The 348,867-nt window shown below is 40.7% G+C and carries 293 protein-coding genes, 1 tRNA gene and 1 pseudogene; 165 read left to right on the top strand and 130 right to left on the bottom strand.

The genetic code is table 11. From position 1 onward, the window contains the following. Nucleotides 1-105 precede the first annotated feature (105 nt). Both rsd and ACRRSQ_RS14075 read right to left on the bottom strand, forming a co-directional pair. A complete protein-coding gene (gene rsd / locus ACRRSQ_RS14080; protein ID WP_440876389.1) occupies nucleotides 106-555 on the bottom strand; it encodes a sigma D regulator in 450 nt (149 codons plus the stop codon). A gap of 153 nt (nucleotides 556-708) precedes the next feature. Continuing rightward, a complete protein-coding gene (locus ACRRSQ_RS14075) occupies nucleotides 709-1,629 on the bottom strand; it encodes a S1/P1 nuclease (RefSeq protein WP_440876388.1) in 921 nt (306 codons plus the stop codon). A 136-nt stretch (nucleotides 1,630-1,765) separates the two neighbouring features. Between ACRRSQ_RS14075 and ACRRSQ_RS14070 the strand changes: the two genes are divergently transcribed. Genes ACRRSQ_RS14070 through ACRRSQ_RS14060 form a run of 3 tightly spaced genes read left to right on the top strand, consistent with a single transcriptional unit; the run spans nucleotide 1,766 to nucleotide 4,397 of the window. Next, entirely contained in the window at nucleotides 1,766-2,878 is a 1,113-nt protein-coding gene (locus tag ACRRSQ_RS14070; RefSeq protein ID WP_440876387.1) for an NAD(P)/FAD-dependent oxidoreductase, read from the top strand. A 56-nt stretch (nucleotides 2,879-2,934) separates the two neighbouring features. Then, nucleotides 2,935-3,759 carry a sulfite exporter TauE/SafE family protein gene (locus ACRRSQ_RS14065; RefSeq protein ID WP_440876386.1) on the top strand — a complete coding sequence of 275 codons (825 nt, stop codon included), beginning with the start codon at nucleotides 2,935-2,937 and terminating at the stop codon, nucleotides 3,757-3,759. A gap of 26 nt (nucleotides 3,760-3,785) precedes the next feature. Beyond that, nucleotides 3,786-4,397, top strand: a complete 612-nt coding sequence (locus tag ACRRSQ_RS14060; RefSeq protein WP_440876385.1) for a fumarylacetoacetate hydrolase family protein — start codon at nucleotides 3,786-3,788, stop codon at nucleotides 4,395-4,397. A gap of 34 nt (nucleotides 4,398-4,431) precedes the next feature. Here ACRRSQ_RS14060 and ACRRSQ_RS14055 read toward each other — a convergent pair whose 3' ends face one another. Beyond that, on the bottom strand, nucleotides 4,432-5,805 hold the full coding sequence (locus tag ACRRSQ_RS14055; RefSeq protein ID WP_440876384.1) for a hypothetical protein: 1,374 nt from the start codon (nucleotides 5,803-5,805) through the stop codon (nucleotides 4,432-4,434). Between the two features lie 238 nt (nucleotides 5,806-6,043). Here ACRRSQ_RS14055 and ACRRSQ_RS14050 point away from each other — a divergent pair, with 238 nt between their 5' ends. After that, nucleotides 6,044-6,589, top strand: coding sequence for a hypothetical protein (locus ACRRSQ_RS14050; protein ID WP_440876383.1), 546 nt, complete (start codon nucleotides 6,044-6,046; stop codon nucleotides 6,587-6,589). Between the two features lie 152 nt (nucleotides 6,590-6,741). On the opposite strand, the gene ACRRSQ_RS14045 is transcribed toward ACRRSQ_RS14050, so the two are convergent. Beyond that, complete coding sequence (locus ACRRSQ_RS14045) at nucleotides 6,742-11,238, bottom strand: putative Ig domain-containing protein (protein WP_440876382.1); 4,497 nt, start codon at nucleotides 11,236-11,238, stop codon at nucleotides 6,742-6,744. Between the two features lie 684 nt (nucleotides 11,239-11,922). On the opposite strand from ACRRSQ_RS14045, the gene ACRRSQ_RS14040 reads away from it, so the two are divergent. Next, nucleotides 11,923-12,417, top strand: a complete 495-nt coding sequence (locus tag ACRRSQ_RS14040) for a GNAT family N-acetyltransferase (RefSeq protein WP_440876381.1) — start codon at nucleotides 11,923-11,925, stop codon at nucleotides 12,415-12,417. A 19-nt stretch (nucleotides 12,418-12,436) separates the two neighbouring features. Here the strand turns inward: ACRRSQ_RS14040 and ACRRSQ_RS14035 are convergent, their stop codons facing one another. Together ACRRSQ_RS14035 and ACRRSQ_RS14030 are read right to left on the bottom strand one after the other, a co-directional pair. Continuing rightward, a complete protein-coding gene (locus ACRRSQ_RS14035; protein ID WP_440876380.1) occupies nucleotides 12,437-13,657 on the bottom strand; it encodes a CaiB/BaiF CoA transferase family protein in 1,221 nt (406 codons plus the stop codon). A 19-nt stretch (nucleotides 13,658-13,676) separates the two neighbouring features. After that, the gene (locus ACRRSQ_RS14030) at nucleotides 13,677-14,858 is read right to left on the bottom strand and encodes an acyl-CoA dehydrogenase (RefSeq protein ID WP_440876379.1); all 1,182 of its coding nucleotides are present in this window, start codon (nucleotides 14,856-14,858) and stop codon (nucleotides 13,677-13,679) included. Nucleotides 14,859-14,982: 124 nt separating this feature from the next. On the opposite strand from ACRRSQ_RS14030, the gene ACRRSQ_RS14025 reads away from it, so the two are divergent. Continuing rightward, on the top strand, nucleotides 14,983-15,852 hold the full coding sequence (locus ACRRSQ_RS14025) for a LysR substrate-binding domain-containing protein (protein ID WP_440876395.1): 870 nt from the start codon (nucleotides 14,983-14,985) through the stop codon (nucleotides 15,850-15,852). 120 nt (nucleotides 15,853-15,972) lie between these two features. Continuing rightward, nucleotides 15,973-16,425 carry a hypothetical protein gene (locus tag ACRRSQ_RS14020; protein ID WP_440876378.1) on the top strand — a complete coding sequence of 151 codons (453 nt, stop codon included), beginning with the start codon at nucleotides 15,973-15,975 and terminating at the stop codon, nucleotides 16,423-16,425. 207 nt (nucleotides 16,426-16,632) lie between these two features. Here the strand turns inward: ACRRSQ_RS14020 and ACRRSQ_RS14015 are convergent, their stop codons facing one another. Then, nucleotides 16,633-18,513, bottom strand: a complete 1,881-nt coding sequence (locus tag ACRRSQ_RS14015; protein WP_440876377.1) for a propionyl-CoA synthetase — start codon at nucleotides 18,511-18,513, stop codon at nucleotides 16,633-16,635. 322 nt (nucleotides 18,514-18,835) lie between these two features. Here ACRRSQ_RS14015 and ACRRSQ_RS14010 point away from each other — a divergent pair, with 322 nt between their 5' ends. Next, nucleotides 18,836-19,033: a hypothetical protein gene (locus ACRRSQ_RS14010; protein ID WP_440876376.1), complete on the top strand. Its 198-nt coding sequence runs from the start codon at nucleotides 18,836-18,838 to the stop codon at nucleotides 19,031-19,033. Here the strand turns inward: ACRRSQ_RS14010 and ACRRSQ_RS14005 are convergent. The 3 genes from ACRRSQ_RS14005 to ACRRSQ_RS13995 all read right to left on the bottom strand — a co-directional run bounded on the left by ACRRSQ_RS14005 (nucleotide 19,030) and on the right by ACRRSQ_RS13995 (nucleotide 21,743). Beyond that, nucleotides 19,030-19,926 carry a spermidine synthase gene (locus ACRRSQ_RS14005; RefSeq protein ID WP_440876375.1) on the bottom strand — a complete coding sequence of 299 codons (897 nt, stop codon included), beginning with the start codon at nucleotides 19,924-19,926 and terminating at the stop codon, nucleotides 19,030-19,032. The two genes, ACRRSQ_RS14010 and ACRRSQ_RS14005, sit on opposite strands and share 4 nt — an antisense overlap. Before the next feature lie 2 nt (nucleotides 19,927-19,928). Next, nucleotides 19,929-20,576: a fused MFS/spermidine synthase gene (locus tag ACRRSQ_RS14000; RefSeq protein WP_440876374.1), complete on the bottom strand. Its 648-nt coding sequence runs from the start codon at nucleotides 20,574-20,576 to the stop codon at nucleotides 19,929-19,931. 141 nt (nucleotides 20,577-20,717) lie between these two features. Next, complete coding sequence (locus ACRRSQ_RS13995) at nucleotides 20,718-21,743, bottom strand: DUF4382 domain-containing protein (RefSeq protein WP_440876373.1); 1,026 nt, start codon at nucleotides 21,741-21,743, stop codon at nucleotides 20,718-20,720. Nucleotides 21,744-22,041: 298 nt separating this feature from the next. On the opposite strand from ACRRSQ_RS13995, the gene ACRRSQ_RS13990 reads away from it, so the two are divergent. Beyond that, the gene (locus tag ACRRSQ_RS13990; RefSeq protein WP_440876372.1) at nucleotides 22,042-23,880 is read left to right on the top strand and encodes a monovalent cation:proton antiporter-2 (CPA2) family protein; all 1,839 of its coding nucleotides are present in this window, start codon (nucleotides 22,042-22,044) and stop codon (nucleotides 23,878-23,880) included. Nucleotides 23,881-23,924: 44 nt separating this feature from the next. Here ACRRSQ_RS13990 and ACRRSQ_RS13985 read toward each other — a convergent pair whose 3' ends face one another. From ACRRSQ_RS13985 to uvrA, 4 genes are all read right to left on the bottom strand, one after another. After that, nucleotides 23,925-24,809: a LysR family transcriptional regulator gene (locus ACRRSQ_RS13985; protein WP_440876371.1), complete on the bottom strand. Its 885-nt coding sequence runs from the start codon at nucleotides 24,807-24,809 to the stop codon at nucleotides 23,925-23,927. Nucleotides 24,810-25,816: 1,007 nt separating this feature from the next. Next, nucleotides 25,817-27,052 carry a lactonase family protein gene (locus ACRRSQ_RS13980; RefSeq protein WP_440876370.1) on the bottom strand — a complete coding sequence of 412 codons (1,236 nt, stop codon included), beginning with the start codon at nucleotides 27,050-27,052 and terminating at the stop codon, nucleotides 25,817-25,819. Nucleotides 27,053-27,188: 136 nt separating this feature from the next. Next, nucleotides 27,189-27,725 carry a GNAT family N-acetyltransferase gene (locus ACRRSQ_RS13975; RefSeq protein ID WP_440876369.1) on the bottom strand — a complete coding sequence of 179 codons (537 nt, stop codon included), beginning with the start codon at nucleotides 27,723-27,725 and terminating at the stop codon, nucleotides 27,189-27,191. A 111-nt stretch (nucleotides 27,726-27,836) separates the two neighbouring features. Further along, nucleotides 27,837-30,662 (bottom strand): excinuclease ABC subunit UvrA, encoded by a 2,826-nt coding sequence (gene uvrA, locus ACRRSQ_RS13970; RefSeq protein ID WP_440876368.1) that lies wholly within the window; start codon nucleotides 30,660-30,662, stop codon nucleotides 27,837-27,839. Between the two features lie 183 nt (nucleotides 30,663-30,845). Between uvrA and ACRRSQ_RS13965 the strand changes: the two genes are divergently transcribed. Beyond that, a complete protein-coding gene (locus tag ACRRSQ_RS13965) occupies nucleotides 30,846-32,213 on the top strand; it encodes an MFS transporter (RefSeq protein ID WP_440876367.1) in 1,368 nt (455 codons plus the stop codon). Nucleotides 32,214-32,295: 82 nt separating this feature from the next. Here the strand turns inward: ACRRSQ_RS13965 and ACRRSQ_RS13960 are convergent, their stop codons facing one another. From ACRRSQ_RS13960 to ACRRSQ_RS13950, 3 genes are all read right to left on the bottom strand, one after another. After that, the gene (locus ACRRSQ_RS13960; protein ID WP_440876366.1) at nucleotides 32,296-32,646 is read right to left on the bottom strand and encodes a DUF3718 domain-containing protein; all 351 of its coding nucleotides are present in this window, start codon (nucleotides 32,644-32,646) and stop codon (nucleotides 32,296-32,298) included. Nucleotides 32,647-32,927: 281 nt separating this feature from the next. After that, complete coding sequence (locus tag ACRRSQ_RS13955; RefSeq protein WP_440876365.1) at nucleotides 32,928-34,937, bottom strand: winged helix-turn-helix domain-containing protein; 2,010 nt, start codon at nucleotides 34,935-34,937, stop codon at nucleotides 32,928-32,930. Nucleotides 34,938-35,058: 121 nt separating this feature from the next. Then, nucleotides 35,059-35,541 (bottom strand): hypothetical protein, encoded by a 483-nt coding sequence (locus ACRRSQ_RS13950; RefSeq protein WP_440876364.1) that lies wholly within the window; start codon nucleotides 35,539-35,541, stop codon nucleotides 35,059-35,061. A gap of 183 nt (nucleotides 35,542-35,724) precedes the next feature. On the opposite strand from ACRRSQ_RS13950, the gene ACRRSQ_RS13945 reads away from it, so the two are divergent. The 5 genes from ACRRSQ_RS13945 to ssb all read left to right on the top strand — a co-directional run bounded on the left by ACRRSQ_RS13945 (nucleotide 35,725) and on the right by ssb (nucleotide 41,686). After that, on the top strand, nucleotides 35,725-37,755 hold the full coding sequence (locus ACRRSQ_RS13945) for an oxidoreductase (RefSeq protein WP_440876363.1): 2,031 nt from the start codon (nucleotides 35,725-35,727) through the stop codon (nucleotides 37,753-37,755). Nucleotides 37,756-37,927: 172 nt separating this feature from the next. Beyond that, on the top strand, nucleotides 37,928-39,898 hold the full coding sequence (locus tag ACRRSQ_RS13940) for a methyl-accepting chemotaxis protein (RefSeq protein ID WP_440876362.1): 1,971 nt from the start codon (nucleotides 37,928-37,930) through the stop codon (nucleotides 39,896-39,898). A gap of 20 nt (nucleotides 39,899-39,918) precedes the next feature. Beyond that, the gene (locus ACRRSQ_RS13935) at nucleotides 39,919-40,317 is read left to right on the top strand and encodes an acyl-CoA thioesterase (protein WP_440876361.1); all 399 of its coding nucleotides are present in this window, start codon (nucleotides 39,919-39,921) and stop codon (nucleotides 40,315-40,317) included. A gap of 39 nt (nucleotides 40,318-40,356) precedes the next feature. After that, nucleotides 40,357-40,824 (top strand): TlpA family protein disulfide reductase, encoded by a 468-nt coding sequence (locus tag ACRRSQ_RS13930; protein ID WP_440876360.1) that lies wholly within the window; start codon nucleotides 40,357-40,359, stop codon nucleotides 40,822-40,824. A 229-nt stretch (nucleotides 40,825-41,053) separates the two neighbouring features. After that, nucleotides 41,054-41,686, top strand: a complete 633-nt coding sequence (ssb, locus tag ACRRSQ_RS13925) for a single-stranded DNA-binding protein (RefSeq protein ID WP_440876359.1) — start codon at nucleotides 41,054-41,056, stop codon at nucleotides 41,684-41,686. A gap of 84 nt (nucleotides 41,687-41,770) precedes the next feature. Here the strand turns inward: ssb and ACRRSQ_RS13920 are convergent, their stop codons facing one another. Next, complete coding sequence (locus tag ACRRSQ_RS13920) at nucleotides 41,771-43,564, bottom strand: sensor histidine kinase (RefSeq protein WP_440876358.1); 1,794 nt, start codon at nucleotides 43,562-43,564, stop codon at nucleotides 41,771-41,773. Nucleotides 43,565-43,574: 10 nt separating this feature from the next. After that, nucleotides 43,575-44,267 (bottom strand): response regulator transcription factor, encoded by a 693-nt coding sequence (locus tag ACRRSQ_RS13915; RefSeq protein WP_440876357.1) that lies wholly within the window; start codon nucleotides 44,265-44,267, stop codon nucleotides 43,575-43,577. Between the two features lie 276 nt (nucleotides 44,268-44,543). On the opposite strand from ACRRSQ_RS13915, the gene ACRRSQ_RS13910 reads away from it, so the two are divergent. Both ACRRSQ_RS13910 and ACRRSQ_RS13905 read left to right on the top strand, forming a co-directional pair. After that, entirely contained in the window at nucleotides 44,544-46,598 is a 2,055-nt protein-coding gene (locus ACRRSQ_RS13910) for a TonB-dependent receptor plug domain-containing protein (protein WP_440876394.1), read from the top strand. 93 nt (nucleotides 46,599-46,691) lie between these two features. Then, a complete protein-coding gene (locus ACRRSQ_RS13905) occupies nucleotides 46,692-47,597 on the top strand; it encodes a dienelactone hydrolase family protein (protein ID WP_440876356.1) in 906 nt (301 codons plus the stop codon). 172 nt (nucleotides 47,598-47,769) lie between these two features. On the opposite strand, the gene ACRRSQ_RS13900 is transcribed toward ACRRSQ_RS13905, so the two are convergent. From ACRRSQ_RS13900 to ACRRSQ_RS13880, 5 genes are all read right to left on the bottom strand, one after another. Further along, nucleotides 47,770-50,217, bottom strand: coding sequence for a TonB-dependent receptor plug domain-containing protein (locus ACRRSQ_RS13900; protein ID WP_440876355.1), 2,448 nt, complete (start codon nucleotides 50,215-50,217; stop codon nucleotides 47,770-47,772). 152 nt (nucleotides 50,218-50,369) lie between these two features. Beyond that, the gene (gene prsT, locus ACRRSQ_RS13895) at nucleotides 50,370-53,159 is read right to left on the bottom strand and encodes an XrtA/PEP-CTERM system TPR-repeat protein PrsT (RefSeq protein ID WP_440876354.1); all 2,790 of its coding nucleotides are present in this window, start codon (nucleotides 53,157-53,159) and stop codon (nucleotides 50,370-50,372) included. Nucleotides 53,160-53,277: 118 nt separating this feature from the next. Next, the gene (locus ACRRSQ_RS13890) at nucleotides 53,278-54,174 is read right to left on the bottom strand and encodes a PEP-CTERM sorting domain-containing protein (protein WP_440876353.1); all 897 of its coding nucleotides are present in this window, start codon (nucleotides 54,172-54,174) and stop codon (nucleotides 53,278-53,280) included. A gap of 211 nt (nucleotides 54,175-54,385) precedes the next feature. After that, nucleotides 54,386-55,396 carry a LysR family transcriptional regulator gene (locus ACRRSQ_RS13885; protein WP_440876352.1) on the bottom strand — a complete coding sequence of 337 codons (1,011 nt, stop codon included), beginning with the start codon at nucleotides 55,394-55,396 and terminating at the stop codon, nucleotides 54,386-54,388. A 51-nt stretch (nucleotides 55,397-55,447) separates the two neighbouring features. Continuing rightward, nucleotides 55,448-56,803, bottom strand: a complete 1,356-nt coding sequence (locus ACRRSQ_RS13880) for a DUF1254 domain-containing protein (protein WP_440876351.1) — start codon at nucleotides 56,801-56,803, stop codon at nucleotides 55,448-55,450. Nucleotides 56,804-57,367: 564 nt separating this feature from the next. Between ACRRSQ_RS13880 and ACRRSQ_RS13875 the strand changes: the two genes are divergently transcribed. Further along, on the top strand, nucleotides 57,368-59,977 hold the full coding sequence (locus ACRRSQ_RS13875) for a TonB-dependent receptor (protein WP_440876350.1): 2,610 nt from the start codon (nucleotides 57,368-57,370) through the stop codon (nucleotides 59,975-59,977). A 72-nt stretch (nucleotides 59,978-60,049) separates the two neighbouring features. Further along, nucleotides 60,050-61,444: a phosphoesterase gene (locus ACRRSQ_RS13870; protein WP_440876349.1), complete on the top strand. Its 1,395-nt coding sequence runs from the start codon at nucleotides 60,050-60,052 to the stop codon at nucleotides 61,442-61,444. 115 nt (nucleotides 61,445-61,559) lie between these two features. On the opposite strand, the gene fusA is transcribed toward ACRRSQ_RS13870, so the two are convergent. After that, complete coding sequence (gene fusA, locus ACRRSQ_RS13865) at nucleotides 61,560-63,647, bottom strand: elongation factor G (protein ID WP_440876348.1); 2,088 nt, start codon at nucleotides 63,645-63,647, stop codon at nucleotides 61,560-61,562. Between the two features lie 983 nt (nucleotides 63,648-64,630). Here fusA and ACRRSQ_RS13860 point away from each other — a divergent pair. The 13 genes from ACRRSQ_RS13860 (at nucleotide 64,631) to rpsQ (ending at nucleotide 74,224) form a co-directional block, all read left to right on the top strand. Continuing rightward, complete coding sequence (locus tag ACRRSQ_RS13860; RefSeq protein WP_440876347.1) at nucleotides 64,631-65,740, top strand: efflux RND transporter periplasmic adaptor subunit; 1,110 nt, start codon at nucleotides 64,631-64,633, stop codon at nucleotides 65,738-65,740. Between the two features lie 11 nt (nucleotides 65,741-65,751). Then, nucleotides 65,752-68,898, top strand: coding sequence for an efflux RND transporter permease subunit (locus ACRRSQ_RS13855; RefSeq protein WP_440876346.1), 3,147 nt, complete (start codon nucleotides 65,752-65,754; stop codon nucleotides 68,896-68,898). A 375-nt stretch (nucleotides 68,899-69,273) separates the two neighbouring features. Continuing rightward, nucleotides 69,274-69,585 (top strand): 30S ribosomal protein S10, encoded by a 312-nt coding sequence (gene rpsJ / locus ACRRSQ_RS13850; RefSeq protein WP_057179762.1) that lies wholly within the window; start codon nucleotides 69,274-69,276, stop codon nucleotides 69,583-69,585. 13 nt (nucleotides 69,586-69,598) lie between these two features. Then, nucleotides 69,599-70,237 (top strand): 50S ribosomal protein L3, encoded by a 639-nt coding sequence (rplC, locus tag ACRRSQ_RS13845; RefSeq protein WP_440876345.1) that lies wholly within the window; start codon nucleotides 69,599-69,601, stop codon nucleotides 70,235-70,237. Between the two features lie 15 nt (nucleotides 70,238-70,252). Next, the gene (rplD, locus tag ACRRSQ_RS13840) at nucleotides 70,253-70,858 is read left to right on the top strand and encodes a 50S ribosomal protein L4 (RefSeq protein WP_440876344.1); all 606 of its coding nucleotides are present in this window, start codon (nucleotides 70,253-70,255) and stop codon (nucleotides 70,856-70,858) included. Further along, the gene (gene rplW, locus ACRRSQ_RS13835; protein WP_440876343.1) at nucleotides 70,855-71,157 is read left to right on the top strand and encodes a 50S ribosomal protein L23; all 303 of its coding nucleotides are present in this window, start codon (nucleotides 70,855-70,857) and stop codon (nucleotides 71,155-71,157) included. Before rplD ends, rplW begins: the two co-directional genes overlap by 4 nt. Nucleotides 71,158-71,169: 12 nt before the next feature. Beyond that, a complete protein-coding gene (gene rplB / locus ACRRSQ_RS13830) occupies nucleotides 71,170-71,994 on the top strand; it encodes a 50S ribosomal protein L2 (protein WP_440876342.1) in 825 nt (274 codons plus the stop codon). Between the two features lie 29 nt (nucleotides 71,995-72,023). Next, the gene (gene rpsS, locus ACRRSQ_RS13825; RefSeq protein ID WP_440876341.1) at nucleotides 72,024-72,299 is read left to right on the top strand and encodes a 30S ribosomal protein S19; all 276 of its coding nucleotides are present in this window, start codon (nucleotides 72,024-72,026) and stop codon (nucleotides 72,297-72,299) included. 10 nt (nucleotides 72,300-72,309) lie between these two features. Further along, the gene (gene rplV, locus ACRRSQ_RS13820; RefSeq protein ID WP_440876340.1) at nucleotides 72,310-72,642 is read left to right on the top strand and encodes a 50S ribosomal protein L22; all 333 of its coding nucleotides are present in this window, start codon (nucleotides 72,310-72,312) and stop codon (nucleotides 72,640-72,642) included. A gap of 11 nt (nucleotides 72,643-72,653) precedes the next feature. Beyond that, nucleotides 72,654-73,349: a 30S ribosomal protein S3 gene (rpsC, locus tag ACRRSQ_RS13815; RefSeq protein WP_440876339.1), complete on the top strand. Its 696-nt coding sequence runs from the start codon at nucleotides 72,654-72,656 to the stop codon at nucleotides 73,347-73,349. A gap of 10 nt (nucleotides 73,350-73,359) precedes the next feature. Then, on the top strand, nucleotides 73,360-73,773 hold the full coding sequence (rplP, locus tag ACRRSQ_RS13810; protein WP_440876338.1) for a 50S ribosomal protein L16: 414 nt from the start codon (nucleotides 73,360-73,362) through the stop codon (nucleotides 73,771-73,773). Beyond that, nucleotides 73,773-73,964: a 50S ribosomal protein L29 gene (gene rpmC, locus ACRRSQ_RS13805; RefSeq protein ID WP_440876337.1), complete on the top strand. Its 192-nt coding sequence runs from the start codon at nucleotides 73,773-73,775 to the stop codon at nucleotides 73,962-73,964. Before rplP ends, rpmC begins: the two co-directional genes overlap by 1 nt. Next, the gene (gene rpsQ / locus ACRRSQ_RS13800; RefSeq protein WP_440876336.1) at nucleotides 73,964-74,224 is read left to right on the top strand and encodes a 30S ribosomal protein S17; all 261 of its coding nucleotides are present in this window, start codon (nucleotides 73,964-73,966) and stop codon (nucleotides 74,222-74,224) included. Before rpmC ends, rpsQ begins: the two co-directional genes overlap by 1 nt. An 87-nt stretch (nucleotides 74,225-74,311) precedes the next feature. On the opposite strand, the gene ACRRSQ_RS13795 is transcribed toward rpsQ, so the two are convergent. Then, entirely contained in the window at nucleotides 74,312-74,635 is a 324-nt protein-coding gene (locus ACRRSQ_RS13795) for a hypothetical protein (protein ID WP_440876335.1), read from the bottom strand. Between the two features lie 452 nt (nucleotides 74,636-75,087). Between ACRRSQ_RS13795 and rplN the strand changes: the two genes are divergently transcribed. The 17 genes from rplN to rplQ all read left to right on the top strand — a co-directional run bounded on the left by rplN (nucleotide 75,088) and on the right by rplQ (nucleotide 83,618). Continuing rightward, on the top strand, nucleotides 75,088-75,456 hold the full coding sequence (rplN, locus tag ACRRSQ_RS13790; RefSeq protein ID WP_303455072.1) for a 50S ribosomal protein L14: 369 nt from the start codon (nucleotides 75,088-75,090) through the stop codon (nucleotides 75,454-75,456). A gap of 12 nt (nucleotides 75,457-75,468) precedes the next feature. After that, nucleotides 75,469-75,783 carry a 50S ribosomal protein L24 gene (rplX, locus tag ACRRSQ_RS13785; RefSeq protein ID WP_440876334.1) on the top strand — a complete coding sequence of 105 codons (315 nt, stop codon included), beginning with the start codon at nucleotides 75,469-75,471 and terminating at the stop codon, nucleotides 75,781-75,783. A 12-nt stretch (nucleotides 75,784-75,795) separates the two neighbouring features. Then, a complete protein-coding gene (rplE, locus tag ACRRSQ_RS13780) occupies nucleotides 75,796-76,341 on the top strand; it encodes a 50S ribosomal protein L5 (RefSeq protein ID WP_440876333.1) in 546 nt (181 codons plus the stop codon). Nucleotides 76,342-76,345: 4 nt separating this feature from the next. Further along, on the top strand, nucleotides 76,346-76,651 hold the full coding sequence (gene rpsN, locus ACRRSQ_RS13775; RefSeq protein WP_440876332.1) for a 30S ribosomal protein S14: 306 nt from the start codon (nucleotides 76,346-76,348) through the stop codon (nucleotides 76,649-76,651). A 19-nt stretch (nucleotides 76,652-76,670) separates the two neighbouring features. After that, nucleotides 76,671-77,060, top strand: coding sequence for a 30S ribosomal protein S8 (gene rpsH / locus ACRRSQ_RS13770; RefSeq protein WP_440876331.1), 390 nt, complete (start codon nucleotides 76,671-76,673; stop codon nucleotides 77,058-77,060). A 12-nt stretch (nucleotides 77,061-77,072) separates the two neighbouring features. Next, nucleotides 77,073-77,606, top strand: coding sequence for a 50S ribosomal protein L6 (gene rplF, locus ACRRSQ_RS13765; protein ID WP_440876330.1), 534 nt, complete (start codon nucleotides 77,073-77,075; stop codon nucleotides 77,604-77,606). A gap of 9 nt (nucleotides 77,607-77,615) precedes the next feature. Then, the gene (gene rplR / locus ACRRSQ_RS13760) at nucleotides 77,616-77,969 is read left to right on the top strand and encodes a 50S ribosomal protein L18 (protein WP_440876329.1); all 354 of its coding nucleotides are present in this window, start codon (nucleotides 77,616-77,618) and stop codon (nucleotides 77,967-77,969) included. Between the two features lie 9 nt (nucleotides 77,970-77,978). Then, a complete protein-coding gene (rpsE, locus tag ACRRSQ_RS13755; RefSeq protein ID WP_440876328.1) occupies nucleotides 77,979-78,482 on the top strand; it encodes a 30S ribosomal protein S5 in 504 nt (167 codons plus the stop codon). 6 nt (nucleotides 78,483-78,488) lie between these two features. Continuing rightward, complete coding sequence (gene rpmD / locus ACRRSQ_RS13750) at nucleotides 78,489-78,668, top strand: 50S ribosomal protein L30 (protein WP_189378502.1); 180 nt, start codon at nucleotides 78,489-78,491, stop codon at nucleotides 78,666-78,668. Nucleotides 78,669-78,670: 2 nt separating this feature from the next. Further along, entirely contained in the window at nucleotides 78,671-79,105 is a 435-nt protein-coding gene (rplO, locus tag ACRRSQ_RS13745) for a 50S ribosomal protein L15 (protein WP_440876327.1), read from the top strand. An 8-nt stretch (nucleotides 79,106-79,113) separates the two neighbouring features. After that, nucleotides 79,114-80,439: a preprotein translocase subunit SecY gene (gene secY / locus ACRRSQ_RS13740; protein WP_440876326.1), complete on the top strand. Its 1,326-nt coding sequence runs from the start codon at nucleotides 79,114-79,116 to the stop codon at nucleotides 80,437-80,439. Nucleotides 80,440-80,482: 43 nt separating this feature from the next. Continuing rightward, nucleotides 80,483-80,599 (top strand): 50S ribosomal protein L36, encoded by a 117-nt coding sequence (gene rpmJ / locus ACRRSQ_RS13735; protein ID WP_074496180.1) that lies wholly within the window; start codon nucleotides 80,483-80,485, stop codon nucleotides 80,597-80,599. Nucleotides 80,600-80,752: 153 nt separating this feature from the next. Next, nucleotides 80,753-81,109 (top strand): 30S ribosomal protein S13, encoded by a 357-nt coding sequence (gene rpsM / locus ACRRSQ_RS13730; RefSeq protein WP_440876325.1) that lies wholly within the window; start codon nucleotides 80,753-80,755, stop codon nucleotides 81,107-81,109. Between the two features lie 13 nt (nucleotides 81,110-81,122). After that, nucleotides 81,123-81,512, top strand: coding sequence for a 30S ribosomal protein S11 (gene rpsK / locus ACRRSQ_RS13725; RefSeq protein ID WP_076420861.1), 390 nt, complete (start codon nucleotides 81,123-81,125; stop codon nucleotides 81,510-81,512). 21 nt (nucleotides 81,513-81,533) lie between these two features. Next, on the top strand, nucleotides 81,534-82,154 hold the full coding sequence (gene rpsD, locus ACRRSQ_RS13720; protein WP_440876324.1) for a 30S ribosomal protein S4: 621 nt from the start codon (nucleotides 81,534-81,536) through the stop codon (nucleotides 82,152-82,154). Nucleotides 82,155-82,178: 24 nt separating this feature from the next. Continuing rightward, nucleotides 82,179-83,168, top strand: a complete 990-nt coding sequence (locus ACRRSQ_RS13715) for a DNA-directed RNA polymerase subunit alpha (RefSeq protein ID WP_440876323.1) — start codon at nucleotides 82,179-82,181, stop codon at nucleotides 83,166-83,168. Nucleotides 83,169-83,213: 45 nt separating this feature from the next. Next, complete coding sequence (gene rplQ, locus ACRRSQ_RS13710; RefSeq protein ID WP_440876322.1) at nucleotides 83,214-83,618, top strand: 50S ribosomal protein L17; 405 nt, start codon at nucleotides 83,214-83,216, stop codon at nucleotides 83,616-83,618. A gap of 75 nt (nucleotides 83,619-83,693) precedes the next feature. Here the strand turns inward: rplQ and ACRRSQ_RS13705 are convergent, their stop codons facing one another. Next, a complete protein-coding gene (locus tag ACRRSQ_RS13705) occupies nucleotides 83,694-86,027 on the bottom strand; it encodes a response regulator (RefSeq protein WP_440876321.1) in 2,334 nt (777 codons plus the stop codon). Beyond that, nucleotides 86,014-86,967, bottom strand: coding sequence for a cytochrome-c peroxidase (locus tag ACRRSQ_RS13700; RefSeq protein WP_440876320.1), 954 nt, complete (start codon nucleotides 86,965-86,967; stop codon nucleotides 86,014-86,016). Before ACRRSQ_RS13700 ends, ACRRSQ_RS13705 begins: the two co-directional genes overlap by 14 nt. Before the next feature lie 211 nt (nucleotides 86,968-87,178). On the opposite strand from ACRRSQ_RS13700, the gene ACRRSQ_RS13695 reads away from it, so the two are divergent. Continuing rightward, nucleotides 87,179-88,078: a phosphoribulokinase gene (locus ACRRSQ_RS13695; RefSeq protein WP_440876319.1), complete on the top strand. Its 900-nt coding sequence runs from the start codon at nucleotides 87,179-87,181 to the stop codon at nucleotides 88,076-88,078. Nucleotides 88,079-88,149: 71 nt separating this feature from the next. On the opposite strand, the gene ACRRSQ_RS13690 is transcribed toward ACRRSQ_RS13695, so the two are convergent. The 11 genes from ACRRSQ_RS13690 to ACRRSQ_RS13640 all read right to left on the bottom strand — a co-directional run bounded on the left by ACRRSQ_RS13690 (nucleotide 88,150) and on the right by ACRRSQ_RS13640 (nucleotide 101,768). After that, nucleotides 88,150-88,554: an OsmC family protein gene (locus tag ACRRSQ_RS13690; RefSeq protein ID WP_440876318.1), complete on the bottom strand. Its 405-nt coding sequence runs from the start codon at nucleotides 88,552-88,554 to the stop codon at nucleotides 88,150-88,152. Between the two features lie 143 nt (nucleotides 88,555-88,697). After that, nucleotides 88,698-89,069 (bottom strand): DUF3802 family protein, encoded by a 372-nt coding sequence (locus tag ACRRSQ_RS13685; RefSeq protein WP_440876317.1) that lies wholly within the window; start codon nucleotides 89,067-89,069, stop codon nucleotides 88,698-88,700. Nucleotides 89,070-89,196: 127 nt separating this feature from the next. Then, the gene (locus ACRRSQ_RS13680) at nucleotides 89,197-90,000 is read right to left on the bottom strand and encodes a DUF1338 domain-containing protein (protein WP_440876316.1); all 804 of its coding nucleotides are present in this window, start codon (nucleotides 89,998-90,000) and stop codon (nucleotides 89,197-89,199) included. A 501-nt stretch (nucleotides 90,001-90,501) separates the two neighbouring features. Then, nucleotides 90,502-91,971 (bottom strand): succinylglutamate-semialdehyde dehydrogenase, encoded by a 1,470-nt coding sequence (astD, locus tag ACRRSQ_RS13675; RefSeq protein WP_440876315.1) that lies wholly within the window; start codon nucleotides 91,969-91,971, stop codon nucleotides 90,502-90,504. Between the two features lie 79 nt (nucleotides 91,972-92,050). Beyond that, on the bottom strand, nucleotides 92,051-93,067 hold the full coding sequence (gene astA / locus ACRRSQ_RS13670) for an arginine N-succinyltransferase (protein WP_440876314.1): 1,017 nt from the start codon (nucleotides 93,065-93,067) through the stop codon (nucleotides 92,051-92,053). A gap of 71 nt (nucleotides 93,068-93,138) precedes the next feature. Further along, on the bottom strand, nucleotides 93,139-94,344 hold the full coding sequence (locus ACRRSQ_RS13665; RefSeq protein ID WP_440876393.1) for an aspartate aminotransferase family protein: 1,206 nt from the start codon (nucleotides 94,342-94,344) through the stop codon (nucleotides 93,139-93,141). 309 nt (nucleotides 94,345-94,653) lie between these two features. After that, on the bottom strand, nucleotides 94,654-95,802 hold the full coding sequence (locus tag ACRRSQ_RS13660; RefSeq protein WP_440876313.1) for an HDOD domain-containing protein: 1,149 nt from the start codon (nucleotides 95,800-95,802) through the stop codon (nucleotides 94,654-94,656). An 84-nt stretch (nucleotides 95,803-95,886) separates the two neighbouring features. Next, nucleotides 95,887-96,468 carry an anthranilate synthase component II gene (locus ACRRSQ_RS13655; protein ID WP_440876312.1) on the bottom strand — a complete coding sequence of 194 codons (582 nt, stop codon included), beginning with the start codon at nucleotides 96,466-96,468 and terminating at the stop codon, nucleotides 95,887-95,889. Nucleotides 96,469-97,095: 627 nt separating this feature from the next. After that, a complete protein-coding gene (locus ACRRSQ_RS13650) occupies nucleotides 97,096-98,286 on the bottom strand; it encodes an alginate export family protein (RefSeq protein WP_440876311.1) in 1,191 nt (396 codons plus the stop codon). A 246-nt stretch (nucleotides 98,287-98,532) separates the two neighbouring features. Continuing rightward, complete coding sequence (locus ACRRSQ_RS13645) at nucleotides 98,533-100,293, bottom strand: protein kinase domain-containing protein (RefSeq protein WP_440876310.1); 1,761 nt, start codon at nucleotides 100,291-100,293, stop codon at nucleotides 98,533-98,535. A gap of 5 nt (nucleotides 100,294-100,298) precedes the next feature. Further along, nucleotides 100,299-101,768 (bottom strand): NarK family nitrate/nitrite MFS transporter, encoded by a 1,470-nt coding sequence (locus tag ACRRSQ_RS13640; protein WP_440876309.1) that lies wholly within the window; start codon nucleotides 101,766-101,768, stop codon nucleotides 100,299-100,301. A 396-nt stretch (nucleotides 101,769-102,164) separates the two neighbouring features. Here ACRRSQ_RS13640 and ACRRSQ_RS13635 point away from each other — a divergent pair, with 396 nt between their 5' ends. Continuing rightward, nucleotides 102,165-103,271: a DUF481 domain-containing protein gene (locus ACRRSQ_RS13635; protein WP_440876308.1), complete on the top strand. Its 1,107-nt coding sequence runs from the start codon at nucleotides 102,165-102,167 to the stop codon at nucleotides 103,269-103,271. Here the strand turns inward: ACRRSQ_RS13635 and ACRRSQ_RS13630 are convergent, their stop codons facing one another. The 4 genes from ACRRSQ_RS13630 to ACRRSQ_RS13615 are packed head-to-tail and all read right to left on the bottom strand — an operon-like array spanning nucleotide 103,272 to nucleotide 107,126. Beyond that, complete coding sequence (locus ACRRSQ_RS13630; protein ID WP_440876307.1) at nucleotides 103,272-104,255, bottom strand: biotin-dependent carboxyltransferase family protein; 984 nt, start codon at nucleotides 104,253-104,255, stop codon at nucleotides 103,272-103,274. A gap of 15 nt (nucleotides 104,256-104,270) precedes the next feature. Beyond that, nucleotides 104,271-105,026 (bottom strand): 5-oxoprolinase subunit PxpB, encoded by a 756-nt coding sequence (pxpB, locus tag ACRRSQ_RS13625; RefSeq protein ID WP_440876306.1) that lies wholly within the window; start codon nucleotides 105,024-105,026, stop codon nucleotides 104,271-104,273. A 28-nt stretch (nucleotides 105,027-105,054) separates the two neighbouring features. Continuing rightward, nucleotides 105,055-105,792, bottom strand: coding sequence for a 5-oxoprolinase subunit PxpA (locus ACRRSQ_RS13620; protein ID WP_440876305.1), 738 nt, complete (start codon nucleotides 105,790-105,792; stop codon nucleotides 105,055-105,057). Nucleotides 105,793-105,815: 23 nt separating this feature from the next. Continuing rightward, a complete protein-coding gene (locus tag ACRRSQ_RS13615; protein ID WP_440876304.1) occupies nucleotides 105,816-107,126 on the bottom strand; it encodes a YcbX family protein in 1,311 nt (436 codons plus the stop codon). Nucleotides 107,127-107,352: 226 nt separating this feature from the next. Between ACRRSQ_RS13615 and mpl the strand changes: the two genes are divergently transcribed. Continuing rightward, nucleotides 107,353-108,726, top strand: a complete 1,374-nt coding sequence (gene mpl, locus ACRRSQ_RS13610) for a UDP-N-acetylmuramate:L-alanyl-gamma-D-glutamyl-meso-diaminopimelate ligase (protein ID WP_440876303.1) — start codon at nucleotides 107,353-107,355, stop codon at nucleotides 108,724-108,726. Next, a complete protein-coding gene (locus ACRRSQ_RS13605; protein ID WP_440876302.1) occupies nucleotides 108,723-109,364 on the top strand; it encodes a flavin prenyltransferase UbiX in 642 nt (213 codons plus the stop codon). The genes mpl and ACRRSQ_RS13605 overlap by 4 nt, the downstream gene beginning before the upstream one ends. On the opposite strand, the gene ACRRSQ_RS13600 is transcribed toward ACRRSQ_RS13605, so the two are convergent. Beyond that, entirely contained in the window at nucleotides 109,361-110,110 is a 750-nt protein-coding gene (locus ACRRSQ_RS13600; RefSeq protein ID WP_440876301.1) for a hypothetical protein, read from the bottom strand. The genes ACRRSQ_RS13605 and ACRRSQ_RS13600 overlap by 4 nt on opposite strands. 470 nt (nucleotides 110,111-110,580) lie before the next feature. Here ACRRSQ_RS13600 and fadB point away from each other — a divergent pair, with 470 nt between their 5' ends. The 9 genes from fadB (at nucleotide 110,581) to ACRRSQ_RS13555 (ending at nucleotide 122,457) form a co-directional block, all read left to right on the top strand. Further along, nucleotides 110,581-112,740, top strand: a complete 2,160-nt coding sequence (gene fadB / locus ACRRSQ_RS13595) for a fatty acid oxidation complex subunit alpha FadB (protein ID WP_440876300.1) — start codon at nucleotides 110,581-110,583, stop codon at nucleotides 112,738-112,740. Between the two features lie 15 nt (nucleotides 112,741-112,755). After that, nucleotides 112,756-113,919, top strand: a complete 1,164-nt coding sequence (gene fadA / locus ACRRSQ_RS13590; protein WP_440876299.1) for an acetyl-CoA C-acyltransferase FadA — start codon at nucleotides 112,756-112,758, stop codon at nucleotides 113,917-113,919. Between the two features lie 801 nt (nucleotides 113,920-114,720). Further along, nucleotides 114,721-115,269: an LPP20 family lipoprotein gene (locus ACRRSQ_RS13585; RefSeq protein ID WP_440876298.1), complete on the top strand. Its 549-nt coding sequence runs from the start codon at nucleotides 114,721-114,723 to the stop codon at nucleotides 115,267-115,269. Between the two features lie 30 nt (nucleotides 115,270-115,299). Continuing rightward, nucleotides 115,300-116,031 carry an ETEC_3214 domain-containing protein gene (locus ACRRSQ_RS13580; protein ID WP_440876297.1) on the top strand — a complete coding sequence of 244 codons (732 nt, stop codon included), beginning with the start codon at nucleotides 115,300-115,302 and terminating at the stop codon, nucleotides 116,029-116,031. Between the two features lie 28 nt (nucleotides 116,032-116,059). Continuing rightward, complete coding sequence (locus ACRRSQ_RS13575; RefSeq protein WP_440876296.1) at nucleotides 116,060-117,436, top strand: murein transglycosylase domain-containing protein; 1,377 nt, start codon at nucleotides 116,060-116,062, stop codon at nucleotides 117,434-117,436. Nucleotides 117,437-117,452: 16 nt separating this feature from the next. After that, nucleotides 117,453-118,424 carry a hypothetical protein gene (locus ACRRSQ_RS13570; protein ID WP_440876295.1) on the top strand — a complete coding sequence of 324 codons (972 nt, stop codon included), beginning with the start codon at nucleotides 117,453-117,455 and terminating at the stop codon, nucleotides 118,422-118,424. Next, the gene (locus ACRRSQ_RS13565; protein ID WP_440876294.1) at nucleotides 118,403-119,494 is read left to right on the top strand and encodes a hypothetical protein; all 1,092 of its coding nucleotides are present in this window, start codon (nucleotides 118,403-118,405) and stop codon (nucleotides 119,492-119,494) included. Before ACRRSQ_RS13570 ends, ACRRSQ_RS13565 begins: the two co-directional genes overlap by 22 nt. Before the next feature lie 96 nt (nucleotides 119,495-119,590). Beyond that, nucleotides 119,591-120,082: a YqhA family protein gene (locus ACRRSQ_RS13560; RefSeq protein WP_440876293.1), complete on the top strand. Its 492-nt coding sequence runs from the start codon at nucleotides 119,591-119,593 to the stop codon at nucleotides 120,080-120,082. Nucleotides 120,083-120,279: 197 nt separating this feature from the next. Next, nucleotides 120,280-122,457, top strand: a complete 2,178-nt coding sequence (locus ACRRSQ_RS13555; protein WP_440876292.1) for a prolyl oligopeptidase family serine peptidase — start codon at nucleotides 120,280-120,282, stop codon at nucleotides 122,455-122,457. A 104-nt stretch (nucleotides 122,458-122,561) separates the two neighbouring features. Here ACRRSQ_RS13555 and ACRRSQ_RS13550 read toward each other — a convergent pair whose 3' ends face one another. The 6 genes from ACRRSQ_RS13550 to ACRRSQ_RS13525 form a co-directional block, all read right to left on the bottom strand. Further along, nucleotides 122,562-124,505: a TonB-dependent receptor plug domain-containing protein gene (locus ACRRSQ_RS13550; RefSeq protein WP_440876291.1), complete on the bottom strand. Its 1,944-nt coding sequence runs from the start codon at nucleotides 124,503-124,505 to the stop codon at nucleotides 122,562-122,564. A 125-nt stretch (nucleotides 124,506-124,630) separates the two neighbouring features. After that, complete coding sequence (locus tag ACRRSQ_RS13545; RefSeq protein WP_440876290.1) at nucleotides 124,631-125,002, bottom strand: hypothetical protein; 372 nt, start codon at nucleotides 125,000-125,002, stop codon at nucleotides 124,631-124,633. A 534-nt stretch (nucleotides 125,003-125,536) separates the two neighbouring features. Next, nucleotides 125,537-126,457: a manganese-dependent inorganic pyrophosphatase gene (locus tag ACRRSQ_RS13540; RefSeq protein WP_440876289.1), complete on the bottom strand. Its 921-nt coding sequence runs from the start codon at nucleotides 126,455-126,457 to the stop codon at nucleotides 125,537-125,539. A gap of 200 nt (nucleotides 126,458-126,657) precedes the next feature. Beyond that, complete coding sequence (locus tag ACRRSQ_RS13535) at nucleotides 126,658-127,626, bottom strand: class 1 fructose-bisphosphatase (RefSeq protein ID WP_440876288.1); 969 nt, start codon at nucleotides 127,624-127,626, stop codon at nucleotides 126,658-126,660. Between the two features lie 137 nt (nucleotides 127,627-127,763). Next, the gene (locus ACRRSQ_RS13530; protein WP_440876287.1) at nucleotides 127,764-128,693 is read right to left on the bottom strand and encodes a DMT family transporter; all 930 of its coding nucleotides are present in this window, start codon (nucleotides 128,691-128,693) and stop codon (nucleotides 127,764-127,766) included. 30 nt (nucleotides 128,694-128,723) lie between these two features. Beyond that, a complete protein-coding gene (locus tag ACRRSQ_RS13525; RefSeq protein WP_440876286.1) occupies nucleotides 128,724-128,852 on the bottom strand; it encodes a hypothetical protein in 129 nt (42 codons plus the stop codon). 198 nt (nucleotides 128,853-129,050) lie between these two features. Between ACRRSQ_RS13525 and ACRRSQ_RS13520 the strand changes: the two genes are divergently transcribed. From ACRRSQ_RS13520 to elbB, 3 genes are read left to right on the top strand one after another with little or no spacing between them, the layout of a single operon-like run. After that, nucleotides 129,051-130,499: a PLP-dependent aminotransferase family protein gene (locus ACRRSQ_RS13520; protein WP_440876285.1), complete on the top strand. Its 1,449-nt coding sequence runs from the start codon at nucleotides 129,051-129,053 to the stop codon at nucleotides 130,497-130,499. A gap of 49 nt (nucleotides 130,500-130,548) precedes the next feature. Next, the gene (locus ACRRSQ_RS13515; RefSeq protein ID WP_440876284.1) at nucleotides 130,549-131,733 is read left to right on the top strand and encodes a multidrug effflux MFS transporter; all 1,185 of its coding nucleotides are present in this window, start codon (nucleotides 130,549-130,551) and stop codon (nucleotides 131,731-131,733) included. Nucleotides 131,734-131,762: 29 nt separating this feature from the next. After that, entirely contained in the window at nucleotides 131,763-132,419 is a 657-nt protein-coding gene (gene elbB / locus ACRRSQ_RS13510; protein ID WP_440876283.1) for an isoprenoid biosynthesis glyoxalase ElbB, read from the top strand. A gap of 116 nt (nucleotides 132,420-132,535) precedes the next feature. Here the strand turns inward: elbB and ACRRSQ_RS13505 are convergent, their stop codons facing one another. The 3 genes from ACRRSQ_RS13505 to ACRRSQ_RS13495 form a co-directional block, all read right to left on the bottom strand. Continuing rightward, nucleotides 132,536-132,712, bottom strand: a complete 177-nt coding sequence (locus tag ACRRSQ_RS13505) for an oxidoreductase-like domain-containing protein (protein ID WP_440876282.1) — start codon at nucleotides 132,710-132,712, stop codon at nucleotides 132,536-132,538. Nucleotides 132,713-132,885: 173 nt separating this feature from the next. Then, on the bottom strand, nucleotides 132,886-133,323 hold the full coding sequence (gene hemJ / locus ACRRSQ_RS13500; protein ID WP_440876281.1) for a protoporphyrinogen oxidase HemJ: 438 nt from the start codon (nucleotides 133,321-133,323) through the stop codon (nucleotides 132,886-132,888). Beyond that, a complete protein-coding gene (locus tag ACRRSQ_RS13495) occupies nucleotides 133,323-135,005 on the bottom strand; it encodes a chloride channel protein (RefSeq protein WP_440876280.1) in 1,683 nt (560 codons plus the stop codon). Before ACRRSQ_RS13495 ends, hemJ begins: the two co-directional genes overlap by 1 nt. A gap of 127 nt (nucleotides 135,006-135,132) precedes the next feature. Between ACRRSQ_RS13495 and ACRRSQ_RS13490 the strand changes: the two genes are divergently transcribed. Then, complete coding sequence (locus tag ACRRSQ_RS13490; RefSeq protein ID WP_440876279.1) at nucleotides 135,133-135,792, top strand: DUF6776 family protein; 660 nt, start codon at nucleotides 135,133-135,135, stop codon at nucleotides 135,790-135,792. A gap of 79 nt (nucleotides 135,793-135,871) precedes the next feature. Beyond that, on the top strand, nucleotides 135,872-136,213 hold the full coding sequence (erpA, locus tag ACRRSQ_RS13485; protein ID WP_440876278.1) for an iron-sulfur cluster insertion protein ErpA: 342 nt from the start codon (nucleotides 135,872-135,874) through the stop codon (nucleotides 136,211-136,213). 66 nt (nucleotides 136,214-136,279) lie between these two features. Here the strand turns inward: erpA and ACRRSQ_RS13480 are convergent, their stop codons facing one another. The 6 genes from ACRRSQ_RS13480 to ACRRSQ_RS13455 are packed head-to-tail and all read right to left on the bottom strand — an operon-like array spanning nucleotide 136,280 to nucleotide 144,682. Continuing rightward, entirely contained in the window at nucleotides 136,280-139,171 is a 2,892-nt protein-coding gene (locus ACRRSQ_RS13480; protein WP_440876277.1) for a hypothetical protein, read from the bottom strand. Nucleotides 139,172-139,191: 20 nt separating this feature from the next. Further along, nucleotides 139,192-141,042: a VWA domain-containing protein gene (locus ACRRSQ_RS13475; protein WP_440876276.1), complete on the bottom strand. Its 1,851-nt coding sequence runs from the start codon at nucleotides 141,040-141,042 to the stop codon at nucleotides 139,192-139,194. Further along, nucleotides 141,042-142,079: a vWA domain-containing protein gene (locus ACRRSQ_RS13470; protein WP_440876275.1), complete on the bottom strand. Its 1,038-nt coding sequence runs from the start codon at nucleotides 142,077-142,079 to the stop codon at nucleotides 141,042-141,044. The genes ACRRSQ_RS13475 and ACRRSQ_RS13470 overlap by 1 nt, the downstream gene beginning before the upstream one ends. After that, nucleotides 142,076-142,738, bottom strand: coding sequence for a hypothetical protein (locus ACRRSQ_RS13465; protein ID WP_440876274.1), 663 nt, complete (start codon nucleotides 142,736-142,738; stop codon nucleotides 142,076-142,078). The genes ACRRSQ_RS13470 and ACRRSQ_RS13465 overlap by 4 nt, the downstream gene beginning before the upstream one ends. Then, a complete protein-coding gene (locus ACRRSQ_RS13460; protein WP_440876273.1) occupies nucleotides 142,731-143,651 on the bottom strand; it encodes a DUF58 domain-containing protein in 921 nt (306 codons plus the stop codon). Before ACRRSQ_RS13460 ends, ACRRSQ_RS13465 begins: the two co-directional genes overlap by 8 nt. A 44-nt stretch (nucleotides 143,652-143,695) precedes the next feature. Further along, a complete protein-coding gene (locus ACRRSQ_RS13455; RefSeq protein WP_440876272.1) occupies nucleotides 143,696-144,682 on the bottom strand; it encodes an AAA family ATPase in 987 nt (328 codons plus the stop codon). Nucleotides 144,683-144,965: 283 nt separating this feature from the next. On the opposite strand from ACRRSQ_RS13455, the gene ACRRSQ_RS13450 reads away from it, so the two are divergent. The 4 genes from ACRRSQ_RS13450 (at nucleotide 144,966) to ACRRSQ_RS13435 (ending at nucleotide 150,605) form a co-directional block, all read left to right on the top strand. Beyond that, a complete protein-coding gene (locus tag ACRRSQ_RS13450) occupies nucleotides 144,966-146,087 on the top strand; it encodes an efflux RND transporter periplasmic adaptor subunit (RefSeq protein ID WP_440876271.1) in 1,122 nt (373 codons plus the stop codon). Next, a complete protein-coding gene (locus tag ACRRSQ_RS13445) occupies nucleotides 146,087-149,212 on the top strand; it encodes an efflux RND transporter permease subunit (protein ID WP_440876270.1) in 3,126 nt (1,041 codons plus the stop codon). The genes ACRRSQ_RS13450 and ACRRSQ_RS13445 overlap by 1 nt, the downstream gene beginning before the upstream one ends. Before the next feature lie 128 nt (nucleotides 149,213-149,340). Next, nucleotides 149,341-149,898 carry a DUF2780 domain-containing protein gene (locus ACRRSQ_RS13440; protein WP_440876269.1) on the top strand — a complete coding sequence of 186 codons (558 nt, stop codon included), beginning with the start codon at nucleotides 149,341-149,343 and terminating at the stop codon, nucleotides 149,896-149,898. A 287-nt stretch (nucleotides 149,899-150,185) separates the two neighbouring features. Beyond that, entirely contained in the window at nucleotides 150,186-150,605 is a 420-nt protein-coding gene (locus ACRRSQ_RS13435) for a BLUF domain-containing protein (protein WP_440876268.1), read from the top strand. A gap of 19 nt (nucleotides 150,606-150,624) precedes the next feature. Here ACRRSQ_RS13435 and ACRRSQ_RS13430 read toward each other — a convergent pair whose 3' ends face one another. Next, complete coding sequence (locus tag ACRRSQ_RS13430) at nucleotides 150,625-151,812, bottom strand: HD-GYP domain-containing protein (RefSeq protein ID WP_440876267.1); 1,188 nt, start codon at nucleotides 151,810-151,812, stop codon at nucleotides 150,625-150,627. A 49-nt stretch (nucleotides 151,813-151,861) separates the two neighbouring features. After that, a complete protein-coding gene (locus tag ACRRSQ_RS13425; protein WP_440876266.1) occupies nucleotides 151,862-152,875 on the bottom strand; it encodes a sensor domain-containing diguanylate cyclase in 1,014 nt (337 codons plus the stop codon). Nucleotides 152,876-153,108: 233 nt separating this feature from the next. Here ACRRSQ_RS13425 and ACRRSQ_RS13420 point away from each other — a divergent pair, with 233 nt between their 5' ends. The 3 genes from ACRRSQ_RS13420 (at nucleotide 153,109) to rlmB (ending at nucleotide 157,067) form a co-directional block, all read left to right on the top strand. Then, a complete protein-coding gene (locus tag ACRRSQ_RS13420) occupies nucleotides 153,109-153,723 on the top strand; it encodes a tetratricopeptide repeat protein (protein WP_440876265.1) in 615 nt (204 codons plus the stop codon). Between the two features lie 115 nt (nucleotides 153,724-153,838). Further along, on the top strand, nucleotides 153,839-156,256 hold the full coding sequence (gene rnr, locus ACRRSQ_RS13415; protein WP_440876264.1) for a ribonuclease R: 2,418 nt from the start codon (nucleotides 153,839-153,841) through the stop codon (nucleotides 156,254-156,256). Nucleotides 156,257-156,314: 58 nt separating this feature from the next. Beyond that, nucleotides 156,315-157,067 (top strand): 23S rRNA (guanosine(2251)-2'-O)-methyltransferase RlmB, encoded by a 753-nt coding sequence (rlmB, locus tag ACRRSQ_RS13410; protein ID WP_440876263.1) that lies wholly within the window; start codon nucleotides 156,315-156,317, stop codon nucleotides 157,065-157,067. 108 nt (nucleotides 157,068-157,175) lie between these two features. Here the strand turns inward: rlmB and ACRRSQ_RS13405 are convergent, their stop codons facing one another. After that, nucleotides 157,176-159,008, bottom strand: a complete 1,833-nt coding sequence (locus ACRRSQ_RS13405) for a methyl-accepting chemotaxis protein (RefSeq protein WP_440876262.1) — start codon at nucleotides 159,006-159,008, stop codon at nucleotides 157,176-157,178. Nucleotides 159,009-159,352: 344 nt separating this feature from the next. Here ACRRSQ_RS13405 and ACRRSQ_RS13400 point away from each other — a divergent pair, with 344 nt between their 5' ends. The 6 genes from ACRRSQ_RS13400 (at nucleotide 159,353) to rplI (ending at nucleotide 163,790) form a co-directional block, all read left to right on the top strand. Continuing rightward, nucleotides 159,353-160,471, top strand: a complete 1,119-nt coding sequence (locus ACRRSQ_RS13400; RefSeq protein ID WP_440876261.1) for an ABC transporter substrate-binding protein — start codon at nucleotides 159,353-159,355, stop codon at nucleotides 160,469-160,471. A gap of 330 nt (nucleotides 160,472-160,801) precedes the next feature. Continuing rightward, complete coding sequence (locus ACRRSQ_RS13395; protein ID WP_440876260.1) at nucleotides 160,802-162,094, top strand: DUF945 family protein; 1,293 nt, start codon at nucleotides 160,802-160,804, stop codon at nucleotides 162,092-162,094. Between the two features lie 244 nt (nucleotides 162,095-162,338). After that, the gene (rpsF, locus tag ACRRSQ_RS13390) at nucleotides 162,339-162,752 is read left to right on the top strand and encodes a 30S ribosomal protein S6 (RefSeq protein ID WP_440876259.1); all 414 of its coding nucleotides are present in this window, start codon (nucleotides 162,339-162,341) and stop codon (nucleotides 162,750-162,752) included. 7 nt (nucleotides 162,753-162,759) lie between these two features. Beyond that, entirely contained in the window at nucleotides 162,760-163,080 is a 321-nt protein-coding gene (gene priB, locus ACRRSQ_RS13385) for a primosomal replication protein N (RefSeq protein ID WP_440876258.1), read from the top strand. Nucleotides 163,081-163,089: 9 nt separating this feature from the next. Then, a complete protein-coding gene (gene rpsR, locus ACRRSQ_RS13380; protein ID WP_070375547.1) occupies nucleotides 163,090-163,317 on the top strand; it encodes a 30S ribosomal protein S18 in 228 nt (75 codons plus the stop codon). A gap of 20 nt (nucleotides 163,318-163,337) precedes the next feature. Then, nucleotides 163,338-163,790: a 50S ribosomal protein L9 gene (rplI, locus tag ACRRSQ_RS13375; RefSeq protein ID WP_440876257.1), complete on the top strand. Its 453-nt coding sequence runs from the start codon at nucleotides 163,338-163,340 to the stop codon at nucleotides 163,788-163,790. A gap of 212 nt (nucleotides 163,791-164,002) precedes the next feature. On the opposite strand, the gene ACRRSQ_RS13370 is transcribed toward rplI, so the two are convergent. After that, nucleotides 164,003-164,953: a 1-aminocyclopropane-1-carboxylate deaminase/D-cysteine desulfhydrase gene (locus ACRRSQ_RS13370; RefSeq protein WP_440876256.1), complete on the bottom strand. Its 951-nt coding sequence runs from the start codon at nucleotides 164,951-164,953 to the stop codon at nucleotides 164,003-164,005. A 109-nt stretch (nucleotides 164,954-165,062) separates the two neighbouring features. On the opposite strand from ACRRSQ_RS13370, the gene ACRRSQ_RS13365 reads away from it, so the two are divergent. The 12 genes from ACRRSQ_RS13365 to ACRRSQ_RS13310 all read left to right on the top strand — a co-directional run bounded on the left by ACRRSQ_RS13365 (nucleotide 165,063) and on the right by ACRRSQ_RS13310 (nucleotide 176,149). Then, nucleotides 165,063-165,989: a hypothetical protein gene (locus ACRRSQ_RS13365; RefSeq protein WP_440876255.1), complete on the top strand. Its 927-nt coding sequence runs from the start codon at nucleotides 165,063-165,065 to the stop codon at nucleotides 165,987-165,989. After that, nucleotides 165,982-166,581, top strand: a complete 600-nt coding sequence (locus tag ACRRSQ_RS13360) for a PilN domain-containing protein (RefSeq protein ID WP_440876254.1) — start codon at nucleotides 165,982-165,984, stop codon at nucleotides 166,579-166,581. Before ACRRSQ_RS13365 ends, ACRRSQ_RS13360 begins: the two co-directional genes overlap by 8 nt. Beyond that, nucleotides 166,581-167,300 carry a hypothetical protein gene (locus tag ACRRSQ_RS13355; protein WP_440876253.1) on the top strand — a complete coding sequence of 240 codons (720 nt, stop codon included), beginning with the start codon at nucleotides 166,581-166,583 and terminating at the stop codon, nucleotides 167,298-167,300. The genes ACRRSQ_RS13360 and ACRRSQ_RS13355 overlap by 1 nt, the downstream gene beginning before the upstream one ends. Beyond that, nucleotides 167,293-167,613: a hypothetical protein gene (locus ACRRSQ_RS13350; RefSeq protein ID WP_440876252.1), complete on the top strand. Its 321-nt coding sequence runs from the start codon at nucleotides 167,293-167,295 to the stop codon at nucleotides 167,611-167,613. The genes ACRRSQ_RS13355 and ACRRSQ_RS13350 overlap by 8 nt, the downstream gene beginning before the upstream one ends. A 2-nt stretch (nucleotides 167,614-167,615) precedes the next feature. Continuing rightward, nucleotides 167,616-169,331, top strand: a complete 1,716-nt coding sequence (gene mshL, locus ACRRSQ_RS13345) for a pilus (MSHA type) biogenesis protein MshL (RefSeq protein WP_440876251.1) — start codon at nucleotides 167,616-167,618, stop codon at nucleotides 169,329-169,331. Nucleotides 169,332-169,337: 6 nt separating this feature from the next. Further along, nucleotides 169,338-170,237: an ExeA family protein gene (locus ACRRSQ_RS13340; RefSeq protein ID WP_440876250.1), complete on the top strand. Its 900-nt coding sequence runs from the start codon at nucleotides 169,338-169,340 to the stop codon at nucleotides 170,235-170,237. Next, entirely contained in the window at nucleotides 170,234-171,463 is a 1,230-nt protein-coding gene (locus ACRRSQ_RS13335) for a tetratricopeptide repeat protein (protein ID WP_440876249.1), read from the top strand. The genes ACRRSQ_RS13340 and ACRRSQ_RS13335 overlap by 4 nt, the downstream gene beginning before the upstream one ends. A gap of 2 nt (nucleotides 171,464-171,465) precedes the next feature. Further along, a complete protein-coding gene (locus tag ACRRSQ_RS13330; RefSeq protein WP_440876248.1) occupies nucleotides 171,466-173,181 on the top strand; it encodes a GspE/PulE family protein in 1,716 nt (571 codons plus the stop codon). Nucleotides 173,182-173,191: 10 nt separating this feature from the next. After that, nucleotides 173,192-174,433, top strand: coding sequence for a type II secretion system F family protein (locus ACRRSQ_RS13325; protein WP_440876247.1), 1,242 nt, complete (start codon nucleotides 173,192-173,194; stop codon nucleotides 174,431-174,433). A 22-nt stretch (nucleotides 174,434-174,455) separates the two neighbouring features. Next, nucleotides 174,456-174,947, top strand: a complete 492-nt coding sequence (locus ACRRSQ_RS13320; protein ID WP_440876246.1) for a hypothetical protein — start codon at nucleotides 174,456-174,458, stop codon at nucleotides 174,945-174,947. A 97-nt stretch (nucleotides 174,948-175,044) separates the two neighbouring features. After that, nucleotides 175,045-175,653: a prepilin-type N-terminal cleavage/methylation domain-containing protein gene (locus ACRRSQ_RS13315; RefSeq protein ID WP_440876245.1), complete on the top strand. Its 609-nt coding sequence runs from the start codon at nucleotides 175,045-175,047 to the stop codon at nucleotides 175,651-175,653. A gap of 37 nt (nucleotides 175,654-175,690) precedes the next feature. Further along, on the top strand, nucleotides 175,691-176,149 hold the full coding sequence (locus ACRRSQ_RS13310; protein ID WP_440876244.1) for a type II secretion system protein: 459 nt from the start codon (nucleotides 175,691-175,693) through the stop codon (nucleotides 176,147-176,149). A gap of 85 nt (nucleotides 176,150-176,234) precedes the next feature. Here ACRRSQ_RS13310 and ACRRSQ_RS13305 read toward each other — a convergent pair whose 3' ends face one another. Further along, nucleotides 176,235-177,929 (bottom strand): Wzy polymerase domain-containing protein, encoded by a 1,695-nt coding sequence (locus ACRRSQ_RS13305; RefSeq protein ID WP_440876243.1) that lies wholly within the window; start codon nucleotides 177,927-177,929, stop codon nucleotides 176,235-176,237. Nucleotides 177,930-178,080: 151 nt separating this feature from the next. Here ACRRSQ_RS13305 and ACRRSQ_RS13300 point away from each other — a divergent pair, with 151 nt between their 5' ends. The 13 genes from ACRRSQ_RS13300 (at nucleotide 178,081) to tldD (ending at nucleotide 195,823) form a co-directional block, all read left to right on the top strand. After that, the gene (locus tag ACRRSQ_RS13300; RefSeq protein ID WP_440876242.1) at nucleotides 178,081-178,530 is read left to right on the top strand and encodes a pilus assembly FimT family protein; all 450 of its coding nucleotides are present in this window, start codon (nucleotides 178,081-178,083) and stop codon (nucleotides 178,528-178,530) included. Further along, nucleotides 178,520-179,056, top strand: coding sequence for a type IV pilus modification PilV family protein (locus ACRRSQ_RS13295; protein WP_440876241.1), 537 nt, complete (start codon nucleotides 178,520-178,522; stop codon nucleotides 179,054-179,056). Before ACRRSQ_RS13300 ends, ACRRSQ_RS13295 begins: the two co-directional genes overlap by 11 nt. Then, the gene (locus ACRRSQ_RS13290) at nucleotides 179,056-179,883 is read left to right on the top strand and encodes a PilW family protein (RefSeq protein WP_440876240.1); all 828 of its coding nucleotides are present in this window, start codon (nucleotides 179,056-179,058) and stop codon (nucleotides 179,881-179,883) included. Before ACRRSQ_RS13295 ends, ACRRSQ_RS13290 begins: the two co-directional genes overlap by 1 nt. Nucleotides 179,884-179,895: 12 nt before the next feature. Then, entirely contained in the window at nucleotides 179,896-180,384 is a 489-nt protein-coding gene (locus ACRRSQ_RS13285) for an MSHA biogenesis protein MshP (RefSeq protein WP_440876239.1), read from the top strand. Continuing rightward, nucleotides 180,384-184,544: a DUF6701 domain-containing protein gene (locus tag ACRRSQ_RS13280; RefSeq protein ID WP_440876238.1), complete on the top strand. Its 4,161-nt coding sequence runs from the start codon at nucleotides 180,384-180,386 to the stop codon at nucleotides 184,542-184,544. Before ACRRSQ_RS13285 ends, ACRRSQ_RS13280 begins: the two co-directional genes overlap by 1 nt. A 275-nt stretch (nucleotides 184,545-184,819) precedes the next feature. After that, complete coding sequence (locus tag ACRRSQ_RS13275) at nucleotides 184,820-185,863, top strand: rod shape-determining protein (RefSeq protein ID WP_440876237.1); 1,044 nt, start codon at nucleotides 184,820-184,822, stop codon at nucleotides 185,861-185,863. Nucleotides 185,864-185,969: 106 nt separating this feature from the next. Then, nucleotides 185,970-186,854 (top strand): rod shape-determining protein MreC, encoded by an 885-nt coding sequence (gene mreC, locus ACRRSQ_RS13270; RefSeq protein WP_440876236.1) that lies wholly within the window; start codon nucleotides 185,970-185,972, stop codon nucleotides 186,852-186,854. After that, on the top strand, nucleotides 186,854-187,333 hold the full coding sequence (gene mreD, locus ACRRSQ_RS13265) for a rod shape-determining protein MreD (RefSeq protein WP_440876235.1): 480 nt from the start codon (nucleotides 186,854-186,856) through the stop codon (nucleotides 187,331-187,333). The genes mreC and mreD overlap by 1 nt, the downstream gene beginning before the upstream one ends. Before the next feature lie 15 nt (nucleotides 187,334-187,348). Then, a complete protein-coding gene (locus tag ACRRSQ_RS13260) occupies nucleotides 187,349-187,948 on the top strand; it encodes a Maf family protein (RefSeq protein WP_440876234.1) in 600 nt (199 codons plus the stop codon). Next, on the top strand, nucleotides 187,945-189,435 hold the full coding sequence (rng, locus tag ACRRSQ_RS13255; protein ID WP_440876233.1) for a ribonuclease G: 1,491 nt from the start codon (nucleotides 187,945-187,947) through the stop codon (nucleotides 189,433-189,435). Before ACRRSQ_RS13260 ends, rng begins: the two co-directional genes overlap by 4 nt. A gap of 5 nt (nucleotides 189,436-189,440) precedes the next feature. Beyond that, a complete protein-coding gene (locus ACRRSQ_RS13250) occupies nucleotides 189,441-193,562 on the top strand; it encodes a YhdP family protein (protein ID WP_440876232.1) in 4,122 nt (1,373 codons plus the stop codon). Further along, entirely contained in the window at nucleotides 193,555-194,391 is an 837-nt protein-coding gene (locus tag ACRRSQ_RS13245; protein ID WP_440876231.1) for a carbon-nitrogen hydrolase family protein, read from the top strand. Before ACRRSQ_RS13250 ends, ACRRSQ_RS13245 begins: the two co-directional genes overlap by 8 nt. Further along, complete coding sequence (gene tldD / locus ACRRSQ_RS13240; protein WP_440876230.1) at nucleotides 194,384-195,823, top strand: metalloprotease TldD; 1,440 nt, start codon at nucleotides 194,384-194,386, stop codon at nucleotides 195,821-195,823. The genes ACRRSQ_RS13245 and tldD overlap by 8 nt, the downstream gene beginning before the upstream one ends. Before the next feature lie 124 nt (nucleotides 195,824-195,947). Here the strand turns inward: tldD and ACRRSQ_RS13235 are convergent, their stop codons facing one another. The 3 genes from ACRRSQ_RS13235 to yjgA all read right to left on the bottom strand — a co-directional run bounded on the left by ACRRSQ_RS13235 (nucleotide 195,948) and on the right by yjgA (nucleotide 197,537). Beyond that, nucleotides 195,948-196,088 carry a hypothetical protein gene (locus tag ACRRSQ_RS13235; RefSeq protein WP_440876229.1) on the bottom strand — a complete coding sequence of 47 codons (141 nt, stop codon included), beginning with the start codon at nucleotides 196,086-196,088 and terminating at the stop codon, nucleotides 195,948-195,950. Nucleotides 196,089-196,525: 437 nt separating this feature from the next. After that, the gene (locus ACRRSQ_RS13230) at nucleotides 196,526-196,912 is read right to left on the bottom strand and encodes a hypothetical protein (protein ID WP_440876228.1); all 387 of its coding nucleotides are present in this window, start codon (nucleotides 196,910-196,912) and stop codon (nucleotides 196,526-196,528) included. Nucleotides 196,913-197,018: 106 nt separating this feature from the next. Continuing rightward, a complete protein-coding gene (gene yjgA / locus ACRRSQ_RS13225; protein WP_440876227.1) occupies nucleotides 197,019-197,537 on the bottom strand; it encodes a ribosome biogenesis factor YjgA in 519 nt (172 codons plus the stop codon). A gap of 115 nt (nucleotides 197,538-197,652) precedes the next feature. Between yjgA and pmbA the strand changes: the two genes are divergently transcribed. Then, nucleotides 197,653-198,996: a metalloprotease PmbA gene (pmbA, locus tag ACRRSQ_RS13220; RefSeq protein ID WP_440876226.1), complete on the top strand. Its 1,344-nt coding sequence runs from the start codon at nucleotides 197,653-197,655 to the stop codon at nucleotides 198,994-198,996. A gap of 33 nt (nucleotides 198,997-199,029) precedes the next feature. On the opposite strand, the gene ACRRSQ_RS13215 is transcribed toward pmbA, so the two are convergent. Then, nucleotides 199,030-199,764, bottom strand: coding sequence for a substrate-binding periplasmic protein (locus tag ACRRSQ_RS13215; RefSeq protein WP_440876225.1), 735 nt, complete (start codon nucleotides 199,762-199,764; stop codon nucleotides 199,030-199,032). Nucleotides 199,765-200,217: 453 nt separating this feature from the next. On the opposite strand from ACRRSQ_RS13215, the gene ACRRSQ_RS13210 reads away from it, so the two are divergent. After that, nucleotides 200,218-201,363 (top strand): BamA/TamA family outer membrane protein, encoded by a 1,146-nt coding sequence (locus ACRRSQ_RS13210; RefSeq protein WP_440876224.1) that lies wholly within the window; start codon nucleotides 200,218-200,220, stop codon nucleotides 201,361-201,363. A gap of 258 nt (nucleotides 201,364-201,621) precedes the next feature. Further along, nucleotides 201,622-201,954, top strand: a complete 333-nt coding sequence (locus tag ACRRSQ_RS13205; RefSeq protein WP_440876223.1) for a hypothetical protein — start codon at nucleotides 201,622-201,624, stop codon at nucleotides 201,952-201,954. A gap of 193 nt (nucleotides 201,955-202,147) precedes the next feature. On the opposite strand, the gene mgtE is transcribed toward ACRRSQ_RS13205, so the two are convergent. The 12 genes from mgtE to ACRRSQ_RS13145 form a co-directional block, all read right to left on the bottom strand. Then, a complete protein-coding gene (mgtE, locus tag ACRRSQ_RS13200; protein ID WP_440876222.1) occupies nucleotides 202,148-203,506 on the bottom strand; it encodes a magnesium transporter in 1,359 nt (452 codons plus the stop codon). 171 nt (nucleotides 203,507-203,677) lie between these two features. Continuing rightward, nucleotides 203,678-203,956, bottom strand: coding sequence for an HPr family phosphocarrier protein (locus ACRRSQ_RS13195; protein WP_440876221.1), 279 nt, complete (start codon nucleotides 203,954-203,956; stop codon nucleotides 203,678-203,680). 13 nt (nucleotides 203,957-203,969) lie between these two features. Then, the gene (gene rapZ, locus ACRRSQ_RS13190; protein WP_440876220.1) at nucleotides 203,970-204,824 is read right to left on the bottom strand and encodes an RNase adapter RapZ; all 855 of its coding nucleotides are present in this window, start codon (nucleotides 204,822-204,824) and stop codon (nucleotides 203,970-203,972) included. A 4-nt stretch (nucleotides 204,825-204,828) separates the two neighbouring features. Continuing rightward, nucleotides 204,829-205,278: a PTS IIA-like nitrogen regulatory protein PtsN gene (gene ptsN, locus ACRRSQ_RS13185; RefSeq protein ID WP_440876219.1), complete on the bottom strand. Its 450-nt coding sequence runs from the start codon at nucleotides 205,276-205,278 to the stop codon at nucleotides 204,829-204,831. Between the two features lie 22 nt (nucleotides 205,279-205,300). After that, the gene (gene hpf / locus ACRRSQ_RS13180) at nucleotides 205,301-205,588 is read right to left on the bottom strand and encodes a ribosome hibernation promoting factor (protein ID WP_440876218.1); all 288 of its coding nucleotides are present in this window, start codon (nucleotides 205,586-205,588) and stop codon (nucleotides 205,301-205,303) included. A 26-nt stretch (nucleotides 205,589-205,614) separates the two neighbouring features. After that, nucleotides 205,615-207,123 carry an RNA polymerase factor sigma-54 gene (locus tag ACRRSQ_RS13175; RefSeq protein WP_440876217.1) on the bottom strand — a complete coding sequence of 503 codons (1,509 nt, stop codon included), beginning with the start codon at nucleotides 207,121-207,123 and terminating at the stop codon, nucleotides 205,615-205,617. Nucleotides 207,124-207,211: 88 nt separating this feature from the next. Continuing rightward, on the bottom strand, nucleotides 207,212-207,940 hold the full coding sequence (lptB, locus tag ACRRSQ_RS13170) for an LPS export ABC transporter ATP-binding protein (RefSeq protein WP_440876216.1): 729 nt from the start codon (nucleotides 207,938-207,940) through the stop codon (nucleotides 207,212-207,214). Nucleotides 207,941-207,942: 2 nt separating this feature from the next. Next, on the bottom strand, nucleotides 207,943-208,383 hold the full coding sequence (gene lptA / locus ACRRSQ_RS13165) for a lipopolysaccharide transport periplasmic protein LptA (RefSeq protein WP_440876215.1): 441 nt from the start codon (nucleotides 208,381-208,383) through the stop codon (nucleotides 207,943-207,945). 43 nt (nucleotides 208,384-208,426) lie between these two features. After that, the gene (gene lptC, locus ACRRSQ_RS13160; protein WP_440876214.1) at nucleotides 208,427-208,993 is read right to left on the bottom strand and encodes an LPS export ABC transporter periplasmic protein LptC; all 567 of its coding nucleotides are present in this window, start codon (nucleotides 208,991-208,993) and stop codon (nucleotides 208,427-208,429) included. After that, entirely contained in the window at nucleotides 208,990-209,535 is a 546-nt protein-coding gene (gene kdsC, locus ACRRSQ_RS13155; RefSeq protein WP_440876213.1) for a 3-deoxy-manno-octulosonate-8-phosphatase KdsC, read from the bottom strand. The genes lptC and kdsC overlap by 4 nt, the downstream gene beginning before the upstream one ends. A 3-nt stretch (nucleotides 209,536-209,538) precedes the next feature. Next, the gene (locus ACRRSQ_RS13150) at nucleotides 209,539-210,504 is read right to left on the bottom strand and encodes a KpsF/GutQ family sugar-phosphate isomerase (RefSeq protein ID WP_440876212.1); all 966 of its coding nucleotides are present in this window, start codon (nucleotides 210,502-210,504) and stop codon (nucleotides 209,539-209,541) included. Nucleotides 210,505-210,518: 14 nt separating this feature from the next. Beyond that, complete coding sequence (locus tag ACRRSQ_RS13145; RefSeq protein WP_440876211.1) at nucleotides 210,519-211,502, bottom strand: calcium/sodium antiporter; 984 nt, start codon at nucleotides 211,500-211,502, stop codon at nucleotides 210,519-210,521. A gap of 308 nt (nucleotides 211,503-211,810) precedes the next feature. On the opposite strand from ACRRSQ_RS13145, the gene mlaF reads away from it, so the two are divergent. From mlaF to murA, 7 genes are read left to right on the top strand one after another with little or no spacing between them, the layout of a single operon-like run. Further along, entirely contained in the window at nucleotides 211,811-212,617 is an 807-nt protein-coding gene (gene mlaF / locus ACRRSQ_RS13140) for a phospholipid ABC transporter ATP-binding protein MlaF (protein WP_440876210.1), read from the top strand. Then, complete coding sequence (gene mlaE, locus ACRRSQ_RS13135; RefSeq protein WP_440876209.1) at nucleotides 212,617-213,393, top strand: lipid asymmetry maintenance ABC transporter permease subunit MlaE; 777 nt, start codon at nucleotides 212,617-212,619, stop codon at nucleotides 213,391-213,393. The genes mlaF and mlaE overlap by 1 nt, the downstream gene beginning before the upstream one ends. 39 nt (nucleotides 213,394-213,432) lie before the next feature. Next, nucleotides 213,433-213,900, top strand: coding sequence for an outer membrane lipid asymmetry maintenance protein MlaD (mlaD, locus tag ACRRSQ_RS13130; protein WP_440876208.1), 468 nt, complete (start codon nucleotides 213,433-213,435; stop codon nucleotides 213,898-213,900). Beyond that, complete coding sequence (locus ACRRSQ_RS13125) at nucleotides 213,901-214,539, top strand: MlaC/ttg2D family ABC transporter substrate-binding protein (RefSeq protein WP_440876207.1); 639 nt, start codon at nucleotides 213,901-213,903, stop codon at nucleotides 214,537-214,539. Between the two features lie 19 nt (nucleotides 214,540-214,558). Continuing rightward, on the top strand, nucleotides 214,559-214,855 hold the full coding sequence (locus tag ACRRSQ_RS13120) for an STAS domain-containing protein (RefSeq protein ID WP_440876206.1): 297 nt from the start codon (nucleotides 214,559-214,561) through the stop codon (nucleotides 214,853-214,855). Between the two features lie 42 nt (nucleotides 214,856-214,897). After that, nucleotides 214,898-215,155, top strand: coding sequence for a BolA family protein (locus tag ACRRSQ_RS13115; protein WP_440876205.1), 258 nt, complete (start codon nucleotides 214,898-214,900; stop codon nucleotides 215,153-215,155). 36 nt (nucleotides 215,156-215,191) lie between these two features. Then, nucleotides 215,192-216,454, top strand: coding sequence for a UDP-N-acetylglucosamine 1-carboxyvinyltransferase (gene murA, locus ACRRSQ_RS13110; protein WP_440876204.1), 1,263 nt, complete (start codon nucleotides 215,192-215,194; stop codon nucleotides 216,452-216,454). A gap of 190 nt (nucleotides 216,455-216,644) precedes the next feature. On the opposite strand, the gene ACRRSQ_RS13105 is transcribed toward murA, so the two are convergent. The 7 genes and pseudogenes from ACRRSQ_RS13105 to lptD form a co-directional block, all read right to left on the bottom strand. Continuing rightward, nucleotides 216,645-218,663, bottom strand: coding sequence for a methyl-accepting chemotaxis protein (locus tag ACRRSQ_RS13105; protein WP_440876203.1), 2,019 nt, complete (start codon nucleotides 218,661-218,663; stop codon nucleotides 216,645-216,647). Between the two features lie 173 nt (nucleotides 218,664-218,836). Continuing rightward, nucleotides 218,837-219,652: a symmetrical bis(5'-nucleosyl)-tetraphosphatase gene (locus tag ACRRSQ_RS13100; RefSeq protein ID WP_440876202.1), complete on the bottom strand. Its 816-nt coding sequence runs from the start codon at nucleotides 219,650-219,652 to the stop codon at nucleotides 218,837-218,839. Between the two features lie 10 nt (nucleotides 219,653-219,662). Further along, nucleotides 219,663-220,055, bottom strand: coding sequence for a Co2+/Mg2+ efflux protein ApaG (apaG, locus tag ACRRSQ_RS13095; protein ID WP_440876201.1), 393 nt, complete (start codon nucleotides 220,053-220,055; stop codon nucleotides 219,663-219,665). Between the two features lie 2 nt (nucleotides 220,056-220,057). Further along, entirely contained in the window at nucleotides 220,058-220,876 is an 819-nt protein-coding gene (rsmA, locus tag ACRRSQ_RS13090) for a 16S rRNA (adenine(1518)-N(6)/adenine(1519)-N(6))-dimethyltransferase RsmA (protein ID WP_440876200.1), read from the bottom strand. Then, nucleotides 220,873-221,856 carry a 4-hydroxythreonine-4-phosphate dehydrogenase PdxA gene (pdxA, locus tag ACRRSQ_RS13085; RefSeq protein ID WP_440876199.1) on the bottom strand — a complete coding sequence of 328 codons (984 nt, stop codon included), beginning with the start codon at nucleotides 221,854-221,856 and terminating at the stop codon, nucleotides 220,873-220,875. The genes rsmA and pdxA overlap by 4 nt, the downstream gene beginning before the upstream one ends. Next, nucleotides 221,856-223,160: pseudogene (surA, locus tag ACRRSQ_RS13080) on the bottom strand (peptidylprolyl isomerase SurA); the annotation flags it as partial. The gene pdxA and the pseudogene surA, both read right to left, overlap by 1 nt. A gap of 12 nt (nucleotides 223,161-223,172) precedes the next feature. Further along, nucleotides 223,173-225,440 carry an LPS assembly protein LptD gene (gene lptD, locus ACRRSQ_RS13075; protein ID WP_440876198.1) on the bottom strand — a complete coding sequence of 756 codons (2,268 nt, stop codon included), beginning with the start codon at nucleotides 225,438-225,440 and terminating at the stop codon, nucleotides 223,173-223,175. Nucleotides 225,441-225,701: 261 nt separating this feature from the next. Here lptD and ACRRSQ_RS13070 point away from each other — a divergent pair, with 261 nt between their 5' ends. Genes ACRRSQ_RS13070 through djlA form a run of 3 tightly spaced genes read left to right on the top strand, consistent with a single transcriptional unit; the run spans nucleotide 225,702 to nucleotide 228,285 of the window. Beyond that, on the top strand, nucleotides 225,702-226,745 hold the full coding sequence (locus tag ACRRSQ_RS13070) for an aminoglycoside phosphotransferase family protein (protein WP_440876197.1): 1,044 nt from the start codon (nucleotides 225,702-225,704) through the stop codon (nucleotides 226,743-226,745). Further along, the gene (gene murU, locus ACRRSQ_RS13065; RefSeq protein ID WP_440876196.1) at nucleotides 226,742-227,458 is read left to right on the top strand and encodes an N-acetylmuramate alpha-1-phosphate uridylyltransferase MurU; all 717 of its coding nucleotides are present in this window, start codon (nucleotides 226,742-226,744) and stop codon (nucleotides 227,456-227,458) included. Before ACRRSQ_RS13070 ends, murU begins: the two co-directional genes overlap by 4 nt. A gap of 32 nt (nucleotides 227,459-227,490) precedes the next feature. After that, complete coding sequence (gene djlA, locus ACRRSQ_RS13060) at nucleotides 227,491-228,285, top strand: co-chaperone DjlA (protein WP_440876195.1); 795 nt, start codon at nucleotides 227,491-227,493, stop codon at nucleotides 228,283-228,285. A 97-nt stretch (nucleotides 228,286-228,382) separates the two neighbouring features. Here djlA and ACRRSQ_RS13055 read toward each other — a convergent pair whose 3' ends face one another. The 4 genes from ACRRSQ_RS13055 to ACRRSQ_RS13040 form a co-directional block, all read right to left on the bottom strand. Beyond that, nucleotides 228,383-229,351: a DUF3530 family protein gene (locus ACRRSQ_RS13055; protein ID WP_440876194.1), complete on the bottom strand. Its 969-nt coding sequence runs from the start codon at nucleotides 229,349-229,351 to the stop codon at nucleotides 228,383-228,385. A 77-nt stretch (nucleotides 229,352-229,428) separates the two neighbouring features. Then, nucleotides 229,429-230,106 carry a pseudouridine synthase gene (locus ACRRSQ_RS13050; RefSeq protein WP_440876193.1) on the bottom strand — a complete coding sequence of 226 codons (678 nt, stop codon included), beginning with the start codon at nucleotides 230,104-230,106 and terminating at the stop codon, nucleotides 229,429-229,431. Nucleotides 230,107-230,126: 20 nt separating this feature from the next. Next, nucleotides 230,127-233,039 carry an RNA polymerase-associated protein RapA gene (rapA, locus tag ACRRSQ_RS13045; protein ID WP_440876192.1) on the bottom strand — a complete coding sequence of 971 codons (2,913 nt, stop codon included), beginning with the start codon at nucleotides 233,037-233,039 and terminating at the stop codon, nucleotides 230,127-230,129. A gap of 333 nt (nucleotides 233,040-233,372) precedes the next feature. Next, a complete protein-coding gene (locus tag ACRRSQ_RS13040) occupies nucleotides 233,373-234,821 on the bottom strand; it encodes a hypothetical protein (protein ID WP_440876191.1) in 1,449 nt (482 codons plus the stop codon). 449 nt (nucleotides 234,822-235,270) lie between these two features. Between ACRRSQ_RS13040 and ACRRSQ_RS13035 the strand changes: the two genes are divergently transcribed. The 6 genes from ACRRSQ_RS13035 to ACRRSQ_RS13010 all read left to right on the top strand — a co-directional run bounded on the left by ACRRSQ_RS13035 (nucleotide 235,271) and on the right by ACRRSQ_RS13010 (nucleotide 244,781). Then, complete coding sequence (locus tag ACRRSQ_RS13035) at nucleotides 235,271-236,650, top strand: PhoH family protein (protein WP_440876190.1); 1,380 nt, start codon at nucleotides 235,271-235,273, stop codon at nucleotides 236,648-236,650. Between the two features lie 279 nt (nucleotides 236,651-236,929). Next, complete coding sequence (gene katG, locus ACRRSQ_RS13030) at nucleotides 236,930-239,197, top strand: catalase/peroxidase HPI (protein ID WP_440876189.1); 2,268 nt, start codon at nucleotides 236,930-236,932, stop codon at nucleotides 239,195-239,197. 270 nt (nucleotides 239,198-239,467) lie between these two features. Continuing rightward, nucleotides 239,468-240,010 (top strand): cytochrome b, encoded by a 543-nt coding sequence (locus tag ACRRSQ_RS13025; protein ID WP_440876188.1) that lies wholly within the window; start codon nucleotides 239,468-239,470, stop codon nucleotides 240,008-240,010. A 46-nt stretch (nucleotides 240,011-240,056) separates the two neighbouring features. Next, complete coding sequence (locus ACRRSQ_RS13020) at nucleotides 240,057-240,386, top strand: hypothetical protein (protein ID WP_440876187.1); 330 nt, start codon at nucleotides 240,057-240,059, stop codon at nucleotides 240,384-240,386. A 111-nt stretch (nucleotides 240,387-240,497) separates the two neighbouring features. After that, nucleotides 240,498-241,631, top strand: coding sequence for an efflux RND transporter periplasmic adaptor subunit (locus tag ACRRSQ_RS13015; protein WP_440876186.1), 1,134 nt, complete (start codon nucleotides 240,498-240,500; stop codon nucleotides 241,629-241,631). A gap of 12 nt (nucleotides 241,632-241,643) precedes the next feature. Next, a complete protein-coding gene (locus ACRRSQ_RS13010; protein WP_440876185.1) occupies nucleotides 241,644-244,781 on the top strand; it encodes an efflux RND transporter permease subunit in 3,138 nt (1,045 codons plus the stop codon). Nucleotides 244,782-244,813: 32 nt separating this feature from the next. Here ACRRSQ_RS13010 and ACRRSQ_RS13005 read toward each other — a convergent pair whose 3' ends face one another. Continuing rightward, nucleotides 244,814-245,845: a hypothetical protein gene (locus tag ACRRSQ_RS13005; RefSeq protein ID WP_440876184.1), complete on the bottom strand. Its 1,032-nt coding sequence runs from the start codon at nucleotides 245,843-245,845 to the stop codon at nucleotides 244,814-244,816. Between the two features lie 163 nt (nucleotides 245,846-246,008). Between ACRRSQ_RS13005 and ACRRSQ_RS13000 the strand changes: the two genes are divergently transcribed. Together ACRRSQ_RS13000 and ACRRSQ_RS12995 are read left to right on the top strand one after the other, a co-directional pair. After that, nucleotides 246,009-247,790 carry an acyl-CoA dehydrogenase C-terminal domain-containing protein gene (locus ACRRSQ_RS13000; protein WP_440876183.1) on the top strand — a complete coding sequence of 594 codons (1,782 nt, stop codon included), beginning with the start codon at nucleotides 246,009-246,011 and terminating at the stop codon, nucleotides 247,788-247,790. Nucleotides 247,791-248,292: 502 nt separating this feature from the next. Next, the gene (locus tag ACRRSQ_RS12995; protein WP_440876182.1) at nucleotides 248,293-249,048 is read left to right on the top strand and encodes a response regulator transcription factor; all 756 of its coding nucleotides are present in this window, start codon (nucleotides 248,293-248,295) and stop codon (nucleotides 249,046-249,048) included. Between the two features lie 9 nt (nucleotides 249,049-249,057). On the opposite strand, the gene ACRRSQ_RS12990 is transcribed toward ACRRSQ_RS12995, so the two are convergent. The 8 genes from ACRRSQ_RS12990 to ccmA all read right to left on the bottom strand — a co-directional run bounded on the left by ACRRSQ_RS12990 (nucleotide 249,058) and on the right by ccmA (nucleotide 256,956). Then, complete coding sequence (locus ACRRSQ_RS12990) at nucleotides 249,058-249,744, bottom strand: hypothetical protein (protein WP_440876181.1); 687 nt, start codon at nucleotides 249,742-249,744, stop codon at nucleotides 249,058-249,060. Between the two features lie 248 nt (nucleotides 249,745-249,992). Further along, entirely contained in the window at nucleotides 249,993-252,329 is a 2,337-nt protein-coding gene (locus tag ACRRSQ_RS12985; protein ID WP_440876180.1) for a fatty acid cis/trans isomerase, read from the bottom strand. Nucleotides 252,330-252,457: 128 nt separating this feature from the next. Further along, entirely contained in the window at nucleotides 252,458-253,867 is a 1,410-nt protein-coding gene (locus ACRRSQ_RS12980) for a DUF3943 domain-containing protein (RefSeq protein WP_440876179.1), read from the bottom strand. A gap of 234 nt (nucleotides 253,868-254,101) precedes the next feature. Further along, on the bottom strand, nucleotides 254,102-254,611 hold the full coding sequence (ccmE, locus tag ACRRSQ_RS12975) for a cytochrome c maturation protein CcmE (RefSeq protein WP_440876178.1): 510 nt from the start codon (nucleotides 254,609-254,611) through the stop codon (nucleotides 254,102-254,104). Next, the gene (gene ccmD, locus ACRRSQ_RS12970; RefSeq protein ID WP_440876177.1) at nucleotides 254,608-254,865 is read right to left on the bottom strand and encodes a heme exporter protein CcmD; all 258 of its coding nucleotides are present in this window, start codon (nucleotides 254,863-254,865) and stop codon (nucleotides 254,608-254,610) included. The genes ccmE and ccmD overlap by 4 nt, the downstream gene beginning before the upstream one ends. Next, on the bottom strand, nucleotides 254,865-255,608 hold the full coding sequence (locus ACRRSQ_RS12965) for a heme ABC transporter permease (RefSeq protein ID WP_440876176.1): 744 nt from the start codon (nucleotides 255,606-255,608) through the stop codon (nucleotides 254,865-254,867). The genes ccmD and ACRRSQ_RS12965 overlap by 1 nt, the downstream gene beginning before the upstream one ends. Nucleotide 255,609: 1 nt before the next feature. Next, nucleotides 255,610-256,302: a heme exporter protein CcmB gene (gene ccmB / locus ACRRSQ_RS12960; protein ID WP_440876175.1), complete on the bottom strand. Its 693-nt coding sequence runs from the start codon at nucleotides 256,300-256,302 to the stop codon at nucleotides 255,610-255,612. 12 nt (nucleotides 256,303-256,314) lie between these two features. After that, nucleotides 256,315-256,956, bottom strand: coding sequence for a cytochrome c biogenesis heme-transporting ATPase CcmA (ccmA, locus tag ACRRSQ_RS12955; protein ID WP_440876392.1), 642 nt, complete (start codon nucleotides 256,954-256,956; stop codon nucleotides 256,315-256,317). Nucleotides 256,957-257,290: 334 nt separating this feature from the next. Here ccmA and ACRRSQ_RS12950 point away from each other — a divergent pair, with 334 nt between their 5' ends. The 6 genes from ACRRSQ_RS12950 to ACRRSQ_RS12925 all read left to right on the top strand — a co-directional run bounded on the left by ACRRSQ_RS12950 (nucleotide 257,291) and on the right by ACRRSQ_RS12925 (nucleotide 263,812). After that, nucleotides 257,291-259,288 (top strand): heme lyase CcmF/NrfE family subunit, encoded by a 1,998-nt coding sequence (locus tag ACRRSQ_RS12950; protein ID WP_440876174.1) that lies wholly within the window; start codon nucleotides 257,291-257,293, stop codon nucleotides 259,286-259,288. Nucleotides 259,289-259,291: 3 nt separating this feature from the next. Then, complete coding sequence (locus ACRRSQ_RS12945) at nucleotides 259,292-259,846, top strand: DsbE family thiol:disulfide interchange protein (protein WP_440876173.1); 555 nt, start codon at nucleotides 259,292-259,294, stop codon at nucleotides 259,844-259,846. Nucleotides 259,847-259,848: 2 nt separating this feature from the next. Continuing rightward, nucleotides 259,849-260,313, top strand: coding sequence for a cytochrome c-type biogenesis protein (locus tag ACRRSQ_RS12940; RefSeq protein WP_440876172.1), 465 nt, complete (start codon nucleotides 259,849-259,851; stop codon nucleotides 260,311-260,313). Between the two features lie 5 nt (nucleotides 260,314-260,318). After that, nucleotides 260,319-261,584: a c-type cytochrome biogenesis protein CcmI gene (gene ccmI, locus ACRRSQ_RS12935; protein ID WP_440876171.1), complete on the top strand. Its 1,266-nt coding sequence runs from the start codon at nucleotides 260,319-260,321 to the stop codon at nucleotides 261,582-261,584. Nucleotides 261,585-261,671: 87 nt separating this feature from the next. Beyond that, nucleotides 261,672-262,703: a ferrochelatase gene (gene hemH, locus ACRRSQ_RS12930; protein ID WP_440876170.1), complete on the top strand. Its 1,032-nt coding sequence runs from the start codon at nucleotides 261,672-261,674 to the stop codon at nucleotides 262,701-262,703. A 254-nt stretch (nucleotides 262,704-262,957) separates the two neighbouring features. Then, nucleotides 262,958-263,812, top strand: coding sequence for a hypothetical protein (locus ACRRSQ_RS12925; RefSeq protein WP_440876169.1), 855 nt, complete (start codon nucleotides 262,958-262,960; stop codon nucleotides 263,810-263,812). 312 nt (nucleotides 263,813-264,124) lie between these two features. On the opposite strand, the gene ACRRSQ_RS12920 is transcribed toward ACRRSQ_RS12925, so the two are convergent. The 4 genes from ACRRSQ_RS12920 to pepA form a co-directional block, all read right to left on the bottom strand. Continuing rightward, nucleotides 264,125-264,334 (bottom strand): cold-shock protein, encoded by a 210-nt coding sequence (locus ACRRSQ_RS12920; protein ID WP_440876168.1) that lies wholly within the window; start codon nucleotides 264,332-264,334, stop codon nucleotides 264,125-264,127. A gap of 247 nt (nucleotides 264,335-264,581) precedes the next feature. Beyond that, nucleotides 264,582-267,437, bottom strand: a complete 2,856-nt coding sequence (locus ACRRSQ_RS12915) for a valine--tRNA ligase (protein ID WP_440876167.1) — start codon at nucleotides 267,435-267,437, stop codon at nucleotides 264,582-264,584. Between the two features lie 21 nt (nucleotides 267,438-267,458). After that, a complete protein-coding gene (locus ACRRSQ_RS12910) occupies nucleotides 267,459-267,914 on the bottom strand; it encodes a DNA polymerase III subunit chi (protein ID WP_440876166.1) in 456 nt (151 codons plus the stop codon). 35 nt (nucleotides 267,915-267,949) lie between these two features. Then, on the bottom strand, nucleotides 267,950-269,458 hold the full coding sequence (gene pepA, locus ACRRSQ_RS12905) for a leucyl aminopeptidase (RefSeq protein WP_440876165.1): 1,509 nt from the start codon (nucleotides 269,456-269,458) through the stop codon (nucleotides 267,950-267,952). Between the two features lie 438 nt (nucleotides 269,459-269,896). Here pepA and lptF point away from each other — a divergent pair, with 438 nt between their 5' ends. After that, entirely contained in the window at nucleotides 269,897-271,024 is a 1,128-nt protein-coding gene (lptF, locus tag ACRRSQ_RS12900; protein WP_440876164.1) for an LPS export ABC transporter permease LptF, read from the top strand. Nucleotides 271,025-271,029: 5 nt separating this feature from the next. Continuing rightward, on the top strand, nucleotides 271,030-272,097 hold the full coding sequence (lptG, locus tag ACRRSQ_RS12895; protein ID WP_440876163.1) for an LPS export ABC transporter permease LptG: 1,068 nt from the start codon (nucleotides 271,030-271,032) through the stop codon (nucleotides 272,095-272,097). A 224-nt stretch (nucleotides 272,098-272,321) separates the two neighbouring features. On the opposite strand, the gene ACRRSQ_RS12890 is transcribed toward lptG, so the two are convergent. Further along, the gene (locus ACRRSQ_RS12890) at nucleotides 272,322-272,816 is read right to left on the bottom strand and encodes an RDD family protein (protein ID WP_440876162.1); all 495 of its coding nucleotides are present in this window, start codon (nucleotides 272,814-272,816) and stop codon (nucleotides 272,322-272,324) included. Nucleotides 272,817-272,972: 156 nt separating this feature from the next. On the opposite strand from ACRRSQ_RS12890, the gene ACRRSQ_RS12885 reads away from it, so the two are divergent. After that, complete coding sequence (locus ACRRSQ_RS12885) at nucleotides 272,973-273,368, top strand: hypothetical protein (RefSeq protein WP_440876161.1); 396 nt, start codon at nucleotides 272,973-272,975, stop codon at nucleotides 273,366-273,368. Between the two features lie 4 nt (nucleotides 273,369-273,372). On the opposite strand, the gene ACRRSQ_RS12880 is transcribed toward ACRRSQ_RS12885, so the two are convergent. Beyond that, nucleotides 273,373-274,359, bottom strand: a complete 987-nt coding sequence (locus ACRRSQ_RS12880; RefSeq protein ID WP_440876160.1) for an ABC transporter substrate-binding protein — start codon at nucleotides 274,357-274,359, stop codon at nucleotides 273,373-273,375. 216 nt (nucleotides 274,360-274,575) lie between these two features. Here ACRRSQ_RS12880 and ACRRSQ_RS12875 point away from each other — a divergent pair. The 6 genes from ACRRSQ_RS12875 to ACRRSQ_RS12850 all read left to right on the top strand — a co-directional run bounded on the left by ACRRSQ_RS12875 (nucleotide 274,576) and on the right by ACRRSQ_RS12850 (nucleotide 280,728). Then, nucleotides 274,576-274,660: transfer RNA gene (locus tag ACRRSQ_RS12875), tRNA-Leu, on the top strand. A gap of 129 nt (nucleotides 274,661-274,789) precedes the next feature. Beyond that, nucleotides 274,790-275,923 carry a hypothetical protein gene (locus ACRRSQ_RS12870; protein WP_440876159.1) on the top strand — a complete coding sequence of 378 codons (1,134 nt, stop codon included), beginning with the start codon at nucleotides 274,790-274,792 and terminating at the stop codon, nucleotides 275,921-275,923. A gap of 148 nt (nucleotides 275,924-276,071) precedes the next feature. Further along, nucleotides 276,072-277,502, top strand: a complete 1,431-nt coding sequence (locus ACRRSQ_RS12865) for an amidohydrolase family protein (RefSeq protein WP_440876158.1) — start codon at nucleotides 276,072-276,074, stop codon at nucleotides 277,500-277,502. A gap of 41 nt (nucleotides 277,503-277,543) precedes the next feature. Further along, the gene (locus tag ACRRSQ_RS12860; RefSeq protein ID WP_440876157.1) at nucleotides 277,544-278,884 is read left to right on the top strand and encodes a M20 family metallopeptidase; all 1,341 of its coding nucleotides are present in this window, start codon (nucleotides 277,544-277,546) and stop codon (nucleotides 278,882-278,884) included. A 6-nt stretch (nucleotides 278,885-278,890) separates the two neighbouring features. Then, complete coding sequence (locus ACRRSQ_RS12855) at nucleotides 278,891-280,147, top strand: NRAMP family divalent metal transporter (RefSeq protein WP_440876156.1); 1,257 nt, start codon at nucleotides 278,891-278,893, stop codon at nucleotides 280,145-280,147. A gap of 95 nt (nucleotides 280,148-280,242) precedes the next feature. Next, nucleotides 280,243-280,728, top strand: a complete 486-nt coding sequence (locus ACRRSQ_RS12850; RefSeq protein WP_440876155.1) for a RidA family protein — start codon at nucleotides 280,243-280,245, stop codon at nucleotides 280,726-280,728. Nucleotides 280,729-280,817: 89 nt separating this feature from the next. Here ACRRSQ_RS12850 and ACRRSQ_RS12845 read toward each other — a convergent pair whose 3' ends face one another. The 5 genes from ACRRSQ_RS12845 to ACRRSQ_RS12825 all read right to left on the bottom strand — a co-directional run bounded on the left by ACRRSQ_RS12845 (nucleotide 280,818) and on the right by ACRRSQ_RS12825 (nucleotide 288,023). After that, nucleotides 280,818-281,951, bottom strand: coding sequence for a hypothetical protein (locus tag ACRRSQ_RS12845; protein WP_440876154.1), 1,134 nt, complete (start codon nucleotides 281,949-281,951; stop codon nucleotides 280,818-280,820). 186 nt (nucleotides 281,952-282,137) lie between these two features. Further along, nucleotides 282,138-282,947, bottom strand: a complete 810-nt coding sequence (locus ACRRSQ_RS12840; protein WP_440876153.1) for an SDR family NAD(P)-dependent oxidoreductase — start codon at nucleotides 282,945-282,947, stop codon at nucleotides 282,138-282,140. A gap of 76 nt (nucleotides 282,948-283,023) precedes the next feature. After that, nucleotides 283,024-284,622: a GMC family oxidoreductase gene (locus tag ACRRSQ_RS12835; protein WP_440876152.1), complete on the bottom strand. Its 1,599-nt coding sequence runs from the start codon at nucleotides 284,620-284,622 to the stop codon at nucleotides 283,024-283,026. Between the two features lie 33 nt (nucleotides 284,623-284,655). After that, entirely contained in the window at nucleotides 284,656-286,386 is a 1,731-nt protein-coding gene (locus tag ACRRSQ_RS12830; protein WP_440876151.1) for a thiamine pyrophosphate-binding protein, read from the bottom strand. Between the two features lie 14 nt (nucleotides 286,387-286,400). Further along, nucleotides 286,401-288,023 (bottom strand): FAD-binding dehydrogenase, encoded by a 1,623-nt coding sequence (locus tag ACRRSQ_RS12825; protein ID WP_440876150.1) that lies wholly within the window; start codon nucleotides 288,021-288,023, stop codon nucleotides 286,401-286,403. A 143-nt stretch (nucleotides 288,024-288,166) separates the two neighbouring features. Between ACRRSQ_RS12825 and ACRRSQ_RS12820 the strand changes: the two genes are divergently transcribed. Further along, entirely contained in the window at nucleotides 288,167-289,078 is a 912-nt protein-coding gene (locus tag ACRRSQ_RS12820; RefSeq protein WP_440876149.1) for a LysR family transcriptional regulator, read from the top strand. 26 nt (nucleotides 289,079-289,104) lie between these two features. Here ACRRSQ_RS12820 and ACRRSQ_RS12815 read toward each other — a convergent pair whose 3' ends face one another. Continuing rightward, nucleotides 289,105-289,725, bottom strand: coding sequence for a LysE/ArgO family amino acid transporter (locus ACRRSQ_RS12815; protein WP_440876148.1), 621 nt, complete (start codon nucleotides 289,723-289,725; stop codon nucleotides 289,105-289,107). A gap of 93 nt (nucleotides 289,726-289,818) precedes the next feature. On the opposite strand from ACRRSQ_RS12815, the gene ACRRSQ_RS12810 reads away from it, so the two are divergent. Next, nucleotides 289,819-290,715 carry a LysR family transcriptional regulator ArgP gene (locus tag ACRRSQ_RS12810; RefSeq protein WP_440876147.1) on the top strand — a complete coding sequence of 299 codons (897 nt, stop codon included), beginning with the start codon at nucleotides 289,819-289,821 and terminating at the stop codon, nucleotides 290,713-290,715. Nucleotides 290,716-290,830: 115 nt separating this feature from the next. On the opposite strand, the gene ACRRSQ_RS12805 is transcribed toward ACRRSQ_RS12810, so the two are convergent. Continuing rightward, a complete protein-coding gene (locus tag ACRRSQ_RS12805; protein WP_440876146.1) occupies nucleotides 290,831-292,099 on the bottom strand; it encodes a Xaa-Pro dipeptidase in 1,269 nt (422 codons plus the stop codon). A gap of 262 nt (nucleotides 292,100-292,361) precedes the next feature. Between ACRRSQ_RS12805 and ACRRSQ_RS12800 the strand changes: the two genes are divergently transcribed. Next, nucleotides 292,362-293,648 (top strand): amidohydrolase family protein, encoded by a 1,287-nt coding sequence (locus ACRRSQ_RS12800; protein ID WP_440876145.1) that lies wholly within the window; start codon nucleotides 292,362-292,364, stop codon nucleotides 293,646-293,648. 303 nt (nucleotides 293,649-293,951) lie between these two features. Further along, nucleotides 293,952-294,578: a TetR/AcrR family transcriptional regulator gene (locus ACRRSQ_RS12795; RefSeq protein ID WP_440876144.1), complete on the top strand. Its 627-nt coding sequence runs from the start codon at nucleotides 293,952-293,954 to the stop codon at nucleotides 294,576-294,578. Between the two features lie 134 nt (nucleotides 294,579-294,712). Here the strand turns inward: ACRRSQ_RS12795 and ACRRSQ_RS12790 are convergent, their stop codons facing one another. Beyond that, nucleotides 294,713-296,707 carry a TonB-dependent receptor gene (locus tag ACRRSQ_RS12790; RefSeq protein WP_440876143.1) on the bottom strand — a complete coding sequence of 665 codons (1,995 nt, stop codon included), beginning with the start codon at nucleotides 296,705-296,707 and terminating at the stop codon, nucleotides 294,713-294,715. Between the two features lie 579 nt (nucleotides 296,708-297,286). Here ACRRSQ_RS12790 and ACRRSQ_RS12785 point away from each other — a divergent pair. From ACRRSQ_RS12785 to ACRRSQ_RS12760, 6 genes are all read left to right on the top strand, one after another. Further along, nucleotides 297,287-298,390 carry a sensor histidine kinase gene (locus ACRRSQ_RS12785; protein ID WP_440876142.1) on the top strand — a complete coding sequence of 368 codons (1,104 nt, stop codon included), beginning with the start codon at nucleotides 297,287-297,289 and terminating at the stop codon, nucleotides 298,388-298,390. Between the two features lie 12 nt (nucleotides 298,391-298,402). Further along, the gene (locus ACRRSQ_RS12780; protein WP_440876141.1) at nucleotides 298,403-299,230 is read left to right on the top strand and encodes a LytR/AlgR family response regulator transcription factor; all 828 of its coding nucleotides are present in this window, start codon (nucleotides 298,403-298,405) and stop codon (nucleotides 299,228-299,230) included. Nucleotides 299,231-299,543: 313 nt separating this feature from the next. Further along, nucleotides 299,544-302,219, top strand: a complete 2,676-nt coding sequence (locus ACRRSQ_RS12775; protein ID WP_440876140.1) for a family 16 glycosylhydrolase — start codon at nucleotides 299,544-299,546, stop codon at nucleotides 302,217-302,219. Between the two features lie 77 nt (nucleotides 302,220-302,296). Next, entirely contained in the window at nucleotides 302,297-305,269 is a 2,973-nt protein-coding gene (locus ACRRSQ_RS12770; RefSeq protein ID WP_440876139.1) for a TonB-dependent receptor, read from the top strand. Nucleotides 305,270-305,714: 445 nt separating this feature from the next. After that, nucleotides 305,715-308,237: a glycoside hydrolase family 3 N-terminal domain-containing protein gene (locus tag ACRRSQ_RS12765; protein ID WP_440876391.1), complete on the top strand. Its 2,523-nt coding sequence runs from the start codon at nucleotides 305,715-305,717 to the stop codon at nucleotides 308,235-308,237. Nucleotides 308,238-308,503: 266 nt separating this feature from the next. Next, the gene (locus tag ACRRSQ_RS12760; protein ID WP_440876138.1) at nucleotides 308,504-310,015 is read left to right on the top strand and encodes an SLC13 family permease; all 1,512 of its coding nucleotides are present in this window, start codon (nucleotides 308,504-308,506) and stop codon (nucleotides 310,013-310,015) included. A gap of 92 nt (nucleotides 310,016-310,107) precedes the next feature. Here ACRRSQ_RS12760 and ACRRSQ_RS12755 read toward each other — a convergent pair whose 3' ends face one another. The 10 genes from ACRRSQ_RS12755 to ACRRSQ_RS12710 all read right to left on the bottom strand — a co-directional run bounded on the left by ACRRSQ_RS12755 (nucleotide 310,108) and on the right by ACRRSQ_RS12710 (nucleotide 325,004). Then, on the bottom strand, nucleotides 310,108-311,055 hold the full coding sequence (locus ACRRSQ_RS12755; protein ID WP_440876390.1) for an ornithine cyclodeaminase family protein: 948 nt from the start codon (nucleotides 311,053-311,055) through the stop codon (nucleotides 310,108-310,110). A 94-nt stretch (nucleotides 311,056-311,149) separates the two neighbouring features. Further along, complete coding sequence (locus ACRRSQ_RS12750; protein WP_440876137.1) at nucleotides 311,150-312,232, bottom strand: M24 family metallopeptidase; 1,083 nt, start codon at nucleotides 312,230-312,232, stop codon at nucleotides 311,150-311,152. A gap of 17 nt (nucleotides 312,233-312,249) precedes the next feature. Further along, on the bottom strand, nucleotides 312,250-313,347 hold the full coding sequence (locus tag ACRRSQ_RS12745; RefSeq protein ID WP_440876136.1) for a proline racemase family protein: 1,098 nt from the start codon (nucleotides 313,345-313,347) through the stop codon (nucleotides 312,250-312,252). Between the two features lie 40 nt (nucleotides 313,348-313,387). After that, complete coding sequence (locus ACRRSQ_RS12740; RefSeq protein ID WP_440876135.1) at nucleotides 313,388-315,205, bottom strand: MFS transporter; 1,818 nt, start codon at nucleotides 315,203-315,205, stop codon at nucleotides 313,388-313,390. Nucleotides 315,206-315,487: 282 nt separating this feature from the next. Next, the gene (locus ACRRSQ_RS12735; protein WP_440876134.1) at nucleotides 315,488-318,346 is read right to left on the bottom strand and encodes a TonB-dependent receptor plug domain-containing protein; all 2,859 of its coding nucleotides are present in this window, start codon (nucleotides 318,344-318,346) and stop codon (nucleotides 315,488-315,490) included. A gap of 623 nt (nucleotides 318,347-318,969) precedes the next feature. Next, nucleotides 318,970-320,295: a hypothetical protein gene (locus tag ACRRSQ_RS12730; protein ID WP_440876133.1), complete on the bottom strand. Its 1,326-nt coding sequence runs from the start codon at nucleotides 320,293-320,295 to the stop codon at nucleotides 318,970-318,972. Nucleotides 320,296-320,563: 268 nt separating this feature from the next. Then, nucleotides 320,564-321,226 (bottom strand): GntR family transcriptional regulator, encoded by a 663-nt coding sequence (locus tag ACRRSQ_RS12725; RefSeq protein WP_440876132.1) that lies wholly within the window; start codon nucleotides 321,224-321,226, stop codon nucleotides 320,564-320,566. Nucleotides 321,227-321,365: 139 nt separating this feature from the next. Then, nucleotides 321,366-322,898, bottom strand: coding sequence for an aldehyde dehydrogenase (NADP(+)) (locus tag ACRRSQ_RS12720; RefSeq protein WP_440876131.1), 1,533 nt, complete (start codon nucleotides 322,896-322,898; stop codon nucleotides 321,366-321,368). A 67-nt stretch (nucleotides 322,899-322,965) separates the two neighbouring features. Continuing rightward, a complete protein-coding gene (locus ACRRSQ_RS12715) occupies nucleotides 322,966-323,994 on the bottom strand; it encodes a 4-hydroxyproline epimerase (protein ID WP_440876130.1) in 1,029 nt (342 codons plus the stop codon). A 95-nt stretch (nucleotides 323,995-324,089) separates the two neighbouring features. Continuing rightward, on the bottom strand, nucleotides 324,090-325,004 hold the full coding sequence (locus ACRRSQ_RS12710; protein WP_440876129.1) for a dihydrodipicolinate synthase family protein: 915 nt from the start codon (nucleotides 325,002-325,004) through the stop codon (nucleotides 324,090-324,092). Between the two features lie 187 nt (nucleotides 325,005-325,191). Between ACRRSQ_RS12710 and ACRRSQ_RS12705 the strand changes: the two genes are divergently transcribed. Further along, nucleotides 325,192-326,496, top strand: coding sequence for an NAD(P)/FAD-dependent oxidoreductase (locus ACRRSQ_RS12705; RefSeq protein WP_440876128.1), 1,305 nt, complete (start codon nucleotides 325,192-325,194; stop codon nucleotides 326,494-326,496). 258 nt (nucleotides 326,497-326,754) lie between these two features. Here ACRRSQ_RS12705 and ACRRSQ_RS12700 read toward each other — a convergent pair whose 3' ends face one another. Beyond that, nucleotides 326,755-327,972 (bottom strand): M24 family metallopeptidase, encoded by a 1,218-nt coding sequence (locus tag ACRRSQ_RS12700; protein ID WP_440876127.1) that lies wholly within the window; start codon nucleotides 327,970-327,972, stop codon nucleotides 326,755-326,757. A 221-nt stretch (nucleotides 327,973-328,193) separates the two neighbouring features. Here ACRRSQ_RS12700 and ACRRSQ_RS12695 point away from each other — a divergent pair, with 221 nt between their 5' ends. Continuing rightward, entirely contained in the window at nucleotides 328,194-330,149 is a 1,956-nt protein-coding gene (locus ACRRSQ_RS12695; protein ID WP_440876126.1) for a collagenase, read from the top strand. Nucleotides 330,150-330,624: 475 nt separating this feature from the next. Further along, nucleotides 330,625-332,220 carry a sulfatase gene (locus ACRRSQ_RS12690; RefSeq protein ID WP_440876125.1) on the top strand — a complete coding sequence of 532 codons (1,596 nt, stop codon included), beginning with the start codon at nucleotides 330,625-330,627 and terminating at the stop codon, nucleotides 332,218-332,220. Nucleotides 332,221-332,358: 138 nt separating this feature from the next. Here ACRRSQ_RS12690 and ACRRSQ_RS12685 read toward each other — a convergent pair whose 3' ends face one another. Continuing rightward, nucleotides 332,359-334,620: an ABC transporter substrate-binding protein gene (locus ACRRSQ_RS12685; RefSeq protein WP_440876124.1), complete on the bottom strand. Its 2,262-nt coding sequence runs from the start codon at nucleotides 334,618-334,620 to the stop codon at nucleotides 332,359-332,361. Nucleotides 334,621-335,183: 563 nt separating this feature from the next. Beyond that, on the bottom strand, nucleotides 335,184-336,236 hold the full coding sequence (locus tag ACRRSQ_RS12680; protein ID WP_440876123.1) for an aldo/keto reductase: 1,053 nt from the start codon (nucleotides 336,234-336,236) through the stop codon (nucleotides 335,184-335,186). A 93-nt stretch (nucleotides 336,237-336,329) separates the two neighbouring features. Between ACRRSQ_RS12680 and ACRRSQ_RS12675 the strand changes: the two genes are divergently transcribed. Next, nucleotides 336,330-337,049: a pseudouridine synthase gene (locus ACRRSQ_RS12675; protein WP_440876122.1), complete on the top strand. Its 720-nt coding sequence runs from the start codon at nucleotides 336,330-336,332 to the stop codon at nucleotides 337,047-337,049. Nucleotides 337,050-337,066: 17 nt separating this feature from the next. On the opposite strand, the gene ACRRSQ_RS12670 is transcribed toward ACRRSQ_RS12675, so the two are convergent. Further along, a complete protein-coding gene (locus ACRRSQ_RS12670) occupies nucleotides 337,067-337,495 on the bottom strand; it encodes an SRPBCC family protein (protein WP_440876121.1) in 429 nt (142 codons plus the stop codon). Nucleotides 337,496-337,579: 84 nt separating this feature from the next. Continuing rightward, nucleotides 337,580-338,182, bottom strand: coding sequence for a DUF2238 domain-containing protein (locus ACRRSQ_RS12665; protein ID WP_440876120.1), 603 nt, complete (start codon nucleotides 338,180-338,182; stop codon nucleotides 337,580-337,582). Between the two features lie 210 nt (nucleotides 338,183-338,392). Here ACRRSQ_RS12665 and ACRRSQ_RS12660 point away from each other — a divergent pair, with 210 nt between their 5' ends. The 10 genes from ACRRSQ_RS12660 (at nucleotide 338,393) to ACRRSQ_RS12615 (ending at nucleotide 347,107) form a co-directional block, all read left to right on the top strand. Then, nucleotides 338,393-338,599: a hypothetical protein gene (locus ACRRSQ_RS12660; protein ID WP_440876119.1), complete on the top strand. Its 207-nt coding sequence runs from the start codon at nucleotides 338,393-338,395 to the stop codon at nucleotides 338,597-338,599. Nucleotides 338,600-338,752: 153 nt separating this feature from the next. Next, entirely contained in the window at nucleotides 338,753-339,451 is a 699-nt protein-coding gene (locus ACRRSQ_RS12655) for a spondin domain-containing protein (protein WP_440876118.1), read from the top strand. Nucleotides 339,452-339,457: 6 nt separating this feature from the next. Beyond that, nucleotides 339,458-340,189, top strand: a complete 732-nt coding sequence (locus ACRRSQ_RS12650; RefSeq protein ID WP_440876117.1) for a spondin domain-containing protein — start codon at nucleotides 339,458-339,460, stop codon at nucleotides 340,187-340,189. A 69-nt stretch (nucleotides 340,190-340,258) separates the two neighbouring features. Beyond that, on the top strand, nucleotides 340,259-340,975 hold the full coding sequence (locus tag ACRRSQ_RS12645) for a winged helix-turn-helix domain-containing protein (protein ID WP_440876116.1): 717 nt from the start codon (nucleotides 340,259-340,261) through the stop codon (nucleotides 340,973-340,975). Then, nucleotides 340,972-342,456, top strand: a complete 1,485-nt coding sequence (locus ACRRSQ_RS12640) for a sensor histidine kinase (RefSeq protein ID WP_440876115.1) — start codon at nucleotides 340,972-340,974, stop codon at nucleotides 342,454-342,456. The genes ACRRSQ_RS12645 and ACRRSQ_RS12640 overlap by 4 nt, the downstream gene beginning before the upstream one ends. A 95-nt stretch (nucleotides 342,457-342,551) precedes the next feature. Beyond that, on the top strand, nucleotides 342,552-342,995 hold the full coding sequence (locus ACRRSQ_RS12635; protein ID WP_440876114.1) for a hemerythrin domain-containing protein: 444 nt from the start codon (nucleotides 342,552-342,554) through the stop codon (nucleotides 342,993-342,995). Between the two features lie 60 nt (nucleotides 342,996-343,055). Beyond that, a complete protein-coding gene (locus ACRRSQ_RS12630; RefSeq protein ID WP_440876113.1) occupies nucleotides 343,056-343,310 on the top strand; it encodes a DUF2249 domain-containing protein in 255 nt (84 codons plus the stop codon). Nucleotides 343,311-343,369: 59 nt separating this feature from the next. Next, nucleotides 343,370-344,671 (top strand): hypothetical protein, encoded by a 1,302-nt coding sequence (locus ACRRSQ_RS12625; RefSeq protein WP_440876112.1) that lies wholly within the window; start codon nucleotides 343,370-343,372, stop codon nucleotides 344,669-344,671. 79 nt (nucleotides 344,672-344,750) lie between these two features. Beyond that, nucleotides 344,751-346,643 (top strand): tetratricopeptide repeat-containing diguanylate cyclase, encoded by a 1,893-nt coding sequence (locus ACRRSQ_RS12620; protein ID WP_440876111.1) that lies wholly within the window; start codon nucleotides 344,751-344,753, stop codon nucleotides 346,641-346,643. A 101-nt stretch (nucleotides 346,644-346,744) separates the two neighbouring features. Further along, the gene (locus tag ACRRSQ_RS12615) at nucleotides 346,745-347,107 is read left to right on the top strand and encodes a hypothetical protein (RefSeq protein WP_440876110.1); all 363 of its coding nucleotides are present in this window, start codon (nucleotides 346,745-346,747) and stop codon (nucleotides 347,105-347,107) included. A 229-nt stretch (nucleotides 347,108-347,336) separates the two neighbouring features. On the opposite strand, the gene ACRRSQ_RS12610 is transcribed toward ACRRSQ_RS12615, so the two are convergent. Further along, on the bottom strand, nucleotides 347,337-348,683 hold the full coding sequence (locus ACRRSQ_RS12610) for a Fic family protein (protein WP_440876109.1): 1,347 nt from the start codon (nucleotides 348,681-348,683) through the stop codon (nucleotides 347,337-347,339). Nucleotides 348,684-348,867: the final 184 nt, after the last annotated feature.

Raw genomic sequence — 348,867 nt, 5'->3', positions numbered from 1 at the left:
TTATCACTCATTTATGTAGAATAACTACACGACAATCGCTCTGCCTTGTATAAATGGCAAACAATTCGCTGCAAAAAAATACACCAAAGGTCAACACGCTCTAAATTACGCTAGTTCTTTGTGGATAAGTTCTATCAGCTGATCTTCAAGCGCAAAACGTTGTTCAAGAAATTGCCCTAATTGCGACAAGTCGTTATCGAGTTGCGGCAAAGCATCGCTTGGTGTTTTTTTGATGTAGTAATCGTTAAACTTTAACGCAAAGTCAGTAGATGCATTTATTTTATCGATAAGCGCTAGGGTTTGTGTATGCTCAGGTGAGGCGGACTGATTAAAAATTTCGAAATGACCGGCGCAAATATAATCAATTAATACTTGGCAAAAATGCTTTAAATCAAAGTCATCAACAGGGGTATTGTTTTCACGAGTAAATGGCGGTAATCCGGCCAGTTGGCAATAAGCCACTAACAATGCTTGCCGTTCATCTAACCAGTTATCAATAGCTTTATGACTTCCTTGCCATTGCTGTTGAACCTTCTTCAGTTGCGTTAACATCATCTACTCCAGCATATCCAATTTGAAAAATAGAACACTTAATATGCGTTAGGTGTGTATGAAAAATCAACAGCTATTTCACTTGTCAGACCATAGCCGTTGCTGGTATTTAGCCAGAGTAGGTATTGTTTTTTCTCATATTATTTAACGATAAAGCTATAGGTGTTGTTCTAATAGCGCAGTTAATCTTGCTGCCGCTTTTACTAGTTGCCGTTCAAGTATTGGCGAGAACTGCTGCACATAGCGTTCATCAAGTACCAGCGGTTTGGTTTGCCTAGCTTGGCAAAACTTGTTGTTATCGAGTGTGCAGTACTTAAATGCCGGCATTTGTGTAATGGCAAACGACTCGTTAGCCCAAACGAGTATGTCGTCTTTTTGCCAACTTGTGATTGGCGATGTTTGCCATATTTGATGTAAGTTACTCACTAGCTGCTGTTGTTTGTTTTTGCCTTTTTTCAGGCGGTAGTTAACCAAACACTCATCCCAAAGCCAATGCAAGTTGTTGCACTTTTGCTGCGCGAGTTTAATTTTGATGCTGTTGCCGCCGCGATCGTCAGCAAAGCTAATATGCAATGGTTGATGAATGTCGCCTAACCAATGCCCTAAAAACATCAGTGCTTGTGTTTGTTGCCAGCCCGTTGTTGAGGTGAGTTGTTGTTGATGATAAGCAATTGCCGAGGTAATGCAGGGGGAATCACACGCTAATTGGGTAATTGGTGGTTGGTTGCGGCTAACATTGCGACTTATATTGCGGCTGATGTTGCGGCTGATGTTGCGATAATGCCACGTCTTGTATTTATCATAGCTTTTATCTTTTTTGATCGCATCGGCCCACGTGCAGCTGTCAGCAAAAGTAATTGCTTTTGTGCGCTTTTGGTAATTGTATTGATTAATACGCTGCTGCTCTTTTTTCGGAATGTGCGTTAATAATTGCAATATCTTCGCTTGAGAAGCCGCGGGTAATTGTTGAAAGCTCAATTGGCAAATCGCTTTATGACCCAGTTTGCTTAACGCATAACTGGGAGCAGGGTTAAAAAACATCAAGCTGATGAATAGCGAAAGTACATACTTGGTCATAATTTAGCAATGGTGTCCATAAGTTGAATTTATTAACATTAGCTTGTTGTGCTTTAATGTACATTAGCGCCTCACATTTTCAAATTAAAGCAATAACCTTTTTTATTACTAGTGCTGGCGAATAAGGAGTTATATTTTGCATAAGGTTGATGCCCTCGTGGTTGGTGCAGGCGTTATTGGCTTAGCTACAGCTCGCGAACTTAGCCAGCATCTAGAGCAAGTACTCTTGGTTGATAAACACCGTCATTTTGGGGAAGAAACCAGTAGCCGAAATAGTGAGGTTATTCACGCTGGACTTTATTATCCAAGCAATAGTTTAAAAGCTAAATTGTGCGTGCAAGGTAAAACGCTGCTCTATCAATATTGTCAGCAACGCCATATTGCTCACCAAAAATTAGGTAAATTATTGGTTGCTGAAAGTGATGATGAAATTAAGGTGCTTGAAGGTATTGAACAGCAAGCACTTGCTAATAATGTGTGCGATCTTTCCTGGCTAGATAAAGCGACATTGAGTCGCAAAGAACCGCACCTTAAAGCAAAAGCTGCGCTTTTATCACCGAGTACTGGCATTGTCGATGTTCATGCCTATATGCAAACGCTGCTCGCTGATTTACAAGCCAATGAAGGTCAATTTGTTGGGCAAAGCAAAATGCTGTCAGCAATTGCTAATGAGCAGGGCTTTGAAGTGACACTCGATAGCCAAGGCGAACACATTAAGCTGCAATGTCGTTATCTTATTAATAGTGCTGGTTTGCATAGCTGCGAGCTAGCTCAGTCGATTGTTGGGCTTAATTCTGCACATATTCCTAAGTTACATTGGTGTCGAGGGCATTATTTTACCTATCAAGGTAAAAGCCCTTTTAAGCAGCTTATCTATCCAATCCCTAGTGATAATGGCTTGGGTATTCATGCATCACTTGATACTGGTGGGCAATTAAAGTTTGGTCCTGATACGCAATATGTTGACCAATTAAATTATCAGGTTGACCCAAAGTTAAAAGATAAATTTGTGCAGGCAATTAAGCAGTACTTTCCAACACTTAACCCAGATAAGCTGCAACCAGGCTACTCTGGTATTCGGCCAAAACTGCAAGGACCCAGCGATAGCTTTAAAGATTTTGTTATCCAAAGTAGTGACCAGCACGGCGTAAATGGCTTAGTGAATTTATTTGGTATCGACTCACCGGGGCTCACTTCAAGTTTGGCGATTGCAAAATATGTCGGCCAGAAGCTGTCTCTTAGTCACTAGCAAGGTATACTAAGCTTCTTCTTTCTCGCGTTTAACTAATGTGAACACAATATAAAATGGATATAGTGATCAACCTCTTACCTTTTGCTGGCGTAATGCTTATTACCGGCATAGTCGCAGGCATTCTGGCTGGGTTATTAGGTATTGGTGGTGGGATTGTTATTGTACCAGTATTAGAGCTTGGTTTAGGTTTTTATGGTGTTGAACCAAGTGTGCGTATGCATGTTGCCATTGGCACCTCGTTGGCATGCATTATTTTAACCTCTATTTCTTCGACTAAAGCACATTACGGTAAAGGCAATGTTGATGTTGGCTTAGTTAAAGCTTGGGGGCCAGTAATCGTTATTGGCTCACTGGTTGGCACCTTAGGGGCGTCTTATTTAAACAGCCAAGTACTGGCGGCTATTTTTGCGATTGTTATTTTAATTGTCGCATTAAAAATGTTATTACCACTTGATAAAATAACGCTGTCGAAAGGTGTGCCGCGTGGCATCGCTGCGCCTGTTGCACCATTTATTATTGGCAGTTTATCGAGCATGATGGGCATAGGCGGTGGTAGCTTAACTGTGCCAACACTGACCTTAATGAATCAACAAATACATAAAGCGGTTGGTACTGCGGCAGTCTTTGGTTTGTTTATCAGTATTCCCGGCGCGATTGGTTTTGTCGTTTCTGGCTTATCGGTTGACACCTTACCACTGGGCAGTATTGGCTATGTTAATATCATTGGACTCGCGCTGATTGCGCCAATGAGCATTATAGCTGCGCCTTTTGGCGTGAAATTGGCGCAACGGCTGACTAAACGTCAGCTTAGTACCTTTTTTGGTAGTTTTTTATTACTTGTAGCCATACGCATGATTTATCGAACTTTTATTGCTTAATGTCATCAATTTTTAAGGAAGTTTTTGTGAATACTATCTCTGTTGATAACCAGCCGATCACACCATCAAAAGTGGTTTGCATTGGTCGAAATTACGTTGACCACATTACCGAATTGGGCAATGAAGTGCCTGATGAAATGGTGGTGTTTTTAAAACCTAATTCCGCTATTTCTGCTGAGCTAAATGCCTTTCATCAAGAAGCACTGCATTATGAAGGCGAGTTAAGCTTTGTTTATCAACAAGGTAAATTTACGGCGGTAGGCTTTGGTTTAGACTTAACCAAACGTGGTTTGCAAAGCCAGCTAAAATCGAAAGGTTTGCCGTGGGAGCGCGCGAAAGCATTTAACGGCGCAGCGGTATTTAGCCCTTTTGTCAGTTTAGATGTGATTAATGATGATTTATCGCTCGCTTTAGCAATTAACAATAAACCGACACAGGCCGGCGGTGTTGCATTAATGATGGTTAAACCACAAGATATTTTAGCCGAACTTGCCACCTTTATTGACTTAACCGATGGCGATATTGTGATGACAGGCACGCCTAAAGGCGTTGGACAAATTAATGTCGGCGATAACTTTCATGGTCAAGTCTTGCAAGGCGATAAGGTTTTAGTGGAAGCAAGTTGGCAAGCTAAATAAACCGAGCTTAAGTTAAAGCCCGGGCTAAATCTTACTAAAAAACGTCTTCGCTAGACTCTATTGCTTCAATATTAACAATTTCCGAGCGGTTTAATGTTATTTTAAATCGCTGTAAATACTCTGCTTTTTTTACTGTTTGCACTAACACTAGATTGATCTGATAACGCCTTTCCACCGCTTGTTGGGTAATTTTTTTACCGTCTAAGCTGTATAACCTGCCGGCACCTTTTTTCAAAAAGCGTACAAAGGGCGTTAAATTGAAAAATATCTGCTTTTGCAGTTTGTCATAACCGGGCAAAAACTCTTTAGCGATCACTTTGCTGTCGCTACGAAAGTGCAGCAAAATTGCCGGCTGTTTATTTTGCTGACGCCGTTTTTGAAATAAAGCATTAACCGCTTTGGGTAACTCTTTGGCTTTAATATACTCTAGCCAAATGGTTTGTAGCATAATGCGCTTTTTATTAACGCTATGCGAAAATAAATTCTGCCACTTAGGGCGACCTTGTTGTATTTTACGCCAAATGATACTGGTAAGGTCATCTTTAAATATTTCCCGTAAACCATAAATCACCCCGAGCAGTCCGATAAGCATTAAGGTGATTTCGGTAAAATTTGATCGAGCATTAAGCACCAGCATCATCACAAAAGCCATGATCACCGCAGTAACCGAGCCACGAACTAAGCGTTTTAAATTGGTATTTAAAATGCGGGTTTCTTTTTGGAAAACGACGCCATATTCAATTAAACGTTGCAGCAAACGCATTTTATTGGTGATGCGGTTGGGGTCTTCTAAGGTAATTTGAGAATTATATTGCTGGCTAGTGCGATAATCATTTTCGTTTTTGCATAGGGTGAATAAAAATTCGCGCTCTGCAGAAAAGTCACTACTTTTTGGTCCTTTGGCTAACAGCTTTAAAAAAGACTGTTCAACGTGCCAGCTTAAATAGTTATCGGCATTTTCAAAATAAGAACTTAGTTTGCTATCAGAAGGTGTATAGCGACGCAGTTTTTTTAATAAACTTAAGGTTTGATCTGCCAGCTCAATAACTTGCGGATAAAATTCATCGGCCGACTTTAGCTGTAAAACTTGTTTGCTGTCGGTATCTAAGGCAATGCGAATTTGATAGCAGAATAAATTAAGGTTTAGACGATAGTCATCTTGCTCGCCTTTGTTTTGACTAATAAAACGGCTGCGAACTAATGGTAGGTGTAACTTGTCAGAGTAATAAGCGCTGTGGCTTTTAATGCTACTGTTGAAGTAATTGTGCTCGTCTAAGGTGCTAGGGTCTATGCCCATTTCGACCGGCAACGAGAAATATAAATCTATACGTTGAGATTCTTGCGGTAGCAGTTGATAGGCTAACTTTATCGACAAGTTTTCGTCTTGGCTAAGCGTAATTTTATTCACTATATAGGTTTTCTCCTTTTGCCAATTAGATGGGATGGTGACTTATTTTATTATGCCACAAAATACTGGCGCTGTTAGATATATCACTTTTTTATTAGGTAGCGTTTTGTTACCTACAGCTAGTCAATTGACTAGTTAATTGACTACTTAGTTGACTAAAAAAATTTACACCATGCTGACGTTTCTCACGCAGGGAAGTTGCTAATATGGTGTGGTTGAAATCCAAACAGGAACATGTATGCTTTTTTCAAAAACTGTTGTTAGTTTATCGATTATTCCAGTGATTTTTTTAGCTGGCTGTTCTAGCTATCAGCCACCAGAACTTACGCCGATTTTTCATACCAATATTCAAGCCGATAATTCTAAAATGTTTACCCTGACGTTACTTGGCCGTAACGGCATTGCTGGTGATAGCAAAAATCGTCAAGGTGAAGCTAAACAAGATAAACCAGAAGGCGATAAGGGTACAAGAAAGGGCAAAGGTGGCAAAGCAGAAGGCGGTAAAAATGGGGGGAAAGGCGGCGGTCGCGGTGAGCGAGAAGGGCGTAATAGTCAAGCTGGTGGTACTCAAGTCAGCAGTCGTTCGGGTCAAGATCCAGAATTGATTAAGCAGTTAGAAGCGCATGTGTATCAAATGCTTGAGCAGCAACTAGTCGACAACCAATATTGTCGAGATGGCTATTTTGAATTAGAGAAAAGCTTAAATCGAGGTGTGATTGTCGTAAAAGGTGAGTGCATTGAAAGTGCAACCGAGCAAGATAGAGTGCGTTTTGAAAATAAGTAATCATCGCTAATTGTGATTGTATTTCTAATTTTAATACTATCTTTGAAAAGGGAATGAGTCGTTAAGTGTTAAAGTTAAATAGGCAGAAATAAAAATGCCGCTAGTTAACGTAGCGGCATTTTTTATCGCAATCTAAGTAACTCGTTTAACTTTTATGGGCGAGTTGCTGTAATGACAATATCATCCACGTAAGAAAGCTGCAGGTTATATTGACCACCAGAAGCGAAGCGAATTGTCAACGAGCTTTGATTTTCGGCTGCAACAGGTAAAACAACATCTCTTCGAACAAAACTAGCTGAATGCTCTTTAAACACAGTGCCTGCTTCCCATGTAGTACCGCCATCAAGAGAGTACTTCATGATGAGTCCATCTTTGTAATCTGGCATATCGGTTTTATACATGAAACTTACCGTGATATTCGTTAAACCGCTAGTATCCATAGGGGTGAGAATGTTCATGTTTGGCCAGTTATTTTTGAACCTGACACCGGTAGCACCATTTTCAGTTGTATTTGCATCCGCTGTAGATTGAACATGGTCGGTGGTACTTCTGTGCCACTTGTCTAAGCCATTTTCAAAATCGTCACTAAACAATGTTTCAACAGTCGGCTGACCTTCGCCAGCTGCGGCAACGGTAATGGTGACTTGTTGTGCTGCTGTGGTGTCTATGCCATCGGTCATGGCAAGGGTAAAGGTGTGATCGCCTACATCAGCTTCTGCTGGCGTACCCGTTAAGCTGGTACCGTCAAGCGTTAACCAAGCAGGTAAACCTTCGCCAATAAAGCTGACGTTATCACCGTCAAGATCTGTTGCTGATAAGTTTGCGCTAAACGCTTGGTCTTGTGTTGCGTTTAAGTTATCAACAACTAAATCACTTGGTGCATTGTTCGCTGCGACATTAATGGTAATGGTTTCACTGCTAGCGGCATTAATACCGTCAGACATTTCTATGGTAATCGTATTAGCACCAACATCACTTGCAGAAGGTGTACCTGTTAACGTATTGCCGTTAGCAATTGAATACCAAACTGGGTTGCCAGATTGATTTGCAATGCTGTAGGAAATAGCATCACCGTCGCTATCTGTGGCTGAAAGCGTACCGGTAAATACTTTGCCATGTTGTGCATCAGTATTATCGATCATCAAGTTAAATGGCGCAGTATTTGGCGGCGCTAATTCAGTCACTGAAATAGTAAAGTTTGCACTTATACTTTCTTTGCCGTCAGAAGCGGTTACCGTTACGACAAAGTCACCTGCGGTTGCTGGCGTACCAATTAAGGTATTGCTTGAGCCAGTTAACCAGGTTGCTTGCGTATCAAAAGTATAAGTTAAAGTGTCATTATCAGCATCTGTAGCACTTGCTGTACCTGTGTAAGCTTCGTCAATAATTGCGGCGAGTGGCGAGAATGTAAGACCCGTTGGCGCGCTGTTTTCTGCGGCAGTTACTGTGATGGTAACCGATTGGCTTACGGCAGAATTAATGCCATCAGCAACCGTAATCGTAATTGGGTAGTCACCCACTAATTCATCTGCTTGCGTATTCTCTGGTGTACCAGAGATCACTAAGCTATTTTCATCAAACGTTAACCAAGTAGGTAGGCCTGATACTGAATAGCTTAAGCTGTCGTTTTCGGTATCTACAGCGCTTACTTGAGCACTAAATGCAACACCTTCAACCGTAGTATTATTGCTTAACGAAATACCGTGTGGCGCGGTATTTTCCGTTACCGTCACAGCAAATGATTGCTTAACAACAGAGGTACCGTCAGAAACTGATACGGTAATATTGCTAGTGCCTACATCGCTTGCACTAGGGGTACCTGTTAGTTCTGACTCGTTTAGTGTCAACCAAGAATTATCGCCCTCTAGCGTAAATTCTAGCGCTTGTTCTTCAAAATCAGTCGCGGATACTAAAGCAGTAAAGCTGTGTCCTTGAATCGCTTTAGTTTCGCTGATTGTGATAGCAGTTGGTGCTTGGTTTGCCGCTACAGTTATTGATAAGTTTGAGGTAACCGTTTGCTCTTTATCCGTTACCGATATTTGCAGTGCATGCACGCCGATATCGCGTGTCATTGGCGTACCTTTAAGTTGATCACCTTCCAGTGTCAGCCATAACACTTCATTAGCCAGTGAATAAGCTAATGATTCGCCGTCAGCGTCTAAAGCAGATACCGTTGCGGTAAATTCAATATTTTCCACTGCGGTATTGGCGCTAATGGCAATATCGGTCGGTGGATTATTGGCGGCTTCAGCAATGGTCAAAACAAAGCTCTGTTCGATGCCTTCAATTCCGTCGTTAGCTGATAACGTAAGGTTTACTTCACCAATATCATCTTCTATTGGCCAACCAACTATGTCACTACCTGAAATACTTAACCAGCTTGGGCCTGCAACTATGGCGTAAGTAAGTGCGTCTTCATCGCTGTCGGTTGCTGAAACTTTTGCTTCGAAGTATTTGCCAAATGCACCTTGGGTATTGTCGATGGTTAAGTCCATTGGACGGTTATTGATCACGGTGATTTTCACTAAGGCAACCGCGCTTTCTTCAGAGCTTACTGAATTTGCGGTGTAAGTAAAAGTATCAACGCCCATGAAACCTTCTGCTGGCGTGTATTCAAAAGCGCCATTTTCTTCAAGCGTTACCGTACCGTTACTTGGTAAATCTAACAAGGTAGTGGTAATAGCGGTAGCGGTTGCTGATAAGTAATCATTGCTCGCCACGCCATGTTCAGCTGATACCGTTAATTTTTCACCCTGATGAATGTTATAGCTGTCGTGATTTGGGAAAAATACTGCTTCAGTTTTATCTCGACCAAGTACAGCACTTTTAGCATCCGTTTGTGCTTGCTGTTCGCTCATCCAGTTGGCTAAAAAGCTATTACTGTGCATGCGTAAAAAGCTTGCATTGTCTTTGTTTAAAAAGGCTGATAACGCTGGATCATCAGTTTTTGCCATCCAATCAACAAGCTGTTGTTCAAGGGTAACAATCGTTTGTTGGTATTCTGGGTTATCAATTTGATTAGTTTGTTCTAAGCTATCATTAGCTAATAAGTAAAACTCTTCTAATGCGCGAGTTTTATAAAAATCAACTTGTGCTTGCACCTCGCTGTTTGATGCGCCATTCGCTGCCATAGCTTTGAACGTTGCACCATCAACAATGTTGGTCACCATTTCTGTGGTGCCATCTGCCCATGGGTTGAAAATGTAGTTGTATTTAGCTGTTTGAATTGCGCGCATTGGGCGACGTTTTTCAGCAGAGCCTTCATAATAGGTTTTAAATACAGCGCTGGTATCTAAGCCTAATGCAGCAATTGCTGCTTCATCTTCTTCAGCCGTGTCAGAATTTTTATCAAACAATAGTGTTGCTAATAATGATTGCCCAGCAACTTGTTCAGGTACTTCAATATCAAGAGCAGATAAAATGGTCGGCATAAAATCAACGGTCGAGATCATGTCGGTGCTATTTGCTTGTTGAGCTGGCACTTTACCCGGCCAACGCACAATTAATGGAATATTTGAGCTTTGATTCCAAACATTGTTTTGAGCATATGGCATCGCCCAACCTTGGTTGCTGTATAAAATAACCAGCGTATTTTCGGAAAAACCCGATTGTTCTAGGGTTGCTAATACTTCACCAACAAGTGCATCACCGCGGCTTAACGAAGACAAGTAATTAGAAATGTCTTGCTCAATTTCGCTAATGCCCGTTGGTAAGGCAGATTTAATTGCCATATATGCCGGATCAGTGGGGCTGTATTGAGCTTGTTGCTCTGTTTCGTTTTCGTCTTTTTCAGCCGTAGATAGTGCCCAAAAACTTTGTTGTGGCTCAGGAACGTTGTAAGTAAAGAAAAATGGTTGGTCAGCAAGTCTGGCTTTTTCAAATAGGCTGTTAGCGACATTGGCTGCGGTTTCGATATTTTGCGAGTCAATATCGCTACCGATAATATCCCAAGCATATGGCGTAGACGGTGTTGCTTCACTGGCTTTACCTAAAATACCCACTAAGTAGTTATTATTTTTTAAGACATCAGGTAATAAAACCGCACTTGTTTTCCATACTTGTTGCGTACCTTCCACACCACTTTGGTGTGGGTACATACCCGTTATGACACTATTTAAGCTTGGGATAGTTTCCGTAACGACTGTGTGTGCCTTTTGGAATTTCTTACCTTGATTGGCAAAGGCATCAATATTCGGCGTTACACTACCGTCTTTAACATTATGGTATGTACCTAAATGGTTTCTATTGGTGCCATCGAGGTTAATAATTACCACGTTAGTCGGGCCAAAATCTTTAACATAAAAGTCAAAAGAGTTCGTTGAGCTAGCCTTACCGTCTGATACCAAAATTTCAATCGTATGCTGACCAATGTCTTGAGATGGTGGTGTACCAATTAATTGGTTGCCTGATATTGATAACCACTCAGGTCCACTTACGTACTCGTAAGTTAACGCGTCATTATCAGCGTCGTAGGCGGTTAAGTCTGTTGTAAAACTCTGACCATCAAACGCAATATTATTTTTTGCCGTTGGTATGCCTGGCGCACTATTATTAACATCTTCGGAATTACAAGCGGTTAATAAGCAGCTACCTATTAATATCGCAGGTAAGGCGCGATTTGTGACCAGCCTTTTTTTGATCGTTGGCATAAGTTATCCCCTCTATAACTTTTACTTTCTTAAAATATTAGTAGTATTTATATGATTAAATGTTCAATGTGTTCTAAATGAACTTAAAACATTGATAATCATTTTAAGTACAGTTGCTATTTTATTGGTTAAATTATTAGTAAATTTTCTATAGTGCCTGCATTTAGTTATTGACTCATCAGGCGGTGACTACATTATTTGTCGTTTTTGATAGTTAACCTTCTCGTTGTTCAGGTTAAGTTATTGTAAATATTATTTTTAATTATGTGTAATGGTTGTTTTTATTAACCATACTAAAAGGACAATATTGGAAATACCGTTAATTAACATGATTACAAAATTTTATTCCATAGCTTAAATAGTGATTACAATTCCCGCAAAGGTCAAGGTTTTTCTGTCTAATAATGTTACTTATGTGCAAATATTGTAATGTTATGGTATCTAAGTGTTTGTGGTTTCTTACTAATTAATTGTTATTTATATTATTAATCGAAAGGTGGATAGTTTGGCTTTTAATGCTGCTATTGCTGGTGTGTAACTGGGTATTTTGTTTATTCTTGAAACAGAAAAAGTTAGTCAGGTTGGCGGTAGATAAGGTAAGGTTAGGCAACGTGTAATTATCTGCTCATTCCTGAGCGGTAACACAATAGACAATCACGACATTTAGTACTTTTTGGATAATTTATGTTTCAACCCGCCGTTTCAAATCAAGATATCAATAGCGTTGTTTCCCTAGCACAACAAATATGGCCCGAGCACTACACTGCCATTATCGGTCAACAGCAAGTTGACTATATGCTTGCTCATTTTCATTCTACAGAAATCATCGCTCAGCAAATTCACGATGAGAATTACCGCTATTTTGTCATTCAACATCAAGGCAATTCGGTGGGTTATTTTGCCGTTCAAGTGCGCGCTAAGGCACTTTTTCTAAGTAAGCTTTATTTGCTTGCCTCGATGCGCGGTAAAGGGTTAGGGCGACAAGCGCTAGCGTTTATAGTGAAGCTTGGCAACGAGTTAGCTTTAACTGAAATAACCCTTACTGTGAATAAATATAACCATGGCTCAATTGCCGCATACGAGAAGTTTGGTTTTATTAAAACCGGCGAGATATGTGTTGATATTGGCCAAAATTATGTCATGGATGATTACGAAATGGCGTACTCGCTTAACTCTTAATTGCTATTGTTAAACCTTCTTAGCCAATTATTCCCTGTTTAAATAGTTGCTCGATAGCATCATCATCAAGTGCGAGTTCTTGTTTTAATAGTGCTTGGCTGTGTTGCCCTAAATTAGGTGCGGCGCTTTGGTAGCTTAGTGGTGTGGCCGACATGTTAATTGGGCAAGCAACGGTTGCTACCGTTTTGCCAGTTTGGTCGTTAACATGTTTAAGCATTTTCCTGTGTTTAATTTGCTCATGGGCAAAGACTTGTTCAACTGAATTTATCGCACCAACTGGCACGGATATTTGCTCTAAGGCATTTAACCACCATTGACTGGTTTGCTTGGCGATAATACTAGCAAGCAATGGCACTAGGGCTTTTCGATGTTTTACCCGTGCGCTGTTGGTTTGAAAGTTAGGGTTTTGCGCTAATTCAGCACATTGGGCGCGTTGGCAAAATTTTTCAAACTGAGTATCGTTTCCGATTGCCAGCAATATAGAGCCATCTTGCGTAGCAAAACTTTGGTAGGGCACAATATTGGGGTGTGCGTTGCCGCAGCGCTGCGGGTTTTTACCGCTGGCTAAGTAATTCATGCTTTGATTCGCTAATGTTGCTAGCTGTACATCAAGCAGTGCAATATCTATGTACTGACCTAATTGACGTTGCTGGCGAGCAAATAATGCCGCCAATATCGCATTGCTGGCGTATAAACCTGTCATAACATCAACCACAGCAACCCCTACTTTTATAGGGCTGCCATTAGGCTCACCAGTTAGACTCATCAAACCGCCTTCGGCTTGGATCATCGCGTCGTATCCAGCTTTATGCGCCCAAGGCCCTGTTTGACCAAAGCCAGTAATAGAACAATAAACTAATCGAGGATTAATGGTTTTGATGTAATCATAATCGAGTTGATATTGCTTTAACCCGCCAACTTTAAAATTTTCAATGATCACATCCGCTTTACGCGCCAATGCGTGAATAATCGCTTGCCCTTGGCTGGTTTTAATATCAACGGCGATTGATTGTTTATTTCGATTGGCGCAATGAAAATAGGCGGCATAGTCTGGCTGTTCTGGTTGAGAATTTTCAATAAAAGGAGGCCCCCAATAACGGGTATCATCGCCTTTTTTGGGTTGCTCAACTTTGATTACTTGAGCGCCCATGTCCGCCAGTAATTGTGAAGCCCAAGGCCCTGCCAATATTCGACTTAAATCCAGTACTTTAATGCCCTGTAATGCGCCAGTATTTTGCATAATTATTTCCTAAAAACGCTTAGCAGAATGCTTGAATACCGGTAATGGCACGGCCAAGAATTAAGGCATGCACATCGTGTGTTCCTTCATAGGTGTTAACCGCTTCTAGATTCATAACATGGCGAATTACGCCAAATTCATCACTAATGCCATTACCGCCATGCATATCTCGGGCGACGCGGGCAATATCTAGTGCTTTACCGCAATTGTTGCGTTTTAATAAGGAAATTAGTTCAACCGGACATTGGTTGTTATCCATTAACCTGCCCATTTGCAAACAGCTTTGCAGGCCAAGGCTAATTTCGGTTTGCATGTCGGCGAGTTTCTTTTGAATTAATTGATTGGCTGCCAGTGGGCGATTAAATTGCTTTCTGTCCAAAGTGTAATTGCGCGCGGCGTGAAAACAAAATTCAGCAGCGCCGATGCTTCCCCATGAAATACCATAACGGGCTTTGTTTAAACAACCAAATGGGCCAGCTAAGCCTTTAATTGTTGGGAAGATATTTTCTTCAGGCACAAAAACATTGTCCATGACTATTTCGCCGGTGATAGAAGCGCGCAGTGAAAATTTTCCGTCTATTTTAGGCGCGGATAAACCTGCCATGCCTTTTTCAAGGACAAAACCGCGGATAACGCCATCAAGCTTTGCCCAAACCACAAAAACATCGGCAATTGGCGAGTTGGTGATCCACATTTTATTGCCGGTGAGCAGATAGCCGCCATCAACTTTTTTGGCTCGGGTCGTTAAAGACGCGGGATCGCTACCAGAGTCAGGCTCTGTTAAACCAAAACAGCCAACCCATTGACCACTGATCAGTTTCGGTAAATATTTTTGTTTTTGCTGTTCGCTGCCATAGGTGTATATCGGGTGAATAACTAACGATGATTGCACGCTCATCGCACTGCGATAGCCGCTGTCTACGCGCTCAACTTCTCGAGCAATTAAGCCGTAACTGACATAATTAACTTCACTGCCGCCATATTCACTTGAAACGGTTGAACCTAATAAGCCTAGTTCGCCTAATTCAGTCATTATTTCTCGGTCGAAATGTTCATTGCGGTTGGCATTTAAGACACGAGGTAATAGCTTTTCTTGGCAGTAATTGCGTGCGGTATCGCGGATCATCCGCTCTTCTTGACTTAACTGTAGCTCTAGTGACATGGCGTCTTGCCAATTAAATGGGGTTAGAGATTGGCTCATTAGTAGCGCTCCAAAATAGCGTGTTCAATAAACCTACTTTAGTACCAAACAAATAATAAATATAATATATTAAAGCTATACTTTTAATATAATTTATATATGTGATTATTTAAGTGAAAAGATGATGAATTTAAAGCGTTTAGGCTATTTTTGCCAATTGGCAGAAGAAGGAAATTTTACGCGAACCGCTGAAAAAATTGGCATTGCTCAGCCTGCGTTGACTATTGCGATTAAAAAGTTAGAACAAGAGCTTGAGCTGACGTTAATTAATCGCAGTGAAAAAAAAGCGTATTTAACCGCTGATGGCAAGTTACTTTATCAGCGCGCCAAAGCTTTGCTTGCACAAGCTGCGCAAATGCAGTTGGAATTGTCAGAGCTTAAAGATCATCACCGCGGCAGTATTTCATTAGGCGTTTCAGCAATGATGGGCTCGTATTATTTTCCCCAAATGTTATCGAGCTTTAAGCAAAAATACCCCAACATTACCATTCATTTAATTGACCAAGGCACGGCTTCATTAGAGCAAAAGTTGCTAAATGGTGAGCTTGACCTTGCGCTGGTGCGCAGCGATCAGCAACATGAAAATATGCGTTATATGCCGCTTATTGAAGAAGAAGTGGTGGCAGCTATGGCAAGTGAGCATGTCTTGGCTCAACAGCAAAAACTGTCATTAGCGCAATTTTGTCAGCAACCCTTAGTGCTTTTTCATCAAGGCTATTTTTTGCGGGAAGTGGTAAGTCGTTATGCTAAATCAGAAAAGTTAGTGTTAGATGTGCGTATGGAAACGAATTTAATAGAACTGCAAAAATCGCTGGTTGCCAATAATGTTGGCATAACCACTTGTTTAGCCCGCATTGCTCAGCATGATAAAAACTTAACCATTGTGCCTTTTCAGCCAGCAATAAAATTTAAACTTGGGCTGGCGTGGAAAAGTAATTGTTACCTCTCGAAAGCGAGCAAAGCCTTTATTGAGCATGTGAAACAAAAGGACTGACGTCATTGGTGTGTTACGAATGCTTCGTATACAAGTCTTTGATTCATTGAGTAACTGCTATAGTCATAAGGGTAAGTGCTTTATTTGTCACTTATAACTTTTATCAATGGTAGGACGACAATGGCTCGACGTAATGATGTTAAAACAATAAATTCTGGCAATTCCAAGGGCAACGCGAAAGAGAGCTTAACGGTCAATAATTTACTGCAAAGTATGGATAAGCGCGACGCTGACAGTTTTTCTACGGCGCAAAAGTCTGCACTTCGAAAAGCGATAAAAGCAACGCAGTGGCGTCGCCATAGTATTGATGTAAGACCAACCTTAGTTTTGCCTTTTATGCCATGGAGTTTTTATTTAGTTTTCCTCTTTGGGCTTAATCGCAGACAGTTGTCATCGTCGGAGCGGGTGATGGCTTTTGGCATGTTCTTATTGGCAATCTTTATTTTTGGTTTGATGTTATTAGGGCTGATTTTATTATTGTTGTATGTCTTTAAATCCGCTTTAGGGATTGATTTATTTGCTAATGAGTCGCTTGGTTTGTGGGATGAAATTAAAAATATGTTTGCCGACTAATGGCGTTAACCGTGTAGATTTTTCACTAAACAGAAAATTAAAGCAGCAAACTAAAGCAGCAAATGAAAGAGCAAAAAACAGCAAGCACGAATAACTGGTCGGAATTCACTGTGCTTGCTGGGGTAAAGCCTTGTGTTTAAGTCATAGCCATTAACCTGAGTTCAGATTAATTGCTTAGGCTGAACTAAAGCTTAACTGAGTTAAAGCTTAACTGAGCTGGGCAAAACGGGTTGATAGCTCATTAATGATCTCAGGATCGTCTATGGTTGATGGCACTTGATAATCTTCCCCATCGACCATTTGTCGCATGACTTTGCGCAGTATTTTACCTGAACGGGTTTTAGGTAAGCGCTCAACTACCAATACCTCTTTCAATGACGCAATCGCGCCAATTTCTTCCCGAACAGTACCTTTTAAACTTGTCACTAATTCATCATCGCCCAGTTTAATGCCATTTTTAGTGACCACTAAACCAAAAGGAACCTGCCCTTTAAGTTCGCAATGCACACCAATTACCGCACATTCTGCTACTGCGTCGTGAGATGACAATACTTCTTCCATTTCACCGGTCGACATTCTATGGCCGGCAACATTAATAATGTCGTCGGTTCTCCCCATAATATAGAGGTAACCTTCTTCATCAATGTAACCGCCGTCACCGGTAATGTAATAACCTGGATAGGTATTTAAATAGCCCGCTTTAAAACGGTCTGGATTTTGCCAAATAGTTTGTAAACACCCAGGAGGTAATGGCAGTTTTACGGCAATACAGCCTTCTTCACCTGCGGGTACTTGATTGCCTTGGCCATCAAGAATTTCTACTTGGTAGCCAGGAATTGGTACGCCTGCGGAACCGGCTTTGGTTGCTAAAAATTCGATGCCAACAGGGTTGCCTGCAATTGCCCAACCGGTTTCGGTTTGCCACCAGTGATCAATAACCGGTAATGAGGTTTTATCTTTTAGCCAATTGTAAGTGGCAGGGTCTAGTCGTTCACCGGCTAAATACAAGCGCTCTAAACATGACAAGTCATAGTTTTTGATCAGCTCAGCTTCTGGGTCTTCTTTGCATACTGCGCGAAATGCGGTTGGCGCAGTAAATAGCGCTTTAACATTGTGCTCGCTACATACTCGCCAAAATGCGCCAGCATCAGGTGTTCTCACCGGTTTTCCTTCATATAAAATGGTGGTACAACCTGCCATTAACGGTGCGTAAACAATGTAAGAATGGCCGACCACCCAACCCACATCTGAAGCCGCCCAAAAGACATCGCCAGCTTCCATACCATAAACCGTTTTCATGCTGTAGGTCATTGCTACCGCATGGCCGCCATTGTCACGCACAACCCCTTTTGGCGTACCTGTGGTACCCGATGTATATAAGATATAAAGCGGATCAGTTGCCTGTACGGGTACTGGCGGAATTGGCGTGGCATCTTGAATAAGTTCTTGCCATGAAAAGTCACGTCCCTCAACAAGTTCTGCGAGTACTTGTTCACGTTGAAAAACAATACAGGTACTGGGTTTGGCCTTACACTGTTCAATGGCTTTATCGACCAAAGGTTTGTATTGCAATACTTTGTTGATTTCAATACCGCAGCTAGCCGTTACGATAACTTTTGGTGTGGCATCATTAATACGTATAGCCAATTCATGTGGAGCAAAACCACCAAAAACAACTGAGTGAATGGCGCCAAGTCGGGCACAGGCAAGCATGGCGATTGCTGCTTCTGGGATCATCGGCATATAAATTAAAACGCGGTCACCTTTGCTAACCCCTTTCTTTTGCAATACATCGGCAAACTTAGCCACTTCATGGCATAGCTCATTAAAGGTGTAGGTTTTTTTCTGCCCAGTGACCGGTGAGTCGTATATTAACGCGGCTTGTTCACCGCGGCCTTGTTCAATTTGGTAATCTAAGGCGATATAACTGGTATTTAATTGGCCGTCACTAAACCAGTCGTAACTGCCTTGTTCATTGGTCGACAAGATCTGAGAAGGTTGCTTAAACCAAGGTAACTTAAGTGCTTGTTCACGCCAATAGTCAGCAGGAGATTGTTTAGATGCTTGATAGTTGTCGACATATTTCATTGTTTTTACTCTTAATGGGCAAATTATCTATACTAGATTGTAGAACTGTCGACAAATATTGCTATTAGACTTTTGGCTAACATTTATGCAGTGTTACAATGAAAAGTGAATTTTTATCGAAGGAATGAGTAACTGTTTCTTTTCAAAAACAACCTGAACTGTCTATTTAAGTTGCTGGTATTACTTTTCTCTAGGCTATAGTAAATAAGGAGTACAGCGGTATTGTTAATTAATTCTAAAAAGTGTTTTTGCTTTTAACACATTTATACTTAGGCTATTTTCAATAACACTGCTTAAATTCGATGCGATTAAGGAAATATTTGTGTTTTTGAAAACTGCTATTCCACTAGTTTTACTTTCAAGTGCTTTATTGTCGACACTTTTAGCTGCTAAAGAAACTAAACCTATATCAAACCTTGTCTTGGCAGAGCATGTTAAGTGGGGCTATTTAAACCCATTACGCGGCGATAAAAGCCCAGCTGCACTCATTTTCGCATCTGTTAATAGTGGTAATGCTTAATCAAGATTTAACAAGTTTGCTGGCGAGAACTGATCTGTTAGCACTTTGCTGTGTGCAGGCCAATCTTGTTGATCTTGTGTCGATTGTAGTAACTGACTTAATTCATCGATATCGACATCATAGCGTTCAAGTTTGTCTGCCAAATTTAAGGTGCGCTGGCGAAGTATTTCCGGCGTGGTTTGATAATTTTTCTGCGCTAAAATAATGCGATTGCCATTATTTTCTTTTTTCACGTTATAAAAATAACCAAAGACCGATTGATAAGTCGCAGACTCGTGCGCATACAATTTGCTAATCGAAAATGTATTAGCAGCTAATACACCTTGCTCGCTTAATAAGCTTTTACTTTCTTGTAAAAACTCCGCGGTCATTAAATGCTCGGGAATATAGTCACCGTTGTAAGCGTCGAGAATGATTAAATCGTAGCTTTGTTTTTTTAACTTAGCGCGTTTAACAAATATACGACCGTCTTTAGCATACGTATTAATGTGTTGATTTTCGAAAAAGCCAAAGTACTCACGAGCCACTTTGATCACCGCAGGGTCTATTTCAACATTATCAATGCGCGCATTAGGGTAAAGTTGATGGAGCATGTTCGACATAGTGCCGCCGCCTAAACCAATAATAAGCACACTTTTTGGCTGGTCAATTAATAATAAACTCGACGTTAGCAATTTGGTGTAATTAAACACTAGTTTGTCGGGCTGGCTTTTTAACATACAGCTTTGGTGACTTTTTTGACTGCGTTCGTTGAACTTTAAACAGCGCAAATCGCCTTTGTCTTCGACAATAATATTGCGATAAAGTGAGCGCTCACTATGAATAATTTCGGCGTATGATGATATGCCAATGAAACTAATCGCCAATACTAACCATTTTATTTTCGGTAACATATTTAGTCCTCTATGGCTGTATGACAAGTGTAGTTTAGGGCGATAGCGCAACAACCAAGCAGCATAAGAATTGAACTTAACGAGATAATAATATTGTTCACTTCAAACCATAATACAAAATAAAAAGAGGTGATAATGGTACCCAGTGCGCTGCCTAAGGTTGATACGAAATAGAGCTTGCCAGCTGTTTGACCGCTGCTGTTTTTATCGGTAACTAACAAGCGAACTGAATAGGGGGAAATCATGCCCAAAATAACCGTTGGAATAAAAAATAACGCCATGGCAGCAAGCAAAGAGCCGTAACGGGTATCTTCAATAGCGGTGAAAATGACTTCCATGATCGGCGCGGCGCTTAAGGCCACAGGTAAAACGGTTAATCCTGCAAGGATGAAAATAATGCCGTATTTTCCTAAATTGGGCGCACGAGTTGATAACTTACCACCAAATAAATAGCCCAACGAAAGGCTGAGCATAAACACGGTAATAATGCTGCCCCAAATGTGCACGCTACTGCCAAAATAGGGCGCTAAAATACGACCACCAAGCAGCTCAATGCCCATAATGATAAAACCACTAGAAAAAGCTAAGCAGTAAATAAAGGCATTTTGCCATGACATTTTAAGAGAAGAGCTAACGGGAGAACTTTGCATATTGTTATTGTTTTTATGAGCGGTGCTTTATCTTACCCTTTGATTTTTAAAGATACTAGCAAATTGTATGAGAACAGTTACAGGCATAAAAAAGGGCTACCATTGTAGCCCTTGTAAGATAAAAACTAGCGAGAAACCCGTTTAGAAGGTTTCGGTAAAGTTTTGAATTACATCTTGCGCTTCAGCAACAACAACTTGGTGTACTTGCTCAGCAGGGTCAGCAATAGTAATTTCATTATATTCAACCGAGTCATCACCTACGGCGCTACATGAAAATGCAACCGTATAGGTATTTGGCGGTAAGTGGGCAAAGTGGTAGGTATACATAGCAAGCTCAAGCTCGTCATTATAAACTAAAGTGTCAGAGGCAAATGGCATCACTACATTATCAGCAATTGGCTCTTGCGCGGTGTCTGGGTCAAACTCATCACCCATAATATCGCCTTCGGCTATGGTGCCTGCATATAGATAAACTACTTTGCCGTGGTCGGTATTGTCCTCATAAACCGTAGCACAATTTTCGCCAACATTAAGTAAGTTAACATCTACCATGCCAGCAATTGAGCCAACCGATTCACTGTCAACTACACGTACGCCATGCGGTTTTAAGTTATAACTTGCGCCACCGGCGGTTTCTACTAAAGACGAGCGTAAATTAAATTCAATGGTATAGGCTTGAACGGCTTCGCTAGAAACGGAAAAAGCGCCCAGTTTTAATTTATTGCTTGGGGTTTTTAGCGGCTTAATGCCTTCATCATCTTCTACCCAACACGAGTCTGTGCTGCCGTTTTGGTTTTGCGGACAACCAGAGGTATTTAAAATCAAATTGCTGTACTCACCAATGGCGATTTCGGTATCGCTGATAATTAACTTTTCATCACCGTTTTGGTAATCAAGTAAGTTAATGGTGATAGTGGTTGGGTTACCGTTTTCGTCTAAAATGGGAATGGTAAGGCCTGAGTCGTCATCTTCGTTATCACCATCGCTTTTTAAGGTGATTGAGCTATAAGTAACATTTACTGACTCAGCAAAATCAACCGGCGCGTCAGAAATAGAAAATGAGACTAACGCGGTGGTTGGGGCAGGTGGCTCGGTTGATGAGCTGTCGTTATCACTACCACAAGCGGTTAAAAATAGGCATAAGCTGCCAAGAACTAAATGTTTCATAGGTACTTCTCTTTTTTAATAATCTTGCATCAAGTATAGCAGGGTTGCTCGGCTTTATAGCCTGCTCAAACAAAACTGAAACACTATTAAATTCTGTAATTAGATGAAATTAACATGCCTGAAAGCTTTTTACCGCTAAGTCATTCATGCGCCTATAAAATTGCCAAAAAGCTGTTTTTATCAGCAGGTAATTAACTGGTAAAGTTAACGCTAACGAGGTGACCTTGATAACAATTAGCAGAATCAATCTATACTTTAATATCTTCATAGCTTAAAAATTTACGTAAAAAGGCACCTTATGTTAGAAATGGCAGTCATATATTTAGCCGCAGCGATTGTTGCTGTTCCTATTGCTAAACGTTTGGGGCTTGGTTCCGTACTCGGCTACTTACTAGCGGGGATTTTAATCGGTCCATTTGTATTAGCTTTAGTCGGCGATCAAACCGATGTGATGCACTTTGCCGAATTTGGTGTGGTGATGATGTTATTTCTGGTGGGCTTAGAATTACAACCTTCACGCTTGTGGAAACTAAGACACTCGATCGTCGGTTTGGGCGGCTTGCAAGTGGTATTAACCACCTTAGTTTTTTCTGCCTGCTGTTATTGGCTGTTAGCCATGCGTTGGCAAACATCTATTGCGATTGGCTTAATGTTGGCACTGTCTTCCACCGCCATTGTTTTGCAAACCTTAGCTGAAAAAGGCTGGACTAACCAAGAGGCTGGGCAAAATGCCTTTTCCGTTTTACTTTTTCAAGATATTGCCGTCATTCCTATTTTAGCCTTATTGCCTTTGCTCGCCTTTACTGAGGTGAGTGCTGGTGTGAGCGAACACGGCAATGTTATTGCCCATTATCCGGCTTTTATTCAGGTGCTTATTTCATTAGGGGTAATTGCGGCAATTGTTTTTGCCGGAAAATACATTTCTGCGCCGCTATTTCGTTACATTGCCGAAACGCGCTTGCGCGAGCTTTTCACCCTATTTGCACTTTTTTTGGTGATCTCAATTGCCGTTATTATGCAAACCATTGGCCTTTCTCCGGCGTTAGGAACTTTTCTTGCTGGCGTGGTATTAGCTGAAAGTGAATTTCGCCATGAACTTGAAGCCGATATTGAACCTTTTAAAGGCTTGTTACTGGGCTTATTTTTTATCACCGTTGGTGCGTCGATTGATTTTCCCTTATTAGCTGAAAAATTCAGTGTCGTCGTGCTTTTGGTGGTGGCCTTAATTGTGATTAAGGCGCTTGTACTTTATGGTTTATCGCTGCTCTTTAAGATGAGCCGTAATCAAAAATTACTCTTCACCCTAGCGCTTGCTCAAGGGGGCGAATTTGCTTTTGTATTGCTTTCTTTAACGGGGAGTTTGCAAATACTCACCCCAGAGCAAAGTAAGCTAATCACCTTAATTGTTGCTATTTCTATGCTATTAGCACCACTTTTATTGATTTTATACGACAAAGTTTTCACCGCTCAATGCCAGACTGAACAAGAATACGACAATATTGAAGATATGGAAGCAGCGAAAAATGTCATCGTCGCCGGTTACGGTCGTTTTGGCCAAATTATTGGTCGTTTATTAACGGCCCAAGGCTATCATTTATCGATTCTTGACCATAGCCCAAGCCAAATTGAATTATTACGAAAATTTGGTAATAAAGTGTTTTATGGTGATGCCGCCCGTTTAGATTTATTACACGCAGCAGGTGCAGAGCAGGCGGAATTATTAGTGATCGCCATTGATGATGGCGATAAAATTATTGAAATGGTTGAACTCGCACACAAGCACTACCCTAAATTAAAAATTGTTGCTCGCGCTATCGACCGGCGTCATGCTTACCAGTTGGTGCAACTAGGAGTAACGGAGTTTCGCAGAGAAACTTTTGATTCTGCGCTTAACTTAGGTATTGAAGCGCTAACCTTACTCGGCAATACCGAAACATCAGCAAAACGCTCAGCCGATATTTTTGCCAAGCATGATGTTGAAACGCTCTACGAACTTGAAAAACTTTGGGGTGATGATCAAAGTTATGGCATTGCCGTAAAGCAGCGCATGGAAGACTTGCAACAAGTTTTAAATAAAGACATGCAAGAGCAAGCCTCCTTGAAAGCGTGCCAAGTAGCTAAACAAAAAGCGCAGTAATAACTAAAAAAGATAGCCATATCTGCAATTGCTTTTTGAAGCGTTTAACGTAAATCTTGAAAATTAGTTTTCACCCAATCTGAAAATAAGGTTAATTCTTTGGACGCGTTTATGTCGGCATGCTGCACTAAAAAGTAACGATCGTTAGTCACCAACTCTTGTTCGAAAAGCTTGACTAAGGAGGTTTCTTGGAACCATGTTTTAGCGATAGGCAATGGTACTAAGGCGATCCCCATGCTTTGTTGCGCAGCGCGAGCAACACCAAACATGCTGTCGAACTGAATAATTTGTTTCGGTTCGAAGTTAGCAATATCTTGTTGATCAGCCCATTTATGCCATGACCAAGGGCGAGCTTGGTGCAAAATTAACGGTAATTCTTTGAGGATGTCAAAGCCGCGTCCGGCACATTTTTTGTAAAGCTTTTTGCTACACGCGGGTACATAACGTACAGGAAATAGCTCATGTACTATGCTGGCGTTTGGTTTGCCCGTTGCCAAAATTATTGATAAGTCAGCCGCTTTTGCTTGCGATAAACCTGATTTCACCGTTTCTAACTGCAAATTAATATCAGGGTGCATATCTGCCCATTCGCTTAGCTTAGGTACAAAAAGCTCACTAGCAAAAAACTCAGGCAAACTTACCGTTATCGTTTGTTGCGTTGCACTTTCGGTAAAGTCAGCAATGCTAGTTTCAAGTTCAGTAATGATTGGTTTAATAATATTGTAAAAACGATTACCGGCGCTCGTTAGCTCTATCGCACGAGTAGAACGTTTAAATAGCTGCGTTCCTAATTGGTCTTCTAACTGTTTGATCTGATGGCTTACTGCTGAAGGCGTAATATACAGCTGTGTCGCGGCATGTTTAAAGCTTAAACATTTTGCGGCAATGCAAAACGATCGTAATCCTCTAATGGGGGTTTGTACCGGCATAAAAATTTGTCACTTTCATTGTTGTATCTATCTTTAATATAAAACTGCAACCATTGTGCCTTTTTATAAGTTATTGTTTTTTAATATAACTGTATTTTATAAAAAGCGAGCGTGCACTTTATTGGTGCAATGCTTTTAAATTTTAGTCAAAAAAAAAGGCATCCTAAGATGCCTAAACCAAAAAACAGTTATTAATGCACTCGATCGGGGGACGATATGAAGTGTAGGTACATAATAAAACGGCTCACTTGGGCTGACAAACGAGAAGAATTGCATCGATGGATGAATTTAATTCAATCGTATTGTTGAGCGTAGTATTAGTCATGTAGTGCAGGGCATGTAGAGTTAACCATCAGGTTAAGCATACCGTTAAATAAATCTAGATGTTGGAATGAAATGGGCTTCCCCATTTTGTTAAGAACAACAAGCGGTGAATAGCGTGATAAGTTGCTAAAAATAAGCGATTAAAATATAGGCAAAAAAAAAGGCATCCTAAGATGCCTAAACCAAAAAACAGTTATTAATGCACTCGATCGGGGGACGATATGAAGTGTAGGTACATAATAAAACGGCTCACTTAGGCTGACAAACGAGAAGAATTGCATCGATGGATGAATTTAATTCAACCGTATTGTTGAGCGTAGTGTTAGTCATATAGTGTCGGGCATGTAGAGTTAGTCATGTAAAGTTAACCACAGGTTAAGCATACCGTTAAATAAATCTTGATGTCGTATTGAAATGGGCTTTCCCTATTTTGTTAAAAACAACAAGCGGTGAATGGCGTGATAAGTTGCTAAACATAAGCGATTAAAATATAGGCAAAAAAAAAGGCATCCTAAGATGCCTAAACCAAAAAACAGTTATTAATGCACTCGATCGGGGGACGATATGAAGTGTAGGTACATAATAAAACGGCTCACTTGGGCTGACAAACGAGAAGAATTGCATCGATGAGTGAATTTAATTCACTCATCATTCTTGCGCTAACCTATTGTTTTAGTTGTAAGTTAATATAGTCCGATATAAGCCGGTTGCGGGATGCTGGCTTTAATGGTTGTTGGTGATAATAAGCCGTTTTGTTGATCGCGTTTTAGTACGGTGATCTCATTAGAGCGCTTATTGGCAATGAATAAATAATTTTGCTCAGCTGATAAGGTGATATCTCGCGGCCAATTGCCTAATGTGCTTTGCAGCTGAATCAGTTCAAGCTCACCATTTTTAGCGACGCCAAATACTGCTATTTTATTAATACCGCGAATAGCTGCATAAATAAAACGTGCGTCGTTAGATATTTTAATTGCTGAAGCAAAATTTGCTGTTGCTTGTTCTTCTTTCACCTGAAGTGTTAACGCACTCACTCGTTGCATTAAGCTTAGCAAGCCTGTTTGTTCATTTTGTTGGTAAACCGCGACCACATTTGATAATTCATTAATCACATAAACTACTGGCATATTTGGGTGGAAAACCATATGCCGTGGTCCATCACCAGCGCTTAACTTAGCAGCAACTTTTTTATCAGCTAAATGATTTTCAGCACTGTTGTTAAACAATAAAACTTCATCTGTGCCTAAGTCGACGGCATATAAAAATTTGCCGGTGCGATCCCACTGCACATAGTGTGAATGTGGACCTTGCTGCCTTTTGGTAATGCTTTTTCCTTGATTTGTGTATTTATCTAGCAAGCTCAATTGTTTTTTATTGCCCTGTTCATTCACGGCAAATAGCGAAACTTCGCCAGTGGCATAATCTGCCACCGCAACTTGGTTAATGTTTGGGTGCATGGCGATATGACAAGCCCCTTGATTAATATTGGTTAATTGACTTTTAAGTTCAAAGCTTTGCTTGTTAGGGTTAAATTGATAATGCGCTAGGCCACCTGATTTTTTACCTACTACAGTAAAAAAATCTTGATGCTTATTTTGGGTAGCAAGGTAGACCGGATTAGGCGCTTCAATTGCTTGACTTGCTTTGGTCAGTGTCGCTTGTTTAGGGGAAAAGGTCAGTTGAAAAAGCCCAGCTTCGCCTGCATTGTTAAAAGCACCAATGAGCAGGTTTTGCTGCTGGCGTGGCTGATTGCTCAGAACATGATTCTGCGTTTGTTCTTCAATTGAACTACATGCGGGTAGTGTCAGCAGTATTGCTGCAATAGTTAACGGGTAAAAAGCGTTAATGACTTTGTTTAGCAGGGCTTTATGTAAAGTTGTTGTGTTTAAAATGGCATGACTCAAAAAAGTGTGCTCCATGGTTTATCCCTAACGTTTGGTTTGGTTTTGGCTTTAGTTTTATTTTTATCGTTTATTTCTTTATTTGAATTTTTTATGGCGCTGTATTTGTCTTTTGCGCTATCGCTAACGTTGATGACTGCACTTGCTTAATTTATTACAGGCGCAATTGATAATAAACTGCGGTTACTTCGCCATGAGGTGCTTGAAAAGGGAAGGTTTTAAGATAGGTCATACCGAGTTTTTTCATGATGGCAATTGAGCCGGTATTCTCATCTATGGCGGTTGCAGAAAGAGCAGAAATATTACCGTGTTTTATTAATGCATCACGCACGGCAATGGCGGCTTCACTGGCATAACCTTTGCCCCATGAGCTTTGCATAAAGCGCCAACCAAGTTCTAAATTATCAAATTCAGGATGATCAGAGAAAAACTCCATTGGCCGAACTAAAATCCAGCCGATAAAGCTATTGCTCGCTTTGATGGTGACTTTCCATAACCCCCAACCTTTACTGGGCTTGGTATAGGCGGCAACCCGTGGCATAAACGCATCCACTATGGTTGCCATGCTGCTTGGCTTACCACCATTAAGGTAGCGCATCACTTCTGGATCTTGATCGAGTTGATGAAGTAAAAGCGTATCTTTCTCGGTCACTAATTCAAAAGTAAGCCGTTGACTGTCGTTAACTTCCATTGATTATCTCCTATACGCTTTTAACTTTTAATTTACCACTTGCAGCTTTTAACTTTCCACTTTCCACTTTCCACTTTCCACTTTCAACTTGCAGCTTTAAGCTTCCTGCTTTTAACTCAACAGTGGTTTTAAAAAGTGTGCGGTGTGAGAATTTTTATGCTCAGCTACTTGTTCTGGTGTGCCGGTCACTAAAATTTCACCACCACCTGAGCCACCTTCAGGACCAAGGTCTACAATCCAGTCAGCGGTTTTTACGACATCTAAGTTGTGCTCAATCACCACGATAGTATTGCCGTGATCACGCAAGCGGTGAATTACTTGCAGTAATTGTTTAATGTCGTGAAAATGCAAACCTGTGGTTGGTTCATCCAGTATGTATAAGGTTTTACCGGTATCGCGTTTCGACAACTCTTTTGATAACTTGACGCGCTGCGCTTCACCGCCCGAGAGGGTGGTTGCCGACTGGCCAAGCTTGATATAGCTTAACCCGACATCCATCAAGGTTTGCAATTTACGTTTAACCGCAGGAATGGCTGAGAAGAACTCAAAGGCGTCTTCTATGGTCATATCAAGCACTTCATGAATGCTCTTGCCTTTGTATTTTACTTCTAAGGTTTCGCGGTTATAACGTTTGCTTTGACACACATCACACGGCACGTATACATCAGGTAAAAAGTGCATTTCGACTTTGATCACGCCATCGCCCTGACAAGCTTCACAGCGACCGCCTTTAACGTTAAAGCTAAAACGACCCGGCTTATAACCCCGTGAACGTGCTTCTTGGGTTCCGGCAAAAATTTCACGCACTGCAGTGAAAATACCGGTATAGGTAGCTGGGTTTGAACGTGGCGTACGACCAATTGGGCTTTGGTCAATATCAATCACTTTATCAAGTAATTCTAAACCGGTAATTGATTTATACGGTGCTGGCTCTTGCGTGGTTGCACCGTTTAATTCGGTATGAGCAAGCTTATAAAGCGTATCGTTAATTAAAGTTGATTTCCCCGAGCCTGATACGCCAGTAATACAGGTCATTAAACCGTTTGGAATCACCAAATCAACATCTTTAAGGTTATTACCACTGGCGCCTTTTAGTTCAACGACATTGTCTTTATCAAACGGGGTACGGGTTTTAGGCAGCTCAATGGCTTCTGCGCCTGATAAATACTTACCCGTTAATGAGTCGTTGCTGGCAAGAATGTCATCAACTGTGCCTTCTGCGATAATTTGACCGCCATGCACACCTGCGCCTGGGCCAATATCAATGACATAATCGGCGGCGCGAATCGCGTCTTCATCATGTTCCACTACGATCACGGTATTGCCTAAATCGCGTAGGTGGATCAGGGTTTTTAATAAGCGTTCGTTATCGCGTTGATGTAAACCAATAGACGGTTCATCAAGTACGTACATAACGCCAACTAAACCTGCACCAATTTGGCTGGCTAATCGAATACGCTGAGCTTCACCGCCCGATAAAGTATCGGCGCTGCGCGAGAGGTTTAAATAATTTAAACCAACGTTGACCAAAAAGCCTAAACGGTCATTAATTTCTTTTAGAATTTTTTCGGCAATTTGCCCTTTCTGGCCCTGTAAGTCTAATCCTTGGAAAAAGGCGAGTGCATCAGCAATGGCAAATTCGGCAACCGTTGGTAGCGGCGTATCATCAATAAAAACATTACGCGCTTCAAGACGTAAACGTGAGCCGTTGCAGTCAGGACAATGCTGGCTGTTCAGGTATTTACTGAGCTCTTCACGTACCGCGTTTGACTCTGTTTCTTTATAGCGGCGGTTCATGTTATTGATAATACCTTCAAACGGGTGCTTGCGAATGACAACATCGCCGCGATCGTTCATGTATTTAAATTCAATTTCTTGTTTGCCGCTGCCGTATAACACCAGCTTTTGCATGTCTTGAGGTAGAGACTCATAAGGCACGTCTAAAGCAAAACCGTAGTGATCAGCTAACGCTTGTAGCATTTGAAAATAATAAAAATTACGTTTGTCCCAGCCGCGAATTGCGCCACCCGATAAACTTAATTCTGGGTTAGAGATCACCCGAGTTGGGTCAAAAAATTGTTGATTACCTAAACCATCACAGGTTTGACAAGCACCGGCTGGGTTATTAAATGAAAATAAGCGCGGCTCTAATTCTTGCATGCTATAACCACAATGTGGACAAGCAAAGTTGGCAGAAAAGAGTAACTCCTCGCGATCAGGTTCGTCCATAAAAGCAACTTTTGCGGTGCCTGCGGTTAAACCTAAGGTCGTTTCGAACGATTCAGTTAAACGCAGCTGAATATCTTCACGTACTTTCAAACGGTCAACCACCACTTCAATGGTGTGTTTTTTATGTAATTCTAAGGTGGGTGGATCGGAAAGGTCGCATACTTCACCGTCAATTCTGGCGCGAATAAAACCTTGTGCGGCTAAGTTGTCTAATAACTTAACATGTTCACCTTTTCTGTCTTGCAGCACTGGTGCTAACACCATCACTTTGGTGCCTTCTTCAAGTGCGAGTACTTTATCGACCATTTGTGAAATGGTTTGTGCTGCTAATGGCTGATGATGCGTCGGACAGCGCGGTTCGCCAACACGTGCGTATAACAGTCTTAAATAATCGTAAATTTCGGTAATGGTACCAACGGTTGAGCGCGGATTATGAGATGTTGATTTTTGCTCAATCGAAATTGCTGGCGACAAACCTTCAATATGGTCAACGTCGGGTTTTTCCATTAATGATAAAAATTGGCGAGCGTAGGCAGAAAGTGACTCAACGTAACGACGTTGTCCTTCGGCATAAAGCGTATCAAATGCTAATGATGATTTACCTGAACCAGAAAGCCCTGTAATTACAATAAGCTTATCGCGCGGTATATCTAAGCTGATGTTTTTCAGGTTGTGGGTTCGTGCACCCCGAACTTCAATATTTCTCATAAAAGTTTTACGACTATACATAATCAAGGAATCGACCATTATCGCACAAAATTGAGCCAGATTTCACCCTGAAACACTATTTTTATTGCATCAAAGAGCATGGTAAGATAACGCGTTTTTTATTCGAGCCAAACTGCGTAATTGGCCATTAATTATCTTCATTTCAGGTTTATAACAACATTTATGAGTACTACGGGTTTAAATTCAATTGAGAAAAAAGCGGCCTTTTCGTTAGCGTCAGTTTTTGGCTTACGCATGCTCGGCTTGTTTATGATTTTGCCAGTGTTCGCTATTTATGGACAAGAGCTCACTGGTTACAGCCCGATTTGGTTAGGTTTAGCCATTGGTGCGTATGGTTTGACCCAAGCATTATTGCAAATACCTATGGGGATTTTATCGGATAAATTTGGTCGTAAACCGGTGATTTTAGCGGGACTGGTGGTCTTTCTAATAGGTAGTATTGTTGCGGCCATGTCGGAAACCATTTATGGCGTAGTATTTGGTCGCGCTTTACAAGGCATGGGCGCAATTGCCAGTGCTATTTTAGCATTGGCCGCTGATTTAAGTCGTGAAGAACAACGCCCGAAAGTGATGGCAACCATTGGTATGTTTATCGGCTTATCGTTCACTGTTGCTATGGTGTTAGGTCCTATTGTTGCTGAGGCCTTTGGTTTAAGTGGCTTGTTTTGGGTGATCGCTATTTTAACCGTGTTTGCGATGTTATTGATTCAATTTATGGTGCCACACTCAGTAAATAAAGCACCACGTGGTGATAATGTTGCCTTGCCTGAGCAACTTAGTGGCTTAATTCGTCATCCGCAATTATCACGCTTAAATTGGGGCGTATTTATTTTACATATGGCGTTAACCGCTTGTTTTGTAACCTTGCCAAAACAGTTTGTAGAAAGTGGTTTGGCGCTAGATAGTCATTGGCAACTCTATTTACCCACCTTATTGGGGTCGTTCTTTTTAATGGTGCCATTTATGATCATTGGCATTAAAAAAGAAAAAGAAACACAAATGTTTACCGCCGCGGTTGCGCTGTTAACCGTTGCGCTAGTGTTGTTGTGGTTGTTGCCAAGTAGCTTTGTCGCCTTAGTTATTTTAATGGTAATGTTCTTTACTGCGTTTAATTATTTAGAAGCGACCATGCCTTCTATTTTATCTCGTATTGCACCTGCTGGCGTGAAAGGCAGTGTGATGGGGATATTTTCCAGTAGTCAGTTTTTAGGTGCATTTGCTGGCGGTTTAGTTGGTGGTGCAATTGCGGCTAACTTTGGTGAAAAAGCGATATTTTTAGTGATGGCGGTACTAAGTTTAGCTTGGCTGATAGTAACGCTAGGTATGCAACCACTTAAAAAGTCAAAAAGTTTTAGTTTTGCTACAAACATTGCAGACGAAGAACAAGCTGATGTTATTGCCCAAAAGCTAAGTACTATGCCAGGTGTTATCGAAGCAACATTGGTACAAAGTGAAGCAGTTGCCTATTTAAAAGTGGATGAAAAGCTTGTCGATTTGGCTGAAATAAAGGCGTTACTTAGCTCTAGTTAACTCAAATTTACTAAAAAATAACAAGCGAGCTGATGAAGTGATCTTCAATAGCTCGCTTTTTTAATGGTCTATTTACCTATTTTTAAAACTCGAAATTAACATCGTATTTATAGCCAGTAATACTCGCTAAGTCAGTCACTTGAACACTACCTATGCTATTCGATAATTTGGCTGTCGTTTTCACTGCGCCATACTGCTCAGCAAAGCTAATAATATCTTGGCCATTGCACACCACATTAAGTGCCACGACCCGTGTTTTCAAACGTAACGATCTTATTTCTTTTGACATTTGCAAGCGCTTATCTAGCGCTGCTGTTTTGCAAATTTTGACCAAACCTTCTTCTAAGTACTCTGGCATATAGCTGCTTTCTGCTAATGCTGATGAACCAAAACCTAAAGATAAAGAGGCTGTTAATACGATTAATTTTTTCATGATGCTGTCCTTTAATGTGCGACTTCAAGTTAAAAACTAATCAGTGAAATTCCTAAGCAAGACATTGAGGATAAGAACCGCTGATGACGCAATGACTATATATTTAGCTTGTCAGTTTTTCTGGATGAAAACGATATCAAAACATTGATAAAAAATGGGCGATAAGTGAGTGGGTATTTTCTTTAAATATCAAAGAATAATAAAAAGCTGATGTTTTTGTGAGGAAAAACGAATGACCAAGCAACTAAAGATATAAGCCAATTCACTGTCTTAGGTGAACATTAACCAGCACAGTCTAGCGTTTTACCTTGCTGGCAAAAGTTAGGTAGGCCATATTGCTGCCAATAATCGGCTAAGCCAATTTTCTCAACCAGTGTGATGAATTTTGGGTGTTGGCGAATTTCTTTACTGTGTGCTCTTAGTGCGGACAAAATGCGATATTGTTGGCTTTCGGCTAACTCAAAAGCCAGTTTGAAGTAATTCTCTATATCAGCAAGCTCAGCATACATATAAAGCAAAACCGTTCGTTCAAAAATGCCATTATTGGCGGCTTGCGTTAAAAATTGACTCGCTTGTTGTTGGTAGTCGGGGTATTTGATGCCTTGATATAATGAGTCAATGTAACTTTCGGGCACGCCTAAAGCTTGGTAACCTGAAAAGAATAACGAGCGACCTTTTTGTTCATCGCCAATGCGTATATACGCTGGGCCAAGTAACGCGCCAGTTTCCCCCCAATCATTTGCCTGCAATACTAAACTGTTAGTGATATCGATTGCTTCTTCAGGCTTATTCATTTGCATATATAAACAGGCCAAAAATAACCCGATATTAATATTTAGCGGTGATTGTTGATATTGCTGTTGATAATAAAAAAGCAGCTCTGAAGACAGCTGGCCTGCCTGATGCTGCAATTCAAATAAATTAACGCTTTGTTCTGCTTGGTTTTGTTGAAAAACTTGCTGAGCCTTCATTAACGTTGCTCTTGCTTCATGCCATTGATATTTCGCCATTTGTAAGCGAGACAATAATTGATAAAGCTCTGCATCAAGTGGCGCTAGTTCAATGGCTTTAGCTAAACTGTTCATTGCTAAGTTACTGTATGGGTGCGAGAGTTTTTGCATTGACCACACTTCAACACTTAACAGTTTTGCTAATGTTTTAAGTCCAGCGACTGAGTTTGGCGCAATATCAGTAATGCTTTTTGCTAACATGTTAATCGCCGGGCGATTGTAACTTGTGCCTTTTTGGCTGATAAAAAAATAGCTCGCCGATTCGATAATTGCCTGCATATAAGCGTCAGGGTTATTATTTATCATTACTGGCAGCGTTTGTTCAACAAATTGAGTTGCCAGCGTGCGTATCGTAATTTCAGTGCTGGTGAGCGCAAGATTTGTCAGGCTATCGAATAAAACATCGCCATTGTGACCATCAATTACTTGCCAATGCAAAATATCACGCTCCTGCTCAATAAAACCTTTCGCGCGAATAATAAACCGTGCTTGGAAGGTGCGAGCAATATCACGGGAAAATAAGTGGCTAACGCTTTTGACTTCGTTTACTGAAATGGTGCTAAGGCTTGGGTGATTCGCAATTAATTGTCGGAAACTGCTTTCTAATGTTGGGTATTTACTGGCAATGCTTTGGCTAAATTCAAAAGGTAATATGACCACTCTATGGTGATCTAATGTTGGGGCTGATAACGGCGTTGCTTTGTTGCTAGAAGGGCTATTGGCACGTGATAATTGCCAAAGAGTAAATACGATGAATATAACCAAGATCGTCAGTAAAGATATAACACTTAAGCGAAGGTAAACGGGCTTGTTGCTTTCAGTAATAGCAAGCGTGCTTTCGGGGCTAATTGGTGTATTTACTGTAGCCTCAGATACTGCGTTTTGCGTTGATGCTAGATTGAACGCTTCATTGTTAATAGACGAATGATCGCTGCAATAAACTAAATGAAAGCCAACTTTCGGGTGAGTTTTAATTGATACCTGATGTTCAAACTGTCGTAATTTTTTACGTAATACAGAAATGCAGCGATTCAGTGAATCGTCAGAGACGATGATATTTGGCCAAACTTCATCAAAAATAGCTTCTCGGGTAACCACTTCCCCTTGGGCTTTAACTAAACAATGAAGTACTTGCGCGACCTTTTTTTCAAGGTGCAGGTGGTTGTCGTTGATTTTAGATTTGAGCTCGCCATGAGCTGCATTGAAAATACAATCGCCCAAATCATAGGTTGCCGGAATGTCTATACTAGCTTCACGCTCGGGTGTCGCTACGCTGTCCATAAGTGGCCTTAATTGCTTTCTATTGAGCCAAGCAATAGTAACATTTTAGTTCAAATTACCTATTCAGCTAGATTTATTGCTAGCAATTCGAGTTAAATATTATTGCCAAATATTTCCAGACTTAATAACAGTTTGAAATATAGTCAGAAACTGTTTTTGTACCCAAAATAAGAATAACGTCATCATCAAGGTATTTGCCTATTAACGCCTGCCCAAAAGGGGATTGTGGGGTGATCACTGTATAATGGCGTTGCTCAATTGTAGTTTTAAATCCGCCGGCTGCAGGGCCAATAAAATACCAATGTTGGTTGTTACTATCTTGTTCAAGTTGCACCATTGCTGTTAACGCGATTGCCGTATCTTGATTAAACGTGTGAAGTGGTATTTGTTGGTAGGCCAAAATCGCCTGTTTTATCTCGTCAACACGCCTTGTTTGTCCTTCTGCCAAATACGCCGCTTCAATTGCTAGCGTATCGTATTGCGTTTCGGCGACCGATTGATCGTCGATAGCGGCAAGGTGAGCATTTTTTGCAGCTTCGAGTGCAATACTCAATTCTTGGTGTAGTTGACTGATGATCAGCTCAATCAGTTTTTCTTTGTGCATAGGCTTTGAGCTATTAGGAAATGACAGTGGAAACAGGATACTAGATTCAGTTTTTATTCTGTAGTTATAAGGCGAAAATAAATTTAATCTGACAGGTGTCAAAATTAACTTGTTTTTTTGCTAAAGAGCGATTACTTTATAAGATAACTGGTTTGACCTTTGTAACTAAATTGTTGGTAACTTATGACACAATCTACTCACTATCCAAATTTATTAGCGCCGCTAGACCTTGGTTTTACGACCTTAGCTAACCGAACGTTAATGGGCTCGATGCATACTGGCCTTGAAGAAGAGAAAAATGGTTTTGAAAAACTGGCGGCTTTTTATGAAGAGCGAGCTAAAGGTGGTGTCGCGTTAATTGTTACTGGTGGTATTAGCCCTAACGCTCGCGGCCGTTTAGCGCCGATGGGTTGTGAGTTAAGTAAATTTTGGCATGTAAATAAACATCGTCAAATTACCGATGCCGTGCATAAATATGATACCAAAATTTGTGTCCAGCTATTGCACGCAGGCCGTTATTCATATCACCCGTTTAGCTTATCAGCCAGTAAAGTTAAATCGCCAATAAACCCCTTTACGCCAAAACAAATGTCGGTTCGCCAAATTAAAGGCACCATTAAAGATTTTGCAAAATCTGCCAAGCTTGCGCAAAAAGCAGGTTACGATGGCATTGAAGTAATGGGCTCAGAAGGCTATTTGATCAACCAATTTAGCTGTAAACGCGTGAATAAACGTACCGATGAGTGGGGCGGTAGCATTGAAAACAGAATGCGTTTTGCTACTGAAACCGTCAAAGCGGTAAGAGCTTCAGTGGGTGAAAAATTCATTATTATTTTCCGTTTATCTATGCTCGATTTAGTTGAAGGCGGCAATACTTGGGAAGAAGTAGTGACGATGGCCAAAGGCATAGAAGCCGCTGGCGCAACCATTATTAATACCGGTATTGGCTGGCATGAAGCGCGTGTACCTACCATTGCGACTTCGGTACCAAGAGCTGCGTTTACTTGGATCACCGAGCGCATGAAAAAAGAAGTCTCTATTCCGTTGGTCACCACTAACCGTATTAATGCCCCAGATACTGCTGAAAAAGTATTAGCTGACGGACATGCCGATATGGTGTCGATGGCAAGACCATTTTTAGCCGACGCGGCTTTTGTTAATAAAGCACGAGAAAACCGCGCTGATGAAATCAATACCTGTATTGGCTGTAATCAAGCCTGTCTTGATCACGTTTTTAAACAGCAACGCGCTTCATGTTTAGTAAATCCACAGGCGTGTTACGAAACCGAATTAACCTTTGGCGAAATTGACAAGTCGAAACGCATCGCCGTTGTTGGCGCAGGCCCTGCCGGTTTAGCCTTTAGTGTATATGCCTCTGAGCGTGGTCATAAAGTGGAATTGTTCGACCGCGCTAGTGAAATTGGCGGTCAATTTAATATTGCTAAACAAGTTCCGGGTAAAGAAGAGTTTTATGAAACCTTAAGATACTTTGGTAAAAAACTGGAACTATTAAATGTTTCAGTAAACTTAAACAGTGAAAAAACCGTTGAACAACTGGCAAGTGAAGGTTTTGATGAAGTGGTATTAGCCACAGGCATTATTCCACGTAAATTACCCCTTAATGGTTTTGACCATCCGAAAGTGAAAAGCTATATACAAGTATTGCGCGACAAAGAGCCTGTTGGTAAAAAAGTCGCCATTATTGGCGCAGGTGGTATTGGCTTTGATGTTGCCTGTTATTTAGCAGAAGAAAAATCATTAACCACAGAGCCAGATAAGTGGTTAGCCAATTGGGGCGTTGATAAAAATTTCACTCATGCGGGGGCATTGCTTGAAAAAGCCGAGCATGAAAAAACGGAGCGTGAAATTTATTTATTGCAACGTAAAACTACCAAAGTGGGCGCTGGCTTAGGAAAAACTACCGGTTGGATCCACCGCGCGACGCTGCAAAAAAATGGCGTGAGCATGATCCCAGGTGTTACTTACAAAAGCATCGACGATAATGGCTTAACCATCGAAGTGGATGGTAAAGAACAAGTATTAGATGTTGATAACGTGATTATTTGCGCAGGCCAAGAATCAGAGCGCAGTTTGTATCAGCAACTACTCGATAAAGGCGTAAGTACCCATTTAATTGGTGGCGCTAATGTTGCCGCCGAGTTAGATGCAAAACGTGCTATCAGACAAGCTGCGGAGTTAGCTGCCAAGCTTTAACCTTCATTCTTGGTCATTCATGAACCGTTAAGCCGCTTAATATCTTCTATATTAAGCGGCTTTTTTATTTTCAGCGGGTATTTTATAACTGTACGTTTATTCAATGAAATAATCCCCGTACTTTGCAGGTCAACTGTTATGCTTATTCAAAAATAATGACCAAAGGAATGTTATGACCACGTTGCTCGCGCCTGCTATTCGTTTATCTAACCGATTAAACTTTAAAGCGAAATTTTTACTTTTAGCGTTAATGTTTTATTTACCTTTACTGGCCTCATTTTTATGGATAGTACAAGCACAGCAAAAATTAACCGAGCAATACCAAGGGCAGCTAACGGGCTTAGCGTTTATTAAGCAGCTTGGCAACATTGAAAAAAATATTAGCGCCGCGCAAGTCAGCGATGCCGGTGATATAACATCGGCTATTGAGCAGTTTCAACAACAGCTTGACCAATCCAAAGAACTTAGCCAAGTTACCGGATTTATTGATGACTTAACCATGCATTGGCAACAGGTAGAAACGGCTAGTGGCCTGAGCGCTTTTCCTGCATTTGCCACCGTATATGAAGATACCTTAACCGCACGCGAAAACATTGCCGCTTTAAGTGGTTTAAGCCGAGACAGTGAGCCACTTTCTTTTTATTTAGCCCAAGCACGCATTGATAGAATGCCGATACTGATTGAGTATATCGCACGTATTTCAGCACTGACCAAATATATTTTAGCCGAGCAAGGCTTTAGCGCGCAGTCGTATACCTTGATTGTCGCACTCGATCAGCGCCTTGATCAGTTGCAATTACAATTACATAAAAATAATCAGCAATTAAAACGCGTTGCAGCTTTGCCATTAAATGTTTATCTGACTAAACAACAAGCGTTTAGCGAAGCGCTTGATGATTACCAAGCGTTATTAAAAAAACAGTTAATTGAACCCGACGATATTGCGTTAACGGCGCAACAAGCACGTTCTCAGGCAACAGAAGTGGCGCAGCTTGCCGACCAATTATTACAGCAAAGCCAACAACTTTTGTTTGAAAACCTAACCAACAAGCAAAATCAAAGCATTGAATTTTTATGGCTGATCAGCCTTGGCTTAATATTTATCACCTTGCTAACCTTGTATTTATTAGTGGGAATTTATCACTCATTACGGGCAAATGTTGACAGCATTAAACAGGCAGCCAAGGCGCTAGGTAATGGTGACTTTACTGATGAGCTTACGCTAACGGCAAAAGATGAATTAGGGGATATTGCCCGCAGTTTTGCCCTGATGCAAAATAAAATTAAGCAGCTATTGTTATTATTTAATGATGATGTTGAGCACTTAAAAACAGCCGCAGGTGAAATTCATCAACTGACCAATAACATGGAAAAAAGCTTAACGGTACAACAAGAAAATACTTTGGGTGTTAGCCAAGCAATCAGTCAGGTTTCAGCATCAGTTGCGGTGATCAACCAAAGTACACAATCAGCGCAAGTAATTACCGAACAAGCCAGTGAACAAGTTAACTTAGGTGAAGGCGTTGTCGGTGAAACAGCTGCTGCGATTGTTGATATTTCTGTTGAAGTGAATGACTCAGCAAAAGTGATTAATGAACTTGCTGGTTTAAGCACTGAAATTGGACAGTTTGTTAATGTTATTCGTGAAATTGCCGACCAAACCAACTTACTAGCGTTAAATGCGGCGATTGAAGCTGCTCGTGCAGGAGAGCAGGGGCGCGGTTTTGCCGTTGTCGCCGATGAAGTAAGAACCTTAGCAAGTCGCACACAAGACTCCACCACTGAAATTCAACGTATTATTGAACAGCTGCAATTAGGCGCAGACAAATCAGTGAGCGCCATGAATACTGGCGTAGAAAAAGCGCAAGCTGGGGTAGAGCGCACTACGCAAGTAGCCAATACCTTTCAATCAGTCAGCTCCAATGTTAGCCAAATTGTTGATGCCACGGTGGAAATATCTGCGGCAGTAGAACAGCAAAGCCAAATGGTAGTAGATATTGACGATAAAACCGATAATATTGCTAAAGGCTCAGAGCAATTAATGATTGCTGCTAAAGATGCCGCAGAATCTGGTGAAAACTTAAATAACCTCGCGGCAACGTTAGCAAGCCAGCTTGGCCAATTTACCTTATCCAAACCATAACAATAAAGTTCGAGAGAAATATGTTCACAGAAATTATCACACCAAGATTTAGCGATACCGATGCCCTTGGTCATATTAACAATACCATGGTGCCTATTTGGTTTGAGGGCGCGCGCGATCCGGTATTTCGTTTATTTATGCCTGAGCTTGATACTAATAATTGGCAGCTTATTTTAGCTAAAATTGATGTCTCATATCATGCCCAAATGTTTTATGGTCAGGCGCTAGAAGTACGTACTTACATCAGCCGAATTGGCGGTGCATCATTTGATGTTTACCAAGAGCTTTGGCAAAACGGAGCAAAGTGCGCTTCAGGTACGGCAGTGATGGTACATTATTGTTATCAACAACAAACAAGCCAAACCATTGCAGATTCAGTAAAAGAGACTTTACTTGCGCATCAATTTCAAGCTCAATAGAGAGATAAAAAGTATAAACGTGTCACAACAAGGATTTTCATGAAAAAGCTGCTGCTTCAATTATCGTTTATCTGTTTGATTGCCATCTCGCCTTTTAAGCTGTTGGCTCAAACTGAGTTGCCACCTAGCTTTGCAAACGTATTAGCCAAGCATCAAGGAAAAGTGATTTATTTAGATTTTTGGGCGTCTTGGTGCGTGCCTTGTCGGCGCTCATTTCCTTGGATGAATAAAATGCAGCAGCGCTATGGCAAAGACGGGCTTAAAATATTAAGTGTTAATTTAGATGCGCAAGCTGATTTAGCTGCCAAATTTTTAACGGAAAACCCCGCCAAGTTCGACATTATTTACGATCCTAAAGGTAAAATAGCCCGTTACTTTAAATTAAAAGGCATGCCCAGTAGCTTTGTATTTAACCGTAAAGGTGAAATTGTTAGCGCCCATGTTGGTTTTACTGACAAGAAAAAAACGACATATGAGCAAGAAATTGTGCAGTTGCTAGCCAAGTAGGTTATTCATTACTTTCGATATTGCCAATAAATTATTTTTAATACCTCACGAAATATTTTTTTATTTGGCTTATCTATTGTTTTTACTCGATGATCTCACGGCTGATTACGATTGTTAGCATTCGGTATCACTTTCTAGTGTCAGAAATTTTAAAGCTATAGTAGAATATCCGGATAGTAAAAAATCGTCTTTTCGAACGAACATCTTTGAATAAATAGGAACAGCATACATGGCCAGTCGTGGTATTAATAAAGTAATAATTGTCGGTAACTTAGGACAAGATCCAGAAGTACGTTTTATGCCAAATGGTGGTGCTGTTGCCAATTTTACCGTAGCAACGTCAGAAACTTGGAAAGACAAGCAAACCGGTGAGCAAAAAGAAAAAACTGAATGGCACCGTATTGTTATGTATCAACGTTTAGCTGAAATTGCTGGCGAATACTTAAAGAAAGGTTCTAAGGTTTATCTTGAAGGTCGTTTACAAACACGTAAATGGCAAAACCAGCAAGGTGCTGATCAGTACACAACTGAAATTGTTGTTAACGACATGCAAATGCTTGATTCTCGTGGTGCCGGTGCTGGTCAACAGCAAGGTGGTTTCCAGCAGCCAGCTCCGGCTCAACAGGCTTACAATAAACCTGCTCAACCACAAGGTGGTTTCCAACAACAAGCAGCGCCACAGCAACCTGCGTATCAGCAGCCAGCTCAAGCGCAGCAAGGTGGGTACCAGCAGCAAGCGCCTCAGCAAGCTTACAAACCTGCTCAACCACAGGGTGGTTTTCAACAACAGGCGCCTCAACAAGCACCTAAAGTAAACCCGCAAGAACCAACCATCGACTTTGATGACGATATCCCGTTCTAAATGATAAAGATTTAAATGTTGAAAAACATATATAAAAGCCGCTGCTAAGCGGCTTTTTTTATGGGTAAAATTGTTGTTTTACAACTAGTGTTCACTCATTTTAATTTTTCGCGCAGCAAATGTTATTGCAAATTCAACCCCTGGTGTTTTGGGTTTTACTTCAATTTTTCCACCTTGGGCGGTGACTAATTCGCTTACCAAGGCTAAACCAATACCGGTGCCGGGTGTAGTGCGAGTGAGTTCATTGCCTTCACGATAAAACAGTTCAAATACGCGATCGAGCTTGGCTGATGAAATACCTGGTCCTAAATCAGCAACGCTAAATATTAAGCTTTTATTTGACTGGTTATTTAGGTCAAAAGTGATGTTGATTTGGCGGCGCTGTTGGTCGTTAATTTTTGCAGCGTTAAAGAACTTAATCGAATTGTCGACTAGGTTGATCACAATTTGTGAAAATGCGTCTAAATCAACAAGCATTTCAGCGTTTTCATTAACGTTGTCGCCAATAACAAAATTAACCTTAAAGTCATTTTTTTCAATCAGTGATGAAACCTTTGATTGAATAGTATCAATTAACGACAGAATATTAACGTATTCAAGATCAATCACTTCTTGCTGCCGATTTAAATTTGAGAGTTTTAAAATGTTATTTATCAATCGAGATAGTCGCTCACTTTCATTATAAATAAACTCATGATATTCCTTTTGTTTATCTGCTTCTTTTACCATTTCAGCTTTTAACATTTCGGCATACATTAAAATAGAAGTGAGCGGCGTTTTAAGCTCGTGGCTTACTGATGAAACAAAATTCATCCGTTGTTCGGTTAATTCTATTTGTTTAATGCCGACCCAATAAATGCCTAAAAATCCGGTAACTAATACAGTGATTAAAATGATAAAAAAGAAAATAATAAACTCTGATGCTGAGCCCAAATGATAATTATTGGTGGTGAACATTAATTGTATTTGCTGAAAAGGTGCGATCAGGTAGCCGTGAAAGATATATTTTTTTTCCAGCGAGGTAATGGGTTCGTTACTTAATACCACCTGTGTTTGTTCATTACTAATTGAATAATGAAAATATTGATGAATACTCTTGTCGAGGTGAATGACCTTAAGGCGCATTTGCACATCGCTGTCGAAGTGCCCTTGTTCAAGGTGTTCACTTAATAGTTTTTGCAAATAAGCGTCTTGCTCGACGATGAAACCCTGAATTTTGTGGTGTTGACTTTGCCAGTAGTTTCTAAAAATTATTAGCTCGTTATTATCGGTAATTTTAACCTGAAACAATTCAGTTTTAAGGTTGGCCGTTGCTTGGCTAATTTGAGGGCTATTTTTAGTTAAGCGTTTATCGTCGTTGATAACAAAATCGTTTTTTAGCAATATTTGCTTAATTGTTTCTTTTACCGCTAAGCGACGTTCTATTTCTTGCCAGTGCAACTTTGTGTGCGCTGATTTAATTTGTGTTTTGGTTTGAGCGGGTAATAAAGGTGTTGATAAAGTTTTATCGGCATTAATTTCAAAGTAGCCAATAAGGCCTATATTTTCAGGGTAATTTTCCGGGTTAGCTAGCGGCGACAGTTCTTGCGTTAATTCACCCGTTAAAGGGTTCGATACCATTTGATAAAAACTATAGTGCTCAACAGGACGTTTACGTTCTATTTTTACGCGATTGTTTAATTTTTTGTTGATTTGTTTAAGCGCATTGACCGATTTCCATTGGTATTGAAAATCCATATCATTTTCTATTTGTTGAAATACGTAATAAATGATCAGACTTAGCGGGATCAATAAACAAATAAAAAACGTGGCCAACATCATTCGCAAACGATTAATGCGCTGCTGGCTACTGATAAAGTTATTATTAAAAAATGCCATATATGTCTGCTTAAACAATTAACTTGTAACCTTCACCGCGAAAGGTCACCAGTAGCTGTGGGTTTTTGCAATTGACTTCAATTTTTTTTCTTAGTTTAGCAATATGTATATCAACGGTTCGAGTATCAATTAGGCTAGGCTTAGCATAGCCCCAAACATTAGTGAGTAACTCAGTGCGAGGCACTGGGCGTTTGTGCTGGTGCAAATAGGTTAGAATATCGATTTCACGCCGGGTAAATATATTTTCCTCACCTCGAACTGTTCCGGTTAAATTTTCAGAGTCGATGGTAATATCGTCACCCAAATTAAGACGGTCTTTGTCTTGATGCCAACCAGTTCGTCGTAAAATGGTTTTCACACGCAAGACAAGCTCTTGAACTGAAAAGGGCTTGGCAATATAGTCATCAGCCCCGAGCGTTAAGCCATTAATGATATCTTCTTCAGAGCTTTTTGCGGTGAGCATCACAATGGGCTGCTCTCTTGATGCGGTTCGAATGGCATTGCATACACTAAAGCCGTCCATCGAAGGCAGCATCACGTCAAGCAAAATGCAGTCAAACTTATTGCTAAGCGCAGTAGTTAAACCTTGCTGACCATCTTGTTCGCAAACCACGTCAAAGCCATGAAAAATAAACAAGTCGGTTAAGCCTCGAGCAATCGATATTTCATCTTCAACGATCAGTATTTTAGGTTTAATTGCCATAATAAAATTTGTTCTGGTAAGCATACTTTTACAAGTATACGCGTTAGTTAATGCTGGTTGTAGCCTAACAGAAGCAAGCCCTTGGCTTATGTAAAACTTATGTAAATTATTTGGCTAACGGTTTTACTAAAAGTGCCTATTTCGGCACAGTAAATCAGTTACATTAGTGTAATGCTAAATCTACCTTTAGTGATTGATGTGCTAATAACAACATAAAACTAAGGTAGATTTTATATCGTTAACATAATTTTTGTCGTGTAGGGTGAGTCAGATTTGATGAAATTAAAGTGGTTAAACAAACTGTTGCTAAGTGGGCTGCTTGTCAATAGTGCTGTCACTATGGCGCAAACAACGGTTAATAACGATACTGATGCATTGCATAGTAACTCAACCTTTCCTGCAAGTTTTTTTAATCAATACACACCTCAAAACGCATTAGATATGGTACAGCGTTTACCGGGCTTTTCATTTGACTCAGGAGCCAATGCACGTGGTTTTGGCGGCAATGCTGGTAATGTGTTAATTGATGGTGCTCGCCCAACGTCAAAATCGGGTGGTTTACGTGGCGCGCTACAACGCATTCCTGCTGCTCAAGTCGCTTACATCGAAATTATACGTGGCGGCGTAGGGGCATCAGAAGCCGCTGGGCAATCCATTATTGCCAATGTTATCAAAAAAGAAATTCAAACAAGTGGTTTATGGGGCGTGAAAATCAGGCGCGTCGACAATGGTGAGATAAAACCCGAAATCGAAGGCACGTTAGCCACCAAATTAGGTCGTTGGAATGCGTTATTAGATCTTGAATTAGAAGCAAGACCTAATTACCGAACAGCGTATGTGGAAGATTTCAACGGTGACGGTGCGTTAATTTCAAGCGCTAACGAGCAAAAAGAGTCGCTGAATAAAAAAGCGGACATTAATGCGGAGCTATCACGTGAACTTGCTGGTGGGGAGTTAACCATTTATCCCGCGTTACGCGTAGATGAAAAAGAAGATGATATTTCACAACATATTTTTAGTGCCAATGCTGGCCACCAGGCTCTGCCAGATGAGTTTTGGATAGTTAATGAACAAGAGAAAAACAATAAGGCTGAAATTGGTATCGATTGGGCCAAAACATTTGATAATTGGAAGTTACGGCTTATTGGTTTAGGTTCTGTACACGATCATCAATCTGACGAATATTATTTTTTTGAAGAAAAGCATCTGCAAAGCAATGAAACCAGCGAATATTGGATAGAGACTCGTAAAACAGAAACGATTGCTCGAACGACTTTTGGCAAGGTCAGTGGCGGTGACTTTAAGCCAGAATTTGGCATAGAAATAGCGAACAATAAGTTAACAACCAAACAAGGTTTGATTGAAAACGACATTCCACAAGTACTAGAAGGTGCTGATAGCGTGGAAGAGATACGCGGTGAGTTATTTGTTAATTTTGTTTATAACCTAACTGACGAGTTAACCTTTGAAGGCGGTTTAACATCAGAAATGTCGGAAATTACCGTTATTGGTTCAAGCAGTCAGTCACAACGCTTTGATTTTATTAAGCCGCGTTTATCAGCCAACTATACGATTAATGATCATTCGACAATTACCTTTGTTGCTGAGCGCACAGTAGAACAATTAGATTTTAATGACTTTGCCGCCAGCTCTGAAGCATCTGATGAGCGAACCATTTCAGGAAACGTAAACTTATCTCCAGAGCACGCGACCATTTTTTCGTCTATTTATGACTGGCGTTTTAGCGAGCGTGGTAGTTTAAAAGTTGAAGCTGCTTTTGAACAACGCAAAGACATTCATGAAAAAATATTTTTACCGTCAGGTAATGAAGGCCTAGGCAATGCCGGCGATGCAGATTTTTGGTCTGTTGAAACCAAGTTAAATTTGCCGGTTGACCCTGTGTTAGAAAATGGCTTGTTAGAAATCTCGCATACCTATAAAGATTCAGAATTTTATGATGAAATCATCGAAGATAATCGCATCATTACTAATTATATTCCGCACTATTTAAAGGTCGATTTTCGTCAAGATCTTACTCAATATCAATTTTCATGGGGGTTTCAATTAAGACAGCACTTTGATAAAACTAAGTATTATGTTGATGAAATAGAAGTAACCGAAGGTAACGATAGAATATCTCGCTTCTTTATTGAAACGACACAGTTTTTGGATGCTAAAGTTAGGTTATCAGTTAAAGATGTCAATGTAGCGCGATTTACTCGTACACGCTATTTCTACCTAAATGACCGCAGCGAAGATATCGACAGTTATGAAATAGCGCAGCGACGATTAGCACCTGAATTTGAATTATCGTTTACTCGCGCTTTTTAAAAGTGAAAGTACACAGACAAGCATCAAGCAGCACCAATAATTTATGTACAAATAAAAAATGTGAAGTTAATTAATAGATAGCTAGGGGGCACAATGGAAAATAACAAGATGGCGAAAAATGTTGATCACATTCCACAAGAAGCGTTTGATTGGTATGACGATTACGCACACGGCGGCATGGACAGACGAACGTTTATGAAAAAGCTCGGCACTTTAGTGGCAGTCGGTTATTCGATGTCGGTACTGACCTCAGTTTTATTACCCAACTATGCATTAGCTGAGCAGGTATCGTTTAACGATGACGATATTCAAGCCAGTTATGAAGAGTTTGACTCGCCAGAAGGTTATGGCAAAGGCCGAGGTTATTTAGTGAAGCCGACCGATAAACGCGCCAAATACCCAGTGGTACTGGTAGTGCATGAAAATCGCGGTTTAAATCCTTATGTTAAAGATGTTGCGCGCAGATTAGCGAAAGCAGGTTTTGTTGCCTTTGCACCTGATGCACTATTTCCTGTTGGTGGCTACCCTGGCAATGACGACGACGGCCGTGCGATGCAGAAAAAGCTCGATAAAAGTAAAGTGCAAAACGATTTTGTCGCCGCAGCTAAATACCTGAAAACGCATCCATTAAGTAACGGCAAGCTGGGCGGTGTAGGCTTTTGTTTTGGTGGTTACATTGTTAATTATTTAGCGGCGGTAGAAAGTGGTTTATTAACAGCGGGTGTGCCTTTTTATGGTACGCCGGCGAAGAAAGAATTACGTAAAAATATTACCTCATCATTAATGGTGCAATTAGGTGAGTTAGACGAGCGTGTTAATAAGTCGTGGCCAGAGTACGAGCAAGATTTAAAAGCCAATGGTGTGAATTATAAAATGCATATGTATAAAAATGCTAAACATGGTTTTCACAATGACTCGACAGGACGGTTTGATAAAGAAAATGCGGAGTTAGCGTGGCAGCGAACGCTTGCTTTTTTTGAGGAAAACCTTAACGCATAAGGTCTTAAAACCTAAGTTCTTAAAGCATAAGCCCTTAAAGTCTAACAGCTTAAAGTTATGTGTGCGTACAGAACGTAGTGGGCAAAAATAAGGCACTATTAAATAATAGTGCCTTAGCTCATATTAACCATTAACCATTAACCATTAACCATTAACCATTAACCATTAACGATTAAAAGTTATATGAAATACGGGCGTAGTATTCTCGTCCCGAAAGGGAGAATGGGAAGCTGGTCCAGCCGTAAGTAAAACCTAGAGCTGGAAAGAAAGAACCATTTTCGCCCCATTCATCAGGGTACTCATCCGTTAAGTTTAATACCCCACCGCTAAGGGTGACTTCATCAGTAATTGCCCATTGCGCAGTGACATCAAACAAGGTTTTTGCGCCCCAAGTATTTTCATCAGTCCCGTATGATGCACTAGAAACCTCACCGTAATAAGTGGCTCGGGCGGTCATCAACCAAGCATCTCGGTCGTACATCACTGAGGCACTAGCTCGGTCTTGTGGCTGGGCTTTTTCAACCAACAAAGTTTGTGGGTGATCAAATACTACGCTATCAGGCACTATGCTTGATGAGGTGTTTAAACCGCTTACTTCGGTATCGTTATGGTGGTAAGTTAACTCGTAAGTGATTTTGGCGCTGTTAGAAAGCGCTTGTGTATATTGGTTAACCCAATCGATACCAAAGGTTTCTGTGTCAATGGCGTTGGTAAATAACGAGACATTTTTTACACCATCAAGCTCTTCTCCTGGGCCAGAATATTTAGCAAAAAACGCATCGATGTCATCGTTAATACCTTCTTGAATATTGCCTGAATAAACAATGCGATCATCTATATCGATTTGGTAAATATCTAAGGTGGAATTAAAGTTATCTAAAGTTAATACAAAACCGACAGAAAAGTTAGTTGAGGTTTCTTCTTCTAGCTCTTTAAAACCTAGCTCTTGGGCTAAGTCTTCATGCGGGCGTAAAGTCACTAAATCTGCCAGTTCACCATTATCTAAAGAAATTGAGCGTTGGGTGAAGTTTGCCTGTTGCATACCCGGCGCGCGGTAACCTGTTGATGCGGTAGCTCGCATGGCAAAATTGTCGTTAAAAGTATAATGGGTTGAAAGCTTACCAATGGTGGTGCTGCCAAAATCGTCATAATCTTCATAACGTACAGCTGCGGCAACAATCCAATCTTCAGTGACACTTGATTCTGAGTCTAAGTAAAGGGCAAAACTGTTGCGGTCGGTATCAATTTCCATGGCAGGGCTATAACCCTGAAAACCTTGCATACCCGGTGTAGTTCGCTCAGCTGGTAAACAGTCAACAACTGAAGGGTCGCCCGTTGGGTTTGAGCTTTCACCACATAAAGTATCACCACGCGCCCATGAAACATCATCACCGGCTTCTTGTTTATAGCCGTCAATGCGATATTCCATGCCAATGGCGATTGAGGTTTCAACATAAAAACCGAAATCAACATAGGTGACCGCGTCAACATTAAAAGTGGTTTGAGAGAAAACTAACGCGCCATCATAAGCACTGGTTGGGCTATCAGGGCCATAACTGGCATTAACTGAGTCTAAATTGCTAAATTCAAAGCGGTTTTCACCGGTGACTACGCTGGCATCGATTTCCCAATCATTGATTTCTGTGCGGTAACCAACGGCTAATGAGGTATCTTCACTTTTTGAGCCTAAGGCGGGGGTGACACCTTCAGGATGAAGCTGGCTCCAAATACGATCGTCACCAGGGCCACGGAAAAAACCTAAAGACTCACCTTCTTTTTGAGTAATACCACCAAAAGCATAAAGTTCACTGTCATCACCAATATCATAAGAAAAATTCGCCCAAACACTGGTCATTTCGGTTTCGGCTTCACCGACTAATAATAATTGTTTTGGCTCGTCAATGGCGCCAAACCAAGTAGTTTCAGCGGCGCGGTTCATTTGGCCATTATCTGCATATTCAAAGGTTAAGTTTAAGGTGGCATCGTCACCTATTTGAAAACCGTAGTTGGCACCCACTTGAAATTTTTCGCCGTCACCTTCTAAGGTTTCGCCATATTGTGCCCACGCGTTGCCGCCTTCACTGTCTTTTAAAACAATATTAATAACACCGGCAATAGCGTCAGAGCCGTATTGCGCGGCTGCGCCATCACGTAAAATTTCAATGTGTGAAATTGCCGTCATCGGAATAGAGCTTAAATCTGTACCTGCGCTACCACGGCCAACGTTTTCTTGCACCGCAACTACCGCTTGTTGATGGCGGCGTTTACCGTTAATCAGTACTAATACTTGATCAGGCCCTAAACTTCGCAGTGTTGCTGGGCGCATTAAATCTTGGCCGTCAGAGGTAGTGGTATTGTTCATGTTAAATGAAGGGGCTAATTTTCGTAGCATATCAGGGGTGCTAGTTGCCCCTGAGCTTTGTATCGCTTCTGCTGAAATAATATCAACGGGGGCTGGGCTGTCTGCCATGGTTCGGTTTGGCAATCGAGTGCCGACAGTAATAATGCGTTCAATTTCAGTGTCTTTAGCGGTATCGGCGATTTGAGCATTGGCAGATACGCCTGTGAAAGCAGTACTAATAGCAATAGCAACAGGTGCTATTTGAAATAGTTTATTCATGTTGTCTCCCTTATACCTTGCCTGTAGTTGTTTGTTTAGTGGCAAGTTGCTATTTACCCTAGGTAATAAATAGCGTTTTCTCAAGGTATAAGGGCATTTTTTTATCTAATTACGAATATGTAATTGTAATGAAGTATGTCTGCCACATTGCATTAAGCTTGTCGCATCCATTCATTTAATAACTGTTTGGCTTCTTCTCTGTGCTCAAAGAAATCAACGCTTTCAATTGCTTCAATGAGTGTATTTTGTGCTGCCTTGTCCCGACCGAGCATTTTTAATGCCAGGGCAAGATGATACTTGATCATGTTGTTATTGAACTCAATCGCTTGTGCTTTTCTTAATAATGCTAATGCTTCTTCTGGTTGCTCGAGTTTTAGGTTTGTCCAAGCTAATGTATCGAGTACTTGTAGGTTATTTGGTAGCAGTTGATAAGCTTTGTTTGCGTAAATTAAGGCTTCATCGTAGCTGTTGTTGTCTAATAAAGTATTGGCAAGGTTATTCAGTAAAACCGCTGAATCTGGAAATGTGGCTAACTGGTCTTTATAAAGCTTAATCGCTTTTACATAGGCTTGTTGTTGATTGTAAATATCAGCTAATGCTAAAACTACTTTGAGATCTTTGTGCTTGTTACTGTGTAGCCTAGCTTCAAGAGCTTGTTCAGCTAGTGGCAATTGATTTAATTTTTTATAGCTGCGATATAAACTCAGTGTGCTTTGATCTGACGGTGAAAGTTGATGAGCTTTTACGTAACTTGTTACCGCTAGTGAATAGTTACCTTGGTTATAATGTAAGTCTCCTTGCAGCAAATCGCTCACCGCAAGTCCGGCACTTTTCGTTTTTATTATGTCTATTTGTATTTGAGCTGCTTTTATTTGCTTGGTTTTAAGCAGGAGCTTTACTAAGGCGATATTGGCATTAATCAGGTCATCATTCCAAGCTAATGCCTTGCGTAAACTAGAGATTGCGATGTTGTATTGACTTGCCATGGATTGCGCGTTGGCAAGTAAAACAAAGGCCCTACCTCGGTCTGCTGAAAGCTCTATATAACGGTTATACTGTTCAATAGCCGCATTATAATTACGATTCGCTAAATAAATACCAGCAAGTAGCTGATGCTCTTCGGCTATAGGGCTGCCTGCGATACTGGATTCGAGCTTGGTTTGCATTTTATCCATCTGGCCGAGTTTACGGTAGGCCTTATCTAACTCAAACAAGATATCAGGATCTTTACTTGCTATTGCATGTGCTTTTTCTAGCCAAAAAACGACGGCATCATAATCTTGAGATTGCTGATAAACATTAGCAATGGCGACCATGACGTCTTTTGAATTTTTATATTCATCATTTAGTTTTTGCAGTTCATTTAATGCTAATTCTGAGCTTGTTTCTGAAAGTAAAATGTTGGTGAGTAAAATTTTAGGCCCAAGCGCACTGGGCTGCTTGGTTAATATTTTTTTGAGTACCTGTTTGGCTTGATTGAACTTTTCAACGGTAATTAGATTCTCGCTATGTAGTAGAAGAAAAGCAATATTATCACCATTGGCCTCAATCAGTTGCTCGGTTGTTGTGAGTGCTTGCTCATATTTACTTAATGCTAAATAACACTTATTTTTCATTAACAATAAATTAGGATGTGTCGGATATGCCTGTTCAACTTTTGCCAATACATCTAAGGCTTGATGATACTTGAACTGATTGATATACGATTGCGCGTATTGCACTAGCGCTTCAGCAGAATTAGGGTTAAGTTTTAAAGCTGATAATAAATGTCGTTGAGCTTCGACGTGATTGCCAACCAACATACTTGCGCGACCTAACAAAATCAGGACATCAATATTGTCGGGATATTCACGATTAATGCGTTTTAGCAGATAGTGTGCCTGAGGGTATTCTTTTAGGCTAAGCTCAATGCTGGCTAACATTAATGACGCGCGGAAATTTGGCGCGATTGCTAGATATTGCGTAAGATAGCTTCTTGCTTCTTCATAGTTACCTTGTTGGAATTTTAAATAAGCACCAATATATAAATAACGCGGGCTGTCACGCATCATTTGCTCAGGCAAGCTTTGTAATATATCAATCACCGTATTGCTTGATGCTTGCGCCTGTAGTGGTTGTCCAATTTTTGCTGATAACACTGCGCGTAAAAAATTAACTTGTGGCTCGCGCGGTGCTTTATCAATCACTATGTTTAGTTCGGCCTCGGCTAGGTCATATTCTGATTGCGCCAATAAAATTTCAGCTTTAGCAAAACGGGCAGATAAATTGTCAGCATCATGGGCTAAAGCTGCATTTAATGTATTAAGTGCTTGTTGATTATCGTTATTTTGTTGATAAAGCTTAGCTCTAACTATCCATGCATTTTTGGGTACCCGATAACCTTGAAGTGCCTTTTCAGCATACGGCTCTGCTTTTTTATAGAGCTTATGCGCCATAAATACCTGGGCTTTTCCTAGCAAAGAGTAGTTGTCATTAGGGAAAAGCTTAAGGGCGTAGTCAAAACTTTCTTCTGCGGGAACAAACTTTTTCAGGCCAAGATAAGCTTGTCCTCTAAGGTAAGCAAGTTTAGCTTCGATTGATTTGGGACGTTGACCGGGCATTGTTAATAACAATGCTTGATCAAATTTTTGTTGCAACAACAGTGATTCGGCTAATAACGGGTGAATGATATTTAAGTCGCCGCCTAAGTCTTTAGCTTTGTTAAGGGCAATTTCTGCGGCAGCGCCATTGTAAAAGTCTAATAGCATTTCTGCATACATAATATGCGCAGGTAAATAGTTGGGCTCTTCTTTAAAAACATTTTTTAGATGTATAACGGCATCGGCGTAATTTTCTTCTTGGTAACTGGCCAATGCTTTTTCATAATTCGTGCTAGCCTGTGTTGCTTGTGTAGCAAAGTTAATCGCAAGCAAAAAGCATAGTGAAAATAGTTTTATAAACATAGAAGTAACATTCACAATATTTGTTTAGCGTATGAGCTAAGCATAACAGGTATTTTTTAAGGTGGGTAAACAATAGGTTACTGCATGCATATGCAATAACCTATTGCAAATATGGGGGTTAAGAAGTTTTACGCTTAGTCGAAGTTAACGCGACTGCGGCAATCAACAATAAAGCAAAGCTTGAAGGTTCAGGTACTGAGGTACAACCTACGGTACAAACGCCAACTGTGGTATCGTCTAAATCTGCTCTTGGCGGTGAAGCATGCGATTCACCAAGTGCTAAAAATTCGGAAACAATATGATCTGGACTTATCCAGCTGTCAAAAGTATTAGGTGAAAACATAAATTCATAACCAACGTACGACTGCCAATATTTGCCGTTGTAGGCGGTCCCCAAATCTAAAGACGAAGCGGTATTAAAACCGTCAATACTAGCGTTGTAATCCATTGATGTTTTTATATTCTCAATAAAAGACGTATTGCCAGTTGCCACGCCATCAGCATCGCCAAAACCTGAGGTAACAAAACCTGAAGACTGAAAAGTATTGCTGTTGGAATAGGTTTTGTTATCACCTGAACCTTCAATGATACAGCTACCAACACAAGCAAGTAGGTCGATTTGTAATTTGGTTTCAATGCCATCAACAAAAAAGCTTAGTGATTGATTTAACCCTAAGTTGTCACTTTTAATAATATCTTTGAAAGTATGTTCTTTAAAGTTATTGGGGTTTTCTGGGCTGTAATCGGTTGAGTTGGCACCATAGGTAGTATCGACATATTCTTCAGCCATTTTGAAAAATAGGTATTGACCGTCGTCATCTTCACCAAAATACAAACCACCTAAACCGGAACCACCGCCGTTAAAGTTATATAAAACTTCGTAGCCTAACTGGTAGTTTTCTTCATCACCACATTCAAAGCAGCCGTCAACGGTAAAATTTCCTGCATTGGTTTGAAAGCACAGAAGGGCAATGAAAAAGAAAATGACGCTTTTTAATTTGGTTAAAATACCCACGTTATGCTCCTTTGATTGGTTGACGTTAATTATTTACAACTATAATCAGTAATATAAGCAAATTTTATACCGTGAAAAATATTCCCTTACTTTATATGGAGTTATATCTTTAAGTCTTGCTTGACCATCATCAAGTGCACATTACCTGTAAAAAATACTGACATTGCCTTAAGTATGAAGCTTTAACTGTTTTTATAATCGGAAGAGCAAACTACATGTAATTTCTTATCACTTTTTTAAGTGATTTTTCTAGCCATATGGTCATCGAGTCACTGCTATAGTGATTGGCATAAAATAAACCAATATCGCCGCTAGGTTGGGTTATTTCGGTTGAAAATGGAATGCTAATAAAACGCTCATCTAATTGCTGTGCGGCCAGTTTTGCGCTGAAAAAGATTAAGTCAGACTCAAGCAAGGTACGCAAAATAATACTTAAGTGGCTACAGCGAATTTTTACGTTAATGTCGATATTGTGCTTTAACAACTCTTGTTCAGCTTTTGGCGCTGCGTCGTTCCAGTCTTTCATCACATGCACAGCTAAATCGTATTGTTGAACGTGTTGCACCGTGATGATTTTTTCTTGGCTCAGCGGATGATCTTTTCGACATACCAATACAAAGTTGTCTTGCCCTAGTTTGTGTTGAATAAAACTTTTAGGCAGCTCCAATGGAAAGTAATTTAAGCCCATGCGGATAGCGCCTTGTGCTAAGTTTTTTGGCGTTGAGCTGTCCCAATCTTCAATGGTCAGTTCTATGCCGGGAGCTTGTTCTGCCAAATATTGACTAAAACTGGGCACCACCCATTCTGCAATGGATGCATTCATCGCTATGGTAATTCGCTCTTGGCTTTGTGTCGGCTCGAATGGTTTATTTTCAACGAGATTGTTGAGCTGTGATAACAGCTGAGGAAGTTCTTGCGCTAACTGTTCACCTTTTACTGTTAAAGCGAGGCTTTGTCCTTTGCGAACCAGTAATTTATCGCCCATCATGTCACGTAACCTGACGAGTGAGCGACTAACCGCAGATTGGCTTGTGTGTAATTCTTCTGCCGCCAAGGTAGTACTTTTAACTTTTAATAAAACTTGCAGGGTTAAGAGTAGGTTTAAGTCGATTCTATTCATGGCAATTTGTGAGTGTTTTAACGGTTTGGCAAGTTCAATACTTATTACTATAACAGTTTTATTTAACCAAGAGTGACCGCTTGCAGATAAAAAAACGGCCATCAGTATTAACTGATGGCCGTTTAAAGTAGTGATTGCTACAGCAGAGTATTATTACTTAGCAATACGGGTAAAGGCAGTAGCTTTCCACTTATCGGTTCTAACTTCTTCGCCCGGGGTATACATACGCAATATAGTGTAAAAGCTATGATCTGGAATAGGTAAGAAGTTCGGGTTGTTTTCTTGGCCTTTTGTATCAGAGCTCATATAAATGGTGTAGCTACCATCTTCATTTGGGGTTAGCGTACGGTCACCACGAGAGTGACGATTCAAGGCATTTTTTTCCATTAAGCGGGTTTTACCGCTGTAGGCGGTGTAAGACCAGAAACTTTCTACCGGCGGCGCAGTAAAGGTTACTGTGTAGTCGTTGGTGCTACCATCTAAAGGCTTTTTATCAGCTGAGAAAAAATCACCCGCGTACATGGTGTGCGCTGCAGGTAAACCCCATTGCCCCATTAGTGTGCCGTATGCATGTTGAAAACTTGGTACTGCAGTCATTTCTTCACGGGTACCTAAAACATCACGTGAATCGTCAAAGCCGGCATTTTTAATATGCTCAAAACCGTCTTTGCGTGCCGTTTCAATCATTGCTAACTGCTGCTTGGTGAAGCTTTGTTTTTTCGTAAGATCGATGCCTGCTTTAGCAAATTTGCTAAGAATTTTTGCATCGTGATCACCCATTGTACCTTCAGATAAAATAAACTGTGTGCGCTCAACCCAGTTGCTGTTTTCTGGATTTGGGTAGTTACGTTCAACCGCTTTTGGACCTTTTTGACCTAAGAATGCCGATAAAGGACGAACAGACCATTGGTCCATTAGTTTTTGCGCTGTGGCTGAATCGTCACCACCAATGTCCATAATACGGCCCATCATTTTAACTAATGGGTGTTCTACATAAATAACTTCGTCAACACTGGCGGGAACTTCACCTTCCCAACCTTCTACTGCATACATGAAAATACCGCCTTTGGTACCGCGATCTGGTGAACCAAAAGCTGAATCGGTAAAGTGCTGCATGTTCATGGTGTGGAACAACCAGTAGCGACCTTCGTCATGATCTGGAACTGTGATAATCACCGGCTCTGCTGCTAGGTCCATCCAGCCCATTAAATGCAATGTATCGTTATTAATGGTTGGGTGTGCAGTGTATTTATCGTCAGCTAATACACGTAAATTTTGGAAACGGTTTAGTGGGTAGTCTGCTTTTACCACGGTTTCGTAAAAGTACTTGTAGGCTTCGTCAATTGAAAAAGCATATTCATAAGCAAGCTGAGCGAGTTGCTTGTTATCGTTTTGCTGTGCTGCGGCAGTCACTTGAGTAAATGCTGATACCGGAGCTGTGTCTGCTGCCATAAGTGGTGTACATAACATAGTGCTAGTTAATGCGATTGCTAAAAGTGTTTTTTTCATGAGTAATACCTTTTGCCAGTAAATGTTAAATTTTTAAACTGGCTAAATCATAGCGCCGTTAATTAATTACTTAAAGGTTGTTGTTGTGGTAGTAAATATATCGAATTTGATATTAATTGATTGGTTGTGTTGACAATGTAACGAGTTGTTTAACAAATGCAGGGGCTAAGTTTATATCTAGCTTTTACTGTTCATCATTCGCTTTAAAGCGCTTTGCTTCTAGGACTTTTGGATGTTTTTCTAGGATTTATAGGCAGTTGGTTCTATGTGTCTTTCGCTGCTCAATTGTTTGAAAATTATCCAATAATATACAGTTTCCGTAGCTTTGTTATTGCCTGTCTCCCTTTTGTGATTAAAGTGTCTTTTGCTTGACTATAAATGTGTCTGTGTCATATTTTTTTTCATGCTTTAATTAATTTTATACACTTCATGTAATTGAATTATATATCTATTATTGATTTGTAACTTGCTTGTGAATAGTCATGGCCTGTCATTTTTCCTTCACGGTTTTGTCATATTTGTTGATTAATTTTGTCCTCGCTCTCAACACTCATTGGAAAAATTATGAAACTACAAACCTTAGCTGTGGCCGTACGCAATGCCTTAATTATTGCGACACCGCTAACTTTATTATCTACCCAAACTTTTGCCGCTGATGCTGAAACTGCTTCACAAGAAGAACAGATGGAAGTGATCACGGTAAAAACGTCTTATGCACGCAGTGTGAATCAGTCACTTAATAATCGTCGTTATACCAACAACTATGTTGATTCCATTGAAGCGGTTGATATTGGTAAATTCCCAGCTAATAACGTTGCCGAAGCGTTAGAAAAAGTGCCGGGTGTTGCTATTACGCGTGACCGTGGTGAAGGTGTATATGTACGAGTTCGTGGCTTAGGTGGTGAGTTTCAGGTAACCACGGTTAATGGTCAAACCATGGCGGTTAATGAAAATGTGCGAAATTCAGGTCAAACGGGTCGACAGTTTAGATACGACACTTTGCCGGCTGAGCTTATTTCTGGCTTAGAAGTGATTAAAAGCCCAACGGCAGATCTTGATGAAGGCGCGATTGGTGGTGTTGTTAACGTAAAAACCTTTAAGCCTTTAGATATTGGAGAAACAGTTGCCAAAGGCACGTTTGAACAAAGTTATGCTGCCTTAGCCAATGAATTAGACCCAAGAATGTCGGGCCTATACAACTGGGTAAATGATGAAAAAGACTTTGGTGTTTTAGTTTCTGCGGCATACTCGCAGCGCAGTACCCGCCAAGACCGTGTTAATGAAGTGAAATATACCACGGGCAATGAAGGTTCGCCGCATGATGGTCTTTCGCCAACAGGCTTTCGTCCAACGTTAGAAGAAGAAGATCGTGAACGCATTGGTTTATCAACCGCGTTGCAATGGCAACCAACTAGCAACTTAAACGTCACCGCTGAAATTTTAGCGACTCATCAAAGTGTTGCTTATGATGAACAAGGCTTAAGCATGGAGTGGGACGCCGAAGATTTTACTTTTGACGATGACAAGCGAATGTCTGGCGGCACTGACGCAGCTTCTGTGCAAATTGGTCGTGAAACGTCAGGGCTTATTGATAAAAATATTTCCAGCAAATTTGGCGTCGATTACACCGGTGATGTTTGGGATTTGTCACTCGCAGCATTTGTTGGTCGTGCGAAAAGTTTTACTGATGATCCGATTCGTCGCACGCGTTTAAGAACAGATAAAAATATCGGCATGGATGTTAGTTTTCCTGAAGCGGGTAATGGCGATATTCCAGACTGGGAATTTACGGGCGGTTATGATCCTATGGATCCGAGTCAAAACCCAGGTCGTCGTTTAGAATACCGCACCATTGACGCGCTTGATAAAGAACAAGCGATGCAGTTTGACGCTAAGCGTAGTTTAGATTTTGATGTATTCCATACCCTTAAAATGGGGACTAAAATACGTAACCGTAGCCGAGATTATGACCGCAGAGACTTCCAAATTTATGACGGCATTGAAGGCGTATATTTTGGCGATGAATTCTACGAACCATTTCCGGTTGATGACTTCTTAGGTGAAGATGATATTACTTGGATCACGCCTGATGAAGATATGTTTTGGTCGTTATGGGATGAAGACGCTGCGCTTGCACAAGAGTTAACAGATGAAGATAAGCTCAATTCATACTCTGTTGATGAAACCATTACCTCAGCTTACGCGATGGTCGATTTTGACGCGACCCTATTTAATTTACCGATGCGCGGTAACCTTGGTGTGCGTTATGTTCATACAGCACAAACCAGCTCTGGTCATGAAACGTTTAAAGACGATATGGGCAACGATATTGTTGAAGCAGTATCTTACGACAACAGTTACAGTGATGTATTACCGTCGTTTAACGCCGTGGTTGATTTAGACACCGACATGCTAGTGCGTTTTTCAGCAGCGCAGGTAATGACGCGTCCAGACTTAGCGGATTTATCGCCAAAGCTGACGTTTAACTCAAGTGGTCAAGTGTTAGAAGGCGTAGCCGGTAACCCTGAGCTTGACCCATTTCGAGCAAACCAAGTGGATGTTGCATGGGAATGGTACTTCAATGAAAGCTCAGCGTTAATGGCTGGCGCGTTTTATAAAGACATTACTTCTTTTATTCAAACCCAGTACGAACATCGTGACTATAACGGCGAAAGCTACCTTATTGAGAAAAAAGTTAATGGTAGTGAAGCCATGGTTAAAGGCTTAGAGCTTTCTTACCAACAAATGTTTACTCAGTTACCTTACCCATATAACGGTATGGGTGTGCAAATGAACTACACTTTCACTGATAGCGAAGCTTTGTATATTGATGGTGAAGATGAAATTCGCGACCAACTTGAAGGGGTGGCAAAAAATTCATTTAACATCACGACATTCTTTGAACAAGACGACTGGTCGCTACGTTTATCTTACTCGTGGAATGATGAAATTGTTAATGCGGTAGGTATGGCTAATCAAGCCACCACTAATACTGATTCATTTGGTACTTTAGATATGAATGTATCTTACAAAATTAACGACAAAATGAGCGTCTATTTTAATGGTATGAACTTAACTGGCGCTACCGAAGATTGGTTTGTTGGCGATGATCATTTTGGTGGCTTCACCAACTATGGTCGCACCTTTTCTTTAGGTATTCGCGGCACATTATAATTTTTATGTTTCTATTAACCTTAGCTTGGTTTACATCAAGCTAAGGTTTTTTTGTTTATTAAGGAAATCCTTATGCGCTTTTTTAAAAAAAGTTTGTTGGCATCAAGCCTCTTGTTACTTACCAGCCATGCTTCGGCCAATATTCAAGAACGAGAATGGTTAGCAGGCGATCACCATGTTCACACCCATTGGAGTGTTGGTTGGGATCACAATGTCAATCCGCCGGCGCCAATAAAAGCAGGCGATGCCATTTATTCTTATCAAAAAAATGCCCGTACCGGTCAAACTCATGGCTTAAGTTGGATAGTCAATACCGATCACGGTGGACCAAATCATTCAAATGTTAACTACGATAAAGCGTATCCAGAGCTTGTCGCTTCCCGCGAAGCGTATCACGGTCTGATTCAGTTTTATGGCATTGAACTTGATACCCCAGCCGGTGAACACTCAACGGTTATTATGCCGGTAAAAGACAGCGAGCATGACGATCTACACGAATTTCAGCGTAAATACAGCACCCGAGAAGTACTCGATGCACAGGCAAAAAATGCGCGTGATACCGTTGAGCATATGAGCGCTGCAGTAAGACATTTAGATGAACTTGAACATAAACCACTGGTATTTATTAATCATCCAGCAAGAACGGCCAAAGGCTTAGGGCAGTGGGGAGATGTTACCCCAGAAAAAATTAAAACGTGGCACAGAGCTGCGCCAAAAGTGCTTGTTGGAATGGAAGGGGCGCCTGGCCATCAAGCCGATTTTGAGCGTCGAGGCAGTTATAACAATTATCCAACCATGGGCGGCTTTGATCAAATGACCGCGGTTGTAGGTGGTTTATGGGATCATTTACTCGGTGCTGGTAATAAGTTTTGGATTTCAGCCAATTCTGATGCACACAGCAATGTACGCGAAGGCGGCAATGATTTTTTCCCTGGTGAATATAGTAAAACTTATGTGCATGCACAAAAGCATGCAGAGGATATTTTAGACGGTTTACGTCATGGGCGAATTTTTGTCACCACCGGCGATCTGATCAACTCGCTTGATGTTCAGCTATCATCATCTGGGCAACATAAGGTCAGTGCAAGCATGGGCGAAACGTTAGTCAAAGCAGACAGTTCAACATTGCAATTAACGCTTGCGATCAAGCAAAGTGACCTAGCTAACGCTAATGGCGATTTGCCTCGTTTAGAGCGAATTGATGTGATTATGGGTGCGGTAAATCCAGAAATTGAAAAGTTTGGCGATAATAATCCAACCACTGAAGTGATTAAGCGTATTGATAAAAAGGATTTTAAATGGCGCAGTGATACCTTGGAATTAACGCTAACACTACCTAAAAAGTCTGAACATGGTTATGTTCGATTACGTGGTACCAATACACAAGAAATAGAGCCGCTAGTTGATAAAACGAATGAGAGCCCTTGGCAAGATCTGTGGTTTTATTCCAACCCTATCTTTTGGTAACAAACTTTCGTTACCTTTAAAGCAAGTATAAACTAATTTAATAGCTGTTTTATGTATTATAAAAAAACCCCGAAGCTTGCGCTTTCGGGGTTTTTTATTAGCTATAAATAACTAATTATTTTTTAGCGTTACGCTCTTTAACTTCAGCGATAACTGTTTCAGCTACGTTAGCAGGACATGGCATGTAGTGAGAGAATTCCATAGAGAATTGACCACGACCAGATGTCATTGTACGTAAGTGCCCGATGTAACCGAACATTTCTGAAAGAGGTACGTCAGCCTTGATGCGAACACCTGTAGTGCCAGCTTCTTGGTCTTTGATCATACCACGACGACGGTTAAGGTCACCGATTACGTCACCTACGTGATCTTCTGGAGTGAACACGTCAACTTTCATGATAGGTTCAATTAGTTGAGGACCTGCTTTTGGAATTGATTGACGGAATGCGCCTTTAGCAGCGATTTCGAAAGCAACAGCAGATGAATCAACCGCGTGGAAACCACCGTCGTATAATTCAACTTCAACGTCAAGCACTGGGAAGCCGGCTAAAACACCTTCGTCCATCATGCCTTTAAAGCCTTTCTCGATTGCTGGGAAGAATTCCTTAGGAACGTTACCACCAACAACAGTAGACTTAAATGTGAAACCTGAGTTTGGCTCACCTGGATTGATGCGGTAATCGATCTTACCGAATTGACCTGAACCACCAGATTGTTTCTTATGTGTGTAAGAATCTTCAATTGGCTGCGTGATTGTTTCACGGTAGGCAACTTGTGGCTTACCAACAACTAAGTCAACGCCGTAAGTACGTTTTAAGATATCTACTTTGATATCTAAGTGAAGTTCACCCATACCACGTAAGATGGTTTCACCTGAATCTTCATCAGTTTCAACTTTAAACGTTGGATCTTCAGCAACCATTTTACCAATAGCAACACCCATTTTCTCTGAACCACCTTTATCTTTAGGTGCAACAGCAATTGAGATTACTGGTTCTGGGAATACCATAGCTTCAAGAGTACATGGTTCTTTAACAGAACATAAAGTATGACCTGTTTGAACGTTCTTCATACCAACGATCGCAAGAATGTCACCCGCTTGTGCTGAAGTTAGCTCAGTACGGTCTTCTGCTTGCATCTCTACCATACGGCCGATACGCTCAGTTTTACCTGTGAATGAGTTAAGTACAGTATCACCTTTATTTAATGTACCTGAGTATACACGTACGAAAGTAAGGGCACCGAAACGGTCATCCATAATTTTGAATGCTAATGCGCGGAAAGGTTCAGCAGCATCAACTAGTGCAAATTCACCCGTTGGTTCACCTTCTTCGTCAGTTAACGGTTGAGGTGGAACTTCAGTTGGTGAAGGTAAGTAATCAACAACCGCATCAAGAAGAAGTTGCATACCTTTGTTCTTAAATGCAGAACCACAGTATGTTGGGAAGAATAACAATTCATTTGTACCTTTACGGATACACGCTTTGATTTGCTCTTCTGTTGGGTTAACTTCACCTTCTAAGTATTCCATTAGTAGGTCTTCATCAGCTTCTAATGCCGTTTCAATTAACATTTCACGGTATTCAGCAGCTTGGTCTACCATGTCAGCTGGAATATCTGTAATTTCGTAGTTTTCTGGTTGGCCTGAATCATCCCAAACGTAAGCTTTTTGAGATAATACATCTACAACACCTACAAAATCGTCTTCTTCACCAATTGGTAATGTCATTACTAGTGGACGTGCACCAAGTACGTTTTCTACTTGGTCTTTTACGCGGAAGAAGTTTGCACCTAAACGGTCAAGTTTGTTGACAAAAATTAAACGTGCAACTTTTGATTCGTTAGCATAGCGCCAGTTAGTTTCTGATTGAGGTTCAACACCACCAGAACCACAGAATACACCGATACCACCATCAAGTACTTTTAATGAACGGTAAACTTCTACTGTGAAGTCAACGTGACCCGGGGTGTCAATTACGTTAAAACGGTGCTTTTTCCATTCACAAGTTACAGCAGCAGATTGGATAGTGATACCGCGCTCAGCTTCCTGTTCCATGAAGTCAGTCGTTGACTCACCATCGTGAACCTCACCGATCTTATGGATCATACCTGTTAATTTAAGGATACGTTCAGTTGTTGTGGTTTTACCAGCATCAACGTGAGCGAAGATACCAATATTTCTGTATTTGGATAAATCTGCCATTACTTTACTCTATTTAAGTTCTACTAAAAAAGTGGAATTGTTGAAAATTTGCGCGCGAGTATACCATTACTTGATTGAAACCTACATAAGAATTTTCGTTTACCGCGAGTGATCGAAAAAAATTTCAGCTAAATGGCTTATTTAACGTCGAAATTAATTATAACTATAAATAGGTAGAGCATAGCGCTGCTTATATCTAATTAGCTTTATATAAGAAATAGTGATTTAAGTGCTGTTCAAACGGGTTAAATAGCTTGTTACAAATTACTCTGCGCTAATGCCATCAATCGTTATGCTTATATCGCCAAACCTAAACCTGGTCGTCAAAACGATGAATTATTTGTACTTATATATAGGTATAAATAATTCACATCTTCATCAATATCTTTATTCATTGTTATATAAGGGCTTTTTGGAGCACGAGCGTCACTTGGTTTTAAGGAGGGGGAGCCTTTGCTTGCAATTGCCAATTAAAGGCTAATTGACTATTACACACTTAAGTTATTTGACTTTAATTTGTGGGAAGTAAAGTCACGCCTTCATTGAATGTTTATTTGTAAATGAGGTGTAACAAATTCAGAACTTACATTACAATTGATAATGGAAATAGGTGGTCTAACAAGTTCATGGTTGTGCGTTATGTCACAACAAGGTGTGTGCTACAACGTCTGCAGTGAAGGTGGTTAGTGTTGTCTGTGATTTTTTTCACGCGGGCTAGGTTATTTGTAAAATATGTAAGCTTTTGGCGTTACAAATTGATACCGAATAGCGAAAGTTTTCACATAGTATCTTCTTATGTACTCGATTACAGTACCGCCATTAAGTTCAATTAAAGCTAATTCATTTTTTATATAAATATAACGCGGAACACATAAAACACATTATGGACTTTCGTATTTAGATTAATGTTAACCCTATGGGTGCATGCAATAATGCATTGAAATGCTTTGCTCATTACGGTTTGCTTGGAGATTAAAAGACGCATGAAAAAGTTAACTATATTTTTGGTAGCAACACTCGCATTAGCAGGTTGTGAACAAGGGGCTAAAAAAACTGCCCCACAACAAAAAGCTCCTGAAGTAGGTGCTGTAGAGATAAAAAGTGAAACTGTTAAACTCACTGGTCGTCTTCAAGGTCGCATCGAACCTACAGCTAAAGTGATGCTAATGGCTCAGGTCTCTGGTGTCATTACTGACATTAAAGTACAAGAAGGGGATAAAGTTAAGAAGGGCGAAACTATCGCCATTATTGACCGTGAACCTTATAAAGCAGCTGTTAATCAACAAGAAAGCTTAGTGAAACAAGCTGAATCTGCACTTGATTTAGCAGAAGTAAAGTACAGTATGGCAAAAATGCTTGCAGGCAAAGAAGTGCTTAGCGACTTAGACCAAGAGCAAGTGAAAGTAGACCGTGATGTAGCATCAGCGGCTTTGGCAACAGCAAAAGCAAATTTAGAAAGTGCACGAATTAACTTAGAGCGTTCTATTGTTGTGGCTCCATTTGATGGTGTTGTTGGCGAATTTCAGCGTGAAAAGGGAGACTTAGTTGGTCCTCTAGCCGTAGGAACTTTTGGTGGCATTGTTCATATTACAGCAAATGATAATGTGCAAGTTTATGCTCAATTAGATGAGAAGCAACATTACGAATTTATGCGCCGCCAGCAAGAAGAAGGTTTTGTTCCTGATTTATTGGAAATTGAGTTACCAGACGGTACGCGTTACGACTACACAGGTAAGCTTGACTACATTGGTACTGAAGTGTCTAAAACGACTGGTACTGTAACGTACCGCGCGCAATTCCCTAACCCGAAAGGTTTGTTATTAGGTGGTCAAAACGTAGGCATTTTAATTACTGTTGCTAAACCAGAAAAATTAGTGCTTATCCCTCAAGCAGCTGTTCAAGAAGACCAAGTAGGTCGCTATGTTTATTCATTAGATGAAACCAATGTTGTTAAGAAAACATACATTAGCGTTGGTGAGCGTGTAGGTGAAAACTGGGCGGTTTCAAAAGGCTTAGTTGAAGGTGATAAAATCATCGTTAATGGTTTGTTGAAAGCGAAACCTGGCAAGCAAGTAGCACCTGTATTTAACTAAGGAATCTTAACATGATTGATTTTTTTATAAATCGTCCTAAGTTTGCGATTGTCATTGCGATAGTAATGACACTTGCAGGTTTAATGACCATTGTAAATATGCCGGTGTCGCTATACCCAAGTGTTGCGCCACCAACCATTAAGGTAACAGCATTCTTCCCAGGTGCTGACCATAATACCATTCGTGATACGGTCGCTACTGTAATTGAGCAGCAAGTGAACGGTGTTGAAGACATGATTTATATTGACTCTAAGTCAAGTAATGACGGTTCTTATATCGCGAAAGTTACCTTTGAAATTGGTACTGATCCTGATGAAGCGCAAACGCTTGTGCAAAACAGGGTAAATAAGGCGATGAGTAAACTTCCGGGTATCGTTAAACAATTAGGTGTAACGGTAGCTAAAGTATCTCCAGATTTGCTTTTAACTTTAAACGTATATTCACCTAACGGTACATACGACGATTTATTTATCTCTAACTTTGTTTCTATTAATATCAAAGATCCTTTATTACGTATTCGTGGTTTAGGTGAGTTAAATATTATTGGTGAGAAAAACTACTCGGTACGTGTTTGGTTAGACAACGAAAAACTTTCTGCTTTAAAAGTTAACCCTAGCGAAGTAAGTGCAGCTATTGCGTCACAAAACACGACTGTTGCGGCAGGTAAGTTAGGTGAGTCTCCATCGGTAGATGAGCAAGTTTTCCAATATGCTATTCAAACCCGTGGTCGCCTAAAAGAATTGGAAGACTTTGAAAATGTTATTGTACGTGCAGATTCATTTGGCGGTTTAATTCGTGTTAAAGACGTAGCTCGTGTTGAGTTAGGTGCTGAATCATATAGTTCATCTTCTCGTTATAAGTCTTATAGTAGCCCGCTAGTTATGGGGTATTTATCACCGGGTGCTAACTCAATTGAAGTGGCAACGGCGATCAAAAAAGAACTGAAAGAATTGGAAAAAGGTTTTCCAGATGACCTAGAATATGCGATTTCTTTTGACTCTACTGAATTTACCTTAGCGTCAATGGATGAAGTATATAAAACATTTTTTGAAGCATTGTTTTTAGTAGGTGTTATTACCTTCCTATTCTTACAAAACTGGCGTGCAACCTTAATTCCTTTAATTGCCATTCCAGTATCACTTATTGCCACCTTTGTTGTTATGCAATCATTTGGTATGGATATTAATACCATTTCAATGTTTGGTTTGATTCTTGCGATTGGTATCGTAGTTGATGCTGCTATTGTTGTAATCGAAAACGTTGAGCGCATCATGCATGAAGAGCATATCGATGCGAAACCTGCTACATCAAAAGCAATGAAAGAAGTTACCGCACCACTTGTCGCATCAGCCTTAGTATTAATGGCGGTGTTTGTACCTGTATCTTTAGCACCAGGTATGGTTGGTATTTTATATCAACAATTTGGTGTGGCGATTGTTGCTTCAACCATTATTTCAACCATTGTTGCGTTAATTTTAACGCCGGCACTTTGTGCAGCAATGATGAAAGTCGAACCATTAAAAGAAACAGGTATCCTAGGTTTTGTTAACCGTATTATCAACGGTATGAACAAAGGATACGGCGGTATCGTTGGCTTCCTAGGCAAACGTTTCTTCTTAACGATTAGTATTTTTATTGCGGTACTTTGTTATACAGGCTACTTAGGTAACAACATGTCTTCAGGCTTTTTGCCAGTAGAAGATAAAGGTACTTTCTTAGTCGATGTAACATTACCTGAAGCGACAACTTTAGCGCGTACCCAAAAGGTTGTTGAAAAGGTTACCGCTGATATTGAAGCGATTCCAGGTGTTAAAGCAACAGCTTCAGGCTCAGGCTTTAGTATTTTGAAAGGCGCGTTATCAACGAACTCTGCTTTGATCATTGTCACGCTAGATACTTGGAGCGAACGTCAAACGCCAGAACTATCGTTAAATGCAATTGTTGCTCAAGCACAGGGCGCGATGTCTCAATATAAAGAGCTTCGTTCATTGCCGTTAACTATGCCAGCTATCCCTGGTTTAGGTGCAACGTCGGGTATTTCATTAATCCTTGAAGATACACTCGGTCGCTCAACTGAATCAATTGGACCGGTATATCAACAGTTTGCTCAAGAATTGATGGCACAGCCTGAAATTATGGTAGCGATGTCAACGTTCACTGCTAACGTTCCACAAATGAAACTTGATATTGACTACGAAAAAGCCTTTAAACAAGGTGTTCGCCCTGAAGCGGTAAATCAGGTTGTTGGTATTTCATTTGGTAAGCAGTATGTAAATGACTACACCAAATTTGGTAAAAATTTCCAAGTGAACGTGATGTCTGATGCGCAATACCGTAATGACGAAACCGACCTAGAAACCTTGTACGTGAAAGCTACAACAGGTGACATGGTTCCGTTCTCTTCATTTGCTAAATTTGAACCGATAGTAGGTGCTGACATTTCAGCTCGTTACAACTTGTTTAACGCAACTCAATTACTTATCGTTCAAAACCCGGCATTCGGTTCTGGTGATGTAATTAAGAAAATTGAAGAAGTTGCCGCTAACCTTCCAGAAGGTTACAAAACAGAATGGACAGCATTAACGTATCAAGAAGTTAAAACCTCTGGTGGTATGGTCGCGCTATTTGCAATTGCACTACTATTTACTTTCTTATTCTTAGTAGCGCAATACGAAAGTTGGATGACACCATTTGCCATTATTCTTTGTGTACCAACCGCGTTATTAGGTGCTATGGTTTACGTAAGTGCTGCGGGTGGAACACTTAACTTATACGTACAAATTGGTTTAGTTCTGATGATTGGTATGGCGTGTCGTAACGCGATATTGATTGTTGAATTTGCTAAGGTATTACGTGAAGAGAAAGGTTTAAGCGTGCTTGAAGCGGGTGTTCAAGCCGCTAAGCTGAGAATGCGCGCCGTATTAATGACAGCATTAGCGTTTATTTTAGGTGTTATTCCTTTAGTATTAGCGTCAGGTGCAGGTGCAGCAAGTCGTAACGCGATGGGCCAATCAGTATTTGGTGGCATGTTATCGGCAACATTTGTTGGTTGTATCTTTGTACCTATCTTCTTTATGATGATGCAAAAATTACGTGAAAGATGTGGTTCAAAAACAGAAGTCGCTAGACTTGCTGATGAACAACAGACAGAAAAATAAGTTTCTCTTTGAAAGTGCCTTTGAAAAACAAGGCACTGAAGAGCTAAAAACGCGAACTATATAGTTCGCGTTTTTTTTGTCTATTTTTTATCGGTATTGGTATTACCGCGGTTAAGTATTTTACTTCCCAGAACCCAAGTCAGGGGTTTATTTAACTAACCCAATTTACTGCTTGCAGAAAATATAAACTTATGTATAATACGCGTCCGCACTGGGCACTATGTCTGATGCGAATGCTGACTAGATACGTATATTAGTTAGCTTTATACAGCGACCTCGATATGAGGTTGAATGAAATTTAGCGACACTCCCCCCTTTTATACTAAAAAGGTGATGGGCAGTGTTTTGTTGTTCTTTAAAATGGGGATTTGATTAATGTCAAATCAAAGAATTCGCATTCGTTTGAAAGCGTTCGATCATCGTTTGATTGATCAATCAACAGCAGAAATCGTTGACACTGCAAAACGTACTGGCGCACAGGTTCGTGGTCCAATTCCACTTCCTACTCGCAAGGAACGTTTCACTATCTTGATTTCTCCACACGTTAACAAAGATGCTCGTGATCAGTACGAAATTCGTACTCACAAGCGTTTAATTGATATCGTAGAACCAACTGAAAAGACTGTAGACGCATTAATGCGTTTAGACTTAGCAGCTGGTGTTGACGTTCAAATCAGCTTGGGTTAATAGGAGTTTTAACATGACTATAGGTCTAGTTGGACGTAAAGTGGGTATGACTCGCATCTTCACTGAAGATGGTGTATCTACTCCTGTTACAGTCCTAGAAGTTGAAGCCAACCGTGTTGCTCAGGTTAAAACTGTTGACAACGATGGTTACTCAGCGCTTCAAGTTACTACCGGTAGCAAAAAAGCAAACCGTGTAAACAAACCAACAGCTGGCCATTTCGCTAAAGCTGGCATCGAAGCAGGCCGTGGCTTGTGGGAATTCCGCTTAAATGCAAATGAAGGCGAAGGTCTAGAAGCTGGCAGTGAAATCACTGTTGAGTTATTCAATGACACGAAATTAGTGGATGTAACTGGCACCTCAAAAGGTAAAGGTTTCCAAGGTGGTATTAAGCGTTGGAATTTCTCAATGCAAGATGCTACTCACGGTAACTCGATCTCTCACCGTTCAAACGGTTCGATTGGTCAGTGTCAAACACCAGGTCGTGTTTTCAAAGGCAAAAAAATGTCTGGTCACATGGGTGCTGTGAAAGTTACTACACAAAACCTTGAATTGGTTCGTGTTGATGCAGAACGCAACTTGCTCCTTATTAAAGGTGCAGTTCCGGGCGCAATCAACGGCAACGTAATCATCAAACCAGCTGTTAAAGCCTAGTCCAGGAGATTTGTGATGGAATTAGCATTAAAAGACGCTTCAGGCGCTCTTGAAGTTTCTGAAACAACTTTTGGACTTGAGTTTAATGAAGCTCTTGTACACCAAGTAGTAGTTGCATACGCAGCTGGTGCTCGTGCAGGTACTCGTGCTCAGAAAACTCGTTCAGAAGTTAGTGGTGGTGGCGCAAAACCATGGCGTCAAAAAGGTACTGGCCGTGCTCGTGCTGGTACTACTCGTGGTCCAATCTGGCGTACTGGTGGCGTAACATTCGCTGCTAAGCCACAAGATCACAGCCAAAAAGTTAACCGTAAAATGTACCGTGGTGCGATCAAAAGCATCCTTTCTGAGTTAGTTCGTCAAGAACGCTTAGTTGTGGTTGAAAATTTTGCTGTTGAAACGCCAAAGACTAAAGAGTTAGTTGCTAAGCTTAACGGTTTAGAACTTAAAGACGTGTTAATCGTTACTCCAGAAGTTGATGAGAACTTGTTCTTATCAGCGCGCAACTTATACAAAGTTGACGTTCGTGATGTAGACGGTATTGACCCAGTTTCTTTAGTTGGTTTCGAAAAAGTTTTGATGACTGCTACTGCAGTTAAGCAAATTGAGGAGATGTTAGGATGATAAGCGAAGAACGTTTGTTAAAAGTGCTTTTGGCACCAAACATTTCTGAAAAAAGCACAATGGCTGCTGAAGCAAACAACACTGTTGTTTTCAAAGTTGCCCCTACTGCTACTAAAGCTGAAATCAAAGCTGCTGTTGAGAAACTTTTCGAAGTTTCAGTTGAAGGTGTTCGCACACTTAATGTTAAAGGCAAAGTGAAACGTACTGGTGCTCGTTTTGGTCGCAGAAGCGATTGGAAAAAAGCATACGTTACTCTTGCTGAAGGCAGCGACATCGACTTCGTCGGCGCGGAATCATAGGAGTTTACGAAAATGGCTATAGTTAAATGTAAACCTACTTCTCCGGGTCGTCGCCACGTTGTTAAAGTGGTTAACACGGAATTGCATAAAGGTAAGCCTTACGCACCATTATTAGACACTAAGTCTAAGTCTGGTGGTCGTAACAATAACGGTCGCATTACTGTTCGTCACGTTGGTGGTGGTCATAAGCAACATTACCGTTTAATCGACTTTAAGCGTACTAAAGATGGCATCCCTGCAAAAGTAGAGCGTTTGGAATATGATCCAAACCGTAGTGCAAACATTGCACTTGTATTATACGCAGATGGTGAACGTCGTTACATCTTAGCCCCTAAAGGCTTAACAGCTGGTGATACGATCCAGTCTGGTGTAGACGCACCAATCAAAGCAGGTAATACATTACCGCTTCGCAATACTCCATTAGGTAGTGTTGTACATGCAATCGAACTTAAACCTGGTAAAGGTGCACAAATCGCTCGTGCTGCTGGTACTTATGCTCAATTAGTAGCAAAAGACGGCGCATACGTTACTTTACGTCTTCGCTCTGGCGAAATGCGTAAAATCGAAGCGGATTGTCGTGCAACTTTAGGTGAAATCGGCAACGCTGAACACATGCTTCGCTCTTTGGGTAAAGCAGGTGCTACACGCTGGCGTGGTGTTAGACCAACTGTTCGTGGTGTTGCCATGAACCCAGTTGATCACCCACACGGTGGTGGTGAAGGTAAAACTTCAGGCGGTCGTCACCCGGTATCACCTTGGGGTGTACCAACTAAGGGTTACAAGACTCGTAAGAACAAGCGTACTGATAAGTTCATCGTACGTCGTCGTACTAAATAATAGTACTAATTAATTAAAGAGGAATCACCATGCCACGTTCTCTCAAGAAAGGTCCATTTATTGACCTACACTTGTTGACGAAGGTAGAGAAAGCGGTGGAAAGCGGGAATAAAAAGCCAATTAAAACTTGGTCCCGTCGCTCAATGATCATACCAACTATGATCGGATTGACCATCGCTGTCCATAATGGCCGTCAACACGTTCCTGTATTTGTTACTGATGAAATGATCGGTCACAAATTAGGGGAATTTGCACCAACTCGTACTTATCGCGGCCACGTCGCTGATAAGAAAGCGAAAAGATAGGGGAAATTAGATGGAAGCTATTGCTAAACATAAATTTGCCCGCGGTTCTGCTCAAAAAGCACGTTTAGTTGCGGATCAAATCCGTGGCGAACACGTTGAGAAAGCACTTGAAATCTTAACTTATAGCAACAAATCAGCTGCTGTTTTAGTTAAGAAAGTACTTGATTCAGCGATTGCTAATGCCGAGCATAACGAAGGTGCAGACATTGATGAATTATTCGTTAAAACTATTATGATTGACGATGGTCCAACAATGAAACGTATTAAGCCTCGTGCGAAAGGTCGCGCGGATCGTATCCTTAAGCGTACTAGCCACATTACTGTGGTTGTATCTGATAACTAGGAGATATTAGAATGGGTCAAAAAGTCCATCCAAATGGTATTCGCTTAGGTATCACTAAACCTTTTGCGTCTACTTGGTTTGCAAGTAGCAAAGATTTTGCAGATAACATTCACGGTGACCACAAGGTTCGTGCATATTTATCTGAAAAGCTTAAGCGTGCATCATTGTCAAAAATCGTGATTGAGCGTCCAGCTAAGTCAATCCGCGTAACAATTCACACGGCTCGTCCAGGTGTTGTTATCGGTAAGAAAGGTGAAGACGTAGAAAAATTACGTTTAGCCGTTTCTAAAATTGCTGGTGTTCCTGCTCAAATCAACATTGCTGAAGTTCGTAAGCCAGAAATGGATGCGCAGCTTGTTGCTGACAGCATCGGTAGTCAACTTGAACGTCGTGTTATGTTCCGTCGCGCTATGAAGCGTGCTGTACAAAACGCTATGCGTTTAGGTGCTAAGGGTATCAAAGTTGAAGTTAGTGGTCGTTTAGGCGGTGCAGATATTGCTCGTTCTGAATGGTATCGTGAAGGTCGTGTACCTTTGCATACATTACGTGCTGACATTGACTACGCAACTGCGCGTGGTGAAACAACGTACGGTACTATCGGTATTAAAGTGTGGATTTTCAAAGGCGAAATCATTGGTAAAATGCCATTAGTGGCAGAGCAACCAGCGGCAAAACCTAAGAAAAAAAACAACCGCAAGGCTAAGTAGGGGATAAGTTATGTTACAACCAAAACGTACTAAATTCCGTAAGCAATTTAAATTGCGTAACCGCGGTCTAGCACAAGTCGGTAGTTCAGTAAGCTTCGGTACTTACGGGTTGAAATCAGTTGAGCGTGGTCGTATGACTGCACGTCAAATTGAAGCAGCTCGTCGAGCAATGACTCGTCATGTTAAGCGTCAAGGTAAAATCTGGATCCGAGTATTCCCTGATAAGCCAATTACCAAGAAACCATTAGAAGTACGTATGGGTAAAGGTAAAGGTTCAGTAGAATATTGGGTATGCCAAATTCTTCCGGGTCGTGTTCTTTATGAAATGGAAGGTGTATCTGAAGAAATCGCACGCGAAGCATTTGCTTTAGCAGCTGCGAAACTTCCGTTCAAAACAACCTTCGTAACTAGAACGGTGATGTAATGAAAGCTAGCGAACTTAAAGAAAAAAGCGTTGAAGAGTTAAATGCTGAATTACTAGGTTTACTTCGCGAGCAGTTTAACTACCGCATGCAAGCAAGCACTGGTCAATTAGCACAAACTCATTTGCTAAGACAAGTACGCCGTAATATCGCGCGTGTTAAGACTATCATAACTGAAAAGGCAGGTAAGTAATGAGCGAAGCTAAAATTCGTACACTACAAGGTCGCGTTGTCAGTGACAAAATGGATAAGTCTATCACTGTCCTGATTGAACGTCGTGTTAAGCACCCTATCTACGGTAAATTCATGACGCGTTCAACTAAGTTGAAAGCGCACGATGAAGCTAACGTATGTACAGCAGGTGACGTAGTAACTATTCGTGAATGTGCTCCTATCTCTAAGAGTAAATCTTGGACATTAGTAGACGTAGTAGAAAAAGCAAAGATTATCTAATCTAAGCGTTTATACTAACGAGAGTTATTAGAAGGCCCTACCATGTTTGTGGTAGGGCTTTTTTATTGGATGCAAATTGGCAAACAACTATTTGTAATTTAAAGGTGTATTGTTACTTATACATTTTCTTTCAACTATAGCGATCAACTCTAAATCAATTTTATTTGGCGTATTTAAATAGCTATCGCCTAAATGTTTGAGCCAGTCGGCTCTTGAGCACAATAAACGATAAAATGCCTGTTTAGTTTTTTCGTCTTCGCTTATGTCTACTACCTTTGAAAATTCCAGCTTTTCGTTAAGATCTGAGCTACCAGCATCATACATAGTTTGAGATAGTACTTTTACAAACACAATAGCAGTTATTGCCGCGCCCAATATAAATGAAGCAACCATATATAAAATCTTGTTCATAACCTTACCTTATGTATTCGTATTTTTAGCAGCAAGATTGAGTCCGTGAGTGAAGCGCTTGCTGTGTGACTTAGTAAGGTTACTAATATTTACATGGTTGGGCTTTGCTAGGAGGCAGAGGGAATATTTCATTTAACTTTCCTTGTTAAGCTAGTTATTTACAAAGAGATTAGCTTGTAGGTGAAAAAATAACCACCAATGTCCGTTAAGTATAATTTTTTTATTATGTAAACATGTTGATACGAACTATTTACTTTGGTCACCCAATTGAACAAGAACACGGAGATTGTTTATTTTTTCGCTAAATAGAGTATCACTTTTTAATTAGTGGTGTTATAATCTCGCGCCCTCTTAATATGAGTGGGATTTAAAAGGCAGTGACGGGTCGGATTTTTGGCCTTAAATTTCTATCTTTTTTATAAGACAAAAGATAAATAGCGGAGACATATTAAATGATCCAAATGCAATCACAATTGAACGTGGCTGATAACAGTGGCGCTCGTCGTGTACAATGTATAAAGGTTCTTGGTGGCTCGCACCGTCGCTACGCACGCATTGGCGACATCATCAAAATTGCAGTGAAGGAAGCAAATCCTCGCGGCAAGGTTAAAAAAGGTGATGTTCTAACTGCAGTAGTGGTGCGCACAAAGAAAGGTGTTCGTCGTACAGATGGTTCTGCCATTCGTTTTGACGAAAACGCGGCTGTAATGTTAAATGCTAACTTACAACCAATTGGTACTCGTATTTTCGGGCCTGTGACACGTGAACTTCGTAATGAAAAATTTATGAAGATCGTTTCATTAGCACCAGAAGTACTATAAGGAGTCACGATAATGGCATCTAAGATTCGTCGTGATGATGAAGTAGTTATACTTGCAGGCAAAGACAAGGGCAAAACTGGTAAAGTGACCAAAGTTCTTGTTGAAGACAGCAAAGTATTCGTAGAAGGCGTTAACTTAATCAAGAAACACCAAAAACCTGTACCTCAGTTACAGCAGCCTGGTGGCATTGTTGAAAAAGAAGCACCTATCCACGTATCAAACGTAGCGATCCTTAACCCAGCAACGGGTAAAGCAGATCGTGTAGGTTTTAGAGTTGAAGACGGTAAGAAAGTACGCTTCTTCAAATCTAATAACGAATTAATTTAATTGGAGTAAACGATGGCGAAACTGCATGATTTTTACAAAGATACAGTTGTAGCTGAATTGCAAAAGCAATTTGGTTATAAAAGTGTCATGCAAGTCCCTCGGATTGAAAAGATCACCCTTAACATGGGTGTTGGTGAAGCGATTGCCGATAAAAAGGTATTAGAGCACGCCACGAATGATCTTACTGCAATCTCGGGTCAAAAGCCGCTTACGACTGTTGCACGCAAATCTGTTGCGGGCTTCAAGATTCGTGAAGGCTACCCTATTGGTACAAAAGTAACTTTACGCGGCGAGCGTATGTGGGAATTTTTAGAGCGTTTAATCTCTATCTCAATTCCTCGTATCCGTGACTTCCGTGGCTTGAACCCTAAGTCGTTCGATGGCCGTGGTAACTACAGCATGGGTGTACGTGAGCAAATTATCTTCCCAGAAATCGATTACGATAAAATCGATAAAATCCGTGGATTAGATATTACTATCACTACTAGCGCGAAGAATAACGAAGAAGGTCATGCTTTATTGACTGCATTCAACTTCCCGTTCAAGAAGAAGGCGTAGAGTTATGGCTAAATCGTCAATGAAAGCTCGTGAAGCTAAAAGAACCAAGTTAGTTGCACAGTATGCTGAAAAGCGTGCGGCACTAAAAGCTATCATCTCAAGTCCAGAGTCTTCTGAGGAAGATCGTTGGGATGCAGTATTGAAACTTCAAAGTTTACCTCGTGATTCAAGCAGTAGCCGTCAACGTAACCGTTGTAACGTTACTGGTCGTCCACATGGATACTTACGTAAATTCGGTTTAAGCCGAATCAAGTTGCGTGAAGCAACTATGCGTGGTGAAGTTCCAGGTCTTAAGAAAGCTAGTTGGTAATTCACGGGAGTAAATGGTTATGATGACTGATCCTATCGCGGACATGTTTACACGCATCCGCAACGGTCAATCTGCAGCTAAAACTGCAGTAACAATGCCATCTTCAAAGGTTAAAGTTGCTATTGCTAACTTGCTTAAAGAAGAAGGTTATATTTCAGATTACACAGTATCAGGTGAAGCAAAACCTGAACTAGCTGTTACTTTGAAGTATTTTGAAGGTAAAGAAGTAATTGAATCGATCAAACGTGTTTCACGTCCTGGTCTTCGTGTATACAAAAGCTGTGATGAACTTCCTAAAGTTCTTGCAGGTATGGGTATTGCGATTATTTCTACTTCTAAAGGTTTGATGACAGATCGCGCCGCTCGCACTGCGGGTATTGGTGGCGAGATCATCGGTTTCGTAGAGTAAAGGAGCAGAACTATGTCTCGTGTTGCAAAAGCACCTGTCGAAGTACCTGCTGGCGTTACTGTTACGTTATCTGGTCAAGACATTAAAGTAAAAGGTCCTGTAGGTGAATTATCTACTACAATCAACAGCCTAGTTGCAGTTTCTCAAGAAGAAAATGTAATTAAAACAACTGTTGCTTCTGAAGATAAATCTGCATGGGCACAAGCCGGTACTGCACGCGCTTTAATCAATAATATGGTTGAAGGTGTGAGCAAAGGCTTTACAAAAACATTAGTTTTAAACGGTGTTGGTTACCGTGCTAAAGCTGCAGGTAAGAACTTAAACTTATCTTTAGGCTTTTCACACCCGGTTGACCACGCTATCCCTGAAGGGGTAACTGTTGAAACTCCAAGCCAAACTGAAGTTATACTGAAAAGTGCTGACAAACAGTTGGTCGGTCAAACTGCTGCAAACATTCGTGCTTACCGTAAGCCAGAGCCTTATAAAGGTAAAGGTATTCGTTATAGTGACGAACATGTTCGCCGTAAAGAAGCTAAGAAGAAGTAGGGTAATACGATGGATAAGAAAACATCTCGTTTGCGCCGCGCTAAACGCGCTCGTGCAAAAATCAGCGAGCTGGGTGCGAATCGTTTAGTCGTGTTCCGTACTCCTCGTCACATTTACGCGCAATTGATTGCACCAAATGGTTCTGAAGTAATTGCTGCGGCATCTACTTTAGACAAAGAAGTTAGTGCTCAAGTAGAGAAAACAGGTAACGTTGCTGCAGCTACTGCTGTAGGTAAAGCAATTGCCGAACGTGCAAAAGCAAAAGGCATTGAGTCTGTTGCATTTGACCGTTCAGGTTTCCGTTACCATGGTCGCGTAAAAGCGTTAGCAGAAGCAGCTCGTGAAGCTGGTCTTCAGTTTTAGGGGTTGATTATGGCTAATCAAGAAAATGCACAACAAAGTGATTTAGCTGAAAAGTTAGTTGCCGTAAACCGCGTTTCAAAAGTGGTTAAAGGTGGTCGAATTTTCAGTTTCACAGCACTAACTGTAGTTGGTGACGGTAATGGCCGTGTTGGTTTTGGTTACGGTAAGGCACGTGAAGTTCCTGCTGCAATCCAAAAAGCAATGGAAAAGGCTCGTCGTAACTTAGTAACTGTTGACTTGAAGGGTACTACTCTTCAACATCCTATCAAGGGTCGTCACTCAGGTTCTAAAGTTTACATGCAACCAGCTTCTGAAGGTACAGGTATCATCGCCGGTGGCGCGATGCGTGCAGTACTAGAAGTTGCAGGCGTTCAGAACGTATTGTCAAAGGCATACGGTTCTACTAACCCAATCAACGTAGTTCGCGCTACTGTTTCTGCTCTTGCGAATATGCATTCGCCAGAAGGCATGGCAGCTAAGCGTGGCAAAAGCGTTTCAGACATCTTGGGGTAATTGAGCATGGCTAAAACAGTTAAAGTAACTCAAGTAAAAAGTTCTATCGGTCGTTTACCGAAGCATAGAGCTACATTAAAAGGTCTTGGTTTACGTCGTATCAATCATACAGTTGAGTTAGAAGATACTCCTTCTGTACGTGGTATGATTAATCAAGTATCTTATATGATTAAGGTGGAGGATTAATTATGCATTTAAATACTTTATCTCCTGCACCAGGTGCTAAGAAAGCCAAGAAACGCTGTGGTCGTGGTATTGGTTCTGGCATAGGTAAAACTGGTGGTCGCGGTCACAAAGGTCAGAAGTCTCGTTCTGGCGGTAGTGTACGTCCAGGTTTTGAAGGCGGTCAAATGCCATTAAAACAACGTTTACCTAAATTTGGTTTCACGTCTCGTAAGTCTTTAGTTCGCGCTGAAGTACGTTTACATGAGCTAAATAACATCACTGCTGATGTTGTCGACATTCATGCACTTAAAGATGCAAACCTAATTACACGTAACATTGAGACAGCAAAAATCATGTTGTCTGGCGAGATTACTCGTCCAATCACAGTACGTGGTTTAGGTGTTACTAAAGGTGCACGTGCAGCTATTGAAGCTGCCGGCGGAAAAATCGAGGAATAGTACAGGTTATGGCTACACCAGGAATGGATAATAAAGGCGCAGGCGGTTTGTCTGAGCTAAAACAAAGATTATGGTTTGTTTTCGGAGCACTTATTGTTTTCCGTTTAGGATCATTCGTGCCAATCCCTGGTATTGACGCCGCTGTATTAGCTCAGTTGTTTGAACAACAAAAGGGCACCATCGTAGAAATGTTTAACATGTTCTCTGGTGGTGCACTTGAGCGAGCCTCTGTATTGGCACTAGGTATTATGCCGTACATCTCAGCTTCAATTATTATGCAATTGCTTACTGTAGTTCACCCTACAATGGCAGAGCTTAAGAAAGAAGGTGAAGCTGGACGTCGTAAAATTAGTCAATATACTCGCTACGGCACATTAGTACTTGCAATCATCCAATCAATTGCAATTGCGAGAAGTTTACCAGAAATGATGCAAGGGCTAGTTATGAATGCTGGCTTTGGTTTCTATTTCGCTGCGGTAGTTTCTTTGGTTACTGGTACCATGTTTTTAATGTGGTTAGGTGAGCAAATTACTGAACGTGGTATTGGTAACGGTATCTCAATTATAATTTTTGCGGGTATTGTTGCAGGTATGCCATCAGCTGTTGGTCAAACAGCTGAAATGGCGCGTCAAGGTGAATTGCACTTATTAGTATTATTGCTAATGTGTGTCATTGTATTTGCTGTGACTTTCTTTGTAGTGTTTGTAGAGCGTGGTCAGCGACGTATTGTTGTTAACTATGCTAAACGTCAGCAAGGCCGTAAGGTTTTTGCTGCACAAAGCACTCACTTACCATTGAAAGTAAACATGGCAGGTGTAATACCACCTATTTTTGCATCAAGTATTATCTTGTTCCCAGGCACGCTTGCAAGCTGGTTTGGTCAAGGTGAAGGTGCAATGGCTGACTTTTTACAAGAAGTATCAATTGCTATTTCTCCAGGTCAACCTTTGTATGTAATGTTACTTGCGGCAGCAATAATATTTTTCTGTTTCTTCTACACGGCTCTTGTTTTCAATCCGCGTGAAACAGCAGATAACCTGAAAAAATCCGGTGCGTTTATTCCTGGGATCCGTCCTGGTGAGCAAACGTCTAAGTATATAGATAAAGTAATGACACGTTTAACCCTAGCAGGTGCAATGTACATTACCTTTATTTGTTTGGTACCTCAGTTTATGATCATCGCTTGGGACGTTCAGTTCTATTTTGGCGGAACTTCGTTATTAATTATCGTTGTTGTGATCATGGATTTTATGGCACAAGTACAAACGCATTTGATGTCTCATCAATATGACAATGTACTTAAGAAGGCTAATCTTAAAGGCTACGGTCGTTAAGATAGTTTAGTTAACTCTCTAATAAGAGAAGCGGAGTAGTAAGATGAAAGTTCGTGCATCCGTAAAAAAGATTTGTCGTAACTGTAAAGTTGTTAAGCGTGCTGGTGTGGTTCGTGTTATTTGTAAAACCGACCCTAAGCATAAACAACGTCAAGGTTAATTATTAACCTTTCGACAGTGAATCTTTTAGAAGTGGCATTATGTAGATTTTTCTGTATAATGCCGCTTCGATTTGCAAAAAAGAAGACAGGTTGAGTATCCTAACGGGCTTTTCAACCTGATGTAATTTAAATTTAGAATAGGAGATGTGTTAGTGGCCCGTATCGCTGGCATTAACATCCCTGATCGTAAGCATGCAGTAATCGCCATTACTGCCATCTTCGGTATCGGAGCAACACGTGCGAAAGCAATTTGTGCGGCTTCTGGTATTGCAGAAACTACTAAGATCAGTGAATTGGACGAAGCTCAAATTGATTTGCTTCGTGCTGAAGTGGATAAATACACCGTAGAAGGTGATTTACGCCGTGAAGTTTCAATGAACATTAAACGTCTTATGGACTTAGGTTGTTACCGTGGCATTCGTCACCGTCGCAGTCTTCCTCTACGTGGTCAACGCACTAAAACAAATGCGCGTACACGTAAAGGTCCTCGTAAGCCTATTAAGAAGTAAGAGGAACTAGACAATGGCTAAAACACCTGTACGTACGCGTAAACGCGTAAAAAAACAAGTTGCTGATGGCATGGCTCATATCCATGCTTCTTTCAACAACACAATCGTAACTCTAACAGATCGTCAAGGTAATGCTTTATCTTGGGCAACTGCTGGTGGTTCAGGTTTCCGTGGTTCACGTAAATCTACTCCATTCGCTGCACAGGTTGCTGCTGATCGTGCTGGTAAAGCAGCTCAAGAGTTTGGCTTGAAGAATATTGAAGTGTTCGTTAAAGGCCCAGGACCAGGACGTGAGTCTGCAATCCGTGCCTTAAATGCTGCTGGTTTTAAAATCACCAACATTACTGACGTTACACCGATTCCTCATAATGGTTGTCGTCCTCCTAAGAAACGTCGCGTTTAATAGGAAAGTTGGAGAAAGAAAATGGCTAGATATTTAGGTCCTAAGTTAAAGCTTAGTCGCCGCGAAGGAACAGATTTGTTCCTTAAAAGCGGTGTTAGAGCAATTGACACTAAATGTAAAATCGAAACAATTCCAGGTCAGCACGGCGCCCGTCGCGGTCGTTTATCTGACTATGGTATTCAACTTCGTGAAAAACAAAAAGTTCGTCGTATTTATGGCGTTCTTGAGAAGCAATTCCGTAACTACTATAAAGAAGCGGCTCGTCTTAAAGGCAACACAGGTGAAAACTTGTTACAGCTTTTAGAAAAGCGTTTAGATAACGTAGTTTACCGTATGGGCTTTGCCAGCACTCGTGCTGAAGCTCGTCAACTAGTTAGCCATAAGGCTATCGTTGTAAACGGCGTTGTTGTTAATATTCCATCTTTCACTGTTAAAGCTGAAGATGTGGTTTCTGTTCGTGAAAAATCGAAAACTCAAGCGCGTATTGTTGCTGCTTTAGAGTTGGCTGACCAACGCGAAAAGCCAGTCTGGGTTGAAGTAGATAATAAGAAAATGGAAGGCGTTTTCAAACGTATTCCAGATCGTTCTGACTTATCTGCAGAAATAAATGAACAGTTGATTGTTGAACTTTACTCTAAGTAAAGTCGTACATTAAGAGAGGACATAATGCAGGGTTCTGTAACCGAATTCCTTAGACCACGTTTGGTAGATATCGAAACTCTTAGCGCTCGTCGCGCTAAAGTGACTTTGGAACCATTGGAACGTGGTTTTGGTCACACTTTAGGTAATGCGTTACGCCGCATTCTTTTATCTTCAATGCCAGGTTGTGCTGTAACTGAAGTTGAGATCGATGGCGTATTACACGAGTACAGTAGTAAAGAAGGTGTTCAAGAAGACATCATTGAAATACTGTTAAACCTTAAAGGACTTGCTGTTGGTTTAGAAGGCAAAAACGAAGCTGTTCTTACCTTAACTAAGTCTGGTGAAGGCCCTGTAACGGCTGCTGACATCCAGCATGATGGAGACGTGACTATCGCGAATCCAGATCATGTTATCTGTACGTTAACAGGTGACGGATCAGTTAGTATGCGCATTAAAGTAGAAATGGGTCGTGGTTACGTTCCTGCTTCTACTCGTCGCAATGCCGAGGAAGAAGATCGTGCAATAGGACGTTTGTTGGTTGACGCCTCATTCAGTCCAGTCGCAAGAATTGCCTACGATGTTGATTCTGCACGTGTTGAACAACGTACAGATTTAGACAAGCTAGTTATCGACATGGAAACTAACGGTACGTTAGATCCAGAAGAAGCTATCCGTCGCGCATCAACCATTCTAGCTGAACAGCTAGATGCGTTTGTTGAATTACGTGATGTGACAGAACCAGAGCAAAAAGAGGAAAAACCTCTATTTGATCCGATTCTTCTTCGTCCAGTTGATGATCTTGAACTAACAGTTCGTTCAGCAAACTGCTTGAAAGCAGAAGCAATTCAATACATTGGTGATTTAGTACAGCGTGCTGAAGTTGAGCTTCTTAAAACGCCTAATTTAGGTAAGAAGTCTTTAACGGAAATCAAAGACGTTTTAGCGTCTCGTGGTTTGTCTCTGGGAATGCGCCTTGAAAATTGGCCACCAGAAAGCATCGCTGATAACGACTAAGTCGATCATCGTTTTTTAACAGTTGAGAGAGATAAGGATTAACTTATGCGTCATCGTAAAAGCGGTCGCCAGTTAAACCGTAATAGCAGTCATCGCCAGGCGATGTTCCGCAATATGGCAAGCTCTTTAGTAAAGCACGGCGTTATTAAAACGACTGTAGCTAAAGCTAAAGAACTACGTCGCGTTGTAGAGCCATTAATTACATTGGCTAAGACCGACAGTGTAGCAAACCGCCGTTTGGCATTTGCCCGCACACGTGATCAAGAAGTAGTTGGTATTTTATTTAACGAACTTGGTGAACGTTACCAAGAACGTCCAGGTGGTTACACTCGCATTTTAAAATGCGGTTACCGTACTGGTGATAAAGCACCTATGGCTTACGTTGAATTAGTAGACCGCCCAGTAGTTGAAGAAGCTGCTGAAGTAGTTGAAGAAGCAACTGAAGCTTAATTTAGTAATAAATTAACTTCATATTTAAAAACGGAGCCTCGGCTCCGTTTTTTGTTTTTACTTATTCACTAAACGTTATTTAAGGTCGATATATTTTGCGAGCTCTTCTTTAATCAACTGTTTGTCATAAGGCTTACACAAGTGACTGTTCATACCTATACTTAAATAGTGCTTAACTTCTTCTTCAGTAACATTTGCGGTCAGTGCAATGATCACTAATTCATTTTCATCATAGAGTTTCCTCAATTCCTTGGTTGCTTCCATGCCGTCCATTACAGGCATTCTAATATCCATTAAAATTACATCGTAGTGGTTCATTTTCGCTTTCATTATTGAGGCCAAGCCATCTTCTGCATGATCTACTGAAAGGTTGAGGTTTTTAAGAATAGTGGTTGCAATGGTCTGATTAATTCTATTATCTTCGACCAATAATATGCGAGGTTTCGAGTCACATTCAGACCTATCTTCTTGTACGATAGTTTGCTGTGCTTGCGCTATGTTTTTTTGTTGATGAATCTTTTGAGGGTTGGTTAGGCTGTTATAAAATCGAGAAATGGTAAAAGGTTTAGACAGAAATTTATGATGCTTAAGTAATTGTTCACGATCTTCAATCTGTTTGTGGTTAAAGGCGCTACATATAACTATTTCTTTTGGCTGATTTTCATCGCTTTTCATTTGTTTGATGAAATCAAGACCACTTTCTGAAGGCAAGTGCCAATCGACTATTGCGTAATCAAATATTTGAACTTGGCAGGCAGAAATTGCTTTACTTACGGAATCGGTAATTTCTATTTGCATGCCGAGGTGATGCGCAATTTTCGAAATAACTTCTTGGGTGATCAGGTTATCTTCTAAAAGTAGCAGTGTTTTTCCTGATAATTCACTTATATCAAGCTGCTTAGCTTCTCCTTGTTGTGTGATTTTTACCGGAAGTGTGACTAGAAATGTTGAACCAACATTCAATTGACTTTGCACTTCAATACTCCCGTGCATAAGCTCAGCAAGCGTTCTGCATATGGACAAACCTAAGCCAGTACCGCCGTATTTACGAGTGGTGGAGTCGTCTGCTTGAACAAAGCGCTCAAACAGTTTACTTGCTTGTTCGCTACTTAAGCCTATACCAGTATCGGTGACTTTATATTGAATCAATTGGTACTCAGTTACATCAGTCAGCTTAGCTGCTATCTCAGTGTGTTCAGCAATATCAACAACTTTGGCTTGAATGTATATATGCCCTTTGTCGGTAAATTTTATACCGTTACCAACTAAATTTACGAGTATTTGCCCAAGTCTTACGGGGTCGCTGTTTATCCAAGGTGAAATATTAGGATCTAATTGATAAATAATCTCTAACCCTTTTGTCTCTGCCGCTTTACTTAGCATAGTATCAAGGTTTTCAAACAGTTTTTCGTGCTCGAAATCGATATAGTCTATTGAAAGTTTACCTGCTTCGATTTTAGAGTAGTCTAGAATATCGTTGATGATGCTTAATAGTGACGTTGCAGAAAAAAGTACTTTATCGAGATAATCTTTTTGTGTCGTTGAAAGCTTGGTTTCTAAACAAAGCTCAGATAGACCAATAATGCCTGTTAAAGGGGTACGTATTTCATGCGACATGTTTGCTAAAAAAAGACTTTTGGCTTTAGCCGCGGCATTAGCACGCAAAGTTTGATGCTTTAAATGGTTTTGTTGGCGCTTAAGCAAAATGATAAAAATAAACAACAGGCTCAATATAATAAGAAATAAGTAAGCGACAACTAATTCAGATAAGTGCTGGTATTGCTGTTGTAAGGAAGAGTATCGCTTAACCAAATAACTATTAATATTTGAGGTTTTTACTTGCTCCATTAACTCTTGTGAAGTTTGGGTATTATTGGCGATAAAATTTGCGTGTTGAATAATCGACAAATGTTCACTACTTACTTTTGTTTTATCTCCCAGTACTGTTGATAACTTATTAGTGAAGCTTTGTTTTTGTTGCTGAGTGGGTGAAATGGTGAACTTCATTAATTCACTATTAATAATTTGTTGCTGAGCGCTAGGTATAGCTTTACTAAAGACAACCAATCGCCTTGATGTTTTAAGCATAGTCACTAACTGCATATAATTGTCAGTTAGGCGGTTATATTGCTCTAGAGCCGTCTTAATTTCGCTATCAATGGGCAAATGAAGCATCAGCCTTTCTATTTCTAGCTGAAACTGAGCATAAAGGTCGTAATGTAAGTTGCTATTAAAGTTAGTATTTAGTATTTCAGCAGTCTGTTGAGGAATAATACTTTCAAGGGCAGAAATCGTCGTTAACCTCGCTTGAATTTGCTCACGCTTATCTAGGGCGTTTATAAACAACACAGCAAATGTTGCGTATAGCAGCAAACAAAATGCTTCAGGTAAGTATTTAGTTAGCTTCATCGGTGCCTATCTCCATTGGCGCAGCACTAAACGACTGTAGTAACGCAACTATGTCGTCTGTATCCTGTTGCTTTAACGTAATGCCTAGTTGAACTTTTGCCATTATGTTAACAGCTTCTCCTAAACTATCGATTGAACCGTTATGAAAATAGGGTGAGGTTTGCGCAACGTTACGCAAACTTGGTACTTTAAAAATGTGCTTATCTTGCTCATTATTCGTAATATTGTATCTGCCTAAATCCAGCTTTAATTGTTCTGGAATATCACTGATACGACCAAGCTTTTGCATTATGTTGCCACCTATATTTCTGCCTTGATGGCAGGTACTGCAGCCTAAATTTAGAAACTTTTGATAGCCTCGCTGTTGCTGCTCGGTGAGCGCGCTTTTATCGCCAAGTAAGTATCTGTCGATGGCTGAATTTGGCGTAATTAGAGACTCTTCATAAGTGACGATTGCACGCAGTATATTATCGACGGTAACGCCTTGATTGCTTAGGCGACTAAAAGCTTGGTTGAAATAACTATCTTGTGACAATTTTTTGATGATCTCAGGCCATGAACTCGCCATCTCAATAGGGTTATGTATTGGGCCTACGGCTTGTTCGGCTAGGCTTGAACTGCGACCGTCCCAAAACTGTTTAATGTTAAATACCGCATTTAACACGGTTGGAGAATTACGTGTGCCAATAGCATTGTTCACCCCTGTAGATAAGCTAAAGCCATCGTCACCACCAAAATCAACCATATGACAAGATGCGCACGAAACCGTATTATCTTTGGATAGTAATGTGCTATGAAAAAGGGCCTTCCCCAAAACCCCCCAATTTTTATTGATCACTATGTCGGTAGGTATTGGTTGAATTGGGCCATCGACATGCTTAAAAACAAATTGGGTTTTGCTCAATGATGAAACGTCATCGTTTTTTGACTGTTCGGTCAAAAAAATTGAATAGCCTACCGGTATTAAAGAGAAAAAGATAAATGATACAAATAAATTTCGATAATACGTTGATGTCATTGATATATTAATTGAGAATGGGCTTGTTTTTTTAGTGTAGTCTAGAATATTTATTTGTGATGCTTTTTTATTCGCTTGCAGTTATATCTAAATAGTCATATAAAACACAGGTTAGTTTTAAAAGTGAGAATTTATGTCTTCCCGTAATCCAATTATTGCCGTTACTGGTTCATCAGGCGCCGGTACTTCTACAACGATAGAAGCGTTTGAACACATCTTTCGTTCTTTAGGCATTACTTCTGCTCAAGTTGAGGGTGACAGTTTTCATCGTTTTTCTCGTCAAGAAATGGATGTAGAAAAACGAAAAGCAAAAGAAGATAAGCGAAATATTAGTTATTTTGGTGATCAAGCCAATGATTTTGATGCGCTTGAAACCTTGTTCAAAGACTATTCTGAAACAGGAAAAGGCAAGGTTAGAAAATACTTGCATACATTCGATGAAGCGGTTCCATACAATCAAATGCCGGGCACATTTACGCCATGGGAAACATTAGGTGAGGGTACCGACTTATTGTTTTATGAAGGTTTGCATGGCGGCGTAGTTACCGAAAAAAATGACGTAGCCCAACATGTTGACTTACTTATCGGTATGGTGCCAATTGTTAACCTTGAATGGATACAAAAAATCATTCGAGATACCAACCAGCGTGGTCATAGCAGAGAAGCCGTTACAGGCAGTATTTTAAGAAGTATGGAAGATTACATTAACTTTATTACGCCACAGTTTTCACGTACTCATATTAACTTTCAGCGCGTACCTACCGTAGATACATCAAACCCTTTTAGCGCAAAAACAATTCCAACATTAGATGAAAGCTTTGTTGTAATCCGTTTTAGAGAGGGGACTCATGTTGATTTTCCTTATTACCTCAACATGATCGACGGTGCATTTATGTCGCGTGTTAATACCTTAGTTGTGCCAGGTGGTAAAATGGGTTTGGCAATGGAATTACTACTGACACCATTAATTAGAGATTTAATGCAAAAGAAAGCTGAAGCGAACAAGCAGCTTGATTGGATGAGTGACTTGTAGCTTTCTGTTTAAGATAGACGTTTTTGGAAATGAAAAGCCGCTAATGAAGCGGCTTTTTAGTAAATAACTCGTTATTGCTCAACAATAGCAAAGTCATGGGTAATATTAACTTTACCTGCTAGCATCAAAGCAACAGAACAATACTTGTCAGCAGAAAGGCTAACAGCGCGCTCAACTTGTTTTTCGCTGACAGCGGTACCAGTAATAACAAAGTGCAGATGAATGTCTGAAAATAGCTTAGGTACGGTTTCAACACGGTTGCCACTAATTTCGACATGGCAGCCTGCTACTTGCTGGCGAGATTTTTGTAGAATGCTAACAACGTCAACACTTGAACAGCCACCTAGTGAAATAAGTACGTTTTCCATAGGGCTTGGCGCAAGCTTGCCACCATTGGCATCCATTACTAACGTATGACCACTGTCTGATGTACCTAAAAAAAGCTCTTCACCAATCCACTTTACTGTTGCTTTCATAATTTTTGTTTTCGTTAAATCAAAGTATACCGTTATTTTAACGAACCTTTAAGGTGCATACTAGCGCAGCAAGCTATCAGGAGTTGTATTAATGTACGGTTTTTCTTTCACTAATTACGAAAATTGTAATGACGTATGAACACTTAAGTTGATGAAGAAGGTTGAGACAACATTTGCGCATGAATTTCAGTATCAAATAGATTTTTAATGAGCATGGCCCATTCTTTAATAAATTCAAGCTGTGCAGGGCTTACGTGATTATTGACGACACCAGAGAGTATTTCTTCTAGATCATAAACAATAGCGTCGACTTCGCGAATAATGGTATTACGTTGATTAAAGCTTAACGCTTCGTTTTGACTACAAACATTAATAATAAGTGAGCTTAATTGGCTTTCAATTTCTTCCATTACCGTTGCACCATTAGTTGGAACGTTATCACGGTTTTCAAACAGTGATAAATGCTCCGTTAAATATTCAATGATATGAATATAACCTTCGGTGTTCGTAACCATAATGATTTATCCCTAAAAATTTGAAAGCAACGTATTTACATTATTAACGGTAACACAAAAAAATGCTATCTGATTTAAATAAAGAAATTAAGTAGAAATGCATCTACTTAATTTCTAATTCAATCACTTAGTCATTTGTTGCGTTGGTACTTTCAAATATTTTATCGGCTGAAGCGGCAACAAAGCCCGTATATAAACTACCATCGCTATTAGGGTAACGAAGGGCGAATTCATAAAAACAGCTAGGGATCGCTAACGTGGTGTCACTAAATTTCACTTCAATACGGTCGGCCATTGTTGAAGATTGCTCTAATTTAACGCTAGCATCACCTTTGACCTCGCCGCCAGTGGCATTTAGTTTATAGCCGGCTTGTTTAAGTTTGTCGTTAACGGCAACAATATTATCGAATTGGGCAAGGTGATTAATGCTAACGGTGAAGTGATTAGCACGATAGCCCCAAACGGCTAACCATGCAGCATACTCGCTTTCGCTCAGTAGCGTTTTATATTCTTGTGAGCTTATCGGCCAGCTTCTACCTGAAAATAAAAAATTATTATGGTCGATTGCATCGCTGTCAATACTATCAACAATACGCTTGATAATTGCTTGTGCTTGTGCTGAAAACGCTTCCACTAACAATTCACTAATAAACACTTTAGGCAAAGTATCGTCACTGTGTTCATAATGGCTTGCGACTAATTTTTTTTGTTCAAACTGGTATTGACCACATTCTTTGTAGCCTAATGCTAAAAGGTGCTGTGCTAGTTTATCTTTGTTAACTTTGGCCAAATTAAAGGTGCGATAGGCTACATGGTCATTGATGATCTTATCGCCATGGCCTAACAGCTGATGAATTTTTTCAGCAGAAGGTGTGAGAGCAATATAATCTTGCCAAATATGGTCAAATAGCGAAGTTACTTCAGTTGTCATAGCTGACTCCTTGTGACTGTTTTGTACAGTAAGTGTAGTTAACCTGCTCTCGGCTTAATAAATACTTCTCTAGCTGCTATTTTTACTTACTTCCGCGTTAAATTCACTTGCAATACGCCCACATGGATGTGGAAGGTAGAGCGACGTATGAACCAAAGCCGTGGCTAGCTATTGACGCGTAAATTTGCCTTGAATTAAGCAAAATTAGTAAGCTAGAGCTTAACTTAAAATTATAGTTCTATATTTAAATTAGTTAAATATCTCTTAAACCGAGTTCAGGTTAGTTAACATTAACCAAGAGCTGGTTAGTTTTAATAAGGAAGATAGCCTAGATGACAGATTTTATATAACGTGAAAAACTGACGAATAGAAGCTATCCGCCAGTGTTTTATAACTGGTCAATGCTTTTGTAAAAGCAGGGCTTTTTGCCTGCTAATTTCATTGCATCGAATAATTGCATGGTCAATTACCTAGTTAATTAGTACGCAATTAGATAAACAATTAAATCGCTAAGCCAGGGCTTAAGTTTTCAGGTAATTTCACTTTTTCAGCCTCAACTGATGCTACAGGGTAAGCACAGTAATCGGCGGCATAGTATGCGCTCGCTCTGTGGTTACCGCTACCGCCAATACCGCCAAATGGTGCCGCGCTGCTAGCGCCCGTAATTGGCTTGTTCCAATTAACAATACCAGCGCGAATACGGCTGAAAAAATGTTGGTAATCACTTTCGTTATCTGCGAGTAAACCTGCGGATAAGCCAAAGCTGGTGTTGTTAGCTTCATCAATTGCTTGGTCAAAATCGCTGTAACGATACACTTTTAATAATGGGCCAAAATGCTCATCATCAGGCATTTCACTAATGTTAGTTACATCAATAATACCCGGTGAAATAAAGCCGGTACCGGTTTCTAGGTGTTTCATTTCTATTAAAGATTGACCACCAAGATCGAGTAATTGCTGCTGAGCTGCAACTAAACCTAATGCGGCTTTTTCTGAAATCATTGAACCCATAAAAGGTTGCTCTTCATCATCATAGTAGCCAATTTTAATCGCTTGGGTAGCGCTGAGTAGTTTCGCTAAAATGGCATCACCTTGAGCATTGCTTTCAATAAATAATCGACGCGCACACGTACAGCGTTGGCCGGTAGTAACAAATGCTGATTGAATAATATCGTGCACAACGGCATCAATATCTTGTGCATCTTTAACAATTAATGGGTTATTTCCACCCATTTCAAGCGCTAAAATTTTACCCGGCTGACCGCCAAATTGTTGATGCAATAAATGACCGGTATTTGAACTACCCGTGAAAAATAAACCGTCAATCAATTTATGGCTTGCAAGGGCTTTACCTGTTTCTACTTCGCCTTGCACCATATTGACCACGCCGGCAGGTAAACCTGCCTGTTGCCATAACTTTAATGTTTCTTGTGCAACTTTTGGTGTTAATTCGCTTGGCTTGAATACCACGGTATTGCCAGCGATAAGCGCCGGTACGATATGCCCGTTAGGTAAATGGCCAGGAAAATTATACGGACCAAAAACCGCAACTACGCCATGAGGCTTATGACGAATGATAGCTTTTGCGCCAGGCATTGGGTTTTCTACCGTTCCAGTGCGCTCATCATAGGCTTTTAGTGAAATGGCGACTTTGCCGATCATTGCTCCGACTTCAGTGCGAGTTTCCCATAAGGGCTTACCGGTTTCTAAGGCGATGGTATTGGCTAATGCTTCTTTATTTTCACCGAGCAGTTCAGCAAATTTTTGTACAACGGCAATACGTTTCTCGAGCGCTAACATTGACCATGACTCAAACGCGGTGCGAGCACTTTTTATTGCCGCATCAACTTGTTCAGCTGTGGCTGATTGCCCTTGCCAAATAACGTCGTTGCGCGCTGGGTTAACAGAGCTTACGGCATGACCAAGACCAGCTTGCCATTGATTGTTGATAAATTGAATAGGATCTGACATTTGTATATTCCTCTGCGACTTGCTGATGCAGCTGTGCTGAACCGTCGCTTTTTAACGCCAAGTACGCTTGGCTGTAATATTAATTGGCGACGATACGAACCCAGTCATGTTCTTTCACATGTAAAGCGTCGGCAACGTCTTGGCTGATCACGACTTGTTCAGCCGTTTTTCTCAATAATATAGGGCTTTGCACAGCTCTAAAGTTGCTCACCTGATTATTGCAAATAATAAAGTTATCGCCTGCAGTGACTTCACCGATAAGTACCTGACACCGCTGGCTTTGATTAATGGTTTTGATATTATTTTTTTCAGCTTCAACAGTTGGGCCGCCATCAAAAATATCGACATAACCGCGACGCGCAAAACCTTCTGTTTCTAATAACTTTAATGCAGGAACCGTTTTTGGGTGTACCTCATTAATCACTGCTTGAGCTTCTTTACTTAATAAGCTGACGTAAATCGGGTATTTAGGCATAAGTTCCGCGATAAACTCTTTTTTACCAATGCCGGTTAAATAATCTACCGTTGGAAAGTCCATAGAAAAGAAGTGCTCTTCCAACCAATTCCAAAACGGAGAACGACCGTCGTCATCAGATACGCCGCGCATTTCTGCAATAATAATGTCAGCAAAACGTTGTTGGTGTTCAGCGATAAATAAAAAGCGGCAACGTGACAATAATCGGCCGTTATTATTTTTTCGGTGGCTATCGCTTAAAAATAAGGTGCAAATCTCCGAAGCGCCAGTGTAATCGTTACACAAAGACAGTGTTTCAACGGTGTTGTAAACGTTCAATTCGCGAGAGCTGTGAACCACTTTACCTAAATGATAATGATAAAATGCGTCGTCTAAACCGACTGCTGCTTCAATACCGCTGGTACCAACAACTTGGCCGGTTTCGGTATCTTCCATCACAAATAAATAGCTTTCGTCGCCTGCTTGGCTAACTGACTTATTAAATGAGCTTTCGGCGCGCGCTATGCGTTGTCTTAGTAAGTCTTCATTTACTGGCAATGAAGTGAACCCATGGCCAGACTCGACAGCTATTCGATATAAGTGGTCGTAATCGCTATGTTGAATAGGGCGTATAATGATCATAGATGCGTCTCAATAAGGTCGAAAAATTGCCCGCAGGTCTGAAACAAGCGGGCGATATGCATGCGTTTAAACTAGCTATTGGTAACTGTGGCTATTGCTCTTTCAAAGCGAGCTAAACCTTCAACGATATCTTCATCAGGGATCACTAATGACGGTGCAAAACGTACAATACTTGCACCAGCAACCAAGGTCATTACACCCTCAGCCATTGCTGCGTTTAATACGTCTTTTGCTTTGCCTTGGTAGTTATCATTTAATACTGCGCCAATTAATAAGCCTTTACCGCGTATCTCTGAAAATACATTGTATTTTTCGTTAATCTTATTTAACGCGTTAACGTATAATTCGTGCTTCGCTTGAACACCAGCAAGTAATTCTGCATTATTTACGGTGTCAAATGCCGCTTCAGCTACCGCACACGCTAGCGGGTTACCGCCATAGGTGCTGCCGTGAGTACCAATTTTTAAATGCTTAGCAATGTTATCAGTCGTTATCATCGCACCAATTGGGAAACCACCACCTAATGCTTTTGCGGTAGTTAAAATATCAGGCGTTACGCCCAAGCCCATGTACGCATATAACTCACCCAAGCGGCCAACACCGGTTTGAACTTCATCAAATACTAATAAGGCATTGTGCTCGTTACATAGTTCACGAACGCCTTTAGCAAACTCATCTGTTGGTGAAACAATGCCGCCTTCGCCTTGCAATGGTTCCATAACAACAGCACAGGTTTTGTCTGAAATTAGCGCTTTAACACTGTCTAAGTTATTGTATTCAGCATGAACAATATCACCAGGTTTAGGGCCAAAACCATCTGAATAAGCCGCTTGACCACCAACGGTAACCGTGAAAAAAGTACGACCGTGAAAACCTTGTTTAAAGGCGATGATTTGTGATTTTTCCGCGCCGTAATTATCTAATGCCCAACGACGAGCAAGTTTTAATGCCGCTTCATTTGACTCAGCGCCCGAGTTAGCAAAGTAAACTTTATCGGCAAAGGTATTATCAACAAGCTTTTTCGCTAAACGTAATGCTGGCTCGTTGGTCATGACATTTGATAAGTGCCAAATTTTTTCGCTTTGCTCTTTTAAAGCTGACATTAGTGCCGGGTGACAGTGACCTAAACAGTTAACGGCAATGCCACCAGCAAAATCGATATATTCGCGATCTTGTTGATCCCAAACGCGTGAACCTTTACCTCGAACAGGAATGACTGCAGAAGGTGAATAGTTGGGAACCATAACATCGTCAAATAAGTTGCGATCAACTGAAATTGTTGGCATTGCTTTCTCCTTTAAAGTTTGAGAATGGTTTCTCAAATTGAATCGATTGTTTAAATATATACCAAAATGGAAAATAGTATATTGTGTAAATATGAAAAACATTATGGCACAAGAATTTACACTTGTCTTGCGTAAAATCTTCTACAAGCCTTATAAAACAAGGGTTTGCTAAGTTATATTCACTTTTAGTGAATAACTATATTCAAAGCGTGGAAAGGGAAACTTGTTGAATAGACAACAAGGTGGCTGAAAAGGTGTCGCTTTTGTCTAAAAAAGGGAAAACTAATAAATAATCAAAAATTATTTGAAATTTAATTTTAAGTGGTCAATGTCGGTACTTTTCAACAGTTCGATGTTAGATGGCGTAAGTTTCACCGAAGAAAGCAGCTTTTTCGCTTCATCTGATTCGATTAAATCGGCTTTAGCCAAGTTTCTAAAGGCAACATAAGCTTTTGCTTTAGCGATTATTTTAGCTAACTTGCACATTGGTTGAGTACTTTCAGCGTAAGCTAAGTCAAACATGGCTTCGGTTATCTGTAAGCGATCAAAGCGCATTAATTCAACCATGTCTGCAGTTATGCTGGTGCTGTACTTGCTAAGTTGCTCTAACAAGAGTTCTGGGCAACTATTAAATTCACTCATGATGTTATGCAGCTTTTTATCTCGGTTATCATAAGCCTCTTTAAGCTCTGCATTGTACATTTCGTTATGAGTATTTAAAAAGCAGCGAGTGACGGCAAGTACGCCTAAGTTTGACAACATACCCGCCGTAAAAGCCGTGAAGTCATCTATACCATCTACTTCCTTAGCTAATGCTTGAGTGGCTAAGGCAATGGATAAACTATCGTTCCACAGTTTTCGTTTTAGCAGCCCAAATGGACTCGTGCTCGCTGGCAGCCAGTGTTTTAAAATAAAGGTCGGTAAAATAAGTTTTAAGTTATCTAAGCCAATGTAGCTAAGCGCAATACCCGGCTCAGTTACTTGTACATCAGCGCGTTTACGGTATTGCGGCTTATTGACGAGGTTAACAACATCGTTAGCTAACCAAGGTAGTGATTTTGCTAAAGGGGTAATACGATTTACCGAAGCGGCTTTTACCGCCAATATTTCTAAAATATCAGGTGCCGCACTTTCAATAGCAAGTATGGAGTTAAAGAGATGTTCTTTGTTTTCAAAGTCGCTATCAAACTTTTCTAAAACGCGCGCGTAGAATTTTTCCATCACTTGCAATTTAAAGTGATGTTTACCGTGTTCTTTGATGATTTTGTCTTGTTGTGCCTTTTCTTCAACCGCTAATAATTCACGTCGACGAAAAGTTTGCTCGCTACCCTGTTGGGCGGCGTTGGCAACTTTACCATTTTGCAGCAAGGTAAACTCTTTGCCTATTGCTAAGCTTAATGAGCGCTCATAGACTGCAGCAACTGTTTTGTCGTTTTTAAATAATTGCATGTTTTATTGTTGGTTATGGTCTTTTTGTTTCAGACATATGCTATTTATCGACCGCAAGTGCAGAAAGATTAATCAAAGTCAGTGTTAATTATATGTTTGTAAGAAGTTCTTTAGCAATAGCTGACCTTGTTCTGTCAGTACCGATTCAGGGTGAAATTGCACACTCATGATAGGTAAATGCTGATGTTCTAATGCCATTATTTCAGAGTGACCGTTTTTATCAATACTAAATGCCGTTGCGATAAGCTCTTTTGGCAAACTTGCTTTATCAACAACTAATGAATGATAGCGTGTCACTGACAATGGATTGTTTATCTTTGAAAACAAGCCAGTGCCATCATGTTTAACTTGGCTGACTTTACCGTGCATTACTTTTTGTGCGCGTATGACCTTAGCGCCAAAAGCTTGGGCAATGCACTGGTGGCCAAGACATACACCTAAAATGGGAATTTGTCCGGCAAATTGCTCGATAACCTTTAATGAAATTCCTGCGCTGTCAGGGTCGCAAGGACCTGGTGAAATTACAATATACTGTGGCGATAAGGCCTTAATTTCTTCAATGCTAATTTGGTTGTTACGAAACACAGCTACCTCTTGCCCTAGTTCACGAAAGTAATGCACTAGGTTAAAAGTAAAGGAGTCGTAATTGTCGATCATTAATAACAAAAAATACTCAATATTGTCACGGTGTAGATAATGGCGCTATTCTAATCATTGCGCTGAGCTAATACATTAACTTTTTTAAAAAAGATTAAATCTGTTTTAGGGATAGTTATAAGTGAGTACGGCTATGGCAGGGGTAAAGGACCTATGCCTACATGGATGTAGGTACTTATGATTTGTCAGGAACAAAAATCATGACTGACATCCTGAACATCGTCGCTCTTTGACGTCCATGCCACCGCGACATTGCCTACAGGGATGTAGGTACTTTTGATTTGTCTGGAACAAAAATCATGTGACTACATGGATGTAGGTACTTATGATTTGTCGGGAACAAAAATCATGTGACTGTGTGGATGTAGGTGCTTAGGCTTTGCAGGAGCATAAAGCCTGACCGTTCATCCTGAACATCGTCGCTCTTTGGCATCCATGCCACCGCGACATACCGGTCATCCTGAACATCGTCGCTCTTTGACATCCATGTCATCGCGACATACCGTTCATCCTGAACATCGTCGCTCTTTGACATCCATGTCATCGCGACATACCGTTCATCCTGAACATAAAAAAAGGCTGAACAAAGTTCAGCCTAAGATATGCTCGGGAAAGCATGGAAGTAAAAATTTAAATTTAGAACTTAGCCGCTAATTGCAACCAAAGTTTGTTAGTGTCTGTTTGATGATCGTCAGCACTGTAGTTAGCAAACTTAACTAAAACATTGTAGTTTTTGTTAATTTTGTAAGCAGCAGTTAAATCAAGTTCGTTACCCCAATCTTTACCGCCAACATCTGAAGATAAATCATGGTAAGTCGCACTTAGTTTAATACCATTTACCACACCTTTTACTGTTACGTAAATGTCTTCAACACCTTCACCTGGAGTGCCTAAGAATTTATCAGCAAAACCTTGGAATTTATGCAATGTAGCAAGTGGTGTTTTAAAGCCTACGCCGTTGTCGCTACCTAATAACTCGTAACCACCTAATAATGTGACTTTACCTGCTTTAGTTGATACTTCTAAATTCATGTAATCAGCGCTGTAATCAAGCATGCTGTCACCAGCGTCGCTTTGTGTTGCGTAGCTTGCTTGAACACCAATGCCACCAAACTTACCGTTATATAAGGCACCAAAAGTATCAGTTGAGTTAGCCGCATCGCTAATATTGTCGTAGTCTAATAAATAGGCGAAAGCTGAAATTTTGTGAGCTTTGTTAATTTTGAATGTTGCATTGGCTAAATGGAAATCACCATCGACATTCTGTGCTTTAATATTATTAATATTTTCAACATAGCTGTAGTCTAATGCGAACTTGTCAGTATTATATTGTAAACGAGCAGCATCATATGTTTGCTCGTTTTGACGCCAAGCAACACCACCAACAAAACGTTGATTATTATGAGTGATACGCTGGCGACCAAAAGTACCAACAAAAGCATCGTTAGTATATTTTAAAAAGCCTTGGTTTACGTCGGTGCCTGTAGGGTCAACAACTAATGGATATTCAGTATTGCCATTTTGTGAGCTGTTGTAGTTATCTACTAAAGCTGAAACGTTATCAACTTCTAAGCCTAAAGAGAAACCATTAAAAGAACCGGTATTAATTGTCATGCGAGATAAAACAGTTAAAGCGTCTGCGCGATCGTCAATACCGTCTTGGTCAACACCTTCATAACGCGCACGGAATGATAGGTCTACTTTGCTTTCTGATAATGCTTTGGTGATGCCGTCAGCTGTAGAAGTTTCGCCTGCAAATGCTAGTGGCGCAGCTAAAACTGAAGCAGCAACTAATGAGAGAGAGAACTTGCTAATATTTGCGTTCATTGTTATTTCCTAATGTTTTTAAATTAAATGTAGTAGCGTTTGTTTTTATGGTTATATTTTTCGCTTGCGGAGATTCTCACACTACGGAGTATGAGGAAAGTTGATTTGCATCAAGTTGTGAACTTAAGTTATTGCATTCAATGTTTTTTGTTGACATAGGTCAAGTTATTGCCCTCATTGAAGTAATGCTTAGTTTTGTTAAGCAAGAATATGAGTGTTTTTGTTGAGCGTATTGTAACAGAAGTGTTAGTTTAAAAGCGAGGCGATGAGCGCTATTGCCAGTAGGGCAGAAACCCCTTGCCAAAATTTAACCGGGTTTCGTTGAATTAATGGCTGGCGTTGATATTCTTCTATTGCACTGCTATTAGGTTTGCTTAGCTCTGCCTGTAATTCAGAAAATGCTTGAAAGCGTGAACGTGGATCTGCGGCAGTCGACTTTTCTAATGCTAAGTCTAACCATAAAGGTAACTCAGAGCGGAACTGCTTGCTGCTGCGGTATTGCCATTCACCGTAATCAGAAAATGTCACTTCAGCTCTTTTCATTGGTTTATATGGTAACTCACCCGTTAGCATTTCATAACAAATAACACCAAGTGAAAATAGGTCGCTGCGATAATCTGCCTTCATTTCCAGTAAGGTTTCTGGGGCAATATAGTTGAGCGAACCTTGTGGTACAGTTTCTTGAATGTTTTCTTGGTTTTCATCAAGCGAGGCGACAAAAACAGTGCCGTAGTCAATTAACTTAATTTGTCCAAAAGCGTCGATCATCACATTGTCTGGCTTTAAATCGCGATGTACTAATTCAAGTCGTTGAAACGCGCGCAAAGCTGCGATTATTTGTCTGACAATGTCACGCACTTGGGCAATGCTAGGTTTAGGGTTGTCATGCATCCACTCGCTCAAAGTTTGCCCCTGAACAAATTCACAAAGGTGATATAAAAACTTACTGTTCGCTTCACCTTGGCTAATGCGCATGACATTGGCGTGATTAATACGTTCACCCACCCAAGCTTCACGCATAAAGCCTTGTAAATAAATACTGTCGTCAGCAAAATTGGCCGAAGGTGCTTTTAATACATAGGTTAATTTATTCTGCTCGTGTTCAACTAAATAAAGGTGGGAACGAATAGAGGCGTGAATGACTTTTCTTACCACGTAGCCATCTAATTTCATGCCGACATCTAAGGCTGGCGGAATAGTTTTATCTAATAAGTCACGCTCTATCTCATCAAGCTTACGTTGTGGAATAGTATTTACGTGTACGAGCAAGCAGCTAACATTATCGTCACTGCCTTCTTGTATTGCGCGCTCGACAATCTTTTCGCTTATACGCTCTAAATCAGCGTTGCTCGGCTGCGCAGGTAATTCATCTAAAAAGCGGGTTAATACTTTGTTAGGAATAAAGTCATGCACACCATCGCAGGTTAAAACAAAAATATCGCCAACTTGTAAGTCCACTTGGTGAACATCAACTTTTAACCGGTTATCTGCGCCTAAAGCTCGTGTTAATACAGCGTGGTTACCAGCACTTTTTCGATTATGATCACGGGTGATTTGTTCTAAATGTTGCTCGCGATATTTGCATATGCGGGAATCGCCAACATGAAATACGTAGCCAGTGGTAGATTTTAAAATAAGTGATGAAAATGTGGTTAGCCATTGTTGGTGTTGTTCATCAAACATACCACCTTGTGAAAACAGCCACTGATTTAAACTGGTTAATACTTTTGCCGCCGACTTTTGCGTCGACCAAGTTTCAGGTGTGGCGTAATATTCATTAATAAATTGTGTAACGGCAAGTTGAGCCGCTTCAGCTGCCTTGCTCGCACTGGATACACCATCAGCCAGTGTCGCTATAGCGCCTTTTGCTTGAAGTTCATTGGCATCGGGCACTAACGCAGCAAAGGCATCTTGATTTTCATCTTTAATGCCTTTGTTTGAGTAGCCACCAAAAAACACCTTCAATCGAGAAGGTGTTTTTTTATTTTGGCTTGATTGCGTAGTCAAAGTAATTAGTGAACCGAAATTAACTCAACGGTGCCGTCTTCACGCACTTCCGTCATTGAACCTTTAGGCTCTTCCATAAACAATAAGGTAACAAAGCCTACCACAGCTGTTGCGGCAATCACTAAAAAGAATGTTGAATAATCAACCATGGTTAATACCGTTAAGTAAACTACTGCACCAACGTTACCATAAGCACCTGTCATTCCCGCAATTTGACCCGTTAAACGACGTTTAATTAATGGTACCGCGGCAAATACAGCGCCTTCACCAGCTTGTACGAAGAACGAACATGCCATTGCTGTTGCTACGGCTAAGGCTAGTGGCCAGCTGCCAGTAATTTCTGACATGGCAAAGTAACCTAGTGCTAAACCTGCGGTTAAAATAAGTAAGGTTTTTTTACGGCCAAACTTATCTGATAACCAACCGCCGCCTGGGCGAGACATTAAGTTCATAAAGGCGTAAGTTGATGCCAACATCGCCGCATAAACCATGCTAAGACCAAAAGTTTCTGCAAAAAATAACGGTAACATTGAAACTACAGCTAATTCAGAGCCAAACGTTGCAAAATATAAGACGTTTAATACCGCAACTTGTCTGAATTTATAGCGGTGAATTTCAGGTACTTCTTCTTTAAATACATGACCATTAACTTTAATGGTTTGTTTTACTTCCAGTAAAAACAATAACACTAAACCAACGTAAGCAATAATGGCGCTTTGCTCGGTAAGTAAGCTCACACCTGCTGGCGAAAGCTTCCATGTTAATAACGCTAGTGCGCCATACATAGGTAGCTTCATTAATAATAATAAGAAAAAGTCGCCTTTACTGGTGACTTCCATCGCGCCACCTTGTTTAGGTTTAAAGTAAGTTGAGCCTTTAGGCGTATCAGTTACGTTGGTATACCAAATCACACTAAATAGTAAGCTTAATACACCCGTTAATGCTACAGCGTATCTCCAACCTTCATCGCCGCCAAATAAAAGGGCAATGGTCGGTAGTGACATCGCAGCCGCAGCAGAGCCAAAGTTACCCCAACCACCATAAATGCCTTCTGCAGTACCTAATTCGTTAGCGGGGAACCATTCACTGACCATGCGAATACCGATAACAAAACCAGCACCAATAAAGCCTAATAAAAAGCGAGAAAGCGCAGCTTGTTCAAACGAGTCAGCAAAAGCAAACATGAAACAAGGAATACTACAAACGGCTAATAGCAATGCATAAACCAAGCGCGGACCATATTTGTCGGTCAGCATGCCAATAATGATACGTGCCGGAATGGTCAATGCCACGTTAAGTAACATTAAGGTTTTAATTTCACTTTTTGTCAGCCCTAAGGTATCAGCTACAACTGACACTAAAGGAGCAAAGTTAAACCAAACAGCGAAGGTGATGAAAAACGCCATCCAACTTAAGTGTAGAACTTTCATTTTTCCGGTAAAGGACAGCAGCTTAATGCCTTGCTCTGCGCTCATGATAAATATCCTTGTGATAAATTTTTATGTATTTGCTCTAGTAAAAGCAAACGATGAAATAAGTTGCTTTTACTAGAGCAAGCAAGATGCCACTATAGTAAAGCCATTAAAATCAATGGTTTGTTGATTCTGATGCATTGATGAAAAGTATTTGTGCACTACATGAAACTTTTTCATGCACAGAAAGTGTGCATTGTTGGTGGTTAAGTCGAAGCGTTTAGCGTGCGTGGTTAGCACTGCCGTTATATTTTGTAGCTGTTGTGTTTTTTCAATAGAGTTATTGTATTATTGGGTTCAGGTCATAGTTGCGTGTCGGTAACTATGCTATTTTTTCCAAAATTTCTGACCAAAGGTATAGCTAAAGTGTTTATTCGTTGTGTTTTTACGGCTGTGTTTATGCAAACATTTTTTTTTAGCTTGCCTGTCTTGTCTGCCGAACCTATTCCTGAATTGATTGAAAGAAAAACGCAAAACAATAACACTATTGTAGTAATCGAACGCTTTGATTGGATCACCTTACATACCGATGAAAAGCTCAAAGGTGACTTATTGTCGATGTATGATGACGAACTTGAATTTGACAGTAAAGAACTTAAAGAGTTGCTGTTTGAATGGGATGAAATCATTGGCATTAAGAGCAAAGGCATGCAAAGTGTTCGCTATAAAAATGGCAGTGACATTATTGATATTGAAGGGTGGATCGTTTTAGAAAATAGCGTGTTAACCATTTCGAGTAATGGAAAAACGATTGAAGTACCTAAAGAGAATGTTATTTCTATCGCTTCTGCATCAGGTAGTTTGCTGGATGTTTGGAGTGCTGACATAAACTTAGGTGCCAACTTCAGTAAAGGTAATTCAACCAAGTACGACTATACCTTTTCAGCCGAGGCACAACGTAGAACCTCTGGTAGTCGATTTAAAATAAGTTACATTGGCAACGTTAGTGCTAACCGTGATTCAGATACCGGCGAGCGTGTTGAAACCGCTAATAGCCAACGCTTGACCAGCTCACACGATATTTACATTAATGAAAAAATATTCTTTCGTGCCGTTGATGCTGAATACTACAGTGACATTTTTCAAAATATTGATAGCCGATTAACCGCCGGTGTGGCTTTGGGTTATCACTTATACGATAAAAAGCGCTTTAGTTGGGACGTGACGGCTGGTCCTAGCTATCAAAAAACCTTATTTGCAACCGCTAGTGAAGGGGAAGACCGCTCTGAAAAATCTGGCGTACTTACCTTAGGCAGTAACTTTGATATTGAAATCAATAAAGAAATCGATTTTGTTGCAGACTACCAACTACAAATTGTCAGTGAAAATGCCGGGCAATATATTCATCGTTTAGAAACAGGGGTTGAGATTGACTTAACCAGTGATTTTGATCTGGATTTGACCTTTTACGTTGATCGCACAGAAAAGCCACACCAAGACGACGATGGAAATTTGCCGTTAAAAAATGATTATCGCTTGGTGGTTAGCCTCGGTTATAGCTTCTAATCAATACGTCTCAACATTAAGTTTTTGATAAAAAGCCGCAAGCTGTTGCTGCGCTTGTTCAATACTTATGGTGGCGAAGCGCACATGCTGCCCCGGACGTTTTTGCGCAAGACGAAATAAGTCGGTTTTCATGACCGTACCTAATACCGGATAGCCGCCTATGGTTTGCCTTTCTTTCATTAATACAATAGGTTGACCGTTATCTGGCAATTGAATTGTGCCATAACATACCGGTTTTGAAAGATTTGCCGGCTTATCGTTAACGCCATGGCAATTAAATAAGACATCACTTGATAATCGATATCCCATACGGTTACTTTGCGGCAAAATCTCGTAACTTTGCTCGGTGAAAAAATTGCGTTTTTTATCACTTAATTGCCACCACATTGGGCTTGGTATAAATCTAAGTGTTAACTGCTCTGAGGCATGAAACAATAAAGGACTTGTGGCGCGCTGATTAACTTTTGTTATGGTGAATAATTGCTGTGTTTCTGCCGGTGTCATATTGCCCGTTTGGTATAATTCTATAAAGCTGCCTGCGGCTAGCTTTTTGGCGGTTAATGCCAATTGTTGTTCATTCAACGTTTGTGAGTGACTGGCAAAAAATGTATCGCAGACTATGCCACCTAAAAAAGCTAAGTAGCTGTGTAAATGCTGCATCGGCTGCTTTAGCGTTAAAACATCGCCAGTGTTTAAAGAGTGAACCGCCCAATTTTTTATTGGTTTATCATTGACTGTCGCTCGGCAGTCGGCGCCGGTAATGGCAAATTGGGTATCACTGTGCGCCAACAATTGAATTTGCCCCAAGGTTATTTCAAGTGCTGGCGAATTGGCGACATTATTTATCAGCTGATTAGCCATTAGGAAACTATATTCATCACTGGCGCCAGAGCCACTAAAGCCAAGATGCTGAGCCTTGTCACGACCTAAGTCCTGAATACTGCAATTGCCTTTTAAATCGATAATCTCAATACGGTTTGTCATGGCTTATTTCCTTTGCTAGCGTTTTTCATACTCAAGCTGACCACCTAATTGACAAAAAGTCGTGTAATCAATGGCGTTAAACTTTACCTGTTGTCCAACCGCAATAGCCGGAGTGAAATGGTTATGGCCATGGTTCGTCGATACCTGATACATCGGCATTGGGGTTTGCCCAATAATGTGCCAACCGCCAGGACTGTTGTTTGGGTAGATTGCGGTTTGCTGCTGAGCAATCGCCACGGCACCTTTTGGAATGTTCACTCTTGGTGTCGATTTTCTTGGTAAGGCGAGTTTTTTATCAAGACTGGCTAAATAGCAAAAGCCGGGCGTAAAGCCTAAGGCATAAGCACGGTAAGTGGTTTCACTATGCGTGCTGATAACCTCATCAATAGATAACTTGGTTTGCTGCGCAACATCTTTTAAGTCCCATCCGGCATCTTGATGGTAATAGACTGGAATTTCAATAACTGAGCTAGTGGTACTGTCTGCCTCCGTTTTATCGAGTGCTTGGCAAATGGTTTTCAGCTTTTTTTGTAAAGAAAATAATGGCGTTTTTTGAAAATAATAATGAACAATCAATGAGTTGTAAGCGGCTACTGTGTTGATAATTAATGGCGCTAATTGCTGCTCAATTATTTGCTGGCACTGCATGATTTGTTGATGTTGCTGCACGCAAATCACTTCTGGCCAAGTCAGCAATATGGCATTTTCACTTATCGGCTCAATATGAATGTTATTGACTGACAAACCATCAAATGACGAAGCTTTGCTCATACTCGTTTACCGCCTAGTTACTTGTCACTTATGTATTGCGACTCATCTGCTGGCGAATCGTTTTCACTAACGCCAACGCTTGTTGATTATCACCATGCACACACAAGCTATCTATCTGCATGGCAAGTGGTTGGTTGTTGATATCTAAAATATGGCCAGTACTCATTAATTGCTGACAACGCTCAATGACTAACTGTTTATCTGTGATTACTGCATTTGGCTCGCTTCGTGGCACCAAAAAGCCATCACTTTGGTAATTTCTGTCGGCAAAGGCTTCAAAATAAAGTGCGATGCCATGTTCACTCGCTATTTGCTGAAATACGAGCGTATCTGGCAAAGCTTGGATCATTAGCTTTAGCTTAGCTGAAACACTAGCGATTGCCCGACAAACATGTTGAAACAAGTCAGTATTTTTCATCATATCGTTATACAGTGCGCCATGAGGCTTTACGTAATCAAGCTGTACGCCTTGTTGTTGGCAAAACGCCTGCAATGCACCAATTTGATAGATAATAATGGCTTCGAGCTCTTGGCCTTCAATCGCCATTGTTCTGCGGCCAAAACCAACTAAGTCAGGGTAAGCAGGGTGAGCACCGATACTGACTTGATGTTTTACCGCTAATTGCACTGTTTTCTGCATCGTCAGTGGATCTGATGCGTGAAAGCCGCAGGCGATATTAGCTTGGTCAATTAACGGCATAATCTCGTCGTCTTGGCCTTTTTGCCACGTACCAAAACTTTCGCCTAAATCGCAATTTAACTTCATCAGTTTTCCCTTGTCTATCTTACTTATTCAGCCTGTTTCGCTTTTGCTAATCGCTGCTCTTGCAGGTCACGCTCTTGTTCTTTAATTGCCCTTAATTTAGCGCGATCTATTTTACTAATGACAATATCTGATTTAGGCACACAACTACAGCTTAAAATAAACCCTGCTTGTTGTTCTAAATCGCTTAAACCGTCGCAGACTTGTTGTTCAACTTCACCACTGTCGAGCTGAACTTTACAGGCTCCACACATGCCTTCTCGACATGAATATGGCATGAAAACACCTGCTGCTTCGGCTTGCGCTAAAATAGTCTCTTTATTATTACCGGTAACTGTTTTATCCCAAGAGCTTAAATCAATTTTAGGCTTATCGGTTTTTACTGGCTCTTCTTTTGCAGGAATTTGCTTAACTACTGCTTGTTTTAGTGTGCTTGATTGCATATCGTTTTCTGTTTCACTTGTTATCGATGTTTTGGAAGTAGTAGCGCTTGATGACTGAGTTACTGGTGTAATAAAGCTCAGTGCATTTTTAGTGGATAATATTTCAACTTGAGCGCCTTGATGAATGTTGCCTTGGTTTAGTGCAATTAAGTTCTGACCAAACATAATGTCGCCATCTGCTACTTGGCGATAAGTTTTTAAGGTGCGCAGTGGTTCACCTTGGGCATGTTTTTGCGCTGATATCGGATCGACTGTGGTAAAAGTACAGCGTGAACAAGCTTTGGCTAGTTCAAATTCAACCTCGCCAATACGAATGCGCTGCCATGTATCTTCGGCAAAGGCTGAACAATTTTCAACAACAATGTTCGGGCGAAAGCGCGCCATGGTAAACGCGGTATTCGCTTTTTGATTCAAATCGTCAAGCGATGCTTGGCTAATTAATAACAAAGGATAACCGTCCGCAAAGCCGACTTCTTTCTCTGAATTTTTCACTTTGCGATGTGATTTGTCGCCAAAAAACAATAGCTGACATGGTTTGTTCAAATAACGACTAAACCATGCGTCATACTGCTGCCGGCAATGCTGTGCGTTAATGGTATCGCCCCATACGGTTACCGCTTGGTAATCATCACTAAAGTCTTGATAAGCAATCGTAAGGTTATCCATATTAGGCGCTGATAACATTAAACCATTAGCAAGTAAGTGAACTTGAATTAAACAGAGCTTGTGCTCGGTTCTTGCGGTAATAAATTGCCCGTGCAGATCACTTATCACAAAACGGCGATCAAAGCTTAATCCCAATTCGTCAAGCCATGCATGTGAAAGTGCAATACCTGCGGCAGATTTAATTGGGTAAACATGTAAGCTCTTTACGTTAATATCACTGTTTGGCACAGTTTATTTCCTTATTGTTAACCGAGGGATGTTAAGCGCTCGTTGATGAAACCTTGATGTTTGTAGATATTGTTAAATTTAACCAAGATTTGCAAACCTAAGACGGCCAAATAGACAAAATCCGTTATTTTTTCTTGTGACTAAGGTATATTGACGCTCAATTAATAGATTCAAATAATGAGCGAACTTGTAGAGCAGTGTATTTACAGTTGCGTTTAAGGTAATTATGCATATTCACATATTAGGCATTTGCGGCACCTTTATGGGCGGCATTGCGGCTATTGCTAAAGAATTAGGTCATCGAGTGTCAGGTTGTGACGCCAATGTTTATCCGCCAATGAGCACTCAGCTAGCAGCGCTTGGCATTGAGTTAATGCAAGGTTATGAACTTGAGCATTTTGATGATGAACCCGACTTAGTCATTATTGGTAATGCTATGTCGCGCGGCAATACATTGGTGGAATATGTGCTCGATCGCAATATCGCTTATACCTCAGGGCCGCAGTGGTTATTAGAAAATGTTTTAAAAGATCGTTGGGTGCTAGCCGTTTCAGGTACTCATGGTAAAACCACCACCAGTAGCATGCTCACTTGGATTTTAGAATACGCGGGCATGGCGCCGGGTTATTTAATTGGTGGTGTGCCACAAAACTTTGATAGCTCGGCGCGTTTGGGCAAAGCACCGTTTTTTGTGATTGAAGCCGACGAATATGATACCGCCTTTTTTGATAAACGTTCGAAGTTTGTTCATTATCGCCCGCGTACTTTAGTGATCAACAATTTAGAATTTGATCATGCTGATATCTTTGATGACATTACTGATATTCAAAAACAGTTCAACCACCTTATTCGCATGGTGCCCAGCAATGGCTTAATTTTATCACCACAAAGTGACATTGCGATTGCAGAGACGATTGCACAAGATTGTTGGACTGATACCGAAGTTACTGTTGACGATAGCAACAAAAGTGATGGTTGGTATGGTGAAAAATTAATCGCTGATGGCAGTGAATTTGTTGTCAGCTTTAAAGGTAAAATCTTTGGCACCGTAAACTGGAATCTTATTGGCGACTTTAATATTGATAATGGCTTAATGGCGATTGCTGCTGCGCGTAATGCTGGTATAACGCCTGAAGTTGCCATTGAAGCCTTGTCTGAATTTATCAATACCAAACGACGACTGGAATTAAGAGGCGAGGTTAATGGCGTTCGTGTATACGATGATTTTGCCCATCATCCAACGGCAATTACTAAAACGTTAGCGGGTGTGCGCAACCATGTTGGTGAAAAGCGCGTAATTGCCGTGTTAGAGCCGCGCTCAAATACGATGAAATCAGGTGTGCATAAAGACACCTTAGCTAAGTCACTGGCACAAGCCGATCAAGTATTTGTCTATCAGGGCGAGGGCGTGACATGGTCGGTTGATGCATTAATCAATGATTGTCAGCAGGCGTGCACAGTATCAGATAATATTGAACACCTAGTGCAGGCAATTGCTCAGCAATCAAAACCAAATGATACTATTGTAGTAATGAGCAATGGCGGTTTTGGTGGTATTCATCAAAAACTACTCACAGCGTTAGCAGGCGAAGATAAATGAAGGATATGAACGTGCTTAATCAGCATACCTTTAAAGATAAAATCACCTTAGCGATCACCGGAGCGTCGGGCTCTGCTTATGCGCTGCGTTTACTCGAATGTTTGCTTGCCGCTAATTATCAAGTGTTTTTGCTGTGTTCAAGTGCTGGGCGTATCGTACTTGATACCGAAGTTGGCGTGAAATTACCGGCGTCACCAGATGCTGCAACAAAATTTCTTACGGAAAAATACCAAGCCCAACCTGAGCAAATTATCGCGTTAGGCAAAGAGCAATGGTTCTCGCCTGTCGCCTCGGGGTCTGCCGCGCCAAAACAAATGGTGGTCTGCCCATGTTCGACAGGTACGTTGGCTGCGATTAGTCAGGGTATGAGCGATAATTTAATTGAACGTGCTGCCGATGTGGTCATTAAAGAACGTGGACAATTGATTTTAATGGTGCGAGAAACGCCATTTTCGTCAATTCACTTGCAAAATATGCTGTCGTTATCGCAACTTGGCGTTACCATTATGCCCGCAGCTCCCGGCTTTTATCATCAACCTGAATCAATTAATGATTTAGTCGATTTTATGGTTGGTCGGGTATTAGATCATTTAAATATAGATCAAAGCATAATGCCGCGTTGGGGTTACGGACGTTAGTCTTCATTAATGGTTGAAAGTTGGTAGTAGTTTTTAAAGTCGTCGTTTTTAATCGCTTGTTCAATCGCTAAATTAACCCGTTTCATATAAGCACGGGTTATTTCACTGTTATGGCAAGTTATCACCACTTTATCAATCGCCATTGGCGCTTGATAATGATAGTTGGGCGGGTCTTGCGCTAAATGCTCGGTCATGGCAATAAAGTCAACATGATCGTGAATGGCTACATCGACGCGCTTTTTATATAGCAACTCAACTAAGGTTGCTAAGTCACTCACTTTAACGTAATCCACATTGCTTAAATTAAAGCGCTTTTCATAATTCCAAGTATCTGAATCACGGATCACACCTATAACTTTACCCGCAAGCTGATCTTTATTTTTTATCGTTTCTTGGCTCGGACGCGTAAAAGCAAGATACCTAACAATAGCAAAACTTTTACTGTGTATAACATCAAAACCTTCAAAATATTGCGGTGTTAAGCTACTTGGGATTAAACATTGATTTTCATGCTGGAAAAACTTTTTTGCTGCACGTGCAGGTGAGAGCACTTGATAGTCGTGTCGTACATTGGTGTTTTTTTCAACGTCTTTAATAAACAAATCAAAGGCGCCGTTAAGGTTTTGCTGAACTACACCGGTAAATTCTAAAGCTGACATTTTTATCTCAATCGGTTGTAGTACATCGGCGCCGACTGGTCGAGATAATATCAGTAATATAATTGCCGCAAACGTTTTCCAATGCATATTTTTGTTATCCATAACCTTAGGTAAGTTATATTTTTATTGATTATATGTGCAATTTATAGCTTGGCTTGTCAGTTCTAATAAAACCTCATTTCTCTGAAAAAATCAAATTATTGTCTATATTTTAATCAAATCGGTTTGTGAAACTCGCTAAGCGTTTTAGCTAGTCTATCGGCCAAATTAAAAATAATGGTGCGATAAATTACATTGATTTATGCAGACAATAAGCTAAATTCGCTTAGCCTTATAGCGACAATAACGCATCATTATTTTGCATGAAGCTTGATTAATTAACTAATAAAAATAAGTGGTTATATAGGAATGCTTATCTTGCTTGTAATTGATTTGATACAGGTGATTAAAACAGGTGTTTAAAAAATTTGCATTTAACTCAAAAGCAGGGCAAACTCAGTCAGCTATTATTATAAGTTATTAATAAATCAACGCCCAACATGGTGAGGAGAACCGGCATGATATTTCAAGGCAAAAGCCTATCTGTCCAGTTGTTAGAAGATGGTATTGTAGAATTCCAATTTGATGCACAAGGCTCGGTCAATAAGTTTGACCAAGTGACTATTGAAGAATATGCAGCTGCGGTAAAAGCGATTAATGAATGTAGCGACGCAAAAGGCGTGATAGTTACTTCAGCAAAACCTGCGTTTATCGTAGGCGCAGACATTACTGAATTTTTAGGCATGTTCCAAAAATCAGAAGCAGAGTTAATTCCATGGGCGAAACAAGCCTCAGGTGTGTTTGATTCATTTGAAGATATTCAATTACCTACCGTTGCTGCGATTAATGGTATGGCACTTGGCGGTGGTTTTGAAATGACGCTAGTGTGTGATTATCGCGTAATGGCCGACTCTGCGGTTGTGGGTTTGCCTGAAGTCAAACTAGGCTTAATTCCAGGTTTTGGTGGCACAGTTCGCTTACCTCGTTTAATCGGCGCCGATAACGCCGTTGAATGGATGTCGACCGGCAAATCATTTAAAGCACCACAAGCCTTAGCTGTAGGCGCAGTTGATGCGGTTGTTGCTGGTGAAAACTTAAAAGCTGCCGCTATTTCCATGGTTAAACAAGCCATTGACGGTAAACTTGATTGGCAAGCAAAACGTCAACCAAAATTTGAACCGTTAAAGCTTAGCCCAACAGAAACGATCATGACCTTTAATACCTGTAAGGGCATGATCGCCGCAAAAGCGGGTAAACATTACCCAGCGCCAATGTTAATGGTGAAAACGGTAGAAGCGGCAGCAAGTTTAGGTCGTGATGAAGCCATGGCGATTGAAAATGCCAATTTTGCCAAATTGGCTAAAACCGATGCTGCCACAGCGCAAATTGGTTTATTCATGGCTGATCAAGTGATCAAAGGCAAAGCGAAAAAAGCTGGCAAAGCAGCGACAAAAGCGGTGAATAAAGCCGCGGTACTTGGCGCAGGCATTATGGGCGGTGGTATTGCCTACCAATCGGCTTATAAAGGCACGCCAATTATTATGAAAGATATTAATGACCCTGCGCTTGACTTAGGTTTAACCACAGCGGCGGGTATTTTAACCAAACAAGTTGAACGCGGCCGCATGAAGCCAGCAAAAATGGCTGGCGTATTAAATAATATTACCCCGTCGTTATCTTACGACAGCGTAAAAGATGTTGATATTGTTGTTGAAGCGGTGGTTGAAAATCCAAAAGTTAAAGGCATGGTATTAGCGGAAGTTGAAGGCCATGTTAGTGATGATGCGATTGTCACTTCAAACACCTCAACGATTTCAATCGATTTACTGGCACAAAGCGTTAAACGCCCAGAAAACTTCTGTGGTATGCACTTTTTCAACCCTGTGCACAAAATGCCATTAGTTGAAGTGATTCGTGGTAAAGACACCAGCGAAGAAACTGTTGCGACAGTTGTTGCCTATGCAGCGAAAATGGGTAAATCACCGATTGTAGTTAACGACTGCCCAGGCTTTTATGTTAACCGTGTACTATTCCCATACTTCGCTGGTTTTAGTCAGCTATTACTTGAAGGCGCTGATTTTACCGCTGTTGATAAAGTCATGGAAAAACAATTTGGTTGGCCGATGGGTCCTGCGTACTTACTTGATGTTGTTGGTTTAGATACTGCCGACCATGCATCTTCAGTAATGTCAGACGGTTTCCCAACACGTATGACTAAAATTGACGACGACCCAGTAACGCTACTTTATAAAGAAGGTCGTTTTGGTCAGAAAAATGGTCAAGGCTTTTACGATTACGGTAAAGACAAACGTGGCAAGCCGACCAAAGTACCAGCAGAAGCTGCATACAAATTACTTCCTAGCGAGAAAAAAGACTTCACCAGCGAAGAAATTATTGCCCGCGTGATGATCCCTATGGTGAATGAAGTTGTGCGCTGTTTAGAAGAAGGTGTGGTTGATACCGCAGCGGAAGCTGATATGGGCTTAATTTACGGTTTAGGTTTCCCGCCATTTAGAGGTGGTCCAATTCGTTATTTAGAAACACTTGGTTTAGCTAACTTCATTGAACTTGCAGATAAATATGCGCATCTTGGGGAAGTTTACCAAGTTACTGATGGCCTGCGCGAAATGGCAGCATCAGGTAAGTCTTATTTCACAACTGACGTTAAAACAGCTTAGGCCTAGGAGAAAATCATGAAAGATGTGGTAATTATCGATTGTATTCGTACGCCAATGGGCCGTTCTAAGGCTGGTGTATTTCGTAATGTGCGTGCAGAAGCACTTTCTGCCCATTTAATGCAGGCGTTACTTGACCGTAACCCAAACTTAGACCCAAATGAAATTGAAGATATTATTTGGGGTAACGTTAAGCAAACCAAAGAACAAGGTTTTAACATTGCTCGCAACGCGCAATTATTAACGGATATTCCAAAATCAGTTGGCGCTGTAACGGTTAACCGTTTATGTGGTTCTTCAATGGAAGCGCTGCATAACGCAGCAACAAGCATAATGTGTGACCAAGGCGACGTATTTATTGTTGGTGGTGTTGAGCACATGGGGCATGTACCTATGATGTATGATGTTGACTTCGACCCTGCCTTAAGTAAATACATTTCTCGCGCTGCTGGTAACATGGGTTTAACGGCTGAATTGTTAGGTATGCAACACGGAATTACTCGTGAAATGCAAGACGCGTTTGGCGCACGCTCTCACCAACGTGCTCATCAAGCAACGCTTGAAGGTCGTTGGAAAAATGAAATTGTGCCGATGTTAGGCCACGATGCAAATGGCGCCTTAACCTTAATTGAACACGATGAAGTTATTCGCCCAGAAACAACAGCAGAAAGTTTAAGTGCGCTTCGCCCGGTATTTGATCCAGTAAACGGTACAGTAACCGCTGGTACTTCTTCTGCATTATCTGATGGCGCATCAGCGATGTTAGTGATGTCAGCAGAGAAAGCCAAAGCCTTAGGATTAACGCCTCGCGCTAAAATTCGTGGTATGGGCGTTGCCGGTTGCGATCCATCAACCATGGGTTATGGTCCAGTGCCAGCAACGAAAAAAGCGCTTAAGCGTGCGGGTTTATCACTAGCGGATATTGAACTTGCTGAATTTAACGAAGCTTTTGCCGCACAAGCACTTTCTTGTGTACGTGCCTTAGGTTTAGAAGATAAAGCTGATGACATGATCAACTTAAACGGTGGCGCAATTGCACTAGGTCACCCACTAGGTTGTTCAGGTACTCGTATTGCTGGAACCTTGATTAACTTGATGGAAGGGCAAGATGTGAATATCGGCCTAGCTACTATGTGTATTGGACTCGGCCAAGGTATTGCTACCGTATTTGAGCGCGTTTAATTTCTTTGATGTGGTTCTCTTTGTTATTGAGCATTTACGCGGCGTTGTCGGTACTCATTGGCTAAAGCCAACTCCGTGCCTCCGCCTTGCCTAAAAGCTCACTAACTTCGAGAATGAGTATTTAAAAACCAGCTGAAAAGCTGGTTTTTTGTTGCTGATAAATTTATACCGTGTTGTCGGTACTCTTTGGCTAAAGCCAACTCCGTGCCTCCGCCTTGCCTAAAAGCTCACTAACTTCGAGAATGAGTATTTAAAAACCAGCCGAAAAGCTGGTTTTTTGTTGCTGATAAATTTATACAGACGTTGTCGGTACTCATTGGCTAAAGCCAACTCCGTGCCTCCGCCTTACCTAAAGGCTCACTAACTTCGAGAATGAGTATTTAAAAACCAGCTGAAATGCTGATTTTTTTATATTAGCTCATCTAATTTGCCGTTCAATTAATATTTTATCCTGTTTATTTATCTTTTACGTATTAAGTTAATTTAGTCTTGGTCGTTATGTGCACCTGACTTGCTTGTTTTCAAGTGTTTTTGTGTAACCGGCGCTCTTTTTCGTTTTTGAATTTTTATGCGGGGTTTTTGTCATCATTTTTGAACGTGTTGTGAAAGAGTAGTGGCTTGTATTTGTTGTTTTTCGTGTGAGTGAGGAGTTTGTGATAATCATCTTTTTCTATGGTGGGGCTGTTACAAATGTATGACAAAGTCTTGCTATTTCATAGTGTTATTGGTGGTATTCTGTTTTTAATTGTTAATGGACGCATTGATTGATAACCATCTACGTCATTTTTGAAGGAACATAAAATGAACAAAAGTACTAATACACTATTTCTTACTGCTATCGTTCTTGTGATAGGAGGCTGTAGCTCAACAGAGAATACCAATGCTTCTAAAATGGGAATGAATATCCCATCTTGGGTGACCAACCCTACCGTTCAAAGTGGCTTAGTTGCTTCTTCATGTGTGCCAGCATCGAATAGTTTCTCAATGGATAAAACCCAAGCGAGTACTCAAGCGAGAACTGAATTAGCCACACAAATCAATACTCGCATCGCGAGTTTACAAGAAGAGTACGCGAGCAAAGTAACTACGCTAGACGAAACTCAAGCTAACTCCACATTTAATGTAACAACCGCACAATTGACAGACCAAGCATTGCAAGGTTCTAAGATTGTAAAAGTTGATTATGCTCAACTAGGCAATCAAAAAAACCTTTGCACTATGGTGACTATTTCAGAAGAGAATACTAAAGCGCTCTTTACTAAAGTGATGAAACAAGCGCCCGTTAAATTAGACCCTGAAAATGAGACTTTATTATATTTAAGCTTTTCTAAATCGGAAAACATTAACTAAAAATAAAGGCTTAAAGCAGGGACAAGTAAAGTGGTTAACAAAAGTAAGTTCTATGAGAAGTTTGTCGCCCTAGCCTTAGGCTTGATGGCTGTTGGACAATGGGCTGACACAAAAGAAATGGCGACTGAAGCTTATGTAGCATTTGTCTCTCATTTTACGCATAGCTATGAATACGAACTACTAAACAAGGTAAATATTGGTAGCAATGTCGATTATATAAAACAATATTTTGGTGAGCCTCAGCTGATAAAAAAAAGTAAATATGTCAATGAGGTGAGCTTTTTATATTACCTCAATGATAAGTACATTTTATCTTTAGTTACTAAAAACAGTCGAGTTTCAGCTTATACGATACAGGGACTGCTTGATGATTTTAGCCCTGATGACCTTTTGAATAAAAAGCCGATTAAAGGTAATAAAACCATTGTTCAGCATACAAGCGATTTTGTTAAATATTCATTTGACTACAACAATGTTGAGTTTTTCTTAGTTCTTCAGGAACAGGGGAAAGATAAACTTTTTATTCATAAATATTTTGGCGCAGTTAACTACGGTAATAACTCGAGCCTTGCTCGTGAGCAACTTCATGATCTTTATAACGAGGTTGATGTTCAGGACGATGACCCCAAGCAGATTGGCAAGGCAAGGTCGATTGCAAGAGATGCCCGCAATAACTTTTACGGTGCAGGAGAGGAAGATCTTTCGTTGATTGCAGAGTCAATTTTAACCAAGTTTGAATACAGTCTTTATTACAAGAAATAAACAAACAGCATCATTATAAGGATATATTGTGCAAAAAAATTCCAATGTCTTTTTTACTTTCGGCTTCATGTTTTGTTGTTCATTTTTCTTGTCTCTAGCTCAGGCAAGTGAGCCTAAAAACTACCTTGAACATAGAAAAGCACAATTAGCAAAATACAATACTTTCAAGAAACGCTATTTATCCAGATATGAAGCATATCGTGAAAAAATTAAGAAACGTTGGGGAGTAGCAGAACTTAGCTCTCGTGCTGAATACATCATGTATAGCGAAGATAATAATACTAAAGTTATTGCTGATTTTGAGAAGAATACAATTGAAGTTAGCCTGCTTGATGAAGATAAACTCAGCGAAAGTGAAATTGATGCAACAGTCAAAAAGGCAATTGTTTCAGCGCTAAATGTTACCCCTAAAATCATTGCTGAAACCAATAAAGAGTTTGCACCTTCAAGTGACAAGGTCATTGCATTTAATACAATTGAGGCGATGGATCTATCTAGCCGAGCAGAAGCCATAAACCTAATAAATACTGAAAATGATGTGGTTGTTCCTAGTAACTCATTGTTAAATGCGCTCGGAATTGAGGACAAAAACGAACTCGATTTGGCGATTAGTGAGGCGGATAGTCTTTCACCTACAAAGCAGCAAGAAGTTGTCATTGCCCGTACTAAAAAGCGTTTAGAGACGCAGATTTCTGTTTTGGATCATTTTACCAATACTCCTGATGCATCTCACCTTGCCAGAAAAAATTCTGAGCTATTGTTAGACAGCATGAAAAAAGAGCTTAGAAGTATAGAGCAAAGCCATAATTTGGATTTAACAGCTAAGAATATCATCACCTATAAAATTAACTTGCGTGGTAGTCGAGCGGAGAAAGCCAAAAAATACTTGAATATTGTTAATAAAGAGTCTGAAAAATGGCAACTTCAGCAAGCGATTATTTTAGCGATAATGGAAACTGAAAGTCACTTTAATCCAATGGCCAAATCTTATATTCCGGCGTTTGGGTTAATGCAAATAGTGCCTTCTACTGCCGGAGCAGACGTTAACAATAAAATTTTTCGTGGTAGTAAAAAGCCAACTCCTGAATTGTTGTATGTAGGTGAAGAAAATATTCAATTTGGCGCTGCTTACTTTAACTTATTAATGACTAGGTACTTAGCAGGTGTTGAGAATGAAACGAGCAAAACGTACTGCGCAATTGCTGCTTATAACACCGGGATCGGTAATTTAGCTAGAGCCTTTAATGGTGGGAAAAAAGGGCGTAAAGAAGCCATTAAAAAAATCAATGAATTAACCCCTGATGAGGTTTATCAAGTCATTAAATCAAAGACTCATCAAGAAACTCAACGTTACCTAGATAAAGTGCTTGAAAGTAAAAATTACTTTTCAACAGCCGCTATTTAGTATTTCAGGACTCTTTATGAAATTAGTATCACTTTATATATTTTTATCAATTATCTTTCTTCAGGGATGTCAATCAACCCAGCAAGAACTAAACGAGCCATTACCTTTATGGGTACAACATCCTCCGCAAGATGATGATTCAACTTTCTATGGTCTTGGGAGTAGCTATAACCTTGAAGTTGCAAAGTCAGCTGCATTACAAGATGTCGCTGCAAAACTAGGTATTTCACTGGTTGGGTTAACTCAAATCAATCAGCAGCTCTCTGGCGTAAACTATCAAGTTTATATTAATCAAGATATGCGCACTAAAGTGGATGAAACCCTTATATCACAATATCAAATAGTGCAGACAGCTACTGTAAACCAGCAAATTTTTGTCATGCTAAAAGTGAATAAACACAATATATTAAATGACAACTTTACCCAATTAACGCAATTGAATGCCAAGGCTACAGCGCTTTTAGCTCGACAAAGTTCTATGTCTAAGATTGTGTGGAACTATAGAGCTCAAAAATTACTGTCGGAAAATATTCCGCGTACATTTCGATATGCAGCAATTATCAATATGTTAAAGCCATCAGCTGCTGTAGAGCGATTATTAATTCCCTGGGAGCAGTTAAATAAGAGTGTTCAGGGCAACTTGGCCGCTCTTTGCCTGATGATTCAAAGTTTAGATGAACAATCTAAAATATATGTTAACTCTCTTGAAAATCATCTAACCAAGCAAGCGATTAAAGTGACAAAAAATTGTTCAAGCAAGCTTGTGCTTTCATCAGTAGTTGAACAAACAAAATTATTCGATTACTTCACGTATAAGAACACCTTACAAATTCGTTTTACCTCGCGAGCTGAGGGGAATTTAGCATCAAACCAGCTTGTACTTATGGGTAAATCGATGACTGATTTTCAGGCTGCGAGAAAACTAACAATTGATAGTTTCAATAGAGAAATTGCAGAAACCAATCTATGGGAAATCATAAAGCTTTAATTTTTGTACTAGAAAACGTAAAGGGAAATAAAATGATAAAAAATATAATTACTTTAACTGCAGCTATGTCATTGGCGGGTTGTGCATCAACCTCAATTGACAATGATTCAGCGAGTCAAATTATATCTAACCCACAATTAAAAAGGGAATTACCTAAAGCTAGCCTTATGCCTACCAAGGCTCAGTTGGTAGGTAAACAGTTAAAAGTATTGGTATTAGATGCTGAAGAAAGAAATGATCTAGCAAAAAGCTCTTTTGCAGGCAGTGCTATGATTGGTTCTTTAGATAACTTGCTCCACCAAGCGGGGGTTGAGTTAGTTGATAGGTCTATCGCGACAAAAGTAAAAAATGAAATTATTGCTTATGAAACATCAGGAGAATATGACAGCCCATTACTTGATTTAGTTGATGTTTCCATTCTTCCCGTAATAACTTCAGCTACTTTTAATTATGAATTTAAAGAAGGGCATGAAGCGAAAAATATTATAACCGGCAAGCAAACTTGGGTTAAACCAAGCTGTAGTTTTAAAGCAACAGTGGCCGGAGTTGCCAAAACCTATAAGTTGCCCGAATTAAAACTAGCTTCCCAAGTTGAGTTATCTGGCGTATCTGAAATTTCAAGAGATGCTAGATCTTCATCTTGTAAAATATCGACCAATGAAAAGCAGGGGCTAATTGCACAAGCGGCTAAACAGTCAATAAGAAACTACAAGCAAATTATTCAAAATGAGTTTTCGCCCAAAGGCTATGTAATTCAGTATAAAGTATTAAATGAAAAACACTTTATCCAAATAAACATTGGTGAAAATAAAAAATTAGTAGAAGGCAGCAGTATTCAATTTGTTAAACAAGTAAAAAATACGAATGACCTTACTGGTGAATCATCTATTGACAATGTAACCATAGGTGAAGGCGACGTTACTAACTTAATTCAAACGAAAACAGCTTGGGTTAATGTTGAACCTGAGGTCGCATCACGCCTTAGTTTAGGTGATATTGCGCAGGTAGAGTTCAAAAAAGGGGCTTGGGATTACCTTAATGATGCTAACCAAGCGATAAAGTCTCTTTAGTGTAATTTGGCGGTAACTAATAGAGGTTAGAAGCGTTTCTAGCCTCTTTTAAATGCATAATCAATAGCTTCTAAATAAAAACAAGAAGGAAAGGGGATGGAACGTTTTTTTGAATCAATGCTGTGGAACAGCAGAATAGTACTCGTTTTTGGGGTGCTCTCTTGTATGTTAACTGGTGTAACGCTAATTATTTTAGGTTTATATGAAGTAATACACCTAATTAAAGCAATGTTTGATTATGTTTTTATAGGAACGAGCGATATTTCTCGAGATAACTTGATTTTGTATGTGATAGAAATTTTAGATACCTTTTTGTTGTCGTCCATTTTATTTATTTTTGCCTTTGGTCTTTATGAGTTATTTATTAGTCCAATTGAAAACTCAAGAGAGCATACTTCTAAAGCATATGAAATTAAAACGATAGATCAGCTGAAAACAAAGCTAGGTAAAGTTGTTGTCATGCTACTTGTTATTAAGGTTTTTGCCTTTCTCGTCGAAATTGAGCCAACAACAATGATAGAAACACTTTATTTATCAATAATCGTACTATTAGTTTCGGTTAGTCTCTGGTTAGGGCATAGCAAATAGATTTTAATCTTATTAGAGGCTAACTGCCGAAAAGTCAGTTATATTACCTTTGTTCTTTCTTTAGCATGGAACCTTGTCTTTACATATAATCACAATTGAACCGCGGGTAAATGAGCTTGACGCTCGCTCTTGTATAGACATCTTTTAGCCACTTACCTATGATATTTGCCACCATATAACCTGATCTTAGGTAGCAAATGAATATCAAAAAATTAGCAATAAGCTCGGCTATTTTATTAGCACTTTCTCTTTCTGGCTGTAGCCAAGAAACTCACTCTGTTGCTAAAACATCAGTAGAGTCTAATCAAGGTTCAAGTGCACAAGTCATTTACCCGCAAACTAAAAAAGGGGCGGTAGTTGATGATTATTTTGGCATAAAAGTGGCTGATCCTTATCGCTGGTTAGAAGATGATATGAGCGCGGAAACGGCGCTTTGGGTTAAGGCTCAAAACAAAACTACCCAAGCTTACCTAAGCCAAATTCCTTACCGCGACCAAATAAAAGACAAACTCGCGACTTTACTTAATTATGAAAAAGTTGGCATGCCGTTTATTGAAGGTGACTATGCTTATTTTTACAAAAACGATGGTTTGCAAAACCAATACGTTTTATATCGCCAAAAAGGTGATGCTGCGCCAGAAGTGTTTATCGACCCAAATACCTTTAGTGAAGACGGTACCGTTTCTTTATCAAGCATCGAATTTTCTGAAGATGGCTCACGTGCGGTTTATTTAATTTCTGAAGGTGGTAGTGATTGGCGTAAAGCGCGAGTAATGGATACTCACAGCAAAGAAATTATTGAAACTGAATTAGTGGATATTAAATTCAGCGGCATTGCCTGGGTAGGCAATGAAGGCTTTTATTATTCAAGTTACGACAAGCCAAAAGGTAGCGAGTTATCGGCAAAAACCGACCAACATAAACTGTACTTTCATAAGCTAGGTACGTCGCAAGCTGAAGATACGCTTGTTTTTGGCGGCACAGCGGCGGAAAAACACCGTTACGTTGGCGCTGATGTCACGAGTGATGGTAAATATTTATTAGTTTATGCGTCAGTTTCAACCTCAGGTAATAAACTGTTTTTAAAAGACTTAACCAAGCCAAACAGCAAGCTGGTTGCTGTGCTTAATGATACCGACTCTGATACCTCATTAGTTTCAAGCTCGGGCGACGAGTTACTGCTAGTAACCAATCGCAACGCACCAAATAAACGTGTCGTGAAAATGAGTGCCTTATCGCCAAGCCCTGAAAATTGGGTCGATGTAATTCCAGAAACTGATAACGTATTGTCGGTTTCAACGGGCGGAAAATATATTTTTGCCAAATACATGAAAGATGCCACGTCATTTATTCAGCAATACGACCTTAACGGCAAGCTAGTACGTGATATCGCATTGCCAGAAGTGGGCACGGCTAAAGGCTTTGAGGGTAAAAAATCACAAAGCGATATTTATTACTCGTTTAGTAACCAAAAAACGCCATCGACCATTTTTAGTTTAAATACTGAAACCGGTGAGTCTAGTGTACACCTGAAATCGAAAGCTAAGTTTAATAGCGATAATTTCGAGTCGAAGCAGGTTTTCTATACCTCAAAAGATGGCACAAAAGTGCCGATGATCATCACCCATAAAAAAGGGTTAATACTTGATGGTTCAAACCCAACCATTTTATATGGTTACGGTGGTTTTAATATCAGCTTACAGCCACAGTTTAGCGCAACTCGCGCCGCGTGGTTAGAGCTTGGCGGCGTATATGCAGTGGCCAATTTACGTGGCGGCGGTGAATACGGTAAAAAGTGGCACAATGCCGGTACGCAACTGAAAAAGCAAAATGTATTTGACGACTTTATTGCCGCAGCGGAATATTTAATTAACGAGAAAGTTACCTCATCAGAAAAGCTCGCGGTTATGGGCGGCTCGAACGGTGGCTTGTTAGTTGGTGCGGTGATGACCCAGCGCCCTGAATTATTTAAAGTGGCGTTACCTGCGGTTGGTGTATTAGATATGCTGCGTTACCACACCTTTACCTCGGGTGCGGGTTGGGCGTACGACTACGGTAAGTCTGACGATAATGAAGCGATGTTTAATTATTTACACGGTTATTCACCGGTGCATAATGTGAAATCGGGTACGCATTATCCAGCGACTATGGTCACCACCGGTGATCATGACGACCGTGTTGTCCCTGCGCATTCCTTTAAATTTGCTGCCGAGTTACAAGCGAAGCAAGCAACACATCAAGGCGCTAACCCAACTTTAATTCGCATTGAAACTGACGCCGGTCATGGCGCAGGCACGCCTATTAGCAAAACCATAGAACAATACGCGGATATTTTTGGTTTTACCTTGTTCAATATGGGTGTTAAAGAGTTATAAGGTATTAAAGACTTATGGCTTATTGATTTTATAGCTGTTTAAACGCATAAAAACGGGCGCTCTTTAGCGCCCGTTTTTAGTTATGTGCTCTGGCAACTCTAGTACTAGTGACCAAACTGAATACGAACACCGGCATTAACAGTAAAGCCATCATTACGTGACCATATATCCGTTGTCCAACGTCCGCTTGGCGCTTGTTGTGGCAATACTAACGACTCGTGTTTGGTTTGACGAACATCAAGCAGGTTTTCGGCATTCAAGAAATAGCTTACCCGACCTAGTGTAATTTGACCAAGCAACCCTAAATGCCAATATGCCTCACTTTTATCTCGATAAGGATTACCTTCAAGGCGCTGTGTGCCTGTGTAGTAGGCTTCAAAACCAACAAGATGGCTACCATGCTCTTCCCACATAAGAACAGCACCTGCCGAGTGTTTAGGGGTAAGGGCTAATTGCTCGCGCCCTATACCGCTATCACTTAATTTCGTAGCGTCGGTATACAAATAACTGCCGGTGAGTTTCAGATCACGCCAGCGATAGCGAAGCAAAAATTCAGTGCCGCGAATCTCACTTTTGCCCATCGCATTGATTATGCGTACTTGTTTTTCTTGAGCGGTATTTGTATCTGCTTCATATGGCGCAATAACTTCTAGCTCGGTGACATTTTCAACGTCAGATGCAAAAAAGGTCACACTGGTTTCAACACTGTCGGTTAAATAACTAATATCAATCGAAGCGGTATTGGCTTGTTCGGCTTCAAGTTTTTCAATGGGCTCTAGGCGAGATAAACCAGCATCTTCAATATCTTCGATAAAAGGCGTTGGTGCATAAAATCCTTGTCCATAAGAGCCACGAATAAGCCAATTTTCTGGATTATATAACAGTGAAACACGTGGACTAAATTGCGTGCCGTATTCGCTGTGCCAATCAGCACGGGCACTTAGCGACATGGAGATATCATCGCTCGCTTCATAGTCAAATTGTGAGAATAAGCCCGGCACTTGGTAGCTGTAGTTAAAGGCGGAAAAATCGTCTGAATCAAATTTATCGGCTTGATAGGCAATACCAACAAGCCATGCGGTAGCGTCGCTATAACCAGAGAGGCTTGACTCAAGTAAGTAACTTTCATGGCTGTCATTTTCTGCCACTAAACCATAACCATGGTCGTGCTGTTGTTGCATTGCCGAACCACGCACATTTAGATCAAGTTCTTCGCTCAGTGGTTGCGCAAAAATAAAACCTGTGTCGAGCCTTAGCGAGTCTTGCTGTTGAACAAATGCATTGCCGTCAGGCATTGTTGCGCCTTCTTCTGTGCCGCCAATACGCTCTTCTTTCATCGCGCCAAAGGTCATGTAGAGATTTGCGCCATTTTCACCTTGCCAATACACACGTGGGCGAATAGTTGCACGCTGATATTTTGCCATATCAAGCCAACCGTCATCGTCTAAGTCTTGTTGTTCTTGATTGTGTAAGCCGGCAGTTAGCGATGCGCTAGTTGCTTCATTAATCGGTGAAGCAAAAAATGAAGTAATGTCTTGACCATTTTTTGAGGTCGCATTTAACAAAACCTCGCCTTCTGCTTCGTCTTTTGGCGTGCGGGAAATTAAATTAATCACCCCGCCAAGCGCTGAACCACCGTACAGTGATGATGCGCTACCCTTAATTATTTCGACATTGGCAAGGTCGGTTGGCGGAATTTGCAATAAACCAATCGATGAAGCTTGGCTACCGTACAATGGCAAACCATCGCTGAGTAATTGCGTATATCGACCGTACAAACTTTGCAAGCGAATATTAGCACTGCCCAGTGCGGGCGAAGTATTTTGTACGCGAACTCCGCCGGTTTCTGCAACGAGCATAGAGATATTGCCAGGGCGCATTAACGCCTTTTCTTGAATTTCTTCGCTGTTGATAATTTCGGTGCGTGTGGCTGACTCGGTGACAATTCGGCCAAGTCGAGACGCGGTTACTTGGATCTTTTCAATTTTGCTTTCTTGATGTTCATGATGATGATCATCATGGTGGTCTTTTTCAGTCGCAAAAGACATCGAAGGCGCCAACAGCACAACAAGTGCGCTTTTAAAATATTTAGCAGGCATGTTTACCTCAGGTAATGCAAAAACTTGTGAAACGTTCACAATCAATAAAATTTGAGTGTTGGTATAAGAGGGAACTAGCTAAATGAAATGGGCGGTCGATAAAAAGGCGCAGCAATAAAGCGTGGCGCTTTTATTTGCTGTGACTGAAGAGATTCCGTTAAAAGTACTAGGGCTAACGTAGAAAGCCGAGTATCTAAGTAAACCATTGAAGAGCAGGTATTGGTCGGGCATATGCAGATGGTTTCACAGCATTCAACTTGGCAACAATCAACGTCACAACTGTCATTGTCATTGTCACAGTCATCATCGATGTGCTGAGATGAGTTGGTGCTATTTTCATGCTGAACTTGTGCCTGAACTGCCATTCCCTGACCAGCGATCACTTGGCCAAAAAAGGCAACCAGCATGGTGATGATAATCAGCAATTTTGACAGTGGTTTAAGCATATATAACTCGATGAAAAATCGCAGTTAGTGTAGAGGTTTTTAGCGGATAAGTGAAGCGGAATAAGTCATAGAACAATAGGTGTTCTCAGTAAAATTGAAAGGGGGCAAATGAAAGGGGTCAGTGACATTAATTTGAAATTTCAATTGAGGTGGTAAGGTCGCGGTTTTATTTTTAAGCTAGTCACTGACCCCTGTTGTTAAAGCTTAGCTTTAACCAAATGAAAGGGGTCAGTGACATTAATTTGAAATTTCAATTGAGGTGGTAAGGTCGCGGTTCTATTTTTTAGCTAGTCACTGACCCCTGTTGTTAAAGTTTAGCTTTAACCAAATAGAAGGGGTCAGTGACATTAATTTGAAATTACCATTGAAGTAGTAAGGTCGCGGTTTTATTTTTAAGCATGTCACTGACCCCTGTTGATATTGTTATTTAATTCGCATTAAAAAGCCGAGCGATCTTTTAGGTTCGCTCGGCTTTATTTTGCTTATCGCTTTTAACTGACAATTTGTAACTTGCAGCTTTGTTCTTATCGCTGCTTAAGCTAAAGACTCTTGCAATGGCGGCACAACTTGCTTCTTACGGCTAAGTACGCCGTCTAACCACACTTTGCCATCAACGGTTGCTTTGCCGTAAGCTTTTTCGGTTAAGTCGTCGTTATCGCTAACTACTAATAATTCTGAACCTTCTTTCATAATATCAGTTAGTAATAAAATAACGCTATGACGGTTACCTTCCGCTTTAAGTGCTGCGATATCAGCTTCAAGGTCGGCTTTCATTTCGTCAAAAATTGCTAAGTCAATCACTTCTAATTGGCCGATACCAACAAGCTTTCCGTTCATGTCGAAATCTTTAAAATCACGAAGTACTAAGTCGCGTACTGGTGTACCTTCAACAGCCGATTTAACTTTAAACATTTCCATGCCAAGTGCTTGAGGATCTTCAATACCCGCGATTTCAGCTAAGGCTTCAACACATTTAATATCAGCAGTCGTACACGTTGGTGATTTGAATACTACTGTGTCTGATAAAATGGCACACATCATCGCGCCAGCAATGTTTTTAGGGATCTCCACTTGGTGAAAATCGTACATCATTTTAATGATGGTATTGGTACAACCTACCGGGCGGATCCAGCACTCTAGTGGTGTAGAGGTTGTGATGTCACCTAATTTGTGGTGATCAATAATACCTAAAATAGTGGCGTCGTCGATATCGTCTGGACCTTGTGTACGCTCAGAGTGGTCAACAATATATAAGCTTTCACCGGCGTAGCTCATTTTAAGTTCTGGCTGTTCAAAGCCAAATTTTTCTAAAATGAATAAGGTTTCAGGAGAAAGCTCACCTAAACGTGCAGGTACGGTTTCTTCACCTAACGTGGTTTTTAAATAAGAAAGGGCGATTGCTGAACAAATAGAGTCAGAATCTGGAATTTTGTGTCCGACAACATAATTAGGCATAAAAATAAATCCGCTGATAAATTGGTCAAATTAAATTGGCGCTATTCTAGCAAAGAAAATCGGTTTTTGGGTAGCCTAAGGAGAATTTATCGACAAAAGTCTTAAACTGAAAGGAAAGTGCTTGCATGGAAGAGGGAAATGAAAACGGGATAACAAAGTTGTTATCCCGTTTTAGTAAAACTTTTCTTAGCTAAAAGCGTCTATTTGTAATAACTTAAACACTTTTCTACTTCATTTTTTGAACCCATGATCACTTCCACGCGTTGGTGAATGCTGGTGGGTTCAATATCCATAATACGACCTTCACTGGTCATACATAAACCGCCGGCTTGCTCAACCAAAAAGCTCATTGGGTTGGCTTCATACATTAAACGCAGCTTGTAAGGTTGCTCGGCATTTTTATTATCAGCAGGGTAGGTGAAAATACCACCACGACATAATAAACGGTGAACATCGCCAACCATGGCAGCAATCCAGCGCATATTAAAGTTTTTACCACGCGGCCCAGTATCACCGGCTAATAAATCAGCAATGTAATTTTGCATTGGCGCTTGCCAAAAACGTTGGTTCGACATGTTAATGGCAAATTCTTGGGTATCTTGTGGAATTTGCACATTACGTTCCACCAATAAGTAACCACCGTGGGTGCGGTCTAATACGTAAAAGTGGGTGCCGCTACCTGTGGTCATTACCAACATGGTTGAAGGACCATACAAAACATAACCGGCACACACTTGTTGGTTACCCGGTTGTTTGAACATATCAGGGTCGTCAGCCGACATGCCTTCTGGTGCGCGGTGAATAGAGAAAATAGTACCGATAAGTGAATTAATATCGATATTTGAGCTACCATCTAGTGGGTCAAATGAAACGATGTACTTACCGTATTCGTCGCCCGGTACAGAGGTATCTTCTTCTTCTGAAGAAATCGCTTTAACAAAACCAGACTCTAATAAAATGTCTTTAAATAATTCGTTGGCAACTACGTCTAACTTTTTTTGCACTTCGCCTTGAATGTTTTCATCAAGTGTTGAACCCATTAAGCCACCTAAGTGAGCTTGGCTTACACGAAACGAAATTTCTTTGGTGGCAGCTAGTACAGTTTTTATCAGAGAAATTAAATCAAGAGGTACGTTATCTTCACGTAGTGCGGGGGCTAATCGTTGCATTGGGTTCCCTAGTTAATATAGATGCGTCGGCTAATCGGTTATTGGCGGTAATGTTATTTTAACTGAAAGTATTTCAGCTTGTTATTAAAACAAGGATGAAATGTTTTATCGCGTATATCTAGGGAGATTGTAACAGCTTAATCTAACATTTTCACCCGTTTGTTAGATGAACTGGCACTACGAAATAACCTGAAATGCTTAGGCTGGGCAATTAAAACTAAGTTTCCGATCAAAATTGTACTAAAACCGATCACCGTCGAGGAGGACCAGTGAAAGTTTTCAACAAAAGTTGAAATAACAACAGCGACTGCTGGAAACATTATCGACGCATACGAGGTTTTATGAGCGCCAAGTCGAGTTAACAATGTAAGGTAACAGGCAAAGGCAATTACCGAGCCGAATACCGATAAATATAACAACGAGCTAATGTAGGCAAAGTTAAATGAAAAACTAAACGACTTACCTTGCATAAGCAGCAGTATTGTCATAAATAAGGCGCCGTAGGCCATCCCCCACGCAGTTGTCGGCAATAACGGCAGTTTTAACTGTTGATTTTTCATTGAAATCATATTGCCAAACGAGGCACAGAGCGTACCGATAAGGCTAAGTGATAAACCAATTAATGCTTTTTGACCGAGTTCAACATCGCTAATTTGCGGCCAAAATAATGCAACTATGCCGCACAGACCAAGGGCGCCGCCTAAATACACTTGCGCAGTAATTTTGGTTTTATACCAAATGCGCGCATTAATGATATTGGCGAGCATCAAGGTGGAAAAGGCAATGCTAGTTAATGCTGAGTTGATGTGCATTTGCGCATTGTAAAGCAGGTAATAATTAAGGCCGAACAAGCAAATACCAAACAAAGCAAAACTAGCATGTTGTTTGATATTAAAACTAAGCGTTAGTTTTTTATAGCTGCAATAAGCAAATAATAACAGCGCTGCTAAGGCAAAACGATAAACGAGTGATGCCTCAGGTGCTACATCGCCTAATTGGTAGTTAATCGCAATCCAGGTTGATCCCCAAATAACTACCGTTAGAAAATATAAAACACTATTGCTCATCACTCGTTCCTAAAAATTGTTGAAGAAAGTTTACCCGATGCGTTTTGACATTTGCACGGATTGAGTTTCCTTGATCACAAGTTCTTGAAGTAGATTGCTTTGTGCTAAGTTCGCAAAGCCACGACGTAATACGATAGAAATAAAGTTAATGAATCTCATGATAGTCTCCTCAGTTTAGTAAAAAATGAATGAACACCATACCTTTAGTGAACATGTAAATTAACGTTGCCAGAATTGAGGCTTATAGTGGCAAGCTCCTGTATCTGGATGGACATGATAAGGTTATTTTGTTCTAATAACATATACAGAAAAATGGAAATGCAACCTACACAGTTTTGTTGTGAACCTTGAATATTAATGAAATTACTTAACAGAAACTCGTCAGACTTTTTATATCAACAAGTTATCGACTTTATTGAGCGCCAGCAAAAATCAGGGGCGCTGCGTCCCGGCGATAAACTGCCGAGTTTACGCAAACTCAGTAAACAGTTTGAAATTAGTGTGCCGACCGTTAAACAAGCTTACATTGAGCTTGAGCGTCGAGGTATGGTTAGTGCAAGACCGCAATCTGGCTATTACTTAAAAGCGCAAAATGCCCGCACACTCATGCCACGGCCAGCAAAATGGAAAGGTGGTAAGCCAACGGAAGTTAAGTGTCGCAACATTATTGAAACAGTGCATGAGGTTATGCATTCGCCCGACACCGTTGCACTGGGTATATCCAACCCAATTTTAGCGCATCCGCCAGATAAAACGTTGGCGCGTTTAATGCGTAATGTATTAAGCAAAGTGGCAGAAAAAGCCGTCAGTTATGGCTCTGTAATTGGCGATACAAAATTACGCATGCAATTAGCTTTTCGTTATCAAGATTTGGGCGTTGAAGTGAATGTTGACGACATTGTTATCACCAATGGTGCCCAAGAAGCGCTTTCCATAGCATTACAATGTGTTGCACAAAGGGGCGATGTAATTGCGGTAGAATCGCCGTGCTTTTTTGGTTTGATTGAGCTGATTGAAAGTTTAGGTATGAAGGCGCTAGAGGTGTATACCTGTCCTGAAGAAGGGTTATCGATTAGCGGCTTAGAAGAAATGATCCAAGTGCATAAGGTTAAGGCGTGCTTATTTTGCACGGCGATTAACAACCCGCTTGGTTCGATGATGCCAGACTACCAGCGAGAAATGCTGGTGCAACTGATTGAAAAATACGATTTGCCGTTAATTGAAGATGACGTTTATGGCGACTTATATTTTGGTGATGCTCGGCCAAAACCTGCACAGTTGTATTCTGAAAAAGGGCTGGTGATGACCTGTTCATCATTTTCAAAAACGGCAGCGCCGGGTTATCGTGTTGGTTGGTTGATCCCCGGAAAATTTGAAGAGCAAGCCAAGCGCATTAAACGGGCACAGTCTTGCTCTACGCCGATGTTGCAGCAATGGACATTAAGTGAATACTTACTGTCGGGTGATTATGATCGCCACTTAGCGGTCTTACGAAAAAAGCTCAGAGCAAATTGCGAGCGAATGCGCGCTTTAGTTGCTGAGCATTTTCCAGAAGATGTCTGTATTTCGCAGCCAAGAGGCGGCAGTGTTTTATGGATTCGATGTCGCTCGCATGTTAATACCAGTTTGTTATTTGAACCGGCAATTGAACGTGGCGTGAGCTTTGCTCCCGGAGAGATATTTTCCCCCGCGGGTAAATACAAAAACTATATGAGACTAAGCTTTGGCGTGCAGTGGAGCGAACGTATTGAGCAGGCGATTGTCAACCTAGCAAAGTTGGTAAAAAATTACCCTGCGCCAGAATAGAAATTTAATTGGCTTGAGTTTTGAATCTTGAGCCCTGATAGGAAAAAAATTGAATAATCTTGAATCAAAACCAACGTCAATGAAGCTAATTATCCCGTTACTTGCTTCAATTATCGCACTGTCACCTCTGGCAATCGATATGTATTTGCCGGCAATGCCACAGTTAGCAGAGGCATTCTCTACCAACATGGGCTTAGTGCAAACCACGTTAAGCATATATTTGCTCGGCTACTCTGTTGGTTTGATTACTTTTGGACCTTTGGCTGATAAATACAGCCGTCGAGCCTTGGTTATATTGGGCTTGAGTGGCTTTATCATCGCAACAATATTATTGGCATTTTGTCAGACCATTGAACAATTTCTGGCTTTGCGATTTGTACAAGCCTTTGTTAGTAGCGCTGCTTCTGTAACTGTGGCAGGCACTGTGCGCGAACTTTATGGCAAAAATACCGCCAAAGGTTTGTCTTATGTGGCGATGATCATGATGGTTGCGCCTATGATCGCGCCAACCATCGGCAGTGCGCTATTAACGTTACACGACTGGCATGTAATTTTTTATGCTATTGGCGCTTATACGTTTATCGTGCTGGTTGCGGCTTACTATTATTTACCTGAATCAAGCCAAGATAAAAGCCTTAATAAAGTGAGCTTTTTTGGTCGTTATAAAATTGTTTTTTCTCACCGTGAAGCGCGCTTAGATTTATTGTCGTTGATGACCAACTCGCTCGCCTTTTTCAGCTACATTACCGCTATTGCGTTTATCTACTTAAAAATATTTGGTGTATCTGAAATGGAATTTAGTTTGCTGTTTGCCTTAAACGTGTTTGCGTTAATGCTCGCGCATTTTATCAATAGCCGTTTAGTGGTTCGCAAGGGGTCACGCTTTATGCAATGGGCTGGCATTGCCGTTGCGTGCAGTTCGTCGTTAGCACTTTTGACCGTGACCTATTTGCAATTACCTTTAATTTATACCGTTATTAGTATTTTTCCTTTGATGGGCAGCTTATCAATGATTTCGGTGAACACTGAGGCGCTGGTATTACTTAATTTTAGTCAAAATGCAGGTACGGCTACAGCCGTTGTTGGCATTATAAAATTTGGCATTGGTGCGTTAGCAGGACCGATATTAGCGTATTTTTATAACGGTTCAGCATTACCTTTTGCTATATTAATGGCGACGGCTGTATTTGTTGTTGCAGCGATACAAACCATTCGAAAAGTGATTTATAGTTAAAAAATTTAAGTAAAAGGGACATGCCAACAATGAAAAAAATTGCAGTGATATTAAGTGGTAGCGGAGTCTATGATGGCAGTGAAATTCATGAAGCTGTATTAACCTTACTATCGATTGAACAACAGGGGGCTAAGTACCGTTGTTTCGCACCTAATATTGAACAATACCATGTGATTAACCATTTAACCGGTGAAGTTAGTGAAAATGAATCCCGTAATGTTTTAGTTGAATCAGCCCGCATTGCCCGTGGCGATGTTGAAGACTTAACGGAGTTAGTGGTTGATGAATTTGACGCATTAATTGTTCCCGGTGGTTTTGGCGCGGCAAAAAATCTATGTAACTTTGCCATTAATGGTCAAGACTGCGACATTAACGCTCATGTTTTAACAGCAGCGCAAGCGTTTGCTAATGCGAAAAAACCGGCAGGTTACATGTGCATTGCACCGGCAATGTTACCGTTAATTTACGGCCAAGGCATTGAAGGTACTGTGGGTACTGACAGCGGCGTTTCAGACTCGATCAGTGCAATGGGTATGACCCATAAAGATTGTGCGGTTGATAATATTATTGTCGATGCCGATCACAAAGTTGTATCTACACCTGCTTATATGTTGGCAAGTTCAATTGCTGAAGCCGCAACAGGGATTAATAAACTTGTGAAAGCAGTGCTGTATCTTTGTGACTAGAAACAAGTGCAAAGTAACAAGTGAAAAATGAATAGTTAACAGATTGCATTAAGTGCTATTGGTGGGAATGCTAGCCGTTTTTAGTTGCTAAGCATTCCTGCTGGTTGAGCACATTTTTATTTGGATTCTGGAGCGGATTCTTGGCTCTGTTCTTGTTGCGCTTTTAGCTCGGCTTGCGCTAGGCGCCATTTTTTCAATTCTGCGTAATAATGATCCCAAACACAGGGGTTGCAAGCTCCACCTCCACAACAATCATCATCAGCTGGCGGCAAAGGTTTTTCTGAAACGGCCATACATAACTCACCTCATTAATTTTTGGCAATTATAAATAAATAACCAGTGAAAAACAGTAACGGTGCTTTTTTGCAACTTGTCGAAAAAGTCCGTTACTGTAAAGATATTATGCTAGGGGCTACTGATCTTTGTTTCTAATTTGATTAAATAAATGATCAGCTTGGTATAATGGTTATGAAAAGGTGGGTTTTAAATACACTAAAAATACCACCACAAATAAAATGATAACTGGCACTTCATTAAAAATACGATAAAACTTACCTGAGCGTGTATTTTTATCTTCCTTAAAATCTTTCAGTAATTTAAAGCAATAGCCATGATAAGCGAGAAGCACCAATACTAAGGTAATTTTAATGTGTAACCACTTCATGGCGACAAACCATTGATAGCCGTACTGATAGATAATGGCAAAACCAAAAGCGAAGGTTAAAATAGCAAACGGGGTGACAAAAAGTAATAAACGACGCTCCATGCCTTTAAGCTGCTCTATGATGTCTTTGTTGTCGGTTTCGGCGTGGTTAACAAATAATCGTGGCAAATAAAAAATGCCTGCAAACCAAGCCACCATAAAGCAAACGTGAAAGGCTTTTAGCCATAAAATTGTGGTCATTACGTGAGTTTTCCTGTTAATAAATAAAGTCTGAGCTGCTCGAAGGTTACCAGCCCTAAGATATTATCGGGGTCTTTGTCATAGATATAAACCGCACCTTGGCGTTTTTTCACTAATACTACATAGACTTCTGCTAAGGTTGACTGGCTTGATAGCGGCATAAGTTTATGATCGGTGACATGAATAGTGTTGTTGTCATCTTTATGGGCTTCAAGCCAATAATAATTTGGCTCACCATCGGTCATTATTTTTATTACATTAAGCGGTTTCGATGGGTCGTCTATACCTGCTTTTTGTTCTGTTTGATTTGGTTGTTGGCCATTAGCAAACACGGCAAAGTGTGTTTTTAAAATGGCAAGCACACCTATTTTTTGCAGCGACTGCTCAATCGGGGTTTTACGGTAGCTTAAGCCTTGTACATCGAGCTGCATAATAAACAAGGAACGATTGTTAAATACCTGCCCAGACGACAAACATGCGGTGGTTATTACAATCATTGCCGGTACAACAATTTCAATTTGGTTAGAGAGTTCAACCACTGTGAGCAGTGCCGCTAACGGTGCATTTAAGGTGGCCGCTAAAAAGCCCGCCATGCCCATTAAAGCAAAATCGCTCGCCAAATGTTCACCGGGCATAAATTTCAATACTATGACCGATGCACAGGTACCGGCAATTGCGCCAATACTAATTATTGGACCTATGGTTCCGCCAGGTACACCTAAGCCAAGCGCGCAAATGGTCATCACAAATTTAGCCATTAACAAGCCCACCAATAAATGTAAATGCCATTGATTCTCAAGCGAAAAGTCGACCACAGTAATATTGGCCATCGCATAAGGAACAAAGTAGGCAATAGTGCCGGTGATAAAACCTGCGGCTAGAATACGAGCGACGATGTGATACTTAGCGGAGTATTTAATAATAGACACTAAATAACGGTTATATAAAAATGCCAATACGCCTAAAAACAACCCCAGTAAAACCAAAGCAGGGTAGTGCTGTACTCCTAAAGCGATTTTGGTGAAAAACTCATATTCGTGGCTAAAACCATAAACACCGTTGGTGATCATCGTGCCAACAATCGCCGCTAGCATAATGGGAATGAACATATAAACTTTATATTCGCGTAGTATCACTTCCATCACAAAAACCACTGCCGCGATTGGCGTATTAAAACTTGCTGCAATACCGGCAGCGACACCACAGGCACATAAGGTTCGCACGCTGTTATAAGGTAGCTGTAAATAGTTGCCAATAAAGCTAGAGCATGCTGCGCCTAAATGCACCGCAGGCCCTTCTCGGCCAACAGAAAAACCGGTTGCTAGCGCGACGGCGCTGCCAAAAAATTGATTAATGGTATTGCGAAATGGAATGATGCCGTGCGCCGTTTTTAGGCGGTGCAAAACAAAAGGAATGCCTGTTCTCGCGTACTTATAGCCGGTGAACCAAGACAGTAACAAAATGACTAATGCACCAATTATTGGCAAATCAAAACGACTTAACGCACTTAAGCTGATATAGTTGTCGACTTCGGGTAGGTACGATAATTGAATTAGTTCAATGGTGTAGTTAAACGCAATGATCAAAAATGCCGCGACAACACCCACAATGGCGGCGAGCAAACAAAGTTGCCACGACGTTTTGGGTTGGGCGAGAGGTTTTTTTTGATCAGCTAGGAGCATTATAAATATGATGCGCTTTTTGTCGGTAATAGTTAAATATCATAATACTTTTTAAATGAATTGGTTAGCAAAAATAAATCTAAATATTGTTGTACAAAAGCTAGGACCGTTTCGATCGGCGCTACTCTTGCTCGCAATTATTGGTATCTGCTTATTTAGTGGTTACCGTATTGGCAATTTTTATCACAATTATCAGCTTGAAACCTTAAGCCAGCAGCAAACAAGGCTAGAACAGCTTTATCAGCAACAAGACAAGCAACTGAGTCGCATTAATACCTTGGAAGTTGAATTAGAAGTTGAGCGTCTGGCAAATCAACAGTCGCAAGCCTTACTTAAATCGATGGAGCAAGATCATTATCAGGTGAAAAAAGAACTCGCTTTTTATGAAAAAGTGATGGCACCTGAAAAACGTGCTGACGGATTAGTGATCGACAGTTTTGCTTTATGGGCAAGTAAAAGTGACAATCATTATTTATACCGCATTGTGCTGGTGCAACAGCAGCTTAAGCGCTCTTCAGCTAAAGGTTATGTTGATTTTTCTATATCAGGTAGCCTAGATAATAAACCAACAGAATTATCGCTTGCCAAAGTTTCTACCAAAGAACTCGCGAAATTAGACTTTAGTTTTCAATACTTTCAAATTATCGAAGGTGAGCTGGAATTACCAGCAGGTTTTATCCCTGAAAAAGTCGCCATTTCCGCGACCATTCCCAAAGGTCGCTGGCAAAAATACTATCGTATTGATGAAAACTACTTGTGGTCTAAGCTAGTTAAAAATGATCCGTAGAATGTAGAGCAAATACTTGACTGAATCACTCAAGTTTAAGATAATTCACCCTAGTTTGTATCCTAGTAAGTAAAAATTAATGTCTGAAGCTGAATTACCAATTAAATTTACCGATGCTGCCGCAAGCAAAGTGCTTGCTTTAGTCACCGAAGAAGAAAACCCTGAATTAAAGTTACGTGTTTATGTAACTGGTGGTGGTTGCTCAGGCTTTTCGTACGGATTTACTTTTGATGAAAAAGTGAATGAAGGCGATATGACCATTGAAAAACAAGGTGTTGTTATGGTGATCGACCCAATGAGTTTACAATATTTAGTTGGCGGAGAAGTTGACTATATTGAAGGCTTAGAAGGTTCTCGCTTTTTAGTGAACAACCCAAATGCAACTACTACCTGTGGCTGTGGTTCATCTTTCTCGATTTAATCTTAAAGGTTATTCGTCAAAATTTCAGGTGGAGCTTTTTAGCTTCACTTTTTTTGTCTGCGATTTTTATTTGCTTGCATGATTAAGATCATTTACCCAACTTATCGCCTTGCTAGGTAACCACACCGTTGAAAAATCACTTAGCTGTACTTGGCTCCAATTACCCTGTCTTTGTTTTAAGATCACTTCCGTACCTTGATTAAGCGGTGTGGTAAACGCTGGCGAGAATATTAACCCTGGACCTTTTCGACTAACCACTTCTGTTCGGGTGATCACCCCATCGCTACGTAATGGCTGATAACTAAAATAAAGCACTTGGCTGATGAGACAAACTGTCAATAGTGCAGCGCTATGATAAAACCCCTTGCCTGCGTTATCACGTTTAACGCGTTGTACTAGCAAATATAAAAACCACAAATAGCAGAGTAAACTTATCCCTTGCCACAGCGGGTTGCCTGCGATTTTTTGTAGTTGAATTAGCCAAGTTGGGGCAAAAAAATCAGGTAAATCGTCTAAGCGTTTATTACGGGTTTGCTGCAGGTTGTGGGCGATCTGCTCAGAAACGGCATTATTTTTAACTGCGCTGTTTTGCATTTCGCTGTTTTCTGCGCGGCGAAACCATAAAATACTGTCACCATATTGGCCGGCGTGATGCCAGCTACTAGCAATGTTATACATTAAAGTAGCTTGGTTTAAATGTTTATTACCAACAAACTCAGTTAACTGCTGCGCAATTTTACTATGAGCAACACTGGCTTTTTGTGGACTGTCGATACTTAGTTGCAATGCGTGTTGATGCGCCTGTTGCAGTTGCTGTATTTGCTCGCTAATGCTGGGCTGAGCCAAGCTTGTTTGCTCGGCAACTACGTTATCAACAGGCAAGAACAGTAAACCAATCATCAGTAGGGTTGATAATAGGGTATTTGAACTATTCACTTTTGCTGAACTGGTGATGTTAAATTGCGGTAATTGCTGTTCAAGTTGAGCAATTAATGAGATTAACTCGCTAACGTTTACTGCCTTAGGCTCAGGTACAGATGCTTTTTGACTGGAATATTGCGTTTGATAGCGGTTTATCCAGTCAAATAGTTGCAGAGCAAGAATATCAAGCTTTGCTGCACTGCTGTTATTGCCGTTTTTGGCTAACGCTAAAATCGCCTGTTTAACCTGCAAAGCATTAAACTGTGAAGGAGCAATATTTAGCCTCTGCTGAGCATAATTACTGAGTGCACTTAGCGGCTCATGTTGCGCGTTTAATTGCGTTTTTAGGCGGAAATAAGGTTGTTGCATTAACGCTTGTTGTCGGCGTTCAAATAGTGGCTTAGCAAGTAAAAACACTACGATTAATGGTGGAATGGTTAATATCAAACTTACAGTTAACCACATAATTTGGGCTTTGTTCAGGCTAAAAAATGTCGGGTTGGTCGTTGCAAATAATTGCTCATTCCAATAATGCGCCCATATGCCAGAGTCATCTTTGGTCAAGCGATTTTTAATGTTTAGCGCATCAGAGCTTTGACCTTGCGAAAAGTTAAATTGCACATTTTCATTCACTTCTATGGCAATCGCGGCAATATCAAGCTCGCGATATAAACCTGTGATAGGGTCAAAATAACTGATGGCATATTCTGGGATCGCTTCAATATCCGCGCGACGCGGAAAAATACTTTGGTGAATCGTTTTTACCCCTGCTTGATAAGTTGCCGGACTTGGCGGTGACGGAATATCAAACGAGCGATTAAAGCTAGCGACTTGGCTAAGATCGCGTGTATCTATGGTTTCTAAATCTGGGTGAACAAGGGTTAATGAGTACTGTAAGGGCTCGCCTTGATTAAGGGTTGTGGGCGATGCGCTAGCATTGATATCGGGTTTGCCAATAATACCGGTAAAATTATCGGGGGCCGGAGTTGGCAACGATTTAACTGTTAACGTAAAAGCATTGCCACGGGTTTGCTCGCGCACGTACGTTGGCGTTTCGCCATAACTGCCGGGCTTAGATTCAAAAAAATTATTGTTAAAATAGGCGGGATATTGAGCACCGGCAAAGCGCTTTCTTTTTTTCGCTAATTTGTTCTGATTAACGTTCACTTGTAAGTGTGGTGCTGCAAAGTGATATTGCCCTGCTTTTGTAGGTTTTATCAGTACTTGGGCATCTATTTGTACTTTGTTGTCAGCAAGTGCTTGCCACTTGCCAATAATGCGTTTGCCACTTATTGGCAAGCCAATGGCATTATTATCACTGCTGTTCACTTGGTTCCACGGCATGACCACGCTGATATCGGGATGATAAAACTCAGGAATATAAAATTGCACAGCTTGCAAGGCATTAACGGGATAAGACAATTGCCAACGAATGTTTAGGCGCACACTTTGACCAAGGTAAATTTCTTTTGCGCTATGCTCGACACTAAGCTGCATGTGTTTACTCTGCTTGGCTTGTGCAACGGTTATTGGCATAGGCGCTGTTTTAACTGTGCTATTGGCAAGCGTTAATGAAATGCTAGGTAAGGTTAAATTTCCGGATGATTTTGGCGTAATGCGCAGCGGATAAGCAGCAGCGGCAGCGCCGTTATAATTAACGGTAATTGCTGCACCAGTCTCAAAACTAAAATCTTTATTTTTAGGAAAAGAAAGTTTACCGGAAAATGCGTTATTACTTTCAGGCTGATTGCTGGAAATAAGCAACCACTCGCTTGCCTGACCTAACCATAACATTTGCTCAGGTGCTTGTAATAATAATTGCCACTTTGGTGTTTGAATCTGCGCTTGAGCCTGTGATTTAGTCTGACCTTGCGCCTGAGCATGTGTAATGCTTTCGGCTTTAGCGTTAACGCTTAGTAAAAACGTAAAGAGCAAGCTAACAAGTAACAGCGTTTTTGCACCGAATAGATAAAAATGGCACACGTTTTCTTGTCGCTTTGTCTTTTGAATATCTTTGTACATCAATAATTTACTCATTTAAATTTTTGTGCCATTCATTACCAGTCGCGCTCAACAGGGCTTTGTTTTTTACGTTGTTGGCTGCGATCTTGCTGGTCGCGTTTTACTGCCTGCTGCATAATTTCTTCAGCAGAAGCGCTTGGTGGCGGTAAGGTTAAATTACTCATATCTGTTTCGCCTTGCTCGGCATCTTGTTGCTGTGCTTGGCTGTTGTCATCATTTTGTGATGAGGAGTCTTGATTATTTTCTTTTTGCTGTTTTTTTTGCGCATTATCGTCGCTTTCTGTATCACTGTTTTGCTGCTCTTTTTTGCTTTGTTGCGTTTGGGAGTTTTGCTGTTGTTTCGCTTGTTGTTGCGTAGCAGCTTTAATGGTTAACCACTCGAGATTTTTAGCACTTTTTTGGTGATCGGGAGCATAGCGTAAAACTAAGCGTAAAATACTCGTGGCTTCTTGATAATAAGGTTCAGGGTCAATAATTTCAGCGTCATCAATCGTCATAGCAAGCAACTTATCGAAATTATCAGGATCAGTGAGTAACGCCATATCGTCACTGAGCTGATTAGCGTAGGCAATTAAACTGGTTGCTAAGTTATAGTTTGCGGTAATGGCGGTGTTTAAATCACTGGTATGTTCGCTAATGTGGCGATAAACCTGCGCTGCTTGTTCACTGTTCTCTTCAAAGAGCAGCTCAGCTAAGCGAAATTGCTCGGTAAGTGATAACTTTTCCAGCGTTTGTGGACTTAGGTCTCGTTCTAGTGCTTGATGTTCTGTTACCGGTTGCTGGCCCGTTTCCAGTTGGTTTTGTGAACTCGGCACTTTGTTGGCCATTATTTGCAGATCGTTTATTTGCGAATCATTGAACGCATGCGCTTGGCTTGAAAAACTTAACATAGCTAAACCGGCAAAAAGTGCTTTGCGGTTGCCTAAAATAAACAGCAGTTGGCTGAGCAATGCAATTAACAAACAGTATGGGTAGCCTTGGCTGTATTGCAGGGTTTGCCCCTGAGCATGACTTTCCCCCGGCCATACTTGACGCAATTTAGTGATGATTTGGCTTAAATCAAATGTAGCTGTCCCGACAGGAAAAAACATGCTTTGCTCGACACCGCTAGATAATAATTTTAACTGCGCGGTATCCATTTTGCTCCATAGCTCACGCCCTTGATCAAATACCCAACCTTTACCGTCACGCGTTGGTATGCGAGCGCCGAATTGACTATCGCCTAAACCTATCACTATCAGTCTAACCGCTAACTTATTAATATCATCAAGAGCACGGTTTTCTTGATTGCCAAGATCTTCGCCATCACTGATTAAAATAATATCGACAGCGCGCGCCTTGTCATCACGAGGGATCATTTTGTCGATCACTTTAAATAGCGCATCTTCAATACGAGTGCCGCCTTGGCTCACCGAGTCAGGGGTTACATTGGCGATTAAGTTGTTGAAAAATTGATGGTCGTTTGTTAGTGGCGACAAAATTGACGCCGAACCAGCAAAGGCAACTAACCCATAACGGTCATTTGTATTGGCAGTTACCGTTTGCTCAATGGCATGTTTAGCAACCGCTAAGCGATTAGGGCGAGCATCTTCTGCGAGCATTGAGCGAGAAACATCTAATAGAAAAATAATGTCTCTGCCTTGCCCGCTAATATTTTCAGGCTGTGGATCCCATGCTGGACGCGCTAAGGCTAACGATAAAAAGGTTAGACTAGTCATCATTAACAGCGATGGCCAAAGTTGCCATTTGGTTTGCAAGGCTTGTTGGCTAAATTGGCGCAGCTCTTTAACTTTTTTATTGTGCTGATAACCGGCGATTGCTAGCCATAATAAAGGCGTTATCAATAGCCACAGCCAGTTAGGCGCTAACCAGATGAAATCGTTCATTATAACCTTCTTAGCCAAGTTGCATTTAACAGAGCGCCTAGCAACAATGCCACTAATGCAATGAAAGTAGGAATGTGGAAATATGGCTGACGTAGTTCAGTATTAACTTGCTGCAGGCTTGATTTTTCTAGCTGATCAATTGCTTGATAAACTTGATGCAAGGATTGGTAATCGTAAGCTCGCTGAAAAATGCCGCCGGTAGATTGTGCCATCGCTTGTAAGACCCAGTCGGTGCTATCCATAGTGTTGGTCATTGTCAGCTGTTCACCATTGCTTAATTGGCGAGTCTCACGGCTTTCGTCTGCCAAACTTATGGTATAAATTTTTATGCCCCATTTTTTGGCTAGCGCAGCAGCACTTAGTGGGTCATAGTCGCCTGAGTTATTCTCGCCATCAGTGAGTAAGACAATCACTTTACTGGCAATTTTGTTCTCATCTAAGCCGGAGTTTTTTTCAAAATGTTTTAGCTGAGCTGCGGCTAATGCAGTTGCGTCGCCATAAGCCGTACTGTCTTCATTAGGGCGTGTGGTGGTAGTCATTTCATCGGTCATCGCCACTAATGTTTGATGGGCGTTGGTAAATGGCACTAAGGTATCTGGATAGCGGGCAAAGGTGATCACTGAGATAAGATCATCGTGTCGACCATTAAGTGTTTTTTCATCGCCGATAACAAACTGTTTAAGTGCTTTTTTAGCGACTTTAATACGCGCTTGACGCTCACCGTTCATATCCATATCAAAATCCATTGAGGTCGAAATATCAACGACAATGCTAATGGCAATACCCTGACTTTGTTGTGAAAAGCTTTGCTTAGTTCCATAAGGCTGGGCGAGCGCGATCATTGTTGCAATAATAGCGATGAAATAAAGCAATGGAATAAGCGCTAAACATTTTTGTCGCGTGCTTTTGCCAAGCTTACTGAATAATCCGGTGTTCGCATATTGATGCAGATTTTTATTTGGCGCCTTAAATAGTGCAATGGCAATAAGTGGCAATAAAAGTAATAACCATAACAGCGCGGGGTATTCAAAGTTCATAACGTGCTCTGCTTATGAGTTTGTGCTTTTTTAGGGACACGTTTTTTGATAATAAAAATAGCTAAAGCAACAATGGCAATAAATACTAAGATAGTTACCAAAAAGCTTTGCTCTTTATTTAACAGGCGCTTAGCAGCAGTGCTTGGTGGCTGATAAATTTCAATCTGTTGTAATGAAGCACTTTCTGCTTTTGATGGTTTGAAATTAGAGACGACCGTTATTTCAACTTCTTCTGTGATTAACTGCTGGCTGTGGTTTTGATCAAATGCAGTAATAGCGATACTCGGTAAAAGGTAATTGCCAGCAATGGGAGCTGCCAAACGAATGGTATATTGATGCTGCCAGTGATTTTTTTGCCAAGTAGGCGTTGCTGTTTCAACGGCAATTAATTGAAAGTTTTGCCAATTAAGTTTCTTGGGTTGAATGCTTAATTGCACTTCATCTTTTGCTTTAATGAGTAAGAAATAGCTAAACTCTCTACCGGGTGTAAGTTGGTGTTCACTCACCTTTTGTTCTAAGGATGCAAGAACGTGCTGAGCTTTAACTGAATTGATTTGAGCTGAATTGGCTTTGTTTGAAATAAAATCAGCATTCGAGCAACAGGAAAATAGGCAAACAAATATCAGCATGACTTGCTGTAAATAGCGATAACTAACCACCAGTTTCTCCTGTAACACGTAAATGACGAGTATTAAAATAGCCTAACAGCGCTGTTACCGGATCGTCGTCTAAAGCATGGGCGATAAAGTCGACTCCGGCATTGGCAAATGTTTGTGCGCGTGTTGTTATTCGCTGCTGCATTTGTTGCTGAAAGTCTTCTCGCAGCTTTTTGCTACTTAGGTCAACATAGCGAGATTCTTGGTTTTCGCTGTCTTGTAATTGGATTAAACCTGACGCGGGTAAATTCAATTCATTTGCATCGTCAATTGCAATGGCCAATAGCTGATGTTGACTGTTTAATCGTGCTAGGCTCTGTTCAAAACTGTCTGAGTGCTGAGTATTAACTGTAAAAAAGTCAGAAATAACCACCACAATTGAGCGCTTTAGTTTTAATTGGCTTAAGTGTTCAAGCGCGGCGCTAACTGAGGTATATTTTGCCGATTTAGCGACGTGTAGCACGTGAGATAAACAGCGCATCAATTGACTTCGGCCTTTGGCGGGCGCTAAATAATCGTCGAAACTTTCGCTAAAACTTAGCAAACCAATGCGGTCGTTATTGGCAATGGCGGCGCTGCCTAACAAGCCACAAAATTTCGCGGCAACGAGCGGTCGCTGCTGTGTGCCCGTTGAGCAAGAAAATGAAGGTGAGTTATCAATTACAAAAATAAGGTTGAGCTCTCGCTCTTCATGAAAACGTTTTATGTAGAGATCGCCCGAACGTGCACTTACGTTCCAATCAATCGCGCGAACATCGTCACCTATTGCGTAAGGGCGAACTTCATCAAATTCGATCCCCTGTCCTTTAAAAGCCGAATGATAGTGTCCCGCCAATAAATGGTTACTATGATGACGGCAATAAAGCTGCAGTTGCTGTAAATGTTGATCTAAAGATAGCTCTTGGTGTTCAAGCATATTCAAAACTTATTAAGTCAATTTTAAGAAACAAGCGTAAACCGTTAGTCTTGTGGAATGCTTACTGCCGCCAAAATTTGCTCAATGAGGTTTTCAGAGCAAATTCCTTGTGCTTCAGCTTTGTAGCTAAGCGCAATACGATGGCGCAGAATATCAGGGGCAAGTTGGCGAATATCCTCAGGTAGTACATGATCTCGGCCATGCATTACTGCCAGTGCGCGAGCGGCCATTGCTAGATTAATTGTTGCTCGCGGTGAAGCGCCAAAACGGATCAAGTCGTTAATGGCAAGTTGGTACTGTTGTGGCTGACGTGTTGCGTTGATCAAGTGCACAATATATTTTTCAAGGTTTGGATCTAAATATACCTTTGCCACTTGCGTGCGTAGTTGCTGAATTTGCTCAATAGTAACAACGGGCTTTACTGGTTCTGTCTTAATATCTGGCGTCGACATTCTGCGCATTACTTCAAGCTCTTGATCAAAGCTTGGATAATCAACTTTTACTTTAAACATAAAGCGGTCGACTTGCGCTTCTGGTAAGGGATAGGTGCCTTCTTGTTCAACTGGATTTTGCGTTGCTAATACTAAAAAGGGTTGAGGTAAGGCATTGACCTCTTTTCCTATGGTAACTTGCTTTTCTTGCATGGCCTCTAATAACGCCGATTGTACTTTCGCTGGTGAGCGATTGATTTCATCAGCCAAAACAATATTGGCAAAAATAGGCCCTTTTTGATTGTCAAATTGCTGCGTATTTGGGTTATAGACTTGTGTGCCAGTTAAGTCGCCAGGTAGCAAATCTGGGGTAAATTGCACGCGAGAAAATTTTAAACCAAGCGCATTTGCTAAGGTATTTACCGTTAAGGTTTTAGCAAGGCCGGGAATACCTTCAATTAATACGTGGCTTTGACACATCAATGCTAACAGTAAACGTTCAATTAACTGCTCTTGCCCAACAATTACTTTGGCAACTTCATTGCGAAGATTTGCAATAACTTGTATTGATTCGATAGATGATGAGGCAGGAGTTTGCATTATTTAATCTCGCGGTAAGCATAATAAACGGGGTTAATGATTTAGCCCCTAAAGTAAAAGCACAAAGATAGTAATGTTTTTCAGCAATTAAATGCAATGCAGTGGCTGTAAAGGTTGTGTAAAAAGCGCTTTGGCTCTGAAGGCGGCAGTAGTTAACGCTTGGTATCTTTGTACAGTAACCGATACGTAGCAAAGGGCAGGGTTACATAAAATGTTGCAATCTGTCACTCGAATGTACATTTTTAGCAGTGTAAGATAGCGAGTGTTATTGTTAGGAGACATTATGCCATTATCATCCACTCGCCAATGGTTTGCCCAGCGTCCATATATTATTGCCATTATTATTTCACTTTTGTTAATTTTCTGGATGGCCTCTGGCGTAATGAAAACGCAAACCATACCGGAAAAAAAAGCCAAACAAGCGCAAATTATTCCGAAAGTTCAAGTTGAAACTCGCGTTGCTGAGCACATTAGCGACTTGGTGGAATTATACGGTCGCACTGAGCCGGATCGCATTGTAACCTTAAAATCGGAACTCGATGGTCAAATTGTTGAAGTATTAGCCAAGCGTGGTTCGATGGTGAAAACCGGACAAATTATTGCCAAAATTGAAGTTAACGATCTTGAGTTGCAACTTGCTCGTAGTCAGGCGCTATTAGCTCAACGTGAAATGGAATACAGCGGCGCTAAAAAACTCAATAAAGATGGTTATCAAGGTCAAGTGCAATTGAGTATCGCTTTTGCCAATTTACAGGCAGTGAAAGCTGACATTAAACGACTCGATATTGCCCTAGAAAATACCCTGATCCGTGCGCCTTTTGATGGTGTGTTAAATAGTCGTTATGTTGAGCAAGGCGACTACGTAAAATCGGGTGATCAAATCGCGATGATCGCAGATCTTAACCCTTTGGTTGTGCGTGCCCATGTCACAGAAAATCAAATAGAGCGCATCGCGGTTGGTCAACAGGCGCAAATAAGATTATTGAATCGTCACAATACTCAAGGCGAAATTCGTTATATCGCCAGCGTTGCTGATGAAAATACCAATACTTTTAAAATTGAAGTGAATATTCCTAATGAAAATAACCGTTTACTTGCCGGCATTAGTGCTGAAGTCAATATTCCATTAGCGCAAGTGGCAGCAATTAAAATTTCACCGGCATTACTTGCCCTTGATGCACAAGGCAATATTGGCGTGAAAACGGTGGAAAATAACCAAGTGAAATTTACCCCAATTGATATTGTTAAAACCGAAAGTGATGGTATTTGGCTCGCAGGGCTTGGCGAACAAGCGGACATTATTACCTTAGGGCAAGGTTTTGTGCGTGAACATGATACCGTTGAAGCGGTATTTGCCTCAAGTCAATCTAAGCAAGCAGCGTCAAGCGATAGAGAGAGCAACTAATGTTATCTATTATTGATGCGGCGCTAAATCGCACGCGATCAGTATTAATGGTCTTTGTTTTACTGCTTATTTCGGGTGCGGTGACTTACATTAATATTGCCAAAGAAGCGAACCCAGATATTACCATTCCGATCATTTATGTTTCTATGGTGCATGACGGAATATCGCCTGAAGATGCTGAACGCATGCTTGTTCGGCCGATGGAAAAAGAGTTAAAAACCATTGCTGGCATTAAAGAAATGTCGGCTAATGCTGGCGAAGGTCATGCCTCAATTACGCTTGAATTTTTAGCTGGTTTAGATCCAAAAGAAGCCCTAGCAGATGTGCGCGATAAAGTGACTTTAGCGAAAGCAAAGTTGCCGTCAGAGTCAGAAGAACCCGAAGTTCATGAAGTCACCATGGCCAATGAAGTGCCAGCGGTTACGGTGATTTTATCAGGGCCAGTAACCGAACGCGGTTTATTGACCTTAGCACGTAACCTAAAAGATAAAATTGAAGGCATGAAAGAAGTGCTGGAAGTTGATATTGGTGGCGACCGTGAAGACATGGTTGAAATTATTGTCGACCCGCTGTTGATGGAAAGCTACGGCCTAGACCAAAGCGATATTTATAACCTAGTTGAACGTAATAACCGATTAGTACCCGCAGGTACTATGGATACAGGTAAAGGTCGTTTTGCGATAAAAGTACCGTCGGTTTTTGAAACCATTCAAGATTTATTAGAGTTGCCAATTAAGGTTGATGGCGATCGGGTGATCACCTTTGAAGATGTGTCAACTGTGCGTCGTGCTTATAAAGATCCAAATACTTTTGCGCGCTTAAATGGCAATCGTTCTATCTCATTAGAAGTAAAAAAACGTTCCGGTGAAAACATTATTGAAACCGTTAATAACGTTAAAAGCCTAATCGCTACTGCGCAACAAAAATGGCCCGAGCAAGTCAATGTTGACTATGTTGGCGACCAGTCAGTTGAGGTGAAAAATACCTTAAATGATTTACAAAATAATGTCTTTTCTGCAGTTTTATTGGTGGTTATCGTCATTATTGCTGCCTTAGGTACACGCACGGCGATGCTCGTCGGCTTTGCTATTCCTGGGGCATTTTTAACCGGTATTTTAGTATTGGCCATTGCCGGTTTTACCGTAAATATTGTCGTTTTATTTGGCCTTATTATGGCGGTTGGTATGCTTGTTGATGGCGCAATTGTTGTCACCGAATTTGCCGACAGGCAAATGAACGAAGGCTTTTCTCGTAAACAAGCTTATGGCATGGCAGCTCGGCGTATGGCGTGGCCGATAATTGCGTCAACCGCGACGACATTAGCCGCTTTTGCACCACTGATGTTTTGGCCGGGCATGATGGGAGAGTTTATGAAATATCTTCCCATTACCTTAATTGCGGTTTTAACTGCGTCGTTAGCCATGGCGTTGATTTTTGTGCCGACATTAGGCACGGTGTTTGGCAAATCACGGGTCATCAGTAAAGAAGAACAACAACAAGTATTGCAAACTGAAGATGGTGATTTGTCAGCGTTAAAAGGCTTCACTGGTGGCTATATTCGTTTACTTGCTCGAGCGACACGTCACCCATGGAAAGTTATCGCAATAACGTTTTTCTTAGCAGGTTTAGTGATTATTTCTTACGCTAAATCGGGCTTAGGTGTCGTGTTTTTTCCAGACATTGAACCTGCCAGTGCCACTATGGTGGTGCGCTCTCATGGCGATTTATCTATTCGCGAAAAAGATGCGATTATGGTTGATATTGAAAACCGCATTTTAGACATGGAAGAAATAGATACTTTATATACCCGTACTGGGGGTAATGACCAAATTGGTACTTTTCGGGTGAACTTTTTGAACTGGCAATACCGTAAACCTGCTGATGAAATTATTACTGATATTCGTGGCCGCACCGAAGATTTAGCCGGTGTTGAAATCGAGATCCGCAAAAATGAAGACGGACCGCAAAGTGGTAAAGACTTGCGCATTGAGTTGAGTTCTAAATTCCCCGACAAATTACAAGACTCAGTCAAAATTATTCGCAATGCGCTGATTGAACACGGCACCTTTACCGATATTGAAGATACCGGCTCAAAACCCGGTATTGAATGGCAACTGAAGATTGACCGCAGTTTAGCCGCGACTTATGGCGCAGATGCTGCGTTAGTTGGCTCGACTGTGCAAATGGTGACTAATGGTTTAAAGCTTGGTGAATATCGACCAGATGATGTTGATGATGAACTCGATATCCGCGTGCGATTTCCAGAAGACAAACGCAATATTGGCCGATTAGATACTTTGCGATTAAAAACCCCTTATGGCTTAGTGCCGGTCAGTAGCTTTGTTGAACGTAAAGCGGCGCCAAAGGTGGATACCATTCGCCGCGTCGACAGTAAACGTGTTGTCACCATTCAAGCTAATTTAGTGCCGGGCGCGCAGCTGATTAAAGAATTACCGCTACTAGAGCAAAAATTTCCTGAGCTTGGCTTAGATTATAGCGTTGATATTAAAGTGAAAGGGCAAAACGAAGATCAAGAAGAGTCGCAAGCCTTTTTAGTCAACGCCTTTGGTATCGCCTTGTTTGTTATGGCAATTATTTTGGTGACTCAGTTTAATAGTTTCTATCAGGCCTTTCTTATTTTAAGTGCAGTGATTTTTTCAACCGTTGGCGTATTTTTGGCGTTGTTATTGGTGCAAAAACCGTTTGGCATTGTCATGGGCGGGATCGGCGTAATTTCATTGGCAGGTATTGTGGTTAACAATAATATCGTTTTAATTGATACCTACAATGTCCTAAGAAAAGAAGGCTTGACTGCTATTGATGCAGTGCTTAGAACTGGCGCACAACGCTTGCGCCCGGTAATGCTAACCACAATTACCACCATTTTAGGTTTATTGCCGATGGTATTGCAGGTTAATTTAGATTTCTTCAATCGTACTGCGGTTTTTGGCGCACCATCAACTCAGTGGTGGACACAGCTCGCTACAGCGGTTGCCGGTGGTTTGGCTTTTGCGACTATGCTGACGTTAGTATTAACACCTTGTTTATTAATGCTTCGCGATAACCGTAAAGATAAAAACGTGCCCAGCAGGTATCGACGACAACAGAAACAGTCAAACCGATGAACAGTGCCGCGTAGTGAAGACTTTATTCGACAGGCAAGGAAAGTGAATGAAAAGCATTTTCGCCGGCAAAAAATATAGTACACTTGGTTTTTACAAAGTAGTTACACACTAATTTACGGATCAATTTAATGAAAAAACTCATCGTATTATTAACCGCATCAATCTTAAGCACTTCAGCTGTTGCTGAAGAAACAAGCTGGCTTGATAGCTTAAAAAGCCTCGTCGGCTTAGGTGAAGAAAAGCAGCAAACGATTGAACAAGACACAAGCGCGTTACCAAGCACAAGTGGCTTGATTGATATGTTAACCAGTTCACTTGACGTCAATTCAGAACAAGCCGCCGGTGGCATGGGCGCTATTTTAAATTACGTAAAAAACAATGTTTCAGCAGAACAATTTCAGCAGCTTGCTCAATCTTTGCCTGGCGCTGAAGGGTTAGTTGCTAATATGCCTGATATTAGCCAGTTAAGTTCAAGTGAAGGTTTAGGTGGCTTACTTGATAAAGCCTCTGAATATAGCGATTCCTTAAAATCTATTAACGATGTTAAAAAGCAATTTGAAGCCTTAGGTTTAACCCCTGACATGATCAGTGGTTTTGTTTCAAGTGCGCAAAGCTATTTAGATACAGAACAAGGTCAAAAAGCCAAGCAAGTATTGACTGACGGTTTAGGTCAATTACTTGGTTAATCGCTATTTCTCGCTTAGTTAGTTGTTGCTAGCTAAGCGTTTTCTTCCTTATCTTTCTTTTTTACCTTGCTTCTTAATTACTTTGCCGCTTCATTCTTTATCATTTTTACCTATGCTTATTTTTGCTATTTATACTCTATTAGTGCTATGTTTTTACAGGGGAATTATCTCAAGCTGAGTGATCATTTATTTAGTAAAATAGCTATTAATCGAGCTCAGGTTCAATAATACCAAGCAACTAAAATATTAAGGTCATTGGTATCAATCACTTTAAGGAAAAAGTTCATATGATCCATTTGATCTATGTAAGTGCGGCAACAAAAATTATGGACAAAGACAGCTTGCTGGAATTACTTGAGCAAGCGCGAGAAAGAAACAAAGCGCAACAGGTTACCGGCATGTTGCTTTACGCTAATTATAGTTTTCTGCAAGTGCTTGAAGGTGACGCTAAAGATGTTGATGAAATCTATCAAGCTATTGTTAAAGATAACCGCAACGCCGGTAATACAGTGGTACAGCGTAAAGAGATTAACAAAAGAAGCTTTGCTAATTGGTCGATGGCGTTTAAAGCGTTAAGCCAAGCAGAAATTGATAAACTAGAGGGTTTTTCTGAGTTTTTGATGAACAAAACCGATGCAGAATACTTAACCCAAAGTGCTACAGGCATTGCTAAGTTACTCAACAGTTTCAAAGACTCATTGCGTTAATTCGCTCGGCAAAAATGTATTAGCCTTCCATTAAAATGAACTCAATAATTTGGTTCATATCTAAATCAAAGTCATCGGCGCGAACTTCTTTTTCGATAAAGTCGTCGTTGGTGGCTAAATCGATATCTTCGATTCGCTCATAACTATTTCTATCTGATCTATAAAAAGTACGCACTTGCGGGTTAACCGGATCGTGGTCATTGCGACTTTCTACAATGGCTAATTTGTTTGAACCAAGTTGCACTAATGAACCAACGGGGTAGACGCCCATGCATTTTATAAACTGATCAACTAATTGAGTATCTAGCTGATTATCTTGCGCTAATTGCCGTAAAATACTAAATGATTTTACATGACTAAAACCTTCTTTATAAACGCGGTTTGCTGTTAAGGCATCAAAAATGTCGCAAATGGTGATCATGCGGCCAAAGCGAGAAATTTCTTCACCAGGCACTGCAAACGGATAGCCTGTGCCATTAAGTTTTTCATGATGTAAGGTCGCCACTTCTAGACTGATGGCAGAGATCCCGTCGGTTTGTTTGATGATGTTAATGGAATGATTCACATGGGTCTTCATCACGGTAAACTCTGCTTCTGTTAATTTACCGGGCTTATGTAAAATATGCTCTGGGATCATGATTTTGCCAACATCATGCAAAAAAGCGCCAATGGCAAGTTGCTCAGTGGTTGCTCTGTCGATTTGTAAATAACGACAAAAAAGTGTCATTAATACGGATACAGCAACTGAATGCTCTAATAAATAATCATCTTTACGGCGAATATTAATCACGCAGGCAAGTGCATCGGGGTTGGTAAAAATGGTATCTATGGTATTGTTGGTGATATCAATAACGGGCATTACATCAAGCTTTCGGCCAGCACTAACGTCTTGATAAACTTTTTCAGCAATATTTTTAGAACGCTTAAAAAGTCGTTTGGCAGATTTTACTTCTGCCAACATTGGCGACTCAATTAAGGGTAAATCATCCGTTGCTTGCTGCGATTTTGAAGACGGTATTGCAGAAGGAAATTTTGATTGTGACAAGTCAACCTGAATACGCGTTATGCCTTTTACGCGCAAATTATTAATGACCGCATTACTTTTTATTAAGCCTTGCTCAGTTAGATGATAATGCCCACTTTGCTCGGCAATACTAATGACAAAATGCCCGACCTGTAATTCATCAATACTAATTTCAATTGTCATTTAAGCGATTCCATTGCTTTGTTAATTGATTATTTACTTTAAGAGTAGTTTACTTTCCCGCACTACAGAGTGATTTTTGTTGATAAAGTTGAGTATCGGCAGCTTTTAATAATTCATCCATGTTTTGTTGACCATTACTGGCGGCCACGCCACAACTAATACTAATTGGCAGTTGCTTGCCTTGATAGGGCATGGGGTTGTTAATGAAAAAATCACTCAAGCGTTTGGCAGCTAATACCGCTTCACCATAGGTTTGACTGGCTAAGGTGATAACAAATTCATCTCCGGCATAACGAAAGCATTGATCATTTTCCCTGATCAGCTCTTTAAGACTAGTTGCCACATAAGTCAGTACTTTGTCGCCACAGTCGTGGCCGTAAGTATCATTGATTTGTTTGAATTTATTGCAGTCGATAAAAATTACCGAAAACGGCACGCCGTAACGTTTTTGACGAATAAGCTCTTGCGCAATGCAGTCTTCCATTAAGCGTCGGTTGGCTACGCCAGTTAAGCGATCGTAATGCGCCATATGCTCTAATTGCTCGCGTATTAACACGTTTGATAAACACAGACTTACTTTTACTGCCAACTGCTCTAAATGATAAGTGCCCAATTCAGGGTGAAAACGGCTAGGATCGCTATCAGTAAACAGTAAGCTGGCAAAGAGTTTATTTTCTAATTTAAGTGGTGTTAGCGCCAGTGACTTTGCCTGTGCTAATAAGCTTTTTGGTAAGGTGTTTGCAAAGTCTGAAACTTGATTACTTAACAGTGGCTTATTATCGGGATGAAGTTTAGTCAGCTTGTCGCTACTGATCGCACGGGTATTTTGTTGGTGCCAAGGTGACTGAATATTGCCGTTAAGGAGGTAACTAATTGGCGTTGGTTCCACCATTAATAGACTTATGCCGGTTAAATTAAACTTATCTTTAATGGAGGTGAGTAACAGTTCTAGCAATTGATGACTCGACTGACATGCCAATACTTGCGTTTCTATCTCAAAAAGCTTTTCGGCAATGCTTTCATTAATACGTGAGTTTTCAATCAATTGGTTAAGTTCAGACATCGTGATCAACCTTAATCGCTTAAACTTAGTTTTATTTGTATACCTTAATAGCGGCAAGTGCAAGCAAAAACCTAATTGTGACAGGGTTAATGGTATTATTATTGCTTAGTTACTAATAATTGTTCCGTTGATTGATGAAAGCAAAAAAGTGTCAATTTTTAGTATTAACGGTCGATAACCTAAATAACGACGAATGTTTGTCGTTATCTTTTTTCTGAGAGTTAAGGTGTTTTATGCGCATTATAGTGTTATTCATTTCTTTGATCGTGTTGAGCTTTGGCGTACAAAGTAAAGAACTGCGTGCTGTGCAAATATACACAGACAATCAGCTTCTTGATCTTATTAAAGAAAATAAACATTTAGGACAAGTGGTCCTAGACGACTGCCAACTAGTTCAAGATATTGAAGCGCGTGCACTTAAAGCAAAAATGCCGTCGTATCAGTTTTTATGGGGCGATATGCTTGCTTATGGTGTTTGTATTAAAAAAGATATTTCGCTAGGACTTCATTATATGAAACTGTCAGCTGATCAAGGCTTGCCTGAAGCATTAGAGCAGTTAGGACGTTATCATCATGTCGGCAAATTTATGCAAGTCGATACCGATAAAGCGATTATCTACTTAAAAGAAGCCGCATTACTTAAAAATTTAAACGCGCAAATTCGCTTAGCTGAAATCTATCAGCAAGGCTTAGGTAGTCCACTCGATTACCCTGAGCTTTATTCATTGCTTCATCATGCTGTAACCGATGATAAAAAAACACATCAAAAAATAGCGACCTTGCTTGCCAGTCTTGCAGAAAAAATGCCTGAACATGTGGTTAATCAAGCGAAAAAACAACATTACTAAAACCTTTTTCTGCTTCGCACAAACATTAAGGCAAGCATTAAGGCAAGTAGTTTAGGTATAAGTGTTGTAACTGAGATATACTTAAGAAAAAGTAAACAATCTTAAGTATTTATTTGTGACCATAAACGACCCCCATAAAAAACGTGAAGCTAAAAAGTACGATAAGCCTGTGGCAAGTCGTGAACTGCTGATCTCGCTCATCGAACAAGCTTTTACGCCGCCGACCTTTCACGACCTTTGCAAAACACTTAAATACACCGAAGAAAACGACATGATCGCAGTAAAACGTCGTTTAAGGGCAATGGAAAATGCGGGGCAGGTATTTTTTAATAAATTCAAACAATACACCATTCCGGCAAAAAGCAGTGTCTTAACGGGTAAGGTGATTGGTCACCGCGACGGTTATGGTTTTTTTGCGCCAGATACCGGCGGTAAAGACTTTTATATCTCTTCTCATGAAATGCAGCGTGTTTTCCATGGTGATGTTGTCGAAGGTATTTTGCTTGATAGAACCGATCGCAAAGGCCGGAAAGAAATTCGCATACTTGATGTGATTAAACCGCGCAGTAGCGGTATTGTTGGTCGTTTTTATGTTGAACATAATGTTGCGTGCGTAGTGCCAGACGATGCGCGCATCAAACAAGATATTTTGATTGATCCAAAAGCGAAAAACGGCGCTCGCCATGGTCAAATCGTGGTAGTAAATATTGTGCAAAGACCGACCAAACGTGCCAATGCTGTTGGTGAAATTGCAGAAGTATTAGGTGATCATTTAGCGCCGGGTATGGAAATAGATATTGCCCTGCGCGAGCATGACTTACCGCACCAGTTTTCGCCAGAAGTGTTAGCAGAAGTCAGTGGCATCGCCGATGAGGTAGATGAAGCGGCAAAAGCAGGACGTGTTGATTTACGTGACCTGCCATTAGTGACTATTGATGGTGAAGATGCGCGTGATTTTGATGATGCCGTGTACTGTGAAAAGAAAAAAAGTGGTGGTTGGCGCTTATGGGTGGCCATTGCCGATGTAAGTTATTATGTGCGCCCTGGTACCGCGCTTGATGAAGAAGCGATTGCCCGTGGTAACTCGGTGTATTTTCCAAGCCAAGTTATTCCAATGTTGCCAGAGAAACTGTCTAATGGCTTGTGCTCATTAAACCCTGACGTTGATCGTTTATGTATGGTTTGTGAAATGACCGTTAGCGCCGCGGGTAAATTGTCGGGCAGTAAATTCTATCCCGCGGTTATGCGCTCGCACGCACGTTTTACCTACACTAAAGTGGCCGCTATTTTAGGTGATAGTGACAATGCGCCTGATGAAGCATTACGTCAGCAATACAAAAAACAAGTGCCAGATTTGGAAGAGCTAAATCGCATGTATATTGCGTTATCAGCGGCACGTGAGCAACGTGGCGCCATTGCTTTTGAAACTGAAGAGTCGATTTTCCTATTCAATCAAGATCGTAAAATTGACTCGATTGTGCCGCTTATTCGTAACGACGCACATAAAATCATCGAAGAATGTATGATTTTAGCGAACGTGGCTACGGCTAAATTTGTTGAAAAGCATCAAATGCCGGGCTTGTTCCGTGTGCACGATAAACCAAGTGAGGACAAATACAATAATTTTGTTAGCTACTTGGCTGAACTTGGCATTGAACTACCGAAAAAAGAGCAGCCAGATCCTGCCGATTATGGCGATATTTTAGCAAAAGTTGCAGACCGACCTGATAAAGAATTGATTCAAACCATGCTGCTGCGTTCAATGCGACAAGCGGTTTATCAATCTGACAATTTAGGCCATTTTGGCTTAGCGCTTGACTCATACAGCCACTTTACTTCACCGATCCGTCGTTACCCTGACTTAGTGATTCATCGCGTTATTAAAGCGATTTTAGAAAGCCAAGAAAATAACGCCGTTAATGAAGGTTGTTACAGCTATGACGTTGAAGCGGTTATACAATTAGGTGAACATTGCTCGATGACCGAACGCCGCGCTGATGATGCCACGCGCGATGTTTCTGACTGGCTTAAATGTGAATACATGCAAGATCATGTTGGTGACAGCTTTACCGGGGTTATTTCAACCGTGACTAACTTTGGCATGTTTGTGCGTTTAACCGATTTACACATTGAAGGTTTAGTACATATCACCTCATTAGGCCGCGATTATTATCATTACGATGATGTAAGAATGTGCTTAACGGGTGAAAAAACAGGTGTTAAATACCATGTTGGTGATTTGCTTGAAGTACAAGTCGCTGCGGTTAATTTAGATGAAAAGAAAATCGATTTAGTGCTGGGTACTGACAACCCACTGTTAAAAAAAGCAAAACCTCGACGTAGCGAATCTGCAAGTAAAAACAGTCAAAAAGGCAAAAATAAAGACAAGAAAAAAGCCAAAGAGGCGACGACGTTTGGCAAAAGTAAAAAAGCCAGTAAAGTCAAAAACAAAAAAGAAAAACCTAAGGCTGAAAAACGTAAAGCACGTAAAAAACGTCCAGGTAAAAACGCCCGTAAAAATGCTAACAAATAGCATAGGTGATTAACGTAAAAAATATCGATTAACAGAACAGAATATAACGAGTAAACCCATGGCAAAAAATGATGAATTAGTTTTTGGTATTCACGCTGTAAATGAACTAATTAAAAGATCTCCTGAACGTTTTATTGAATTATGGTTATTAAAAGGCCGCGACGACGAGCGCTTAAAACCGATTATTAACTTATCACGTAAATACGGTATACCGGCGCAACAGGTCAACCGTAAAGTACTTGACGATAAAAGTGAAGGTGAGCAGCACCAAGGTGTTGTTGCCCGTGTTAAGCAAGGGAAAACTTACACCGAAAATGATTTAGACGCCATTCTTAGCGCCGCAGAGAAAAAAGGTCAGCAGCCGTTTTTATTAATTCTTGACGGTGTAACTGACCCACACAACTTAGGCGCGTGTTTACGTAATGCTGATGCTGCTGGCGTGCAAGCGATTGTTGTGCCAAAAGATAACGCTGCGCGATTAACGGCAACGGTGAGAAAAGTGGCGGTAGGCGCCGCTGAAACTGTGCCATTAGTACAAGTGACCAACTTAGCGCGTACGATGAAACAGCTACAAGAAATGGGCGTTTGGATCATTGGTACTGCTGGTGAAACGGATACCTGTTTATACGACGTCAAGTTATCAGGGCCAATGGCATTGGTTATGGGCGCAGAAGGTAAAGGCATGCGCCGTTTAACTAAAGAAACCTGTGACGAGTTAGTGAAATTACCGATGGCGGGCAGCGTATCGAGTTTAAATGTGTCAGTTGCTACCGGCATTTGCTTATTTGAAATTGTAAGACAGCGCCAGTGATAAACTGCTCTGCTATTATTGCTCAATAGTTTAAAAGGCGATTAACTTCTGGTTAATCGCCTTTTTGCTTTTTATTATCAAATACTATCAGCTACTTAAGCTTTAATTTTAATTCAGTTTGTAAGTCAGTAAACTGACCGTTTTTTTGTTGGCTAAGCTGCAAGTATCAACACTGGTTTGAGCTTGATTGACTAACTGGGCATTGTCATCTTTTATCTCAGTAATATTGACCGAAATTTCATGAATCGCTTGGCTTTGCTCTTTTACCGCTCCGACAATATTTGAAGTAAGCTCATGTATGGCATTAACTTCATCAATAATATCGCCAAGAGTTTGCTCTGACTGATGAATATGGGCAATGTTTTCTTGGCTGCCTTCACAGCAAGATTGTACTTTTTCCACAGCAACAGAGGTGATTTGCTGTAATTGACCAATAATATCGGTAATTTGCTCGGTTGATGACTGCGTTCTTGTTGCAAGCGATCTTACCTCGTCAGCCACGACAGAAAATCCTCTACCTGACTCACCTGCACGAGCGGCTTCAATAGCAGCATTTAAGGCGAGTAAGTTCGTTTGCTCAGCAATACTTTTTATTTCATTAATAAAGCCATTAATCGACTGGCACTTTTCTTCTAAATGTTGAATATCTTGAGCTGAGCCAATGAGCTCTTGGGCGTTTTGATCTAAAAACTGACTGAGATCTCGCAGCTGCTCTTTACCTTTATACGCTTGCTTGGCAATAAGCTCTGCCGTTTCGGCGGTGCGAGTTGTGCTGGTTACAATGCCAGCGGTAGACGAATCAAGCTGTACTGTTGCTGTTGAAACTTGCTCACTTTTCATTGATTGTGACAATAACCCTGATTGGGTTTGCTGCGCATTTTGCTCAACGGTAACACTGACTTGGCGTAAATCTTCTACGGCTGAATTTATTTTGTGCGTGAACGTAATAAAGTTATTTATCGCATCAATGACCTGACCAAATTCATCATTGGTTTCTTTGGCAACTTGCCGAGAAAAATCACGTTTTTCGATGACTTCTTCTATAGCGATTACCGCACTTTTGATCGGGGAAATAATAATAGGAATAAGCTTTAGAATGAAAGTGGCTAAGCCACCAGAAATTATCATAAAACAAAAAAGTGATGTCCAAAAAGCCGTGCTTTCTCGGCGCTCAATAAAGGTGGTGGCGGTTGTTACTGTCGCGATTAAGGTTTTCTCCGCGCTTTGTATTGCTTTGCGCATTTCGCCTCGAATACCTTCGTTTTGCGACATACCAATAGTTACGTCTATCGCCGCGTAATGCTCCATGGCAAGCTCATATTTTTGGATATATTGTTTGGTGCCAGCAAGGTGGTCGGTTGATGCCTTTAATTCAAATAATACTTGTTGCAGTTGCTCTAGATATTTTTGTTCGCCGCGTAACATATAATCTTTTTCATGGCGGCGAATTGTCAGTAATTTTATCTGGTTTTCACTTTCGTTAAGTTCTTTTAAAACACTTTCTAGCTCATGTGTTGCACGTCTTAATTCACCGTAACGACCTGAATTTTTATTTAGTCCTTTGTCTGTCATCGCCGTGGCTAGTTTTTGAAACTGTTGTTGGTAAAGCTCAAAACTTGAAGTTAAATTTGCTATCGGTAGCTCAGCGCTAATTTGCTCATTTAAGCGCTTAAGGTTTGCAAGCTCAGCCGATAATTGCTGATAAGTTTGAGCGTGTTTTTCAACATATTTTGTGTCTTTTCTGATGATAAAGTCTTTTTCATTTCTGCGCAGTTGTAGGGCAATAATGTTAAGCTGTTGAATGCTACTTTTAGCTTGTTCAAGCTGCCTTACTTTCAGTGAAAAGTAGTTTGTGGTGATAAGTAATAAAAATAAACCGACAATTACGGCAATGAGCAAAATAATAAGTTTACGTTTTAAAGAAAGGGTTTTAGAAGGCATAAGGGTCCTTGATACGATCCATGTATTGTTATTATAAATTTAGTGGATTTACACAAAAGTACAAAAAAATGTGATAAAAGTCACAGTATTTCTAATATATATTGGATAACTTTAGCCTGATTACGTTAACTTTATTTTCTAAAAGTATTCTTTTAGGCGAGCTGATGCCTTGTTATCGCTAGTCTAAAAGCAGCTAAAATAAAGACTTAAAGCAATTCTTTTCCTATTTCTTCAAATTCAACTAACCTTTAATTATGTAGTGGGTGAAGCACTTTTATCATTAATAGTGTTTTTTACTTTACTGAAAATATACACATTAATTAAACGGGTTTGCTATTTTGCTGATGCCTAAAAACGTCGTTAAAGTGCTTTTCTTTGTTTTTGCCGTATTTGGTTATGCGCAGCAAAGCCTTGCTTTTGATGAAAAGTCGAACGCCATTGTACTAGGTGTATCTAATGCACAAACAGGACCCGCCAAACAGTTAGGTATTCGACTAAACCAAGGAGCAAAAGTTTATTTTAATAAAGTTAATTTACTAGGTGGTATTAACGGTCAACAAGTTAAATTGCTGATCAGAGATGATGGTTACGAACCCTTTAAAATGGTAGGTAATGTGCAAATGCTATTAAATGAAGCTAACTTATTTGGCTTTTTTAATTTTGTTGGTACACCCACAACCAATGCCGCTATGCCGATGATAAAAGCAAGCAAATTACCCTTGTTAATGCCTTTTACTGGGGCTGAGTTTCTCCGCGCGAATGACGCCAACGATGTGTATAATTTGCGTGCGAGTTACTATCAAGAAGCCCAAGCTCAAATTAAGTATTTACTTAAAAACCCGACATTAAAAAAATTTGGTTTATTAATTCAAGCTGATGAATTTGGTTTAGCGGTAGAGCAAGGTTATATCAATACGATGTCAGAAGTAGGCATTACTCCACAAGTTGTAACGCGTTATCGTCGAAATACTAATGATATAGCACTAGCGCTCGAAATATTAAAAGACAATAAAGTCGATGTTGTACTTTTTGTGGGTACATATAAACCCATGGCTGAATTAATTAACCGAGCTGACTCTGACAATTTTACGCCTTATTATTCGACGGTTTCTTTTATCTCAAGCTATGAATTATTTAGTCGTATCAAAACCCAAAAGCCGGTTAAAGTGATAGTAACTGAGGTGATGCCTGATCCTAATTTGTGTGAAGTTGCCATATGCCAACAGTTTATTAAAGACATGAATATCGCGGGTTATTACGACCTTGACCAAATTCAGCTAGAAGGTTATTTAAATGCTTATGTATTTACCCAAGCGGCAAAACTCTGTGGTAAAAAACTGACGTCACAGTGCTTATTAACCGAGTTACGAAAGTTTCCTATCAATTTTTTCAATCATCACCCTGCAAAAGCTATCGGCGGCAATTTTACTGCGCCGGTTTACTTGAATTTCTATCCTAATTAGCTGTTACTTCTTGATTGTATAGTATTTTAATGTCATGTTGTTGGCTCATAGATTTAGAGCGTGTTTATCTTTGGTGTATGTTTTTGCCGCTGTATGTTGCGTATTTTTACAAGGCAGCACTTATGTAGTGTGGTTGTTCCGCATAAATAAGTGATAAAGACTTTATGCTCCTGCAAAGTCACCTTACCCCACATCCATGTGGGGCAACGTCGTAGCAATAGGCAATAAACGCTGTTACTAAGGTTCGTTTAATTCGAACAAAACTTATATCTCAAAGGTCAACACGCTCTAGTACAAAAGTCGTATCAAAAGGAATTCAAGGAATAAATAATGAATAAAGCTGCATTTGCAATTGGCGCGTTACTTTGTGTTGGTTTAGCGGGTCCTAAAATTGTCGGACATTTGGTGGAACAAGAATATGATTATATTGCCAATAGTGTTGCGCAAAACCCAAGCATAGCGATAACACAACGTCGTTTTACCAGTAATTGGTTTTCAGGTGAATCAAGCATTACCTTTACTTTAAAAGGTATGGAAGCGGAGTTTGAAAATTTTGAAATTACGGTGAACGAAACTTTATCGTTTGGCCCTGTAATTTTTAATAGTGATGGGCTTACCTTTGCTTTGGCTCACTCGGACTCGACGCTGAATTTTAATTTAGTTACTGCTGATGCAGACGCACAAGCGGAACTTGAAAAACTTACCGCTTCGCTCAATGAAAAACTGACCATATCTTCACTTATTGATTATCAGATGAATTACAACACTGATATGAAGTTAGCACAAATGAGCTTTGAGCAAGACGGAAATTCAGTGAAAATAGGGGAATTTAATAGTCATTTTATCTTATCAGATGAAAAGTACATTGTTGGTGACTTTTACTGGGCGGGGCTTGATTTTAATGGACCCAATGCGCTTGTCACCGTATCGCCTCTGGAAATGACCTTCGAGCAAGAGATAATTAGCGGTAACATCTATTCGGGCAATGCCTTATCTTCGGGTGATTTTTCGATGATGATTGACAGCATTACGTCACAAGATAAAGCTGGTAATAGCTTAGTTAATATTGAAAAGCTCGGCATTTCAGGCAACAGTGATATCGAGCAAGAGCTAATGAATATGAACTTGGTTTATCAAGTTAAAAAGTTAACAAGCTACGGTCAGCAGCTAGACAACTTAAATATAGATATGTCGCTCAATAAATTGGATACCAAAGTATTACAAGAGCTCAATGAGTTAATGGCCCAAATGGGGGGTGAGCCTAGCGCAGAAGATACTCAAGCGATTATGGCAGTTGCATCTAAGCTGCTACTTAATGATCCTGAAATTAATATCAATGATTTAAGCGTTACTACCGTTGATGGGGAAATTAAGTCAGATTTGTCAATGACCATTGATCACACTATGTATGACGCTCAAAACCCGATGAGTATTATGGCGGCTTTAAAAGCTAATGCTCAAGGCAATGCACCTTTAGCTTATTTCCAAAACCTAGGCTTAGCGGGAATGATTGACATGTATGTTGAGCAAGGACTATTGGTGAAAGATGCCGATAAACTATCGTTTGATGCACAATTTGAGCAAGGACAGTTAAAAGTTAACGGCCAAGTATTACCATTATAAAGTTGCTACGGTAAACATTTAAAAAGAGTCACAGCGTTGGCTCTTTTTTTATTATTTGAGCTGAATTCGGTTTGAAATAAATTTGACCAAGCCTCGGCTAGCTAAGCGAAAAACTATTGCTTGCCTTTATTGGCTAATTTGCCTACAATACGCGCCCTTAAAACAGCCTTAATATTTTTTGTTCCTTGTCTCAACTGGTGTTGGCTGTGCCAGATTATGAGGCTACAACCGTAAGGAGCTCGTAATGCGTCATTACGAAATCGTATTTATGGTTCACCCTGATCAGAGTGAACAAGTACCTGGTATGATTCAGCGTTACACTGATTTAATCAGTGCAGCTGAAGGCAAAATCCACCGTCTAGAAGACTGGGGCCGTCGCCAATTAGCATACCCAATCAATAAGTTACACAAAGCACACTATGTTCTTTTGAACATTGAAGCGCCACAGTCAGTTATTGATGAATTAGAAACCTCTTTCCGTTATAACGATGTAGTTATTCGTAACATGATCATGCGTACTAAAGGTGCTGTTACTGAAGCGTCAGCTATGGCTGCTGCTAAAGAAGAGCGTCGTGAAGATCGCCGCGAAGTGAAGAAAGAAGTTGCTGAAGCACCAGCTGCTGTTGAAACAACAGAAGAAGCTGCGAGCGAAGAATAAGTAACTAGTGATAAACTCTGCTACAGAGAATTGCTTAGTGTTAGTGGGTGAAGTGGTTAAACCACCGAAACACTCAACAAGCCCAGCAGGTATTCATCATTGTCAGTTTTCAATGGACCATAAGTCCATGCAAATGGAAGCAGGCATGAGCAGACAAGCGTTTGTTCGAATACAAGTGGTGGCAACTGGCGAATTATCACAACACTTAACTCGTGATTTAACTGCGGGATGTAACATAAAAGTGACTGGATTTATCAACCGTCACGAATCTAGAAACGGTAACCCGCTTTTAGTATTACATGCCCAACAGATTGAAATGATTAATTAGGAGAAATCCATGTCTCGTTTTTTTAGACGTCGTAAATTTTGCCGCTTCACAGCGGAAGGCGCTACCTCTATCGATTATAAAGATATTGCTACGCTGAAAAACTACATCACTGAAAGTGGTAAAATCGTTCCTAGCCGTATTACTGGTACTGCTGCTAAATATCAACGTCAACTTGGTCGTGCGATCAAGCGTGCTCGTTACTTAGCATTATTACCATATACTGATTTACACAAGTAACCTAATAAGGGGTTTTGAAAATGGAAGTAATTCTTCTTGATAAAATCGCCAAATTAGGCGGCCTTGGTGACAAGGTATCTGTTAAGTCTGGTTATGCACGTAACTACTTATTACCAAAAGGTAAAGCAGTATTTGCATCTGCAGCTAACGTTGAACACTTTGAAGCTCGTCGCGCTGAACTAGAAGCTAAATTAGCTGAAGGTTTAGCTGCTGCAGAAGCTCGTGGTGCTAAATTAGTTGAACTTGCTGAAGTTACAATCGCATCAAAAGCTGGTGACGAAGGTAAATTATTCGGTTCAATTGGTACTCGTGACATCGCTGATGCGATCACTGAAGCTGGCGTTGAAGTAACTAAAGCTGAAGTACGTTTACCATTAGGTTCTATTCGTGAAGTTGGTGAGTTCGATATCGTTCTTCACTTACACAACGATGTAGACGCATCGATCAAAGTTATCGTTATTGCTGAAGCATAAGAACTAACTCTATTACTCAATAAAGTTAGTTAAAAACGCTGTACTTTTACTTAGGTAAAATACAGCGTTTTTTTATGCTGGAACCCCAAAGTTAAAAGCTACAAGTTAGAAGCTGCAAGTTAGAAGCTGCAAGTTTGAAGAACTGCCTGTTACGGTTTGGCTCTTATAGCTTACCGCTAGCAACTTATCGCTTGAAGCTAAGTTCTTACCGCTTAAAGCTTACCGCTAAGATCTGTCTGCGGCATCGGCCACTCTTTACTATCAAGTAAACCTCGCTCAGTTAAGCCGCCAAGTCCCTGTAATCCGCCAGTATGCAATAGCATAATGCGATGACCTGCTGGAAAGTAGCCACTTTCAACTAAGTCGAGTAAAGCCAAAATCATTTTCCCTGAATAAACAGGTTCAAAAGGGATCGCACAATGGTGTTTAAATGCTTGTAATCGCTGTACATCTTCAACGTTGAATTTGGCATAACCGCCGCGATGAAATTGATTCAATATCTGCCAATTAGAAAAACCTTCAGCTTTGTCACCAAGCAAGTCGTTTACTGCCTCATTAAGGTAGCCTTGTTGTTTTAGCACGGCAATACCAAGCAGTTTATGTTGATTGTTATCTGCGTTAATTAAACCAGCTAATGTGCCGCCACTACCAACAGGTGTTATTAAGGTATCAAAACTTGCTTGCTGGTTTAATTCGTCAATAACATCTGCCATACCGGGTAGGGCAAGTTGGTTGCTGCCACCTTCTGGGACAATAAAATAACCAGGGTAGCTTTGAAGTAGCTCTTGATGGAATTCAGGCTCATGCCTTCTTCGGTAAGTTTTTCGGTCAACAAAGTGCAATTGCATGCCCCATTGTCGAGCGCAGGTTAAGGTAAAATTGCTGGCGTTTTCAGCTTCACCACGAATAATGCCAACACACGGGATTTTTTGTTGAAAACAAGCATAAGCGAGTGCGTGAATGTGATTTGAAAAACTGCCGCCAAAGCTTAATACACCAGTGTAGTTGCCTTGCCTTGTTTCAATTAAGTTACATTTTAGCTTGCGCCATTTGTTACCAGATATGATCGGATGTATTAAATCGTCACGTTTTATTGAAACTGAAATGCCATGTTTCGTAAATAACGGGTGATTTATTTTATTGATAGGGGAAAAATCTTTCATACTTTTTTAGCTTTTTGTTCAGCAAAAACAGTTAAATATCTTGCGACTTTGGATGAATTAAGGATAATGGAGAACATAATTTTCATTCTACAGATTTTATAATCGATAAATGTCAATGATTACAGGGTTAAACAAAATATTCTCCAAAAAGGAATCTGCCAATATATTGGGTGTTACTTTGTGTCAGTCTGGCGTGACATTCTGTTATCTGGAAAACAACGGCACTGCCTCGGTTAATGATAAGGCTAAATTTCAATTATTAGACAACCCAGACCAAAACTATACACGAGTTTTAGCGTCGCTAGCTGAAAAACACCAATTAGCCGGCCAATGTCATTTAGTATTACCCGCCGCGTTATCGCAAATTGTTCAAGTTGATAAACCCAATGTACCAGCAAATGAAATTAACGCTGCGTTAAAGTGGCAAATTAAAGATCTTGTTAGTATTGCTCCTGAAAATATGGTGGTTGATTATTTCGACAGCCTAGCGGTGATTGGCGGCAAAGAAAGAATTAATGTGGTTTGTGCGCCACTAAATGAGCTGCAAGCATTTGTGGCAAAATTACATCAAAAAAATATCGTCATTAAATCGATGATCACTGAAGAGTTTGCCTTTGCGCGACTTGTGCCGATTAAAGATGAACCTTGTTTGTTGGTATGTCGTCAACCGGGCGAAGAAGTGGTCATCTTGATCGTTAAAAATGGTCAAATATGCTTCCATCGAAGATTAAGAGGCTATACCCGCTTAGATGAAAAGTCTGAACAAGAATTAGACATGGGCACTATAGATTCATTAAGTTTAGAAATTCAGCGTTCAACGGATTATTTTGAAAGACAATTAAAACAAGCGCCGATTAGAGAAATACAAATATTATTGCCTATGGCAACCGAAGCCTTTTTGGCGCGCCGACTTGCCGAAAATAGCAATGGCACAGTAGAGCTATTAAAACTGCCTGAGCAATATCAAGACAAGCGTGAGTTTGCATGCGCATTAGCAGCCACTATGACTGACACGATGGAATTGACGAATGAGTAAATATTCAATCAACCTATTTCAAGCGGAGCTGATCCCCGAGCAACCTTTGTTGACGCTAGGGCGCGTAGTGTCATTATGGGTGTTTGTGTTGGTGGTTATGGTGCTTTTAGCGACATACTCGGCGGTAGAATTTGATACTTCAACCAAGCAACTAAAGCAATTACAAGCTAGCCAAAAACAAAACAAACAATATTTATCTGATCTAGAAGCACAATTACAAGCCAAGCGTAGCGACCCTGAACTTACTAATCGTTTAGCCTTACTGAAAAGCGTTATTGGCCATAAACAAGCGTTACATAACCAGCTAACTGATAATAACCGTACTTACGTTCAAGGCTTCTCCGTGGCGATGAGTGAATTGTCGAGCTTGCATCATCGTGATATTAGTTTACAACAAGTGACTATCACTAATGACGATATGACCTTTTCAGGATTAGCGCGCCGTCCGGAAGCCGTACCTGCGTGGTTGTCAGGTTTTGAGCAGTCAGAGCTGTTATCAGGCAAATCATTTGTCAACTTTAAATTAGCAGAAAGCGAAGAGCAAGGAACTGAATTTGTAGTAAGCTCAATCGCGGGAAATAAGACCTTATAATGAAACAACAATGGCAATTATATTCTGAGCGCTATCAAAACATTACGCCTCGCGAACAATACCTTATTCTAGCGGTAGGATTTATCGCAATTATCTTAGTTATTTTTAGTGTTTTTGTTGACGCTAATATGATCAATACCGACAAAAACAACCAAGAAATCAAACGACTCACGCAAGCAAATAATACAACAGAAACAACAATTAAAGAGTTTGAAAATGCTTTGCAGGGCGACTTAAATAAAAACCTTAAAACACAAATTAAGGAATACGAGCATAAGTTGTCGCAAGTTGATCAACAGTTATTAGCGTTAACCTCAGATTTAATCGACCCGGTGCAAATGCGCAACGCTTTAATTGAACTGTTAAATATGCAAAAGGGCGTGTCGTTAACCTCTTTTGAACTGATTGGCGTTGAAGAAGTGCTAAGCGCTAAGAAAGTGGATGAAAAAAGTGATGATGCAAAAGCGAGTCAAGCAGGCGCTGAAGATGTTGTTAATGTGCTAGACGAAGATACCAGCATCAGCCTATACCGACACGGCATTAAAATTAAACTTAAAGGTAGTTACTTTCAATTACGTGACTATTTAAGCCAGTTAGAGCAATTGTCGTGGAAATTTTTCTGGCAAGGCTTTAATTATCAAGTACAAGAATATCCAAACAGTGAACTTGAAATCGAAATTTATAGTTTGAGTACTAAAAAGGAGTTTATTGGTGTCTAACATCGTTAAGGTAACTTTTCTTTTAAGTGTGTTTACTGTTGCTGTTAATGCACAAAGCATCGACCCGACAAAACCTTTTGGTTTTAGCAGCCAAGGCTCAAGTACCAGTATCAAAGGTAAAGGGCCATTAGTATTAGAGTCGATTATTCATAGCGATAAAATTCATACGGCAGTGATCAACGGACAAGTAATGAAAGTTGGTGACTCAATTGGTAAACACCGTTTAGTCGCGGTTAACGACAACAGTGTGGTACTAAGAACTGAGACTGAACGTCTTAAACTCTCTGTTTTCTCTGGCGTTATAGTGAAATAACTATGAAAAGAATAAAAAATATGAAACCTACTAAATTTAGCCTTTCTCTGTGTACTGTGTTGTTAGCGCTTGCTGGTTGTCAAAGTGTGCCAGATAAGCCAGACGATATTAATAGAGCGCTTGATGAAGCTTTAGCGCAACAAAGCGAGCCTAAAAAAGTTAAGCCGCTTACCTCGGTGCCTAACTCAGTACGCCAAGAATTAATGCAGCAAAATATGCAGCAAGCACGTCAAGACTTATTGGCGGAAAAGCGCTTAGAAATTGCAGCTAAAAGCGTCAATGCAAAAGACTTTTTTGCCGCGTTAGTTGAAGGTTCACCCTACAGTATCGCCGTTCACCCAGAAGTTGCTGGCAGCATTACTTTAAGCCTTTCAGACGTTACACTTGCTGAAGCACTAGATGTGGTTCAAGAAGTTTATGGTTATGAAATTCGCCGCAATAAACGTGTCATTCAAGTCTACCCAGCAGGTATTCGCACAGAAACTATGGCACTCGATTATTTATTCTTAAAACGCTTTGGTCAGTCGAGCACCAGCATTAACTCAGGTGGCGTGTCAGAAAACGATCCGAATAACTCCAATAACGGTAATTCGAGTAACAATTCAAATAACAGTTACTCAGGCAGTAATAACAGCAACAATAATAACAATAACCAAAATACCAACAGTGGTATTCAAATTTTCACTGAAAATGAATCCGATTTTTGGACCGAGCTTGAAGAAACCTTAACGGCATTGGTTGGCAATGAAAACGGTCGCTCGGTTATTGTTTCTCCGCAAGCAGGTTTAGTAACAGTGCGTGCTTTGCCGGGCGAAATCAGCTCAGTTAAAAAGTTTATTAAAGATACACAAACGCGTTTGCACCGCCAAGTGATCATCGAAGCAAAAATCATGGAAGTTACCTTAAAAGATAACTACCAACAAGGTGTGCGCTGGGACGAAGTATTGGGCAGCATTGGTAATACGAATTTAACTTTTGCGACAACAGGTAATATTGTTGGTGACGTTATTTCATCTGCAGTTGGTGGCGCAACATCGCTGAGTGTTTCCGGGACAGATTTTTCTGGTGTCATTGAATTGTTGCAAACCCAAGGTAATGTACAAGTACTTTCTAGCCCGCGTATTACAGCGACAAATAATCAAAAAGCGATTATTAAAGTGGGTGAAGATGAATACTTTGTTACTGATGTATCTAGCACCACAACTACAGGAACGTCAACAACGGTAACGCCTGAAGTTGATTTAACGCCATTTTTCTCGGGTATTGCTTTAGACGTAACACCGCAAATCGATGAAGATGGCGACGTAATATTGCATGTGCACCCATCAGTTACTTTAACCGATGAGCAAACAAAAGTGATCACCTTAGGCGATCAGGATATTGTTTTACCATTGGCGCAAAGCAGTGTGCGTGAATCAGATACCATCATTCGCGCAAAAACTGGCGAAATTGTTGTTATTGGTGGTTTAATTGAAACACGTAAAACCGACGTTGAATCTAAAACCCCATTACTAGGTGATATTCCTTTTGTTGGCGAACTATTTAAAAGCAAAAGTGAAACAACCCGAAAAACTGAGCTGGTTATCTTGTTAAAACCTATCGTTGTTGGCCAAGATACATGGAAAAATCAAATTCAAGATGCACGTTCATTATTAAAAGAATGGTTCCCAGAACAAGCTGAGCAAGAGCAGGGTAATAACAGCCAAGAAAATCAATAGTCGGCCATGTACTTATACCATTTTGGTTTACGGGAGTTGCCATTTACGTTAACTCCCAACACACATTTTTATTTGGGGTTAGAGCCTCATAATGAAGCCTTGGCGGTATTAATTACCGCCTTAAAAACAGGTGAAGGTTTCATTAAAGTGTGTGGCGAAGTGGGTACAGGTAAAACCTTATTATGTCGTAAGGTGCTCAATGAATTGCCCGAGCATTTTGTGACGGCCTATATTCCTAATCCGTATTTAAAGCCCGATGAATTACGCCGTGCGGTTGCAGTTGAGTTAGGTGTGAAACAAGCGCAGCGTATGTCAACGCAATTGCTAACTCAGCGTATTCAAAATCGATTGTTAGAGTTGCATGGTCAAGGGCATTCAGTTGTACTGATTTTAGATGAAGCACAAGCGCTTCCAGCAGAAAGTTTAGAAGCCTTGCGCTTATTCACTAACTTAGAAACGGAAACGCGTAAATTGTTGCAGGTGGTATTGTTTGCTCAACCTGAGCTAGATCAGCGTTTAGCACAGCAAGAGTTTCGACAGCTAAAGCAGCGCATTACTTTTTCTTATCAACTAAGAGCAATGACAACTGCAGAAGTGCAACATTATATTGAACATCGTATGCATATTGCCGGCTACAAAGGCGCAACCTTGTTTAATTCTGGCGTGTGTAAAATGATCACTCAGGCCAGTCACGGCGTGCCTAGATTGGTTAATATTTTATGCCATAAAATGTTGATGCTAAGTTATGGTCAAGGACGATATTTAATCACCAAAGCACAGGCTAAATCTGCGATTGCAGATACCGAAGGTGCTTATTCACAGCCAACATATTCTAAGTGGCTAGTGAGTGTATTTTTTGTGACCTTATGTGTGGCAGCAATATTGGTTTACGGAGCAAGATTTTGAGTGTAATTAACCAAATGTTGAAAGACTTAGAGCAGCGCAATAATGAACCTAATCAAGTTCATCATGCCAACGTGCCTGTTTCACCAAATCACTCCTCGAAAAAATCACTCTTTATTATTATCTTAGTTGTTGCCTTGCTCAATGTGGTCGGTATTTATATTTGGCAACTATATAGTGAAAATCAACAGCTAAAAGATGATGCTAGCCAATCACAAGTTACACAACATCAGCACGCGGTCAATGAGCAACTTACCAATGAACTTTCAGCAAATGAACAATCAGTAAATGAGCATTCCGAAAATGAACATTTTGCCAATAAAAATACGGCTGTTCAGGCTTCGCCGAGAGAACCTAGCTTAAAAGCTCCTGTCGCTATCAACACGGCAGAGCCGGTGGAAACTACTAATTCAACCGCTAAGTCAAATGCGCCAGTTGCTACGCCGGTTGAAAAGCCAAAACATGATGAGCTGCCAACTGAAACATCTACGGTAAAATCGCAGCCAGAGACTGCGTCATCGCCACAAATGACAGTACAACTTTCCTCTAGTGTGGAAAGTGAAAAATTAATTGATGAGCCGACAGCGGCAGCAAAAGTTGCTGAGGTTGCAGAAAAACCGGCTGAAAAATCCAGCTTTTCAATTACACGTCGTCAGCTGAGTTCAGCAGAATTGGCAGCGCAAAAAATGCAGCACGCTGAAAAAGTGTTAGCTGAAAATAATGTTGAAAAAGCCGAACAGCTTTTTGAAGATATTTTAATGCTGCAACCTGAGCACAAACAAGCACGTAAAAAATTAGCGGCTCTTTGGTTTGGACGTCAAGCCTATCAGTCAGCAATTAATGTTTTATCCCAAGGTATCTCGCTTGATCCAAACGACAGCGATTTTAGGTTAATGAGCGCACGTATTTATTTAAAGGTTGGCAAAGTAAAAGCCGCGTTAAATACCTTGTCGGTTTTGCCAGATACGCCAAACAAAGAATATCAATTATTACTGGCAAATGTGGCGCAGCAAAGTGAAAACTTTGACTTGGCTATTAACGCCTATAAACATTTATTAACGATTGAACCTAACAATAGCCGTTGGTGGTTAGGTTTGGCTATTGCTTACGACAGCAATAGCCAGTTTGAGCAAGCAAGTCTCGCGTATCAAAGCGCGCTTGAACTGGGCGACTTATCTGCCTCGTCTTCAGACTTTGCTCAGCAGCGACTTCAGGAATTAGGAGAATAACTATGGTAGCACCTAAGTTAAAAATGCGCCTAGGTGACTTATTAGTCCACGAGCATATCATCACCAACGAACAATTAATGCAGGCGTTGAATAGCCAAAAATCAACGGGGCGAAAACTCGGTGATACCTTAATTGAGCTTGGTTATATTGGCGAACGTCAATTACTTGAGTTTTTAGCTCAGCAACTTGGCGTGCCATTTCTTGATATTAGCCAGCGACGCATTCCGGCAGAAGTTGCGACAATATTACCTGAAGTACATGCGCGACGTTTACGTGCTTTAGTGATTGAACACGATCACGAGTCCATCTTAATTGGTATGAGTGATCCAGCCGATCTTGGCGGGCTCGATCAGCTAGAAGACATGTTCGCGCCGAAAAAGCTAAAACTTGCTGTGGTTATGGAATCGCAGCTATACGATGCGTTTGATGGCATTTATCGACGCACTGCGGATATCGAGTCGTTTGCAAGTCAGCTAGAAGAAGAGTACGAAGAAAGTTCTGAATTTGATCTTTCCACGTCATTTGTTGATGAGTCAGGCGATGCAACCGTAGGGAAATTATTACAATCGGTTTTTGAAGATGCGGTGCAAATGCGCGCGTCAGATATTCACATTGAACCGGACGAAAACCAATTACGTATTCGCCAACGTATCGATGGTGTCTTACAAGAAAACATTTTAAAAGAAAGCAAAATTGCTGCTGCCATGGTGCTGCGTTTAAAGCTTATGGCAGGCTTAGATATTTCAGAAAAACGTTTACCGCAAGATGGTCGCTTTAATTTGCAAATTAAGGGCCATAGCATAGATGTACGTATGTCGACCATGCCAGTGCAGTACGGTGAATCAGTGGTTATGCGTTTGCTTGATCAATCGGCAGGGTTATTGTCGTTTGACGAAACCGGCATGCCAGATAAAATTATTGAACGCCTACGGCATCAAATATCTCGCCCGCATGGCATGATCTTAGTAACCGGGCCAACCGGTAGTGGTAAAACCACCACCTTATATGCCGCGTTAAGCGAACTAAACTTAGCCAGTAAAAAAATTATCACTGTTGAAGATCCTGTGGAATACCGACTGCCACGGGTGAATCAGGTGCAGGTTAACAATAAAATTGATTTGTCTTTTTCAAGCGTGTTAAGAACCTCGCTTCGACAAGATCCCGACATTTTAATGGTGGGTGAGATGCGTGACCAAGAAACCGTTGAAATCGGTTTACGAGGCGCGTTAACGGGTCACTTAGTATTATCAACACTGCATACAAATGATGCAATAACCAGTGCGCTGCGTTTAATTGACATGGGCGCGGCAGGTTTTCTTGTTGGTAGTTCATTACGTGCTATTGTTGCACAACGCCTTGTGCGTCGTGTTTGTGATAAATGCATTGAAGAATATCAACCCGACACGCAAGAAATGTTTTGGTTAACGAACTTGGCAGGCGATGAAGCTAAAAATCACAAATATTCTCATGGTCGTGGTTGCCAAACATGTAACTATACCGGCTATAAAGGGCGTATCGGTGTATTCGAATTGCTTGAAATGAATGAAGGCATGATGGCGGCGTTAAAACGAGATGACGCTGAAGCCTTTACTGAGCTTTCAAAACAAAATCCAACTTTTGTACCTTTAGCTAATGCAGCCTACGAATATGCGGTTACTGGCGTAACCAGCGTCGAAGAAGTGCTACGCTTAGTTGAAACGGTAGAGATGACAGGGTAATAGATTATTTATGGCGTCTTTTAAATACATGGGGCGCGACCAAAGTGGCTCGCAAATAAAAGGTAAAATTGAAGCGGCAAGCAGTTCAGTAGTGGCTGAGCAATTGTCGCGTCAAGGCATAGTACCAACCAATATTGAAGAAGTTGCCAGTGCAAAGCAAAGTAGTTCAGCCAGTAAAGACGTTAACATCTCTGAATTGCTTGGTTTGAGTAAAGTTACCTTAGATGAACTGATTGTTTTCTGTCGTCAAATGTACGCCTTAATGCGTTCAGGTGTACCAATTTTGCGTGCGATTAATGGCATGGCAGAATCCACCAATTCTGTGCCGCTGCAAAAAGCGTTAATTGATATTAGTAGTCAGCTTGAAGGTGGCTATGCCTTATCTTCAGCGATGAACCAGCACAGCAAAGTTTTTACTCCACTGTTTATTTCATTAGTGCATGTTGGTGAAAATACCGGTCAACTGGATGAAGCTTTTTTAAAACTTGCCAGTTATTTCGAGCGTGAACAAGAAACCCGTAAACGCATTAAAACTGCGTTGCGTTATCCGTCATTCGTGCTAATCGCCATTGCCATTGCGATGGTGGTGCTTAATATTTTTGTTATTCCAACCTTTGCCAATATGTTTGCTAAGTTAGGGGCTGATTTACCGTGGGCAACTAAAGCGCTGATCAGCAGTTCAAACTTCTTCTTAAACTATTGGCCGCATATGCTGGTTGCCTGTGTTGCGATATTTTTTGGCACCCGTGCGTGGTTAAAAACCGAAAAAGGCTGTTATGCATGGGACAAACGAAAAATTAAATTACCTATTGTTGGCAGTATTATCGAGCGCTCGATTTTATCGCGTTTTTCCCATAGCTTTGCCATCGTATTAAAAGCGGGGGTGCCAATGACCTCAGGACTCAACTTAGTTGCCGATGCGGTCGATAATACCTATATGCGTGAAAAAATTATTGCGATAAGGGTTGCCATAGAAAGTGGCGAAAGCTTATTACGCTCAGCAGTTACCAGTACCTTATTTACACCGCTAGTATTGCAAATGATCGCCGTTGGTGAAGAAACCGGGCGCGTAGACGAGTTACTCGAAGAAGTGGGTGATTATTATGAACGTGAAGTTGACTACGATCTTGGTATGTTAACGGCGCGTATAGAGCCAATTTTAATTGTATTGGTCGCAGCAATGGTACTTGTTTTAGCCTTAGGCATATTCACACCAATGTGGGATATGATGTCGGCATTTAAAGGCAACTAATGCATTATAATTAGGAAAGCATGTGCGAGATTTAGCGACAGAAAAAAATGAAAAATCACTAGGTGAAATACTGGTTATTGTCACTATGGTTGCGATTTTAATGTCGGTTTTTCTTTATTATTTTTTTAAGCAAGAACAGAACTATACCGCGACGGGGCTACAATCGTTAAAAAATAGCTTTGCCAGTAAAGTACGTGTTATTCACGCACAATGGATTATTGACGGCCACCCTAACACAGTGAAATTGAAGTTTCAGCACGACGACAAACACACGCTGGTCGCTGTAAACGATTTAGGTTGGGTCGATGTGCCGGCATCGTCGCTTTATTGTGAAAATATTTGGGCGCAGGTTATGGATATGCCATTAATGTTAATGAAATCGCCGATCACTGCAATTGAAGTGAGAAAACAAGGCAAGCACGTACAAAAAGTGTGCCGTTTTGGCGTAAGTCAACACGATTATTTTGAATACAACAGCCAAAATGGCCAAGTACAGTTAGTCGAAAAGCAGTAAATTATTAAGTTTTGTGTGAATTTGTTGTATTAAGTAATTGGCTTAGTCAATAAATCATTGTTAGAATTGAACTAAAGTGGAGTGACGAGGTTTTTTTATGAAAAAGCAATCAGGTTTTACCATCATAGAACTGGTTATTGTTGTTGTTATTTTAGGTTTCCTTGCGGTAACAGCAATTCCAAAGTTTTTGGATTTAACAGACCAAGCAAAACAAGCCAATATTGAAGGCATGGCGGGCGGCTTTGCCACCGGCGTTTCTTTAGTTAGAGCGCAATGGGAAGCTGAAGGTCGACCTCAAGACGACAGCGACCGTAATAGTGTCAGTTACGACGGTACTCAACTATTACTAACAACCGAAAATATTACCGACGGTATTCGTCCAGGTTATGTTGTTGGTTTAAATAACGGTGCTGTGTTAGGCGGAAGCTTTACTTCGCAAAACTGTTTAGAAGTGTGGAATAACATTTTACAGCAACCACCAGAGTTAACCGACGATATTGATACTTTAAACGCGGAAAGCTCAATGAGTTATTTTGCCAGTAAGTCAGGCGATAGTGCTGATACCTTATGCCACTATTACTTAAAAGAATCACTTAATCGTGACGGTAGCGGCTTATACATTAATCCAAGCAATGCGACAGATGTTGGCAACAGCTTTACTTATCAGCCAGCAACAAGCTCAGTGATTGTTTACGTACAAAATTAATATTAAATTTTAAAGTTTTATTTTTTAGGGGAATATAATGCACAACATGAAAACGCAACAAGGTTTTACACTAATCGAGTTAGTGATAGTTATTGTGATTTTAGGTATTTTAGCAGCCACTGCCGCGCCTAAGTTTATTGACTTAACGGGTGATGCGAAAAGTTCAGTCGTTGAAGCTGTAAGAGGCTCTATTAATTCTGCTACGGATATGGCTCATGCAAAAGCTTTAATTGGTGGTGATTTAGCTGAATCAGGTGACGCTATCAGTGTTGCTGGAGCAAGCATCGATTTACGATATGGTTGGCCCACAGCAGGTTCTATTGCAAGCCTACTGGAACTAGATGATGATATTAGTGTGTCTAACCCAAGTAGTACAGTGGCAACATTTACTCATGTTCAAGCAGAAGATGGCACAGAGTGTTTAGTTACATATACGAATAACGTTAGCGATACAGAAACAAGACCTTCAATTGTTAGCGATGTTGATAAATGTTAAGTAATTCATAATAGATATAAAAAGACCGAGTTTACTCGGTTTTTTTATATCTAAATTTTACCCGCTAAGACTTTAGATAAAAAGGTTAGCTCCATTTTTCTATATGTGGAAAGGTGTTTTTAGCTTCTATCAATAGCGTTTTATAGTTTTGATGCTGATCTAATACTGCCATCGCCATAAGTAAATTTTTATAGATATTAACTCTAGGTTTATGCCTAATACGCTTTAATCCCCATTCAATATAACTTTCTAATTTGCTTGGATCCTTTTCCTGAACTGCAGCAATTAAAATATGCGCATAAACCGCAGCCTCTAACCTTCCTTGCCAAGCAATTGGATTAACGATGTGTTCAAGCTTTTCAACATCTTGAAACCCGCTTTTTTCATGCTCAACTAAAATATTGGCGGTATGAATGGTGGTTAATAAAAACGGCACAAAAATAACTGGGCTTAGCACGGCAAAAAAACGAATAACAAAGGTTTTTTCGCAGCTTAGCCAAGGCCAAGTTGCAAAGCCGCGTTCTTGTTGCGAATTAATATTGGTTTTACCATTTGCGCTATTGTCTGCCAGCCACAGCATGATAATAAAAATGAGCCAGTGACTTACCGAGCTATAAAAAGGAAATTCCAGCAAGCTATGTAAAAATATGGGTAGAATTAATGCCGCCAACGCTAGCGCTTTATGAGTTGCGAGCTTAGTTAATACCAATAAATAACCAATGGCAAAACATAAAATGCCAAGTAGGGCGACTACGCCACCTTCAATTAGCCAAAAAAGTACTTCATTGTGCGGATGACTGAGTCGCTCAATGGTATTGCCGACCTCATTAGGGTGCTGCTTGGCATAAAGATTAAAATGATCAACAAAGCTGCGTTCAAAACCGCCATAACCAAAGCCAATAATAGGTTTGGTTTTGATCATATCCAGTCCTACTGCATAAATTTCACTTCTTGCCCCGGCGCTTTGATAAATATCGCTGCCACGTTGCGGTAATATCGAACTCGTTAAGGTAACAATGCCAACAATTACCGCGCAGCTAATAGCAAGGGTGTTGACCATTAGCTGGCGTTTATTTTTTTGGTATAAATAGCCAGACATTAAAATTAACAAGGTAAATGCCGCCAGTTGCCCGGTGCGCGATTGCAGCAATACCAATAAAAAACTGGTGGAGATCAGGCTAAAAAGAATAAAATAACTCAGTAATTTCTGCTGTTTGAACTTGGCTAAATTTACCGATAAATAAAGCGCAATGGCTAAGCCTGTTGCCATAAAACTTGCCATAACATTGGGCTGAAGAAATACTCCATGCGGTCTGCTAATACCTATTTTATATCCGCCCCAATCGCCTTCTTCTAATATCAGAAATTGAATAAGACCAAATACCGCTTCAATGGCTACTGCGATTAAAATAATTAACAGCAAGGTAAAAGTGTCTTGTTGACTCACTTTAAATTGATATAAACAAAATAAAAACAGCAAACCGGCGGTTAGTGCCAGTAGCCGAGGAATGGCATGATCGGTAAATTCAAATGGATAAAATGCCGGAATAACTAAACAAATATAACCAACAGCAATCCATATCAGCATTTTTGAATAATAGACTTTTCTATTTTGGCTTATTTGCCATAGCCCAAGCGATATCAACACCACCACAAACAGCCAAGCGATAGTATTAAACGATAAATACAATCCTACGCCGCCAGGGGTATCAAAAATAATATGCATACCGACTAGAAAATAAAGGCATAAAAACACTTTAAAAGTTGAATATAAAGACAAAGTTAGCTCGTAAGTTGAAATAAAAATTATTTGTTAACAGCGAATTAGTTAACAATAGCTTATTATTTGGTTGTAAAATATTGTAAAGTATCTTAACAGACATTAACTGAATTTTACCTTGGTAATTAAAGAATTAGTTGTTGTAGCGCGTATGAATAAACAAAGTGGCTTTACTATAATTGAACTTGTTTCCGTGATTATTCTTCTTGGAATTCTTTCGGTTGCCATTGTGCCTAAATTTTCAGGCAGTAGCGACTTTGAAGTTTATACTGTGCGTGCGCAACTTATATCGGCATTGCGTTTAACTCAGCAGCGGGCAATGCAACAAACGCATGCCTTAGCAAGTGGCGATACTTATTGTCATATACAGCGTATCGATGCCAAACAATACGGTACCAACTGTAGTGGCTTTAGAACCGATGCCACCGCCCTTAACCTTGCAGATAGTTCAGTCACACTTAGCCCTACCGATAATATCATCTCGTTTAATAGTTGGGGCATACCAAGTTGCTCTAAAGGTTGTGTTATCACCATCACCGGCGATAACGGCGATCTAGTTCAAGTCGGTATCGAAAGTGAGGGGTATATTCATGCCTTATAAAACCCCATTAAAAAATATGAGCCAGCATAAAGGTTTTACCTTAATTGAAGTGATTATAGGCATTGTGGTTTTGTCGATTTCATTAGCAGTAGTTTCTACCTTAATTAACCCAACAGAAGAGCACAGCGCTGATCAAATTCATCAAATAAAAGCTGCGGAATTAGCACAAGGTTTAATGGATGAAATATTAGCGAAAGCGTTTGATGAAAATTCAGATCATGCGGGCGGTTTGGTGCGCTGCGGCGAGCCTGCTGACGGTAGTAATAATTGTGCAGGTATTAGTGATGATGGCGAAAGTCGCGCCAATTTTGACGATGTTGACGATTATAATGGCTATCAAGATCTTGTTACTGCCACCGAGTCTGGTTTAGACGGCAGTTATAATACTTTTACCTTGTCGGTAAATGTAGCTTATGGCGGTGCTGAGCTAGGTATTAATAATACCTTAGCAAAGCGCATTACCGTATCGGTAACCACGCCGTTAGGTACAGAAATTGCCTTTACCAGTTATAAGGGCAATTATTAATGGCACGTTATAACCCGCACATAACTCAAAAACTGCCGCATAAAATGGCAGGTGTTACCTTAATTGAATTAGTCATGGTCATGATTTTACTGGGCGTTATGGCGGTTGGGGTAAGCAGTTTTATGGGGCTAGCGACGCAAACGTATTCGAATGTGACTAGTCGTGATGAACTTATCTCCAGCGCGCGTTTTGTGGTTGAGCGGCTTAACCGTGAAATACGTAATGCCGTGCCAAATAGTATTAAAGTAACCGAAAGCGGTAACTGTATAGAGTTTTTACCTATCGCTGCAAGTACCAATTATGTTGATATTCCTGTGCCGCCTGAACCCGCGGCAAATGTTTTTACCGTGATCGAGTTTACTTATAATGGTAATGATGATTTTACCTGTTCAGCATCAGGCTGCGATAACCTAGAGGCAATTGTTTACCCGTTAGATGACAGTATATTAAATAGTACGAGTGAGCGAAGAATAGCCTTTGACAGTATTGCAAATAGTGCTGATGAATTTGTACAAGCCGTTACTTTATCTACTAGCGATAGCTTTCCTGAACATTCACCTGTACAGCGCATGTATTTTGCCAGAGAAAGCGTTAAATACTGCCAAAATGGTACGAGTATGTGGCGCACTGTGCAAGCGTTTGGCGATGCGCCTTTACCTGATGTGCTAATGGCGGAAAATTTAACCGATAACGATAGCTTTTCCGTATTCCTTATTGAAACGCCGACACTGCGAAGAAATGCTATCGTTCAGGTACGTCTGCAATTTAGCCGTGACGATGAAAACATTGTCTTTGAAAATCAAATTCATATTAGCAATTTACCTTAATTGACGATATTTATGGATAATTTAACCATGCAGCAAGCAACAACAGCCAATACATACTTATCAACTGCTTCTAAAAAGCAACAAGGTAGTGCGCTGTTAATGGCGATCTTTATTATGGTGGTTTTAATGTTATTAGGTACCGCTTTGGTAAAAGTGCTATCGACTAGCAGTGAAGGGATCGCGCAAGAAGTTTTAGGCACACGTGCGCTGATGGCGGCAAAAGCTGGCGCTGAAGCGGAATTAACCAAATTGTTTCCGTTAAATGGCGCGATTTCCGCGTGCAACTCCTCAACCTCTTATGATAATTTTAGCAATGTCTCTGGGCTTAATAATTGTCGAGCAGTAACGTCTTGTAATAACTACGCCAATCATGATGCAGGTGAGGGCGAAGTTAATTATTACCGAATTACCAGCACCGGACATTGCGGCATTGGCAATGTTGACAGCGATGGCGTGGTGCTAAGCACTCGACGCGTGCAAGTAGAAGCAAGGAGTCTATAGTGTTGAAACGATTACTTATCCTTATCACGCTTTTATTTAGTCAATTTAACGTATTGGCGGCTGAGTGTTCGGCTGTTTTTCCTGATGGTGTGCAAAATAGCAGTAATGCCAGCGACGCAACGATTACTTTTGGATGGGATGCCAGAATAATTAACAGCCCAGATAATATTCTGGCAACTAGACGTCCCTTAATTGATTACTCTGGCGGTGTGAGTTGTAATACCACTGCTTGTAGTAATCAACAAAATCCTACCGCTGCCGAGGAAATAAATTTTAATTCATTTGTGAATCGCAGTCCCGACGTTTCTGTTGGGTTTGAGCAATCTATGTCGATAGCACCCGGAGATTACGATGACTTAAACATGTCTAGAAATTCGACTTTAACTTTAGACCCCGGCATCTATACTTTTCGTGGTTCATTTTCTGTTGGATACCAGGCGGAAATTATCATTTCTTCGCCTGGTACCGTGCAAATATTGGTTCGAGGTAATATTAACGTCAATACTGAAGCTGTTATCAATAGTGATAGAGATGCGTCCAATTTATTGCTGTTTTCCCGAGATGATATTTCAATACAATCAGATGCTAAAGTGAAAGCTTTTATTTATAGCCGAGAAAATATATTCGTTAACTCTTTTGCTGAAGTTACCGGTGCGATAAATGCAAGAGGCAGTATTGATTTAATAAGGGAATCGCGCGTTATTTTTGTTGATACTGTACCTAATTTTGACGGTCTGTGTGATGGCGGCCCAACTATTCCTATTTCATGTTCCGCAAATCTTCCTGTTGTCGCTTTTAGTGATAATTTCAGCCAAGTCGACAGCACATGGCGAGCAGTAAATTTTAATCGCTCAGTCAGTAACTGGCCCGGCGATTCAATTACTAATTCAAATGGTGAAAACCAAGCGGTTCAATTTCAAATAAGCGGTGGCGAACTTGAAATTAATGGTTCGTTAACGTCAAACGGTGATAACGAATATGGCATGGTGCATTACGATTTATCCGCGGCGCAATTAAATAAAACAGCAGTTACCGAGTACGCGATAGACGGCGATTTTACTGCCAACAAAAGTGGCACAAACAACGACCTTGGTATTATTTTTGGTTACCAAGACGATGAAAATTATTATCTGGCGCGCTGGGTCAAATACGGCACTTCTTATGCAAATAATTCATCATTTCCGGGGGAATATCGCCGTTTAGAACTAGTGAAAATGGCCAATGGCAGTGCGACGTTGTTAGACTCAAAAAGCGATTTTGATGTTAACGACCCATTTAATTTAGAAGTTGTCGTTAATAGCGAAGGTACTGCAGTTTGTGCCAACGATACCGCGTTGCTATATAGCGCGAGTGAGCAACCTGTGCTTAATGATATTGGTATTCTCACTTACGATAATGATATTGGCATATCGGTTGATAATATTAACGTTCGTTGTAACGATTGTGCCGAAATTACGCCGCTTGCCTATTATGCCTTTGATGAGGGGAATTGGTCGGGTAGCGCTAACGATGTAATTGATGAAATCAGTGGTTTAAATGGCCGTGCTTATGGCGGCGTAAATACCTTGTTTGATGATCCTGCGCGACCAGGAAACCCCGGTACATGCCGTTATGGCGAATTTGACGGCGTTAACGATTATGTGCAAGTTTCTGACAATGCAACCTTAGATATTCAGTCGGAACTCACAGTAACCACTTGGATTAACCCCGACCGATTGCCGTCATCTGGCTTAATGACCATTTTATCAAAAGATGAAAATTACGAGTTTCATTTAACCCCCAGCGGTGAAATAAATTGGTGGTGGCAAAGTGGTGCATACAGTACATCTGGCGCTAATATTACGCCGGGCAATTGGTACCATATCGCGATAACGTATAAAAGTGGTCAGCAAGTTATCTATGTAAATGGCGTTAATCGTGGGGAAGAATCATATACAGGTAACTTAATACTCAATAGCGACCCACTGCAAATTGGCCAAGATCAGGGGTATCCGGGGCGCTATTATGATGGAAAAATTGACGAGGTTAAGGTTTTTGACTCGGCGCTGTCAGCAATTAACGTTTATGAAATTTACAAAGAAACTCACCCCTGTATTGTGCTTATCGATCATTTTGAAATTCATCATGATGGTCAAGGATTAACCTGCTTAGCAGAGCCCATTACCATAAAAGCCTGTGCCGATGCCGCATGTACAAGTACAGATCCTACTGCAACTGATATCACTTTTCGATATACCACGCCAAGTGGCAGTACTGTTGATAAGTCGTTGACGGTGACGGGAGAAATTCAAACTGATTTGAGCCATTTTACCGCTGAAAACTTAACCTTGAGCTTAGTCAACGATAATAGCTTTAAGTGTTTTATTGGCGCTAGTGAAGATTGTAATTTGCTGTTTAGTGAGGCGGGTTTTGTTTTAGAAACAGCAACCTCTGGCAATATTGAATCGTGTGCGGTTGATAGCTTAACGATTAAAGCGGTAAAACTTTCAGACGATGGCGTAAGTTGTGCACCTGCCTTTACTGGCTCGCAGCAGCTTGATGTTGCCTTTTATTACGCTAATCCAACGTTAGGCACGTTAACACCAAACTTAAACAGCTCGCCAATGTTGAACGTTGGACAGTTGCAAACCCGCACACTAACCTTTGATGCCAGCGGTGAAGTCACTGTGCCGATTCAATATAACGACGCCGGGCAATTAACCTTTGAAGTTCGCGAGCGAAATGCTTCAGGGGTGAGTCGAGGGTATTTAAACAAGGTCTTTTATCCAGCCGAGTTTGTCATTAGCTCGCCAGTTAGTGGCGATAGTGCATCTGCTAGTACCAATCATGTGGCTGGTGAAGATTTTGAGCTGAATATTCAGGCGCAATGCCAAGGTGGAGAAATCACGCCAAATTATAGTCCTAATACAAATGCGAGTACCGAATTAAAAGTAGAGCGTATTGCCCCCGTTAGTAGTAAAAGCGCTGATGGCAACTTAACATTAGTTACTGGGGTAACAAAATCAGCTGAAATTGGCGCTGATTTTGAAGCGACTGATCTTATAAGTCATTTTATCAGTGGCGGCGGACAAATTAACTCAACTAGCGCAAATTATAGTGAAGTTGGTTTAGTACAGCTTTCTCTGCAAGATAGCAATTATTTTGGCAGTACGATTGAAAGTAATACCCAATCGCTTGGGCGGTTTTATCCAAGCTATTTTGTGCAAGAAATTGAAAATAACGGCAGCCTTATTGCTAACCACTCAAGTGAATGTCTAGCAGAAAACTGGGTTTATAGTGGTCAATTAACGGATGGCGATGGCAGTATTCGTTATGCCAGTACAGACTTACCTAAATTAAGAATTACTGCATACAATGCTGTTGATGAAATAACAAAAAACTATATTGGTGATTTTGCTAAGTTACTTAACTTTCCATATTCACGCAATACCATAAGTTTAGCGGAGCCAGAGATAACACTCGTTAACGGCTTAGCGTTAGAGAGTGACGTTTCAGCTGCGGGTCTAGTTGCCGAGCATATATCTGAAGGCGGCGTGCTTATCTATACCTTGCCTGATAGCCACCATTTTACCTATACACGCACAAGTGCAAGTGAAGTGTCGCCATTTGATGCAAGCTTTGATATGCCAATCGATACGATAAGTGACTCTGATTATGTCAAAGCAACGGCACCAACTAATACAACCGATCTGAGTTTTAGCAGCATAGCGAGTAATACAGTTGAAGTGCGTTTTGGCCGTGCGACATTAGCCAATAGCTTTGGCCCGGAAACATCGTCTTTGCCACAAACGTTAACCATGGAATACTTTGATAGTGCTAATAACTTTATCACTAATATTAATGACAACTGCACCGCATTTAATGCCGATAACATTAGTTTAGAAACGGGCACGTTAAATAAAGATGAAGTCGAACTTAATTCTGCGTCAGGTTTTGTCGCTTCAGGTACTACAGGTGCAATCGAATTGTCGGTTAAAGCGCCTGCGGCTGGCAAGCAAGGTTCAGTGACGGTTATTTATGATATTTATGATTGGTTAAAATATGATTGGAGTGATGCAGACAGTGACGATGCTCCCAATGAAAACCCATCAGCAACCGCTAACTTTGGTATTTACCGTGGAAACGACCGCATTATTTATTATCGAGAAGTGAATAACTAACCTATAGGCTTGGCGCATAATTAATGTCGTCAAAAAAGTAATCAGTCATTACGCACTTTTAATGCTTTTGGCTAAAAATAGCGGCGAATGCTTCAAAAAAACAACTTTGAGACATTTTTTTGCATTTGAAATAACACATCTGTTAAATACTGCGTTATGATGTGCGACATTAAAATACAACTCATTTGCATCGTGGCAGTTATTATAGTTGTAAAACAGCATTAATGACGTTGAGCTAGGCTCAACCAGATATTTTTATAGGACATTTTGACCTTATGTTTAAAAAATTACGTGGTATGTTTTCTAACGACCTATCGATCGACTTAGGTACCGCAAACACTTTAATTTATGTAAAAGACCAAGGCATAGTATTAGACGAGCCTTCGGTAGTTGCTATTCGCCAAGATCGCGCTGGCGGCTCTAAAAGTGTTGCTGCGGTAGGTACTGCTGCAAAACAAATGTTAGGTCGTACGCCGGGTAACATTGAAGCCATTCGTCCGATGAAAGATGGTGTAATTGCTAACTTTTTTGTCACTGAAAAAATGCTGCAATACTTCATTAAGCAAGTACACAGCAATAACTTTTTACGCCCAAGCCCTCGCGTATTAGTGTGTGTACCATGTGGTTCAACGCAAGTAGAACGTCGTGCTATTCGTGAATCTGCCTTAGGCGCTGGTGCACGTGAAGTGCATTTAATTGACGAGCCGATGGCTGCGGCAATTGGTGCTGGTATGCCAGTATCAGAAGCGACCGGTTCAATGGTGGTCGATATTGGTGGTGGTACCACAGAAGTGGGTATTATTTCACTTAATGGCGTGGTGTATTCTTCATCGGTTCGCATCGGTGGTGATAAATTTGACGAAGCCATTATCAACTACGTACGTCGTAACTTTGGTAGCTTAATTGGTGAAGCAACCGCAGAGCGCATTAAACATGAAATTGGCTCAGCTTACCCAGGCGAAGAGTTAATTGAAATTGAAGTTCGTGGTCGCAACCTTGCTGAAGGTGTTCCGCGCAGCTTTACCTTAAATAGCAATGAAATTTTAGAAGCTCTGCAAGAGCCATTAACCGGTATTGTTAGTGCCATTATGGTGGCGTTAGAGCAATCACCACCAGAGCTGGCGTCAGATATTTCTGAGCGCGGTATGGTATTAACTGGCGGTGGTGCATTATTAAAAGATCTTGATCGTTTATTAATGGAAGAAACAGGTATTCCTGTTGTTGTAGCTGATGAGCCATTAACTTGTGTTGCTCGTGGCGGCGGAAAAGCATTAGAGATGATCGACATGCATGGCGGTGACTTGTTCTCATACGAGTAAAGTTCAATTAAGCTTTCATTTATCGCGCTTACCCCTCGGTTAGCGCTTTATATTGGAGATAGGTGCGTTAATGATTTTAGAATTTAATAACCAGCAACTTAGTTAAATGAATCCAATATTTAAACATGGCCCATCTGCACAGCACCGACTCGTTTTGGTGCTGTTTTGTTCTGCCCTTTTGATTTTTTTTGACCACAAACTCGCCAGCTTTGATACCGTTCGCGGCTATCTACAATCCTTTGTTAGTCCCTTACAATACTTAGCAACCACACCTAAACAAATGGTGACTTGGGCCGCAGAAAACCTTGCCACCCGAGAACAACTTATTGAAGAAAACCAAAACTATCAACGTCAAGCGTTAGCTTTTGATCAGCAGTTGATGGAATTAAATATTCTAAAACAAGAAAACGATCGTTTACGCTCTTTACTCGCTTCTCCGCTGCGGGCTGATATCAAAAAAATGGTGGCGGAAATTGTTTCCGTTAATAGCGACCCGTATACCCACCAAATTGTGATTAATCGCGGCGCCAGTGATGGCGCGTATGAAGGGCAGCCGGTAATCGATGACCAAGGTATCGTTGGCCAAATATTACATGTTGGCACTAATACCAGTCGGGTTATTTTAATGACGGATGTAACACATGCTGTGCCCGTGCGTATTAACCGAAATGGTGTACGTTTGGTCGCGACAGGTACCGGGAGAATTGACCGTTTAACGCTAAATCATGTGCCCCATAGTACCGATATTGTCAGCGGTGATTTATTAGTGACCTCTGGCTTAGGCGGAAAATATCCCGAAGGTTATCCTGTTGCCACGGTTATTTCAGTAACCAAAAACGAATCTAATGCTTTTGCCAAAGTACTCAGTGTGCCAGTGGCGCAAATCGACCGTATTCGTTACTTATTACTTTTATGGCCAGAGAAAGATGACAGCTTATTTTCACCTAAAGCAGGCAATAATAAAAATTCAAGCCAAGCGGAGAAGTCGTAATGTTCGCGCATAGTGGTGTTATTTTAATTTTTACTTTGTTGTTGGCGCTCATCGCGAACATCATGCCATTACCGCTAAGCGTTGATGTTTATCGACCAGACTGGGTCTTGTTGGTATTGCTTTACTGGTGCATTGCCTTGCCAACTAGAGTTAACGTGTTAACCGCTTGGGTATGTGGTTTATTACTTGATGTCTTGCTTGGCTCTATTTTAGGGGTTCATGCGGCTGCCATGGCGTTGTCTGTTTATATTGCGGTGGCAAACTATCAAAAAATTCGTAATTTTTCTTTATGGCAGCAATCGTTGATTGTCGGTGTTATCGCCGCGCTTTATCACTTAGTGGTTTTTTGGTTGCAGCGTATTTTATTAGACGTTGTCTTTTTACCTAATTATCTGTATCCGGTATTAACCTGTATTATTTTATGGCCGTGGATTTTCCTTATTTTGCGTAAAGTTCGCCGACAATTTCGCATTCAGTAACGTGAAACTCATATTATGAACCATACTTTAATTTTGGCCTCTAAATCACCAAGACGACAACAATTGCTGGCGCAGTTAGGTTATCAGTTTAGTGCGCATGCAGCCGATATCGACGAGTCAGTGATTTTAGGTGAATCGCCAGAGCAATATGTAAGTCGGTTAGCCGTTGCTAAAGCACAAGTGATTGCGCAGCAATTTCCAAATGCTGTGGTGTTAGGGTCAGATACGTCAGTGGTGATTGATGGTGAAATACTTGGCAAGCCAAGCTCTGAGCAAGACTGTTTTACCATGTTAAAAAAATTATCTGGGCGCAAGCATCAGGTATTAACAAGTATCGCCATTGTGCAAAATGAAAAAGTGAAAAGCGATGTGGTTTGCACCGAGGTATTTTTTAAAGACCTTAGCGACAGCGAGATTTCACGTTATTGGCAAAGCGGAGAGCCGCAAGATAAAGCAGGTTCATACGGCATTCAGGGCATAGGTGCTCAGTTTGTGAAAAAAATACAAGGTTGCTATTTTTCGGTGGTTGGGCTGCCGTTATATCAAAGCGCACAAATGTTGGCAGAATTTGGCTTAGCTACGCCAATACAAAGCAATGAAAAGGAAATATCATGAGCGGTGAATTACTGATAAATGTTACGCCAAGCGAAACGCGCGTTGCTTTGATTGAAAATGGCTCGCTACAAGAGGTGCATGTTGAGCGAGAAACCAAACGTGGCCTAGTAAGTAATATTTATTTAGGCAAAGTTATCCGCGTTTTACCCGGTATGCAAGCCGCCTTTGTTGATATTGGTTTAGAAAAAGCGGCGTTTTTACATGCGTCAGACATTAATTCTAAGTTATTGCTTAACCAAGAAGAGTCAAAAGGCGATGGCACCGACTCAAACAAACCTGAATCGATTCCAGATATTCGTACCTTAGTGCACGAAGGTCAGTACTTAATGGTACAAGTGGTTAAAGATCCATTAGGCACCAAAGGGGCGCGATTAACCACAGATATCACCATCGCCTCACGCTATTTAGTCTTAATGCCAAATGCCAGTCATGCCGGCATTTCTCAACGCATTGAAGAAGTGAAAGAGCGTATTCGCTTAAAAGATATTGTCTCGCCATTTTGTGATGAGCAAAATGGCTTTATTGTTAGAACCGCTGCCGAAGGCGCTGGTAAACAAGCACTCGAACATGATGCGGAATTTTTACGTCGTGTGTGGAGTAAAGTAAAAGAGCGTAAAGAGCGAAAGCTAATGAATAACGCACTTTATCAAGACTTATCGCTAGCCTTTCGAGTGATCAGAGACTTTGTTGGTACGTCGTTAGAGCGCATTCGTATTGACTCAAAATTAACCTTTGATCAATTAGTGGAGTTTACGCAAGAGTTTGTACCTGAACTTACCGACAAGCTTGAGTATTATCCGGGTGAGCGTCCTATCTTTGATTTGTTTGACGTTGAACAGGAAATTCAGCGCGCGCTACATCGCCGTATCGACTTAAAGTCTGGCGGTTATTTAATTATCGATCAAACCGAAGCGATGACCACGATTGATATTAATACTGGCGCCTTTGTTGGCCATCGTAATTTAGAAGAAACCATATTTAATACCAATATCGAAGCAACACAGGCAATTGCTCGTCAGCTAAGATTGAGAAATTTAGGTGGTATTATCATCGTCGACTTTATCGATATGGCTAACAACGACCATAAAAAGCGTGTCTTACATAGTTTAGATGTGGCGATGGCTAAAGATAACGTGAAATACAGCTTAAGTAATTTCTCGGCGCTTGGCTTAGTGGAAATGACCCGCAAAAGAACACGAGAAAGCTTAGAGCACATTTTATGTGACGAATGCCCCGTATGTACGGGACGCGGTTACTTAAAAACGGTGGAAACCGTCTGTTTTGAAATATTGCGGGAAATTGTCCGTGTTAATCGTGCATACGATGCCGATAAGTTTATTGTTTATGCTTCGACTGCGGTAAGTGAGTCTTTACTTAACGATGAATACCATAATCTTGCCGAGCTTGAGGTTTTCATTTCTAAACAAATTAAGATCCAAACCGAGACTATGTATAATCAAGAGCAGTTTGACGTGGTGATGATGTAATTATTATGGCTAGCTATTCAGTATTTTTTAATCGATGGTTAAATCGACTGTATAAAAGTATCGCAATATTGTTGGTACTTTTTGCGGTGATACTGAGTGCTTTTCGTTTATTTTTACCTTACGCACACAACTATAAAACAGATTTTGAAAACTATATTAATAATCAGTACCAAGCCAATATTTCGGTGGGTCATATTACCATGGGCTGGGGCAAATTTGGTCCAACCCTTATTGCTGAACAAGTACGCGTATTAAAAACCCGCGATACTGAAGTCGATATAGGCACCATTGATGTGCGTGTCGATTTTTGGCAAAGCCTTTCACAGCGTACTCTCGTTGCCGATCACATTACTTTAAGTGGTATGACGGTTTTTATCGATAAAACGGTTTCTGAACAAACGGTTGCCCCCGAACAAGTCGATAATGAACAAGTCTTATTAGATAACCTCGTTGATTTATTTTTAACGCAAATATCACGATTTTCATTAACCGACAGTGAAATCGTTGTGCGAAAAAATGAAGATACCGAAAACACCTTTTTAATTAATCATCTCAATTGGCTTAATAGCGGCGAGCGCCACCAAGCAAGTGGCGATGTGCGTATTGGTGGTTTAAGTTCAGATCATTTAAAGCTGTTAATTGATCTGCAAGGTGGCGATAAAAGTAAGCTTGATGGTCAGATATATTTGCAAGCGAATCAGCTAAATATCACCCCGTGGTTAGACAGTATTTTTGTGATTGAAAATGAAAAAACTGACTCAGATATTAATTTTGACGCCTGGTTAACCTATAAAAAAGGCTTAGCGCAATCGTTGCAAGTAAAGTTAGGCGATAACCAAGTTTCATGGCGAGATAAAGGCATTGAGCAATCGGTAGATTTAACTCAAGGTCATATTATGGTTAAGCGTGACCATTCTACGGAACACGGATTTAATTTAACCACTTCATCACTTAATTTAAGCGTTAATGATTTGCAATGGCGACCATTAACTGTCGAAGTAAACCAAAATCAGCAAGGGCTTTTTGCTTATGTGTCTGATATTGATTTAGCAAGCACCGCGCAAGTTATTCCTTTGCTGGTTGAACAAGAAAAAACTAGAAAACTTATCGCAGAACTTGATCTAAAAGGGCACTTGTCTGAGGTGCAATTTCAAGTGCAAGATGACCAAGTTCAAGCGTTAGCCAGCTTTAGTGATACATCAACTGAATTTAGCCAAGGCATTCCAGGTATGGATAACTTATCTGGCGATATTCTATTTTCAAAAGACACTCTGAAAATTACTCTTAGCGCGACAGATGGCGCACTTGACTTTGATAAACATTTTATCAAGCCTATTCCTTACAATGCTATTTCCAGCGAAGTGTTGGTGCGTTTTCAAGAGCAAGGTATAACGCTTGATGCAACTGATGTTAAGCTTGCCTCTGATGAACTGACGTTGTCGGCCGATGTGCGCGTATCGCTACCGAGTGAAGGCCTTGCCGAAATGGCCTTGCTTGCCTCAGTAAAAGATGGCGATGCCAGTGTTGCCGAGCATTATTACCCGCATTTATTGATGGGGGAAAATCTGGTTAATTATCTCAACACCGGTATTGTTGACGGAAAAATAGCACAAGCACAGGTTTTATTTAATGGACCTTTTGCTAAATTCCCGTTTACAGAGCCTGAAGGTATTTTTGTTGTGGATGCCGAATTAACCGATGGTACTTTTGTTTTTGATAGCAAATGGCCGGCGATTGAAAACTTTTCAGCCAATCTGAACTTTACCAACAATGGCATGTTAATTACCGGTCGAGCGGGTCAATTAACCGGGCTTGACGTAACTGGCGTTGAAGCGGCGATTGCTGATTTTGGCAAAGGTATTTTAACGGTTGATGTTGATATAAATAAAGCCGCGCCTGAGCATGTGACTAATTTAATGTTGGCAAGTTCACTTAAAGACAGTGTTGGTGCTACCTTAGAACACGTTAAAATTAGCAAGCCGATCTCAGGGTGGTTTAATCTGAACCTGCCTTTAAAAAATGTTGAGCAAGTCGTTGCCAGTGGTTTAGTTCAATTTAATAACAACGATATTGCTATTGCTGCGCCGCAAATGAACTTTAGCGGAGCAACGGGTGAACTTAGCTTTAAAAACGACGTTATTGCCGTTAATGGTTTAAACGCAAACTGGCTCGGTATGCCAATGACGTTAAGCGCCAAGGCCGAGCAAGTACAAGATTATTATAATACTGCCATTGAAATTGATGCGCTGTGGCAACAAGAGCAATGGCAGCAACATGTGCCTGAGTTAATGCAAAGCTATAGTGAAGGTGCGTTGGCATGGCAAGGCAAGCTCGATCTGCATAATCACCAAGGTGGTGGTTTTTCTTATGATTTAACCATAGATTCTAACTTAAAACAGGCGCAATTAAATTTACCCGCGCCTTATTTTAAAGCGATTGATGATGAAAAAATGTTACACGTTAAAGTTGATGGTCATCTTGAACAATCAACCTTTAATGCAACCTTAGGTGAGCAACTTAGCTTTTATGGCGTATTAGAACATCAAAATGCTCAGTTCTCCCGCTCACACCTTGTGCTTGGTGATGAGCAAATGCTGTTACCGATGGATGGCTTTCATATTACCACTAAGCTTGAACAAGCGAGCTTAGCGCAGTGGCAACCGTTTATTACCGATATCTTAGACACTTTATCGTCAGAGGCCAAAGCTGCAGAAGAGCCAAGCAGTGATTTGTTGACTTTACATCAGCCACCGACACCTAAAAGAGATGCATTGTTTCCAGTGCCCGAGCGTATTCGTGGCACAATTGCTGAGTTAGACGTTATTGGTCAGCCGCTTAATCATGTTTCGTTTAACTTATTGGATAAACAAAGCTGGTGGTTATTGCAATTTAATGCCAAAGAAGCGCGTACCCAAATTAAGTTTTACCCAAACTGGTTAGAGCAAGGCATTGACGTTAATGCAGACTTTATTCATCTTCCTGCTAATGAAGAAGACACCAACCAAGATATACAAAATACTGATGCGCTCGCTAAGCAAATTTCCCAAACTAAAGATCAGCAGTTATCGCCTCAATCAAACCATTCGGTGGCTCCAGAGGCCTTAGTGCAAGAGACTTTGGCATTAAATGATAAAGTTTTTGCTAACATGCCACCGGTGAGTTTTCACAGTGACAGTTTAAAGGTCGGTTATTTAGACCTAGGTGCAGTTGATTTTACCGTAGAGCGTCAGCAGCCAGATAAGTTAGTCATTAAACAGTTTCGTGCTCAGCGCAATAAGTCCGAATTAACTTTTGATATGGACTGGGAGCATAACCAGCAAGGCTCAAAAACTCAGTTAATTGGTGAATTGTCTGTCCACGACGTTGAAACAGAGCTGGAAAAATTTAATTATGCCTCTATGACCAAAGAAAGCGGTGGAGAGGCTAACTTTGCTGTGAGCTGGCAAGGTGCGCCTCAAGATTACAGCTTGTCGTTGATTAACGGCAGTCTTTCCGTCAATTTAGATGATGGTTATTTAGCAGATGTCGGCGACTCTGCACGCTTGTTTTCTGTATTGAGCCTTCAGTCGTTAGTTAGAAAACTTACCTTAGATTTTCGTGATATTTTCAGCGATGGCATGTTTTACAGCTCAATTAACGGAGATTTTGACCTTAAAGACGGTTATTTGTATACCAACAATGTCAAAATGAATGGCGCTGCTGGCGATTTAATTATGAAAGGTAATACCAACCTTGAGCTTGGCGGATTAGATTACAGCCTTTCCTATAAACCCAACTTAACCTCGAGCTTGCCTGTTCTAGCATGGATTGCAACGCTGCAACCCGCCGTTTTTCTAGCCGGTATTGCCATCGATCAAGTGATGACCTCGCAAGTTGTATCAGAGTTTAATTTTGAGCTTACCGGCACTATTGATGAGCCTAATTTTAAAGAAGTTAACCGCAAAACAATGGACATAAGTGTTGGCCGTTCAACACCGCCAACTGTGGTGGATAATAGCGCCGAGCCACTGACAACGCCAGATAACGCTCCAATACCTGCTGAAGCTTCCGATGGGTCAAAAGATAAAATAAAAACGAAAAATTTGTATCAAGAAAATAATTATTTGCAGGGCGATGGCAATGGTTAGGTTATCGGCAATTCAGCTAAATTCGACGCCAGATATTGATGAAAATCTGGCGGCAATTGAATATGAGCTAAGCCAGTTACCTAAAGCCGATGAACATATAGTGGTGTTGCCTGAGTGCTGTTTATATTTTGGTGGCTCAGATGGTCAGCAATTACAACTTGCAAAAGATACATTAAAAACCGAACAACTAACGCAAGCATTAGCTGAGCTGGCACTACGATACAAGGTGTATTTAGTGGCTGGCACTATGCCTTTGCTATCAGAGGCTTGTGACAAGTTTACCAATAGCTGTTGTGTGTTTTCACCGCAAGGTGAGCTTATTCAACAATATAATAAAATCCACTTATTTGATGTGGTAGTGCAAGATAACGAGAAAAACTATCTTGAATCCAAGTATACTCAAGCTGGTACTTCCGTCGAAGTGGTTAAAACAGCACAGGTCACTTTAGGTTTATCAGTGTGTTACGACTTGCGCTTTCCTGAGTTATTTCGCCAGTTACGAAGCCAAGGTGCCGATGTTATTTGTGTGCCAAGTGCTTTTACTCGCGTTACTGGCAAAGCACACTGGCAGCCATTATTACAGGCAAGGGCGATTGAAAATCAAGCCTATGTTATAGCGGCCGGACAAGAAGGTGAGCATGCAAATGGCCGACAAACTTGGGGGCATAGTATGATCATTAGCCCTTGGGGAGAAATTTTGTCAGTTAAAGCGTCAGGTCAAGGCGCAGTAAGCGCTTTATTTGACCGCCAAGAATTAGAACAGATTAGAACAAGCATACCGGTATCACAACATAACCAATTTAAAACAGAGTTAATATCATATGAATAATGTTGAGCGCGAGCTCTTAGCTGATAGTCAAATTGATGATGCAGTACTAAGCCAAACTTTAAATAATATTTATCAGCGTAAAGTTGATTTAGCTGATTTGTATTTTCAGTCAAGCCGACATGAATCTTGGATGCTTGAAGACGGCATAGTCAAAGAAGGTTCATATAATATTGAGCGTGGTGTTGGCGTGCGCGCTGTATCAGGTGAAAAAACAGGTTTCGCTTATTCTGATGATATAAACCCTGAAGCACTTAAAAAAGCGGCAGATGCCGCAAAAGGCATTGCCAACGCTGAGCAATCAGCAACGATTAAAGTGTTTAGTAAGTCGCAACCGATTGAAATTTATCAATCTGTCGATCCGCTCGCCTCTTTAGCACAAGAAGCAAAAATTAATTTGTTGCACGAAGTTGAAGCACATGCACGTGCCCAAGATGCGCGCGTAAAGCAAGTGATTGTGAGCTTATCTGGCGTATATGAAAAAATATTAGTAGCGGCAAGTGACGGTACTTATGCGACCGATATTCGCCCATTAGTTAGGTTAAATTGTTCAGTATTAGTTGAAGACAATGGTAAGCGTGAGCGTGGTACCGGTGGCGGTGGCGCACGAACAGATTACAGTTATTTTTTCGAAATGGACAATAACCAAGTTCGTTATAAACATTACGCCGAAGAAGCGGTAAGGCAAGCCTTGGTTAACTTAGTTGCTATTGATGCACCTGCTGGTATGTTGCCTGTAGTGCTAGGTTCAGGCTGGCCGGCAGTCTTACTTCATGAAGCGGTTGGTCATGGCTTAGAAGGTGATTTTAACCGTAAAGGCTCATCGGCATTTTCTGGCAAAGTCGGCGAGAGGGTAACGTCTGAGCATTGTACTATTGTTGATGATGGTACCTTAGCTAATCGTCGTGGTTCGGTGAATATCGATGATGAAGGCACACCGGGTCAATATAATGTGTTGATTGAAAATGGTATTTTGAAAGGCTATATGCAAGACAAGCAAAACGCCAAACTTATGGGGGTTAAGCCAACAGGTAATGGTCGCCGTGAGTCTTACGCGCACTTACCTATGCCTAGAATGACCAATACCTATATGTTAGCTGGCGAGCATGATCCAAAAGATATTATTAAGTCAGTGAAAAAAGGTATTTACGCACCGCATTTTGCCGGTGGCCAAGTTGATATCACCTCTGGTAAATTTGTATTTACCAGCTCAGAAGCTTACTTAATTGAAGATGGTGAAATTACCGCACCAGTCAAAGGAGCAACCTTAATTGGCAGTGGTCCAGAAGCTATGCAACAAGTGAGCATGGTTGGCAATGATTTAGCGCTTGATGCCGGTGTTGGCGTTTGTGGCAAAGACGGTCAAAGTATTCCTGTTGGTGTGGGTCAACCAACATTAAAAATAGATGAAATGACTATTGGTGGCACGCAATAGTAAGCCGTAAGAATAAATCGTAATAGTAGATAAGATTGACTTAATTGCTATCAAGAAATTACTAAGCTGAACTTCTTAATCACATGAGTGTTTTAAGATGTTCAGCTTTTTTATTACTGAAAGGTTAAATACTTTCTAATACTTCTCTTTGTTCGGCTTTTTCGATGCGAATGTCAAAGTCTCTAGGCCAATCTGAATTATCGTAATCAAACTCAACTGTCTCAGCAGTACTATTGTTATTTGCTAGTGCATTAATATCACTCATTTTTGTGCCTCTCTTTTGGTTAAACCTTGATCAGCTTTCACTTTAATTACTGATCTTAATGACTGTGCTAATTAAAACGGTGAATGACCACCTTGGGTAAATTCACCACTCTTTCTTAGTTGTCTGTAGTATTTTTACAACATATTTCTGTTTTAAGCAAGTTTTAGGCGTGCTTTAAAATGTTAATGTAGTTTTATTACATCTTGTGACTTGTGACTTGTGACTTGTGACTTGTGACTTGTGACTTGTGACTTGTAGCTAGCCGTCTGTGAATGATGGCTATGTGAGGAAGAAATTGAGACTGTGGCATATAAGCTTATATACACCGATAGATCAATTGCTTAGTAACGGCTACTTGAGAATTTATGATTGAGTTGACCGGTATTGGCTTGCAAGTTGTCAGCAGTCGATTATTGCAAGGCGAAATTGTGCTAAGGCTATTTGCTAGCTTTATCTTTAAAGACTTTTTTATTTGACCAAGCGCAGGTAACAGACCAAACAGCAAAGACAATAAATACCGTATGGATAAGGGTGAAATAACTAATGACATAAACCCAAGTCCACGCGGAATTAAATCCACCTAAGGCGATCATTAATAATGTGACAACCCCTAAAAAAAACGCGGCGATTAGGTTGAGCTTAATGGCAAAATTAATGTGATAAGCCGCCAGTGTGCCTTCCGCATGTTTATGACGTTGCAGTATTAGCCACAGAAAACTTATTGCCGGTAAAAAGGTTAAATTTAATAATGAAGCCATCGCCGCATTGGCAGCAGCTTTGTTGGTGGTAGGTTTTAGATCATTTGTATCGGTAAGCGTCATCATAAAGTACTCAAAAGCTCTTTATTTAAGCTTACTCGTTTTTGGCTAAAAAACTAGCAAGTGTTCATTTTCTTGCTAGTTTTTTGATGTAAACCAATATTGCCTAGTATTAAAAGCTAATATGTTCTTTTAAGTAGCTAAATAAATCGCGGGTTGATTTACCCACTTTTTCAGCTTTCTTTTCTTTGCTAGCTTGTCTAACTAACTGTCGCAATTTTTGACGTTCTAAGCTTGGTGTTTCATTCAGTAAGCTTTCAATTTTATCGTTGCCTTGCTCAATTAAGGCGTCGCGAAGGTTTTCCAAGTGATTAAACTTAGCGGTTTCTTGCTGATGTTTATTGGCCATTACGTCGAGCGCTTGGTTGATTGGCGCTAAATCCGTTTCTGACAATACCTTAGCAATATAGCGAACGTGGCGGCGTAATGCTTCATGCTTATTAAGAATTTTGTCAGCCAAAACTAAGGCATCTTTTAGTTCATCAGTTAATGGCAACTTGCTACGTTGGTGCTTTGACATCTTCACTAATTTGAAGCCAAAATCTTGCAATTGCAGCATTTCTCTTTTTATTTCAGATTTACTTTTTAATTCTTCATCGAATTCATCGATATCATTGGCAGACTGGGGCATAATGTTAACTATTAAGTAATAATAGCCATAGTATACAACAAACCGGCTTTCGCGAAAAAGATCAATAATAAATCACTTTGTTATTTCGCTTCTTTAAATGAGTAAAATAAATAATATGACTGAAACAGATAGTATTGCAAAACAGCTTATTCAAGTTGAAGAACGTGTTGCTCAAGCACTTGAGCTAGCCGTTAAATTAGGTGCTGACAGTGCCGAAGTTGCCATGAGTCGCCAACAAGGTTTAAGTGTTGGTACGCGCATGGGGGAAGTGGAGACTGTTGAATTTACTAATGATGGCGCACTGGGTATTACTGTTTATAAAGAAGGTCGTAAAGGCAGTGCTTCAACCGCAGATTTATCTCAAGAAGCGCTTAATCAATCTGTTCAAGCTGCGGTCAATATTGCCAAATATACTTCAGTTGATGAATTTTCAGGGCTGGCAGATAAAGCGCTTTTAGCCATGACACCGCCCGATTTGGATCTTTTTCACCCAAAAGAAATGACCACTGACAATGCGATAGCGCTTGCTAAGCAATGTGAAGATGCATCGCTTGCATTTGACCCACGTATTACTAATTCTGATGGTGCTTCGCTTGCTTGTTACGAAGGTTTTAAAGTTTACGGAAATACTCATGGTCAACTGGTAGGGTATCCAAGTTCTCGACATAGTTTAAGTTGTGTTGCGATTGCCAGTGAAAATGACGATATGCAACGCGACTATGCGTACACCGTAAACCGCGATTTTAATTTATTAGATTGTCCTGAAGCGATCGGTAAAAAAGCCGCTAGCGAAGCCTTATCTCGACTTGGCGCACAAAAGCTTGCCACAGGTAAAGTGCCGGTATTATTTCGCGCCGATATTGCTAATTCATTGTTTGGTCATTTTATTTCAGCCATTAGTGGCGGTAATTTATATCGCAAATCATCGTTTTTATTAGATGCCTTAGGTCAGCAAATTTTCCCTGATTTTTTAACCATTGAAGAGCGTCCGCACTTATTAAAAGCTTTGGCCAGTAGCGCCTTTGATAGCGAAGGTGTAAATACAGTAGATCGCAATATCATTACCAATGGTGTTTTAGACACCTACTTATTAACCAGTTACTCTGCGCGTAAACTTGGCATGACCACCACAGGCCATGCGGGTGGCATTCACAACTGGGTTGTTTCTGCCAATGGTGGTAATTTTGAAGCCATGTTACAGCAACTTGGTACTGGGCTTTTAGTGACTGAATTGATGGGCCAAGGTGTGAATGTGGTGAATGGCGACTATTCACGCGGCGCAGCAGGTTTTTGGGTTGAAAATGGCAAAATAGCCTATCCAGTGGCTGAAATTACCATTGCCGGCAGTTTACAAGATATCTTCAAGGGTATTGTTTCTATTGGCTCTGATACCGATATGCACGGCAGTATTCGCACCGGTTCTATTTTAGTTGAAGAGTTGCAAATCGCTGGGGTGTAAATTATTAATAATGAGCTTTAATATCCAGATAAGTTAAGGCTCAATTCCTTCTCCTTTTTTAATCATACTTTGGTCAAATTGGTACATTATCTGTTTGGCATTAGGTACTGATTTTGCGATCGCTAAATAGGCTTTTTTAACTTCAATTAACGGACTGATTTTTTCGAATCGATTGGCATACCCTTCATTGTGGCTAATTAAAAAACCTATATGAGCCGTATCCCCATAAATAAGATTAACCCTTTCTGCGTTGAGCATCTTTAAGCTTTGCTCAATGGTATCAACAAAATGTATTTGCCAATTTTTTTCTTTAATTGTCGGTGAAATATAGCTACTTCGCTGTACAGCTAGTACTACATTTTTGTCTGCTGGCAACATTTTTCCTGTTTTGATAAAAAGTCCAAGTTGTTGCTGGCTTATCGGCTGTTTAGAAAAATAAAATAACTTTTCTCTTTCGGCATTTTTCCACATGCCAGCAATTAAACACCCACCATTTTTAGCGGTTTCGAAACTGCGTGCCCAGGTTGAGGTTGCTATATGATTTACGGTGATGTCAAAGGACTGAAAGCGCTGTTTAATCACGGCTAATAACGCATCGCGATCGGCTAATAATTTATGATTGAATGGCTGCTCAACTGCTTGCTCTTTATTAGCTTGGCTAGTATCTATGACGCACAGGTTTAAGCTTGCTTCACCTCGAGCCATCCAGCTAAAAGTCAATACAATTAAGGAAAATGTCAGTGCAATTAAGTTTGGTGTTTGTGTCATCAGATCATGTTTTTTTGCATTAAAAATAAGTTAACAATATTAAGCCAGTTTAATAACACATAATTCATGTTAACCAATAAATGACCTATACGGTATTTTGCCTGTATTGAGTGAGTTTGTCATGCTTCCTGTTACATTCTTGACTGCTTATCCAGAGCTCAATCAATGATGAAAATAAGGTAAAAGCTTATTCCTTCCGTCAACTTAAAAGTGACCTGCTTAGGACTTTGCAGGTGAACAAGTCTGTTAAGTGATAAATGTCACCAATGTTTATTTTGAAATTGATACACATCGAGATCATTTTACTCGTACTGTGTAGGTGTTTTGTTTCATCAAGCTGCTTTTGTCTGTGCTAGGAAACAATACAGTAAGCTTAATTACCACTGGTTTACAGTTTTTTTATCTGTCTCTTGTAGAGTGTTCAATGAATAAAAAAGTAAAAGGTAGTGAGAAATGTCAAGCGTTAAAAGTAAAGTTAGCTTAATCGCTAAGCTTGTTGTGATCGGGTTAGGATTTTCATCATTGAGCCATGCTTATGCTGAAAATCAGACCGTTGAAGCGGATAAAGACAAAGTTAAAGCCCAAGCGGCAGCAAGTGAAGTCGAAGAGTCTGCGCTTAAATTTGTGCCTTTATTAACCAGTACGCCATTAATGGGTGCAGGTATCGGCGGCGCAGTATCTTACCTTTATGATACCGATGAAGGATCGTCAAAATCACAATTACGTTTAAGCGGTCAGTACTCTGAAACCGACAGCTACGACATTAGCATTAATAACAATGCGTGGCTTGATGGCAACAATATCAATTCTCAATCCTTTTTTGCCCTTGCTAATATTAACCATGGCTTTACTGAAGATGGTGTTGATGTAGGTTATAACACCAATAAAATTTTAGCTAAGCAAACTTTTATTATGAACTCGTTTGGCGATTTCTATTTTGGTGTGCCGCTCACTTATATTGATATTGAATACAATGCGACTAACGATGCTGGTGAGCAGTTTATTAAAGACAACGGTATTACCGATGTACGCATGGGCGGCGTTGGTTTAAACATGACTTACGATACCCGTAAAAATAAATATTTCCCGCAAGGCTCTTCGTTAGTGAGCATTAGCGCAGTGGCTAACCCTGAAATGTTAGGGGCTGAAGATGATTTTTCCTTATTAACTGTTGATGCGCGCCATTACGCGAAAGGTTTCAAGAGCCAAGATGTATTGGCAATGCAATTTTTTGGTCAATACGCTAGTGAAAAAACCCCTGACGTTTCATTGCCTACCTTATCAGGAAAAGACTTGTTACGTGGTTTCCCTGGTGGACAATTTAAAGCCCGTTATATGTCAGGTGCACAAGCTGAGTATCGTTATGTTGTAGAAGGTACCAAGTTTAAGTTAACCACGTTTGCAGGTGTTGCTAACTTATCAGGTGGTTCATATGGTACAGACGGTAACTCGCGTGACGATGACGGCTGGTATTCAGCTGCAGGTGTTGGTATTCGTTATGCGATTCAAGAAAAAACCGGTATCGATTTACGCTTAGACCTGGTTAGAACCAGTGAAGATGAAAACTCGCTTTATTTGAAACTAAACCAAGCGTTTTAATCGTTATACAAAGTGCAGTCTTGGTACTGCACTTTCTGAATTGTTCCCGTGAAGGCGAATTTTTATGTCTCTTTACTCTAAACTTAAAAAACATCAGCATAAATTAATTATGTCGATCATAATTTGCTTAACCAGTTTTTTAGTGGTCACCACAGCCTAGGTTGGTCATTATTTAGGGACCACCCTTGTTATAATAAATGAAGTTATTGCTTGTACCGCAATAAAAGTGGCAGAAGCAGCGTTAATTTGGAAACAACTATGAATCAAAAATCAGACATTATGAAGGGCGTCAAAAAAGGGCTCATTATCGCTGTAGTCGCCATAATTGCCATGGTTGTGATACAACCTGCTAAAGCTTGTGGATTTGAGGGGCTAGTAAAGGTTGCTCAGGCGTTAAGGGCAAAAGAGGCGGGCCTTCCTTATGATCCTGCTGACCTTCATCCAGAAGCGCATCACTCTGAAGCAGAGCATCAGCATCAAGCTATCACTAAGGTAGAAAACGATACGACTGATGATAAGTCGGCAGCAAAAGAGAAGCCGGCTCAAGATGAAGATGTTAAAGATAAAAGTGTTGCTGCTGCGTCACACTAGTTTTGCCATTGAAGTGCGCTTAGTCCCATTAGCTTAATTTAGCATTGTGCTGTTATTAAGCTAACTGAACTATATTCACTGCACTATGTACTCACGGCACTATGTTCTCACACTAGGTTAACGGTCTTAGTTTGTAGGTATTGAGTTGTCGATTAGCTTGTCGGCATTGGTTTTTACACTAAGAAATTGCCGGTTAGCCTAACAATAAGGTTGCTGTACCTAAAAAGGCAAATATTCCGACCACATCAGTCACTGTGGTTAAAATTACACTGCCCGCTAATGCTGGATCTATATTCATTTTCTTTAATAATAATGGAATGGTCACCCCAGCTATACCTGCTGCGGTCATATTCATTAACATGGCAAAAGCGATAATCGCGCCTAACAGCAAATTTTGTTGCCACAAGGCAACAACCGTTGCAATAAGTAGCGCCCAAATCACACCATTTAAAATACCGACAAATAATTCTTTATACAGTAATGAGCGGGCGTTACTTTCACCGACATGACCCAAAGCCATACCACGAATAACCAGTGTCAGGGTTTGATTACCAGCAACACCGCCCATGCTTGGCACGAGTGAGTTTAATACTGCAAGAATCGCCAGTTGGCTTAAAATACCTTCAAACATGCTCGACACGGCAACAGCAAGCAAAGCGGTAATTAAATTCACCCCGAGCCATATAGAGCGCTGTTGCGTACTTTTGATAACTGGGGCGAAGGTATCCGCTTCGTCATCTAAACCCGCCATGGTCATCATGTTATGTTCAGCATCTTCACGAATAATATCGATAACATCGTCGATGGTGATACGACCGAGCAAGTGGCCCTCATTGTCGATAACAGGAGCAGAAACCCAATCATAACGTTCAAATAATTGCGCGACGTCGGTTTCATCCATATCAGCATTCACCGCTTCAATGTCTTCATCGATGAGTGTTGAGACGATAACTTCGGGTTTTGCGGTAACAATTGATGCTAGCGTGACGGCACCAACAAAATAATCTTTGCGATCGACCACATAAAAGGAGTCGGTTGCGTCGGGGAGTTCGCCTTTTAAGCGTAAATAGCGCAATACCACATCAACCGTTACGTCTGGGCGAATGGTAATGGTATCGGTGTTCATGATCCCGCCGGCAGTATCTTCTTCATAAGATAAAGCGGCTTCTACTCGGCCTCGATCTTGAGAGTCCATCGAGCTCAGTACTTCTTGATAAACGCTATCGGGCAGGGTTCTTAAAACTTCAGCTAAATCATCAACGTCCATGCCTTCTGCAACCGCAGCTAGCTTTTCTGGACGCATGCTTTTTAGAATGCCTTTACGAACTTCTTCATTTAGTTCTTCAAGCACTTCACCGTGATGATCGGGGTCGACTAATTGCCACAATACATTACGACTTTTCGCAGGAGAAGACTCAAGAATTAAGGCAAGATCGTAGGCAGGCATGTTTTGCAATAACTTACGCACATGCACAAACATGCCGCTACCAAGAGCGTCATTGACCTGTTGTAGCCTTAGCTGAGTATATTCTTGTTCTGAAATTTCCGGCATAAACCAATCCTGTGCCGTTAATGCGAAAAGGTTATTTGTTTCGGTGGTATGCGAAAGCCTATTTTATTGAAATACCAAGGTGTTTTTTTCTTTCGTACCTAGGCAAAGTTTATCTTAACTGTGAGGTTTTTTCAGCTTTTTTATTCGACTAAATAAGTAGATACGGATTTGTTATTCACTTTCGTCGAACTTGTTGGTAAAAAGCTGACATATGGCGGTAAGTGCCTGTTGTGCTTCTTCGCCTTCGGTGGTTACCGTGACTTCTTTTCCTTGGCTACCGGCTAATAACATTAAGCCCATAATGCTACTTGCATCGGCTTGGTTATCGTCTAGCGTAATGTGAGCACTCGCGCGGTAGTTTTGGCAAAGCTGCGCAAGCTTAGTCGCAGCTCGTGCATGCAAGCCCAATTTATTAGTGATAATGAGTGTTTTTTCTAATTTTGGCATCATCTGTACCTAAACATTAGGTGGATTTTACTTCAATATCACGATGGCGAGATTGCACATCTTCACGGTCTTTTCTTAAGTTGTTCGCTAAAAGTTCTGCAATATAAACTGAGCGATGTTTACCGCCGGTACAACCAATAGCAATGGTGACATAACTTCTATTGTTACGCTCTAAATGTGGTAACCAGGTCATCATAAAACTGTTTATTTGCCAAATGAATTTAGTGACAATCGGTTGGCTTGCTAAAAAATCTTGCACCGGTTGATCTAGCCCGGTTTGTCCTTTTAATGACTTATCCCAAAACGGGTTTGGTAAAAAGCGCGCATCAAATACATAGTCGGCATCGGCAGGCACACCATGTTTGAAACCAAAAGATTCAAACACTACCACCATAGAACCGGTTTTTTTACCTAATATACGTTCTCTGACCAAGTCAGCTAATTGATGCGGCGTTAACTGGCTGGTATTGATATATAAATCTGCGCGGCTTGAAACTGGCTCTAATAACTTTTTCTCTAACGCAATCGCTTGATCGAGGGCGATGTTTTGTCTGATTAACGGATGCAAGCGACGAGTTTCGCTAAAGCGGCGAATTAAATCACCGTCATCAGCGTCTAAATAAACAATGTTAAGCTCAACCGCGTTTGGCAGGTAATCGATAATCTCTGAGACATCGCTGGGTAACTCGGGCAAATTACGCACATCTAAGCTAACCGCAACATTTTCATAGTCGTTAATCACGGTATGGGTTAGGGCGGGTAGCAGGTTAACGGGGATATTATCAACGCAATAATAGCCTAAATCTTCCAAAACCCTTAAGGCAACAGACTTTCCTGACCCTGAACGGCCACTTACTATGATTAACTTCATTTATTTATTGTTGTTGAATAAATTCAAACAATTCCTGGTCGGTGGTGCAGCTTCGAACGCCTTTGCAAATTTGTTTGTCACTAAAGAGTTTTGCTATGCTTTGCAGCGTATTTAAATGTTCTTTGCAGCTTGCTTCAGGCACAAATAAGGCAATAAAAATATCCACTGGACGGTTGTCGACAGCGTCAAAAGCAATGGCTTCCGCAGAGGTGACTACCACGCACACTATTTTTGAACTAGTGGGGAGTCGGCCATGTGGAATGGCAATGCCGCCGCCAATACCTGTGCTGCCCATTCTTTCGCGTACCATCAAACTTTCTAATAATTCTTGTTGCGAAATATCGTCGAGCTGTTCTGCCGCGGTAAGGCATATTTGTTCTAAAATACGTTTTTTACTTGACCCTGAAACTGCACAGTGAGTGCAGTTTAGGGTTAAAATGTCTTGGAACTTCATAATTTTTTATGGCTGGGGTTAATTAGTGCTGGCTAATTTTGCCTTTATATTTAAGGATTTGACGATCTAATTTATCAACTAGTGCGTCGATTGAGGCGTACATATCACTGTTTACAGCTGATGCGTGAACTTCACTGCCATTTAAATGCACCGTTGACTCAGCTTTTTGATTTAATTTTTCGACGGTTAGTACAACGTATACGTTATTGATGTGATCAAAATGACGCTCTAATTTAGCAAATTTTTCGTTTACGTAGTCGCGTAAAGAGTCTGTAATTTCTACATGGTGTCCAGTAAGATTGATTTGCATAGACTTAAATCCTCATAAATTAGTTACTAAAGTAAGCTTTTTCGTTGGTTTGAAGGCGGTATAGACAATGACTCGCGATATTTGGCTATAGTACGCCTTGCGACATTAATACCTTGTTCTGCTAATATTTCCGCCATTTTGCTGTCGCTTAATGGTTTCGATGGGATCTCCGCAGAAATAAGTTTTTTGATTAATGCGCGGATAGCTGTTGATGAACATTCTCCCCCGTTCTCGGTACTAACATGACTTGAAAAGAAGAATTTAAGCTCAAAAATTCCTCTTGGCGTATGCATATACTTTTGTGTGGTAACACGAGAAATGGTTGACTCGTGCATATCTACCGCTTCAGCGATGTCATTTAAAACCATAGGGCGCATGGCTTCTGGGCCATGTTCAAAAAAGCCTTGTTGGCGCTGAACAATACAGTTTGACACTTTTAATAAGGTATCGTTTCGACTTTCTAAACTTTTAATAAACCACTTGGCTTCTTGCAAGTTTGAGCGAATAAATTGGCTGTCGTTTGATGACTTCATAGTGCGTGTCATCGCAGCATATTGTTGATTAATCGAAAGCTTTGGCGCAGTATCTGGGTTTAATTCAACCACCCAGCGACCATTTTTCTTTTCCACTGATACATCGGGTATAACGTATTGGTCATCTTCTTTGATAACACTGTCGCCAGGGCGCGGATCTAAGGTTTGAATTAGGCGAATAACTTCACGTAACTGATCTTCTTTTAAGCGCGTTTTGCGCATAAGTTGACGATAGTCACGGCTACCAAGCAATTCAATATGTTCACTAACGACTATTTTGCTTTCTTTAAGCCACGGCGTGTCATCGTCGAACTGGTTTAATTGAATTAATAAACATTCGGCAATTGAACGCGCACCAACGCCGATAGGGTCAAACATATTGATGCGCTTTATGACCGCTTCAACTTCGTCTAACTCAACGTCTTCGATGCCAACACTTTCTAAAATATCTTCACTAGTAACAGTTAAGTAGCCAGCATCGTCAATTGCATCAATAATCGCGGTTGCTATGGTGAGATCGGTATCGCTAAATGGGGTTAGTTCCATTTGCCAGCGCAGGTGATCTTGAATTGAGTCGGTGGTTTCACCTTGGTAAGTATAGTCTTCAGAAGGTGCGCTGCTTACCCCTGTGTTTGAGGTGCCGGCACTATAGCTTTCATCCCATGTCGTATCGATATTGAGTTCTTCAGGAATATCGCTTTTATCCATAGCTTCTGTGGTGCTAATTTCATCTATGGTTGGCGCAGAATCTTCACTACCATCGGTTGCAGCTGGAGCAGCTTCAGTGGCATTTGCTGAAAACGCCTCTTCTAAGTCGTTACTGCTCTCGTCTTTTGTGGTGGGAGCACTTTCGTCAACTTCTAATAGTGGATTGCTTTCTAAGGCTTCTTGAATTTCTTGTTGTAAATCCAAAGTCGACAATTGCAACAGCTTGATCGCTTGTTGCAATTGCGGGGTCATGGTTAGTTGTTGTCCAATTTTTAGTTGTAGTGTAGGGCGCATCTACGTAATCATTTTCCTGTTGATTTTATTTTTTATCATGAGCTAAGTTAACTACCATGTGTTCAAATAATCTGTCCTATGGATATAACTATAGCGTGAATTGCTCACCAAGGTATACATCTCGTACATGTTGATTAGCGAGAATTTGATCGGCGTCACCCTCAGCTATTAATTCACCATGACTAACTATATACGCGTGTTCACATACATCGAGTGTTTCTCGTACATTGTGATCGGTAATTAAAATGCCGATCCCTCGATGTTTTAATTGTAAAATAATTTTCTTAATATCGCCGACTGAAATCGGGTCGACACCTGCAAACGGTTCATCTAGCAAGATAAATTTAGGATCTGCCGCTAGTGCTCGTGCAATTTCAACACGACGTCGTTCACCGCCAGATAAGCTCATACCGGTATTGTCTTTGATATGACAAATGTTGAATTCTTCTAATAAGTGCTCAAGTTTTTCTTCTTTTTCAACCGCGGAAAGATCTTTTCGCGTTTGCAGTATCGCCATAATATTATCGTAAACCGATAATTTGCGAAAAATTGATGCTTCTTGTGGTAAGTAGCCAATGCCTTTGCGTGCACGTTCGTGCATAGGCAGTAAAGTTAAGTTTTCATCATCTAAAGTAATGCTGCCACTGTCGTTTGGCACTAAACCAACAATCATGTAAAAAGAGGTGGTCTTACCGGCACCGTTTGGGCCGAGTAAGCCAACGATTTGTCCTGAGCTTACTTTTAAGCTGACATTTTTAACAACCTTACGGCCTTTGTAAGCTTTTGCTAACCCTGATGCAGATAACGTTGCTGACATAGTTATTCTTTGGCCTTGGTTTTTGGTTTTAACACCGTTGTGACTGTATCGTTACTATAACTTTCTGCTTCGAGTCTTTCTGTTAACGTATTGTAGATGATTTTGCTACCTGAGACTTCACTGCCTTCTTGGCTCAGTCGCGCGTTACCTGAAATAATAATGGTGTGTTCGTTAGCCTGATAGGTAATTTCATCTGCTTGTAACTTGATAGGCGTGCCATCTTCTAGGCGCTGCTCAAATGTTGCAGGTTTGCCTTTGGCAATGTAAATATCGTCATTGGTACCGGCTTTTTTAAGCACTTGCACCATATCTGCGCGGATCACGAGTGAACCTTGCGTGATAATGACATCATCGAGGTAACTGATAATTTTATTTTTCAAATCACCCGACTGGCGGATAGATTTGATCGTGATTTCTTGCTCAAAATCAGCTTTTTCTGCCATTGCTAGGGGGGAAATACCTAGTATGGTCGCTGCTAATATTAAATTAGCTAGTGGTTTTTTTATAGATAGTTTGAACATGTTCAGTTAATGTCATTTGTGTTGTGTTTAAGTCAACTATTAGCCCGGAACCATACATGGTAAATCCTTTTCCCTTTATTAAAATGGTTTGCTCTGAGCTAATAATATTCGTATTTAAGTCTAATTCTAAATATTTGCCGTTTATTTCTTGGATCAAGCTATTTTTATCTGTGGCATATAATCGTACTCTATTTTTTAGAATTACACGGTTATTGTCGTACAAAGTGGCTTCGTTAGCACTCATTTTCCACGGTAAGCTATTATTCTTTGGATATAAGGTATACCGAGGAAGTTCAAAATTAGTGAGTGAAAGATCAGAAAAGTGCTCCATGCGCTGAGCGTCAATCACGTAACTTAGTTGACCATCTTCATTAAAAATGTCGCTTTGTAAATTCTCAGCGATAAATTCAGGAACTAAGTCGGTAGAGATAACTTCAGCGGTTTTATCCTTATTTTCCATCCACTCAAGCACAGCATACGTGCTTACAGCGATTAGAAAAATTGAAAACGCTAAGCTATTAAGTTTGTTCATATACTTGCGCCACTGGCCAAGGATAATGTGCCTTGCGCTGTCATCAGTAAGTCGCACACTTCACGTACTGCGCCAAAACCGCCACGAGTAAAGGTGACTAAATTGGCGTCTTTCAAGACTTGCGGATGCGCATCGTTAACAGCAATGCCTAAACCAACAAATTGCATGCAGGCATGATCTGGCATGTCATCACCGATGTAAGCAACTTGTTCAGGGCTTAAATTCTTCTCGGCGATAAGTTTCTTCAAAGTAGGCAGCTTATTTTCTTCACCTTGAATAATGTCTGAGACATTCAGCGCGCGCATTCTCGTTGCCACTATGTTTGATGTTCGCCCAGTGATCACTGCGGTATCAACGCCGCTGGCAACAAGTGCTTTCATGCCATAACCATCTTTGGTATGAAATGCTTTTAATTCTTCACCGTCGTTACCTAAATATATACGACCATCGGAAAATACGCCGTCAATATCACAAATTAACAGTTTAATTGTTTTCGCTTGAGCAAATACTTGCTCGCAAACGTCGCCGTAAAGAGTTTCCACTGCTTATAGCACTCCTGATTTAAGTAGATCGTGCATATTCATCGCGCCCATAGGCTTATTATGCGCGTCAACAATAATTAAGCCATTAATTTTTTTATCTTCCATTATTTTTAATGCTTCTGCGGCTAACACATCGGCTGATGACGTGGTGGGTTTTACGGTCATCACTGAGGAAATGGCATCATGATGAATATCTATTTCAGCATCTAAAATTCTGCGTAAATCTCCATCGGTAAATAGCCCAACTAAAATACCTTTGGCATTAACAACTGCGGTCATCCCTAAACCTTTTAGCGACATTTCAACGAGGGCATCTTTAATTTTTGCCTGATCATTTACTACAGGTAAACGATCGCCGGTGTGCATAACATCAGATAAGCGCAATAATAAACGTTTGCCTAAACTACCGCCTGGGTGAGAAAGTGCGAAGTCGTCTGCGGTAAAGCCGCGGGCATTAAGCAGCGCTACGGCAAGGGCGTCACCCATAACTAGGGTTGCAGTGGTGCTCGATGTTGGCGCTAAACCAAGTGGACAAGCTTCTTGTTCAACTGCAATACAAACATGCGCATCTGAAAGTTTTGCTAGGGTTGAGTCGACATTGCCGGTCATCGATAATAGTTTGGCGCCAATGCGTTTAATGACCGGAATGATGGCCAATACTTCACTGGTTTCGCCTGAATTTGAAATTGTTAAGACCACGTCTTCTGCGGTGATCATGCCTAAGTCACCATGGCTCGCTTCACCGGGATGAACAAAAAAAGATGGCGTACCTGTGCTGGCAAGTGTTGCTGCGATTTTACCACCCACATGGCCTGATTTTCCCATGCCAACAACAATGACTCGCCCTTTACAATCGAACATGGCTTGGCAAGCAAGTTCGAAGTTATCATCGACATAGGTCAGCAAGTCAGCAACAGCTTGTTGCTCAATATTAATAACTTGTGTGCCTAATTTTTTGAAATTTATCATGTGCGTTTACTACGTTATTGTTGAATTTGACTAAAAAGTAAAACTTGATAAGCGATAAACGAAAATAATAACAGCGCACCTTTTAGTCGGGTAATGCGAAAATACCCTAATTTTCGGCTAAAGCATATTATAAAGAGTAACAAGGTAATGCCAAGCATGTAAGGCGCGTCACGCATTGCTGCATTTTCATCAACATCACCTGGGGCAATTAATCCTGTTAATGATAACACGGCTAAAATATTAAAAATATTGGAGCCAATAATGTTGCCTAAGGCTAGGTCATCTTCTTTTTTGATGATGCTCATGATACTGGCGGCCAGTTCAGGCAAGCTAGTGCCGATGGCGATCACGGTTAATCCAATCACTAAATCACTAATGCCAAATGCTTTGGCAATAAATACCGATGAGTCGACTAAGTAATTTGCGCTAATAGGCAGCAGTACCATGCCGATGGCAAGCCAAAAGAATGACCAAGGCGTACTGACGGCCTCAGGTACTTCTGATTCGGCTTCGATAATCATTGGATCGTCAATCACATTGCTCTTGGCTCGTTTTAAGGTTATCACCAACAGCGTAATGATATAGATAAAGAAACCCGCAATTAAAATGGCCCCTTCAACAAAGCTAAAATGACTATCGGATAACATCCAATACGCCAGTGCCGTAATGGCTAAAATGAGTGGGATCTCACGTTTAATCGTCGATGACGAAACACTAAGTGGATGTAATAGCGCGGTTAAGCCAAGTACTAAGGCAATATTGGTAATGTTTGAGCCAATGGCATTGCCAATACCGGTATCAGCATTTCCTTGTAATGATGCTGAGGCCGCTACCATCATTTCTGGCGCTGATGATCCCATTGCGACAATAGTTAAACCAATGATCATTGGTGAAATACCAAAATTTCGGGCAACCGACGAGGCGCCAAAAACAAATTTGTCGGCACTCCAGACTAAGGTAACTAAAGATACTAATAGAATAAAAACTTGAAATAACATCAACCACTCCTGTTCATAACGGTAAATTGTCGCCCGTTGCACCGCAAAAAAAAAGGTTTAATGAGCAAAGTTATAAAAAAAACGAAAAAAAATGAATTTACCGGCGGTTTTATTATCAATAGTGACGAGTATTTGAACAGTAATCGCCAATCTTGGTTGGTTTTACTTTTTTAACCAGACCACTTTTACATATTTTATTACTATTTTCTAATGCAGTATTTTTTAGCCTAGGGTAGAATTTCGCCTTACTTCGATTAATGCTCGTATTAATTGCCGTCTTACTTAACAGTGAAGTTTAAATCATAACTATGTCAGAAATTCTTGTTGATATTAAAAACATGACGTTTAAACGTGACCAACGCGTTATTTACGACAATATCAGCTTATCAATTCCTAAAGGAAAAGTGACGGCAATCATGGGGCCAAGCGGAATTGGTAAAACCACCTTATTACGCTTAATTGGTGGCCAATTACAGCCAGATGCTGGGCAAATATTATTTGATGGCGAAAATATTCCCAGTATGTCACGCAAAAAGCTTTATGAAGTGCGTAAACGCATGAGCATGTTGTTTCAAAGCGGCGCGTTATTTAGCGACATGAACGTTTTTGACAATATTGCCTTTCCTATTCGTGAACATACGCAACTTTCGGAAACACTGATTGAAAAAATGGTGATGATGAAACTTGAAGCTGTTGGTTTACGTGGCGCAAGAACACTTCGCCCTGACGAATTATCAGGTGGCATGGCACGCCGAGCGGCACTTGCTCGCGCAATTGCTTTAGATCCTGAATTAATTTTATATGACGAGCCATTTGCCGGGCAAGACCCGATTTCAATGGGCGTCATCGTTCGCTTAATTCGTTCACTAAGTGATGCTTTAGGGTTAACGTCAGTAGTGGTTTCGCATGATGTACAAGAAGTGATGTCGATTGCAGATTACATCTACATTGTTGCGGAACAGAAAATCATTGGCCAAGGCACACCACAAGAAATTGCTGAGCAAACATCACCGCTAGTCCAGCAATTTGTTAAAGGTGAAGCAGACGGGCCTGTGGCATTTCACTTTCCAGCGCCACCATTTGAACAAGAATTATTAGCTCGAGAAAGTAAATAATGGAATATATTCAACACTTAGGTCGAACTACCATTGACTTAATTTCAGGTTTAGGGCGAGCAGTCATGGTACTATTCTCCGCCTTAGGTCACTTGCCTAATTTCAAGAAAGGCACGCCTTTATTGGTACAGCAGTTGTATACCGTTGGGGTGCAGTCGTTAATCATCATTATAGTTTCCGGCGGCTTTATAGGCATGGTATTGGCGTTACAAGGCTATACTATATTAGTGGATTATGGCGCTGAGTCGGGGTTAGGGCCTATGGTTGCCTTAAGTCTTTTACGAGAGCTTGGCCCGGTAGTTGCGGCATTGTTATTTGCCGGCCGTGCAGGATCTGCGTTAACGGCTGAAATTGGTTTAATGAAAGCAACCGAACAGCTTTCATCGCTAGAAATGATGGCCGTAGACCCACTAAGGCGTGTTATTGCACCACGTTTTTGGGCGGGCTTTATCAGCCTACCACTGCTTGCTGCTATTTTTTCGGTGGTTGGTATTTTAGGTGCTCACCTTGTAGGTGTTAGTTGGCTCGGCGTCGATTCCGGCACTTTTTGGTCGATGATGCAAGCGCAAGTGGAATTTGAACAAGACATATTAAATGGTGCAATAAAGAGCATTGTTTTTGCATTTGTGGTGACGTGGATTGCGGTGTATAAGGGTTATGACTGTATGCCAACGTCTGAAGGTATCAGCCAAGCTACAACTGCAACCGTGGTACAATCGTCTTTATTAGTATTGTTTTTAGACTTTATCTTAACAGCGTTGATGTTTACAAATTAGCGCATTGAACAACTTTATAATTAATTTTTGGTGGAAGACATGGTGTCGAAAAAAGTTGAATTAGCAGTAGGGTTTTTTGTTGCCTTAGGTATTGCCGCACTGCTGATGTTATCTTTGAAAGTAGCAGATAGTGGAATTTCTGGTGGTGGCGATAGCTATCAGTTGTATGCCAAATTTGATAATATTGGCGGCTTAAAAGTACGTTCTCCGATTAAAGTCGGTGGCGTTATTGTTGGTCGCATCAGTGATATATCACTTGATGAAGAAGATTATATGCCAATTGTTACCTTAGATATTTATTCGCAATACACTTTTTCAGAAGCGTCGTCATTATCTATCCTTACGTCCGGTCTACTAGGTGAGCAATATGTTGGTTTATTGCCTGGCTTTGTTGATGAATCGGTCGACACCTTAGCGCAAGGTGATTTTATCGAAGACACCAAACCAGCTATCGTACTTGAAGAATTAATCGGTCAATTTTTATTTGGCCAAGGGAGTGAAGATTAAATGTTATCGCGTTTATTAGTTATATTATCAGCAGTTTGTTTAACGTTTTCAGTTAATGCTGCATCAGAAAAAATTAGCAAAGAAGATCCGTACCAGATGATTGAGCAGGTTGCTGACTCAACATTTACCCGTTTTGCCAGCGAACAAAGCGCCATTCAGCAAGATCCAAATTTACTGAAAAACATAGTTCGTGAAGAATTAATGCCTTATATCGATTATAAATATGCGGCATTTAAAGTGATTGGCCGAAACTTAAAGAAAACGACCGATGCCGAAAGAAAAGCATTTGTGCCGGTATTTCGTGATTATTTAATCACCTCTTATGCGCAAGTTTTTACTTTGTACGACAATCAAGAAGTGAAGTTTGAACCAAATAAAAGCGTGAAAGGCAAAAAAATCGTTTCGATTAAAACCGTGATTATTTCGCCAGACCGTGATCCGATCGATATCTCGTTTAAAGTGCGCCTCGACAAAAGAAGTAAGCAGTGGAAAGCATTTGATATGGTTGCTGAAGGTATAAGTTTACTAGACAGCAAACAAGCAGAGTTAAACAGCTTAATTCGTCAAAAAGGCTTAGGCCATGTGACCGAAATGCTGCGTGAAAAGAGTTCGCGTGATATTACTTTTAAAAAGCTATAATCAATTACGGAATTAAATTTTGACTGTCGATTTCACATTTAGCGCAAATAATACGACTATTGTTGGTCAGCTAACTCGCGAAACTGTGCCAACAATTAAAAAAAATACCATTAAAACCATGCTTGCTCAGCCAGAGATTATTATTAATCTTAAAGAAGTAACACGAGCTGATACGGCGGGGTTAGCTTGGTTGTTTTTAGTATTAGAAAAAGCCGCTAAAATACAAGTAACTGTACAGTTTAGTCATATCTGTCAAGATATACTCAATTTAGCCAAATTAAGTGGTGTAGAGCACTTATTACCGCAACAAGCGTAATCAGGGCTTTTCACCAAGCATTTATAAAATTAGGGAATTATTGTGGAAACCACAGAAATAGAACAACTTATCAACAACGCGCTTGAATTAGACGAACTACATGTAAAGTTTGATGGCTCGCAATGTACTGTCATTGCAGTTGCTGATTTTTTGGGTGAACTTAGCCGTGTTAAAAAGCAACAAACGGTATATGCTCCTTTAGCTGAAGTTATTAAAGAAGGCAAAATTCACGCGGTTACCATCAAAACGTTTACGACTGAACAATGGCAACGTGACAAAATGTTCAACCTGCCACTGTAATTAAATTTAAACCCAACTTAACGTAAGAATAGAATATTGGACGCATTTAAAATAATTGGTGGTAATCCACTACGTGGTGATGTCACCATCTCTGGCGCTAAAAATGCTGCTTTGCCGATTTTAATGGCAGCATTATTGTCAAAAACACCTATTAAGATCACTAACGTACCTCGTTTGAATGATATTGAAACGACACTGAAGTTGATCAACCAACTAGGTGCAAAAGCGCAGTGGCTTTCTGACAATGAATTGGAGATTGACGCAAGTAAAGTCGATCACTGCAAAGCGTCATACGAATTAGTAAAAACCATGCGCGCCTCTATTTTGGTGCTTGGTCCGTTATTGGCGCGCTTTGGTCATGCTGAAGTTTCTTTGCCTGGTGGTTGTGCCATTGGCGCTCGCCCTGTGAATTTACATATTCACGGCTTAAAATTGATGGGCGCTGATATAGACGTTGAAAATGGTTATATTTTAGCGCGTAACAATGGTCGCCTTAAAGGTGCAACTATCTTCATGGATACCGTTAGCGTTACTGGTACCGAAAATCTCATGATGGCGGCTGCGCTTGCTGACGGTACCACTGTTATTGAAAATGCGGCGCGTGAACCTGAAATTGTCGATTTAGCTAATTGCTTAAATGCCATGGGCGCGAAAGTTAGCGGTGCTGGCACTGATACCTTGACTATTGAAGGTGTTGAGAGTTTATCTGGTGATACCTATCGTGTGATGCCTGATCGCATTGAAACAGGTACATTCCTTGTTGCCGCCGCAGTTACGCAAGGTAAAGTGAAATGTCTAAATACCGATCCTAAAGCGTTAGAAGCGGTGATCAGTAAACTGCAAGAAGCAGGGGCAACACTTAATATTGGTGATGACTGGATCGAGCTGGAAATGAAGCAACGCGCTAAAGCCGTAAATATTCGCACTGCGCCACATCCAGCATTCCCTACCGATATGCAAGCTCAGTTTGTTACCATGAACGTGCTAGCTGAAGGTACATCTACCACCACAGAAACGATTTTTGAAAATCGCTTTATGCATGTGCCTGAATTACAACGTATGGGCGCTGATATTAGCTTAGAAGGCAATACCGCCATCACCAATGGTGTCGCTGAGCTTAATGGTGCTCAGGTCATGGCAACCGATTTGCGTGCTTCGGCAAGCTTAGTGATTGCTGGTTTAGTGGCAACAACTGAAACGCAAGTAGATCGTATCTATCATATCGACCGTGGTTATCAGCATATCGAAGATAAGTTACAAGCACTTGGCGCTAATATTATCCGAATCAAAGCCAGTTAGAGCATATAGCTACAGTGGTAAGCTAGAAGCTAAAAAATAAGAGCTACAAGCGAAAAGTTAATCGCTGAAAGTTACAAAAAAGCCTTCGATATTTCGAAGGCTTTTTATTTTGTGCTATCACTTTGCACTTAATGTTTTTAGTTGTCGCTTTTTACTTAAAGCTTTAGGCTTAAAACTTGTAGCTTGTGATTTAAAGTTTAAACTCTTGTACCGATTGTTGTAGTTCTTCAGCAAGTTTTGCAACTTCGCCACTTGAAGAAGCGGTTTGCTGCGAACCAGCCGTTGTTTGCTCTGCAATGGCCACAATCGACTCAAGATTTTCACTAATTTCATGAGCAACGACACTTTGTTCTTCAGCTGCAGTTGCAATTTGTGAGCTACGATCGAACGCTTCATGTACGGCGTGAGTAATCGTTTCAAGCGCTTTATCGGCTTCTTCACTTTGCTCAACACAATTGGCAGCTTGTGTTTTACCTGTGCTCATAACCGATACCGCTTTACCTGCACCATTTTGCAATACTTCGATCATGTTTTGAATTTCTTGTGTCGACTCTTGTGTACGACTGGCAAGTGTTCGTACTTCGTCAGCAACAACGGCAAAACCACGACCTTGTTCACCTGCTCGTGCCGCTTCAATTGCCGCATTTAGTGCTAGTAAGTTAGTTTGCTCGGCAATGCCTCGAATAACATCTAAAATGCCACCAATTGATGCGCTGTCTTGCTGTAGTTTATTAATAACTTGCGACGCTGATTCAACTTCATTGGCTAATAATTCAATCGTATTACGATTACGCGCTGAAATAACTTTGATACGCTCTGCTTCATCGTCAGCTTGTTTGATTTCACCTAGCGCATCATTTGCACTTGATAAAACACTTTGTGAGGTACTGCTCATTTCAGTGGTTGCAGAAGCCGCTTGCTCAACTTGATTACGCTGCTCTTCAATCGCAGTGGTACTTTGCGCAGTAACTGCTGATGTTTGTTCTGCTGCTGCGGCAAGTTGCGTTGAGCGGCTAACGATGCCTTGAATAAGGTTACGCAGGCTGTCGATCAACAAGTTACAGTTTTTAGATAACAGCGCAAACTCATCTTTACCGCTTTCGTCAAGTTTACGAGAAAGATCACCCGAGGCGACAACGTTTAGCATTTCGTTAACACGAGATAGTGGTCCGGTAATACTGCGCACAGTGAAGAAGGTAATTACAGCAGCAGCAATAACAGAAATAAGGGCGATAAATATAGTTTGCGTATTACCACTTGAAACTGCGCTATCGACTTGCTCGCTGGCAGCGATTGTAGTTTTGTTAGCCAAGTCAACTTGCGTCGCTAAGATGCTATTTGCGTTGCTAATGTTATCTTCAGCTGCTTTTAGTTGTAGTTCAGCCTGTAAAATACCATTGAGTTGTGCCTGCTTATGCGTAAAGATATTGGTGCTACCATCAACAAGCTCACTAAATTCAGCAAATGCGCTTGATAACTCGTCAGCAATATCGACTTCATCTTTAGTGGTCAGTTCACTAACAATATCATCAAGTGATTTAACTGACTCTTTATACGAGCCCATAATCTCACTTTCAATTAAATTAACGGTTGAGCTGTTAGTCGAGTCTCTAAATTCATAGGCAGAACTTACCACCGCATTAAGGTAAGTTTCGATTTGTTCACCAAGACCAACCGCACGTTGCAGCTTGCTATCGGCTAAATCATGGTCTGCTAAATCAAGCAATAATGTGGCAACGTCATCGGCTTTTTCTTCCAACAAGTCGATCATCTCAGTTAACTGGCTTAACTGTTCAATGCTAATTTTTCGGTTATCAAATACACTGGTGACGCTGTTTTGAATCGTGCTATATACGCCGTCTACCTTGCGTAAATTGCCAATGAGACTTGGCTCGTCTTTTACAACTGCTTTTAGTTTTTTAAGTTGCGTGGTAAAGCTGCCATCTAAAGTGGAAAATGCACCCACATTTTCACTTAATGGTGATAATTCGCTTTGGTAGTATCCGCGTAGGGTCAAGTTACCCATTTGCGTTAATTGATTTGCTAGCTGGTTACTGCCTTTTAAGGTGGGAATGGCAAGTTGACTTTGTTTTAAAGTTGATTCGTTAATTGTGCTGAGGTTGTTAAGGGAGATCACACTTGTCAGCATTAAAAAGAAAGCAATGATGGAAAAACCACCGATTATTTTCACTTTTACCGTTAAATTCATATATACCACCAGTTGGTTTCAAACGAAAAACTTACAAAATTGTCGAATGATTATTTTTATGCGTTTTTTATTAAGAATATTACGTTAGTTATCGACTAAAAAAGGAAAATGTTTAGTCGCATGTAACTAAAGGTAACAAAAAAATTGCAACTTGATCTAGCCAATTTGGAAAATTAATCGATATTTTGCGAAAATTCTTTAAAAACAGTTTTATCAGACCATTTTAGTAAGGTTAGGTGATTGCCCCAGACACACCCCGTATCGAGTGCATAGGCATTGTTATTGCTGCAGTTGCCCATTAGTGATGCCCAATGTCCAAATAGCCATTGATTGTTGATTAGATTGGGGTTGTCTTCGTACCACGGGGTTAATTCGCTGGTTAATGTGCTTGGTGCAGATTTTTGTTGAAACTCTAAACTCTTGTCTGGAAAACAAAAGCGCATGCGGGTGAAGGCATTAATGGTGAACCTGAACTTTTCTGCAGCGCTATGGGCGTCATGCCAGCTGTTAGGCTGTTCTCCATACATACACTTAAGCCAGGTGTTGCGTTTTGCTGAAGATAAACATTGCTGGGCAAATTCAGCTTGTTCTATTGCTTGCTTGATTGTCCATTGCGGTGAAATACCCGCATGGCTCATAAAAGTGTTTTCACCCGGAATTTGTCTAAGCAAGGGCTGCTTAGCAAGCCAAGTGATTAATTCGTCTAAATCAGGTGCGTTAAGTAAAGGCTCAAGCAAATCTGATTTCTTTGCTTTTTTTATACCGGCATATATTGCCAGTAAATGCAGATCATGATTGCCAAGCACCATTTTCGCGCTGTCGCCAAGCGATTTGATAAAGCGAAGTGTTTCAAGGGATTTAGGTCCGCGGGCAACAATATCACCAGCGGGCCATAGTTGATCTTTTTTAGGGTCAAAATTAACTTGAGCTAACAAGGCTTGCAGTTCGTTAAAGCAGCCTTGAATATCGCCAACTACGTATATGCTCATAAGGGTTAACTTAATTTAAAATGTTAGGAACAGATAAACCAAACACTGGGATATCTGCTTTTACGGCTTCGCCTTCTTTATTATACAGCTGATAATAACCTTGCATTGTGCCAACAGGCGTTTCAAGAATACAACCACTGCTATAGGTATAGCTTTTATTGGCAGCAATGGTTGGTTGCTCGCCGACAACGCCATCACCTTTTACATTGGTACACTTTCCGTTAGCGTCGGTGATCAGCCAGCTTCTAGCCATTAATTTTACCGGGGTATCACTGTTGTTTTTAATGGTAATGGTATACGTAAAAACAAACTGATTTTGCTTGGCGTTTGACTCTGTTGCAAGGTAATTGCTAACAACAGACACTTCAACACCTTCTGCGGTCGGTAAATGTTGGTATGGCATAATTACTCAGTAGGCTCGTTTGGTCTGTCTGCAATAAAGTTTGCAATATTGACATATTGCTCAAGTGAAATGTTTTCAGGACGTAAACTCGGGTCGATACCTAATTGTTCAAGTTCATCGGCACTGACTAGCTTTTTAAAGCTATTACGAATGGTTTTTCTACGTTGGTTAAATGCCGTTAAACATACTTGGTTAAGAAACTTGAGATCTTTAACTGGGTGTTTAATTTCTTTATGCGGAATTAACCTAACAATAGCAGAGTCAACTTTAGGCGCTGGCGTAAAATGCTCAGGACCAATTTCCATGACAGGAATCACCTGACATTGGTATTGTGTCATTATTGATAATCGACCATAGGCTTTACAGTTTTCACCGGCAGCCATTCGCTGAACCACTTCTTTTTGCAACATAAAGTGCATATCTTTCACTTTATCTTTAAAGGTCAGCAAATGAAAAATAAGCGGGGTTGAAATGTTATACGGTAAATTGCCGAAAATACGTAACGGATTATCAACATCAGATAATTGGGCAAAATCAAATTTTAGCGCATCGATTTCATGGATGGTTAAATGCTTCGCTAAAAAAGGGTGATGGCGCAAACGGTGGGCTAAGTCGCGGTCTAATTCAACCACAGCAAGATCACCTGCGCGTTCTACAACGGGTTCAGTTAAGGCACCTAAACCTGGGCCAATTTCAACAAGGTTTTCACCTGGCTCAGGGTTGATAGCATCGACAATATTGCTAATAACAGCATCGTTATTTAAGAAGTTTTGACCAAAACGTTTTTTTGCTTGATGGCCTAAGTGAGAATTTTTACTCATGATTGGTTATTTGCCAAATTAATTGCGTTGCGCATTGCCTCTAATAGGCTGCCTGGATCGGCGTTATCAGTACCCGCTAACTCAAGTGCAGTACCGTGATCTACTGATGTTCGAATAAAAGGTAACCCTAAAGTGATATTGACCGAAGAGCCAAAACCTTTGTATTTAAGTACCGGCAAACCTTGGTCGTGATACATGGTTAAAATAGCGTCGGCATCATTAAGGTATTTTTCTTGAAAAATGGTATCAGCAGGCAATGGACCTGTTAAATTCATACCTTCAGCGCGAAGCTCATCCAGTGCTGGATTCATGGTTTCAATTTCTTCGCGTCCTAAATGGCCGTCTTCACCGGCATGCGGGTTGATGCCACAGACATAAATTTTTGGCTCTTTAATGCCAAACTTATTAATGAGATCGTCATTTAAAATACGGGTTACTTTCTGCAAACGCTCATACGTTATTGCTTTTGATACGTAAGCAAGCGGTATATGTGTGGTAACTAATGCAACGCGTAATCCTTCGGTAGCAAGCATCATCACCACATCGCTACAATTTGCTTGATGGGCAAAATATTCGGTATGGCCACTAAATGGAATGCCGGCTTTGTTTATTAGCCCTTTGTGCACTGGGCCTGTAACTACTGCGTCAAATTCACCGCTCATGTTTTTATCACAAGCAACTTTTAAGGTTTCAACAACATAAGCACCGTTTTTTTCATTAAGCTCGCCTGGAATTACCGGTTCTGCTAATTCAACGGGTAAAATGGTAAGTGTGCCGGCGGCTTGCGGTTGTGCTTCTTTTTCTTGATCGTATGTCACTAAACTTAATGGTAAGTTTAGCTGTTTTGCGCGCGCTAATAAAAGCGAAGGCGAGGCGACTACAACAATTTGAACTGGCCAATCTTGTTGGGCAATTCGTATCATTAAATCTGGACCTACGCCCGCAGGTTCGCCGGGTGTTACGGCGATGCATTTAGTCATTATTCGTTACCTAAATCAAAAACTTCAACAAAAGCTTCATCTCGGGTTTCTTTCATCCAACGCGAATTTTCTTGACCAAACTTGCGGTTGAATAACATTTGATAAGCTTTGTTCTCATTAATTTGTTTGGTGGCATCAAGCGTACGGCGCTCTTGGAGCTGGGTAATATGCCAACCAAATGAAGAGCGAAACGGTTTTGAATATTCGCCTTCTTTTAAACTTGCTAAGGTGTCTTTAAAGGCAGGATCGTAACTTTGTGGATCTGCCCAGCCTAATTCACCACCTCGAACTGATGTTGGTCCGTCAGAATGCTCTTTAGCAAGCTCGGCAAAGTCTGCTTCACCTGCTTCTATTTGCACTAAAAATTCGTTTAGCATTGCTTCGGCTTTAGCTTCACTTAAGATAATTGAAGGGGTAATTAAAATATGGCGTGCTTTAACTTCTTCTACTTCAACTACTTCACGACCACGAATATCAATAATTTTAATGATACTGAATCCTAGACCTGTTCTGATAGGTCCTAATACACTACCTTTATCTTGTCCTGCCACTAATTCAGAAAATAACGTTGGCATTTCGTTAATATTTTTCCAACCTAAGTCACCACCTGATAAAGCGTTTGAGTCGCCTGATGAGGCAATCGCAATTTTAGTGAAGTCGCTGCCACCATTAAGTAGCTCAATAACTTTGTCTGCACGCACTTGTGCATCAGTCATATCTTTTTGAGTAGGTTCTGGCGGGAAGGCAATTAAGATGTGACCTAGGTTGTATTCAACATCGTTACTGGTTTGCTCTTGCATAAGTTGTAATAAATTATCAACTTCTTGCGGAGAAATATAAATACGACGACGAACACTTGCACGACGTACTTCACCTGAAATTAATTCAGTTCTTACGCTTTCACGGTATTTCTCGTAATTCACGTCGTCCTTAACCAAAGACTGCCTAAATTGCTCTAAGGTTAGGTTATTTTCTTTCGCCATGTTGGAAAGGGTTTCATCAAGCTGAGCATCACTTACTTGCACACCCATACGTTCACCAATTTGCAACACTAGAGCATCGTTAATCAGCTTATCCATTACTTGCGTGCGGATCGCCTTGTCTGAAGGTAGGTCTTGATTGTTACGCTCAGATTGCAGCTTAATTGATTTGATCAGGTCTTTAACATCAGACTCTAATACCACACCATCATTAACAATAGCTGCGACACGATCTAACTCTACTTCTTTTGCTTGTACGGTGGCGATAAAGCTAACAAGCAAGGTGGTAATGGTAAAAATTTTGAATGATTTTTTCATATATCTTACGTTTTTTAATTAATTATTAAGAAAATAAGGACGTTTATAGCCAAAAATACTTGAATTCAACATATTATCGGTATCTATTTGGCCTTGCTTATTTAACCCTTTAACAATGAACCTTATCATAAAACCACTATCAAATTCTTCGCGGTTTTCATTTATGTTTGAAGGCTCCTCAAAATAGGAGTTAATGTGGCGGTGAAATGCAAATTGTACCGCCCAACAACAGCTTTCATATTGAAAGCCTGCGTAGGTTTCTAGGCTACGCTTTTGCTGTAAATCCTGTGTAACACGCCCAATGAACTGCCAATCTTTATTAATTTCAACATTGGTCAATAAAGATAATTGCTCAAGACTACTACCTGAGACATCACGGGTATACCTATGGTTCAATTGCACGATGTTTTTTTCTGAATAATGGTAATCGACGTTGACTTGGCTTTTGTTGGTGACGCTATTTTCGGTATCGTACTGAATATCGCCGCTAAATTGCCATTGACGATTTAACTGAAAAAATACATCGGCCGCTAAGGCTGATTCTTGTGTTTGTGAAATGACGCGATTATCTTCAGTGGTTTCTTCGTTGAAATAAAGAATTTGTCCAAGGCTAAAGCGCATGAGTTCTTGATGGCTTGGATCCAAAATTCTGTTAGTGACACCCCAAGAAAGTTGATTAGCATGCGCAATACGGTCTAAACCACTATAGCGACGATCTCTAAATAAACCATCGTAGTCATCTTGTAGTTGCGCGGTGTCGTATAAACCTATCATCGACTGATCTTCATTAGGCACATAAAGGTATTGTAATTGCGGCTCAAATGTTTGCGTATACTCAGGATTAAACGACATTTGTCGGTCAAAGTTAATTCCACCATGAACGCGAACTTTCGGTAATGTTCGACTAACATTTTCTTCCAGTGATGGCGTATTATCTTGTACGTCTTGCTGATAATAAGTCTGCATTAGGCGAACTTCTGAGTTTACAAACCAAGCTGGCGTTGCCAAAGGTAAAGTTAGACCTGCTTCAACATGGTAGCGATTTGCATCGGCTAAATCAGGGTTTTCTGATTCAAAGCGGCTTAGCTCGGAATAAACATCAAAAATAAGGTTGGCAAACGGCAAGTTTTGTTCAGCGCTTACATCTATTTGTGGCACCGTTCGGTAACCGGCAATATGATCACCAAGTACTTCAAAATCTTGCACTTTGGCAGTAGTTTGCCAATTTTCGCCAAAATAAGAAAGTTCACCAATTTGATATAAATAAGCATCGTTAGCATTGTAGTGGCTGCTGCCAATATCGGTTAAGTAGTTGTCGTCGCTAATGGTGGTAAAATCGGCATAAACACGAAAGTTTTCTGAAAAGGTGCCGGTATGTTGAAAGCGAGCCAAGTAACGCGCATCGTTGTTGCTGACAATTTCTTTATCTTTATTGAGGTATTCAATATCGATACTACCGGTTTGTAAATCGGATAAATAACGAAACTCCGTCGCTAATAACAAACCGCGTTTTGACATATAATGCGGAGTAATAGTGGCGTCCATATTCTCAGCAATATTCCAATAATACGGCGTTTCTATCTCGATACCTGAATTACTAGACGAACCAATTTTGGGGTTTAAAAAGCCTGATTTTCGTTGATCGGTTACCGGGAAAGTAAAATAAGGAATATACAATACAGGTACATCAAACAATCGAAATTGCGCATTATACGCTTCACCGACATTTTCTGCGGCAGAAATGCGAATTTCACTGGCCTTTAATTGCCAATCAGGAATTTCACCATAACAGGTAGTGAAAGTTGAAGCGCTAAGTGTTAATTCACCGTCAGCATTGATAGCGATACGCTCTGCTGCGCCATGACCCGGGTTATTGGCTAATTGATAAGAAGTATTTTCTAGTGTTGTTGACTTTGATTGCTCGCTTGCTTGAAACTCTTGTGCTGAAACATCGATACCCGCATTTTGAAAATGCACATCGCCTTTGGCTTTGATAATGGCTTGTGCTTGATTAATTTCAAGTTCATCGGCAATAAGTTTTTCATTTTTATTAATTAAGGTAACACCACCGGTAAACAGCGCGAGTTGCTCTTTTTCAATCATCGCGGTTTTAGATAATATTTTAATATCATTGCTTGCCTCTATTTCGGCATCTTCAGCAATTGGAGTATATTTAGGGATCGGGCATTCGATCGTGCTAGGTGTCGAGATCTCATTTTCTGCATGGGCGGGGAGAACTGTAGATATACTTGCCACTAATAACAGTATAAAGCGTGAAAATGTCATTAAAATCCTGAAAATTTAAGCATTAAAAAAAACAACAAAATTTTGTCTTTGGTACTACTTCATATAGCCCTGTTGGGGTAAGCTGCTATTATCTTCTTTTTCGTGAATATATGTTAGCTTGAATTTATACCATTTGTTAATAAATAAGTGTTTAGTTGTTATTATTCACTTACCTTGCGCATTAACTTGCCTATGATATAGCAATTTTTAGTAACTCGCTAATCTGACGATATTGATTTTACCTAAAAATAGGAACAACCTTTGCCAAACCCAAGATTTACCGCATTAAACCACTGGCTAAGTGGTTATTTTACCGAACATGCAATTGAGCTTGAGCCGCTTTCAGGCGATGCAGGTTTTCGTTGTTATTATCGTTTTAGTTATCAAGAAAAATCTTATATTGCGGTTGATGCGTTGCCAAAAACATCCAACAATCATGGATTTGTTGAAGTTGCTAAGGCATTGGAAAAACGGGGAATAAAAGTGCCAAGCTTAGTTCACTATGACTTAAGTTTAGGATTTTTCTGTTTAGAAGATTTAGGTGAAATATTATTTGCTGATGCGCTGTCAGCATCTTCAATGGTTACTCTTTATCAACAGGCCATTGACCTATTACCAAGTATTGCCCAATGCTCAGTCTCAGATCGTTACAATTTACCAGCTTACGATAAAAAATTTATTGAATTTGAATTGTCGATATTTAGCGAATGGTTATTAGCGCAACATCTCAATATACACTTGTCAGAAAGCCAGCAAATTCAGTTAACCCAGTGTTTTGATTATTTAGTCGAAAATGCCTTAGCACAGCCGCAAGTTTTTATGCACCGAGACTATCATAGCCGCAATATCATGATCTGTGACCAACAAGGCTCTAATGGTCAACAAACATTGGCAATTATAGATTTTCAAGATGCAGTGCAAGGGCCAATAACCTACGATATTGTATCGTTACTACGTGATTGTTATTACCAGTTGCCGGATGAAAAAGTCAGTCAACTATTGCGCTATTTTTGTCAACAAATCTCTAAGCAATTGCCATTAGCAGATATCAGTGAACAGACTTGGCAAACCTGGTTCGATTTAATGGGTTTACAGCGTCATATCAAAGCCAGTGGCATCTTTGCTCGTTTATATCATCGCGATAACAAAACCGGTTATTTAAAAGATATCCCACTCACACTTGAGTATATAATCAAAGTAAGTGCTAACTACCCTAAGTTGAGTTTTTTAAACGAATTGGTTCAGCAACAAGTTTTACCTAAAGTACTTAAACAACAAACAGACAAGTTAAGTAGTAGCCAATGATCACCAAAGCCATCATCCTTGCCGCTGGTCGAGGCGAACGTATGCGACCATTAACTGATGTTACCCCGAAACCACTTATTCGGGTCGCAGGTATTCCTTTGCTTGAACATCACCTTATTAAACTCGCTCGTGCTGGTATTACCGATATTGTCATTAATCATGCATGGCTTGGGCAGCAAATTGTTGATTATTTTGCTGACGGCAAAAAGTGGGGGGTAAATATTTGCTATAGCGCGGAAGAACAAGGCGCTTTAGAAACGGCGGGCGGCATAATAAATGCCATGCCGCAATTATTAGAAAATAATCCAAGCAAGCAATTTTTAGTGATTAATGGTGACGTTTATACCGATATTGGTTTTGAAAACTTACCGGTTTTGGCGCCAGATATATTGGCGCATCTCTATTTAGTGCCAAACCCAGAACACAACCTTACAGGTGATTTTGCCATCGATCAGACAATGCTGATCAATAAATTACCGATTAATACTTCACCAAGCTTTACCTACAGCGGTATCGGCTTGTACCATAGTGACTTTTTTAAAGACTTGCACAATTGTGACCAAGCTTCTCAACAATTAGCGTTAGGACCGTTGTTAAGAGCCAATGCACAATTAAGAAAATTAACGGCGTCTGTTTGCAATGAGCTATGGACAGATGTTGGTACGCCACAAAGGCTAGCAGATTTAAATGCCCAACTTGCGGCAAAGTCTTAACCAATTTATTAACAAGGTAGCTTAGAGTTTATATGCGCATTTGGGGAAAGGTTTTAGGATTTTTATTTGGCTTTATGCTAAGCCGAAATATATTTGGTGCCTTGTTAGGACTATGGCTAGGTCATCGATTTGATCAAGGCATGGGCTTTAATTTTAGTAACCTTGCCGGCCCTAAAAGCGAAGCAGATCGCCAAGCGGCATTTTTTTATAGTACCTTTTCCGTGATGGGGCATGTCGCTAAAGCCAAAGGCCATGTTTCTAGCCATGAAATTGCTTTTGCCACCGCCTACATGGATAAACTGGGCTTAAATGCGCAACTACGCCAACAAGCCCAAGATGCCTTCCGTGAAGGAAAAATGGCCGGCTTTCCAATCAACGATTGTCTTGCCAAGTTTAAACGCAGCTGTGCGGGGCGCCCAGATATTTTACTCTTGTTTCTTGAAATTCAAATTCAAGTGGCATTTGCCGATGGCGATTTAGACGCAGAAGAGCACGATGCTTTACGCAACATTGCTAAGCAGCTTGGTTTTTCAGTAAAAGAGCTCGATAATCTGTTAGAAATGATCATGGCAGGCGCAAGCTTTCATCAAGGTCAAGCTGGTCAAACCGTCAATAAAGGTAAGCAACTTGAAGATGCCTATAAAGTGTTAGGGGTAAGTAAAGATGCCTCGAAAGCCGAAATTAAAAAGGCTTATCGCAAACTGATGGCGCAACACCATCCAGATAAATTAATCGCCAAAGGCTTACCACCAGAGATGATGGAAGTTGCCAAAGAGAAAACGCAAGACATTCAAGCCGCGTACGATTTAATTGCTAAGCAAGGGTAAGTTTTTCGCTGTTTAGATTTTTAACAGCGTAAGTTTTTAACAGCGTAAGTTTTTTACGGCGTAAGTTATACCACTTTAGTTTTTGTTTTTTGAAAAACTACCAACCAATCGAACGTAACCAACCATTAATTTGTTTAATCAATGCTTGCTCTGGGTAATAACCCGGAGTGAGGTTTCGAAATTGATGTTGTCGATAAATCACCTTCATTTCTTTTTTCGCCAGTAATTTTCGCTGTTTAGCATTGTTAACTACCAGCGGGTGATCGCGTAATAATATTAAGTCTAATGTCGCCACGCCAGAATTAGCCACTTGTTGATTAAACAATGCGTTTTCAGCCTCGCTTGCCATAAAGGCGCTTAGTAAAATTAACGCGTTAGGAAGATCTGGCTTGGTCAGGGTATTGTCGGCTAAATAATGCTGTAATTGCGCGGCATTTTGCCCTTGGCTGATCATTAAAATAATGCCAGGGTAATCTTGCGCTTTTTCCATCACCGCTTTAATGATTGGCGCCAATGCTTGTTGATAATCGGCAAGGGATTTTTGGTTTTCTTCGCGGGCAAGGGCAAGCTTTTCCTGTTTTGAAGGGTAATTAGTTGGTTTATTTAACGGCTGAATGGTAATGGTGGTCCAGCCTTGCTCGGGTAAGGTTTTACCGAGAAAGCTCAATGCTTTAGGTTCGGCAACTGCTTGCTGCCATTCAGGTAAAATGATCACCACCCCTTTTTCATTTGGACTGGTATTTTCACGCACCAAGGTTAAAAATTCCTGCGCTTGGGCGAGCATCGGCTGCAAGTTTTCTTGGGCTAAATAGTATTTTACATCTTGGCTCGTTTGTAAGCCGCTATCAATTGGCGCGCTGATATTGTCGGTTGATTGTGAAGTTGCTTGCTCGTCGTTTGTTGCCGCGCTTGCCTGTTCAGTACTTTTGGGCTCAGTGCTTTGTTGCTCGGCACTTTTTTGTTCAGTGCTTTGTTGGAGGGTCGCATCTTCTGATGCTTGCTGAGCACTTACCGAAGTGATAACGAATAAAAAGCTTAGCAGCGCGCAGACAATAATTTTATTCAAAATATAATCCAATCAAAAGTAAATGCTTATAGCATGTATCGGTTAAGTATAGATTTTCTTGATGATGATTTTAAGCGTTAAAAAGGGCAAGGCGTGCTAAAGGTGATACGCTCGTTAGAACTTGGTAGAAAAAAACTAATCTCTTTGGCGTGCAATTGCAGTCTATTGCTAAGCGCAAGCGCCTGTGGATGCGCATACAATCTGTCGCCTAAAATCGGATGGCCTAACGATAACATATGCACGCGTAGTTGATGTGAGCGACCAGTGATAGGTGTTAGTTCGACTAAGCTAGTGTCATGCCCATTGATAACCGCATTATCGAGGCGTTTGTATAAGGTCGTGGAGGGTTTGCCGCGCTGATGATCAACCATTTGCTTAGGGCGATTAGGCCAATCGCAAATAAGTGGTAGGTTAACCTCGCCTTGTGCTTGCTCAACTGTGCCATAAACACGGGCGATATAGGTTTTGTTAATTTTTCGCTTTTCAAACTGACGACTAATGGCAACATGAGCAGGTTTGGTTAATGCCATGATCAACAAACCTGAGGTTGCCATATCTAAGCGGTGCACTATTGTCGCCGTCGGCAGCACTTTATTGACGCGATTTTGCAAGCAATCTTGATGTTCAGGCAAGCGCCCGGGCACGGTTAATAATCCGCTGGGTTTATTGACCACAACCAATTCCTCATCCTGATAAATAATATCAAGATAAGGGCTCATTGGTGGTTGGTATACAAAATCTGGGTTAGCTGCCATAAAGCTATGCGTTGTTGACCTTAGTGACTGACTACAATTAAACGGATCGCTTCAAATTTTAATTGGGCTTTGTCAATGTAGTTGCTCAGTTCATTTTGTTGAAGCTTAATAAAATCAAGCTCTTCTTGGCGAACGCTCGGGTTTATTGCGGCCAATGCTGTTAAACGCTCAAACTCTTCATCTAAGGTTTTGTGCATGTTACTAAGCGCTTTGGTTTGAATCGCTTCTACGTCAGCTTTCGCGTGATCTTCCGCTTGTGAAACTAATGGTGAAACCAGTGATTTTAGCGCTTTAACTAGCTGCAAAGCCACTTGCTTTTTAACTGGCGATAATTGCTTATCTAATACTTGCTCGGTTACTTTATCAGCTAAATTGTTACCGGCTTTATCAACCAAAATACGAATTGGCGTAGTGGGTAAATAACGACCAAGTTGTAAGTGACTAGGCGCGGTAGCTTCAACAGTGAATAAACATTCTAAGAAGAAGGTGCCTGCAGGTAAGGCTGGATTTTTTAATAAACCGATACTGGCACTACCAATAGCATCACTTAATACTAAATCAAGCGAGCCGCGTACCATAGGGTGATCCCAGGTTAGTAACTGATAATCTTCACTGACTAAAGCAGTATCACGATCAAAAGTTACTGTGGTGCCATCTTCCGGTAAACAAGGAAAATTACTATTTAGCATGTGCTCGGTTGGGTTTAAGGCGATGGCATTGTCGGCTTTGTCATCTTGTTGAATACCAAAAACATCAAACACTTGGAACATAAATTGTGGCAACTCAATTTGGTTGTCTTGTGCTTCTATGTCAGCGACTAACTGCTGTGCTTTACCTTGTCCTGAGGAATGGATTTCTAATAATTTATCGCGACCCGACTCAAGCTCGTGTTTAATCTCTAAATGTTTTTCATGGCTCTTAGCAATAAAGCTTTCGCTTAATTCCGACTGCCAATTAGCGGTTACCATTAACTGGTGTAGTTCTTGGTTGAAGCTGTCGTAAATAAAGCGACCGGTAATGCAAGTATGTTCAAATGCTTCCATACCTTGCTGATACCAATCAAATAATAAATTTTGCGCGGAATTTTCAAAATACGGCACGTGCAATTTAATGGTTTGAGTTTGACCAATACGATCTAGGCGACCAATACGTTGCTCTAGCAAGTCTGGGTTATTGGGTAAATCAAATAATACTAAGTGATGGGCAAACTGGAAGTTACGACCTTCACTGCCAATTTCTGAACATAACAATACTTGGGCGCTATCTTCTTCTTGGGCAAAATATGCGGCAGCACGATCACGTTCAAAAATACTTAAACCTTCGTGGAAAATAGCGGCGCGCATGCCTTCTTTAACGCGAAGTGCAGCTTCTAAATCGATGGCTGTTTGCGCATGTGCACAAATTACTAATACTTTTTCTTTGTTGAGTGATTTTAATAAATCAATAAGGTAGTCAACACGAGGATCGATATCAACCCATTCATCTTGGCTAAAATCAAGCGCGTAAAACTGCTCTGGTGTGAACAGTAAATTCGCTTGTTTGCTTGAGGCTAAATTTTCAGGGGCATCGCTTAACATCCACTCGTCAATACGCTCTTGATATTGCTCTGGCATGGCAAGTGGTTGAGCCAATAATTTACGTTCTGGAAAGCCTTTAATGGTATTGCGGCTATTACGAAATAGAATGCGACCGGTACCGTGGCGATCTAATAATTGATTCAATAATTGACTGCGCACTTCACTGGCTTGCTCATCGTTATTAGCAACTTGGCTAAGCTGTTCACTAATATCGCTTTCGTTTAACAAATTGGTCAGTGTTGTTTGTTGCTCGCTGTTTAAGGCTTGTTCAGAAATTAGCGCATTGGCAGCATCGGCAACCTCAGTGTAATGGCTTTCTTCTTCAATGAATTTTTGATAATCAAAGAAACGATCTGGGTCAAGCAAGCGTAAACGGGCAAAGTGACTTTCATGGCCGAGTTGATCCGGTGTTGCTGTTAATAGCAAAACGCCCGGAATGGTTTGCGCCAATTGCTCGATGCATAAATATTCCATGCTGGCATTGTCTTGTTGCCAGTTAAGGTGATGAGCTTCATCAACGACCATTAAGTCCCAATCTTCGGCGATTAACGACTCATACCACTGTGGATTGTCGGTGATAAAACCTAAGGTCACTAAAACCAGTTGTTCTGAACTGAACGGGTTTTCGCCAGCCTCAGCGTTAGAGGTTTCTACGCAACGCGCTTCATCAAAAATGCTGAATTTAAGGTTAAAACGACGCAACATTTCAACCAACCATTGGTGCATTAACGACTCAGGCACAACGATTAAAATACGCTGTGCGCGGCCACTGACTAATTGCTGGTGAATAATTAAACCCGCTTCAATGGTTTTACCTAAACCCACTTCATCGGCCAGTAAAACACGTGGTGCGTAACGGCTACCGACTTCTTCGGCAATATACAATTGGTGTGGAATTAAACTCACGCGCGCACCAGTAAGCCCCATTAATGGTGATTGCTGTTGTTGATATTGATTGTGTAAACAGCTTTTACGTAACCGAAACCAGTCTAAACGGTCGACTTGCCCATTAAGTAATCTGTCTTGTGGCTTATTAAACTTAATGAAGTGATCAATCATCACTTCTTTTAGTGAACATGGCTCTTGTGTGTCTTGGCGAACACCGTGGTAAGTTAATAGATTATTGTTTTCTTCAACTGATTCAACCGTTAATAACCAACCTTCATGGCTAGGAATATGGTCACCTTTATTGAAAATAACACGTGTTAGCGGCGCATTATCTATGGCGTATTGTCGAGCATCACCCGTTGCGGTAAAAACAATGGTAACAAAACGATGTTCGATAGCGGTTACTGTACCTAATCCTTGATCTGATTCACTGTCGCTGATCCATCGCTGCCCGGGGAAAAATGCCATAAAAGTAGAGCTCCAAAATGCTAATAAATAGTCAAAACCATAACGCTTGGAAATGCGTTAGCCGATTACTGAAAAAAACGGGCGCTATAGTACCCTTAATCATAGATGCGATCATTAAAAAGTTCTGGATAATTCAGCTAAAAATGTCGGGAGTTTTGTAGCATTTCTTATCGTTTTGTTTATTACTAATTTTGTTCATCGGCTTATCGATATTTTTTGCTAGTTAAGCTTGTCAAAACGGTCGTAAAATTGCAAAACAGTAAATGCACTCCTTTTAGGTGGTGCATTTACTGGCGCTGCTTAAAACAATAGAGTGAATAATTAAGCTAGTTACTATTCTTGTTGATCGATAAATTGCAACGAGTAACCGGTTGAACTGGCGTCACTTTCTTCAATCATTAAAAACATTTCCTTACTTTGCTCTGATAAAATTAATTCTTGCGAGGCTAAAATAATGTCGCTACTGCCGTCGGTGGCAACCGCATAAACACGGTAGGTATTATTGTATAAAACAATCTCTTTTGGACTCGCATATAAGCTAGCGATGGAATAACTGGTATTGTCGATGGTTTCATTACTGCGGACAAAATAGACCTTCACAATCGAGTAATCTTCAACAAAACTAATTACGCTAACTTGATGATCATAAATACTTTCGCTTGAAGAGTTGTCGGTGACGAGTGAGCGAATATAAATTTCAGTTTCTTCTTCGCCGTCGTCATTCTCCGTGACTTCTTCATCAAGATAAAAGAATACGCTTTTGTCGTCGTTTGGATTAAGCGTTAATAAATGATTGGTAATTAAGCTCTGCTCGGTTATCGGGTTAACAAGATCAATACTGTAGTCGCCAAAAGGCAAGCTAACTGCACCGGTAAAACTGCCAAGAGTGAGGTTAGTATATTGGTAATCTTCACTTAAGCCGGTTAAGTTCAATGTTACATTGTCTTGGTAGTTATCAAGCAGGTCATGATTTCCTATGGCATTGTAAATGCGCACTTGTGCTTGCGAGAACTCATCAGGGTAATTAACCACGCTAGCCGAGTTGCCAATTTTATCTATAGTAAAAGGCGAATCACCCGGGCCTTGGTTTTCTCTAATAACCATCATATGTTGATTGGTATACGAAAAGGTTATTGCTTCAGATTGGTATAGTACTTCTTCATCGCCAGCTGCCGTTATGTAAAACACATAGCTTTCAAGGTCGTAACTGCTTAATGGTGACAGCTCTTCGTCCACTAAGTGGCTGATAAGTTGTGCTTCGTTAAAGCTTTCATCAGACTCTGAAATGTACAGGTCGATACCGCCGTCGTAGTTATGTAAATTTAAAAATTGCACATTAAAAAACCCTTCATCTGAGTCTGGATCGTCAATTGCAATGGCGTAGCTAAGAATGTTTGGCGCGGTTATATCATCATCAACAACAATAAATTCGATGGTATCGGCAGCTAAAGTACTGCTAGTTTGATAAAAAGCGCTGAGGTTGTCATCGTCGTCGAGCCAAGATAATTCAAGATCGTATTGGTCGGCGTCGTTACTGAGGTAACTTGAAGCATCGGCAAAGGCAATGCCTGAATAAGTAGTACTGTCGTCTTCATCGCTACTTTCAGTTACCGTCAAATAAATTTGTGGCGCATTAACCGAGGCATTATAAAGTTGATAATAGCTTTCGGTTGTGTCGCTGTCATCGTCGCTAGAGTCACAGCCGCTAAGTAATAACGTTGAACTTGAAAGTAGTAAGAGTAGTGTTGGCCAGTGGCTATTTGTTTTTTTGCGGTTATACATGGATTTTCCTTTGTTTTTAAAAAACGCCACGGTAAATTTTGCTTGCAACTATGCCTTAGCTTAAAAACGCTAATAAAAAGTTGATAGGAAAAAATCGTGGCCGTTGTTTGCAAAGAAGTAGACTGGGCTAGGCTGAAATGGTTCGTCTGTATAGCTAGGCTTTACTTAAGTTTACTTAGCGTGACCTTTGTTTGCACAATTGGCTGGGAAAAGTCTTAATCTTTAGCTTGTTTGTTAATGGTTAAAAGCGAGGTTAGTTGATTTTGTTTTTAAAAATAAATAGTTATTTTTAATTGCCATAAAAAGCTGCTTGCTAGTGAATAACTTTACTGGCAAAGTGGAGGTGTAATTATCTTTTATCTACACGGTTGCGAGCAACTACACAGATAAATGTTTACGGTTTATCGTTAGTTGCTTCCATGTACATTCAATTGCGCAGGAGTGCTTTTATGACGGATGAAAAAACCACTTATATTTTAGACACCAACATTTTACTCCACGAACCATTCGCCTTTTTATCTTTTCAAGAACATGATGTAGTTGTACCTATGACGGTACTTGAAGAGCTCGACTCGATTAAAGATCGTCGTAAAGACGTTAGCCGAGACGCACGCGTTGCCATTCGCGCTTTAGAAGACACCTTAGTTGATGCCTCGCCTGAGCAAGTGCTTGCTGGCGTAAAACTCCCCGAAAATGATGCTGAACATCCCAGTGGTTGCTTGTCGATTTTTAATGATTACACCTTAGAAGACTTAGCCGGTCAGCTTTCTCAAAATGAAAACGACAACCGCATTATTAACGCCGCTTTGCATATCCAATCAATCAAGTCTGATCAAAAAGTAGTCTTGGTTACCAAAGACATTAATATGCGCTTGAAAGCAAAAGGGGCAGGGCTTGCCCATGTAGAGGATTATCGCACCGATCAACTTATTGATGACATTCAATTTCTAACCAAAGGTTATTACCATTTTGAAGGCGACTTTTGGCAGCAAGTTAAAGCCTGCGACAGCGAAACCGAAGGTAGAAACACCACTCATTATTTAGATAAAAGCTTATTACCTAAAAGCTATGTTAATGAATACTTAATTGATGATACTGAACATTTTGCCGCTAAAGTGACAGGCAACAGTGAAGACAAATTATCGATTTTAGATCTTAGCCGCGAGCGGTTAATGTCTAAAAATGCTTGGGGCGTGCATCCTAAAAATATTTATCAAGGCATGGCGATGGACGCCTTACTTGACCCATCAATTGATCTGGTTATTCTCACCGGACCTGCCGGTTGTGGTAAAACCTTACTTGCCCTAGCTTCTGCCCTTGAACAAGTGATTGAGCGCGGTTTATACGACAAAGTGATAGTCACAAGAAGCACACCTGAAATTGCTGAATCAATCGGCTTTTTGCCGGGCACCGAAGAAGAAAAAATGGCCCCTTGGCTTGCTGCAATTACCGACTCGTTAGAAGTTTTACATAAACAAGACGAGAATATGAATTCAAGCCTAAATTACATTATGGACAAGGCTAATATTCAATTTAAATCGGTTAACTTTATGCGTGGACGCAGTATTCAAAATTCACTGGTATTGCTTGATGAATGCCAAAACTTAACCGCATCGCAATTAAAAACTATTATTACTCGCTGTGGTGAAGGCACGAAGTTAGTGTGTTCAGGAAATTTGGCACAAATTGACTCGAACTACTTAACCGCGGTGACATCAGGGCTTACTTATATCGTTGAGCGTTTCAAAGACTTTCCCGGCAGCGCTACCATTAACCTTAATGGCGTGGTACGCAGTAAACTTGCTTCATTTGCGGAAGAGAATCTGTAATTTTACGCATCATCTATATGCAATCTAACTGTTTAGTACTAGCCTAGCTAAAACGACAAAAAAATAAGCAATTATTAAAGCACTTAACATGCGTTAAGTGCTTTTTTATTCGCTTCTATCGTGTAATAACCAAACAAAATAACAGCTTCAAAAAATTGAACTGCTAACGTTTAAAAAAAATGAATGTTAACTTCGATTTTATTCAATGTTTATCTCAGTGTACGCGCATTAATATTGTTCCATAACCTATGAATAAACATTCAACCGGAGCATTCCATTATGAAAGCAACTCACTTTTTCAAAGTTTCAACTATTGCTAGTGTTATTGCATTTTCTTTATCTAGTTACGCGGCGACTGCCGAACCAACAATGAGCAAGCCTAAAGGCGCTGTTGGCATGGGCAAAGTAGTGCCGAACCAAGCAAAATCAAATTTGTTTTGGTGGCCTGAGCAGCTTGACCTTTCTCATTTGCGTGACCATGACTCTCGTTCTAATCCCCTTGGTGAAGATTTTAATTACAAAGACGCGTTTAAGCAGTTAGATATGCAGGCGCTGAAAAAAGACATTGATAGTGTATTAACTGACTCGCAAGATTGGTGGCCGGCCGATTGGGGTAACTATGGTCCATTATTTATTCGTATGACGTGGCATGCCGCTGGTACTTACAGAACTTTAGATGGGCGAGGCGGTGCAGGTGGCGGTCAGCAACGTTTTGACCCACTCAATAGCTGGCCAGATAATGGTAACTTAGACAAAGCGCGTCGTTTATTATGGCCAATTAAGCAAAAATACGGTGAAGCGATTTCATGGGGCGACTTAATTGTGCTTGCCGGCAATGTCGCGTTAGAAAATATGGGTTTTAAAACTTATGGTTTTGCTGCAGGGCGTAATGACGATTGGGAACCAGATATGGTGTACTGGGGACCAGAAGTTGAAATGCTAGCAAGTGATCGCCGTGGCAGCGACGGTAAATTGAAAAAGCCTTTGGCGGCAGTGCATATGGGATTAATTTACGTTAATCCAGAAGGGCCAGGCGGTGTGCCAGATCCTTTAGCTTCCGCTAAAAATGTTAGAGAAGCCTTTGCACGTATGGCAATGAACGACGAAGAAACCTTAGCCTTAATTGCTGGTGGACATACTTTTGGTAAAATGCACGGCGCGCACAAAGCTAGCCAGTGTGTGGGTGTAGAGCCAGGTGCTGCGCCGACTGAAGAACAAGGTTTTGGTTGGAAAAATAAATGCGGTAAAGGTCATTCAGAAGATACCGTAACTAGCGGCTTAGAAGGTGCGTGGACACAAGCGCCAACGCAGTGGACATCATTATACTTGTCAAATTTATTACAGTTTGACTGGAAACAAGCGAAAAGCCCAGCAGGCGCAATTATTTGGGTGCCAACTGATGAGTCACTTCACAAAGTTGTGCCAGATGCGCATGTTGAAGGTAAGTTCAATCCTCCTGTTATGAATACGGCTGATTTGGCGCTTAAATATGACCCTGCGTATCGAAAAATTGCTGAACGTTTTTTAGCAGATCCTGAAGAGTATCGTTTAGCTTTTGCCAAAGCTTGGTTTAAGTTAACGCACCGAGATATGGGACCACGTGATAACTATTTAGGGGATGAGTTTCCTAAACAAGCACATATTTGGCAAGATCCGATCACGAAACCTGATTATACCTTGGTCGATAAAAAAGATATTGTCGAGTTAAAAACTAAGATTTTAGCTTCAGGCTTAACGGTATCAGAATTAGTGAAAGTTGCTTGGGGCTCAGCGTCTTCGTATCGAGACTCAGATATGCGCGGTGGTGCAAATGGTGCGCGTATTGCACTTGCTCCTCAAAAAGATTGGTTGGTAAATAACCCTGAAGAAACAAGTAAGGTTATTGCGACACTTAAAGGAATTCAGCAAGACTTTAATGATAGCTTTTTTAGTCGTACCAAAATTTCATTGGCCGATACTATTGTGTTAGCTGGCGCTACCGCTATAGAACAAGCTGCAAAAGCGGCAGGTGTCGACGTTGAAGTGCCGTTTATTCCGGGTCGAGGTGATGCCACGCAACAGCAAACGGATGTGAATTCATTTTCACTATTAAAGCCACATGCAGACGCCTTTAGAAACTATTACGAAAAAGGTTACTACAAGTCGCCAACCGATGCTTTGGTTGATAAAGCTGACCAACTTGCATTAACGGTTCCAGAGATGACGGTGTTATTAGGCGGTATGCGTGTATTAAATACCAATACCGATAATAGTTTACATGGTGTGTTAACCGACCAGCCTGGTGTATTAACTAATGATTTTTTTGTTAATTTATTAAGCATGGACACCAAATGGCAGCAAGCAGGCGATATTTACCAAGGCATAGATCGTAAAACCGGTGCAGTAAAATATAGCGCAACCCCTGTTGATTTGATCTTTGGTTCATCGTCAGAGCTGCGCGCAGTAGCAGAAGCTTATGCTTACGATAATGCGCAAACACGTTTTGTGAACGATTTTGTCAACGCTTGGACCAAGGTAATGCAAGCTGACCGCTTTGACTTGAAATAACAGAGTAACTTGATTAGAAAAATGCCAGCGCAAGTTGGCATTTTTTTTCGATTTTAATTGTCTCCCCGCCCTCACAAACCATCAACAGTTTTGTTAATAAATATAGCCATTTAGCAGGTGTGACACTTTAATAACTAAAATCCTTTTGAGTTCTGTAAAGGCTTTGTTGCATAGTGTCGATTACTGATTTTTCATGGCATATTTCTATTTTTCAATGGTGATATACAATGTTGCCGTGCAGATGTAACTATTATTTTTTTGAGAGTATTTATGACCCAATCCGTAAACAAATTATCAAGTAAAACCCGTTTTTTTCATGTTGTTGTTGCCTTTTCAATGATCGCGGTGATCGCACTAGGTATTTATATGGAAGAATTTGAAGCATGGGCCTTGTACGATTTACATAAATCTATTGGCGCACTCGTTTTAGTGGTTGCCTTAGTTAGAGTGTTTGTTCGTTTATCTGAAGGTTGGCCAGAGCCTGCTGCCGTTGCGTCAAAAGCGCAAGCATGTGTTGCCCGTTTAATTCATTGGTTACTTATCCTTGCTACATTAGTCTTTCCACTGTCAGGGGCGATGATGTCAGGTGCTGGCGGCCACGGTATTTTTATTTTTGGTCTTGAAATTATGGCAGAAAATATCGACCCGGTTAGTGGTAAGTCTGTACCAGTAAATGAATTTATTGCGGGGTTAGGTTCACAAGTACATAGCGCAATTGTTTGGGTAGTTATTGGCGCTATTTTGTTACATATTGCTGGCGCATTAAAACATCATTTTATTGATAAAGATGATACGATTAAACGCATGTTTTAACGAGTAGTATGGCTGCGCCTAGTTAATGTTAATAAAACGAATTGTTATGTGTTTGTTTACGCTATTGTTTGTTGGTCAAACAATAGCGGCGACTTTTGATGAACATCGTGTTCATCAAGAGCTAGAAACGCATGCCAGTTTGGCAAATGACCATCAACATCAACAGCAAAGCGCTCAAATAAAAAAGCAGCACGATACTAGTCAAGAATCCTTTAATTGTCATGAGTGTGGTCATTGCCATACGCCAACTAATGTCTTTACGTTAGCATCAGCTAGTCATGTTAATTTAACAAAAAATTCGACCGATAGCCGTTTAAGCCCATTATTTTTAGCGTCGGTCTATTTGTCTCCAGATCACCGCCCTCCAATTACTTAATTTTTAGCATCAATAAACCCTTACAACCTTAGCCGATATTTGCGGTGCTTTTATGTGCCTGCAAGCGTTGCTGGTTGTATTTTCCTATTGTTAAAAAATTAAGAGAATAAAATGAAATTTACATCAATAACGCCATATTTTTCGGCGTGTTTTATCGTTGTTAATGTTTGCTTATCTTTGCCAGTATTAGCATTAGAACATGGCACCGATAATCATAATGACGGGCATGGCTCTGAAAACATTATTACACTGAATCAGCAAAGCCAAACTATTGCCAAAATAGCGACGGCTCCGTTAGTTGCGCGCAGTTATAGCAAAACGCTATATGCGCCCGGCGAAATTAAAGCTAACGGTTACACTAGCTACCTTGTTTCAGCGCGCACCGAGTCTGTAGTAATTAAACGACATGCAATTTTGGGGCAAACCATTAAAAAAGGCCAAGCTTTAGTCACCTTATTTAGCGAGTCAGTTGCTAAAGCACAAGCGAATTATCGCGTCGCTTATACTGAGTGGCAACGCAATAAACAGTTAACCACAGCAGCGATTAGCGAAAGTGTTTTGTTAAAATCACATACCGCCTTTATTGAAGCCTATAGCCAATTAAAAGCCCTTGGGTTAACAGAGCAAGCTATTACTGATGTTGTTAATAATAACTCGGCTGTTTTAGGCGAATATACGCTTACGGCACAACGCTCAGGCTCGGTTTTAAGCGATAATTTTGCCCAAGGACAAAAAGTGTTTGCCGGTGATGAAATTATGTTGCTCGCCGATGAATCAAACCTTTGGGTGGAAGCTAAAATCTCGCCTACAGAGCTTGCGCATTTACCCCATGGCACCAAAGCGAGCATTGTCTTAAACGAGCAAACCTTTAACGCACAAGTTATTCAAGAAGCGCATACTATTGACCCAATTACACGCACTCGCATTATTCGTTTGCAAGTGAACAATCAACAAGATCGCTTACATCCGGGTATGTTTGTCGACGTTAATTTTGCTGCTGACGTTCAACACTCTGTGCTTGCTGTTAGCGATGATGCGTTAATGAGAAGCCCCGATGGCGATTGGCTGGTGTTTGAGCAAATCTCACCTGTTGAATTTAAAGCGACCGAAGTTGAACTTGGCCAGTCTTTTGGCCAATTCAAAGAAATTATTGGTGTTGACGCTAATACTAGGTTGGTTACCGAAGGCGCATTTTTTGTCGCTTCTGAGCTGGCGAAAACTGGCTTTGATCCACATAACCATTAGTGGAGTTTCGTGATGTTTAAAAAAATAATTAACTGGTCGGTGGATAATCGACTTTTAGTACTTATCGCACTTGTAGCGACCCTAGCCAGTGCGTTTTTTGTTATTCCTAAACTTAATTTAGATGCTTTTCCTGATGTTACTAACGTACAGGTCGCGATAAATACCCAAGCACCCGGCTTGGCTGCAGAGGAAGTTGAACAGCTGATCACTTATCCAATAGAAGCGGTTATGTATGCCTTGCCCGATGTTGAACAAGTACGTTCTATTTCAAAAACAGGCTTGTCTGGTGTAACGGTTGTTTTTGACGAAAGTGTTGATATTTATTTTGCGCGGCAATTGGTATTTGAACGTTTACAGCAAGCGAAAGAGCTGATCCCCAGTGGTATTGGTTCTCCTGAAATGGGGCCCAATACCTCAGGGCTTGGGCAAGTTTTTCAATACTTAATTACCGCTGATAAAGACTCAGGTTACGACGCAATGGCGCTGAGAAGTTTAAATGATTGGTTAGTGAAATTGATGATCATGCCAGTTGACGGCGTCACCGATGTTTTATCATTTGGTGGTCAAGTATTGCAATATCAAGTCAATATTAACCCGAGTCAGTTACTGGCCTACCAACTTAGCCAAGACGATGTTGTTGAAGCACTGGAAAACAACAATCGCAATGTTGGTGGTTGGTATATGAATCGCGCTCATGAGCAACTTGTGGTGCGCGGCACTGGTTGGTTTTCAGGTGGGCAAGCAGGCATTAGCGATATTAAACAAGTGCCGGTTAAAACCGATGAAGGCACGGTGATCACCATTGCCGATATTGCCGAAGTCACCTTAGGCAGTGAGATACGCCAAGGGGCTGTCAGTATGACCATCCGAAATGCACAAGATCAGACTGAGGCATTAGGTGAGGTGGTATCGGGCATTGTATTAAAACGCATTGGCGCAAATACTAAAGCGACCATTGATGGTATTAATGCAAGAGTGGCATTAATTAATCAAGCGTTACCTGAAGGAGTGCATTTTCAACCGATTTATGACCAATCAAGTTTAATCATCAAAGCCCTAGATACGGTGATTACGTCGTTAGCCTTGGCGTTTATTTTTATTGTCATTGTGTTGGCATTATTTTTAATGAATTTAAGTGCGACCTTTTTAGTGCTGATTTCAATTCCGATCTCAATTGCTGTCACTTTAATGCTGATGGCTTGGTTTGAATTGTCAGCCAATTTAATGTCGCTGGGCGGTTTAGCTGTTGCCATTGGCATGTTAGTAGATGGCTCGGTTGTGGTAGTGGAAAACATTTTTAAACGTCTACAAAAAGCAGAGATAAACAATATTGACTTACCACAGTTAGTTAAAGCTGCCGTAAGTGAAGTTGCTCGGCCGGTATTTTTTGCCACAGTCATTATTTTAGTGGTATTTATGCCATTATTTAGTTTTGAAGGGGTCGAAGCTAAATTATTTCAACCTATGGCAATAAGCATTATTTTAGCGGTGATCTGTGCGATAGTGGTGGCGTTAATTATTGTGCCTGCTTTGGCAACTTTCCTGTTTAGAAAAGGGGTCGTTAAGCAACAAATATCGATTATTACTCCTGTTGAAAAAGGTTACCGACAGCTATTGTTAATCGCAACAAGTTATAAGAAAACGGTAGTGGTTTGTAGCGCGATATTACTGGTATTAGCGATAAGTTTGCTCCCTAAAATAGGCACTGAATTTGTGCCAGAGTTAGAAGAAGGCACGCTTAATTTAAGGGTTACACTGGCGCCATCAACAAGTTTAGATACTAGTTTACTGGTCGCGCCAATCTTAGAGCAAAAGCTTTTGGCGTTTCCTGAGGTTGAGTATGCTCTTAGTCGAATTGGACGACCTGAACTAGGCGGCGACCCTGAGCCCGTTAATAATATTGAGATTTATATTGGCCTTAAACCGACAAGCGAATGGCAAAGTGCAAAAAATCGGGGGCAATTGCAACAGCTGATGGAAGCTGAACTTGCGGTTTTTCCGGGCTTGTTATTTAATTTTTCACAGCCGATTGCAACCAGAGTTGACGAGTTATTGTCGGGGGTAAAAGCGCAGCTGGCAATTAAATTATTTGGCCCAGATTTAGCGGTATTAGCGACTAAAGGTGAAGAAATTGCTGCGGTTATTAAACAAGTGAGTGGCACGCAAGGTGTCGCGATGGAGCAAATTGCGGGTGAAGCGCAACTGGTTGTTAAACCCAAACGGCAACAACTTTCTCGCTTTGGTTTATCGGTTGGCGATATCATGTCTTTAGTGCAAGACGGTATAGGCGGTGTTAGTGCCGGACAAATCATCAGCGGCAATGAACGTTACGATATTTATGTACGTTTAGCAGAATCTAGTCGTAACTCTATTGACGCGATTTCAGCATTAAGAATTCAGTCACCGACAGGTGCTTGGGTAAAATTGACTGATGTTGCAACGGTTAGTTTTGAAGCTGGCCCGCCACAAGTGCGTCGTGACGATGTGCAGCGCCGAGTTGTTATCCAAGCTAACGTTCAAGGGCGAGATATGGGCAATGTTGTTGCTGACATACGTAGCCGTATTGCCGATGAAGTTGAGTTGCCAGCAACTTACAGTGTGTCAATCGGCGGCCAGTTTGAAAGTCAGCAGCGGGCACAAACACGTCTTAGCATCGTTATTCCTCTGTCGCTTACCTTAATTGCGTTACTGCTCTATTTGGCCTTCGGCTCAATTAATCAAGCCTTACTGATAATGGTGAATGTGCCACTTGCCATTATTGGCGGAATTTTTTCACTTTATCTTTATGATCAGTATCTGTCGGTGCCAAGCTCGGTTGGCTTTATTACCTTATTTGGTGTTGCTGTCTTAAATGGTGTGGTGATGGTTGACAGTATTAACCAGCGCATTAAGCAAGGTTTAGCAACGCAACAGGCAGTGTTTGACGGTGCAGTTTCACGTTTAAGGCCGGTATTGATGACGGCAATTACCTCTGCTTTAGGGTTAATTCCAATGTTAATGTCATCTGGCGTAGGGGCAGAAATTCAGCGTCCTCTAGCAACTGTGATTGTTGGTGGTTTGTTTACGGCAACATTATTAACCTTAGTTGTATTGCCAGTGTTGTATCCAGTTTTTTCACGACAAAAAATTACTACCTTAAGAGATGGATAAATCGATAAAATTAAAAGCTGTGTAACAGTCAATTAAGGCTGTTGCATGCTTTCTTTTTGTTGCCTTGTGCCTTCAACTTGCTCTGTAGTTTCGCTATTTAGTGGTGTTTGTGGGGCAAGCGCGTGGTAGTTTTCAACACTGTAATGACCATTCAATATCGCCAACTCTGATGTTGGCGCTAAATTCCCTAAAGTTAATAACTGCGGACCTGTCGGCTCTGCAAGCACATAAATTTCACCTTGATGGTTAATAAAAATATCATCACCTTCAGGTTTTACATTAACACCGATAAGGGCATGTTGATCTAAAAAGATCATCACCATTTTGACTCGTGGCATTAAGCTTCTAAGCAGCGCTGCGGTTAAGGTGACTTTACTGTCGCAGTCGCCTTGATTTTCATAAAGTAGTTTTAATGGCGGGTTAAAACCTGCACCCGAAGAAGAAAGCCTAGACTCCAACGTGGCATAGGGAATGTTTTGCACAAAACCTAAGGTGTAATTGGTGGCATTGCGAATATTTTTAATCGAAAATTTTGACAACAGTATCGGTTTGAGTGGCTTTAAATCAACGACTGAATTATTAGCAATGCGCACATGATCAGGTTTGATCCCTTGGCTTTGATCGTAAAGTTCAAATGTGTGATAAAAGCTTTCTTTGAGATGCTCTGTCGTGACTTGGTCTTTTAATTGGGTTAATTGTTGCTGCGCACTTTCAATTGCTTCGGGGGTGTCTCCCACGATATGAATGATGGTTTGGCCGTCTTGATTTTCAAACCTTAACTGTGCGTTTTCAAGTGGCTTTTTCGCTACTGCTTTTTTAATGCCGTACAAAATATGCTGTTGGGCAATATCAGCTTTGTAACTGCGAAAGTTTCGAAACTTACCGAATAAGGCTTTTTTATTAATGGTAAATTCGAGCTGTTGCAATTGCTTGTTGTGATCTAACCATTGGTAAGCAAAAAGATAATTGTCTGCATCTTTGGTTCGGCTAAAACTCATTTGCTTTGCATAAGCCGTTGTTGGCAATAACAAAGCCGTTATCAATAGCAATGCAAGCAGTTTCATCTAAGCTCGTAAGTTTTATTATCCATAGTATTAATCTTAACCTATTATTTTTTAAGCGACGGAATATTTTTTGATTCTGCTTTACATTTTTTAATATTTCTGTATATTCAAACGCATGTTTGAATTGATTGTTTTAATCTAGTTTTGCTTCCAGGAGAGAGTTGTGGCTGAATATCAAGTTCCTTTGAAAGATATGAGTTTTTTGTTGTATGACGTATTTAAGTCTGAAGAGTTATGGCAGTCATTACCTATTTTAGCTGAACGTGTTGACCGTGATACCGCCGACGCTATTTTGCAAGAATGTGCAAAAATTGCAGAACAAGAAGTTGCCCCTATCGCACGACAAGGTGACGAAATTGGTGTTAGTTTTGACAATGGAAAAGTTACCACAGCACCTGGTTATAAAGACGCATTTAACACTTATGCACAAGGCGGTTGGACGGCGTTAGGTGGTGATCCTGAATACGGCGGCATGGGCATGCCTAAAATGATCACTGCGCTGCACGAAGAAATGTTATGTTCAGCCGATATTTCATTTTCTTTGTACCCAGGTTTAACGGCAGGCGCTGGTTTATCGCTTGCTAAACATGGTAGTGCAGAACTTAAAGAAAAATACTTAACCCGTATGTACGCAGGTGACTGGGCCGCTAGCATGTGTTTAACAGAAGCACATGCCGGTACCGATCTTGGTATGATCCGCACAAAAGCCATTCCTCAAGAAGACGGCAGCTATTTAGTTACCGGTAACAAAATTTTCATCACCGGTGGCGAGCATGACCTTACCGAAAATATTATTCATTTAGTCTTGGCGAAATTGCCAGACGCGCCAGCAGGTCCTCGCGGTATTTCACTATTTCTAGTCCCTAAAATAAATGTTAATGAAGATGGCTCATTAGGTGACAGCAACAACGTAAGTTGTGGCTCAATTGAACACAAAATGGGTATTCATGCGTCTTCAACGTGTGTAATGAACTTTGATGACTCAAAAGGCTATTTAGTTGGCGAGTTAAATAAAGGTTTAGCGTGTATGTTCACCATGATGAACTTTGAACGCATCGGTGTTGGCATTCAAGGTTTAGGTGCGGCAGTTCGTTCCTATCAAAATGCACTTGAGTACGCTAAAGAACGCATTCAAGGTCGTTCTTTAACTGGCGCGAAAAGCCCAGATAAAGCAGCTGATTCAATTATGGTGCACGGTGATGTGCGTCGTATGTTATTAAACATGAAAGCGATGAACGAAGGTAGCCGAGCGTTGTCAACTTACATTGCGATGCAGCTAGATTTAGCCACTTATGGCGAAGGCGAAGCTAAACAAAAAGGTGAGGCATTAGTTGCGCTTATGACGCCAATTGCCAAAGCCTTCTTTACTGACTTAGGTTTTGAAAGCACAGTTGCTGGCCAACAAGTTTTTGGTGGTCATGGTTTCATTCGTGAATGGGGTCAAGAGCAATTAGTGCGTGATACGCGTATTTCACAAATATATGAAGGTACCAACGGTGTGCAAGCAATGGACTTATTAGCGCGTAAAGTTGCTGGTAGTAAAGGTGAGCTACTTAAGGTGTTTATTGAAGAAGTACAAGCCTATATTGCACAAACCAATGCCGATAATATGCGTGAGTTTATTGGACCATTAGCGGATGCAATTAGTGACTTAGCGCAGATAAGTGAAGAAGCATTAACTGCCGCGCAAAGCAATGCTAATGAATTAGGAAGTGCTGCAAACGACTATCTTCATACTTTCGGTTATACCGCCATGGCTTACATGTGGGCAAAAATGGCAGAACAATCGTTTGCCAAACAAGACAGTGGTGATGACTTCTACTTAAGTAAAATTAAAACAGCTCGTTATTATTTTGCTAAATTATTACCGCGTCGTCATAGTTTAATTGCGTCGATAAGAGCAGGTAGCGATACTTTATTTGATATTGAAGACGAGCTCTTTTAAAACAAACTCTAAGCTCTATTTATTATCCCCTACAAAGCCTGTCATTATTGATAGGCTTTTTTATGCAACCATCTTTTTATTATTGTTTCTTTGTACTATTAACTTTTGCTACTTACTAGTTTGTTACACTCCGAAAAAGCATGGCGCTGTCGTCGCATAAATGTGTTGATAAAATGCGCATTCCTTATTTACAACTTCACATTCAGTAAAAAGAACTGGTTAAATTTAGGCAAAATAAAAGCTTAGGCTTTTACAAAGTGATATTACATTTTTATAGCCTTAATTGAGCCAATCTTAGTGATGCTAGTTGTAAGACCATGAAAAATGGTAAGTAAGAATATTTAATTTTTGTGCATTGGTACAATAATAATTAATGCTAGCCATTTAACATGGTTGTGATAACAAATCCATTCCCAAGGTTACACTTTAGTTACAGTGGCGTGCGCTTTCTTCCTTTAAACTACTGGCGTTGTATATATTTAGCGAGAATGCGGAGAAAAACATGTTGTCACTTCCTGAGCAAAGTGAATCGCCAGTAAACGTAAATGTTGAAGCACCAAATAATGCCTATTCTATTTTATTAATAGAAAGCGATCGCATGGTCTCGGCATTGTTAAAGTCTTCGCTTGAACGTGTTGGTTATACTGTCAATCAGGTCTTTTGTGGTGAAAGTGCTCATAATGCCGTGATGAACTTTAAGCCTGAGATCATTATTTTAGATATAAGTTTACCGGGTGTTGACGGTTTTTCCCTTTGCCAAACAATTCGTGAAGCATTTAAAGGCCCACTATTAATTGTTACCTCAAGAAATAGTGAAAGTGACCAAATTACGGCTTTAGGTTTAGGTGCCGATGATTATTTGATCAAGCCTGTTTCGATCAACATTTTAAAAGCGCGTATCGAGGCATTAACTCGTCGTGTTAGTCAGCTAACTGAAGAGCAATCGCCAGAGAAAATTGAAGTCGGAGACATTGCCTTATTTCCGCAATCACAACAATGTAAAGTGAAAGGTCAAAGCATTCGTTTAAGTGGCTTTGAGTTTCAATTGCTATTATTGTTGTTAAGTAATGAAGGTAAAGTATTAACCCGTGATCAAATTTACAACTTATTATTAGGTCGTGAATACAATGGCTTAGAGCGAACTATCGATGTACGCATTTCAACGTTGCGCGATAAGTTGGCCAAAAAAGGTATGAAGAAAACTAAAATTGAAACGGTTTGGGGTAAAGGTTATATCCTCAATGGTTCAGCGACCTAAACCGTCGATTTAAAACGAATAAGTGGTGCCAATTAGCGCAGAATGATTGGCTTCACTTTCGTTCACTATCCCTAACTCTTCCGGACTATTTTGCGAGCTAGTAAGCGCACCAACAATAGCCCATTGTGGCGTTAACGAGTAAAAACCGATAAAACCTACCGTGGTATTGGTTGAACTGTCTAACAGCTCTTTTTGTCCGGCAATATTATTTGGCACGTAACTTAAGCTTGTTTGCTTAACGTCTATTGTTTCTATTTTAGCTAACACCGCAATATTTAACTTTTCTTTTTGCACCACTGAATAACTGCCTTGTAGAAAGTACTGTTTGTTGTCTGTTAATGGCTGTAATGGTGACGAAGGCAATTTATTGATTATGCCTGTTTCAGCGCTAAAGCGACCGATTTGGTATGTTGTACTGCCGCCAATGATGTTATTTTCAATTGAATTGTTGTCGTTGAAATCGTCAAAGGTAAGTTTATTGTCTCTAAATTCACTGGCGCTAATTGAGCCAAATTTTGTTGTTGACAGTTGAGATGCTTCTGATGAGTTAACGGCATTATTCTGTTTGTAAATATTAAGATCGTTATTCACTATAGTGCTTAAAGCAGTAGGGCTTTCAGTTGAAAGTGACACGTCGTTATACGCATATGCTTGAACAGACAAGCAACTACAAAGCAGTAAAGCAAGACGAGTCATAACATTTCCTTTAGCGAATAGAGAGTATTATTAAGTGCCTTATATTTTATTTTTTAGTTACCTCGGCACTATTTTAACTATAGTGTGAAATCGCTATTTTTCATCAGAAAAAAGGAATTATTTTTCCCATTATTTTCGCACCTAAATAATAGTGATAAAAATAAGTTGCTTAGCGAAAAACCTATTTCTACAAATAGGTTTTTATTTTAGGTGATACTTTTAAATAGTGTGCTTTTGCTTCTTTTTGGTTATTTGTTCTCAAGGCGATTAAAGTCTAATAAGCCGTAATCTAATGGCTGATGCTTTTGATACCAAGTGTGTAATTGATCAGCATACTGCCAAAAATTATTATCGGTGCGGCGAATGGCAAAATTATCTTTTAGTCGTTGATAGTCGCTGTTATTGGTCATGTTATGTAATGAATCGACAAATTGTGCTAACTGCTGGTCGCTGACATCAAAAAAAGCATTCGGATAAGTACCAACAATGCCTTTAGCTACTGTTAACGTATCGCGCTCTGGCACGCGACGTTTATCTTCCAAAAATAAGTGAGCAACGTTACTGTGACTACTGTTCTTTATTAGTGTGTAATAGCTGGAATTATTGTTGCCGTGAACGCGTAAAATACTGGTTTGTGGCAACAAGGTTAACGTTTTTCCTTTCATTTTGGCGAGTTTTGCTAACAGCGGCTGAGTCTTAATATCGTCAGTAATACTTACCTTATCGGTTATTGATTGGCTAACATGTTGGCTGAGCAATGTTTGTAACTCAATTTTAGTATTAGCAGTTTGATAGTTAATATTGGACTGAGGAATTTCAGCTGACTCGTTGCCATAGCTATAGCCTGAAATTGCGTTATTGGTGTTTTGATACCAGCTTTCGAAAGTGGGTTTTCTGTCTTTTTTAGGCAGTAAGGCTATAAAATTACTTTCACCTTCAAGTCGTAAAAAATCCATATATAAGCGTGTTTTTAATTGGTGGCTAACATCGCCATAAACATCAAAACCCGCTACTAATAAATAATGAATACGCTCCATTAAAGGATAATCGATTACCCATGTGGTTTTAGGGTTATCACCAATAGGACCTTTTAATACAGAAGCACTGTCGAAGTGTCTAAAAATGGTTAATGCAGCATTAGGGTTACCATTGCCTTGCCAAATAAGATCTAAGTCTAAATCATTTTTCGGCGTATCTTCTAATGAAAGAATATAGGCTTGTCTGTCGTTTAAGTAGGCTTGTTGGCGTTTCGCATAGTCATGCCAATTTAAAATACTTAATAAGCCGTCACTCGTTGCTGCGGGTAAGGTTAAATGGTCGGTTTGTGTCGCTAGAAATTGGTCAATATGGTACAGCTCGATGTTTTCAGGATCCGTAAAGAAAACCCAAAAATGATCATTGATGACATTCAAGGCAATTTGTCCGCGACAAACAGGGCCTTTAATAAAGTTCATAATAGTGAATTGCGCTTCATCTAATAAAAACTGATAACGTGATTTAACCGGCAAGTCTTTAAAGGTTTTAAATGGGTTTGATGCAGACTCTATTTCGTAACTTGGTAGTTGGGTTACTTGATAGTTAGGCATCATAAATAATTCTTGGTAACGGGTTAGTTTGTCGTTATCAAAGCGATATGGCATATGGCGCTTGGCAATCACCGTATTAGTATTGAGTGTTAAGCGATAATATACACGGTCGACATTTGGCTCATCATAGGGGCGTCTCGATATTATTGGCTCAATTGGTTGGCCTACAGGTGTGCGTGAGCGAACGAGTGTGAAATAACGATGAGCATTTTCATCAAAATACAGGTTGGCTAAATATAGGTGCTCATATAAATAACGCGCAACCAATTGATTTTTCAGATTGTCGTTGTTTAAAAAGGCTTCCCAGCGGTCAACCATTAACTGCTCGTCTACAGTTAACTGATTGTCTATGTAGTTATAAGCGCCTTGTGCAAGCCAATCGGTTAATAAGTTATGTTCGCTGTCGTCAAGTCCTGGTAGGCCATAAGGCATGCCGGCTAACGGTGTTTTTTGCTGATATCGCTGAAACTCTTCAATGGTCGGGCACTGTTGTCGTCGATCTAAACCTAAATCAAAGCTTTCATCTAACAAAGGTGTATCAGGTAATGGGTGTGCTTTTTTTAGTGCTAACATTTGATAGAAAACACTGGCTTCCAAATTAGCTGCTTTTGTTTGGCTACGTTCATTTAATACCGGGAAAAAACCTTCCGCGCGCCAATAGTCAATATTACTGTTGTTTTCGATAAAACCGGTTGGTTTGATGGTAGATAGCCTCGAGCCGTCGTATACTTTGACTTTACTAGCGCCACGCTCTAAGCCAAGTGGAGTTTCAAGCTTTAACTGACAAGGTGCGTCGAAGCAGCCATGACAAACCACGCAGCGATTATCAATAATAGGTTTAATAACTTCGCTAAAGTGTTGTTTTTGACTTTGAGTTATTTGATTGATTTGGCGATTATTATGATCAGAATGACCAAAGCGTTTATCAAATTCATAGATGCCAATTGTGGCACAGCCAGAAACGAATAAGGTAAACAAAAGCAAGTGCAGTTTGCGCATAATATTGGCTATCCTAGCTGCTTATTAAGCATGACATGAGCGGGTTGTTTTATGGCTATTATAAAGTGGTTAGGGCAAAGCTCAATGTTCTGTTTAACAATTGAGCTTGGAATTAGTTATGGGCGTGGTTATTCACCGCTAGCAAAACGATAAACCAGTGAAGAAGTAATTGCGGTATCTGAGGTTTTATCTGCGCCACTGTAAAATTGTTTAGCGTCAACTTGCAGGGCAAGTTTTCGATTAATTTGGTAATGTAAACCTAAGCCTAAATGGGTTTGAAAGGTTTTCTTTTCACGATCTTCGTCACGCATCATTTCACCAAAGCCACCAATAATGTATGGACGAAGCTTGCTGTCGGTATTGAAATAGTATTGCGCGTTAACGTTGTAGTTTTCGTAATTTACTTTCTCTTGTGCTACTTTGCCAGCAAAGACGCCTTTATCGTAACTTAAGCGCGCTGAAAATGATTTTGAAAAATATAAACCTAATGAAATGGCGCTAAAGTTATCATCAGATACTGCCCACGCATCGTCTAGGTTTACACGCCCATAACCGACAGATACGCCAATAATGCTAGTATCTACTGGGTCGCTTGTATATTTAGCGTTAGCATCAAATGAATGCTTTTTTTGAATTTTCTTACCGCTACCAAATTGATAAGTTACCCCAAGTTGCATCAAGGTTTCAGAATCACCATTAACGCCAATAGGGACTTCCCTTGCGTTTAAGTAGCCAGTACCTGCGATAAAAACTTCATGGCCAAACATGTTATTAACACCGGTACTAATTGAATCGATTGGGTCGAGCACTGCCAGTGAAATATCACCTAAGGTTTCTGAGCCTAATACCGTACCGCCATCTCGGCGAATACTTTGCTCGGTTTGATAAGCCCATTCACCGTATGCCCAGCCGATAACGGGGGTAACGACTAAATCTTGAATGGATGGGACTTCTGCAAACGCTTCAATGCCGTATTCCCAATAGAAAGTCGACATCATTACGGAATACATAAACGCATCCCACTGACGGTAACCTGACTTACGAGCAACTTGATAATAAACACCGCCAAAATAACCATGACCAACAAGGTTGATGCCTAAACCATCTCTGTCCCAAACAGGACCTTCTTTAACGTTCTCGCCCCATTTACCGAATATTTCACCGCGCTCCCAGTTTGAAACATCTTCTGGTAGTAAGGCGATAATACCAATGACACCAAAACCGTAAGTGAATACCGCTTTGCTTTGTGACCATAATCGGTCTTTATCTTCACCGTTTTTAGGGTTGAAAATTGAAACTTGATAGGGCGACTGATAAAAATCGTCAGCCACATCTTTGCTTTCCCAAGCACTATTGGTTGCTATTGTGCGGTAAATGGGTTCGAGATCAGTTTCGCTAATACACTCTTTTTCAGTGCATTTTTCTGTTGCGAAGGCATTTGGCTGTACGAAAGATATTAAGAAAATGAAGAATATTTGGGAAATAGAGGATTTGGTCAAGGTTGAAACTCTAGCGAAAAATTGCTGATATGCGCCCACGTTGAATTCCTTTTTAACGATGTAATGTAAATACATAATTTGACGTTTTTATATGCGTGTCTTCTATAAATAAAAGAGCTTATATGGCCGCAAGGTATTAAAAGACGCGTATATTGGCATAAAAGCCATAAAAATCACAGAAGAATTTCGTAGTAAACTTGTCGCGAAATATTGCACACAAAAAAAGCAATCCTTAGATTGCCTTTTTCATTGTTTGTGTAAAGGTGTTTTGACCTAATTATTGCCAAGTTGCTCTTTCGAATAATTAAGTTTTTGATGCTTTTCGCCAGCACTGTCTGCCAATTCTTTTGGTACATAATTTTCATCATGTTTAGCGAGTACTTCAGAGGCTTCAATAATGCTGCCTTCAGTTAACACACCATTGGCAACTATGCCTTGGGCTTCACGAAATAGATCAGGCAAAATGCCGTCATACTTTACGGTTACCATAGGATCGCTATCTTTAAACTCAATTGGCATATTCATGTCGGTTAGTTTGAAGCTTACTTTTAGGCTCTGCTCGTCACGTACTACGCTGCCTGGCACCACAAGGCCGCCGATACGTAAGCGTTGACCATCAATAGGTTTGATGCCCGTGTCTTCTTTACCTTGATAGATTTCTGATGGCTTGTAGAACAAATCAATATTTTGGCTTAGTGCATATAACACTAGGCCGGCAACGCCACCAACACCAATAAGAATGGCACCTACTATGGTGAGGCGCTTTTTACGTCTAGGATTCATGATAATACCTCTTTAGCATCATTGTCTGATTTTGATTCAGATGTCGATTTTTGAATATTTTGTTGTGCCGCTGCTTGGCGTAATTTTTGTTCGCGCTTTTGTTTTTGAGCTATTTGCTTTTTAACCGCTGAGTTTTTCATAATGCTGCTAATTAACAACAATACCAACAAAAGTGCGCTAACTCCGTAAGATAACCAGACATAAAAGCCGTAGCCGCCCATGTCTAAAAAAGCTGAGAAACTGTCAAATTGCATTATTTTGTCTCCGCTAGTACTAAAGTTTTCACCCAAGGGCGCATGCTATTTCTGGCCAATATTTCAGTACGAAAACGAATGCAGATAATCACCGCCACTAAAAAAGCGAAACCAAAAAAGGTAAATAAAAACGGCCATAACATATCGAGCGACATCGATGGTTTGCCAAGCTTGCTTACGGTAGAGCCTTGGTGAAGCGTATTCCACCACTCTACTGAATATTTGATAATGGGTAAGTTAATCACCCCAACTAAGGTTAAAATGCCAGCGGCTTTACCGGCGAGGTTTTTATCTTCAAATGCGTTGTGCAGGGCGATAACACCTAAATATAAAAATAATAAAATTAGCTCGGACGTTAAGCGCGCATCCCACACCCACCATGTTCCCCACATAGGCTTACCCCAAGCAGCACCGGTAAATAGCGCAATTGCCGTAAAAGCGGCACCCACTGGCGCCATGGCAGCGGCAGACGCGTCTGCGAGTTTTAATTGCCAAACCAAACTTGAAAATGCGGCAATTGCCATGCCTAAATAAATACCCATTGAAAGGGAGGCAGCAGGCACATGAACATAAAAAATTCTAAAGCTATCGCCTTGTTGATAGTCAGCAGGAGCAAACGCTAATGCCCAAATTAACCCTGTGGTTAAGAGTCCAATGCTGATGTATTTGAACCAAGGGATAAGTTTGCCGGTGAAGTGATATGTGACTTCAGGATTGGCGTAAGGGTGTAACCATTTCCACATGTTAGTTTGTACTCACTTTTAATGCTGCGCTAACAGCAAATGGGGCTAAAGTTAAAGAACCAAAAAATAGTGCGGCAATTATAGCAAGTTGTCCACTATAGGGTAAGTTCATCGCTGCAGTATCAATTGCGCTAGTGGCAAATATTAATACCGGAATATACAAAGGTAAAACTAATAAGCTAAGCAGTACGCCGCCTTTTTTAATGCCAACGGTTAAGGCAACTCCTATAGCGCCTAACAAGCTTAAAATCGGTGTACCAAGCGCTAACGTTAGCATTAGTGCGCCATAACTGTGTTCATTAAGATGCAATAAAACGGCAAGCAATGGCGCAATAAATATCAGCGGTAAGCCTGTTACCAACCAATGGGCAATAATTTTAGCCAATACCAAAATAAAAATAGGGTGCGGGCTAAGTAGCATTTGTTCTAGTGAACCATCACTGTGATCTGATTTAAATAAACGATCAAGCGAGAGTAGAGTCGATAACAAGGCGGCAACCCAAATAATGCCCGGGGCGATACGTGATAAAGTGCCAGATTCAGGGCCAATGCCTAAAGGAAAAAGGGTGACGACAATCACGAAAAACAATAAAGGATTAATTATGTCGTCGCTATGACGAAAGGCGATTTTTAAATCACGCTTAATGATTAACCCAAATGCGGCACGATATGACAAAGTATTTTGCGATTCCATGGTCATATTGTCCTAATAAAAGCGGTAAGTTAAGGTGATTTTTTTGACCCGTTCAGGATCAAGCGACAAATCTTGGTGAGTGGTTAGAATAACGCAACCACCTTGTTCTGCGTGTTGTAAAAAAAGTTGTTCAAGCTTTTTAACACCAAGTTTATCGATGGCGGTAAATGGTTCATCTAAAATCCAAATAGGGGCTTTGCTTTGCCATAGCCTAGCCAGTGAAATTCGGCGGTGCTGACCTGCACTTAAATGCGACGCCAATGCATCTTCAAAACCTAATAAGTTAACTTCTGAAAGCGTTTGCTCGGCGGTGGATTGGTCTAATCCGTGTAAGGCTAAATTAAATTCGAGGTTTTCTTGGGCACTCATTTCACCTTTTACACCGGGTAAATGCCCAAGATAAAGCAAGTTTTGGTGAAATAATTCGCGGTTGTCGCTAATGCACTGTTCATTAAAAAGTACGTTGCCTTCAAATGGCATAGACAAACCGGCAAGAATTCTTAATAAGCTGGTCTTTCCCGCACCGTTGGGACCTTCAATTTGGACAATATCGCCTGCATGAATAGCTATGTCTAGCTCTTCAAATAGAATGCGATCTTCTCTAATACAAGTTAGCTGTTTCGCGCTAATGAGTGGTGATAACGTGCTTGGCAATGGATTCAACTTTTTCTTTACTATATTACTCGCCGGAATAATAATTGATTTTTATCACATTTGATTTGATTTAGATCGTACTACAAACAATCTTAATATCATACTATTCGACTCGGATATTAATCGTTACAAATTATTCACGGCATTAACCGTGAAAAAATTCGCCAGTTAGTGATAGAATTGCTGCGAAATTTTAAACGATAGTACATTATTTCAAGTTTTTAATTGATAAATTTTCAAAAAACTTCATTTTTAAACAGCCACTTGAAGTGCTAGTCAAACTATAAAAAATCTTTTTAGCTTGCCAGAGTCAAGCGAAAGATCGGAGAGTACAATGATACCTGAGTTAGGGCATTTTGCCCTTATTGTTGCAATGGCGTTTGCTATTTGTTTGAGTATTATCCCGATGATGGGGGTAGTTAGTCGAAATAAAAAGTTGTTAACTTACGCTAAACCATTAACTTTTGGCATGTTCGCCTTCACTGCCATCAGTATCATCATTCTTGCTTACAGTTTTGTAGTTGACGACTTCTCGGTTAAATATATTGCCAGTCACTCCAATACCCAATTACCTTATTATTTCAAAATTAGTGCTGTATGGGGTGGACATGAAGGTTCCTTACTGTTGTGGGTATTTTCATTAACAGCCTGGACGATGGCGGTAGCTAAGTTCAGCAAGGGCATTGATGAAGGCTTTATTGCACGAGTACTTGCTGTACTTGGCATGGTTGCCGTAGGTTTTATGGCATTTACCTTGTTAACGTCAAACCCTTTCGAACGTCTTTTACCTAATTTCCCAATGGAAGGGCGTGACTTAAACCCATTATTACAAGATGTTGGTTTGATTGTGCATCCGCCATTACTTTATTTAGGTTATGTAGGTTTTGCTGTGGCTTTTGCTTTTGCTATTGCAGCGCTGATGTGTGGCAAGATGGATGCTGCATGGGCGAGATGGTCTCGTCCTTGGACTGTCGCTGCTTGGGTATTTTTAACCTTAGGCATCGCACTAGGCAGCTGGTGGGCATATTATGAACTTGGCTGGGGCGGCTGGTGGTTCTGGGATCCGGTAGAAAATGCCTCATTTATGCCTTGGCTTGTGGGTACGGCATTAATACATTCGTTAGCGGTAACTGAAAAACGTGGTGCCTTTAGAAACTGGACGGTATTACTGGCAATATTTGCCTTTAGCTTAAGTTTATTAGGTACTTTCTTAGTGCGCTCTGGGGTTATTACGTCAGTGCATTCATTTGCTGCAGATCCTAGTCGCGGTATGTTCATCTTATTACTATTAGGTATTGCCGTTGGTGGTTCGTTAACCCTGTATGCTTTTAGAGCATCGAATGTTAGTAATTTTAGTCGTTTTGCCTTATATTCTCGCGAAACGGCGTTATTGCTGTGTAACATTATTTTAGTGGTTGCTTGTGTTACGGTACTACTGGGCACACTTTACCCATTATTAGTCGATGCGTTAGGCATGGGCAAAATCTCAGTGGGTCCTCCGTATTTTAATGCAGTGTTTGTCCCCATCATGAGTATATTGTTTGTCATTATGGGCATAGGGCCATTGATCCGCTGGAAGAAGGCCAAATCAGGCGAGCTTCGTAAGCAATTGAGCTTTGTATCAATCGCCAGTGTTGTTTTTGGTTTAGCTTTCCCATTTTTATACCATGGTGAATTTAACTTACTAGTGAGTATGGGCATGACGCTCGCTTGTTGGGTAGCACTTGTTGTGCTTAAAGATATTTTCAATCAAATGAAACAAGCCAATGGCAGCCTTTCTTTTGCTAAAATTTCTCGCAGTCAAATTGGCATGACGTTAGCGCATATGGGCATTGCCGTAACGATTGTTGGTGTCACTATTGTTTCAACTTATGAACTTGAAATAAACGTTAAAATGAGCCAAGGCGAGCAAATTAACGTTGAAGGTTATGATATTCGTTTTGATGGCATCAAACAGGTAAAAGGCCCTAACTACAATGCGCAGCAAGGTCAGTTACATGTTTCACAAGACGGTGACTTTGTTGCCTTGTTAAAACCAGAGCGAAGAGCGTATTTAGTGCAAACTATGGGCATGACAGAAGCAGGCATCGACCCTGGTTTGTTCCGTGATATTTATGTGGCGCTTGGTGACCCATTACCTAATGATGCTTGGGCGATTCGTGTTCATTATAAACCTTTTGTTCGTTGGATTTGGCTAGGCGCTATTTTCATGGGCTTAGGTGGTTTAATTGCGATGTTAGATAAACGCTATCGTCGTCGCAAAACCGCTCAACAAGCGCAGGCGGCAAAACAAGCACAACCTCAAACAAATAACTTGGCTGAGAGTCATTAAACTATGAATAAAATTATTCGCTTTTTACCACTTATTTTATTTGTTGCACTTGCTGTGGTGCTTTATCGTGGTTTATTTCTTAATCCGCAAGCGATGCCGTCAGCAATGATCGGTAAGCCGTTGCCGGAGTTTTCTTTAACACCCGTTAAAGATGCCAGCGCAACGGTGACGCAAAATGATATTGTCGGCAATGGTGGTATTGCACTGATTAATGTTTGGGGAACTTGGTGTCCTTCGTGTCGTTTTGAACACCCTTATTTACTTGATTTAGCTAAGAGTAATCGCTTTAAGCTTTACGGTTTAAATTATGATGATGAAAGAGAATTAGCGCATAAATGGCTTGATGAATTAGGTGACCCTTATGTATTTTCTGCATTTGACGACACCGGAAAATTAACAGTTAACTTAGGCGTTTATGCAGCACCTGAAACTTTTGTTGTCGACCATCATGGCATTATTCGTAAGCGTTTTGCTGGGCCGATTGATGCACGAGTGTGGAACAAAGAATTTGAACCACTCATATCAGCCATTGAAGCTGAAATAGCGCAAGGGAAATAATCATGCAGTTGTTACGAATTTTAGTGATCGCTTTTTTAAGTGTGTTTGCCTGCTCTGTAATGGCAAGCCCTGTGGAGACTTACACCTTTAAAGATGAAGTCTCGCAAAAACGCTATAACTCGCTCGTTAAAGAGTTGCGCTGTCCAAAATGTCAGAATCAAAACTTAGCCGATTCAAACTCGCAAATTGCGGTTGATTTACGCCAAGAAGTCTATGAAATGGTGGAGCAAGGCAAAGCTGACTCTGAAATTGTTAATTTTATGGTCGACCGTTATGGTGAGTTTGTTTTATACCGCCCTAAAGTGTCGAGCTTAACTTATGTGCTTTGGTTTGGCCCTGTCGTTTTTCTGATTGGAGGCCTTATTATTGTGGTAGCAATGTTACGCCGCAAACCAAAAGCGCAAGAACAAGCATCTTTATCGTCAGAACAGCAAGATAAACTTAATCAAATATTAAAAGATAAATAACCCTTATGATCGAATTAATTATAACAATCGTTGGCTTTTTATTACTGATTTTATTGGTTATTTGGCTACCGTTTTTACGCCAGAGTAGCGGGCAAGCAAGCGATGACGAAAGCAGTGAACAAAACTTTCGAGATGAAACTAACGTTGAACTCTATCATGCTCACAAAGCCGAAATTGAACGTGATTTTGAACAAGGCAGTATTGATGAAGAAAACTATCAATACTTGCTGGAAGAGCTAAACAAAAGCTTATTGCAAGATATCGAAGGCAACAAAAATGCCGCGAAAGAATTCGACGCCCGTCGTAAGCACTTTTCCGTGTTATGGCCAAGCGTTATTACGGTATTTGTTTTAGCATTTAGCTTTGGCTTATACATTAAAAATGGCGCTTATGAAGAGCTTTCACAAGAGCCACAGCAAACGGCAGCCGATGCTCATCAACAACTCGATGAAGGCCAGCAAGCGATTTTGCGTGTACAAGAATTGCAAAAGCAGCTTGATGAAGATCCGGAAAATGCTGATGCATGGTATAGCTTAGGTCAAGGTTTAGTTGGCTTAGGCGACTTTGACAATGCGTTAACTGCTTTTGACCAAGTGATTCGTATTGAAGGTGAACAGGCCGATTTGTTTGGTGCAAAAGCCCAAGCGCTTTATTATAAAAACGAGCAGAAAATCACTAGCGACGTACAGCAATTTATTGATAAGGCTTTATCGCTAGATCCGTTAGATCCTTCAACCAATATTTTATTGGGCATGCATAACTTTATTGATCAGCAATACCAACAAGCGATTGAATATTGGCAGCGCGTGGTTGATTCAGGCCGTCAAACGGTGAATGTTGGTGCACTTAAAGAAGCTATTTTAGAAGCGAAAAACCGCTTATCGTTAACTGGCGATATTCCAGCCGAATCAGCAGTAGGTCCGCAGCTAAGAGTTGATGTGCAATTAACTGAGTCTATTTTGGCTAAGCTAAGTGAAGGCGAAGACAAAGTAGTCTTTATTTATGCAACGCCAACTGATGGTTCAAGAATGCCAGTGGCAGCACTTAAAATTAATGCCAGCGATTTGCCAACAACTGTAGTATTAAATGATGCGCGAGCTATGAGCCCACAAGCAAAATTAAGCGATGTTGATAATGTACATTTATATGCCATTATTTCTCAAAAAGGTGGCGCAGGTATTAAACCGGGTGATTTCAAAGCCGAGCAACTAAATATCAGTGTTAACAGTCAAGAAGTGATCACTTTGCTAATTGACCGCGTAGTAGAATAATAAATTAACCCTTTTGTGTTTAAATTGACGAAATATGGTTTTAACCTAGTGGTTAAAACCATATTTTTTTATAAGGTTTAGAACGTTATGTCCCGTTTTTCTGGCGATTTAGCCAATAGCTTAAATAAAGATGCCAAAACTGGTATTTTAATCACTAACCTTGGTACACCTGAGCAGCCGACCACAGCATCGGTACGCCGCTATTTGAAAGAGTTTTTGTCTGACCCTCGTGTGGTAGAAATTCCTCGATTAGTTTGGCTCATTATTTTACATGGCATAATTTTACGCGTTAGGCCGAGTAAATCAGCAAAGCTATATCAAAGTATCTGGACTGAACAAGGTTCACCGTTACTTGCGATTACAGAGCAGCAAAAAGCTAAACTTATTGATGTATTAACAGCACAGCATGGTGAGCGTTTTACTAACAACGTAGTGGTTGATATTGCCATGCGTTACGGCAATCCTTCGATAGAAAATGCCCTTAATAATTTTCAACGCCAAGGGATTAATAATATCGTTGTTATGCCTTTGTATCCACAATATGCTGGGCCAACGACAGGTTCAACTTTTGACGCTATTGCCAAAGTGCTTACGAAGTGGCGCTGGGTGCCGAGTGTCCATTTTATTAGTAGCTACCACGACAATGCACTGTACATTCAAGCGCTAGCGAATAGTGTTTCAGAGTTTATTTCCGCTAACGGCAAGCCTGACAAATTAGTGTTGTCGTACCATGGTATGCCGAAACTGTTTCACCAAGCAGGCGACCCTTACTATGATTATTGTCAGCGCACTACAGATCTGCTTGTTGAGCAGCTAGGTTTAGCCGAAACTGACTATATTCAAACCTTTCAATCGCGTTTTGGTAAAGCTGAATGGCTACAGCCTTATACTGATGAAACGCTGGAAAATTTACCTAAACAAGGCGTGAAAAATATTGCCATTATTAGCCCAGCGTTTTCGGCTGATTGTTTGGAAACCTTAGAAGAGCTCGAAGGTGAAAACCGCGAAGTCTTTATTGAAGCCGGTGGTGAGCAATATCATTATATTCCTGCGTTAAACGATCGCGATGATCATATCAGAGCGATTGCTGATCTTATTCAACCTTATATGCCTCGCTAATCTTTAGTTCTATTGCCGCTAGTAATTTACCTTATTAGCGGTTTTATTTTACTCACATTGCTTGCCAAAATTTTCGATAGGTTATAATACGTTGTTCGACAAAAATAGCGTTTGTGCTTAGCCTTATTGTGATTTCTCTGTTGTAACATAAATGTACAATTTAAAACAGTTATGCGCTAATTATTGTACTTTTGTCCTGTTATATTTTGTAGGTGGATTGATTATTTAGTCACCAAAAATTTTAGGACTTACCTATGAAAAAATTACAATTTTTACCTGCATTAGTGGTTTTATTGTCAGCAAATAGTTTTGCTCAGACAGAAAGTGTTGAAGCAGACTCTGCAAATAAAACACAGCCAGTTCAAGAAAAAGAAATTCAAGACATGTCTGACCCGCTAGCGGTTTATACCAATGCTGGTGCAGGCGCAACTAACCGAGGCCTTAACTTTAAATTTGGTCAGTCTTACAAAACTGATGATCCTAATGTTGTTGGTATGCGTGTATTAGAAATTCAAGGCGCTATGGGTGAAGACTTAGGTTGGGATGAAGCGAGTAGCATTGATAACTCGATTGATTCTTTCCGTTTACGTGACGTTAACGTAAATAAAAAAAATGGGCGTGGTACGCAATTAGACATTAGCTACAATTTAGACGGCAACCATTTAGCGGAGCAAACCGGTAAAGCGTCTTATTCAATTATTCAAGCTTTACCTAAAATCGGCCGAGTTACTTTATACCCACTTGCCGGTGTTGGTATGGATTTTGGTAACAATACATTTGCAGAAGGTTCTACTCCTGCAAACCCTGAAATTGATGTAAATGGTTTCTCTGCTTACGGTGCTTTTGCCATGGTAGGTATGTATTCAAGAATTACCGTTACTGATAAAATTTGGATGAACTACAACCCGTTTTATTTTAAAGGGTTAACAGGTTCTGATAATTATATGAATAATGCCTACGGACCAAACAGTGACACGATATTAACTCACGAAGTGTCTATCGGCTATAAAATTACGCCACGCTTAAACGTACGTTATTTTGCTAACTGGAACGAAAACAACAGCTTTAGTGAAGGCGATCACCGTATCGAGTTTAACTACCAACTATAGTTCACACTTAAGTTAAGCTAATAAAAAAGGAAGGTTTTTGAATAAATCTTCCTTTTTTCGTTTTAATTTTGCCAGTTTTATAATTGTTCATGCCCTAGATTTTTCTTTATCGATTGCTTAATTGGCTTTAACACGACTGTGGTGAACTAAACTAAAAGTCGGCAAGAGGCTTCACATTAGCGGTAATACACGAATTTAAACACCAATGACTGATGTGATGGATGAGTTAGATAAATAGCTGAAAAATGAATGGTGGAAGAAGTAAGTAAAAGGGAAGATTGAGGTGAAGTGGTAACTTCACCTCAAAAAATCTTATAACGCAGTTACGTTTTCAGCTTCAGGACCTTTTTGGCCTTGTTTTACGCTGAAAGAAACGGCTTGGCCGTCTGTTAAAGTGCGGAAACCGTCACCTGTGATTGCACTGAAGTGAACAAAAACGTCTGGACCATTTTCTTGTTCGATGAATCCGAATCCTTTAGATTCGTTAAAAAATTTTACTTTACCAGTAACTGTATCTGACATACCAACATTTCCTGTAGGGCATAATTAATAGAACTCGTCACAATGACGACATTACAAACCAAAGTTGCTGAAATATCAGCCAATGATCTGCTTCGAACAAGATATTAGCATATGTCCCTAGAATAACCAGAAGAAATCTAACAAATTGCGCAAATAAAAAAACCAGCAAGCTAAGAGGTCGTCCAGTTGCTGGTTTATATCATTTTGTCTTATTTATCATGCCCTTTAAAAGGGCAGATAAAATCGCTTAAAGTGCGGCAATTTGCACTTTTTGCTCGACCATTTTCGCTAAGGTTGACTCAGCGTCGGCAAGTTTTGCTTTTTCTTTGTTAATTACCGCTTCTGGCGCTTTGCTAACAAAGTTTTCATTGCCGAGTTTTCCGCGTACACGTGCAACATCTTTTTCAAGCTTTTCAATGGCTTTACTTAAACGAGCAAGTTCTGCGTCTTTATCAATTAAGCCCGCCATTGGGATCAAAATAGAAAGCTCGCCAACTACGGCTGTAGCGGAAGCTGGGCCGTTATCGTCATCGGCTAGTACATCGATGCTTTCTAATTTCGCCAGTGCGCTTAAAAATTGCTGGTTGGCATCTAAACGACGTTGGTCGGTTGCTGATACGTTCTTCAGCAATACCGTTAATGGCTTGCTTGGCGCAATGTCCATTTCACCGCGAATATTACGAATAGCAACGATAAACTGTTTTACCCATTCTAAATCGTCAATCGCTTCTTGGTCACACAGGCTTTGATCAAACTGTGGGAAAGTTTGCAGCATAATGCTGTCGCCATTTTTCGCAAACTGGCTAAGCGGCTGTACACGTTGCCAAATCGTTTCAGTGATAAATGGCATAATAGGGTGCATTAAACGTAATAAGCCTTCTAATACGTTAACTAACGTATGACGCGTACCACGTTGCTGAGCTTCATTACCTTTAAATAAAACGGGCTTGGTTAATTCTAAATACCAATCACAGAACTGGTTCCACGTAAATTCGTACAAGGCTTGTGACGCTAGGTCAAAACGGAACGAGGCAAAAGACTCATGTACAGTTTTCACGGTTTGTTGAAATTGACCGATGATCCAGCGATCAGCCAGTGATAATTCCATATCACCACCGTTTGCGCCGCAGTCTTGCTCTTCGGTATTCATTAATACGTAACGGCTAGCATTCCATAATTTATTACAGAAGTTGCGGTAACCGTCTAAGCGTTTCATGTCCCAGCTAATGTCACGACCGGTAGAAGCAACAGAGGTTAAAGTAAAACGCAGCGCGTCGGTACCGTGGGCTTCAATGCCGTCAGGGTATTCTTTTTTGGTAAGCTTGGTAATTTTTTTCGCCAATTGTGGCTGCATCATATTACCGGTGCGTTTTTCTAGTAAGTCTTCTAGTGAAATGCCGTCGATCATGTCTAATGGATCAACCACATTACCTTTCGACTTACTCATTTTATCGCCATTTTCATCGCGAATAAGGCCGGTAACATACACTTTTTTAAAGGGTACTTGTGGCTTACCGTTTTCATCTTTGATGAAGTGCATGGTCATCATGATCATGCGCGCCACCCAGAAGAAAATAATATCAAAACCGGTCACTAGCACATCGGTAGAATGGAATTTCTTTAAATCTTCCATGTTGTTTGGCCAGCCTAAGGTTGAGAAGGTCCAAAGGGCAGACGAGAACCACGTATCTAATACGTCGTCGTCTTGGCTTAAGCTCACATCAGCGCCAAGGTTATGTTTTTCACGTACTTCTGCTTCACTGCGACCGACATAAACGCCACCGTTTTCGTCGTACCATGCAGGAATGCGATGTCCCCACCAAAGTTGACGTGAAATACACCAGTCTTGAATGTCGCGCATCCACGCGTTGTACATGTTTTCGTATTGTTTTGGCACAAACTCAATGTCGCCATTTTCAACGGCTTCTACCGCAGGTTTAGCCAGTGGCGCGGCACGAACATACCATTGGTCAGTTAATAGTGGTTCGATAATAACGCCAGAGCGGTCGCCATATGGCGCAACTAAGTCGTGATCTTTCACTTCAACCAATAAACCTAATTCGTCAAAGGCTGCAACAATGGCTTTACGGGCAACAAAACGGTCAAGGCCGGCAAACTCACTTGGCAATGTCGTATCGTAAGCATCACTTGGCTCGCCAGTGGTATTGTAAACTTCGGCGGTTGCTAAAATAGCCGCGTTTTTATCTAAAATATTAATCAGTGGCAAGTCGTGACGTTTACCGACTTCGTTATCGTTAAAGTCATGGGCTGGGGTGATTTTCACACAACCTGTGCCTTTTTCCATATCGGCGTGATCGTCGCCAACAATTGGAATTAAACGATTGACCAAAGGTAATAATACGTGCTTGCCGATTAAGTCTTTGTAACGTTCGTCATTCGGGTTAACCGCAACACCGGTATCACCTAACATGGTTTCAGGGCGGGTGGTGGCAACCACTAAATAATCTAAACCTTCGCTGGTGGTTTCACCGTTGGCTAATGGATAGCGAAGGTGCCACATGTGGCCTTTTTTGTCTTTGTTTTCTACTTCTAAGTCAGAAATCGCGGTATGGAATTTTGGATCCCAGTTAACAAGACGCTTACCACGGTAAATTAAATCGTCTTCAAATAAGCGAACAAACACTTCTTGTACCGCTTCTGACATGCCGTCGTCCATGGTGAAACGTTCGCGGCTCCAGTCAATTGAGTTACCTAAACGGCGCATTTGCTTGCCGATGGTGCCGCCTGACTCTTCTTTCCATTGCCATACTTTGTCGATAAAGGCTTCACGGCCATAGTCATGACGTGTTTTATCTTCTTCGGCGGCAATTTTACGCTCAACGACCATTTGGGTAGCGATACCGGCGTGATCGGTACCGGTTTGCCATAAGGTATTTTTACCTTGCATACGTTGGTAACGCGTTAAGGTGTCCATAATGGTTTGTTGAAAGGCGTGCCCCATATGTAGGCTACCCGTTACATTCGGTGGTGGAATTGCAATGCAATAGCCGTCACCTTCGCCTGTTGGGCTAAAGTAACCTTGCTCTTCCCAGCTTTTATAGAGGGATTGTTCAATGTCAGAGGGGTTGAAAGTTTTTTCCATCAGAATTTCCGTTAGAAGTTTTTAACCTGTGCTGCTTTGTTTAACGCTAAGCGTTTTGGTGTCAACGTTAAAACCCCACTGACGACAAGCTTTAAATCTTTCTCTAGCCTGTTGTTTAAGGGTTTCATCTGCGGGTACAAAGTCAATAATGTGTGAAAATTGACTAGCAAAATCTGGTACTGTGCTAGTCAGATTAATAAGTATTGGTCGGCGAGAGGTTGGCGCTTGCCAACTTATTTCAACCGCCGAACCATTTTGAGGGCCTTCGCCTACCAAATTGTGTGGTACAAAACTGTCGGGGTCGAATGCCCACAACAGCTCGTCAATTTGATGAGCGTCAGCCTGATTTTGAGTATAAATATAAACACGTTGATTATTTCGGTAATGATCTGCCGCAACAACGCACGCTTGATGCCAATGCGCATGTTGATCATCTGCCTCATCGGGCATAATGTTAAATATCACCTGTGTTTGCATAAAATCTCAATAACCTATAAGTGAGCTGTGCTTGGCTATTCGCCTTGCTCTTGCCCTGAACGATTTAATAAAAACTGCGTTAACATGCTTACTGGGCGGCCAGTTGAACCTTTATCTTTGCCGCCACTGCGCCATGCTGTACCAGCGATATCTAAGTGGGCCCAATGATATTTCTTGGTAAATTTAGATAAGAAACAACCTGCAGTAATTGTACCTGCCGCTGGGCCGCCAATATTAGTCATATCGGCAAACGGACTTTCCAGTTGTTCTTGATAATCGTCCCATAATGGTAGTCGCCATGCGCGGTCGCCACTTTGCTCAGAAGCATTTAATAGCTCATGCGCTAGTGGGTTATGGTTACTTAATAAACCTGTGGCATGCTTACCTAGTGCCACAACACAGGCACCGGTTAATGTGGCGACATCAACCACTAATTCTGGCTCATAACGCTCTACGTAGGTTAACGCATCACATAAAACTAAACGGCCTTCGGCGTCGGTATTTAATACTTCAACGGTTTGACCAGACATAGTAGTTAACACATCGCCCGGACGATAAGCGTCACTGCTTGGCATGTTTTCACAACCCGCTAATACGCCAATCACGTTAATCGGTAATTGCAACTCAGCTAACGAGTGCATAGCGCCTAATACGCCAGCTGCACCGCCCATATCGTATTTCATTTCGTCCATGCCTGCGCCTGGTTTTAATGAAATACCGCCTGAGTCAAAGGTTAAGCCTTTACCCACTAATACAATAGGGTTTGAATCGTCGTCTACACCTTTATAGTTGATGATGCTCATTAATGATTCATTTTTAGAGCCACGACCAACAGCTAAATATGAACCCATACCTAGCTCTTCCATTTCTGCTTCATTCACTACGCTGGTGGTAATATTTTCGTAGTCGTTTTCTAATATTTTTGCTTGTTCAGCAAGGTAAGCCGGGTTACAAATATTTGGCGGCATGTTAGCCACGTTTTTACAAGTAACGATGCCTTCTGAAATGGCTAAACCATGGGCAATAGCGCGTTCACCAATCGGTAATTCACGGCGAGTTGGCACGTTAAATACCATTTTACGTAATGGGCGACGAGGCTCTTCTTTGCGAGTTTTTAAACTGTTGAAGCTGTACAAACAGTCTTGAGTGGCTTCAATGGCTTGGCGCACTTTCCAATAAGTATCGCGACCTTTTACGTGTAATTCAGACAGGAAACACACCGCTTCCATTGAACCAGTTTCATTTAAGGTATTGATAGTTTTGCTGATGATTTGACGATATTGACGCTCATCTAATTCACGTTCTTTACCGCAACCAACAAGCAATACACGTTCGCTTAAAATGTTAGGTACTTGATGCAATAGCAACATTTGGCCTGACTTACCTTCAAGGTCGCCACGACGTAATAAGTTACTGATATAGCCTTCGCTAATTTCATCAAGTTGTTCAGCTATGGCTGATAGGCGACGTGGTTCAAATACACCAACAACAATACAGGCACTACGTTGCTTTTCGGGACTGCCGCTTTTTACACTGAACTCCATGGACTCTCCTATTTGCTATAAAACTACAAGTACTTGTAAAAAAATGCGCTGATTAGCGTAGTAAAAGCTTGTGTTTATAGTCTAATGTTTTGTTAATTGTATCGAGCTAAAGGCTTTAATTATAGCCGTATTCAACAGCTATACCTACTCTGATAATATTTTATTTTGTTAGTAAAATAACAATTTTACTTAAAATAGCTGTCAATGTCAGAAAAAAACTATGTTTTTAACGACAAATAATGTGATAAGCGTATCGATAATTACACAATTTGTGAAGAAAATATCGTTCAGCTTGCGCATAATATTGAAAAATTTAGGCTTGTGGGCGAAAATAGCAAGCTTTGGCGCCACATAGCAGGTTAAACTGCTACGCTAATAATTAGAAAAACAGATTCGATGGCTACAGCAGCTGTCACTTTTTAAGGTTTTTACCATCTCGTGATTATATTTCGCTATTTATTGAAGGAAGTTGCTAAAACGCAAGTTGCAGTTTTCTTTGTGCTGATGACTATTTTCATCAGTCAAAAGTTTGTAACTGTATTGGGCGATGCGTCTGAAGGCGGAATTCCTGGCCATTTGGTGATGGTATTTATTGGCTTAAAAATTCCTGAACTTGCTGGCATGATGTTGCCATTAAGTTTATTTTTAGGCGTTTTATTGGCTTACGGGCGAATATACGCTGACAGTGAAATGACGGTTTTACATGCTTGCGGTGTCAGTGAATGGTATGTGGTGCGTGTGACTTTAATTCTCAGTTTAGTCACCGCCATTATTACCGGTATTTTTACCTTATATTTAGCGCCAATGTCGGCTGAATATGAAGTGAAAATGAAAGAAGAAATGGCCGCAGACTCAGGCTTAAGCTCAATCGTTGCAGGGCGTTTTCAAAATACCGGTAATGAAAAAGCGGTTGTCTTTGTACAAAATAAAAACCGTGAAGATAACAGCCTAGAAAAAGTGTTTGTTGCGCAACTTCCTAAAAATCGCGATGGTCATCAAGATATTATTAGTGCCAGTATTGTTTATGCAAAAAAAGGCCTAGTAATTGAAGAAGACTCAGGCTCGCAGCGATTGATATTAGAAGATGGTATTCGTTATCAAAGCGATCAAGAAAATGAAGAGTTCCGTTCGGTTGCCTTTGCTAAGTATCATATTGAAATTCAAGAACAAGAAATAAAGCATCGCCGCCGTAAACTGAGCGCGATCTCAACCGAGCAACTTCTTCAAGAAGACTTACCTGAAAATCGAGCCACCATTCAATGGCGCTTATCATTCCCGATTTCTTGTCTTATTCTGACGCTAATTGCGGTGCCATTAAGTGTGGTTAACCCGCGTCAAGGTAAATTTGCCAAAATGCTACCGGCACTTTTATTATTTTTAGGTTACTTCTTGTTATTAACTGCGGTGCGTTCTGGGGTTGAGGGTGAAAAAATTCCAAGTGTGGTCGGCTTATGGCCCATTCACATTTTGGCGCTGTTTTTGGGAACAAGTTTATTGGTTAAAAGTCGAACCAGCGGTATTAAGTTAAAAGCAAAACTGCCTAAATTACCATGGAGTAAAAGTTAAACGTCATGCGTATTTTAGATTGGTATATTGGCCGAATAATTACTTCAACTACGTTTTTAACCTTAGCTGTTTTTGTTAGCGTTAGCGGCATTATTAAGTTTGTTGAGCAAATGAAAGCAGTAGGTCGTGGCAATTATGACTTATCACACGCTGCACTTTATGTGCTTTATGCGGTGCCGCGCGATGTGGAAATATTTTTCCCAATGGCCGCACTTATCGGTGGTCTAGTCGGCATAGGCATGATGGCGAGTAACAGTGAGCTTGTGGTGATGCAGGCAGCAGGCTTGTCGAAGCTTAATATTATTAAATCAGTGATGAAAACTGCAGTGCTATTGATCGTATTTAGCATGGCGGTTGGTGAATGGTTAGCACCGTCTGGCGAAGCTGCAGCGCGAGAAATTCGCGCGCAAGCAATCTCTGGCGGTAGTTTAATATCATCAAAAAATGGTATTTGGGCAAAAGATGGCAAATACTTTGTTCATATTGGCGAAGTTGAAGAGCGTGGTGCATTAAAACAAGTACAAGTTTACCGCTTTAACGACGAGCTAAAACTGTCGAGCTGGTTATCTGCTGACAGTGCTCGCTATGTTAATGACGAATGGCAGCTAACCAATGTAACCGATACGGAAATTACCGATGATGAAATTGTTACCGTAAAAGAAGCTAGCCGCAATTGGCCTTCAACTCTTACCCCTGAAAAACTTGGTGTGGTAACAGTAAAGCCCGAGTCGCTTTCCATTGAAGGTTTACTTAACTATTTAGATTATTTACAAGCGAATAACCAAGATCCGAGCCGATATCAGTTAGCGTTTTGGCGCAAGATTATTCAACCGGTAACGGTTGCTGTGATGCTGTTAGTGGCCTTGTCGTTTATTTTTGGTCCGCTGCGCTCTGTCTCTATGGGGGCAAGAATTATGATGGGCGTTTTCACCGGTTTGCTGTTTCATATCAGTAACCAAGTGATGGGGTCGATGAGCTTAGTGTATCAACTGCCGCCTATTTTAGGCGCAATTATGCCAAGTATTGTATTTGTGATGGTCGCTATTTATCTGATCAAAAAGAAACCTAGCTAGCAGCGGGCAAGCTGAAAGTTACAAGCGGGTAAGCTATAAGCCAATAGCGACAAGTTACAAGTAAGAAGCTACAAGCTACAAGCTACAAGCTATAAGTGATAAGTAAAAAGTTAAAAGCGACAAGCGGTAAGAGCAAAGTGACAAGGTTGTAAGGTTAAAACTTGCCACTTGCGGCTATTGGCTTGTAACTTTCCTGCTTACAGCTAAAATCTTACAGCTATTGCCTATAATCGTCCGCGATTCGCTTCTAGCGATAAAACAACAACTTCGGTTTTCGTTAATCGGTCTTGCAAGCTCAAATTATTCTTATCAAATAAAACGGTTAAGTTACCTAAACCTAATAAGGTTGGTAATAAACGTTTTACTCCGGTTTTTTTGCTGATCAAACTTCCGTCTTGGTTTTGCACACGCAAACGCCATGCTTTCATACCAAGTGTTTGACCACTTTTACTCCAAAACCAGACAAAGAAAAAACTCACCCAAGCAAATTTCCACACTTCATTTAGCCCTTTTAACCATGGTGTATTGGCTATTTTGTCAACTACATGCTCATAACCTGACATGTCAATTAAGCCGAAATATAAACACAAAGTGACTAACAGAAACGAAACCGCACCTGCGCACATGTAGACCGCTACGGCAATCAAAAAGTCGTATATCCAAGAACTTAAACGGCGAATAAAACCAGCACGCGGGAAAGAAGTATAGTTTGCTGTCATGAATGAGCCTCTTAAAATTTTCGCTAGTCTAGCAAAGCAGCCAACAAAGCTTAAGTATAAATTGGCCAATAACCACATTGACCGAAAAAATTGAACAAGGTATTGTTTAAATTCACAGCAGTGTTGTCGACATCGAAAGGGAAGTAAGGAGATTTAATGAACGATGCATTTGTAGCTCATGGGAAGTTTGACATTAGGGTCGAGAGCAATATCATCGCTCTTTCTGCACAGGGGCCGTGGAATATAGAGTTTTTTGATGAGTTACATCATGAACTATTCCACGTTGCTGCCACTATGCAAGAGAAAAAATACGCAATTTTACTCAGCCCTATTGGTGAAGCTATCGCAGTTAATAATAGTATCGCTTATCACGTTGATTTTATCAGGAAAGGCAAAGCTATTGCCGTTGCCGTTAATTTAGAACAATGCGACTTTAAAGCATTAACTAAGCACCAGTGCGGACAGGCTTACAAATTAGCCAATTTAAAGCATGCATTTTTTGAAGATGAACATTCTGCGCGACTTTGGCTAGAGCAGCAATTATCGGCTTAACTGTTTATTCCACCCAAATGGCAGAAGCCCAAATATGGTCGGGTAGCTGAATATTCGATTTATTCAATTCTGAATGACTAAACAAGTAAGTACCATTTACTGCCGTTATCGGGCGTAATTTTTCAGGGGGATATCCGGCAAGTATTTTAAGTACTAAATTCGCCGCTGCGGCCCCTTGATGGTAGGCTTGCAGTACTAAACCACCAATCGCTTTGTCTTTACCAACAGCAAAATCCCATAAAGCAAACATAGGCAATGGCGAGTTTTTAGACGTCCATTGCAGCACTTTTTCAGCGTCGACGTAGTTATTATCTTTATCTCTTATCGTGTGATATAGGCCAACGATAATGGCATCATAATTAGCTGGTGAATTATTGACTTGTGATTGCCAAATTTCCCACTCTTTTATTAGCTTAATTTCAACCTGAATATTGCTAATCGTGGTAACACTTTCATTATCAAATATATTCTCTAACGAAGTATGTGCAGTTACGCCTGAATCAAATAAAATTAATAAGCGACTCATTTTGGGAATAACGCTACCTATGGTCATCACTGAACGCTTTATTAAGGGCCGCTCTAATACACCGGTAATATTTTTGGCGTTACCAAGAGGGTAGTTTCTAGGGTTGTTATTAATGCCTAAGTAGACCACAGGCGTTGTTGTTTTACCGAACCTAGCTGCCAGATATTTTAATGCGTTGTCATCACCTAAAATAACCACGTCAGGCTGAAGCTCTAAATAAGCTTGCCAAGCAAGATCCGAACGGTATTGAAATTGACTGGCTGGCACACGTTTAGTGTCCATTTGAAAATAGTGTAATTGGTGCTCTTTGCCCAAATAATCTTTTAGTGCTTTTTTATATTCAATGTCCCATTTGTATTCAGCATGGTAACTTTCGATCACTAATATTTTAGCCGGTTTAGTAAAGCCAGACAGGCTAAAGATCATCAATATGAAAAAGGTCGCACTTTTTATAAGCACTCTCATCGGGCTTGCCTAAAAAATAATCATAATTTAGTTATAGAATTTAGTTTTTTGTTTGTAAAGGTTAGGCGCGCTAAGTGATTAAATTTCTAAAAAATAATATCGCTGTTTAAATAAGTATCAATTGCGACAATTGCCGAGAAAAACAGTTGCCAATGCCAGTAAATTTCGTATAATGCCTGCCACTTAACTAATGTTTCATTAGTTAGTCACTGTGTCGCCGGAGTGGTGGAATTGGTAGACACGACGGATTCAAAATCCGTTGCTTTCGAGCGTGACGGTTCAAGTCCGTCCTCCGGTACCATTTCCTTGTTAATTTAAGGAAAAAATTAGCCAGCCTAGTGCTGGTTTTTTTGTGCCTGAAATTTGTGATGTGGCTAACTAATTGATATCTTGTGAGTTAGTATTTACTTAAGTTGTCCAAGGAAGCGACATGAAAAAAAGGCTTATCGGTACATTTACCGCACTGGCGTTTGTCGGTAGTTTTATACTTGCGAACTATTTGAGTGGCAATAGTATTACCCTGCAAGTATCGCTTAATAGAGCGACACATTGGCTTGAGTCATTATTTTATACTTCTCAAGAACCTAACCAGTCACCGGCCCATACCGAACAAGTTACAACTCACCAAAACTTAAAGAAACAATACTCACATGTTGAAGTTGGCTATGCTAAAACCTGTAAAGACACCTCGTTAGGCAAAATAAAGTATAAAAAAGTTGGTCAGGTTTATACTTGGGTGGATGATAAAGGAATAGCAAACTTTAGCAGTACGCCGCCAAAAAATGACGACTTCACACTATTGAATTACGCTGGTGAAAAGGTATTTGATTATTTTACCTTAAACTTAAACTTAAATGCTGAAAACGTGCCTTACGATTTTCATCAAAAGTTAACACTAAAACTTAATAAGTTATTTGAAGTTTATGGCCAACTAGTCGACAGTTCATCTTTAAAAAAAGTTGATATCAAGCTTAATATTTTTACTTCTAAACACGCATTCAATCAAATAAAAGCCAAGCATAACATGTCTGATAGCGATAATACTCTTGGCTTTTATAGCCACGCCACCAATCAAGCTTTCCTATTGCTTACTAACCACGCGACAACTATGCGAACTGCTACTCATGAAGCCGCTCACGCGATAAACCGAGCGATTATCGGCTATAGCCCTAGGTGGTTAAATGAAGGTTTGGCGGAGTACAGTGAATACATTGAGGTTAAAGGCCAAATTAGCAAAGTTTATCCCAACCAAAATTGGACGAATAATGGTCTTTTATCTGAACAGGTCTTGCCGTTAGAGCAATTATTAACAGCCACTAATCACGATTGGAATTCAAAGCTAAAAAATAAGTTATACGCAACGAGTTGGGCGTTTATCTATTTTATGATGGACAACCCGCAAAGAAAAAATATGTTGGCAAAGGTTATTCAATTAGAACAACAAAACTTATGTGATATTAATGATATATGGCAGGTTAAAACTGTTTTAGACCTGCCAAGAAAAGAGCTACAAAGGCAATTTACTCGTTGGGCTAGGCGCGATCTTCAAAAGCAACTGATCTAGTTTTTTGCACCAATGAGAGCAGGGTTATTGTTTCTTTTATTTCAATAGTGGCTCATATTCATTTTTTAAATCAAATGTGAATTCAGATTTACATTTTTAAGTGCGCGCTTTATGATATTAAATAGAGATGAATAAATGAGCAGATAAGATGTCCGTCAAAAATCAGTTTTTTCCTAAAGTTACTTCTGTAATCGCTTCAATATTGTTAATGCTTCCGTCAGCTGTTTATGCAAGTAGCAACGAGTTTGTTGAACACCCATTAGGTGATATTGCCATAACGCATGTTAATTTAATTGACGGTACAGGTAACGAAGTAAAACGTGATCAAACGGTGATGATCAAAGGCAATAAAATTGTTGCTATCGCCAATGCTAGCCAATTTAACATTGCCAGTTCGGTGAACGTTATCAATGGCAGTGGTAAAACACTCATTCCTGGCTTGGTGATGATGCATGAACATATGTTCTACCCAACGGGGAAAGCCCACTATACCGAAATGTTGTACAGTTTTCCGCGATTGTATCTAGCAGGCGGCGCTACCACTATTAGAACCGCTGGAACAACTGCGCCATACGCTGATTTAAATTTACGTGATGCAATAAATTCAGGTAAGTCTATCGGGCCAGATATCGATGTAACAGCGCCGTATTTAAATGGGCCAGGTTTACCTATTTTAAAAATGAAGCCTTTGCGTGATGTTGAAAATGCCAAGTTGATGATGGAATACTGGAACTCTGAAGGGGTGACATCTTATAAGGCTTATATGCATATTAGCCTAGAAGAGTTAGCACAGGTCATTAAGCAAGCGCACCAGCAAAAGCATAAAGTAACGGCGCATTTGTGCTCGGTAACCTACCGTGAAGCTGCTGAACTGGGCATCGATAATCTTGAGCATGGATTTTTTGCATCAACAGATTTTGTCAAAGATAAAGTGAAAAATGAGTGTCCAAGTTCACAGGCGGTTCATCAGTCCTTAGTTAATTTAGACATCAACTCAGCCGAAGTTGCCGATCTTATTGATTTTTTGATAGAAAAAGATGTTACCTTAACGTCGACTTTAACGGTATTTGAAACCTATACCAAGGGAAGACCAAAAGCGTATCCTAAAGCATTAGCTGCCTTAATTCCTCAAGTAAGAGATCAATATGAGTCTCGTTGGCAAAAAATTGCACAACAGGAAAATGCCACGTGGCCAATTGTCTTTAAAAAAATGATGCAGCTTGAAAAAATGTTTGTTGAAGCTGGCGGAAAATTAATGGCGGGTACAGATCCCACTGGTTACGGTGGTGTAATTGCTGGTTTTTCTAATCAGCGTGTGGTTGAGCTTCTGGTTGAGGCGGGGTTTAGTATTGAACAAGCGATTGAAATATCGACCCTTAATGCTGCAAAGTATTTGAACAGGGCACATGAAATTGGCTCGATTGAGATTGGAAAAAATGCCAATATGGTGTTGTTAAATGGTGATCTAACAACCAATGCTGCTGTGATAAGAGAAATGCCCTTGGTGTTTAAAGATGGCGTTGGTTACAACACTGAAAAAATAATAGCGACGACAAAAGCCGTCGTCGGTATGCATTAATTCGCTGTCACTATTATTTTCAATATAAACAAGGAATAACAATGAAAAAAACAATTATATTCTGTTGTCTCGCTTTTGGGGTTATGACATCAGTAAGTGCTAACGCTGAGCGTCAACCAAGCGAGTTACTCAAAAGTGTTGAAGATAAAGTGATTAAGTGGCGACGCGATTTTCATCAAAATCCAGAGCTTGGCAATCGCGAAACACGCACTGCAAAAATTGTCGCTAGGCACTTAAAAGACTTAGGTATGACGGTAGAAAGTAATATTGCCTATACTGGCGTCGTTGGCTTTTTAAAAGGAGATAAGTCAGGGCCAACGGTAATGTTGCGCGCAGATATGGATGCGTTACCGGTAACTGAAAAGGTCGACTTGCCTTTTAAATCAACTAAAACAACCAATTATCGTGGTGTTGATGTTGGGGTAATGCACGCTTGTGGTCATGATACCCATGTGGCGATGTTAATGGGCGTAGCTGAAGTGCTTGCAGGTATGAAAAAAGAACTGCGCGGCAATGTTATGTTTGTGTTTCAGCCAGCAGAAGAAGGTGCGCCACAAGGCGAAGAGGGCGGCGCTGAATTAATGTTAAAAGAAGGCATTTTTAAACGTTACCAGCCAGATGTCGCCTTTGGATTGCATATCACTTCAAGCTTACCATCGGGAGCTATTGGCTATCGTAGTGGCCCTGCAATGGCCAGCGCAGACAGATTTGAAATTACCGTTCATGGTCAGCAAACACATGGTTCAAGACCTTGGAGTGGGGTTGATCCTATCGCAGCAGCGGCGCAAATTGTGACTGGGGTAAACCATATTGTCAGTCGTCAAATCGACATTACCAAAGAGCCTGCGATTGTTTCCTTTGGTAAAATTGCGGGGGGTGTTCGCAATAATATTATTCCAGAGCAAGTTGAAATGGTTGGCACTATTCGCAACTTTGATATGGGCAATCGTCAACAAATTTTTGAAAAAATCGAAACAACTGCCACGCATATTGCCGCTTCATCTGGGGCCAAAGCCGAGGTAGAAATATTTGAAGGTTATCCTGTTACCGTCAATAACCCTGCATTAACTCAAAATATGTTTGCTAGTTTAGCGAAAGCGGCGGGGAAAAATAATGTCATTGAAATGCCAAAAATCGCAGGAGCAGAAGACTTTTCATTTTACGCACAGCAAGTGCCAGGGCTTTTTGTCTTTTTAGGTGGCACGCCCAAAGGGACGGATCCTAAAACTGCACCGAGCAATCATTCGCCTTACTTTTTTGTTGAAGAGTCAGCTTTTAAAGTGGGTACTGCGACACTTACGCAATTAACGTTAGACTATTTAATGTTAGATTATTCAACGTTAAATAGCCTAACGTTGAATAATAAAGCGCAGGCGAACTAAGTCAGTATGTCTTTTGCTAAATTATTTTCATTGTTAGGCCCAGGCATAGTCTGGGCGGCAACCAGTATTGGTGTTTCTCATATTGTTCAGTCGACAAGAGCTGGCGCCGATTTTGGCTTTGCATTGCTTGGCTTTATTGTGCTTGCTCATGTTATTAAGTATCCGTTCTTTTTGTTTGGTCCAAAATACGCAGGCCTTACTGGTAAAAGTCTTCTTGATGGTTATAAAAATATTGGTAGTTGGGCGTTTTATTTATTTCTTATCCTAACGTTTATTACCATGTTTTTTGTGCAATCTGGGGTGACCATAGTCACCGCTGCTTTAGCGGTTAACCTATTTGGTGACATCTTGTCGCTGTCTCAGTGGGCGGCGCTTATTTTAGTGCTTGTAGGCGCGGTACTTATTATTGGTCATTACACTTTATTAAGTACCTTGCTCAAATGGATGATGTTGGTTTTAGTGGTGTGCAGTTTAGTGGCACTGCTTGGGGCGTTTAATAAGTTAGGGCTAGCACCTTCAAGCGAAGCGCCAGTGATATCATTAACATCTGCTGCCAGCATTGCTTTTATCGTTGCCTTAATTGGCTGGATGCCAACGGCGATAGAAGTGTCGGTATGGCACTCACTTTGGACACTGTCTCGAGGGAAAAAACCAAGCCCAGAGTCTGCTAAAAATGCGGTGCTCGATTTTAACATTGGTTATTGTTGCAGCTTTTTTCTTGCGATTGTTTTTTTGTGGTTAGGAGCATTACTAATGTTTGGCCAAGGCGAGGGTTTTGCTAATTCAGCCGCCGTATTTGCCAGCCAGTTAGTTGCCTTGTATAGCCAGTCATTAGGTCAATGGAGCTGGCTATTAATGGCAATCGTAACTTTTGTTGCCTTGTTTTCAACTACCTTTGCTGTGGCTGATGGGTTCCCGCAAGTTTGGCAACGTGCCGTTGTGCTTAAAGCCGGTCACAGTAAAACAGGTAACAGTAATGTCGGTAACAAGGCGTATATCATTTCGTTAATTATTTTAGTGATGGGCAGTTGGTGGATTATTAATGATTTTGCGGCTGACATTAAAGGCTTGCTTGATTTTGTCACCACAGTGTCATTTGTTAGTGCGCCAATTTATGCTTGGCTTAACTATAAAGTCATGATGGGCGCTGATGTTGACGATGCATTCAAACCGCAAGGGCTTTTTAAGGTTTATACGCTTATTTGCTTAACCATATTAACGCTATTTAGCCTGTTCTTTTTATGGTGGAAATTTGCCAGTTAATTTATCGCTTTGCTTTTATCAAAGCAGAGCTGGTCTGTGTCAGTAGAATGTGTCTAGGCGTTTTAATTAGCGCCTTATCGATTTAAGAGAATATTATGAAACCTTTATTATTATCAAAAAACTTTATGCTAACCGTCGCCGTTATATTCACGTTAATGGCAACAGGTTGTGCTAAGTTATCTTTTCATTCAGAGCGCGTATCAACTGAAGCTGAGTTTCTTAACAGCAAGCCTAGCAATACACGCTTACCTTTTTCAGAAGCGGTACGCACCAACGATTTATTGTTCTTGTCGGGGCAAATCGGATTCAACGCCGAGCAAGAAAAGCTCGTTTCAGGTGGTTTAAAAGCGGAAACGAAGCAAACCCTTACCAACATTAAAACAACACTAACCAAGTATGGTTACCGTATGAAAGACGTGGTGAAGTGCACCGTTATGCTAACTGATATTAATGATTTTGCTGCGTTTAATCAGGTGTATACCCAGTTCTTTACGCCGCCGTATCCTGCGCGAAGTGCCTTTGCGGTGAAAGATTTAGCGCTAAACTCAAAGGTGGAAGTCGAGTGCATTGCTAAAGCCTAGCTTGGCGCTTATTTCGTTACTAATAAAGCCTACATTCTTGTAGGCTTTATTGTGTTTGGTTTTGATGTTTTTACGCTTTAAGTACCCTGTTAGTTTCTTTTTTCTATGTCTACACCGTCGATTAATTCATTGAGTTTAATTAATTTACTATCTTCACCTACGAGCACTTTTACATTGACATCTTTTGCTACTTGCTGCTTCATTGTTTTAATAACTTCAGCTGATACGCTCATGACGGCTTCGTTATCAAAATTTAGGATAACCTCTTCTGTGCCTTCGGCGATTTTAAGGTTTTGAGCATACTTTTTACCGGCACCTCGTCCCCATATATTTTGCAAATTTACGGTAAATTCTTGGGTGGTTGTTGGTTTTATAAATTCGTTCTTAATTTCAATTGAAAAAACATTATTAAATTCATTAGTTGAGTTGTGGCTTACTTCTATAACGGCATCAAACATTTCTAAAAACTGTTGAAACTCTAATGACCCCATATATTTATCAAGAGTTACAACTGTATAATTTGGCAGTTCTGCAATTGGGTTGAACGGTATACCATCGTCTTTTATTTGAAAGCGCTTTCCGTCAAAACTCATTTTAACCTGCTTAGCTTTGCCGTACTTATATGCATTGTCACACAGTTCATAACTGAGCATTTTTAAGCTTATGTGTATTTTGCTATTAATGTTGTCCCATAAATTAGGGCGTGTAAAAAATGCAGAAAATTGATCTTTTGATGTTGTTGCTGATATTTTAACTGAAGTGTCTGTTTCTATTGGAAAGCCTTTATAGAAAACGTCCATTAAGTTAGCTCGGGTTCGAACTTCTGCTTCTATTTCATCCCAAAACCAAATGTTTACTTTGAAAGGAAACTCTTCTTCGTCGTTCATTAAACGGGCTTCTTGCTGCAAAATTGCATCGTTAGGACAGGAGGCAGCTAGTGTAAATCTTGAGATTTTAGGTAAAAAATTGGTCGCATTGTTACATTCCTTTAGTAGCTCTTTTTTGGTGAGAATACTGCCAAGTTGCGCATTCTTATCTTTGCATTGAACACCTTCATATTCTTCCTGATATAAAGGCGTGCCAAATATATCAACGCCGTTTTGTGCTTGGCCATTTCTGCCATTTTTTTGTGCGTTAGGGTCTTGCCAAATCTCTTTCCACAACATATGACATAGCGACTCAAAATCGTTCCATGACGCTGGATGCTGTAATCTTAATAACATGCCTTTTTATCCCTATTATATTGAATTTAATATTTATTTTTTGATTTAAATACATATAAGGCGGGTTGGCAAGTGTTAACTTTACTATGTTAACTCAACTAGGTAAGCAACCAGTTATCTTAAAAGTAGTGCATCAAACAAGAGACTTAATTAGGCATGATATTTAGCAGATAAATATCATGGTTTTCAAAGCTTATTGCGCTGAGCCTTGGCAATAACGCGATCGCCGATCCAACGACCAAGCGCGGGAAAGTGTCTGATTGCCGCAACGGTTATTTTGGCTATAAAGCCCGGGATGGTCGTAAAGTTTGAAGAGGCGATACCTTTGACAACGTCTTTAGCAACTTGCTCTACCGTCATTGGAGGGATCGTTTGCGCATGGGCGATGTTTTCAACTGGGCGCTGGTTAGCAATATTTTGCACCATCGGTGTGTCGAATTCGCCGGGGCAAATAAGTTGTACGTCAACCCCTTGAGGTTTTAGCTCATAACGCATCGCTTCACTTAAACCGACAACGGCATACTTTGAAGCGTTATAAGGACTATAGCCAAAAGTGCCGACTAAACCTGCAATAGAAGCAATATTAACGACTTTGCCTTGGCGTATTTTTAAAAAGGGCAAAGCAGCTTGTGTGGCAGATACTAATCCAAAATAATTGGTTTCCATCACATCACGAAAGTCTTGCAGTTGAAAGTCTTCAAATCTGCCAACTTTTAACACGCCAGCACTGTTGATCAGCATATCAATGCCGCCAAATGGTTGAGCAAGTTCAGTAAAAGCGTTTTGGCTAGCCTCTGAGTTATTAACATCTAGCGAGGCAATTTGAATATTGGCTTTAGGGTTTTGCTGTAACAATTGGCTTTTGGCGGCTTCGAGTTTTGATAAATTCCGTGCAATTAACGATAAATGCGCACCTTGTTTTACTAACAAGCTTGCTACCGCAAGCCCTAAACCTGAAGAGCCACCTGTTATAATGATGTGCTTGTTTTTAAACATAATGACCTTTTTAGTTTTTGTTTTTTCATTGAATAAATTCAATTGATTTATGTTTTTTTATAACGGCTAAACGCATTTATTGCCAATCATCTAAGATCATTTTAGCGCCTTTTTCAGCGATCATTACCGTTGGACCATGAATATTGCTGCCGGTAATGGTCGGCATGATTGACGAATCAATAACACGCAGCTTGTTAAGACCATGCACTTTAAGTTCAGAGTCAACAACAGCCATATCATCATTGCCCATTTTACACGAGCCAGCAGTGTGATAAACGGTTTCAACGTTATCGCGCAAGTATTGCTTAATTTGCTCGTCGGTTTGAATATCGGCCCCGGGCTTTTCTTCTTGTTTGTATAAGCTAGCAAGTGCCGGTTGCGCTAATATTTCTCGCCCTATTTTAACGCCTTTGACCAGAGCATCGAGCTCTTTTTCTTGGTCAAAATAATTGGCTTGAATTTTTACATTATCAAATGGACTGTTAGTGGCCAATAACACGCGGCCGCGACTTTCTGGGCGCAAATAACAAATATGCAAAACAAAACCATTGCGTGCGGGGGTAAATAGCCCTTCACCATGAGGTTTCATTCGAAGTGCCGCAAATTGTAACTGTAAGTCGGGAATGTCGAGTTCAGGCGACGACTTAATAAAACCACCGCAGTCGGTCGGTGAAAATACCATAGGTTTTTTCTTAGAAAATCGCTTCAAGACAAAGTCGAGCATCACTTTTGTCGGCAAGGTTTTAAATGAGGTGCTGCTTGATTCTAAACAGCGAATAATAATGTCGGGGTGATCTTGTAGATTCTCGCCCACGCCCGGTAAGTCGTGTATGACGTCAATATTATGCTTTTTTAATTCCTGAGCGGGACCAACGCCTGAAAGCTTCAATATTTGCGGTGAATTAAGTACGCCGGCTGCTAATATAATTTCTTTAGTGGCGCTAACGCTATGAAGCGTTTTTTTGGCGTCATAATATTCAACGCCGGTGGCGGTTTTGCCGTCAAAGACAATACGCTTAACGGTTGATTGCGTTAAAATGGTTAAGTTAGGACGAGTTAATATCGGGTCTAGAAAAGCGAGTGACGCATTACAGCGCACACCCTCGGGGGTTTGCGTAATTTGAAAAAAGCCGCAACCTTCTTGCTCGGCGCCGTTCATGTCATTGTTTAGTGGAAAGTTCGCCTCAATGCAGGCGTCAACAAACGCTTCGCTGGGGGCAAAGCGAAAATTGGTATCAACCACAGACATTTCACCATTGGCACCGTGAAACTCATCAGCACCTCGCTGGTTTTTTTCAGTTTGTTTAAATATCGGCAATACCGAGTCGTAGTCCCAGCCGTTATTGCCAAGCGATGCCCAATGATCATAATCCCAGCGATGACCGCGTGTATAAATCATCGCGTTAATCGAGCTTGAGCCACCTAAACCTTTGCCTCTTGGCCAAAAGAGCTCGCGATAGCCACTGTTTACCTGTTTATCGGTATAATTTAACCAGTTAAAAAGCGGGCTATGCATTAAAAATATCATATTAATTGGGCTAGTGGTGCGCACCAAATAATTACGATCAGAGCGGCCTGCTTCAATTAAACAGACCTTATTGTTAGCATCAGCAGATAAACGATTTGCCAATAAACAACCTGCGGAGCCACCGCCAATAATTATGTAATCAAACATACAACCTCATACTTCGTTTGCTGAAAACGTTAATTACCCAGTAACTTTTCGAACAATGGCACGGCTAACCGAGCGAATTTTTTCTTTGGTCGAAAAACGCGCTAAATTGCTTTTCACCACACCTTTGGTAAAACGCGTACGCTTTGAGTAGTCAATTTTTACATTAACAATGACTGGTCGATTGTCTTTGGCGAACGCCATCGCTTGGGTTATTCCGGCTTGAATTTCGTTGTCGTTGTTAATTTCAACAAATTCAGTCCCTGTAGCGATAGCAACACCTTGAGTTTTTAAGTTACCTAATACCGTGCATACTTTGCGGTTGTAAGGAATTTCTTGTGCTTGTGAAATTTGTGAAAGCTCGCCGTCGTTAAAGACAAAAATGGCTAAGCCTAATGCTTGATTGGTTGCCGTCATCGCTTCCATACCCGTCATCATAAACGCACCGTCGCCAACAATACCAACTACTTGCTTGTTTGGGTTGGCTAACTTTGCGCCGATCACGGCTGGCACGCAGTAGCCCATCGCATTAAAATCGGTCGGAGAAATAAAATGCTTACTTTTATGAATTGGCATTAACTCGGCAGTTAAAAAGGTGTGGTTGCCATCGTCGGCAACAACATAGTCATCGTCGGCTAACTGGCTTCTTAATTCAGCAAAAAAACGACCCGGGTTAACACGGTCTTCAACTTTATGGGCAAACCACTCTTCCTGATAGGCCACTTTGTCGAGCTTAATTTTAGCGGCAATATCACTATAAGATGTTGAAATGTTTTTCTCTTTCAGCGCGGCAATTAAAGCCGGCAATAAGGTTTTAGCATCACCTTCTAAAGTGCATTTTGCCGGATAATTGGCGTTAAATACTTCAGGGTTAATATCTAAGTGAATAAGGTTTTCTGGTGGGTTAATGCCATAGCTACCGGTGGGAATTTCACTAAATCGAGTGCCAATTGCCAGTAGACAATCGATATTCTTAAAGGCATTGGTCGCTGCCGGTACTGCGTATTGACCTAAACCCATGCCGGTATGCAGTGGGTGGTTGGCTGGAAATACACTTAAACCTTGCAAGGTTGTCGACACTGGCGCGCCAAGTAATTCGGCAAGCTCAATTAACTCTGCTTCACAATCTGCTGCGCCCCAACCGGCAAAAATACCAATTTTACCGGCATTTGCTAATAACTCAGCGGCTTGAGATAAGTCGCTAATACCTTTATCTGCTACTGCTTTAGGCGGCAAATAACTTGGCATTTCACTGACATCACCTTTGAAGTTAGAAATATTAAAAGGCATTTCGATAAATACTGGGCCTGGTTCACCTTGGGTGGCAATGTCATGTGCTTTATAAAATGTTGGGATCACCTCTTCATGCGACAGCACTTTAAAGGTCGCTTTGGTGATAGGCTCTAGTACGCCGTGTTGGTCCATATCGTGTAACTGATATTTATGACCACTTTCTGAGTGAATACCACCTGAGATCACTAACATTGGAATGCCATCGAGCGATGCTTCAGCAATACCGCTTGCCGCATGGGTAACACCTGCGGCTGGCACAATTAATAACGTGCCGATAGTATTTGAGGTACGGCTCATGGCATCTGCCATAAACGATGCGCCGCCTTCATGTGTTACCAATACAGGTTCAATTTTTTCTGAAATATTAAGCTGATCGTAAATTTCGGTATTGTGCACGCCAGGTATACCAAAAGTGTGAGTTACGCCTATTTGCTCAAGAGCGAAACGAACTAATTCTGCGCCTGTTTTTTTCATGTTGTTATCCTCAATTATTCGTTATTGGCTATCGCTTTTGCAGCAAAGCGTGCATTTAAAATACTGTTTGATAAGAATGTGCCTTCTAGTGAACGTATACCGCTAACGCCACCGCCACCAAAGCCTGCCGCTTCACCTACGGCATAAAGATTATTAATTGCTTGCCCTTGGCTATTGAGCACTTGGCTTTGCAAGTTAGTTTCAAAACCGCCCATGCTTTTACGGCTGATCAAGCGCGAGCGAATTGCAATTAACGGCAACTCTTTATCGTCTAAAATGGGTTGGAATTTACAGGTGCGAATTTTATCGCCGCGCCACGTGCGCAATTGCGCAATTTTTCGAATTTGATCGTCATTACGTAGATTGTCGCCACGTTTTATCGTGTTATCGTAGGCGGTAATATCTCGGTGCATATTCTCAAACGAAACTGACTCGTCGCCGGTGAGTTTATTCATATTACTCACTAACTCTTCTAAGGTATTGCCGGTTACCACGTCTTCGCATTCGTCGATCAGGTAATTGGCTAAGCGTTTATTGCCGGTTAATAATTCCCAAACAATTTTATGAAGCTTTTTGTCTCTAAAGTTCGGATTTTCATCTGTGCCTGATACCGCCAACTCTTTAATGGCGATTTTCCAGTTCATAACTTGCCAGGTGTATTGTTTTGGCAGGTGACCGGTAGTTTTGCATAAATCATGGGTATCAAAGCCGGTCATCATAGGTTTAGGGCCAACGCGATTACCGTAGCAATCCATCCATAATGACGATCGCGCTGGGATCATACTTAAGCCATGACGATCATACTTTGGCTCAGGGTGAGCAATACCTGCGGCGTAATTCCACATTTGATTAAGGTTAATCACGCTAGCGTCGGCTACTTTTGATTTATCGTGTAACAGGCCGTCGGCATTTGGATGACAACCAGTAAGAATATTTTCCGGATATTCGCCATAGCAGCTGTCCCAAACTTCTCTAACTTTTTCTAAATTGCCATTAATACCGCCTGAAGCGACGACAATATTGTCGGCTTTAATAGCAAAGCTTTGGCTGTTGTGCTGGCCGGTGCAGCCAGAGAGTTGATTGCCGTCTAAGGTGAATTCATCAATTAGGTGATCAAATAATAAGGTCAGTTTGTCGTTATTTTTATGATTTTTAAGGGCATCAATAAGAGTATGCATTAAGCCACGTCCGCAGCCCCAAACGACATGATAACGAGGCACTGAATTACCGCGACCCGGGCTGCCATGGCCATAATCACCACGTTCTACCCAATGCACTAAAGGTAAAAATTTTACTCCGTAACTTAACAGCCAGTCGTAAACATCCGTTTTACATTGCTCAATATAGGTTTCGGCCCAGCGTTTTCCCCAAATATCGGTGTCTTTAAACTGCGCAGCGGCAAACCAGTCGGCTTTTGCCAATTCAAATGAGTCGTTAATACCAACCTTTTTTTGAATAGGCGTATCAACCAGTAACATGCCGCCAAAGGCATCGTTTGCTTGGCCGCCAAACTTTACTTCGCTGTCTCTATCGACCAATACTACTGGTTGGTTTTGGTTCAGTAATTCTAATGCCGTAACTATACCGGCAATTCCGCCGCCAATGACAAGGTTTTTACATTCGATGTTTGAACTCATGTGCTGTTTACTCAATAGCAATTTTTCAATTACGTTTGATTGTAAGAGTAATACAAATTAATACAAATAATAATCCTTTATTGATCTCGATAAATATAGCTAATAGTATTGAATGATTAGTTGACCGAAATTTTGACACTTTTATGTACCATGAAAAGCTCGATCTCAATTTGTTTATTGTTTTTTTAAATGTCTATGAACATGGCTCTATTACCAAAGCGGCAGAGAAATTATTTATTACTCAACCTGCGGTCAGCCATTCATTGGGGCGGTTAAGAGAGCAATATCAAGACAAGCTGTTTGTACGCCAAGGCAAGAAAATGATCCCAACAGAGCTTGCTGTTACCTTACAACCAACAATAAAACAGTGCGTGCAAGGGCTTAATGCCACTTTGCAGCAACAAGTTAATTTTGATCCTACCAATCATGAGCGGACCCTGAAATTGGGCATGCGAGACATTGTTGAGTCATTATTGTTACCTACTATTGGCGCGACCTTTACCAATAAATACCCTAATTTTAAAATTGAATCGTCGGTGATCCCGATGCACAAACTGTCGCAAAAATTAAATGATGGCGATATTGATTTAGTCATCGATGCGTTATTACCGACTGCGCCGAATATTGCTAATAAAAAACTATCAGAAGACAGCTTTATGTTGTTATGCCGTAAAGATCATCCGTACCTTGAACAGCAAACCTTAGAAAATTATCTTGCCGCTCGGCATTTATTGGTGTCGCCGGCGCACTCTCTAATTAAAGTGATTGATACTACTTTAGTGACGCTAGGCGGAAGTCGCGACATCGCGATAAAATGTGAAAGCTATTATGCGGGTGTAGAAACGGTGGTAAATAGTGATTTGCTAATGACCATGCCAAGAGCGCATGCGAAAAAATTAGCTGAGCAGTTTCCGGTTGAAATTGTTGAATTACCGTTTGAAACACCCAAACTGCAAGTTCATATTTATTGGCATAAACGTAACGATCAAGAAACCTATATTCAATGGTTTATTGACCAATTAACTGAACTTGCAGTGCCATTAATTAACGGCTAGTGCTAATAAAAGCTAAAAGCTAAAAGCTAATGGTTAACGATAGAGACAAATAGGGTATAAGCGACAAACAGCATCACTAATCCAATAAAGACATCTATATAGCGCTGAGTTTTTGCTTGGCTTAACCAAGGGGCAAGCCTCGCCGCACCTTTTGCTAAGCTAAAAAACCAAATAATGGAAGCGAGAATGGTGCCGCTAGCAAAGGCCAGTTTATCGGCACCATCGAATGTGCCAGCAATAGAGCCTAAAATCATTACGGTGTCTAAATAAACGTGCGGGTTTAACAACGTAACCGCCAAGGTGGTTGCGATAACCGCTTTTCGGCTGGTTAGTGCTTTTACCGCATCAGGTAGTTGGTAATTGTTTTGCCAAACATTTTTAAAGGCAAACGCACTGTAAGCGAGTAAAAAGGTAATACCCGCCCAACCCATAAATGTCATCAGGGTTTCGTTGCTGGCGATAAGCGCTCCGCCGCCAAAGACACCCAAACAAATTAATAACGTATCACATGTCATGCAGATAGTTGCTGCAGTTATATGATGATTACGCCTTATTCCTTGGCTAAGTACATAGGAGTTTTGTGCGCCAATAGGAATTATGGTGCCCAAACCGATTAATAATCCCTGAAATAAGGCTGTGCTGATCATTGTTGTGCTCGTGTAAGTTGAAATTAGCTGAAATTTACCTGCTTATTTGATATAAGTAAAATTAAAGATATTTAACCCATATTAAAAAAACTTATGCTTGCGCAAATTGATTATAAATTACTCCATGCTTTAGCAACGGTGGTGAAAACGCAAAGTTTTGAACGTGCCGCCGATAGGTTATGTATTACTCAGTCTGCGGTGTCACAGCGAATCAAACTGCTAGAACAACACCTTGGACAGGCGGTGATTATTCGCGGCCAACCGCTGCATGCAACTGAAGTGGGTAAAAAACTCGTTAATCACTTTTACCAAGTCGCGCAACTTGAAGCAGACTTATTACCCGATATTTTAAATGAACAACCAGATAAGCCTTTGACCATTCACCTTGCAACTAATGCTGACAGCCTAGCGACTTGGTTAATTCCTGCCATTGCACCTACGGTGAAATCAAACTTTATTGAATTGGATATGCTAGTTGAAGATGAAAAGAGAACGGTTGAAAAGTTAAAAAGTGGTGAAGCCTTTGGCGCGATTGGTTTGGCCCACAAGCCGATTAAGGGTTGCCAGAGTACTCGGCTAGGTAATTTTAATTATATCGTGGTGGCGTCGAAAGAATTTCGCGATACCTATTTTAAGGCAGGTATTAATGCCACGACATTAAAAAAAGCGCCGGGCGTTGCCTTTGATCATAAAGACAATATGCATATTCAATTTGTTGAACAGCAATATGGCTTAAAAGAAGGTGAATATCCGCTACATACCGTACGTTCGTCAGAAGCGTTTGCAAATTTTGCCATGCATGGCGCGGCCTATTGTTTAATTGCTGAATTGCAAATTCATCAAGAATTAGCATCAGGTAAATTGATTAACTTGTTGCCTGACTATAAATTGGTTGAAACCTTATATTGGCACAGATGGGCGTTATTAAAAGGCGTGCATAAAAAAATATCGGAAGTGATCATTAATACCGGTCAACGTGTATTAAGTTAAGCTGCTATCGCATATAAAGCACATATAAAAGCACATATAAAAGTGCATAAAAAAGCGCTTAATCTTGGCGCTGACAATGCCAGATTAAACGCTTTTTTGATTGATAATAAGCTGATTATTGCTTATAAATTTGTCCGTCTTTCATGACAAAACTAACGCTTTCAAGCAACGAAATATTGTCGATAGGATCACCGTCAACGGCAATAATATCGGCTAAAAAGCCCGTCGCTATTTGCCCTAAATTATCTTGTTGAAGTAGGGCGGCACTATGTAATGTGGATGCTTGAATCGCTTGCATTGGGCTCATACCAAATTGCACCATGCGTGAAAACTGCTTGCCATTGTCGCCATGCGGATAAATCGCTGCGTCAGAGCCAAATACCATGTTCACGCCGGCTTTGGTCGCTTTTCTAAAGCTTTCACGTTGTGCTTTTGAGACCATTTTTTCTTTATTAATATTTTCCTCAGGTACACCGTTGGCTTCACCAAAGGCTAAGGTATATTCAGTGTTGTATATATCGCACGACATATAGGTACCGTGTTTTAATGCTAACTCAATGGCTTCATCATCTAAAAAGCTGCAATGTTCAATCGAGTCGATGCCAGCACGAATGGCCGCTTTTATGCCATTGGTGCCATGTGCATGTGCGGCAGCAATTAAACCACGTAAATGTGCTTCATCAACCGCGGCTTTAATTTCTTCTTCAGTTAGTTGCTGAATGCCAACTTTAGTACCTTTTGAAAATACGCCACCTGTGGCGCACACTTTAATGGTATTAGCGCCGTACTTAATATTTTCTCTGACTTTAGCGCGCACAGCCCAAGGGCCGTCGGCGACACCACCTGAAATGCTTTTTGCTCGCGGTGGCGAGAAATTATCATCACAATGTCCACCGGTAATGCTAATTGAATGACCTGCTGCCCAAATACGTGGTCCGGGAATTTCTCCTGCGTTGATGCCGTCGCGCACACCAATAACAGCATAACCCGTTGCGCCTAAATTACGTACTGTAGTAAAGCCAGCCATTAAGGTTTTATTGGCATTTTTTACCGCTTTTACGGTTTGGCGAGGAACCGAGTTGCCTTTTGCGGCGAGAAAATTATCTTCTGCGTCTGAGGTTAAATGCACATGCATATCCATTAACCCAGGCACTAAGGTCTTACCGGTTAGGTTGACAACTTTTGTGTTTTTACTTGGAGTAATCGTGCCTTGTTTGGCGACTTTGACAATGGTATTGCCATCAATCAATACTGAAATATTGTTGATGATTTTCTCTTTTTTTACATCAAGATATGCGTCAGCGTTAATCAGTGTTTGTTGAGCAAATACTGTAGGCGCTTGTAAAAGTGCGGTTGCAATGGCCAGTGTTTGAAATAACTTCACCTACGACTCCTTAAATTTTAGTTGCTTGGAATTGTTTTGTTTGAATTTTTTTTGATTTCATAAATAACGGCTTACTACGCTAGCACAGTTTTATCGAGAGTGAAATAAAATGTGAACTTGTGTTTACATAAGGCGATAAGAACTCTTCAAGCAAAAGCATTCAAAATAAAAATACTGTGCTATGGTCAATAAGCTAAGTAAAGTTAAGTAAAGCTAAGTAAAGTTAAGTTAACTCGAATAATACAATGAGACCAATAAAATAATGAAAAAATTCAAATTATTAGCTGTTGCAGTTGCTACTATGTTGTCAAGTTCAGTGGTTGCACAAACGCAAGTTATTCATGCTGGAACCTTGTTGGCGATACCCGGTGAAAAGCCACGCAGTCAACAAACGCTGGTGATTAAATCAGGCGAGATTGTGGCGGTAAAATCGGGGTTTATTGAGGCTAAATCGTTTGGCGAAGATGCACGTTTAATTGATTTGTCAGATAGTTTTGTTATGCCGGGACTCATGGATATGCACGTGCATTTGCAATTGGAGTTTGGCGCACATAATACCAAAGATGCCTTGCAATTATCCGATGAAGACTTAGCGATGCAGAGTGTGCATTTTGCTAAAAAAACCTTACTGTCGGGTTTTACTACCGTGCGTGACTTACTGAGCAAGCCAGAGCAAATGTACGCACTTAGAGATGGTATTGAAAAAGGTTGGATTGAAGGGCCGCGTATTATCGCCGCAGCAGGTGTTTCGATTACGGGTGGTCATTTAGATGTTGATGGCATGTCTGCCGATATTATGGCGTTAAAAACAGCAAAAACGATTTGTGACGGCCCTTTTGAGTGCCGAAAAGTAACGCGACATGCGATTAAATATGGCGCAGATGCAATTAAAGTGGCATCAACAGGCGGCGTTTTATCAGACACCGATACCGGTACTGCGCAGCAAATGCACAATGATGAGCTAAAAGAAATTGTTGAAACGGCGCATGGTTTAGGGCGTAAAGTTGCCAGCCATGCCCATGCGGCTGACGGTATTAATGCTGCGTTACGTGCTGGCGTTGATAGTATTGAGCATGGCAGTTATGCCAATGAAGAAAGCATTGAGCTATTTAAAAAGTCAGGCGCTTATTTAGTACCGACGTTACTCGCCGGTGATACGGTTGTTGGCATGGCAAAAACCACTAATTTCATGTCGGCGCCGATTAAAGCGAAAGCGATTAGAGTGGGTGCAGATATGTTGGCAAACTTTCAAAGGTCGTATCAGGCGGGTGTTAAAATTGCCTATGGTACCGACAGCGGAGTATCGCGCCACGGCACAAATGCCAAAGAAGCGGTATTAATGGCACAAGCAGGTATGAAAACCGCTGATATATTAAAGTCTGCGACTGTTAACGGCGCCGATTTAATTGGTATGAGTGATAAATTAGGCACGCTTGAAGTGGGTAAATATGCCGATATTATTGCCACCGACGGTAACCCATTAAATAATATTGAAGAATTACTCGATGTCGATTTTGTCATGAAAGCGGGCAAAGTGTATAAACAATAGCTAGTTTAAAGCTTGCGCTTAAAGCCTCGTATTTAAAAACAACGCCAGAACAAGGAATATTCCCGACGCTGGCGTTTATCTTTCACTTTCCGCTTACCGCTTCTCTCTTGCAGCTTTTAGCTTGCAGCTTCTCTCTTGCCGCTTTTAACTTGCCGCTTATAGCTTCTCTCTTGCCGCTTTTAACTCTTTCTTTTAGCTCTTGTCTTGTAGCTTATTTCTTGCTGCTTGTAGCTTTTCTCTTGCTACTTATCATAAAATGTTATTTTTGCGAAACTTTCAACGTCACAGAGACCAACGTACTTTATGTCTGCCACCAATATTTTTGAACCTAAACAAAAGCGTAGTCAAGATACGCAACGTAAGTTGTTATCGGCGCTGCATTTGTGTTTAAAAAATAAATTCTTTGAGCATATTTCAGTGAAAGAAATTGCAGACAATGCTGGTGTGTCAGTCGGTACTTTTTATCGCCGCTTTAAAGACAAAGAATCTCTACTGCCTTTACTTTATCAAGATTTTGGCACCGACCTTGCCAACTGGGTAACCGAGTTAGAGCAGATGCAATTTGACCATTTGCAACAGGCACTAGAAACACTGGCCACAGAAACTCATCAATTTTTAGTCTCACGTCGCAGTATTTTTCGTACTTTGCATTTGAACTCACGGTTGCATAGCGCTTTATTGACAACAGATACGCAGGTTGATCGCAAAGATATTTATCGTCGATTGGCAAATATTATTGTGCAGTTTGAGAGTGAGATTAGCGTAAAGTCGCGACAAGAAAGCGCCGAAGTCGTGGTATTTATGATGATAACCACCTTACTAGATAAAGTGCTTTACCCAAGTTTAACGCCTGCCATTGCCAGTGATTTATCGGCACAAGATTTTGCAAAAGAATTACCTAAGCTTGCCTTACCTTATTTACAAAACTAAATGGAGTTTGGTTCTCTTTTGCCTTTTTTGTAATACTCTTTTGAGCATCTATTAGATATAAGAAAACGCTTAGCCCTGTTATTAACAAAGCTAAGCGCTGATCATTCATACTATTTTGCTTTCAGAACTTTCTTTTAAAAGTTGCCGCTCAACGAAACGCTGACATTACGGCCATCACCCGGTGAGTGCAAAATACTTGAGCCATCGCCATTAATATCAAATACGTATTCGTAGTATTCATCGGTAATATTGTTAAGTTGTACCTTAAGTTTCATCTCACCAAAATCATACTCTGCACTCGCATTAAGTAGTGCGTAGTCGCCGTATTGGCCGCCAGTATTTTCTTTGTTGATGTAGTAGTCGCCTTGCGCGTCTAAATGCAGGCGTGTCGTTAGTTTTTCATTTACTTGATAGTTAACGCCAAGTGATGCGGTAAATTCAGGCACCGAAAATATTTCGTTGCCCTCGATGTGTTCTTGACCATCGCCGGCGGTAAGTACTTCACTGTTTACCGTAGTGTAGTTCGCCCAAACGGTAATATTGTTGGTCGCTTGCCAATTTAAGGCAAGATCAACACCATGGCGAAGTGTTTCCCCTAGGTTTTGAGCGGTGCCATCAATCATAATAAATTCGTCACTGGCGTGTTGAGACCAATAAGAAAGACGAAGATCTAAGTTGTCGCTAGGTGTTAAAACGGTACCTGTTTCCCAACCACTGTTCAGTGATACCTGCCTAGCATTAATATCGCCTGTGGTATAAGCGGCTTTGCCAAAGGGGTGTTGAAAACTTTGCCCATAGTTGAAAAATATATTGTAGTAATCACTTGGTTTTACAATCATATTAAAAGTTGGTTGTAAAATAGTGCCAAAGTCATACATCTCAAGGGCAATTTCTTCACCTTCTGGCGTATATTCGAGCATATTGCCCGATAAGCTATTGGCACGCAGCCCAATATTCCAACTGACCAGATCACGCCACTCATGGTTTAGTTTAAGATAACTGCCAATAGCGGTTAAATCGTAATGATGATCTCGTCGCACGTCGCTTTCGTCGCGGTCACGGCTGTCACCTATTGTGCCAAACCGCTGTTCAACAACTTGGTGAATTTCACTGTCTGCGCCCCAAATAAGTTCCCAGCTATCATCAAGTGTCCAAGTCAGTTTTGAGTTAAAACCGTAAATATTTTGATCATCGTAACGATTTTCTATGGAACTTTCTTCGGTAAAACGTACCCAACGTTCGCGTTCAAAATGTTGGCCGTAGGTTTTTAATTGCCAAAATAGATCGTCAGTAAAATAGTGATCTAAATGAAGGCTAAAGTGCTCTGTACTTTTTTCACCGCCGTCTTGGCTCGCATAATCGGCAGATTGTGTTGGGTCGCTTAACGCTTCTTCTTGCGTTAAAAAGCCCGGTGCATCGCCTTCATAGCCAGCAATACGTGCGATCGCTGTTAGGCTGGTATCGTCAGATAATTGATATGCCCAGCGGCCTGAGGCAGAAAATTTGTCTAAATTGGTATGGTCGCGATAGCCGTCACTTTGACGATAACCAAAAAAGTAGTTTTGGGTTAGCTTGCCTGTTTCAAATCCAGCGTAAGCTTGTAGTTCTTTGGCATTAAAGCTACCCATGCTGATTTCAACTTCTTTGTTGAGGTCGGAGCGTGACTCAACTTGGTAGTTACCAGCGGTGTTAAATAGTCCGTAACTTGGGTCGCTGGTGCCTTTAAACACTGTCATGTTTGCCATGGCTAACGGAAACATCTGGTCAAGCTCATTGTAGCCATTGTTAAGATTTGAACTAATGCCGTCGATTAATAATTTTGCATGCGGTGTACTGCCGTCAGCACTAAAGCCGCGAATGGCAACATCGGTATTTAAAATGCCTTGATTAAAACGTGAAATATAAACACCCGGAACTTTACTTAGTAGCTCTAAGGTGTCGTTAACATGTTCATAGCTAAGTTCTTCTGCGCTCATGTAGTCAACAGAGCCCGCACGTTGCGCCAAAGAGAATGACGGCTTTTTGCCAATAACAATGATCGATTCTATATCGTCTGAGGCAAGTGATGATGTTGTATAAGCACTTAGCAACGCTAAAGTGATTAACGAAAGTGAATTAAGGTAACGCATAACAACCCTTACTTATTTGTGTAACAATTTACAAAGTTGTGCCAATTTTTCACCTTGAAAAACGCTAACCTTTAACTACAAATCCAGAACCTTTTTGCTTGCGTGTTTTTTATGCACGGCTAATTTTTTGTCTTAATTTTTATGGCTTGTAGCTTTGTTTTTTGGTTGAAAATAGGGTGAAAATTCTTGCTGTTAATGTAATCGACAAGTGCAAAATTAAGTAGTTGTCTTTGGTGTTAAAGTGTTGATTGGTGTAAGGTTTTGTGTTGGTAAGTGTGATAATGTGTTTTTGTGTGACCCGTCTTTGAGGTAGGGGAGTTATGTCGTGAATACCTGCTACGTAGCATTATTTCAGCTTGTTAGGTGCTAAAACATGCCAGATAAATGCTGTTTAGCGCTTTAATTCGAATATTAATGCCACGCCGTATTAAAACAACAGCGCTGCTGTTACCTCAATTTTGGCACGTCTTGCCGCAAAAATTACGCAATAGCAACAATGTTATGTATTTTGTAATGTTGAATAGTGGTTAATTGTCAGTAATAGTAACGGTATCGATATGGTTTAATATGATAAATATAATGGAAGAACCAAAAGAGCAAAGCTTACTCGAATTAGAAAGTACTGTTTTTGCTAAACAAAGTTTTCAGTTTTGGCTATTGCAGTGCTCAGGCTGGCTTGGCTATGCCTTGGTGGTTTTTATTGCCATTATTCGACCTCAAATTAGCGAGCCTAATTTTAATTTTTCCGGACAGTTTTTAAATTTAGCTGCTGAGACGGGCTGTGGTTTTATTCTGTCGTATCTTCAATGGCGTTTTATTCGGGCGATAGTGCATTTACCGTTAAAGCGCACCTTGTCGTTAAGTTTTGTTTTTGCCGCGCTATTAGGTTTAATTTTTAACGTTTTTAAGCTGAGTGCTTATAAAGTGCTTGTTTATAACCAAGCATGGAACGAGTCGTGGAATACGCTTGAATTTGGTGGTTGGTTGTTATTTTCATTAACCACTATGTTTGTCTGGACGGCAATATTTTTCATTATGCTCTACAACACTAAGCTGCAAAAAGAACATGAAATGTTGCTACGCGCGCAAACCTCGGCTAAAGATGCACAGCTGCAAATGCTGAGGTATCAGCTTAATCCGCACTTTATGTTTAATACGATTAACGCGATATCAACGCTTATTTATAAACATGAAAATGATAAAGCTAATGAAATGCTCGATAAACTGTGTGAATTTTTCCGCTATTCATTAGATACCAATGCAAAAAGCCAAACGAGCTTAAAAAATGAGTTGGCATTGCTTGAGCTTTACCTTTCCATTGAAAAAGTACGTTTTGCTGATCGGCTTAATGTTGAGATCACCATAGATAATGCCACTTTAGACTATCAAGTGCCGAGTATGTTGCTGCAACCTTTGGTAGAAAATTCGATTAAATACGCAATAGAGCCACGCAAAAAAGATGGTGTTATTTGCATTAGCACTAAGCACCTTGGTAATCGTTTACACATTAAAGTAAAAGATAACGGCTCTGGTGAAAACAACAAGCAGAACAATGGCTTTGGTATAGGAGTAAGCAATACAAAAGCGCGATTAGATGCTATGTTTAATGGAGACTATGAAATAAATATTACTGAAAATAACGAGCAAGGCACCACGGTCGCTATTGTTATTCCCACTATTTAATCGGGGCTTTTTATGAGCAAAGCATTAACTGCAGTAATTGTTGATGATGAACCTTTAGCATTAGAAGGGCTAAAATTACGTTTGGAAAAAATTCCAGAAATCGAGGTTATTGGCCAAGCAAGTGATGGCGATGAAGCAATTAACTTGTGCCATGAGTTATGCCCCGATGTTTTATTTCTTGATTTACGTCTACCAGGGTTAAATGGCATTGAAGTGGTGCAATCGCTGCAGTCAGATATTTTGCCTATGGTGGTGTTTGTCAGCGCTTATGGTGAATACGCGCTTGAAGCGTTTGAACTTAATGCGATTGATTATGTATTAAAACCGGCCAACTTAGGGCGCTTGCAAAAAACAGTTGAGCGTATTTTACAACGACATAATCCGCAACAACCTAATAATGAAAAATTCCGCCTATTAAAAGCGCTAGGGGAAAGCTCTGGTATTCCAATAAGTGAATTGGAAAACTGGTTAGAGTCTAATCAACCTTTGCCAACCAGCTTTTGCCAAGAACTGGTGATTAAAAACAGCGACAACGAAAAGGTCTTTCTGCCGGTTAAAGAAATCCGTTGGATCGACGCCGCCGGAGATTACATGTGTGTGCATACTGATCAAGAAACGCATATCGTTCGAATCACCATGAAAAAGCTTGAAAGCCAGCTCGATGAGCGTGTTTTTAAACGCATTCACAAATCAACCTTGGTTAATATTAACTGCATTAAAAGCATACGTTCATTACGTAATAGTGAGAGTTTACTTGAGCTTGGTGACGATGTGCATTTAAAAGTTAGCCGCAACTACAGTTCTGCTATTCAAGAGTTACTTGAGTCTAAACAAGTCTAGCTAAACCTAAACAAGCCCAATTACCCTTAACCTGTTATCGCATATTTATCTCGTTTCATCGTTTAAAAAGGGAAAAATGCACTCATGCCGCAACAAAAACACGCGACAGCGCATCTAGTTTGTAACCAAGTGTAAATCGAACCATGATGAAGATAGGGGGCGATGAATACGTATGCAGTCGTTAAATTCATTGTTTAATTGTCAGGTTATTTTGCTCTTGCCAACACAAATAAATATTAAAACTCATTAGGCAGGAAATAAATAACACAACGACATAGATATGAATGTTGTTGAGCACTTGGAAAAGCAAATTATGATTAAAGTTGCAAAAAAAATCACGCAGATGTGTGTTTTGGCTTCAACAGTATCTTTAATAGGTTGTGGCGGTGGCGCTGAAACCAATACGGATACTAGTAATATTGATCCACAACAACCCGTTACTGATTGGGTAATGGTGTGGAGTGATGAGTTTGATGGCGCAGCCATTGACCAGTCAAAGTGGAGCCATGAAGTAAATTGTGATGGTGGTGGTAATAGCGAAAGACAATGTTATACCGATGATGCGGCTAACTCGTTTATCAACGATGGTATTTTAAATATTGTTGCTTTGCCGGCTGAAGAAGGCGCTGCTCAGCCTTATACCTCAGCACGGTTAAATACGCGTTATAAAGCCGATTTTAAATATGGTCGTTTTGAAATGCGCGCCAAATTACCGAGTGGGCAAGGCAGTTGGCCAGCCTTTTGGATGTTACCAACCGATTATGTTTACGGCGGTTGGCCAAAATCAGGCGAAATCGATATTCTTGAAGCGGTTAACCTAAAAACTGTTGACGGTGAAGGTGCTGTTGAAAGTAAAGTTTATGGTACTTTACATTACGGTAAAGAATGGCCAGATAACGCGCATTCAGGTACGTCTTATAGTTTACCTGATGGCGTCAACCCAGCTGACGATTTTCACACCTATGCCATTGAGTGGCAAGAAGGTGAGATGCGTTGGTATGTTGATGGCTACCTTTATGCTACCCAACGTCAATCTGAAGTGCTTTACAATGGCGACGGCGACCCATTTGCCTTAAAACATAAAGGCTGGTTTAGTGAAAACTTTGACCCAATTTCGGGTGAATTAACCACCTATTGGGATGCTGCACCATTTGACCAAAAGTTCCATCTATTACTTAACTTAGCGGTAGGTGGTAACTGGCCTGAAAATGTAAATAATTTAGGCGTTGATGACGAAGCTTTTGTTAATGGTCAAACTTTTGCTATTGATTATGTTCGTGTTTATCAATGTGAGCAAAACCCAGATACGGGTAAAGGCTGTGAAACTGTGCGTGCCGGTTATGACCTTCCAGCCAGTGATGAATTTCCAAATGGTGCTTTAATTGAAGGCAAAGCGCCAACTCCAGTACCACCTTCAAACGGAGTTGCCCAAAACCTGACAATTTTTGACGGTACAGCAAATCCTAACTGGCCGGCATGGGATTGTTGTGGTGGCTCAACACCCGCAATTGTTACTAGCGCTGACAAAGGCGACGTAACTGAATTTACTATTGGCGCAGAACCTACCGTAATGGGCTTTATCTCTCGCTCAGCTTTTGTAGAAGACCCAGGTGTGCCTTCGCCATTTGACGCTTCACCGCTACTTGATACAGGTTACATTTCATTCGACATGAACGTAACCACAGCACCTAATGATGCAAGTGCTGCTTGGTTTATTAAAGTCGAAAGTAACGACGGAGAAACCGCTGTTGATTTTCAATTATCAGAAAGTGAAGAAGGCTTAGCGCCTGTTGCTGGCCAATGGCAAACGTATACCTTCCCGTTAAGTGCATTCTCTGATGCAGATTTAGATCTTACCGCTATCGACGTGGTGATGATATTTCCGGCATGGGGCGCGGGTGAAGGCGCAGTGTATCAAGTGACTAATTTAGAAATTGCTGGCGCAACTGGCAGTTCGCCAAGCTTAACGGTATTTGACGATGCTGAAAATGCCAGCTGGCCGATGTGGGATTGTTGTGGTGGTTCAACCCCAATGGTGATTGCTGATGACGCTGACCATGGCGACGTTGCTGAATTCTCAATTGGCGCAGAACCGACCGTAATGGGCTTCATTTCTCGCAGTGCCTTTGTTGAAGATCCTGCAACACCAGCGCCATTTGACGCTTCTGCAATTTTATCAAACGGTGTTATTCAATTTGACATGAAAGTGACTTCAATGCCAAACGATGCAGCGGCAGCTTGGTTATTTAAAGTAGAAAGTAACGAGGGTGATTCAGCGGCAGAACTTGATCTAACAGCCAGCAATGAAGGCGTAGCACCGGTATTAGATACATGGCAAACCTATACGTTCGCTATCAGCGATCTGGTTAATGCTGGTTTAGATATTTCAGCAATTGATGTCTTAATGATATTTCCTGCATGGGGCAGCGGCGAAGGGGCGGTATACCTTTTAGATAACGTAAAAATTTACGATCCAAATGCGAGCGATGCATCAACCTTAGTATTGTTTGATGAACAAGCTCGTGATCAATGGACGATTTGGGATTGTTGTGGTGGTTCAACGCCAACGGTCGTCATTGACGATGTAGAACATGCCTCTGTGGCAGAATTTGCAATTGGTGCAACCGCGACGGTTATGGGTATTTTAGCTGATGATAATGTTTATTTAGATGCGTCAAGCTTACTGTCTGGTGGTGTGGTGCAATTTGAAATGAAAGTTACTTCAATGCCAAATGATGCCAGTGCCGCATGGATATTTAAAATTGAATCAGGTGATGCAAGTGCAGCGGTTGAACTTGACTTAACCGACAGTAATGAAGGCGTAGCGCCGGTATTAGATACATGGCAAACCTATACCTATTCATTGCAAGACTTAGTAGTAGCTGGCTTAGATATTAGCCAAATCGATGTATTAATGGTGTTCCCTGCATGGGGCGCAGGAGAAGGAGCGGTTTATCGCCTTGATAACGTGATGATCACCGTACCTTAACCTTTGTTTATTAACTCTTGAGTGACCGCTGATGTTGTGGTCACCGCCATTAAAACTATAAAAAAGTAGGATCGATTATGAAACAGTTTAATTTTACTAAAAAACGTTTGGCGCTAACAATTTCCGCCATTATCTATGCAAGCGCAAGTCAAAGCGCGATAGCTGAAGAAGCTCAGCTAACGAACAACGACGACCAAGAAATTGAAGTTATTCAAGTGACCGGCATTATGAGCAGTTTAACCCGCTCAATGTCACTTAAAAAAGAAGCTTCAGGGGTGATGGATGTTATCTCAGCTGAAGACATGGGTAAATTCCCAGACACTAACTTAGCTGAATCGCTACAACGTATTACTGGTGTAACCGTTAGCCGCAGCAATGGTGAAGGTAGCCAAATCACCGTGCGTGGTTTTGGTCCAGAATTTAACCTTATCACCTTAAATGGCCGACAAATGCCAGGCACAGGTAATACCCGTTCATACAGTCTAGAAAACTTATCGTCTGACGGTGTTAGTACCTTAGAAGTGCAAAAAACGGCACGCGCTGAAAACCCAAGTGGTGGTTTAGGGGCAACAGTGAATATTATAACGACAAAACCATTTAGCAGCCCAGGTGAGAAAATGGTGCTGTCAGCTAAAGGTATTCATGATACTTCAAATGTTGAAGGTGATGATTTAACACCTGAGTTCTCGGGCTTATACTCGAATACTTATGCTGATGATACGGTGGGTTTTTCGGTTGCTTTTTCGCATCAAGAGCGTGATTTTCAACAACAAGCCGCCAATATTCAAGGGTGGCAGTATCAAGCTAATGATGCCTTACCGGATTTAGACCCAGAAAACGTGGTTGATAATCGTGATGAAAATGCCGCTGCTGGCGCTTTTTTTCCGCGTGATATGAACTATGGAATTGCCGATGTTGAGCGTGAACGAACTAACGCCAATGTCACTTTTCAGTACGCGCCTATCGAAGAGGTGATCATTACCTTAGATTACACCACAGGGCAAGCGATCACCGGTGTCAATTCAATTGGTTGGGGACAATGGCACGATTACGGCGGCAATATTAATGCCTATGAACTTGATGAAAACGGTACAGTAATCTTTGCTGATTTAGCAGGTAACGATGGCTCGTATACCGCCAACCGTCATACCACCGAAGTGAATGAAAAGTCGTTAGGTTTTAATCTGGAATGGCTAGCAACTGACAACTTAAGTTTGTCACTTGATTATCATGACTCTGAAAGTGAAATTGATAACGGTGCTGACAAAGGCATGAATGGTACTGGCTCGTTAGTGTTTGGCTCAGATCAGTTAGTCACTAAACACTATGACTTTAGAGAAGGCGACATTCCGCAAGGTACCATTTTTTGGAATAATGGTTCAACGACGTTAATGCCAAGCGAAATGGACTCGCATTTTAGTCAGTTCATTCATAGCCCAGGTAAATCAGAAGTTGAGCAATTGCAATTCGACGGTATTTGGGAAAGCCCGTACGACACGCCTGTTGTTAATGTTAAATTTGGTGCTGCTCGCACCGAACAACGCATTGGCGGTTCAAGTGCGTGGAGTGGCTTAATTGGTAGCTTTCTTTTTAATCCAAACTACTCTGCAGCATTTCCAGATGGCATGTTTGAATACAACACCACAGATAACTTTTTAGATGAGTTTTCAAATGGCGATAACCCAATTGGCGCTGGCTACTATTACAGCTTTGATTTTGATGAAGCCGTTGCTCGCTCAGAAGCTTTCTTAAATCGCGACTTATTAGGTGATGATTATTTCAGTACTGACCCGTATCGTGAAGGTAGTGTGCAAGCGGAAGGTTATGTTGAGGAAGATACCACCAGTATTTATGCCTCTTCGATGTTAGAGTTTGAACTTGCCGATTATCTCGTTCAGGTAAATGTTGGCTTTAGGTATGAGCAAACCGATGTTACCAGTAACGTGATGCAAGCTATTCCGACTGAGGTTTGGTGGAAGGGCGGTAGTGAGTGGCATACGCAGTATTTACCAGGCGACAACAACTTCTTAAAAGTAACCGGCGAGCATGATGTTTTCTTACCGATGATTGACGCTAAAATTGAAATAACCGATGAGTTAATCGCTCGTGCCTCGTGGGGTAAAACTATTGCACGTGCGCCATTAGGTTCATTAGCGGGTGTTAGATCATTGGGTGCTAGTACTCGACCTAACTCACGTATTGGCAGTGAAGGTAATACGAATCTGGATCCTTATGAATCAACCAATTTGGATTTAACGCTTGAGTATTATTACGCTGAAGGTAGCTATGCGTCAGTCGGTTACTTTAGAAAAGATGTGAAGAACTTTATTTCAAGCCAAACGATCACCACCACCATCGATGACATGCGCGATATCTATCAAGGTGCGCGTTGGAATCAAGCGGTCGCTGACTTAGGTGGCAATCCAACTAATGATGAAATATTCGCACAAATGCAGGCTAACGGCGCAACCTTAAATGACCAAGGTTACATTGAGCCAGCCGGTGACGATCCGTTAATGCAGTGGGATATTACCCGCCCATTCAATACACCAGACGATAAAATGGTGGATGGTTTTGAAATTGCGATTCAACATTTCTTTGGTGACACAGGTTTTGGTTTTGGTGCCAATGCAACTTTAGTTGATGGCGATGTTAACTTTGACGTAGATGATATAACACGTGTTGATGATGTTGCCGATTTAGAGCCGCAAACACCATTAACCGGCTTAAGTGACTCTGCTAACTTTCAAGCCTTCTATGAAAAAGATGACTTGTCGGTGAAAGTGACTTATGCATGGCGTGATGAATATCTTATTGGTGTTGGTCAAAGCCAAGGCTCATCTGATAACCCACCTCAGTTCGCCAAAGAGTATGGTCAAGTGGATATGAGTATTAACTACGATATTAATGCCAACTTCACTGTGTTTTTTGAAGGTCTGAACTTAACGAATGAAACCGAACAAGGTTATGGTCGTTATGAAGAGCAATTTTTGTTTGCTCGTCAATACGGCTCTCGTTACACCATAGGTGCCCGTTACAGCTTTAAATAACGGCTAAACAAAGGTGAACGCTAAAGCACATTGTAGCGTTCACCTGAGTTTAATTATTGTGGTGGCACCATTTATTCGAGGCAAAAAGCCTCTCTAACACAACAAAAATAGCAAGTGCATAATTATCGCTTATTTGGTTATCGTTTATATGGTTAACACTTACTATTTTGGGGTTCAATTGCATCTTGAAAACAGTTCATATTGTGGCTAACACCATACTAATCTCGCGGTATTTCTTTACATAGTTTTAGCGAGTATGGTAAAAATGGAAGCGCTTACATTTTTAAGTGGAAAGCTAACTTCACAAAGATATGACAATAAGCAAGGTGAGTGACTGCGCGAATAGGGATGAGCTCGCAGTATTGAGGAGTTAAAAAATTAACTGCTCAGCAATATAAATTAGAATAAGGTAAAGCTCGTGAAAATATCTAAAAATAAAGTCCTTATGGCTATAGCACTTACCGGTGCCTTTGGTTGTACTTCAGACCCAGTGACTGAAGAAAGTGACCCAAAAAGTGAAAAGAATCTAGCTATTTGGCCAACCATAACATCGGAAGTGGCTCAAGATGCGGCGATAGAAAAAAAAGTAGCTGATCTATTGGCTAGTATGACGTTAGAGCAAAAAGTTGCTCAAATGATCCAGCCAGAAATTCGCGATATTACCGTAGAAGATATGCGTAAATACGGTTTTGGTTCTTACCTTAATGGCGGCGGTGCTTTCCCCAATAACAACAAGCATTCAACACCGCAAGACTGGATCGCTTTAGCAGAAGATATGTATCAAGCATCAATTGACGACTCGCTTGATGGCAGCAAAATTCCAACCATGTGGGGCACAGATGCTGTACATGGTCATAACAATGTTATTGGCGCGACCTTATTTCCTCATAATATTGGTTTAGGCGCAGCTAATAATCCTGAGTTAATTGAAAAAATCGCGCAAATTACCGCAACAGAAGTGATGGTAACCGGTATTGACTGGGTTTTTGCACCAACAGTTGCCACAGTACGTGATGACCGATGGGGTAGAACATACGAAGGCTATTCTGAAGATCCTGAAATTGTAAGAACCTACGCCAGCTCAATTGTAAAAGGGCTACAAGGTCATGCAGGTAAAAACTTTCTAGGAGACGACCGCGTTATTAGTACCGTTAAACATTTTATCGGTGATGGCGGCACAGTAGATGGCGATGACCAAGGCAATAATATTTCTTCTGAGCAAGAGTTATTTGACATTCACGCACAAGGTTATGTGGGTGGCTTAACCGCAGGCGCGCAATCGGTAATGGCGTCTTTCAACAGCTGGCATGGCGAAAAAGTTCACGGTAACGGCTATTTATTAACGGATGTTTTAAAAAACAAAATGGGCTTCGACGGTTTTGTTGTTGGAGACTGGAATGGTCATGGACAAGTTAAAGGCTGTAGCAACGAAAGCTGCCCGCAGGCAGTTAATGCCGGTTTAGATATTTATATGGTGCCAACTGATGCGTGGAAGCCTTTGTATCACAATACCATTGCGCAGGTGAAAGATGGCACCATTAAGCAGTCACGTATTGATGATGCAGTGACTCGCATTTTGCGGGTGAAATTTCGCGCCGGTTTGTTTGATAAACCAAGCCCTGCCAAACGTCAATTTTCAGGTAAAACTGAGTTAATTGGTCAAGCTTCACATCGCCAAGTGGCAGAGCAGGCAGTACGTGAATCTTTAGTGTTATTGAAAAACAAAGAAAATTTACTGCCATTATCGCCTAAGCAACATATCTTAATCGCCGGTGATGCTGCTGATAATATTGGCAAACAATCAGGTGGTTGGACAATTACGTGGCAAGGCACAAATAATCAAAATAGTGACTTTCCAGGCGGTAGCTCAATTTATGATGGTTTAGCACAGCAAATAAATGCCGCTGGCGGTAAAGTAACCCTGAGTGAAAAAGGTCAATATACTGACAAGCCCGATGTTGCCATTGTCGTTTTTGGTGAAGAGCCTTATGCCGAAGGGCAAGGTGATATCGCAGATTTAGTTTATCAAAAAGGTCATAAGTCAGACTTACAGTTACTTAAAAGCTTACAGGCACAAAATATCCCAGTGGTTGCGGTATTTATTAGTGGCAGACCAATGTGGGTGAATGCCGAGTTAAATGCCAGTGATGCTTTTGTTGCCGCTTGGTTGCCGGGCTCTGAAGGTAAGGCGGTTGCAGATGTATTACTTAGCGATAGCATCGGCAAAGTGCAACATGATTTTGTTGGTAAATTATCTTTCTCTTGGCCACAAACCGCAGACCAAATCGTTAACCGTTTTGATGACGACTACCAGCCATTGCTGCCTTATGGCTTTGGTTTGCGCTACGGTGACGACAATGTTTTAGCAGATAACTTATCCGAGCAGTATCAAGCAAATTTAGATAGCGAGCAAACGGTTAAAGTTTTTGCTGGTCAAGTTGCTAAACCATGGAAAATGCAGTTGTTTTCAGAACATGAACAACAAGATGTTGTCGCGAGTAACTTACTGTTGCCGGGCATTCATTACCGCACCATAGATAAAGAAGTTCAAGAAGATGCGTTTCGCCTAACGGTAAAATCAGATGCACCGGTTGGTATTCAGTTTGTTAGCGATAAAGGCGTGACACTTAATGCTGAAAGTGCACAAAGTTCGCGATTAACCCTTAATGTGAAACGTGAATCTGATGTCGCTAAGCCAGTACTTGTTTCAATGCAGTGTCAGCAAGGCGAAAGTGGCGCAGCAGGTTGTCAATTAAGTCATGACATTAGCGCGCAATTATCTGCTTTACCGTTAGATACTTGGACCGATATTGGTATTGACTTAAATTGTCTTTCAAAAAATGCAAGCGACTTTAATCAAATTAGCCAAGCATTTAAATTATCAACTCAAGGTAGTTTGAGCTTATCGATTAGCGGTATCAACATCGTACCTGCTAACGAGGACGCGTCAACTTCATCATGTAACTAGCTTCAGTACTTTACCCTTAGTGCTTTGCCAAAACTTGCGCCAGTAATTATTGTTTATCTGCGCTTGTTTTGGCTTTTTTATTGGCGCTTTCGCGCACTGTTAACATTCAATAGAGCAACCGAGCGAGAATTAATAGCACGCTCTAGTAACATCATCATTTATTTAATCTAATTGGTATAATATTCAACTCTATGTCACACTCTTGATCATAAAAAGGCTAGACAAATATTCTAGCAAAACAATAATAATCAGTTAGATATTCAATAATGACAACCAATAGCACAGTTACACAATCTCCCCAAAACGAAGACTTAAGAGCGCCAGATCAGCGTGCCCTATATCAAAGCATCGGCTTATTTCTTGGGCCATTGATATTTATCATTATGATGTTCACCAATCAATTTCAAACCACAATGGAGCCCGTTGCTTGGCGCACTGCCGCAATTGCCCTGTGGATGGCAATTTGGTGGGCAACGGAAGCTGTGCCGGTGCCCGCAACCGCATTTCTACCGGTAATTGCGTTTCCTATGTTAGGTATTACCACGGCAAAAGCTGCGGCTTCGCCCTATGCTAATCCAATAATTTATTTGTTTTTAGGAGCGTTTATTTTAGCGCTAGCGGTAGAGCGTTGGCAGCTACATAAACGGGTGGCGCTGAAAATATTAACCCATACAGGTTCAGACGGTAAAAAGCTGATTTTAGGTTTTATGACGGTTGCCGCACTGCTGTCTATGTGGATGACCAATACCTCGACCACCATGATGCTGATGCCAATTGCATTGTCGGTAGTGACGGTAATTGTTGATAATGTAAAAACCTTAACTGATGAGCAAAAATCGAGTTTTCAAACCGCGATGTTATTAGGTTTGGCCTATTCTGCCACCATTGGCGGAATGGCGACGTTAGTAGGCACACCGCCTAACGCGTTATTTGCCGCGTATGTCAGTGAACACTATGGCATTGAAGTGTCGTTTGCCGGATGGATGGCGATAGGCGTGCCATTAATGCTGATTATGCTACCTATTGCTTGGTATGGTTTAACTCATGTTTTATATAAGGTAAATATCGCGCAAAGCTCTGCGGTTACTGAACATTTAGAAACCTTAAAAAGTGACCTTGGCCAAATAACTGCACCAGAAAAGCGTGTTGCCGCTGTTTTCTTAACTGTGGTGGCGTTATGGATTTTAAGACGACCATTAGCCAGTATGTTCGACATTACCTTTTTAACGGATGCCGGCATTGTTATGGCCGGTGCGTTAGCGTTGTTTGTTTTACCTAGCGGTGATAAAAAACAGGCACAGTTAATGACGTGGCAACACACCCAACAGTTACCTTGGGGGGTATTAATTCTTTTTGGTGGCGGTTTAAGTTTAGCCTCGGCATTTTCATCATCTGGGCTTGCCACATGGCTTGGCGAAAGCTTATCTCCTTTGGGAAGTTTTGGCTTAATTGTCTTGGTGTTAGCAGCAACGGCCTTGGTGATATTTTTAACTGAATTAACCAGTAATTTAGCGACCACAGCAACATTTTTACCTGTCATGGCGGCCATTGCGTTACAAGCAGATATTGACCCCTTACTGCTGTGTATACCCATCACCTTAGCAGCAAGTTTTGCCTTTATGTTACCTGTTGCCACAGCGCCCAATGCCATTGTTTATGCTTCGGGTAAATTAAACATTCCACAAATGGCACGAGCAGGTTTTGCGTTAAATATTATTGGCTTAATTATCGTTACCATTATCGCAATTTGGTGGGCACCGATAGTATTGATTAACTAACAGCCTTTTTGGCTTAAGTTGGCTTAAGTTGGCTTAAGTTGGCTTAAGTTAATTTAAGCTGATTTTATTCAACGCCTTTAAGAATTAACGAATTAGCCTATTTTTTGATAAACCAAGTAGGCGGTAACTAAATCGCTGATTGCGGTGCCAACCGATTTAAATAAGGTGATTTCTTCAGCTGATTGCCTTAATAGTTCAGGCTTGGTGCACATATCCGTGAGTTCGCCAACAATCTCCTCTGGGCTAAATATGCCTTCTTCAATAGGAATTAATAATTCGCCCGCTTCATTTAAGGTATTGGTTAAGCTATCAACAAATACTCGTGCTCTTTTGATTAATGTACTGTCGCATTCTCGCGCCGTGGCAAGGTGGTTTCCTAAACAGTCTATATGACAACCATCGCTGACTAACTCCCCTGAAAATAGTGGGGTTTTGGCAGCCGTTGCGCAAACAATAATATCTATATGCGGCACTTCTTCATTTACGTCAACGCTAGTGTGAAAGCTAATGTTTGGGTATAACGGGCTAAATTCATTAATTAATTTTTGTACCTTTTTAGCGCTGCGCCCACAAATAGTCACTTTGGATAACTTGCGCACCTGAATATGAGCATGTAATAAATACGCGGCTAAATTGCCGGTACCAAATAACATTAAATGCTGACTATTTTTTCGGGATAATAACTGGCTTGCTAATGCTGAAATGGCTGCGGTGCGCCAGTAGGTGACGCTTGTGCCATCAACCAGTGCGAGCGGTTCACCGGTGGCGCGGCGAAATAACATGATTTTTGAAAACAGCCCGGGAATATCGTGTTTTTGGCTATTGTCTGGGAAATAGGTAAACATTTTATTGCCAATCACTTCATCATTCCAAGAAGGGAGAAGCGCAAAAGCGTCGTGATTGTTCACATCGTTTGGCGCAAGTGCGTGCACTTGTCGTTGCGGCATATGAAACGGCTTGGCAAAGCTGGTTTTTAGCAGTGGAATTAATTCAGCAAAGTTCAGGCTGTTTTGTACTTGTTCGGTAGTGATAATTTTCATCATTTTCTAATTTTCTCAAAAGTGTTAAACACCGAGCGTTTAAATGTCGATTCACGCCCGGCTAAAGTTCAGCTAAATCTCGGCTAAAGCTCAACTAAAGCTCAGTTAGCTCTTTCGGGGATTGGGTTAAAATTTCTAGGCCATTTGGGGTTAAAACCACGTCATCTTCTATGCGAATGCCGCCCCAGTTGGGAATATAAATGCCCGGCTCTATAGTGAAAACACAGCCTTGAACTATCGATGTTGTGCAGCTTGGGCTGAGAAAAGGCGGTTCATGCAGCTGTAAACCAAGGCCGTGGCCGATGCTTTCGCCGGTAAAATCTTTATAGTCACTTTGTTGCAGTATTTCATCGGCGGTATTTTGCAAAGTCGCGGCGCTCACGCCTGCTGTTACTTTATCGATAGCCGCTTGCTGGGCGTGCTGCACAAGTTGATAAACTTGTCGCTGTTTTTCACTGGCCTTGCCAAAAACAAAGGTGCGGGTCATATCTGAGCGGTAGCCGTTAATCACCGCGCCAAAATCAATCAGAATTAAATCCCCTTGTTTGAGCGCGCGCTCAGAAGGAATGCCATGAGGCAATGCACTGCGCTCACCAAATAATAAAATCGTGGCAAAGGACAGCGCTTGTGAGCCGAGTTTTGCCATGTGATACTCTAATTCATTGGCCAGTTCTCGCTCGGTAATGCCAAGTGTTATCAGCGGTAAAATATTGCTCAGTGCTTGGTCGGCAATAGCTGCCGCTTGGCGAATAGAAGCAATTTCTTGCTCAGTTTTTACCATGCGCAGCTTTTCAATTTGCCCTGCCATAGCAGTAACTTGTGTAATGGATGATTGCTCAGAAATTTCCTTTGACATGCTTTGCCACTTGGCAACGCTGATGTGCTCGCTTTCAAAAAATAGCTGTTGGCAGTTTTCTTGATTTAATAAGCTGATGAGCAACTCAGCTAAGCTTTGCTTTTGTCTGTCTCGACAAATGATTTTAAAGCCAATCGCTTCGCTTGTTGCTTGGGCAAGATAACGGTAGTCGGTCAGTAAATAATTGACTTTATCGGTAATTAAAAGCGTTGCCGCATGGCCAGAAAAGCCTGATAAATAGCGAATGTTGAGCTCGTTAAAAATTAGCATGGCGCTGTGAGTATCGGTTAATACTTGTTGGCGAAGTAGGTTAATTTTCATCTTTGATCCCATATGGTTTAGCGTAATAAAAAGCCATGTTTTAGTGGGTCGTTGCTATCAATTAACCACTGGGCTTTGCCGGTAATAAACGCTTCGCCAGTAACTTCTGCAATAACGGCGTGATAGCTTTGCTCTTCTGAACCATAAATGAGTTGTTTGATGGCTTGCACGCTAAATTGACTGCCTAAAATGCTTTCAATGGTTATGCTGTTAAGTAGAGGCAGCTCTTTTTTAGCAACGTGAAGGGCGATTCGGCCACTTACGCCACTGCCGGTAGGGCTTCGGTCAAGTTCACCGTCAGCAAAAATGCAAATGTTACGACTATGAATGTCAGTGTGTGGGAGATCGATATACTCTTCGACAAAAATCACCCCGTATAAAAAACTTAAATCAGCTTCAAAAGGGTGTTCAACTGATACTTTTTCAGCAACAGCGGTTTTAATTTTTTTGCCGTAGTCGATTATGGTTTGATGATTTTCTTTGCTCAGCGCAAGGTTAAGCTGCTTGGCATTAACATAAGCATAAAAAGCGCCGCCAAAGGCGATATCAAATTCAACAATGCCTATGCCTTTAACATCAATTGTTTGCTGTTGCGCAAAAACAAACGACGGCACTGACTCAAAACTTACTTCGCTAATGGTGGTATTTTCAGGAAAGTTTTTGGCAACGGCTTTGGCATAAATTTGCCCGCAGGGCACATCAATTATCACCTCAGTAATTTTACCAGTTTGTGCAACCATGCCTGATTCAACCGCGCATTTTGCAAGGGCGATCACCGCATGACCACACATGGTGGAATAGCCTTCGTTGTGAATGAAAATAGCGCCAAAGTGGCTGTTGCTACGCTCTGCCTCAGTGATGATGGCGCCATACATATCGGCATGACCGCGCGGCTCAAATATTAGTGCTTGGCGTAAGTGATCGTGGTGCTGCTGACAATCTCGGCGTTTAGCCAAAATAGTATCGCCTTTTAACGGAGGAAAACCGCTAGTAATGATGCGCAGCGGTTCGCCGCCGGTATGACATTCAAGGCTATTAATCGTTAAAAAATTAGAATCAGCAAACGCCGGTTGCCAATTGGCTAACGTGTTCATTTGTGGTTTTGGGGTATTCATTTTAGTCATTTACTTTATTCACTTACTTTAATCGTTCATGTTATTCATTTACTTGGGCAAGTTGAAAGTTTTGCTGTTGCTCAATATCGCTAACCAGTGTGCGGTTAAAAATATAGAGGGCTAAACAGGTAATAACACCCAGTAAGGCGATAACTGCCCACATCAGCATCGGCTTGGCTAAGTTAATCGCGAGGGTTTGATATAACCAACCAGATAACAAGCCGGCAAATAAATTACCTAGCGCCATAGAAACAAAGTAATAGCCCATGAACATGGCGGCTTTATCTGGTGGTGAAAACGAGGCGACATATTCCTGACTTTTAGGCGATGCGGTCATTTCACCGACGGCAAAAATAATCACCGATACCGCAACCATCAAACCGCCAAAAATAATGCCGTGAGCTAACCCGCCAACTAGCATGGCAATGGAGATTATTGCCGTGCCAGCAATTAAAGTCGGTAGGGCTTGAAAACGATCGATAAAACGGCTGATCACTACTTGAAATAAAATGATCATTAGAAAGTCGATGCTTAAAATGGTTGCAGGGTTTATCTGCCGGTATTGCGTTGCCCACTGCTGCGCGTAATTATTACTCAGTTCGCTAAGAGTTGCTGTTTCACTGAGTATGGCTTGGCCTGTTGCGGCTTGGCTTAGCGTGGTAAATGCATTCATTAGCTCGCCGTTAGGTACGCGGATATCAAGCGAGGCGAGGGTGTTAGAAATTTCTTTAATAGACGCTTTGCTTGAATGAAAGTCGATACCAGAAAATTGCTGAGATAAGCGCATAATTTCAGAGGAAAGAGTTTGGGTATTCACCGCAGTTAATAGCTCATGTAACCAAGGGCTAATACTGTGTAGTAGCCGAACGAGATCTGAGGTATCAACAAAGTCGCGAATAAATACTGGCAGAGTAATAAATATTTGCAAATACACCACCCAAAAGCCGGTGATGATTAATAAATAGGTAATAAAAGCCTTGTTACCTACGCGCATTTTTTGTTTGTACCACGGCAGGTTGTTACGGCTTTTTTCTTCGGTGCTATTTTCACCTTTGTTTTTACTTTTATTAAGCACTAAATCCCAAATAAGCGCGGTAATAATTAATACTGCAGCAATAATGCTAGTGGTTTTTCCACTTGCAATAATGCCGGCGTAATAGGCAACTAAAATAAATAGCAGCGGCACCACTAATAAGGCTAAGCGGAAATTGCCGAGCACTTCTTGGATTTCTTGAAAAACCTGTTTCAATCCGCCGGATTTTTCATGGCGTTTTGGCTCTTTATAAAAAAATAACGCAGGGATAAAGTTGACCGAAATCCAAATGGCAGCAAAGGTAAAGACCCACTGCCAGCCATAATTTTTTTGAATAATAGGCGCGAGCAATGGCCCTAAAAATCCGCCAATATTGACCATCATATAAAAAATGCCAAAGCCTAAGCCGCGATTGCTTTGGTCGGTGGTGCGGCTAATGGTGGCAATTACTACTGGTTTAAAGATACCTGCGCCAAGGGCAATAAGCATAAAAATACTAATGAAACTGCCAAGGCTGGTGGCATAACCCAAAAAGTAATAACTGGGCGCCATTAAGATAAAAGAAATTAAGAACATTTTTCGATAACCGATCCTATCGGCCAATGCCCCTGAAACAACGGGAAATAAATACAAGAAAAACGGCACCACGCCCATTATTAAACCGCGTTCGGTATTGTCTAATCCTAAGCCGCCTTGACTGTTTGGGGTAAGAATATAGCTGGCGAGCAGGGTATACATGCCATACCAAGCCAAACGTTCAAATATTTCCATGGTATTAGCAATATAAAATGCTTTTGGAAACGGGGTTATGTCGCGTTGTGTCATAAAAGATCGCTTTGTTGAATGTTTTATTGGCTAAAAGAGGTTAACCAATAAAACATGTGTTGATTCGATGTTGTTACAGCTATAAGAGCAAAAAAAAACAGCCACCTGGGAGAACCAGGGACTGTTGAACTTTCGAGGTTAAGTTTCGTTGAAAATAAACACGAAGGCTCAACAGCCCTAGGTGGCTGTTGTGCTCGGCAACTAATTAAAAGTTCTATCGCGCTGAAACACCAAACTAAGGGAACTTGCAGGCCTGCGTATTTGAACTTTTAAGGCCATCGCTTAAAAAGAGTAATTTACACCGGCGTAATAAGCTCGACCCAACAATGAATAGTTCAGACGTCCCCAGTTAGTAAACGGGTTATCTAACCAAGTTTCGTTGGTCACGTTATTAACACCTACATATAAATTTAGCTCTTCATTGATGTCGTATCCCATCCAGAAGTTATGCACAATCGAGTCTTCAATATCGATATTTTCATAACGGTCAGGGGCAACGTCTTTATATCGAGGTCCACCTTGGGTGTATTTAGTGGTCCATCGAACACTTAAATCATCTAGGTTGTAGGTCATCATAAGGTCACCTTTCCACTCTGGAGCGCCAAGCTCTCCTAACGGATCATCAACCAAAGGTTTGTCTTCAATGAAGTCATACTCGGTATAAGATTTTTCAAGTTGATGTGTTGCTGCAACATGAAAGAATAATTCACCCGGAACATTAAATGTTTCTTTCATTGGCAGAACATAAGAAGCTTCAAAATCAATGCCTCGACGGCGAGAATTATCAGCATTTAATGATGTATCATTGACTGAGGTAACATCACCATTATCTTCACGAACAACTTGTTCACAGTACTCGTTATTAATGGTTTCTAAATCGACACAGTTGCTTAACATGGAATTAGCACCGAAGCTGACAATAAGATCAGATAAGTCGATGTCGTAATAATCAATTGATATACGTAAATCATCAATAAAAGTTGGTTGGAATACAAAACCTGCGGTAAAGGTTGTCGCAGACTCTTCATTTAAGTCAGGATTACCAGAGCTGATCACTTTACCCTTTTTACCCTTAAGGTTTGAGTCCCAGCCTTCATCAATGCCTAATGCTTGACAGTTTGTTAAGCGACGTCCATCAGCAGGGCCACCATTAATCTGGTCGGCATCACATGGATCAGTTAAATCACTGTAACCAATTGACTCACCTGAAAATAACTCACCAAGTTGCGGCGCTCTAACCGCTTTTGAATAAGTTGAACGAAAGCGAACATCGTCAGTAATCGCCCAGTTAAGACCTAATTTTGAACTGGTAAAACTGGCCGATTCGGTTGAATATTTTGCATGACGCACCGCGGCTTCAATTTCTAGGTTCTTGACTAAGGTGACATCGCTTAACACCGGAATTAATACTTCACCGTAGACTTCTTGAATATTACGGCTGACATCATCAATACCCGACATAAAAGAAGACAATTTACCTGAGCTCCACAGCTCTGACGGACGGTAATCAAGGCTTTCATAACGAATATCAACCCCGCCGGTAACTTGTACGGCACCTGATGGTAATTCAAGTAAATCACCTGAGATGTTCGCAGCAAAACCATGACCCGTTACATCGGTAAATGTATCGTGCGTGGCCATGACATAATCTAAAACTTCCTGTGAAGCAGGTTCAAACGGATTAAATGCTGGGCAAGTGCCAGTGTCAACACATGGGCCAATAATGGTAAAGTTACCACTATCAAAACGGTCGTTTCTTAAAGCATTGTTAACGGTTAATTGAGATTTGGTAAAGCCAGAAGTGAAATATACATCCCATGACCAGTTATCGGTTAAATCACCTTCTAGGGTTATACTTGCTGATAAATACTCACGATCATTTTTATGACCACGAGGCCCTGCTTCATCAAAGGTATAAGGTAATTTCAGCCAGTTGTCGCCGTAGTCATCAAGAGTATTTAATACGGAGTCTGGTACTACGATACCATCACCTTGCAGCGCTTCTACTGTTGTCCATGTGTCCCATACAAAGGCCGGATCAATTTCATCTTCAGACTGAGTTCTAGAATACATTACATCGGCTGAAACGGTGACACTGTCAAATTCATAACCTAAACTGACATAAGCATTAACTCGATCGTATGGGTTTCTCGCCATGTTATAACCAAGCGGATCATAACCACTGCCATCTAATGCCATCCAGCCATCTTTTGTTGCTTCGGCTGGAGTGCGTAATGAAGCATCTCCGTTTTGAAGCTGAAACCAATCAACAGCGCCTGCGGAGTTGTTCCAAACGCCAAACATATTGTTGGTAGCATTAAAAGCTGGATAAGACACATCATTAGCAATGATTTGGTCGTAAATGCCGTCATTTGGACCAGTATCATCGGGGTTAGTAATATATCTTTTAGTATTTCCAGAACCTGGACGCTGAGAAAAAAGCAGTGCTTCTTGTTTAAAGTAATCAACAGACATGGTGAAATTGCCACGGCCTTCATTAAAATTAATGCCGTGAGTTAAGGTTACTGATTGACTCTCAGCGCCACCGGCATCGGTATCGCCTATTTGCGCTCTAAGATTTGTGCCTTCAAAATCTTTCTTTAAAATGAAGTTAACAACACCTGCTACGGCATCTGAACCATAAACCGCAGAACCGCCACCTGTTAATACTTCAACTCGCTCAACTAACTCAGAAGGAATAATACCTATGTCGGTTAGCATAATATTATTGTCGTTAGTGATCGCAACAGGGCGTTTACCATTGACAAGGTTTAATGTTCTTGTTGAACCTAAGTCACGAAGATCCGGCGCATTTATTCCTGAGTTACCGAAAGAGTAGTTTCCGTCGGTAGCATCAAAACCTTTACCAAATTGCGGCATGGTTGATAGCACATCATTCATGTTCAATGCACCCGTCATTTGAATAGTCTCAGCACTGATCACAGTTGTTGGGCTTGGTGCATCAAAGGTGGTTCTGGTTAGTCGTGAGCCGGTTACTTCAATTGTTTCAACTTCATCACTTTTTATTTCTTCTTCATCGGCGGCCAATACAAGAGGTGTATTGAGTATCAATGCGCTGCCAACAGCAATGGCTGCTAATGATTTACGTGGTTTGAAACCACTTTTAATAATATTAGACATAGTTCTACCTTGTTAGTGTTGTTTTTATGTTGCTGTGCTTGAAAAGTTAATCTGGTTCACCCTGTTTGATGACAGCAAGATTAAAAATCGTACATATTTATATATCATATATTGTATACAATCTATCTTTTTTTGAAGGTATAAATTGTCAAAATGAACAAATACCAGTGAATTAACTAAAAGGGTTTTTACTACGAAAAAATAGGTAGTTATGCGGCAATTTTGTCTCGAATGTTGGACATTGTTTGCAAGTAACTACTTATAAAGCAGATGGTGTAAGGGGTAGGGGTATTCCGAATTAAATTTGGTGATAGCTATTTAGTTCGATTTAAGTAGGTTTTATTGAGGTTTTTCTGTATATGTTTTTATTCTATTGTTGAATATTGATATGACAAAATAGACTAATAACTAAACTTGGTTTTAGCGTGATTGATGTCAGTTTTTCTTCTTGAAAAGCGCTAATAAAATCATCTTTTTCTATTTTTCAGTGAAAAATGATAGAAAAAGTGGTGAAAATTACTCAGACAATGCTGCTATAAAAAAAGCGCTAATTTAACGTAAATTAACGCTTTATGAGAAAGGTGTATGTAGTGTGGGGCTTTTAGGGTCTAGTGCTGAATCTTCTACTGAGCTTGCATCATAGACGCGGTTTTAGGGTTTGCTAATAACTCGGCAAATACTTGCCAACGTGCTTTTTCATCATCGCTGCCAGTTAGCTTCTCAACGTATTGTTTCACTAAGTCTTGCCCTAGGTTGTAGTTGATCACATAAGCGCGATTAGCCTCAATAAAGCCTATTCTTTGGAGGGCTTTCTTTTCGCTCACTAAAGAGTATTTCATTAATAACTCAACGGCTTGGTTTTTATCAATATCACCATCTAAATAGTTTGCCGCCACAAGGTTGTCGATGTACGACAAGGCTTGTTTGAGGTCTTGTATTTGGTAATACATTTGTGCTTTAGATGCATCTAAGCCTGCTAATGGAAACAACACCTCTTGTTCAAACTCAAGTCTTTTCTGCTTATTAAAAACTACTTCAATGCCGTAGTTGGCACTGCCTTCTGCCAATAACGAAATAGGCGAAAATAACGGGTAAACACTGTATTCCACCCAACCCTTATTGTTGACTAAGTGCTGCTCCATTTGTGAATTAAACACATGGTGACCGGGGTAACCTTCGTGGCTAGCTAAGTCGACCGCACGGTCAATATACATAGGAAAATCAGTATTTAATTGAATTAAACTATAGCCATTACCTTTAAACCAGTTATAGCCGCTCCATACCTTATTATTGACATATTCAATGGTGAAGTTTTCGTTTTCGGGCAAGCTAATGTGCGCTTTAGTGCGTTTGCGTGCTTCATTAATTGCCGCTTGAAAGACCGTATCTAGTTTGGAGGTCTCAATAATAAATTGGCTTTGAAAATCATGATATTTTTGCTGCAACGGCGCATCACCGGGCAAGAGCTTTTCGAGTTTAACTAAAGCTTGGTCGAGCGCTGCGGTGATAATTTTAGGCGATATGGCGTCATACAGACCTTGTGATTCTTGCTCAAAGGAGAGCTTTTCACCCATCAATTGCTTAATAAACACCAATACTGATTGCAGCTGAATATACAAAAACTCTTTCCGCTGTTTTTGGTCTAGCTCAACGTCTATGGGCTTAATATCACTAAGCAACTGTTGTGCTTGTTTTTTTAAGGTAGCAAGGGCTACGGGCTCACCTGTTGGTTGCCATTCTTTTGGGCCGTAATAAGCATCAATATATGAACTGTGGTGTTGGCCAAGGTTTAGGGTGAGTTTTACGTACTGCTCGGCAATGTTAGCTAAAGTATTCATTTGTTGTGCTTGGCTCTTTATTTGGTTAGCGCTTGGCTGGCTTTGTTCGCAGCTAGCAAGGAATAAGGTGATGATTAGCACCTTTGCCATATTCATGGTTAATTTTATCAACTTAACTTCCCCTAATTTTTGTATTAATTTTTATCGTAATATTATAATGGCTTGTTGGTATACAATATACACTCAGGTGGGTGGTAAAACAATGCAGCAAAGGAGGCTAATATCGTTAACATCGCATAGCGAACTTTAGCTAGTGTAAGGGAGATGATGAAAAATAAGTGGCAGGGCGTAACCAAGGAGCGTGAATATTTGCTTTTATGATGGGGTTGTATACTTGCCTACGCAAGAGCAATACTCATGCGCAGGCAAATTGTTATTGTTAACCTGCTTCTCGTTGTACTAAAAAGGCTTTAATTTCGTCTCGAGAGCTAAGAATATGCTGTTTTAATTTATCTACGGCATTGTCGATATCTCTTGCTTGGCAAAAGGCTAATAACTCTGCATGCTCAGGCCCCGCTTTTGAAATACCACCGGCCCATAATAAATGCATGCGAATGTAGCGGTCGGCATTCTTATTTAGGGTATTGACCAAATCTGCTGTTTGCGGACGGTCAGCGCCAGAATATAAACAATTATGAAATTCAGAGTTTAATTCGCTCCAAACATTGGCGGCATTTTCTTTACCTAAGGCGCTGTCAAGGCTGGCTAAAATGTCAGCGGCGGTGGTTAAGGCTTCGTCGCTAATATTTTCCAATGAAGCGGCAAGTAAATTACATTCGATCATCGCTCGAAGTTCAAATAACTCGTCAACTTGCTCAATGCTCAGCTGTGTGGCGGTAGCCCCTTTATGTGGTTCAAATGATACTAAGCCTTCCGCTTCTAGCTGCAATAATGCTTCGCGAATTGGAATACGGCTTACATTTAACTCTTTGGCTAAGCTTGCTTGTCGCAGTGGCTCGCCAGCAGCAATTTCTCCGCTGAGTATTTTTTCACGTAAGTTTTCAACAACATGCTGAGTTCGAGTTTTATATTCAATGGTCATTATCAGGTGCCCGTGTTTGATAACTAAGGGATACTGTTTATTTTATACAGGCCATTATAAAGCAGTTCACCACGAAGAAAAGGGCTAAGATAAAATCTTAACCCTTTGGCAACCATGAAAATGTAAACCCTAAAGAGGCTTAACTTTGCAAAGCGTTTGGTAGCAATGCCGGCGGCATGTTTTGATAACAAATAGGGCGTTGAAAACGCTTGATGGCTTCACTGCCCACTGAAGTGGTTCTAATGTTGGTTGATGCAGGGAAAGGGCCGCCATGATTCATTGACGCGCACACTTCAACACCCGTTGGCATTTGGTTGTAAATTAAACGTCCCACTTTATGTACCAAAGGCTGCGCCAGTTGCTGTGCTAAACTAAGATCTTCATCTAAGGCGTGAATACTGGCGGTTAAGTTACCTGAGAGCTGGTTAGTTAAGCTCAGCATTTGCTCAATATCGTCACAGCGCACAATTAACGCGCTAAAACCAAATAACTCTTCCTGCAAACTTTCATTTTGTTGATAGGTGGCAAAATTAGTGGCAAATAATGCGGCTGAGCAGTCTTGCTCTCGGCCGCTTAACCCCGTGGCTATAAGTTCAACGCCATTAACGGCTGCTCTTGCCTCTACCGCCTGTTTGTAGGAATGACACATTGCCGGCGTTAGCATAACGCCTGCGGCTTGCTCGCTTATCGATTGCGCTGCCGCATTAATAAAACGCTGGTAATGTTCATCACTTTCTTTTGCAACCACAACCCAAACGCCAGGGCTGGTGCAAAATTGACCTTGCCCCATCATCAGTGAAGCAACTAAGGCTTGGGCGATTTCTTCGGCTTGTTGGTTCAGCTTATTTGGCAAAATAAATTGCGGATTAATACTGCCAAGTTCGCCATAAAAAGGAATCGGTTCAGGGCGCTGATAAATTTGCTGCTGTAGGATCATGCCAACTCGCTCTGAGCCGGTAAAACCGACGGCTTTAATAAAAGGGTGAGTAATAATTTGCGTAGCAATGGCGTAGTTTTTCCCTTGAATTAATGAAAAAACACCAGGGTCTAACTCGCAGATTTCAATGGCGGATAATATCGCTTTTGCGACTAACTCTGCCGTTGCTGGATGCGCTGCATGAGCTTTCATGACCACAGGGCAACCTGCGGCTAATGCTGAGGCGGTATCACCACCTGCGGTTGAAAAGGCTAGCGGAAAATTGCTGGCGGCAAAAACGCCAACCACGCCTAACGGCAAGTAGCCTAAGCGGGTATCAGGTTTTGGTAAAGGCTGACGAGTATTATCACCTAGTTCAATAGTGGTTGGGTATTCACCTTGTTCTAATAAATCAGCAAACAAGCCTAATTGACCAACCGTTCGGCCTCGTTCACCTTGAATGCGCATCGTTGGCAGACCCGTTTCAGCGCAGGCGGTGGTAATTAATTGATCACCTAATGCAATAATTTGCTCGCCAATGGTTCTTAAAAAGTGCGCGCGTTTTTGTGGCGCCAAGCTGCTAAAACTTGTAAAAGCTTGATTGGCACTGACAATGGCGCGGCTGACTTCTTCTTCACTGGCATCAGCAAAGGTGGTTGCCATGGCTTGATGTGTTGCTGCGTTAAAAGCGGTGAAGCCATGCTCGGCTGTTCCGCACCACTTACCAGCAATTAAATGTTTACCTGTAATCGTCATACTGTTTTCCTATTATTTGTTACGTTAAAAGCAGAAGCTTAAAAAGGGAAAGTTAAAAAAGCCGACCTTATTGAACAACAAAGCCAAACGCATAAGGATCGTCGTCATCTATGGTGATGCAATTTTTGCCAAAGACTTTTGCCCAGCCTTTTATGCTGGGTAAAATAGCCGGAATTTTGCCACTTGCTGATTCGAGCTCGATCACCTGCTCAATTTTTCCTTCAAACTGGCTACCGATATAGCTTTCATGCACAAAAGTATCGCCTTGTTTTAATAAACCTTTGCTAAAAAGCTGTGCCATACGCGCACTTGTGCCGGTGCCGCAAGGGGAGCGATCTATGGCTTTGTCACCATAAAAAACCGCATTGGCAGCATCTGAATTTGCTTTGCTTGGTTTTCCTGTCCACAGCACATGAGAGATGCCACAAACACTGGCATCTTGTGGGTGAATGCAAGTGAGCGTTTTGCTGGCAATTTCTCGAACAACTTGGCTCCACTTGATAATTTGATCGGCATTCCAGTGTTCAATACCGGGGAAATTTTCTTGCGGTTCAACAATCACATAAAAATTACCGCCATAGGAAACATCAAGGGTTAAGTCACCCAGCCCGGGAATCGCTAAGGTGACATCACGATGGGCAAGATATGAAGCAACATTAAATATTTTCACCGCAGTGACCTTATTGCCTTGTTGTTGATATTCCACTTTTACTTGGCCAGCGGGCACATCGATAATGAGCTTGTTTGCACCTGAACTCGCCGGATTTTTTGGTGTTAATAAACCGTTTTCAAGCGCTGCGGTTATCGTGCCGATAGTGCCATGGCCGCACATGGGTAGGCAGCCTGAGGTTTCGACAAATAAAATTGACGCATCAGCATTTTCACTACAAGGCGGGTAGAGAAATGCGCCAGACATCATGTCGTGGCCGCGTGGCTCAAACATTAATCCTTGCCTGATCCAGTCATGATTTTCTAAAAAATCGACCCGCCTTTCACTCATGGTTTCACCCTTTAAATTAGGGTGACCACTGGTGATCAGGCGCACCGGATTGCCGCAGGTGTGGGCGTCAATGCAAAAGAAGGTACCTTTGATCATATCTTGTTTAACTCGTTTTTAATTATTATATGGAGCGATTAAAGCAGGCGCACAGAAAACCGGGGAAGCCTTCCATGCGCCTTTAATCGTTAAGATTAGAGCGTGTTGATCTTAGTTAAATCAATACGGTTGTTATTGGCTTGATGGAAAATACGCTCTACATTTGCGCGCTCTTCACCGGTTAATGGCATACGCGGTGCGCGGGTTAATTCACTGCCTCGACCTGCTAATTGCTCACATAATTTAATGCACTGCACTAGCTTTGGAACCGTATCTAAGCGTAATAAAGGTAAGAACCAACGCCAAATTTCTAACGCTTCGACATAACGGCCTTGTTTAGCGAGTTGGTAAATAGCAACTGACTCTTTTGGAAAAACATTGGTTAAGCCCGAAATCCAGCCAGTACAACCCAACATTAACGACTCAAGGGCAATATCATCAACGCCGCCAAAAATAATAAAGCGATCGTCAAAGGCAGAAAATAGTTCGGAAATGCGACGGGTGTCTTCGGTGGCTTCTTTTATTGAGACAATATTTTTCTCATTGGCAAGAGTTTTCATGCCTTCGATGCCCACATCAACCCCGTAGGTGATTGGGTTGTTGTAGATCATAATCGGTAAATTACAGTTGCGTGCCACTTGCTGATAGTGGTGAATAGCCTCGGCTTCGTCAGATTTATAAATCATGCCCGGCAATACCATTAAGCCGTCGATACCGATGGCTTCACAGGCCTGTGAGAATTCAACAGCAAATTGTGTTGACGTTTCAGCAACGCCAGAAAGTACAGGCACGCGGCCATTAACCACTTCTTTTACTGCGGTTAAAATGGCGATTTTTTCTTCGCGAGTATGCGAGGCATTTTCCCCGACAGTGCCGAGCGCGATAATGCCGTCAACGCCTTCTTTGATCAGGGAGTCAACCATGGCTTGCGTGGCTGAAAAGTTAATTGATAAGTCGTCGTTGTATTGTGTGGTTACCGCAGGATAAACCCCTTGCCAATTTACAGTCATATTTTTCTCGTTAATACAGTGTGGTGATAAATCAGTAATAAAAACTATTACTCGTTAAATTAAAATATATTGTATACAATATATTTACGATTACAAGTGGTATCACTTTTGAGGTTTTAATAATCAAGTTGTAACAAGAGTGTTGGGTTTACTATGTCGCTAAAAACATTAGAAAAAGGTCGATTAAATGAACGTTGAAAAATTTTTTGGGGAAACTGAGGTTATAGAAAAACAGCGGATTGCGGTATTGGGTGCAGGCATTATTGGCATTAATTGCGCGTTAGCGCTGCAAATGCAAGGCTATCAAGTGACCCTAATTGACAAAGCCGACATTGGCTCGGGTTGCTCGAAAGGCAATGCCGGCCACTTTGCCACCGAGCAAGTTTTTCCTTTGGCCGATCCCGCTTTATTAAAACAGTTACCTAAAATGCTGCTTGACCCACTCGGGCCGGTCAGTTTATCAGCTAAACATTTTATTAAAGCGCTACCTTGGTTTATGCGTTTTTTTATCAATATGCGCGCCAAGAAGCGAGATGAAAATAGCGCGGCGCTAAAGGCCTTAAATCAAGATGCTATTGATTATTACAAACCTTTGTTGGCTGAAATTGGCCAGCAAGGCTTATTAACTTGTCATGGCTCTTTATTAGTTTTTGAGCACACCCCTTATGCTGAAGTTGCAGCTATCTACAAGCATTATCAACAAGCGGGCATTGCAGTTGAGCTGTTAGATAAACAGCAGGCGTTAGCGCTTGAGCCAAATTTGCATAGCAATATTAACTATGCGCTATTTTTCACTGAAGTTGGCCATACGATTGCGCCACTGCGTTTGTGTGAAGTGCTGGCGGAGCACGGAAAAAGCTTAGGCATGAAGATGGTTAAATGCGCTGTTAAGCAGCTGAGCCAAAATAAAATAGGGGTCACGGTGCAAACATCGCAAGGCGATTATGATTTTGACCGCTGTGTGGTGGCGATGGGCGCTTATTCAAAAAAAATTGTCAATGGCTTAGGTTATGCGCTGCCGATTGAAGCCGAGCGTGGTTACAGTTATAGCATTGGCTTGGCGGAAAAAGAAACTGCCTCATTGTCTCGTCCGGTCACCTCCGCTGAGCGAAAATTTATCATCACGCCAATGGATAAACTGTTACGCTTTTCAGGCACCGTCGAATATGCCGGATTACGCGCTAAGGCTAATCATCAACGGGCTGATATGCTGTTAAAAAATGCCGAATTTATTTTGAAGCAGTTGCCGCAAAACAGTTATGTTCAAAAAGCTGATGCGGCTGAGCGCTGGATGGGCTGTCGACCGTCGTTGCCTGACTCGTTGCCGGTTATTTGCCAAGCGCCATATCACCCGGCAATATATTTTGCCCTTGGGCATCAACATTTAGGATTAACCCAAGGGGCGGTAACTGGCAAATTGATTGAGCAGTTGATCAGCGGTAAACAAACCGACATTGACCTAAGCCCGTTTTGCATTAGTCGGTTTAACTAATCGCTGGAAGCGAGAAGCTGGAAGTGGAAAGCGAGAAGCTGTAAGTGGAAAGCGAGAAGCTGCAAGTGGAAAGTGACAAGCTGCAAGTGGAAAGTGGGAAGCTATAAGTGGAAAATGAGAAGCTGCAAGTGGAAAGTTAAAAGCCGCAAGCTTCTTTCTTATAGCTTACAGCTTACAGCTTACAGCTTAAATCTTGCCGCTTAATTCTTGTCGCTTACAGCTTGTTACTTGCTGCTCAAATCTTACAGCTGAAATCTTTTAGCTTTTGGCTAAGCCAAAAGGATCGTCAACCGAATGTGATGGCTCGGTAAACCAAACTGGCCCTTGTTCACCCATATAAAAATGATCTTCTAAACGCACACCAAATTTATTCGGGATCACCAACATCGGCTCATTGCTAAATACCATACCTGTGGCTAATTTTGTTTGCGTGCCGCGCACTAAATAGGGCCATTCATGAATGTCTAAGCCGCAGCCGTGGCCGGTTCTGTGTGGCAGACCGGGTAATTCATAATCAGCGCTATAACCATGTTGATGGATAACAGCACGTGCGCCATCGTCTACCGCGCCGCAACAAGCACCTAATTGCGCCGCGGCAAACCCTGCGGCTTGAGCGTCTTTTTCTACTTGCCAAGCAAGGCGCTGTTCATCGGTTGCTTCACCATAAGCGTACGTGCGGGTAATGTCAGAATTGTAGCCATGTAGTAAACAGCCGGTATCAATTAATACCCAGTCATTTTCTTGTAAAACTTGTGGCTCTTTTACCCCATGAGGAAACGAAGTGGCCACGCCAAATAAGACAATGCAAAACGACGAACCCGAAGCGCCAACGCGTTTATGCGCCTCGTTGATAAAATTAGTCACTTCGATGGTGCTAATGCCGGGGCGTAAAATACCAGCGGCGGCTTTATGCACGGCCATGGTCATGTCTTTTGCGCGCTGCATTAAGGCGATTTCGGCGGCTGACTTTAGTTGTCGACACTGTGCGGTTATATCCGCGCCATTACTAAATTCAAAGCTAGGTGCTGCTTGTCGTAGACCGTCAAAAATAAAAAAAGCGGCTGACTCATCAATCGCAATTTTTCCTGCCGTTATGCCACTATCTTTTAATACTTGCGCAAACAGCTGATAAGGACTTTCATCTTCATGCCAGCCGTTATAGCTGCCTGAAATAACCATGTTATCTTTAAGCGAGCCTTGTTCAAAATGTGGTGCGATAAAGGCTAGCTCGCCTTGTGCCGGTAAAATTGCGCCAACCATGCGTTCTGACTTGTACCATTTTAAACCGGTAAAATAATGCAAATTAGTGCCTGCATCTAAATACAATGCGCTTACACCTTGCTCCTGCATTAACTGCTGCGCTTTATCAATGCGCGCTTGATATTCTACTTTGCTAATCGCAACAACGTCTGTAGTCATGTCTGCTAATTTATTCAGCTCAGTTTCGATATTAGAGCCGCCAACACCAATCGTCATGGGAGATTCCTATTTTGTATACAATATGTAATTCATCATAACAAAGGCTGCTAGTAAAGCGCAAGCACAGTAAAAGATATCTGAGTTTCACGGTTATCAGTTCACTGAACTGCAGCAGAGCGTAAAAACGCGTTTATTGTACTTGGTTATTTTTTACCCTTGAAAACCGCATGTATATTGTATACATTTCGTTTCCTGTTTATTCAAGTACAACAACACTTATGAAAATTATAAAAATAATAGCGATTACTGCGATAACAACCTGGCTGGTTAGCGCCTGTGCCAATGTTAACCATCAAGCAAAATCACCGGTAAAGGCTTCATCAAAAACTGATTATCTAGCATCGAAAAGCGTGCAAGATATTCTCAGCGCAGAGCTGGAAACGCTGTGGAGTCAAGATTTTAAGCATTACCAGCAAGGCTTGCTATTTGAAGTCGCTAAGGCGATTTCACAATTAGCCAATAAGGGCGATTTAACTGATGAAAACTTGGAAAAGTTAAGTTTTTATTTGCGCATTTATTCAAGCTTTGGCCCTGATGAAAACTGGCAAGAAGGTAGCGCACAGGCGCTAAATCGTGCGTTAGTTGATTTACAAAATATGCCGGGCTTTTATCACATAACCCCAAGCAGCGCGCGCCTTCATGAAAATTATGCGGTGGCGCTTTATCGCTTATATTTTCTCAAGCCGCTAAGAGCGTCGATCCCAGAGCACCTAACGTCGCTCGCCAAGTTAGTTGATTTATACGGAAAAACAGAGTGGGTAAGCAGTAATGAAGCAGCTGATTATGCGCTGTGGGAAATTCTTCGTGCTAGCGCCATTTTACCTTACGAAGCCAGCCGTAAAAAAGAAGCCAGCTATTTGGCAATATTTAGTGAACAATCTGTGTTAACCGATGCATTGCTAACCTTTATTGAAAGCGAAAATGCCACCCTTGGCGGAGATAATTGGCCACAACAACACGCGGTATGGGCACTTGCCCATTATTATAATGTCTATAACAAGCAGTATTTAAATGCCTATTATGAAAAATCGAAAGCTGAGCAAAAACAGCTTGATGACGATGAAATAAGCTTGCCAGTTGAGCAGCAAATGGCTGACTTAGACAATGCCCTTTGGCAAGTGTTATCTGATTCAATCACGGATAGCCCAAACAAGGAAACGCAAGTGAAAACCTTGTTTAGCATTCCTTATGTGGTCAGTACATATCGTGGTAAATCAGATTGTTTAGAAGGCAGTTTGCAAGGGCGCTGCATCACGCCAACTGTTGATGAGGCGGTGCCAATTAAACATGTTTGCTCTGACAGCTTGTTTATTCGTACTCAAAAAATGACACCAGCGCAATTAGATGAAACGTGTCAGCAGCTTATTTCACAAGAAACGGTGTTTCATCAAAAGTTAGCGACTAATCATGAACCCGCGGCTAATGATTTTAACGATAAACTGCGCGTAGTGGTTTTTCATAACGCCGCTGAATACAACAAATATGGCCAGCTAGTCTTTGATATTTCAACCGATAATGGCGGCATGTATATTGAAGGTGTGACTCAAGATCCCGATAACCTCGCGACCTTTTATTCATTTGAGCATTTTTGGGTAAGGCCTAAATTTCAAATTTGGAATTTACAGCACGAATACGTGCACTATTTAGATGGTCGGTTTAATAAATACGATACCTTTAATCATTTCCCTAGCCACTTAGTTTGGTGGTCAGAAGGTTTGGCTGACTACATCGCCAAAGGTGATGACAACCCACAAGCATTAAAATTACTCAAAGACACTGAGCAAGAAAAATGGCTAACGCTGCAGCAAGTGTTTGATACTGAGTATCGTGATGGTGGCGATCAAGTGTATAAATGGGGATATTTAGCGGTGCGGTTTATGTATGAGCGCCATGTAGAAGAGTATCGTCAACTTGCTCATTTTCTAAAAACTGACTTTTTTGACGGTTATAAAAAGCTATTAGATGAAAGTGGTGAGCAATACCAAAGTGAATTTAACCAGTGGCTAGTAGATTTAAGTGCTGATTTTGTTGACGAAACCAAGGTCAAAAATCCGCATAAGCCACGCCAGTTTTATCGTTATTCTTATAAAGATTATTTACAGCCGGTACATTTAGTGGAAACACCACGGCATATGCATTGGCAATATTGGCACGCCAACGCTTTACAAAATTAAAAGCAGTATCGAGAATCGGCACATACAAAGCTCATTGGTTAGGCTAATGGGTTTTGTATATAGCTATCATCGCTTATCTGGGAGCTAGTGATTAGGGTGCCTAACTATAAAAGCACTGTTCCAACATTCTTAACCTATAATGTCTATACATAAGGCGGCAAATCCCTGTGTAAAGTAGTGTAATTTTTAGCGCTAGTCATTGGTTATTCGCAATTTTAAAATTTAGCGTTGATACGCTTTCTTCATAACTTTCCATTAAAAATTAACAGTTATGAATTTGTTTTTATTTATAATTATCATTGGTTTATTAATAGTTACCTGAATAATAGCTAAACGAACGATGCTGTAAGGCCGTTCTAAGGTCACTCATTTTAGTGCATCGGGGCTAAGTTAATGGTTAATTCGTTAAGTTGTAATCCATTCGCCTTAAAAGTAATATAAATAAGATATAAATAGTTGTAGTGAGATAGGTTAAATGATTTATTTTAAACGATTGCTTTTAGTGGTCGCTCTTTTTAGTCAAGTTGCATTTGCTCATGGAGATTCAGAGGGGAAAGTTTCTGCTGAAAAACCTAATGTGTTAATGATCTTAGTTGATGATTTGAATGATTATCAGGGGGTTTTTGGTGGTCATCCGCAAGCGAAAACGCCTAATATTGACCGTTTAGCAAAAAGCGGCATTCGTTTCACTAATATGCAAACCAACATTCCTGTATGTCAGCCGTCAAGAAACAGCCTATTTACCGGTGTATATCCTCATGATTCGAAAGATTTCGGCTGGATTCCACAACACAAGCAAAAAATGCTAAAGAACAATAAAACCATAATGGAATTATTTAACGAAAACGGTTACTACACCTTAGGTACCGGTAAGTTAATGCATGGTGGTCTAACTAAAAACTGGCAAGATTGGGGCATGCCGCATAAGCATGACTACGGACCAATGTATTTTGATGGTGAAAAAAGCATTGCATCACCTAATGTGCCTGAGCCTTTTCGTTCTATAGGTGCTATTGACGGTGCGTACGGTCGTTTATCGTCTGGTGGTATTTCAACGGGTGAAAAAGGTAAAAAAGGTTGGGTATACGGTTGGGATAAAAAACCGATGCGATATATTAATGAAAATGATCGCGACTTAATGCCAGACGAATTACATGCACAATGGGCTGTAAAAGCAATTAATAAACTTGCTAAAGGTCAGCAGGATAAACCATTTTTCATGGGCGTAGGTTTTATGAGACCACATACGCCTTTATATGCGCCAGATCGCTTTTTTGACATGTTTCCAATCGACGAGCTTGAGTTAGCGCCGTGGATGAAAAATGACAATAAAGATACTTATTATAAAGATAATTTTCCAAGTGATATTAAAGGTTTAAGATATTACGAAACCTTGCTAGCGTCATACAACAATGATCATGAACTCGCCATGAAGCACTTTTTACAAGCTTACCTTGCCTGTATTACTTTTATGGATGAGCAAGTGGGCAAGGTATTAGCAGCTTTAGAAAGTCACCCTGAACTAAATAACAATACTATGGTGTTGTTTACCGCCGATCACGGTTGGCAAATGGGTGAAAAAGGGTATGTCTTTAAAAACTCTCCGTGGGAAGAAAGTACACGAATTCCGTTAATCGTTCGACCTGTAACCAATAAAGCGGGCATCAAAGAAATTAGTCAGCCGGTTTCATTAATCGACTTATACCCAACGTTAGTTGATTACGCATCGTTAAAAGGCAGCAATAAAAAGAACCGTCAAGGTGGCGACTTAGGTGGTTTTAGCTTACGTAGCTTGATAGAAAATACTGGCCAATGGCAAGGGCCAAATGGTGCACTATCCGTTATTGGTAACTATGCATCTATTGCTAAAGGTGTTACTCAACAAAACTATTCGTACCGCACTAAAAATTGGCGTTATATTCGCTATAGTGACGGGCAAGAAGAGCTTTATAATCATAAAAATGACCCGTATGAATGGCACAATGTTGCGGCAAATATTGAAAACCGTAAAGTTAAAGCTAAGCTGTTAAGTGAAGTGAATGAGATTGTTGGTCAAGCAATCGACAAGTAGATAATACACAATTTCTTCAATCGCTTATTAAAATTAAAGCCACGATTAATATTCATTAATTGTGGCTTTTTAGTTTGCAACGAGGTCGCTATTTTAGCTTGTTTTCATTAGAACTAGAGTCTATTGACCTTTGCCTTATTATAAGCAAAGGTCAACATCTTCTAATATTTGATAAAGTTTCTTCAAGTCTATCGGTTTTGCAAGACAATGATTGAAGCCAACGGCTAAATAACGTTTTACATCTTCGCTCATTACATTAGCAGTTAGTGCAACAATCGGAATATTAGGGTGTGTTTTTCTAATTTCCTGGCAGGCTTGAATGCCATCCATTTTTGGCATTTGAATATCCATAAAGATAATGTCAGGTGTATGCTTTTGCATATATTCAATGGTTTCTAACCCGTCGTTGGTAATGCTGATTTCTGCTTTAGTGGGTTTAAGAACAGCGGTGAATATTTTTTGATTGATTCGGTTGTCTTCCGCTAATAATATTTTTATGCCTGATAGGTCAACATTTTCGCCTTCAATTGAACCTTGCGCTTGGTTGATATTACTTCGCTTTAGTGGAAGTTTTAAGATAAATTCGGTGCCTTGGCCAACGACACTGTTAACATTAATATCACCTTTCATTAATACAACTAAGTCTTTGGTGATCGCCATGCCTAAGCCGGTACCGCCAAACTTACGGGTAATTGATTTATCAGCTTGTTCAAAACGAGAAAAGAGCACTTTTAACTCGTTTTCGGACATGCCAATACCGGTGTCTTTTACTTTGATATTGACTATATCTTCCTGATGAGAAATAGATAGTGTCACTTGTCCATGCTCAGTAAACTTTAACGAGTTAGACAATAAATTCATCAAAATTTGTTTGATACGAATAGCGTCACCTAGCCAACCATCTTGATAGTTATCGGCGTATTCAATCACTAAACTATTATGCTTATCTTTGGCGAGCGGTGTTAACTCAGAGTCGAGCAGTTCAACAATATCATTTAAACTAAATGGCTTGGTTTCAAGGCTTAATTTACCGGCTTCAATTTTAGAAAAATCTAAAATGTCGTTGATGATGGTTAATAATGACTGCGAGGAAAATATCGCAGTGGTGACCATATCTTTTGCTTCGTCGTTTAAATTAAAACGCTGCATTACTTGTAAACTACCGAGTATGCCATTCATCGGCGTACGAATTTCATGGCTCATATTGGCAACAAATGCTGACTTTGCATCGTTGGCGACTTCAGCCTGTTTCTTAGCCTCAATTAATTCGTCATTTTTCGACTGTAATAACTGCAAATGTTCAGATTGTGTTTGATAACTTGCTTCAAGGGCTTGAGTTTTTTTATCTACCACAATTTTAAGTCGACGATTAAAGAAAAATTGCACAATAATAAAGCTGGCAAAAACTAACATTAATGCTGCACCGCTATAGTAAAGGCTTCTATCAAGTTCATACTTTTTAGTGGCGTATTCGTCAATTAACAGGCCATCAATTGAAGCATTTTTTTCTGCCATACCAAGCTCTTTATACGTATTGGCAATACGGTTAAATCTTGCGGGATAAACGGTACCAAGGGGCACAGTACCATAACGAATAATCGAGGCAGTGGCTTTGGCTTCGTTTTGTAACCACTCTCGATCTAAGCCAGGTTTATACCGGCTTAAAATTAAATCAATTGCTTCTTCTGGGTGATCAAGGGCGTATTGCCAACCGCGATAGACCGCTTGTGAAAATTGGTTAATATTGGCGTAATTGTTAATGGCATAGTCTTCCGTGGTAAAAACTAAATCGCCGTAAAAATCGATGCCGTAGCTGCTAGGGTCGATAATATTAACATCTAAGCCTTTTTGCTGATAAAGAAAGGGCTGATCCGAGATGTATGCCGACATGACATCGGTACTTTCGTTAAGTAAGGCCCAGTTATCAAAGTTGTGTTCAACAAAAGTGAAGTCATTTTCGCCAATATTGAACATATGCAAAATAGCTTGTAACGGCGCATCGTCAATGTTGCGCTGGTACATGACCTTTTTGCCGATAAGGTCGTACGGGCTTTTAATATTTTTTTCTTTTAAGCTGAAATAAACCAATGGGCTAGTTTGAAATATAGTTGAGGTGATGACAACAGGTTGGCCTTGCAAGCGCTGTAATACAATACTGGAATCTGCTACGCCAAAGGTTGCTCGTCCAGATAATACTTCGTCTATAGGAGTCGAATTTAAGCTGCGCTCAATAATTTCTACGTCAAAACCGGCTTGGTTAAAGTAGCCTTTTTCTTTTGCCATGTAATAGCCAGCAAATTGAAATTGGTGCATCCATTTCAATTGCAAACTCACTTTTTCTAGTCCGTAAGAGTGAAAAGAAAAAAATAAAAAAGCCAATATGATAATTGCTTTATTCAAAATATTTTCCCGATGACAATTCTAGTAAAAGTATAGTCAACATTATTTTTATTGTGCTTTCTTTGCAATGTATTTTTAATTAGCAAAATCAATTTTTTGCTTAAATATCTTAATATTGCCAGTTTTCTAAAAATAAAAAAGCGACCTAAGCTGCTTAGAGCGTGTTGACCTTTGGTGTATGTTGTTGCAGCGAATTGTTTGCCATTTATACAAGGCAGAGCGATTGTCGTGTAGTTATTCTACATAAATGAGTGATAAAGACTTTATGCTCCTGCAAAGTCACCTTACCCCACATCCATGTGGGGCAACGCAGTAGAAATGGCAAACAAACGCTGTCCGAAGGATCCATTTAAACGCTTCCTGCTCTTTGTTACTAACTTTAGACGTACGACTCAAGGGATTGAGGAGGTAGGGCGACGTTTGGAACCAAAGCCGAGAGCCACTATGCCTTCAAGTTAGTGCCGCGATCAGAAAGCGTTTAAATTGGACAAAATTCATACCACAAAGATCAACACGCTCTAGTTAACCTCTATGACTAAGTATGTCATTTAATAGTTTTACAATTAAAACGCGGCAGGAAATTGTTTAAATACTTGTTCTATTTCTGCCTGTACTGTTTTATTCAAAGGCATGTTGAAAGCGGCAATATCTTCAGTTAATTGCGCAAGGGAGGTTGCACCAATAATTGTTGATGTTACCCCGTCGACTTGGTTACACCACGCCAATGCAAGCTGCGCGGGGGTGTAACCATGTTTTTTGGCGATATCGGCATAAGCTGCAATTGCTAGATGAGCACTAGGTGTATCTCTAAATAGGCCATTGCGCTGCATAAAAGTCCATCGGCTTCCCGCTGGGATCTCACCATTTAAATATTTGCCAGATAACATGCCTCCGGCTAGCGGAGACCATGGCAGATAAGCAATGTTTTCATGTATACAGTTTTCGATTAAGTAGGGCCAGTCTTTAGCGTGCAATAAATTAAATTCATTTTGAATCGATACCATTTTAGGCAAGTTGTGCTTTTCACTGAGCTTTAAGTAGGTGTTTATGCCCCAAGGTGTATCGTCAGATAAACCACAAAAGCGGATTTTCCCTGCATTAACGCAGCGGTTCAAACCTTGTAAAATATCTAACATTTGCTCGCTATGAAGCTCGGCATCAGTTTCTGATAACGAAATTTGACTCGGCCAATGTTTACCAAAGTGTGGCGAGGTGCGATTTGGCCAGTGTAATTGAAACAGGTCGATGTAGTCGGTTTGCAACCTCTGCAATGAATTATCAACGGCATTTTCTACAGCAACACCTGTGATAGCGCCGCCATTGCGGATCCACGGCACACCGCTTCCGGCAATTTTACTGGCGACGATAAGCTTTTCTCGCTTGCTTTTGTTTTGACTAAGCCAATTACCCAATATTTTTTCAGTTTCATTTGCCGTTTCAGCATTAGGTGGCACTGGGTACATTTCGGCGGTATCAATAAAGTTAACGCCTTGGCTTATGGCATAATCGAGTTGTTGATTTGCGTCTTGCTGGTTGTTTTGAATGCCCCAAGTCATGGTGCCTAAACATACCCGTGAAACAGATAAGTTGCTGCTACCTAATATTGAATATTCCATGTCAGTCTCTATTGGTTATAATGCGATTATTATCAATCTTCTAGCAGAGCGCCGCTAAAATCAAGACGCGCTTGATATCGCGAGCCAAGTATTTTGAAAAAACAGCCATTAGGTCGAGGCCGTCTCGATCGATTTATCAGTGAAAAGTGTCAGATCAGCCGTCGCGATGTACGAATGTTACTCGCGCAAAAACGCGTAACCGTAGACGGCAGTTATGTTGACGACATCGGTTTAATTATTGATAAATTCTCGACGATTGTTGTTGATGACAAAGTACTGCAAGCTCAGCAAGCGCGCTATTTAATGTTACATAAACCAACCGGTGTAGTAAGTGCAACTAAAGATGAGCACCATAAAACTGTGCTTGATTTAATTGATGGTGAAAATTACCAAGGGCTGCACCTTGTTGGGCGATTAGACTTAAATACCTCTGGATTAGTGCTATTAACTAACGACAGTCGTTGGTCTGAACAACTAACGTTGCCTGACAAAAAGGTCGCTAAAACCTATTGGGTACGTTTAGCAAAACCTTTAACAGTGGATTATGTGGAAGCATTTGCTAATGGAATGTACTTTCACACCGAAGACATTACTACGCGACCTGCGATGTTAGAGATAGTGTCTGAATACGTTGCCCGAGTAACCTTAGTAGAAGGGCGCTATCATCAAATCAAACGTATGTTTGGCCGTTTTCAAAATCAAGTAATTGAATTGCATCGAGAAAGTATTGGAAAGCTCAAATTAGATAGCAGCTTGGCACCTGGTGACTATCGACCACTAACGGCTCAGGAAGTTGTCGGTATCTTCCCGTAATGTGTTATTTATCAGTGTTATGCAGGTGTAAGGTGTATTTTAAGGGCATTAAGCAGAGCAGCATAAATAGGGTTACAAAAATCGATGACTTGGCTTTCGTTGCCGCTGTCAAAGCTTGAACCCCACTCAACTAAAGTACCTGCGGTTAGCTCTGTTAGCTTAACCACGCCAACATAGTTGTCGACTTCGTTTTTGGCAATAGGGCCCGGACCGTCATCAATACTGTATGAAAAGCTATAGTCCTTGGCATTAATAACAATCAGGGTTTCGTGGAAAAGATTATTAAGAATACGCTGTGAACCTCGCTCGAAAGGCCCTTTGTCACCGACTATGGTGACATCATTCACCACACCCGGTGCCCACGACATATCATGAAAATTACTTAACGTTTGCCAGACCTGCTCAATTGGGCAATTAATTTCAATTTTTTGATAGCAATGTCCCATGTGCTCTTCCTTAATCAAGTTGGTATAACACCTTATTTATTATTAAATGTAAGTGTAATTGAGCTTATGTAAAACGCGAATTTGTTAAACATGATTATATTTTTTTAGTTGTTTATCGTGATATTTCGCCAGAAAAATTAAACAAGAAATTGCGCCAATTAACGCTAATGCCATATCAGATTGGGTGTCCCAAACATATCCTTGGGTGCCTAAAAAGGCCTCTGCATCTTCACCTGATGCAATCGCGACCCACCATTCTATTAATTCATAAAAAGCACTAAAGGCCAAACAGATTGAAACAATAATAACCGCTAACCAATTACCGCCATTAACAACATGTTTGCGCAGTAGAATTTCTCTGGCAACTAATGCGGGTACAAAGCCTTGGAAAAAATGACCAACTTTGTCGTAATTATTTCTATCGCTACCAAGCCAGTCTCTAATGGTGTCGAATAATGGCACTTCAGCATAGGTATAATGACCGCCAACCATCAGCACAATACAATGGGCAAGAATCCAAAAGTACAGCACCGGCGTTAGCCTAAATGTTTGATAAGTAAATAACATTAACAAGGCCGCTATCATCGCCGGTAATACTTCTAAAAACCAAGTGAATTGGTCTTTAGGGTTAATGCCTGACCAAACTAATACAACAACAAAAATAACCATCCATAGGTTTTTATACATGTGTAACTCCGAGTTAAACGCGATGTTTTTAGCGGTAATTCAATCAGCCTAACATAAGTTTTTATGCTGAGAAACTCACGAATTAATTGTTAAATGTTATTGCCTGATAACAATGTTACAGCTTGCTATTACAAGTGTTTACTTTTTCTTAAAGGGAAAAAATTTAAAATTAACACTAATAAATTATCGTCGGTTTTTGTGAGGTATCTGATGAAAAAAACTGTTTGGCAAGCGACGAGTATCGTTGTGTTTTTTCTTATTGTCGGTTTGTTGGTAGGCGCTATGCCATTGCCTGCTGCCGCTGTGATCGCATTATTTTCTGCTGCTCTAATTATCTATAAATGGTTTGAAATTAGCAAACCAAAACGTTTACTTAAATCGGTAACCCTAGCGCGCTTTAGCACAAAAAAATCTTAGGCGTTAACCTTAAAGAGAACGCACTACTGCAGAAAAAATTTCATCATTTTTACACAATATTTTTGTGATAAATTTGTGATGTTTTCGTGAAAAAATTGCGATGTTTCCTTTGCATACTGAAGTTGATTTTAATTCAGTAACAAGGGAAAAATTATGAAAACATTTCAATTAGCGATGGCGCTTGGTTTAACCACAATCAGCACTTTCACTTCAGCACAACAACTCGAAATTTCAATTACTAACCTTACTCAAGGCTTAATTTATACGCCAATTCTTGTTGGTGCTCATACTAGCGATGTTTCTCTATTTAACGTCGGTGAAGCCGCCAGTGCTGAATTACAAGCAATGGCAGAAGGCGGTGACATTTCTGGCTTAGCCACTATGTTAACTACAGCTAGCGCAGATATTGTTGAAAACCCAGCAAGCGGCATGTTAATGCCGGGCACGTCGACCACAACAAGTTTAATGACTGCCGATACCAATACCCATCTTTCTATTACAACGATGTTATTGCCAACTAACGATGGTTTTGTTGGTTTAAATGCGTGGCCAATTCCAACTGAAGCCGGTACTTACACAGTTATGGTTAATGCTTATGACGCGGGCACTGAAGCTAACGATGAAATTGTTAACGGCGGCGGTATGCCAGGTGTTCCGGGTATTCCAGGTGCACCTGGTGGTGATGCTGGTACCGGTGGTACAGGTGTAACCACAACTGAAGCCAACGAAACTGTTCATATTCATCGCGGTAGCTTAGGTGATGATGATTTAACCGGTGGCAAAAGTGATTTAGACAGCAGTGTTCACCGTTGGTTAAACCCTGTGGCACGTGTAACCGTTACCGTAATGTAGGAGGCTATGATGAATATTCATACCCGAAAAAATTCAAAAATTACTTTGGTATTAGCCAGTTGTCTTGGTTTGATGGTGAGTGCTTGTAGCGATAACGATAATGATTTACCTGAGCCAACTCCGCCGCCAGAACCAGAGCCTATGGTTTATCAGTATGATGTCAGCGTAACCAACTTAACTTATGCGCAACCAATATCGCCAGTTGCAGTCGCACTGCACAATGAAGGCAAGTTTTGGGAAATTGGTAGCCCAGCAAGTGTTGCCTTAGAAACGCTTGCTGAAAGTGGTGACAACAGTGCTTTGTTAGCAGAGAGTAATGTGCTAGCGGGAAGTGGTGGTGCTGGCGTTATTATGCCTGGCATGAGTGAAACTATTTCTGTTAGCCTTGAAGATACAGCGCCACAAATGTTATCGGTTGCCACTATGTTGGTAAATACCAATGACGCCTTTACCGGTATTAACGCCATGGATATTAGTAATATGGCGGTGGGTGAAAGTATTTCTGTGCGAACCCGTTCCTATGATTCAGGTACCGAGAAAAATAGTGAGCAAATGGCAACTATTCCGGGACCTGCTGGTGGTGGGGAAGGATTTAATGCAGCGCGCGACGATGTTGATTTTGTTGCCATGCACCCTGGTGTGGTAAGTGTGGATGATGGTTTAGCATTATCGGTATTAACACAAGCACATCGTTTTGATAACCCTACCGTAAGTATCACAATTACTCGTACAGAGTAATGCCAATAAAGAAGTAGTCGCGGTGCTGTTCACTGTGCTACTTCTTTATTATACGGATAGGATAGGGTAATGGCTGACTCAGTATTAATCGTTGAAGACCAACAAGATATTGCCGACTTAATTAAAATGAACCTCGAAGAGTTGTCTTTGCAGGTTGATCATAGCTTAACCGGCGAGCAAGGTTTAGAGATGGCAACCAAACAGGGCTATTCGCTTATATTGCTTGATGTGATGTTACCGGGAATATCGGGTTTAGATGTTTGTCGACAGATACGAGAGCAAAAGCCAGAGCAAGCCATTATGATGCTCACTTCAAAAAGTTCGGAAGTTGACCGTGTTGTTGGCTTAGAGCTTGGCGCTGATGATTATATGGCAAAACCGTTTAGTGTACGTGAACTGCAAGCTAGGGTTCGCAGTCAATTACGTCGAGTGCATCTTATGTCTGATCTACAACAGCAAAGTCAGCCAAGTCAAAATATCTCTATTGGTGAGTTGAAAATTGACAATGTATTGCATCGCATCACCATTGCCGGCAAGGCGCTTGAATTAACCTCGACCGAGTTTGACCTATTGCAGCATTTAGCGACTCATCCCGACCAAGTTTTCTCACGTAGCCAGCTATTAAGTTCTGTCTGGGGCTATCACCATAGCGGTTATGAACACACAGTGAATTCTCATATTAATCGTTTGCGCAGTAAGCTTGAACGAGATGCCACGCGACCTGAAATTGTGCAAACTGTTTGGGGTGTTGGTTATAAATTTAATCGCCAAGGGGTTGCGGCATGAAATTTTCGCTCTACCAGCGACTCGCCATTTCATTATCTTTGGTGTTTATCTTGCTGGTGGGCTTCTTTTACTTCTGGTTTCAACAGGTTGAACAACGCACGCGCTTTGAATCTGAACAAAATTTACATTTATCGCTTGCCGCCAATTTAGCAAGAGATAACCCGTTATTAGCGCAAGGCATTTATGATCACAGCGCGTTAGAAAATCTCTTTCATACCTTAATGGTATTAGGGCCTGCTTTTGAATTTTATTTTGTTGACCCAACTGGATTATTGCTGACCTATTCAGCCAGTCCGTCGCAGGTAAAACGTGACAAAATTAATTTGATCCCGCTGTTGCAGTTAACCCGTAATCAAGCGCCATTGCCTATTTATGGTGACGATCCACGCCATTTAACCCGCCAAAAAATATTTTCCGCAGCGCCGGTATTTAATGGCAGCGATCTGCAAGGTTACCTTTATGTGATAGTTGCCGGCGAGAAATACGACTCGGCCTTTAATCGTATTCAATCGAATAACCACACCATTGTCTCTTTGGTCTTTATTGGTGGTTCAGTATTCTTTTTATTTGTCATAATGTTAGGTTTATTTCGCTACTTTACCGCGCCGCTTCGCAAATTAAGCAAAGACATGAACGCCTTTAAAAATGCCGGTTTTGATAAAAGCTTGGTGAATCTTGAAACGTGGCAAAGTCAAAGCCATAACGAAGTGCATCAACTTGGCAGTATTTTTAGTCAAATGGTTGAACAAATTAACGGTCAGTTGGAACGGCTTAAACAATCAGACAGCCATAGACGGCAATTATTAGCCGATATCTCTCATGATTTGCGTACGCCACTGGCATCACTGCAAGGGTATTTAGAAACCATCGCCATTAAAGGAGAAGCATTGCCGAGTGAGCAGCGTGATAACTACTTATCCATAGCGCATAAAAATGCTTGCCAGCTGAAAGTGCTAATTGATCAAATATTTGAATTGGCTCACTTAGAAGACGGTCAAGTTTCGCTTAACCTCGAAGTATTTAACTTAGCCGAATTACTCTACGACATCGTCGCGAAATTTAGTTTAGCGGCGGAGAAAAAGCAGATAAGTTTAACGATTGAACCTAAGTTTCCTATTATTCAGGCGCATAGTGATATAGGTAAAATTGAACGTGTACTCAGTAACTTAATCGAAAATGCTTTACGCCATACGCCTAAAGGTGGCGCGATCACGTTAAAAGTGAGTAATTGCGACCAAAAACATTGTCAATTGAGTGTGCAAGACACCGGCACAGGAATTAAACATGAAGAGCTCGCTTATATTTTTGATGCCAGATATCGCGCCAGTAATGCCACACATAGCCAAGGACAGCATACTGGGTTAGGGCTGGCGATCACCAAAAAATTGCTGACCTTGCTACATACCGATATTCGAGTGAAAAGCGAGTTAGGTAAGGGCAGTGAATTTGCCTTTAATATTCGCGTTGCCAATGAACAATAAACCATAAATGTTGCATTTTGTTAATTCAGGTCAAAACAGCTAAGCAGACAAATCATTAAAGTAGCTGCAATTGTTAATAAGCAAAGACAGCAAATATGACTTCAATACCAGAATATATGACCGAAAAACACCGCGAATGTGATGATATTTTTACCGAAGCTGAATCGTCCGTATCAGCGGGCAACTGGGAGTTGGCACAAAAGCAATGGCGTGAGTTTTCTGAAGAGTTGGCCTTGCACTTAGAAGCAGAAGAAAGCATTTTATTTCCACAGTTTGAACAAGCAACAGGCATGACATCAGGCCCAACTTATGTCATGCGCGGCGAACATGAACAAATGCGCGCCTTAGTTGCCGACTTAGACAAAGCGCTGGCGAGTGAAGACAAAACCCAGTTTTTAGGTTTGTCAGAAACCTTAATGGTATTGATGCAGCAGCACAATATGAAAGAAGAAATGATGCTTTACCCGATGACGCAACAAAGTATTCCAGATGCTGAAAATTTAGCAGGGGTATTAAAAGCGCATTGTGAACCGTCGTAATTTTCTTTAGGCTAAGTGTTTCACACCCATTAAATAGCCTGACCTCAGGTTAACTAAACCATGCAAGAAATTATTGTTGATGTAAGTGCATTGGCTCCGCCTGAGCCAATGACTGCTATATTAAAAGCGCTAGCCAATTTATCCGATGAACAATTTATTAAAGTGATCCATCGACGAGAACCTTTCCCTCTTTATGAAAAATTAAACGCGGCTGGTTGGAATTATAGCTGCCAAGCGATTGAGCCGGAGCTGTTTCATATTTATATCTATCGAACCAGCCAGCAGCAAGCGTTTGCGGCGCTTAGCTTAATTTGAGCTAGTTTAATCTAGCTTTCTTTAGCCCAATTTAACTTTACCAATGAACAAGTAGTGCTATGAATTTATCTGGTTTATCGTTTAATGCTTTGCCGCCAATCCATTTGCCGTTTCGCTTTTTTCTCACCGCACCTTTGTTTGCGTTTGCTTGTGCTGCGCTAATTTTTGCCTTTGGTGAATCGCTGTGGCTTACGCGTTGGCACCCAGCGATGTTATCGCTTACCCATGGTTTTACCCTTGGTATTTTGACTATGGTTATGATGGGCGCGTTATTGCAAATATTGCCTGTTGTTGCCGGTATAAGTGTGCCTAAGGTTGATATTGTCGCTAGCGTTAGTCACCTCTGTTTAGTATTTGGTAGTGCAACACTAATGCTAAGTTTTATTTTCCCAACACCACTGCTGTTATGGTTTAGCTTAGTTGCACTTGGCATCGCCTTTTTACTCTTTATAGGTGCTTTGCTTTGGGCGTTTGTACCTACCTTTAAAAAAGGCGTTAAACAAAGTACAACCTTAGTTGCGCTGCGCTTTGCCATTGTGTTTTTTACCGTGGTTGTGCTCTTAGGTTTATTATTACAACTGAACCGTTTGGGCTATGCATATCTGCCATTTGATAAGCTTTATACCAATATTCACGCGCTTGTTGGTGGTTTTGGCTGGGTCGGTTTACTGATCATGGCAGTGAGTTTTCAAGTGATCCCTATGTTTCATGTCGCACCAAATTTTCCGTATTTTGTCGCGCGAATTTTACCTGTGCTAGTGTCACTTCTGCTTGTTGCACTCATTTTTACTTGGTGGTTAGCGCTCGAACTTAGCGTATTTATTGCATTATTATTAATGTTAAACAGCGTTTACCTGCTGCAGGTTATTGCTGTAATCAATCGTCGAAAACGAAAAATACCCGACATTAGTATTCGTTACTGGTTGCTGGCAGCGATCAGCTTATTAGTCTTATCGGCACTATTTTTTATCGACTATTTTGCTATTATTCCTTGGTCTGTTGAGCAAAGAGATATTGTCTTTTCTTCGATATTTATCTATTGCTATGTTTTGTCTGTTATCCAAGCACTCTTGATAAAAATATTGCCATTTTTAAGTTATACCCATTTACAGCAACGCTGTTTGATGAACTTTGATGCGATGAAGTTTTTACCGCATATGCATCAATTTATCAGTAAAAAAGAAAGTACCGTTTTGTGGTGGCTGCACTTAATTAGCGGTTGTTTATTATTAGTAACATGCGTTTTTCCTTTTCTGTATTGGTGTTTTACTTTGTCGCTACTGATTGAATTTAGTTGGCTTTTTTGGCTAATGTTGCAAACCATTTTGCTGTACAAAAATGTATCACAACAAATAGAGTAATCATTAATTGTGTGTTAACGTTGCAACGTAAGTTGAAATTTTAGCTATATGTAAACTAATAGGCAGGGAAGCGGTGCAGTTGAAAACCTTAACTTTAACAACAAAATTTTTACTGGTGTTGTTATCTCTGCAAATCTATTCGTCTTTTGCGCAACCCGCCGCTTTAGCGCTACCTTCTGAAGATGAAATAAATCTCGAGCCATGGCAAAATTATCAAACGCTATTAACGCTTGAACCTAACATGGCAAATTATTCGCCCGAGCAGCAATTGTCTTTTTTAGTGCAGCGTGCTCAAGCAGAAAACTTGCTTTATTTTTACGACAAATTTGAAAAAAGTGTTGCACAAATGCAGCCCTTGATACAAAAAGACACACCAATACACCTTTCCAGCACCGTATTGTTTTATGCAGGTATCATTGCACAACGAAAAACAGAATATGCTAAATCAGTATCACTGTTAAAAAAATCAATGGAACAAGCACAAGAGGCTGACTTAGAACGTATTTTTGTAAATGCAAAGCAAGAACTGGCCTTTACTCGTAGTTTAACTGAGCTATATGAAACCTCATTAGTCGATTTACAAGAGTCATATCTCAAAGCCTACGCGATGGACGATCAGGCGTTAATTGCGGCTATTTATGAAACCTACGGCGCAACTTATGGGTTTATGAGTGAATATGAAAAGTCGATTGAATATCATCAAAAATCATTAGGCATTTATCAGAAACTCAAATTTAAAGCGCACATAGCAGATACGCTTTATGGGATTGCGAGTACTTATCGGTATTGGGGTAAATATGAACTGGCTGTTAAATACTTCCAGTATTATCGAGACAATATTTCTTACAGCCCAAACCAAGATTTAAGTTTTTTCAGTGCCTATGGTTTAGGTATGACCTACGCAGAAAAGAAAGACTGCGAGCTAGCACTTACTTACATTAATCAAGCCCACCAAATGAACGGTCCGCTAGATTACAATTCAGAATTATATAAACGAAAAGCGAGCTGTTTAATTGAATTAAATCGGCTAGACGAAGCTGAACAGGCGTTAGTGGCTGCAGAGGAAATTCACAATAGTTTACCTGAGTTAAAAGGCACCAAGTGGGATATTGAAACCATTAAAATACGTGGCGCTCTGGCTCAGGCAAGTGGTGATAAAGATTTAGGTTTTGCATTAACGAATCAGTATTACCAAACCTATATCGACTTACTGTTGAAAAATACCGGTGCCCGTCTTGTCAGTGTCAGAGCCGCGATGGAGCTAGAACGCCAAAATGTTGAGTACGTATTGCTAGAGCAGCGCAATAAAGTACAAGCGCTGTTAGTTGAACAGCAAAGACAAAAAAACATGGTGCAAGGTTATGTTATCGCATTTGCCTTTTTTGTCATTTTGGCTATTTTTACCGCCTTGGTTATTCAAGGTAGAACAAAAGATAAAATATTAGCCATGTCAATTCGTGATGAGCTTTCAGGCTTATATAATCGACGTTTTGCCTTTAATTATATCGATAAATTGCTTGTGCACGTTACGCCAGGAAAAACTGAATTACACATCGTGATGATTGACATCGATGACTTTAAAAAAATAAATGATACCTATGGGCATCCGTTTGGCGATGAAGTTATTAAAGCTGTCGCTGAAATTGGCAGAGAAATACTCAGGGCTGATGACATAATGGCGCGCATTGGCGGAGAAGAGTTTTTATGTGTATTGCCGCGTTTGTCTGAACAGGAATGTACAGCGATTGTGCAACGATTTAGAGAGAAAATTAATGCTCGCCAACTGACCACTGAAACGGGTGAAGTCATTAGTATTACGGTAAGTATTGGCATTGCCAGTGTTGATGAGCATTGTTTCGATACGCAAAATTTATATGCCAATGTTGATAAAGCCTTGTATCAAGCAAAAGCGCAAGGTAAAAACCGCATTGTGAATTTTCACCAACAGTGGTCAAGCACAGTCAGTGACTAGGCAAGTGACTAGGTAAGTGACTAGGTAAGTGACTAGGTAAGTAATAGATAAGTTATACTTATTGTTGAGCTTCTCATTATTAATCAATTTAAGGCAATTATATGATTTCTTGTCAGCGTGTTATGTGCATCATCGCAATTCCTCTTTTACTGGCTAGCTGTGCACAAATTGAAACCAGTAATGGCGAGCCACAATGGGACTTTGATCATCAAGTTCAATTTCGACAAACTAAACTTAGCGATAATAGCTATCACTTGGCAGTCGTGCCAAAAAGTAAAACGCCATTTAGTCGCTTAGCCACATTTTTACTGCGCCGTTCAAAAGATATTTGTTTGAACTACGGTTATAAAATTGAGATTTTGCAAGGTGTGCAAGGTTTTAATGACAGACAAGGATCGCCTAATTATATTTGGGGATCGTTAGAAGCTAATATTGAGTGCGTTAGTAGTGAAAAAAAGAAATAAAATAATCACAGATAAAACCATCACTAAGCCGTAACTAGGCCCACCTTCATAAAAGTGACCACGATAACTTGTGTCGTTTGAGTTTTATCTAACGTTTAAAATCCCCGCGCATAATTAGAACGGGCTGACCGCAATAAGTGGTTCGGGTATATTCATTGAGTTAGGTAAAGTTTGTAATATTGATTTATGGAGTGAATTCAAATGCCAATCGTCCTTGGTGAATTTCTTGTTATACATTCCCACTATTCAGTTTCGAAAGTAGATCCGAAGGAGCTATATAAATTAAAGTTTTACCATCTTTCGTTGTAAGGAATAGCTTGAGTTCGGCCAATTTTGCTAAATAGGTTCTAGCAGTATTTGCTGAAATTGTATACGAATTGGAAACCTCTTTTGCACTAAATATCCTTCCTGGCTCTTTAACTGCTTTCTTAATTAAATCCTTTTGAATGAAGTTTAGTTTATTACCCCAAGTGGTTTTCTCTAAAATCTCAGCAATTTTCTTAAATTCATTACTTTTATTGCCTAAATAAGTTTTTAATTCTTCAAAAGCGTGAAGAATTATATCTAATTGAAAGTAAATAAAATAAGTTAAATCATTAGAGTCCTTCTCTGTATACATATAAGACATACCGTATTCCTTTGGTTTCTCTTTTAGTAACTTACTAATAGATACATATTTGAATAAAGTATATTCACTTTTAAGCATAAACCAATAAAACAGTGCTCTTGCTGTTCTACCATTTCCGTCTCTAAATGGGTGTTCATAACCCATCATAAAGTGAAGGATTATTGCCTTAATTATTGGGTGCACAAAATCACAGCCGTTCAAACCTGTATGTTCGGCATTGGCAAAATCACATAACTTCTGAAGCCTTTCGTTAATGAGATTAAAATGTGGAGGTTGATGAGCGATATTGCCATCACCATCTTCAATATAAATATCGTTATCTTCTCTAAATTCGCCAGGAACAACATTATTCTCTGTAGTCCCGATTGTAGCTATTCTATGAAACTCGAGAATAAGATCCAATGTTAGCTTTTCTTTCTTATTTTGTTCAGCGAACCTCAAAAGAAGATAATTATTTAATATCATTCTCTCATCTTCATCAATTGGCTCTCTTTCATCTTCCAGCATTTTCTTAGCTACTTCGCGAGTAGTCGAAGCGCCTTCAAGTTGTGCACTTGTAATAGCTTCCTCCATAATTAAGGATGAAACTAAGAATTTACTTTGTAAGTTATCACTAGCCGCAGAGTCAGATACAGCTCCAACATTTCCGCCTGCGATTTTTACTAGCTGATACAATAATGCTTCCATGGAATGAGGTGTACAGTATAAGAAGGGCTTGTCATTTTCATCAATAATCGCCAGCGACTTGTACTGCGACATTCTTTTAAACTTTACAGTCTTCCAGATGTTTTCAGCGTCCTTTTTAGGAACTCTCCACTTAAGCTGACTCCAATGAAGGTATCTCCCTTCATCATCAGTAACATCATATTTATGAAGAAAGGGAGTTATAGATTGAAAGTCTTCTGGAATACTTAGCTTAGGAGCTTTTTCTACTCTTGCCTTAGCCATAATCTTCACTTTTTTATTTATGTGTTTTATATTGATTTTAGTATGTCACACAGAATTGAAAACGCAAATTTTATTTTTTGAGTTTTACTCCGGAAATTGAAGGAATGTATAGACATAATGACTCCCCACGAGGCTAGCCTCCATTCGTGGGTTAACTTAAAAAGACAGAGCCATAATTAGTTTG

Origin of the sequence: Thalassotalea sp. PLHSN55, assembly GCF_052030545.1 — a bacterium.
GTDB lineage: Bacteria > Pseudomonadota > Gammaproteobacteria > Enterobacterales > Alteromonadaceae > CANMXU01.
The sequence above is the reverse complement of the archived record's forward strand: the minus strand, read 5'-3'. Positions and strand labels throughout refer to the sequence as shown.

Coding starts and splice junctions, on each gene's coding strand:
- ACRRSQ_RS12790 (WP_440876143.1), bottom strand. CDS start 296,707: ATGCGTTACCTTAATTCACTTTCGTTAATCACTTTAGCGTTGCTAAGT.
- ACRRSQ_RS13435 (WP_440876268.1), top strand. CDS start 150,186: ATGATCCATTTGATCTATGTAAGTGCGGCAACAAAAATTATGGACAAA.
- astA (WP_440876314.1), bottom strand. CDS start 93,067: ATGATCATTATACGCCCTATTCAACATAGCGATTACGACCACTTATAT.
- ACRRSQ_RS14075 (WP_440876388.1), bottom strand. CDS start 1,629: ATGACCAAGTATGTACTTTCGCTATTCATCAGCTTGATGTTTTTTAAC.
- hpf (WP_440876218.1), bottom strand. CDS start 205,588: ATGCAAATCAATCTTACTGGACACCATGTAGAAATTACAGACTCTTTA.
- ACRRSQ_RS12680 (WP_440876123.1), bottom strand. CDS start 336,236: ATGGAATATTCAATATTAGGTAGCAGCAACTTATCTGTTTCACGGGTA.
- ACRRSQ_RS13980 (WP_440876370.1), bottom strand. CDS start 27,052: ATGGAGCACACTTTTTTGAGTCATGCCATTTTAAACACAACAACTTTA.
- ACRRSQ_RS13565 (WP_440876294.1), top strand. CDS start 118,403: ATGGGAAATCATAAAGCTTTAATTTTTGTACTAGAAAACGTAAAGGGA.
- ACRRSQ_RS13315 (WP_440876245.1), top strand. CDS start 175,045: ATGAAAAAGCAATCAGGTTTTACCATCATAGAACTGGTTATTGTTGTT.
- ACRRSQ_RS13310 (WP_440876244.1), top strand. CDS start 175,691: ATGCACAACATGAAAACGCAACAAGGTTTTACACTAATCGAGTTAGTG.
- ACRRSQ_RS13600 (WP_440876301.1), bottom strand. CDS start 110,110: ATGCATTGGAAAACGTTTGCGGCAATTATATTACTGATATTATCTCGA.
- ACRRSQ_RS13365 (WP_440876255.1), top strand. CDS start 165,063: ATGTCAATGATTACAGGGTTAAACAAAATATTCTCCAAAAAGGAATCT.
- pdxA (WP_440876199.1), bottom strand. CDS start 221,856: ATGACTAAATGCATCGCCGTAACACCCGGCGAACCTGCGGGCGTAGGT.
- ACRRSQ_RS13520 (WP_440876285.1), top strand. CDS start 129,051: ATGAAATTACTTAACAGAAACTCGTCAGACTTTTTATATCAACAAGTT.
- ACRRSQ_RS13040 (WP_440876191.1), bottom strand. CDS start 234,821: ATGTATAACCGCAAAAAAACAAATAGCCACTGGCCAACACTACTCTTA.
- rpsN (WP_440876332.1), top strand. CDS start 76,346: ATGGCTAAATCGTCAATGAAAGCTCGTGAAGCTAAAAGAACCAAGTTA.
- ACRRSQ_RS13860 (WP_440876347.1), top strand. CDS start 64,631: ATGAAAAAGTTAACTATATTTTTGGTAGCAACACTCGCATTAGCAGGT.
- ACRRSQ_RS12670 (WP_440876121.1), bottom strand. CDS start 337,495: ATGGGACATTGCTATCAAAAAATTGAAATTAATTGCCCAATTGAGCAG.
- mlaE (WP_440876209.1), top strand. CDS start 212,617: ATGGAATATATTCAACACTTAGGTCGAACTACCATTGACTTAATTTCA.
- ACRRSQ_RS12610 (WP_440876109.1), bottom strand. CDS start 348,683: ATGGCTAAGGCAAGAGTAGAAAAAGCTCCTAAGCTAAGTATTCCAGAA.
- ccmD (WP_440876177.1), bottom strand. CDS start 254,865: ATGCAATTTGACAGTTTCTCAGCTTTTTTAGACATGGGCGGCTACGGC.
- rplC (WP_440876345.1), top strand. CDS start 69,599: ATGACTATAGGTCTAGTTGGACGTAAAGTGGGTATGACTCGCATCTTC.
- ACRRSQ_RS12705 (WP_440876128.1), top strand. CDS start 325,192: ATGAACGTTGAAAAATTTTTTGGGGAAACTGAGGTTATAGAAAAACAG.
- rplV (WP_440876340.1), top strand. CDS start 72,310: ATGGAAGCTATTGCTAAACATAAATTTGCCCGCGGTTCTGCTCAAAAA.
- ACRRSQ_RS13715 (WP_440876323.1), top strand. CDS start 82,179: ATGCAGGGTTCTGTAACCGAATTCCTTAGACCACGTTTGGTAGATATC.
- mshL (WP_440876251.1), top strand. CDS start 167,616: ATGAAAAGAATAAAAAATATGAAACCTACTAAATTTAGCCTTTCTCTG.
- ssb (WP_440876359.1), top strand. CDS start 41,054: ATGGCCAGTCGTGGTATTAATAAAGTAATAATTGTCGGTAACTTAGGA.
- djlA (WP_440876195.1), top strand. CDS start 227,491: ATGCGCATTTGGGGAAAGGTTTTAGGATTTTTATTTGGCTTTATGCTA.
- ACRRSQ_RS13370 (WP_440876256.1), bottom strand. CDS start 164,953: ATGAAAGATTTTTCCCCTATCAATAAAATAAATCACCCGTTATTTACG.
- ACRRSQ_RS13680 (WP_440876316.1), bottom strand. CDS start 90,000: ATGACAACTGAAGTAACTTCGCTATTTGACCATATTTGGCAAGATTAT.
- ACRRSQ_RS13105 (WP_440876203.1), bottom strand. CDS start 218,663: ATGAATTTAACGGTAAAAGTGAAAATAATCGGTGGTTTTTCCATCATT.
- ACRRSQ_RS12920 (WP_440876168.1), bottom strand. CDS start 264,334: ATGTCAGATACAGTTACTGGTAAAGTAAAATTTTTTAACGAATCTAAA.
- ACRRSQ_RS14040 (WP_440876381.1), top strand. CDS start 11,923: ATGTTTCAACCCGCCGTTTCAAATCAAGATATCAATAGCGTTGTTTCC.
- ACRRSQ_RS13015 (WP_440876186.1), top strand. CDS start 240,498: ATGAAATTTACATCAATAACGCCATATTTTTCGGCGTGTTTTATCGTT.
- ACRRSQ_RS12630 (WP_440876113.1), top strand. CDS start 343,056: ATGCAAGAAATTATTGTTGATGTAAGTGCATTGGCTCCGCCTGAGCCA.
- rpsH (WP_440876331.1), top strand. CDS start 76,671: ATGATGACTGATCCTATCGCGGACATGTTTACACGCATCCGCAACGGT.
- ccmE (WP_440876178.1), bottom strand. CDS start 254,611: ATGAATCCTAGACGTAAAAAGCGCCTCACCATAGTAGGTGCCATTCTT.
- lptD (WP_440876198.1), bottom strand. CDS start 225,440: ATGACATTTTCACGCTTTATACTGTTATTAGTGGCAAGTATATCTACA.
- ACRRSQ_RS12910 (WP_440876166.1), bottom strand. CDS start 267,914: ATGCAAACACAGGTGATATTTAACATTATGCCCGATGAGGCAGATGAT.
- ACRRSQ_RS13215 (WP_440876225.1), bottom strand. CDS start 199,764: ATGACACAAACACCAAACTTAATTGCACTGACATTTTCCTTAATTGTA.
- rplD (WP_440876344.1), top strand. CDS start 70,253: ATGGAATTAGCATTAAAAGACGCTTCAGGCGCTCTTGAAGTTTCTGAA.
- mlaF (WP_440876210.1), top strand. CDS start 211,811: ATGTCAGAAATTCTTGTTGATATTAAAAACATGACGTTTAAACGTGAC.
- ACRRSQ_RS12625 (WP_440876112.1), top strand. CDS start 343,370: ATGAATTTATCTGGTTTATCGTTTAATGCTTTGCCGCCAATCCATTTG.
- lptC (WP_440876214.1), bottom strand. CDS start 208,993: ATGAACAAACTTAATAGCTTAGCGTTTTCAATTTTTCTAATCGCTGTA.
- rpsC (WP_440876339.1), top strand. CDS start 72,654: ATGGGTCAAAAAGTCCATCCAAATGGTATTCGCTTAGGTATCACTAAA.
- ACRRSQ_RS13505 (WP_440876282.1), bottom strand. CDS start 132,712: ATGGCCGTTTCAGAAAAACCTTTGCCGCCAGCTGATGATGATTGTTGT.
- ACRRSQ_RS14065 (WP_440876386.1), top strand. CDS start 2,935: ATGGATATAGTGATCAACCTCTTACCTTTTGCTGGCGTAATGCTTATT.
- ACRRSQ_RS14025 (WP_440876395.1), top strand. CDS start 14,983: ATGAATTTAAAGCGTTTAGGCTATTTTTGCCAATTGGCAGAAGAAGGA.
- ACRRSQ_RS13795 (WP_440876335.1), bottom strand. CDS start 74,635: ATGAACAAGATTTTATATATGGTTGCTTCATTTATATTGGGCGCGGCA.
- pxpB (WP_440876306.1), bottom strand. CDS start 105,026: ATGAGCAAAGCTTCGTCATTTGATGGTTTGTCAGTCAATAACATTCAT.
- rpsS (WP_440876341.1), top strand. CDS start 72,024: ATGCCACGTTCTCTCAAGAAAGGTCCATTTATTGACCTACACTTGTTG.
- rsmA (WP_440876200.1), bottom strand. CDS start 220,876: ATGAGTAAAAATTCTCACTTAGGCCATCAAGCAAAAAAACGTTTTGGT.
- ACRRSQ_RS12990 (WP_440876181.1), bottom strand. CDS start 249,744: ATGACTCGTCTTGCTTTACTGCTTTGTAGTTGCTTGTCTGTTCAAGCA.
- ACRRSQ_RS13535 (WP_440876288.1), bottom strand. CDS start 127,626: ATGCAACGATTAGCCCCCGCACTACGTGAAGATAACGTACCTCTTGAT.
- ACRRSQ_RS13295 (WP_440876241.1), top strand. CDS start 178,520: ATGCCTTATAAAACCCCATTAAAAAATATGAGCCAGCATAAAGGTTTT.
- ACRRSQ_RS12615 (WP_440876110.1), top strand. CDS start 346,745: ATGATTTCTTGTCAGCGTGTTATGTGCATCATCGCAATTCCTCTTTTA.
- rapA (WP_440876192.1), bottom strand. CDS start 233,039: ATGGCATTTTTCCCCGGGCAGCGATGGATCAGCGACAGTGAATCAGAT.
- mreC (WP_440876236.1), top strand. CDS start 185,970: ATGAATCCAATATTTAAACATGGCCCATCTGCACAGCACCGACTCGTT.
- rpsR (WP_070375547.1), top strand. CDS start 163,090: ATGTCTCGTTTTTTTAGACGTCGTAAATTTTGCCGCTTCACAGCGGAA.
- ACRRSQ_RS13425 (WP_440876266.1), bottom strand. CDS start 152,875: ATGTCTGAACTTAACCAATTGATTGAAAACTCACGTATTAATGAAAGC.
- ACRRSQ_RS13555 (WP_440876292.1), top strand. CDS start 120,280: ATGAATATCAAAAAATTAGCAATAAGCTCGGCTATTTTATTAGCACTT.
- prsT (WP_440876354.1), bottom strand. CDS start 53,159: ATGTTTATAAAACTATTTTCACTATGCTTTTTGCTTGCGATTAACTTT.
- ACRRSQ_RS13470 (WP_440876275.1), bottom strand. CDS start 142,079: ATGAACTTTGAATACCCCGCGCTGTTATGGTTATTACTTTTATTGCCA.
- ACRRSQ_RS13330 (WP_440876248.1), top strand. CDS start 171,466: ATGGTAGCACCTAAGTTAAAAATGCGCCTAGGTGACTTATTAGTCCAC.
- ACRRSQ_RS13050 (WP_440876193.1), bottom strand. CDS start 230,106: ATGGCAGCTAACCCAGATTTTGTATACCAACCACCAATGAGCCCTTAT.
- ACRRSQ_RS14050 (WP_440876383.1), top strand. CDS start 6,044: ATGCTTTTTTCAAAAACTGTTGTTAGTTTATCGATTATTCCAGTGATT.
- ACRRSQ_RS13910 (WP_440876394.1), top strand. CDS start 44,544: ATGAAATTAAAGTGGTTAAACAAACTGTTGCTAAGTGGGCTGCTTGTC.
- tldD (WP_440876230.1), top strand. CDS start 194,384: ATGAATAATGTTGAGCGCGAGCTCTTAGCTGATAGTCAAATTGATGAT.
- rplN (WP_303455072.1), top strand. CDS start 75,088: ATGATCCAAATGCAATCACAATTGAACGTGGCTGATAACAGTGGCGCT.
- ACRRSQ_RS12665 (WP_440876120.1), bottom strand. CDS start 338,182: ATGTATAAAAACCTATGGATGGTTATTTTTGTTGTTGTATTAGTTTGG.
- rpmJ (WP_074496180.1), top strand. CDS start 80,483: ATGAAAGTTCGTGCATCCGTAAAAAAGATTTGTCGTAACTGTAAAGTT.
- ACRRSQ_RS12655 (WP_440876118.1), top strand. CDS start 338,753: ATGAAAACATTTCAATTAGCGATGGCGCTTGGTTTAACCACAATCAGC.
- ACRRSQ_RS13480 (WP_440876277.1), bottom strand. CDS start 139,171: ATGAGTAAATTATTGATGTACAAAGATATTCAAAAGACAAAGCGACAA.
- ACRRSQ_RS13035 (WP_440876190.1), top strand. CDS start 235,271: ATGACGGATGAAAAAACCACTTATATTTTAGACACCAACATTTTACTC.
- rsd (WP_440876389.1), bottom strand. CDS start 555: ATGATGTTAACGCAACTGAAGAAGGTTCAACAGCAATGGCAAGGAAGT.
- ACRRSQ_RS12995 (WP_440876182.1), top strand. CDS start 248,293: ATGTTGTCACTTCCTGAGCAAAGTGAATCGCCAGTAAACGTAAATGTT.
- ACRRSQ_RS13695 (WP_440876319.1), top strand. CDS start 87,179: ATGTCTTCCCGTAATCCAATTATTGCCGTTACTGGTTCATCAGGCGCC.
- ACRRSQ_RS13260 (WP_440876234.1), top strand. CDS start 187,349: ATGAACCATACTTTAATTTTGGCCTCTAAATCACCAAGACGACAACAA.
- ACRRSQ_RS13650 (WP_440876311.1), bottom strand. CDS start 98,286: ATGAACGCAAATATTAGCAAGTTCTCTCTCTCATTAGTTGCTGCTTCA.
- ACRRSQ_RS13230 (WP_440876228.1), bottom strand. CDS start 196,912: ATGATGACGCTTACCGATACAAATGATCTAAAACCTACCACCAACAAA.
- ACRRSQ_RS13420 (WP_440876265.1), top strand. CDS start 153,109: ATGCGCATTATAGTGTTATTCATTTCTTTGATCGTGTTGAGCTTTGGC.
- ACRRSQ_RS12710 (WP_440876129.1), bottom strand. CDS start 325,004: ATGACTGTAAATTGGCAAGGGGTTTATCCTGCGGTAACCACACAATAC.
- ACRRSQ_RS12800 (WP_440876145.1), top strand. CDS start 292,362: ATGAAAAAATTCAAATTATTAGCTGTTGCAGTTGCTACTATGTTGTCA.
- ACRRSQ_RS13450 (WP_440876271.1), top strand. CDS start 144,966: ATGCCATTATCATCCACTCGCCAATGGTTTGCCCAGCGTCCATATATT.
- lptB (WP_440876216.1), bottom strand. CDS start 207,940: ATGTCAGCAACGTTATCTGCATCAGGGTTAGCAAAAGCTTACAAAGGC.
- ACRRSQ_RS13620 (WP_440876305.1), bottom strand. CDS start 105,792: ATGAAGTTAAATTGCGATTTAGGCGAAAGTTTTGGTACGTGGCAAAAA.
- murU (WP_440876196.1), top strand. CDS start 226,742: ATGATCACCAAAGCCATCATCCTTGCCGCTGGTCGAGGCGAACGTATG.
- astD (WP_440876315.1), bottom strand. CDS start 91,971: ATGTCAGATCCTATTCAATTTATCAACAATCAATGGCAAGCTGGTCTT.
- mlaD (WP_440876208.1), top strand. CDS start 213,433: ATGGTGTCGAAAAAAGTTGAATTAGCAGTAGGGTTTTTTGTTGCCTTA.
- ACRRSQ_RS13355 (WP_440876253.1), top strand. CDS start 166,581: ATGAAACAACAATGGCAATTATATTCTGAGCGCTATCAAAACATTACG.
- rpmC (WP_440876337.1), top strand. CDS start 73,773: ATGAAAGCTAGCGAACTTAAAGAAAAAAGCGTTGAAGAGTTAAATGCT.
- ACRRSQ_RS13530 (WP_440876287.1), bottom strand. CDS start 128,693: ATGAGCAATAGTGTTTTATATTTTCTAACGGTAGTTATTTGGGGATCA.
- ACRRSQ_RS13560 (WP_440876293.1), top strand. CDS start 119,591: ATGGAACGTTTTTTTGAATCAATGCTGTGGAACAGCAGAATAGTACTC.
- erpA (WP_440876278.1), top strand. CDS start 135,872: ATGTCTGAAGCTGAATTACCAATTAAATTTACCGATGCTGCCGCAAGC.
- ACRRSQ_RS13885 (WP_440876352.1), bottom strand. CDS start 55,396: ATGGCCGTTTTTTTATCTGCAAGCGGTCACTCTTGGTTAAATAAAACT.
- ACRRSQ_RS12945 (WP_440876173.1), top strand. CDS start 259,292: ATGAATAAAATTATTCGCTTTTTACCACTTATTTTATTTGTTGCACTT.
- rplX (WP_440876334.1), top strand. CDS start 75,469: ATGGCATCTAAGATTCGTCGTGATGATGAAGTAGTTATACTTGCAGGC.
- pmbA (WP_440876226.1), top strand. CDS start 197,653: ATGACTGAAACAGATAGTATTGCAAAACAGCTTATTCAAGTTGAAGAA.
- ACRRSQ_RS13930 (WP_440876360.1), top strand. CDS start 40,357: ATGAAAAAGCTGCTGCTTCAATTATCGTTTATCTGTTTGATTGCCATC.
- ACRRSQ_RS13290 (WP_440876240.1), top strand. CDS start 179,056: ATGGCACGTTATAACCCGCACATAACTCAAAAACTGCCGCATAAAATG.
- ACRRSQ_RS12785 (WP_440876142.1), top strand. CDS start 297,287: ATGGAAGAACCAAAAGAGCAAAGCTTACTCGAATTAGAAAGTACTGTT.
- ACRRSQ_RS12890 (WP_440876162.1), bottom strand. CDS start 272,816: ATGACAGCAAACTATACTTCTTTCCCGCGTGCTGGTTTTATTCGCCGT.
- ACRRSQ_RS13325 (WP_440876247.1), top strand. CDS start 173,192: ATGGCGTCTTTTAAATACATGGGGCGCGACCAAAGTGGCTCGCAAATA.
- ACRRSQ_RS12775 (WP_440876140.1), top strand. CDS start 299,544: ATGATTAAAGTTGCAAAAAAAATCACGCAGATGTGTGTTTTGGCTTCA.
- ACRRSQ_RS12950 (WP_440876174.1), top strand. CDS start 257,291: ATGATACCTGAGTTAGGGCATTTTGCCCTTATTGTTGCAATGGCGTTT.
- rpmD (WP_189378502.1), top strand. CDS start 78,489: ATGGCTAAAACAGTTAAAGTAACTCAAGTAAAAAGTTCTATCGGTCGT.
- hemH (WP_440876170.1), top strand. CDS start 261,672: ATGTCCCGTTTTTCTGGCGATTTAGCCAATAGCTTAAATAAAGATGCC.
- rpsF (WP_440876259.1), top strand. CDS start 162,339: ATGCGTCATTACGAAATCGTATTTATGGTTCACCCTGATCAGAGTGAA.
- ACRRSQ_RS12825 (WP_440876150.1), bottom strand. CDS start 288,023: ATGAGTTCAAACATCGAATGTAAAAACCTTGTCATTGGCGGCGGAATT.
- ACRRSQ_RS12650 (WP_440876117.1), top strand. CDS start 339,458: ATGATGAATATTCATACCCGAAAAAATTCAAAAATTACTTTGGTATTA.
- rpsE (WP_440876328.1), top strand. CDS start 77,979: ATGGCTAATCAAGAAAATGCACAACAAAGTGATTTAGCTGAAAAGTTA.
- ACRRSQ_RS12740 (WP_440876135.1), bottom strand. CDS start 315,205: ATGACACAACGCGACATAACCCCGTTTCCAAAAGCATTTTATATTGCT.
- ACRRSQ_RS13585 (WP_440876298.1), top strand. CDS start 114,721: ATGAACAAAAGTACTAATACACTATTTCTTACTGCTATCGTTCTTGTG.
- ACRRSQ_RS12860 (WP_440876157.1), top strand. CDS start 277,544: ATGAAAAAAACAATTATATTCTGTTGTCTCGCTTTTGGGGTTATGACA.
- ACRRSQ_RS13940 (WP_440876362.1), top strand. CDS start 37,928: ATGACCACGTTGCTCGCGCCTGCTATTCGTTTATCTAACCGATTAAAC.
- rng (WP_440876233.1), top strand. CDS start 187,945: ATGAGCGGTGAATTACTGATAAATGTTACGCCAAGCGAAACGCGCGTT.
- ACRRSQ_RS12765 (WP_440876391.1), top strand. CDS start 305,715: ATGGCTATAGCACTTACCGGTGCCTTTGGTTGTACTTCAGACCCAGTG.
- mgtE (WP_440876222.1), bottom strand. CDS start 203,506: ATGCCGGAAATTTCAGAACAAGAATATACTCAGCTAAGGCTACAACAG.
- rpsD (WP_440876324.1), top strand. CDS start 81,534: ATGGCTAGATATTTAGGTCCTAAGTTAAAGCTTAGTCGCCGCGAAGGA.
- ACRRSQ_RS14030 (WP_440876379.1), bottom strand. CDS start 14,858: ATGAGCCAATCTCTAACCCCATTTAATTGGCAAGACGCCATGTCACTA.
- ACRRSQ_RS13855 (WP_440876346.1), top strand. CDS start 65,752: ATGATTGATTTTTTTATAAATCGTCCTAAGTTTGCGATTGTCATTGCG.
- ACRRSQ_RS13405 (WP_440876262.1), bottom strand. CDS start 159,008: ATGCCTTCTAAAACCCTTTCTTTAAAACGTAAACTTATTATTTTGCTC.
- ACRRSQ_RS12840 (WP_440876153.1), bottom strand. CDS start 282,947: ATGTTTAAAAACAAGCACATCATTATAACAGGTGGCTCTTCAGGTTTA.
- ACRRSQ_RS13965 (WP_440876367.1), top strand. CDS start 30,846: ATGAGTACTACGGGTTTAAATTCAATTGAGAAAAAAGCGGCCTTTTCG.
- rplR (WP_440876329.1), top strand. CDS start 77,616: ATGGATAAGAAAACATCTCGTTTGCGCCGCGCTAAACGCGCTCGTGCA.
- ACRRSQ_RS13340 (WP_440876250.1), top strand. CDS start 169,338: ATGTACTTATACCATTTTGGTTTACGGGAGTTGCCATTTACGTTAACT.
- ACRRSQ_RS12715 (WP_440876130.1), bottom strand. CDS start 323,994: ATGATCAAAGGTACCTTCTTTTGCATTGACGCCCACACCTGCGGCAAT.
- ACRRSQ_RS13690 (WP_440876318.1), bottom strand. CDS start 88,554: ATGAAAGCAACAGTAAAGTGGATTGGTGAAGAGCTTTTTTTAGGTACA.
- ACRRSQ_RS13630 (WP_440876307.1), bottom strand. CDS start 104,255: ATGACAAACCGTATTGAGATTATCGATTTAAAAGGCAATTGCAGTATT.
- ACRRSQ_RS13900 (WP_440876355.1), bottom strand. CDS start 50,217: ATGAATAAACTATTTCAAATAGCACCTGTTGCTATTGCTATTAGTACT.
- elbB (WP_440876283.1), top strand. CDS start 131,763: ATGAAAAAAATTGCAGTGATATTAAGTGGTAGCGGAGTCTATGATGGC.
- ACRRSQ_RS13460 (WP_440876273.1), bottom strand. CDS start 143,651: ATGCTTGAACACCAAGAGCTATCTTTAGATCAACATTTACAGCAACTG.
- ACRRSQ_RS13870 (WP_440876349.1), top strand. CDS start 60,050: ATGCGCTTTTTTAAAAAAAGTTTGTTGGCATCAAGCCTCTTGTTACTT.
- ccmI (WP_440876171.1), top strand. CDS start 260,319: ATGATCGAATTAATTATAACAATCGTTGGCTTTTTATTACTGATTTTA.
- ACRRSQ_RS12885 (WP_440876161.1), top strand. CDS start 272,973: ATGAACGATGCATTTGTAGCTCATGGGAAGTTTGACATTAGGGTCGAG.
- ACRRSQ_RS14000 (WP_440876374.1), bottom strand. CDS start 20,576: ATGCAAAGTTCTCCCGTTAGCTCTTCTCTTAAAATGTCATGGCAAAAT.
- ACRRSQ_RS14015 (WP_440876377.1), bottom strand. CDS start 18,513: ATGAAATATGTCGACAACTATCAAGCATCTAAACAATCTCCTGCTGAC.
- ACRRSQ_RS13430 (WP_440876267.1), bottom strand. CDS start 151,812: ATGACAATTGAAATTAGTATTGATGAATTACAGGTCGGGCATTTTGTC.
- uvrA (WP_440876368.1), bottom strand. CDS start 30,662: ATGAGAAATATTGAAGTTCGGGGTGCACGAACCCACAACCTGAAAAAC.
- ACRRSQ_RS13540 (WP_440876289.1), bottom strand. CDS start 126,457: ATGCCTAATTATGTTGTCGGACACAAAATTCCAGATTCTGACTCTATT.
- secY (WP_440876326.1), top strand. CDS start 79,114: ATGGCTACACCAGGAATGGATAATAAAGGCGCAGGCGGTTTGTCTGAG.
- ACRRSQ_RS12760 (WP_440876138.1), top strand. CDS start 308,504: ATGACAACCAATAGCACAGTTACACAATCTCCCCAAAACGAAGACTTA.
- fusA (WP_440876348.1), bottom strand. CDS start 63,647: ATGGCAGATTTATCCAAATACAGAAATATTGGTATCTTCGCTCACGTT.
- ACRRSQ_RS13525 (WP_440876286.1), bottom strand. CDS start 128,852: ATGAGATTCATTAACTTTATTTCTATCGTATTACGTCGTGGCTTTGCG.
- ACRRSQ_RS13005 (WP_440876184.1), bottom strand. CDS start 245,845: ATGAAACTGCTTGCATTGCTATTGATAACGGCTTTGTTATTGCCAACA.
- ACRRSQ_RS13445 (WP_440876270.1), top strand. CDS start 146,087: ATGTTATCTATTATTGATGCGGCGCTAAATCGCACGCGATCAGTATTA.
- ACRRSQ_RS12915 (WP_440876167.1), bottom strand. CDS start 267,437: ATGGAAAAAACTTTCAACCCCTCTGACATTGAACAATCCCTCTATAAA.
- ACRRSQ_RS12660 (WP_440876119.1), top strand. CDS start 338,393: ATGAAAAAAACTGTTTGGCAAGCGACGAGTATCGTTGTGTTTTTTCTT.
- hemJ (WP_440876281.1), bottom strand. CDS start 133,323: ATGACCACAATTTTATGGCTAAAAGCCTTTCACGTTTGCTTTATGGTG.
- ACRRSQ_RS13705 (WP_440876321.1), bottom strand. CDS start 86,027: ATGAAGCTAACTAAATACTTACCTGAAGCATTTTGTTTGCTGCTATAC.
- ACRRSQ_RS13960 (WP_440876366.1), bottom strand. CDS start 32,646: ATGAAAAAATTAATCGTATTAACAGCCTCTTTATCTTTAGGTTTTGGT.
- ACRRSQ_RS13915 (WP_440876357.1), bottom strand. CDS start 44,267: ATGGCAATTAAACCTAAAATACTGATCGTTGAAGATGAAATATCGATT.
- ACRRSQ_RS13360 (WP_440876254.1), top strand. CDS start 165,982: ATGAGTAAATATTCAATCAACCTATTTCAAGCGGAGCTGATCCCCGAG.
- fadB (WP_440876300.1), top strand. CDS start 110,581: ATGATATTTCAAGGCAAAAGCCTATCTGTCCAGTTGTTAGAAGATGGT.
- ACRRSQ_RS13175 (WP_440876217.1), bottom strand. CDS start 207,123: ATGCGCCCTACACTACAACTAAAAATTGGACAACAACTAACCATGACC.
- ACRRSQ_RS12865 (WP_440876158.1), top strand. CDS start 276,072: ATGTCCGTCAAAAATCAGTTTTTTCCTAAAGTTACTTCTGTAATCGCT.
- ACRRSQ_RS13245 (WP_440876231.1), top strand. CDS start 193,555: ATGGTTAGGTTATCGGCAATTCAGCTAAATTCGACGCCAGATATTGAT.
- mreD (WP_440876235.1), top strand. CDS start 186,854: ATGTTCGCGCATAGTGGTGTTATTTTAATTTTTACTTTGTTGTTGGCG.
- ACRRSQ_RS13275 (WP_440876237.1), top strand. CDS start 184,820: ATGTTTAAAAAATTACGTGGTATGTTTTCTAACGACCTATCGATCGAC.
- ACRRSQ_RS12755 (WP_440876390.1), bottom strand. CDS start 311,055: ATGAAAATTATCACTACCGAACAAGTACAAAACAGCCTGAACTTTGCT.
- ACRRSQ_RS12635 (WP_440876114.1), top strand. CDS start 342,552: ATGACTTCAATACCAGAATATATGACCGAAAAACACCGCGAATGTGAT.
- ACRRSQ_RS12770 (WP_440876139.1), top strand. CDS start 302,297: ATGAAACAGTTTAATTTTACTAAAAAACGTTTGGCGCTAACAATTTCC.
- ACRRSQ_RS12695 (WP_440876126.1), top strand. CDS start 328,194: ATGAAAATTATAAAAATAATAGCGATTACTGCGATAACAACCTGGCTG.
- ACRRSQ_RS13905 (WP_440876356.1), top strand. CDS start 46,692: ATGGAAAATAACAAGATGGCGAAAAATGTTGATCACATTCCACAAGAA.
- ptsN (WP_440876219.1), bottom strand. CDS start 205,278: ATGAAGTTCCAAGACATTTTAACCCTAAACTGCACTCACTGTGCAGTT.
- rpsK (WP_076420861.1), top strand. CDS start 81,123: ATGGCTAAAACACCTGTACGTACGCGTAAACGCGTAAAAAAACAAGTT.
- ACRRSQ_RS12810 (WP_440876147.1), top strand. CDS start 289,819: ATGCTTGCGCAAATTGATTATAAATTACTCCATGCTTTAGCAACGGTG.
- ACRRSQ_RS12645 (WP_440876116.1), top strand. CDS start 340,259: ATGGCTGACTCAGTATTAATCGTTGAAGACCAACAAGATATTGCCGAC.
- ACRRSQ_RS12985 (WP_440876180.1), bottom strand. CDS start 252,329: ATGCGCAAACTGCACTTGCTTTTGTTTACCTTATTCGTTTCTGGCTGT.
- rplE (WP_440876333.1), top strand. CDS start 75,796: ATGGCGAAACTGCATGATTTTTACAAAGATACAGTTGTAGCTGAATTG.
- ACRRSQ_RS13605 (WP_440876302.1), top strand. CDS start 108,723: ATGAAGGATATGAACGTGCTTAATCAGCATACCTTTAAAGATAAAATC.
- ACRRSQ_RS13285 (WP_440876239.1), top strand. CDS start 179,896: ATGGATAATTTAACCATGCAGCAAGCAACAACAGCCAATACATACTTA.
- ACRRSQ_RS12820 (WP_440876149.1), top strand. CDS start 288,167: ATGTACCATGAAAAGCTCGATCTCAATTTGTTTATTGTTTTTTTAAAT.
- ACRRSQ_RS13395 (WP_440876260.1), top strand. CDS start 160,802: ATGAATAAAGCTGCATTTGCAATTGGCGCGTTACTTTGTGTTGGTTTA.
- rplQ (WP_440876322.1), top strand. CDS start 83,214: ATGCGTCATCGTAAAAGCGGTCGCCAGTTAAACCGTAATAGCAGTCAT.
- ACRRSQ_RS12720 (WP_440876131.1), bottom strand. CDS start 322,898: ATGACGATTACAGGTAAACATTTAATTGCTGGTAAGTGGTGCGGAACA.
- ACRRSQ_RS12700 (WP_440876127.1), bottom strand. CDS start 327,972: ATGACGATTGGTGTTGGCGGCTCTAATATCGAAACTGAGCTGAATAAA.
- ACRRSQ_RS13010 (WP_440876185.1), top strand. CDS start 241,644: ATGTTTAAAAAAATAATTAACTGGTCGGTGGATAATCGACTTTTAGTA.
- ACRRSQ_RS12850 (WP_440876155.1), top strand. CDS start 280,243: ATGAAACCTTTATTATTATCAAAAAACTTTATGCTAACCGTCGCCGTT.
- rplW (WP_440876343.1), top strand. CDS start 70,855: ATGATAAGCGAAGAACGTTTGTTAAAAGTGCTTTTGGCACCAAACATT.
- ACRRSQ_RS13935 (WP_440876361.1), top strand. CDS start 39,919: ATGTTCACAGAAATTATCACACCAAGATTTAGCGATACCGATGCCCTT.
- ACRRSQ_RS13920 (WP_440876358.1), bottom strand. CDS start 43,564: ATGGCATTTTTTAATAATAACTTTATCAGTAGCCAGCAGCGCATTAAT.
- ACRRSQ_RS13635 (WP_440876308.1), top strand. CDS start 102,165: ATGCAAACATTTTTTTTTAGCTTGCCTGTCTTGTCTGCCGAACCTATT.
- ACRRSQ_RS12640 (WP_440876115.1), top strand. CDS start 340,972: ATGAAATTTTCGCTCTACCAGCGACTCGCCATTTCATTATCTTTGGTG.
- rlmB (WP_440876263.1), top strand. CDS start 156,315: ATGGCAAAAAATGATGAATTAGTTTTTGGTATTCACGCTGTAAATGAA.
- ACRRSQ_RS13550 (WP_440876291.1), bottom strand. CDS start 124,505: ATGTCTTTTGCGACTGAAAAAGACCACCATGATGATCATCATCATGAA.
- ACRRSQ_RS12745 (WP_440876136.1), bottom strand. CDS start 313,347: ATGAATACCCCAAAACCACAAATGAACACGTTAGCCAATTGGCAACCG.
- ACRRSQ_RS13440 (WP_440876269.1), top strand. CDS start 149,341: ATGAAAAAACTCATCGTATTATTAACCGCATCAATCTTAAGCACTTCA.
- ccmB (WP_440876175.1), bottom strand. CDS start 256,302: ATGGAATCGCAAAATACTTTGTCATATCGTGCCGCATTTGGGTTAATC.
- ACRRSQ_RS14035 (WP_440876380.1), bottom strand. CDS start 13,657: ATGCAAAATACTGGCGCATTACAGGGCATTAAAGTACTGGATTTAAGT.
- ACRRSQ_RS12690 (WP_440876125.1), top strand. CDS start 330,625: ATGATTTATTTTAAACGATTGCTTTTAGTGGTCGCTCTTTTTAGTCAA.
- yjgA (WP_440876227.1), bottom strand. CDS start 197,537: ATGCCCCAGTCTGCCAATGATATCGATGAATTCGATGAAGAATTAAAA.
- katG (WP_440876189.1), top strand. CDS start 236,930: ATGAAAGCAACTCACTTTTTCAAAGTTTCAACTATTGCTAGTGTTATT.
- ACRRSQ_RS14020 (WP_440876378.1), top strand. CDS start 15,973: ATGGCTCGACGTAATGATGTTAAAACAATAAATTCTGGCAATTCCAAG.
- rplF (WP_440876330.1), top strand. CDS start 77,073: ATGTCTCGTGTTGCAAAAGCACCTGTCGAAGTACCTGCTGGCGTTACT.
- lptA (WP_440876215.1), bottom strand. CDS start 208,383: ATGGCAGAAAAAGCTGATTTTGAGCAAGAAATCACGATCAAATCTATC.
- rpsQ (WP_440876336.1), top strand. CDS start 73,964: ATGAGCGAAGCTAAAATTCGTACACTACAAGGTCGCGTTGTCAGTGAC.
- ACRRSQ_RS13950 (WP_440876364.1), bottom strand. CDS start 35,541: ATGCACAAAGAAAAACTGATTGAGCTGATCATCAGTCAACTACACCAA.
- ACRRSQ_RS12750 (WP_440876137.1), bottom strand. CDS start 312,232: ATGAAAATTAACCTACTTCGCCAACAAGTATTAACCGATACTCACAGC.
- ACRRSQ_RS13945 (WP_440876363.1), top strand. CDS start 35,725: ATGACACAATCTACTCACTATCCAAATTTATTAGCGCCGCTAGACCTT.
- ACRRSQ_RS13570 (WP_440876295.1), top strand. CDS start 117,453: ATGAAATTAGTATCACTTTATATATTTTTATCAATTATCTTTCTTCAG.
- ACRRSQ_RS14005 (WP_440876375.1), bottom strand. CDS start 19,926: ATGTTACCGAAAATAAAATGGTTAGTATTGGCGATTAGTTTCATTGGC.
- mpl (WP_440876303.1), top strand. CDS start 107,353: ATGCATATTCACATATTAGGCATTTGCGGCACCTTTATGGGCGGCATT.
- ACRRSQ_RS12815 (WP_440876148.1), bottom strand. CDS start 289,725: ATGATCAGCACAGCCTTATTTCAGGGATTATTAATCGGTTTGGGCACC.
- ACRRSQ_RS12780 (WP_440876141.1), top strand. CDS start 298,403: ATGAGCAAAGCATTAACTGCAGTAATTGTTGATGATGAACCTTTAGCA.
- ACRRSQ_RS13100 (WP_440876202.1), bottom strand. CDS start 219,652: ATGAGCATATACGTAGTTGGCGATATTCAAGGCTGCTTTAACGAACTG.
- ACRRSQ_RS13125 (WP_440876207.1), top strand. CDS start 213,901: ATGTTATCGCGTTTATTAGTTATATTATCAGCAGTTTGTTTAACGTTT.
- ACRRSQ_RS12835 (WP_440876152.1), bottom strand. CDS start 284,622: ATGTTTGATTACATAATTATTGGCGGTGGCTCCGCAGGTTGTTTATTG.
- ACRRSQ_RS13475 (WP_440876276.1), bottom strand. CDS start 141,042: ATGAACGATTTCATCTGGTTAGCGCCTAACTGGCTGTGGCTATTGATA.
- ACRRSQ_RS13995 (WP_440876373.1), bottom strand. CDS start 21,743: ATGAAACATTTAGTTCTTGGCAGCTTATGCCTATTTTTAACCGCTTGT.
- rapZ (WP_440876220.1), bottom strand. CDS start 204,824: ATGAAGTTAATCATAGTAAGTGGCCGTTCAGGGTCAGGAAAGTCTGTT.
- ACRRSQ_RS12725 (WP_440876132.1), bottom strand. CDS start 321,226: ATGACCATTGAATATAAAACTCGAACTCAGCATGTTGTTGAAAACTTA.
- ACRRSQ_RS13985 (WP_440876371.1), bottom strand. CDS start 24,809: ATGCCGGTACAAACCCCCATTAGAGGATTACGATCGTTTTGCATTGCC.
- ACRRSQ_RS13875 (WP_440876350.1), top strand. CDS start 57,368: ATGAAACTACAAACCTTAGCTGTGGCCGTACGCAATGCCTTAATTATT.
- fadA (WP_440876299.1), top strand. CDS start 112,756: ATGAAAGATGTGGTAATTATCGATTGTATTCGTACGCCAATGGGCCGT.
- ACRRSQ_RS13545 (WP_440876290.1), bottom strand. CDS start 125,002: ATGCTTAAACCACTGTCAAAATTGCTGATTATCATCACCATGCTGGTT.
- ACRRSQ_RS14045 (WP_440876382.1), bottom strand. CDS start 11,238: ATGCCAACGATCAAAAAAAGGCTGGTCACAAATCGCGCCTTACCTGCG.
- rplO (WP_440876327.1), top strand. CDS start 78,671: ATGCATTTAAATACTTTATCTCCTGCACCAGGTGCTAAGAAAGCCAAG.
- ACRRSQ_RS13640 (WP_440876309.1), bottom strand. CDS start 101,768: ATGAGCGCAGAGCAAGGCATTAAGCTGCTGTCCTTTACCGGAAAAATG.
- ACRRSQ_RS13145 (WP_440876211.1), bottom strand. CDS start 211,502: ATGTTATTTCAAGTTTTTATTCTATTAGTATCTTTAGTTACCTTAGTC.
- ACRRSQ_RS13205 (WP_440876223.1), top strand. CDS start 201,622: ATGAATCAAAAATCAGACATTATGAAGGGCGTCAAAAAAGGGCTCATT.
- ACRRSQ_RS13195 (WP_440876221.1), bottom strand. CDS start 203,956: ATGATGCCAAAATTAGAAAAAACACTCATTATCACTAATAAATTGGGC.
- pepA (WP_440876165.1), bottom strand. CDS start 269,458: ATGGAGTTCAGTGTAAAAAGCGGCAGTCCCGAAAAGCAACGTAGTGCC.
- rpsJ (WP_057179762.1), top strand. CDS start 69,274: ATGTCAAATCAAAGAATTCGCATTCGTTTGAAAGCGTTCGATCATCGT.
- ACRRSQ_RS12735 (WP_440876134.1), bottom strand. CDS start 318,346: ATGTCTAATATTATTAAAAGTGGTTTCAAACCACGTAAATCATTAGCA.
- ACRRSQ_RS13685 (WP_440876317.1), bottom strand. CDS start 89,069: ATGGTTACGAACACCGAAGGTTATATTCATATCATTGAATATTTAACG.
- ACRRSQ_RS13975 (WP_440876369.1), bottom strand. CDS start 27,725: ATGGAAGTTAACGACAGTCAACGGCTTACTTTTGAATTAGTGACCGAG.
- ACRRSQ_RS13660 (WP_440876313.1), bottom strand. CDS start 95,802: ATGCAATTATTTAAAAACGACAAAACAGTTGCTGCAGTCTATGAGCGC.
- rplB (WP_440876342.1), top strand. CDS start 71,170: ATGGCTATAGTTAAATGTAAACCTACTTCTCCGGGTCGTCGCCACGTT.
- ACRRSQ_RS12795 (WP_440876144.1), top strand. CDS start 293,952: ATGTCTGCCACCAATATTTTTGAACCTAAACAAAAGCGTAGTCAAGAT.
- ACRRSQ_RS13235 (WP_440876229.1), bottom strand. CDS start 196,088: ATGAGTGATATTAATGCACTAGCAAATAACAATAGTACTGCTGAGACA.
- ACRRSQ_RS13455 (WP_440876272.1), bottom strand. CDS start 144,682: ATGCAAACTCCTGCCTCATCATCTATCGAATCAATACAAGTTATTGCA.
- ACRRSQ_RS12855 (WP_440876156.1), top strand. CDS start 278,891: ATGTCTTTTGCTAAATTATTTTCATTGTTAGGCCCAGGCATAGTCTGG.
- ACRRSQ_RS12925 (WP_440876169.1), top strand. CDS start 262,958: ATGAAAAAATTACAATTTTTACCTGCATTAGTGGTTTTATTGTCAGCA.
- ACRRSQ_RS13495 (WP_440876280.1), bottom strand. CDS start 135,005: ATGCTCCTAGCTGATCAAAAAAAACCTCTCGCCCAACCCAAAACGTCG.
- ACRRSQ_RS13955 (WP_440876365.1), bottom strand. CDS start 34,937: ATGGACAGCGTAGCGACACCCGAGCGTGAAGCTAGTATAGACATTCCG.
- rplI (WP_440876257.1), top strand. CDS start 163,338: ATGGAAGTAATTCTTCTTGATAAAATCGCCAAATTAGGCGGCCTTGGT.
- ACRRSQ_RS13250 (WP_440876232.1), top strand. CDS start 189,441: ATGGCTAGCTATTCAGTATTTTTTAATCGATGGTTAAATCGACTGTAT.
- ACRRSQ_RS13150 (WP_440876212.1), bottom strand. CDS start 210,504: ATGATAAATTTCAAAAAATTAGGCACACAAGTTATTAATATTGAGCAA.
- ACRRSQ_RS13300 (WP_440876242.1), top strand. CDS start 178,081: ATGAATAAACAAAGTGGCTTTACTATAATTGAACTTGTTTCCGTGATT.
- ACRRSQ_RS12845 (WP_440876154.1), bottom strand. CDS start 281,951: ATGTTATTAAGATTACAGCATCCAGCGTCATGGAACGATTTTGAGTCG.
- ACRRSQ_RS13990 (WP_440876372.1), top strand. CDS start 22,042: ATGTTAGAAATGGCAGTCATATATTTAGCCGCAGCGATTGTTGCTGTT.
- apaG (WP_440876201.1), bottom strand. CDS start 220,055: ATGCCATACCAACATTTACCGACCGCAGAAGGTGTTGAAGTGTCTGTT.
- ACRRSQ_RS13400 (WP_440876261.1), top strand. CDS start 159,353: ATGCCTAAAAACGTCGTTAAAGTGCTTTTCTTTGTTTTTGCCGTATTT.
- lptG (WP_440876163.1), top strand. CDS start 271,030: ATGCGTATTTTAGATTGGTATATTGGCCGAATAATTACTTCAACTACG.
- rplP (WP_440876338.1), top strand. CDS start 73,360: ATGTTACAACCAAAACGTACTAAATTCCGTAAGCAATTTAAATTGCGT.
- ACRRSQ_RS13880 (WP_440876351.1), bottom strand. CDS start 56,803: ATGAAAAAAACACTTTTAGCAATCGCATTAACTAGCACTATGTTATGT.
- ACRRSQ_RS12880 (WP_440876160.1), bottom strand. CDS start 274,359: ATGAGAGTGCTTATAAAAAGTGCGACCTTTTTCATATTGATGATCTTT.
- ACRRSQ_RS13210 (WP_440876224.1), top strand. CDS start 200,218: ATGTCAAGCGTTAAAAGTAAAGTTAGCTTAATCGCTAAGCTTGTTGTG.
- ACRRSQ_RS12940 (WP_440876172.1), top strand. CDS start 259,849: ATGCAGTTGTTACGAATTTTAGTGATCGCTTTTTTAAGTGTGTTTGCC.
- ACRRSQ_RS12830 (WP_440876151.1), bottom strand. CDS start 286,386: ATGAAAAAAACAGGCGCAGAATTAGTTCGTTTCGCTCTTGAGCAAATA.
- ACRRSQ_RS13020 (WP_440876187.1), top strand. CDS start 240,057: ATGTGTTTGTTTACGCTATTGTTTGTTGGTCAAACAATAGCGGCGACT.
- ACRRSQ_RS12870 (WP_440876159.1), top strand. CDS start 274,790: ATGAAAAAAAGGCTTATCGGTACATTTACCGCACTGGCGTTTGTCGGT.
- ACRRSQ_RS12965 (WP_440876176.1), bottom strand. CDS start 255,608: ATGTGGAAATGGTTACACCCTTACGCCAATCCTGAAGTCACATATCAC.
- ACRRSQ_RS13025 (WP_440876188.1), top strand. CDS start 239,468: ATGACCCAATCCGTAAACAAATTATCAAGTAAAACCCGTTTTTTTCAT.